This is a genomic window from Pseudomonas fragi, assembly GCF_900105835.1.
Taxonomy (GTDB): Bacteria; Pseudomonadota; Gammaproteobacteria; order Pseudomonadales; family Pseudomonadaceae; genus Aquipseudomonas; species Aquipseudomonas fragi.
The window spans coordinates 1,256,492-1,711,003 of record NZ_LT629783.1; the positions used below are offsets into that span (position 1 = coordinate 1,256,492).

At 59.1% G+C, this 454,512-nt stretch carries 431 protein-coding genes, 6 tRNA genes, 3 rRNA genes and 7 pseudogenes (2 of these 447 only partly in view); 172 read left to right on the forward strand and 275 right to left on the reverse strand.

Annotated features, from left to right (window positions below):
* From BLU25_RS05560 to BLU25_RS05585, 7 genes are all read left to right on the forward strand, one after another.
* On the forward strand, window positions 1-15 hold the 3' portion of the coding sequence (locus BLU25_RS05560; protein ID WP_016781396.1) for a hypothetical protein. 579 nt of this gene lie to the left of the window's left edge; 15 of the gene's 594 nt are visible here — the last part of the coding sequence; its start codon lies beyond the left edge, outside the window; the stop codon is at window positions 13-15.
* An 8-nt stretch (window positions 16-23) separates the two neighbouring features.
* Window positions 24-317: a phage antirepressor KilAC domain-containing protein gene (locus BLU25_RS05565; protein WP_016781397.1), complete on the forward strand. Its 294-nt coding sequence runs from the start codon at window positions 24-26 to the stop codon at window positions 315-317.
* 25 nt (window positions 318-342) lie between these two features.
* A complete protein-coding gene (locus BLU25_RS23560; RefSeq protein WP_169716040.1) occupies window positions 343-483 on the forward strand; it encodes a hypothetical protein in 141 nt (46 codons plus the stop codon).
* Window positions 476-802 (forward strand): pyocin activator PrtN family protein, encoded by a 327-nt coding sequence (locus BLU25_RS05570; RefSeq protein ID WP_016781398.1) that lies wholly within the window; start codon window positions 476-478, stop codon window positions 800-802. The genes BLU25_RS23560 and BLU25_RS05570 overlap by 8 nt, the downstream gene beginning before the upstream one ends.
* 41 nt (window positions 803-843) lie before the next feature.
* Window positions 844-981: a hypothetical protein gene (locus BLU25_RS23375; RefSeq protein WP_016781399.1), complete on the forward strand. Its 138-nt coding sequence runs from the start codon at window positions 844-846 to the stop codon at window positions 979-981.
* 261 nt (window positions 982-1,242) lie between these two features.
* Window positions 1,243-1,455, forward strand: coding sequence for a hypothetical protein (locus BLU25_RS05580; protein WP_016781401.1), 213 nt, complete (start codon window positions 1,243-1,245; stop codon window positions 1,453-1,455).
* Entirely contained in the window at window positions 1,455-2,567 is a 1,113-nt protein-coding gene (locus tag BLU25_RS05585; RefSeq protein WP_016781402.1) for a phage integrase Arm DNA-binding domain-containing protein, read from the forward strand. The genes BLU25_RS05580 and BLU25_RS05585 overlap by 1 nt, the downstream gene beginning before the upstream one ends.
* 87 nt (window positions 2,568-2,654) lie before the next feature.
* Here the strand turns inward: BLU25_RS05585 and BLU25_RS05590 are convergent.
* From BLU25_RS05590 to thrS, 9 genes are all read right to left on the reverse strand, one after another.
* Window positions 2,655-2,731, reverse strand: a tRNA-Pro gene (locus tag BLU25_RS05590).
* An 80-nt stretch (window positions 2,732-2,811) separates the two neighbouring features.
* On the reverse strand, window positions 2,812-3,168 hold the full coding sequence (locus tag BLU25_RS05595; RefSeq protein ID WP_016781403.1) for a MerR family transcriptional regulator: 357 nt from the start codon (window positions 3,166-3,168) through the stop codon (window positions 2,812-2,814).
* A complete protein-coding gene (gene ihfA / locus BLU25_RS05600) occupies window positions 3,149-3,451 on the reverse strand; it encodes an integration host factor subunit alpha (protein WP_002553164.1) in 303 nt (100 codons plus the stop codon). Before ihfA ends, BLU25_RS05595 begins: the two co-directional genes overlap by 20 nt.
* Before the next feature lie 3 nt (window positions 3,452-3,454).
* On the reverse strand, window positions 3,455-5,833 hold the full coding sequence (gene pheT / locus BLU25_RS05605; protein WP_016781404.1) for a phenylalanine--tRNA ligase subunit beta: 2,379 nt from the start codon (window positions 5,831-5,833) through the stop codon (window positions 3,455-3,457).
* Window positions 5,834-5,859: 26 nt separating this feature from the next.
* Window positions 5,860-6,876, reverse strand: a complete 1,017-nt coding sequence (gene pheS, locus BLU25_RS05610; protein WP_016781405.1) for a phenylalanine--tRNA ligase subunit alpha — start codon at window positions 6,874-6,876, stop codon at window positions 5,860-5,862.
* 109 nt (window positions 6,877-6,985) lie between these two features.
* Window positions 6,986-7,342 (reverse strand): 50S ribosomal protein L20, encoded by a 357-nt coding sequence (gene rplT / locus BLU25_RS05615; protein ID WP_003442184.1) that lies wholly within the window; start codon window positions 7,340-7,342, stop codon window positions 6,986-6,988.
* 29 nt (window positions 7,343-7,371) lie between these two features.
* On the reverse strand, window positions 7,372-7,566 hold the full coding sequence (gene rpmI / locus BLU25_RS05620) for a 50S ribosomal protein L35 (protein ID WP_002553160.1): 195 nt from the start codon (window positions 7,564-7,566) through the stop codon (window positions 7,372-7,374).
* Between the two features lie 60 nt (window positions 7,567-7,626).
* Complete coding sequence (gene infC, locus BLU25_RS05625; protein WP_169844844.1) at window positions 7,627-8,178, reverse strand: translation initiation factor IF-3; 552 nt, start codon at window positions 8,176-8,178, stop codon at window positions 7,627-7,629.
* Window positions 8,178-10,100: a threonine--tRNA ligase gene (gene thrS / locus BLU25_RS05630; protein WP_016781407.1), complete on the reverse strand. Its 1,923-nt coding sequence runs from the start codon at window positions 10,098-10,100 to the stop codon at window positions 8,178-8,180. Before thrS ends, infC begins: the two co-directional genes overlap by 1 nt.
* Before the next feature lie 363 nt (window positions 10,101-10,463).
* On the opposite strand from thrS, the gene BLU25_RS05640 reads away from it, so the two are divergent.
* A complete protein-coding gene (locus BLU25_RS05640) occupies window positions 10,464-10,766 on the forward strand; it encodes a hypothetical protein (protein ID WP_016781408.1) in 303 nt (100 codons plus the stop codon).
* A 292-nt stretch (window positions 10,767-11,058) separates the two neighbouring features.
* Complete coding sequence (locus BLU25_RS05645) at window positions 11,059-11,271, forward strand: cold-shock protein (protein ID WP_003179963.1); 213 nt, start codon at window positions 11,059-11,061, stop codon at window positions 11,269-11,271.
* A 60-nt stretch (window positions 11,272-11,331) separates the two neighbouring features.
* On the opposite strand, the gene BLU25_RS05650 is transcribed toward BLU25_RS05645, so the two are convergent.
* Together BLU25_RS05650 and BLU25_RS05655 are read right to left on the reverse strand one after the other, a co-directional pair.
* The gene (locus BLU25_RS05650) at window positions 11,332-11,640 is read right to left on the reverse strand and encodes an I78 family peptidase inhibitor (protein ID WP_016781409.1); all 309 of its coding nucleotides are present in this window, start codon (window positions 11,638-11,640) and stop codon (window positions 11,332-11,334) included.
* A 160-nt stretch (window positions 11,641-11,800) separates the two neighbouring features.
* A complete protein-coding gene (locus tag BLU25_RS05655; protein WP_016781410.1) occupies window positions 11,801-12,106 on the reverse strand; it encodes a hypothetical protein in 306 nt (101 codons plus the stop codon).
* Window positions 12,107-12,272: 166 nt separating this feature from the next.
* On the opposite strand from BLU25_RS05655, the gene BLU25_RS05660 reads away from it, so the two are divergent.
* Window positions 12,273-12,473 (forward strand): hypothetical protein, encoded by a 201-nt coding sequence (locus BLU25_RS05660; RefSeq protein WP_016781411.1) that lies wholly within the window; start codon window positions 12,273-12,275, stop codon window positions 12,471-12,473.
* A 17-nt stretch (window positions 12,474-12,490) separates the two neighbouring features.
* Here the strand turns inward: BLU25_RS05660 and BLU25_RS05665 are convergent, their stop codons facing one another.
* The 7 genes from BLU25_RS05665 to BLU25_RS05695 are packed head-to-tail and all read right to left on the reverse strand — an operon-like array spanning window position 12,491 to window position 19,451.
* Window positions 12,491-13,519 (reverse strand): nucleoside hydrolase, encoded by a 1,029-nt coding sequence (locus BLU25_RS05665; protein WP_016781412.1) that lies wholly within the window; start codon window positions 13,517-13,519, stop codon window positions 12,491-12,493.
* A gap of 23 nt (window positions 13,520-13,542) precedes the next feature.
* Complete coding sequence (gene rbsD, locus BLU25_RS05670; protein WP_016781413.1) at window positions 13,543-13,947, reverse strand: D-ribose pyranase; 405 nt, start codon at window positions 13,945-13,947, stop codon at window positions 13,543-13,545.
* Window positions 13,944-14,864, reverse strand: coding sequence for a ribokinase (gene rbsK, locus BLU25_RS05675; protein ID WP_016781414.1), 921 nt, complete (start codon window positions 14,862-14,864; stop codon window positions 13,944-13,946). The genes rbsD and rbsK overlap by 4 nt, the downstream gene beginning before the upstream one ends.
* A gap of 10 nt (window positions 14,865-14,874) precedes the next feature.
* On the reverse strand, window positions 14,875-15,909 hold the full coding sequence (locus BLU25_RS05680; protein WP_016781415.1) for a LacI family DNA-binding transcriptional regulator: 1,035 nt from the start codon (window positions 15,907-15,909) through the stop codon (window positions 14,875-14,877).
* 3 nt (window positions 15,910-15,912) lie between these two features.
* A complete protein-coding gene (locus BLU25_RS05685) occupies window positions 15,913-16,890 on the reverse strand; it encodes an ABC transporter permease (protein WP_016781416.1) in 978 nt (325 codons plus the stop codon).
* Window positions 16,887-18,443, reverse strand: a complete 1,557-nt coding sequence (locus BLU25_RS05690; protein ID WP_016781417.1) for a sugar ABC transporter ATP-binding protein — start codon at window positions 18,441-18,443, stop codon at window positions 16,887-16,889. Before BLU25_RS05690 ends, BLU25_RS05685 begins: the two co-directional genes overlap by 4 nt.
* Before the next feature lie 54 nt (window positions 18,444-18,497).
* On the reverse strand, window positions 18,498-19,451 hold the full coding sequence (locus BLU25_RS05695; RefSeq protein ID WP_016781418.1) for a sugar ABC transporter substrate-binding protein: 954 nt from the start codon (window positions 19,449-19,451) through the stop codon (window positions 18,498-18,500).
* A gap of 441 nt (window positions 19,452-19,892) precedes the next feature.
* Here BLU25_RS05695 and BLU25_RS05700 point away from each other — a divergent pair, with 441 nt between their 5' ends.
* The 8 genes from BLU25_RS05700 to lpxO all read left to right on the forward strand — a co-directional run bounded on the left by BLU25_RS05700 (window position 19,893) and on the right by lpxO (window position 27,545).
* Window positions 19,893-20,972, forward strand: coding sequence for an asparaginase (locus tag BLU25_RS05700; protein ID WP_016781419.1), 1,080 nt, complete (start codon window positions 19,893-19,895; stop codon window positions 20,970-20,972).
* A 168-nt stretch (window positions 20,973-21,140) separates the two neighbouring features.
* Window positions 21,141-21,392, forward strand: coding sequence for a DUF1654 domain-containing protein (locus BLU25_RS05705; RefSeq protein WP_016781420.1), 252 nt, complete (start codon window positions 21,141-21,143; stop codon window positions 21,390-21,392).
* Between the two features lie 4 nt (window positions 21,393-21,396).
* Window positions 21,397-22,086, forward strand: a complete 690-nt coding sequence (locus BLU25_RS05710) for an endonuclease (protein ID WP_016781421.1) — start codon at window positions 21,397-21,399, stop codon at window positions 22,084-22,086.
* Between the two features lie 145 nt (window positions 22,087-22,231).
* Complete coding sequence (locus tag BLU25_RS05715) at window positions 22,232-22,945, forward strand: GntR family transcriptional regulator (RefSeq protein ID WP_016781422.1); 714 nt, start codon at window positions 22,232-22,234, stop codon at window positions 22,943-22,945.
* Window positions 22,942-23,946: an ADP-ribosylglycohydrolase family protein gene (locus BLU25_RS05720; RefSeq protein ID WP_016781423.1), complete on the forward strand. Its 1,005-nt coding sequence runs from the start codon at window positions 22,942-22,944 to the stop codon at window positions 23,944-23,946. The genes BLU25_RS05715 and BLU25_RS05720 overlap by 4 nt, the downstream gene beginning before the upstream one ends.
* 88 nt (window positions 23,947-24,034) lie before the next feature.
* On the forward strand, window positions 24,035-25,498 hold the full coding sequence (locus BLU25_RS05725; protein WP_016781424.1) for a purine-cytosine permease family protein: 1,464 nt from the start codon (window positions 24,035-24,037) through the stop codon (window positions 25,496-25,498).
* Window positions 25,491-26,426 (forward strand): PfkB family carbohydrate kinase, encoded by a 936-nt coding sequence (locus tag BLU25_RS05730; protein WP_016781425.1) that lies wholly within the window; start codon window positions 25,491-25,493, stop codon window positions 26,424-26,426. Before BLU25_RS05725 ends, BLU25_RS05730 begins: the two co-directional genes overlap by 8 nt.
* A 219-nt stretch (window positions 26,427-26,645) precedes the next feature.
* The gene (gene lpxO / locus BLU25_RS05735) at window positions 26,646-27,545 is read left to right on the forward strand and encodes a lipid A hydroxylase LpxO (protein WP_016781426.1); all 900 of its coding nucleotides are present in this window, start codon (window positions 26,646-26,648) and stop codon (window positions 27,543-27,545) included.
* 174 nt (window positions 27,546-27,719) lie between these two features.
* Here the strand turns inward: lpxO and copD are convergent, their stop codons facing one another.
* Window positions 27,720-28,571: a copper homeostasis membrane protein CopD gene (copD, locus tag BLU25_RS05740; protein WP_029611477.1), complete on the reverse strand. Its 852-nt coding sequence runs from the start codon at window positions 28,569-28,571 to the stop codon at window positions 27,720-27,722.
* 4 nt (window positions 28,572-28,575) lie between these two features.
* The gene (gene copC, locus BLU25_RS05745; protein WP_016781428.1) at window positions 28,576-28,950 is read right to left on the reverse strand and encodes a copper homeostasis periplasmic binding protein CopC; all 375 of its coding nucleotides are present in this window, start codon (window positions 28,948-28,950) and stop codon (window positions 28,576-28,578) included.
* A gap of 108 nt (window positions 28,951-29,058) precedes the next feature.
* Between copC and BLU25_RS05750 the strand changes: the two genes are divergently transcribed.
* Window positions 29,059-29,604 (forward strand): histidine phosphatase family protein, encoded by a 546-nt coding sequence (locus tag BLU25_RS05750; RefSeq protein WP_016781429.1) that lies wholly within the window; start codon window positions 29,059-29,061, stop codon window positions 29,602-29,604.
* Here the strand turns inward: BLU25_RS05750 and bkdR are convergent, their stop codons facing one another.
* Window positions 29,605-30,093 carry a Bkd operon transcriptional regulator BkdR gene (gene bkdR, locus BLU25_RS05755; protein WP_016781430.1) on the reverse strand — a complete coding sequence of 163 codons (489 nt, stop codon included), beginning with the start codon at window positions 30,091-30,093 and terminating at the stop codon, window positions 29,605-29,607.
* Between the two features lie 205 nt (window positions 30,094-30,298).
* On the opposite strand from bkdR, the gene BLU25_RS05760 reads away from it, so the two are divergent.
* The 7 genes from BLU25_RS05760 (at window position 30,299) to BLU25_RS05790 (ending at window position 37,549) form a co-directional block, all read left to right on the forward strand.
* Window positions 30,299-31,531: a 3-methyl-2-oxobutanoate dehydrogenase (2-methylpropanoyl-transferring) subunit alpha gene (locus BLU25_RS05760; RefSeq protein ID WP_016781431.1), complete on the forward strand. Its 1,233-nt coding sequence runs from the start codon at window positions 30,299-30,301 to the stop codon at window positions 31,529-31,531.
* Between the two features lie 4 nt (window positions 31,532-31,535).
* Window positions 31,536-32,591 (forward strand): alpha-ketoacid dehydrogenase subunit beta, encoded by a 1,056-nt coding sequence (locus tag BLU25_RS05765; protein WP_016781432.1) that lies wholly within the window; start codon window positions 31,536-31,538, stop codon window positions 32,589-32,591.
* Window positions 32,592-33,872 carry a dihydrolipoamide acetyltransferase family protein gene (locus tag BLU25_RS05770; RefSeq protein WP_016781433.1) on the forward strand — a complete coding sequence of 427 codons (1,281 nt, stop codon included), beginning with the start codon at window positions 32,592-32,594 and terminating at the stop codon, window positions 33,870-33,872. It begins immediately after the preceding gene.
* A gap of 2 nt (window positions 33,873-33,874) precedes the next feature.
* Window positions 33,875-35,263 carry a dihydrolipoyl dehydrogenase gene (gene lpdA / locus BLU25_RS05775; protein WP_083369556.1) on the forward strand — a complete coding sequence of 463 codons (1,389 nt, stop codon included), beginning with the start codon at window positions 33,875-33,877 and terminating at the stop codon, window positions 35,261-35,263.
* 184 nt (window positions 35,264-35,447) lie between these two features.
* Window positions 35,448-36,833: a nucleobase:cation symporter-2 family protein gene (locus BLU25_RS05780; protein ID WP_016781435.1), complete on the forward strand. Its 1,386-nt coding sequence runs from the start codon at window positions 35,448-35,450 to the stop codon at window positions 36,831-36,833.
* A gap of 139 nt (window positions 36,834-36,972) precedes the next feature.
* Window positions 36,973-37,221 (forward strand): helix-turn-helix domain-containing protein, encoded by a 249-nt coding sequence (locus BLU25_RS05785; RefSeq protein WP_050901276.1) that lies wholly within the window; start codon window positions 36,973-36,975, stop codon window positions 37,219-37,221.
* Complete coding sequence (locus BLU25_RS05790; RefSeq protein ID WP_016781437.1) at window positions 37,214-37,549, forward strand: DUF6388 family protein; 336 nt, start codon at window positions 37,214-37,216, stop codon at window positions 37,547-37,549. The genes BLU25_RS05785 and BLU25_RS05790 overlap by 8 nt, the downstream gene beginning before the upstream one ends.
* Window positions 37,550-37,958: 409 nt before the next feature.
* Here the strand turns inward: BLU25_RS05790 and BLU25_RS05800 are convergent, their stop codons facing one another.
* The 5 genes from BLU25_RS05800 to BLU25_RS05820 are packed head-to-tail and all read right to left on the reverse strand — an operon-like array spanning window position 37,959 to window position 42,681.
* On the reverse strand, window positions 37,959-38,546 hold the full coding sequence (locus BLU25_RS05800) for an ATP-binding cassette domain-containing protein (RefSeq protein WP_016781439.1): 588 nt from the start codon (window positions 38,544-38,546) through the stop codon (window positions 37,959-37,961).
* The gene (locus BLU25_RS05805; protein WP_016781440.1) at window positions 38,539-39,330 is read right to left on the reverse strand and encodes an ATP-binding cassette domain-containing protein; all 792 of its coding nucleotides are present in this window, start codon (window positions 39,328-39,330) and stop codon (window positions 38,539-38,541) included. Before BLU25_RS05805 ends, BLU25_RS05800 begins: the two co-directional genes overlap by 8 nt.
* Complete coding sequence (locus tag BLU25_RS05810) at window positions 39,330-40,136, reverse strand: ABC transporter permease (RefSeq protein ID WP_029611480.1); 807 nt, start codon at window positions 40,134-40,136, stop codon at window positions 39,330-39,332. The genes BLU25_RS05805 and BLU25_RS05810 overlap by 1 nt, the downstream gene beginning before the upstream one ends.
* The gene (locus tag BLU25_RS05815; RefSeq protein ID WP_228795891.1) at window positions 40,133-41,092 is read right to left on the reverse strand and encodes an ABC transporter permease; all 960 of its coding nucleotides are present in this window, start codon (window positions 41,090-41,092) and stop codon (window positions 40,133-40,135) included. The genes BLU25_RS05810 and BLU25_RS05815 overlap by 4 nt, the downstream gene beginning before the upstream one ends.
* A gap of 8 nt (window positions 41,093-41,100) precedes the next feature.
* Window positions 41,101-42,681 carry an ABC transporter substrate-binding protein gene (locus BLU25_RS05820; RefSeq protein WP_016781443.1) on the reverse strand — a complete coding sequence of 527 codons (1,581 nt, stop codon included), beginning with the start codon at window positions 42,679-42,681 and terminating at the stop codon, window positions 41,101-41,103.
* 241 nt (window positions 42,682-42,922) lie between these two features.
* Between BLU25_RS05820 and BLU25_RS05825 the strand changes: the two genes are divergently transcribed.
* Complete coding sequence (locus tag BLU25_RS05825; protein WP_016781444.1) at window positions 42,923-43,414, forward strand: hypothetical protein; 492 nt, start codon at window positions 42,923-42,925, stop codon at window positions 43,412-43,414.
* On the opposite strand, the gene BLU25_RS05830 is transcribed toward BLU25_RS05825, so the two are convergent.
* Both BLU25_RS05830 and BLU25_RS05835 read right to left on the reverse strand, forming a co-directional pair.
* Window positions 43,386-43,646: an HNH endonuclease signature motif containing protein gene (locus BLU25_RS05830; RefSeq protein ID WP_016781445.1), complete on the reverse strand. Its 261-nt coding sequence runs from the start codon at window positions 43,644-43,646 to the stop codon at window positions 43,386-43,388. The two genes, BLU25_RS05825 and BLU25_RS05830, sit on opposite strands and share 29 nt — an antisense overlap.
* A gap of 139 nt (window positions 43,647-43,785) precedes the next feature.
* On the reverse strand, window positions 43,786-45,111 hold the full coding sequence (locus tag BLU25_RS05835) for an aminotransferase-like domain-containing protein (RefSeq protein WP_016781446.1): 1,326 nt from the start codon (window positions 45,109-45,111) through the stop codon (window positions 43,786-43,788).
* A 98-nt stretch (window positions 45,112-45,209) separates the two neighbouring features.
* Between BLU25_RS05835 and BLU25_RS05840 the strand changes: the two genes are divergently transcribed.
* The 3 genes from BLU25_RS05840 to BLU25_RS05855 all read left to right on the forward strand — a co-directional run bounded on the left by BLU25_RS05840 (window position 45,210) and on the right by BLU25_RS05855 (window position 47,861).
* Window positions 45,210-46,106, forward strand: coding sequence for a DMT family transporter (locus BLU25_RS05840; RefSeq protein ID WP_016781447.1), 897 nt, complete (start codon window positions 45,210-45,212; stop codon window positions 46,104-46,106).
* 454 nt (window positions 46,107-46,560) lie between these two features.
* Window positions 46,561-47,403, forward strand: coding sequence for a winged helix-turn-helix domain-containing protein (locus BLU25_RS05850; RefSeq protein WP_037001278.1), 843 nt, complete (start codon window positions 46,561-46,563; stop codon window positions 47,401-47,403).
* Complete coding sequence (locus BLU25_RS05855; RefSeq protein WP_029611483.1) at window positions 47,367-47,861, forward strand: hypothetical protein; 495 nt, start codon at window positions 47,367-47,369, stop codon at window positions 47,859-47,861. Before BLU25_RS05850 ends, BLU25_RS05855 begins: the two co-directional genes overlap by 37 nt.
* Here the strand turns inward: BLU25_RS05855 and BLU25_RS05860 are convergent.
* A complete protein-coding gene (locus BLU25_RS05860; RefSeq protein WP_016781451.1) occupies window positions 47,821-48,333 on the reverse strand; it encodes a hypothetical protein in 513 nt (170 codons plus the stop codon). The two genes, BLU25_RS05855 and BLU25_RS05860, sit on opposite strands and share 41 nt — an antisense overlap.
* A gap of 232 nt (window positions 48,334-48,565) precedes the next feature.
* On the opposite strand from BLU25_RS05860, the gene BLU25_RS05865 reads away from it, so the two are divergent.
* Both BLU25_RS05865 and BLU25_RS05870 read left to right on the forward strand, forming a co-directional pair.
* Complete coding sequence (locus BLU25_RS05865; protein WP_139803939.1) at window positions 48,566-50,176, forward strand: EAL domain-containing protein; 1,611 nt, start codon at window positions 48,566-48,568, stop codon at window positions 50,174-50,176.
* A 107-nt stretch (window positions 50,177-50,283) separates the two neighbouring features.
* A complete protein-coding gene (locus tag BLU25_RS05870) occupies window positions 50,284-51,621 on the forward strand; it encodes an MFS transporter (protein WP_029611484.1) in 1,338 nt (445 codons plus the stop codon).
* A gap of 119 nt (window positions 51,622-51,740) precedes the next feature.
* Here BLU25_RS05870 and BLU25_RS05875 read toward each other — a convergent pair whose 3' ends face one another.
* Together BLU25_RS05875 and BLU25_RS05880 are read right to left on the reverse strand one after the other, a co-directional pair.
* Complete coding sequence (locus BLU25_RS05875; protein WP_016781454.1) at window positions 51,741-53,102, reverse strand: sensor histidine kinase; 1,362 nt, start codon at window positions 53,100-53,102, stop codon at window positions 51,741-51,743.
* Window positions 53,099-53,809 (reverse strand): response regulator, encoded by a 711-nt coding sequence (locus tag BLU25_RS05880; protein WP_016781455.1) that lies wholly within the window; start codon window positions 53,807-53,809, stop codon window positions 53,099-53,101. The genes BLU25_RS05875 and BLU25_RS05880 overlap by 4 nt, the downstream gene beginning before the upstream one ends.
* A gap of 171 nt (window positions 53,810-53,980) precedes the next feature.
* Between BLU25_RS05880 and BLU25_RS05885 the strand changes: the two genes are divergently transcribed.
* The gene (locus BLU25_RS05885) at window positions 53,981-54,238 is read left to right on the forward strand and encodes a hypothetical protein (RefSeq protein ID WP_016781456.1); all 258 of its coding nucleotides are present in this window, start codon (window positions 53,981-53,983) and stop codon (window positions 54,236-54,238) included.
* A gap of 71 nt (window positions 54,239-54,309) precedes the next feature.
* Window positions 54,310-54,864, forward strand: coding sequence for a cysteine hydrolase family protein (locus BLU25_RS05890; RefSeq protein WP_016781457.1), 555 nt, complete (start codon window positions 54,310-54,312; stop codon window positions 54,862-54,864).
* A 38-nt stretch (window positions 54,865-54,902) separates the two neighbouring features.
* Here BLU25_RS05890 and BLU25_RS05895 read toward each other — a convergent pair whose 3' ends face one another.
* The 3 genes from BLU25_RS05895 to BLU25_RS05905 form a co-directional block, all read right to left on the reverse strand.
* Entirely contained in the window at window positions 54,903-55,991 is a 1,089-nt protein-coding gene (locus BLU25_RS05895) for a YkvI family membrane protein (RefSeq protein ID WP_016781458.1), read from the reverse strand.
* Window positions 55,992-56,870: 879 nt separating this feature from the next.
* Entirely contained in the window at window positions 56,871-57,251 is a 381-nt protein-coding gene (locus BLU25_RS05900) for a hypothetical protein (protein ID WP_139803938.1), read from the reverse strand.
* Between the two features lie 489 nt (window positions 57,252-57,740).
* On the reverse strand, window positions 57,741-58,412 hold the full coding sequence (locus BLU25_RS05905) for a Bax inhibitor-1/YccA family protein (protein ID WP_016781462.1): 672 nt from the start codon (window positions 58,410-58,412) through the stop codon (window positions 57,741-57,743).
* Between the two features lie 124 nt (window positions 58,413-58,536).
* Between BLU25_RS05905 and BLU25_RS05910 the strand changes: the two genes are divergently transcribed.
* The 7 genes from BLU25_RS05910 to BLU25_RS05940 all read left to right on the forward strand — a co-directional run bounded on the left by BLU25_RS05910 (window position 58,537) and on the right by BLU25_RS05940 (window position 61,424).
* A tRNA-Ser gene (locus tag BLU25_RS05910) sits at window positions 58,537-58,624 on the forward strand.
* Window positions 58,625-58,805: 181 nt separating this feature from the next.
* Window positions 58,806-59,198, forward strand: coding sequence for a sulfurtransferase complex subunit TusD (tusD, locus tag BLU25_RS05915; protein WP_016781463.1), 393 nt, complete (start codon window positions 58,806-58,808; stop codon window positions 59,196-59,198).
* Between the two features lies 1 nt (window position 59,199).
* Window positions 59,200-59,562: a sulfurtransferase complex subunit TusC gene (gene tusC, locus BLU25_RS05920; RefSeq protein WP_016781464.1), complete on the forward strand. Its 363-nt coding sequence runs from the start codon at window positions 59,200-59,202 to the stop codon at window positions 59,560-59,562.
* Window positions 59,562-59,846 (forward strand): sulfurtransferase complex subunit TusB, encoded by a 285-nt coding sequence (gene tusB / locus BLU25_RS05925; protein WP_016781465.1) that lies wholly within the window; start codon window positions 59,562-59,564, stop codon window positions 59,844-59,846. The genes tusC and tusB overlap by 1 nt, the downstream gene beginning before the upstream one ends.
* Window positions 59,843-60,178, forward strand: coding sequence for a TusE/DsrC/DsvC family sulfur relay protein (locus tag BLU25_RS05930; RefSeq protein ID WP_016781466.1), 336 nt, complete (start codon window positions 59,843-59,845; stop codon window positions 60,176-60,178). Before tusB ends, BLU25_RS05930 begins: the two co-directional genes overlap by 4 nt.
* Window positions 60,175-61,176, forward strand: coding sequence for a glycosyl transferase family protein (locus BLU25_RS05935; RefSeq protein ID WP_016781467.1), 1,002 nt, complete (start codon window positions 60,175-60,177; stop codon window positions 61,174-61,176). Before BLU25_RS05930 ends, BLU25_RS05935 begins: the two co-directional genes overlap by 4 nt.
* Before the next feature lie 20 nt (window positions 61,177-61,196).
* Window positions 61,197-61,424, forward strand: a complete 228-nt coding sequence (locus BLU25_RS05940) for a YheU family protein (RefSeq protein ID WP_016781468.1) — start codon at window positions 61,197-61,199, stop codon at window positions 61,422-61,424.
* On the opposite strand, the gene csrA is transcribed toward BLU25_RS05940, so the two are convergent.
* Both csrA and BLU25_RS05950 read right to left on the reverse strand, forming a co-directional pair.
* Window positions 61,421-61,624, reverse strand: coding sequence for a carbon storage regulator CsrA (csrA, locus tag BLU25_RS05945; RefSeq protein WP_016781469.1), 204 nt, complete (start codon window positions 61,622-61,624; stop codon window positions 61,421-61,423). The two genes, BLU25_RS05940 and csrA, sit on opposite strands and share 4 nt — an antisense overlap.
* A 135-nt stretch (window positions 61,625-61,759) precedes the next feature.
* Complete coding sequence (locus BLU25_RS05950) at window positions 61,760-62,092, reverse strand: YnfA family protein (RefSeq protein ID WP_016781470.1); 333 nt, start codon at window positions 62,090-62,092, stop codon at window positions 61,760-61,762.
* 167 nt (window positions 62,093-62,259) lie between these two features.
* Here BLU25_RS05950 and BLU25_RS05955 point away from each other — a divergent pair, with 167 nt between their 5' ends.
* Window positions 62,260-62,418, forward strand: a complete 159-nt coding sequence (locus tag BLU25_RS05955) for a DUF3309 family protein (RefSeq protein WP_085984374.1) — start codon at window positions 62,260-62,262, stop codon at window positions 62,416-62,418.
* 141 nt (window positions 62,419-62,559) lie between these two features.
* Here BLU25_RS05955 and BLU25_RS05960 read toward each other — a convergent pair.
* The 7 genes and pseudogenes from BLU25_RS05960 to BLU25_RS05990 form a co-directional block, all read right to left on the reverse strand.
* Window positions 62,560-63,360: pseudogene (locus BLU25_RS05960) on the reverse strand (alanine:cation symporter family protein); the annotation flags it as partial.
* 5 nt (window positions 63,361-63,365) lie between these two features.
* The gene (locus tag BLU25_RS05965) at window positions 63,366-64,184 is read right to left on the reverse strand and encodes an alpha/beta fold hydrolase (RefSeq protein ID WP_029611487.1); all 819 of its coding nucleotides are present in this window, start codon (window positions 64,182-64,184) and stop codon (window positions 63,366-63,368) included.
* Window positions 64,185-64,490: 306 nt separating this feature from the next.
* Window positions 64,491-66,569 carry an LTA synthase family protein gene (locus BLU25_RS05970; RefSeq protein ID WP_016781474.1) on the reverse strand — a complete coding sequence of 693 codons (2,079 nt, stop codon included), beginning with the start codon at window positions 66,567-66,569 and terminating at the stop codon, window positions 64,491-64,493.
* A gap of 362 nt (window positions 66,570-66,931) precedes the next feature.
* Window positions 66,932-67,807 carry a polyamine aminopropyltransferase gene (speE, locus tag BLU25_RS05975; RefSeq protein WP_083369557.1) on the reverse strand — a complete coding sequence of 292 codons (876 nt, stop codon included), beginning with the start codon at window positions 67,805-67,807 and terminating at the stop codon, window positions 66,932-66,934.
* A gap of 203 nt (window positions 67,808-68,010) precedes the next feature.
* The gene (locus tag BLU25_RS05980; protein ID WP_016781476.1) at window positions 68,011-68,202 is read right to left on the reverse strand and encodes a PLDc N-terminal domain-containing protein; all 192 of its coding nucleotides are present in this window, start codon (window positions 68,200-68,202) and stop codon (window positions 68,011-68,013) included.
* A gap of 84 nt (window positions 68,203-68,286) precedes the next feature.
* Complete coding sequence (locus tag BLU25_RS05985) at window positions 68,287-68,817, reverse strand: hypothetical protein (protein WP_016781477.1); 531 nt, start codon at window positions 68,815-68,817, stop codon at window positions 68,287-68,289.
* 67 nt (window positions 68,818-68,884) lie between these two features.
* The gene (locus BLU25_RS05990; RefSeq protein WP_016781478.1) at window positions 68,885-69,418 is read right to left on the reverse strand and encodes an ankyrin repeat domain-containing protein; all 534 of its coding nucleotides are present in this window, start codon (window positions 69,416-69,418) and stop codon (window positions 68,885-68,887) included.
* Between the two features lie 291 nt (window positions 69,419-69,709).
* Between BLU25_RS05990 and BLU25_RS05995 the strand changes: the two genes are divergently transcribed.
* Window positions 69,710-69,988, forward strand: a complete 279-nt coding sequence (locus BLU25_RS05995) for a DUF3509 domain-containing protein (RefSeq protein WP_016781479.1) — start codon at window positions 69,710-69,712, stop codon at window positions 69,986-69,988.
* A gap of 67 nt (window positions 69,989-70,055) precedes the next feature.
* On the opposite strand, the gene mtnC is transcribed toward BLU25_RS05995, so the two are convergent.
* From mtnC to aroC, 5 genes are all read right to left on the reverse strand, one after another.
* Window positions 70,056-70,739, reverse strand: a complete 684-nt coding sequence (gene mtnC, locus BLU25_RS06000) for an acireductone synthase (RefSeq protein WP_016781480.1) — start codon at window positions 70,737-70,739, stop codon at window positions 70,056-70,058.
* Between the two features lie 9 nt (window positions 70,740-70,748).
* Window positions 70,749-71,294, reverse strand: a complete 546-nt coding sequence (locus BLU25_RS06005; protein ID WP_016781481.1) for a 1,2-dihydroxy-3-keto-5-methylthiopentene dioxygenase — start codon at window positions 71,292-71,294, stop codon at window positions 70,749-70,751.
* Between the two features lie 100 nt (window positions 71,295-71,394).
* Entirely contained in the window at window positions 71,395-72,015 is a 621-nt protein-coding gene (locus BLU25_RS06010) for a methylthioribulose 1-phosphate dehydratase (protein ID WP_016781482.1), read from the reverse strand.
* Entirely contained in the window at window positions 72,012-73,160 is a 1,149-nt protein-coding gene (locus tag BLU25_RS06015; RefSeq protein WP_016781483.1) for an MFS transporter, read from the reverse strand. The genes BLU25_RS06010 and BLU25_RS06015 overlap by 4 nt, the downstream gene beginning before the upstream one ends.
* Before the next feature lie 34 nt (window positions 73,161-73,194).
* Window positions 73,195-74,286, reverse strand: coding sequence for a chorismate synthase (gene aroC, locus BLU25_RS06020; RefSeq protein WP_016781484.1), 1,092 nt, complete (start codon window positions 74,284-74,286; stop codon window positions 73,195-73,197).
* A 191-nt stretch (window positions 74,287-74,477) separates the two neighbouring features.
* On the opposite strand from aroC, the gene BLU25_RS06025 reads away from it, so the two are divergent.
* Complete coding sequence (locus BLU25_RS06025; RefSeq protein WP_016781485.1) at window positions 74,478-75,482, forward strand: alpha/beta hydrolase; 1,005 nt, start codon at window positions 74,478-74,480, stop codon at window positions 75,480-75,482.
* 51 nt (window positions 75,483-75,533) lie between these two features.
* Window positions 75,534-76,325, forward strand: a complete 792-nt coding sequence (locus tag BLU25_RS06030) for a hypothetical protein (protein ID WP_016781486.1) — start codon at window positions 75,534-75,536, stop codon at window positions 76,323-76,325.
* 148 nt (window positions 76,326-76,473) lie between these two features.
* Here BLU25_RS06030 and prmB read toward each other — a convergent pair whose 3' ends face one another.
* Window positions 76,474-77,382, reverse strand: a complete 909-nt coding sequence (gene prmB / locus BLU25_RS06035; RefSeq protein WP_016781487.1) for a 50S ribosomal protein L3 N(5)-glutamine methyltransferase — start codon at window positions 77,380-77,382, stop codon at window positions 76,474-76,476.
* A gap of 272 nt (window positions 77,383-77,654) precedes the next feature.
* Between prmB and BLU25_RS06040 the strand changes: the two genes are divergently transcribed.
* The 5 genes from BLU25_RS06040 to BLU25_RS06060 all read left to right on the forward strand — a co-directional run bounded on the left by BLU25_RS06040 (window position 77,655) and on the right by BLU25_RS06060 (window position 80,426).
* Complete coding sequence (locus BLU25_RS06040) at window positions 77,655-78,245, forward strand: cysteine hydrolase family protein (RefSeq protein WP_029611488.1); 591 nt, start codon at window positions 77,655-77,657, stop codon at window positions 78,243-78,245.
* Window positions 78,246-78,389: 144 nt separating this feature from the next.
* Window positions 78,390-78,710 carry a hypothetical protein gene (locus BLU25_RS06045; RefSeq protein WP_016781489.1) on the forward strand — a complete coding sequence of 107 codons (321 nt, stop codon included), beginning with the start codon at window positions 78,390-78,392 and terminating at the stop codon, window positions 78,708-78,710.
* A gap of 63 nt (window positions 78,711-78,773) precedes the next feature.
* Window positions 78,774-79,331, forward strand: a complete 558-nt coding sequence (locus BLU25_RS06050; RefSeq protein WP_016781490.1) for a Smr/MutS family protein — start codon at window positions 78,774-78,776, stop codon at window positions 79,329-79,331.
* Window positions 79,332-79,408: 77 nt separating this feature from the next.
* A complete protein-coding gene (folE, locus tag BLU25_RS06055) occupies window positions 79,409-79,954 on the forward strand; it encodes a GTP cyclohydrolase I FolE (protein WP_003442011.1) in 546 nt (181 codons plus the stop codon).
* Between the two features lie 100 nt (window positions 79,955-80,054).
* Window positions 80,055-80,426 (forward strand): glutathione S-transferase N-terminal domain-containing protein, encoded by a 372-nt coding sequence (locus tag BLU25_RS06060; protein ID WP_016781491.1) that lies wholly within the window; start codon window positions 80,055-80,057, stop codon window positions 80,424-80,426.
* Window positions 80,427-80,559: 133 nt separating this feature from the next.
* Here BLU25_RS06060 and BLU25_RS06065 read toward each other — a convergent pair whose 3' ends face one another.
* On the reverse strand, window positions 80,560-81,162 hold the full coding sequence (locus BLU25_RS06065; RefSeq protein ID WP_016781492.1) for a glutathione S-transferase family protein: 603 nt from the start codon (window positions 81,160-81,162) through the stop codon (window positions 80,560-80,562).
* A gap of 10 nt (window positions 81,163-81,172) precedes the next feature.
* Entirely contained in the window at window positions 81,173-82,339 is a 1,167-nt protein-coding gene (locus BLU25_RS06070; protein ID WP_016781493.1) for an aminotransferase-like domain-containing protein, read from the reverse strand.
* A gap of 82 nt (window positions 82,340-82,421) precedes the next feature.
* On the opposite strand from BLU25_RS06070, the gene BLU25_RS06075 reads away from it, so the two are divergent.
* The 3 genes from BLU25_RS06075 to BLU25_RS06085 all read left to right on the forward strand — a co-directional run bounded on the left by BLU25_RS06075 (window position 82,422) and on the right by BLU25_RS06085 (window position 85,186).
* Window positions 82,422-82,862 (forward strand): MarR family winged helix-turn-helix transcriptional regulator, encoded by a 441-nt coding sequence (locus tag BLU25_RS06075; RefSeq protein WP_016781494.1) that lies wholly within the window; start codon window positions 82,422-82,424, stop codon window positions 82,860-82,862.
* 287 nt (window positions 82,863-83,149) lie between these two features.
* Entirely contained in the window at window positions 83,150-84,499 is a 1,350-nt protein-coding gene (locus tag BLU25_RS06080) for an NCS2 family permease (protein ID WP_016781495.1), read from the forward strand.
* Between the two features lie 60 nt (window positions 84,500-84,559).
* Window positions 84,560-85,186 (forward strand): LysE family translocator, encoded by a 627-nt coding sequence (locus BLU25_RS06085; protein ID WP_016781496.1) that lies wholly within the window; start codon window positions 84,560-84,562, stop codon window positions 85,184-85,186.
* Window positions 85,187-85,423: 237 nt separating this feature from the next.
* Here the strand turns inward: BLU25_RS06085 and uraH are convergent, their stop codons facing one another.
* Complete coding sequence (uraH, locus tag BLU25_RS06090; RefSeq protein WP_016781497.1) at window positions 85,424-85,777, reverse strand: hydroxyisourate hydrolase; 354 nt, start codon at window positions 85,775-85,777, stop codon at window positions 85,424-85,426.
* Window positions 85,778-86,151: 374 nt separating this feature from the next.
* On the opposite strand from uraH, the gene puuE reads away from it, so the two are divergent.
* The 8 genes from puuE (at window position 86,152) to BLU25_RS06130 (ending at window position 94,143) form a co-directional block, all read left to right on the forward strand.
* The gene (gene puuE / locus BLU25_RS06095) at window positions 86,152-87,081 is read left to right on the forward strand and encodes an allantoinase PuuE (protein ID WP_016781498.1); all 930 of its coding nucleotides are present in this window, start codon (window positions 86,152-86,154) and stop codon (window positions 87,079-87,081) included.
* Window positions 87,078-87,593, forward strand: coding sequence for a 2-oxo-4-hydroxy-4-carboxy-5-ureidoimidazoline decarboxylase (uraD, locus tag BLU25_RS06100; protein ID WP_016781499.1), 516 nt, complete (start codon window positions 87,078-87,080; stop codon window positions 87,591-87,593). Before puuE ends, uraD begins: the two co-directional genes overlap by 4 nt.
* A 61-nt stretch (window positions 87,594-87,654) precedes the next feature.
* Window positions 87,655-88,650: an allantoicase gene (gene alc / locus BLU25_RS06105; RefSeq protein WP_016781500.1), complete on the forward strand. Its 996-nt coding sequence runs from the start codon at window positions 87,655-87,657 to the stop codon at window positions 88,648-88,650.
* Between the two features lie 120 nt (window positions 88,651-88,770).
* Window positions 88,771-89,274 (forward strand): ureidoglycolate lyase, encoded by a 504-nt coding sequence (locus BLU25_RS06110; RefSeq protein ID WP_016781501.1) that lies wholly within the window; start codon window positions 88,771-88,773, stop codon window positions 89,272-89,274.
* A 48-nt stretch (window positions 89,275-89,322) separates the two neighbouring features.
* On the forward strand, window positions 89,323-90,612 hold the full coding sequence (locus BLU25_RS06115; protein WP_029611489.1) for a urate hydroxylase PuuD: 1,290 nt from the start codon (window positions 89,323-89,325) through the stop codon (window positions 90,610-90,612).
* 84 nt (window positions 90,613-90,696) lie between these two features.
* Window positions 90,697-92,061, forward strand: coding sequence for a nucleobase:cation symporter-2 family protein (locus BLU25_RS06120; RefSeq protein ID WP_029611490.1), 1,365 nt, complete (start codon window positions 90,697-90,699; stop codon window positions 92,059-92,061).
* A 152-nt stretch (window positions 92,062-92,213) separates the two neighbouring features.
* Window positions 92,214-92,999 (forward strand): outer membrane protein OmpK, encoded by a 786-nt coding sequence (locus BLU25_RS06125; protein ID WP_016781504.1) that lies wholly within the window; start codon window positions 92,214-92,216, stop codon window positions 92,997-92,999.
* 358 nt (window positions 93,000-93,357) lie between these two features.
* Window positions 93,358-94,143, forward strand: a complete 786-nt coding sequence (locus BLU25_RS06130; protein WP_016781505.1) for an outer membrane protein OmpK — start codon at window positions 93,358-93,360, stop codon at window positions 94,141-94,143.
* Window positions 94,144-94,162: 19 nt separating this feature from the next.
* Here the strand turns inward: BLU25_RS06130 and BLU25_RS06135 are convergent, their stop codons facing one another.
* Window positions 94,163-94,765 carry a TetR/AcrR family transcriptional regulator gene (locus tag BLU25_RS06135; RefSeq protein ID WP_016781506.1) on the reverse strand — a complete coding sequence of 201 codons (603 nt, stop codon included), beginning with the start codon at window positions 94,763-94,765 and terminating at the stop codon, window positions 94,163-94,165.
* Window positions 94,766-95,039: 274 nt separating this feature from the next.
* On the opposite strand from BLU25_RS06135, the gene BLU25_RS06140 reads away from it, so the two are divergent.
* On the forward strand, window positions 95,040-96,242 hold the full coding sequence (locus tag BLU25_RS06140; protein ID WP_016781507.1) for an MFS transporter: 1,203 nt from the start codon (window positions 95,040-95,042) through the stop codon (window positions 96,240-96,242).
* Here the strand turns inward: BLU25_RS06140 and BLU25_RS06145 are convergent.
* Window positions 96,239-97,180 carry a DUF808 domain-containing protein gene (locus BLU25_RS06145; RefSeq protein WP_016781508.1) on the reverse strand — a complete coding sequence of 314 codons (942 nt, stop codon included), beginning with the start codon at window positions 97,178-97,180 and terminating at the stop codon, window positions 96,239-96,241. The genes BLU25_RS06140 and BLU25_RS06145 overlap by 4 nt on opposite strands.
* A gap of 132 nt (window positions 97,181-97,312) precedes the next feature.
* Here BLU25_RS06145 and BLU25_RS06150 point away from each other — a divergent pair, with 132 nt between their 5' ends.
* Window positions 97,313-97,918, forward strand: coding sequence for a TetR/AcrR family transcriptional regulator (locus BLU25_RS06150; protein ID WP_016781509.1), 606 nt, complete (start codon window positions 97,313-97,315; stop codon window positions 97,916-97,918).
* A gap of 121 nt (window positions 97,919-98,039) precedes the next feature.
* Here the strand turns inward: BLU25_RS06150 and BLU25_RS06155 are convergent, their stop codons facing one another.
* On the reverse strand, window positions 98,040-98,480 hold the full coding sequence (locus BLU25_RS06155; RefSeq protein ID WP_016781510.1) for a GlcG/HbpS family heme-binding protein: 441 nt from the start codon (window positions 98,478-98,480) through the stop codon (window positions 98,040-98,042).
* A 266-nt stretch (window positions 98,481-98,746) separates the two neighbouring features.
* Between BLU25_RS06155 and gcl the strand changes: the two genes are divergently transcribed.
* The 7 genes and pseudogenes from gcl to BLU25_RS06190 all read left to right on the forward strand — a co-directional run bounded on the left by gcl (window position 98,747) and on the right by BLU25_RS06190 (window position 107,610).
* Window positions 98,747-100,564, forward strand: coding sequence for a glyoxylate carboligase (gene gcl, locus BLU25_RS06160; protein ID WP_016781511.1), 1,818 nt, complete (start codon window positions 98,747-98,749; stop codon window positions 100,562-100,564).
* A gap of 55 nt (window positions 100,565-100,619) precedes the next feature.
* Window positions 100,620-101,402 (forward strand): hydroxypyruvate isomerase, encoded by a 783-nt coding sequence (gene hyi, locus BLU25_RS06165; RefSeq protein ID WP_083369558.1) that lies wholly within the window; start codon window positions 100,620-100,622, stop codon window positions 101,400-101,402.
* A gap of 180 nt (window positions 101,403-101,582) precedes the next feature.
* Window positions 101,583-102,473, forward strand: coding sequence for a 2-hydroxy-3-oxopropionate reductase (locus BLU25_RS06170; protein ID WP_083369559.1), 891 nt, complete (start codon window positions 101,583-101,585; stop codon window positions 102,471-102,473).
* Window positions 102,474-102,593: 120 nt separating this feature from the next.
* Window positions 102,594-103,481: pseudogene (locus BLU25_RS06175) on the forward strand (urea transporter).
* Window positions 103,482-103,520: 39 nt separating this feature from the next.
* Window positions 103,521-104,342, forward strand: coding sequence for an ion transporter (locus tag BLU25_RS06180; RefSeq protein ID WP_016781516.1), 822 nt, complete (start codon window positions 103,521-103,523; stop codon window positions 104,340-104,342).
* A 93-nt stretch (window positions 104,343-104,435) separates the two neighbouring features.
* A complete protein-coding gene (locus BLU25_RS06185; RefSeq protein WP_016781517.1) occupies window positions 104,436-105,443 on the forward strand; it encodes a sulfate ABC transporter substrate-binding protein in 1,008 nt (335 codons plus the stop codon).
* A 229-nt stretch (window positions 105,444-105,672) separates the two neighbouring features.
* Window positions 105,673-107,610: a DNA topoisomerase III gene (locus BLU25_RS06190; RefSeq protein ID WP_016781518.1), complete on the forward strand. Its 1,938-nt coding sequence runs from the start codon at window positions 105,673-105,675 to the stop codon at window positions 107,608-107,610.
* A gap of 3 nt (window positions 107,611-107,613) precedes the next feature.
* Here the strand turns inward: BLU25_RS06190 and BLU25_RS06195 are convergent, their stop codons facing one another.
* The 13 genes from BLU25_RS06195 to ccmA form a co-directional block, all read right to left on the reverse strand.
* Window positions 107,614-108,456 (reverse strand): PhzF family phenazine biosynthesis protein, encoded by an 843-nt coding sequence (locus BLU25_RS06195; protein WP_016781519.1) that lies wholly within the window; start codon window positions 108,454-108,456, stop codon window positions 107,614-107,616.
* Between the two features lie 82 nt (window positions 108,457-108,538).
* Window positions 108,539-108,670: a putative transporter small subunit gene (locus tag BLU25_RS23725; protein ID WP_016781520.1), complete on the reverse strand. Its 132-nt coding sequence runs from the start codon at window positions 108,668-108,670 to the stop codon at window positions 108,539-108,541.
* Window positions 108,652-110,316 carry a sodium:solute symporter family protein gene (locus BLU25_RS06200; protein ID WP_016781521.1) on the reverse strand — a complete coding sequence of 555 codons (1,665 nt, stop codon included), beginning with the start codon at window positions 110,314-110,316 and terminating at the stop codon, window positions 108,652-108,654. Before BLU25_RS06200 ends, BLU25_RS23725 begins: the two co-directional genes overlap by 19 nt.
* A gap of 337 nt (window positions 110,317-110,653) precedes the next feature.
* Window positions 110,654-111,049: a hypothetical protein gene (locus BLU25_RS06205; RefSeq protein ID WP_016781522.1), complete on the reverse strand. Its 396-nt coding sequence runs from the start codon at window positions 111,047-111,049 to the stop codon at window positions 110,654-110,656.
* Window positions 111,050-111,178: 129 nt separating this feature from the next.
* Window positions 111,179-112,381 carry a c-type cytochrome biogenesis protein CcmI gene (gene ccmI / locus BLU25_RS06210; RefSeq protein ID WP_016781523.1) on the reverse strand — a complete coding sequence of 401 codons (1,203 nt, stop codon included), beginning with the start codon at window positions 112,379-112,381 and terminating at the stop codon, window positions 111,179-111,181.
* Window positions 112,374-112,850 carry a cytochrome c-type biogenesis protein gene (locus tag BLU25_RS06215; protein ID WP_016781524.1) on the reverse strand — a complete coding sequence of 159 codons (477 nt, stop codon included), beginning with the start codon at window positions 112,848-112,850 and terminating at the stop codon, window positions 112,374-112,376. Before BLU25_RS06215 ends, ccmI begins: the two co-directional genes overlap by 8 nt.
* Window positions 112,847-113,383, reverse strand: a complete 537-nt coding sequence (locus BLU25_RS06220) for a DsbE family thiol:disulfide interchange protein (RefSeq protein ID WP_016781525.1) — start codon at window positions 113,381-113,383, stop codon at window positions 112,847-112,849. The genes BLU25_RS06215 and BLU25_RS06220 overlap by 4 nt, the downstream gene beginning before the upstream one ends.
* Window positions 113,380-115,365 carry a heme lyase CcmF/NrfE family subunit gene (locus BLU25_RS06225; RefSeq protein WP_016781526.1) on the reverse strand — a complete coding sequence of 662 codons (1,986 nt, stop codon included), beginning with the start codon at window positions 115,363-115,365 and terminating at the stop codon, window positions 113,380-113,382. The genes BLU25_RS06220 and BLU25_RS06225 overlap by 4 nt, the downstream gene beginning before the upstream one ends.
* Complete coding sequence (gene ccmE, locus BLU25_RS06230; protein ID WP_016781527.1) at window positions 115,365-115,826, reverse strand: cytochrome c maturation protein CcmE; 462 nt, start codon at window positions 115,824-115,826, stop codon at window positions 115,365-115,367. The genes BLU25_RS06225 and ccmE overlap by 1 nt, the downstream gene beginning before the upstream one ends.
* Window positions 115,823-115,999, reverse strand: coding sequence for a heme exporter protein CcmD (ccmD, locus tag BLU25_RS06235; protein ID WP_016781528.1), 177 nt, complete (start codon window positions 115,997-115,999; stop codon window positions 115,823-115,825). The genes ccmE and ccmD overlap by 4 nt, the downstream gene beginning before the upstream one ends.
* Complete coding sequence (locus BLU25_RS06240) at window positions 115,996-116,754, reverse strand: heme ABC transporter permease (RefSeq protein WP_169844141.1); 759 nt, start codon at window positions 116,752-116,754, stop codon at window positions 115,996-115,998. Before BLU25_RS06240 ends, ccmD begins: the two co-directional genes overlap by 4 nt.
* Before the next feature lie 84 nt (window positions 116,755-116,838).
* Entirely contained in the window at window positions 116,839-117,507 is a 669-nt protein-coding gene (gene ccmB / locus BLU25_RS06245) for a heme exporter protein CcmB (RefSeq protein ID WP_016781529.1), read from the reverse strand.
* Window positions 117,504-118,139 carry a cytochrome c biogenesis heme-transporting ATPase CcmA gene (gene ccmA, locus BLU25_RS06250; protein WP_029611492.1) on the reverse strand — a complete coding sequence of 212 codons (636 nt, stop codon included), beginning with the start codon at window positions 118,137-118,139 and terminating at the stop codon, window positions 117,504-117,506. The genes ccmB and ccmA overlap by 4 nt, the downstream gene beginning before the upstream one ends.
* Before the next feature lie 191 nt (window positions 118,140-118,330).
* On the opposite strand from ccmA, the gene fliK reads away from it, so the two are divergent.
* Both fliK and BLU25_RS06260 read left to right on the forward strand, forming a co-directional pair.
* Window positions 118,331-119,902, forward strand: coding sequence for a flagellar hook-length control protein FliK (fliK, locus tag BLU25_RS06255; RefSeq protein ID WP_016781531.1), 1,572 nt, complete (start codon window positions 118,331-118,333; stop codon window positions 119,900-119,902).
* Entirely contained in the window at window positions 119,899-120,216 is a 318-nt protein-coding gene (locus BLU25_RS06260) for an EscU/YscU/HrcU family type III secretion system export apparatus switch protein (RefSeq protein WP_016781532.1), read from the forward strand. The genes fliK and BLU25_RS06260 overlap by 4 nt, the downstream gene beginning before the upstream one ends.
* Before the next feature lie 174 nt (window positions 120,217-120,390).
* Here the strand turns inward: BLU25_RS06260 and BLU25_RS06265 are convergent, their stop codons facing one another.
* Window positions 120,391-121,671: an amidase gene (locus BLU25_RS06265; RefSeq protein WP_016781533.1), complete on the reverse strand. Its 1,281-nt coding sequence runs from the start codon at window positions 121,669-121,671 to the stop codon at window positions 120,391-120,393.
* Window positions 121,672-121,701: 30 nt separating this feature from the next.
* Complete coding sequence (locus BLU25_RS06270) at window positions 121,702-122,115, reverse strand: VOC family protein (protein WP_016781534.1); 414 nt, start codon at window positions 122,113-122,115, stop codon at window positions 121,702-121,704.
* Window positions 122,116-122,223: 108 nt separating this feature from the next.
* Between BLU25_RS06270 and BLU25_RS06275 the strand changes: the two genes are divergently transcribed.
* The gene (locus BLU25_RS06275; protein ID WP_083369561.1) at window positions 122,224-123,084 is read left to right on the forward strand and encodes a LysR substrate-binding domain-containing protein; all 861 of its coding nucleotides are present in this window, start codon (window positions 122,224-122,226) and stop codon (window positions 123,082-123,084) included.
* A 331-nt stretch (window positions 123,085-123,415) separates the two neighbouring features.
* Here BLU25_RS06275 and BLU25_RS06280 read toward each other — a convergent pair whose 3' ends face one another.
* The 60 genes from BLU25_RS06280 to BLU25_RS06575 all read right to left on the reverse strand — a co-directional run bounded on the left by BLU25_RS06280 (window position 123,416) and on the right by BLU25_RS06575 (window position 185,409).
* Window positions 123,416-123,808, reverse strand: a complete 393-nt coding sequence (locus BLU25_RS06280) for a DUF2802 domain-containing protein (RefSeq protein ID WP_016781536.1) — start codon at window positions 123,806-123,808, stop codon at window positions 123,416-123,418.
* A complete protein-coding gene (locus tag BLU25_RS06285) occupies window positions 123,809-124,288 on the reverse strand; it encodes a chemotaxis protein CheW (RefSeq protein WP_016781537.1) in 480 nt (159 codons plus the stop codon).
* 81 nt (window positions 124,289-124,369) lie between these two features.
* Window positions 124,370-125,095 carry a CheW domain-containing protein gene (locus tag BLU25_RS06290; protein ID WP_016781538.1) on the reverse strand — a complete coding sequence of 242 codons (726 nt, stop codon included), beginning with the start codon at window positions 125,093-125,095 and terminating at the stop codon, window positions 124,370-124,372.
* 84 nt (window positions 125,096-125,179) lie between these two features.
* The gene (locus BLU25_RS06295) at window positions 125,180-125,968 is read right to left on the reverse strand and encodes a ParA family protein (RefSeq protein WP_016781539.1); all 789 of its coding nucleotides are present in this window, start codon (window positions 125,966-125,968) and stop codon (window positions 125,180-125,182) included.
* A 39-nt stretch (window positions 125,969-126,007) separates the two neighbouring features.
* Entirely contained in the window at window positions 126,008-126,898 is an 891-nt protein-coding gene (gene motD / locus BLU25_RS06300) for a flagellar motor protein MotD (RefSeq protein WP_016781540.1), read from the reverse strand.
* Window positions 126,899-126,900: 2 nt separating this feature from the next.
* Window positions 126,901-127,641, reverse strand: coding sequence for a flagellar motor protein (locus BLU25_RS06305; RefSeq protein ID WP_016781541.1), 741 nt, complete (start codon window positions 127,639-127,641; stop codon window positions 126,901-126,903).
* A complete protein-coding gene (locus tag BLU25_RS06310) occupies window positions 127,641-128,774 on the reverse strand; it encodes a protein-glutamate methylesterase/protein-glutamine glutaminase (RefSeq protein ID WP_016781542.1) in 1,134 nt (377 codons plus the stop codon). Before BLU25_RS06310 ends, BLU25_RS06305 begins: the two co-directional genes overlap by 1 nt.
* A 49-nt stretch (window positions 128,775-128,823) precedes the next feature.
* Window positions 128,824-130,998: a chemotaxis protein CheA gene (locus BLU25_RS06315; protein ID WP_083369562.1), complete on the reverse strand. Its 2,175-nt coding sequence runs from the start codon at window positions 130,996-130,998 to the stop codon at window positions 128,824-128,826.
* 64 nt (window positions 130,999-131,062) lie between these two features.
* Window positions 131,063-131,851, reverse strand: a complete 789-nt coding sequence (locus BLU25_RS06320) for a protein phosphatase CheZ (RefSeq protein ID WP_016781544.1) — start codon at window positions 131,849-131,851, stop codon at window positions 131,063-131,065.
* Window positions 131,852-131,871: 20 nt separating this feature from the next.
* Window positions 131,872-132,243: a chemotaxis response regulator CheY gene (locus tag BLU25_RS06325; protein ID WP_162939305.1), complete on the reverse strand. Its 372-nt coding sequence runs from the start codon at window positions 132,241-132,243 to the stop codon at window positions 131,872-131,874.
* Between the two features lie 196 nt (window positions 132,244-132,439).
* Window positions 132,440-133,180, reverse strand: a complete 741-nt coding sequence (gene fliA / locus BLU25_RS06330; RefSeq protein ID WP_016781546.1) for an RNA polymerase sigma factor FliA — start codon at window positions 133,178-133,180, stop codon at window positions 132,440-132,442.
* Window positions 133,180-134,007 carry a flagellar synthesis regulator FleN gene (gene fleN / locus BLU25_RS06335; protein WP_016781547.1) on the reverse strand — a complete coding sequence of 276 codons (828 nt, stop codon included), beginning with the start codon at window positions 134,005-134,007 and terminating at the stop codon, window positions 133,180-133,182. The genes fliA and fleN overlap by 1 nt, the downstream gene beginning before the upstream one ends.
* Before the next feature lie 119 nt (window positions 134,008-134,126).
* Window positions 134,127-135,449 carry a flagellar biosynthesis protein FlhF gene (gene flhF / locus BLU25_RS06340; protein WP_083369563.1) on the reverse strand — a complete coding sequence of 441 codons (1,323 nt, stop codon included), beginning with the start codon at window positions 135,447-135,449 and terminating at the stop codon, window positions 134,127-134,129.
* A gap of 11 nt (window positions 135,450-135,460) precedes the next feature.
* On the reverse strand, window positions 135,461-137,590 hold the full coding sequence (gene flhA / locus BLU25_RS06345) for a flagellar biosynthesis protein FlhA (RefSeq protein WP_029611494.1): 2,130 nt from the start codon (window positions 137,588-137,590) through the stop codon (window positions 135,461-135,463).
* Window positions 137,591-137,715: 125 nt separating this feature from the next.
* Window positions 137,716-138,672 carry a fimbrial protein gene (locus tag BLU25_RS06350; protein ID WP_016781550.1) on the reverse strand — a complete coding sequence of 319 codons (957 nt, stop codon included), beginning with the start codon at window positions 138,670-138,672 and terminating at the stop codon, window positions 137,716-137,718.
* Between the two features lie 91 nt (window positions 138,673-138,763).
* Window positions 138,764-139,708, reverse strand: coding sequence for a fimbrial protein (locus BLU25_RS06355; RefSeq protein ID WP_081481048.1), 945 nt, complete (start codon window positions 139,706-139,708; stop codon window positions 138,764-138,766).
* Between the two features lie 38 nt (window positions 139,709-139,746).
* Complete coding sequence (locus BLU25_RS06360) at window positions 139,747-140,295, reverse strand: fimbrial protein (RefSeq protein ID WP_016781552.1); 549 nt, start codon at window positions 140,293-140,295, stop codon at window positions 139,747-139,749.
* Between the two features lie 11 nt (window positions 140,296-140,306).
* Window positions 140,307-140,786, reverse strand: a complete 480-nt coding sequence (locus tag BLU25_RS06365) for a fimbrial protein (protein ID WP_016781553.1) — start codon at window positions 140,784-140,786, stop codon at window positions 140,307-140,309.
* Window positions 140,787-140,799: 13 nt separating this feature from the next.
* Window positions 140,800-141,294, reverse strand: a complete 495-nt coding sequence (locus BLU25_RS06370; RefSeq protein ID WP_016781554.1) for a fimbrial protein — start codon at window positions 141,292-141,294, stop codon at window positions 140,800-140,802.
* Window positions 141,295-141,303: 9 nt separating this feature from the next.
* Window positions 141,304-141,912 carry a fimbrial protein gene (locus tag BLU25_RS06375; protein ID WP_016781555.1) on the reverse strand — a complete coding sequence of 203 codons (609 nt, stop codon included), beginning with the start codon at window positions 141,910-141,912 and terminating at the stop codon, window positions 141,304-141,306.
* Window positions 141,905-142,666, reverse strand: a complete 762-nt coding sequence (locus tag BLU25_RS06380; RefSeq protein WP_016781556.1) for a fimbria/pilus periplasmic chaperone — start codon at window positions 142,664-142,666, stop codon at window positions 141,905-141,907. The genes BLU25_RS06375 and BLU25_RS06380 overlap by 8 nt, the downstream gene beginning before the upstream one ends.
* Window positions 142,663-145,206 carry an outer membrane usher protein gene (locus tag BLU25_RS06385; RefSeq protein WP_016781557.1) on the reverse strand — a complete coding sequence of 848 codons (2,544 nt, stop codon included), beginning with the start codon at window positions 145,204-145,206 and terminating at the stop codon, window positions 142,663-142,665. The genes BLU25_RS06380 and BLU25_RS06385 overlap by 4 nt, the downstream gene beginning before the upstream one ends.
* Window positions 145,207-145,767: a fimbrial protein gene (locus BLU25_RS06390; protein ID WP_016781558.1), complete on the reverse strand. Its 561-nt coding sequence runs from the start codon at window positions 145,765-145,767 to the stop codon at window positions 145,207-145,209. It abuts the gene before it with no gap.
* Between the two features lie 62 nt (window positions 145,768-145,829).
* Window positions 145,830-146,366 (reverse strand): fimbrial protein, encoded by a 537-nt coding sequence (locus tag BLU25_RS06395; protein ID WP_050901277.1) that lies wholly within the window; start codon window positions 146,364-146,366, stop codon window positions 145,830-145,832.
* A 412-nt stretch (window positions 146,367-146,778) separates the two neighbouring features.
* A complete protein-coding gene (gene flhB / locus BLU25_RS06400) occupies window positions 146,779-147,915 on the reverse strand; it encodes a flagellar biosynthesis protein FlhB (RefSeq protein ID WP_016781560.1) in 1,137 nt (378 codons plus the stop codon).
* A gap of 6 nt (window positions 147,916-147,921) precedes the next feature.
* Window positions 147,922-148,704, reverse strand: a complete 783-nt coding sequence (gene fliR, locus BLU25_RS06405) for a flagellar biosynthetic protein FliR (protein WP_016781561.1) — start codon at window positions 148,702-148,704, stop codon at window positions 147,922-147,924.
* On the reverse strand, window positions 148,705-148,974 hold the full coding sequence (gene fliQ / locus BLU25_RS06410; RefSeq protein ID WP_016781562.1) for a flagellar biosynthesis protein FliQ: 270 nt from the start codon (window positions 148,972-148,974) through the stop codon (window positions 148,705-148,707).
* 3 nt (window positions 148,975-148,977) lie between these two features.
* Window positions 148,978-149,721 (reverse strand): flagellar type III secretion system pore protein FliP, encoded by a 744-nt coding sequence (gene fliP / locus BLU25_RS06415; protein WP_016781563.1) that lies wholly within the window; start codon window positions 149,719-149,721, stop codon window positions 148,978-148,980.
* Window positions 149,721-150,155 (reverse strand): flagellar biosynthetic protein FliO, encoded by a 435-nt coding sequence (fliO, locus tag BLU25_RS06420; RefSeq protein ID WP_016781564.1) that lies wholly within the window; start codon window positions 150,153-150,155, stop codon window positions 149,721-149,723. The genes fliP and fliO overlap by 1 nt, the downstream gene beginning before the upstream one ends.
* On the reverse strand, window positions 150,155-150,619 hold the full coding sequence (gene fliN, locus BLU25_RS06425; RefSeq protein WP_016781565.1) for a flagellar motor switch protein FliN: 465 nt from the start codon (window positions 150,617-150,619) through the stop codon (window positions 150,155-150,157). Before fliN ends, fliO begins: the two co-directional genes overlap by 1 nt.
* 53 nt (window positions 150,620-150,672) lie before the next feature.
* Window positions 150,673-151,641 carry a flagellar motor switch protein FliM gene (fliM, locus tag BLU25_RS06430; RefSeq protein ID WP_083369564.1) on the reverse strand — a complete coding sequence of 323 codons (969 nt, stop codon included), beginning with the start codon at window positions 151,639-151,641 and terminating at the stop codon, window positions 150,673-150,675.
* A gap of 9 nt (window positions 151,642-151,650) precedes the next feature.
* Complete coding sequence (fliL, locus tag BLU25_RS06435; protein WP_016781567.1) at window positions 151,651-152,142, reverse strand: flagellar basal body-associated protein FliL; 492 nt, start codon at window positions 152,140-152,142, stop codon at window positions 151,651-151,653.
* 196 nt (window positions 152,143-152,338) lie between these two features.
* Window positions 152,339-153,520 (reverse strand): flagellar hook-length control protein FliK, encoded by a 1,182-nt coding sequence (locus BLU25_RS06440; protein WP_016781568.1) that lies wholly within the window; start codon window positions 153,518-153,520, stop codon window positions 152,339-152,341.
* A gap of 77 nt (window positions 153,521-153,597) precedes the next feature.
* The gene (locus BLU25_RS06445; protein WP_016781569.1) at window positions 153,598-153,960 is read right to left on the reverse strand and encodes an Hpt domain-containing protein; all 363 of its coding nucleotides are present in this window, start codon (window positions 153,958-153,960) and stop codon (window positions 153,598-153,600) included.
* 30 nt (window positions 153,961-153,990) lie between these two features.
* On the reverse strand, window positions 153,991-155,322 hold the full coding sequence (locus BLU25_RS06450; RefSeq protein WP_016781570.1) for an ATP-binding SpoIIE family protein phosphatase: 1,332 nt from the start codon (window positions 155,320-155,322) through the stop codon (window positions 153,991-153,993).
* An 8-nt stretch (window positions 155,323-155,330) separates the two neighbouring features.
* On the reverse strand, window positions 155,331-155,636 hold the full coding sequence (locus BLU25_RS06455) for an STAS domain-containing protein (RefSeq protein ID WP_016781571.1): 306 nt from the start codon (window positions 155,634-155,636) through the stop codon (window positions 155,331-155,333).
* 114 nt (window positions 155,637-155,750) lie between these two features.
* Window positions 155,751-158,630 carry an RHS repeat domain-containing protein gene (locus tag BLU25_RS06460; RefSeq protein WP_081481049.1) on the reverse strand — a complete coding sequence of 960 codons (2,880 nt, stop codon included), beginning with the start codon at window positions 158,628-158,630 and terminating at the stop codon, window positions 155,751-155,753.
* 248 nt (window positions 158,631-158,878) lie between these two features.
* Complete coding sequence (gene fliJ, locus BLU25_RS06465; RefSeq protein WP_016781573.1) at window positions 158,879-159,331, reverse strand: flagellar export protein FliJ; 453 nt, start codon at window positions 159,329-159,331, stop codon at window positions 158,879-158,881.
* A 6-nt stretch (window positions 159,332-159,337) separates the two neighbouring features.
* A complete protein-coding gene (gene fliI / locus BLU25_RS06470) occupies window positions 159,338-160,696 on the reverse strand; it encodes a flagellar protein export ATPase FliI (RefSeq protein WP_016781574.1) in 1,359 nt (452 codons plus the stop codon).
* Window positions 160,686-161,444: a flagellar assembly protein FliH gene (gene fliH, locus BLU25_RS06475; RefSeq protein WP_016781575.1), complete on the reverse strand. Its 759-nt coding sequence runs from the start codon at window positions 161,442-161,444 to the stop codon at window positions 160,686-160,688. Before fliH ends, fliI begins: the two co-directional genes overlap by 11 nt.
* Complete coding sequence (gene fliG / locus BLU25_RS06480) at window positions 161,445-162,467, reverse strand: flagellar motor switch protein FliG (RefSeq protein WP_083369860.1); 1,023 nt, start codon at window positions 162,465-162,467, stop codon at window positions 161,445-161,447. It abuts the gene before it with no gap.
* Window positions 162,460-164,241, reverse strand: a complete 1,782-nt coding sequence (fliF, locus tag BLU25_RS06485; RefSeq protein ID WP_083369565.1) for a flagellar basal-body MS-ring/collar protein FliF — start codon at window positions 164,239-164,241, stop codon at window positions 162,460-162,462. The genes fliG and fliF overlap by 8 nt, the downstream gene beginning before the upstream one ends.
* 15 nt (window positions 164,242-164,256) lie before the next feature.
* A complete protein-coding gene (gene fliE / locus BLU25_RS06490; RefSeq protein ID WP_016781577.1) occupies window positions 164,257-164,589 on the reverse strand; it encodes a flagellar hook-basal body complex protein FliE in 333 nt (110 codons plus the stop codon).
* Between the two features lie 246 nt (window positions 164,590-164,835).
* Window positions 164,836-166,221, reverse strand: a complete 1,386-nt coding sequence (locus BLU25_RS06495) for a sigma-54-dependent transcriptional regulator (RefSeq protein ID WP_083369861.1) — start codon at window positions 166,219-166,221, stop codon at window positions 164,836-164,838.
* A gap of 5 nt (window positions 166,222-166,226) precedes the next feature.
* Window positions 166,227-167,345: a sensor histidine kinase gene (locus BLU25_RS06500; RefSeq protein ID WP_016781578.1), complete on the reverse strand. Its 1,119-nt coding sequence runs from the start codon at window positions 167,343-167,345 to the stop codon at window positions 166,227-166,229.
* Window positions 167,346-167,579: 234 nt separating this feature from the next.
* Window positions 167,580-169,061 carry a sigma-54 dependent transcriptional regulator gene (locus tag BLU25_RS06505; RefSeq protein WP_016781579.1) on the reverse strand — a complete coding sequence of 494 codons (1,482 nt, stop codon included), beginning with the start codon at window positions 169,059-169,061 and terminating at the stop codon, window positions 167,580-167,582.
* 180 nt (window positions 169,062-169,241) lie between these two features.
* Entirely contained in the window at window positions 169,242-169,535 is a 294-nt protein-coding gene (locus BLU25_RS06510) for a hypothetical protein (protein ID WP_016781580.1), read from the reverse strand.
* Between the two features lie 16 nt (window positions 169,536-169,551).
* Complete coding sequence (gene fliS / locus BLU25_RS06515; protein ID WP_016781581.1) at window positions 169,552-169,941, reverse strand: flagellar export chaperone FliS; 390 nt, start codon at window positions 169,939-169,941, stop codon at window positions 169,552-169,554.
* Between the two features lie 96 nt (window positions 169,942-170,037).
* Window positions 170,038-171,399 (reverse strand): flagellar filament capping protein FliD, encoded by a 1,362-nt coding sequence (fliD, locus tag BLU25_RS06520; RefSeq protein ID WP_016781582.1) that lies wholly within the window; start codon window positions 171,397-171,399, stop codon window positions 170,038-170,040.
* Window positions 171,400-171,494: 95 nt separating this feature from the next.
* A complete protein-coding gene (locus tag BLU25_RS06525; RefSeq protein ID WP_029611500.1) occupies window positions 171,495-171,845 on the reverse strand; it encodes a flagellar protein FlaG in 351 nt (116 codons plus the stop codon).
* A 72-nt stretch (window positions 171,846-171,917) separates the two neighbouring features.
* Entirely contained in the window at window positions 171,918-173,597 is a 1,680-nt protein-coding gene (locus BLU25_RS06530) for a flagellin N-terminal helical domain-containing protein (protein WP_016781584.1), read from the reverse strand.
* Window positions 173,598-173,954: 357 nt separating this feature from the next.
* Window positions 173,955-174,881 (reverse strand): ketoacyl-ACP synthase III, encoded by a 927-nt coding sequence (locus BLU25_RS06535; protein ID WP_016781585.1) that lies wholly within the window; start codon window positions 174,879-174,881, stop codon window positions 173,955-173,957.
* A 355-nt stretch (window positions 174,882-175,236) separates the two neighbouring features.
* Window positions 175,237-176,817: a flagellar hook-associated protein 3 gene (locus BLU25_RS06540; protein WP_016781586.1), complete on the reverse strand. Its 1,581-nt coding sequence runs from the start codon at window positions 176,815-176,817 to the stop codon at window positions 175,237-175,239.
* A gap of 14 nt (window positions 176,818-176,831) precedes the next feature.
* Window positions 176,832-178,856, reverse strand: a complete 2,025-nt coding sequence (flgK, locus tag BLU25_RS06545) for a flagellar hook-associated protein FlgK (protein ID WP_016781587.1) — start codon at window positions 178,854-178,856, stop codon at window positions 176,832-176,834.
* A gap of 10 nt (window positions 178,857-178,866) precedes the next feature.
* Window positions 178,867-180,123: a flagellar assembly peptidoglycan hydrolase FlgJ gene (gene flgJ / locus BLU25_RS06550; protein WP_083369566.1), complete on the reverse strand. Its 1,257-nt coding sequence runs from the start codon at window positions 180,121-180,123 to the stop codon at window positions 178,867-178,869.
* A 10-nt stretch (window positions 180,124-180,133) separates the two neighbouring features.
* A complete protein-coding gene (locus BLU25_RS06555) occupies window positions 180,134-181,243 on the reverse strand; it encodes a flagellar basal body P-ring protein FlgI (protein WP_016781589.1) in 1,110 nt (369 codons plus the stop codon).
* A 14-nt stretch (window positions 181,244-181,257) separates the two neighbouring features.
* Window positions 181,258-181,953 carry a flagellar basal body L-ring protein FlgH gene (gene flgH / locus BLU25_RS06560; protein ID WP_016781590.1) on the reverse strand — a complete coding sequence of 232 codons (696 nt, stop codon included), beginning with the start codon at window positions 181,951-181,953 and terminating at the stop codon, window positions 181,258-181,260.
* A gap of 24 nt (window positions 181,954-181,977) precedes the next feature.
* A complete protein-coding gene (flgG, locus tag BLU25_RS06565; RefSeq protein WP_016781591.1) occupies window positions 181,978-182,763 on the reverse strand; it encodes a flagellar basal-body rod protein FlgG in 786 nt (261 codons plus the stop codon).
* Between the two features lie 44 nt (window positions 182,764-182,807).
* Window positions 182,808-183,548 (reverse strand): flagellar basal body rod protein FlgF, encoded by a 741-nt coding sequence (locus tag BLU25_RS06570; protein ID WP_016781592.1) that lies wholly within the window; start codon window positions 183,546-183,548, stop codon window positions 182,808-182,810.
* Window positions 183,549-183,843: 295 nt separating this feature from the next.
* On the reverse strand, window positions 183,844-185,409 hold the full coding sequence (locus BLU25_RS06575) for a sigma-54-dependent phenylalanine hydroxylase transcriptional regulator PhhR (protein WP_016781593.1): 1,566 nt from the start codon (window positions 185,407-185,409) through the stop codon (window positions 183,844-183,846).
* A 360-nt stretch (window positions 185,410-185,769) separates the two neighbouring features.
* Here BLU25_RS06575 and phhA point away from each other — a divergent pair, with 360 nt between their 5' ends.
* From phhA to BLU25_RS06595, 6 genes are all read left to right on the forward strand, one after another.
* Window positions 185,770-186,561 carry a phenylalanine 4-monooxygenase gene (gene phhA / locus BLU25_RS06580; protein ID WP_016781594.1) on the forward strand — a complete coding sequence of 264 codons (792 nt, stop codon included), beginning with the start codon at window positions 185,770-185,772 and terminating at the stop codon, window positions 186,559-186,561.
* Between the two features lie 49 nt (window positions 186,562-186,610).
* Window positions 186,611-186,967 (forward strand): 4a-hydroxytetrahydrobiopterin dehydratase, encoded by a 357-nt coding sequence (locus BLU25_RS06585; RefSeq protein ID WP_016781595.1) that lies wholly within the window; start codon window positions 186,611-186,613, stop codon window positions 186,965-186,967.
* The gene (locus BLU25_RS06590) at window positions 186,967-188,163 is read left to right on the forward strand and encodes an amino acid aminotransferase (RefSeq protein ID WP_016781596.1); all 1,197 of its coding nucleotides are present in this window, start codon (window positions 186,967-186,969) and stop codon (window positions 188,161-188,163) included. Before BLU25_RS06585 ends, BLU25_RS06590 begins: the two co-directional genes overlap by 1 nt.
* Window positions 188,164-188,465: 302 nt before the next feature.
* A complete protein-coding gene (locus BLU25_RS23835) occupies window positions 188,466-188,597 on the forward strand; it encodes a hypothetical protein (protein ID WP_016781597.1) in 132 nt (43 codons plus the stop codon).
* An 86-nt stretch (window positions 188,598-188,683) separates the two neighbouring features.
* Window positions 188,684-188,860 (forward strand): hypothetical protein, encoded by a 177-nt coding sequence (locus BLU25_RS23565; RefSeq protein WP_016781598.1) that lies wholly within the window; start codon window positions 188,684-188,686, stop codon window positions 188,858-188,860.
* A 35-nt stretch (window positions 188,861-188,895) separates the two neighbouring features.
* Window positions 188,896-190,083 carry an MFS transporter gene (locus BLU25_RS06595; protein WP_016781599.1) on the forward strand — a complete coding sequence of 396 codons (1,188 nt, stop codon included), beginning with the start codon at window positions 188,896-188,898 and terminating at the stop codon, window positions 190,081-190,083.
* 125 nt (window positions 190,084-190,208) lie between these two features.
* Here the strand turns inward: BLU25_RS06595 and arfB are convergent, their stop codons facing one another.
* The 8 genes from arfB to BLU25_RS06635 form a co-directional block, all read right to left on the reverse strand.
* A complete protein-coding gene (arfB, locus tag BLU25_RS06600; RefSeq protein WP_016781600.1) occupies window positions 190,209-190,622 on the reverse strand; it encodes an alternative ribosome rescue aminoacyl-tRNA hydrolase ArfB in 414 nt (137 codons plus the stop codon).
* Window positions 190,623-190,710: 88 nt separating this feature from the next.
* Window positions 190,711-192,129, reverse strand: a complete 1,419-nt coding sequence (locus BLU25_RS06605; RefSeq protein ID WP_016781601.1) for an amino acid permease — start codon at window positions 192,127-192,129, stop codon at window positions 190,711-190,713.
* Between the two features lie 590 nt (window positions 192,130-192,719).
* A complete protein-coding gene (gene rluB / locus BLU25_RS06610; RefSeq protein WP_016781602.1) occupies window positions 192,720-193,916 on the reverse strand; it encodes a 23S rRNA pseudouridine(2605) synthase RluB in 1,197 nt (398 codons plus the stop codon).
* A gap of 144 nt (window positions 193,917-194,060) precedes the next feature.
* A complete protein-coding gene (locus tag BLU25_RS06615; RefSeq protein WP_016781603.1) occupies window positions 194,061-194,252 on the reverse strand; it encodes a DUF1289 domain-containing protein in 192 nt (63 codons plus the stop codon).
* Between the two features lie 206 nt (window positions 194,253-194,458).
* A complete protein-coding gene (gene scpB, locus BLU25_RS06620) occupies window positions 194,459-195,406 on the reverse strand; it encodes an SMC-Scp complex subunit ScpB (protein WP_016781604.1) in 948 nt (315 codons plus the stop codon).
* 12 nt (window positions 195,407-195,418) lie between these two features.
* Window positions 195,419-196,117: a segregation and condensation protein A gene (locus BLU25_RS06625; RefSeq protein ID WP_162939390.1), complete on the reverse strand. Its 699-nt coding sequence runs from the start codon at window positions 196,115-196,117 to the stop codon at window positions 195,419-195,421.
* A 128-nt stretch (window positions 196,118-196,245) separates the two neighbouring features.
* Window positions 196,246-196,878 carry an L-threonylcarbamoyladenylate synthase gene (locus BLU25_RS06630; protein WP_016781605.1) on the reverse strand — a complete coding sequence of 211 codons (633 nt, stop codon included), beginning with the start codon at window positions 196,876-196,878 and terminating at the stop codon, window positions 196,246-196,248.
* 13 nt (window positions 196,879-196,891) lie between these two features.
* Entirely contained in the window at window positions 196,892-197,755 is an 864-nt protein-coding gene (locus tag BLU25_RS06635; protein WP_016781606.1) for a PHP domain-containing protein, read from the reverse strand.
* An 84-nt stretch (window positions 197,756-197,839) separates the two neighbouring features.
* Here BLU25_RS06635 and BLU25_RS06640 point away from each other — a divergent pair, with 84 nt between their 5' ends.
* The 5 genes from BLU25_RS06640 to BLU25_RS06660 all read left to right on the forward strand — a co-directional run bounded on the left by BLU25_RS06640 (window position 197,840) and on the right by BLU25_RS06660 (window position 201,582).
* Window positions 197,840-198,442: a septation protein A gene (locus BLU25_RS06640; protein ID WP_016781607.1), complete on the forward strand. Its 603-nt coding sequence runs from the start codon at window positions 197,840-197,842 to the stop codon at window positions 198,440-198,442.
* 1 nt (window position 198,443) lies between these two features.
* The gene (locus BLU25_RS06645; protein ID WP_016781608.1) at window positions 198,444-198,743 is read left to right on the forward strand and encodes a YciI family protein; all 300 of its coding nucleotides are present in this window, start codon (window positions 198,444-198,446) and stop codon (window positions 198,741-198,743) included.
* Between the two features lie 60 nt (window positions 198,744-198,803).
* Window positions 198,804-199,481 carry a response regulator transcription factor gene (locus BLU25_RS06650; protein WP_016781609.1) on the forward strand — a complete coding sequence of 226 codons (678 nt, stop codon included), beginning with the start codon at window positions 198,804-198,806 and terminating at the stop codon, window positions 199,479-199,481.
* Between the two features lie 257 nt (window positions 199,482-199,738).
* Window positions 199,739-200,170 (forward strand): Spy/CpxP family protein refolding chaperone, encoded by a 432-nt coding sequence (locus BLU25_RS06655; protein WP_016781610.1) that lies wholly within the window; start codon window positions 199,739-199,741, stop codon window positions 200,168-200,170.
* A 77-nt stretch (window positions 200,171-200,247) separates the two neighbouring features.
* The gene (locus tag BLU25_RS06660; RefSeq protein WP_083369568.1) at window positions 200,248-201,582 is read left to right on the forward strand and encodes a sensor histidine kinase; all 1,335 of its coding nucleotides are present in this window, start codon (window positions 200,248-200,250) and stop codon (window positions 201,580-201,582) included.
* A 130-nt stretch (window positions 201,583-201,712) separates the two neighbouring features.
* Here the strand turns inward: BLU25_RS06660 and BLU25_RS06665 are convergent, their stop codons facing one another.
* Window positions 201,713-202,276, reverse strand: coding sequence for an NAD(P)H nitroreductase (locus BLU25_RS06665; RefSeq protein WP_016781612.1), 564 nt, complete (start codon window positions 202,274-202,276; stop codon window positions 201,713-201,715).
* A 119-nt stretch (window positions 202,277-202,395) separates the two neighbouring features.
* Here BLU25_RS06665 and BLU25_RS06670 point away from each other — a divergent pair, with 119 nt between their 5' ends.
* The 3 genes from BLU25_RS06670 to BLU25_RS06680 all read left to right on the forward strand — a co-directional run bounded on the left by BLU25_RS06670 (window position 202,396) and on the right by BLU25_RS06680 (window position 205,605).
* On the forward strand, window positions 202,396-203,850 hold the full coding sequence (locus BLU25_RS06670; protein WP_016781613.1) for a TrkH family potassium uptake protein: 1,455 nt from the start codon (window positions 202,396-202,398) through the stop codon (window positions 203,848-203,850).
* Between the two features lie 25 nt (window positions 203,851-203,875).
* The gene (locus tag BLU25_RS06675) at window positions 203,876-204,634 is read left to right on the forward strand and encodes a helix-turn-helix transcriptional regulator (protein ID WP_016781614.1); all 759 of its coding nucleotides are present in this window, start codon (window positions 203,876-203,878) and stop codon (window positions 204,632-204,634) included.
* Between the two features lie 77 nt (window positions 204,635-204,711).
* Window positions 204,712-205,605 carry a DMT family transporter gene (locus BLU25_RS06680; protein WP_016781615.1) on the forward strand — a complete coding sequence of 298 codons (894 nt, stop codon included), beginning with the start codon at window positions 204,712-204,714 and terminating at the stop codon, window positions 205,603-205,605.
* Here BLU25_RS06680 and BLU25_RS06685 read toward each other — a convergent pair.
* Entirely contained in the window at window positions 205,599-205,886 is a 288-nt protein-coding gene (locus BLU25_RS06685) for an Rdx family protein (protein WP_016781616.1), read from the reverse strand. The two genes, BLU25_RS06680 and BLU25_RS06685, sit on opposite strands and share 7 nt — an antisense overlap.
* Before the next feature lie 70 nt (window positions 205,887-205,956).
* Here BLU25_RS06685 and BLU25_RS06690 point away from each other — a divergent pair, with 70 nt between their 5' ends.
* Window positions 205,957-208,140, forward strand: a complete 2,184-nt coding sequence (locus BLU25_RS06690; RefSeq protein WP_083369569.1) for a patatin-like phospholipase family protein — start codon at window positions 205,957-205,959, stop codon at window positions 208,138-208,140.
* Window positions 208,141-208,255: 115 nt separating this feature from the next.
* Here BLU25_RS06690 and BLU25_RS06695 read toward each other — a convergent pair whose 3' ends face one another.
* Together BLU25_RS06695 and recQ are read right to left on the reverse strand one after the other, a co-directional pair.
* Entirely contained in the window at window positions 208,256-208,690 is a 435-nt protein-coding gene (locus BLU25_RS06695; RefSeq protein WP_016781618.1) for a MarR family transcriptional regulator, read from the reverse strand.
* 107 nt (window positions 208,691-208,797) lie between these two features.
* On the reverse strand, window positions 208,798-210,927 hold the full coding sequence (gene recQ / locus BLU25_RS06700) for a DNA helicase RecQ (RefSeq protein ID WP_016781619.1): 2,130 nt from the start codon (window positions 210,925-210,927) through the stop codon (window positions 208,798-208,800).
* Between the two features lie 270 nt (window positions 210,928-211,197).
* On the opposite strand from recQ, the gene BLU25_RS06705 reads away from it, so the two are divergent.
* Together BLU25_RS06705 and BLU25_RS06710 are read left to right on the forward strand one after the other, a co-directional pair.
* A complete protein-coding gene (locus BLU25_RS06705; RefSeq protein ID WP_016781620.1) occupies window positions 211,198-211,785 on the forward strand; it encodes a UPF0149 family protein in 588 nt (195 codons plus the stop codon).
* Window positions 211,786-211,792: 7 nt separating this feature from the next.
* Window positions 211,793-212,191, forward strand: coding sequence for a YbaN family protein (locus tag BLU25_RS06710; protein WP_169883100.1), 399 nt, complete (start codon window positions 211,793-211,795; stop codon window positions 212,189-212,191).
* A 192-nt stretch (window positions 212,192-212,383) separates the two neighbouring features.
* On the opposite strand, the gene BLU25_RS06715 is transcribed toward BLU25_RS06710, so the two are convergent.
* Window positions 212,384-212,995: a tRNA-uridine aminocarboxypropyltransferase gene (locus tag BLU25_RS06715; RefSeq protein ID WP_029611502.1), complete on the reverse strand. Its 612-nt coding sequence runs from the start codon at window positions 212,993-212,995 to the stop codon at window positions 212,384-212,386.
* A 17-nt stretch (window positions 212,996-213,012) separates the two neighbouring features.
* A complete protein-coding gene (locus tag BLU25_RS06720) occupies window positions 213,013-213,906 on the reverse strand; it encodes a LysR family transcriptional regulator (RefSeq protein WP_016781623.1) in 894 nt (297 codons plus the stop codon).
* A gap of 244 nt (window positions 213,907-214,150) precedes the next feature.
* Here BLU25_RS06720 and speB point away from each other — a divergent pair, with 244 nt between their 5' ends.
* The 3 genes from speB (at window position 214,151) to BLU25_RS06735 (ending at window position 217,266) form a co-directional block, all read left to right on the forward strand.
* Window positions 214,151-215,101 carry an agmatinase gene (speB, locus tag BLU25_RS06725; protein ID WP_029611503.1) on the forward strand — a complete coding sequence of 317 codons (951 nt, stop codon included), beginning with the start codon at window positions 214,151-214,153 and terminating at the stop codon, window positions 215,099-215,101.
* A 95-nt stretch (window positions 215,102-215,196) separates the two neighbouring features.
* On the forward strand, window positions 215,197-216,576 hold the full coding sequence (locus BLU25_RS06730; RefSeq protein WP_029611504.1) for a sodium:solute symporter family protein: 1,380 nt from the start codon (window positions 215,197-215,199) through the stop codon (window positions 216,574-216,576).
* Window positions 216,577-216,783: 207 nt separating this feature from the next.
* Window positions 216,784-217,266: a hypothetical protein gene (locus BLU25_RS06735; RefSeq protein WP_016781626.1), complete on the forward strand. Its 483-nt coding sequence runs from the start codon at window positions 216,784-216,786 to the stop codon at window positions 217,264-217,266.
* A 117-nt stretch (window positions 217,267-217,383) separates the two neighbouring features.
* Here the strand turns inward: BLU25_RS06735 and BLU25_RS23875 are convergent, their stop codons facing one another.
* Window positions 217,384-217,509, reverse strand: coding sequence for a PA1414 family protein (locus BLU25_RS23875; protein WP_254924894.1), 126 nt, complete (start codon window positions 217,507-217,509; stop codon window positions 217,384-217,386).
* Between the two features lie 128 nt (window positions 217,510-217,637).
* Window positions 217,638-218,540, reverse strand: coding sequence for a putrescine utilization regulator PtrR (ptrR, locus tag BLU25_RS06740; protein WP_016781627.1), 903 nt, complete (start codon window positions 218,538-218,540; stop codon window positions 217,638-217,640).
* 103 nt (window positions 218,541-218,643) lie between these two features.
* Here ptrR and BLU25_RS06745 point away from each other — a divergent pair, with 103 nt between their 5' ends.
* Window positions 218,644-219,825 (forward strand): MFS transporter, encoded by a 1,182-nt coding sequence (locus BLU25_RS06745; protein WP_083369571.1) that lies wholly within the window; start codon window positions 218,644-218,646, stop codon window positions 219,823-219,825.
* On the opposite strand, the gene BLU25_RS06750 is transcribed toward BLU25_RS06745, so the two are convergent.
* From BLU25_RS06750 to BLU25_RS06760, 3 genes are all read right to left on the reverse strand, one after another.
* On the reverse strand, window positions 219,773-220,702 hold the full coding sequence (locus tag BLU25_RS06750) for a DMT family transporter (RefSeq protein ID WP_029611505.1): 930 nt from the start codon (window positions 220,700-220,702) through the stop codon (window positions 219,773-219,775). The two genes, BLU25_RS06745 and BLU25_RS06750, sit on opposite strands and share 53 nt — an antisense overlap.
* 71 nt (window positions 220,703-220,773) lie before the next feature.
* Window positions 220,774-221,178, reverse strand: coding sequence for a DUF2177 family protein (locus BLU25_RS06755; RefSeq protein ID WP_016781630.1), 405 nt, complete (start codon window positions 221,176-221,178; stop codon window positions 220,774-220,776).
* Window positions 221,179-221,199: 21 nt separating this feature from the next.
* Window positions 221,200-222,036 carry a CvfB family protein gene (locus BLU25_RS06760; RefSeq protein WP_016781631.1) on the reverse strand — a complete coding sequence of 279 codons (837 nt, stop codon included), beginning with the start codon at window positions 222,034-222,036 and terminating at the stop codon, window positions 221,200-221,202.
* 358 nt (window positions 222,037-222,394) lie between these two features.
* On the opposite strand from BLU25_RS06760, the gene BLU25_RS06765 reads away from it, so the two are divergent.
* On the forward strand, window positions 222,395-222,574 hold the full coding sequence (locus tag BLU25_RS06765) for a hypothetical protein (RefSeq protein ID WP_016781632.1): 180 nt from the start codon (window positions 222,395-222,397) through the stop codon (window positions 222,572-222,574).
* 194 nt (window positions 222,575-222,768) lie between these two features.
* On the forward strand, window positions 222,769-223,491 hold the full coding sequence (locus BLU25_RS06770; protein WP_016781633.1) for a TorF family putative porin: 723 nt from the start codon (window positions 222,769-222,771) through the stop codon (window positions 223,489-223,491).
* A gap of 575 nt (window positions 223,492-224,066) precedes the next feature.
* Here the strand turns inward: BLU25_RS06770 and BLU25_RS06775 are convergent.
* Window positions 224,067-225,413 (reverse strand): DEAD/DEAH box helicase, encoded by a 1,347-nt coding sequence (locus tag BLU25_RS06775; protein WP_016781634.1) that lies wholly within the window; start codon window positions 225,411-225,413, stop codon window positions 224,067-224,069.
* A 191-nt stretch (window positions 225,414-225,604) separates the two neighbouring features.
* On the opposite strand from BLU25_RS06775, the gene BLU25_RS06780 reads away from it, so the two are divergent.
* On the forward strand, window positions 225,605-226,873 hold the full coding sequence (locus BLU25_RS06780; RefSeq protein WP_029611507.1) for a mechanosensitive ion channel family protein: 1,269 nt from the start codon (window positions 225,605-225,607) through the stop codon (window positions 226,871-226,873).
* 114 nt (window positions 226,874-226,987) lie between these two features.
* Here the strand turns inward: BLU25_RS06780 and BLU25_RS06785 are convergent, their stop codons facing one another.
* From BLU25_RS06785 to BLU25_RS06800, 4 genes are all read right to left on the reverse strand, one after another.
* A complete protein-coding gene (locus BLU25_RS06785) occupies window positions 226,988-227,548 on the reverse strand; it encodes an RBBP9/YdeN family alpha/beta hydrolase (RefSeq protein WP_016781636.1) in 561 nt (186 codons plus the stop codon).
* 41 nt (window positions 227,549-227,589) lie between these two features.
* Window positions 227,590-228,450 (reverse strand): carboxylate/amino acid/amine transporter, encoded by an 861-nt coding sequence (locus BLU25_RS06790; protein WP_016781637.1) that lies wholly within the window; start codon window positions 228,448-228,450, stop codon window positions 227,590-227,592.
* A gap of 153 nt (window positions 228,451-228,603) precedes the next feature.
* Entirely contained in the window at window positions 228,604-234,138 is a 5,535-nt protein-coding gene (locus tag BLU25_RS06795) for a hypothetical protein (protein WP_029611508.1), read from the reverse strand.
* Between the two features lie 297 nt (window positions 234,139-234,435).
* The gene (locus tag BLU25_RS06800) at window positions 234,436-235,035 is read right to left on the reverse strand and encodes an FMN-dependent NADH-azoreductase (protein WP_016781638.1); all 600 of its coding nucleotides are present in this window, start codon (window positions 235,033-235,035) and stop codon (window positions 234,436-234,438) included.
* Between the two features lie 156 nt (window positions 235,036-235,191).
* Between BLU25_RS06800 and BLU25_RS06805 the strand changes: the two genes are divergently transcribed.
* The 4 genes from BLU25_RS06805 (at window position 235,192) to aqpZ (ending at window position 239,678) form a co-directional block, all read left to right on the forward strand.
* Window positions 235,192-236,115: a LysR family transcriptional regulator gene (locus BLU25_RS06805; protein WP_029611509.1), complete on the forward strand. Its 924-nt coding sequence runs from the start codon at window positions 235,192-235,194 to the stop codon at window positions 236,113-236,115.
* A gap of 155 nt (window positions 236,116-236,270) precedes the next feature.
* Window positions 236,271-236,834 (forward strand): peptidylprolyl isomerase A, encoded by a 564-nt coding sequence (locus tag BLU25_RS06810; protein ID WP_016781640.1) that lies wholly within the window; start codon window positions 236,271-236,273, stop codon window positions 236,832-236,834.
* A gap of 109 nt (window positions 236,835-236,943) precedes the next feature.
* The gene (locus BLU25_RS06815; protein ID WP_016781641.1) at window positions 236,944-238,776 is read left to right on the forward strand and encodes an ABC transporter ATP-binding protein; all 1,833 of its coding nucleotides are present in this window, start codon (window positions 236,944-236,946) and stop codon (window positions 238,774-238,776) included.
* A gap of 200 nt (window positions 238,777-238,976) precedes the next feature.
* Window positions 238,977-239,678, forward strand: a complete 702-nt coding sequence (gene aqpZ, locus BLU25_RS06820; protein WP_016781642.1) for an aquaporin Z — start codon at window positions 238,977-238,979, stop codon at window positions 239,676-239,678.
* 16 nt (window positions 239,679-239,694) lie between these two features.
* Here aqpZ and BLU25_RS06825 read toward each other — a convergent pair whose 3' ends face one another.
* Window positions 239,695-240,819: a GNAT family N-acetyltransferase gene (locus tag BLU25_RS06825; RefSeq protein ID WP_083369572.1), complete on the reverse strand. Its 1,125-nt coding sequence runs from the start codon at window positions 240,817-240,819 to the stop codon at window positions 239,695-239,697.
* 1,032 nt (window positions 240,820-241,851) lie between these two features.
* On the opposite strand from BLU25_RS06825, the gene BLU25_RS06830 reads away from it, so the two are divergent.
* On the forward strand, window positions 241,852-243,144 hold the full coding sequence (locus BLU25_RS06830; RefSeq protein WP_029611510.1) for a putative porin: 1,293 nt from the start codon (window positions 241,852-241,854) through the stop codon (window positions 243,142-243,144).
* A 126-nt stretch (window positions 243,145-243,270) separates the two neighbouring features.
* Here the strand turns inward: BLU25_RS06830 and BLU25_RS06835 are convergent, their stop codons facing one another.
* The 4 genes from BLU25_RS06835 to hrpA all read right to left on the reverse strand — a co-directional run bounded on the left by BLU25_RS06835 (window position 243,271) and on the right by hrpA (window position 249,488).
* Window positions 243,271-243,498, reverse strand: a complete 228-nt coding sequence (locus BLU25_RS06835; RefSeq protein ID WP_016781645.1) for an anti-sigma factor family protein — start codon at window positions 243,496-243,498, stop codon at window positions 243,271-243,273.
* On the reverse strand, window positions 243,492-244,103 hold the full coding sequence (locus BLU25_RS06840) for an RNA polymerase sigma factor (RefSeq protein WP_016781646.1): 612 nt from the start codon (window positions 244,101-244,103) through the stop codon (window positions 243,492-243,494). The genes BLU25_RS06835 and BLU25_RS06840 overlap by 7 nt, the downstream gene beginning before the upstream one ends.
* A gap of 136 nt (window positions 244,104-244,239) precedes the next feature.
* Window positions 244,240-245,361, reverse strand: coding sequence for a beta-ketoacyl-ACP synthase III (locus BLU25_RS06845; protein WP_016781647.1), 1,122 nt, complete (start codon window positions 245,359-245,361; stop codon window positions 244,240-244,242).
* A gap of 215 nt (window positions 245,362-245,576) precedes the next feature.
* Complete coding sequence (gene hrpA, locus BLU25_RS06850) at window positions 245,577-249,488, reverse strand: ATP-dependent RNA helicase HrpA (RefSeq protein WP_083369862.1); 3,912 nt, start codon at window positions 249,486-249,488, stop codon at window positions 245,577-245,579.
* Between the two features lie 143 nt (window positions 249,489-249,631).
* On the opposite strand from hrpA, the pseudogene BLU25_RS06855 reads away from it, so the two are divergent.
* Both BLU25_RS06855 and BLU25_RS06860 read left to right on the forward strand, forming a co-directional pair.
* Window positions 249,632-249,958 (forward strand): annotated as a pseudogene (locus tag BLU25_RS06855) (EamA family transporter); the annotation flags it as partial.
* A gap of 1,000 nt (window positions 249,959-250,958) precedes the next feature.
* Window positions 250,959-251,939 carry an IS5 family transposase gene (locus BLU25_RS06860; RefSeq protein WP_034113392.1) on the forward strand — a complete coding sequence of 327 codons (981 nt, stop codon included), beginning with the start codon at window positions 250,959-250,961 and terminating at the stop codon, window positions 251,937-251,939.
* 81 nt (window positions 251,940-252,020) lie between these two features.
* On the opposite strand, the gene BLU25_RS23620 is transcribed toward BLU25_RS06860, so the two are convergent.
* From BLU25_RS23620 to BLU25_RS06880, 3 genes are all read right to left on the reverse strand, one after another.
* Entirely contained in the window at window positions 252,021-252,605 is a 585-nt protein-coding gene (locus BLU25_RS23620) for a hypothetical protein (RefSeq protein WP_083369573.1), read from the reverse strand.
* Between the two features lie 708 nt (window positions 252,606-253,313).
* Window positions 253,314-253,883, reverse strand: a complete 570-nt coding sequence (locus tag BLU25_RS06875) for a recombinase family protein (protein WP_016781652.1) — start codon at window positions 253,881-253,883, stop codon at window positions 253,314-253,316.
* Window positions 253,884-254,014: 131 nt separating this feature from the next.
* A complete protein-coding gene (locus BLU25_RS06880) occupies window positions 254,015-254,236 on the reverse strand; it encodes a hypothetical protein (RefSeq protein ID WP_016781653.1) in 222 nt (73 codons plus the stop codon).
* Between the two features lie 395 nt (window positions 254,237-254,631).
* Between BLU25_RS06880 and BLU25_RS06885 the strand changes: the two genes are divergently transcribed.
* Complete coding sequence (locus tag BLU25_RS06885) at window positions 254,632-255,036, forward strand: hypothetical protein (RefSeq protein WP_016781654.1); 405 nt, start codon at window positions 254,632-254,634, stop codon at window positions 255,034-255,036.
* A 111-nt stretch (window positions 255,037-255,147) separates the two neighbouring features.
* Here the strand turns inward: BLU25_RS06885 and BLU25_RS06890 are convergent, their stop codons facing one another.
* From BLU25_RS06890 to BLU25_RS06900, 3 genes are all read right to left on the reverse strand, one after another.
* The gene (locus tag BLU25_RS06890; RefSeq protein ID WP_016781655.1) at window positions 255,148-256,338 is read right to left on the reverse strand and encodes a hypothetical protein; all 1,191 of its coding nucleotides are present in this window, start codon (window positions 256,336-256,338) and stop codon (window positions 255,148-255,150) included.
* A gap of 202 nt (window positions 256,339-256,540) precedes the next feature.
* The gene (locus BLU25_RS06895; protein ID WP_016781656.1) at window positions 256,541-257,014 is read right to left on the reverse strand and encodes a hypothetical protein; all 474 of its coding nucleotides are present in this window, start codon (window positions 257,012-257,014) and stop codon (window positions 256,541-256,543) included.
* A gap of 505 nt (window positions 257,015-257,519) precedes the next feature.
* A complete protein-coding gene (locus BLU25_RS06900) occupies window positions 257,520-259,187 on the reverse strand; it encodes a recombinase family protein (RefSeq protein WP_016781657.1) in 1,668 nt (555 codons plus the stop codon).
* Between the two features lie 51 nt (window positions 259,188-259,238).
* Here BLU25_RS06900 and BLU25_RS06905 point away from each other — a divergent pair.
* Window positions 259,239-259,832: pseudogene (locus BLU25_RS06905) on the forward strand (DMT family transporter); the annotation flags it as partial.
* Between the two features lie 114 nt (window positions 259,833-259,946).
* Here the strand turns inward: BLU25_RS06905 and BLU25_RS06910 are convergent.
* The 3 genes from BLU25_RS06910 to cysK form a co-directional block, all read right to left on the reverse strand.
* A complete protein-coding gene (locus tag BLU25_RS06910) occupies window positions 259,947-260,810 on the reverse strand; it encodes a DMT family transporter (RefSeq protein ID WP_016781659.1) in 864 nt (287 codons plus the stop codon).
* An 822-nt stretch (window positions 260,811-261,632) separates the two neighbouring features.
* On the reverse strand, window positions 261,633-262,571 hold the full coding sequence (locus tag BLU25_RS06920; RefSeq protein ID WP_083369574.1) for an aspartyl/asparaginyl beta-hydroxylase domain-containing protein: 939 nt from the start codon (window positions 262,569-262,571) through the stop codon (window positions 261,633-261,635).
* Window positions 262,572-262,791: 220 nt separating this feature from the next.
* Complete coding sequence (gene cysK, locus BLU25_RS06925; RefSeq protein WP_016781662.1) at window positions 262,792-263,766, reverse strand: cysteine synthase A; 975 nt, start codon at window positions 263,764-263,766, stop codon at window positions 262,792-262,794.
* 206 nt (window positions 263,767-263,972) lie between these two features.
* Between cysK and BLU25_RS06930 the strand changes: the two genes are divergently transcribed.
* Window positions 263,973-264,818, forward strand: coding sequence for an AAA family ATPase (locus BLU25_RS06930; protein ID WP_016781663.1), 846 nt, complete (start codon window positions 263,973-263,975; stop codon window positions 264,816-264,818).
* 21 nt (window positions 264,819-264,839) lie between these two features.
* Window positions 264,840-266,018 (forward strand): vWA domain-containing protein, encoded by a 1,179-nt coding sequence (locus BLU25_RS06935; protein ID WP_016781664.1) that lies wholly within the window; start codon window positions 264,840-264,842, stop codon window positions 266,016-266,018.
* A gap of 110 nt (window positions 266,019-266,128) precedes the next feature.
* Here BLU25_RS06935 and BLU25_RS06940 read toward each other — a convergent pair whose 3' ends face one another.
* From BLU25_RS06940 to BLU25_RS06965, 6 genes are all read right to left on the reverse strand, one after another.
* Complete coding sequence (locus BLU25_RS06940; RefSeq protein WP_016781665.1) at window positions 266,129-267,049, reverse strand: 5-oxoprolinase subunit C family protein; 921 nt, start codon at window positions 267,047-267,049, stop codon at window positions 266,129-266,131.
* On the reverse strand, window positions 267,046-267,750 hold the full coding sequence (locus BLU25_RS06945; RefSeq protein WP_016781666.1) for a 5-oxoprolinase subunit B family protein: 705 nt from the start codon (window positions 267,748-267,750) through the stop codon (window positions 267,046-267,048). Before BLU25_RS06945 ends, BLU25_RS06940 begins: the two co-directional genes overlap by 4 nt.
* The gene (locus tag BLU25_RS06950; RefSeq protein ID WP_016781667.1) at window positions 267,747-268,499 is read right to left on the reverse strand and encodes a 5-oxoprolinase subunit PxpA; all 753 of its coding nucleotides are present in this window, start codon (window positions 268,497-268,499) and stop codon (window positions 267,747-267,749) included. Before BLU25_RS06950 ends, BLU25_RS06945 begins: the two co-directional genes overlap by 4 nt.
* Window positions 268,500-268,785: 286 nt before the next feature.
* Complete coding sequence (locus BLU25_RS06955) at window positions 268,786-269,319, reverse strand: DUF2937 family protein (RefSeq protein WP_016781668.1); 534 nt, start codon at window positions 269,317-269,319, stop codon at window positions 268,786-268,788.
* Window positions 269,320-269,331: 12 nt separating this feature from the next.
* Entirely contained in the window at window positions 269,332-270,108 is a 777-nt protein-coding gene (locus BLU25_RS06960; RefSeq protein ID WP_016781669.1) for a class II glutamine amidotransferase, read from the reverse strand.
* Window positions 270,109-270,141: 33 nt separating this feature from the next.
* Window positions 270,142-270,636 (reverse strand): hypothetical protein, encoded by a 495-nt coding sequence (locus BLU25_RS06965; RefSeq protein ID WP_029611512.1) that lies wholly within the window; start codon window positions 270,634-270,636, stop codon window positions 270,142-270,144.
* Between the two features lie 101 nt (window positions 270,637-270,737).
* Here BLU25_RS06965 and BLU25_RS06970 point away from each other — a divergent pair, with 101 nt between their 5' ends.
* Window positions 270,738-272,810, forward strand: coding sequence for a S9 family peptidase (locus BLU25_RS06970; protein ID WP_016781671.1), 2,073 nt, complete (start codon window positions 270,738-270,740; stop codon window positions 272,808-272,810).
* Between the two features lie 148 nt (window positions 272,811-272,958).
* On the opposite strand, the gene BLU25_RS06975 is transcribed toward BLU25_RS06970, so the two are convergent.
* Complete coding sequence (locus BLU25_RS06975) at window positions 272,959-273,252, reverse strand: hypothetical protein (RefSeq protein ID WP_016781672.1); 294 nt, start codon at window positions 273,250-273,252, stop codon at window positions 272,959-272,961.
* Between the two features lie 82 nt (window positions 273,253-273,334).
* Here BLU25_RS06975 and BLU25_RS06980 point away from each other — a divergent pair, with 82 nt between their 5' ends.
* The 3 genes from BLU25_RS06980 to BLU25_RS06990 all read left to right on the forward strand — a co-directional run bounded on the left by BLU25_RS06980 (window position 273,335) and on the right by BLU25_RS06990 (window position 275,118).
* Window positions 273,335-274,021: a spermidine synthase gene (locus tag BLU25_RS06980; protein ID WP_010656469.1), complete on the forward strand. Its 687-nt coding sequence runs from the start codon at window positions 273,335-273,337 to the stop codon at window positions 274,019-274,021.
* Between the two features lie 52 nt (window positions 274,022-274,073).
* Window positions 274,074-274,448, forward strand: coding sequence for a YajD family HNH nuclease (locus BLU25_RS06985; RefSeq protein WP_016781673.1), 375 nt, complete (start codon window positions 274,074-274,076; stop codon window positions 274,446-274,448).
* A 199-nt stretch (window positions 274,449-274,647) separates the two neighbouring features.
* Window positions 274,648-275,118 carry an RNA methyltransferase gene (locus BLU25_RS06990; protein WP_016781674.1) on the forward strand — a complete coding sequence of 157 codons (471 nt, stop codon included), beginning with the start codon at window positions 274,648-274,650 and terminating at the stop codon, window positions 275,116-275,118.
* Between the two features lies 1 nt (window position 275,119).
* On the opposite strand, the gene BLU25_RS06995 is transcribed toward BLU25_RS06990, so the two are convergent.
* The 8 genes from BLU25_RS06995 to BLU25_RS07030 form a co-directional block, all read right to left on the reverse strand.
* Window positions 275,120-276,169 (reverse strand): AI-2E family transporter, encoded by a 1,050-nt coding sequence (locus BLU25_RS06995; RefSeq protein ID WP_016781675.1) that lies wholly within the window; start codon window positions 276,167-276,169, stop codon window positions 275,120-275,122.
* Window positions 276,170-276,243: 74 nt separating this feature from the next.
* Entirely contained in the window at window positions 276,244-277,062 is an 819-nt protein-coding gene (locus BLU25_RS07000) for a DUF4892 domain-containing protein (protein ID WP_083369575.1), read from the reverse strand.
* Between the two features lie 145 nt (window positions 277,063-277,207).
* Window positions 277,208-278,062 (reverse strand): alpha/beta hydrolase, encoded by an 855-nt coding sequence (locus BLU25_RS07005; RefSeq protein WP_016781677.1) that lies wholly within the window; start codon window positions 278,060-278,062, stop codon window positions 277,208-277,210.
* Window positions 278,063-278,074: 12 nt separating this feature from the next.
* The gene (locus BLU25_RS07010) at window positions 278,075-278,875 is read right to left on the reverse strand and encodes an alpha/beta fold hydrolase (RefSeq protein ID WP_016781678.1); all 801 of its coding nucleotides are present in this window, start codon (window positions 278,873-278,875) and stop codon (window positions 278,075-278,077) included.
* Window positions 278,876-278,987: 112 nt separating this feature from the next.
* A complete protein-coding gene (locus BLU25_RS07015) occupies window positions 278,988-279,431 on the reverse strand; it encodes a hotdog fold thioesterase (protein ID WP_016781679.1) in 444 nt (147 codons plus the stop codon).
* A 126-nt stretch (window positions 279,432-279,557) separates the two neighbouring features.
* A complete protein-coding gene (gene sixA, locus BLU25_RS07020) occupies window positions 279,558-280,007 on the reverse strand; it encodes a phosphohistidine phosphatase SixA (RefSeq protein ID WP_016781680.1) in 450 nt (149 codons plus the stop codon).
* Window positions 280,004-280,336, reverse strand: a complete 333-nt coding sequence (locus BLU25_RS07025) for a DUF4389 domain-containing protein (protein ID WP_016781681.1) — start codon at window positions 280,334-280,336, stop codon at window positions 280,004-280,006. Before BLU25_RS07025 ends, sixA begins: the two co-directional genes overlap by 4 nt.
* An 18-nt stretch (window positions 280,337-280,354) precedes the next feature.
* Window positions 280,355-281,380, reverse strand: coding sequence for an NAD(P)H-dependent glycerol-3-phosphate dehydrogenase (locus tag BLU25_RS07030; protein ID WP_016781682.1), 1,026 nt, complete (start codon window positions 281,378-281,380; stop codon window positions 280,355-280,357).
* A gap of 240 nt (window positions 281,381-281,620) precedes the next feature.
* Here BLU25_RS07030 and BLU25_RS07035 point away from each other — a divergent pair, with 240 nt between their 5' ends.
* The 5 genes from BLU25_RS07035 (at window position 281,621) to BLU25_RS07055 (ending at window position 286,984) form a co-directional block, all read left to right on the forward strand.
* Window positions 281,621-283,519, forward strand: coding sequence for a response regulator (locus BLU25_RS07035; RefSeq protein WP_016781683.1), 1,899 nt, complete (start codon window positions 281,621-281,623; stop codon window positions 283,517-283,519).
* Between the two features lie 248 nt (window positions 283,520-283,767).
* A complete protein-coding gene (gene fabA, locus BLU25_RS07040) occupies window positions 283,768-284,283 on the forward strand; it encodes a 3-hydroxyacyl-[acyl-carrier-protein] dehydratase FabA (protein WP_003210552.1) in 516 nt (171 codons plus the stop codon).
* 11 nt (window positions 284,284-284,294) lie between these two features.
* On the forward strand, window positions 284,295-285,515 hold the full coding sequence (fabB, locus tag BLU25_RS07045) for a beta-ketoacyl-ACP synthase I (RefSeq protein WP_016781684.1): 1,221 nt from the start codon (window positions 284,295-284,297) through the stop codon (window positions 285,513-285,515).
* Window positions 285,516-285,642: 127 nt separating this feature from the next.
* Window positions 285,643-286,059, forward strand: coding sequence for an OsmC family protein (locus tag BLU25_RS07050; RefSeq protein ID WP_016781685.1), 417 nt, complete (start codon window positions 285,643-285,645; stop codon window positions 286,057-286,059).
* Window positions 286,060-286,123: 64 nt separating this feature from the next.
* Window positions 286,124-286,984 (forward strand): pirin family protein, encoded by an 861-nt coding sequence (locus BLU25_RS07055; protein WP_016781686.1) that lies wholly within the window; start codon window positions 286,124-286,126, stop codon window positions 286,982-286,984.
* A gap of 10 nt (window positions 286,985-286,994) precedes the next feature.
* Here BLU25_RS07055 and BLU25_RS07060 read toward each other — a convergent pair whose 3' ends face one another.
* Window positions 286,995-288,314 carry a Na+/H+ antiporter family protein gene (locus BLU25_RS07060; RefSeq protein ID WP_029611514.1) on the reverse strand — a complete coding sequence of 440 codons (1,320 nt, stop codon included), beginning with the start codon at window positions 288,312-288,314 and terminating at the stop codon, window positions 286,995-286,997.
* Window positions 288,315-288,850: 536 nt separating this feature from the next.
* On the opposite strand from BLU25_RS07060, the pseudogene BLU25_RS23910 reads away from it, so the two are divergent.
* Together BLU25_RS23910 and BLU25_RS23915 are read left to right on the forward strand one after the other, a co-directional pair.
* A pseudogene (locus tag BLU25_RS23910) lies at window positions 288,851-289,873 on the forward strand (methyl-accepting chemotaxis protein); the annotation flags it as partial.
* A 393-nt stretch (window positions 289,874-290,266) separates the two neighbouring features.
* Window positions 290,267-290,779, forward strand: a pseudogene (locus tag BLU25_RS23915) (methyl-accepting chemotaxis protein); the annotation flags it as partial.
* Window positions 290,780-290,799: 20 nt separating this feature from the next.
* Here the strand turns inward: BLU25_RS23915 and BLU25_RS07070 are convergent.
* From BLU25_RS07070 to BLU25_RS07080, 3 genes are read right to left on the reverse strand one after another with little or no spacing between them, the layout of a single operon-like run.
* The gene (locus BLU25_RS07070) at window positions 290,800-292,134 is read right to left on the reverse strand and encodes an ATP-binding protein (protein WP_029611515.1); all 1,335 of its coding nucleotides are present in this window, start codon (window positions 292,132-292,134) and stop codon (window positions 290,800-290,802) included.
* Window positions 292,131-292,799 carry a response regulator transcription factor gene (locus BLU25_RS07075; protein WP_016781690.1) on the reverse strand — a complete coding sequence of 223 codons (669 nt, stop codon included), beginning with the start codon at window positions 292,797-292,799 and terminating at the stop codon, window positions 292,131-292,133. Before BLU25_RS07075 ends, BLU25_RS07070 begins: the two co-directional genes overlap by 4 nt.
* A complete protein-coding gene (locus tag BLU25_RS07080; protein ID WP_016781691.1) occupies window positions 292,799-293,113 on the reverse strand; it encodes a PepSY domain-containing protein in 315 nt (104 codons plus the stop codon). Before BLU25_RS07080 ends, BLU25_RS07075 begins: the two co-directional genes overlap by 1 nt.
* A gap of 196 nt (window positions 293,114-293,309) precedes the next feature.
* Between BLU25_RS07080 and queD the strand changes: the two genes are divergently transcribed.
* Entirely contained in the window at window positions 293,310-293,666 is a 357-nt protein-coding gene (gene queD / locus BLU25_RS07085) for a 6-carboxytetrahydropterin synthase QueD (RefSeq protein ID WP_016781692.1), read from the forward strand.
* Between the two features lie 156 nt (window positions 293,667-293,822).
* Here queD and rrf read toward each other — a convergent pair.
* The 3 genes from rrf to BLU25_RS07100 form a co-directional block, all read right to left on the reverse strand.
* Window positions 293,823-293,938 (reverse strand): 5S ribosomal RNA (gene rrf / locus BLU25_RS07090).
* Window positions 293,939-294,084: 146 nt separating this feature from the next.
* Window positions 294,085-296,978: ribosomal RNA gene (locus BLU25_RS07095) — 23S ribosomal RNA — on the reverse strand.
* 323 nt (window positions 296,979-297,301) lie between these two features.
* A 16S ribosomal RNA gene (locus BLU25_RS07100) occupies window positions 297,302-298,838 on the reverse strand.
* Together the 16S, 23S and 5S rRNA genes form the textbook arrangement of a ribosomal RNA operon.
* Before the next feature lie 602 nt (window positions 298,839-299,440).
* Here BLU25_RS07100 and rhtA point away from each other — a divergent pair.
* Window positions 299,441-300,358: a threonine/homoserine exporter RhtA gene (rhtA, locus tag BLU25_RS07110; protein WP_016782392.1), complete on the forward strand. Its 918-nt coding sequence runs from the start codon at window positions 299,441-299,443 to the stop codon at window positions 300,356-300,358.
* Between the two features lie 134 nt (window positions 300,359-300,492).
* The gene (locus BLU25_RS07115; RefSeq protein ID WP_029611594.1) at window positions 300,493-300,774 is read left to right on the forward strand and encodes a hypothetical protein; all 282 of its coding nucleotides are present in this window, start codon (window positions 300,493-300,495) and stop codon (window positions 300,772-300,774) included.
* 52 nt (window positions 300,775-300,826) lie between these two features.
* Here the strand turns inward: BLU25_RS07115 and BLU25_RS07120 are convergent, their stop codons facing one another.
* Both BLU25_RS07120 and BLU25_RS07125 read right to left on the reverse strand, forming a co-directional pair.
* Window positions 300,827-302,644, reverse strand: a complete 1,818-nt coding sequence (locus tag BLU25_RS07120; protein WP_016782390.1) for an aminopeptidase P family protein — start codon at window positions 302,642-302,644, stop codon at window positions 300,827-300,829.
* A gap of 56 nt (window positions 302,645-302,700) precedes the next feature.
* The gene (locus BLU25_RS07125; protein ID WP_016782389.1) at window positions 302,701-303,873 is read right to left on the reverse strand and encodes an aminotransferase class V-fold PLP-dependent enzyme; all 1,173 of its coding nucleotides are present in this window, start codon (window positions 303,871-303,873) and stop codon (window positions 302,701-302,703) included.
* A 329-nt stretch (window positions 303,874-304,202) separates the two neighbouring features.
* Between BLU25_RS07125 and BLU25_RS07130 the strand changes: the two genes are divergently transcribed.
* Together BLU25_RS07130 and BLU25_RS07135 are read left to right on the forward strand one after the other, a co-directional pair.
* On the forward strand, window positions 304,203-305,288 hold the full coding sequence (locus BLU25_RS07130; RefSeq protein WP_016782388.1) for a sigma-54 interaction domain-containing protein: 1,086 nt from the start codon (window positions 304,203-304,205) through the stop codon (window positions 305,286-305,288).
* A gap of 167 nt (window positions 305,289-305,455) precedes the next feature.
* Entirely contained in the window at window positions 305,456-306,235 is a 780-nt protein-coding gene (locus tag BLU25_RS07135) for a TSUP family transporter (RefSeq protein WP_016782387.1), read from the forward strand.
* Here the strand turns inward: BLU25_RS07135 and nudC are convergent.
* The 5 genes from nudC to gnd all read right to left on the reverse strand — a co-directional run bounded on the left by nudC (window position 306,203) and on the right by gnd (window position 311,316).
* Window positions 306,203-307,033 (reverse strand): NAD(+) diphosphatase, encoded by an 831-nt coding sequence (nudC, locus tag BLU25_RS07140; RefSeq protein WP_016782386.1) that lies wholly within the window; start codon window positions 307,031-307,033, stop codon window positions 306,203-306,205. The two genes, BLU25_RS07135 and nudC, sit on opposite strands and share 33 nt — an antisense overlap.
* A 30-nt stretch (window positions 307,034-307,063) precedes the next feature.
* Entirely contained in the window at window positions 307,064-307,876 is an 813-nt protein-coding gene (locus BLU25_RS07145) for a crotonase/enoyl-CoA hydratase family protein (protein WP_016782385.1), read from the reverse strand.
* A gap of 124 nt (window positions 307,877-308,000) precedes the next feature.
* Window positions 308,001-308,819, reverse strand: a complete 819-nt coding sequence (locus tag BLU25_RS07150; protein ID WP_016782384.1) for a Cof-type HAD-IIB family hydrolase — start codon at window positions 308,817-308,819, stop codon at window positions 308,001-308,003.
* On the reverse strand, window positions 308,816-310,339 hold the full coding sequence (gene zwf, locus BLU25_RS07155; protein WP_016782383.1) for a glucose-6-phosphate dehydrogenase: 1,524 nt from the start codon (window positions 310,337-310,339) through the stop codon (window positions 308,816-308,818). The genes BLU25_RS07150 and zwf overlap by 4 nt, the downstream gene beginning before the upstream one ends.
* On the reverse strand, window positions 310,336-311,316 hold the full coding sequence (gnd, locus tag BLU25_RS07160; protein ID WP_016782382.1) for a phosphogluconate dehydrogenase (NAD(+)-dependent, decarboxylating): 981 nt from the start codon (window positions 311,314-311,316) through the stop codon (window positions 310,336-310,338). The genes zwf and gnd overlap by 4 nt, the downstream gene beginning before the upstream one ends.
* 361 nt (window positions 311,317-311,677) lie before the next feature.
* Here gnd and BLU25_RS07165 point away from each other — a divergent pair, with 361 nt between their 5' ends.
* Complete coding sequence (locus BLU25_RS07165) at window positions 311,678-313,420, forward strand: phosphoethanolamine transferase CptA (RefSeq protein WP_083369576.1); 1,743 nt, start codon at window positions 311,678-311,680, stop codon at window positions 313,418-313,420.
* Between the two features lie 139 nt (window positions 313,421-313,559).
* Complete coding sequence (locus tag BLU25_RS07170; RefSeq protein ID WP_016782381.1) at window positions 313,560-315,797, forward strand: TonB-dependent siderophore receptor; 2,238 nt, start codon at window positions 313,560-313,562, stop codon at window positions 315,795-315,797.
* A 182-nt stretch (window positions 315,798-315,979) separates the two neighbouring features.
* Here BLU25_RS07170 and BLU25_RS07175 read toward each other — a convergent pair whose 3' ends face one another.
* The 6 genes from BLU25_RS07175 to BLU25_RS07200 all read right to left on the reverse strand — a co-directional run bounded on the left by BLU25_RS07175 (window position 315,980) and on the right by BLU25_RS07200 (window position 324,774).
* A complete protein-coding gene (locus tag BLU25_RS07175; RefSeq protein ID WP_016782380.1) occupies window positions 315,980-316,465 on the reverse strand; it encodes a GNAT family N-acetyltransferase in 486 nt (161 codons plus the stop codon).
* A 93-nt stretch (window positions 316,466-316,558) separates the two neighbouring features.
* Window positions 316,559-316,888, reverse strand: coding sequence for an ANTAR domain-containing protein (locus tag BLU25_RS07180; RefSeq protein WP_016782379.1), 330 nt, complete (start codon window positions 316,886-316,888; stop codon window positions 316,559-316,561).
* A 10-nt stretch (window positions 316,889-316,898) separates the two neighbouring features.
* Entirely contained in the window at window positions 316,899-320,147 is a 3,249-nt protein-coding gene (locus BLU25_RS07185; RefSeq protein ID WP_016782378.1) for an ATP-binding protein, read from the reverse strand.
* Window positions 320,148-320,165: 18 nt separating this feature from the next.
* Complete coding sequence (locus tag BLU25_RS07190) at window positions 320,166-320,789, reverse strand: response regulator transcription factor (protein ID WP_016782377.1); 624 nt, start codon at window positions 320,787-320,789, stop codon at window positions 320,166-320,168.
* A gap of 395 nt (window positions 320,790-321,184) precedes the next feature.
* A complete protein-coding gene (gene mgtA / locus BLU25_RS07195; protein WP_083369577.1) occupies window positions 321,185-323,947 on the reverse strand; it encodes a magnesium-translocating P-type ATPase in 2,763 nt (920 codons plus the stop codon).
* 347 nt (window positions 323,948-324,294) lie between these two features.
* Window positions 324,295-324,774, reverse strand: a complete 480-nt coding sequence (locus BLU25_RS07200; protein WP_016782375.1) for a sigma-70 family RNA polymerase sigma factor — start codon at window positions 324,772-324,774, stop codon at window positions 324,295-324,297.
* Between the two features lie 304 nt (window positions 324,775-325,078).
* Here BLU25_RS07200 and dkgB point away from each other — a divergent pair, with 304 nt between their 5' ends.
* Window positions 325,079-325,882 (forward strand): 2,5-didehydrogluconate reductase DkgB, encoded by an 804-nt coding sequence (dkgB, locus tag BLU25_RS07205; RefSeq protein ID WP_016782374.1) that lies wholly within the window; start codon window positions 325,079-325,081, stop codon window positions 325,880-325,882.
* A gap of 180 nt (window positions 325,883-326,062) precedes the next feature.
* Here dkgB and zapE read toward each other — a convergent pair whose 3' ends face one another.
* On the reverse strand, window positions 326,063-327,178 hold the full coding sequence (zapE, locus tag BLU25_RS07210) for a cell division protein ZapE (RefSeq protein WP_016782373.1): 1,116 nt from the start codon (window positions 327,176-327,178) through the stop codon (window positions 326,063-326,065).
* A gap of 304 nt (window positions 327,179-327,482) precedes the next feature.
* On the opposite strand from zapE, the gene BLU25_RS07215 reads away from it, so the two are divergent.
* The 3 genes from BLU25_RS07215 (at window position 327,483) to BLU25_RS07225 (ending at window position 328,948) form a co-directional block, all read left to right on the forward strand.
* Window positions 327,483-327,737 (forward strand): DUF2790 domain-containing protein, encoded by a 255-nt coding sequence (locus BLU25_RS07215; RefSeq protein ID WP_016782372.1) that lies wholly within the window; start codon window positions 327,483-327,485, stop codon window positions 327,735-327,737.
* A 286-nt stretch (window positions 327,738-328,023) separates the two neighbouring features.
* Window positions 328,024-328,284 carry a DUF2790 domain-containing protein gene (locus BLU25_RS07220; protein WP_016782371.1) on the forward strand — a complete coding sequence of 87 codons (261 nt, stop codon included), beginning with the start codon at window positions 328,024-328,026 and terminating at the stop codon, window positions 328,282-328,284.
* 112 nt (window positions 328,285-328,396) lie between these two features.
* The gene (locus BLU25_RS07225) at window positions 328,397-328,948 is read left to right on the forward strand and encodes a GNAT family N-acetyltransferase (protein ID WP_016782370.1); all 552 of its coding nucleotides are present in this window, start codon (window positions 328,397-328,399) and stop codon (window positions 328,946-328,948) included.
* A gap of 85 nt (window positions 328,949-329,033) precedes the next feature.
* Here BLU25_RS07225 and BLU25_RS07230 read toward each other — a convergent pair whose 3' ends face one another.
* A complete protein-coding gene (locus BLU25_RS07230; RefSeq protein ID WP_016782369.1) occupies window positions 329,034-329,309 on the reverse strand; it encodes a PepSY domain-containing protein in 276 nt (91 codons plus the stop codon).
* A gap of 164 nt (window positions 329,310-329,473) precedes the next feature.
* Here BLU25_RS07230 and BLU25_RS07235 point away from each other — a divergent pair, with 164 nt between their 5' ends.
* Together BLU25_RS07235 and BLU25_RS07240 are read left to right on the forward strand one after the other, a co-directional pair.
* On the forward strand, window positions 329,474-330,475 hold the full coding sequence (locus tag BLU25_RS07235; RefSeq protein ID WP_016782368.1) for a FecR family protein: 1,002 nt from the start codon (window positions 329,474-329,476) through the stop codon (window positions 330,473-330,475).
* A gap of 202 nt (window positions 330,476-330,677) precedes the next feature.
* Entirely contained in the window at window positions 330,678-331,064 is a 387-nt protein-coding gene (locus tag BLU25_RS07240; RefSeq protein WP_016782367.1) for a hypothetical protein, read from the forward strand.
* On the opposite strand, the gene BLU25_RS07245 is transcribed toward BLU25_RS07240, so the two are convergent.
* From BLU25_RS07245 to BLU25_RS07265, 5 genes are all read right to left on the reverse strand, one after another.
* Window positions 331,061-331,249, reverse strand: a complete 189-nt coding sequence (locus tag BLU25_RS07245) for a hypothetical protein (protein WP_016782366.1) — start codon at window positions 331,247-331,249, stop codon at window positions 331,061-331,063. The two genes, BLU25_RS07240 and BLU25_RS07245, sit on opposite strands and share 4 nt — an antisense overlap.
* Window positions 331,250-331,367: 118 nt before the next feature.
* On the reverse strand, window positions 331,368-332,285 hold the full coding sequence (locus tag BLU25_RS07250; protein ID WP_016782365.1) for a LysR family transcriptional regulator: 918 nt from the start codon (window positions 332,283-332,285) through the stop codon (window positions 331,368-331,370).
* Window positions 332,286-332,581: 296 nt separating this feature from the next.
* On the reverse strand, window positions 332,582-336,256 hold the full coding sequence (locus BLU25_RS07255) for a translocation/assembly module TamB domain-containing protein (protein ID WP_016782364.1): 3,675 nt from the start codon (window positions 336,254-336,256) through the stop codon (window positions 332,582-332,584).
* Window positions 336,253-337,980 carry an autotransporter assembly complex protein TamA gene (locus BLU25_RS07260; protein ID WP_016782363.1) on the reverse strand — a complete coding sequence of 576 codons (1,728 nt, stop codon included), beginning with the start codon at window positions 337,978-337,980 and terminating at the stop codon, window positions 336,253-336,255. Before BLU25_RS07260 ends, BLU25_RS07255 begins: the two co-directional genes overlap by 4 nt.
* Before the next feature lie 64 nt (window positions 337,981-338,044).
* Window positions 338,045-338,695 (reverse strand): GNAT family N-acetyltransferase, encoded by a 651-nt coding sequence (locus BLU25_RS07265; protein WP_029611591.1) that lies wholly within the window; start codon window positions 338,693-338,695, stop codon window positions 338,045-338,047.
* 183 nt (window positions 338,696-338,878) lie between these two features.
* On the opposite strand from BLU25_RS07265, the gene xthA reads away from it, so the two are divergent.
* Together xthA and BLU25_RS07275 are read left to right on the forward strand one after the other, a co-directional pair.
* Window positions 338,879-339,691 (forward strand): exodeoxyribonuclease III, encoded by an 813-nt coding sequence (xthA, locus tag BLU25_RS07270; RefSeq protein WP_016782361.1) that lies wholly within the window; start codon window positions 338,879-338,881, stop codon window positions 339,689-339,691.
* A gap of 184 nt (window positions 339,692-339,875) precedes the next feature.
* Window positions 339,876-341,183, forward strand: coding sequence for a substrate-binding domain-containing protein (locus BLU25_RS07275; protein ID WP_016782360.1), 1,308 nt, complete (start codon window positions 339,876-339,878; stop codon window positions 341,181-341,183).
* A 113-nt stretch (window positions 341,184-341,296) separates the two neighbouring features.
* On the opposite strand, the gene BLU25_RS07280 is transcribed toward BLU25_RS07275, so the two are convergent.
* Window positions 341,297-342,496 carry an acyl-CoA dehydrogenase gene (locus BLU25_RS07280; protein WP_083369578.1) on the reverse strand — a complete coding sequence of 400 codons (1,200 nt, stop codon included), beginning with the start codon at window positions 342,494-342,496 and terminating at the stop codon, window positions 341,297-341,299.
* Between the two features lie 156 nt (window positions 342,497-342,652).
* Between BLU25_RS07280 and BLU25_RS07285 the strand changes: the two genes are divergently transcribed.
* The 3 genes from BLU25_RS07285 (at window position 342,653) to BLU25_RS07295 (ending at window position 345,074) form a co-directional block, all read left to right on the forward strand.
* On the forward strand, window positions 342,653-343,606 hold the full coding sequence (locus tag BLU25_RS07285) for a LysR family transcriptional regulator (protein WP_016782359.1): 954 nt from the start codon (window positions 342,653-342,655) through the stop codon (window positions 343,604-343,606).
* Between the two features lie 26 nt (window positions 343,607-343,632).
* Window positions 343,633-344,043 (forward strand): MerR family transcriptional regulator, encoded by a 411-nt coding sequence (locus tag BLU25_RS07290; RefSeq protein WP_016782358.1) that lies wholly within the window; start codon window positions 343,633-343,635, stop codon window positions 344,041-344,043.
* A 134-nt stretch (window positions 344,044-344,177) separates the two neighbouring features.
* Window positions 344,178-345,074 (forward strand): hydroxymethylglutaryl-CoA lyase, encoded by an 897-nt coding sequence (locus BLU25_RS07295; RefSeq protein ID WP_016782357.1) that lies wholly within the window; start codon window positions 344,178-344,180, stop codon window positions 345,072-345,074.
* Between the two features lie 648 nt (window positions 345,075-345,722).
* Here the strand turns inward: BLU25_RS07295 and BLU25_RS07300 are convergent.
* The gene (locus BLU25_RS07300; RefSeq protein ID WP_016782356.1) at window positions 345,723-347,405 is read right to left on the reverse strand and encodes an AMP-binding protein; all 1,683 of its coding nucleotides are present in this window, start codon (window positions 347,403-347,405) and stop codon (window positions 345,723-345,725) included.
* Between the two features lie 204 nt (window positions 347,406-347,609).
* Between BLU25_RS07300 and BLU25_RS07305 the strand changes: the two genes are divergently transcribed.
* The 4 genes from BLU25_RS07305 to BLU25_RS07320 are packed head-to-tail and all read left to right on the forward strand — an operon-like array spanning window position 347,610 to window position 353,175.
* Window positions 347,610-348,773, forward strand: coding sequence for an isovaleryl-CoA dehydrogenase (locus tag BLU25_RS07305; protein WP_016782355.1), 1,164 nt, complete (start codon window positions 347,610-347,612; stop codon window positions 348,771-348,773).
* 11 nt (window positions 348,774-348,784) lie between these two features.
* Window positions 348,785-350,392, forward strand: coding sequence for a carboxyl transferase domain-containing protein (locus BLU25_RS07310; RefSeq protein WP_016782354.1), 1,608 nt, complete (start codon window positions 348,785-348,787; stop codon window positions 350,390-350,392).
* Between the two features lie 27 nt (window positions 350,393-350,419).
* Window positions 350,420-351,238, forward strand: coding sequence for a gamma-carboxygeranoyl-CoA hydratase (locus BLU25_RS07315; protein ID WP_016782353.1), 819 nt, complete (start codon window positions 350,420-350,422; stop codon window positions 351,236-351,238).
* Entirely contained in the window at window positions 351,235-353,175 is a 1,941-nt protein-coding gene (locus tag BLU25_RS07320; RefSeq protein WP_016782352.1) for an acetyl/propionyl/methylcrotonyl-CoA carboxylase subunit alpha, read from the forward strand. Before BLU25_RS07315 ends, BLU25_RS07320 begins: the two co-directional genes overlap by 4 nt.
* 57 nt (window positions 353,176-353,232) lie before the next feature.
* Here BLU25_RS07320 and BLU25_RS07325 read toward each other — a convergent pair whose 3' ends face one another.
* Window positions 353,233-353,892 carry a LexA family protein gene (locus tag BLU25_RS07325; RefSeq protein ID WP_016782351.1) on the reverse strand — a complete coding sequence of 220 codons (660 nt, stop codon included), beginning with the start codon at window positions 353,890-353,892 and terminating at the stop codon, window positions 353,233-353,235.
* Between the two features lie 129 nt (window positions 353,893-354,021).
* Between BLU25_RS07325 and BLU25_RS07330 the strand changes: the two genes are divergently transcribed.
* Window positions 354,022-354,369, forward strand: a complete 348-nt coding sequence (locus BLU25_RS07330) for a DUF6124 family protein (RefSeq protein ID WP_029611590.1) — start codon at window positions 354,022-354,024, stop codon at window positions 354,367-354,369.
* A 46-nt stretch (window positions 354,370-354,415) separates the two neighbouring features.
* Here BLU25_RS07330 and BLU25_RS07335 read toward each other — a convergent pair whose 3' ends face one another.
* Complete coding sequence (locus tag BLU25_RS07335; RefSeq protein ID WP_016782349.1) at window positions 354,416-355,468, reverse strand: Glu/Leu/Phe/Val dehydrogenase dimerization domain-containing protein; 1,053 nt, start codon at window positions 355,466-355,468, stop codon at window positions 354,416-354,418.
* 171 nt (window positions 355,469-355,639) lie between these two features.
* On the opposite strand from BLU25_RS07335, the gene BLU25_RS07340 reads away from it, so the two are divergent.
* Complete coding sequence (locus BLU25_RS07340) at window positions 355,640-356,107, forward strand: Lrp/AsnC family transcriptional regulator (RefSeq protein WP_016782348.1); 468 nt, start codon at window positions 355,640-355,642, stop codon at window positions 356,105-356,107.
* A 534-nt stretch (window positions 356,108-356,641) separates the two neighbouring features.
* Window positions 356,642-357,793, forward strand: a complete 1,152-nt coding sequence (locus BLU25_RS07345) for a M14 family metallopeptidase (protein WP_016782347.1) — start codon at window positions 356,642-356,644, stop codon at window positions 357,791-357,793.
* Here the strand turns inward: BLU25_RS07345 and BLU25_RS07350 are convergent.
* The 7 genes and pseudogenes from BLU25_RS07350 to BLU25_RS07380 all read right to left on the reverse strand — a co-directional run bounded on the left by BLU25_RS07350 (window position 357,790) and on the right by BLU25_RS07380 (window position 364,123).
* Window positions 357,790-358,752: pseudogene (locus BLU25_RS07350) on the reverse strand (Csu type fimbrial protein). The gene BLU25_RS07345 and the pseudogene BLU25_RS07350 sit on opposite strands and share 4 nt — an antisense overlap.
* Entirely contained in the window at window positions 358,749-361,028 is a 2,280-nt protein-coding gene (locus tag BLU25_RS07355) for a fimbria/pilus outer membrane usher protein (RefSeq protein WP_081481080.1), read from the reverse strand. Before BLU25_RS07355 ends, BLU25_RS07350 begins: the two are co-directional and overlap by 4 nt.
* Window positions 361,029-361,214: 186 nt before the next feature.
* Window positions 361,215-361,994, reverse strand: a complete 780-nt coding sequence (locus BLU25_RS07360) for a fimbrial biogenesis chaperone (RefSeq protein ID WP_083369579.1) — start codon at window positions 361,992-361,994, stop codon at window positions 361,215-361,217.
* Window positions 361,995-362,018: 24 nt separating this feature from the next.
* Window positions 362,019-362,513, reverse strand: coding sequence for a Csu type fimbrial protein (locus tag BLU25_RS07365; RefSeq protein ID WP_016782343.1), 495 nt, complete (start codon window positions 362,511-362,513; stop codon window positions 362,019-362,021).
* A gap of 4 nt (window positions 362,514-362,517) precedes the next feature.
* Complete coding sequence (locus BLU25_RS07370) at window positions 362,518-363,051, reverse strand: Csu type fimbrial protein (protein WP_016782342.1); 534 nt, start codon at window positions 363,049-363,051, stop codon at window positions 362,518-362,520.
* 18 nt (window positions 363,052-363,069) lie between these two features.
* The gene (locus BLU25_RS07375) at window positions 363,070-363,606 is read right to left on the reverse strand and encodes a Csu type fimbrial protein (protein ID WP_016782341.1); all 537 of its coding nucleotides are present in this window, start codon (window positions 363,604-363,606) and stop codon (window positions 363,070-363,072) included.
* A 16-nt stretch (window positions 363,607-363,622) separates the two neighbouring features.
* Window positions 363,623-364,123: a Csu type fimbrial protein gene (locus BLU25_RS07380; RefSeq protein WP_438269263.1), complete on the reverse strand. Its 501-nt coding sequence runs from the start codon at window positions 364,121-364,123 to the stop codon at window positions 363,623-363,625.
* Between the two features lie 224 nt (window positions 364,124-364,347).
* On the opposite strand from BLU25_RS07380, the gene BLU25_RS07385 reads away from it, so the two are divergent.
* Window positions 364,348-365,658 (forward strand): leucine-rich repeat-containing protein kinase family protein, encoded by a 1,311-nt coding sequence (locus BLU25_RS07385; RefSeq protein WP_016782339.1) that lies wholly within the window; start codon window positions 364,348-364,350, stop codon window positions 365,656-365,658.
* Between the two features lie 86 nt (window positions 365,659-365,744).
* Here the strand turns inward: BLU25_RS07385 and BLU25_RS07390 are convergent, their stop codons facing one another.
* From BLU25_RS07390 to BLU25_RS07400, 3 genes are all read right to left on the reverse strand, one after another.
* On the reverse strand, window positions 365,745-366,449 hold the full coding sequence (locus BLU25_RS07390) for a YebC/PmpR family DNA-binding transcriptional regulator (RefSeq protein WP_016782338.1): 705 nt from the start codon (window positions 366,447-366,449) through the stop codon (window positions 365,745-365,747).
* Window positions 366,450-366,556: 107 nt separating this feature from the next.
* Window positions 366,557-367,948, reverse strand: a complete 1,392-nt coding sequence (locus BLU25_RS07395; RefSeq protein WP_016782337.1) for an FAD-dependent oxidoreductase — start codon at window positions 367,946-367,948, stop codon at window positions 366,557-366,559.
* A 15-nt stretch (window positions 367,949-367,963) separates the two neighbouring features.
* Window positions 367,964-369,289, reverse strand: coding sequence for an MFS transporter (locus tag BLU25_RS07400; RefSeq protein ID WP_016782336.1), 1,326 nt, complete (start codon window positions 369,287-369,289; stop codon window positions 367,964-367,966).
* A gap of 290 nt (window positions 369,290-369,579) precedes the next feature.
* Here BLU25_RS07400 and BLU25_RS07405 point away from each other — a divergent pair, with 290 nt between their 5' ends.
* Window positions 369,580-370,449 (forward strand): LysR substrate-binding domain-containing protein, encoded by an 870-nt coding sequence (locus BLU25_RS07405; protein WP_016782335.1) that lies wholly within the window; start codon window positions 369,580-369,582, stop codon window positions 370,447-370,449.
* Window positions 370,450-370,634: 185 nt separating this feature from the next.
* On the opposite strand, the gene BLU25_RS07410 is transcribed toward BLU25_RS07405, so the two are convergent.
* A complete protein-coding gene (locus BLU25_RS07410; RefSeq protein ID WP_016782334.1) occupies window positions 370,635-371,492 on the reverse strand; it encodes a LysR substrate-binding domain-containing protein in 858 nt (285 codons plus the stop codon).
* A gap of 115 nt (window positions 371,493-371,607) precedes the next feature.
* On the opposite strand from BLU25_RS07410, the gene BLU25_RS07415 reads away from it, so the two are divergent.
* A complete protein-coding gene (locus BLU25_RS07415; protein WP_016782333.1) occupies window positions 371,608-372,717 on the forward strand; it encodes a 2-aminoethylphosphonate--pyruvate transaminase in 1,110 nt (369 codons plus the stop codon).
* A 72-nt stretch (window positions 372,718-372,789) separates the two neighbouring features.
* Window positions 372,790-373,617 (forward strand): phosphonoacetaldehyde hydrolase, encoded by an 828-nt coding sequence (gene phnX / locus BLU25_RS07420; RefSeq protein WP_016782332.1) that lies wholly within the window; start codon window positions 372,790-372,792, stop codon window positions 373,615-373,617.
* Window positions 373,618-373,681: 64 nt separating this feature from the next.
* Here phnX and BLU25_RS07425 read toward each other — a convergent pair whose 3' ends face one another.
* Window positions 373,682-374,230 (reverse strand): NADPH-dependent FMN reductase, encoded by a 549-nt coding sequence (locus tag BLU25_RS07425; RefSeq protein WP_016782331.1) that lies wholly within the window; start codon window positions 374,228-374,230, stop codon window positions 373,682-373,684.
* Window positions 374,231-374,426: 196 nt separating this feature from the next.
* Here BLU25_RS07425 and BLU25_RS07430 point away from each other — a divergent pair, with 196 nt between their 5' ends.
* Both BLU25_RS07430 and BLU25_RS07435 read left to right on the forward strand, forming a co-directional pair.
* Complete coding sequence (locus BLU25_RS07430; protein WP_029611585.1) at window positions 374,427-374,648, forward strand: hypothetical protein; 222 nt, start codon at window positions 374,427-374,429, stop codon at window positions 374,646-374,648.
* 86 nt (window positions 374,649-374,734) lie between these two features.
* Entirely contained in the window at window positions 374,735-375,646 is a 912-nt protein-coding gene (locus BLU25_RS07435) for a LysR family transcriptional regulator (RefSeq protein WP_016782329.1), read from the forward strand.
* A 153-nt stretch (window positions 375,647-375,799) separates the two neighbouring features.
* On the opposite strand, the gene BLU25_RS07440 is transcribed toward BLU25_RS07435, so the two are convergent.
* The 4 genes from BLU25_RS07440 to BLU25_RS07455 form a co-directional block, all read right to left on the reverse strand.
* The gene (locus BLU25_RS07440) at window positions 375,800-376,375 is read right to left on the reverse strand and encodes a GNAT family N-acetyltransferase (RefSeq protein ID WP_016782328.1); all 576 of its coding nucleotides are present in this window, start codon (window positions 376,373-376,375) and stop codon (window positions 375,800-375,802) included.
* Window positions 376,376-376,466: 91 nt separating this feature from the next.
* On the reverse strand, window positions 376,467-377,225 hold the full coding sequence (gene dnaQ / locus BLU25_RS07445; RefSeq protein WP_083369580.1) for a DNA polymerase III subunit epsilon: 759 nt from the start codon (window positions 377,223-377,225) through the stop codon (window positions 376,467-376,469).
* Window positions 377,218-377,670 (reverse strand): ribonuclease HI, encoded by a 453-nt coding sequence (rnhA, locus tag BLU25_RS07450; protein WP_016782326.1) that lies wholly within the window; start codon window positions 377,668-377,670, stop codon window positions 377,218-377,220. Before rnhA ends, dnaQ begins: the two co-directional genes overlap by 8 nt.
* 86 nt (window positions 377,671-377,756) lie before the next feature.
* Window positions 377,757-378,515 (reverse strand): methyltransferase domain-containing protein, encoded by a 759-nt coding sequence (locus BLU25_RS07455; RefSeq protein ID WP_016782325.1) that lies wholly within the window; start codon window positions 378,513-378,515, stop codon window positions 377,757-377,759.
* Between the two features lie 109 nt (window positions 378,516-378,624).
* Between BLU25_RS07455 and gloB the strand changes: the two genes are divergently transcribed.
* The 8 genes from gloB to fabI all read left to right on the forward strand — a co-directional run bounded on the left by gloB (window position 378,625) and on the right by fabI (window position 389,248).
* Window positions 378,625-379,404, forward strand: a complete 780-nt coding sequence (gene gloB, locus BLU25_RS07460) for a hydroxyacylglutathione hydrolase (protein WP_016782324.1) — start codon at window positions 378,625-378,627, stop codon at window positions 379,402-379,404.
* Between the two features lie 98 nt (window positions 379,405-379,502).
* Entirely contained in the window at window positions 379,503-380,903 is a 1,401-nt protein-coding gene (locus tag BLU25_RS07465) for a lytic transglycosylase domain-containing protein (protein WP_016782323.1), read from the forward strand.
* A gap of 153 nt (window positions 380,904-381,056) precedes the next feature.
* Complete coding sequence (locus BLU25_RS07470) at window positions 381,057-382,889, forward strand: extracellular solute-binding protein (RefSeq protein WP_016782322.1); 1,833 nt, start codon at window positions 381,057-381,059, stop codon at window positions 382,887-382,889.
* Window positions 382,886-384,727, forward strand: coding sequence for an extracellular solute-binding protein (locus tag BLU25_RS07475; protein WP_016782321.1), 1,842 nt, complete (start codon window positions 382,886-382,888; stop codon window positions 384,725-384,727). The genes BLU25_RS07470 and BLU25_RS07475 overlap by 4 nt, the downstream gene beginning before the upstream one ends.
* Window positions 384,728-385,801: a microcin C ABC transporter permease YejB gene (locus BLU25_RS07480; protein ID WP_016782320.1), complete on the forward strand. Its 1,074-nt coding sequence runs from the start codon at window positions 384,728-384,730 to the stop codon at window positions 385,799-385,801.
* A gap of 1 nt (window position 385,802) precedes the next feature.
* Complete coding sequence (locus tag BLU25_RS07485; RefSeq protein ID WP_016782319.1) at window positions 385,803-386,822, forward strand: ABC transporter permease; 1,020 nt, start codon at window positions 385,803-385,805, stop codon at window positions 386,820-386,822.
* A gap of 1 nt (window position 386,823) precedes the next feature.
* Window positions 386,824-388,434 carry an ABC transporter ATP-binding protein gene (locus BLU25_RS07490; RefSeq protein WP_016782318.1) on the forward strand — a complete coding sequence of 537 codons (1,611 nt, stop codon included), beginning with the start codon at window positions 386,824-386,826 and terminating at the stop codon, window positions 388,432-388,434.
* Between the two features lie 19 nt (window positions 388,435-388,453).
* Window positions 388,454-389,248: an enoyl-ACP reductase FabI gene (gene fabI, locus BLU25_RS07495; protein WP_016782317.1), complete on the forward strand. Its 795-nt coding sequence runs from the start codon at window positions 388,454-388,456 to the stop codon at window positions 389,246-389,248.
* Window positions 389,249-389,502: 254 nt separating this feature from the next.
* On the opposite strand, the gene BLU25_RS07500 is transcribed toward fabI, so the two are convergent.
* The 10 genes from BLU25_RS07500 to BLU25_RS07545 form a co-directional block, all read right to left on the reverse strand.
* Window positions 389,503-391,374, reverse strand: coding sequence for a SurA N-terminal domain-containing protein (locus BLU25_RS07500; RefSeq protein WP_016782316.1), 1,872 nt, complete (start codon window positions 391,372-391,374; stop codon window positions 389,503-389,505).
* 229 nt (window positions 391,375-391,603) lie between these two features.
* A complete protein-coding gene (locus BLU25_RS07505) occupies window positions 391,604-391,876 on the reverse strand; it encodes an HU family DNA-binding protein (protein ID WP_016782315.1) in 273 nt (90 codons plus the stop codon).
* 144 nt (window positions 391,877-392,020) lie between these two features.
* On the reverse strand, window positions 392,021-394,417 hold the full coding sequence (lon, locus tag BLU25_RS07510) for an endopeptidase La (RefSeq protein WP_016782314.1): 2,397 nt from the start codon (window positions 394,415-394,417) through the stop codon (window positions 392,021-392,023).
* Between the two features lie 163 nt (window positions 394,418-394,580).
* On the reverse strand, window positions 394,581-395,864 hold the full coding sequence (gene clpX, locus BLU25_RS07515; RefSeq protein WP_016782313.1) for an ATP-dependent Clp protease ATP-binding subunit ClpX: 1,284 nt from the start codon (window positions 395,862-395,864) through the stop codon (window positions 394,581-394,583).
* 107 nt (window positions 395,865-395,971) lie between these two features.
* Window positions 395,972-396,613: an ATP-dependent Clp endopeptidase proteolytic subunit ClpP gene (gene clpP / locus BLU25_RS07520; RefSeq protein WP_016782312.1), complete on the reverse strand. Its 642-nt coding sequence runs from the start codon at window positions 396,611-396,613 to the stop codon at window positions 395,972-395,974.
* A gap of 90 nt (window positions 396,614-396,703) precedes the next feature.
* Entirely contained in the window at window positions 396,704-398,014 is a 1,311-nt protein-coding gene (gene tig, locus BLU25_RS07525; RefSeq protein WP_029611584.1) for a trigger factor, read from the reverse strand.
* 359 nt (window positions 398,015-398,373) lie between these two features.
* Window positions 398,374-398,449 (reverse strand) — tRNA-His (locus BLU25_RS07530).
* An 85-nt stretch (window positions 398,450-398,534) separates the two neighbouring features.
* A tRNA-Leu gene (locus BLU25_RS07535) sits at window positions 398,535-398,619 on the reverse strand.
* A 56-nt stretch (window positions 398,620-398,675) separates the two neighbouring features.
* Window positions 398,676-398,751, reverse strand: a tRNA-His gene (locus tag BLU25_RS07540).
* 41 nt (window positions 398,752-398,792) lie between these two features.
* Window positions 398,793-398,869: transfer RNA gene (locus tag BLU25_RS07545), tRNA-Arg, on the reverse strand.
* 280 nt (window positions 398,870-399,149) lie between these two features.
* Between BLU25_RS07545 and folD the strand changes: the two genes are divergently transcribed.
* Complete coding sequence (gene folD / locus BLU25_RS07550; RefSeq protein ID WP_016782310.1) at window positions 399,150-400,007, forward strand: bifunctional methylenetetrahydrofolate dehydrogenase/methenyltetrahydrofolate cyclohydrolase FolD; 858 nt, start codon at window positions 399,150-399,152, stop codon at window positions 400,005-400,007.
* Window positions 400,008-400,296: 289 nt separating this feature from the next.
* Here folD and cysS read toward each other — a convergent pair whose 3' ends face one another.
* Both cysS and BLU25_RS07560 read right to left on the reverse strand, forming a co-directional pair.
* Window positions 400,297-401,679: a cysteine--tRNA ligase gene (gene cysS / locus BLU25_RS07555; RefSeq protein WP_016782309.1), complete on the reverse strand. Its 1,383-nt coding sequence runs from the start codon at window positions 401,677-401,679 to the stop codon at window positions 400,297-400,299.
* A gap of 22 nt (window positions 401,680-401,701) precedes the next feature.
* Window positions 401,702-403,399 carry a glutamine--tRNA ligase/YqeY domain fusion protein gene (locus BLU25_RS07560; RefSeq protein WP_016782308.1) on the reverse strand — a complete coding sequence of 566 codons (1,698 nt, stop codon included), beginning with the start codon at window positions 403,397-403,399 and terminating at the stop codon, window positions 401,702-401,704.
* Window positions 403,400-403,676: 277 nt separating this feature from the next.
* On the opposite strand from BLU25_RS07560, the gene BLU25_RS07565 reads away from it, so the two are divergent.
* Both BLU25_RS07565 and lpxH read left to right on the forward strand, forming a co-directional pair.
* Entirely contained in the window at window positions 403,677-404,180 is a 504-nt protein-coding gene (locus tag BLU25_RS07565) for a peptidylprolyl isomerase (RefSeq protein ID WP_016782307.1), read from the forward strand.
* A complete protein-coding gene (gene lpxH / locus BLU25_RS07570) occupies window positions 404,177-404,905 on the forward strand; it encodes a UDP-2,3-diacylglucosamine diphosphatase (protein ID WP_016782306.1) in 729 nt (242 codons plus the stop codon). Before BLU25_RS07565 ends, lpxH begins: the two co-directional genes overlap by 4 nt.
* Before the next feature lie 131 nt (window positions 404,906-405,036).
* Here the strand turns inward: lpxH and BLU25_RS07575 are convergent, their stop codons facing one another.
* From BLU25_RS07575 to BLU25_RS07595, 5 genes are all read right to left on the reverse strand, one after another.
* Window positions 405,037-406,566: a DHA2 family efflux MFS transporter permease subunit gene (locus BLU25_RS07575; RefSeq protein WP_083369581.1), complete on the reverse strand. Its 1,530-nt coding sequence runs from the start codon at window positions 406,564-406,566 to the stop codon at window positions 405,037-405,039.
* A gap of 63 nt (window positions 406,567-406,629) precedes the next feature.
* Window positions 406,630-407,835 carry an HlyD family secretion protein gene (locus BLU25_RS07580; RefSeq protein ID WP_016782304.1) on the reverse strand — a complete coding sequence of 402 codons (1,206 nt, stop codon included), beginning with the start codon at window positions 407,833-407,835 and terminating at the stop codon, window positions 406,630-406,632.
* A 9-nt stretch (window positions 407,836-407,844) separates the two neighbouring features.
* Window positions 407,845-409,320 (reverse strand): efflux transporter outer membrane subunit, encoded by a 1,476-nt coding sequence (locus BLU25_RS07585; protein ID WP_083369582.1) that lies wholly within the window; start codon window positions 409,318-409,320, stop codon window positions 407,845-407,847.
* On the reverse strand, window positions 409,317-409,790 hold the full coding sequence (locus tag BLU25_RS07590; protein WP_016782302.1) for a MarR family winged helix-turn-helix transcriptional regulator: 474 nt from the start codon (window positions 409,788-409,790) through the stop codon (window positions 409,317-409,319). Before BLU25_RS07590 ends, BLU25_RS07585 begins: the two co-directional genes overlap by 4 nt.
* A 261-nt stretch (window positions 409,791-410,051) precedes the next feature.
* Window positions 410,052-410,660, reverse strand: coding sequence for a MiaE family protein (locus tag BLU25_RS07595; protein WP_016782301.1), 609 nt, complete (start codon window positions 410,658-410,660; stop codon window positions 410,052-410,054).
* A gap of 220 nt (window positions 410,661-410,880) precedes the next feature.
* On the opposite strand from BLU25_RS07595, the gene BLU25_RS07600 reads away from it, so the two are divergent.
* A complete protein-coding gene (locus tag BLU25_RS07600; protein ID WP_016782300.1) occupies window positions 410,881-411,744 on the forward strand; it encodes a universal stress protein in 864 nt (287 codons plus the stop codon).
* Window positions 411,745-411,749: 5 nt separating this feature from the next.
* On the opposite strand, the gene BLU25_RS07605 is transcribed toward BLU25_RS07600, so the two are convergent.
* Complete coding sequence (locus BLU25_RS07605) at window positions 411,750-412,220, reverse strand: DUF1289 domain-containing protein (protein WP_029611583.1); 471 nt, start codon at window positions 412,218-412,220, stop codon at window positions 411,750-411,752.
* Window positions 412,221-412,626: 406 nt separating this feature from the next.
* On the opposite strand from BLU25_RS07605, the gene acnB reads away from it, so the two are divergent.
* Entirely contained in the window at window positions 412,627-415,227 is a 2,601-nt protein-coding gene (gene acnB, locus BLU25_RS07610; RefSeq protein ID WP_083369583.1) for a bifunctional aconitate hydratase 2/2-methylisocitrate dehydratase, read from the forward strand.
* Window positions 415,228-415,296: 69 nt separating this feature from the next.
* Here the strand turns inward: acnB and BLU25_RS07615 are convergent, their stop codons facing one another.
* On the reverse strand, window positions 415,297-416,367 hold the full coding sequence (locus BLU25_RS07615; protein ID WP_029611582.1) for an AI-2E family transporter: 1,071 nt from the start codon (window positions 416,365-416,367) through the stop codon (window positions 415,297-415,299).
* Between the two features lie 28 nt (window positions 416,368-416,395).
* Window positions 416,396-416,635 (reverse strand): sulfurtransferase TusA family protein, encoded by a 240-nt coding sequence (locus BLU25_RS07620; protein WP_016782295.1) that lies wholly within the window; start codon window positions 416,633-416,635, stop codon window positions 416,396-416,398.
* A gap of 120 nt (window positions 416,636-416,755) precedes the next feature.
* On the opposite strand from BLU25_RS07620, the gene BLU25_RS07625 reads away from it, so the two are divergent.
* Entirely contained in the window at window positions 416,756-418,186 is a 1,431-nt protein-coding gene (locus BLU25_RS07625) for a M48 family metalloprotease (protein ID WP_016782294.1), read from the forward strand.
* Window positions 418,187-418,310: 124 nt separating this feature from the next.
* Here the strand turns inward: BLU25_RS07625 and nadA are convergent, their stop codons facing one another.
* The 5 genes from nadA to galB form a co-directional block, all read right to left on the reverse strand.
* Window positions 418,311-419,369, reverse strand: coding sequence for a quinolinate synthase NadA (gene nadA, locus BLU25_RS07630; RefSeq protein ID WP_016782293.1), 1,059 nt, complete (start codon window positions 419,367-419,369; stop codon window positions 418,311-418,313).
* Between the two features lie 213 nt (window positions 419,370-419,582).
* A complete protein-coding gene (locus BLU25_RS07635; RefSeq protein WP_016782292.1) occupies window positions 419,583-420,269 on the reverse strand; it encodes a type 1 glutamine amidotransferase domain-containing protein in 687 nt (228 codons plus the stop codon).
* 180 nt (window positions 420,270-420,449) lie between these two features.
* Window positions 420,450-421,526 (reverse strand): 4-oxalomesaconate tautomerase, encoded by a 1,077-nt coding sequence (locus BLU25_RS07640; protein ID WP_016782291.1) that lies wholly within the window; start codon window positions 421,524-421,526, stop codon window positions 420,450-420,452.
* A gap of 2 nt (window positions 421,527-421,528) precedes the next feature.
* Window positions 421,529-422,245 carry a 4-carboxy-4-hydroxy-2-oxoadipate aldolase/oxaloacetate decarboxylase gene (locus BLU25_RS07645; protein WP_016782290.1) on the reverse strand — a complete coding sequence of 239 codons (717 nt, stop codon included), beginning with the start codon at window positions 422,243-422,245 and terminating at the stop codon, window positions 421,529-421,531.
* Window positions 422,242-422,976 (reverse strand): 4-oxalmesaconate hydratase, encoded by a 735-nt coding sequence (gene galB / locus BLU25_RS07650; RefSeq protein WP_016782289.1) that lies wholly within the window; start codon window positions 422,974-422,976, stop codon window positions 422,242-422,244. Before galB ends, BLU25_RS07645 begins: the two co-directional genes overlap by 4 nt.
* Before the next feature lie 156 nt (window positions 422,977-423,132).
* Here galB and BLU25_RS07655 point away from each other — a divergent pair, with 156 nt between their 5' ends.
* Window positions 423,133-424,344 carry a LysR family transcriptional regulator gene (locus BLU25_RS07655; RefSeq protein WP_016782288.1) on the forward strand — a complete coding sequence of 404 codons (1,212 nt, stop codon included), beginning with the start codon at window positions 423,133-423,135 and terminating at the stop codon, window positions 424,342-424,344.
* Between the two features lie 154 nt (window positions 424,345-424,498).
* On the opposite strand, the gene BLU25_RS07660 is transcribed toward BLU25_RS07655, so the two are convergent.
* From BLU25_RS07660 to BLU25_RS07730, 15 genes are all read right to left on the reverse strand, one after another.
* The gene (locus tag BLU25_RS07660) at window positions 424,499-425,746 is read right to left on the reverse strand and encodes an OprD family porin (protein ID WP_016782287.1); all 1,248 of its coding nucleotides are present in this window, start codon (window positions 425,744-425,746) and stop codon (window positions 424,499-424,501) included.
* A 56-nt stretch (window positions 425,747-425,802) separates the two neighbouring features.
* Complete coding sequence (locus tag BLU25_RS07665) at window positions 425,803-427,065, reverse strand: gallate dioxygenase (protein WP_016782286.1); 1,263 nt, start codon at window positions 427,063-427,065, stop codon at window positions 425,803-425,805.
* 25 nt (window positions 427,066-427,090) lie between these two features.
* A complete protein-coding gene (locus tag BLU25_RS07670) occupies window positions 427,091-428,431 on the reverse strand; it encodes an MFS transporter (RefSeq protein WP_029611581.1) in 1,341 nt (446 codons plus the stop codon).
* Between the two features lie 204 nt (window positions 428,432-428,635).
* Window positions 428,636-429,598 (reverse strand): type II secretion system F family protein, encoded by a 963-nt coding sequence (locus BLU25_RS07675; RefSeq protein WP_016782284.1) that lies wholly within the window; start codon window positions 429,596-429,598, stop codon window positions 428,636-428,638.
* A 27-nt stretch (window positions 429,599-429,625) separates the two neighbouring features.
* Complete coding sequence (locus BLU25_RS07680) at window positions 429,626-430,612, reverse strand: type II secretion system F family protein (RefSeq protein WP_016782283.1); 987 nt, start codon at window positions 430,610-430,612, stop codon at window positions 429,626-429,628.
* Window positions 430,609-432,048, reverse strand: a complete 1,440-nt coding sequence (locus BLU25_RS07685) for a CpaF family protein (protein ID WP_016782282.1) — start codon at window positions 432,046-432,048, stop codon at window positions 430,609-430,611. Before BLU25_RS07685 ends, BLU25_RS07680 begins: the two co-directional genes overlap by 4 nt.
* A gap of 3 nt (window positions 432,049-432,051) precedes the next feature.
* Window positions 432,052-433,269 carry an AAA family ATPase gene (locus tag BLU25_RS07690; RefSeq protein ID WP_029611580.1) on the reverse strand — a complete coding sequence of 406 codons (1,218 nt, stop codon included), beginning with the start codon at window positions 433,267-433,269 and terminating at the stop codon, window positions 432,052-432,054.
* Complete coding sequence (locus BLU25_RS07695) at window positions 433,263-433,766, reverse strand: TadE/TadG family type IV pilus assembly protein (protein WP_016782280.1); 504 nt, start codon at window positions 433,764-433,766, stop codon at window positions 433,263-433,265. The genes BLU25_RS07690 and BLU25_RS07695 overlap by 7 nt, the downstream gene beginning before the upstream one ends.
* Window positions 433,766-434,236, reverse strand: coding sequence for a TadE/TadG family type IV pilus assembly protein (locus tag BLU25_RS07700; RefSeq protein ID WP_029611579.1), 471 nt, complete (start codon window positions 434,234-434,236; stop codon window positions 433,766-433,768). Before BLU25_RS07700 ends, BLU25_RS07695 begins: the two co-directional genes overlap by 1 nt.
* 8 nt (window positions 434,237-434,244) lie before the next feature.
* Window positions 434,245-435,585, reverse strand: coding sequence for a TadE/TadG family type IV pilus assembly protein (locus tag BLU25_RS07705; protein ID WP_029611578.1), 1,341 nt, complete (start codon window positions 435,583-435,585; stop codon window positions 434,245-434,247).
* 38 nt (window positions 435,586-435,623) lie between these two features.
* Window positions 435,624-436,430, reverse strand: coding sequence for a Flp pilus assembly protein CpaB (gene cpaB / locus BLU25_RS07710; protein WP_016782277.1), 807 nt, complete (start codon window positions 436,428-436,430; stop codon window positions 435,624-435,626).
* Window positions 436,431-436,442: 12 nt separating this feature from the next.
* Window positions 436,443-437,765 (reverse strand): ATPase AAA, encoded by a 1,323-nt coding sequence (locus tag BLU25_RS07715; protein WP_016782276.1) that lies wholly within the window; start codon window positions 437,763-437,765, stop codon window positions 436,443-436,445.
* 14 nt (window positions 437,766-437,779) lie between these two features.
* Entirely contained in the window at window positions 437,780-438,298 is a 519-nt protein-coding gene (locus BLU25_RS07720; protein ID WP_016782275.1) for an A24 family peptidase, read from the reverse strand.
* 28 nt (window positions 438,299-438,326) lie between these two features.
* On the reverse strand, window positions 438,327-438,518 hold the full coding sequence (locus tag BLU25_RS07725) for a Flp family type IVb pilin (protein WP_016782274.1): 192 nt from the start codon (window positions 438,516-438,518) through the stop codon (window positions 438,327-438,329).
* Window positions 438,519-438,936: 418 nt separating this feature from the next.
* A complete protein-coding gene (locus tag BLU25_RS07730; RefSeq protein WP_016782273.1) occupies window positions 438,937-439,128 on the reverse strand; it encodes a Flp family type IVb pilin in 192 nt (63 codons plus the stop codon).
* Window positions 439,129-439,369: 241 nt separating this feature from the next.
* Here BLU25_RS07730 and BLU25_RS07735 point away from each other — a divergent pair, with 241 nt between their 5' ends.
* The gene (locus BLU25_RS07735) at window positions 439,370-440,233 is read left to right on the forward strand and encodes a response regulator transcription factor (RefSeq protein WP_016782272.1); all 864 of its coding nucleotides are present in this window, start codon (window positions 439,370-439,372) and stop codon (window positions 440,231-440,233) included.
* 5 nt (window positions 440,234-440,238) lie between these two features.
* On the opposite strand, the gene BLU25_RS07740 is transcribed toward BLU25_RS07735, so the two are convergent.
* From BLU25_RS07740 to BLU25_RS07755, 4 genes are all read right to left on the reverse strand, one after another.
* On the reverse strand, window positions 440,239-441,990 hold the full coding sequence (locus BLU25_RS07740) for a tannase/feruloyl esterase family alpha/beta hydrolase (protein WP_016782271.1): 1,752 nt from the start codon (window positions 441,988-441,990) through the stop codon (window positions 440,239-440,241).
* A gap of 265 nt (window positions 441,991-442,255) precedes the next feature.
* Window positions 442,256-443,629 (reverse strand): efflux transporter outer membrane subunit, encoded by a 1,374-nt coding sequence (locus BLU25_RS07745; RefSeq protein WP_016782270.1) that lies wholly within the window; start codon window positions 443,627-443,629, stop codon window positions 442,256-442,258.
* Entirely contained in the window at window positions 443,626-446,772 is a 3,147-nt protein-coding gene (locus BLU25_RS07750; RefSeq protein WP_016782269.1) for an efflux RND transporter permease subunit, read from the reverse strand. The genes BLU25_RS07745 and BLU25_RS07750 overlap by 4 nt, the downstream gene beginning before the upstream one ends.
* A 2-nt stretch (window positions 446,773-446,774) precedes the next feature.
* Window positions 446,775-447,971, reverse strand: a complete 1,197-nt coding sequence (locus BLU25_RS07755; protein ID WP_016782268.1) for an efflux RND transporter periplasmic adaptor subunit — start codon at window positions 447,969-447,971, stop codon at window positions 446,775-446,777.
* A gap of 138 nt (window positions 447,972-448,109) precedes the next feature.
* Here BLU25_RS07755 and baeS point away from each other — a divergent pair, with 138 nt between their 5' ends.
* Together baeS and BLU25_RS07765 are read left to right on the forward strand one after the other, a co-directional pair.
* Entirely contained in the window at window positions 448,110-449,495 is a 1,386-nt protein-coding gene (baeS, locus tag BLU25_RS07760) for a sensor histidine kinase efflux regulator BaeS (RefSeq protein ID WP_016782267.1), read from the forward strand.
* 3 nt (window positions 449,496-449,498) lie between these two features.
* Entirely contained in the window at window positions 449,499-450,164 is a 666-nt protein-coding gene (locus tag BLU25_RS07765) for a response regulator (RefSeq protein WP_016782266.1), read from the forward strand.
* Window positions 450,165-450,330: 166 nt separating this feature from the next.
* Here BLU25_RS07765 and BLU25_RS23570 read toward each other — a convergent pair whose 3' ends face one another.
* Entirely contained in the window at window positions 450,331-450,474 is a 144-nt protein-coding gene (locus BLU25_RS23570; RefSeq protein ID WP_016782265.1) for a hypothetical protein, read from the reverse strand.
* Between the two features lie 627 nt (window positions 450,475-451,101).
* Between BLU25_RS23570 and BLU25_RS07770 the strand changes: the two genes are divergently transcribed.
* The 4 genes in view from BLU25_RS07770 to BLU25_RS07785 are tightly spaced (at most 37 nt apart) and all read left to right on the forward strand, a layout consistent with a single transcriptional unit that may run on beyond the window.
* Complete coding sequence (locus BLU25_RS07770; RefSeq protein ID WP_016782264.1) at window positions 451,102-451,953, forward strand: ABC transporter ATP-binding protein; 852 nt, start codon at window positions 451,102-451,104, stop codon at window positions 451,951-451,953.
* Window positions 451,954-451,990: 37 nt separating this feature from the next.
* Window positions 451,991-452,992, forward strand: a complete 1,002-nt coding sequence (locus BLU25_RS07775) for an ABC transporter substrate-binding protein (RefSeq protein WP_016782263.1) — start codon at window positions 451,991-451,993, stop codon at window positions 452,990-452,992.
* A gap of 28 nt (window positions 452,993-453,020) precedes the next feature.
* Entirely contained in the window at window positions 453,021-453,797 is a 777-nt protein-coding gene (locus BLU25_RS07780; protein WP_016782262.1) for an ABC transporter permease, read from the forward strand.
* A protein-coding gene (locus BLU25_RS07785) for an SDR family oxidoreductase (protein WP_139803916.1) crosses the window boundary here: on the forward strand, window positions 453,797-454,512 show its 5' portion. 49 nt of this gene lie beyond the right edge of the window; 716 of the gene's 765 nt are visible here — the first part of the coding sequence; it begins with the start codon at window positions 453,797-453,799; its stop codon lies beyond the right edge, outside the window. The genes BLU25_RS07780 and BLU25_RS07785 overlap by 1 nt, the downstream gene beginning before the upstream one ends.

The following is a 454,512-nucleotide window of genomic DNA, read 5'->3' on the forward strand; positions in this document are numbered from 1 at the left end:
GCGCTCGCAGCCTAGGGGGTGTTATGGAACGCACCCTCTCCAAAGCCGCTGCGTGCCTAGGCACTACCCGGCCAAAACTGATCAAGTTGATGCGCGAAAAAGGACTGCTCAACGAACGCAACCTGCCTGCCTTCCCGGTTAGGGACCGTGAGTATTTGCGGATAAAGGACAGCAACTGGTTTCACGCCGAACTCGGCATGCAGTACAGCCAATCAACCCGGGTACGTCAGTCTGGCATCGCTTGGCTGGCCGAGCAGTTGGGCCTGACCCTTCCAGCAATTCCAGCAATTCCAGCTGATCACCGTGACGTGGCCTAGGGAATACGCTCGGCAGATCGTGGCCATGCCGACACGCGAGGAGCGCAACGCTGCGCTCCTTGAAGTGCCGGAGCATTTGCGCGAACTGACCAAGCGACACTGCCTGAATGCCTGGAACCACCCGGCCCGGCTCCAACCAAAACCGAGCACACCAGCCCATGACTAATGCCAACCAAAGCCCTCTACGGCTGCTGCCAGCACCGGATGCGGACACCGTAGAGCTGCTGTACCGCAATTTTGGTGACGTGCTGATCCCCCTCGACAAGCTGCGCGTGCAGTACTTTCGCCACCTCAACGAGCAGTCTTTTGCGGCAGAGATCATCAGCGGCCGGATTCAAATACCCGTAATCACACTCGACAGCAGCCGCAAGGCGCCGAAGTTCGCTCACATCCGCCACGTTGCCGCGCTGATTGATATTCGCGCCTACAAGGCTGACGAGGAGCTGGCCAGACCGCAAAGCGGCACACCGGATAAAGACGACTAGCCAGCGCTGCCACCACCGGCGCCGCACCAGGAGCACACCACATGACCCCGACCCAGATCAGCGCACTGATCTTTTTGACATTGAGCGCGGCCTTGCTCTATTGGCTCGGCTACCGCAACGGCCTGGCCGATGGCCGCAAGCATCACCCTGAATACCGCACCCGGAGAAAAGCGGCATGACGCACTCACTGACCAACTGCCTACCCCTGCCCGCTTTGCTCCGCAACACCAGTGGGATCGATACGCCTGTAAAAAACAGTCTCTGCTGCGCAGCAGCAGGCATTACTAAAGCTTTTCGCGCCACTGCGGGGGTGCTTATACCCCACATAAAGCTGCGCGAGGCAGCGCGCATTGATGCCCCGCTAAGCGCTCAAAATCGCCCGCCCGCGCAGCTTGTGGTGGGGTATACGCACCCAGGCACCGCTATCAAAGGGGATGGCCATGCGTAAAGAGCTGATCAAAATTAGCGAATACCAACGCCGCCGCTGGGGTGAGAACGGGACACCGCTCTGCTCGCAAGCCATACGCAATTACATCCGCAACGGAAAGCTGCCGGGCGAGCAGATAGGCTCGCTCTGGTATGTGGACTGGAACGCACTGAACATAGCTGAAGGCAACGACCTGGTCGCTATGGTGCTAAGAGGAGTTGCCTGATGGCTCCACGGCCACGCAATAGTGCGAACAAGCACCTGCCGCAGAACCTGTACTTTGATCCACGCCGTTCGACCTACCGCTACCGTCGCCCCAGCGACGGTAAGTGGTTTCAATTCGGTACCGATCGGATCAGGGCAATTGATGCCGCAAAACAGCTCAACCTGGCCTTCATGCAAGGCGCCGATCTGGTCCGCTCTGTCATGGGTAATCCATCAGGGTCCTTTGCAGGCTTTCTGGATAAATACGAAGCCGAGATCTTACCTCCCCGCGAACTGGCCAAGGGTACGCTCGGACTGTATGCCGTTCACTTCAGACGCTTCCGAAAGCATTTTGAGGGCAAAGCAGTCGATCAAATCACCATACGCATGGTTGCCGAGTTCCTGGACACACTGACCCCGAGGAGCGCCAATCAAAGCCGCGCTCTGTTGGTGGACATTTTCAATCATGCCGCGTCCAAAGGCTTATGCCCGGACAACCCGGCATCGAGCACCATTAACCGTATCGAGAAGAAGCAACGCAGACGCCATACCGTGGAAGGTCTGAAGGCGATCAGGGAGGTGGCCCCACCCTGGCTGCGCAACGCCATCGACTTAGCGCTGATCACTGCTCAGCGGCGCTCAGACATTCTGGACATGCGCTTTGATGGAGTAAGGGATGGTTTCCTGTACCTGGTACAAAAGAAGACAGCCAAGGCCAGTGATACGGCGTGGATTCGATTTAAGGTAACTGATGAGTTGCAGGCCGTAATAACCCGTTGCCGAGATAGCGTCGCCTCACCCTTCTTGATTCATCGCAAGCCGCAACGATTGCTGCAGAAGCAGGCGCAGACCAAAGAGCACTGGACTAAGGTTGAGGATCGCTTTCTAACGCGCTCTTTTAAAGAAGCGCGGGAAATTGCCGGCTGCTATGCAGACTGGAAAGAAGAGGAAATGCCAGGCTTCCACGAAGTGCGTGCGCTGTCGCTGCACCTGTACAAAAGAGCCGGTAAAGATGGTCAATCCATTGCGGGCCATGCCAGCGAGACGATGACCAAGAACTACCAGAAAGACCACGCCGATGTGATCTGGTCGGATGCGATTCCAGACCTGAATATCAGCGAAATCACCGGTTAGTTTTGCGCCCATTTTGCGCCAGTTTTGCGCAAGGCAGAAACGAGAAAGGGAATCAAAGGCCTAAACCCTTGATTCCCTTACAGAATATGGTCGGGACGGAGTGATTCGAACACTCGACCCCTAGCACCCCATGCTAGTGCGCTACCGGACTGCGCTACGCCCCGACTAGGCGTTACAACTTGCTAGAACGTCGAGAAATATACCTTAAGCTTTTGAAATACGAAAGTATTTTAAAACGCTTTGGTTATTTTTTCAGGACCTGCAAAACATCTTCAAGCTCGCTAATCGTTTGCCGAATTAACTGCTTGTACTGCGTGGTGTCATCTTTGGCTTCATCACCGGAAAGCCGCAAGCGCGCCCCTCCAATAGTGAAACCTTGATCATAAAGCAACGCTCGAATCTGCCGGATCATCAGCACATCCTGGCGCTGATAATACCGGCGGTTTCCGCGACGTTTTACGGGGTTGAGCTGAGGAAATTCTTGCTCCCAGTAGCGCAGCACGTGCGGTTTTACACCGCACAGCTCGCTAACTTCGCCGATGGCGAAGTAGCGTTTGCCCGGGATCGGCGGGAGCTCGTCGTTATGACTTGGTTCCAGCATAAGCCTCTACTCGGGCCTTCAACTTCTGCCCTGGACGAAAAGTGACTACACGGCGAGCCGTGATCGGGATTTCTTCTCCCGTTTTCGGATTGCGGCCTGGCCGCTGTCGCTTGTCACGCAGATCAAAATTGCCAAAACCCGACAATTTGACCTGCTCGTTGTCTTCAAGAGCGTGCCTGATTTCTTCAAAAAACAGCTCGACCAATTCTTTGGCCTCGCGTTTGTTCAGGCCCAACTCTTCATAAAGACGTTCCGCCATCTCAGCTTTTGTCAGAGCCCCCATACGTCACTTCCTTAACGTGGCGTTCAACCTTTGTTCAAGCGAGGTGAGGATATTTTGCGTTGTGGCGTTCACCTCATCGTCATTAAGAGTGCGCGATGGATGCTGCCAGGTCAAGCCAACCGCAAGGCTTTTTCTATGCGGATCAATGCCTTTACCCTGGTAAACATCAAATAACCTTAGGTCTGTCAGCCATTCGCCTGCATTTTCACGAATTACATCCAGTACGGCACTGGCTGCTACGTCACGATCGGCCAACAACGCCAGGTCACGACGCACTTCAGGAAAGCGCGACAACTCATGGAATTTCGGCATTTTACCTGCCGCGACTTCTGCCAGAACCAGTTCAAAAACAAACACTGGACGGTCAAGACCAAGGTTTTTGGACAGTTCAGGGTGGATGGCACCGACATAGCCAACTTCGCGACCGTCACGCTCGATACGTGCAGTCTGGCCCGGATGCAGGGCAGGATGTTTGCCCGGCACAAAGGTGAATGCATCCAGTGCACCAGCAAAACCCAACACCGCTTCAACATCAGCCTTGACGTCAAAGAAGTCGACAACATCGCGACCTTGTGCCCAGCCTTCAGGCAAACGGCTGCCACACACCACGCCAGCCAACATCGGCTCTTGCTTCAGGCCTTCCAGCTGACCAACAAAACGCAGGCCGCTTTCAAACAGGCGAACGCGATCTTGCTGACGGTTCAGGTTGTGCTGCAATGACTTGACCAGGCCTGGCCACAACGAGGCACGCATGGCAGCCATGTCGTTGGAGATAGGGTTGGCCAGCAGCAGCGGTTCAACACCCGGGCTGAACAGTTCGAACTGTTTCGGGTCGATAAAGCTGTAGGTGATCGCTTCCTGATAACCGCGTGCTACCAGCAGACGACGCAGTTCCGGCAGGTCACTGCGCGCTTCGGCCTTGGCTTGCGGTGCCAGTCGGGCCTGCGGATAACGAACCGGCAAGCGGTTGTAGCCGTAAAGGCGCGCCAGCTCTTCGATCAAATCAACTTCCAGGCTGATATCGAAACGATGGCTAGGCACTTCTACACGCCACTGCCCTTCACCTTCAGCGGTAATGGTCAGGCCCAGGGCACTGAGCAGGCGCTCAATTTCCGCCGAGTCCATTTCCATGCCCAGCATCTGGCTGATACGCGCAGCACGCAGGGTGATTGGCGCAATCGATGGCAGGTACTGCTCGTTTACAGTTTCGATGATCGGGCCAGCTTCGCCGCCAGTGATGTCCAGCAGCAAGCCAGTGGCGCGCTCCATGGCTTCACGCGCCAGCTTCCAGTCCACGCCACGCTCATAGCGGTGCGAAGCGTCGGTGTGCAGGCCGTAGGAGCGGGCCTTGCCAGCGACAGCGATCTGATCAAAGAAAGCGCTTTCAAGAAATACGTCGCGGGTCTTGTCGGTCACACCGCTGTGCTCGCCACCCATTACGCCGGCAATAGCCAGGGCACGGGTATGGTCGGCAATAACCAGCGTGTCGCTGCGCAGGGTGACTTCCTGGCCGTCGAGCAGTACCAGCTTCTCGCCTTCTTCGGCCATGCGCACACGAATGCCGCCATTGATCTCGGCAAGGTCGAACGCGTGCAGCGGCTGACCCAGTTCCAGCATGACATAGTTGGTAATGTCGACAGCGGCATCGATGCTGCGCACGTCAGCGCGACGCAGGCGCTCAACCATCCACAGCGGCGTTGGCCGGGACAGGTCGACATTGCGGATCACACGGCCCAGGTAGCGCGGGCACGCGGCAGGTGCAAGCACTTCAACCGGACGCACTTCCTCGTGTACCGCAGCAACTGGCGCAACCACCGGGCGAGTGACCGGGGCGTTGTACAGAGCGCCCACTTCACGGGCCAGACCTGCCAGCGAAAGGCAGTCGCCACGGTTCGGCGTGAGGTCGACTTCGATGCTGGCGTCTTCAAGACCCAGGTACACACGAATGTCTTCGCCCACCGGCGCATCAGCCGGCAACTCCATCAGGCCGTCATTGCCCTCGCCCACTTGCAGCTCTGCTTGCGAGCACAGCATGCCGTTGGACTCAACGCCACGCAGCTTGGCCTTCTTGATCTTGAAGTCGCCCGGCAGTTCAGCACCGATCATGGCGAACGGAATTTTCAAGCCAGGGCGCACGTTGGGCGCGCCGCACACTACCTGAAACGTCTCGGCACCATTGCTGACCTGGCAAACGCGCAGCTTGTCGGCATCTGGGTGCTGCTCGGTGCTCAACACCTCGCCCACCACCACACCACTGAATACACCGGCGGCCGGCGTAACGCTGTCGACCTCAAGACCGGCCATCGACAGACGAGCAACCAGCTCGTCGCGACCTACCTGCGGGTTTACCCAACCACGCAGCCATTGTTCACTGAATTTCATCCTGCTCTCCTAAGAATTCGTTACGACTAGCGAAATTGCGCGAGGAACCGCAAGTCGTTGTCGAAGAACAGACGCAAGTCGTTCACGCCGTAACGCAGCATGGCCAGACGCTCAACGCCCATGCCGAAGGCAAAGCCCGAGAACTCTTCCGGATCGATCCCGGACATGCGCAGCACGTTCGGATGAACCATGCCGCAGCCCATGACTTCCAGCCAGCCAGTCTGCTTGCAGACACGGCAGCCTTTACCGCTGCACATCACACATTCCATATCCACTTCAGCGGAAGGCTCGGTGAACGGGAAGTAGGATGGACGGAAACGCACGGCCAGTTCTTTTTCGAAGAACACCCGCAGGAACTCTTCGATGGTCCCTTTCAGGTCCGCGAAGTTGATATCGCGATCGACCAGCAGGCCTTCAACCTGGTGGAACATCGGCGAATGGGTGATATCGGAGTCGCTACGATACACACGGCCCGGGCAGACGATGCGGATCGGCGGCTTTTTGGATTCCATGGTGCGGACCTGTACCGGCGAGGTATGGGTGCGCAACAACATGTTGGCATTGAAATAGAAGGTGTCATGCATCGACCGGGCCGGGTGATGGCCTGGGATGTTGAGCGCCTCGAAGTTGTGATAGTCGTCTTCAACCTCAGGGCCTTCGGCAATGCCGTAGCCAATGTGGGTAAAGAACTGTTCGATACGTTCCAGAGTCCGGGTTACCGGATGCAGACCGCCAGAGGTCTGGCCACGGCCAGGCAGGGTCACATCAATGGACTCGGCAGACAGTTTGGCGGCCAGTTCGGCCTCTTCAAACAACGCCTTGCGCGCATTGAGAACCTCTGTGACACGCTCCTTGGCAACGTTGATCAGCGCACCGACTTGCGGACGCTCTTCTGCCGGCAGATTGCCCAGGGTCTTCATCACCTGAGTCAATTCACCCTTTTTACCAAGGTATTGAACCCGGATTTGCTCCAGGGCATTGATATCTTCAGCGCTTTGCACAGCCTCTAGTGCTTGAGAGACCAGCGCATCCAGGTTTTCCATGTACAGACTCCAGATACAAAATAGGGGAAGAGCTTGAAGGCTCTTCCCCTATTTATGACGTTTAGCACCCGGGCTTGCACAGGCAAGCCCGAATGACTGTCGGGGGTACTTAAGCCAGAGTGGCTTTAGCTTTCTCGACAATCGCAGCAAACGCCGCTTTTTCGTTCACTGCCAGATCAGACAGAACCTTACGGTCGATCTCGATGGAAGCTTTTTTCAGGCCGGCGATGAAACGGCTGTAAGACAGACCGTTGATACGAGCACCAGCGTTGATACGAGCGATCCACAGAGCGCGGAACTGACGTTTTTTCTGACGACGGTCACGGTAGGCGTATTGGCCTGCCTTGATTACCGCTTGCTTGGCAACACGGAATACGCGTGAGCGTGCGCCGTAGTAGCCTTTAGCCAGTTTCAGAATTTTTTTGTGACGTTTACGGGCGACAACGCCACGCTTTACACGAGCCATGAGTTACTTCCTCTAGTCTTAACCAAAAATTAACGAAGGCGCAGCATGCGCTCGACTTTTGCCACGTCAGACGGATGCAGCAAGCTGCTACCGCGCAGTTGACGCTTACGCTTGGTCGACATTTTGGTCAGGATGTGGCTCTTGAAAGCGTGCTTGTGCTTGATACCGTTAGCAGTTTTCAGAAACCGCTTAGCAGCACCACTTTTAGTCTTCATCTTTGGCATGTTCGGATACTCCGCATTCAGTTGATAAACATAATCAGAAGGCCTGCCGTGCCCTATTGATTACTTCTTCTTTTTCGGGGCGATGACCATGATCAGCTGGCGTCCTTCCATCTTAGGATGCTGTTCGACGGTACCGTATTCCGCAAGGTCAGCTTCAACCCGCTTCAACAGTTCCATACCCAGCTCCTGGTGGGCCATCTCACGGCCGCGGAATCGTAGCGATACCTTGGCCCTGTCCCCATCACTCAGGAAACGTACCAGGTTGCGCAGTTTTACCTGGTAATCCCCTTCCTCCGTCCCTGGACGAAACTTGATTTCTTTAACCTGAATCTGTTTCTGGTTTTTCTTTGCAGCAGCAATCTGCTTCTTCTTTTCGAAGATCGATTTGCCGTAGTCCATCAGCTTGCAAACTGGGGGTACTGCATCAGCGGAAATTTCCACCAAGTCCAGTTTGGCCTCTTCAGCTTTAAGAAGCGCGTCTTCAATTGACACAATCCCAAGCTGCTCGCCTTCAGCCCCAATTAACCGAACCTCGCGTGCCGAGATATTCTCGTTGATCGGGGCTTTCGGTGCAGCTCGTTTATCTTGTCTCATTTCACGCTTAATAATAATTACTCCGAATCATGGCGACCACGCCGGGAAACCGCTTGTGCGAGGAATTCAGCGAATTGCGCGACGGGCATCGAGCCCAGGTCAGCACCTTCACGTGTACGCACAGCGACAGTCTGCATCTCGACTTCCCGATCTCCGATAACCAAGAGATAGGGAACCTTGAGCAAAGTATGCTCGCGGATTTTAAAGCCGATCTTTTCATTTCTCAAGTCAGACTTGGCACGAAATCCGCTCTGATTGAGAGTTTTTTCAACTTCAGCAGCAAAATCTGCCTGTTTGTCAGTGATATTCATGATCACTGCCTGCGTCGGCGCAAGCCATGCAGGGAACGCACCTTCGTAATGCTCGATCAGGATACCGACAAAGCGTTCGAACGATCCAAGGATCGCGCGGTGCAACATAACCGGGTGCTTGCGGCTGTTGTCTTCGGACACATATTCTGCGCCAAGACGGATCGGCAGGTTGAAATCGAGCTGCAGGGTACCACACTGCCAGACACGACCCAGACAATCTTTCAGAGAAAATTCAATCTTCGGCCCGTAGAAGGCACCTTCACCCGGCTGCAAGTCGTATGGCAGACCCGCGCTATCAAGGGCTGAGGCCAATGCACTTTCGGCACGATCCCACAGTTCATCGGAGCCCACACGCTTTTCAGGACGTGTCGACAGCTTGAGCTCGATGTCCTTGAAGCCGAAGTCGGCATAGACATCCAGGGTCAGCTTGATAAAGGCGGCGGACTCGGCCTGCATCTGCTCTTCCGTACAGAAGATGTGTGCATCGTCCTGGGTAAAGCCGCGCACGCGCATGATGCCGTGCAGGGCACCCGACGGCTCATTGCGGTGGCAGGCACCGAACTCGGCCAGGCGCAGCGGCAGCTCACGGTAGCTCTTGAGACCCTGGTTGAACACTTGCACGTGGCAAGGGCAGTTCATCGGCTTGATCGCGTAGTCGCGGCTTTCCGACTGGGTAGTAAACATGTTTTCGGCGTAGTTGGCCCAGTGACCGGACTTTTCCCACAGGCTGCGATCGACGACCTGTGGAGTCTTGATCTCCAGGTAGCCATTGTCGCGCTGTACTTTGCGCATGTACTGCTCAAGTACCTGGTACAGGGTCCAGCCGTTCGGGTGCCAGAACACCATGCCCGGCGCTTCTTCCTGGGTATGGAACAGGCCAAGGCGCTTGCCGATTTTACGGTGGTCACGCTTTTCGGCTTCTTCGATACGCAGAACGTAGGCTGCCAGTTGCTTCTTGTCAGCCCAGGCCGTGCCGTAGATACGCTGCAGCTGCTCGTTTTTGGCATCGCCGCGCCAGTAGGCGCCCGACAGCTTGGTCAGCTTGAACGACTTCAGGAAGCGTGTGTTGGGCACGTGAGGGCCACGGCACATGTCGACGTATTCTTCATGGAAGTACAAGCCCATCGCCTGCTCGTCCGGCATGTCTTCGATCAGGCGCAGCTTGTAGTCTTCACCACGCGCGGCAAACAGCTCGATGACTTCGGCACGCGGCGTCACTTTCTTGATGACGTCGTAGTCTTTTTCGATCAGCTGCTGCATGCGCTGCTCGATAGCGGCCATGTCATCCGGAGTGAACGGACGCTCATAGGCGATATCGTAATAAAAACCTTCGTCAATCACCGGCCCGATGACCATTTTGGCCGTAGGGAACAGTTGCTTCACTGCATGGCCGACCAGGTGGGCGCAAGAGTGACGAATGATTTCCAGCCCCTCTTCATCCTTGGGCGTGATGATTTGCAAGGTGGCGTCATGTTCGATCAGGTCACAGGCATCAACCAGCTTGCCGTTGACCTTGCCGGCCACGGTGGCTTTGGCCAGGCCTGCGCCAATGGACGCGGCAACCTCGGCCACGGATACCGGATGATCGAAAGAACGTTGACTGCCGTCGGGAAGAGTAATAGTTGGCATGGCGCCTCCTCTCCTAGTGGTGACCCCTACCAAAGGTCACGTGGGTTGGGATGAGCCAGTACGCGATTCGGTGGTCTGCCTGCCTCACAGTGGCAGGAGCCTTGCGGCCAACCGGAAACCGAACCAGAGTGACTGGAGTTCAAATAAATAGGGTTGATGGCTCTGGGTTGCAACTGCGCGAGCATGCAAACGCAAAAAAAGCCAAGGGCGGCATGCTAGCACAGATGTACGCTGCCTGTTGCGCACCCTGCCCCGCATCCAAAATAAAGGGTACTTTTTTACAAAGCGGTGAACTTGAGCTGCACTCACCTTTCAGATACTCAGTGATACACACTCGGCTTTCATGCTTACAAGGAGCAACTTATGCGCACGATCCGCTTACTCGCCTTCGCAGCACCCTTGGCACTGCTGTTACCCCTGAGCGCCCAAGCCGATAATTGGCCAGCAGGCGCAAAAAACGACTACATGAAGGACTGCGTAGCGGCGGCAAGCCAAAGTGTCGACGTCAAGACCGCCCAGCAACACTGTGCATGCGGCGCGGAAAAACTGTCCGAAAAGTTCAGCACGGCTGAAATCACCCAACTGATGAGCAAGACCACCCAGCCGAGTGCAGAGCTGCGAACCAAGGCGCTGGACGCAATCCAGGCCTGCCGCGCGAAAAAATAGACCTGGCTGCAGAGCGAATTCGGGCCTGATTCAGGGCAAAAATGGCCAGAAACCATTTTTCGCGTAAAAAATATTCATTCGCGAGTGCTTTTTTTCCAAGCCCGTTTAACCCTCAAGCCCCCGGAAACCGGGGGCTTCGAGCGTTTCAGGCAGCAGACCGAAGCTAACATCGCAGCAAACTGTGGTTCAGGGGGGGTTCCAAAGCGCACATTTCGACTATGATAGCTCGGTGTGCCCAGTTGGCCTGAGCAGCACAGTACTACTGAAAATATAAGTTTCTTGGAGATACACCATGTCTAATCGCCAAACCGGCACCGTAAAATGGTTCAACGATGAAAAAGGCTTCGGCTTCATCACTCCTCAAGGTGGCGGTGACGACCTGTTCGTACACTTCAAAGCTATCGAAAGCGACGGTTTCAAAAGCCTGAAAGAAGGCCAGACCGTTTCCTTCGTGGCTGAGAAAGGCCAAAAGGGTATGCAAGCTGCACAGGTTCGTCCGGAGTAAATCTCCTTCGAACAAAAAAACCCCGTCCATGTGACGGGGTTTTTTATGCCTGACAGAACGTTAGCCGCAGTTCACGCGGGTAATGACCGCCTGGTCATCCGTGTTCAGGTTCAAACGATCCGAGCGGTACTCGAGCGTCATGACATCGTGGGGCATCAAGACGCGTGCATTCTGCGCACCGGCTTTGATGCGAGCCTGCTCCAGCAGTTCGGCCGATGCTTTCTTGCCGATGACAAAGGCAGCTGCACTGGCATCACAGCGGCTATGCCCTGCCTCGGCAGCGGGCTCACTGCCCGAACCTGACGTACTGCACCCGGACAGCGCTACGACCGCCAACAACGAACCCAATGACACTAGCTTCCAAGACATGAAGCCTCCTTAAGTAAAAAAGTCTGAACCTTTGCGACAGCTTTTTCGCATATAGGTTGCATGGTGCCTGTCAGCACCCTCTGTTTAGCCAACGCGCAGGCAGTTTGCCCGAGCAGGCATGTAGCGTACGCCTCTAATCATTGCCAAATATGTGTAAGAATTAGTACACATCAATGTAGTCAAATGGCGGGTTAGGCCAGTTGTCTTTTAACGCATTGAAAATTTGCATCACCCAGACCTCATCACTGGCCGCAATTTTTCCGACATAACCTGAGCCTGCTGCCCAGGTCTCCAGGCGAAACAGCAGCCCGTCTATATCTGCACCGCCCACCACGCCAGAAGAAATAAAGGCAACACCCGCGCGCGTCACACGCAACTGCGTGTGGCCATCGTCACTGGCCGAAGCCAGCAACTGGCGTACCGACGCCAGGGTAAGGCCGTCAGGGGCGTTCAAATCAATTTGCATGGCGCATGCACCTCTGGAAAAAAATGCAAGTGTGGCACGCACCAGCGCGCCGATGGGCAATTTGACACAGCAAATGCCCCATGACGCGATTAACCCGGCTCTGTCGATGGCGTCACAGCGACTTTTTGCTAAAATCGCTCTTTCACGCCCCTCTCATGAGCACCCCATGACAACAGTCAGCATCGACGCAGATATCAAGGCCAAGTGGCATCAAGGACAGTGCTCTTATAGCCCGGGCAGCCCTGAAGAGCTGGCGATCATCGGCATCGACCTTTTGGTCAAAGAGCTTGGCACGGAGGCCGCACGCGCTTTTGTCAGCCAGGTGTTCGAAAAATATCGCCATACGGAACTGGCAAAACTGACCTGAACCCGGGCACGCGCAGCTTATTTCAAGCGGCCCAGGCGCTCCGTCAGCAAGTCAAAAAACCCCTGGGCGTCGCCGTTTTCAACCCAAAAGGCATTTTTTGGCTGATTCAGGGTGTTGTACCAGTCCGCAATGGTCTGGCCAAACGTGGGACCTTCACGGGTATCCACGACCAGATTGACTTCGCGCCCGGAGAACAACCCGGGGTTGAGCAGGTAGGCGATCACGCTGGCATCGTGTACAGGCCCGCCCGGCAAGCCGTAGTGAACCATGTCGCCTTTGACGTATTCATTGAGAATATCCCCCACCAGCTTGCCGGCCGTGTTGCCCAGCGCCGCGATCTGCTTGAGGCGTGCTTCGCTGGTGAGGATCTTGTGGGTGACATCAAGGGGCACATAGGTCAGTTTCACGCCGCTGTGCAAAACCACCTCTGCCGCATGCGGGTCGGCATAGAGGTTGAACTCGGCTACCGGCGTGATATTGCCGCCATTGAAATGGGCCCCGCCCATCACCACGACTTCCTTGATGCCCTTGGTGATATCGGGCGCCTGGATCAAGGCCAGTGCCAGGTTGGTCTGTGGGCCGAGCATGGCAATGGTCACGCTGCCTGGCTTGGCCGCACGCAAGGTATCGATCAGGTAGTTAACCGCATTGGCCGGCTCAAGCCCTTTGGCAGGCTCATGGACCGGCACCCCGGTCACCCCCTCCTGACCATGGATGTTCTCGGCGTAGATCGGCGTGCGCACCAGAGGCTTGGGCGCCCCGGCATACACCGGAACCTCTTCGCGCCCTGCCCACTCCCGGGCCAGGCGAGCATTGCGCGAGGTCTTGTCGAGCCGCACATTGCCCGCCACGGTGGTAATGGCCAGCACATTCAGCTGCTCGGGCGAGGCCAGCGCCAGCAGTAACGCGACGACATCATCTGCACCAGGATCGGTGTCGATAATCAGATCAATCTTGTCGGCTGCGTGGACGCTTGAAATCGTGATGGCGGACAAAAGCACGACACTCCTGATCAGTGGCTGAAACAAACGGGTAAATACCGGCATAACCAACTCCATGTAGTGTCTGTCTAAAAGATGACGCCTGATATCAAGGCAATATTGCAGTAAGGGTGGCGTTCGCCTGTGCGAACAATTGCTTTTGCCTGCAGGCAAAGCTCTTTGAAAGCGTCATGGGAGAGAAGACGCTGCGAGCCCAACGCCCCTTTGCTGGCATGCACCTCAATGGATGACAGCGCCGCGCACGGTGCCAGCAGCAGCTCATGGGCCAGCACATGGTTTTGCACCTGCATCTCGCTGAGCAAGGCCTGCAGGGTACTGGCAAGGTCCGGTACGCCTGGGGTCAGTGCCAGGTCAATCAGCTCGACCCCTTTGGGCACGGGCAACCCGGCATCGGCAATAACAATGATATCGCCATGCCCCAACGAGGCTATCAGCCGCGACAGGGCGATATTGAGCAGCGGAGTTTTTTTCATGGTGTGGCAAGGCCCTGTACTTCATGCAACATGGGAATGGAGGGTTGAGCACCGGCGCGGGTTACCGATAACGCTGCTGCTACCTGGGCAAAGCGAATAGCGTCATCTTCAGCCATCCCCGCCGCCAGCGCGGCTGCAAAGCCTCCGACAAAGGTATCCCCCGCCGCCGTGGCATCGACCGCTTCAACCTTGGGCGCCGCAAAGTGCGCAACCCGCTGCGCACTGACAAACAGCGCACCCTGGGCACCCAGGGTGACAATCACCTTGCGCGCGCCCAACTGGATCAGTTGGCGAGCAGCACGCTCTGCAGACTCAAGGCCATCAACCACTACGCCGCTGAGCGCCCAGGCCTCGCTCTCATTGGGGACCAGGTAATCGATCGCGTCGTACCACGCCCCAGGCAGCGGACCACTGACCGGGGCCGGATTGAGAATTACGGTTTTATTCAGTTCGCGCCCGCGACCCAGTACATAACCTACTGTAGGCATCGGCACTTCAAGCTGGCAAACAAGCACCTGCGCGGCTTGCAAAACCTGATCAAATGCCTGGATATCGTCAGGCTCCAGGCAGCCATTGGCACCTGCCACCACCACAATAGTGTTCTGGCCATCAGCCGCGACCGTGATCAGCGCCACGCCGCTTGCACTGCCTGGTACGGTGCGCACTGCCTGGCAGTCAATACGGTCGGCCAGCAGCCCGTCGCGCAGTTGTACGCCATAGGCGTCACTGCCAACACAACCGACCATAGCCACAGCCGCACCCAGGCGCGATGCTGCCACCGCCTGGTTGGCCCCCTTGCCTCCGTGCACCGTCGTAAAGGACTGCCCGAACACCGTTTCTCCCGGGCGCGGCAACCGCTGCGTGCGCGTCACCAGGTCCATGTTCAGGCTGCCAACCACCACTACATTTGCTTGCATGTATCGACACTCATCCGGTGATTGATTGGGGGGATTTGAACGCGGCATCGGCATAAGCCCGAGTGGACTCGCGCAACACAATCTCGGGCTTGACGATTCGTTGCTCCACCGCACGCCCGGGCGATGCGATACGGCGTAACAGCAACTGCGCAGCCATTTCGCCCAATTGCACTATTGACTGCCCGACCGTGGTCAACGACGGATAGACATAGCGGCTCATCTGTACATCATCAAAACCGATCACCGACAACTGCTGCGGCACCCGAATATTGCGTTCTGCTGCTGCCCGCAGCACACCAATGCCCATCATGTCATTGCAGGCAAAAATGGCCGATGGCGGGTTGTGTTGCAAAAGGCCGACAGCGGCCTGATAACCCCCGACACTGCTGAAGTCGCTCTCGATCATCCAGTGCTGCGGCGCCGCCACGCCCGCCTCTGCCAACGCGCGCAGATAACCGGCCCGACGCAGCTGGGCGACGCGGGTGATGGCCGGCCCGCCAATACAGGCAATGGCACGATGGCCCAGTTCCAGCAAATGGCGAGTGGCCAGGTACGCCCCCAGTTCGTGATCGATGCACACCAGGTCGGCCTCCACACCCTCAAGGCTGCGGTCGACGATAACCATCGGCGTACGCACCCCGACCAGCCCGCTGGCCATGCCCAGATCCCCGCCTGCCGAAGCCACCACCAGCCCGTCGACCCGTTTTTCAAGCAGCACCCGCAGGTAGTTGCGCTGCTTGTCGGGGTCGTCGTCACAGTTGCACAGGATCACGCAGTAGTTGTTGCGCCCACAGTAGTCTTCGATACCACGCGCCAGTTCGGCAAAGTACGGGTTCAGGCTATTGGCCACCAACAGGCCGATCGTGGCCGTGGTCTTGGCCTTGAGCGAACGCGCCACCGCACTGGGCACATAGTCGAGGCGGGCAATGGCCTCCTCAACCTTCAGGCGCACCGGCTCACTTACCGGGCGCGTCTTGTTCAGCACATGGGAAACCGTCGTGTACGAAATGCCTGCCATTGCCGCGACATCTTTAATCGTTGCCATTGCTCAGTTCCGTCGCTGTGCACGTTGACTGCGGTATGTGTCCAATACCACTGCTATCACAATGACAGCACCGGTAATAATACGCTTGGTCGGCTCCGTCGCGCCGATTTGCGCCAGCCCCGCGGCCAGTACCGAGATAATCAGCACGCCAAAGAAGGTGCTGATTACCGAACCACGGCCGCCCATCAGGCTCGTGCCACCAATCACCACCGCCGCGATCACCTGCAACTCCAGGCCAGAACCGGCATTGGGATCTGCCGCTTCAAGGCGCGAGATCTGGAACAGTGCCGCTACCCCGGCCAGCAAGCCCATCAGGCTGAAGACCAGGATCTTGTAAGGTTTTGGATTAATACCTGCCAGACGCACGGCTTCTTCGTTGGTGCCAATGCCGATCAGATAACGGCCAAACACGGTACGGGTGAGCACTGCCTGGGCAACCACGATAATCAGCAAGGCGATGATAAAGGCGGGGGAAATGCCGAAGGCGATGGGGTTGGCAAGCCAGGCATAAGCGTCACCGATATAGGCCGTGCGCGAACCGGTCATCTGGTAGGCCGCTCCCCGGGCCATCTCCAGCACCCCCAGCGACACGATAAAAGACGGGATTTTCCAGGCCACGGTGATTGAGCCGGTAAGGGTTCCGGCCAGTGCTGCGCAGCCCATGCCCAGCAGGGCCGCCGGCAGGATGCTCCAGCCCCAGCCCAGAATCGCCACGCTGACGGTAGACGCCGCCAGGGCCAGTACCGAGCCTACCGACAGGTCGATACCGCCGATGATCAGCACAAAGGTCATGCCCACCGACAACACCATCAGGTCCGGGATCTGGTTGGCCAGGGTGCTTAACGTGTCATAGGAGAAAAAGTGATCGCTCAGGCTGGAAAACAGAATGATCATGGCCAGCAAGGCGCCTGCCAGCCCCAGGTAAGTGCCCATGCCATAGTAGTTATGGGTATTTTTTCGCGGCGCGAGGGAGGTTTTCATAGGGCTTCCTGTGGCGCTGCTTCTGCGAGCAGCGCATCTCTTTTTTGATAACCGGCAAAGGCCGCGGCCAGCAACTGTTCCTGGCTCCAGCTGTCACGCTCAAACGTATCGATCAGACGCCCCGCAGACAGCACACCGATGCGGTCACAGATCAACATCAACTCACGCAGGTCGCTGGACACCACCACCAGCGCCTTGCCCTGGCGCGTCAACTCGCCCAGCAGGCGGTAAATATCGAACTTGGCGCCAATGTCGATGCCACGCGTGGGTTCGTCGAACAACAGGACCGAACAGTCGCGCTCCAGCCAGCGCCCAATGACCACCTTCTGCTGGTTGCCACCGGACAGCTGCGACACCACCTGCTCGGGGCCGCTGCTGCGGATGCCCATTGCGTCGATCTGACGCCGGGCCAATGCCGCCTCTTGCTGGCCATCAACCACACCCGCCCTGGATACGCGCTGCATGTTGCCCAGGCCGATATTGGCGCTGATCGACTGGCTCAACAGCAAACCTTCGCCCTTGCGATCCTCGGTAATCAGGGCAATGCCCTGCTTCACGGCATCGGCGGGCGAGCGGATGCTGACCACCTGCAGCGGTGAGCCCAGGGCAACCGTGCCGCTGTCGGGCAAGTCGGCGCCGTAGATCAAGCGCAAAAGCTCCGTCCGCCCTGCCCCGATCAAGCCTGAGATACCGAATATTTCGCCTTTTCTGACCTCAAACGAGACCTTGCGCACCTTGTCAGCACGGTTCAGCTCAGTGACCCTGAGCGCCGGTTCACCCAGGCTGCGCGGCCCCAGGTCCAACTGGTCGCCCAGCTCGCGCCCCACCATCAGGTTGACCAGTTGCTCGCTGCTGTAATCGGCAATTGGCTCGACACACACCAGGCAACCGTCGCGCAACACGGCAATGCGCTGGGCCACACGGGCCAGCTCTTCAAGCCGGTGGGAGATATAAACGATCGCCACGCCCCGGGCTTGCAGCCGTTCGATTTGCACAAAGAGCATCTCGACTTCACGCGCCGTGAGCATCGCCGTGGGCTCATCGAGAATCAGCACATGGCAGTCGCCAATCAGGTTGCGGGCGATCTCGACCATTTGCTGATGGCCAATGCCCAGCTCACCGACCAGGGTGTCGGGGTCTATCGCCTCCAGGCCAACCTGGGCCATAGCCTCGATCGCCGCCTTGCGCAATTGCTTGCGGCTGATCCAGCCCAGGCGCCCGGGCAGATTATCCAGAAACAGGTTTTCCGCCACGGTCAGGGTGGGCAGCAGATTCAACTCCTGCATGACCATGCGCACTCCCAGCTTCTCGGCGTGCGAGCGGCTGCCGGGCGCATAGGCCTGGCCATTGAAATGCATGTGCCCCAGGGTCGGCATTTCAAGGCCGCCGATGATCTTCGACAGGGTGCTTTTACCGGCGCCATTCTCCCCCGTCAGGGCCAGCACTTCGCCGCGATACAGCGACAAATCGATACCTGCCAGTACCGGCTGTTGTGTATAGGTTTTACCAATCCCGCCGACCGTGAGGACCACGCTGGCATCAGGTGCAGACATGACATTTCTCCGGGCACCTGCCGATTGGGCAGGTGCCTGCGACAGCGGGCCTGATTAAGGGTGGGTGACCAGTTGCACAGGGGTGTCGATGACACCGTCCTTGAGGTTCTCGACCGGCTCTTTTCTGACCAGCTTGAGCGCGGTTTCAATGCCGAAAACCGCCTGTTTGGCTGCTGCCTGATCGGCCGTTGCCAGTACCCGGCCATCTTTTAGCATGGGCTTGATCGCATCGATATTGTCATAGCCCACCACCTGGACCTTGCCGGCCTTGCCTGCGGCACGGATAGCCGACACCGCGCCCAGGGCCATGCTGTCATTGCCGGCCAGGATAGCCTTGAGGTTCGGGTACTCACTGAGCATGCCCGCTGCAACCTTGTTGCCGCCGTCGATTTCCCAGTTGCCTGACTGCACCGGCACGATTTTCATGCCGGCAGCGGTCATTGCATCCTTGAAACCTGCGGTGCGCATCTGGGCATTGGTGGTGGTCGACACGCCCTCGATGATGCCCACTTCATCGCCTGCCTGCAGCTTGGTCGCCAGGTACTCCCCGACTTCACGCGCGCCCTGGCGGTTGTTGGGCCCCACGAACGGCACATCGAGGCCTTTGCTTTTGAGCACGTCAGGGTCCAGCTGGTTGTCGATGTTGACCACTACGATCCCGCGATCCCGGGCTTTTTTGATAGCCGAAACCAGGGCCTTGGAATCTGCGGGCGCAATGACCAGCGCATCGACCTTGGCAATGATCATTTGATTGATGATGTCGATCTGGCCTGCAGTGTCCGTTTCGTTCTTGATCCCGTTGGAAACCAGGTCGAACGTGGCCGCATTGGCCTTTTGATAGTCTTCGCCGCCCTTTTGCATGGTGACGAAAAATTCGTTTGCCAACGATTTCATCACCAGCCCGACCTTGGGCTTTGGCGCTGTTTCGGCATGGGCGAGAGGCAGAGCGAGGGATGCTGCAGCCAGCATGGCGACAGCGAGAAGGCGACCAGCAAATGGCAGCTTCATGGCAGTAACTCCGATCTTATGATTATTGTGAGCAACGTCCTGCCTGCGCTACACCTGAATGCCAAGCGCCGTGTGACGGGCAACAGCTCAGGGTGAGTGCCTGTCATCACAGGCTCAAAAAACGCCGCGCAAACGTTTGCTTGAACCTCACTATGGAAAACCGCTGGTTATTTGTCAACGTGAAAAAAGCCCCTGTCCACCCCACGGCGCATTCGATTCTCCGAACATAAAACCTGCCTTTGTTCGGGAAACCGTCCAGGCTCGCAACAGAGCTTGCAGCAAGTGACATTGGACCCTGTGAATCAGTGGCTTGAACGGGCCACCCAGAGCCTTTGCCACTGGCATAGATAGTGCTTCACCTACGCCGCACGCCGCCAATGGATGGCGCGTGCCGTGCTCGGTGTGCGTACATCGGCACACTCACTAATAAGAGAAAAAATAATGAAAAATGCTGTGTTGAAATCAATCATTCCAGGTGCCCTGGCACTGCTGCTGGCTCTGCCAACTGCCCAGGCGCAAGAAGCGGCCGGCAAACCCAACGTCATCATTCTGGCCACTGGCGGCACCATTGCCGGAGCAGGCGCCAGCGCTGCCAACAGCGCCACTTACACGGCAGCCAAAGTCGGTATCGACAAGCTGATTGCCGGTGTTCCCGAACTGAGCGAGCTGGCCAACGTGCGCGGCGAGCAAGTGATGCAAATTGCTTCCGAGAGCATCACCAACGACAACCTGCTGCAATTGGGCCGCCGGGTTGCCGAGCTGGCCGAACGCGATGATGTCGATGGCATCGTCATCACCCACGGCACCGACACCCTGGAAGAGACCGCTTACTTCCTGACCCTGGTGGAAAAAACCGACAAGCCGATTGTCGTGGTCGGCTCCATGCGCCCGGGCACTGCCATGTCGGCTGACGGCATGCTCAACCTGTACAACGCCGTTGCCGTTGCTGGCAGCAAGGAAGCGCGCGGCAAAGGCGTGCTGGTGACCATGAACGACGAAATCCAGTCCGGTCGCGATGTCAGCAAAATGATCAACATCAAGACCGAAGCCTTCAAAAGCCCTTGGGGCCCGCTGGGTATGGTGGTTGAAGGCAAGTCCTACTGGTTCCGCCTGCCGGCCAAGCGCCACACCATGGATTCCGAGTTCGACATCAAAAACATCAAGAGCCTGCCAAACGTAGGCATCGCCTACTCCTACGGCAATGTAGACGACACCGCCTACAAGGCACTGGCCCAATCCGGCGCCAAGGCCATCATCCACGCAGGTACCGGCAACGGTTCGGTGGCGTCGAGCGTAGTGCCAACCTTGCAAGCCCTGCGCAAAGATGGCGTACAAATCATTCGTTCTTCTCACGTTAACAGCGGCGGTTTCGTACTGCGTAACGCAGAACAGCCGGACGACAAGAATGACTGGGTGGTCGCCCACGACCTGAACCCTCAGAAAGCCCGCATCCTGGCCATGGTTGCACTGACCAAGACCCAGGACAGCAAAGAGCTGCAGCGCATGTTCTGGGAGTACTAAACCCGGAGTTTCAAGCACTTGCGATTCAATAAGCCGCCTCCCCTCCGGGAGGCGGTTTTTTTTTGCGCCCAGAACCAAGCGCCGGTTTGCTTGCCAAAGCAGCAAACAGTTGCCAAATCTGGCGCAGTTAAATACTGTATGCGCATACAGCACACCAAGGATCGCATCATGGCTAAAAAAGCGGCGAAAGAGCCGACCCCACCGAGCCCCTACGAAATTTTCGGCACGCGTATACAAAAAATCATCAGTTCGCCCAAAGCGCAAAAAGACAAGATGGCGGTGCTTGAACGACTTGAAGGCGACAACCCCGAGTTCTGGGAACGCCTGATCGAAGAAATTTCCGAAAACGACAACGTCACCATTGCCTATCGCGATGATGGTGCCATTAACGTGTTCTGGACTGTGCCTGAGGAAGATTGAGTCGATGAGGGTTTGTTTACTGGCACTGGTCAGTCTCTTTACCGTTTTAAGCGCTCACGCTGGCGCCCCGCAAACCTTCAGCGAAGCCAAGAAAGTCGCCTGGAAGCTCTACGCACCGCAGTCCACCGAGTTCTACTGCGGCTGCAAATACACCGGCAACCGTGTCGACCTGAAAGCCTGTGGCTATACCCCACGCAAAAATGCCAACCGCGCCGCACGGATTGAGTGGGAGCATATCGTGCCCGCCTGGCAGATCGGTCATCAGCGCCAGTGCTGGCAAAGTGGTGGACGCAAAAACTGCACCCGCAACGACCCGGTGTTCAAGGTGGCCGAAGCGGACCTGCACAACCTAGTGCCCAGCATCGGCGAGGTCAACGGGGACAGAAACAACTTCAGTTTTGGCTGGCTGCCCGTGCAAAAGGGCCAATATGGCTCGTGCCTGACACAGGTTGATTTCAAGTCCAAGAAGGTCATGCCCCGGCCCTCCATTCGCGGCATGATTGCCCGCACCTACTTTTATATGAGCAAGCAATACAACTTGCGCCTGTCAAAACAGGACCGCCAGCTGTACGAGGCGTGGAACAAGACCTATCCGGTCCAGGCCTGGGAGCGCCAGCGCAATCAGGCGGTGGCCTGTGTGATGGGCCGCGGCAACGAGTTCGTGGGTCCGGTCAACCTCAAGGCGTGCGGCTGAAACACCCGTCCCCCCCTGCGCCGGGGCTGCCCGCCGGCGCAAGGCATCCTTGCTTACACGCAACAGCCGTTATAACCACCCCTTTATGGTTGATACCAGGTTGAGAATATTGCCGAACCTCAATTGCTGAGCTATTACTTTCGGCATGATCAAACAGGTTCGATTCAACAAACAACAACGGGTGGTCGACGAGCTCGTCCACCGTATCGAAAGCGGTCTCCTGGCAGACGGCAATCCACTGCCAGGAGAAGACCAATTGGCTCAAGAACTGGGCGTCAGCCACAGCACGTTGCGTGCAGCACTGACGGAACTGGAAAGGCGAAAATATATAGCCACGCAAAATGAAGGCGGCGCCATCGTCACCTATGACGGTATTACCCTCGACCAGAACAACGGCTGGACCCAGGCACTGGCCAGCACCGGTGCCCGCATCCACACTGAGCAGCTCAGGCTCCAGGCCATAGAGCGCCCGGATCTGCTCCATCAATTTGGCTTGAGCCAATTTATTATCCTGGAACGTCGTCGGCGCCGGGACGATGGCACCGCCATCTCCCTGGAGCGCTCGCTGATGCCCGCGACCGGTGGCCTGGAAGGCTTGCCAAGGGTTGGCCTGATCGACGATTCCCTGACCATAACCCTGGCAGCCTACGGTTTTGTCGCAGATCGCGGCGACCAATGGATTGGCGCCGAACCCCTCAACGAAGAAGACGCCCTCATGCTCGGGCGCCCTGCCGGGACCGTATTTCTCAAGGCGTTGCGCACCACTTACGACCGCCAGGGGCGCTTGATGGAAATGGTCGAAAGTTGGCTGGACCCACAGCACTTTCGCATGTACCACTCGTTTGGAACACCCACATGACCGCGATGGATCGAGCGCTGGGCGCGTTTTATGGCCTGGCTTTGGGCGATGCCCTGGGCATGCCGACCCAGTCGTTGAGCCGCGGGCAGATTCTGTCCCGCTTTGGCCACATTGGCACCCTTGAAAACGCCCCCGCCGATCAGCCCATCGCCCCGGGCATGCTTGCAGGCTCAATTACCGACGACACCGAGCAGGCCATCCTGGTTGGCCAACTGCTGGTCGAAGGCCGGGGCAGCATTGACCCGCACCTGCTTGCCCAACGCCTGATTGCCTGGGAAGCCAACATGCAGGCCAAAGGCTCCCAGGACCTTTTGGGGCCGTCGACCAAGCGTGCAATCGAGATGATCCTCGCGGGCCACAGCCCCGAAGAGTCCGGGCGTCATGGCACCACCAACGGCGCAGCCATGCGCATAACCCCGGTGGGCATCGCCAGCGACGTGCGCCAGCCAGAGCGTTTTATCCAGTCTGTGGTCCAGGCCTGCCAGGTGACGCACAACACCAGCCTGGGGATTGCCAGTGCCGCCGCGGTTGCCGCCGTGGTGTCCAGCGGGCTCAATGGCACACAACTTGAGCACGCCCTCAATGCCGGTACTGAAATGGCGTTTATGGCCGAACACCACGGCCACTGGGTGGCTGGCGGCCGCATTGGCCCGCGCATTCGCTGGGCCAGGCAGGCCAGTCGCGAGTGCAACCCTGACAATATCGGCGACCTGTTGTATGACGTGATCGGCACATCGGTCGCCTCTCAAGAGTCCGTGGTCGCCGCCTTTGCCCTCGCCCAGCGCGTGGCCAGCGGATCCCTGAGCAGCTTCGATGCCCTGTGCATGGCCGCCAGCATTGGCGGCGATACCGACACCATTGCCGCCATCCTCGGCGCCATGCTGGGTGCCTGCGGCGGCCTGCAACTTTGGCCTGCGGCGCTGATCAAGCAAATCGTCGCGGTCAACAGCATGCAGCTGGACCCCTTGGTGCGCGACTTGCTAGCCCTTCGCCACAGCTGACCCCCTGCCCTTGACTGCACCACGACGGGCCTCACACCCAAGCCCGGCCTGCCTACAACGATAACAACAGCTTCAGGAGCTACACGCCATGACCTCCCCTGACGCCGGGCACTCTGCCGGGCAACTGGAAACCCGCGGCATCGAGCCCGTCCCCGAAAGCGAATGCAAGGGCAACCCGCTTCAACTGTTCTGGGTCTGGTTTGCCGCCAATATCAGCATTCTCGGCTTGCCGCTGGGGGCCACGCTGGTGGCCTTTCATCAACTGGCAATCTGGCAGGTGGTGATTGTTGCCTTGATCGGTGCCGCAGGCTCGTTCGCCGTGGTCGGCGTTATCTCCATTGCCGGACGACGTGGGCGAGCGCCAAGCCTGACATTGTCGCGGGCCATTTTCGGCGTGCGCGGTAATATGGCGCCTACGCTGGTGTCATTGATGTCCCGGGTAGGCTGGGAAACGGTCAATACCACCACCGCCGCTTTCGTGTTGCTGTCTCTGAGCACGATCCTGTTCAACACCCCCACCGAAGCCAAAAGCGCTCCGCTGCTGACCCTGGTATTTATCGGTATTTTCACCCTGCTGACCCTGGCGGTTTCCGGGCTTGGCCATGCCACGCTGCTGGTGATCCAGAAGTGGGCAACCTATGTGTTTGGCGCGCTCAACCTGCTGGTGGGCGGTTTTCTCTGCGCCACCATCGACTGGCCAGCTGTATTGAACGCCAGTCCCGCGCCCATGAGCGCCGTGATTATCGGCATTGGCATCATGGCTGCAGGCACCGGCATCGGCTGGGCCAACGCCGGTGCCGATATGTCGCGCTACCAGAAACACAGCGTCAGCGCCTCGCAACTGGTGGCCTCGGCGGCCTGGGGCGCAGGGATCCCGCTGGTGTTGCTGATCACCCTTGGCGGCCTGCTGACCGTGGGCAACCACGCGCTGGCATCCGCCACCGACCCCATTGCGGCCATCCGCAACCTGTTGCCGTCCTGGATGGCTGTGCCCTACCTGCTCAGCGCCTTTGGCGGCCTGCTGCTGTCCAATCATCTGTCAGTATATTCTGCAGGCCTGACGACCCTGACCCTGGGCGTGAACATCAAGCGGGTGCAGGCCGTGGTCGTGGACATCGTGGCCATATTCTGTGGCTCGATTTACTTCATGCTGTTTGCCGACAGTTTTTACGGCCCTTTCATCACGTTTATCTCACTCACGGCCATTCCAATCACGGCCTGGGTGGCGATCTTTATCGTCGACCTGCTGCACCGCCATTATTACAGCGCCCACGACCTGCTCGACGTCAGCCCCCGCAGCGCCTACTGGTACAAGGGCGGCATCGAGTGGCGCGCACTGGGGGCCTGGGCCATCGCGCTGGTGCTGGGGTTCTGTTTTACCCGGGTGGGCAGTTCGGATGCGGACTGGTTTGTCGGGCCGCTGGCCGATTCATGGCTGGGCCACAACGGCCTTGGCTGGGTCGTCACATTCGCAGTCGCCGCGGGCTTGTATGCCCTGTCGGGCGGCGCCAAAGACCGCCGCCGCTGCGCACCGGGGGCCACCCATGGCTAGATTGCTGCATACCGGCCAGGTGATCGTCGACCTGGCGATGGCGCTGGACACCCTGCCCCGTTCCGGTGGCGATGTCCTGGCCCATGACGCCTGTTTTTACGCAGGCGGTGGCTTCAATGTGATGGCCGCCGCCCAACGCAATGGCCTGCAGAGCGTGTACCTGGGTCGCCACGGCCAGGGCCGGTTTGGTGATCTGGCCCGCGAGGCCCTGCATGCCGAAGGTATCCAGCTGTCCCTGGCCATCGACCCGGGCAAGGACACCGGCGTGTGCGTGGCCCTCACCGAAGCCAGCGCCGAGCGGACCTTTATTTCCTGTATCGGCGCCGAAGGCGGATTGTCTGCCGAGGATCTGGCACAGGTCAGCGTCCAGCCTGATGATTACGTCTATGTCAGCGGTTACAGCCTGTTGCATGCCCACAAGGCCGAACCTCTGTTGCGCTGGATCCTGAGCCTGGCGCCCGGCGTGCATGTGGCGTTCGACCCCGGCCCGTTACTGGCCGATATCGCCCCGCAACTGCTCAACGCCCTGCTGCCGCGCCTGAGCCTCTGGACCAGCAACAGCGCCGAGGCACGCAGTTTCACCGCCAGCCCGAGACTGCTCGACGCCCTGCCCGCCCTGGCCGCCCGCCTGCCCGAAGGCTGCGTCAGCGTTGCGCGCGACGGCCCGCAGGGCTGCTGGGTCAGCGACAGGCATGGTCAGCAGCCTGTGGCCGGGTTCAAGGTCCAGGCTGTCGACAGCAACGGTGCCGGCGACGCCCATACCGGGGTGATGATTGCCGCACTGGCGGCCGGTTACAGCCCCATACACGCGGCGACGCGAGCCAATGCAGCAGCGGCCCTGGCCGTTACCCGCCGCGGCCCCGCCACCGCCCCTGGGACCGCCGAAGTCGATGCCTTGCTGGGAAAATACGCCGGTAACGAAGCCTGAAGCGGCTTTTTCCATACCAGGGCGGCACCCGCAACACGACCAAAGACTGTAAGCAAAGATGACAAAAACGTTATGAAAGGCTGGAAAATGGCCAAAGTGCTGCTTTAACCTTACATATTGGCTCCCAAAAAGCGGCACCAGTACCCGATATTTCTTACGAGATGTCGGGCCACTTGCGTGTTTGCCGGGCTGCGTTTCTCCTGACTTGTGACGATACTCTTGAAACTCATCATTATTGCTGTTTACGTTTTATCCATCGCGTATGTCCACCTGCGGGGCAAGGTTCGCCATAAACTCGGTCGCCAGTTGAGCGATCACTCCACCTTTCTGGCGCCCATCAACTGCTTTCTGTACCTGTTCTCCAAGGTCCCCAGCCAGCCGTATCTGAAGCCTGGCGACTTTCCCGAGCTGCAACCCTTGCAGGAGCACTGGCAGGAAATCCGCGAAGAAGCGCGCAACCTGATGACCGCGGGCGCGATCAAGCGCTCCGAACAGCCGAATGACGTGGGTTTCAACTCCTTTTTCAAGAGCGGCTGGAAGCGCTTTTACCTGAAGTGGTACGGCGACAATCACCCTTCAGCGGTCGAGCTGTGCCCGCGCACCATCGAGCTGCTTAACGGCATCGGGACTATCAAGGCCGCCATGTTTGCCGAGTTGCCACCCGGCTCGAAGCTGGTGCGCCACCGTGATCCTTATGCAGGTTCCCTGCGTTTTCACCTGGGCCTGGACACGCCGAACGACCCGGGCTGTTATATCAATGTCGACGGGGAAAACTATGCGTGGCGTGACGGCGAAGCGGTGATATTTGACGAAACCTTTATTCATTACGCCGAAAACACCACGGATAAAAACCGCATCATCCTGTTCTGCGATATCGAACGCCCGATGCAATATCGCTGGGCCAGCGCTTTCAACCAGTGGTTCAGCCGCACGGTGATGGCGTCCGCCAGCTCACCGAACGCTGCCACTGACAAAACCGGTGCCCTGAACCGCGCCTTTACCCGGCTGTACAAGATTCGCCTGCGCGGCAAGGAGCTGAAAAAACGCAACCGCACGCGTTACTACGCCGAGAAGTGGTTGGTGTTCGGTGGATTGCTGGGCGTGTTTTTGCTGATCTAGCGGCATACGTAGCAGCTGCCGAGGAACGACGGCTGCGTCCGGGCGCGAAGCGGCCGTAAACCCGGTGTTCGCGGTAGGCATAAACCACCGGGCTGACCGAATTGACGACTGCTGCGCAGCCGGACGCAGCCTCGTTCTACTCGTCAGCTGCTACGAATGGATGCACTCCGGCTTTTACCCCACCACCAGCGGCGGCAAGGTACCCAGCAACGACACGGCAGCCACCGCCGCCAGCCCGAACAGCCATTCCAGTGCCACGCTGCGGCGCAATACGGCGAAGTGCCCCCTGCGGCTCATCAGCAAGTTGAACAGCGCCAGCAAGAGCATGACGCCCACCAGCGTCACCTTGATCAACAAGATCAGGGCGAACCCCTCAAACAGGGGTGTAGGCCAGAGCGCACCGGTGAGCACCCGGGTATTGATCAGCCCCGTAAGAATAATCCCCGCAACCAGGACAAACCCCAGATTGCTGAAGCGCTGCAACACCGCCGCCACGTCCTGTGCCGCGGGCCGCACAAGCGTCAGCAGCAACCCCAGCAGCCCGCCGATCCAGGCCCCGACACACAGCAGATGCACCCACTGGTTAAGCATCAGCAATTGCCCGCGCCAGCCATCCAGCATTGCGCCGTGCCCCACCGGGGCCAACGTGGCCAGCAACAGGACCGCCAGCGTCCCGACAAGGTAAAAACCCGCACGCGCATACAGGGCAATCAGCAGCAACACGCAGAACAGCAGGTGAAACGCCCACACCTGGCCAAAAAAGGTGCTGCCCAACACCAGCCACAGCGTCGCCGGGGCCAGCGTGTCAGGCCAGCTGCCTGCCATCGAGTGGGTCGTCAGCAGCAACCAGGCCAGGCCACTGCCCAGCCCCACCCACGCCAGCAGGCGATTGACCGGGCGCCACTGTCGGTCCATCTCCACACGAAGCCCAGCCGCCGGCAACAAGAGCCTGAAGGCACAGGCCCCGAACATCAGCAGCACCACGCAGAAATGCACAAACCGGCACACCACCATTGCGCTGACAATCAACTCAGTGGCTCACCGTAAAGCTGTAATCGCCCGCACTCTTGTGGGTATCGACCGACACCGCGTTCCACTTCACCTGGTAAGTGCCTGCTGGCAGGGGCTGCGCCGGGGTCACGATCAGGACCTTCTGGTTGCCCGGTTCGGTCTTGAGGCTGCTCACCGCCACCGGCGTCTGGTCATGGCTGATTACCACTTTGGTAAACGCCTGCTCCACGCCTTCGGTAAAGACCAGGCGCAGTTCGTCGGCACTGGCCACCGTACTCCCCGCGGCAGGTGTGGATGATTCGAGGTGGGCATGGGCAAACGCCGCACTGGCGCTGGCCATCAGTGCCAGCAATGCAGCGGTATTGAAGACTTTTTTCAAGCGAGCAGCAGCCATTGCAAAGTACCTTGAGAGTGGATTACGCCGTCATAATACTCGCCTAAACTGACTTGAAGGGCGAGCACACGCAGTCACCCGCAACCCGATACCCCCAAGGACTTGAGCATGCCCACCCGCCTCAGCTTTATTTGTCATGCGCGCACCGAGGCACAGCGTCTGGGGCGCTTTGCCCTGGACGAGCCGGCTGACCCCAAGGGCTTGCTGCTGGCAGCGGAACTGAGTGCCAGGCTGAAAAAACCGGTGCGCATCCTCTGTGCCCCCGAAACCCGCACCTTGCAAACCGCCCAGGCGCTGGGCGGCGAAATTGAAATCGTGCCCGCCCTGGGTGATTACGATACCGGCGACTGGCAAGGGCAGCGTCTGTGTGACCTGCAACAGAGCATGCCCCAGGCGCTGAACAACTGGATCAACAACCCCTGCTCGGCCCCCCACGGCGGCGAGTCGGTACAGGATTTGTGCCTGCGGGTCAGCGCCTGGCTCGACGAGTTTCGTGAAGATGGCCACTTTGCCGTGGTGACCCACCCTTTTGTGATCCGCGCGGCGATTCTACATGCCCTGGCCGCGACCACCGCCTCTTTCAACTTGATTGACGTGGAACCGCTGTCGGTGGTCGACCTGCGCTTCAACGAGCGCTGGCGGCTGCGGGTGTGATCACTCCTCCAGGGTCAGCCCGCCGGGCGGCAGCGGCAATGCGGTTTTGTAACGTACCTGCTTGAGGGCAAAGCTGGAGCGGATATTGGCCACCCCGGGCACCTTGGTCAAAAAGTCCATCATAAAGCGCTCCAGCGCCTGGATGCTGGGCACCAGCACGCGGATCAGGTAATCCGGGTCGCCGGCCATCAAGTAGCATTCCATGACTTCATGGCGATCGGAAATCGCCGCTTCAAAATGCTGCAGGGCTTCCTCGACCTGTTTTTCCAGGCTGACATGGATAAAAACATTGACGTGTAGCCCCAGCATATCGGCGTCGAGCAAGGTCACCTGCTCGCGGATCAGGCCGCGTTCTTCCATGGCCTTGACCCGGTTGAAACACGGCGTCGGCGACAGGTTTACCGAACGCGCAAGGTCCGCATTGGTGATGCGCGCATTCTGCTGAAGGCTGTTGAGAATCCCGATATCGGTTCGATCTAGCTTGCGCATGAGACAAAAGCACCTGTTTTTTATGTTTATGCAGAATTCTTATCCTTAAACGCTGCAAAGCACAACGAACTACAGAGAAATATTCTTCGGCGTCAGGAATATGATTGTTGTAGGACAAGATCTGGGCTTTTATCAGACAGATCTTCGACAGTATCACCTAGCTCCCGCGCCTATAAACACGACAAGATCGAGCGTAGAGAAAGCCATGAATGAATATGCACCGCTGCGCCTGCACGTTCCCGAACCCTCCGGCCGCCCAGGCTGCAAGACCGACTTCAGCTACCTGCGCCTGACCGATGCCGGTCTGGTGCGCAAGCCGCCGATCGACGTAGAACCTGCCGATACCGCCGACCTGGCCAAAGGCCTGATCCGCGTGCTCGACGACCAGGGCCAGGCCCTGGGCCCCTGGGCCGAAGGCGTATCCAGCGAGGTATTGCGCGAAGGCATGCGCGCCATGCTCAAGACGCGTATTTTTGACACGCGCATGGTGGTCGCCCAGCGCCAGAAAAAAATGTCGTTCTATATGCAAAGCCTTGGCGAAGAAGCCATCGGCAGCGCCCAGGCTCTGGCCCTGAATATCGACGACATGTGCTTCCCCACCTACCGCCAGCAAAGCATTCTGATGGCCCGCGATGTACCACTGGTCGACCTGATCTGCCAGTTGCTGTCCAACGAACGCGACCCGCTCAAGGGTCGGCAATTGCCGATCATGTATTCGGTGCGTGACTACGGCTTTTTCAGTATTTCCGGCAACCTGGCCACCCAATTCGTACAGGCGGTTGGCTGGGGCATGGCGTCGGCCATCAAGGGCGACACCAAAATTGCCTCGGCCTGGATCGGTGACGGCGCCACCGCCGAATCGGATTTCCACACCGCCCTCACCTTTGCCCACGTTTACCGCGCCCCGGTAATCCTCAACGTGGTCAACAACCAATGGGCCATTTCCACCTTCCAGGCCATTGCCGGTGGCGAGTCCACCACCTTCGCCGGGCGCGGTGTGGGCTGCGGCATTGCTTCGCTGCGGGTGGACGGCAACGACTTTATCGCGGTGTACGCCGCCTCGGCCTGGGCCGCAGAGCGCGCACGGCGCAACCTGGGCCCAACCCTGATCGAATGGGTCACTTATCGCGCAGGCCCGCACTCCACTTCTGACGACCCGTCCAAGTATCGCCCTGCAGATGACTGGAGCCACTTCCCGCTGGGCGATCCAATTATTCGCCTCAAGCAGCACCTGATTGCCACCGGCAACTGGTCGGAAGAAGAGCACGCTGCGGTCAGCGCCGAACTGGAAGCCGAAATCATCGGCGCGCAAAAGGAAGCCGAGCGTTTCGGCACCCTGGCCGGTGGGCAAATCCCGAGCGCCGCGAGCATGTTTGAAGACGTGTACAAGGACATGCCCGAGCATTTGCGCCGGCAACGCCAGGAATTGGGGTTATAACCAGATGAACGACAACAATAAAATTCAGATGGAGAACGCCGTGAGTACCAGCACCATGACGATGATCCAGGCCCTGCGCTCGGCCATGGATGTGATGCTTGAGCGCGACGACAACGTGGTGGTGTTTGGCCAGGACGTGGGCTACTTCGGCGGCGTATTTCGCTGCACTGAAGGCCTGCAGGCCAAGTACGGCAGCTCGCGGGTGTTCGACGCACCGATCTCGGAAAGCGGCATCGTCGGTACCGCCGTGGGCATGGGCGCCTATGGCTTGCGCCCGGTAGCCGAAATCCAGTTTGCCGACTACTTCTACCCGGCGTCCGACCAGATTGTTTCTGAAGCGGCGCGCCTGCGTTACCGCTCTGCCGGCGAGTTTATCGCGCCAATGACCATCCGCATGCCCTGCGGCGGCGGCATCTATGGTGGCCAGACTCACAGCCAGAGTCCCGAGGCCATGTTTACCCAGGTCTGTGGCCTGCGCACCGTGATGCCGTCCAACCCCTACGACGCCAAGGGTCTGCTGATCGCCGCCATCGAAAACGATGACCCGGTGATCTTTCTGGAGCCAAAACGCCTGTACAACGGCCCGTTCGACGGCCACCACGACCGCCCGGTAACGCCCTGGATGAAACACCCGGCCAGCGCCGTGCCCGACGGTTACTACACCGTCCCGCTGGACTGCGCCGCCATCGTGCGCCCCGGCACTGAAGTCACCATCCTGACCTACGGCACCACCGTGTATGTGGCCCAGGCCGCCGCCGAAGAAACCGGCATCGACGCTGAAGTCATCGACTTGCGCAGCCTCTGGCCGCTGGACCTGGACGCCATCGTCACCTCGGTGAAAAAGACCCGCCGTTGCGTTGTTGTTCACGAAGCCACCCGTACCTGCGGGTTTGGCGCCGAACTGATCGCACTGGTCCAGGAGCACTGCTTCCATTACCTGGAAGCACCGATCGAGCGTGTTACCGGCTGGGATACCCCCTATCCCCATGCTCAGGAGTGGGCTTATTTCCCTGGCCCGGCGCGAGTGGGTGCGGCACTACAACGGGTTATGGAGGTCTGAATGGGTACGCACGTTATCAAGATGCCGGACATTGGCGAAGGCATTGCGCAAGTTGAACTGGTGGAATGGTTTGTCAAAGTCGGTGACATGGTCAGCGAAGACCAGGTGGTCGCCGATGTGATGACCGACAAGGCCACCGTAGATATTCCTTCCCCCGTGGCTGGCCGCGTGCTGGCCCTGGGTGGCCAGCCTGGCGAAGTAATGGCCGTGGGCAGCGAGCTGATCCGCATTGAAGTCGAAGGTGCTGGCAACCTGCGCGAAGGCGCACAGCCTGTCACTGCAGCGGAACCTGTGGCCGCCCCTACCAAAGCCGCCCCCCAGGCCCGGGTTGAAGTGGCCGTCGTGGCCGCACCGTCGATCAAGCCGGCGCCCGTGCAGCGCACCGCGCCTGTGGCGCGTGAAGCCAATGAACGGCCACTGGCCTCCCCGGCCGTGCGCAAGCGCGCCTGGGATGCGGGCATCGAGCTGCGTTTTGTGGTGGGCAGCGGCCCGGCCGGGCGCGTGTTGCATGACGACCTGGATACCTACCTGGCCCGCGACGCCGGCACCGGCGTGGCCCCGGCCAGCGGTTATGCGATTCGCAATGACGAGCAACAGATCCCGGTGATCGGCCTGCGCCGCAAGATCGCCCAGCGCATGCAGGACGCCAAGCGCCGCGCCGCACACTTCAGCTATGTCGAGGAAGTGGACGTCACCGCCCTGGAAGAACTGCGCGCCCAGCTCAATCAGAAATGGGGCGAAAGCCGCGGCAAACTGACCCTGCTGCCGTTTCTGCTGCGGGCCATGGTCGTGGCCTTGCGCGACTTCCCGCAGATCAATGTGCGTTATGACGACGAAGCGCAAATCATCACCCGCTTCGGCGCCGCCCATATCGGCGTCGCCGCGCAAAGCGACGGCGGCTTGATGGTGCCTGTGGTGCGCCATGCCGAAACCCTCAACCTGTGGGGCGCTGCCGATGAAATCGCCCGGCTGGCCAACGCCGTGCGCACCGGCAAGGCCACCCGTGAAGAACTCACCGGCTCAACCATCACCCTCACCAGCCTGGGAGCATTGGGCGGCATCGTCAGCACGCCGGTGGTCAACCTGCCCGAAGTGGCGATCATCGGCGTCAACCGCATCGTCGAGCGCCCGGTGGTGGTCAAGGGCCAGATCGTCATCCGCAAAATGATGAACCTCTCCAGCTCCTTCGACCATCGCGTGGTCGACGGCATGGACGCGGCGCAATTTATCCAGGCCATGCGTGGCTTGCTCGAACAACCTGCCACCCTGTTTGTGGAGTGAACATGCAGCCAACCCAACACACTACGCTGCTGATTATCGGTGGCGGCCCCGGCGGCTATGTGGCGGCGATCCGCGCCGGCCAGCTGGGCATCCCGACGGTACTGATCGAAGGCCAGTCGCTGGGCGGTACCTGCCTGAATGTCGGCTGCATTCCGTCCAAGGCACTGATTCACGTTGCCGAACAATTCCACACCACCCAGCGCTACAGCAGCGGCACCTCGCCGCTGGGGATCAAGACCCAGGCCCCGACCCTGGACATCGGCCAGAGCGTGCAGTGGAAAAACAGCATTGTCGACCGCCTGACCAGCGGCGTCGGCGCACTGCTGAAAAAGAATGGCGTCAAGGTCATCCATGGCTGGGCGCGCATTCTCGATGGCAAGGCCGTGGAAGTCGACGGGCAACGCATCGAGTGCGAACACCTGTTATTGGCCACCGGCTCGCAGACGGTCGACCTGCCGATCCTGCCCATTGGCGGCGCGATCATCTCGTCCACCGAAGCCCTGCAACCCACCGCCATTCCCAAGCGCCTGACCGTGGTCGGCGCGGGCTATATCGGTCTGGAACTGGGTATCGCCTACCGCAAGCTCGGCGCCGAAGTTACGGTGGTGGAAGCCCGCGACCGAATCCTGCCGACTTACGACAAGGATCTGACCCTGCCTGTAGCCGAATCCCTCAAGGCATTGGGCATTACCCTGTATCTGGAACACAGCGTCGAAGGCTTCCAGACCAGCAGCAAGACCCTGTCGATGCGCGACCGCATGGGCCAGAGCCAGACCCTGGAAACCGATCAGGTGCTGGTGGCAGTGGGTCGTCGCCCGCGCACACAAGGTTTCAACCTTGAGGCATTGGCGCTGGCCATGAACGGCCCGGCCATTCGCGTCGACAACCGTTGCCACACCAGCATGCGCAATGTGTGGGCCATTGGCGACCTGACCGGTGAGCCGATGCTGGCCCACCGGGCAATGGCCCAGGGCGAGATGGTGGCCGAGATCATTGCCGGCCAGCACCGGGAGTTCAGCCCCACGGCCATTGCTGCGGTGTGCTTTACCGACCCGGAAATCGTGGTGGTGGGCAAAACCCCGGTCGAGGCGCAAGAAGCAGGACTGGACTACATCAGCGCCAGCTTCCCGTTTTCGGCCAATGGCCGGGCCATGACCCTGGAAGCCAAAACCGGCTTTGTGCGGGTTGTGGCGCGCCGTGACAACCACCTGATTGTCGGTTGGCAAGCAGTGGGCGCGGGTGTTTCGGAGTTGTCGACGGCTTTTGCCCAGTCACTGGAAATGGGCGCCTGCCTGGAAGACATCGCCGGCACCATCCACGCCCACCCGACCCTGGGTGAAGCCGTGCAGGAAGCGGCGTTGCGCGCGCTGGGGCATGCGTTGCATCTGTAATCCCCCCCTTACTGTGGGAGCGGGCTTGCTCGCGATAGCAGCCACTCGGTCGATCAGATAAACCGAGCGGCCTGCATCGCGAGCAAGCCCGCTCCCACAGCAAGCCAGGCCCCTGCGCAATCCAGCACTGGGCGTAATGGCTCAACACCAGTAGAATCGCGCTCTTTTTTCCAGGGCGCACGCCATGACCTCTCTCAAAACCCCGCTTGAAGCCGAGCCTCAGACCAGCGAGCTGGTCTTGGGTCTTGAAGACCGTCCCAAGCCGTGGATCGCCTTTCTGGCTGCCCTACAGCATCTGCTGGCCATTATCGTGCCGATCGTCACCCCCGGCCTGCTGATCTGCCAGGCACTGGGCGTGTCCAGCCGCGACACCAACCTGATCGTCTCCATGTCGCTGGTCATCTCCGGCATCGCCACCTTTGTCCAGTGCAAACGCTTCGGCCCTTTTGGCGCCGGGCTGCTGATCGTGCAGGGCACCAGTTTCAACTTTGTCGGCCCGCTGATTGCCGGCGGCGCGCTGATGGTCAAGCAAGGCACGCCCGTTGAAGGCGTGATGGCGGCGATCTTTGGCGTGGTGATTGCCGGCTCGTTTGTGGAAATGGGCATCTCCCGGGTTCTGCCCTTCGTCAAACGCATGATCACTCCGCTGGTCACCGGCATCGTGGTGCTGATGATCGGCCTGACCCTGATCAAGGTCGGCCTGATCAGCATGGGCGGCGGTTTCACGGCCATGGGCAACGGCACGTTCGCCAACGGCGAAAACCTGATGCTCTCGGGCGTGGTGCTGGCCATTATCGTGATCCTCAACCGTATCCCGCTGGTGTGGATGCGCAGTTGCGCCATCGTTATCGCCCTGGCCGTGGGCTATGCCCTGGCCGGCTACCTGGGCCGCCTGGACTTCACCGGCATGCACCAGGCTGAACTGTTCCAGGTGCCGATGCCGCTGCACTTCGGCCTCGGGTTTTCCTGGGCGCTGTTTATTCCGATGCTGGTGATCTACCTCGTGACCTCGCTGGAAGCCATCGGTGACGTGACCGCTACCAGCAAAGTCTCGCGCCAGCCAGTGGATGGCCCGGTATGGATGCAACGCATCAAGGGCGGCGTGCTGGTCAATGGTGCCAACTCGTTTCTGGCGGGTATCTTCAATACTTTCCCCAGTTCGGTGTTTGCCCAGAACAACGGCGTGATCCAGCTCACCGGCATTGCCAGCCGCCATATTGGCGTTTGGATTGCTGCCATGCTGATCCTGCTGGGCCTGTTCCCAAGCGTTGCAGGTGCCATCCAGGCCGTGCCTGAGCCAGTGCTGGGCGGTGCCGCGATGGTCATGTTCGGCGCCGTTGCGGCCTCGGGCATCAATATCCTGGCCAGCATCACCCTGGACCGTCGCGCCCTGCTGATCATTGCCGTATCCCTGGCCCTGGGCCTGGGTGTATCGCAAGTGCCGGAGTTCCTCGCGCATATGCCTGCCGCCTTGCGCAACGTGCTGGAGTCCGGGGTGGCCACAGGGGGTATCTGTGCGCTGCTGCTGAACTGGTTCCTGCCGGAAACCGAGAAAAAAACGGCGCAATAAGCGCCGCCGCCCGGCAGGATCGTCTCGCGACATCCTGCTGTGCCTTTAAATAAAAGGCCCATCCTACCCACAAGTCTTCCCCTGCCTGACGGTTTGACTTACTCTTTTATTATCACTTGTGCCTGTTTGGGCGACGTAAATGAACACATATGGTGAACGGCTGAGAAAAGAGCGTTTGCGCCTGAAAATGACCCAGGCGCAACTGGCTGACGCTGGCGGTGTCGGACGCCATGCGCAGAGCTGCTATGAACGCGATATCACCCTGCCCCGCGCCGATTATCTGTCGGCCATTACCTTGCTGGGTATTGACGTAGTGTTCATCATCACCGGCCGCCGTATCCTGTATAGCGGCGCCCCTGCCTTGCTGCGTGGAAATAGTCATGACTGAACCCGGCACCCGACATCAAAAAGCCCTTGATCGTTTTCTCGACGAACACCCCGAACTGGCTGCAGAACTTGCAACGTTGAACCCTTTGGCTGCCCGCGCAGTGGGCCAGTCGATGAAAGAATATCGCCAGGAACGCCTGAACGAAGCCTTCGAAGCCGAAGCCGAACGCCTGGGCCTTTTTGCCTGGGAGCTGACGCTGCAACTGACCAGCGCCACCCCTGAGGAATTCGCCGCACAGCGCCTTGAAGTGCATCGCGAAGTGGCGCAAATGGCCGGCATGGACTGGGCGCAATACTGCGAACTGCATGGCCTGGAAAATCAGCCCTGACCAACTGGCAACTGGCAACTGGCAACTGGCAACTGGCAACTGGCAACTGGCAACTGTGGGAGCGGGCTTGCTCGCGATTGGTGCAACGCGGTCCAACTTTAAACCGCGTCGCCTGCATCGCGAGCAAGCCCGCTCCCACAAAAGCAATCCGGTGTTTCCCACACAAATTGCAACGCCTGCACCTGCCTGATCCCTCTCACTCGCGGGAAGTTTCCGAGAGAATCCCAGCCGCCTTGCGGCGTTTAAAATGCGTGGACAGTCTCGTCCAGTCACTGAGTTCAGTGATCGGTCCTGACAGCAGGTAGATGTGGTACGTGATACACGGCGTCGAGATGGCCCGCGCGGTGGTGGATGCATTGATGGCCGGAACAACCCGCCCGGGCTAAACGGCCGGATTGCCTGCGGCGCACTACGGCACCCAAATACTCGAACACACCTTCTGCAACAACGCTTTGTTGTGGCTGAACACAATCATCCCCAACGCCCGGCACCGGGCTTCTTCCAGCAAAACCTGCCACACCTGTGCCTGCACATGGGCATCCAGTTGCGCCGTCACTTCGTCGGCAATCAGATAGCGGGTACGCGGATCCAGTGCCCGGAGCAAGGCGATACGCGCCAGTTCGCCACCCGACAATTCGTCAGGACGGCGCGCCAGCCAGTCAGGGTTCACCGCCAGACGCTCCAGCCATACAGCATCCGGCGACCAGGCATCACGCAGGCTCTCGCCAGTGGTGCGATAGGGGTTGAAGGTTTGCTCGGGATGCTGCGGCACCAGCTGGACTGGACAATAACCCTTTTGCGACAACGGTTTGCCACCCACCATCACACGGCCCGAAGTTGCTGACTGCCATTGCGCCAGCACCCGGCCCAGGGTGGTTTTGCCGTAACCGCTGGGTGCCGAGATGCCCTGGCGCTCCCCCGGCCTGACCTGAAACGACACGCTGTCCCAGAGCTGCCGGCCATCCTGAACGATGCTGAGTTGCTGGACCTCAAGCATATTCCGGTACCCGACGGGCAAAGAACTGTTGCTCGGGTAAGGCCGCCCACAGTGACTGCAACCAAGGGCTGCCGCCGTTTTCGCGCAATTCTTCAGCACTCAGGGTTTCGTGCAGTTCGCCCTGATGCAGCACGGCGATCCTGTCGGCGAAGCGCGCCGCCAGTGCCAGGTCATGGGTCACCCACAAAATCCCCCGGCCTTGCAGGCAAAAGCCCTTGAGGTGGGTCAGTAGCTGGCAGGCGTGTTCGTCATCCAGCCATGAGGTGATCTCGTCCGCGAGGATATAACGCGCAGGGGTCAGGGCCGCGCAACTGGCCAGTACGCGTTTGGCCATGCCCCCTGACAACATGCGCGGAAATTCGTCGACCAGTTCCGGCTTGAGATTGTAGTGCTTGAGTTGCTCGGCCACCGCATCGAGCCCCAGGCTGACCCCGCTCAATTGTGCGGCACGCTGCAATTGAGGCCCGACCTTGATCAGCGGGTTCAGGGCGCTGACACCCTGGGGCACGTAGCACAGGGCTTTGCCCCGCTGGTTGACCTTGCCGGCCTCCCCCAGCACCTGTCCGTCGAGCACTATTTCACCGCGACAGCGCATGTTTTCCGGGAGCAAGCCCAAAGCGCTTTGCAGCAGCAGGCTTTTGCCTTCACCGCTGGAGCCCACCAGTGCCGTCAATTCACCGGGGCGTACTTCAAGAGAGATATTGCTCAACAGCGGATGCCAGGTTTTGTTTCCCAGCCAATGGTAATGAGCAACGTCGAGCGCAAACCGGTCGAATTTCAGCATCAGGTAATCCTTATCCAGAGCTGCTGCAATGCCCGCGCAAATTGGTCAAAGACCAACACCAGACCCACCAGAATCAAACCCGGAAAAAACGCCAGCCACCAGGCGCCACTGCTCAAGTACCTTAGCGCATCTGCCAGCAACAGGCCCAATGACGGATCATGGGGTGCCAGTCCAAAACCCAGAAAGCTCAATGCCGCCGAATGCAGGACCGCATGGGGGAACATCAACAGGGTGCCAACGATCCACTGCGGCATCAGCAAGGGCAGCAAGTGATGACGCCAGCGATAGAAGCTGCTGTTGCCCAGGCGGTGCGAGAGCATCACAAAATCCGTCTCGCGGATGCGCATGATCTCGCCACGCAGGATCAGGGCCAGGCGTGGCCAGTGGGTCAGTGCCACAGCCAGGATGACCCCCTGTTTACCGCCGCCCAAAGTGAAACAAATCAATACCAGCAGCAACAAATGCGGCAGCGCCAGCATGCTGTCGATAAGCCCGCGAATCAGGTAATCCAGGGTTTTATTCAATGCACACAAACTGGCCGCCAGCATCGCCAGAAAACCGCTGCTAAAGGCCGCCGTCAGACCGATTTGCAGGCTGGTGGTCATCCCCTGAAAACACCGCAACCACAGATCACGACCCAGGCTGTCAGTGCCAAACCAGTACTCGGCAGAGGGTGGCAGGCGCCGTGCCAGCAGATCCATGGAGACATCAATATGGATGATTGAGAGACCGTAGGCGATCAATCCCAGCAGTATCAACAACGAGAGGCAAAGCCTGAGCAATGCGCCATTGGGGTTGTAAGTCATGACTGGCGCGCCGCCCCACGGTTAAGGTGCAGCAACAGCGCGTTGGCAATGCTGTTGCCGGTAAACACCAGTACCGCACAAAACATCACGATCCCCATCAACAATGGAATATCGCCGCGCAATCCGGCATCGATCGTGGCCTGCCCCAGGCCCGGATAAGCGAACACTTTTTCAGCCAGCAACGAGCCGCCGATCAACTCCCCCACCGAGGCAAACTGCAGACACAAGGCTGGAGTGATGGCGTGGCGCAGGATATGAAAGTTGATCAGCGGCCAGCCTTTGTCGCCCTGGGCATGGGCGTAACGGATAAATTCGCTGTTCATCACCTCAGCCACCCGCGAGCGGGTATGCAGGGCGATATTGCCTACGCCCAGCACCCCCAGGGCCAGCATGGGCAGGATCAAGTGCCTGAGCTTGTCACCCCAGGATGCGGTTTCGGCATTGCTGCCGGGGGTCCAGGCACAGCAGATCGGTGCCCAGTTGAGCGTCACGGCAAACAGTGACAGCAACAGCAAGCCAATCCAGAACGTCGGCATGGACGCCAGCACATAAGACAGGGTCGAGATCAGCCGGTCGGGCCAACGGTTCAGGTAACGACCCGCTGTCAGCCCCATGGCCAGACCGACGATTCCGGAAAATAGCCAGGCCGAAAACAGCAGGGCAAACGAGGTAGCAAAACGCTCACCGATCACTTGAGAGACCGGCGCGTTATAGAGCATGGAATAGCCGAAATCACCTTGCAGCATTTGCCCGAACCAGCGCAGAAAACGCTCCCACAACGGCAGGTCGAGCCCCCAGCGCGCCGCGATCAACGGGTACTGCTCGGGGGGGACGTGCAGCAGATCGTTACCTATATAGGCGCGGATCGGATCCACCGGAGAAAAACTGAGCAAGGCAAAGGTGCCCGCAGCCGTGACCAGCAGCAGGCCCATCAAGTGCACCACGAAAAGCGACACGCCGCGAATCACTGGCAGGTCCACTTCCAGCCATCGACGCTATTGAGCAACGACCAGGAGCCGTGAATTTCCGGGGCACCCTTGCCCAGGTCGACGCACTCATCGGTCAGGTAGGTGTGCTGCACATTGAGCAACCAGGCCCAGGCCGCGTCACCTTTTACCCCGACACCGGTTTTGCCGTCCCACTCCACTTGCTGCCAGAACGGCACGGCCTGCTGCCAGGTCGGCGCATCGAGGGCTTGCTGCAGATGCTGATCGACAACCGGGTTACGGTAATAGCCGGGGTTGTAGTACTCCACGCCCGCCGCCTTGCTGCTGTAGTGATGGTAAAGCTCCATCGGATCGAGGCTGCCCCAGCCAAACAGAGTCGGGTTGGCGTGCATGTTGCGCTCGACGGTTTCCCAACTGCCGGACTTCAAGTCCACGTCGATGCCCACAGGCTTGAGCATCGAACGCACGGCCTGGGCCAGATCCCGGCGGGTGGCATCGCCGCTGGCGTACCACAGGGTGACTTTAGCCGGCAGGCCATCTTTCTCACGGATGCCGTGGGCGTTTTCAATCCAGCCCGCGTCCTCCAGCAACTGTCGGGCCTTGTCGATATCGCCATCCTTGAACGCCGCATCCGGGTTGTCCCACGGTAAGCCCTGCACCCCGGTGTAGGCCGGGATCGCGTGGCCTTCGAGGATCTGGTCGGCGAGCAATTGGCGGTTGATGGCGTAGTTAATGGCTTTGCGAATGGCCACGTCGGCCGTCACATCGTTGCCGATGGGGTAGCCGTGAGCGTCTTTTTTACCTGAGGCAATGGTCGGCATCACAATGCCACGGTTTTCCACGCTGGGGCGCACCCACAGCTTCATGCCCGCGGCAGGTGTTACTGCCAGCGAAGGGGCAATACGCACAATGCCCAACTGCTTGCTTTGGGCAGCAGCAAAGGCGCTGTCTTCATCCAGGAACACAAACACCAGCTTGTTGAAGTCGTTCTTTTGCCCGGCGTAATACGGGTTGGCCTCAACAATCAACTGCTGGCCCGGCTGGTAGCTGACCAACCGGTAAGGTCCGGCGCCAATCGGCTTTTGCGCGTAGGTTTTGGCGTCGTATTTATCTGCCGAGACGATCCCCAGGGAACCGAGCACATTGACGAATGTGCTTTGCGGCGCCTTGAGCTCAATACGCACCGTGAGTGGATCAACCGCCTCAGCCTTGAGGAAGTTGCCCATATCGACCTTGCCACCACTGGCCGCCGCATTGTTGTAGGTGTAAGCCACGTCCTTGGCGGTCAGCGGCGAGCCGTCTGAGAACTTCAGGTCGGGCTTGAGCTTGAGGGTCCAGGTCTTGCCATCCGCGCTGGCCTGATAATCGCTAAGCAGAAAACTGCTCCAGGACAAATCCTCGTTTTGCTTGAGCAAAGGGCTGTGCAGCAGCAAATAGCTGCCGTGGCTCCAGCCCAGCATCGGGTCGAAGCCTTCGGTTGGTTCATCGCCAATGGCCAGCTGCAGGGTGCGGTCCTGCGCTGAATGGGCAGGCGCTGCCAGCACACTCAACAAGGCAGCCGCCACCAGGGTGTTGCGCATCCATGCAGGCTTTGACATCTATCCTCCTGATAATTAATAGCCTCGGCCAACCGGGCCTTGCGCAGGTTATCGCGCCCCACAGTAATAGCAGCCTGATTTTAAATAGCCAGTTATGCACCTGATTTTTTAGGGATTTTCCAGGCTTTACGACTTACCTTGTAACAATTGCTACAGGTCAGCTTCCCCGGACATGGCTGTGCTATACCAAGGGGTACGCTTATTCAGTCACGCCATACAGACACAGCTGACAGAGGTTCGCATGTTCAAAGGATTAGCCGGTCACCTCACAGAGAAAAACCTTCACTCGATCAACACCTTGCCGTCCAACAATATCGAATTGTTCGACTGCTATGCCGGTTTGATCCTGGGCCACCTGTACCGTAACTTCCCCTTGCCCATCACCCTGACTGCCGAACGCTTTATTGACTATAAAGGCCTGGCGGACAGCAACCGCGAGGCCTTGGAAAAGGAAGAAAGCCTGTTCCTGGCCACGGTCAAATGGCTGGCCGACATTGGCTACATCCACTTCGACGGCATGTCGGGTGTAGCCTTTTTCGAAGTAGTCCTGACCAACAGCGGGCTGTTGATCCTGCGGGCCTACCCTGAAGGCACCGACACCGCCCCAACCCTGGGCGAAAAACTGGCACAGTGCGTCATGAACGAAAATACTGCCGATATGCGGGCCTTGGTAACCCAGGCCCTGAGCTTGGGTGTGCGTATGATCAGCCCGATGAGCCGGTCGGGGATTTAAGCCAGGTGCATTGATCGGCATGCCACTGCAATGCTTCATTACTGGCCATCGCTGAAGGGGATGCGGGGGTATTGAGTGGCATGCCTTCGTAGCGGGTGTAGTCGGACTGGCTCAATGCAGGTGCCAGGCGAATAAGGCGACTGCCTGGCACGATGGCAATCAGGTAAAGGTCGAACAACGTATGCAGATCAGCGCGCAGCAGCAAGCCGTTTGAGACTGCGTTGGTCTGCAACGTAATGGCCAGCTAATTCCTGGTCACTCCATCCGTCCGACATCACCCTGTCCTTATTCATCTGCGCTTAAGCAGACAAGGTAGGGAAATTTACTAAGCAACGTAAGATAAAAGTAAGCAGTGTAGGAAAAACTTAAACCTAGGCGTACGCCCCAACCACCCACCGCACCTTCTCCAGCCCTTCGCGCAGCGCCTCGATTGCCACCGATCCCAGTGCCAACCGGATTGCATGGGGCACATGGGGCGAGGTGGCAAAAGGCTGGGCCGTGGACACCGAGACCTGCTGACGCTCAAGTGCCGCAGCCACTTGATCGGCCCTGGCGTCCTCCGACAGGGGTAGCCAGACAAAGTAGGACGATGGGTGTCGCACTCTATGCAATCCGTCCAATACTTCGTCAGCAATCAGTTGCCTTCGCTGGGCATCCTTGCGTTTTTGCCCCTCAAGGCGACTCACCGTGCCGTCATCGAGCCAGGCGCTGGTGATGGCTGTCATTACCCCGGGCGCATTCCAGGCCGTGACGCGGATAACTCGCTCCAGTGCGGCGACCTTGGCCGCAGGCGCCACGATAAAACCCACGCGCAAGCCAGCGGCAACACTCTTGGAAAACCCGGAAACATACAGCGTTCTTTCCGGCGCCAACTCGGCCAGAGGCGTCGGCGGGTTTTCCACCAGAAAGGCGTAGGCCGCGTCTTCGATGATCTGCAGGTCGTGGTGCCGGGCAATCGCGACCAGCTGCTTGCGCTGCTCAAGGTCCATCACCCAGCCCAGCGGGTTGTGCAGCGTGGGCATGGTATAGATCGCCCGCACCGATCGGCTGCGGCACAGCTTGGCAAGGGCATCAAGGTCCGGCCCGTGTTCGGTACCGGGGATCGGCAGCAGCTCAAGGTGCAGCGCCAGCGCCTTGAAACCCGGGTAGGTCAAGGCATCCACGGCAATCACGTCACCTGGCTGGAGCAAGGCCATCAGGGCCACGGTCAACCCGTGCTGCGCACCATTGACGATCAGCACCTGCTCGCCGGGCACGTTCAACCCGCTGGCCAGCAGATGGCGCGCCACCGCCCCCCGCTCATGCAGGCGCCCGCCGTGGGGCTGGTAGCGCAACAAGGATTCAAGGTCGCCAGACAACGCCAATTGGCGCAAGGCCGTGCGCAACAGTTCGGCCTGGCCGGGCACGGCGGGGTAGTTATAGTTGAGGTCCAGCATCCCCGCCGTCACATCGGGCTGGTCGATGCCGTGCCCCGGGGGCAGCGAGGTCTCCCTGACGAAAGTGCCGCGCCCGATTTCACCGCTGACCAGGCCCATCGCCTCAAGTTCGGCATAGACCCGGCTGGCCGTCACCAGGGCCAGGCCCTCATGCGCCGCCAGCTCGCGGTGGGTGGGTAAACGCGTGCCCGGCGACAGGCGTCCGCTGCGGATATCGTCGGCAAAAGCGTCAACCAGTGACTTGTAACGGGATCGGGACATCGGGCTTTGTATCCATGACAATTTTTTGATTGTCATTAATCATCAGCCATAGGATGTGCGGCATGCAATCGCGCAATCAACCTTGAGTGTGACATTCGATGGAACGCACTTCCAACCTGCAAAACCCCACTGCGGATAACAACCTGAGCGGCTGGATCAACGGGTTTATTGGCGTGGTTATTTTCAGCGCCTCGCTGCCCGCGACCAAGGTTGCGGTGCTGGAGTTTGATCCGGTTTTTTTGACTCTGGCGCGCGCCAGCATTGCCGCCGTGCTGGCACTGGCCATGCTCGGCCTGCTCAAGGCCCGCCGACCGCAGCGCAGCCAGTTGCTGGCCCTCACAATCGTGGCCTGCGGCGTGGTGGTCGGCTTCCCCCTGCTGACCGCCCTGGCCCTGCAACATGTAACGTCGGCACATACCATTGTGTTTCTCGGCCTGTTGCCCCTGTCCACGGCGGCATTCGCGGTGCTGCGCGGGGGCGAGCGACCACGGCCGGCCTTCTGGTGTTTCTCGGTGCTGGGCAGCGCGTGCGTGGTGGGCTATGCCCTCTCCCAGGGCCTGACAGCCGCCCCCGAAGGTGACATTTTGATGTTGCTGGCCGTACTGATCTGCGGTCTGGGTTATGCCGAGGGCGCCAAACTGTCGCGTACCCTGGGCGGTTGGCAGGTGATTTGCTGGGCACTGGTGCTCGCGTTACCGGTGATGGCCCCTCTGGCGTGGTTATGGGCGCCCTCCTCGTTCGCAGGCATCAGCGTCCCTGCCTGGTCCGGGCTGGCTTATATCTCTGTGTTCAGCATGTTGATCGGCTTTGTGTTCTGGTATCGCGGGCTGGCCCAGGGCGGTATCGCTGCGGTGGGCCAGTTGCAGTTGCTGCAGCCGTTTTTTGGCCTGGCGCTGGCCGCCACCCTGCTGCATGAAAGGGTCAGCCTGGGCATGTTTGGCGTGACAGCAGCGGTGATCCTGTGCGTGATGGCGGCCAGAAGATTTGCCCGTTAGCGCCCGGCTTGCGCGGCAGCAGAGTTGGCCCTCGCGATGCTGTCGCCGCGCGCCTGTTTAACGTAGGCATCCCGGGCCTGCAGGATACTTCCCGCCGCGTGAACCCAATCATGGGCAGTGCAACCGCCGAGCCCTGCACTTGCAGCCAAGGCCAGCATCAATACAAGACACTTTCCAACCGCACTTCCAAACCCATACATGGCAACCATCACCCTATCCAACACCTGATAAAACATCCAACTTTCAGTTTATATAGTCCACCCCCTAATAATCTTACCCAGCCTTACTTGCAACACTTCAGACGCTTAAAACTTCTTACACACACTGACTTTACGCACTTGCCCGAATAAACAAACAGCGCAACCGTATAGATAGGATATTTCCTACACCCAAGCTTGACTGATAGCATCTGCCTATGATCTTCTTGCACAGGAAAACATCAAAGGTAAGTAAGATGCAGGGCGACCGTGAAACTTCAAACGCATTAACGACGGTCAAATGCAGCTATGATCATGACAAGCTTTTACTGCGCAACCCTCCTCTGCAAACCACCCTTACCAGTAACGAGGGCCACCTGTTATTAGCCCTGATCGAGGGCGTGACCGACAAGGAGGACTTGATCCGGCGCGTATGGGGAGAGCGCGGGCTTATCGTATCGGACAGCAGCTACTATAAGGCCCTTCATACCCTCAGGCATTACCTCTCTGAAGTCGGCCTGGACCGCTCTGTGTTAAAAACGTTGCCCAGGCGCGGTGTCGTTCTGCTTTTAAATATAGAAAAAATCTCCAGCGAAAACATACCCCCTGACAGGGAGCATCAGGCAGAGCCCCTGGCCACCGATAACACGGGTATTCAAGCCTGCTCCCTGCCTGAACCAACACCGGTGTTAGCCATACAGGACGACATTCCAGCGCCAATACCCATAACCCCACCTATACCGGCACCCCCACCCAGAAAGCAGAGCTGGCGCAACGGCCTTTTTTATCCGCTCGTGTTAGCGGGCATGCTCTTGCCGGCTGGTTATGCCTATATGCTGTTTAATAAACCGGTGCAACTGGAGCGCTGGCGGCTGTTATCGCAAAGCGAACATGCAAAACAGTATGTTGAACTGGGCGATAAAACCGCCGCGAGCGATATTGCAGCAGCGATGGCGATATTTGGCCCTGCCGTGGGCACGACAGGCACTAACTATTACATCAAGAAAACCCTGTCCGAACTTTTAGTCAGCTGCGAAAAACCGGAGAGCAAAGGAGAGGCGCTATGCACCAACTACCTCATTATCGAACAAAAAAAATAACCCTGTGGCTGAGCCTGGCGTCCATCATGGTATTTGGCACCCTGATTGCGTTACAAGCCTATAGCTACCATGAGGACACCCCCCAAGCGCAATGCTATGCCTCTATTGATTTTGTTTATTCAACCGAGAATGGCCAGCGCTGGACCGGCAAAGGCGACATGTCAATTAACATGGACGCAGGTGAAATCTACCTCTACTTCAACCTGAAGAGTCCGCAGCAACAAGGCTTCTTATATAACCGACGGCTCGACGTACACTTTGAAAAACTCGACACCTCCAGGTTTTTATTCAACACCCATAACGCCACCGTTTTCGAGAGTGACAACAGCGACAAACAGGCCCTGTTTATGCGCCGCGGGCTGGAGGGGGGTCTTATTACGTATTCGCGGTTCTCGGATGTCGAGTACTACTACAACATCAATAATATGTTGATGGGGGTTTGCCATGTGCCAACCTGATCACAGCTGCACCGCCGTAACCATATAGCCCGGTCCATTTGCTGCCGCGCTGGAACTCACGCCGTACAAACAATGAAACATCACTGATATCGCCCGTGTCATACAAGCAAACCCCCTGACTTTTCGCCTTGGCCAGTACCGAGAACAAGTACCTGATCACATCGGCTGCCTTGAGTACATCATCCTGTGTGCAAGCGATAGACCTCACCACCTGGGTCAAGGCACGGTTGTACTGGGCAAATACAACCAGCGGGCGGTACAGGCCACAGCGGCACAGATGGGCGGCTATCTGATGGACCACAGCCTCGCGCTCGCCCTCGTTCAACAGGCGGCCCTGGCGGGTCAGCACATCAAGAAAACGCAAGGCATTGCGAAAGTCGACATTCTTGACCCCCTCCTGCTCCTGCACGGCCAGGGCTGCCTTGAAAGCGAAGTCCCTGCCCACGATGGGTACTGCGTTGGGTGAATACATGCTGAAGCGTCCGCGGTCAAGTTCAACGCCATGCTCACATAGCCCTGGCCCCGCAACCCGCCATAAACCTTATATAGGCTTTCACTTCCCTTACTTTTCCTTACCCCTCCTGAAAGCCACGGTTTACGGGTGTTGCTGGTGGTTTTGAGGGGCTAGTATCCGACCTTGGGTTCAGTGTGTTTCAGGGCTGGGACTCGTGCATTTTATTCGGCTGAACCTCGCAGGGCTGTCCATGAATCGCGCACTACGTTATTCCTCGAAAAAGGTCCTTTTGATTTCGTTTGCCATCGGCATCTTGCCCATCATCCTGGGCAGCTTCCTGGTCTACCTCAAGACTCAATCAGACCTGTCCCGCACCTCCAGCAATGCCGCTCACGAGGCATTCCGGCAGATAACGGTCATGCTGGTCGAGGCACAGGCCGCTGCCGATGAACTGATCAGCCTTGCCGGGGTGCCCTGCCCTGAAGTGGCCAAGGAACTGCGCGAGGCGGTGGCTACGTATCGCTTTCTGCGCGCCACCAACCTGGCCATTGATAACCAGGTGTATTGCAGTTCTTTATACGGCACCGATATAAACATGCAGATCAACCCGTCGAGTTATATGCGTGGCCGTTTGCGCCTGGTTGACCACGCTACCCCCGGGCCGAAAACTTCAGTTCTGGTATTGAGAACGCAACAGGGCAATAAAAGTGTTCTGGTGGGCATCGATGGTCGACATATCCAGGATGCCCTGCACCTGATCAATAAACACAGCAACTTATCACTTCAGGTGGGCAACACCTGGATGACTCAATATGGCGTCACGCACACACCACCTTTCAATAACGCTGCGACGGCCAGCAAAAAACAGGTGTCCAATGAGTATGGCTTTACTGTTCAGGCCGCCTACCCGCCGGGCACTCTGTTGAGACATACATTCGAAACCTATTCGGTGCTGCTCGGCCTTTTATTGGTATTGGGCCTGTTTTCCGCGTGGTTTACCTATTGGATGCTTGGCCGCGTGCTGGCACCGAGCATGGAACTTCAGCGCGCCCTGTCAGCGAATGAGTTCATTCCCTATTTACAGCCGGTTATTTCGTCAACTTCGGGGACCTGTGTGGGATGCGAAGTGTTGATCAGATGGGATCATCCCCATGAAGGGATCATTACCCCCAACAGTTTTATACCGCTTGCCGAGCGATCTGGCCTGATCATTGCCATGACCCGAACAATCATGCACAGCACCGCGCAATTACTCGCGCCGCATGCGCCTGGGCTGGTACAGCCCTTTCATATCGGTTTCAATATTTGCGCCAAACACTTTGAGAGTTTCGAGCTGGTGGATGATTGCACTGCATTTTTGCAGGCGTTTAAACCAGGTACGATCATCATCGTTCTGGAGATGACTGAGCGCGAACTGATCAAGCCCACCCCCACCGCGCTGCAACTGATAGAACAGCTGCATGGGCTCGGCGTGCAAATTGCGCTGGATGATTTTGGCACCGGACACTCCAGCCTGAGCTATTTGCAGCAATTCAAAGTCGACTACATCAAGATAGATCGAAGCTTTGTCTCCATGATCGGCGCCGATGCCCTGTCGGTGCATATCCTCGACTCCATCCTCGACCTGGCACTCAAACTGGATCTGCAGGTGCTGGCCGAGGGCATTGAAACCGAGGAGCAACGCGACTATCTGGGGGCCTGCGGCGTGGACTTCATGCAAGGCTATTTCTACGCCCGGCCCATGCCCGTCAACGATTTTTTGCAGACGATACTGCAGTACCCGGATTTTTCGAAAAAAGCCCCCTGGCCTGGCGCCCTGCGCCCTGTTGCGCCATGCCCGGCGCCAGCACCGCAGGTGTAAATCACGGCACACGTCGGTGCTGAATACGCCGATGACACTTCTGGAGCGAAGCGTTGCAGCGCCGGCCTCGATAATCATCGCAAACTGATGACAGGTCGAGGTTGAACATGACAAGCGTATCCACAGAGCACGTCAGCCCCAAAACGCTGAGAAAAGTGATTGTCGCCGCCGCCATCGGTAATTTTGTCGAATGGTTCGATTTTGCCGTATATGGCTTTTTGGCCACCACCATCGCCCAGCAATTTTTCCCCAGCGGCGATGCCAGTGCCGCATTGCTCAAGACCTTTGCCGTGTTTGCTGTGGCCTTTGCCTTTCGGCCCTTGGGCGGGGTGTTCTTCGGCATGCTGGGGGACCGTATCGGGCGCAAGCGCACCCTGGCGATGACGATCCTGCTGATGGCCGGGGCGACAACATTGATTGGTATTCTGCCCACCTATGCCGCCATCGGCGTAATGGCACCGCTGCTGCTGACCCTGATCCGTTGCGCCCAGGGATTTTCAGCAGGCGGCGAATACGCAGGCGCCTGCGCCTACCTGATGGAGCATGCGCCCAACGACAAAAGGGCCTGGTATGGCAGCTTTGTGCCGGTATCGACATTTACCGCTTTTACCGCCGCCGCCGTAGTGGCCTACGCCCTCGAGGCGTCGTTAACGGCCGAGGCCATGGCCAGTTGGGGCTGGCGCCTGCCGTTTCTGATTGCCGCGCCGCTGGGGCTGGTGGGGCTTTATCTGCGCTGGCAGCTGGACGAAACCCCGGCATTCCAGGCGGTGAAGCAGGAGCATGCCGTGGCCCACTCACCGCTCAAGGAAACCTTGCGCCATCATGGTGCGGCCATCTGCTGTCTGGGCGCCTTTGTGTCGCTCACGGCGCTGTCGTTCTATATGTTCACGACCTACTTTGCGACCTACCTGCAAGTCGCGGGCGGGTTGAGTCGCGCCAGTGCCTTGCTGGTGTCATTGATCGCCCTGCTCTTCGCGGCGGCACTGTGCCCTTTCGCCGGGCTGTACTCTGACCGGGTCGGGCGCCGCGCGACGGTGGTAACGGCTTGCGTGCTGTTGATTGTCGCGGTGTACCCGTCGTTTCTGCTGGCCAGCTCCGGCGGGTTTGCCGCGTCCGTCGTCGGTGTGATGCTTCTGGCAATAGGCGCAGTGTTGTGCGGTGTGGTGACCGCTGCCTTGCTTTCGGAAACCTTTCCTACCCGCACGCGTTATACGGCCTCAGCCATCACTTACAACATGGCCTACACCCTCTTCGGCGGTACTGCACCACTGATGGCAACCTGGCTGATCAGCATCACTGACAGCAATCTGTCGCCGGCGTTCTACCTGATCGCAGTGGCCTTGCTGGCCCTGGCCGGAGGCCTGGCGTTGCCGGAGACATCTCGGATTTCCCTGCATGATATTCCGTCAACGGAGCACGGCTCGCCGCTGCCCGTGGCGGTGTGAAGGCCCACTGCAGCGACCGCCGGGCGCCTCAAGTGGCATACACGCGGTCGTCAACCAAAGTAGCCGGGAAACAACTTACGCGCTGGGCACGGATACTAAAAACACATAAATTTAGCCGCTCATGCTGCGCCGTCAGCCTTTAATACCGGTAACTGCACGTTGACTTGCAGCCCTCCCGATTGACGGTTGCTCAGGGTCAGCGAGCCTCCATGCTCCAGCACAATCGCGCGGGCAGCCGACAAGCCCAGCCCCACTCCGCCGGTGTTTTTGTTACGCGAACCTTCAAGCCGATAAAAGGGTACGAACACCTGTTCATGGCATTGGACAGCAATGCCCGGCCCGCGATCGAGCACGCGCACCGTCACCTGTTCATCGTCGCCACTCAGTTCAACGGCAGGCTCACTGGCGTATTTGATGGCGTTGTCCAGCAGGTTGGTGACCACACGCTTAAGGCCCAGCGGGCGCCCGAAGTACACCAGGTGGGCGGGGCCACTGAAGGCAATGTCGATGGCCTGGTCACGGTAGTCATCTACCAGGGTTTGCAGAAGCTCGGCCAAATCAAATGACGTGGCCTGCTCCAGCCGGGCGTCATCGCGAAAGAACGCCAGGCTGGAGTTGATCATGGCCTGCATTTCGTCGACATCTCGAAATAACCGCTGTTGTTGATCAGGGTCGTCAATAAACTCACCGCGCAGGCGCATGCGCGTCAGCGGCGTGCGCAAGTCATGGGAAATGGCTGCGAGCATCTGGGTACGGTCCTTGATGAAGTGCTGCAACTGCGCCTGCATGGCATTGAAGGCAAGGATTGCCTGGCGGATCTCCGTAGGCCCGACCGGCTCGATGGGCGGGGCACGAAAGTCGACCCCGAAACGTCGTGCGCCCTCGGCAAATTGTTGTAACGGCCTGGCCAGATGGCGCGTGGCTATCAGCGCAACCAGAGCGGTAGACAGCAGCACCAGCACAACCAGAATCAAATTGCGTTGCCACTGCCCCAGGCCCCAACTGCGCGACGGGATGCTGAACATCAGCCAGGAACCATCTGCCAGTTGCACCAGCAAGGCGTAATGCCCGTTCTGCTGTGGCCAGTCCTCGGGCTGATAGGCCTCCAGGCGTCGTTCCGGGCTGTTGAACAAGCGTTGCGCCAGAGGGGTCGCGGTGCGCTGCACAGCATCGGCGACCTGGGGCAAATCCAGCCCTTCGCGGCTGGCATGCCAGCTGATATTCAGGCTGCTGTCAGTGGCGGCCGCCGCCAGGCGCTCGCGCTGCGGGGCCTGGGAGGCCTCTATCAGCTTGGTGGTCAGGGAGATTTTCTCCAAAAGCCCGATCTCGCTGAGCGGCGGGTAGGCCCAGACCCCTGCCAATTGGGTAAACAGGGCATTGAATGCCAGCGCCGTGAGCATCGCGACAATGGTAGTCAAGGCAATCCAGCGTGCGATGGTGTTGCGCGAGCGCAGCCGCCAACCTGCAAGCCAGCGCTTCACTGCCGGGTCACACTGGGGGTGAACAAGTAGCCGACGTTGCGCACGGTGCGGATCATCTCCACCCCCTGACTGTCGAATTCCAGCTTGCGTCGCAAGCGGCTGACCTGCACATCGATGCTGCGATCGAACGCGTCATGCCCCGCCCCCCGCGCCAGATCCAGCAGCAACTCGCGGGCAAGAATGCGTTGCGGATGCTCGACAAACACCAGCAACAAGTCGAACTCGCCGGCCGACAGCGGGATCATCACTTGATCCGGTGAGCGCAGTTCCCGGCGGGTAAGGTCCAACTGCCAGCCGGCGAACTTCATCAGCGGTCGCGGCACCAGCCCGGTCGAAGGCTGGCCCTGCCCTGCACGACGCAGCACCGCACGCACCCTGGCCAGCAATTCGCGGGCATCGAAAGGCTTGCTCAGATAGTCATCGGCGCCCATTTCCAGGCCCACCACCCGATCGCTTAACTCGCCCATTGCCGTCAGCATAATGACTGGCGTGGGAAACTGCTGACGCAAACGCTGGCACAGCATCAGGCCATTTTCCCCGGGCAACATCAGGTCAAGAATGATCAGGTCCGGCGGCTGGACGGCCATCGCTGCCCACAGCGAAGTGCCATCGGTCGCGACCTGCACCGAATAACCATGACGGACAAAAAATTTCTTCAGGAGCGCAAGGACCTCAAGGTCATCGTCCACGATCAAAAGGCTGCTCACCGGCGCGTATCACTTAAGGTCTGTAAGGCCTTCTATCTAAAACTATTCGGCGCGCCGCGTCATATATTTCAATTCGGCAACAAAGTGTCACTACGGCAAGAAAGCAGACATATCCGGGCAAGACGCCAATGGGAGGATCACCCTTCTTCCCTGCCAAGAATTTTTGTCACCATGCCTTCTGACAACCCGTCCATGATCCTGGAGCAACGCCTGGTCAAGCGCGCCAACGCTGCCCTGCACTGCCGCGAAACCAGCCTGCGCCTGACGGACCAGGGCGATGAACTGGTACTGAGCCGTTATATCGAGCATTACAGCCATGACGGCGTGCAATGGGTTGAGAGCACGCACCGGGTGCGGGTCAGCGCACTGCTCAAATGGATGATTACCCACGGCCAGCCACACACCCTGACCCAGAATGACGACCTGTAGGCAGTGGCACACGCCGCGATATTGCGTTTAGCATGGCCCCATCCACAGCCCAAGGACAGACCATGCCTTCAATGACCCCGGATGCGGCACTGATCATCATCGATATGCAAAAAGGGATGTGCAACCCCGGGCTTGGCCGCAGAAACAACCCGGATGCCGAGCGCAACGTACAGCGCTTGCTGCAAGCCTGGCGGCAGACGCAACGCACGGTCATCCATGTCCGGCATATTTCGCGCACGCCCACCTCGGTGTTCTGGCCAGGCCAGTCGGGCTGCGAGTTTCAGGTGGCGCTGGCGCCCCTTGAGGATGAGTACGTCAGCGAAAAGAACGTGCCCGATGCGTTTGCCAATAGCGGCCTGGAGCGCTGGCTGCGCACGCGCGCGATTAACCAGTTGCTGATCGTCGGCGTGATCACCAACAACTCCGTGGAGTCTACGGTGCGCTCAGCAGGCTGCCTGGGGTTTGATGTGATCGTTGGGGCAGACGCCTGCTACACCTTTGACCAGAAGGACCTGAATGGGCGCCTCTGGCCTGCCGAAGATGTGCATGCATTGTCGCTGGCCAATATGGCGCTGGATTACGCAACGGTTCGGGACGTCAATCAGATACTTGAACAGCAAGCATGAGACAAATGCCGCCGAATGTTCATTCGGCGGCAACCGGGTCAGGACGCTGCGTCCAGTGCCGCTTTTTGCGCTCTGGCGACAGAGCGGCTGCGCGCCCAGTTAAAGCAGATCGCCAGGATCAAGGCAAAGCCGACGTACCCCAGCAGCGGGTACACGGTGCCGACCAGCTTGCTGAAACCACCCAGGCTCAAGCCCAGGCCGACACACACGGTGGCAGCACTGATCAACTTGAAGCGACGGGTTTCAGGCTTGGCGAAACGTGCGCTGAAAGCAAAGAACATACCCACCGCCGTGCTGTAAACCATACACACCAGGGCCAGCGACATCACCACCGAAAGAATCGGCGAAATACGCCCCGCCAGTGCCAGCGATGGCATTTCAATACCCTGCAACTGGTTGATGTTGGCAAACAGGCCGATGTTCAACAGCAGGATCAACAGGCCCAGCCCCAGGCCGCCGAGCACGCCGCCCACAGCCGCGGCCTTGGGTTGTTTGGTCATGCCGCCGATCACCGCCAGCATGGGGAAACCCACTGCGATATTGAACGATGCATACAACAATGCGCCGACAAACCAGTTGCCAGTGACCGTTTCGTTGTTCTCGCGAGCGACCGCGTCCAGGGTCTCGATCGGCGCGTTGTAGCTGAAAATCGAGTAGGTGGTGATGATCAGCACCATCGCCAGCAAGAAAGGCATCACTGCGCTGATCAGATCAATGATGCGCTTGACGTTCATGCACAGCGTGGCGATCACCAGCACGGTCATCAATACACCGCCAAACAAAGGGGGCAGATCGTATTGCTGGGCAAAGATCGAACCGCTACCTGCCAGCATCACCACGCCGACACCATAGAGGAAGAAGGACAGCACTACATCGACAACCAGGCCGATACGCGCACCGAACAGGATGTAAAGCACCTCCTTATGGGAAGTTGCCTGCATCTTCGAACTCATCCGGGCAATCTGCATCCCCAGGAAAGCGAACATCAAGCCACTCACCAGCGTGCCCACGATGCCGACAAGCCCATAGCCGGTGAAAAACTGCAGTACCTCCTGCCCGGAGGCAAAGCCGCCACCAATGACTACGGACATATACGCAAGCGCGATCTGGATCGACTGTTTATTCATTACACTATTTCTCATTTTTAGACTTATTAGGTGCACGGCAAACAAAAAGGCCATTAACCGCCTTCTCATTTGCGCAAACGGCTGCAGCCAAAGCAGCCCAACAAAACGCTGCGGCTTGTTGAACGGTGCTGATGTGCAGGCGCCGGGGCAGTATAGGAATTGTTGCGCAGGCATTTTCACCATATACCGGGTGATATTCAGCGGAAAACTGGCGCTAAAAATGATTTGGCATAACAGACATCGCGAAGCTGACGATATTGACCGCAAAAACACCGGAAACATTTTGAAACAGGTATGTTTTTATAAATCAAATACTTAGCAGCATCGGCTTCCCTGGCCTGCATAAAGGCTGCGCACTGGCCATAACCTCGGCAGAGGTATGCGGGTTACGATCGTCTGCCCCAAAACGCCACAGCGCTCGATATCGCGACCACCGGTCGGCGCGCCCAGGATGGGCCTGAGTCAGGCCACCAGAAGCCTGATTGCGGCACCTTGACGGAGCTATTACACGGGAATATCTTGTAACTGAGGACTGCAAGTGCGCATTGATCGAGGCAGGGTACCCGTACTATCCCTCCCCGCATTCAGGCAGCAGAGAAAACGGGTTTCTCTGAAGTAGTGACGACCAGCCTGCTGATCGGATTCTGAACCCAAGGCCATCGTGCCAAACGCTGAAGAATCGCTGCGACTACTCCTCAATAACATCTGAAAGGCGCCCGATGGGCGCCTTTTTACTTCGCCTCTGGGTTGTGGCCTGCAACCCGCCTGGCCAACCTGCGCGGCTAACACCCGCGGCGCATAACCCACCATTGGCACTTCAGGGTGCTGAAACCTGTGGAGGGGTTGATTGCAAATGCCCCCCCAAACACCGTAATGCGCTTAGTGAATCAACCGAGCTGCTGCAAACGTGGTGCCTGCCATTACCGCGGCAGTGGCCACAAACCATTTGGTCTGGTTGTTGAATCCTTCAATCATGGCGGCTTTCAGTTCCGCCATCGAGACCTTGAGGTCGCCCAAGTCCATCTTTGTGGCCATGGCTTGTTCAATACCGTCCAGCCTGGTCTCTACCCGTACCAGCCGTTCGCGGATCTCGGGGAGTACTTTTTCCAGTGCTTCAACTCGGCTTTTCAATTGATCATCTCCTGGAGGGCCTGGTGGCGCCCCACGCTCTTGATTATTGTTGCCTGCTTTCTCTCTGTAACTGTCATGGCGAGCAGAGTGCCTTTCACTCGAGAAACCCCGCTCAAATGATTTGATCATGACGCCACTCCCGCCCCTGCATTGTGGCCATGTGCGCGAACGCCATGCGCGTTTTAAAAAATTGCGCCACGCTATCTGGATCAAATTGCTGAATATCACTGCCCACAGAACCTCCTGTTCAGGGTTGGGTTATACGAAACGTTGAGGGCTCCACAATCTCATCTCCCCGCTCAGGTGCTCATGGCGGATTATCGCCCGTTACCCAGCTCACACCGGAGTTGATGGGCCTAACAAAGACACCCTGAGATCGCTGCAATCAACTGCACCACTCACAGCCAATATAACGGCTCTCAAACTCGGATATTTCCCTATAGAGGGTGAGCAGCGTCCTCTCTCTATAGGGAATAGCAGGGTTGTCAAAGACGCATTGGACAATCAGGGCGACGCATCGTCAGTCACCGTCCCTCCCCCCGGCTAGCAGGCTTGCCGGGCATACCTCGCAAGCATAAAAAAACCCGCCGAAGCGGGTTTTTGTGCAGCGGTTGCCGATCAGTCGTCGCGGCTCATGATGCCGAAAAGCTGTAGCAGGCTGATAAACAGGTTGTAGATCGATACATACAGGCTGATGGTCGCCATGATGTAGTTACGCTCACCGCCATGAATGATGGCGCTGGTCTGGAACAGGATGCACACCGACGAGAACAGTACGAAACCGGCACTGATCGCCAGTTGCAGGCCGCTGATCTGGAAGAAGAAGCTCGCCAGCGTAGCGCCCAGCAGTACAAAGAAGCCGGCCGTGATAAAGCCGCCCAGGAAGCTCATGTCCTTGCGGGTGATCAGCACATAGGCAGACAGACCGCCAAATACCAGGGCCGTCATGGCAAATGCAGAACTGACCACCTCGGCGCCGCCCTGCATGCCCAGGTAACGGTTAAGGATCGGGCCCAGCAGAAAGCCCATGAAACCGGTCAGGGCAAATGCAGACACCAGGCCCCATGCCGAATCACGCAGCTTGTTGGTCAAGAAGAACAGGCCGTAGAACCCGATCAGTACAACGAAAATATTTGGATAGCCGACCCGCAACTGCTGCGAGACGTAAGCCATCACACCGCTGAAAGCCAGAGTAAGAGCCAGCAAGCCGTACGTGTTGCGCAGTACGCGGCTAACCTCTAGCTGCTCGGCCTGCACGCTGCTATTAACTGCGTAATCCTGTTCGCGCATGGCGATACTCCTGTGGTTTGAAATGTTAAGTAGCAAAGATCATAGCAGAGGCTCTGAAACAAGCGATCAAGAGAGTTTGACAACGTGTTTCATTCAGGTATTATGGCGCCCGAAACAACGTACAGGAGGTGTGGCCGAGTGGTTTAAGGCAACGGTCTTGAAAACCGTCGACTGTAACAGGTCCATGAGTTCGAATCCCATCGCCTCCGCCATATTGCTGCACCGATAGAGCCCGTCACTGACGGGCTTTGTCGTTTCCGGGGGTTGAGAAAGGTCCGCCTGCCTCCCCCGAAGCCCAAGCCCCGCCTTTGTGCGGGGCTTTTTATTGCCTGCCACAAGCATCTTTGGGCATCTGGCCTTATCATTGCCCCAGTTTTGCTGACAGAGCCCACCATGAAATTTGCCATTGCCCTTTATTCAGCGGCCCATGCGCCCTCTTCCCGCCGCGCCCTGCGTTTTGCCCAGGCGGCGCTGGCCGGTGGCCATGAGATTGTCCGGCTGTTCTTCTATCAAGACGGTGTGCACAGTGCTTCAAGCAATATTGTGACGCCCCAAGATGAGCAGGACATCGCGCAACAATGGGCAGCGTTCGTCAGCCAGCATCAACTCGATGGCGTGGTCTGTATTGCCGCTGCCTTGCGCCGTGGCGTCCTGAATGAAGACGAAGCCGCACGCTATCAACGCCCCGGCATCAATTTGCAAGCACCCTGGGAGCTGTCCGGGCTTGGCCAGTTGCACGATGCCATTCAATCAGCCGATCGACTGATCTGTTTCGGAGGGCCTTGAAATGCCCAAGTCTCTTTTGATTATCAGCCGACAAGCACCGTGGGCCGGCCCCGGCGCGAAAGAAGCGCTGGATATCGTGCTGGCCGGTGGCGCATTCGATTTGCCGGTGGCGCTGTTGTTTATGGATGACGGCATTTTTCAATTGCTGGCCAATCAAAATGCTGCAGCCATCCAGCAGAAGAACCTCACAGCCAACCTCCAGGCGTTGTCGATGTTCGGTGTTGATGATCTGTACGCCTGCAGCCACAGCCTGAGCGAGCGTGGCATTTTACCCGCTGGGCTTGCCGTCGATGATGTGCAGCCGCTGCCAGTTGAAGAAGTCCGTGCACTTATTGACCGTTATGACCAAGTGATTACTCTCTGATGTCGACCCTACATGTTTTGAGCCACTCACCATTTTCCGACACTCGCCTGGGCAGCTGCCTGCGCCTGCTGGGCAAGGATGACGCCTTGTTGCTGAGTGGCGATGCGGTGTACGCCCTGCAGCAGGGCAGCGTTCTCAAATCCCTGGAGGAACAGACCATTTTCATCCTTGAGGAAGATTTGCTGGCGCGCCACCTTGAATGCCCGTCGTGGGCAACCTGTGTGGATTACCCGGCGTTCGTCGAACTGTCGATTCGTTATGACAAGGTCAACAGCTGGCTATGAATGAGCTCACCCTCAACGGTAAAACCATCGGCCTGGACAAGGACGGTTACCTGCTCGACCTCAATGACTGGTCTGCTGAAGTCGCCCAGGCTCTGGCGGCGCAGGCAGGCATTGAGCTGAGTGCCGAACACTGGGAAATCCTCGAGTTGTTGCGCAGCTTTTATCAGGAATTTGAGCTCTCCCCTGCCACACGCCCGCTGATCAAGTACACAGCCCTCAAGCTGGGGCCTGAAAAAGGCAACAGCCTGCACCTCAACCGCCTGTTCAACGGCACCCCAGCCAAACTTGCCGCCAAGCTGGCGGGCCTGCCCAAGCCGACCAATTGCCTATGAACACTCCCGCTGCACTGACCCTTGAAGCGCCTGCCGAACACCCTTTTGCGCCCTTTGTGCGCATCCTGGGCAAAGGCAAGCGCGGTGCCCGCAACCTGACCCGTGAAGAAGCCCGCGAAGCAATGGGCATGCTGCTTGAGGACAAGGTAGAAGATACGCAATTGGGCGCCTTCCTGATGTTGCTGCGGCATAAAGAAGAAAGCGCCGAGGAAATGGCCGGCTTTACCGAGGCCGTGAGGGAGCGTCTGACAGCACCTGCCATCCGGGTCGATATCGACTGGCCGACTTACGCCGGTAAAAAGCGCCATTTGCCCTGGTATTTGCTGGCCGCCAAGTGCCTGGCGCAAAACGGCGTGCGCATTTTCATGCACGGTGGTGGCGCCCATACCGCCGGCCGGCTGTACAGCGAACAGCTGCTCGACGCGCTGGCCATTCCACTATGCCGCAACTGGCAGAGCGTCAACGAGGCCCTCGATACTGGCAATCTGGCCTTTATGCCGTTGCAGGACTGGGCGCCACACTTGCAGCGCATGATTGATCTGCGCAATACCCTGGGCCTGCGTTCGCCCATTCACTCGCTCGCACGCATTCTCAACCCCTTGGGTGCGCGCTGTGGCCTGCAGAGCATCTTTCATCCGGGCTATCAAAGCGTACACCGTGAAGCCAGCAGTTTGCTGGGGGACAACAGCATCGTGATCAAGGGCGATGGCGGCGAAGTTGAAATCAACCCCGACACCCTGAGCCATCTTTACGGCACTACGGCCGGGGTTGGCTGGGACGAGGAATGGCCGGCATTGTCAGCCCAGCGCCATGTCAAACCGGCCTCGCTGCAACCTGAGCACCTCCTGGCGCTATGGCGCGGCGAGGTTGAAGACAGCTACCCGCAACTGGCTCTGCTTTCAACCATGGCCCTGGCCTTGCGCGGCCTCGGTACGCCCCGGGAGCAGGCTTTTGAGCAGGCACAACGCTTTTGGGATAACCGCGACACATCGATTTAAGCCTACTGACGAGAACGCCCATGCTTATCCCCTACGACCAGCTTGAACCCGACACCCTCACCCGCCTGATCGAAGACTTCGTCAGCCGCGATGGGACTGACAACGGCGATGACACGCCGCAAGAGACCCGCGTGCTGCGGGTCCGTCATGCATTAAGCAAAGGCCAGGCGGTGATTTTCTTTGATCTCGAGAGCCAGCAGTGCCAACTGATGCCCAAGCACGCGGTACCCAAGGAGTTCTTTGACTAACGCGGCCTTAGCGGACCAATGGCCAGGCGCCCGGCGAGCTGTTTTTTTATCCGCTCATAGATCTCTGCGCGATGAACACTGATGTGCCTGGGGGCTTCGATCCCCAAGCGCACGTTATTGCCGTTGATGGCAACGATGTACAGGGTAATGTCCTGTCCGATTGAAATACGCTCGCCTGCGGCACGACTGAGTATCTGCATGGCTCTCATCCTAAGGGCTGGGTTGCCACAAAGACTGCACGGCGTAAAACCTGGCTTCAATCCCCACACATGAATTCAGCAAAAGACTACTTTTGCGCCACCACTTTCCTACATACAAGCCGTGGAAAACGCCTATTACGGGCTTGAAAAGCGCGGCCCGAGCAAGATGATGGTCGCGCCCACCACACAGAGGCCCACTCCGATCCAGTCAGAGCCCAGCGGCCGAATACGCTCCACCACTGCCAGCCAGGCAATGGAGGTGACAATGTAAATCCCGCCATAGGCGGCATAGGCCCGCCCGGCATAGGCTGCCTCGACCTTGGTCAGCAGCAGGGCAAACAGCACCAGGCTGACAATCGCGGGCACAGCCCACCAGGCACTCTTGCCCTGACGCAGCCACATCCAGAAGCCGTAGCAGCCGGCGATTTCAAACAGGGCTGCGAAAAAAAACCAAGCGTAATTGAGCATGTGCAGTGTTTCCAGATGGGCAGCGCGCCACCCTACCTGCGCACTTGCCACCGATCAAGGCAGAACTGTTTTTGCGCATGACATGAAATAAGTTGAATTATTCACCCAGCACCGCAGTCGGATTTTATAAGCACTGCCCATCCCTGGCGGAACCTATCAACAAGGAAATGCTCATGACTACGATTCTACTGATCGTCCTGATTTTGCTGCTGGTCGGCGGCCTGCCGGTGTTCCCGCACTCCAAAAGCTGGGGCTATGGCCCTTCGGGCATTATCGGCACCGTGCTGATTGTGTTGCTGATATTGCTGCTGCTCGGCAAGATTTGACCCAATAAAAAAGCAGCCCCGAGGTTGATGCCCGTCCGCCACGCTGACGGGCATCAACCATCAAAGGCCGCTGCTCAGGAAATACCGTCGTCTACAGGCAACACGGCTGCAGAGCGTGCCAGCTTGATTTACGTGTGATGGTCATCTTTGCAGTGCGGATAACACTGCATGGGGTGCAGGCTCTATCACCACCTGGTCCGGTGTAGACCGTGGCGGCCAGGCCTTGAAGTCCAGATCAAGATCCTTGAACTGGCTGGAGTCAAAAACGGGCATCTTGATGCCTGCCTTGCGTTGCTCGTCATAATCACGCAGCACACGCATGCCAACCTTGAACAACATCGTAATGGCAATCAGATTTACGAAAGCCAGCATGGTCATGGTGATATCGGCGAAGGCGAAAACCGTGTCCAGGTTCTGCACCGCCCCCCAAAAGATCAGGACCAGCACCAACCCACGATAAATAATGACCGTGCGACGCTTTTCACCCAACAAAAAGCGCAGGTTGTTTTCGCCCAAATAGTAGTTGTACAAAATCGACGTGAAGACAAACAACGCCAGCGCCACACTGATAAACGTGCGCCCCCAGTCGCCAACCACTTCTGCGAGCGCGTTCTGCGTGAGAATCAAGCCGTCGCCTTCGAAACCTGGCGTGTAAAAGCCAGACAGAAGAATCAACAACGCCGTGCAGGTACAGATCACGAAGGTGTCGATAAATACGCTAAACGCTTGAACCACCCCTTGCGACGCCGGGTGATCGACATTCGCCACAGCGGCCACATTCGGCGCGCTGCCCAATCCCGCTTCGTTGGCAAAAACACCGCGTTTCACGCCCATGACAATGGCGGTGCCGACAATGCCAGAAAAGGCCTGATCCAGACCGAAAGCGCTTTTGAAAATGGTCATCAGCATGCCGGGAACATGATCAAACTGCAGCACGATCACAAGGCTTAACCGGCCTGGCTGGCGCGGTGGAAATCAGCGATCTGTTGCCACATCGCGATCGGGTTGGAATACATGGGGAAATGCCCGCACACAGGGATTGGCGCAAGGCGTACGCCCTGAGCCTGGATATGCGCAAGGTAGGAAAGTGATGAGTTCTGCTCGCCGTACATAAACATTCGCGGGCACTTCAAGCCAAGAAACTTACCCATCAGGTCGGCGTTATCGGACAGATCAACTATCGTCGAAAAAATGCCTCGCACCGCCTCGGCACGCACCTTGTGTCTCAGGCTCGCCGAATACAATGCACTGGCATACGCCGGGGCATGCCTGACACGCTTGATGAAAGCCGCGAAAAACACCTCGGGATCATCGCACGGATAATCGTCGATCTGACGACTGAGAAAGCAGTCTTCCGGGGCAATATTGCCCTCTATGTCAGTGAAGCTCAGTACCCGCCCCGGAAACTGATGAGCCAGCAGCAAAGCCGCCAACCCCCCCATAGAGTGACCGACCAGATGGAAGCGTTCGATATCGAAATGCTCCAGCACTTGTAGTGTCACCTGCACCAACAGCGGGATGGACACCCTGGACAGGTCACTGCAGAGAGTTTCACCGCAGCCGGGTGCGTCGAAGGCAACAAAGGGGTGACCGTCGAATTCCGCCTGCAGCGCGATCCCGGCATAGTCCTCTTTGGTCGAACCAAAACCATGCAGGAAAACGATCGGCGCCAACTCGCCACGCCTGTGAATGGCGGCGATGTTCAGTTGCACACCGTCAATCGTTAGCGGAAGTTGGGTATGAGTGAATGTTTCGGATGCAGACACGTTAATAGCCCCTTGAACGATAAAATGACTGCCGCACGAGAGTTGCCGCAGCTCGGTACGCAATCTCAAGGGATTCGAGCAGCCTGTAAAATCCTGATCGTGGAAGGTTTTGATACGCAAAACCTATCACTCGAATTTCCTCTGCCCACACTATTTATGCTGCATGCCAGGGCGCACGCACCCCGCATAAAAAAATCCGATGCCGGAACCGGCATCGGATTGGATTGTTTGCCGCCGGCCAGTCGAGCAGATATGCCCGCCTGGCCAGCATCAGGCCCTCAGGCCTGTTTTTTACTCACCCGAGGATTACTTCGGATCCGCCACACCTGCGGTGTTGTCCAGCAGGCTTTTGGTCGCGGTCTGCAGGAAGGATTCGAGCTTTTTCTTCAGCTCGGTCGCTTCCGGCGTGTCGGTGACCACGGTCGCCTCCGGGTTGGCGCCCAACTTGTACTGCCATACCTTGGCCGGCATATCTTTTGGCTGCACCAGCAAATGGTCGTCACTGATGATGGCCACGGTCTGGTCACTGCCTGACGGCTTGATCACGCCGCTGCCCTTGTCACCTTCCGGCAGGGTCAGCAGGTCACGGCCCCAGCATTGCTGACGGAACTCACCGCCCAGGCGGCCCATGATGGTCGGCACGATGTCGACCTGAGTGCCCACCGTGTCAGTACGGGTGCCGAACTTCTCCTGGATGCCAGGACCGATCAGCAGCAATGGCACGTTGAAACGGCCAAGGTCCATCTCGGAAATCTGCTGCTCGTTACCAAAACCGTGGTCACCCACGATCACAAACAGGGTTTCCTTGAAGTACGGTTCTTTACGCGCTTTTTCGAAGAACTGGCCCAGTGCCCAGTCGGAATAACGCATCGCCGTCAAATGCTCGTTGAGCGAACCACGATCGGTTACCGGCTCAACCGGCAACGGCGTCGGCAAGGCGTATGGCGTGTGGTTGGACAGGGTTTGCAGCAGCGCATAGAAAGGCTCTTTGCCTTCACGCTTTTTCAGTTCTTCCAGGCCACGGTTGAACATGTCCTGGTCGGACACGCCCCAGGTAGGATCAGAGAACACCGGGTCGACGAAATCATTACGACCAACAAAGGTGGTCATGCCCTGGTTACTGAAGAAACCTGACTGGTTGTCCCAGGCGAAATCACCGTTATAGACGTATACGTCATCAAACTTGCGGGCGCTCAGCAGTTCCGGCAAGCCGGACAGCTTGTGGCTGCCTTCCGGGGTCTGCATCAGGTATTCGAAACCCGGCAGGTTCGGGAAACACGCCATGGTGGCGAACATGCCCTGATGGGTATGGGTACCGTTGGAGAAGAAACGCTCGAACAGCAAGCCTTCCTTGGCCAGGTTGTCGAAGTACGGGGTGATATTGCCCGGACGCCCCAGCGCACCCACCGAGTGACCGGCGAAGCTTTCCATCAGGATCACGACAACGTTCTTGATCGGCAGGGTTTTTTCTTCTGGCGGCGTAGTGTCACGGCGCACAGGAGCGGTATCCGGGTCGACCAGCTTGTCGTGCTCGGTCAGCAGCATGTCGCGCACGGTCTGCGTCGCCACAGGCTGCTCAAGGGTGGCCTTCCAGATATTGGTGCGGTCATCACCGAAGCGGCTTTTCGCAGCGGCAATCAGCGACAGAGAGCCGTTGAGGCCCAACTGGTTGGCGAAGTTGGAGTCTGTTGTGTAGGCATCGCCCCAGCGCAGTGGAGGACCCTGACGCAAGGTGCCACGCGCCAAAACCACACACACCAGCAGCAACACGACAAACACCGCTGCACGGCCGTACCACGGGGCTACGCTGCGAGAAGCGCCGGCAGCAGCCCGGGTGACGCTGGAGCGGGTTACGCGATCAGCACCACGGAAGGCAAAGTACAAGATGACAGTGCCCACGGCCCAGGCCAACAGGTAACGCACCACCGGGAAGCCATACCAAAGCATGCTCATCACGGTTTTCGGGTCTTCCTTCACATACTGGAAAACCAGGCCGTTGAGGCGTTGGTGGAACTCGCGGTAGAAGTCCATCTCCATCAGGCCCAAAAACAGCGCCAGGCTGGAGGCAGCGGTCAGCCAGAAGCGCAGTACGCCACGCATGGCCATGGCCTTGACACTGAGCAGCGCCAGCAACAGCGGAATGCTGAAGTACACGACAATCCGCGCGTCAAAGCGCAGACCGTTGCCAAAGGCTTCAAGGAAGGTCGATGCCGGGGTATCGAGGATCATTTCCTTGTTGTAAACCAGCAATGCCACCCGCAGCAGGGTGAACATCACCATCATGATCAAGGCACACAGCAGCGTAAATGCCAGGTGCGATTTGACGGTGGGTTGCAACACACGCGAGGCAGCGTGCTGTTGGCTTGGGGCGTCCGGGTTTGCCATGTCGTTTTAGGACCCATTGGTTCAAGTTGAAGTGGCTTTATCACCGGTGGCAGGCCACGGGTGCATCGCTCTTTAATTACACAGGATTAGGCCCGAGACCCCGCAAAAACACCGGAATAGAGGCGCTTGAGAGTCGGAAAGGCGAAATTTTGCGTGCGAATTGTCTTAAAGATACCGTGAAAATTTCGTGCAAAGCACATTTTGAAACACAAGAAAGGCCGCTCAATCCCCGTGGGAGCGGGCTTGCCCGCGATGCAGGCGACGCGGTTTAAAATTGCACCGCGTTGCTCCAATCGCGGGCAAGCCCGCTCCCACAGTTATCCTTGGCTGACCGCTCTGCCCTGCCTTGCTACTGCACAGCCTCAGTCGTTGCTGGGTTTGTTGATCGCCTGCAACACATACTGCGGCAAGGCGAAAGCACCGATATGCACTTCAGGATTGTAGTAGCGGGTCACGATGCCGCTACCGGCAAACCGCTGACGCAGGGTTTCAAGTGGCAACTTGCGATAGCTCGCATCCGTCGAACCCCAGGCAAACGTCATCGAGCCGCCGATATAGGTCGGCACCGCTGCCTGATAAAAATGCCAGTCCGCGAACAGGCTGCGCATGCGCCCGGCGGTGGTCTGCACTTCCTGCAATTGCATAAATGGCGTGCCGTTCTGGGTGACCAGTACGCCGCCCTCGTTCAGGCAACGGTGGCAAGCCTGGTAGAAGTTCTCGGAGAACAGCACTTCACCCGGCCCGATCGGGTCAGTGGAGTCGGAAATGATCACGTCGAATTTTTCTTCGGTAGTGGCGACAAAACGCATGCCGTCGTCGATCACCAGGTTCAGGCGCGGGTCGTCGTATGCCCCCTTGGAGTGGTTGGGCAGGAACTCTTTGCACATGTCCACTACGGTGCCGTCGATCTCGACCATGGTGATGTGCTCAATGCCAATGTGCTTGGTCACTTCGCGCAGCATGCCACCATCGCCACCGCCAATGATCAGTACGCGCTTGACCGCGCCGTGCGCCAGGATCGGCACATGGGTGAGCATCTCGTGGTAGATGAATTCGTCCGCTTCGGTGGTCTGGATCACGCCGTCCAGCGCCATGACCCGGCCCATGACCGGGTTTTCGAAAATCACCAGGTGCTGGTGATCGGTACGCACTTCATGGAGCAGCTTGTCCATGCGAAAGCGTTGGCCGTAACCTTCGTAAAGGGTTTCGAGATAGTGGTTGTCAAGCGATTCGGTCATGGGAAGTCCCCTTGAATGCTGGTGGCAACGGACGGTCACCCGCCCATGATCGACAGCCAAACCTCATACCGCTATCGCGACACGGGTCCAACTGCCCAAGAAAGGCGCGCATTCTACGTCGAGGAACATGACAGGTCGAACCTTGACGCTGACAAACTCAACGGGCAGCCATGATTTCTCAGGACTGCCCGCCGGCTAGCGCTTTAAATACGCACATTGCCCCGCGGCCCGGCGATGGCCCAGATGACCAGCCCCAGTACCGGCAGGAACAGAATTAGCAGCACCCAGAGCACTTTTGCACCCGTCCCGGCGCCGCTTTTGATTACGTTGATGATGGCCCAGATATCCAGGGCCAGAATAATCAGACCGATCAGACCATTAAACGTTGAACCCATGATGACGCTCCCGAGTGAGTACTTGTGCTCATAGGATAGTCACCCACGGCCAGGGTTCCGTTTTTTATTGCGCCAGCCAGGGTTTCAAACGTGGATGGCAACCTTCAGGGCTTCCAGCGATGGCGCCGCAGCCATGCCGACCTGGGCACACAGCTCAAGCACGCGCGGGACGTCATTGCCGTAAACCAGCACCACCTGGATTTCGTCGTCCAGCGGCTGGCTCAGGTTGACCAGCACATAACCGCCCTGCTCCGGGCTCATGCTGCCCATCTGGATCTGGATGCGATTGAGCGCGGTCAACGCCTCGGTCTTGGCCAACTGCTTGGGCTTGATATTGAACGCGACATCGGGGCCGAACGAAGCGACGATCTGGGCAAACACATCCATCCAGGTATCGGCCTGGAACAACACCGTTTCCGGCAGACTGCCCACCACCACCCATTCACCCAGCGGGATCGGGAAGCTGTCGTCGTAGTTGATATCCGGGTTGGCAGCCAGAAACGCATCTTGATCGGCGTAGGCCTGCGCCGCCTCATCTGCGACTTTTGCGATTTCGGCGTCGCCCATGCACCCGGAGCTGATTTTGCTGATGAGTTCAACGAGAGTGGTTTTCATGGGCGCGGCCTGTCACAAGGAAAATTAAGGGCGCGCAGGATATATCAATTGCGCCCTTCAAGGGCGATCAGCCCAACAGCTTCTCCAACTGCGCCACTGCCTCGGTGGCGCCCATGGTCCTGGCGGCATCCAGTGCGGTAATGCCATTGGCGTCCTTGGCTTTTGGATCCGCGCCCTTGCTGATCAGGTAATCGATGATTTCGCCACGATTGAACATGGCGGCCATCATCAGCGCTGTACGACCATCAAATGACGCGCCTTCAACTTGTGCGCCACCTTCAACCAGGGTCTTGACCATCTCCAGGTCGCCTTTGAAGGCAGCACCTGCAATCGGGCTCTGGCCGTTGTCATTGCGAATTTCGGGGTCGGCATTGTGCTCAAGCAGCACTTTGACCGCCTCAACGTGGCCGTGGTAGCTGGCCAACATCAACAGGGTATCGCCCTTGTGGTTGCGCAAGTTGGCCGGCAGCCCCTTGCTCAGCAAGGCGGCCAGCATTGCAGCATCGCCTTCGCGGGCCTTGTTGAACACCTGTTCGGCAAAGTCGGCGGCTTCTTCCGGGGTCATCTGGCGGCTTTGGTCTGCTGGCTTGTTGTCTGACATGTAAGGCTCCACCTTCGCTACAAAGAAACCTAGTTTCCTGAGACGGGGCGAAGGTGTCATCCCTTTTTTGCTCAAGGTGGCAATAGAGACAATCAATCGTGGGCAATACGCTATTGCTCACTGGGCAAAATGCAGGATGCACGATGGCCATTCATGCAGAATGCACGACTCAAGGGTTTTTTATAAAATACAACCTGTTGATTTATAAGGACTTTTCAAAAAAACAATAGTGGCACAATCACTGCAACCTCTACTCCATACAAGCACTTGAGCGCTAATGGAGCTGAACACATGAGCCTGATCCAGGAAAAATTTGCATCGTTGTTCACCAACTACACCGTCAACGTAAAACCCCGCCCGGATGGCGGCGTGTTGCTGACGCTGTGTGACAGCGATGGCAAACAAACTCAACGCACACTTTCCTACGCGCAATTGCACACTGCTGAACAGTTGACCTGGGCCATCAGCGCGATTCGCCGCGACCTGGCCGGCACTGCCAGTGAACTGCCGACGATTTCACTGCTGCAAAGCCAGCATCGCTTTGCCCTGCCGACTTATCACACTCGCTAAAAGCTGAAAACCAGCCACAAAAAAGCCAGCGATTGCTGGCTTTTTGCTGTGCGGTATACCCAAGCTTTTACAGTCCGGCAGGATCGATCTCGGCAAAACTGCTGACGGTTTTATGCCCCACCAGCTCACCACCGTCGCGGGCCAGGCCGCAGGTCTGCATGCCCGCCGCCTGTGCAGCATCAAGCTCTTCTACGATATCGGACAAAAACAGGATCTTCCCGGCCGGGCAACCGATCGCTTCGGTAATGTGCCGATAGGATTGCGCCTCACGCTTGGGCCCGGAGGTGGTGTCAAAGTAGCCGCTGAACAGCGACGTCAGGTCCCCTGCCTCGGAACAACCAAAAATCAGCTTTTGCGCCTGAATCGAACCTGACGAGTAAACATACAGGTCATAACCCTTGGCATGCCACTGGCGCAGCGCCTCGACCGCATCCGGGTAGACATGCCCCTTCAGCTCGCCAGCCTCGTAGCCCTGCTTCCAGATCATCCCTTGCAACGCCTTGAGTGGCGTGGCTTTGCGGTCTTCGGCCAGCCATTGCTGGAGGATCTTGATGACCCGCTCGACATCGGCCTCGGGCTCACCGCTGTCCAGGCGCACCGCCCCCAGCTGCATGGCCACTTCAGGGTCTTCGGCATGCTCGCGGACAAACCCGGGCAGATGTTTGGCCGCATACGGAAACAACACGTCAAATACGAAGCTGACAGCGCTGGTAGTGCCTTCGATATCGGTCAGGATGGCTTTGATCGGCATGGGACGTCCTTAATCTTCGAGGCGCGGGAAGCGGTCGGCGATATCTTCGCCGGTGAAGTTGGCAACCCAGCCTTCAGGGTTATTGAACAGGCGGATAGCGACAAAATGCGGATGCTCACCCATATCGAACCAGTGCGGCGTGCCTGCTGGCACCGAGATCAGATCGTTCTTTTCGCACAGCACGGCATACACATAGTCGCCAATATGCAGCGTAAACAAGCCACGACCGGCGACGAAAAAACGTACTTCATCTTCGCCATGACGGTGTTCGTCGAGGAACTTGGCGCGCAACTCGGCTTTTTGCGGGTGATCGCTGTTGAGGCTGATCACGTCAACCGTGACATAGCCACGTTCGCTCATCAGCCGGTCAATCTGGTCGCGATAGGCATGGATCACTTCATCCTGGCTGGCACCGGGCTGGATCGGCGCGGCGGCCTGCCAGCGGTCAAAGCGCACGCCCTGCTCGGCCAGCGTAGAGGCGATGTCATCAAAGTGGGTCAACACCTTGTTGGGTAATTCCGGGCTCGATACGTGATAAACGGACAGGCTGCTCATGGGGCTTGGTTCCTCGGCTTCGGCGCGCTTTCGGCTTTTACAGGCCGTTCAGGCAGACCGTTCAAATCAGGTGGTGAGCTTCTTCACGGTGAAGTCAGCGTTAACGATTGAGTATTGCGCGGGTCTTGAGTTCGCATTCAAACAAGAATTCGAACGCTTCGATCTGGCGCAAGGCGTCGCTCATACGCGCCCCCCAGGTGTACAGACCATGCCCGCGGATCAAGTAACCCACGCAATCAGGGTGCGCCTCCAGCCAGGGCTGGACCTTGGCCGCCAGGCGCGCGATGTCCTGGTCATTGTCAAAGATCGGCACCAGCACCCTGGACTCGTGGGTCGATACGCCACTGAAGGCTTTTTGCAGCTCGTAGTCTTCGAACTCGATGCTGTCGCCCGGCGTGAGGCGCGACAGCACCGTGGCATTCACCGAGTGGGTGTGCAACACGGCGCCAATGTCAGGGCGCCAGCTGTACAACTGGGTGTGCAGCAGGGTTTCGGCGGACGGTTTCTTGCCCGGTTCCAGGCTGTTGCCCGCCAGGTCGGTGGCCAACACATCGTCAGGACCCAACTGGCCCTTGTGCTTGCCCGATACTGTCAGCAGCGCCTGGCTGGCCGAAAGCCGGGTGGAATAGTTGCTGCTGGTGGCCGGTGACCAGCCGCGCGCATATAAAAAGCGCCCGGCTTCAATGATTTCCAAGCTCAGGTGTTCACGGGTAAGGCTCATGGCCTGTCCTCTTGCAGTCGAGTGGCAATGATAACGGCTGCGGCCAGCGCTGCGACGCTCGCCATACTAAAGGTGATAGTGGGGCCCAGGGTGTTCCAGCTGTAACCGGAATACAGTGCCCCCACTGCGCCGCCGATACCGGCCAGCGTGGCGTACAGGGCCTGGCCCTGGCCTTGCTGGCCGGGACCGAAGCTGCGCTGCACAAACGTCATGGCCGAGGCATGGAAACTGCCGAAGGTGGCGGCGTGCAGCAGTTGCGCCAACAGCAACACCCACAGGTGTTCGGCAAACGACCCCAGCAGCAGCCAGCGCAAGGCGGCGAGGATAAAACTGAACATCAACACCCGGCGCACGGAAAACTTCAGCAGGATGCGGCGCATGGCCAGGAACATCAGCACTTCGGCCACCACCCCCAGGGCCCAGAGCAAGCCGATCACGCCACGGCTGTAGCCCAGGCCTTCAAGGTGCAGGGTCAGAAAGGTGTAATACGGCCCGTGGCTCATTTGCATCAGCGCCACACAGGCATAGAACGCCAGCACGCCGGGGCTGAACAGTTGCTTCAGGAACCCGCCTTCCACCAGCTTGCGGCCCAGGCTGGAGGGCTGCGCATTCGGCACCCACAGGCTGCACAGCACAATCCCGGCCATGATCACGAGCAGCGCCACCGGGTAGATATCCAGGCTCAGCCATTCGAACAGGCGGCCCAGGACCACCACGGTAAGGATAAAACCGATCGAGCCCCATAGACGAATCTGACTGTAACGCTCGGGTTGCTCACGCAGATGGGCGAAAGTGATGACTTCAAACTGCGGCAATACCGCATGCCAGAAGAACGCATGCAGCGCCATCACCAACGCCAGCCAGGCATAGCTCTGGCTGACAAAGATCAGGGCAAAACTGCACAAGGTACACAGCGCGCCCAGACGCACGATCAGCAGGCGCCGGCCGGTGTAATCCCCAAGCCAACCCCACAGGTTGGGCGCCACGCAGCGCATCAGCATGGGGATGGCCACCAGTTCGCCGATTCGCGCACTGGAAAACCCCAGGTGATTGAAGTACAGCGCCAGAAACGGCGCTGTGGCACCGAGCAAGGCGAAATAGAAAAGATAGAAACCTGACAGGCGCCAGTAAGGAAGTGTCGCCACGGCCGTCAGACCGTGACGCTCAACAATCCCTGCATTACAACTGGCCCAGCACGGGCGTGCTGACGCTAACGTCGGCGTTCTGGCCACGGTGACGCAGCAAGTGGTCCATCAGCACGATGGCCATCATGGCTTCGGCAATCGGCGTGGCACGAATGCCCACGCACGGGTCATGACGGCCCTTGGTGATCACGTCTACCGGGTTGCCGTGCACGTCAATCGAACGCCCCGGGGTGGTGATGCTCGAGGTTGGCTTGAGGGCCAGGTGGGCAACGATTGGCTGGCCCGAGGAAATACCGCCCAGGATGCCACCGGCGTTGTTGCTCAGGAAACCTTCAGGGGTCATCTCGTCGCGGTGCTCGGTGCCGCGCTGGGCAACACTGGCAAAACCGGCACCGATCTCGATGCCCTTGACCGCGTTGATGCTCATCAGCGCATGGGCCAGCTCGGCGTCCAGGCGGTCGAAAATCGGCTCGCCCAGCCCCGGAATCACCCCTTCGGCGACCACGGTGATTTTGGCGCCGACCGAATCCTGGTCACGGCGCAATTGATCCATGTAGGCCTCAAGCTCCGGTACTTTGTCCGGGTCCGGGCTGAAAAAGGCATTTTGCTCGACCGAGTCCCAGGTCTTGAACGGGATTTCAATCGGGCCCAACTGGCTCATGTAGCCGCGAATCACGATGCCCTGGGTGGCCAGGTATTTTTTCGCGATGGCACCTGCAGCCACACGCATGGCCGTTTCACGCGCCGAGCTGCGACCGCCGCCGCGGTAATCGCGCTCGCCGTATTTATGGTGGTAGGTGTAATCGGCGTGGGCCGGGCGAAACAGATCCTTGATCGCCGAGTAGTCCTTGGACTTCTGGTCGGTGTTGCGGATCAGCAGGCCAATGGCGCAACCGGTAGTGCGACCTTCAAACACCCCGCTGAGGATTTCGACTTCGTCGGCTTCCTGACGCTGGGTGGTGTGGCGGCTGGTGCCGGGCTTGCGTCGATCCAGGTCACGCTGCAGATCTTCAAGGGACAGCTCCAGCCCTGGCGGGCAGCCATCAACAATGGCGACCAACGCCGGACCATGGCTTTCGCCAGCGGTGGTGACAGTGAACAGCTTGCCGTAGGTATTGCCGGACATGCAGGGCGCTCCGCGAAATCAGCCGATAAAGTTCAGCCCAGGATCAATTCAAGTCTGGTTGCAGCACAACAGAGGTTGAACAGATCCCAGATAACCAAATGCGCCAGTATACGCAGGCTACCTCTGTAGTTCATCCTCGAACCTTACTCATCCGGGTTTGTCCAACCGGCACATTAGACAATGATGGCGCTATGATGCTGCGAATACTCTTACTAGCACTGACCCTGTTTGGCTTTGGCACCCAGGCCCTCGCGGCCCCGTCCTCCAATGTGCTGCTGCGGCCCATTGAGCTGGATACCGGCTCCGGCACGCTGTATGGCTCGCTGGTTTTGCCCAAGAGTGACAAGCCCGTGCCCGTGGTGCTGATTATTGCCGGTTCCGGCCCGACCGACCGCGACGGCAACAACCCCATGGGTGGACGCAACGATGCCCTGAAAAAACTGGCCTGGCGCCTGGCCCAGAGCAATATCGCCAGCGTGCGCTTCGACAAGCGCGGCATAGCGCAAAGCCAGCCCGCCGGGCCTGACGAGGAAAAGCTCAATTTCGATCAGTATGTGGCTGACGCCGTAGCCTGGGGCGAAAAACTTAAAAGCGACCCGCGCTTTGGCAAGGTGTTTGTCCTCGGCCACAGTGAAGGCGCCATGATCGCCAGCCTGGCCGCGCCACAAATCGGCGCTGCCGGGGTGGTTTCCATTGCCGGTACGGGCCGCCCGGTGGGTGTGCTGCTGCGTGAGCAGTTGCAACGCAACCATTTGCCACCTGCCCAGCTCAAGCGCAGTTTTGAGCTGATCAGCAGCCTGGAAGCCGGCAAAACCGACGACAACGTGCCCAAGGATCTGCAACTGGTGTTCCGCCCCAGCGTGCAGCCGTACATGATCAGCCTGTTGCGCCATGACCCGGCAGCCGCTTTCGCCGCACTGAAAATGCCGGCCATGATCATCCAGGGCACCCACGACATTCAGGTCGATGTCAAGGACGCCCGCCTGCTCAAGGCGGCCAAACCGGATGCCGTGCTCACGCTGATCAATGGCATGAACCATGTGATGCGCATCGTGCCGATGGACATGAAACGCCAGGTTCAGTCTTATAACGATCCCAATCAGCGCCTGGCCGGCGAACTGGGCGATAGAACTGTGCGCTTTATCACGAAAGTGAACGCAGGCCAGCCCTACAGTACGGCGCATAACGGCCGATAAACCGGTGTCGGCCGCCTTGCATTGCTGACATCAGCACAGGATCGAGCCGTTATGAGCGACACCCCATCACAACCCGCCGGGCCCGAGGCACCGGCAGTGCCCGAGGCCCCGCCGCTGCCTTGGGCAGACGTGCACCCTGAGCATTGCCGGATGCTGCGCCTCGCCCCACTGCCCACTGACCGCAGCACCGGGGCGCGGCCCTTGCGCTTTGTGCAGTTCGCATTTGCCGAACGCCACAGCAAGGACCTCAGCTTGCTGCGCATGGCCATCACCCTGCCCGGCCAACGCGTGCGCAGCGAGCAAAACCAGCTCGATGTATGGGTCGACCACACCACCCACCATGTGCGTTTCAGCCCTGAGCGTGGCTTGCAGACTGAGCCGGTGAACCGCGGGATCGGCCGTTTTCTGCTGGCGCAGGCGGCATTGTGGGCGCAAAAAAAATGGCCGCACTACCGCGTGGACGGCATCGACCTGCCCAGCCGGGATGCCCTGAATGAAGACAGCCGCCTGCGTCGCGATCATTTTTTGCGGGTGCAGGGGTTTGATGTGGTGTATGCCGACGCCCTGTTTCTCAAGGCACGGATCGAAGCCATGCAAGTGGGCGAATTGCTGGACAGCTGGAATGGCGAAAAACTTCAGTTCCTCGACGTGCTTGAGACTGCGCAAATGCTCCAGCAGGCCGAACAGAACCTGCAGGAACAAGAGGTAAAACTGCGGGAAAAAGAAGAAAAGCTCGGCAGGTATCAGCGCGAAGAAATGGGCTTGCGCTTTACCATCACCTGCCTGGTGGCCTTTGCGGTATTCCAGGCAGGGTTGTTGATCTGGATTGCGACCCACCGCTAGTCGCAGAAATGGCTATGGGCTGCGCACGACTGTGGGAGCCGGGCTTGCCCGCGATGCCATCACCACGGTTTGTCAGTGAAACCGCAGCACTCCAATCGCGGGCAAGCCCGCTCCCACAAGAGATGTTCCCGCATCAAGCCCTTGTAAATCAAACCCGCGACGCAAACAGCGCCTGATGCTCGCGGCACTGCTCGGCGGTCAGCATGAACACGCCGTGACCACCGCGTTCGAACTCCAGCCAGGCAAAATCGACTTCCGGGTAGAGCGACTCGACATGCACCTGGCTGTTGCCCACTTCCACAATCAGCAAGCCCTTTTCAGTCAGATGATCCGCCGCTTCGGCCAGCATCCGGCGTACCAGGTTCAGACCGTCGTCACCACAGGCCAGGCCCAGTTCCGGCTCATGCTGGTACTCGGCAGGCATATCGGCAAAGTCTTCAGCATCGACATACGGCGGGTTGGACACGATCAGGTCGAAGCGCTGCCCCGGCAAGCCATCAAAGCCGTCGCCCTGCACGGTGTACACGCGCTCATCAACACCGTGGCGCTCGATGTTCTGGTTGGCCACTTCAAGGGCCTCGAAGGACAGGTCAGCCAGTACCACTTCAGCGTTCTGGAACTCATAGGCACAGGCGATGCCGATACAGCCCGAACCGGTACACAGGTCAAGAATGCGCGCAGGCTCGGCAGCCAGCCACGGTTCGAAACGCTTTTCGATCAACTCGCCAATCGGCGAGCGCGGGATCAGCACGCGCTCATCGACGATAAACGACATGCCGCAGAACCAGGCTTCACCTAGCAGGTAGGCCGTCGGCACGCGCTCTTCGATACGGCGCTTGAGCAAATGTTGCAGGTTGACCAGTTCATCGTCTTCAAGACGACAATCGAGATAACTGTCAGCGATTTCCCACGGCAAGTTCAGCGCACCCAACACCAATTGACGCGCTTCGTCCCAGGCATTGTCGGTACCATGACCAAAGAACAGCTCTTCCCCATGAAAGTGGCTGACGGCCCAGCGAATATGGTCGCGCAGAGTGCGCAGGCGGGAAGTGATCAATGGTCTTACTCCTCAAAATCGATCGGCGATTCTAACAGCCAAACCCCGACGCGCCAAAGTTGTGGCCGTGGTTACACAGCAGCGTGTTTTTAAAAGTAAGACTGTGCGCAAAAAAATGTCAGAATCGTACCAATCTGTACATTTTATGGTGACAGAACAAGTTCTTGACATCGCTGCAGGCCAACAACCACAACGCTTGCACGCGAGGCGATTCACATAAGCGTTCCGCCAGTGGAGAATGTCTCAAAAGCCCCATTCAAAGGAGCCCCCGAATGCCCGCTTTAAAGACGATGTTTCAACTCACAGGTCGTGGTTATGCCGCAGCCAATCTGAGCAATGCCAGCCTGCTGATCATCGATGCACAAAATGAGTACCTGAGCGGGCCACTGGCCCTGTCCGGCATGGACGCGGCCACCGCCAACATCGCCCGTCTGCTTGAAGCTGCGCGCAAGGCCAGGCGCCCGGTTATCCATATCCGTCACCTGGGCACCGTGGACGGCATGTTCGACCCCCAGGGCGAGCGTGGCGCATTCATCAAGGGCCTTGAGCCACAGGGTGATGAGCTGATCATCGAAAAGCGCATGCCCAACGCCTTCAACGACACCGGCCTGCAAAAGGCCCTGGAAAACCTGGGTTCGCTGGATGTCATCGTCTGCGGCTTCATGAGCCACTCCAGCGTCAGCACCACCGTGCGTGCGGCCAAGGACTACGGCTTGCGCTGCACCCTGGTGTCAGACGCCTGCGCCACTCGCGACCTGCCGACTGCAGATGGCATCATCAGCGCCGAGCAAGTGCAAAAAGCCGAAATGGCCATCATGAACGACAACTTTGCCACCCTGACGCTGACCCAAAACCTGATTTGATCGGCCCCGGGCCAGGGCGGGCGACCTGTGCAACCGCCCCTCCTTGCCCCTGCTACCCGCAAGCAATTGCCAATTTCACGGCAAGCAGGAACAACCTGCCCAAGTGCCGGTCGAAGGGCCGATACCCTTTAAGGAAAGATCGGAATGAAGATCTCCGATGGTTTTGATGCTCGGCGCTTGCGCCCCAAGGCCCACCGCGACTGGGGCTCACGCCTGGTCCTGATATTTGCCGCACTGTTGATCCTGTGTGGCGTGCTGTTGCTGCTGGCCGGCGCCGCCAGCCTGATTGGCCGCCCGGGAGCCCTGGGCGAGCTTAATGCCAGCCCCGCAGGGGCTGCGCTGGTGCTGGTGTTCGGCCTGCTGGTGAGCTGGCTGGGGGTGTGGATGTGGCGCCGACGCCGACGCCTGATGCGCAAGCCGTTTGGCCTGAACATGGCTCCCCACCTGATGAAAAAGCACGACTGACGCATATCCGCCGCCCGATTGTCGTCGACTTGGGTAAACTGGCCGCCCTTCGCGGAGGCTGACATGCAAGACGACGACTTTTCCCTGTTCAAAAACGAGATCCGCGGTGTCAAACCGATCAAGCATGATCGCGCCGACACCGGCAAACCCAAAGCTGACCGTGCGCAGCTGGCCAAATTGCGCCAGAACGCCATTGTGCGCAGCAATACGACCATCATCGACGGCCTGTCAGACCAGTTTGTGATTGATGTAGGCCCTGAAGATCAACTCAGCTGGGCCCGTGACGGCGTGCAGGAAAGCCAGATGCGCAAGCTCAAGCTGGGCCAGATCGCCTTTGAAGGCAGCCTGGACCTGCACGGCATGACCGTCGAAAAGGCCCGCGAGACCCTTTGGGAGTTCCTTGGCGAAGCTGTGCGCCTTGAAGTGCGCTGCGTGCGCGTCACCCACGGCAAGGCCGTGCGCCTGGACGGCAAGCGCCCGATGATCAAGAGCCACGTCAACACCTGGCTGCGCCAGCACTCCCAGGTACTGGGCTTCTGCTCCTGCCAGGCCAAACATGGCGGCGCAGGCGCGGTGTATGTGATGCTCAAACGCACCATGATGGAGGGGCGCGACGAGTAACAGCGTGTCATCACGCTTGCAGCGTCGTGCCAGCCCCCGTACCCTTACTCTTTGCGAAAAATCCCACAGGTAGATTAATGTCCCTGGAACAAAACTACACCGCGATCCTCGGTCAACTCGGCGAAGACGTTTCCCGTGAAGGCCTGCTGGATACGCCAAAGCGTGCCGCCAAAGCCATGCAGTACCTCTGCCGCGGCTATGAGCAAACCCTGGAAGAAGTCACCAACGGTGCCTTGTTCAGCTCTGACAACAGCGAAATGGTGCTGGTCAAGGACATCGAGTTGTATTCGTTGTGCGAACATCACCTGCTGCCGTTTATCGGCAAGGCCCATGTTGCCTATATTCCGAGCGGCAAGGTGCTGGGCCTGTCGAAAGTGGCGCGCATTGTCGATATGTACGCCCGTCGCCTGCAGATCCAGGAAAACCTGAGCCGCCAGATCGCCGACGCAGTGATGCAAGTCACCGGCGCCCTGGGCGTTGCCGTGGTGATCGAGGCCAAGCACATGTGCATGATGATGCGCGGTGTCGAGAAGCAGAACTCGTCGATGATCACCTCGGTGATGCTGGGTGAGTTCCGCGAAAACGCCGCCACGCGCAGCGAGTTTCTCAGCCTGATCAAGTAACTGCTGCACCAAAAAGACCGGCGTTTATCGCCGGTTTTTTTTCGCCTGCGCAATTTCAGGTAAGCTGCCACCCTTCTTATTTGCCCATGAGGCTTTTACTGTGTTTATCAAAGCGCTTCGCGTAGGCCTGGGTCAGCTCATCATCGCTGGCGATTTCGTGACCCGTCCAAGCAAAAAGCAGCGCCCTGCCGCCGCTCAGGCTCAGGTCGACCAGGCTGCCAAGGGCCTGACCCTGTATCAGTTCCATGCCTGCCCGTTCTGTGTAAAAACCCGCCGCACCCTGCGCCGCCTGAATGTGCCGGTTGCCCTGCGTGACGCGAAGAACAACGAGCAGGACCGCCAGACCCTGCTGGAGCAAGGCGGCAAGATCAAGGTGCCGTGCCTGCGGATTGAAGAAGATGGCAAGACCACCTGGATGTATGAGTCCAAGGTGATCATTGATTACCTGAACCAGCGGTTTGCGGGCATTTAAGCCAAAAGCCCCTCACCCTGGCCCTCTCCCGGAGGGAGAGGGAACTGACCACGCACGAACTCAAGAACACTGCAAATCTGCTCCCTCTCCCTTTGGGAGAGGGTTGGGGTGAGGGGCTTTTACGACCTGTCGCTCAATCCAGCATGCCCACATGCCGCGGATCGCTGGCCACCCGCGCCAGCCACGCCTGAATGCCTGGATAGCCACCCAGATCAAAGCCGCCCTGATGGGCCACATGGGTATAGGCGTACAGCGTCACATCGGCAATCGAGTACTGCTCACCCACCAGATACGGTGTGCGATTGAGCTGCTGCTCCATCACGTCCAGCGCCTTGTACCCGCGTTTTTGCAGCTTGCGGTACTCCTCAAGACGCTCCTGGGGCAGCCCCAGGTAGAACTGGATAAAGCGCGCCACCGCAATGTAAGGCTCATGGCTGTACTGCTCGAAAAACTGCCACTGCAGCACCTGGGTGCGCAAGCGCGGTTCGACCGGCAAAAACTCGCTGCCGTCGGCCAGGTAGTTGAGAATCGCGTTGGACTCCCACAGGCAGGTACCGTCTTCCAGCTCCAGCACCGGCACTTTGCCGTTGGGGTTTTTCGCCAGAAACTCCGGGGTTTCGGTCTCACCCTTGAGGATGTCCACCGCGAACCACTGGTACTCAAGCCCCAGCAAATGCAGCATCAGCTTGATCTTGTAGCAGTTGCCCGAATTGTAATCGCCATAAACCTTGAGCATCGCGCCTCCCTTAGGCCGCCTGGGCAGCCTGGGCCTGACGAATCACATTGGCCAGACGCTTGAGGCCCTCATGCAGGCGCGCCGGGTCGATGTGGCTGAAGTTCAGACGCAGGCTGCCCACGTTCTGGTCCGGGTTGGCGAAGAACGGTTCGCCCGGCATAAAGGCCACGTTCTGTTCCAGCGCAGGCTTGAGTAGAGTGCGGGTATCGAACGGTTGTTTGAGGGTCAGCCAGAAGAACAGCCCGCCCTGCGGTACATGCCAGTCAGCCAGATCCGAAAAGTGTTCTTCCAGCGCCAGCTGGAAACCATCGCGGCGCACGCGGTAGAAATCACGCAGCTCAGCCAGGTGATTGCTCATTTTTTCAGTGCCGATCCACTGCAAGGCTTGCCACTGGCCAACACGGTTGGTGTGCAGGTCGGCCGATTGCTTTAGGCGCAGCAGGTGCGGGAACAGGTCGGGGCTGGCAATCAGGAAGCCAACGCGCAGGCCCGGCAACAGGGTTTTGGATACGGTGCCGGTGTAGATCCAGCTGGCTTTTTTCAGACGGCTGACAATCGGCGTGGCGCTGCCACCGTCGAAATTCAGCTCGCGGTAAGGTTCGTCTTCGATCAGGGTCACGCCGAACTCGTCGAGCAGGGCCGCTACGGCGTCGCGCTTGGTTTCGCTGTAACGCACGGCAGACGGGTTCTGGAATGTCGGGATCAAGTAGATGAAGGCCGGGCTGTGTTTTTCCAGCTGTACACGCAACGCAGCCAGGTCCGGGCCATCGGCTTGCAGCGGGAACGACAGGCACTCAGCGCCGAACAATTGAAAGATTTGCAGCGCCGCCAGGTAGGTTGGCGCTTCGAGCATGATTTCGGTGCCCTTGTCGATATACAGCTTGGCCGCCAGGTCCAGCGCCTGCTGCGAACCGCTGAGTACCATCACCTGGCTCGCATCGCAATCAACCCCCAGCGCACGGGCTTCTGCAGCCAGCACTTCACGCAGTGCCGGCTCGCCTTCGCTCATGCCGTACTGGCCCATCGATGCAGGCATATCGGTCCAGTCGACCTTGGGCAGCATGGCTTCGGCCGGTAGCCCGCCAGCGAAAGACATGACTTCCGGACGTTGGGCCGCAGCCAGAATTTCACGAATCAAAGAGCTTTTCAGGCGGGAAACACGTTCGGAGAAGGCCATACAGATCACCGGTAGCGGAAGTAATTGGAAATAAGTCAAACTGGTTGACCGAAACTACGCCGCGAACCCTAGATACGTCAATATGCTTGACCTTAAAAATCCGACCACTCAGCGCGCTGCCATGGAAGCCTTCTTCTTTGGCTATCAAGCATTTACCGCCAAGGCGGATGAAATGCTGGCACGTCGTGGGCTGAGTCGGGTGCATCAGCGTATTGTTTTTTTTATCGCTCACTACCCCGGTGTCAGCGTCAAGGAACTGCTGACCTTGCTCGGCGTGAGCAAGCAGGCCCTCAACACGCCCTTGCGCCAGTTGATTGAAATGGACCTGGTGCGCAGCGTTGCGCCCGAGACTGACAAGCGCAAACGCTTGCTGGAGCTGACCGCCGACGGCGTCACCTTCGAGAAAAACCTGCGCCGCGAGCAAGTCAAACTGCTGCAAAGGGTGTTCGCCCAGGCAGGTGATGAGGCTGTCAACGGCTGGCTGGCGATCAACCACGCCCTGGGCCAGAGCCGCCAGCTTTAGAGCAGGATTGCTGAGGCCGTTGGCGGGTTGTGGGAGCGGGCTTGCCCGCGATGCAGGCGCCGCAGTTCCCCAGTTGCACTGCAGCGACCCCATCGCGGGCAAGCCCGCTCCCACAGAAAACTGGCGCCCGCCCATCACTTTCCGAACACAATCTAAAAAACATTATTTGCTTTTTTTGTATACAAAAGCATAATTCACTTCACTTGCATTCCTGACCTCAAAGTCAGAAAACCCGTCTCTCGCCTCAACCAGTGCCCTTAAAAACAATAAAAGCCTGAGGAATTACCGTGGACAGCCAAAAGTCAGAAATACCCGTCGTTGAACTTGCACCGCCCTCCTCCCGTGGCTGGCTGGAGCGCCTGTTCAAACTGTCGTTGCATGGCACCACGGTGAAAACCGAACTGATCGCCGGGCTGACCACCTTTATCACCATGGCCTACATCATCTTCGTTAACCCCAACATCATGGCCGATGCCGGTATCGATCATGGTGCGGCCTTCGTCGCCACTTGCATCGCCGCCGCGCTGGGCAGCCTGCTGATGGGGCTTTATGCCAACTGGCCCGTAGGCCTGGCGCCGGGTATGGGACTGAATGCGTTTTTTACCTACACCGTTGTCGGAACCATGGGCTACAGCTGGGAAACGGCACTGGGTGCGGTATTTGTCTCCGGTGTGCTGTTTTTGATTCTGACCCTGTCGCGGGTGCGTGAATGGCTGCTCAACAGCATCCCCGTCAGCCTGCGTTATGCGATGGGCGCAGGGGTGGGGTTGTTTCTGGGGATCATCGGCCTGAAAACCTCGGGCATTATCGTCGACAGCCCGGCTACCCTGATCAAGCTCGGTTCGTTGCGCGACCCCGCGCCGCTGCTGGCAGCGGTGTGCTTTTTGATGATTGCGATACTGAGCTATCACCGCGTGTTCGGCGCCATCCTGATCAGCATTATCGCCGTCACCCTGGTCGGCTGGGGCCTGGACCTGGTGCACTACAACGGCATCCTGTCGGCACCGCCGAGCCTGGCACCGACATGGATGGCCATGGACCTCAAGGGTGTGTTCAATATCAGCATGATCAGCGTGGTGCTGGCCTTTTTGTTTGTCCATATGTTTGACACCGCCGGCACCCTGATGGGTGTGGCCCAGCGGGCCGGGCTGGTGAAAGCCGACGGCAAAATCGAAAACCTGTCCCGGGCACTCAAGGCCGACAGCGCCTCCAGCGTGTTCGGCGCCGTGATCGGCGTACCGCCGGTGACCAGCTATGTTGAAAGCGCCGCCGGCGTTGCAGCAGGCGGGCGAACCGGGCTCACCGCCGTCACCGTGGGCGTGCTGTTTGTGGCCGCGATGTTCTTTGCCCCGCTGGCGGGCATGATCCCCGCTTACGCCACTGCAGGCGCACTGATTTACGTGGCCATGCTGATGATGGGTGGCATGCAGCATATCAACTGGGACGAACCCACTGACTGCATCCCGGCCATTGTGACCGTGATCATGATGCCACTGACCTTTTCGGTCGCCGACGGCATAGCCCTGGGCTTTATCAGTTATGTGGCACTCAAGGCAGGCACCGGCAAATACCGGGAAATTTCCGTCAGCCTGTGGGTGCTCTGCGCTATTTTCATCGCCAAGTTTATTTACCTGTAAACCGGGCGGTATCAATCGGCCCCGCAATGACGCGGGGCCTTTGTTGTTTGGGAGGAAGTGATGAGTCTGGAAACCTGGCTGCTGTTCAGCAGCGCGGCATTGGTGGTAATCCTGATTCCGGGGCCACTGTCGTTATTGATGATCAGCAACAGTCTGAACTACGGTTTGCGCCGCTCTTATCCGGCCTTTTTGGGCGGTGTGTTTGCCTCGATCTGCCTGCTCAGCGCTTCGGCCCTGGGCCTGGGCGCCTTGCTGCTGGCTTCGGAAAAACTCTTCAGTGCGCTGAAGATCGTCGGGGCGCTGTATCTGTTTTACCTGGCCTGGCAAAGCTGGAAACAATCGCGTCAGCCGGCCACCGTCACCAACGTGCCGGACGCTGCACCCATACCGCGCTTTGGTGCCCTGTTTGGGCGCGCGTTTGTGCTGGGGGCCAGCAACCCGAAGGACATTCTGTTCTTTGCGGCCTTTTTGCCGCAGTTTCTTAACCCCGACCTGCCGTTTCTCAACCAATTGCTGGTGATGATTGCCACCTGGACCGTGCTCGACCTGCTGTGCAAGCTGGCCTACGGCCTGGGGGCCCACGGAGCGGCGGGTTATCTGCGCAGCGGCAAGGGCCAGAGCTGGTTCAACCGCGTCAGCGCCGGGTTGTTCAGCGTGGCGGGCACGGCGTCGTTGCTTAGCCGCTAGTTGCATCCAACCCCGTAGCAGCTGCCGAAGGAACGAGGCTGCGTCCGGCGGCGTAGCCGTCGTAGAATCTGAATCCGCGTTCTATCAGTTAAATCGCGGCCTCAGGTTTACGATCGCTTCGCAATCGAACGCAGCCTCGTTCCTTCGGCAGCTGCTACAGTTTTACGACAATTCGGCAGACAAAAAAAAGCCCGCAGTGTGAGCGGGCAAATAACCACATGCGCAGATCGAAAACAGTTAGCTACCGCGATAGGTCGAGTAGCTGTACGGCGAAATCAGTAGCGGTACATGGTAGTGATCCTGCTCGGCACTGATCCCGAAACGCAGTACCACCACGTCCAGAAACGCCGGCTCCGGCAATTTCACACCGCGTGCACGGTAGTAATCACCGGCACTGAACTGCACCTGGTAAACCCCGCTACGGTAGGCATCCCCCTCCAGCAACGGCGCGTCACAACGGCCATCGCTATTGGTCAGCGCTGTAGCGACCAACTCCAGCCCCGAACCTTCAACCCGATACAGCTCGACCTTGATCGAGCTGCCCGGGCAGCCGTGTGCGGCATCCAAAACGTGCGTAGTCAAACGTCCCATTGATTCTGCGACCTCCCGAGTCGGTGAATAAAACCGCTGCCGCACCCTTTTGGAGCACCAAAAGGCTTGGCGAAGACACGATTAAGACATTTATCAAGAAAATTGTACACAATTAAAAATGACAATCTGCGCATCCCCGGAAACGACGGGGCCTGCACGGCATTAGTCGTCAAAGCCGCAGCCCTTAGAGACCTTTCGCCCATAAACTGACCAATCAGGCAGGTTTCTTGCAAGTACTCTTTCAGGACAAATCGTGGTAGAAATAGGAAAATTCAGGGTTACAAATAAAATGTAAAGTTGTATACAATCAGCTCATCGCAGTGACGCCAGGTCTGGCCAATCGACTGTTACCACGAACAATAAGGAAGACTGCAGTGAGCGCTGACTACCCACGCGACCTGATTGGTTACGGTCCAAACCCTCCACATCCGCATTGGCCGGGCAACGCCCGTATCGCCCTGTCTTTTGTACTCAACTACGAAGAAGGCGGCGAACGCAACATCCTGCACGGCGACAAGGAGTCGGAAGCCTTCCTGTCGGAAATGGTGTCGGCCCAACCGCTGCAGGGCGAGCGCAACATGAGCATGGAGTCGCTGTACGAGTACGGCAGCCGTGCCGGCGTGTGGCGCATCCTCAAGCTGTTTCGCGAGTTCGATATTCCACTTACGGTGTTTGCCGTGGCAATGGCCGCCCAGCGCCACCCGGATGTGATCCGCGCCATGGTCGCCGCCGGCCACGAGATCTGCAGCCACGGCTATCGCTGGATCGACTACCAGTACATGGACGAAGCGCAAGAGCGTGAACACATGCTCGAAGCCATCCGCATCCTCACCGAAATCAGCGGCGAACGCCCGCTGGGCTGGTACACCGGCCGCACCGGCCCCAATACCCGGCGCCTGGTGATGGAAGAAGGCGGCTTTTTGTACGACTGCGATACCTACGACGACGACCTGCCCTACTGGGAGCCCAACAACCCCACCGGCAAACCGCATCTGGTGATCCCCTACACCCTGGACACCAATGACATGCGCTTTACCCAGGTGCAGGGCTTCAACACCGGCGAGCAATTCTTCCAGTACCTCAAGGATGCTTTCGATGTGCTGTACGCCGAAGGCGCAGAGTCGCCGAAAATGCTTTCCATCGGCCTGCATTGCCGCCTCATTGGCCGCCCTGCGCGTCTCGCCGCCCTCAAGCGTTTTATCGAGTACGCCAAGAGTCACGAGCAGGTCTGGTTCACCCGCCGTGTGGACATCGCCCGCCACTGGCACGCCACCCACCCTTTTGTTGCAGAGACCGCCAAATGAGCGCCTTCAAGACCCTCAAGCCTTCACAACTGAGCCGTGAAGCCTTCGTGGCGGCTTTTGCCGATATCTATGAACACTCGCCCTGGGTTGCCGAAAAGGCCTACGACCTGGGCCTGGACAGCAGCGTCGATCAGATCGAAACCCTGCACCAGCGCATGAGTGACATTTTGTTGAGCGCAGATCACGCCAGCCAGCTGGCACTGATCAACGCTCACCCGGACCTGGCCGGCAAAGCAGCCGTCCAGGGCCAACTGACCGAAGCCAGCACCAACGAACAAGCTGGCGCCGGTATTCACCAATGCACGGCCGAAGAGTTTCAACGCTTCACCGAGCTGAACGAGGCCTACAAAGCCAAGTTCAAGTTTCCCTTCATCATGGCGGTAAAAGGCAGCGACCGGCACCAGATCCTCGCCGCGTTCGAAACCCGCATCCACAACCCGGCAGACGTCGAGTTCAAATGCGCGTTGGCAGAAATCAACAAAATCGCCCTGTTCCGATTACTCCAGCTCTAAGCCGAACCGGCATGTGCCGATGACGCATCTCCAGCCACTCATTTAAAGGCAGACAAGAAGAATGAAAGCTTACGCCGTACCTTTCGAGAAGTTCGTCAACCTGGCCGATGCCCGCCTGGGCACCAAAATCGTTTCGGTAACCGATGACTGGTTTGCCGACGCCAACCGCATGTTCCAGCCGACTCCGGCCGTATGGAAGGAGGGCGTTTTCGATGACAACGGCAAGTGGATGGACGGCTGGGAGTCCCGCCGCAAGCGCTTCGAAGGCTATGACAGTGCTGTCATCCGCCTCGGCGTGCCCGGCTCGATCAAGGGTGTGGACATCGACACTTCATTCTTCACCGGCAACTTCCCGCCGTCTGCCTCGCTGGAAGCCTGCTTCCTGGCCTCGGGCGAACCGAATGAAAACACCCAGTGGGTAGAAGTGCTGTCGGCCGTCGAGCTGCAGGGCAACAGCCATCACTACCACGAAATAAGCAACGACCAGGCCTTCAGCCACCTGCGCTTCAACATCTACCCCGATGGTGGCGTAGCACGTCTGCGTGTGTACGGCGTGCCGTTCCGTGACTGGTCGGCCGTGGGCGACAACGAACAGGTCGACCTGGCCGCAGCCCTCAATGGTGGCCGCGCCCTCGCCTGCTCCGACGAACACTTCGGGCGCATGAGCAACATCCTCAACCCGGGCCGTGGCATCAACATGGGTGACGGCTGGGAAACTGCACGTCGTCGTACCCCGGGCAATGACTGGGTCATCGTCGCGCTGGGCCACCCGGGCGAGATCGAAAAAATCATCGTCGACACCCTGCACTTCAAGGGCAACTACCCGGACAGCTGCTCGATCCAGGGCGCGTACGTGAAAGGCGGTACCGACAGCCAGATCGAAACCCAGTCGCTGTTCTGGCGTGAACTGCTGCCAAGCCAAAAAATGGAAATGCACGCTGAGCACACCTACAGCGAGCAGCTGAAAAACCTCGGCCCGATCACCCACATTCGCCTCAACCTGTTCCCGGACGGTGGTGTAAGCCGCATCCGCGTATTGGGCAAAGTCGCCAAATAAGCGCTGAACCCATCGCGGGCAAGCCCGTTCCCACATTTGAAGTGCATCACCCTGTGGGAGCGGGCTTGCCCGCGATAGCGACAAAACTGACACCACAGAAACCCGAATAAGAAGACCACCATGCGCACATTGATGATTGAACCGCTGACCAAAGAAGCCTTCGCCCCGTTCGGTGACGTGATCGAAACCGATGGCAGCGACCACTTCATGATCAACAACGGTTCGACCATGCGCTTTCACCGTCTGGCCGAGGTCGAAACGGCTACGCCAGAGGACAAGGCGATCATCAGCATTTTCCGCGCCGAAGCGCAGGACATGCCCTTTACCGTACGCATGCTGGAGCGCCATCCGCTGGGCAGCCAGGCTTTTATACCGCTGCTCGGCAACCCCTTTCTGATCGTGGTCGCGCCCGTTGGCGATGAACCTGTATCGGACCTGGTCCGCGCCTTTGTCAGTAATGGCAGGCAGGGCATCAATTACCATCGCGGCGTCTGGCACCACCCGGTGCTGACGATCGAAAAGCGGGATGACTTCCTGGTGGTTGATCGCAGTGGCAGCGGCAATAACTGCGATGAGCATTTCTTTAAAGAGGATCAGTTGTTGTTCCTCGCCCCCCACCAATAAGAGAAGGTCCAACACTCACAAAAGAGTGACGGGCAAGAGGTAAAGACTGTGGAAGCACATCTAATGGAATGGCTGAATCTGAGCGTGCGCTGGATTCATATGATCACCGGTGTGGCCTGGATTGGCGCGTCGTTTTATTTCGTCTGGCTGGAAAACAACCTCAACCGGGCCAACCCCAAGGATGGCCTGGCGGGCGATCTGTGGGCGATTCACGGCGGCGGTATCTACCACCTCGAAAAGTACAAGCTGGCCCCCCCGACCATGCCGGAAAACCTGCACTGGTTTAAATGGGAAGCCTATTTCACCTGGATGTCAGGCATCGCCCTGCTCTGCCTGGTGTTCTACTTCAACCCCGCGCTGTACCTGATTGCTCCGGGCAGTACCATGAGCGGCCCCGAAGCGGTGGCCATCGGTATCGGTTCGCTGATTGCCGGCTGGTTCATTTACGACTTTCTGTGCGACTCCGCCCTGGGCAAACGCCCGGCGTTGCTCGGTTTTGTCCTGTTTGTGCTGCTGGTTGCAGCGGCGTTCGGCCTGAGCAAAGTGTTCAGCGGGCGCGGTGCCTACCTGCATGTGGGCGCCATCATCGGCACCATCATGGTCGGTAACGTATTCCGCACCATCATGCCGGCACAACGTGCTCTGGTAGCAGCGATCAAGGAAGGCCGCAGCCCTGACCCGGCACTGCCGGCCAAAGGCCTGCTGCGTTCGCGCCACAACAACTACTTCACCTTGCCGGTGCTGTTCATCATGATCAGCAACCACTTCCCGAGCACCTACGGCAGCCAGTACAACTGGTTGATCCTGGCCGGGATTGCGGTGCTGGCCGTGTTGGTGCGTCACTACTTCAACACCCGCCACGACAGCCACAAATATGCCTGGACCTTGCCGGTCGCGGCACTGGGCATGATCTGTCTGGCCTACGTTACCGGTCCTAAGCCTGTGTCGACAGCGCCAGACACCGCCAAGGTGATCAAGTACCAACCGCTGCCGGAAACCGCCCTGGGCGGGGTCAAGGCCGCCGATGCGCCCGCCCCGGCAACCGCACCCGCAGCCCCCGCAGCAGCCGTGGCCACGGTCGATTTCGAGCAGGTCCACAAGGTGATCCAGGAGCGCTGCACGGTCTGCCATTCCGCCACGCCCAGCAGCCCGTTGTTCAGTGCGGCTCCGGCGGGCGTGATGTTCGACACCGCGCAACAGATCCAGCTGATGGCGCCGCGCATTCAGGCCCAGGCCGTTGTCACGCCGATCATGCCGCTGGGCAACATCACCCAGATGACCCAGCAGGAACGTGACCTGGTCGGTGCCTGGATCAATGCAGGAGCCCGGACCAACTGACGCAAAGACGTTGCGGGCGCAGCCGTGTTGCGCCCGCAAGTACACACCACCAGCTCACAACAATAAGAATGACCGAGGTGTTGCATGTCCGATTTAACCGAACCGCGCATACCCGCCGTGACCGCCCCGCCGCCGCTGGCGCGGCTACCCATGCTGCAACTGATCCTGGTCGGTTTGCAGCATGTGCTGCTTATGTATGGCGGCGCCGTGGCCGTGCCGCTGATCATCGGACAGGCCGCCGGCCTGAGTCGTGAAGAAATCGCCTTCTTGATCAACGCCGACCTGCTGGTCGCAGGTGTGGCTACCATCGTGCAATCGCTGGGCATCGGCCCCATGGGCATCCGCATGCCGGTCATGATGGGCGCCAGCTTTGCCGCCGTTGGCAGCATGGTGGCAATGGCCGGGATGCCGGGCATCGGCCTGACCGGGATCTTCGGCGCGACCATCGCCGCGGGCTTTTTCGGAATGATCATTGCGCCATTTATGTCCAAGGTGGTGCGCTTCTTCCCGCCTCTGGTCACCGGCACGGTCATCACGTCGATCGGCCTGTCGCTGTTCCCGGTTGCGGTCAACTGGGCCGGTGGCGGCAGTGCGGCTGCACAATTCGGCTCACCGGTGTACCTGGCCATCGCGGCTCTGGTGCTGGGTACCATCCTGTTGATCAACCGTTTTATGCGCGGCTTCTGGGTCAATGTGTCGGTGTTGATCGGCATGGCCCTGGGCTATGTGCTGTCAGGCGCCATTGGCATGGTCGACCTCTCCGGCCTGGACAATACGCCGTGGTTCCAGGTTGTCACCCCGTTGCACTTCGGCATGCCAGAGTTTCATTTGGCACCGATCCTTTCGATGTGCCTGGTGGTGGTGATCATTTTTGTCGAGTCCACCGGGATGTTCCTGGCGCTGGGCAAGATCACAGATCAGGAAGTCACCCCACGCATGCTGCGTCGCGGCTTGTTGTGTGACGCGGGCGCTTCGTTTATCGCCGGTTTTTTCAACACCTTCACCCATTCCTCCTTCGCCCAGAACATTGGCCTGGTGCAGATGACCGGCGTGCGTTGCCGCTCGGTGACGATCATGGCCGGTATCTTCCTGATCACCCTCAGCCTGCTGCCGAAAGCGGCGTACCTGGTGGCCTCGATTCCGCCTGCGGTATTGGGTGGCGCCGCCATTGCCATGTTCGGCATGGTGGCGGCCACCGGGATCAAGATCCTCCAGGAAGCCGACATCGCCGACCGCCGCAATCAGTTGCTGGTGGCCGTGAGCATCGGCATGGGCCTGATCCCGGTGGTGCGCCCCGAGTTCTTCGCCCACCTGCCCCTGTGGATGGACCCCATCACCCACAGCGGTATCGCCATGGCCGCCGTCAGCGCGGTGTGCCTGAACCTGATGTTCAATGTGCTGGGCGGCTCCGAACGCGCAGCCATGAGCGGGCATGTGCATCAGCACTGACCCATGACCCTCACCCCAACCCTCTCCCAAAGGGAGAGGGGGCTGATCGGTGGTGTTCCTGAGCGCTCGCACGACCAATCCCCTTTCCCTCCGGGAGAGGGCTAGGGAGAGGGGCTCTCGCTTTACAAAAACAATAAAAAAGGGAGTTACCCATGAACTGCAAACACTGGGGCGTCACGCTCGCAGGTGGACTTTTGGCTGCCAGCCAGACAATGGCCGGGGACCTGTTTTTATGGCAAACCAACAGCCTGACCTACCTGTACGGCAAGAACTTCGCGATCAACCCTTCGATCCAGCAAACCGTCACGTTCGAACATGCCGACAAATGGAAGTACGGTGACAACTTCCTGTTTGTCGACCGCATCTTCTACAACGGCAAGGAAGACCCCAACAAAGGCCCGCACACCTACTACGGCGAGTTCAGCCCGCGCCTGTCGTTCGGCAAGATCTTCGACCGCAAATTCGAATACGGCCCGATCAAGGACGTGCTGCTGGCCATGACCTATGAGTACGGCGAAGGCGACAGCGAGGCCTACCTGATCGGCCCGGGTTTCGACCTGGCGGTGCCGGGCTTCAACTATTTCACCCTGAATTTCTATCGCCGCCATACCGAGGGGCCACGCCCTGGCACCGGGGTCTGGCAGATCACCCCGTCGTTTTCCTACACCATCCCCGTGGGCCGCTCCAACGTGCTGATCGACGGTTATATGGACTGGGTGGTGGACAACGATCAGAACTCACGCGGCACCTACCATTCCAACCTGCACTTCAACCCGCAGATCAAATATGACCTGGGCAAGGCCCTGAATCTGGGTGAAAAACAGCTGTATGTCGGGATTGAATACAGCTACTGGAAGGACAAGTACGGCATCGAAAGCAGCAGCCGCCTGGACACCAACCAGAACACCGCCAGCGCCCTGATCAAAGTCCACTTCTAAGCTCGTTACTGTGCATGCTCTGTTATTGCTCGCCCTGGGCTTTAACAGAGCACTTGAGTGCAAACGCCAGAGCCCGTATCCTGCGCGCCCGCTTAAACGCGACGTTTTTCAAAGCTGACTTTAAAGCCAACTTTTACCTTTATATCAAAGGTTTACGACCTGCCTGTCGCCATCTGCACTCAACTGCCAACGCGCAGTCGAGGGTTTATTAATGGCTATAAAACAGGTATGGCCCCGAACTTGCAAAAGCACTAAAGCTGACCATAAAGGCAACTTTTTAAAACCATGAACCAAGGCGCCACAACAGAGCGCCACGTTCGCACTACTGCACAATTTTTATTTTTTTGGAGCTAACCGAATGAAGCGCACACTTACCGGCCTGATGCTTGCGGGGAGCATGCTGGGCGGGGCTCCGGCAGTTGCCGGCGACCTGCTGCAATGGCAAACCAACAGCCTGACTTACTTGTACGGCAAGGACTTCCAGGTCAATCCGAAAATTCAGCAAACCATGACCTTCGAGCATGCTGACAGCTGGAAGTACGGTGACAACTTCTTCTTCCTTGACCGTATCTTTTACAACGGCAAGAAAGACGGCAACGTCGGCCCGAACACCTATTACGGTGAATTCACCCCGCGTTTGTCGTTCGGCAAGATCTTCGACCAGAAGTTTGAATTCGGCCCGATCAAGGACGTACTGCTGGCCATGACTTACGAGTTTGGCGAAGGCGATACCGATGCCTACCTGATCGGCCCGGGTTTCGACCTGAACGTGCCGGGCTTTGACTACTTCCAGTTGAACTTCTACCAGCGCTTCCCGGAAGGCAGCCGTGCCGGCCGAGGCGTGTGGCAGATCACCCCGGTGTGGTCCTACACCCTGCCCCTGGGCAACTCCGATGTGCTGATTGACGGCTACATGGACTGGGTGGTCGACAACGACGAGAACTCCCGTGGCACCTACCATGCCAACCTGCACTTCAACCCGCAGGTCAAATACGACCTGGGCAAGGCCCTGAGCTGGAGCGCCAAGCAACTGTACGTCGGTGTGGAATACGACTACTGGAAAAACAAGTACGGTATCGAAGACAGCGACGCATTCAAAACCAATCAGAACACCACCAGCCTGCTGATCAAGTACCACTTCTGATCCACCGCTCCCGGGCGCGTCAACGCACCTGGGGCACCTGCAGCAACCCCCGCAGCATCAGGTCCAGGCTGTCCAGCGCAGCGGCCAGACGCTGCGGCGGGTTGTCCGCTTCGGCAATCCAGAACGACGCATCCATCAACCCGCCCTGAATCAGCCGCGCCAGCGCCTCGGGATCGGTGCGTTGAATCACCTTGGTGTCCATCAGGCTTTGCAGCATCGATGCCATCGACAGGCAGCACACCGACTGGGTGTTCTGCACATATTGCGAACCCAGCACCGAAGGCGCATCACGCAGCAGAATGCGCTGCACTTCAACTTGCAGGGCCATTTCCAGATACAGCCGGCACTGATCCTGAAAGCCTTGCCACAGGCTCTCTGCCTGCTCAAGCACCTGCGCCAGCTGCGCATCCAGCTCGGCATCGATCTGTTGGGCCACGGCCTTGAACAGGCCTTTCTTGTCACCAAAATGGTGATACAGCGCGCCACGGGTCAGCCCCACCGAGGCGGTCAATTCGTCCATCGACGTCTGCGCATAACCCACTGAACTGAAAGCCAGACGGGCAGCTTCAAGCAGCTTGCCACGGGTTTCTTCGATCATTTGCGACCGCGCTTTGGGCGCCATGCCTGTCACCTTTATTTTTGGATACGCGACGTATGTTAATTGACATACGCCGTGTATGCGTATATTTCTACATACGCTGCGTATGTGATTGCCGGCACTCACACATTCCCGTAGCAGCTGCCGAAGGCTGCGTCCGGTTGCGAAGCAACCGTAAAACCAGTGGATGCGGTTTTCCTGAAAACCCGCATTCATTGGTTTTACGACGACTGCGTCGCCGAACGCAGCCTGCGGCAGCTGCTACAAGAGCAACCCCCAACACTGTTCCGGAGCTTGTATGGCCAACCCCTATCGCGAGATTTTCAGCGCCCCCGGCACCAAGGCTTTCAGCGGTGCGGGCCTGATCGCACGGATGCCGATCTCAATGGTCGGCATCGGTATCATCACCATGCTGGCACAACTGCAAGGCTCCTATTGGCTCGCCGGCGGCGTGGCAGCCACCTTCGCCCTGGCAACGGCCCTGCTGGCACCGCAGATTTCCCGCTGGGTCGACCGCTACGGCCAGAGCCGCATCCTGCCCGGCGTCACCGCCATTGGCGTCAGCGGTTTGCTGGCCCTGCTGCTGTGCAGCCATTTTGGCGCGCCGGACTGGACCCTGTTTGTATTCGCCGCACTGTCAGGCTGCATGCCCAGCATGTCGGCCATGGTGCGGGCACGCTGGACCGAGCTGTACCGCGGTTCGCCCAAGCTGCATACGGCGTTTTCGTTCGAGTCGGTACTCGATGAGGTGAGCTTTATTATCGGCCCGCCGATTTCCGTGGGCCTGAGTGTCGCGCTGTTCCCCCAGGCCGGACCACTGGCGGCAGCCATCTTGCTGGCCATTGGCGTCAGCGCCTTTGTGCTGCAACGCAACACCGAGCCACCGGTACACCCGCGCAGCAGCGAGCACCAGGGCACGGTTTTGCGCCAGGGCGCGGTGGTGGTCTTGCTGTTAGCCCTGCTGGGGCTGGGCACGATTGTCGGTACGGTGGATGTGGTCAGCGTGGCTTTTGCCCAGCATCAGGGCCAACCGGCTGCCGCCAGCATCGTACTGTCGATGTACGCCCTGGGGTCGTGCGCTGCCGGGCTGGTGTTCGGCATGCTCAAGTTGAACATGCCACTGCCCAGGCTGTTTGTGCTCGGCGCACTGGCCACGTCAATCACCATGGTGCCGCTGCTGTGGGCCGACAGCATTGCCACCCTGGCGGTGGGCATGCTGGTTGCCGGGCTGTTTTTCGCGCCGACCCTGATTACCGCCATGGGCCTGGTGGAAAACATCGTCCCGCCGGCCAAACTGACCGAGGGCCTGACCTGGATGATCACCGGCCTGGGCATGGGTGTCGCCCTGGGCGCAGTGCTCGGCGGCTGGGTGGTCGACGCGTACGGCGCCCAAACCGGCTTTACCGTGTCTTTAGCAGCTGGCGGCATCATGTTGCTGTTCGCCGTGCTCGGTTACCGCCTGCTGCAAGACAGCACCCTGCCCCGCGCCGCCTGCGCCTAAGCCTTGATGGCGTGCCAGACCTTGCTTGCAACGGACACCACTGCCAACACCACCGCGCCGGCAATGATGCCGGCAACGGCGTTGAGCAGGGTCGGCACGATGGCTGAGACCACGCCCAGCCATTGCGCGCTGCCTTGTACCACGCCTTCAACCCAGTGATGCAACGGCGGCACACCGTGGGTGAGGATGCCGCCGCCGACCATAAACATGGCCGCTGTACCGATCACGGTCAGGCTTTTCATCATGTACGGGGCGGCATTCAACACGCCACGGCCAAAGCTGCGCTGGAACCGTGGCCAGGTCCCGTCGCCGTTTTTTTTGCTCAGGTACAGGCCGCCATCGTCGAGTTTGACGATGCCCCCCACCACGCCATACACCCCGACCGTCATCACGATGGCAATACCCGACAACACCACCACCTGCTGCATCAGCGGTGAGTCAGAAACGATCCCCAGGGTAATGGCAATAATTTCGGCGGACAGAATAAAGTCCGTACGAATGGCGCCCTTGACCTTGTCCTTTTCATACGCCGCCACATCCACGTCCGCACCGGCCAACGACTCCTGCAAGGCCTGGCGCTGGCTTTGGGCGTCGGCCTTGTTGTGGGTCAGGCTGTGGGCGACCTTCTCGAACCCCTCGAAACACAGATAAGCGCCGCCCACCATCAGCAGCGGCGTGACCGCCCACGGTGCAAAGGCACTGATGGCCAGCGCCGCAGGGACCAAAATCGCCTTGTTGCGAAACGACCCCTTGGCCACGGCCCACACCACCGGCAACTCCCGATCGGCGCGCACGCCCGAGACCTGCTGGGCGTTGAGTGCGAGGTCGTCACCCAGCACACCGGCGGTTTTTTTGGCGGCCACTTTGGTCATCAGTGCGACGTCATCGAGCACAGCGGCGATATCGTCAAGCAACATCAGCAGGCTACTGCCAGCCATAAGAAAACGTCCTTTAAGATTGAATGGCCACAAGCATAGCGCGTGCCGGCCGCAAAGCTGCAATCTTGAGCCGCTTGCAAGCCCGGTGCTACCATGCCCGACCGCCCCAGCCGGCAAGGACATATCGGGTTTATGAGCAGTATCCGCGAGCGTAACAAAGAACTGATTTTGCGTGCCGCCAGTGAGGAATTCGCTGACAAGGGTTTCGCCGCCAGCAAAACCAGCGACATCGCGGCCAAGGCCGGCGTGCCCAAGCCCAACGTCTACTACTACTTCAAATCCAAGGAAAACCTCTATCGCGAGGTGCTTGAAAGCATTATCGAGCCGATTCTGCGGGCATCGACGCCGTTCAATGCCGATGGCGAACCCAACGAAGTGCTGAGCAACTACATCCGCTCAAAAATCCTGATTTCCCGCGACCTGCCGTTTGCCTCCAAGGTGTTCGCCAGTGAAATCATGCACGGCGCCCCGCACCTGAGCGAAAAACAGGTTGAGCAGCTCAACGGCCAGGCCCAGCACAATATCGCCTGCATCCAGACCTGGATCGACCGTGGCCAGATCGCCGCCATTGACCCCCATCACCTGATGTTCAGCATCTGGGCCGCGACCCAGACCTACGCCGACTTTGACTGGCAGATCTCGGCCATTACCGGCAAGGCCAAACTGGACGACAGCGACTACGAAGCGGCTACGCAGACCATTATCCGGTTGGTGCTCAAGGGTTGTACGCCTGACTGAAGGCCTGCACAAAACCTGTGGGAGCGGGCTTGCTCGCGATGGTATCGACGCGGCTCAACAGGCACACCGTAGCGCCTGAATCGCAGGCAAGCCAGCTCCCACAGACAGCAAAGGCCTGTGATCAGACCGCCACCCCCGCATCCGCCCGCAAGCCCAGCACCTCGATCGCGCTGATCGCACATTGTTCGTCGATATCCGAGGTATCACCGCTGATACCCACTGCGCCGATCACCTGCCCCGCCTCATTACGGATCAACACCCCGCCCGGCGCCGGTACCACGTCGCTCTGGCCCATGCCGTTAAGTGCCGCAAAAAATGCCGGACGCTGTTGCGCGTCCAGCGCCAGCAAACGCGAGCCCTTGCCCAGCGCAATCGCGCCCCAGGCCTTGCCTATCGCGATGCTGGGACGCAGCAGGCTGGCCCCGTCTTCGCGCTGCAACGCCAGCAAATGCCCGCCGCTGTCGAGCACCGCCACCGTCAACGGCGCGGCATTGATCTGACGCCCGACGCTCAAGGCCCGGGCCGTCAGTTCTAAAGCGACTTTCAAGGTTAAAGCACTCATGGTTGCCATCCTTATCTTGTTATGGAAAGCCTTCTGCACACCTCGCAAGGCATACTGGATAACAATAATAGAACACAATACAAATGCACTTTGTATACAATTTTTAGGCGTCCAAAAATTAAATATCGACGCGACCGCCTAAATACAAGGCTCCCGACTCGGCAGTCACTGATTCGATAAAAGCCATTGACCTGCATGGTGGAGGATGAATACACTCGCTCAACAGCCACTTGTATACAATTACAAAACGTAAGAGGCACAAAACAATGAGCAAAATGAGAGCAATCGAAGCCGCCGTTCTGGTGATGCGTCGCGAAGGTGTCGATACCGCGTTCGGTATCCCGGGTGCCGCCATCAACCCGCTGTACTCGGCCCTGCAAAAGGTCGGTGGCATCGATCACGTCCTTGCTCGCCACGTCGAAGGCGCCTCGCACATGGCCGAGGGCTACACCCGCACTAAGGCCGGCAATATCGGCGTGTGCATCGGCACTTCGGGCCCGGCAGGCACCGATATGGTGACGGGCCTGTACAGCGCTTCGGCCGACTCGATCCCGATTCTGTGCATCACTGGCCAGGCTCCACGGGCACGCATGCATAAAGAAGACTTCCAGGCCGTAGATATCACCACCATCGTCAAGCCCGTCACCAAGTGGTCAACCACGGTGATGGAGCCGGGCCAGGTGCCTTACGCCTTCCAGAAAGCCTTTTACGAAATGCGTTCCGGGCGCCCTGGCCCGGTGCTGATCGACCTGCCGTTCGATGTGCAAATGGCTGAAATCGAATTCGATATCGAAGCCTACGAACCGCTGCCACTGGCCAAACCTACGGCCAACCGGCTGCAGGCCGAAAAAGCCCTGGCCATGCTCGATCAGGCCGAGCGCCCGCTGCTGGTCAGCGGTGGCGGCGTGATCAATGCCGAGCGCCCGCTGCTGGTCAGCGGTGGCGGCGTGATCAATGCCGACGCCAGCGACCTGCTGGTGGAATTCGCCGAACTGACCGGCATTCCGGTGATCCCGACCCTGATGGGCTGGGGCACCATCGCCGATGACCACCCGCTGATGGTGGGCATGGTCGGCCTGCAAACCTCGCACCGTTATGGCAACGCCACCCTGCTCAAATCCGATGTGGTCCTGGGCATCGGCAACCGCTGGGCCAACCGCCATACCGGCTCGGTGGATGTCTACACCGAAGGCCGCAAATTTATTCACGTGGATATCGAACCGACCCAGATCGGCCGGGTGTTCAACCCGGATCTGGGCATCGTTTCCGACGCCGGTGCCGCGCTCAAGGTGTTCCTTGAAGTGGCCCGCGAATGGAAAGCCGCCGGCAAGCTGAAAAACCGCAGCGCCTGGCTGCAGGACTGCCAGCAGCGCAAGGCCACGATGCAGCGCAAGACCCACTTCGACAACGTGCCGGTCAAGCCGCAACGCGTGTACGAAGAGATGAACCAAGTATTCGGCAAAGACACCTGCTACGTCAGCACCATCGGTTTGTCGCAGATTGCCGGCGCGCAATTCCTGCACGTTTACAAGCCGCGTCACTGGATCAACTGCGGCCAGGCCGGCCCGTTGGGCTGGACCATTCCGGCGGCACTTGGGGTGGTCAAGGCCGACCCGAGCCGCAATGTGGTGGCGCTGTCCGGCGACTATGACTTCCAGTTCATGATTGAAGAACTGGCGGTGGGCGCACAGTTCAACCTGCCGTATATCCATGTCGTGGTGAACAACTCCTACCTGGGACTTATCCGTCAGGCGCAGCGCGGGTTTGAAATGGACTACTGCGTGCAGCTGTCTTTCGACAACCTCAATGCACCTGAACTCAATGGCTACGGCGTCGACCATGTTGCGGTCGCCGAAGGCCTGGGTTGCAAGGCATTGCGTGTGTTCGAGCCGGGTGATATCCAGCCTGCCCTGCGCAAGGCCCAGGAGCTGATCAAGGAATTCCGCGTACCGGTAATCGTGGAGATTATTCTGGAACGCGTGACCAATATCTCGATGGGCACCGAAATCAACGCCGTAAATGAATTTGAAGACCTGGCGCTGGTGGGTAACGATGCACCGACCGCCATTTCGATGCTGGATTAATCAATAGCCCTTACTTCGCCCTCTCCCACGGGAGAGGGAACCACAGGAGTCCACCATGCCGCGTTTTGCCGCCAACCTGTCCATGCTGTTCACCGAACAGGATTTCCTTGTCCGTTTTCAAGCGGCTGCCAACGCTGGTTTTCATGGCGTTGAATACCTGTTCCCCTACGACTACAACTCGGCCGACATCAAGGCCCAGCTGGAAGCCAACAAGCTGACCCAGGTGCTGTTCAACCTGCCGGCCGGTGACTGGGCCAAGGGTGAGCGCGGGATCGCCTGCCTGCCGGACCGGGTTGAAGAGTTCCGTGCCGGGGTCGACCTGGCCATTGCCTACGCGCAAGTGCTGGGCAACGATCAGATCAACTGCCTGGCCGGCATCCGCCCCCAGGGCGTGGACGACGCCACGGTCGAAAACACCTTCGTCGCCAACCTCAAATACGCCGCCGACAAGCTGCAGGCGGTGGGCATCAAGCTGGTGATGGAGTCGATCAACACCCTCGACATTCCAGGCTTCTATCTCAATAACACGAAGCAGGCCCTGGCGATCCAGGAAAAGGTCGGCAGCCCCAACCTGTTCCTGCAATACGACATCTACCATATGCAAATCATGGAGGGCGACTTGGCCCGCACCATGCAAACCCATCTGCCGCAGATCAACCATATCCAGCTGGCCGACAACCCGGGCCGCCATGAGCCGGGCACGGGCGAAATCAACTACCGCTTCCTGTTCGACCACCTCGACCGCATCGGCTATCAGGGCTGGGTGGGCTGTGAGTACAAGCCGCTGACCAGCACCGAAGCCGGTCTTGTATGGCTCAAGACCCATAACGCGGTGTAACAGCCACCGTAGCAGCTGCCGCAGGCTGCGTTCGGCGGCGGAGCCGTCGCAAACCCGGTGTTCGCGCTTCTACTGATACACCGTGCCAGTTGATTTCACGACGGCTTCGCCGCCGAACGCAGCCTGCGGCTGCTGCTACAGGTAAACCAAACAGCACTAATAAAAACAAGAGGATTTGTCATGGCTAAAATCGGATTTATCGGCACCGGGATCATGGGTTCACCTATGGCCAGCAACCTGCAGAAAGCCGGGCACAGCCTGTTTCTGTCGACCCACCACGGCGCCGCCCCGGCCGACCTGGTGGCTGCCGGCGCCATCGCCCTGGCCAGCCCGCGCGAAGTGGCCCAGGAAGCCGAATTCATCATCGTCATGGTGCCGGACACCCCGCAGGTCGAGGACGTGCTGTTCCGTGAAGACGGTATCGCCGCGGGCCTGAGCCCGAACAAGGTGGTGATCGACATGAGTTCGATCTCCCCTACCGCGACCAAGGCTTTCGCTGAAAAAATCAACGCCAAGGGTGCGCAGTACCTCGACGCGCCGGTATCCGGCGGTGAAGTCGGCGCCAAGGCCGGCACCCTGAGCATCATGGTCGGCGGTGACGAAAAAACTTTCGCCCGCGCCCTGCCCCTGCTGCAAAGCATGGGCAAGAACATCACCCTGGTAGGCGGCAATGGCGACGGCCAGACCGCCAAGGTGGCCAACCAGATAATCGTCGCCCTGAATATCCAGGCCGTGGCTGAAGCCCTGGTGTTTGCTGCGAAAAACGGCGCTGACCCGGCCAAGGTTCGCGAAGCGCTGATGGGTGGCTTTGCCTCCTCGAAAATCCTCGAAGTACACGGCGAGCGCATGATCAAGGGCACTTTCGACCCGGGCTTCCGTATCAGCCTGCACCAGAAAGACCTCAACCTGGCCCTGGCCGGTGCCCGCGAACTGGGGATCAACCTGCCCAACACCGCCAATGCCCAGCAAGTGTTCAGCACCTGTGCGGCCATCGGTGGCAGCAACTGGGATCACTCGGCGCTGATCAAGGGCCTGGAGCACATGGCCAACTTCTCGATTCGCGACAAGTAAGCCCACCGAGAGACCTGTAGCCGCTGCCGAGGCACGAAGGCTGCGAGTTCTTGATCATGCAGGGAGCCAATCAAGAGCTCGCAGCCTTCGTGCCTCGGCAGCGACTACCAGGTAACAATCATGAGTTCAAACCCCTGCCCCGACTGGGCGACGGCCCTGTGCGCCGGGTTCAGCCAGATCTTCCTTCAGCGTCATCCCCTGTGCGGCGTGCTGTGCCTGCTGGCCATCCTGATCTGTGCTCCCACCCTGCTCGGTGGCGCCTTGCTTGGCGGTATTGCTGGGCTCCTCACCGCGCAACGGCGCGACTACCCCAAGGCCGAGCGCCAGGCGGGTCTCTACAGCTACAACGGCATCCTGCTCGGCTTGCTGCTCAGCCACCAGCTTGAATGGTCGGCCCTGCTGCCCTTGCTGATCATTGCCAGTGCCGGGCTGAGTACGATGCTCGTGCACCAGTGGCTCAAGCGCGCCAGCCACGGGCAAAGTCTGCTGGCCTATACCGCGCCGTTTGTGGGCATTGGCTGGATCCTGCTGCACCTGACCAACCCGCCGGCCCAAGCCGTGGACCACACCCAGACAGTCAATAGCCTCACGCTGGCACAGGGGCTGTTCAAGGGCATTGCCCAGGTCATGCTGCTGCCCCACCCGCTGGCCGGGCTGTTGATCGTTATCGGCCTGTGGCTCAGCAGTTGGCGGGCGGCGCTATGGGCCATCACGGGGGCATTGGCCGGCATGCTGTTTAGCCTGTATCAATAGGACACTGCCGCCGCCCTCAGCGGCCTGGCTGGCTATAACCCGGCCCTCGCCGCTCTGGCCCTGAGCCAGCAACCACGCCGGCCCTGGCTGCCCGTGGCGGGCATCATCGTCACCTTGCTGATCACGCCAGGCTTTATTGCCCTGGGCCTGGCGCCCCTGACCGCCCCGTTTATCCTCGGTTGCTGGCTGGTGCACGCCAGTGTGCGCATCCTGCGCCCCGCACAAGAACAATGCAGGTTGCGCATTGAGCGTTAATACTCGAATCTTCTGACATTTGGGCATCGAGCAACCTGCATGAATAACAATGACTGGCGCCAACGCCTGTATGTGATGGTCTTTCAGGCCGACACAGCTGCGGGGCGGCGCTTCGACACGGCTTTGCTGCTGATCATCCTGTGCAGCCTGGTGGTCGTGGTGCTCGACAGCATCAACAGCATCCACCGCGACTACGCCAAGCTGCTGGCCTATATCGAGTGGGGCTTTACCTTTGTATTCGCCGTGGAATACGGCCTGCGCCTGTATTGTTCGCCCAAGCCGCTGCGTTATGCCTTCAGCTTCTACGGCCTGGTGGATTTGCTGGCCATTGTGCCGGGGATTCTGGCGATCTATTACAGCGACGCGCAGTACCTGCTGATCATCCGCATCATTCGAATGTTGCGGATTTTTCGTATCCTCAAACTGCGCCCCTACCTGAGCCAGGCCAATTACCTGCTCTCGGCCCTGCGCGGCAGCAAGCAGAAAATCATCGTGTTCCTGGTCAGTGTCTCGACCCTGGTCACGGTGTTCGGCAGCCTGATGTATGTGGTCGAAGGGCCGGAAAACGGCTTTACCAGCATCCCGGTGAGTATCTACTGGGCCATTGTCACCCTGACCACGGTAGGCTTTGGTGACATAGTCCCCAAAACCGTAATGGGGCAAGTGATCTCGGCGATGGTGATGATCACCGGTTACTCGATCATTGCCGTGCCCACCGGCATCTTCACTGCCGAACTGGCCAACGCCATGCGCGGCGAACAACTCAAACATGACTGCCCCACATGCAAGAAGAGCAACCATGAACAATCAGCGTCTTTTTGTTCGCGATGCGGCAATGCGCTATTTGCAAAAAAAGCATAACCACAGCACTTTTTAATCTTTTAAGGACTATGCGACAGTCGCTATAGTTACTGGCAATTTGCCCTTATTGCTCCCTATAACAAGGAACGCGCAGTGAAAAAACTCTTTAGTGCCTCAATTCTGGCCGCTGGCCTGGCCCTTGGCAGCGTCGCGAGTGCAGCGACCCCACCGCCGCTGCTAAACGTGTCCTACGACGTGATGCGTGACTTCTACAAAGACTACAACGCAGCCTTCCAGAAGCACTGGGCACAAGAGCACAACGGCGAAAAGCTCAACGTACAAATGTCCTTCGGCGGTTCCAGCAAACAGGCCCGCTCGGTGATTGACGGCCTGCCGGCTGACGTCATTACCATGAACATGGCCACCGATATCAACGCCCTGGCCGACAATGGCAAGCTGGTCCCGGAAAACTGGGTAACCCGCCTGCCGGACAACAGCGCGCCGTTTACCTCGGCCACCGTATTTATCGTGCGCAAGGGCAACCCCAAGGCTCTGAAAGACTGGCCCGACCTGCTCAAGGACGGCGTACAGGTGATCGTGCCGAACCCGAAAACCTCGGGCAACGGCCGCTACACCTTCCTTTCGGCCTGGGGCTATGTGCTGAAAAACGGCGGTGACGAAACCAAGGCCAAGGACTTTGTGGCCAAGTTGTTCAAACAGGCCCCGGTTCTCGACACTGGCGGTCGTGCAGCCACCACCACCTTTATGACCAACCAGATTGGCGACGTACTGGTGACCTTCGAAAACGAAGCGGAAATGATCGCCCGCGAATTTGGCCGCGACCAGTTCGAAGTGATCTACCCGAGTGTATCGGCAGAAGCCGAGCCGCCGGTGAGCGTGGTTGACAAAGTGGTCGACAAAAAAGGCACCCGTGCCACGGCCGAAGCCTACCTCAAGTACCTGTGGTCGCCTGAAGGCCAGGAAATCGCGGCCAAGAACTACCTGCGCCCGCGTGACCAGGCCATATTGGCCAAGTACAACGACCGCTTCCCGAAAGTCGATTTCCTGTCGGTTGAGAAAACCTTCGGCGACTGGCGCGACGTGCAGAAAAAGTACTTCAACGACGGCGGCGTGTTCGACCAGATCTATAACGCGCAATAATTCCCTGTCCTGTTGCAAGCCCGCCTCCCATTGTGGGAGCGGGCTTGCTCGCGAAGGGATGCCCACGGTACGCCTGACAGCCCCCGTCGCCTGCATCGCAGGCAAGCCAGCTCCCACAGCTTTTGCAGCACCTGCAAAAGCCTGTACATATCAACAGTAAAAACACTTGCCCTCGCGCCCGACTCTGCCCATGCTGTGCATCTTCTGCGATGCGTGAATGAGTTGAGCGATGCGGCTGTTTCTGTGTGAAAAACCCTCCCAGGCCAAAGATATTGCCGCCGTGCTCGGTGCCAGCCGCCGCGGTGATGGCTGCTGGGTGGGCGCCAATGCCACCGTCACCTGGTGCATCGGCCACCTGCTGGAAACCGCCCCGCCCGATGCCTACGACGAACGCTACAAGCGTTGGGTCCTGGCTGACCTGCCGATCATTCCGGAAAAATGGAAGATGCGCGTCAAGCCCAAGACCGCCAGCCAGTTCAAGGCCGTCAAGCGCCTGCTCGGCGAAGCCAGCGAACTGGTGATCGCCACCGACGCCGACCGCGAAGGCGAGATGATTGCCCGCGAACTGGTCGAACACTGCCGCTACCGCGGGCCCATCCAGCGTCTGTGGCTGTCGGCCCTGGACGATGCATCGATCCGCAAGGCCCTGGCCGCGCTCAAGCCGGGTAACGAAACCTTCAACCTGTATCACTCGGCCCTGGGCCGCTCAAGGGCCGACTGGCTGATCGGCATGAACATGAGCCGGCTGTTTACCCTGCTCGGCCGTCAGTCGGGTTACCAGGGCGTTTTACCGGTAGGCCGGGTGCAAACCCCGACCCTGCGCCTGGTGGTGGACCGTGATCGCAGCATCAGCGACTTTGTGCCGGTGGCCTACTGGGCCATTGATGTGCAGCTCAAGCACGACGGGCAGTTGTTCACCGCGCAATGGCGAGCCGCCCCCGACACTTGCGACGACCAGGACCGCTGCCTCAACCAGGCCCACGCCCAACAGGCCGCAAGGGCAATGCAAAACGCCAGCAGCGCGCGGGTGATCAAGCTGCGCACCGAGCGCATGCGTGAAGTCGCGCCATTGCCGTTCGATCTGGGCACGCTGCAGGAGGTGTGTTCAAAAAAACTCGGTCTCGGTGCCCAGGAAACCCTCGACGTCGCCCAGGCCTTGTACGAAACCTACAAGGTCGTCACCTACCCGCGCAGTGATTGCGGCTACCTGCCCCAGAGCCAGCACAGTGAAGCACCGGCGATTCTGGCAGCCTTGCAGCAGGCGGACCCGTCACTGGCGCCATTGGCCAGCCATCTGGACCCGCAACGCCGTTCACGGGCCTGGAACGACGCTAAAGTCAGCGCCCACCACGGCATCATTCCTACAGCTGCGGCAAAGAATATTGAACGCCTGAGCGGTAAGCATCGCGCGGTATATACCCTGATTCGCGCACGTTACCTGGCGCAATTTCTGCCCAACCACGAATACGACCGTACCCAGGCCGATTTTGATTGTGCAGGGCAAAACCTGCGGGCGGTCGGCAAGCAGATCGTCGAACCCGGCTGGAAGCGCGCCCTGCCAGAGGCCCTGGCGCCGGCCAAAGGCCGCGAAGCCCCGGCACCGCAACCCCTGCCGTTATTGCACGAAGGTCTGGACTGCGCGATTGCGGCAGTCCACCTCAAGGACCTGTGGACCCAGCCACCCAAGCCCTTCACCGAAGGCGACCTGATCAAGGCAATGAAAAACGTTGCCAAACTGGTGCAGGATCCGCTGCTCAAGCAAAAACTCAAGGACACCACCGGCATCGGCACCGAAGCCACCCGCGCCGGAATCATCCAGGGCTTGCTTGACCGTGGCTACCTGAGCAAAAACGGCAAGGCCCTGGCCGCCACCGCGCCGGCCTTCAGCCTGATCGACGCGGTACCGCGCGCCATCGCCGACCCCGGCACCACCGCCATCTGGGAACAGGCCCTGGACATGGTGCAAAGTGGCGAAATGACCCTCGACATATTCGTCGCCAAACAGGCGGCCTGGATGAGCAAACATATCGAACGTTGCAGCGCCATGACCATGACCATCAGCGGCCCGGCCAGCCCGGCAGGTGTGGCGCCTGCCTGGAAAAAGAAACGCAAGGCCACGACGGGCAAGGCCAGGCCAAAGCGTGCGGTCAAAGCCAAAGGCGCTTGAGCCTCACAAATGCAGTTGCCCCGAAATACAGGTCACGGCCAAACCACCCACCCAGATATCTGCGCCAACCTGTTCGATAGACACCCGCCCTGCCCGGCCCATGGCGGTGCCCTGGCTGGCCACATAGCACGACGGGGCCAGGCCCTCGCCGATCAGCCACTGTGCCAGCCCGGCATTCAGGCTGCCGGTCACCGGGTCTTCGGGCATGCCCTCACCGGCAATAAAAGCGCGCACTTCAAACTGTGCCTCATCACCGTCCCGCTCCGTGCTCCAGGGAGCCACAACACCAATGGCCAAACCCGATAACTGCGCGTAGTCAGGCTGCAAGGCCAGTACCTGCTCGCGATCACGTAATAGCAACGCAACCCAGCCGGGGCCATTGTCGACCCAGCGGGCCTGCACGACAGTTTGCGGCTCGATGCCCAGGCCACGGCAGATGCGTTGCAACAGCTCATGCTCGACGCCACCCGAGCGCACCAACGGCGGTGCCGTAAAGGCAAGTTGCCCACCCTGTCTGCGAATGCGGATCAGGCCTGCCGCACACTCCTGCACAATCTCTTCGCCACGGGGTACGCCGCCCGCTTCCAGCCAGGCATGGCAACTGCCCAGCGTAGGGTGGCCGGCAAAAGGCAGCTCGTTGAGGGTAGTAAAAATTCGCAGGCGGTAATCGGCTTCAGGGCTTTGTGGTTTCAGTACAAAGGTGGTTTCACTCAGGTTGGTCCAGCGTGCGAAGTCGGCCATTTGCGCATCGCTCAGGCTGTCCGCATTCAACACCACGGCCACCGGGTTGCCCTTGAGGGCAATGCTGCTGAAAACATCAATTTGCTTGAATTCGAATGGGCGCATGACCGGCTCCTGATAATGATCAGCAAGCACCCTACACAATATGCGTAGCCGCTGGCGAGGCAGCGGCTACCACATCACACAATCAGACCAGGTCCGTACCCTCACGTTTGGCCTTGCGCATATCGCGCCACAGGCTGACGCACAGGGTCAGCATCACGGCCCCGGCGATGGCCGGCCAGATCAGGACATACAGCGTTAAAGCGAAACTGGACATGGGGTGTCTCCTTTTTCAGTGGCATCGACGTTGTGGTGGAAGGCCACGACTCGCTCGTTGATGCAGGCAAAATCAAAGGTTTCGTTGGCCAGCAAGCTCACCAGAACGCACACCACGGTACTAACACCGTAAGCGGTCAGTGAACTGAGCAACACCGGGTAATCGCGCAGAAAGCCAAACGCGAAAGGCGCCAGTAGCAAGAACGCCAATCCACCCATGACAAAGCCCACGCGCTTGCCAAAAAAGCCGAACGCCATCAGGCCAATCACCACCCCTCCACCGATCGAGGCACAGAGTTCAAAGAACAGCGCTACCGCGCCTTGCATCTGCAGCAGTTCGAAGCGGGCAACCAGAAACATCACAAACCCGGCAATCGCCGCACTGGTAAAGGCAGCATTGGTAATCCGCTGCCAATACAGGCTGGCAATCACGGGAAAGACAATCGCGCCCCACAGCGCACCGACAAAAATCAGCATGGTCAGGATGTCGAGTTTCATGCTGGCAAAGATCATCGCCAGCATGGTTGCCAGCACCATGGTCAGGCGCCCGACAAACAACATGGTTTTGGGATTCGGTTTGCCCTTGGCAATGTTTTTGCCATAGACATCGGTCATCACCAGCGCCGACAAGGCGGACAGGTCGGAATCCGCCGTGGACGACAGCGAACCGATTACCATGATGAAAAACAGCCCCACCGCAAACGGCGGCAAGTAGGTCGAGGCCATTTGCGGGATCAGGTTGTTGAGGTCGCCATCCTGCGGCTCGATACCCGCCAGCAAGGCCAGAAAACCCAACATCCCCAGCCCGATCACAATCGAGGCATAACCGATGGTGGCGGTGACGAATGTCGACTTCATCAAGTCTTCACGCACGGCAAACAGCCGCTGGGCGATAGTCTGGTTACCAATGGCGTAGGCCAGCACGGCCACGAAGTAAGGTGCGCCCTGCTCCAGAATCGCGGTTTTCGAATAGAAGCTGGCTTGCTCGGGGGTGATCCTCGGCATGCCCTGGGCGAAGATTTCAGGGCCACCCAACTGGAAGAAAATAATCGGAATAATCACCACTGCGGCGAAGATCATGGCGAATAGCTGGCCGAAATCAGTAAGCACCGATGAGCGAAATCCCGACCAGATGGTGTAAGTCAGAATCCCGACACCGGCGATAAGCACACCATGGGTAAAGCTCAGCGGCGAAAGTACCGCGACCAGTGCCCCAGCGGCGGTGAAATTGACCATCAGGCTGATCAGACTGCCGACGATATTCGACCCTGCCAGAATCATCTGGCTGGAGCGCCCGTGCCGTGCGTGCATGATCTCCGCCAGGGTGTGGGCCTTGGGCGCCAGTTGCCGGAAACGCCGGCCAAAGGGGTAGATAAACAGAATCATCAGCGCGCCCCAGAAGCCGTAATGCAACGCCCCCGAGAGACCGAACTTGTAGCCCGCACTGGCGGCGGCATAAAACGAGGCGGCCCAGATCCAGGTCGCCGTCATGCTGGCGGCCGACATGCCAAAGCCGATGGAGTTATTGGAGACCATATAGCCGTCGACGTTTTCGTCCTTGCGCCCAACGCGCAACGACACCAGAAAAGTCAGGCCATAAAAACACAACAGAAGCAGCAACACGGTGAAGGTGGAAAGTTGAAACATTCCTTTCTCCTTTTTATACGCGCACAGTCGTTTCAGACGCAACGAAAGGCCGGAATCGGCAAGCGCAACAACCCGGGTTTCCTGACAGGCAGGCGATAGCGGACAGCAGTCCGTGGGTTGTCAGAGTGATGGCTGGCAAGTGACGGAACGCAAGGGGCGTTCCAGGTCAAAAGGCAAAGCGTGCGCTAGCACGTTAAGCCGGTGCTTGCAGCAATGGCCGGCAGGTGCCGGGAGATAAGTCCGGTATCAGTGGCACAAAGCCCTGACACGAACGGATCAGAAGTATACAGATTTGAGCGGCAAACAAAAACGGCGACCCGAAGGTCGCCGCTTGGCTTTACTTGAACTGCCGGCTCAACCCCGGCGGTACGCCGCTGATGTCCGTTTCTTCCCACGGCCCGTTGGGGCTCACGGCGCGGCTCCAGCCGTTGTCCCAGCGGTAGTAGGCGCGCTGGCGGTAGAAGACGTTGGTCTGGTTATCCAGCACATACACGCCCAGGCGCGCATCCCAGTGGCTAGGCCCGCCGGGAGGTGGCGCGAAGGTGGCCGAGGTGCGCGGCAGCGGTTTCGGCGCCTTGGGTATCGGCATGTCGGGCAGCGGCTTGCCCGAAGGTTGCGGCGATGGCTGCGGCATCGGCGTTGAAGGCGCAGGCGGCTCGTAAGGCTGATGAACCGCACAGGCACTCAGGCCCAAAGCCAATGCAAGCAAGGTGATACGGGCAAATACGGCCATGGCGGCTTCTCTTGTGAGTCAGCTAAGACCCCTGTGGGAGCGGGCTTGCTCGCGATTCAATCAACGCGGGCTTTGAGCAAGACCGCGTCGCCTGTATCGCGAGCAAGCCCGCTCGCACATTCAGGGCGTTTATTTATCCGGACTGTCGATGGTCAGCTGTTGCAGCTCCTGGGTGCTGCTGGACAGCGGCTGGCTGCGCCCTACCCACTCGCCTGCTGTCGGCTGGCCAGCACGGGAGATGCGTGCCATTAATTGGACTTCAGGAAAGTTGGACAGTTTCAATTGCGGCATCATTGCGTCGACATCACCCAGTTCAACGGTGATCGGCAAATCCGCCACGGTCACGCGCTTTACTGCCAAAGGTGCCGGCGGGCCGGATACGGCACGGGCAAAGATAAACACGCTGTCACCCGGCAAGGCACTGGCCTTGACCGCATCGGCCAGATCCACGCTGACCTTGATCGAGGCCATCGCCTTGGCCACCGGCGCAGTTTCAACCTTGCCGCCGCTGGCCTGCAGTTGCTCACGGGCCTTGGCAATACCGCCTTCCAGCGCCGCGCGGGAGGCGTCGCCTTCAGGCAGTTCGGTCATCAGCCGTTGCCAATAGCCAATGGCTTGTTCGAAGCGCTGGTCCTCAAAGGCGGCGATGCCCAGCAGGCCCAGGCTGGTGACTTCCTTCGGGTCGGCCTTCAGGGCTTCATCGGTCAGCGCCTGGATCTTGTCGCTCCACTTTTTATCGTCGGCAAAGTACTGCGCCTGTGCCCACTGGCCCAGCAACTCGGGCTGACGACCGGCCAGGTTAGCCGCGCGCTCGAACACCCTGGCCGCCTCCGCCGGGCGGTTTTGCGCCATATAGGCACGGCCCAGGAAGTACAGGCCTTCGGCAGAATCCGGTTGCGCTGCAGCGGCACGCTCAAGGCGCGCGACCATTTCTTCAAGGGATTGTGGCGGCTGGGAGAATTCGCGGGTCAGTTCGACCTTGTCGCTGGAGCCAAAATGCAGGTACAGGCTCAAGCCCAGTACCGGCACCAGCACTGCCGCCAACAACGGAATGGCCTTGCCCAGGCTGGACACCCGCCCCGGTGCCACGCCTTCGGTGTCCGCGAGCAATTCACGCGCCGCTTCGGCGCGGCCGGTTTCGAACTGTTCGGCGGTCAACACGCCCTCTTCACGCTGGGCTTGCAACTCGGCCACCCGCTCTTGATACAAGGCAACGTTCAAAGCGGTACGGTCTTCTTCGCGCTGGGCACGGCGCCCGCGCAAAACCGGGATCAATAGAAAGCTGAGGGCTATCAGTAGCAGCAAGCCTGCTGCGAGCCAGAAATCAATCATCTTGGGTTTTATCCAGCAAAGTGTCGAGGCGCTTGCGCTCCTCGGCAGAAAGTGTGTCCGAACCTGCAACCTGCCCTGTACGACGACGCCGCCCGACGATAACGCCAATCACCACCAGGCCACCCACCAGCAGGGCCAGCGGGCCAAACCAGAGCACGGCGGTCTTGCTGGTCAGGGCCGGTTTATAGAGCACGAAATCGCCGTAGCGGGCGACCATGAAATCGAGGATCTGCTGGTTGTCCTTGCCCTCGCCGAGCATGCGATAGATCTCGCGGCGCAGGTCAGTGGCAATCGGAGCGTTGGAGTCGGCGATGTCCTGGTTCTGACACTTGGGGCAACGCAATTCCTTGGTCAGCTCGCGAAAACGGTCGCGCTCGGCGTCGTTGGCAAACTCATAGGTGTCGATGGCGGCATGGGCAACCCCGGTCAGGGTCAAACCGAACACTACGGCGGCTAGCCAGCGCTTCATGGTTTGGCCTCGTCAACCAGTGCCTGATATTTACCCGCAAGCTGCTCGCGCCACACGGTCTCGTCGATCACGCCGACAAACTTGTGGCGGATGATGCCCTTGCTGTCGATCAGGAATGTCTCAGGAGCGCCGTACACGCCGAGGTTCAGGCCCAGGGAGCCGTCTGCGTCATTGATGTCCAACTGATAAGGGTTGTGGAAATCCTTGAGCCACTTCTTCGCATCTTCGTTGACGTCCTTGTAGTTGACGCCGTAGATCAACACGCCCTGATCGGCCAGTTTGGTCAGCACCGGGTGCTCGACCCGACACGAAATGCACCAGGTGGCCCACACGTTGACCAGCGCAGGCTTGCCTTTGAGGTCAGCCTCGGTGAGGGTTTTGTCCCCCTCCACCGAAGGCAGGCTGAAGGCCGGGAACGGTTTGTCGATCATCGCCGACGGCAGCTCGGTGGGGTCCAGATACAAACCGCGGTAGAGAAACCACGCCATACCGAGAAAAATGGCCAGCGGGACCAGCATCAACCAACGTCTCATGCCGTGGCTCCTGTCATGCCCAGTGCTTCACGCACGCGGCTTTTAACCTTGACCCGGTAGCGACGGTCCATCGCTGCCAGCAGTCCACCAAAACCTGTGAGCAGGCCGCCGAACCAGATCCAGCGCACAAAGGGTTTCACATGCACCCGCACGGCCCAGGCGCCATTGTCCAGGGGCTCGCCCAGCGCAACATAGAGGTCACGGGTGAAACCGGCGTCGATGCCGGCTTCGGTCATCATCGAATTCTGCACCGTGTACAGGCGTTTTTCCGGGTGCAGTACGCTGACTTCCTTGCCGTTGCGGATCACCCGCACCGTGCCTTTGTCCGACGTAAAGTTCGGACCCTGGAAGTGCTTGGCACCTTCAAAAATAAAGTGATAACCGCCCAGTTCCATCGACTCGCCCGGTGCCAGGCGCAAGTCGCGCTCGGCACTGTGCTGGCTCGACAACACCACCCCCAGGGCACACACGGCGATACCCAGGTGGGCAATCTGCATGCCCCAGTAGCTGCGGGTCAGGCTGCGCACGCCTTTGATCAGGCCCTTGTGACGGGTTTTGTCACCGATGTCGCGCACCCCGGCCAGCAGCACCCAGGCCGCCAGCATAAAGGTGGTCAATACCGCCCAGTTGAAGTCGCCATAGGCCACCCCGGCAATGGCCGACAGCGCGGCGCTGCCCAGCAGTACGGGGGTGAGCATGCCCAGCAGCCATTTGACCGGCGTGTCTTTCCAGCGCACCAGCACGCCGATGGCCATTACCACCATCAGCAACGCCATCAGCGGGATAAACAGCGCGTTGAAGTACGGCGGGCCCACCGACATCTTGGCGCCACTGATGGCATCCAGAATCAGTGGGTACAGGGTGCCGAGCAGAATCATCGACGCGGCCACCACCAGGATCAGGTTGTTGCCCAGCAGCAGGGTCTCACGTGACCACAGCTTGAAGCTGACATGGCTTTTGACCACGGGCGCACGCAGGGCAAACAGGGTCAGCGAACCGCCCACCACAAACAGCAGGAAGATCAGGATAAATACGCCGCGCTCAGGGTCGGACGCGAACGCATGCACCGAGGTCAACACGCCGGAACGCACCAGGAATGTACCCAGCAGGCTCAGGGAAAACGCGGCAATCGCCAGCAGAACGGTCCAGCTTTTGAACACACCGCGTTTTTCGGTCACGGCCAGCGAGTGAATCAGCGCCGTGCCTACCAGCCACGGCATGAACGAGGCATTCTCCACCGGGTCCCAGAACCACCAGCCGCCCCAGCCAAGCTCGTAATAGGCCCACCACGAACCGAGGGTGATGCCGATACCGAGGAAGGCCCATGCCACGATGGTCCACGGCCGCGACCAGCGTGCCCAGGCAGCGTCCAGCCGCCCGCCCAGCAAGGCGGCGATGGCGAAGGCAAAGGCCACGGAGAAACCGACATAACCCATGTACAGCATCGGCGGGTGAACAATCAGGCCGATATCCTGCAACAGCGGATTAAGGTCGTTGCCATCCGAAGGAATCTGCGGCAGCACACGTACGAAAGGATCAGAAGTCAGGATCAGGAACAGCAGGAAGCCGACACTGATCATGCCCATGATTGCAAGCACCCGCGCCAGCATCACTTGCGGCAACTGCCGCGAGAAGATCGACACGGCGAAGGTCCAGCCACCAAGGATCATCGCCCACAACAGCAGTGAACCTTCGTGGGCACCCCATACCGCGCTGAACTTGAAGTACCACGGCAGTGCGCTGTTTGAGTTGCTGGCTACGTACGCCACCGAAAAGTCATCGGCCATAAAGGCGTAGGTCAGGCAGCCAAAGGAGAACAACAAGAAGGCAAATTGCCCCCAGGCGGCGGGTTGCGCCAGGCTCATCCACAACTTGTCACCGCGCCAGGCGCCCATCAGAGGCACGATGGCCTGCACGATAGCAAAACACAGGGCCAGAATCATGGCCAGATGGCCCAATTCCGGGATATAGAGTCCAGACATCAGTACTTACCCTCACTTGCAGGCACAGGCGCGGATTGGCCACTTTCGTTCAGCGCCTTGGTCACTTCGGGCGGCATGTATTTCTCGTCGTGCTTGGCCAGCACCTCGTCAGCCACCACCACGCCCTGGGCATTGAGCTTGCCCAGCGCGACGATGCCCTGCCCTTCGCGGAACAGGTCGGGGAGGATGCCGCGATACTGGATGGTCACGGACTTGTTGAAGTCGGTGACCACAAATTGCACGTCCAGCGAGTCACCCGAACGCTTGAGCGAACCGTCCTCGACCATGCCACCGGCACGAATGCGGGTATCCAATGGCGCTTCACCATTGGCGATCTGGGTCGGGGTGTAAAACAGGTTGATGTTCTGCTGCAAGGCGCTCAGGGCCAGGGCGACGGCAGCGCCCACCCCTACCAGAATCGCCAGGATGATGATCAAGCGTTTTTTGCGCAGCGGATTCACTTCGAATTCTCCCGGCGCAAACGGCGCGCCTCTTGTTGCAGATAACGCCGGCGCGCCATGATTGGCAGTGCCACGTTCAACCCCAGCACCGCCAGGCAAATGCCATAGGCCGACCAGACATACACCCCGTGATGGCCCATGGCGAGAAAGTCGCCAAAAGAAGCAAAACTCATCGCGCACCCTCCAGGGCTTTCAACACCTCAGCCTTGACCCAGCTGCTGCGGGCCTCGCGCTTGAGCACTTCGAGGCGCATGCGCAGCAGCAGCACCGCGCCAAAGAAGCAATAAAAGCCCAGCACCGTGAGCAACAGCGGCATCCACATTTCCACGGGCATGGCCGGTTTTTCGGTGAGGGTAAAGGTCGCACCCTGATGCAGGGTGTTCCACCACTCCACCGAGTACTTGATGATCGGAATATTGATCACGCCCACAATCGCCAGCACCGCGCAGGCCTTGGCCGCGCTGTCGCGATTGGTGATGGCGTTGCCCAGGGCAATCAGGCCGAAGTACAGAAACAGCAGAATCAGCATCGAGGTCAGGCGCGCATCCCAGACCCACCACGAGCCCCAGGTCGGCTTGCCCCACACCGCACCGGTGACCAGCGCCACGGCAGTCATCCAGGCGCCAATGGGGGCGGCGGATTGCAGGGCCACGTCGGCGATTTTCATCTTCCACACCAGCCCCACCACACCGCACACCGCCAGCATCACGTAGCAGGATTGCGCCAGCATGGCCGCAGGAACATGGATATAGATAATGCGGAAGCTGTTGCCCTGCTGGTAGTCCGGCGGTGCAAAGGCCAGGCCCCAGACCACCCCGCAGGTGATCAGCAACACGGCGGCAATGCTTAACCACGGCAACAGCCGCCCACTGATGGCATAGAACCATTTGGGCGAGCCGAGTTTGTGAAACCAAGTCCAGTTCATCACGCTGCTTCCATCACGGTGCCGGTCACGACAGGTGTGCTGTCATGCCAGCCAGGGTCTTTACTGGCCCACGCAGGCCAGACCTCATTATTCGCCGACGCTGATTTTCAGGCCGGCAGCTATTGCAAAAGGTGTCAGGGTTACAGCCAGGGCGGTCAGGCTACCAAGCCACAGCAAATAACCGGTTGCAGGCATGCCTTGCAAAGCCGCCTGCAGGGCGCCGCTGCCAAGGATCAATACCGGGATATATAAAGGCAGAATCAGCAGCGCCAGCAGCAAGCCGCCGCGCTTGAGGCCCACGGTCAGGGCAGCGCCCACGGCACCGAGCAGGCTCAACACCGGCGTGCCCAGCAGCAAAGACATCAGCAACACCGGCAGGCACGCCACCGGCAGCCCGAGCATCAAGGCCAGCAGGGGTGACAGGATAACCAGCGCCAGGCCGGAAAACGCCCAGTGTGCCAGTACTTTGGCCAGCACCAGTAGAGGCAGGGGGTGCGACGAAAGGACCCACTGCTCAAGCGATCCGTCCTCGAAATCACTGCGAAAAAGCCCGTCCAGCGAGAGCAAAACCGCTAAAAGGGCCGCGACCCACAGCAGGCCTGGAGACAAGGTTTGCAACAATTTAGTCTCCGGGCCGACGGCCAGCGGAAACATTGCAATCACGATGGCGAAGAACACCAACGGGTTGGCCAATTCGGCCGGGCGGCGAAACAGCAAACGCGCTTCGCGCGCTACCAACACAGCAAACACACTCATACAGCCCACTGCCCCAGGTCGATATTGCGGTAACCGGCCGGCATACGGATCAAGGTATGGTGCGTGGTGAGCACCACCATGCCGCCGTTTTCGCAATGCCGGGCCAGGTGCTCTTCAAGTTGCGCCACACCTTGCTTGTCGAGCGCGGTAAACGGCTCGTCGAGAATCCACAACGGCGGGCTGTCCAGATACAGGCGGGCCAGCGCCACACGGCGCTGCTGCCCTGCTGACAAGGTGTGGCACGGCACGTCTTCAAAGCCCTGCAAGCCAACCGCGGCCAGTGCAGCCCAGATGGCCTCGCGGGTTGCCGGGCGATGCAGGGCACACAGCCAGCTGAGGTTTTCTTCGGCGCTAAGCAAATCCTTGATCCCCGCCGCATGGCCGATCCACAGCAAGTTGCTGGTCAGTTCATGACGCTGGGCGCTCAAGGCCATACCGTTAAGCCGCACTTCGCCAGCCGTTGGCTGCATCAGGCCCGCCAACAAGCGCAGCAGGCTGGTTTTGCCGCTGCCGTTGGGGCCGCTGATTTGCAGCATGTCGCCGCTGGCCAGACGAAGTTCGAGGTGTTCGAACAGCATGCGCCAGTCACGCTCACAAGCGAGCGCTACGGCTTCTAAAAGAGGGCTGGTCACGTAATTGAGGCCTTCACGGTTCAAGTCGGCGCAGGCATGGCCGTTAAAGTGATGCAGGATAAATGCATTTGCGGCCTGATTCAGAGAGCTGGATCAAACAATTGTTATGTTTTTATGCGCTCTGAACGACGGGGCCGCATTATACATGCCATGTCCTACGCTAAAGAGGGCAATTTCGACAGGTTGTTACGATGAAAGGCGACATGAATATTCCACCCATCCCACAACCCGCCCCCAGCAGTGTGCGTCAGGGGCTTGTGGGCGGTGAAGTGCTCAAGCTGCTGCAACCTGCCGAGAGCCTGATAAGACCCGGCCAGAGCGCCCAGGCCGAGGTGCTGGCGCTCAAGCAGAACGACCTGACCTTCCAGCTTTTGCTCAAGTTGACCCTGGCCGGTGGCCGCGAAGCCAACGTGCAGGCCAGCAGCAATTTCCCCCTGCCGCTGGGCACCCAACTGGCCGTGACCCAACCTTCGGCGGGCAACCTGGCGATCAGCCTGCAACAGGCACTGAGCAGCAGCGTCGCCACCCTGACCCGCCTCGACACCCAACAACTGCCCGTGGGCACCCTGCTGCAAGGCAAGGTCCTGACCACCCAGGCACTGGCGCAACCTGCCGGGCAAGCGGCGGTTTACCGTTCGCTGGTGACCCTGCTCAACAGCCCGCTGAGTGGCAGCACCCTGACCCTGGACAGCCCGCAGCCCTTGCGGATCGGCAGTTTGCTCAGTGCACGGGTGGACGGCCCGCAGAGCCTCAACTTTGTGCCACTGAGCGGGCGTCAGGAGCAACTGGCAGTAGCGCAACAACTGGCAACACAACAGCGCCGGCAAGGCTCGCTGGAGGGCCTGCTCAACGCCCTGCAAAAACTGCCGGCCAGTACCGACATGCCTGCCGAACTGCGCACCTCCATCGACAAACTACTGGCCGGTTTGCCTGCACCCGCGCAATTGAGCAACGCCAAGGGCCTGGGCGATGCCCTGCTCAACAGCGGCGCCTTTCTGGAAGCGCGGTTGCTGAACGGGCAAACCCAGGCACTGGCCCCGGACATGAAAGCCACCTTGCTGCGCCTGATTGCGCAGATCCTGCCCGGCCTGCCAGCCAGCACCAGCTTCAACCCCGCTATGGCTGCCAGCACCCAGGCCCAGGCGCTGCCGACTTTTGTGCGCAACGCCCTGGGCATGCTTGGCCAGGTCAGCGCCAAACCGCAGCCCGGCGGCTTCCCGCTGCCCCAGCGGTTGTTGCAAAGCGGCGAAGGTGAAGACAGCCTGGAAAACCTGCTGAAACTGGCGGCAGCGGCCGTGTCACGCCTGCAAAGCCATCAGCTATCCAGCCTGGAACAGAGCGGGCGCACCGCCGATGGCGGGGTACTGACCACCTGGCAACTGGAAATCCCCATGCGCAATGCCCACGACATCGTGCCGTTGCAGGTCAAGTTCCAGCGTGAAGACCCGCCGGAAAAACAAGCGCAAGACAAACCCGAGTCCCGGGAAATCAAGGATCAACTGTGGCGCGTGGAGCTGGCCTTCGACCTTGCCCCGCTGGGCCCGCTGCATGTGCAGGCGCAGCTGCTGCGCGGCAACCTGTCGGGCCAGTTGTGGGCCGAGCAGGCGTACACTGCAAGCCTGATCGAAAGCCAGTTGGGCGCCTTGCGCCAGCGCCTGAGTGATGCCGGATTGAGCGTAACCGATCTGGATTGCCATCAAGGTACCCCGCCACAAAGTGGCCATACCCGTCTGGAACAACGCTGGGTGGATGAAACCGCATGAATACACCTGCCGAACCACGCCAGGCGATTGCCCTCAAATACGACGGCAAGCAGGCCCCTACCCTCACCGCCAAGGGTGATGATGAACTGGCCGAAGCCATCCTGGCCCTGGCCCGCGAATACGAAGTGCCAATTTACGAAAATGCCGAGCTGGTCAAATTACTGGCGCGCATGGAATTGGGCGACAGCATCCCGCAAGAGCTGTACCGCACACTGGCAGAGATTATTGCCTTTGCCTGGCAGCTTAAAGGCAAGTTCCCGCAGGGTTTTGACCCACAGGCCGAGCCGGAGGAACGGGACATCACCCCCCGTTAAACACTCTGTTGCCCTCGTAGCCGCTGACGAGCGGAGCGAGGCTGCGTTCGGCGTGATGCGGCACCCCGACGCAGCCGTCGCAAAGTCAGACACTTCGGTGTGTCAGATAAATTGAGTACTCAGGTTTCACGACGGCTACGCCGCCGGACGCAGCCTCGCTGCGCTCGTCAGCGGCTACAGGCCGGAAATGACCATGTCCACCTGCTGCGCAGCCTCAAGCAGCGCACTGTCCTGGCGATACCCGCCGATCAATTGCAAGCCCACCGGCAGTTCGCCCGGCTGTCGGGGCAGCGGCAGGTTGATCTGGGGCAGGCCGAATGCCATCCAGAACTTGCAGAAGTCTGATGGCCCTGTGCTCTCCAGCCCCAGCGGCGCAACCATGCCGCAGGTGGCACCCAGCATCGCGTCGAAGGGTTCAAAATGCGCTTTCAGTATCGGTGCCAACGCCGCCAGCCGGCTCCTGGCCGCCGTTTCCTGATCCCAGGTTGTAGCCCGCGCCCGCTCAATCATGGCCAGCACTTGCGGGCTCATTTGCTCGGGGTTCGATTGCCACTCCTTGCTCAGTGAGCGGGCACCCTCGCAGTCATTGATCAACTGATGATCATCAAAAACACTGGCGAACTCGTCCTCCAGTACCACCTCGGTCACGTTGTGGCCTGCGGTTTTCAAATGTTCGATCGCTGCCAGCAAGGCCTGAGCCACCGGCGGATCGATCTGATCCCAACGCGACGTGCGGCAAAACCCGAATGATCTGGCACCACTATCCCTGTTCGTTTGCACCAGGCCGGGCACCAGTACACGGGCGAGCAGCGCCAGGTCGCGAACCGACCGGCCATACCAGCCCAACGTGTCGAAGCTCGGCGCCAGCGGCTTGACCCCCTCCAGGGAAACCAGCCCATGGGACGGCTTGAACGCATACAACCCGCAATATGAAGCTGGCTTGAGCAACGAACCCGCCGTTTGCGTACCCAGTGCCAGCGCAAACAAGCCTGCCGCCATACCCGCCGCAGAACCGGCACTGGAGCTGCCCGGCGTCCTGCGCAGATCATGGGGATTACGCGTCGGCCCGGTCTTCATGTAGGCAAATTCGGTGGTATGGGTTTTACCCATGATCACCGCCCCGGCCTGACGCAGCAGGGCAACCACATGGGCATCCCGCGAGGGCCAGTTATTGGCGTAGATCGGCGAATAAAAGGCCGTGGGGTGGTCCCAGGTATCGATGATGTCCTTGATGCCCACCGGTACACCGGCCAGCACGCCGTTGAGCCGCGGGCTGCTCAGGCCCTGTGCCTGCTTGCGCACGCACTGGGGGTCGTGGGCAGCGAAGGCCTGGATGGCGGCTTCCCGGGCATCGATTTGCGTCAGGAAGTGCTCGGCCACCACCCCGGGGCTCAGCCGCGCCGTGCGTACCTGTTCGGCAATCGAGTGGGCATCTGCTTGGTCAAGAAAAATCATGGCTGTGGTTTTCCTCCAGTCACGCTTGCATTACACGGCATACACGGATGCCCAATCGGCAAAGCCCTTGATTTCGATGGGATTGCCCGAGGGGTCGAGGAAAAACATCGTCGCCTGCTCCCCCGCCGTCCCGGCAAAACGCAGGGTCGGCGCCAATACAAACTGCACGTCATGGCTGAGCAGGCGTTCCTTGAGGGCGTGCCAGTCAGGCAGGGCCAGTACCACGCCGAAATGCGGCATGGGCACCCAGTGCTCGCCGACTTTGCCGCTATGGCTGACAGCAAAGGGCTCGCCCAGGTGCAACGACAATTGATGACCGAAAAAGTCGATATCCACCCAGCTTTCCGTGCTGCGCCCCTCCGTGCAGCCCAGCACGTCGCAGTAAAAGCGTCGCGCCGAGCCCAGGTCATGAACGTGATAGGCGAAATGAAAAAGTGATTGCACAGTGACCTCCTGAAACCGGAACAGGCCAGATGGCCCTTGTGCAAATGATGCATCGCCGGCTTCAATGGAGCTAACCTGTTATTTTATCCGTGAACGAAAGAAATTCTTATGGATACCCGCTACCTCAAAAGTCTGATTGCCGTGGTGGATTGCGGCTCGATCGCCAAGGCGGCACGCCTGGAGAACCTTACGGCTGCCGCAATCAGCCAGCGTATTGTGGCGCTCGAACGGCAACTGGGCATGGCGCTTCTGGTGCGCGTCGGGCATGAAGCCAAACCCAGCCTGGCCTGTATGGACTTGCTGCCCAGGGCACGCGCCATTGTTAATGAAGTGGCCCTGCTGGCGGGTGATGCCGACAGCCAGGGCCTGACCGGGCCCTTGCGCATCGGCGCTATTTCAACCGTGCTCACAGGGCTTCTGCCCCAGGCCTTGCGCGCCTTGACCCGATCAACCCCGCAATTGAAACCGGTGATAGTGCCCGGCACGTCGCGCGCGCTGTATCAGGCGCTCGAAACTGGTGAGCTGGATGCCGCCATCGTGGTTGCCCCGCCGTTTGCCCTGAGCAAGGCCTTCGATGCGGTGTTGCTGCGCGAGGAAGCCTTGGTGTTTATCGCCCGTGAGCACGCGGCCCAGAGTATCGACAGCCGCCTGCAAAACAGCCCGTATATTCAATACGACCCCGACGCCTGGGGTGGTCGCCATGCCCTGCAATACCTGCAGGATCACCACCTGTCACCCGCTGCCCTGCTGGACCTGGATGCCCTGGAAACCATTGCGTTGCTGACGGCCGAGGGGCTGGGGGTGAGCCTGGTGCCTTGCTGGTCGGGGATCGAGCGCTGGACCGGCAGTTGTGTCGTGGAGCCGGTGGGTGATGAGCGTTATGACCGCAGGATTGTGCTGCTCAGCCATGCCCAGGGGCCACGGCGGCGAATGGTTGGGGCGTTGCAACAGGCGCTGCTGGAGTTGTAGCCGCTGACGAGCGCAGCGAGGCTGCGATCGGGCGCGAAGCGGCCGTAAACCTGAATGCCGAGTGCAACTGATACACCGCAGATGTCTTGCTTTGCGACGGCTACGCGTCAGCAATTGTGCCGCTCAGCCATGCCCAGGGGCCACGGCGGCGAATGGTCGGGGCGTTGCAACAGACACTGCTGCAGTTGTAGCCGCTGACGAGCGTAGCGAGGCTGCGATCGGGCGCGAAGCGCGCCGTAAACCTGAATGCCGAATGCAACTGATACACCGCAGGTGTCTTGTTTTGCGACGGCTACGCGTCAGCAGCACCATGAGTACAAGATTGTGCCGTTCAGCCCTTGTACATCTTGCTCATCAGCTCGGCTTCAGCCTGGGTCAGGCCGCAAGCCTGGGTCAGTTCGTCGACACTGGCACCCATGCTCACCAGCCGCGCCGCCTGGTTGAACGACAGGCTGGTAGGGTCGCGCTGTTCCAGCTGGGTCAGTTTCTCGGGCAGCGGTGCGACAACGGCACGCAGTTCGTGCAGGGCTTCGCCCATTTGCACATTACCGTTCTGGTAGGTGTCCAGGCGCCGCGTCAGTTCCCGCAGGCGCCGGTCACGCTGTTCATCGCCCGCCGCCTGTTGCGCCGCCAGCACGCGCTGGCGCCGCACATGGCTGATAAACAGCCACAGGGTCACGGCCCACAGCAGGCCCAGGACGATTACCGCCGCCTCAAGGATCAATCAGATGTTCTCCAGATCCGACCATTCTTCCTCGGTCATCATTTTGTCCAGCTCGACCAGAATCAGCAGCTCGCCGTTCTTGTTGCACACGCCCTGGATAAACTTGGCCGATTCGTCATTGCCTACGTTAGGCGCCGTCTCGATCTCGGACTGACGCAGATACACCACCTCTGCCACGCTATCAACCAGAATCCCGACCACTTGCTTGTCAGCTTCGATGATGACGATGCGTGAGTTATCGGTGATTTCGGCGTTGTACAGACCAAAACGCTGACGGGTATCGATAACCGTTACCACGTTGCCGCGCAGATTGATGATGCCCAACACGTAGGAAGGCGCACCCGGTACCGGTGCGATTTCGGTGTAACGCAGCACTTCCTGCACCTGCATCACGTTGATGCCGTAGGTCTCGTTGTCCAGCTTGAAGGTAACCCATTGCAGGATCGGATCTTCAGAACCCTGTGCCGCTGACTGTTTCATACCCCAAACCCCTGACTGAAATACTGCTCGATTCTGATAACTGGCGCCTCGCCCTAACAGGTGAGCCGACCACAATTATTGTTATGACTTGCCCTTGGCAATCAATGCCGCCAGTTGCTCCACGTCCAGCAACGCGCACATGTGTTCTATCACGGTGCCCGCCAGCCACGGGCGTTGCCCGCGCTGGGAGCGCCACTTGATCTCGTTGGGGTGCAGGCGCAACGAACGGCTGACCTGATGCACCGCCAACCCCCATTCGTAGCCCTGCACCGAAATAACGTATTGCAGGCCTTCGCGAAAGTCCTCGCGATAGCGCTCTGGCATCACCCAGCGTGCGGTGTCCAGGACATTGAGCTTGCCGCTCTGGCTAGGCAGGATCCCCAAAAACCAGTCCGGTTGACCGAACAGCGGGGTCAGTTCACGCCCGGCCAGGGAATAAATCGAACCCAGGCACACCAGCGGCACCGCCAGCGTCAAGCCGGCCACGTCGAACAACAGGCATTCGAAGGGTTCGCCAGCCCACGCCGGGCGGCCGTCATCGGGGATTGGCAAATGCGCACCGGGTGCGCTGGGCCGATGCACCTCGACCAGCGGATGGGCCAACGCCTCGGCCGGCACCCCCACTTGCTCCAGCTCGACCGGCATTGCCAGCGGTGCCTCGTCGATGACTTCAAGCGCTGGCTCGGCCAGCGGCTCCACCGGCACGGGTCCGGCCGCCTCAGCCTGGGTAGCATCGAACAGCAAATCGTCGAGATACGACTGCAAGGCCACTTGCGAACGGTTGGAAAGTGCTACTGGCTGCGTCATAAAGTGCCCCACTCAACAGCCTCGTGACAGAGACCTGTAGTCGTTATCGGCCAGACCCGGCCGATACTTGAATAGCCGCCCACCTCACGCCACCTGCGGTGCAAGCTGGCGGGTCAGGACGTGCTTGAGCAATGCACGGTAGGCGATCACCCCACGGGTTTTGTCATCGAACTGCGAAGGCGTCTGCCCTGCCCGGCTGGCATCGCGCAAACGGGTATCGACCGGGATAAAGCCCTGCCACAGGGTGTCGGGATACACATCACGCAACACCCGCAAGGTGCTCATCGACGCCTGGGTACGCCGGTCGAACAACGTCGGCACGATGCAGAACGGCAGCTCCTGGGGGCGCGAGCGGTTGATCATGCGCAGAGTATGCACCATGCGCTCCAGGCCCTTGAGCGCCAGATGCTCGGTCTGCACCGGGATAATCAACTGCTGGCTGGCCGCCAGCGCATTGACCATCAGCACCCCCAGAATCGGCGGACTGTCGATGATCGCGTAGTCATAGTCCTGCCACAGTTGCGCCAGACTGCGGGCAATCACCAGGCCCAGGCCGCTTTGCCCCGGAGCCTGACGCTCCAGGGTTGCCAGTGCCGTGGTGGCCGGCAGCAAGGCGATTTTTTCGTGGCTGGTGGGCAGCAGCAGTTGCGCCGCCAGGCCTTCGGGCACCTGGCCCTGATGCAGAAACAGGTCGTAGACGCTGTGCTCCAGGCCATCGGGGTCATAACCGAAGTAGCTGGTCATGGAACCGTGCGGGTCGAGATCGACAATCACCACACGTTTGCCCGCCTCTGCCAGCAAACCGGCCAGGGCGATGGATGTGGTGGTCTTGCCGACCCCACCTTTTTGATTGGCTACTGCCCAGACTCTCATTCAGTTGTTCCTCCCGGCTGCATGCGTGCCGGCCGAGATTTATAGGGGTGGTGACGGAGAATTGACGGCATTCCCGCGAACCAGTGGCTGTGTCTGTGGCGGTGCAGTTTGTGTGCCAGCCCGCTTGAGGGCGGCATCCGGTGTTGCATGGGCGGTACCCGTGCCGGTCAGGCTGCGGCGCACTTCAAGGTTGCGCGACACCACCAGCACGACCCGGCGATTGAGCGCGCGCCCCTCTGGCGTGGCGTTGTTGGCCACCGGCTGGAATTCGCCGTAGCCCACCGACGCCATGCGCCCGGGGTTGACGCCCTGCATCGCAAGCATGCGCACGATGCTCGCCGAACGCGCCGATGACAGCTCCCAGTTGGTCGGGTACTGCGCAGTACGGATCGGCAGGTCGTCAGTAAAACCTTCGACATGGATCGGGTTTTCAAACGGTTTAAGGACTGCGGCCACTTTGTCGATAATCTCGAAGGCCGCATTGCTGGGCATCGCATCGCCGCTGCCGAACAGCAGGCTGGAGTTGAGCTCGATCTCGACCCACAGCTCATTGCCGCGCACCGTCAATTGTTTGGACGCGATCAGATCGCCAAAAGCGTTGGTGATGTCATTGGCGATGGTCTTGAGCGGGTCATCGGGCCTCTGGCCCAAACCGGCGTCGGTATTTTCGCTGTCTTTGATCAGCGGCTCGGCGGGCTGGGTGGTCAGCGGGCGCTCTTCACCGATGGGCACCGGCGTGATGCTGCGCTCGGCATCATTGAAAACCCCGACCAGGGCCTGGGAAATCACCCGGTACTTTCCTTCATTGATCGAGGAGATCGAGTACATGACCACGAAAAAGGCAAACAGCAAGGTGATGAAGTCCGCGTAGGACACCAGCCAACGTTCGTGATTGACGTGTTCATCCGTGTGGCGGCGGCGCCGGCTCATAGTTAACCCGTAAAGCCTTGCAGTTTGAGTTCAATGGAACGCGGGTTCTCGCCCTCGGCAATCGACAGGATGCCTTCGAGCAACATCTCGCGGTACAGCGACTGGCGCATGGCAATCGCCTTGAGCTTGCTGGCAATGGGCAGCAACACCAGGTTGGCGCTGGCCACGCCGTAAATGGTCGCGACAAATGCCACGGCAATGCCGCTGCCCAGTTGCCCCGGGTCGGCCAGGTTGCCCATCACATGGATCAAGCCCATCACCGCACCGATAATGCCGATGGTCGGCGCATAGCCGCCCATGCTTTCAAACACTTTGGCGGCCTCGATATCGCGGCTTTCCTGGGTCAGGTAATCGACTTCCAGCACGCTGCGGATGGTTTCCGGCTCGACGCCGTCGACCAGCAATTGCAGGCCCTTGCGCGAATAGCTGTCGGGCTCGGTATCGGCCACGCCTTCCAGGCCCAGCAAGCCTTCCTTGCGCGCTGTCAGGCTCCAGTTAACCACGCGGTCGATGCCGCCCGTCATGTCGATACGCGGCGGGAACAAGATCCACACCACGGTGTGCATCGCCCTTTTGAATGCGCTCATGGGCGACTGCAACAACGCCGCCCCCACCGTCCCGCCCAGCACGATCAACGCCGCCGGGCCATTGGCCAGGGCACCGAGATGGCCGCCCTCCAGGTAATTGCCGCCGATAATCGCGACAAACGCCATGATGATGCCAATCAGGCTGAGCACGTCCATCAGTGGCAGGCCTCCACCAGATGGCGGCCAATGTCATCCAGGCTGTACACCGCATCGGCCAGGCTGGCCTTGACGATGGCCATCGGCATGCCGTAGATCACGCAACTGGCTTCGTCCTGCGCCCACACCTGGCTGCCGCCCTGCTTGAGCATGCGCGCGCCTTCGCGACCATCGGCGCCCATACCGGTCAAGACCACCGCCAATACTTTGTCACCAAAGGACTTGGCCGCCGAGCCGAAGGTGATATCCACGCACGGCTTGTAGTTCAGGCGCTCATCGCCCGGCAGGATGCGTACTGCACCGCGACCGTCGATCATCATCTGCTTGCCGCCGGGTGCCAGCAGGGCCAGGCCCGGGCGCAGGATATCGCCGTCCTCGGCTTCCTTGACGCTGATGCGACAGAGCTTGTCCAGACGCTCGGCAAAGGCCTTGGTAAACGCTGCCGGCATGTGCTGCACCAGCACGATCGGCGCCGGGAAATTACCCGGCAGCTGCGTCAATACACGCTGCAAGGCCACCGGCCCGCCGGTCGAGGTACCAATGGCCACCAGTTTGTAGGCCTTGCGCTTGGGCGCGCCAGAAGCCGCAACAGGCCCGGCAGCACTGCGGCTGGCAATCGGTGTGGTACGCGCGGGTGCCGGTTGCGCGGCGGGCGCGGCAAAACCGCCCGGCGCAGGCCGTGGCACAGCAGCCGGCGCTACAGGGGCCGGTGCGCTGTAGCTGGACATGCGCCGGTTGCTGCGCGAAATGCTGTGTACTTTTTCGCACAGCATCTGCTTGACCTTCTCCGGGTTACGCGAGATGTCTTCGAAATTTTTCGGCAGGAAATCCACCGCCCCGGCGTCCAGCGCATCGAGGGTGACGCGGGCGCCCTCGTGGGTCAGCGAGGAGAACATCAGTACCGGGGTCGGGCAGCGCTGCATGATATGGCGCACGGCCGTGATGCCATCCATCAGCGGCATCTCGTAATCCATAGTGATCACGTCCGGCTTGAGCGCCAGGGCCTGATCAATCGCTTCCTTGCCATTGGTGGCGGTGCCGATCACTTGAATGGTCGGGTCAGCCGACAGAATTTCCGAGACGCGGCGGCGGAAAAAACCGGAATCATCCACCACCAGGACCTTGACTACCATAAACACTCCGTTAGGCGGTGCGGGGCGTCACTGCCCCCACTCACCAGAATCAAATACGCCGTGATGCGTAGTGCTTGAGCATGCTCGGAACATCCAGGATCAAGGCAATTCGACCATCACCGGTGATGGTCGCACCCGACATGCCTGGCGTGCCCTGGAGCATTTTGCCCAGCGGTTTGATCACCACTTCTTCCTGGCCGACCAGTTGATCGACCACAAAGCCGATGCGCTGGGTGCCGATCGACAGAATCACCACATGCCCTTCGCGCTGCTCTTCATGGGCGGCAGAAGCCACCAGCCAGCGTTTGAGGTAGAACAGCGGCAGGGCCTTGTCGCGCACGATCACCACTTCCTGGCCGTCGACCACATTGGTGCGCGACAGGTCGAGATGGAAGATCTCGTTGACGTTGACAAGCGGGAACGCAAACGCCTGGTTGCCCAGCATCACCATCAGGGTCGGCATAATGGCCAGGGTCAGCGGCACCTTGATGACGATTTTCGAGCCACGGCCCAGGGCCGACTCGATGCTCAGCGAGCCGTTAAGCTGGGCAATCTTGGTTTTCACCACGTCCATGCCCACGCCACGCCCGGACACATCGCTGATTTCGGTCTTGGTCGAGAAACCCGGGGCAAAGATCAGGTTGTAGCAGTCGTTTTCGCTCAGGCGATCGGCCGCGTCCTTGTCCATCAGGCCTTTTTTGACGGCCAGGGAACGCAGGAAATTGGCGTCCATGCCTTTGCCGTCATCGGAAATCGACAGCAGGATATGGTCGCCCTCCTGCTCGGCAGACAGGATCACCCGGCCACAGCTCGGCTTGCCGGCGGCGGCACGTTCTTCCGGGGTTTCGCAACCGTGGTCGACCGCGTTGCGCACCAGGTGGACGAGCGGATCGGCCAGGGCCTCGACAAGGTTTTTGTCCAGGTCGGTTTCTTCGCCCACCAGCTCCAGGCTGATTTCTTTTTTCAACTGCCGTGCCAGGTCGCGCACCAGGCGCGGGAAGCGGCCGAAGACTTTCTTGATCGGCTGCATCCGCGTTTTCATCACGGCGGTTTGCAGGTCAGCGGTGACCACGTCGAGGTTGGACAGCGCCTTGGCCATCTCCTCGTCATGGCTGTTCAAGCCCAGGCGCACCAGGCGGTTACGCACCAGCACCAGCTCGCCGACCATATTCATGATGTCATCCAGCCGCGCGGTATCAACGCGCACGGTGGTTTCGGCTTCGCTGGCGACCGGTTTTTCCGCAGGTGCCGCCGCCGCACGGGCCGGTGCCGGGCGCGCAGCCGCCGCAGCCGGCTTGGCCGGGGCTACTGCCGCCACCACCGTTGCCGAGTCCGCACTGAACTTGCCTTTACCGTGCATCTGGTCAAGCAGGGCTTCGAATTCGTGATCGCTGATCAGGTCGGGGTCAGTACCTGCCTCGGCGGCGCTGGCCGTCGGCGCGGCAGGTGCCTCGCTGGCGGCAGCGGGCAGCGCATCGGTATTGAACGAACCCTTGCCATGCAACTGATCGAGCAAGGCTTCAAATTCGTCGTCGGTGATTTCATTGCTGACGTCAGCAGGCGCCGCAGGGGCTTCAGCGGGCACCTCGGCAACCGCCGCCTGCGTGGAGAACTGGCCCTTGCCGTGCAACTGGTCGAGCAACAGTTCAAATTCGGCGTCGCTGATTTCGTCGCTGGCCGTGCTCTGCGCCGGGGCAACGGGCTCAGGCTCTGCCGCAGCCGCCTTGACCGCATCGAGGGAGTCAAGCAACTGCTCAAATTCGCTGTCGGTGATATCGGTCACCGGCGCTTGCAGCACCGGCGCTGCGACTGGCGCCACCACTGCTGGCGCAGCAGCAGGCTCGGCCAGGCGCGCCAGTGCCGCCAGCAACTCGGGGGTTGCGGCGGTAATCGGGCTGCGCTCGCGCACTTCACTGAACATGCCGTTGACCGCATCCAGGGCCTCAAGCACCACGTCCATCAGCTCCGCGTCGACGCTGCGCTCACCCTTGCGCAGGATGTCGAAGACGTTCTCGGCGATATGGCAGCATTCCACCAGTTCGTGGAGCTGGAGGAAGCCGGCGCCCCCTTTTACAGTGTGAAAACCGCGAAAAATGGCATTGAGCAGATCCGCATCATCCGGTCGGCTTTCCAGCTCGACCAGTTGCTCGGACAACAACTCCAGAATTTCGCCGGCTTCAACCAGGAAATCCTGAAGGATTTCTTCATCGGCGCCGAAGCTCATGTACGTGCTCCTTGAAAAAGGCTCTTCGACGCCGGGCAACAGCGCCCGCACGCCTCTTCAAGACCTAAAAACCCAAACTGGACAACAAATCGTCTACATCATCCTGACCGGATACGACGTCATTACGTGTATCGGCATGAATCTGCGGACCTTCACCCTTGGCCTGGTTTTTTTGCGAATTATTTTCTGCACGCAAGGCTTCACGGTCGTGTTCGATGCCGGCAAAGCGATCGACCTGACTGGCCATCAACACCAGCTTGAGCAGATTGCTCTCCACGTCCGTAACCAGTTGCGTCACGCGCTTGATCACCTGACCGGTCAAATCCTGGAAATCCTGGGCCAGCAGGATGTCCGTCAGATTGGCGGAGACGATATTGTTTTGCGTTTCACTGCGCGTCAAAAAACTGTCAACCCGACGCGCCAGCTCGCGAAACTCTTCGGCACCGATTTCGCGGCGCATAAAACGCCCCCAATCCGCACTCAGTTCCCTGGCTTCCTGGCCCAGGCCATTGACCAATGGCGTGCTGTTTTCCACCAGATCCATGGTCCGGTTGGCTGCCGCTTCCGTGAGTTTCACAACATAAGCCAAACGTTCAGTGGCATCCGTGATCTGCGACACTTCTTCGGCTTGCGGCATGCTCGGATCAATATGGAAATTGACAATCGCGCTGTGCAGTTCGCGGGTCAGCTTGCCGACTTCGCGATACAGGCCGCGGTCGCGGGTCTGGTTAAGCTCGTGAATCAACTGCACGGCATCGCCAAACTGGCCTCGTTCAAGGCTTTCGACCAATTCGTGAGCATGTTTTTTCAGGGTCGATTCAAAATCGGCCTGTGTGCAATCTTTATGCTCCATAGTGCCCCCAAGGCAACCGATCAACCGATGCGTTCAAAGATCTTTTCGATTTTGTCTTTGAGTGCGATAGCCGTGAACGGCTTGACCACATAGCCATTAACACCGGCCTGGGCCGCTTCGATAATCTGCTCGCGCTTGGCTTCGGCGGTCACCATCAGCACCGGCAAGTGCTTGAGTTTTTCGTCGGCACGCACATGGCGCAGCAACTCGATCCCGGTCATGCCCGGCATGTTCCAGTCCGTCACCAGAAAGTCGATATGCCCCAGGTTGAGGATCGGCAACGCGGTGGTGCCGTCGTCCGCCTCGACCGTGTTGGTGAACCCCAGGTCACGCAACAGGTTTTTAATGATCCGCCGCATCGTTGAAAAGTCATCAACGATGAGGATTTTCATGTTCTTGTCCAATTCGACCTCCAAGCAGTCTTTAACGCGCTCATCTGCTGAACGCGTCATTCAATCAATTCGTTTTCAAACACAGCCAGAATCGACTGTGGGAGCGGGCTTGCCCGCGATGCGGACGACGCGGCGTTACTGATTCACCGCGTCGACCCCATCGCGGGCAAGCCCGCTCCCACAGGTATCAAGGACCCTAGTGCGCGCGCCACTGCCCCAAACGTGCCCGCAAGCGTGCCGCGCACTGGCTGTGCAACTGGCTGACACGGGATTCGCTGACCCCCAGCACTTCGCCGATTTCCTTGAGGTTCAGTTCTTCGTCGTAGTACAGCGCCAGCACCAGCCGTTCACGCTCGGGCAAGTGTGCAATCGCATCGGCCAGCGCAGCCTGGAAGCGTTCATCTTCAAGGTCGCGCGACGGCTCCGTATGGGCACTTGCGCCATCTTCATGCAGCCCTTCGTGTTCGCCGTCCTGCAACAGATCATCAAAACTGAACAGGCGGCTGCCCAGGGTGTCATTCAAGATGGCGTAATAATCATCAAGGCTTAACTGGAGTTCGGCCGCAACCTCATGATCTTTAGCGTCACAACCGGTTTTTGCTTCAATTACCCGGATTGCGTCACTGACCATGCGCGTATTGCGGTGTACCGAGCGCGGCGCCCAGTCACCCTTGCGCACCTCATCGAGCATCGCGCCACGGATACGGATACCGGCGTAAGTCTCGAAACTCGCGCCCTTGCTGGCGTCGTATTTACCCGAGACTTCGAGCAGGCCGATCATGCCGGCCTGGATCAGGTCGTCCACCTGCACACTGGCCGGCAAACGCGCCAGCAGGTGGTAGGCGATGCGCTTGACCAGGGGCGCATAGCGCTCGATAAGTTCGTACTGGCTGTCGCGCGACGACTTGCTGTACATGCGGTAACCGCTGGCCGTCATTAAAAGCGCCCCCCTGCCTGCTGCACCAGACGTTCGACAAAGAACTCAAGGTGACCCCGGGGGTTGGCGGGCAACGGCCAGGTATCGACTTTTTGCGCAATGGCCTTGAACGCCAGAGAGCACTTGGAACGCGGGAACGCTTCGTACACAGCGCGCTGCTTTTGCACCGCCTTGCGCACGCATTCGTCGTAGGGCACGGCGCCCACATACTGCAGGGCCACATCGAGAAAGCGGTCGGTGACCTTGGTCAGCTTGGCGAACAGGTTGCGCCCTTCCTGCGGGCTCTGGGCCATGTTGGCAAGCACGCGGAAGCGGTTCATGCCGTAGTCGCGGTTAAGCAGCTTGATCAGCGCATAGGCGTCGGTGATCGAGGTCGGCTCGTCACACACCACCAGCAGCACTTCCTGGGCGGCGCGCACAAAACTGACCACCGACTCGCCGATCCCGGCGGCGGTGTCGATTACCAGCACATCCAGGTTGTCGCCCAGGTCACTGAAGGCCTGGATCAGACCGGCATGCTGCGCCGGGCTCAGGTGCACCATGCTCTGGGTACCCGAAGCCGCCGGCACGATGCGGATCCCGCCGGGGCCCTGGAGCAATACGTCGCGCAGCTCGCAACGCCCCTCGACCACATCGGCCAGGGTGAATTTGGGGGTCAAGCCCAGCAAAACATCGACGTTCGCCAGCCCAAGGTCCGCGTCCATCAACAGAACGCGCCTGCCCAGCTCGGCCAATGCGATGGACAAGTTGACTGACACGTTAGTTTTACCGACGCCACCCTTGCCGCCGGTCACTGCGATCACCTGTACGGGATGCATGCTGCCCATGATCTTTCTTTACCTTGTCTTACTTAGACGCGGCTACATGCGTTGGCTGCGCGTTCCCCAGTGGAACAACACCTTCAGACCAGCCGATGTAGGTACATTGCAACGTAATTTTGACGACCTCAGCCAACCCGTTTGGGCGGGCTGTGGTAGATATCAGCGAACATGTCGGCCATGGCCTCTTCGCTGGGTTCTTCCTGCATTTGCACACTCACTGCCCGGCTCACCAACTGGTGACGCCGCGGCAGATGAAGATCGTCCGGGATCCGCGGGCCATCGGTGAGGTACGCCACCGGCAGCTCGTTGCTGATCGCCAGGCTCAACACTTCGCCCAGGCTTGCGGTTTCATCCAGTTTGGTGAGGATGCAACCGGCCAGCCCGCAACGCTTGTAACTGAGGTACGCGGCCGTCAGTACCTGCTTCTGGCTGGTGGTGGCCAAGACCAGGTAATTCCTGGCCTTGATCCCGCGCCCGGCCAGGCTTTCGAGCTGCAGGCGCAACGCCGGGTCGCTGGCTTGCAGGCCCGCGGTATCGACCAGCACCACGCGCTTGCGCACCAGCGGTTCGAGGGTCTGGCCCAGCGACTGGCCGGGGGCCACATGGGTCACCGGTACATTCAAAATGCGCCCCAGGGTCTTGAGTTGCTCCTGGGCGCCAATGCGAAAACTGTCCATGCTCACCAGGGCGATATTCTGCGCGCCGTACTTGAGCACATAACGGGCTGCCAGCTTGGCCAGGGTGGTGGTCTTGCCCATCCCCGCCGGGCCTACCATCGCAATCACCCCGCCTTCTTCCAGCGGCTCCAGCTCGGGGGTGGAGATCATCCGCGCCAGATGCGCCAGCAGCATCCGCCAGGCCTGGCGCGGCTCTTCGATGCCCGCCACTTGTGCCAGCAGATCACGGGACAACGGCCCCGACAGGCCGATACGCTGCAGGCGCCGCCACAGATTGGCCTGGGCCGGCTTGGCGTCCTGCAACTGGCTCCAGGCCAGCGAGCCCAGCTGTACTTCCAGCAATTCGCGCAAACCGTTGAGTTCATGACGCATATTGTCGAATGCGCGCTGATCGACCGTCGGCGCGGGCGGCGCAGGGGCCGGGCGCGGTGGTTCTTCAAGGGTCGGCTCGATCAACGGCTCGGCAGCGGTCAGCGGCAAACCGGCAAACAACTGGCGGTTATCTCCCGCTCCGGCCTCGCCCTCCCCGCGCATGCTCAACTCGGCCTGGGCCGAGACGATCCGCGACTGGGTCTTGCGCAGCTCTTCTTCCAGCTCAATGTTCGGCACCCGGGGTGCCAGCGCAGACAGCTTGTAGTCCAGGGCCGCGGTCAACTCAACGCCCCCGGCGATGCGGCGGTTGCCAATAATGGCGGCTTCAGCCCCCAGCTCATCACGAATCAGCTTCATGGCCTGACGCATATCGGCGGCGAAAAATCGCTTCACTTGCATAAACCAAACCCTCAGCCGTTAGGGCCTACTGTCGCAACGATCGTGACCTGCTTGTTGTCAGGGATTTCCTGGTAAGCCAGCACATGCAGGTTGGGCACCGCCAGACGGCCAAAGCGCGACAACATCGCGCGTACCGGGCCTGCCACCAACAAGATAACCGGGTTGCCTTGCATCTCCTGGCGCTGAGCAGCGTCGATCAACGAGCGCTGGAGCTTTTCTGCCATGCTTGGCTCCAGCAAAACGCCCTCTTCCTGGCCAACTCCGGCCTTCTGCAAACTATTGAGCAATATTTGTTCCAACCTGGGTTCCAGGGTGATCACAGGCAGCTCGGAGTCAACGCCTACAATGCTTTGCACGATGGCACGGGACAGCCCCACACGCACCGCGGCAACCAAAGCGGCAGTATCTTGACTCTTGTGGGCATTGTTGGCGACGGCTTCGGCAATGCTGCGGATATCCCGTACCGGCACCTGTTCGGCGAGCAAGGCCTGCAACACCTTGAGCAATTGCGACAGGCTCAACACACCCGGCACCAGCTCCTCGGCCAGTTTTGGCGAGGACTTGGCCAGCAACTGCATCAACTGCTGCACTTCTTCATGGCCAATCAGCTCGTGGGAATGTTTGTACAAGATCTGGTTGAGGTGCGTTGCCACCACGGTACTGGCGTCCACTACGGTATAGCCCAGCGATTGCGCCTGGCTACGCTGGCTGACCTCAATCCACACCGCTTCCAGACCAAAGGCCGGGTCTTTGGTGGTAATGCCGTTGAGCGTACCGAACACCTGCCCCGGGTTGATCGCCATTTCGCGATCGGGGTAGATCTCGGCTTCGGCCAGGATCACCCCCATCAGGGTCAGGCGATAGGCGCTGGGGGCCAGGTCGAGGTTGTCGCGGATATGCACGGTGGGCATCAAAAAGCCCAAATCCTGGGACAGCTTCTTACGCACGCCCTTGATCCGCGCCAGTAACTGGCCGCCCTGGTTGCGATCCACCAGCGGGATCAGGCGGTAGCCCACTTCCAGGCCGATCATGTCGATGGGCGTAACGTCATCCCAGCCCAGCTCCTTGGTTTCCTGGGCGCGGGCGGGCGATGGCAGCAGTTCCTGCTGGCGCTTGACCTCCTGCAGAGCCTGGACCTTGACCACGTTCTGTTTTTTCCACATCAGGTACGCGGCGCCACCGGCGACAGCCGCCAGGCTGAGGAAGGAGAAATGCGGCATGCCGGGCACAATGCCCATGATCGCCATGATGCCGGCCGAGACAGCCAGCGCCTTGGGCGAGGTAAACATCTGGCGGTTGATCTGCTTGCCCATGTCTTCGGAGCCTGAAGCGCGGGTCACCATGATCGCCGCCGCGGTGGACAGCAGCAGCGAAGGCAGCTGCGCCACCAAACCGTCACCGATGGTCAAGAGTGCGTAGACCTTGCCCGCCTCACTGAAGCTCATGCCGTGCTGGAAAATCCCCACCGCCATGCCGCCAATCAGGTTGATAAACAGGATCAACAGACCGGCAATGGCATCACCGCGCACAAACTTGCTGGCACCGTCCATGGAGCCGTAGAACTCGGCCTCCTGGGCCACTTCCTGACGGCGCAGCTTGGCCTGGTTCTGGTCGATCAGCCCGGCGTTGAGGTCGGCGTCAATGGCCATTTGCTTGCCGGGCATGGCGTCGAGGGTAAAACGCGCGCTGACCTCGGAGATACGCCCGGCGCCCTTGGTCACCACCACAAAGTTGATGATCATCAGGATCGCAAACACCACGATACCCACTACATAGTTGCCGCCGATCACCACCTCGCCGAAGGCCTGGATCACCTTGCCTGCGGCGGCGTGGCCCTCCTGGCCGTGGAGCATCACCACCCGCGTGGAAGCCACGTTGAGCGCCAGGCGCATCAGGGTGGCGACCAACAAAATGGTGGGGAACACCGCAAAATCCAGGGGCCGCAGGGCGTACACGCACACCAGCAGCACCACGATCGACAGGGCAATGTTGAAGGTAAAGAACACATCCAGCAGAAACGCAGGAATGGGCAACATCATCATTGCCAGCATCACCAGCAGCAGCAGCGGCACACCCAACTGCCCCTGACCCAGGCCGGCCAGACCGCTGCGCGCGGTGTTGATTAACTGAGAGCGATCCAATGACATTGCGACAAACCTTTAGCAAACTTTTGACGCCATATGCGCCGTAGAGCCTGCCTCTGCAAGAAACCTTCCAACTTTGGCAAATGGCCATATGTCAGGCGCGCAGGGCTTGTGCGCGCGAGTCAGGGCAGCATCAGGGTCAGGGTGCCACTGGCAGTAAAGGGCCCGGCGTCAGGAAAGGTGTCCGGTTTTTTGACCAGGGCGAAGGAGACGTCGGTCGAGCCTGTGCTGTTTGTGATGGTGTCCCTGATCTCCCCGCCTGGCCCCACCAGAGCGCTGCTGTCAGGGCGAAACAACAGGACCCCGACATTTTGCTTGCTTGTGGTAACAGCGTGCGGGTGAAACGCAGAAGGTATCGCCTGCCATTTAACGGCAATGGGCGAGTTCACCGCGGGGCCTTCACAGTTGTAGTTCAGCCGGAAATTTTTCTTGAACGGCGTATCGAAGATACTCGTGCCAACGGCTACAGGGTCCACACTGCCAAAATCAATATCAATGGGTAAATTGTTATTGATGACGCAGGTGGAGGGGCTGGAGTCGATGCTATTGCGAGCAATCAGGTTAACGCGCAACTGATACGCGGGATAATCGGGCGAGTCAAAGTTGTATGTCACATTCGCCAAGACAACGGCGAGAAGTGTCCCGGCAGTGATCCTGATGAATTGACCAGGGGCCGAGGGAATAACAAAGTAGACCTTGACCGGCAAATCAACGACCGGGGTCATGCGGTCATGCAAGGCCAGATAACGACCGGCACTTACCGGCCAAGGGTAAAGAGCCCCGAGAATATCCATTCCAGAACTGTAATTCATGACGCCCGGCCCAGGGACAAAACCGCCGGGGTAGGTTGAAAAGTATTGCCTGGAAGAATCAGGATACCAACCCGGAAAGCCATGCATGCACTGTACAGAGTAACCGCTCATGGTCACTTTACCGGCGCTGTTGTCCAGGCGCAGGTCAACCTGCACATCCAGCGGACTGGTTTTCATATCGACCCAGGGGCCGCCATCCACCCGGCAATGAGCTGCATAAGCGTTTTGCATCAACAGCAGTAAAATAAAACCCGTCAGGTATTTCATAGTGATATCTGCCAAGCGCCACACATGATTCAATCAAGTCACACAGTTATTTATATGACGGTATATGACGGTTGCAGGCTGCACCTGCGAATCAGGGCAAACCCATTATCAAGGTCGCACTGCCGGAAAAAGGCCCTGCTGCAGGCAAGCTGCCAGAGCGGCGAACCAATGCAAAGATCACATCGTCCACCCCCGCACTGTTGTAGATATTGCTCGTATACAAAGACTCGGGAGGGACGACGCTGCCATTGCGCAAAAGCCCCACGCCAAGATCATCATTGCTTGTCGCAAGAACGGATGACCAGAAAGATGAGCGCGCCCCCTTTAACGTGATGGTAATGGGTGTATTGATGCCAAAATCGGGACAGGAATACCTCAGCGATACAACTCTTTTGACAGACGTCGCACCGGGACTAGCATCGAGATTTAAAGCATCAACAGGCCCAAAATCAACATCAATCGGCGCATTATCGTTGATCGTGCAGGTGGATGGCTGGAAATAAAAATCATTAATGGCGTATATCCAGAAACTGACCAGATGCGACGGCAGCTGAAGAGTATTATCTAGCCTAAACCACATAATACCCAGCCTATTTCCTGCCTTAATATCAACGTACTTGCCCGGAACCCTTGTTGTATTCACATACATATAAGTATCCAACACCTTAATACCCCCATCACCTGTCATTTGGGCGACAGTCATATTCGGGCCAACTGGATAGTCAAGATGATTCCCGCCAATGCGCAAACCTGTTTGATGCCCAAACAAAACACCCCCTGGAGTCAGCGAATTATCTGATGTCCAAAGATAAAATCTATCGTTTGGCCCACCCCCAACTCCGGGAGGGTATTTACATTCTATCCGATAACCATCCAACTCTATCCTGCCATTTACGGGGGAGGCCCTTACAAAGACGTTCACATCCATATAACGGTTATCTGTCATATTTTGCCAAGGACCTCCATCCACCCGACAATAGATTGCACTGGCAGTATTAGCCAGCAACAGCAACAAAACCCCAACCAAACACTTCATAAAAACCTCAATTATCAAACCCACTTCCAGCCCGAGCGTTATGGGTAATGCAATGTAAACGTCGACGTCGCCCTGAACGTTCCGGCGGCAATTGACTGATTGGCAATGGCCTGCGGTTCACCCCTGATATAAGCCTTGAGGGCAATTGTATTGTTGCCGTTTGCCAGTACTTGCTCGTCACTGGCCTTATTCAGGGGTAATGGCCTGTCAGCAGGGGTTTCGATGCCGATTGCAACGCCGGTAGCGCTACTGCCGCTGTCCAGTGCCAGCAGCCCGGGCAACACAAGGCTTTCGTTGCCGCCGAACGTCACTGTCACAGAGCTGCCGATTGCAGTGTCACAGCCCTCAAGGTGCAGCTGAAAAGGCATGCCGAGGGTGCGCGTGTTCAAGTACAGGTACTTGCTGGATACATCGCGCAGGCTCAACTCCACCGCCTCGTCGCCGGGGCGAAGGGTGCAGGCATCCGCCACCAGCACGCCCCTGAAGCTGAGGTTGTCCGCCGCCTCCAGGGTGCCCGGCAGCAGTAATGGCATGCCCACCAGCAATGCCAGGGCGTACCCATAACCCGTTTTCATTTCAATGTGCATACACCCCCTCCTCACTGGTAGTAGGCCAGCAGCGTTGCCGAAGCCGAAAAACCACCCGGGGCCAGTGTGCTCGCGGCACTTTTGATCGGTACGGCTTCCAGCACGGGTGGCGATGCCGGGTTTATCAGCAGGGGCGTATTCAGGGTGAAAGGCACACCGTTACGCAGAATCTTGATACCCAGGCCGGACACACTGGAGACCACGGCCGATGAATCAAAGGTCGTGGCTACGCCCTGCACCTTTAACAACATCTCCCAGGGCAACGTACCCGCAGAGCAGTTGAGGGTGTAAGCCACGGTTTTGCGGTAATTCACACCGTCGACTTTAGTGACGCCGACATCACCAAAGTCGACGACGATAGTGCCGCCACTGTTGATTGTGCAAGGCGGCGGCTCTATCAGCGTGCCGTCAAACCTGAGGTTTGCCATTGCGCTGCTGCCCAGGGCAAAAGCGCACACTGCAAACAAAACAGACTGTTGCCAGGGTTTCATGTCCGGATCCTTCTTACTGCAGGGCAACCACTAACGTCGCGGAGGCAGAAAATGCCCCGCCCGTCAATGTGCTGCCAGGTTTTTTCACCGGAACGGCCTCTATCACCGGCAAGGTGGGATAGGTGAAGTTCACGGTATTGTTGAGAGGCCAGGCCGCACCGTTCAATAGCAGCTTGATCCCCAGGTCGCTTTTGCTGGTACCCAGGTACGCGCTGCCGAACCCGGCCCCGGTACCCTGCAAGGTGATCTTCATGTTGTTCGAGGGCTGCGGCCCGCACGTGAGCGTATAAGGCACGCCCCGGCGGTAGTTCACACCATCGATGCGGGTTGTCATCAGGTCGTCGCCGAACGGGACATTGAGCGTGCTGCCGGCGTTGATGACGCACGGCGGCGGCGCAAGTATCACCCCGCGAATGTACACACTCACCTGTGCCATGGCCCCTTCGCACAAGGGCAGCAGTGCAGCGCCACAGGCGATGGCCAGGCGCGCCATGAATGGCTTGATCATCGTTTCACCTCATTCATACACAAGCCTGAAATCCAAAGTGGCGCGAAACGCGCCACTGGTCAGCGCAGCACGGGTGCGCGTGGGGCGTACCTGCCAGGTCAGGGTGTCGCTGCCGCGATCCAGGAACAAAGGCTCGCCGCGCGCCCCCAAACGTACGTCGCGGCCAAGGGCATCGGTCAGGCGCAAGCCCATCCCGGTAACGCCCCGCACCTTGAGCAGGCGCGGGTCATCCGGGTCGGCCTGGCCCAGAAAGGCCACGGAAACCACAGGCTGGTAGGCACTCCATATCAGGTTGCCGGTGCGCTCGTTAAGGAGGCTTCCCGAGGCGCGCCGACAATCGACAAAGCGCAATTGAAAGGCCACCGGCGAAGCTTCATCCCCCGGCTGCAACAATTGATTGCGCGGCACACTGCCCAGATCGATGGCCTGATCCGCCGAGGTCATGTCCAGTACACAGGGGGAATTGGTCAACGCGCCCGATACAAGCAGCACGCCACTCATGCCTTCAATCTCCGCATACCCCGGCACGGCCTGCAGGGCCAGCAGCAGACAACCCAGGACCCTGCCCCGACAAGGCATCACAAGGCGCTCCCGGCGGCGCACGGCACTGTCACTCATTGGCCTGGGACGCCTTGACGTCCACCTGGCAGGTATTGCCACTGCACTTGAAAAGCAGGGTCGGACGCCCGCCGTAATCATTCACATAGGTCAATACCGGGGTCGTACCCAAAGCCGCGACGGTTGGCCCCAGCGTCGAGGAAGTGTTGGGGGCGACCATCAGCGGCTCGAAATCCGCCGCTGTCTGATCGGCCTTCGTGCGCCGGGCATCGATCAGCGTGACGTAGTACGGGGTTGGGTTGTTGACCAGGTAGTGCTCGCCTTCACGGGTCAGGGTCAGTTGTTGCTGCCAGGGATCAGCCTGTTCCTGCTGGCCCGGGACGATGGAAGCCGGTCGATAAAATAGCTTGATGCGGGTCTGCAGTGCAATTTGCAGGCTGTTGGCTTTTTCACTGCGGGGCGGGATTTCCCGCAGGTTGAAGTAATAAACCGTCTCCCTGTCCTGGGGCAGCGCCTTGACGGCCGGCAGGGCCTGCACCTTGATCTGGCTGCGTTTACCCGGCTCCAGCCGTTGAACCGGTGGCAGCACGACCAACGGGGTGGTGATCTTGTTGCCCTGCTCGTCTTCAATCCAGCCCTGGGCCAGATACGGCAATTGGGTATTGTTGTTGGTGATATTGAGGCTCACCGCTTCCTTGCTGCCATCAAACACCACACGGGTGCGATCAAGGCCGATGGCTGCATGGGCGTAATCCTGCAGGCCCAGCATAAAAGCGACCAGCATCAAGGGCGTAACGCGAACATCAAGGGTCATGGGGTCTGGTTCTCCGTGTCGGTAAGGGGAGGCATGCCTGGCTGGCAAGGCAGGTCCAGGGCACTGGCCAGCCCGTCAGCCGGCAAGCTGGCAGGCATCAGCAGGGTGCAGCGCTCGGCACCGCCCCAACTGACAACCATCCGCCCGCCAGCCTGGATGCCGCCCAGGTAGACACTGCCACCGTCATTGACGATGCCCGTTTCCTGCTGTTTGTCGTTCTTTACCGTGGCCCCGAACGGCGGGGAGCTGCCATCGGGCAGGCGTAACAGAGCCATCGCCTTGTGGCCGCTGATGACCTGCAGCGTGCGGTAGCCGATGGCACCTTCGGTCAGGGTCAACTGGGTCACAGACTCGGTTGCCTCGATATTCGCCGGCAGGTTGTCCAGATCGACACTGGCTGCAGTGCGCATAAAGCTCGAGACATCCGGGATCACGGCCTTGCCGAACGCATTGGTACGCGTTGGTGAGCCATAACCGCGTACTGGCACGTTGGCCACACCCAAGGTGTCGACCAGCAGCCGGGTACCGCCGGTGCCGGCAGTTCGATGCCCGGCACCGCCGTAGGCCGTCAGCGTGCCGCCACCACGGGCGGACAGGCTCAGGCTGGTGGAGTTGTCTGGCTGCATTGCGGCACTGACGGAAAGGTCGGCGTGATCGCCGGCATGGTTCAAATAGCCGCTGACCGTGTTCTTGCCTGCCGACAGCTGATAGTTGTTGCGCACACCCAGACGATCGCTGAATCGCGTGGAATAGCTGTGCTTGCCATAGGAGCTGCTGGCACTGTTAGTCAATGTCCCCGAGCGCCCCAGCGGCAGGCTGAGGGTCAGGAACAGGCCGTTATTGTTGTTGTTCGTACCGCTGTACTGGTTGCGCTCCTGATTGTGAAACAGGTTCAGCGAGAGACTGATGTTTTTGACCGCGCCCATATTGAAGTAGCGGGCCAGTGAAAGGCTCCAGCGCTCGGAGGTCGGGCGATCCCAGTAGGACTGGTTGCTGTAGTGGAGGTAAGCGCTAAGCCCGGCATCGCGAAACTGCTTGTTGAACGTCGCGACATACAGTGACTTGCTGCCCCCCACAGGGCCGCCGTAATGGCGTGCGTTGAGGTACTCGCTCATGCTCATGTAGTTTTTTTCGGAAAAGCGGTAGCCGGCAAAGGTGACCTGACTGTCGTATTTATCGAAACTTTTCGAATAGCTCAGGCGATATGAGTTACCTGCAAAGCCCTTGTCCTGCAGCGTGGCGCTGGCCCGGGTAACGTCCAGTGACATCGCGCCAAAGGCCAGCAGGTCGCGCCCGGCTCCCAGTGACAGCGCGTTGTAGTTGTTGTCACTGAGCGCGCCACCATACAGCGACCAGCCGTTGCTGACCCCCCAGGAAAACTCACCCGTGCCAAAGGCTCTGCCCTGCCCGCCATCATGCAGCGCGGACGGTCGCCCGCCGGCCAGTTTGAAGCGCACGGTGCCGGGCCGTGTGAGGTAGGGAATGCTCGCCGATTCGACGGTAAAGGTCGTCACGCTGCCATCCTGCTCTTCAACCCGAACATCCAGGGTGCCGGTAACGGCGTCATTGAGGTCGCGAATGCGAAACGGCCCCGCCGCCACCAATGCTTCATAGAGCACGCGGCCTTGCTGGCTGATCACCACCTTGGCATTGGTCCTGGCAACACCAACCACTTCCGGCGCATAGCCACGCAGGTTGGGAGGCAACTGGTTGTCATCGGAGTTGAGTGCAACACCGGTAAAGCGGAAGCTGTCGAACAGGTCCGAATACAGGTAGTTCTCACCCAGAGTCATGCGTGCGCGAATTGACGGCAATGCCCGGTAGAGATAGAAACGGCTCCACTCCAGGCGCTGCTCGCGGTTCATCTGCTCGTCATCGATACGGCCCTGCCAGTCGGCGCGCAACCGCCACGGCCCGGCATTGGCACCGAACGTGCCGTTGCCGGTCAGGTTGGTGCGCCGCGGGCTGTCTTTCTGGCTGATGGACTGCGCGGTCAGGTTGTAATCCATCAGCACGCCCGGCACGCCTTCATCCCAGCGGGCTGGAGGGTCCCAGTTCAAGGCGTTGTATTCAAGGTAGGCCTGGGGCAGAGAGATATAGAGGGTGGAGGTACTTAAATCGCCACTGACCTCCATGCCCGGCAGGCTGCGAATATCCAGGCATTCGCCGGCCTTCCACCAGGCGAGTTCTGCTTCCCGACCCTCCTTCAGGCCAAGCTGACTGACCAGAGCGGGCGCCAGGCAAGCCTGGCTGCCTTTGACGTCATCGTCGGGCGGATAAAAAGCGATGCGTTGCTCGGCCAGCAACTGGGTGTTGATCTGCACCTGCATCGCGTAGGTACCCGGCAAGATGAAGCCGCTGCGGGAAAACTGTGACAAGTCGATATTGCCGCGATCGCTCAGGTCGAGAATGTCAGTGTTGAACTGGATGTCATCGGCAACCACAACGGCGCTGCTTATCGACATCAATCCACCCAAAAAACCACTGCGCAAGATCAGGTTGGCGCCAGACAGCGGGCGCGATGTAAACAACCAATGCATTTAGAAATACTCCAGCCGGAACCGCACCGCAGCGCGGTGCGAGCCAACAGCCATTGGGCGACCATTGCCGACGAGTTGCAGGACATAGCGCAGCTCCTGGTCCTCCCCGGTCAACGGCGTCAGCGCCATAGGCACTCCGGGTTTGCTGTCCTGGCCCTGCATATCGGTAATGCGCAGGGCCAGCCCCTGGGCAGTCCCCCCGGCGGCAAAAAACCGCCCGCCCATATCCGGCAGGCCATCAAACGTCACCCTGACGTGCTGCCAGTCGGGCAAGTAACTGTCCGGGCGAGAAGGATCGGGACGGGTCAACAAGCACTTGACCAGACGCAAAGTGAATGTGCGCGGAGCACTTTCGCCCAACCGAATAAGTTGCCCCATCGGCAGAGGGTCCAGTTCAATCACCTGATAAGCACTGTTTGCATCCAGCGCACAGGCAGACTCAAGAATTTGCCCGTTAAGTGTGATACTCCCGCTACCTTGGTTGTCCCGGGCAACAGCTATCGGACCAAGCCAGACAATAAACGCGCACCCACCAAAGACAGTCGCCAACGTTGAGATCATGTTCACGTCAATCCCCCTTACATCTGCCCTGCTGCCAAATGGTCGGCAACAGGGCAAATAGCTTATTGATAGGCCAGGGCGAAGTTGGTGACGGCATTGAACTGACCCGGCGTGATGGTGCCGGTGGCTTTGCCTTTCATATGGGCGGAAAACAGCAGGGTGTTGTCACCATCCAGAAGCGATTGTGCAGCGGTTGCGGTGCCCAGTGTTATCGGCGCGCCGCTGCCGGTGCGCAGCATGATGCCCGCACCATTGGCTGTACCGGTTATGGCCAGTGCACCGGTTACATCAGTGGAGGCCGCTCCGGTAAACGTGGCCGTTACCGTCTTGGCCGGCGCAGATCCGGTCGTGGCGAAGGTACAGCCGGTGAGCTGGATATTGAAGAATACCGGGTTGGTGATACCACCCGTTGCCAGTTGCGCGCTGGCAACCTGGCCCAAGGGGATGGTCTGGTCGACACTGCCAGGCTCGATGGAGCAGGCCGCCTCCAGTATTTCCCCGTCAAATGTGATCGTCCCGGTTCCCGCCGCCTGAGCACTCGATACAGAAACCGCCAGCAAGGCAATGGATGCCATCGCTGTTTTTAGTCCACCGTTCATTAACAATCTCCCATGCAAACATTTTTAAACCCATAGGTATGGGTCTGCGCTGTTAAGTTGCCCCGGTGCAAAGCAGCACTGCACACCGGGATCACGATCACCCTATTGAAAGAGCGGGGAGAAATTAACAGCCACAGTTTAAAAAAGATGCAGGAACACAACCAACGAACTGTCAGATAGTAACTAGCGATAATCTGGATAATTTTTATAAAAAAGAAGGGCTATTCAAATAGCGCCGTAGGAATTTGCCCGACTAATAGAAGAATTACTTGGTCAACACAATAAAAGCGCAACAACATTTAAAGCATAAAACATATCTAACGCATATTCACACTTTTATATTTTCAATTAAAATCTTTTTCAAGAAAGCCTTTCAAGAATGATCTATTGCAATAACAACAGGTACTGCAATTTACTCGTCACGCCGCAAGTCTGGCGGGATCGGCACGTCCTTGAGCGGGTCCGGGCGCTTGCCCTTGCCGGCCTGGTGCTGGCGGATCTGGTAGACATACGCCAGCACCTGGGCCACAGCCAGGTACAGTCCGGCAGGGATTTCCTGCTCCAGTTCGGTGGAGTGGTAGATCGACCGCGCCAACGCCGGCGACTCCAGCAGCAGGATGTTGTGCTTGGCGCCAATCTCGCGGATTTTCAGTGCCAGAAAGTCGCTGCCCTTGGCCAGCAACATCGGCGCCCCGCCCTTTTCGGGGTCGTACTTGAGGGCTACTGCGTAGTGCGTAGGGTTGGTGATGATGACGTCGGCATCCGGAATCGCCGCCATCATGCGCCGCTGGGACATTTCACGCTGTACCTGGCGAATGCGCTGCTTGACCTCGGGGCGGCCTTCCTGATCCTTGTGTTCGTCGCGCACTTCCTGCTTGGTCATCAGCAGTTTCTGGTGGCTTTCCCACAGTTGCACCGGCACATCCACAGCGGCAATCAGGATCAACCCACAGGCCATCCACAAGGCGCTCCAGGCCACCACTTGCAGGCTGTGAATCACCGCCAGCTCCAGCGGCTCATGGGCGATGCGCAGCAGGTCATCGATGTCGGACTTCAACACCAGCAAGGCCACGATCAGGATGATAAAGAATTTGGCCAGAGCCTTGAGCAGCTCCACCAGCGCCTTGGCCGAGAACATGCGCTTGATCCCCGCCGCCGGGTTCATGCGGCTGAATTTTGGCGCCAAACTGCCCGCGGCAAAGAGCCAGCCGCCCAGGGAAATCGGGCCGACCAGCGCGGCGATCAGCAAGGTAAGCAACACCGGTTGCAGGGCAATCAGGGCGATCTTGCCCGAGTGCAACAGAAATGCACCCATCGAGTCAGGGTTCAGCAACACGTCGCGGCTGAGGCTGAAGTTGTAGCGCATCAGCTCCATCATGTCCTGGGCCAGGGCGCCGCCAAAAATCAGCAAACCCGCGGAACCTGCAAGCATGATGGCCAGGGTGTTCAGCTCTTTTGAGCGTGCGATTTCACCCTTTTCCCTGGAGTCCTTTTTGCGTTTCTCCGTGGGGTCTTCTGTTTTATCGGCGCCACTCTCGCTCTCTGCCATAGCGTTCTACTTCGCCTGTGCCAGTTCGCGTAAAAACTGCAGGGCCTCGGAGGCCAGCGGTTGATACTGGTTGAGAATGTCCGCCATGCTGATCCACAGGATCACCATGCCCAGCACCAGGGTCAGTGGAAAACCGATGGCGAAGATGTTCAGTTGCGGCGCGGCCCGGGTCATCACGCCAAAGGCAATATTGACCACCAGCAGCGCGGTAATGGCCGGCAGCACCAGCAGCAACGCGGCGCCCAGCACCCAACCCAGTTTGTTGGCAATTTCCCAGTAGTGGTTGGTCAGCAATCCGCCCCCCACCGGCAAGGTGGTGAAGCTCTCGGTCAAGACTTCAAACACCACCAAATGACCGTTCATGGACAGAAACAGCAAGGTCACCAGCATGGTGAAAAACTGCCCGATCACGGCCACGTTGACGCCGTTGGCGGGGTCGACCATTGACGCAAAGCCCATGCCCATCTGGATTGCGACGATTTGCCCGGCCACCACGAAGGCCTGGAAAAACAACTGTAGCGACAACCCCAGCAGCGCGCCGATGATGATTTGCTCGGCAATCAACAGCAGGCCGCTCAAATCCAGCGGGTTGACGGTGGGCAACGGCGGCAGGCTGGGCATGATCGCCAGGGTGATGGCCAATGACAGAAACAGCTTGATGCGCTTGGGCACCAGGGTGGTGCCGATGATCGGCATGGTGGTCAGCAGCGCGCCCACCCGGAACAGCGGCAGCATAAAGCTGGCGACCCAGGTACTGATCTGCGCGTCTGTCAGGGCTAGCAGCGACATTTAGCCGATCAACTGCGGAATGCTGCCGTACAACTGCAGGATGTATTCCATAAAGGTCTGTACCAGCCACGGCCCAGCCACGATCAGGGTAACCAGCATCACCAGCAAGCGTGGCAAGAAGCTCAGGGTTTGTTCGTTGATCTGGGTCGCGGCCTGGAACATGGCCACCAGCAAGCCCACCAGCAGGCTGGGGATCACCAGGACCGCGACCATCATGGTGGTCAGCCACAGGGCGTTGCGAAACAGGTCTACCGCCACTTCCGGGGTCATGGGCTAAACTCCGCCGAAACTGCTGGCCAGGGTGCCAATAATCAGCGCCCAGCCATCCACCAGCACAAACAACATGATTTTGAACGGCAGCGAGATGATCAGCGGCGAGAGCATCATCATGCCCATCGCCATCAGCACACTGGCGACCACCAGGTCGATGATCAGGAACGGGATAAAGATCATAAAGCCGATCTGGAACGCGGTTTTAAGCTCCGAGGTCACGAAGGCCGGCACCAGAATGGTCAGCGGCGCGGCATCCGGGGTGGCGATATCGGTACGCTTGGACAGGCGCATAAACAGCTCAAGGTCGCTGCTGCGGGTTTGCGCCAGCATAAAGTCCTTGATCGGCACTTCGGCCTTGAGGATTGCATCCTGGGCCGTGAGTTTTTCGGCCAGATAGGGCTGCAAGGCGTCGTTGTTCACCCGGTCGAACACCGGCGCCATGATAAACATGGTCAAAAACAGCGCCATACCGGTAAGGATCTGGTTGGACGGGGTTTGCTGCAAGCCCAGGGCCTGGCGCAGGATCGAAAAGACGATGATGATCCGGGTAAAACTGGTCATCAGCATGACGAACGCCGGGATAAAACTCAGCGCGGTCATGATCAGGAGAATTTGCAGGCTAACCGAATATTCCTGCTGGCCATTGGCCCCGGTGCCCAGGGTAATCGCCGGGATCGACAGCGGATCAGCCCCAAACGCCAAAGGCGCGGCCAGTGCCAACAACAGTGCGACAACAAAACGCATCAAGGCTTGTCCTTTTGCTGGCCCAGGGCTTCCATCAGGCGGCGGGCGAATTCCGGGGTGGCCGGCTGCGTGCTCTCAGGCAACACCAGCGGCTCCTTGAGCACATGCAGCGGGGTGATGCGGCCCGGCGTGAGGCCGAGCAAGATCTGCTCGTTGCCCACTTGTACCAGCACCAGCCGGTCACGCGGGCCCAGGGCCCGCGAGCTGATCAGCTCGATCAACTGCCCCTGCTGCGGCCCCGCCCGCTGAACGCGGCGCAGCAGCCACGCCAGGGCAAAGATCAGCCCCAGCACCAGCAGCAACCCCAATACCAACTGGGTCAGCTGGGCGCCGACCCCGCCACCTGCCGCCGGTACCGCAGCGGCGCTGGTCACGGGTTCCGCGGCCAGAGCGCTGAGGGGCCAGGCCAGAACAGCAGCCAATAACCGTTTCATTAGCGCAACTTCTTGATACGTTCGCTCGGGCTGATCACGTCAGTCAGACGAATGCCGAATTTTTCGTTGACCACCACCACTTCGCCATGCGCAATCAACGTCCCGTTAACCAGCACGTCCAGCGGTTCACCGGCCAGACGGTCAAGCTCAATCACAGAGCCCTGATTAAGTTGTAGCAGGTTGCGGATATTGATGTCGGTACTGCCCACTTCCATGGAGATGGACACCGGGATATCGAGGATCACGTCCAGGTTGGGGCCGTCCAGGGTCACCGGCTGGTTATTGCGCGGCACGCTGCCGAACTCCTCCATCGGCAGGCGGCTGGAGGCCGGTTTGGTCGCAGCATCGGCTGCCAGCAGTGCGTCGATATCGGCCTGGCCGACATCACCGGTTTCTTCCAGCGCGGCAGCCCACTCATCGGCCAGCGCCTGGTCTGCAGCAGTTGTATCGTGTTCGTTAGCCATAGGGAGTCCTCGGCGAGCATTCGTTGGCACAGCAAATTCTTGGGGTACGACGCCTAGCGCCGCCCGATGGGCTCAACCACTTGCAAGGCCAGATTGCCTTTGTGCGAGCCCAGTTTGACCTTGAACGACGGTACGCCATTGGCGCGCATCACCAGTTCGTCTTCCAGCTCGACGGGGATCACATCGCCAGGCTGCATATGCAAGATATCGCGCAGGCGCAACTGACGACGGGCCACGGTGGCACTCAAGGGCACACTGACATCCAGCACGTCTTCGCGCAGGGCCTTGCTCCAGCGTTCGTCCTGGTCGTCGAGGTCGGACTGGAAACCGGCGACGAGCATTTCGCGCACCGGCTCGATCATCGAGTAAGGCATGGTCACATGCAGGTCGCCGCCACCTCCGTCGAGTTCGATATGGAAGGTGGACACCACAATGGCTTCGCTGGGGCCGACGATATTGGCCATCGCGGGGTTAACTTCGGAGTTGATGTACTCGAAGTTGACTTCCATGATCGCCTGCCAGGCTTCCTTCAAGTCGATAAAGGCCTGTTCCAGCACCATGCGCACCACGCGCAGTTCGGTGGGGGTGAATTCACGGCCTTCGATCTTGGCGTGGCGGCCGTCGCCACCGAAGAAGTTGTCCACCAGCTTGAACACCAGCTTGGCGTCGAGGATAAACAGCGCGGTGCCGCGCAACGGCTTGATCTTGACCAGGTTGAGGCTGGTGGGCACATACAGCGAATGCACATACTCGCCGAACTTCATCACCTGCACCCCGCCCACCGCCACGTCCGCCGAGCGGCGCAGCAGGTTGAACATGCTGATGCGGGTGTAGCGGGCGAAACGTTCGTTGATCATTTCCAGGGTCGGCATGCGCCCCCGGACAATACGGTCCTGACTGGTCAGGTCGTAGCTTTTGACACTGCCGGGCTCGGCAGCGGTTTCGGCCTGTACCAGACCGTCATCGACGCCATGCAGCAGCGCGTCAATCTCATCCTGGGACAGCAGGTCTTGCACGGCCATGTCGTGGTCCTACTGCAATACGAAGTTAGTAAACAGCGCCTGGTCGATAACCACTTTGCCGAGCTCTTTTTGCGCTACTTCCTGCACGCTGGCAGTGGTTTTCTGGCGCAGTATTTCCTGGCCAACCGGTGTGGCGAGGTCGTCAAAGGTCTGCCCGGAGAACAGCATCACCAGGTTGTTGCGAATCACCGGTATATGCACCATCAGCGCCTTGAGATCGGCGGGGTCGCGCGCCTGCAGGGTCACACTCACCTGCATGTAGCGCTGGCGGCCATTGGCGTTGAAATTGACCACAAAGGCTGGGGCCATAGGCTCGTAGATGGCGGGCAACTTGACGTTGGCATCGGCCGCAGCCACAGGCTCGCTCCTGGGGGTCTGCATGAAGTACCAGGTCGCGCCCACAGAAAGGCCGATCGCCAGCAGTACCGCCACGACGATCAGGATAATCAGCTTGAGTTTGCCCTTGCCGGCCGGTTCATTTACCGCGTCGCTCGTCGCCATGCCAATAATCCGTCACTTTGGGGTTTTTACAGGTGCTGGACTAGGCAGAGCAAGTGTTATGCCAGAAGTGGCGCTGATGGATCATGAGCGCTGGCGATTTTGTGCGAGCTGGCTTGCCTGCGACAGCATCACCGCGGTGCTTCAGGCAAACCTCACTGCCGGCATCGCGAGCAAGCCCGCTCCCGCAGGTTTTTTATCAGGCGTAGTAATCCACCGCACTGGAGCCCAGCACCACGCTTGGCGCAGCTGCTGTCACTTCAACCGGTTCGTCATCGACAACGCTGTCCAGTCGCTGGCCACCCGTGCCACTGCGGGCCTGCTGCTCCTGACCCTGCTGGCCCTGCCAGTTGCGCGGCTGGTCCGACACGTTGACATCGACCTGACCCATGCCCTGCTGGGCCAGCATTTCGCGCAGGCGATGCATCTGGTTGTCCAGCGCTTCACGAACGCCAGCATGGCCACTGACAAAGTTGACCTGGGCCGACTGGTCAGCCGCCATATTGACCCGGATATCCAGACGCCCCAGTTCAGCCGGTTCCAGCTGGATATCGGCAGACTTGAGGTTGGCGCTGGACAGGTACATCACGCGGTTGACCACTTCTTCAGACCAGCCGCTCTGGTGCATGGCCAGCGGTTGGTTGACCGGCAGGGCGTTGACGGTTTTGGGCACGGATGCCTGGGTCAGTGCCGCCAGCCGATTGGCGAAGTCATCGACCCGGGTATCGCTGGATGCGCTTTTCAGGTCTTTGAGGCCGTCATCGACCAGCCCTTTAAAGGCTTTCTCGCCGCCTTCGCCGGTGGATGCCTTGTCGGCCTCGCCATCAACCAGCATGGCAATGCCGCTGGCTTGCCCCTGTACCGGCGCAGGCTGGGTGTCGGCGGGGGCGGTTTTGACCGGAGTCTGGCTGCTGGCGGACACATGCCCGCCCTGCTCCATCGCCAGGCGCACTGCAGGCATGTCATCGAGAGGGTCTGCTTCAGGATCGAAGCCATCGTCGGCCACAGGTTGCGACGGCACTTGAACAGCCAGTTGCGCCACTTGCACCTCAGGGGCGTGCGGCACGGCCTCAGGCGCAGCATCCACTACCGGCACCGCCGGTGGGGTCACGGGCTGCATAAGCAGCGGGTCGGCAACTGCCGCGTCATCGCCCACTTTACCAGCACTGTCATCCTGATCCGTGCTGGCAGCCTCCTTGGCCTTGCCGCCAGGCAAGGGGTTGCCGCTATCGGCAATGGCTGGCGCCGGGTCGCTGGCCTTGGCATAGACCTTTGCAAAAGGCTGCACATCAGCCCTGACAGGCTGCGCAGGGTTGCTCGCCGCGGCTTTGGGGGGCGCAGCGGCAGGTGTCTGGAGCAATGGTTGGGCGGCAACGGGCATTAACGGGTCTCCGCTGTACGGCTGGCTTGGGTACAGGTCAGAGAGTCAGAGCAAGGTTCGGGCCAGCTTTGGCCACATCAGCCAGAGGCAAACTGGGACGGCCCGGCCCGATGGCGTTCGGCGCGATAAAGCCGGCGGACCATCTGGTATTCATCGTCGATCTTGATCACCAGTTCCTGGATTTCCGCCAGTTGCTTCTTTTGCGCCCGCTCTTCGAGTTGGCCGCACAAATGCGCCAATCGAATGGCACCCATATTGCTGCTGCTGCCCTTGAAGCTGTGTGCGACCTGGGTCAGGTCGCCTGCTTCGCGGGTGTTGTGCAATTGGCCAATCCGCTCTTCAGAGTCCGAGAGAAACGTATCGAGCAAGTCGGCAAACCCGCCTTCCATCACGTCGCGTAACGCATCGACCACTTTCGGATCCATATGAATGTCAGTCACTTGTTCACTCCTTGATCAAGAATGGGCCGATTATGCCAGAGCCCCCCATGAAAACTCTACGGTCGCACTGCGACCATCTGGCCCCCAACTCGCTGCAGGGCACAGTTGCCGCACCAGGCTCACCCCACGCCCCGACAAACGGTCTAAATCCAGCGGCCTGGCCATTACCCTGGCCACATCGAAACCTTCGCCACTGTCTTCGACCCGCACGATCAAGCGCCCGCCCTCCCCGGCCCGCTCGACCTGCAATGACACCCGCACATACCCGTCGTGCAGGGCCGCCAGGCGCTCCTTGCGCTGCTGGTAATAACGCGCATACCCCTCATTGCCACGCTTGAGCCGCGAATCCAGGCCCAGCACGCCATGTTCCAGGGCGTTGCTGTACAGCTCACCCAGCACCGCGTGGATCACCGGCCCCTGGCTGCGCAGCCCATGCACCTCCATCAGCAACTGCAGCAAGTAAGGCAGCGGATTGAATTGCTGCAGGCTGGCGGCGCGAAACTCGAAGCTGGCTGACCAGTCCAGCGGGCTGCACAGTCCGCTGTCGGTATAAAGGGTGGCCGGCACGCCCAGCAGCTGAGGCATCTGCGAGGTGATCTGGACCATGCTCACATCATCCCGGGCACGCCCCTGAAAATCGCGCAGGGACTGCTCGACTTCAGCAATCAACTGCAGCGGATGGCGATTGGCATCCAGCACCTGCTCCAAACGCTCGACGCCGAACAGTTGCTGATCCGGCCCACAGGTATCGATCACCCCGTCGCTCAGCAGAAACACCTGATCCCCGGGCACCATCGGCAACACCTGGGTGGCATGGTCAAACACATCGGCACGCAACACCCCCAAGGGCAAATGCTGCGAGGTCAATGCCGTACGCTGGCCGCCGGATTGCAAATAGCCATCGGGCATGCCGCCGTTCCACACCTCGACACAGCGCCGCTGGGCGCTAACACACAGCAGTGCAGCGCAGCAGAACATGTCCACGGGCAGGATGCGTTTGAGCTTGGCGTTCATTTCCCGAAGTATTTCCGCCAGCCCGTAGCCCTTGGCCGTCATGCTGTAGAACACTTCCGCCAGGGGCATGGCGCCAATGGCTGCGGGCAGGCCGTGGCCGGTAAAGTCGGCGAGCAGCAGATGGGTATCGCCTGACGGCGTGTACGCTGCCAACAGCAAATCGCCGTTGAACAAGGCATAGGGCGATTGCAGATAACGGATATTGGGGGCGTCCAGGCAGCCCGAGTGCGCCACCCGGTCAAATACGGCCTTGGCCACCCGCTGCTCGTTGAGCAGGTAATCGCTGTGTTCGGCAATCAGGTCGCGCTGCTGCAAAACGGTTTGTTGCAGGCGCCACAGGCGTTCCATCGGGCTGCTCAATTTATATCGAACAGCTTGTCGAAGTTGGAAATGCCGAGAATCTTGCGCACGTCCGGGCTGCTGTTGACCACGCGGATATCGGACTCATCCCCACCGGCATGCTCGCGCAGCAACAACAACATGCCCAGGGCCGAGCTGTCGAGGTAGGTGGCGTCTTTCAAATCCACGACCACACAGGCGGGTGGAGGGCTCAGTTCTTCGTAGGCGTTGCGAAATTCCTGATGCTTGGCAAAGTCGAACCGGCCCTTGATTGCAATAGTCAGCTTACTGCCATCTGCCGAGACTTCAGATGTCACTGCCATGTGAGTTGCTCCCGAGATTGACAGAGCAACTATAGACGCTTCTGACGGCCGGAGGATCTGAAGACTTCCTTTATAGCAAGGAGTGGCATTTTCATACCACTCCGACATACATAATTACCGACCTGCCCTGCTTGTGCCTGCCCTTCTCGAACTGCTTGCCGTGCTTGAACTTCCTGCCCTGACGGCTGCACTAAGTTTTTTAGCTGAAAATGCAACAGCCAAATAGGTTACGGAATCAGCGTTCCCTGTGAAAATTCTCTCTCTAACCAACGGGTTTGAAAGAATGGAGGAATCCCCCATAAGCTCTGGGAAATTGGTTTCAAATTCCTCAGCTTGCGACCCTGTTCTATATTTCTCAATGGCCTTGAAAATTGCTTTATCACGCACACCTTGCGTAAGTGGAGCAGCATAACTCAAATTACTAGCTAAAATCTCATCCAGAATCTCCTCGGCCCCTGGTACATGCAACGCAGACATTTCAGTGTCTATATATGAAAAGTCCAGCGTTCTCTGATGATGTGACAGTTCATGAATAAGACTGCTTGCATAGAACAGCTTATGAGTCTCCTGCACGAATTGCTCATAAATGAACACTCTGCGAGCAGGGTCTCTCTGGTTAACAAAGGCGCGCAACTCCTTGTTTTCAGCCACCCCAGGCAATTGCTTCACGAACACCAATGACTTCACCTCAGGATCACTGGCAATGGCAGTCAAGTGCTTATCGATTCCTTTATATATTCGTGCCAGCTCCGGCATTGTATTACCGCTTTGAATGCCCCCGGGACCTGAAATTAAAGTATCCAGGGCAATCTCGTTCTCTTCGGTTGCGTAATTCCTGCTAATGACCAGATTGACCACATCAATTGCTTCTTTAACGGCTATCTGTGCCAACTCGACAGCCTTGAGTGTTTTACTTGCAATGTCCGGATGGGTCTCACCAAGACCTGCAATCCCACGGCTTACCACTTCCAACTTGTTACGACGAAGTGCAGATGCTTCTACTCTATCTGCATTTGAACTTTTCATCATAAGCCCGGACACATCATAAGCCCCCACCGGACTGTTTCGAACAAACCAATAACGATTAAACCCATCGACATCCCCCGACGGGTCGGGATTGATCCAGCGACACAACCAGGGCGCGTAATATCGCAAACCGTAGTAATACAGGTCTGATGCATCGCGTTCCTCTCCTGAATAGCGAATGGTCTTATAGCTGGCCTCCAGGTGGTTACTGGACGCCCACCAGGCGGTGCCACCAAAAGGGTAATAGCTTTCATGGCTGAGCGTGGCTGCCTGATCGTCGAGCTCGAGCGTACTGGAGCCCAGATGATCGCCCAGGCTGAAACGCAACTGGTCGGGGGCAATGCCTGCCGGCTGGCCCTGTTCCCAATGCAGTAGTCGCACATTGTTGCGCCCGGCACTTGCACTGACCACATGCAACACCTCCCCCCCTGCCACGGCACTGTTATGACGAATTTCCAGGCCTGGCAAATAACGCACATCCGCCACATGCCCGACATTAGCCGCCTGGCGCAGAGTGACTTTGCGTATGCGCTGGCCGCCAGCGTCATACTGGTAGAGCTCACAGTCATCATTTCCGTCCACCCGCACAACTGGGCTCACCCTCTGTAACTGGTTGCGCAAATCCCATACCAACACTTGCCCGGGTTGCAGAGCCTGCAAATTGCCCGCTCGATCAAAAGCAGCAACGATTTCAGCTTCGCCTGGGAGCTCACCGTTGCGCTCAGGCAAGCTGCGATTACTGCGTTGCCCCGTCGACATTCGCAGACTCCAGGCCTTTGCCCCCTGATGCGACAGTAGCTGCATATTGCCGGCAAAGTCGTACTGGTAAGTCTGGCGGTAGTTGACGCACTGATTGGCATCCGCCGCTACAGGCAATGCGGGACCATATGTAGCCGTCGCGACCTCCCGACCTGTAGCACTGATCAGTTGATACAGCGTGTCATAGGCGAAGACATTTGTGGGGTCTACACGCTGATTGCGAAAGTAACGCACAGGCTGCGCATGATCATCGATTTGCAGCACATTACCGACCGGGTCATAACGGTAGTGCAGGTCTTGCAGGAACGTCCCGTCAGCCTTGCAGGCACTGAGCTGCATCAACAGACCGCTGGCCGGGTCATATTTGTTGCGACTGTTCACATTATTGCCAGCGACTTCTTCGATCACCTTACCAAATGCATCATAAGCACGTTTACGCAGCAGAATGCGCGGCGACAGACCAGGTGGTGCAAGACTACTTTCGACGAGTTGCCCAGCAACATTCCGACGCCAGCTCTGCAGGTTGCCCACAGCATCGATCTGATGCACCTCACTGCCGAGCGCATCATACTGCCATGTCGTGCGGTAAGCCTTTTCTTCCAGCACAGCATCAGGCCAGTTGGGCGCCGTCAGCAGTTGCAAAAACTGTCGAGTTTGCTCACGCGCTTGCCCGAGCAATGAAAAGGACGGCGTGAACTGGCTTCCAGCGCTGTCGTCATGACGAGTCAATTGTCCACAACGGTTATGCGTACGGTCTTCGAGTGAATGACCGGCATAATGCAAGCGTTCGCGACAACGCTCGTCTGCGCCTGCCGGCTGCTCAAAGTAAGCCGATGGACGCACCAGCGCATCGTACTCGACACGACTATGGCTGCCCCGGCCATCCCAACTACCGAGAAGCTGACCCATTTCGCCATTAAGCTGGGTACGCCACCCAGCATCCACATTGGCAGAGTGCAACGCCTGGCCTGACAGGCTATAGACTGTTGATTGGTTGGGCTCGACCGTTTCATCTTGCTGCCAGGCTGCAAACAGGCGCGGGTCCCATTGGCGGCTCAATAGTCCGACCGGGTTGTAGGACTGCATCGTCACGCGTGCCTGCACAAGCTCCAACGGCGCAGCTCGGTAACAGGTAACTGCGCGCACTGACAACCCTCGCGGGTCGAACACTGTAAGCGTTGGGGTATGACGGTGCATTAACTGATTCATGGTAAACCTCTACAACAGTTTTCGGACGGCTGTTGAAATAAGCTTATGCCAAGTCAGGCACTGCGATAATAAACTTTCGGTATTCACTTACCTGCGGTTACACATGGATGTTGGAATACCTCCGACCGGAGTAGGGGCAGGTTTTTATAGCTGGTTTTGAATGGCGGGCGGGATCGGCGTGACACAACAAACAGACCCCACCGCCTGCACCGCGAGCAAGCCCGCTGCCACAGGCTTGGATGGATGGGCTAGTAGACTTCTTTGCGCGGCAATCGCTGGGACAGTTCATCCATCAATTTTTGCTCGCGCTTGTCTTCCAGTTGGCGGGCTTCGTCGGCGTAGCGCTGCACCAGTTTGCGCAGCCCCTCGACCCTGGCATAAGCCTGTTGCCAGGTCTCACGGGCCTTGTCCAGGTTGTTCTGATGCCACACCAGACTTTGGCGCTGCTGGCCAACAGCGGTTTCCAACTGCCCAAGGAAGTACTGATAGTTGCGCAACCACTGGCCGGTCACACCCTGACTGCCGCGATCGACCCATTGCGCCTGATATTCGCCACGAAAGTTTTCCAGGTCACCGAGCTTGCTGTTGGCCAGGTTGACCTGCCCCTGGAAGTGCCCCAGGCGCTGGGCCGCAGCCTTCTCGGTCTTTTCGGCCATGTCCACCACCGGCGCCAGGCGCGAAGCCCTGTTGTCACTGGCCATGCTCGATTAGCCTCCCGCTGCCGGCGCGAAAAGAGTGCCCAGATGGCCACCGCTTTCGGCCAGGCTGATATTGTCGTTCAGCCCCTGGCGCAGATACGCCACCATCGCCGGTTGCAGGGCAATGGCGGTGTCGGTTTCGCGGTCACCCCCCGGCACATAGGCGCCCACGCTGATCAGGTCCCGAGCTTGCTGGAAGCGCGACCACAGCTGTTTGAACTGCTGGGCGCGGCGCATGTGCTCGACGCTGACCACCGACGGCATGACCCGACTGATGGACGCTTCAATATCAATGGCCGGGTAATGGCCCTCTTCGGCCAATCGGCGGGACAACACGATATGCCCGTCGAGCACGCCCCGCGCCGAGTCAGCAATCGGGTCCTGCTGGTCATCGCCCTCTGACAGCACGGTGTAAAAGGCGGTGATCGAACCGCCGCCAGCCTCGGCATTACCGGCGCGCTCCACCAGCTTGGGCAGCTTGGCAAACACCGACGGCGGATAGCCCTTGGTCGCGGGCGGCTCGCCAATGGCCAGGGCGATTTCCCGCTGGGCCTGGGCGAAACGGGTCAGAGAGTCCATCAGCAACAGGACGTTCTTGCCCTTGTCGCGAAAATATTCGGCAATCCGCGTGCAGTACATGGCCGCGCGTAAACGCATCAGCGGCGCATCATCGGCAGGCGATGCCACCACCACCGAACGCTTGATGCCTTCGGCGCCGAGGATATGCTCGATAAATTCCTTGACCTCACGGCCCCGCTCGCCGATCAGGCCCACCACGATAATGTCGGCTTCGGTAAAGCGGGTCATCATGCCCAGCAGCACACTCTTGCCCACGCCGGTACCGGCAAACAGACCCAGACGCTGACCGCGACCCACCGTCAACAAACCGTTGATGCTGCGAATGCCCACGTCCAGCGGCACACTGATGGGGTCGCGCTTGAGCGGGTTGATGGTGGGGCCGTCCATCGGCACCCAGTCCTCGGCCTTCATCGGGCCCTTGCCGTCCAGCGCACGGCCGGCGCCGTCGAGCACCCGGCCGAGCATGCTCATGCCCATTGGCAGGCGACCATTATCGGCCAGCGGCACCACTCGGGCGCCCGGCGCAATGCCGGCGACACTGCCTACAGGCATCAGGAAAATTTTACTGCCACTAAAGCCCATCACCTCGGCTTCGACTTCGACGGGGTGAAAGCTGTCGTCGTTGATCACCATGCAGCGGCTGCCCATGGCAGCGCGCAGGCCTTCGGCTTCCAGGGTGAGGCCAACCATGCGCAGCAAACGGCCCTCGACCACCGGTTGCACAGGCAATGACACGGCCGGGGCATAGGTGCTCAAGCGCTTGGCAAAGCTGGTGCGCTTAAGGTGCATCGAGATCGATGTCCATATCAGGCGCCGCCGGGTGCAGGGCCTGTTCGTGGAGCTGATCGAGCAACTGGCTCATGGCCTGCTTGATCCGGGTTTCGATGCTGGCATCGATGCGGCTGTGTTCGGTCTCAATCCGGCAACCACCTGGTTGCAGGCTGTCGTCTTCGACAATTCGCCAGTTTTCGTCATGCCGCTCGCGCAAGGCCTTGATCTGGTCAAAGTCCTGCGGGTTGATAAACAGGCGGATATTCTCGGCGCCCATCGGCAACAGCTTCAACCCTTCGCGCAGCACCTGCTCGATCTGCGTGGAGTCGGTTTTCAGCTCGCGCTGGATCACTTGCCGGGTCATGTGCTCGACCAGCCCGACCATGGCTTTTTCAAGCTGCTGGTCCTGCTCGGCCAGCGGCGCCAGCAGACTGCTCATCAACCGCTCAAGGCTGGCGACCTTGGCATTGAGAGCCACTTCAGCTTCCTGGCGAACCTTGAGCTGAGTGCTGTGAAAACCTTCTTTTTCACCGGTGGCGAAGCCTTCGTTGTAAGCCTCCTGACGGATGCTTTCGAGCTCTTCGAGGGTTAGCGGCTGGACTTCATCCAGCGGCACTTCTTCCATCTCGGGCAGTTCTTCAACTGGCTCGGGTTCGGGCTCTGCCTCGGGTTCGCGCCACGGATCGAAGCTGGGCAGGCCCCATACATCGAAAGCACCGACATCCTTGGCGCGGATCACATCACCGGGGGATTCGCCGCTGCTCACTTAGATCATCTCTTCGCCGCCCTTCCCGCCGAGAGCAATTTCTCCGGCTTCGGCCATACGGCGGGCGATGGTGAGGATTTCTTTCTGCGCGGTCTCGACATCGCTGACGCGCACCGGGCCTTTGGCTTCCAGGTCGTCGCGCAGCAGCTCGGCGGCACGCTTGGACATGTTCTTGAAGATCTTTTCCTGCACGTTCTCGTCGGAGCCCTTGAGCGCCAGCACCAGGACGTCGGAGGACACTTCACGGAGCAACGCCTGGATGCCGCGGTCGTCGACATCGGCCAGGTTGTTGAACACGAACATAAGGTCTTCGATCTGCCCCGAGAGGTCTTCGTCGATATCGCGGATCGAGTCCATCAACTGCGCTTCCATCGAGCTGTCGAGGAAGTTCATGATATCGGCCGCCCGCTTCACACCACCCAGGGAGGTACGCGCCGCATTGGAGTTGCCGGAGAACTGTTTCTCAAGAATCTGGTTGAGTTCCTTGAGCGCCGCCGGTTGCACGGTATTGAGCGACGAGACCCGCAGGATGATGTCCAGACGGGCTTTCTGGTCAAAGTGGCCAAGTACTTCACCCGCCTGATCGGGGTCAAGGTAAGCCACCACAATGGCCTGGATTTGCGGGTGCTCGAAGCGGATCACGTCGGCCACGGCACGCGGCTCCATCCACTTGAGGCTGTCCAGGCCACTGGTGTTGCCGCCCAGCAGGATACGGTCGATCAGGCCATTGGCCTTGTCTTCGCCCAGAGCCGAGGTGAGCATTTTGCGGATGTAGCTATCGGAGCCCACACCGAGGCTGGTCTGGTCGCCGACAATCTCGACGAACTCGCTCATCACCTGCTCAACCTGCTCGCGGTGCACGTTGCGCATTTGCGCCATCGCCACACCTACCCGCTGGACCTCCTTGGGCCCCATATGGCGCAGTACCTGGGCGGCATCGGACTCGCCCAGCGACAGGAGCAAAATGGCGGCCTTGTCGACCCGGGTCAACTTGGCATTGGCGGCGGCGCGGTTATCACTCATCGGCATTGATCCACTCTTTTACTACCTGGGCTACACGGCCCGGATCTTCTGCGACCAGACTCTTGATTGCATTCAACTGCGCGTCATAACCTTCGCTCGGGCTTGGCAACATGATGCTTTGCGGGCCGCTGAGGCTGACACGGTCATTGGCCAGTTCGCCATCCAGACCGCCCAGGCCACCCAGTTCGCCATCGCTGCCAATACCGGCCACCTGCTTGTTGCGCCCGTGGCCGGTGATGTTGTTGAGCACCGGGCGCAGCACGCCAAACACCAGCACCAGGATAAACAGCACGCCGAGTACTTGCTTGACCACATCCCAGAACCAGGGCTGGGAATAGAACGGGATATCGGCGATCACTTCACCGCGCTCGGTGGAGAACGGCACGTTGATCACGCTGACGCTGTCGCCACGGCTGGCATCGAAGCCCACGGCGTCCTGCACCAGACGGGTAAAGCGCGCCAGTTGATCGGTGGTCCACGGCACCTGGGTTATTTCACCGTTGGCCGGGTTGACGTTGATCTTGTCGTCGATCACCACCGCCACCGACAGGCGATTGACCCTGCCCTGCTGCTGCTTGGTGTGGCTGATGGAGCGGTCCAGCTCAAAGTTGCGGGTCGATTGCGAACGCTTGTCGGCCGGGTACGGCGCCAGCATCGGCTGGCCGGTACCCGGATCCATGATTTGCTGGCCATTGGCATCGAGCAACGGCTGGCCCGGCTGGATCATGCCCGCGCCGCCCGCAGCACCCTGTCCGGTTTGCTGCGGCGCACTGGCCGGGCTCGGTGGCTGATTGCTCAGGGCCCCGGGTACACCTTGCGGGCCGTTGCTGGCGGTACGCTGCTCGCTGGTCGATTGCTCGCTGCGCAGCGCCGGTTGATCGGGGTTGAACTGCTCGGAGGTGGACTCGACCGCGCTGAAATCCACATCGGCCGACACTTCGGCCTTGTAGCGATCATTGCCCAGCACCGGCTGCAGGATATTGTGCACGCGCTGGGTGAGCATGCCTTCCATGCGGCGGCTGTAGTCGAACTGTTTACCGGCCATGGTCAGCTCGGAGTTTTCACCCTGGTCCGACAGCAGATTGCCTTTTTGGTCGACCACGGTGATCTGCGACTTGCTCAGCTCAGGCACGCTGGTGGCCACCAGATTGACGATGGCCAGCACCTGCCCCGGCTCCAGCGAACGCCCCGCGTACAGCTCGACCAGTACCGAAGCGCTGGGCTTGCGTTCATCGCGTACGAATACCGAGCTTTTCGGGATGGCCAGATGCACCCGGGCACCCTTGACGTTGTTGAGGCTGGAAATGGTCCGCGCCAGTTCGCCTTCAAGGCCACGACGATAGCGTGTGGCTTCCATGAACTGGCTGGTACCCAGGCCCTGGTCCTTGTCGAGAATCTCGAAACCGATATTGCCGTCGGTAGGGGTTACGCCAGCAGCGGCCAGCTTGAGGCGGGCACGGGAGACATCATCTGCCTTGACCAGCAAGGCGCCGGAGTTGGGCTCGACGGTGTAGGCAATGTCGGCGGCGGCCAGGGTTTCCATGACCTGCTTGGCATCCATACCGGCCAGGCTGCCGTACAGCGGCCGGTAATCGGGTTGCTGGGACCACAGCACCACGGCAAAGCCGATCGCTACGCTCGCCGCCAGGCCGACCATCAGGCCGACCTGACGCAGCATGGTCATATCGCCCAGGTTGTCGAGGAAGGTCAGGCCAAACAGCGGTTTGCCGCCGCCTGCCTTGGCCGGAACATTATCCGGGAGTGCATCTGCCATGACTTGATATCGCCCTTAAACCGGCATCTGCATGATGTCTTGGTAAGCCTGAACCAGCTTGTTACGTACCTGGGTCAAGGCCTGGAAAGAAACGCTGGCCTTCTGCGAAGCGATCATCACGTCAGTCAGGTCGACCCCGCTTTTGCCGATCTCGAACGCGTTGGATAGCTGGCTCGAGGCCTGCTGGGTTTCGCTGACCTTGTTGATCGCATTGCCGAGCATGTCGGAGAAACTGCTGGCACCTGCTTCGGGAGCGGCCTGCACAGCCGATTTCGGTTGTGCCATGGCGTCCATCTGCATAGCCCGCATGTCCAACATCAATCGATTAAATTCAATACCTTGGCTCATGGACCAGTGCCTCCGACGACCCGCATTTTTTTGACACTTTCACAGCGCATATTGAGGTGTAGCAACAAGGGTGCCAGCTCATGGCCGTTTTATAACAATTACCGTTACAAAACGTCGCAGACAAGGATAACACCTGCCCTTGTGGGAGCGGGCTTGCCCGCGATTTAATCGACGCAGTGAATCAGGCGCTGCGCGGTGATGCCATCGCGGGCAAGCCCGCTCCCACAAGGGTGGAGTGAGGGAAAATCAGGTTGCAGCAAACAAATAAGCCTCTACATCCATCCCCGCATCGCGCATTTGCGCCAGCTTGTAGCGCAAGGTACGCGGGCTGATGCCCAGACGCTCGGAAGCCTCTTTTCGCCGCCCGCGCTCGGCACGCAAGGTGTCGATAATCATCTGGAATTCACGCCGGCGCAGATCATCGCCCAAAGCCCCGGCCGACTCCATAGCCTCCACCACCAACGGCTCTGAGCGCGTCAACGGCGGCAAAGGCGCGCAAGCCACAGGCCCGGCCAGGCAAAAATCTGCCGCCTCAATCAAACCGCGCTGCTGCAAAATCAACGCCCGCTGAATCGCATTGTCCAGTTCACGCACATTGCCCGGCCAAGGGTAAGCACTCAGGCACGCCTTGGCATCGGGCGAGAACCCTACCGCAGTGTGCTTCATTTTGCTGATGTATTTGGCCAGCAAGCGCTCTGCCAGCGGCAGGATATCGGCGGTGCGCTCGCGCAGCGGGCGCCAGGCCAGGGGGAATACCGAAAGGCGGTAGTACAGGTCTTCGCGAAAACGCCCCGCCGCCACTTCCCCGGCCAGATCACGGTTGGTGGTGGCGACCACGCGGATATCCAAGGCTACCGGCTTGCGCCCGCCCACCCGCTCCACTTCGCGCTCTTGCAATACGCGCAGCAGCTTGGCCTGCAAACCCAAGGGCATTTCGGAAATTTCATCCAGCAGCAAGGTGCCGCCATCGGCCTGTTCGAACTTGCCGGCCTGGGCGGCAATGGCACCGGTAAAGGCGCCCTTTTCATGACCGAACAGGGTGGCTTCGAGCATGTTGTCAGGGATCGCCGCGCAGTTGATCGCCACGAACGGCTGGTCAACACGATGGGAGTGCTGGTGGATATAGCGGGCCAACACCTCTTTGCCGGTGCCCGACTCGCCCGAGATCAGCACCGTGGCATCACTGCGCGCCACCCGCGCGGCCAGCTCCAGCAACTGCGCACTGGCCGGCTCGACCGCCACCGGACCTTCACTGTCGGCCACGCCGAGACTGCCCAGAGCATGGCGGGCCACCAGATCAAGCAGGGCCTTGGGCTCGAACGGCTTGACCAGATAATCCACCGCCCCTTCACGCATGGCATCCACCGCACGCTCCACAGCGCCGTGGGCCGTCATCAGCAACACCGGCAATTGCGGCTGGCTGGCGCGCAGGCGCGCAAGCAGTTGATGGCCATCGATACCCGGCATGTTGACATCACTGATCACCAGGCTAAAAGGCTCGGCGCTGACCGCGACCAGGGCTTCCTCCCCCGAGCTGACGGCGCGAAAACCGTGACCGGCCAGCAGCAGCGTGTCTGCCAGGGCCTCGCGCAACGCATGGTCGTCCTCGACCAACAGCACGTTAATTCGCATCACCATCAGTTTGCCTCCGCGACAACGGGAATCAGCGGCAAGCTGAGCAAGGCACAGGTGCCACGCCCCAGCCGCGAACGTAATTGCAATTGCCCCTGGTGCGCACGCACCACGGCATTGACCACCGCCAGGCCCAGACCGGTACCGGTGGCCTTGGTGGTGAAAAAAGGCTCGCCTAGACGCGCCAGCACTTGCGGCTCAATGCCACTGCCGTTGTCGCTGATACACAACCTGAGGCGGTTATCGCGGCGATACAGGTGCACCTTGAGCCGTACCTGCGGCGTGCCGGCCTGCAGGGCGTTTTCGATCAGATTGAGCAGCGCGCCGACCAGGGTGTCGCGATTGCACAGCAACTGCCCCGCGTAGGCATCACACTGCCAGCGGATCGACACACCTTGCACATGGGTTTGCGCAGCGGCTTGCAGGGCTTGCATCAGTACTTTGGGGGTGACCCGGTCGCCCAGTGGCAGTTCGCCACGAGCAAATACCAGCATGTCGCGCACCTGATGCTCCAGCTCGTGCAGGCGCTCCTTGAGGCGCCCGGCAAAACGCTGCTGGGTTTCCACCGGCAGGGCTTGCTCGGTCAAATGGCTGGCGTAGATCAGCGCGGCTGACAAAGGTGTACGAATCTGGTGAGCCAGGGAAGCGACCATACGCCCCAGGGACGACAGACGTTCATGGCGGGCCAGCTGATCTTGCAGGCGCCGGGTTTCTGTCAGGTCATTGAGCGACACCAGTTGCCCGGGTTCGGCGCCCAGCGAGCGGGTGGCAATTGACAGGCGCCGGCCGTCCTTGAGAGACACTTCATGGCCATCATCTTCGCGTGGGGCAAAGCAGCGGGCGATCACATGACGCCACAACTCACCCTCCAGGGGCAGGCCCAGCAGCTCGCAGGCTGCGGGGTTGGCCTCGCGCACGCGGCCACGATCATCAATAACGATAATCCCGCCAGGCAGCAGATCCAGCAGGTGTTGCAGGCGATTGGCCAGCCGTTCTTTCTCGGCAAGCTCGGCCATGCGCTGCGCACTGACCACCGCCAGCTCGCCGGTCAACTCCGAGACACGGGCTTGCAGCAGGCTGTAGGGATCGGGGGCCGAGGACAACTGGACGGCGGCTTGAGGCATGGGGCGTACTCGCTTGGCTGACCGTCATAAAACAGTCCGTTAAACCAAGCGAAGCAATACCCGTGCCTGAATACACAACACTGCCTGCCCCGCAAGGATGCGCGGGTAAAACCTGGACAGCGTGAGCGCCGTACGGTTGTGGGAGCTGGCTTGCCTGCGATAGAAGCGACGCGGCCTGTCAGGCAGATCGCGGCGATGCTATCGCGAGCAAGCCCGCTCCCACAGAGTCACGCGTCAATCATCCGCCTGATCTTCACCTTCGCGACGGCTCATGCCGTACTTGCGCATTTTTTCGACCAGGGTGGTACGGCGAATCCGCAGGCGCTCTGCCGCACGCGCAACGATGCCATTGGCGTCGTCCAGCGCTTGCTGGATCAAACCCTGCTCCAGCCCGCCCAGGTAGTCCTTGAGGTCCAGGCCTTCGGGCGGCAGCATCGCGTTGGCGCTGGCCACGAAGTCGGTAGTGGCGCTATTAATGGCCACGCGCTCTTCCATATCACTGCGCAGGCTGTCGACCAGTTGCTCGTCTTCGTCGTCGACGTAGCGGAATTTTTTCGGCAGCTCAACCACGCCAATCACCCCGTATGGATGCATGATCGCCATGCGCTCCACCAGGTTGGCCAGCTCGCGGACGTTGCCCGGCCATGCATGACGGCACAACGACATGATGGCAGCCGAGTTGAAGCGGATCGAACCGCGTTTTTCGTGCTCCATGCGCGAAATCAGCTCGTTCATCAGCAACGGAATATCTTCGACCCGCTCACGCAGTGGCGCCATTTCAATCGGGAACACGTTGAGGCGGTAGTACAAGTCTTCGCGGAAGGCGCCGACTTCAATCATGCTTTCGAGGTTTTTGTGGGTCGCGGCAATGATCCGCACATCGGCGCACTGGGTCTTGTTGCTGCCCACACGCTCAAAGGTCCGCTCCTGCAATACACGCAGCAGTTTGACCTGCATCGGCAGGGGCATATCGCCGATTTCATCGAGGAACAGCGTACCGCCATTGGCCAGCTCAAAACGCCCGGCGCGGCTGGTGATGGCCCCGGTAAAGGCGCCCTTCTCATGACCAAACAGCTCGCTTTCCAGCAGCTCGGCAGGAATCGCCCCGCAGTTGACCGGCACAAACGGCGCGTCACGGCGCTTGGAGTGGTAATGCAGATTGCGCGCCACCACTTCCTTGCCGGTGCCGGACTCGCCGAGGATCAGCACACTGGCATCGGTATCGGCCACTTGCTGCATCATCTGGCGCACATGCTGGATCGCCCGGCTGGTACCGACCAGGCTGCGAAACAGATTGGGCTCACGATGACGGCCGCGCTCGCGGGCCTGGTCGTACATCTCGCGATAGACCTGGGCACGGTGCAGGGAATCAAGCAGTTTGCTGTAGCTGGGGGGCATTTCGAGGCTGGACAATACCCGGCGGCGCTGGTCTTCAGGCAGGTCGAGGGCAGAAACTTCACCTAAAAGCATGATCGGCAGGAACTCATCCCACGCGGCCAGTGTCTTAAGCAGTCCTGAAAGGCCACCCGCAGTGCTCACGGTGCCCACAAGCACACAGAGCACTTCACGACTGGACGGCAAGGCGCTGACAGCCTGCTCCCACTCGTGACTAGGGCTGGTCAAATTTTCTTCGCCAAGAAAATTCAGGATCACCGCCAGATCACGGCGGCGGACGCTATCGTCATCGATCAGCAGAATTTTGGTTTCACGCCACATGCAATAGCAACTTCCCTAGTCAACTCAATGCCCCGGATGGCAGGACATATGTAGACGTCCTAACCCTGTTGGATATCTAAGACGACTGAATACAGAATAACGTGCTAGTTAAGTCAAAAAACTGTGCCGAGTCAAATTTATGGCGGTTTAAAACGCAATTAACCACATATTCTTTAGGCCTTAACCGAATAGATGGTAAACCTTTGACGCATTTTTTGCTTGGTTGATCTGCCCCATCTGCTCAACGACCGACTGGCGCTCGTTGGTCGCGGCCTCCAGCAGCATGCGATACACCACCAGCAACCCCTCCAGATTTTCGCGCAACACCGCCTCATCCAGCGGTGCTTCGTCCAGCACATTCTCGACACACACGCGGCAGGCCGAGTCCAGCTCGCCGATGGCATCCCAGTTGCGCTCGGCCAGGGCATCAATCAGCGCTTCGCGGGTTTCCTGAATACGTTGCAGTTGGCTCATGACGCACTCCTCTGGCTTATTGCGGGGCGATGGCATCCCAACCACTTTTTACAGTGATCAGCAGGCGCGCCACTTCATCGATGATTTCCGGGTCGTTCTTGGCATTGGCCAGGGTCAGACGCACGGCCATGTACTCGTACAGGCTGTCCAGTTGCTCCAGCGCCGCCTTGTCGTCGGTCTTTTCTTCATCCAGGCCCTGACGCAAGCCGGTGATGATATCGATGGCCTTGGTAATCAACATGGCCTTCTGCGGGATATCGCCACGGCTCATCGCGCCCTTGGCCTGGGCCATGCGGTCCAGACCGCCTTCCATCAGCATCTGAATCAGACGGTGGGGGCTGGCTTCGGAGATTTGAGCGTGGGAATTAACCTTCTGATACTGACGAAGGGCGCGCATCGGGTTCATGTTTCTACCTCATAACGGTGTCAGGCAAAAATGACTGGTTCTTGATGCTTATATCGACCGGCGCGGCGCAAGCTTTAGCCGCGCAAAGGGCCGACATCAGCTGGTTTTAGGGTTATTCAGCGAGTTGAGCGTGGTCATGATGCTGGAGCTGCTGGCGTTGATCTTGGCGATCAGGGTGTCCATGGCGGTGTACTTGGAAGTCAGCGAAGTTTTCAGACTATCCATGCGTCGATCCAGATCCGCTTGCTGCGTCGTAAGGTCAGTCAGCTTGGTATTCAAGTCAGTCACGCGACTGGCCAGCAGACCCGTAGTGCCGACGTAGCTATCGGTCGCCTTGGTCATACGCGCCACCAGCCCGGTATCACCAGTGAATGCCTTGGCAATTTCAGTTGCGCCATTGGGCTTGGCAACTGCTGCATCCCACTGCTTGTCATCCAGCGTCAGCAACCCGGTTTTTTGATCGGTACTGATACCCATCTGGGACAAGTTGCCCATACTCGACGAGCCAGAGTTTTGCAGCAGCTCGTTACGAATACCGCTGACCAGTTGACGCATCGACGCGTCGCCGGTCAGGGCGCCCGAGGTGGTGGTTGCCGAGTCACCGGTGGCCGTGACCTTGGTTTGCGTGTTGATACTGGTCAACAGCGCGTTGTAGGCACTGACAAACGACTGCACCGAGGTTTTCAGCGTTGCCGTATTAGAAGCCACGGTGATGGTGGACGCTTTGGTATCAATCAGCTCCAGGGTCACACCACTGATGGCGGAAGTGACCTTGTTGCTCGACGACTCCATGGCGATGCCATCGATGGTGTATTCCGCATTCACCGGCGCTTTACCGGCGTCGTAGCCAGTCGACAGCTCTGAATCACCGCTGATGGTGATATCGGTACCCTTACCCGTGGTCTGCGAGCCAATTACCAGACGCGAACCATTGGCGTCGGTCAAAACGTTGGCGCTTATGCCCTTGGACTGCAACTGCGTGTTGATCGCTTCACGTGTCTGCTGAAGGGTTGCGCCTGCGGGGATAGAGACATTGTAGTCAGAGCCGGACTGCGAGATGGTCAGGGTCGTAGGCTCAGTGCCCGAGTTTACGACCGAGGAAGTACCACCCTCAAACACCTTACTGGTGATTTTTGACGAGGTCGCCAACTTGCTCACGTCCAGCGCATAGGTGCCGGTGGAGGCTTTGTCATCAATGGTGACTTTGGAAATTTTTTCGTCTGACGACGTAGCGGCCAGACCGTTGAAACTGGAAACGCTGTTGAGCTTGGCAATGGCTGCACGATAGGTTTCGAGCGACGCTTTTACCGTACCCACTGCGGACAACTGAATGGTAGTGTCTTTTTGTTGCGCGGTAATCTGGCTTTGCTTGGGTGCTTTTTCAGCATCAACCAAGGCTTTCACAATCCCGATGGTGTCAAAACCCGAACCAACACCGGTAATCGTTGAACTGGCCATCTGTATTCTCCTTATCCGGGCTGCCGCTTTATGGGCTTACGCTTTTTTGACGAGCAAGGCCGAGGAAGCAGACAGCATCACAATTCATGCCACGTTCAGGCTTTACCCTGAAAAAGCAGGCTGTGGGGATCAGCCAAATTTTGCGCCAGCTTCAAGGCCACCTCTGAAGGTAGCTGGCGAATGACCTCACCGCTGTCGGCGGCGATCACCTTGACCACCATCACACCGGTGGTGTCATCAATTGAAAAGTCCAGCTTGCGTTGGTTGGACTGTGCGAATTCTTGAATGTCACTGACGGCCTTTTCCAGTTCCGCGCGCTCAGGCGGCATGCCTGTCGACGGGGCCGGGGCCGCGACTGCTTGAGGGGTTGCAACCGGCGCGGGTACGGGACCGGGTGATCCGGTGGCGCTCGGGTAAACGGGATTCAGCTTGATGCTTATGTCCATTTCGTCACCTCAACACTGAAAAAACGAAAGGGCACGTAAACGCGCCCTTCCGTTATCAACTAAGCGCTGAAATTACTGCAGCAGTTTCATCACAGCGGATGGCAGCTGGTTAGCCTGGGACAGGATCGCGGTAGCGGCCTGTTGCAGGGTTTGTTGCTTGGTCAGCTCGGCAGCTTCCGATGCGAAGTCAGTGTCCTGAACGCGACCACGTGCAGCAGTCGAGTTCTCGGAGATGCTTTGCAGGTTGGAAACGGTGCTGTCGAAACGGTTTTGTACAGCACCCAGTGCGGAACGCTGAGTGTCGATCTGCTGGATGGCGCCAGTCAAGGCCTGGATGGTTTGTTGAGCGCCTTCGGCAGTCAACACGCTCAGGTCAGAGACGGTGGTTTCGACTGTGTTGGCTGTAGTGATTTTAGCCGTATCCGTCAGACCCAACGAAGCTAGGCCAGTACCTGCACTGCCGTCAGCAATGGTGATGTCCTTGGTGGAGAACAACTTCAGCGTGTTGTCAGCATTTTTGCTGGCAGTTACCCCAGTGCTTGCGCTGTTGATCGAAGAAACGATGGTGTCCATCGAATCGCCTTTCTTGAACTTCACTTCTACGCCATTGAACGATACGGAAGTATCATTGGTCAGCTTGGCTTGAGTACTGCCTGCTGTCAGGCCCAGTTTGGAAAGCGAACCTGGACCACCAGTACCTGTGCTATCCGCAAGATTGATAGCCTGCCCCTTCTCCGAAGTCAGAACCAGGCGACCATCTTTAACCGAGGCGTTTACGCCTGTTTTAGAGTCAGTATTTGCTTTAGTAATTGCTGCAGCTGCATTCTCAAGAGAACCAGCGGCAATAGTAACCTTGACACCGTTAACTTGAATCTCACCGGCGTCCAACAGATTTTTTGCTGGTGTGGCTGCAGCAACGAAACCCGCATCAGAAGCAGCAGAACCCACTGCAGTAAAATCAGAAGCGGAAGACAGGGTCAACTTAGTTCCAGTAGCAGCATCAGCCGATGCTGTTACGCCCGTCTTAGAGGTTTGCTTGTTGATTTCAGCAACCGCGTCTGCAATTTTCGAATCTTTAGCAATGGCAATATCTGTTCCATTGATCGTTAAGGTTTGATCATCTACAGCAGCAAAGGCCGCCGCACCTGTCGCCTTGAATGTCGCAGCATCGTTCGCACCACCAACAACGTTTGCAGACAGCGTGCTCACGCCACCTGCGGCACTCGCCTCACCATAAGAACCCTTCAAACCAGTAGCACTGATATCGCTCATACCGAACGAGATGGTCTGGTTGGCATCAGCACCGACCTGGAACGACTGGTTCTGGAACGAGCCGTCCAGCAGGTTACGACCACCGAAGGTGGTGGTAGACGAAATACGGGTCAGTTCACCGACTTTCGCTGTGAATTCTTGTTGCAGGGACGCACGGTCATCAGCGCTTTTATCACCGTTCGCAGACTGCAGGGCCAGTTCACGCAAACGTTGCAGAATGTTGGTCGACTCTTGCATCGCGCCTTCAGCCGTCTGTGCAATCGACGAGCCGTTGTTGGCGTTGGCGATGGCAACGGTCATGCCTTTAACTTGGGAAGTCAGACGGTTGGCGATCTGCATGCCGGCAGCGTCGTCTTTGGCGCTGTTGATTTTCAGGCCGGAAGACAGACGGGTCATCGAGGTGCTCAACGAGTCGCCGGCTTTGTTCAGGTTCTTCTGAACGGTCTGGGACGTGACGTTAGTGTTTACTGATAAAGCCATGACGAAATCCTCATTGGATGAATACTGCGGCTTCCGGCCCTGGCAACCGCCGGGTGTGGCCTAGAGAACCTTCGTAATGGTTATCGTCGTGAATGTCGGTTGCTTGAGGGTTATTTTGATTTTTTTTGCAGGCAAGCGGGCCATGCCTTGTAATTCAGGGGGTTAGCGATGCGATGAGCTGCCGCCCCCCCCAGTGTGGGAGCGGGCTTGCTCGCGATTCGGGCGGCGCGGTGCTTCAGGCAAACCAGGGTGATGCCATCGCGAGCAAGCCCGCTCCCACAGATTCAATCAGCCCTGCCAGAAAGCAAAACGCCCATGGCTTTGCGGCCACGGGCGTTTGATGTTTCGGCTTGAAGCTTATGGACGATAGATAATCGCCGAGCCCCACGACAGGCCCACACCAAAACCGCTCAGCGCCACGCGCTTCCAGGTGGCGTCCATCACATGCTTTTCCAGCAGCAGCGGAATGCTCGACGACACGGTATTGCCGGTCTCGACCATATCCTTGATAAATTTCTCCGGCTCGCCTTCAAAACGGCGGGCCACGGCATCAACGATGGCCGCACTGCCCTGGTGGATGCAGAACGCGTCGATGTCCTTGGAGGTCAGCTCCGACTCTTCCAGCAGCTCGTTCAAGTGCGCAGGCACTTTAAGCAGCGCGAAGTTGAACACCTGGCGGCCATTCATAAAGAACACGCCATCACTGACTTTCAGATGCGGGGCACCGGAACCGTCGGTGCCGAACTTGGCCTTGCCCAGCTGCCAGGGAGCGTCTTCGCCCATCCAGGTAGCGGTGGCCGCGTCACCAAAGAGCATGGTGGTGTTGCGGTCTTCCGGGTCGACGATTTTCGAGTACGGGTCGGCCGTCACCAGCAAGCCGTTTTTCAGGCCCGCGGCTTCCATAAAGCCTTTCATCGCGTAGATGCCGTAGACATAGCCCGAGCAGCCCAGGGAGATATCAAAGGCGGCAACGTGGGTCGGCAGGCCGAGCTTGTCCTGGACGATGGCCGCCGTGTGCGGCAGACCTTCGGCGTCGCCGTTCTGGGTGACAACGATCAACGCGTCGATGGATTCGCGTTTAAGCTGCGGATTGTTGCTAAACAGTGCGTTGACGGCTTCAACACACAGGTCCGAGGTTTCCTGGTCAGCATCTTTGCGCGGCAGAAAGGCCGAGCCGATCTTGCCCAGGATGAATTCTTCGTCTTTGGAGAACTTCGCGCCTTGCGCGTAGTTGTCTACACCGCTTGCTGGCAAGTAACTGGCGATGCTTTTAATGCCAATCATTGTGGCTTCCCAATACTAAATAGCTGGAGATCACCCGCTCGCACAACCGAGGGGCGCTGACAATAAAAGGGCTTTATCGCGCAGGAATGCGACGAATATGGGTGCATAACAATAAACAAAACAGCCTGAAAAAGGCCCGGCACCCGCCCGTACGTTTCACACGATACAGTGAAGATGCGCGTTATGACTCATAGGTCACGCTATTTTGTGCGGTTTTATACAAAACATTACAGCCAGAAAGGCGATTTTGTGGGAGCGGGCTTGCCCGCGATGGCAGCAACACGGTATTACCGGCATACCGTGTCGCCTGCATCGCGGGCAGCCCGCTCCCACATTAGCCCCCCTGCACCGCTGTTTAGAGCTGGTTGAACAGGCTCAGCTGGGAGATTTTCACGAACGCCAGTTGCGAGGCTTCAAGCATGGCTTTCTGGAACGCCAGTTCAATGGACGCCCCCGCCATGTCGGTGTTGCCAATCGCCGCCGTGGTGGAGTCGTTGGCCAGGCCCAGGCTGATATTTTCATCGGCCTGGATATCCACCGCCTTCAAACGCGCACCAATCGAGCCCCGGGCGCTGTCGACGCCGGCACTGGCGTTTTTCAGGTTGCCGATCGCGGCGTTGATCGCGTCCTTTTGCGTTTGCTGGGCCAGCGGGTCTTTGTCGCTAGGGATCTCCAGCGCCTTGCGCAGCTGGCTGATGGTGTCCAGCGCGTTCTGGCTCTGGTGGTTGTTGCGGTTGACGACAAACTGGTCGCCCGCCTGCGGTGCTCCAGCGAAGTCGAACTTGATCCCGAGCGCACCGCCGTCAACAGTGCCCTGGGCAATCGACTTGCTGTCGGCGCTCAGCGGCTGGGCATACACCTCGTACTCGGTGGCGCTGGTAAATTTGATCACCGCGCCATTGCTCGGAAAGCTGTCGCCATAGGCCTGGGCGTCGGTCACCGTGGAATTGGTAATCTGCGCCGTCGAGCCGTTGCTCGGCGTGCGCGAGGTATTGATGGTGTCGGCCTTGGCCTCCAGGGTGAAGGTACGCCCCGCCACTGCCGCATCGCGATCCGCCGCCGGGATATCCTTGAGGTTGGGGGTAATGTCGAACGAAACGCCACGCAGGCTGATGCTCTGCGAACCGTCCTTGATCGGGTCGAACACGCCATTACCCGCCACCTGCGAGGTCAGGTCGTTGCCGTCGCGGTCAGTCAGGGTGTACTGGGTGCTGCTGCTGAATTTCAGCGTATAGGGCTGGCCTTCGGCGAAGCTCTTGTTGAACACCGCGCTTGACGTAACCAGGCCGGCAGACACCGAGAGCTTGCCGTCATTGACGGTCGGCTCGCCATTGGCATCCACGCCGGGCACAAAAGTCGCCTGGGTACGCCCGGTATTGGTCGCGCCTTCCATGATGCTTCTGGCCGTATCGCTGCTGGCCAGGGTCAGGGTGTCGGAAACCTTCAGGTTAAGCTGGGTATCGTCACCCTGATAGCTGTAGGTGCCGTCATTGTTGCGAGTGTAAGGCGGTGTGTCGGTTTTGGAGCCGGAGAACATGTAGTTGCCCGCAGCGTCCTTGCTGTTGAGCAGGCTGAACACCTGCTCTTCAATACTGCCCAGTTCGTTGGCAATGGCCAGGCGATCGGCATCGCTTTTACCGCTGCCTGCGCCCAGGGCCAGCTCACTGGCCTTTTGCAATGAGTTGTTGATGCTGTCGAGCACCGCTTCCTGGGCGCCCAGGGACGATTTGATGCTGTTCATATTGGTGCTGTACTGGCCCAGCATGTCTTTTTGCTGTTGCAGTTGCAGCAGGCGCGCCGCGCCGACCGGGTCATCGGCGGCGGTCTGGATGCGCACGCCGGAGTCGATCTGGCCCTGGGTCTTGATCACCGACGAGAAGTTGTTCTGGTAGGTGGCGCTGGTCGATTCAAAAAACTGCGAAGTTGAAATACGCATCGTCGCGGGCTCCCTTAAAGACTGTTGATCAGCGTGCTGAAGGTTGCTTGCGCCGCTTTGATGATCTGCGACGAGGCGGTGTAGTACTGCTGGAACTTGACCAGGTTGGAGGCTTCTTCGTCCAGATTGACCTGGGACACCGAGTTGCGCACTTCCTTGGCGTACGCGAGGGCCGCGCCGTTAGCGGTGCCGTCGACCGCAGCCTGGCTGGCTTTGCCGCCCACCTTGGATACCAACTGGCTGTAGGAAGTAGCCATGCTGACGCCGCCAGTGCCGTCCTTGCCTACGCCCACTGTGGCCTTGGTTTGCAGGCCCAGCAGTTCGTTGGCATTGCGGTTGTCAGCCTTGCCGTCCTTGTTGAACTTGATATCGAAGCTGTCGCCCTTGCCCGGTGAGCCGCTGATGACAGTGTCGAACCCCACGCTGGTGGTCGTGCCATCGGCGTTGGTGACGGGCACATTGATCGTGACCTTGTTGTCCTGGCCGGGCACGATGCTGCCCTTGCCGATTTCCTTGCCTGCCTCGTTCAGCACCCGGTAGCTTTGGGTCCCGTCGGCAGCGGCCTCATCAAAGGCGATACGCACCGGCATCGCGCCTTCAATGTCGCTTTGCGACTTGCCCAGACTGACGCCGCCATAAATATCCAGCGCTGACGACAGATTGAGGCTGCCCACTGCACCCGTACCGGTGTTGGAGCTGCCCGGGCCGGCAACCAGCGGCCCGGCAAATGCCAACTTATTGGCATCGCTCATTTGCACGCCGATATTGCTGGCGCCACTGCGGGTGGGGCTGACCTTGAACGCATCACCAGCGGTCATCGGGCCGCCCTTGAGGTCCAGAGTGAAGCCGTCGATCACCTTGGCCGGATTGTCCGTGGTGGCGAACGCGCCCATATCGGTGCCGTCGGAGCGTTTGACCGAGTACTCGGTGGCGCTGGTAAACGTGACCTGATAGTCGTAGGCGGTCAGCGCGCCGCTGTCGGCGATGCTGACATTGAAGTTGCCCGCGCCAATATTGCCGGTCGCCGCCTGGCTGCGCTGGCTGATGGCCTTGTCACTGTTGATGCTGTTGAACATCGACGAGCCGAACTCGCCATTGGCATCCAGGCCCTGGCCCAACTGCTGGTTGATCGCATCGGCGACCACAATGGCTGTACGCCCCAGATCATTCATGGCCGGAGCCAGCACATCATCGCGATAGCGCAACAGGCCGCCGATCTTGCCGCCACTGAGCACCGAGGTCACGTCGGAGCTCGATTGCTGGTAATTGATCTGGATGCTGTACTGGCTTTTGTCGACCTTGCCCGGTACCGCCGAGAGGGTATTGGAGGTCGAACCCTGCACCAGCGCCTGACCGGTGCCCAGGGTGATGTCGTAGACGTTGTCGTGCTCCTGGACCGTCACCCCGACCAGCTCGTTGAGGGTACGCACGGCTTCGTTGCGCGCATCCAGCAGGTTGTTCGGCGTATTGCCCGCCGTGGTGGCCTGGGCGATCTGCTTGTTCAGCGAGGCAATGGTGGCCGTGTGCTGGTTGACCATCGAGGTCAGGGTATCAAGCTGGCTGTTGATCCCCTCGTTCTGCTGGTTGAGCTGGGACGAAATCGAGTTGAAACGGTTGCTCAGGGTCTGCGCACTGGTCAGCAGCAGCTGGCGCGCCGACACATCACCGGGCGCCGCGGCGGCGGTTTGCAGGGAGCTGAAAAAGCTGCTCAGGGCTGCCGACACGCCGGTGTTTTTATCCGACAGCAGCTTGTCGACCGTGCCGATCTGGTCGAGATAAGCCTGGGCATCGCCGTTGAGCGAGGTGGTGGTTTGCAACTGGGCGTCGAGGTAGGAGTTGTACACGCGGCGCACGTCGGCCAGGGTGGTACCGGTGCCGATAAACACCCCGCCCACCTGTTGCGACGCGCCGCTGCCCTGGACGATCTGCTGACGCGAATAGCCCGAGGTATTGGCGTTGGCAATGTTGTTGCCGACTGTCGCCAATGCGCCCTGACTGGCGTTGAGCCCCGACATCCCGATGTTGATCAAACTCGCCATGGTTCAAACCTTATAAATTCGTGAGAGAACCCGTCGAGGCGTAGCTCTGGTAGGTTTTCATTTGCTTGGCTATCTGCGAAATCTTGCTCGCGTACTCAGGGTCGGTTGCGTAACCGGCCTTCTGCAACTCGCGTACAAACTGCTCCGGTTTATCGGCCGCATTGAGCACATCTTTATAACGATTGTTGCTCTGCAACAGCGTCACCAGATCATGGAAGCTGTCCTGGTAGGAGTCGTAGGAACGGAAGTCTGCCGTCTCCTTGACCATCTGCCCGCCCTTGAACTCGCTGGTGATGGCCCGCGCCTGGGCGCCCTGCCAGCTGCCGGTGGCCTTGATGCCGAACAGGTTGTGGCTGCTGCTGCCATCTTGCTGGCGCATCACCGATTTGCCCCAGCCGGTTTCCAGTGCGGCTTGCGCCACCAGGTACAGCGGGTCGACGCCGATGCGGTCGGCGGCCTGTTGCGCCATCGGCAGCATGGTGGCGACAAACGCATCCGGCGACTCGAAGGCCTGTTTGGCCGGGGCCAATGGCGGCTGCGCCACGGCACGACCGTAAATCTGCATGCGCCCTTGCGCGCCGCTGGCGCTGAGCATCGGCTGGCGGCTGCCCTTGAGCACCGCATCCAGCCCCGGCGATGTGCGCCCAGGTACGGTGGCGGTATTGAGCGCGGTGCGCGCCGGGTCCGCCGATGGCACGATGCCAGCCAGCAAACGGTCAGTGAGCTTGCTCGGCAACGCCAGGCGGCGCTGATTGAGCATGGCCATATCATTTTTATGACCGTCAGCTACGGCTGCCGGCGTAGTGGTAACCCGCGAAGCCCACAATGGACGCTGACCGCTGGAGCGCACAAAAGGGCTGTCGACGGTGGTGGCCGCCGGCGCTTTGACTTCGGCGGTCAGCGCCGTGGTAGCCGCAGCCTCCCCCGGCACCGCAGCCTTGTTTTTCGACATCTGGCGCATCAGCACATCGGCCAGGCCGATGCCACCGCCCTGGCGGGACAGGGTCACTGACAGCTGCTGGTCGTACATTTCCTGATACTGCTTGGCCGCAGGAGTATTGAGCGGGTTGTCCTTGCCCAGCACTTCGTTGGCCGAGCGCATGGACTTGAGCATTTCGTTAAGGAACAGCGACTCGAATTCCTGCGCCACCTTGCGCATATTGCCGTCGCTTTCGCGGTCGCCGACTTTCAGCTTATTCAGCCGATTCAGGTCGGTAAACGCCCCCGAATCGCTGCTCGCCACTACTCCGCTCTTGGACATGTCCATGCTGTCAGCCTCAGATCACGATCAGGTCGGCTTGCAGGGCGCCGGCCTGTTTCAGTGCTTCGAGAATTGCCATCAAGTCTCCTGGCGCTGCGCCGACCTGGTTTACCGCCCGCACGATCTCGTCGAGGGTGGTGCCCGGGCCGAACTTGAACATCGGCTTGGCTTCCTGCTGGGCATTGAGCCGCGAACGCGGCACCACGGCGGTCTCGCCGTTGGACAGCGGGCCGGGCTGGCTGACAATCGGGTCTTCGGTGATGGTCACGGTCAGGCTGCCGTGGGTCACTGCGGCGGGCGAAACCTTGACGTTCTGGCCAATCACGATGGTGCCGGTACGCGAGTTGATGATGACCTTGGCCACCGCCTGCCCCGGATCGACTTCGAGGTTTTCCAGGATCGACAGGTAATCAACACGCTGGCTCGGGTCCAGTGGTGCCGTCACTCGCACCGAGCCGCCATCGATGGCCTGCGCCACACCTGGGCCGAGCAGGTCGTTGATCTTGTCGACAATACGCTTGGCGGTGGTGAAGTCCGAACGGTTGAGGTTCAGGGTCAGGCTGTTGCCCTGATTGAAACCGCTGGGCACGGCCCGCTCCACCGATGCTCCACCCGGAATGCGCCCGGCCGACGGCACGTTGACGGTGATTTTCGAGCCGTCGCGGCCTTCGGCATCAAAACCGCCGACCACCAGGTTGCCCTGGGCCACCGCATACACATTGCCATCGATGCCTTTAAGCGGTGTCAGCAGCAGCGTACCGCCGCGCAGGCTTTTGGAGTTGCCGATGGAGGAAACCGTGATATCAATCACCTGCCCCGGCTTGGCGAATGCCGGCAAATCGGCGCTGATGGACACCGCCGCAACGTTTTTCAGCTGCACATTGCCCGACCCCGGCGGCACCTTGATGCCGAACTGGGACAGCATGTTATTGAAGGTTTGCAGGGTAAACGGGGTTTGCGTGGTCTGATCGCCCGTACCGTTCAAGCCCACCACCAGGCCATAACCAATCAATTGGTTGGAGCGCACGCCGGAAATGCTGGCGATGTCTTTCAACCGTTCGGCGTGGGCGCCCAGGGCGGTCGACAACAGCAACACGGCGGCCAGCAGATGCTTGAGGTTAGGCATGGTGAAGTTCATCACTAAAAGGGAAACAGCGGGCTAAGGAAGAAACGGTCAAACCAGCCCGGCTGGCTCGCATCGGCAAACGAGCCGGTGCCCGAGTAGGTGATGCGCGCATCGGCCACGCGGGTCGAAGACACGGTGTTATCGGTGGCAATGTCATCGGCACGCACCAGGCCGGCAATGCGCACCAGTTCATCGCCGGTGTTGAGGGTCATCCACTTTTCGCCGCGCACGGCGATGATGCCGTTGGGCAACACGTCGGCCACGGTCACGGTGATCGAACCGGTCAGGCTGTTGCCCTGCCCGGCCTTGCTGTCGCCCTTGGTGGCACGGCTGCCGCTGTAACCGGCATTGAGGCTCAGGTCACCCCCTCCCAGCGGGTTGTTGGTGGTCAGGCCGCTGCCGAACAACGAGGTCAGGCCGATGCTGGTGTTGCTGTTTTTACCGATGGCCGAGTTGGCGTTTTTGCTCGCCTGGGTCTTCTCGTTCAAGGTGATGGTGATGATGTCGCCGATACGGTACGCCTTGCGGTCGCTGTACAGGTTCTGCTCGAAACCGGCCTGGTAGATCGAGCCGTTGTTGGCCGCAGCCGGCAGCGGCGTACGCGGCAGCACAGGTGCGTAGTACGGATCGTTGGCCCGTGGTGGCGGGCTGACGCAACCGGCCACAAGGGTAATGGCGCCCAGTGCCAGAACAGAAAACAAGCGCTTCATGAGCTCTCCCGCTATTTCACGTAATTACAGGTTTTGCGTTACGAACGACAACATCTGGTCAGCGGTGGAGATAACTTTGGAGTTCATCTCGTAGGCACGCTGAGTGGTAATCATGTTGACCATTTCTTCCACGGTGCTGACGTTCGAGGTCTCGAGCATGCTTTGCATGGTCAAACCGAAACCGTTCAGGCCCGGGGTGCCGATCTGCGGCGCGCCGCTGGAAGCGGTTTCCAGGAACAGGTTGCCACCCTGGGACTGCAAGCCCGCCGGGTTGATAAAGTCGGCGGTCTGCACGTTGCCGATCACTTGCGCCGCCGGGTTGCCGGAAATGGTCACCGACACAGTGCCGTCCTGGCCGACGGTGAAGGTCTGGGCATCAGCCGGCACCACAATCGCCGGTTCCAGGGCAAAGCCGCTGGCGGTGACGATCTGACCGTTGGAGTCCAGGTGAAAAGTACCGTCACGGGTGTAGGCCGTTGTACCGTCGGGCTGCATGATCTGGAAAAATCCACGGCCATTGATCGCCATGTCCAGCGGCTGCTCGGTGGTTTGCAGGCTACCGGCAGAGAAGTTCTTTTGCGTGCCGACGATGCGCACCCCGGTACCCACTTGCAGGCCCGAGGGCAGCTCGCTGTCCTGGGTGGACTGGGCACCCGGCTGGCGCTTGATCTGGTAGAGCAAGTCCTGGAACTCGGCGCGATCACGCTTGAAGCCGGTGGTCGAGACGTTGGCCAGGTTGTTGGAAATGGTGGTCAGGTTGGTGTCTTGTGCAGCCAAACCCGTTTTTGCAACCCACAGTGCCGGAAGCATGGTGCTCTCCTCGCGCGCCGGTTTTTCGGCGCTCGTTCAAGTAATTAGCTGATGGACAGGACGCGAGTCATGGCCTGATCGTCTTCTTTGGCGGTGTTCATCATTTTGATGTGCAGTTCGAACTGCTTGGACAGGGCCAGCACCGAGGTCATCTCATCCACGGCATTGACGTTGCTCGCCTCCAGAAAGCCCGAGGTCACCCGCACATTGGCATCGGCCGGGGCCGGCTGCCCGTCGTTGGTGTGGATCAGGCCGTCGAGGCCCTTGCTCATGGTTTTCAGGTCTGGCTGGACCAGCTTGATCCGGTCCACTTGCGCCATCACCCGGGGGCCTTCGCCCTGGGCGCGGATGCTGATGGTGCCGTCTTCGCCGACTTCGATCTGCTGCTGGGGCGGCACCGCGATCGGCCCGCCATTGCCCATGATCGGCATGCCGTTACCCGCCCGCAGGATACCCAGGGCATCCACGTTCATACTGGCGGTGCGCACATAGGCCTCACTGCCGTCGGGGGCCTGTACCGCCAGCCAGCCGTCACCGGACACGGCCACATCGAGGTCACGACCGGTCTCGACCAGCGCACCGGGGCTGAAGTCGGTGGCCGGGCGCTCGGTCAGGGCAAAGGCACGCGCCGGAAAGCTGTCACCAAACACCGGCATCGAGCGGGCCTGTTCCAGGTCACGCTGAAAACCGTTGGTCGAGATGTTCGCCAGATTGTTGGCATGCGCCTTCTGCGCCAGTGCGTTCTGACTGGCGCCGGTCATTGCCACATAAAGGTACTTGTCCACAGTCTTTCCTCTGTCTGACGGACGCTTGCCGTCCACCGCTGTACTGCAGAGGTCATTGCAATTTGCGCACCAACTTTATTTTGACGCGCTGCGGCGCGGGTTTGCACAGGGATGGGGGGAGATTCGGGGCGGGGGAACGGCGGGGTTCTGCCGGTTGCGGCAATGGGTGGCCTGCCGAGTCGCGTCAATCTTGTGGGAGCGGGCTTGCTCGCGATTCTGGCGGCGCGATATGTCTGGCACACCGCAGCGATATCATCGCGAGCAAGCCCGCTCCCACAGACCAGCACTTACAGGTTTAAGCGTCCTTGCCCGGCTTGATAATGTCGTGCTCGCGCAGTTTGTTGGCGATGGTGGTATGGGACACCCCCAATCGCTTGCCCAGCAATCGGCTACTTGGGTGCTCGGAATACAGTTGCTCCAGCACCGCCTTTTCGAAACGCCCGACAATCTGCTCCAGGCCGCCCTCCAGCGAAAACTCGCCCAGGGGCTGGCGCACGCCGTAATCCGGCAGGCGGATATGCTCGGCCTTGACCACCCCGCCATCGCACAGCGACACCGCCTGGAACAGCACGTTCTCCAACTGACGCACGTTGCCCGGCCAGTGGTAGTGGCGCAACCGTTCCATCGCCGCAGGCGCCAGGCGCGGTAGCGAACAACCAATCTGGCGGCTGGCCTGATCGAGAAAATGCTCCACCAGCGGTTCCAGCCCGTCCAGGCAATCGCGCAACGGCGGGATATGCAGCGACAGCACGTTGAGGCGGTGATAGAGATCCTGGCGGAACTCGCCCCGGGCACACAGCTCCGACAAGTCGACCTGGGTGGCACACATCACCCGCACATCGAGATAGACCTCTTCATCACTGCCGACACGGCGAAAGCAGCCGTCCTGCAAGAAGCGCAGCAATTTGACCTGCAAGCGCGGGCTCATTTCACCCACGCCATCAAGAAACAGCGTACCCCCGGCCGTCAGCTCCAGCAGGCCCAGCTTCCCTTCCGCCCGCGCCCCTTCAAATGCACCAGGGCCGTAGCCGAACAACTCGGTTTCAGCCATCGATTCGGGCAGGCCAGCGCAGTTAAGCGCCATCAATGGCGACTGGCCACGAGGGCTGGCCAGATGGCAGGCACGGGCCAGCAGCTCCTTGCCGGTACCGGTTTCGCCTTCTATTAATAGCGGCGCATCCAGCGGCGCCATGCGCCGGGCTTCGCGCACCACGGCAGCCATGACCTTCGAGCTCTGGAAAATACTGTCAAAGCCGCGCAGTTCCTGCTTGCGCACATTGTAAATCTGCTCGCCTACCCGGTCGGCGCGGTGCAGGGTCAGCACGGCCCCGGCCATCGCCTCGCTTTCATCATGCTCGAGTTGCAGCGGCGCGATATCCGCCAGGTACACCAAACCCTTGATCTTGACCCGCAGGCCATTGATGCGCGACTTGTTGGCCCGCACCAGCTCGGGCAGGTCAAAATCTTCGGCATAACGGGACAGGGAAATGCCCGGCACCTCATCGACCCGCACCCCGAGCAATTGCGCCGCAGCCCGGTTGGCCGCAACGATGCATCCGCCCATGTCGATGGACAGCACCGGAAACTCCAGCGCCCCGAGCAAGGCGTTGAGCTCCATATGCCTGCGCTCGCTGGGCATCAGTCCTACTCGCTTGACACCAAAGACCCCGGAGATGGTTTCAAACTTCGGACGCAGGGCCTGAAACTGCAGGTTGATCAGATTGGGGCAGTACAGGTAAATCGCATTGCCCTGATCGCCGCCGACCTCCCCGCGCTTGACGTTGATGCCGTAGGCCACCAGCAGGTTGAGAATGTCGCGAAGAATGCCAATCCGGTTTTGGCAGTGGACTTTGATACGCATGGCAATTGCTCGGAAATGGCAGAAAGTGAAGATCAAATGTGGGAGCGGGCTTGCTCGCGATGCAGGCGGTGCGATTTGCCTGATACACCGCAGCGATACAATCGCGAGCAAGCCCGCTCCCACCAGTAAATTGTTTTTGTCCGCAAAGGCATTTCTTCGTCACGATTTTGTGACAGATGCACTGTCGCGCACTCAAGAATGACAGCTCGCCCCTCACGTCGTAACGAATACTTTACGAATAAGCGCCATCATCCCAGCATTACTGGCTTTAGGCTAGCTGCACACAGCAATCACTTGGGGTATCACTAAGGCATCGCAACAACACCGAATAATAAAAACGATTTCCTTGCGGAGAGCCCCATGAAGCAAACGAAATACGTCGCCCGTGAGCCTGATGCCAATGGCTTTATCGACTACACACCGGCCGAGCACGGGGTGTGGAACACACTGATTACCCGCCAGTTGAAACTGCTGGAAGGCCGCGCCTGCCCCGAGTACATGGAGGGCATCGAAAAGCTGGACCTGCCCCACGACCGCATCCCGCAACTCGACGAGATCAATCAGGTACTGGGTGCTACCACAGGCTGGCAAGTTGCCCGGGTACCCGCACTTATTCCCTTCCAGACCTTTTTCGAATTACTGGCCAACAAGCAGTTTCCGGTGGCCACCTTTATTCGCACACCCGAAGAGCTGGATTACCTGCAAGAGCCGGATATTTTTCACGAGATTTTCGGCCACTGCCCGCTGCTGACCAACCCGTGGTTTGCCGAATTCACCCACACCTACGGCAAGCTCGGCCTGCAGGCGAGCAAAGAACAACGGGTATATCTGGCGCGCCTGTACTGGATGACCATCGAGTTCGGCCTGGTCGACACCCCTGAAGGCAAGCGCATTTACGGTGGCGGGATTCTGTCGTCGCCCAAAGAAACGGTTTACAGCCTGTCGTCAGAGCCGGAACATCAGGTTTTCGACCCGCTGGAAGCCATGCGCACGCCATATCGCATCGATATTCTGCAGCCGCTGTATTTTGTCCTGCCGGACTTGAAGCGGCTGTTCGACCTGGCCCACGAAGACATCATGGGCATGGTCGAAAAAGGCATGACCCTGGGCCTGCATGCGCCCAAGTTCGCGCCAAAACCGAAAGCGGCCTAAGCCTTTTTTACCTACACACATCAATAAAAAACGAATTCAGGAATACACCATGAACGCACTGAACCAAGCCCACTGCGAAGCCTGCCGCGCCGATGCTCCACAGGTCAGCGACGAAGAGTTGCCGATCCTGATCAAACAGATCCCGGACTGGAACATCGAAGTTCGCGACGGCATCATGCAGCTGGAAAAGGTCTTTCTGTTCAAGAACTTCAAATTCGCCCTGGCCTTTACCAATGCCGTGGGTGAAATCGCCGAAGCCGAAGGCCATCACCCGGGTCTGCTGACCGAATGGGGTTCGGTCACCGTGACATGGTGGAGCCACTCGATCAAGGGCCTGCACCGCAACGACTTCATCATGGCCGCACGCACCGATGAAGTGGCCAAAACTGCCGAAGGTCGCAAGTAATGCACTTCGCCGATATTGGTCGGGTGCCGGGCGACCCGATCCTCGGTTTGATGGACGCCTATCAACAGGACACCAATCCGGACAAGTTTGACCTGGGCGTGGGCGTTTATAAAGACGCCAATGGCCTGACGCCGATCTTGCAATCGGTAAAGCTGGCTGAGCAGCGCCTGGTCGACCAGCAACAGACCAAAACCTATATCGGCGGTCATGGTGACAGCCGATTCGGGCAACTGATCAGCGAACTGGTGCTGGGCGAAGACTCGCCCCTGCTGGCGGCCAAACGCGCCGGCGCCACCCAGACCCCGGGCGGCACTGGCGCGCTGCGCCTGAGCGCCGATTTTATCGCGCAATGCCTGCCGGGCCGCGGTATCTGGCTGAGCGACCCGACCTGGCCGATCCACGAAACCATCTTTGCTGCGGCCGGGCTGAAGATCAGTCACTACCCCTATGTGGGCAGCGACAACAAGCTCAATGTCGCGGCCATGCTCGAAGCGCTGGAGCACGCGCCAAAAGGCGATGTCGTACTGCTGCACGCCTGCTGTCACAACCCGACCGGCTTCGACCTGTCCCAAGCGGACTGGTTGCAGGTGCTGGATGTGGTACGCCGCCGCGAATTGCTGCCGCTGATCGACTTTGCCTACCAGGGTTTTGGCGACGGACTGCAGGAAGATGCCTGGTCGACCCGCCTGTTCACCCGTGAACTGCCGGAAGTGCTGATCACCAGTTCGTGCTCGAAGAACTTCGGCCTGTACCGCGAACGGGTCGGTGCATTGATTGTGTGCGCCCATGACGCCGAAAAGCTGACCGATATCCGCAGCCAGCTGGCCTATATTGCGCGCAACTTGTGGTCCAACCCGCCGGATCACGGCGCAGCGGTGGTGGCGACCATCCTCGGCGATGCCCAGCTGAAAACCCTGTGGGCCGACGAAGTGGAAGCCATGCGCAGCCGTATCGCGCAATTGCGCAGCGGCCTGGTTGAAGCGTTGACGCCATTCGGTCTGGCGGAACACTTTGCCCATATCAATGAGCAACGCGGGATGTTTTCGTACACCGGCCTGACCCAGGAGCAAGTCCAGTTGTTACGCGAAAAACACAGCGTATACATGGTCGGCTCGGGGCGCGCCAATATGGCCGGGGTCGACGGCACGCGCCTGAGCCTGCTGGCCAAGGCGATAGCGCAGGTGTGTACGCACTAAACGCCGCTCCCGTAGCAGCTGCCGAAGGAACGAGGCTGCGTCCGACGACGCAGTCGTCGTAAAACCAGAGAGCCGGGCTTTACTGACACACCGCAGTATCTGATTTTGCGACGACTTCGTCGGGGTGCCGCATCCCGCCGAACGCAGCCTTCGTTCCTCGGCAGCTGCTACGGGTCCAGCGACAGCTGCAAAATGAAAAGTTCGATACAAATCCCCCCAGACGCAATAAAAAGACAAATTGTCACACTCCCTCCTGTATCCTTAGCAAGCTACTTAAAACACACCTTACGAGGAGCGCGACGATGCACGAGATCCCAAACCTCCCCTTCCCAAGCCTGCACGAAACCGAGCAGCCAACCCCGCAACACACCAGTGGCGAAAACCCCGCACTGGACGAGGCCTCTGAAAGCCTCCAGGCCGACAGCGAAGACTGACGGCTCACCATCAGACGGTGCGAAAAGCACCCTGTTTTTCACACCGTCTGACACAATCGCTCCACCCCCCTATTCCGGATTCAAGCGTGACTGACACCTTCAGCGACACCCAGGCCAGCGTCCTGATCGGCACCGCCGAGAAAATGATCGACCTCTGGGAGCGCCTCAGCCCCGAGAAGCAAGCGCTCTTGCTCAAGCGCTTCGGCACCCAGGAAAATGCCCTGGCTGCGTTAATCGCGACACAATTGGTTGCACCGTTGTAATCTGCCCCAACCGCACCCCGCAGGACCCCTACCCCATGCCTGAAACACAGCGCCCCCTGGCAATCACGCTGCAAGTGGTTTCCATCGTCCTGTTTACCTTTATCGGCTACCTGAACATCGGTATTCCACTGGCCGTTCTGCCGGGTTACGTACACAACCATCTCGGTTACGGCACGGTGATCGCCGGGCTGGTGATCAGCGTGCAGTATTTGGCCACGCTATTGAGCCGCCCGTACGCCAGCCGCTTTATCGATACCCGGGGCAGCAAGCGCGCCGTGATGATCGGCCTGGCCGGCTGCGGCCTGAGCGGCGTGTTTATGCTGGTGTCCAGCTGGCTGACAAGCATGCCGGCCTGGAGCCTGGCCAGCCTGCTGATCGGCAGGCTGGTGCTGGGCAGCGCGGAAAGCCTGGTGGGCTCTGGCTCCATCGGCTGGGGCATAGGCCGGGTCGGCGCACAGAACACGGCCAAGGTGATTTCCTGGAATGGCATCGCCAGTTACGGCGCCATTGCCATTGGCGCGCCGCTGGGCGTGGTCATGGTCGGCCACTTGGGCATGTGGAGCCTGGGCGCAAGCATTATGGCCCTGGGAGCGCTGGGCGTACTGCTGGCCTGGCCAAAACTGGCAGCCCCCATTGTCAGCGGCGTGCGCTTGCCGTTCCTGCATGTACTGGGGCGAGTTTTGCCCCACGGCACCGGACTGGCCCTGGGTTCGATCGGCTTTGGCACCATCGCGACCTTTATCACCCTGTACTACGCAACCAACCACTGGGAAAACGCGGCACTGTGCCTGAGCCTGTTTGGCGCCAGCTTTATCAGTGCGCGCTTGCTGTTCGGCAATCTGATCAACCGTATCGGCGGTTTTCGCGTGGCAATTGCCTGCCTGAGTGTCGAGACCCTGGGTTTGCTGTTGCTGTGGCTGGCGCCCAACCCGGAGTTGGCCCTGGCGGGCGCGGCCTTGAGCGGCTTTGGCTTTTCGCTGGTGTTCCCGGCGCTGGGGGTTGAGGCCGTCAACCTGGTACCGGCTTCCAGCCGTGGTGCTGCGGTGGGTGCGTATTCGCTGTTTATCGATCTGTCGCTGGGTATCACCGGGCCGCTGGTGGGTGCCGTGGCGGCAGGGTTCGGCTTTGCGTCGATCTTTCTGTTTGCGGCGCTGGCGGCGCTTACCGGACTGTTGCTGAGTGTTTATCTGTATCGCCAGGCGCAGAACGCAAGAGCGTACTAGCCCGCAATCAGGGTGATATACCTGTGGGAGCGGGCTTGCCCGCGATGCAGACGGAGTGGTGTGTCAGGTAAAACATGGCGATGCCATCGCGGGCAAGCCCGCTCCCACAGGACTGCTGCTGCCCCCTAGAAATCCACCTTGCCCCGCCCGGCCTTGATGTTGCCGCGCTTGGTCTTGGATTCCAGCCGACGCTTTTTCGAGCCCAGGGTCGGCTTGGTCGGGCGGCGCTTTTTCTCCACCTTGGTCGCACTGACGATCAACTCAGCCAGACGCTCCAGCGCATCCACCCGATTTTGCTCCTGGGTGCGATATTGCTGGGCCTTGATAATCAGCACGCCATCACTGGTGATGCGGCTGTCACGCAGCGCCAGCAGCCGCTCCTTGTAAAAATCCGGCAACGACGAATTGGGGATATCAAAGCGCAGGTGCATGGCGCTTGAGACTTTATTGACGTTCTGCCCGCCCGCACCCTGGGCGCGAATGGCCGTCAGTTCGATCTCGGCATCAGGGATATGCACGTTGTTGGAAATCACCAGCATCAAAAAGGGTCCGTGTTCAGGGCCTCAAGGATACCCCACAAACAACAAACCCGGCGCAATGGCCGGGTTTGCAGGGTTACCTCAGGGTTTACTTGGCAGAACTGTAAGCCGCTGTCTGCGCCTGTACGGCACGCTTGTTCTTGATCACAAAGCACAGCCACATAAAGGCCACCCACACCGGAATCGCGTACACCGACACGCGAATCCCCGGGATCAACAGCATGATCACCAGGATGAACGCCACAAATGCCAGGCAGATGTAGTTGCCGTACGGGTACCACAGGGCCTTGAACAACGGAACCTGCGCGGTCTTGTCCATATGCTGGCGGAACTTGAAGTGCGAGTAGCTGATCATCGCCCAGTTGATCACCAGGGTCGCCACTACCAATGACATCAGCAGTTCCAGCGCATCATGGGGCATCAGGTAGTTAAGCAGTACTGCAATGACCGTTACCGCCGCCGAGGCCAGGATCGAGTTGACCGGCACGCCGCGCTTGTCGATTTTGGCCAGCACTTTCGGCGCATCGCCCTGCTGTGCCATGCCCAGCAACATACGGCTGTTGCAGTAGGTGCCGCTGTTGTACACCGACAACGCTGCAGTCAGGACCACAAAGTTGAGGATGTGCGCGGCGGTGTTGCTGCCCAGCATCGAGAACACTTGCACAAACGGGCTGCTGCTGTAGCTGTCGCCACCGGCATTGAGGGTTTCCAGCAGCGAGTCCCACGGGGTCAACGACAGCAGGACCACCAGGGCACCGATATAGAAAATCAGGATGCGGTAGATCACCTGGTTGATCGCTTTCGGGATCACGGTGCGTGGCTTGTCGGCTTCTGCGGCGGTGAAACCGAGCATTTCCAGACCGCCGAAGGAGAACATGATAAAGGCCATGGCCATGATCAGACCGGTCGTCCCGTTCGGGAAGAAACCACCGTGTTCCCACAGGTTGCTCACCGATGCCTGCGGGCCACCGCTGCCGCTGACCAGCAGGTAGCTGCCCAGGGCGATCATGCCGACAATCGCCACAACCTTGATGATCGCGAACCAGAATTCCGCCTCGCCGAACACTTTGACGTTGGTCAGGTTGATCAAGTTGATCAGTACGAAGAAGGCCGCTGCCGAGGCCCAGGTCGGGATCTCCGGCCACCAGTAGTGCACGTACTTGCCGACCGCAGTCAGCTCCGACATGCCCACCAGGATGTACAGCACCCAGCAGTTCCAGCCCGACATGAAGCCGGCGAAACCGCCCCAGTATTTATGGGCAAAGTGACTGAAGGAGCCGGCGACCGGTTCTTCGACGATCATTTCGCCGAGCTGGCGCATGATCATGAACGCGATAAAGCCGCAGATCGCATAGCCCAGGATCATCGACGGGCCGGCCGACTTGAGTACCCCGGCCGAACCGAGGAACAGGCCAGTGCCAATCGCGCCACCGAGGGCTATCAGCTGGATGTGACGATTTTTCAGGCCGCGTTTAAGCTCGCCCGAATGCGAGGTATTTCCACTCATTGCAAAGGTCCCACACAAGGTTTGATGTGATTCAGTGCGTTGTAACTTGAGCACCAGAGGCAGTGATCGAAGGGTCTACAACACAAATCAAACCCCAGCGCAGGCGCCAGGAATCCAAGGTTGTTTCACGAGTCATGCGTCACCTGTTTGTTTTTATCTGTGACGGAATCGAACCCGCAACGCTTGTGGCATTGCGGAGTTATCAAGGCGGGTAGCCTTGAGGTTTTGGCCATTCGGTGTAACGCCGAGCGGCGCAAAATGCGCGGGTACGCAATTGAGTCACAGTTAAAACGCGGCGCATTGTACACCCGCACGAAGGCAAGATCCCATCACACAGCCGATTGCAATACGAAACAAGCCGCAATTTATGCAGGAACTGTCCTGATTCTGTAAATCTCGGAAGATTTTCATTACAGATGGGTGTTTTCAGCGGTTTAAGGTCGGTAACTGGCTGAATTCGTATAGGTTTATTGACATGGTGTAACGATTATTTTCCAATTTAAAAATGAAACAATCCTGCCCTGACATTTCGCAGGCATAAAAAAACGCCAACCCCTGAGGGTTGGCGTTTTTTGTACTGCGCTTAACGCTTACTGCGGCTTGCGACGACCGAAGCCCGGGCGCTGACCCGAACCGGCAGGAGCGCCACGACGCTTGCCCGACGGCGCATCGTCAACCAGCTTTGGCCCGTTACGGGTTGGCTTGGTCGGACGCTTGTTGACTTCGCTCGGACGCTCGGCAACTGGCGCACCACGGCCTGCTGGCACACGGTCAGTACGACCTGCCGGCTTGCGGGCCGGACGAGCCGACTCATCGCGAGCCGGACGGCCTGGACGCTCGCCTTCGATATGCGGCTGGCGGGCCGGGCGCGGTGCAACAGGTGCACCTTCAGCCGGGCGCAGCACGCGGGCAACACGGTCACCACGGGCCACAGGGCGCGAGGATTTGCGCTGCATACGCTCAAGCTTGTCTTTGCTCTTGGCGTTCATCTCTGGCATGGCAACCGGCGTAAGGCCGACTTCCGCGCTGAGGATATCCACCTCGAACTGGCTCATTTCGCGCCAGCGACCCATCGGCAGGTCGGAGTTGAGGAACACCGGACCAAAACGCACGCGCTTCAGGCGGCTGACCACCAGGCCCTGGGATTCCCACAGGCGACGTACTTCACGGTTACGGCCTTCCATCACTACACAGTGGTACCAATGGTTGAAGCCTTCGCCGCCCGGCGCCTGCTTGATGTCGGTGAAACGCGCCGGGCCGTCTTCCAGCACAACGCCAGCCTTGAGGCGCGCGATCATGTCGTCATCCACTTCGCCACGTACACGTACCGCGTATTCACGGTCCATTTCGTAGGAAGGGTGCATCAGGCGGTTGGCCAGCTCACCGTCGGTGGTGAACATCAGCAAACCGGTGGTGTTGATGTCCAGACGACCGATATTGATCCAGCGGCCTTCTTTTGGACGCGGCAGTTTGTCGAACACGGTCGGACGGCCTTCAGGGTCGTCACGGGTGCAGATTTCGCCGTCGGGTTTGTTATACATGATCACGCGGCGAACCGATTCGGCTGCCTCTTCACGCTTGATCACCTTGCCATCGATGGTGATGGCGTCGTGCAGGTCTACGCGCAGACCCAGGGTTGCATCCTTACCATTGACCTTGATGCGGCCCTGGCTGATCCAGCTCTCTACGTCGCGACGCGAGCCTACGCCAATACGGGCGAGGACTTTTTGCAGTTTTTCGCCTGCCGGGCCAATTTCCTGGCCGTCTTTAGGGTCGAGATCTTTCATCTGGGCACCTCCCGGTGTGTCAATTCAGGCGAGCGCCTGAAGTGTTAAAAATGGGCCTTGGGGCTCTGCTGAGCCCCAGAGGGTCGCGAATCATACGCGGATATTGACCATTGCGCATCAAAGGCTGGTCACCAAATGCCCGGCTCACTTGTTTTTCCGCCGGCCGGTGGCCTCCAGCGCCAGCAAACGCAGGGCGGATTCGGCCAGCACCGTGCGTTTAGCGTCCTTGTCGAGTTTCTTCCAGGCCTTGATTTCACGTTTTGTACGCCCGCAGCCCAGGCAAATGTCGTCGGTGAATTTGCAGACACCGATGCAGGGGTCTTTGGTTGAACTCATGAATAAACCTCCCGAACAGAAGCGGCGCAAAATTCCGTAGCAGCTGCCGTAGGAACGAGGCTGCGTACAAGATGGCGTGCCACTGCGACGAAGCGATCGTAAAACCTGAACTCACGGTATACCTGACAGACTGCACCCACTGATATCACGACTGCTTCGCAGCTGAACGCAGCCTCGTTCCTACGGCAGCTGCTACAAAAGTCCGGTCAATCTTCCAACTCGCGGCGCTCCTGTTCGATGGCTTCGGCCAGCGCCTGGGCCTCAAGTTCTTCGTCGCTCATGGCGGATCGTTGCTCTAGTGCAGCCACCGCAGCTCGCAACCGCTCGCGGGCCAGTTCGGCCGCAGACGGTTGCTGGGGTTGTGGTTGCGCCTCTGGCTCTGCTTGGACCTCAGGCTCAGGCTCTTCACTTGCCGCTTGCTGCTCATCACTCGCAACTGCGTCGCGAAGCAGATCATCAAAGTCGGTTTTAAGACCCTCTTCCATCGAGTCCAGTTCCGTGAGCAAGGTACGGAAGCTGGTTTCATCTTTTGGCTCTTCGGGCTCGGCACTCTCGTCGGCCAGGGCCTGCAAATGCGCAGGCACCGGCGCATCGTCGAAGTCGAGGATCGGATCCGGCTCAAGCTCGCGCAATTCAGCCAGCGGCGGCAATTCGTCGAGGCTCTTGAGGTTGAAGTGATCGAGAAAACCCTTGGTGGTGGCAAACATCGCAGGCCTGCCCGGCACGTCACGGTAGCCCACCACGCGAATCCACTCGCGCTCAAGCAGGGTCTTGACGATATGGCTGTTGACCGCCACGCCACGCACGTCTTCGATCTCGCCACGGGTAATGGGCTGGCGATAGGCAATCAGTGCCATGGTTTCCAGCATGGCCCGCGAATAACGTTGCGGGCGTTCTTCCCACAAACGTCCGACCCAAGGCGAGTACTTTTCGCGGATCTGCAGGCGATATCCGGAGGCAACTTCTTTCAGTTCAAAGGCGCGACCGTCGCAGGATTTGCGCAGCAGTTCCAGGGCCTTCTTGAAGACCGGCGGCTCCGGGCGCTCGCCCTCTTCAAACAGCTCGAACAGGCGCTCAAGGCTCTGCGGCTTTCCCGAGGCCAACAGAAAGGCCTCCAGCAACGGGGCCAGTTCGCGGGGTTCAGTCAAATTCATGGTTTCAGCTCTTTATTCGGCTCTTGCCCGCACATGGATCGGCGCGAAGGGTTCATTTTGCACCAGCTCGATCAGCGACTCCTTGACCAGTTCAAGTATGGCCATAAAGGTCACGACCACCCCCAACTTGCCTTCCTCGGCGGTGAACAGCTCGATAAAGGGCACAAAGCCACCCCCCTTGAGGCGCTCAAGCACGTCGCTCATACGTTCGCGGGTCGACAGGGCCTCACGGCTCACCTGGTGACTTTCAAACATGTCGGTACGGCGCAGCACTTCGGCCATCGACATCAGCAGCTCTTCGAGCGCCACATCCGGCACCAGCTTGCGTGCCCGCGCCTCAGGGGCATCGAGTTTGGGCACATAGATCTCGCGCCCTACCCGGCTCAGCCCCTCGATGCCTTCAGCAGCAGCCTTGAAGCGCTCGTATTGCTGCAGGCGGCGGATCAGTTCGGCGCGGGGGTCGCCCTCGTCTTCCTCGATTTCGGCCGAACGCGGCAACAGCATGCGCGACTTGATCTCGGCCAGCATTGCCGCCATGACCAGGTACTCGGCCGCCAGCTCCAGGCGCACGGTTTTCATCAACTCGACGTAGCCCATGTACTGGCGGGTGATTTCCGCCACGGGGATGTCGAGAATGTCGATATTTTGCTTGCGGATCAGGTACAGCAGCAGGTCGAGCGGGCCTTCAAACGCATCAAGGAACACCTCCAGTGCATCCGGGGGGATGTACAGGTCTTGCGGCATCTCGATGACCGCCTGACCATAGACCATGGCCAGGGACAGTTCTTGCTGGGCACCGGCCCGGGCTTCTGGCGCCTCGGGGGTGTTTACGTCGGACATCAGGCCTCGACCATAAAGGGTTCAGGATCACCGCAACCCACACGCACGATCTCGGGGTCACCGCTGTCCACCAGGCTGATCACGGTGGAGGCCTTGTTGCCGCCAAAACCGCCATCGATGATCAGGTCGACCTGTTTTTCCAGGGCATCACGGATTTGGTACGGGTCTTCCATCGGCTCGCTTTCGCCCGGCAGGATCAGGGTTACGCTCATCAGCGGCTCGCCCAGTTCTTCAAGCAAGGCCAGGGCAATCGGATGGCTCGGCACGCGCAGGCCGATGGTGCGGCGCTTGGGGTGCAGCAGCAGGCGCGGCACTTCGCGGGTGGCGTTGAGGATAAAGGTGTACGGCCCCGGCGTGTGCGCCTTGAGCAAACGGAAGACCCCGGTATCAACCTTGGCAAACAGCCCCAGCTGCGACAGGTCGCAGCACATCAGGGTGAAGTTGTGCTTGTCGTCCAGGTTACGCAGGCGCTTGATCCGCTCAATCGCGCCCTTGTCGCCCATCTGGCAACCCACGGCGTAGGATGAGTCGGTGGGGTAAATCACAACCCCGCCCTTCTTGATGATTTCAACGGCCTGCTTGATCAGGCGCGGTTGTGGGTTTTCCGGATGAATCTGGAAAAATTGACTCACAGTATTTACCTGTTCAGACGTTGGCAGTGGGCTTGTCATATTTGAATCGACACCACAATGGCGGCAAGTCTTCCGGTAACGGCCGGTATTCGCCGATCTCGGACCACCCCCCTGGACCATGAAAATCACTGCCGGCACTGACCAGCAGACCGAACTCACGCGCAAGGATCGCCAGGCTGCCAACCTGATCGGCCGGCTGGTACCCGTTGACCACTTCAATCGCGTGACCCCCAGCTTGAATATAGTCGCCAATCAGCCTTCGGCGCTTGCTGCGGGTGAAATCGTAGTGCGAGGGGTGCGCCAGGCTGACCCAGGCCCCTGCTGCGCGCAGGGTGGCGACGGTGTCTTCAAGGGTCGGCCAGTGCAGCTTGACGTCGCCCAGCTTGCCGGCGCCCAGCCACTTGCGGAACGCTTCGGCGCGGTCCTTGACGTAACCGGCCTCGACCAGAAAGTCGGCAAAGTGCGGACGCGCCGGGGCATTGCCACTGTCGCCCAGGGTCTGCTGGATAGCTCGCGCACCTTCAAGCGCACCGGGCATGCCCTTGAGCGCCAGTTTGCGGCTGATCTCTTCGGCGCGCAGCCAGCGGCCATCGTGCAATTTGGCAATGGCCTCGACCAGCGCTGGCGCGTCCACATCAAACCCGTAGCCAAGCACATGTATCGTCGCCCCGCCCCAGGTGCAGGACAATTCCACGCCGTTGACCAGCGTCATGCCCAACGCCTGCGCCGCCGTGCGGGCTTCGTCGAGGCCTTCAAGTGTATCGTGATCGGTCAGGGCCAGGACTTGCACACCTTTCTCGAACGCACGCGCAACCAGTACTGCGGGCGCCAGGGCGCCATCGGATGCCGTGCTATGGCAATGCAAGTCGATTTCCACGGGGATTTAATAACCTCTAGCTGACGCTTTCGCTGTCATTGATGTTTGTTATTATGCCGCCACATCCTGCTTCTGGCTGCCACTGTGAAACAATTCATCGACTTCATCCCGCTGTTACTGTTTTTCATCGTTTACAAAATCGAGCCGCGCATCGTCGAAATCGGCGGGCACAGCCTGTCGGTCGGCGGTATCTACAGCGCTACGGCGATGCTGATCATCAGTTCACTGGTGGTGTATGGCGCCCTGTTCATCAAGCAACGCAAACTCGAAAAAAGCCAATGGCTGACCCTGGTTGCCTGCCTGGTATTCGGCAGCCTGACCCTGGCCTTCCACAGTGAAACCTTCCTTAAATGGAAAGCCCCGGTGGTGAACTGGCTGTTTGCCCTGGCCTTTGCCGGCAGCCACTTTATCGGCGACAAGGTCCTGATCAAGCGCATGATGGGCCACGCCCTGAGCCTGCCCGATGCCATCTGGACCCGCCTGAACGTGGCCTGGATCGGGTTTTTCCTGTTCTGCGGCGCGGCCAACCTGTTCGTTGCGTTCACCTACCAAAGCATCTGGGTCGACTTCAAGGTGTTCGGCAGCCTGGGCATGACCGTGCTGTTCCTGATCGCCCAGGGTATCTACCTGTCGCGCCATCTGCATGACACCGACCCCACCGATACCTCCCCCAAGACCAAGGACTGACATGCTCTACGCCATCATTGCAACAGACGTCGCCAATTCGCTCGAAGCCCGCCTGGCTGCCCGCCCTGCGCACCTTGAGCGCTTGCAACAACTGAAAGCCGAGGGCCGTATCGTGCTGGCCGGGCCGCACCCGGCCATCGACAGCAATGATCCGGGCGCTGCCGGTTTCAGCGGCAGCCTGGTCGTGGCCGAGTTCGAGTCGCTGAACGCTGCCCAGGCCTGGGCCGAGGCCGACCCCTACGTTGCCGCCGGTGTCTATGCCAACGTCAACGTCAAGCCGTTCAAGCAAGTCCTGCCGTAACCTGTATCTTTACCGGTGGCCGGCGCACACAGCGTCGGCACCGGTCAAATCGAGTAAGCCATGAGCGACCTGTTACTGATAGATGATGACCAGGAGCTGTGTGAGCTGCTGGTCAGTTGGCTGAGCCAGGAAGGCTTTCAGGTTCGCGCTTGCCACGATGGTTCCAGCGCCCGCAAGGCGCTGAGCGAGTCCAGCCCGGATGCCGTGGTGCTGGATGTCATGCTTCCCGATGGCAGCGGCCTTGAGCTGCTCAAGCAACTGCGTAACGACCACCCCGATCTGCCGGTGCTGATGCTGTCGGCGCGTGGCGAACCGCTGGACCGCATCCTGGGCCTGGAGCTGGGCGCCGACGACTATCTGGCCAAGCCCTGCGACCCCCGCGAGCTGACCGCCCGCCTGCGCGCCGTGCTGCGCCGCAGCCACCCGGCGGCCGTGTCCAGCCAGATGGAGCTGGGCGACCTGTGTTTCAGCCCGATGCGCGGCGTGGTCACCATCGACCAGCGCGACATCACCCTGACCGTGTCTGAAAGCCGCATCCTCGAAGCCCTGCTGCGCCAGCCCGGCGAGCCGCTGGACAAACAGGAGCTGGCGCAGATCGCCCTGGGCCGCAAGCTGACCCTGTACGACCGCAGCCTCGACATGCACATCAGCAACCTGCGCAAAAAGATCGGGCCGCACCCGGATGGCAGCCCGCGCATCGTGGCATTGCGCAGCCGCGGGTATTTCTACAGCGCCTGAAAAAAGCACCCTCACCCTAGCCCTCTCCCAAAGGGAAAGGGGACTAAAGGCAGAAGCAGATCTGCGTAACACCACCAATCAGCCCCCTCTCCCTCCGGGAGAGGGTTGGGGTGAGGGCCAAGCCAGCCACCTTATGTAAATCCCCGGCCAAACCGTCTTTACCAAAGCTTTACCCACGGTTGACAGCGGTTGACCTTGATCTCCCTAAACTGGGCGCATCCGGAATTACCGGAATCCAAATTCAAAGGAGACACACCATGCGTAAGACTCTTATTGCTTTGATGTTTGCTGCAGCACTGCCAACCGTCGCAATGGCCATGCCTGGTGGTGACGGCCAGATGGGCCCACGTCACGGCGGTGAACACCACGGTCGCGGCGACGCCCCTTACAGCCAGCTGGACCTCACCCGCGAGCAGCGCCAGCAGATCGGCAAGCTGATGGGCGAGCAAATGCATGATCGCAAGCAACTGGTCGAAAAATACCTGGAAAAACTGCCAGCCGCCGACCAGAAAGCGCTGAAAGACGAGATGAAGGCCAAGCACGACAAAACCCAGAGCGATATCCGCGCCTTGCTCAAACCTGATCAGCAAAAACGCTTCGACGAGATGCAAAAGAAACGCGCCGAGCGTCAAGCCGAGATGAAAGAGTTCAAGGAGTGGAAAGCACAGCAAGCGCCAAAAGCGCAATAATCTGCGCACCCACCAGGCCCAACGGTTAACGCCGTTGGGCTTTGCGCGTTTCAATCAATTAATGACGAGGAATTCCCGTGCGATCACTGTTTTGGCGCATTCTGGCCAGTTTCTGGCTGGCGATTGCCCTGGTCGCAGGGTTGTCGATCCTGCTGGGGCACATGCTCAATCAGGACGCCTGGATCCTCAGCCGCCACCCCGGCATCGCCAATCTGGCGCAACAGTGGACCGAGCGCTACGAAACCCAGGGCGCCGATGCGGCGCAAGACTTCCTTGAGCGGCGCAAGCGCCGTTATCACATCGATGTACAAGTACTCAATGAAAGTGGCGACCCGCTGGTACGCGGCACCTTCCCGCGCCGCGCCGCCGCCTGGGAAGCCCGCCAGCAACCCGGCCAGCAGGACCTGCCGTGGCGCCGCCTGACGGTCGAATACACCAGCGCGAAAACCGCCGAAACCTACCTGCTGATTTACCGCATCCCTAACCCCGAGCTGGAGGCCTGGCACCGCCAGAGCCTGATCTGGCCCCTGAGTGCACTGGGCATTGCGCTGGTGGTGCTGACCCTGTTCAGCCTGCTGGTCACGCTGTCCATCACCCGCCCGCTCAAACGGTTGCGGGTAGCGGTGCATGACCTGGGGCAAACCACCTATCAGCAGAACAGCCTGGCGCGATTGGCGTCGAGAAGGGATGAATTTGGCGTGCTGGCCACCGACTTCAACCGTATGGGCGCACGCCTGCAAAGCCTGATCGGGAGCCAGCGCCAGTTACTGCGCGATGTGTCCCACGAACTGCGCTCACCCCTGGCCCGCCTCAAGATTGCCCTGGCCCTGGCTGAGCGCGCCGGCCCTGAAGAACGTGAAAAACTGTGGCCGCGCCTGACCCGCGAGTGCGACCGGCTGGAATCGCTGATCAGCGAGATCCTGGCCCTGGCCCGGGTCGATGCCGATCAGGCCAGCGCCGAGCAGGTCGATCTCAATGCGTTGCTCAACACTGTGCAAAAAGACGCCTCGCTGGCGGCTCCCGAGCAGTCCGTGCTCCTGCAAGCCGAACCGGGGTTGAGCCTCAATGGCTGGCCAACGATGATCGAGCGCGCCGTGGACAACCTGTTGCGCAACGCGCAGCGCTTCAACCCGCCCGGTCAGCCGATTGAGCTGAGCGCGGTGCGCGAAGGCGAACATATCACCATCAAGGTTCGCGACCACGGCCCCGGGGTGGCCGAGGAGTACCTGGCGCAACTGGGCGAGCCGTTTTTCCGCGCACCGGGCCAGACCGCGGCCGGGCATGGGCTGGGGTTGGCCATTGCCCGCCGCGCGGCAGAGCGCCACGGCGGCCGGCTGCTGCTGGGCAATCACCCGGATGGCGGGTTTATCGCCACCCTGGAGTTGCCGCTGGAGCCCAATGGCAACCTGTAAATCTGATGCGGCGTTTGCGCTGCTGTTGTGGGAGCGGGTTTGCTCGCGATGCAGGCGACGCGGTTTGTCTGGATGACCGCGGTGATGCCCTCGCGAGCAAGCCCGCTCCCACAGGTTTCGAGATCCGGGATTACTTGACCGGCCACGCCTGCACAAACTCGGCGCTATCAGCCTTGGGCGCTGACCGCAGTTCGTTCTGTGGTGTTCCCAAATACAAAAACGCCACCACTTCTTCGCCCTCACCCAGCCCCAAACCCTTGGCCACATGCGGTGCATATGACAGCTCGCCCGTGCGCCATACCGCACCAATGCCCTGGGCATAAGCCGCCAGCTCAATGGCATGGGCCGCGCAGCCAGCCGTAATCAGTTGCTCGGACTTGGGCACCTTGAAGTGGTCCTGCAAACGGGCAATCACTACCACCACCAACGGGGCACGCAAAGGCATGGCACGGGCCTTGTCCAGGGCTGCCTGGGTCACTTCGCCACCCTGGGCCTGCACGGCCTCGGCGAGAATTTCGCCCAGCTGGTTGCGCGCGTCGCCTTCAACCGTCAAAAACCGGTAAGGGCGCAACTGGCCGTGGTCCGGCGCACGCAAGGCGGCGGCGAAAAGTACTTCACGTTGCTCAGCCGTAGGCGCCGGATCAAGCAGGCGCGGGGCAGAAACACGGTTGAGCAAAGCGTCGAGAGCCTCCATTGGCCACCTCCTGAAGAAAATGTGCAGCTATTCTAACGGTATCTCCCGAAGACCTGGCGGTTTACATAACCCGGACCACAGGTAGAATGGCGCCCCTCTTTCATCCCCGAGCTGACTTCATGGCGTTGCCGACCTTACGCATCATCGGTTTTATCATCGGCATCTTCCTGATTACGCTCGCGATCAGCATGGCCGTGCCCATGCTGACCCTGGTGATTTACGACCATCTGGGCGACCTGCCGTCCTTTTTGTGGGCCAGCCTGATCACCTTTGTCGCCGGCCTGGCGCTGGTCATCCCGGGTCGCCCCGAGCAGGTACACCTGCGCCCCCGGGACATGTACCTGCTCACCGTGTCCAGCTGGGTGGTGGTGTGCATCTTCGCCGCGCTGCCGTTTCTGCTGACCCAGCACATCAGCTACACCGACTCTTTTTTCGAAAGCATGTCCGGCATTACCGCCACCGGCTCCACCGTGCTCAGCGGTCTGGACACCATGTCCCCCGGCATCTTGATGTGGCGTTCGATGCTGCACTGGCTGGGCGGCATCGGCTTTATCGGTATGGCGGTGGCGATCTTGCCGTTGCTGCGCATCGGTGGCATGCGCCTGTTCCAGACCGAGTCTTCCGACCGTTCCGAAAAAGTCATGCCGCGCTCACACATGGTGGCCCGCCTGATTGTCGCCACTTACGTCGGCATCACCATTCTGGGCAGCCTGGCATTCTGGTGGGCGGGCATGAGCGTGTTTGATGCGATCAACCATGCCATGTCGGCCATTTCCACCGGCGGCTTCTCGACCTCCGACCAGTCGCTGGCCAAGTGGTCGCAACCGGCGGTGCACTGGGTGGCAATCGCCGTGATGATCATGGGCAGCCTGCCGTTTACCCTGTATGTGGCCACCCTGCGCGGTCATCGCAAAGCCCTGATCAAGGATCAGCAGGTGCAGGGCTTGCTCGGTTTGCTAGTGGTGACCTGGTTTGTACTCAGCATCTGGCTGTGGTGGACCACCAACATGCCGTGGTGGGACGCCTTTCGCCATGTGGCGCTGAACGTGACCTCGGTGGTGACGACCACGGGCTTTGCCCTGGGTGACTACAGCCTGTGGGGCAATTTCTCGCTGATGCTGTTTTTCTATCTGGGCTTTATCGGCGGTTGTTCGGGCTCGACCGCAGGCGGGATCAAGATCTTCCGCTTCCAGGTTGCCTATATCCTGCTCAAGGCCAACCTCAACCAACTGATTCACCCCCGGGCAGTGATCAAGCAAAAGTACAACGGCCACCGCCTCGACGAAGAAATCGTACGTTCGATTTTGACCTTTTCATTCTTCTTCGCCATCACCATTTGCGTGATCGCACTGGCCCTGTCGCTGCTGGGGCTGGACTGGATGACCGCCCTCACCGGCGCTGCCAGTACGGTGTCCGGCGTTGGGCCGGGCCTGGGCGAGACCATCGGGCCGTCCGGCAACTTCGCCAGCCTGCCGGATGCGGCCAAGTGGATTTTGTCATTGGGTATGTTGCTTGGGCGCCTGGAGATCATTACCGTGTTTGTACTGTGCATTCCGGCATTCTGGCGGCACTGATCCAGCCACACAAAAAGAGAGGGTCATGGACCAAATCCTGTCTCTGCGCCATTACCGCCACGACCTGATTGCCCATAGCCATGAACATGCGCAGGTGGTGATCAGCCTGTCGGGCCAGCTGGATTTCGAAGTCGAGGGCCGGCCCAGCCTGCTGCGCCAGCAACAGTTGATGGTGGTGCCCGCAGGCGCTCACCACACCTGCGGTAGCCCCCAGGGCAGCCATTGCCTGGTGCTGGATGTACCCGGTGACAACTGGCTGGGGCAGTCATTGGGCGCGCACGCCGATGCCAGCCGCCGCTTGCTCGACACCGCCGGCCATCTGCCCCTCGACCCGCAGCAGCACCAACTGGTCAACTGGCTGGCGACCAGCCCGGTGACCGATCCGCTGATTGCCCGCCAAGGGGCGATCCTGCTGCTGGCCAGTCTCAATAGACTCAACCCTGAGCAGGCCCAACCCCGCCGCCTGCCCTACGCCGCCCTCGATGCCTATATCGAGCAGAACGCCGCCTACCCGCTGCAGGTCGCGGATCTGGCGCAGATTGCCGGCTTGTCCTGCGCCCGCCTGCACAGCCGGTTTGTCAGCGAATGTGGGCAAACGCCGATGGACTACATCCGCCAACGGCGCCTTCGCAGTGCCCTGACGCTGTTGCGCCACAGCGCCCTGCCCATCGGTGAAATCGCCAGCCGCGTTGGCTACAGTTCGCAAAGCGCGTTTGCCGCTGCCATGCTGCGCGAGTTCGGTGCCTCGCCTTCGCGGCTGCGCCGCGAGCCTGGCGACAATTGACGCCAGCCCCGCGACAGACAGCCGTGCCTTGCACCCCATAGACTGCATGCCTTGTCTGTATTGACCCAAGGATTGCGATGACTCCGCGTACTGCCCTGGGCGCCCTGCATATTGGCGCCTTGATGTTTGGCCTCACTGGCGTGTTCGGCAAACTTGCCGCTGCGTCGGCCTCAATCATCGTATTTGGCCGCGCCGCTTTTGCGGTGCTGGCCCTGCTGTGCTTCGCCGGGCTGGCCAAACGCGGCGGCTGGCACCGGCTGACTCTGCGCGATGCCCGCAGCCTGCTGTTAAGCGGTTTGCTGCTGGCCGGGCACTGGGTGAGTTTTTTTGTCTCGGTAAAAATCGCCGGCGTCGCGATCGCCACCCTGGGCTTTGCCAGTTTCCCGGCGTTCACGGTGATTCTGGAAGGGCTGATTTTTCGCGAGCGCATTCGCCTCAACGAAATCGTCCTGGTGGTGCTGGTCAGCGTCGGGCTGATCCTGGTCACCCCGAATTTTGATCTGGCCAGCCAGGCCACCGAAGGGTTGCTGTGGGCAGTGGGCTCGGGGCTGCTGTTTTCGTTGCTGTCGCTGAACAACCGGGCCAACTCGGGGCGGATGCCCGCCGTGCAGGCGGCCATGTGGCAAAACGCCGTGGTTGCAGTGTGCCTGTTGCCGTTTGCCGGCCCGGGGCTGAGCGAAGTTCGCCCGCTGGACTGGCTCTGGATCAGCCTGCTCGGGGTGTTCTGCACCGGGGTGGCCCACAGCCTGTTTGTCGCCAGCCTGGCCGTGATCAAGGCGCGCACCGCGGCGGTGGTGTTTGCCCTGGAGCCGGTCTACGGCATCACCCTGGCGTGGCTGCTGTTCCACGAAACCCCTTCACTGCGCATGCTGCTGGGCGGGGTTCTGATTATCGTCGCCATTGTGGTGTCGAGCCGCATGGCCAGCGGCCCGGTACCCGGCAAAACCGCGCTGGACGCCGCCGCTCACTGAACCCGGTCGTTGTGCCCCAGGTCGCGCTGCGGGTCGATCTGGTCGCGCACCCGCTGCTTGAGCACCTTGGCTTCGGGAAAGCCGCCGTCAGCCTTGCGCTCCCAGATCTGTACGCCGTTGCAGGTGATGCGAAACACCCCGCCGGTGCCCGGCTCCAGCGCGACCCGGCCCAGGTCGTCGGCAAAGGTACTGAGCAGTTCTTGCGCCAGCCAGGCAGCGCGCAGCAGCCACTGGCACTGGGTGCAGTAGGTGATGACAATTTCGGGTTTATCGGGCGACATGATTTCAAAGGCTCATGAAAGGAAGGCGTCGCTATAATAGCCGCCTTTCTCGCTTGCCCAGAGATTCATGATGCGCCGCCTGCTCAGTTGTTTGCTCCTGTGTCTTTGCCCTTTGATGCTGTTTGCCGCCGAAGCGCCCCGGCCCAAGGTCGGCCTGGTGCTGTCCGGCGGCGCGGCGCGTGGCCTGGCCCACGTCGGCGTGCTCAAGGCCCTGGAGGAGCAAGGCATTCATATCGATGCCATCGCCGGCACCAGCATGGGTGCGGTGATCGGCGGCCTGTATGCCTCCGGCTACAAGATCGACGAGCTGGAAAAGCTCGCCCTGGGAATCGACTGGAAAGAAGCCCTGTCCGATGCCCCGGAGCGCGAAGACGTACCCTTTCGGCGCAAGCAGGATGACCGCGACTTTTTGGTCAAGCAAAAGCTCAGTTTCCGCGACGATGGCAGCCTGGGCCTGCCATTGGGCGTAATTCAAGGCCAGAATCTGGCCTTGCTGCTCGAAAGCCTGCTGGCCCACAGCAGCGACATCCGCGATTTCGACAAACTGCCGATCCCGTTCCGCGCCGTGGCCACCGATATCGTCAACGGCGAAAAAGTGGTGTTTCGCAAGGGCCATCTGCCCCAGGTGATCCGTGCCAGCATGTCGATCCCGGCGGTATTCGCCCCGGTGGAAATCAACGGCCAGCTGTTGGTGGATGGCGGCATGGTCGACAATATCCCGGTGGATGTGGCCCGGGAAATGGGCGTCGACATGGTCATTGTCGTGGATATCGGCACGCCGCTGCGCGGACGCAAACAGCTCAACACCGTGTTCGATATCCTCAACCAGTCCATCACCCTGATGACCCGCAGCAACTCCGAAGTGCAACTGGCGTCGTTGAAGCCTGACGATATTTTGATCCAGCCTGCGCTAGCCAGTTATGGCACCACCGATTTTGGCCGCGCGCTCGACATCATCAATGCCGGCTACCGGGCCACCCAGGTCATGGAAAAACGCCTGGCCGGTTTGCGCCAGTCTACGGATGTGCAGCTGGCCGAAGCCCGCACCGCCGAAGAGCGCACCCCGGTGATTACCGCGATCAAGATCGAAAACGACTCGAAAATCGGCGATTCAGTGATCCGCTACTATATTCGCCAACCTGTCGGCGAGCCCCTGGACCTGGGCCGCCTGCAACGGGACATGGGCACCCTGTACGGGCTGGACTACTTCGACCAGGTGCAATACCGCGTGGTACACAAAGGCCAGGAGCGCACGCTGGTGATCAGCGCCCGGGGCAAGCGCAGCGGCACCGACTACCTGCGCCTGGGGCTCAACCTGTCGGACGACATGCGCGGCGACAGCGCATTCAACATCGGCGCCAGTTATCGCATCAACGGCATCAACCAACTGGGCGCCGAGTGGCTGACGCGGGTGCAGCTGGGCGACAAGCAAGAGCTGTACAGCGAGTTTTACCAACCACTGGATGCCGGCTCGCGCTACTTCGTCGCGCCTTATATCAATGCCCGTTCACAAAACGTGGAAGCCATACTCGATAACGATCCGATTGCGGAGTACCGCCTGGAACGTTACGGTTTTGGCCTCAATTTTGGTCGAAAAATCGGTAACAGTGGTGAGATTCGCGTAGGCGTTGGTGAGGCCTGGGGTGAGGCCAATGTAAGAATTGGCGATCAGGACCTGCCAAGCACCAGCTTCAACGAAGGCTTCTACGACATCAAATACTCGTTCGACTCGCTGGATAATGTGTACTTCCCCCACTCGGGCGAGGACATTGCCCTGAGCGTGCGTCAGTTCGAACCGGGGCTGGGCTCGGACGAGCGCTATCGTCAATGGGAATTCAAACTGGACAAGGCCCTGAGTTCGGGCCCCGACACCTGGATTCTGGGCGGGCGCTACGGGCGCACGCTGGACACGGCCAATGTGGTGACATCGAGCTTCCTGCTGGGCGGCGCACGGCAGTTGTCGGGGTTCCGGGAAGACGCGATTTCGGGGCAGAACATCAGCCTGATGCGCGCCGTTTATTACCGGCGCCTGACCCCGCGCTCGTACCTGCCGTTTGACTTCCCGCTGTATGCCGGCGCCTCGCTGGAACGCGGGCGGGCGTGGAACAACGACAACGAGTTCGACAGCGGCTATATCAATGCGGCGAGCATTTTTATCGGCTTCGACACCCCGCTGGGCCCGCTGAACTTCAGCTATGGCTTTAACGATGATGACCAGAAGGCGCTGTACCTGAACCTGGGGCAGACGTTCTAACGGCTGCAAACCAAATGACTGTGGGAGCGGGCTTGCTCGCGATGGCATCACTGCGGTCTTGGCAAAGACCGCGCGGTCAGCATCGCGAGCAAGCCCGCTCCCACAAAGGTCAGACTCAGTTCTTTTCGAGGTTATCCAGAATGCGCTTGTGCACCCGCAGGCAGATGCGCGCTTCTTCTTCGTCGATGCCCACGAACAACTCCTGGCGCAACGCGGTGGCAATGGCTTCGATCTGTTCAATCAGGGGGCGGGCAGAATCACTCAGCACGATCTTTTTGGCGCGCCGGTCTTCGACCACCGAATGACGCTGCACCAGGCCCTGAGCCTCAAGGCTGTCGAGCAGGCGGGCCAGGGTCGGACCTTCAACGCCAACGCTTTGCGCCAGTTCGCGCTGTGTGGGCGCTTCGTCAAAACGGGCCAGATGCAACAGCACCAGCCAGCGCGCCTGGGACAACCCCAGACCCGCAAGACGACGATCCAGCTCGGCACGCCAGCCACGCGACATTTGCGCCAGTTGCATACCAAAACGGTGTTGATCGGTTAACGGCATAAAAAACTCAATGTTTAGACTGAAAATAGAGGGCAACCAATTATTAGTCAGCTAAGCATGCCGCTTGCTCATAGGCAAGGCCTATAAGTCAATCATTCGTTACCTAATTAGATTTCAAACTCCGATTGCAGCGCCGCACGCACGCAATACAGCACACCTTCAGGTACGCGGCCCTTGAACTGCTCAGCGATGCTGGCCACGCTCGGCAGCTCGCCTTCACCATCGAGGAAGGCGTCCTGTACTTCCTCCATCAGCTCTTCAGGCAAGTCCAGCGCTTGTTCCAGGGACAGCTCCTGACGACCGATGGCTTCGGCCAGCATGGTGTAGACGTTCTTTTCCGAGCACTGCAATTGCCCGCTGATCTGCAGCGGGGTCATGCCGGCACGGGCCAGGCTGATCAGCTCGTGACGGATATCGGCCACCACTTTCGGGGTTTCGGCCTGCCCGCCCAGCACTTCGAGGAACGCCTCGCCGTAACGCTCCAGCTTGCGAGCACCGACACCGCTGACCCGGGCCATCTCGGCCATCGAGGTCGGTTGGCTGCGCAGCATTTCGAGCAGCGTGGAGTCGGGGAAGATGACATAAGGCGGCACGCCATGCTCTTCGGCCAGTTTGCGCCGCAGGGCCCGCAGGGCTTCCCACTGTTCGCGCTCTTCGCCGCGCACCAATTGGCTGGCCGGGCTGGCGGAACTGCTCTTGACCGAGGTTTGCGGCTTGAGCTCGCGGCGCAGTTCCAGGGTCACTTCGCCGCGCAGCAACGGCCGGCAGCTGTCGCTCAGGCGCAGGCCGCCGTAGCCTTCGATATCGATATCAGCCAGACCACGGGCCACCAATTGGCGGAACAGGGTGCGCCACTCGCCTTCGGCGCGGGCTTTGCCTACACCAAAAACGGACAGATGCTGATGGCCAAAGCTGCGCACCTTTTCGTTTTCGCGGCCCAACAACACGTCGATCAGGTGCCCGGTGCCGTAACGCTGGCCGGTACGATAAATCGCCGACAGCGCCTGGCGTGCAGGCTCCGTGGCGTCCCAGGTTTGCACGCCGTCCACGCAGTTGTCGCAATGCCCACAAGGTTGCGGCATCTCTTCATCGAAGTAGGCGAGCAAGGTCTGACGGCGGCAGCGGGTCTCTTCACATAACGACAACATCGCGTCGAGCTTGTGGTGCTCCAGACGTTTGTGGCGTTCGTCGCCTTCAGAGTTCTGCAGCATTTGCTTGAGCATCACCACGTCTTGCAGGCCGTAGGCCATCCAGGCATCAGCGGGCAGGCCATCACGGCCTGCGCGGCCGGTTTCCTGGTAGTACGCCTCAAGGGACTTGGGCAAGTCCAGATGCGCAACGAAGCGCACGTTGGACTTGTCGATGCCCATGCCGAACGCGATGGTGGCCACCATGATCAGGCCTTCCTCGTTGAGGAAGCGCTTCTGGTTGGCGGCCCGGGTGTCGCTGGGCAGGCCGGCGTGATACGGCAAGGCCGGGAAGCCCTGGTCACACAGGAACTGTGCTACTTCATCAACCTTTTTACGCGACAGGCAATATACGATGCCTGCGTCGCTGCGTCGCTCGCTGAGGAACGCCAGCAACTGCTTGCGCGGCTGCTCCTTGGGCACGATGCGGTAAAAAATGTTGGGCCGGTCGAAGCTCGACAAAAAACGCTCGGCATTCTGCAAATGCAGGCGAGTGACGATTTCTTCGCGGGTGCGCTTGTCCGCCGTGGCCGTCAGGGCAATCCGCGGCACATTGGGAAACACTTCGGCCAGCTGGCCCAACTGCAGGTATTCCGGGCGGAAGTCATGGCCCCATTGCGATACGCAGTGAGCTTCGTCGATGGCAAACAGGGCGATGTCCAGGCTCTGCAAAAAAGCCATCATGCGCGGTTGTACCAGACGCTCCGGCGCCAGATAGAGCATCTTGACTTCACCGCGCTTGATGCGATTGGCCAGATCGCGCTGCTGCTCGGCACTGAGGGTCGAGTTCAACGCCGCGGCAGCAACCCCGAGCTCCTCAAGGGTCGCAACCTGATCGTCCATCAAGGCAATCAGCGGTGACACCACCACGGCCAGGCCATCGCGCAGCAATGCCGGCACCTGGAAGCACAGGGACTTGCCGCCGCCGGTGGGCATCAGCACCAGGGCGTCGCCACCACTGGCCACGCGCTCAATAATGTCACCCTGTCGGCCACGGAAACTGTCGTAGCCGAAGATGTCCTTGAGTACGCGTTGAGCCTGTTCGAGCATAGAAACTCCAGAAATCGCCGAAACACCCCTGCGCCAGCACGATCCGCCGCGGCCACAAGCCCTTTGAAAAGCTCGGGCACAGGCCAACGGTGCGCTACATTTACCGCAGGGCATCACAAAACGCGGCAGTATACCCGAGGGTTCCACTGCTGCGGGCTGTGTAATTGCAACACCGATAACCGGGAACTGCTGGCAAATGTGCCCTGCGACTGGCTTGGAAGCTCAAGAAAGCCTAGAATTCACTATCGTTTATTTACTAGGTAACACTTAATGTCCTTCGCTGAGCAACTAACCCGCCTGCAAGCCTTCCTCGACGCCGACGAGCTGCATGACGAGGCGCTGGACTACGTGGCCACCCACGGCTATCTGACTGCCCTGTCCATCTGCTCAGAGGAAGTCCCTGAGCGCGAATGGATCGACGCGATCTTCTCCGAAGCCCCGCATTACAAGGACGACGCCCAGCGCGCCGAAATCGAAGGCACGCTGATCCAGCTCAAGGCCCATATCGCCCGCCAGCTGGCATCGGACGAAGAGTTCGAACTGCCCTGTGATCTGGATCTGGGCGACGAGCCGGACGATTCCGACCTGCGCGGCTGGTGTGTCGGCTTTATGGAAGGCGTATTCATGCGCGAAGCCGCCTGGTTCGAAACTGCTGAAGAAGAAGTCAGCGAAATGCTGCTGCCAATCATGGTGGGTTCGGGCCTGTTCGACGACCAACCTGAATTCGAAGATATCGCCAAGGATCACAACCTGATGGACGACATGATCGTTCAGATCCCGGAAGCGCTGACCGCCCTGTACCTGCTGTGCCAGGCACCGGACGAGAAGCCGGCGATCCTCAAGCCGCGCCACCACTGATCCTTTAGTGGTTCCCCCCTCTCTCGGCAACCGCCCGCGGTTGCTGCGCTACGTTCTGTTTGCCATCGGCTGGCTGAGCGTAGCGTTGGGGGTGATCGGGATTTTCCTGCCTGTCCTGCCTACAACCCCCTTTCTGCTATTGGCTGCCGCCTGCTTTGCGCGCAGTTCGCCGCGTTTTTATCACTGGCTGGTCGAGCACCCGCGGCTCGGGCCGTGGATTCGAGATTATCTCAACGGTAATGGCATCCCGCTCAAGGGCAAGGTCTACGCCATTGGCCTGATGTGGCTGAGCATTGGCGTGTCCTGCTACCTGGTACCCCTGCCGTGGGCCAGGGGCTTTATGCTGACCAGTGCCGTGCTGGTGAGCATTTACATCCTGCGGCAAAAAACCCTCGAAAAACCCTGAAACGCAACAGTCCGTAGCAGCTGCCGAAGGAACGAGGCTGCGTTCGGCGACGTAGTCGTCGTAAACCCTGAGAGCAGTTTTTAGTTGTCACACCTCAGTGTCTGATTTTGCGACGGCTTCGCCGCCGAACGCAGCCTCGTTCCTTCGGCAGCTGCTACGCGGACTTGTGCCACCTGGCCAGCATCCGCGCATTTATAAACCCTCGTTTTTACCGTGATTACGCTGATAGGTATCGGCGCCCATCGCCTCGATCTGCCCTTCGATCAACGCCTCAAACGGGCGCAGCAGCGGCGTAAACGAAGTGGCCGGCTCCAGAATTTCCAGCGCCTGCACAATGGCTTCCAAAGTAGACAGGGCCCCCGGCCCCGGCGCCTTGCGCAACCGGTAACGTGACACCGCCCCCTCCGGCAACGTCACCCGCGGCAATTGCGCCAGCAACGGATTAAGGTGTAGCAACTTGCGCGCCTTGCGCCAGGTACCGTCCGGTACCACCAACAGCATCGGCAGCTGTTGACCGTCAACAGTGTCAGCCTCGATCAATTGCGCATCCTCACCGGGAAAGAGCAACCGCGCCCGATACCCCGGCGGGTTGAGCAAGGTCGCCAAATCTTCGAACACCTCGCCCACCAGCAATTGCGCATTGGTCAGCCCCAGGGCTGCCAGCCGTGCAGTATTGAGCGCATGGTTGACCTCGCTGGGGTGCTGAAGCAGCAATACCCGGGTGCGGCTATCAACTTGCGGGATCAGCTCGCACAAGCAGTGGGATTGCGGGCGCATGCAACGTGGGCATTGGGCTCTGGACATAGGGTAAACAGGCTCGTTCAAGGTTTATGAAGCTGTGTTTTGAGCAGATCGCGAAAAGTCTGGATCAAGGGTTCGCGGCTGCGGCCACGGCGCACGATCATCGAGAACGGCGCTTGGTAGCCAAATGTTGCGGGCAGCAGCACGCGCAGGTCGCCCTTCTCCACCCAGGGCTCGGCGTAATGCTCGGGCAAATAGCCGATATAGGCGCCGGACAGCACCAGGATCAGCTGCGCCTCCATGCTGTCCACCGTCGCCGCGCTGTGCTTGAAGCCGTGGCGCGCCAGTTCGGCCTGGCTCCAGTAGCCGCGCCCGACCATCCGCTGCTGGGTAATCACCGGCCCGGGGATCCGCCGTTCGCTGAATAGAGGGTGGCGCGTGCTGCAGTACAGCCAGTGCTGCTCACGGTACAGCGGCTGATAGACCAGCCCGCTCATGCGCGTGGAAAACGCCCCGATGGCCAGGTCCAGGCGGTTGTCCTGCACCCCGAGCTGCAATTCGTAGGGGCTCATCACCGATAAATGCAGGTGCACCGCCGGGTGTTCCTGGCTGTAGGCGCCAATGGCCTCGGCGAAGGGCAAGGCCTTGTCATTGACCGTGGAGTCGATCACGCCCAGGTTCAGGGTGCCGCGCAGTTCGCCCTTGAGCGCTGCCGCGTATTGCTCGAAACCTTCCAGCTCGCCCAGCAGGCGCAGGGTTTCCTGATGGAACAGCTCACCCTTGCTGGTCAGGCTGAAACCGCCGCGACCGCGATGGCACAGCACCAGCCCCAGATTGGCTTCGAGCTGGCTCATGTAGGTGCTGATGGCCGAGGTCGAGAGGTTGAGCGCCTGCTGGGCATTGGCGAACCCCTGGTGCCTGACCACACTGGCAAAGATTCGCAATAGTTTCAGATCGGGTAAAGCGTTGGCCATCAATAACTCACTTTCCACCGTGGGAGCGGGCTTGCTCGCGCTACAGGCGCCCGGGTTTCGGCCTGCTGCGCGGTGATGCATTCGCGAGCAAGCCCGCTCCTACAGGCAATGATGAAGGATCAAAGTCTACCGCCATTAGTTTAGAAAAACCTGAACTAAGTATTTGCCCGCAGCGATTCTTCCCGCCTCGCACCTTTCGCAGAATCGAGCGCCATAACTCCTACAAAACGACGAGGCCTTACCCGTGGACAAAATTCTTCATCAACCACTGGGCGGTAATGAAATGCCGCGCTTCGCCGGCATCGCCACCATGATGCGCCTGCCGCACCTGCAATCGGCCGCTGGCCTGGACGCCGCATTTGTCGGCGTGCCCCTGGACATCGGCACTTCGCTGCGCGCCGGCACCCGCTTCGGCCCCCGCGAGATCCGCGCCGAATCGGTGATGATCCGCCCCTACAACATGGCCACCGGCGCCGCGCCCTTTGATTCATTGTCAGTGGCCGATATCGGCGATGTGGCGATCAACACCTTCAACCTGCTCGACGCGGTACGCATCATCGAGGAGGCCTACGACGAAATCCTCGAACACAACGTCATCCCCATGACCCTGGGCGGCGACCACACCATCACCCTGCCGATCCTGCGCGCCATCCACAAAAAGCACGGCAAGGTCGGCCTGGTGCATATCGATGCCCACGCTGATGTAAACGACCACATGTTTGGCGAAAAAATCGCCCACGGCACCACCTTCCGCCGTGCCGTCGAAGAAGGCCTGCTGGACTGCGACCGCGTGGTGCAAATCGGCCTGCGCGCCCAGGGCTATACCGCCGAAGACTTCAACTGGAGCCGCAAACAGGGGTTCCGCGTGGTGCAGGCTGAAGAATGCTGGCACAAATCCCTGGCCCCACTGATGGCCGAAGTGCGCGAAAAAGTCGGCAACGGCCCGGTGTACCTGAGCTTTGATATCGACGGTATCGACCCGGCCTGGGCACCCGGCACCGGCACCCCGGAAATCGGCGGCCTGACCACCATCCAGGCGATGGAAGTGATCCGCGGTTGCCAGGGCCTCGACCTGGTCGGCTGCGATCTGGTAGAAGTCTCGCCGCCCTACGACACCACCGGCAACACCTCGTTGCTGGGCGCCAATTTGCTGTACGAAATGCTTTGCGTGCTGCCCGGCGTTGTACATCGATAAGGACGTCTCTCAGGCGCCGTTGAACATTGCGTTTGGCGGCACCAAACCACCGTGCCAGCTGTATCCATAAAAAAAATAATCGGAGATTCGCCATCATGGCTCTAGATCTACTGGTCGTCCTTATCTACGCAGCGGCAATGCTGGTGCTCGGCTACTACGGCATGCGCAAGGCCAAAACCCACGAAGACTATCTGGTTGCCGGGCGCAACCTGGGCCCCACGCTGTATATGGGCACGATGGCCGCAACGGTACTGGGCGGCGCGTCTACCGTTGGCACCGTGCGCCTGGGCTATGTACACGGGATTTCCGGCTTCTGGCTGTGCGCCGCCCTGGGTTGCGGGATCATTGCGCTTAACCTGTTCCTGGCCAAGCCGCTGCTCAAGCTGAAAATCTTCACCGTCACCCAGGTGCTGGAAAAACGCTACAACCCCATGGCCCGCCAGGCCAGCGCGGTGATCATGCTGGCCTACGCACTGATGATCGGCGTGACCTCGATCCTGGCCATCGGCACCGTACTGGAAGTGCTGTTCGGCCTGCCCTTCTGGATCTCGGTATTGCTCGGCGGTGGCGTGGTGGTGGTGTATTCCACCGTGGGCGGCATGTGGTCGCTGACGCTGACCGACATCGTGCAGTTCGTGATCAAGACCGTTGGCCTGATGTTCGTCTTGCTGCCCATCTGCCTGTACCGCGTTGGCGGCCGGGACGAACTGGTGAGCAAGTTGCCTGCGTCGAACTTCAGCTTCACCAGCATCGGCTGGGACACGATCATTACTTACTTCATGATCTACTTCTTTGGCATCCTCATCGGCCAGGACATCTGGCAACGGGTGTTCACCGCAAAAACCGCGAAAGTGGCCAAATATGCCGGCACATTCGCCGGGTTTTACTGCATTCTCTACGGCCTGACCTGCGCCCTGATCGGCATGGCCGACCATGTGCTGATCCCGGACCTGGACAACGTCAACAATGCCTTCGCCGCCATCGTCAAGGTGTCGCTGCCTGACGGTATTCGCGGGCTGGTGATTGCCGCAGCGCTGGCGGCCATGATGTCCACCGCCAGTGCCGGCTTGCTCGCGGCTTCCACGGTACTGACCGAAGACCTGTTGCCAAGGCTGCGCGGCGGCAAGCAGTCGAGCCTGCGGATCAACCGCCTGTTCACCCTGCTCACGGGCATTGCCGTGCTGGGCATCGCCCTGGTGGTTTCGGATGTGATCAGCGCCCTGACCCTCGCTTACAACCTGCTGGTGGGCGGCATGCTGGTGCCATTGATCGGGGCGATTTTCTGGAAGCGCGCCACCACGGCGGGCGCCATTACCAGCATGAGCCTGGGGTTTGTCACTGCACTGGCGTTCATGATCAAGGATGGCCTGGATGCCAACACGCCGATCTACTACAGCCTGGCTGTGGCGCTGGTCAGTTTTGTGCTGGTCAGCCTGCTGGATCGACGCCCTGCGGTTGTAGCCAGCGTGGCCTGATCAGGGTTTTCTTCAGCGGGTACAACGTTGCAGGTTGTACCCGCTCCCCCTACCCCTTTCATACAACCCGCAACGCCAATACCCCGCCCACTCAGCGACGTGTCGCTCCCAGGCCATTAATCAGCCCAACTAAGCTTGAAAAGCGGCCACAGAGGATGTTGCCGCATCACTTCATGCAACCCTGACTGATTAAATGGACTTGATACCATGACCCACTTCCACACGTATCTGGCCACTGCCGCAGTGGCCATTACCCTGGCCGTCGCCGGCACCACCGCTAAAGCCGATGTCACCACACTGACCTTCGAAATCGTCAACAACACCTCGGGACCGCTCACGCTCAAGCGTTCCGGCTGGGACCTGTCCTTGGCCGCTCCCGGCTTCTTTGATGTCGCCCCCTATGGCGAGCATTCCTATGAGGCAAACTACAAAACCAACTTTGCTTACCCGCGCAAAACCCCGGCAACCCTGCGCGAAGTCATTGCTTATAGCAATGGCAATCGGGAATGCACCTTTTCCACGGCGTTGAAGGTTACCCAGTCATTTGGCACATTCACACCAACACTCCACTCAACCCGGGCAGCCAGTGCCAACTCTACCGGTGTCGAGGATGTGAAGTGCGAAGCCCAGGTCACGGAAAAAACAGACGAAGCACCGCTAAATTACAGCGTGCGCTTCAGCATGGGCTGACAAGCCCAATAAGGAGAGGGGGCAGTGGCCACTGCCCTTTTTTGCGTTGCAAGCCGCAGGCCCTTGCACCAGGCAAGGGACGCTGGAGGTCAGGCTACCTGCCGCAAACAAGTGCCCTTAGCGGCGACGTTGCGGGCGGCGGCGCGGATCCTCGACAGGGATTGGCACAGGTTGCATTGGCGGCTCGATCAAACCTAGCGCTACGCCAAGGTCATGGAGCCAAGTTTGCAGTTTGTCTTTCATATATCCCCCTTGGGGTCACTCTGGCGACGGGAATTCAGTGGTCGCTTCGTACAGATAATAGTCCTAACTCCTACAAGATGCTTGCTTAAGGTCAATGAACTTTAGGCTAAGCCCTGCACCTGTATGATTCAGGCCGGCAATGGAAGTTGCAGCGATAATTCAGAAGTTTGCGGCGAATGGGCCTGTTGCAGCTCTATCCAGGCATTCAGGTTGGCCCCTGTCATGCCTTTTCGCCACATCAACCATGTTGTGGCACTGGCAAAAGGTTGTTTCAAGGGGTGTATGCATACATTTTCACGCCCCGGCAAGCTGGCCAGCATCGAGGCCGGCATCAATGCCACCCCCGACCCTGCTGCCACGCACGCCAACATACCTTGATAGGATTCGATCTCCATCACCCGCCCCATTGCAGCCCGATCACTGGCGTACCAGGCTTCAAGCCGGGCTCGGTAAGAACAGCCCTGGCGGAAGGTAAACACTTCACGCCCCTGCACCTCCTGGGCGCGGCTAATTGGCGGATGATCCAGATCACTGATCAGCACCAGACGCTCTTCGCAGAACTCTACGCCATCCAGCCCGGCCAGCTCCAGCGGACCATCCACCAGAGCTGCGTCCAGCCGCCCGGTCAGCAACCCCTCAAGCAACTCACCGCTGGGTGCCGATTGCACATGCAGATTCACTGCCGGATAAGTACGGTGATAGCGGGCCAACAAGCTCGGCAAATGAATCGCCGCGGTACTGTACATCGTGCCCAGGGTGAATTTGCCCGCAGGCACGCCACCTTGCACCGCACCCAGCGCTTCATCATGCAGGGCGAATAGACGCGCGGTGTAGTCCAGCAGCACCTGCCCCGCCGGAGATAGCTGCAGGCGCTGACGCTCGCGCATAAACAGCTCAACCCCCATCTGCTCTTCCAGCTGTTTGAGGCGGGTCGACAAGTTGGAGGGCACGCGGTGCAAGCGTTCAGCCGCTCGGGTAATCGAACCCTCTTCGGCTACGGCCTGAAAAATACGCAATTGACTGAACTCCACACCATTCTCCAATTCAGAACAAGTAGCTCACTATTATTCATTTTTAAGGAAAGTCAATTCACTCTAGCCTGACGGTCATTGTTCTCCCTCAGGAATCCGCAACATGTCGCCCCTGATCCGCATACTCGCCAGCTTTGTCGCGCTCATGATGGCAATGGGCATAGGTCGTTTCTCCCTGACCCCGCAACTGCCGCACTTGATCAGCGAAGGTCAGATCGACCTGACGGGCGCCGGACTGATCGCCGCCGCCAACTATCTGGGCTATCTGCTCGGCGCACTGGACGCCATGCGCGCCAGACGCCCAGACCAGGTGCGCAGCCGCCTGCACACAGGTCTGTGGCTGTGCGTTGTACTGACCTTGATTTCATACTGGGCCTACGGGTTCTGGCCTCATCTGCTCCTGCGTTTTGGTGCCGGTATTGCCAGTGCATGGGTGATGGTGATGATTACCGCACTCAGTCAGCACATAGCCATTACCGCCAATCGTCCACGGCTGGGTGCCCTGGTATTTGCCGGCCCGGGAGCGGGGGTGATGCTGACCGGGCTGCTGGCCCTGGCAGCCAATGCCACCGGGCAGGGTTCCGCCACACTGTGGATGATCTATGCCGTGGCGGCACTGCTGATGCTGCTGGTGATTCTGCCTGCCCTGCCGCAACCTGCCCCACCGGCCACCCGCCCCGCAGAAAACCAGGCGGACGGCCGCCAACCCGGTATTGCCCGCCTGGGAGCGATTTATGGATTGTATGGCCTGGGCTACATCATCCCGGCGACGTTTCTGTCACAGATGGCCAGCGCACGCTTCCACGGCCAGTGGCAAGCGGACCTGTTCTGGCCTGCATTCGGGCTGTGCGCGGCGACGGGTGTGGTGTTGATCAGTTTTCGCCGCCCCCGGCCAGCCACTACGCGCTTCTGGCTGATGGGCGGGCTGTGGATTCAAGCCCTTGGCGTGCTGGCGTGCCTGCTGCCCAGCGGTGCCGGCCTGGCTCTGGGGGTGATCCTGTGCGGCACGCCGTTTCTAGCCTGCATGCCGCTGGTGATGCAGCGCTCACGGGACCTGGCGCCCCACGCCACAGCGCGCAATGCGGCCTTGCTCACCGCCTGTTTTGCCGTGGGCCAGCTATGCGGCCCATTGCTGGCGGCAATGAGCAGCCATTTCAGCGGCGGCTTGCAACCGGCCTTGATCATCGCGGCCAGCGGGCTGCTGCTGGCCGGGTTGCTGGCGTGGCAGTCGGTCAGTTCCCCAGCAGAGCGCGAACTTTGCGACGCACCCACTGCTCGGCGCTGACAAAGGTAATGCCGCACAGCACCAGCACGGCGCCCACCACAAAGTTGACGCTCAGGGGTTCATGCAACACCAGCACACCAAAGGTCACTCCGAACAACGGCGTCATAAATGAAAACACCGCCAGGTTGGAGGCCATATAACGCTTGAGCAACCAGAACCACACCAGATAACTGAAGAACGACACCACCAGCCCCTGAAACAGCACACTGGCCACCGCCACGGTGGTCAGGCTGACGTGGCCAATCTGGCCGCTGAAAGCGGCAATCAACAGCAGGCCACCAAAACCGACAATCAATTGATAGAACAGGGTCAGGGTCACCGGCGCATCCGACAACCGCGAGGCGCGCACCACCACCGTGGTCGCGCCCCAGGCCATGCCCGCCAGAATGGCGTAGGCATCACCCAGCAGCACATTGCGATCCATATCGGCAAACGACATGCCGCCCGCGAACGAGAAAGCGATCCCGACAAACGCAAGCAAGATCCCCAGCCATTGCAAGGGCCGCAGGCGCTCGCTGGGCAACAGCCAGTTAATCCCGAGGGCGGTGAAAATCGGCGCGGTATAGAGAAAGACCGACATATGCGCCGCACTGGTAAGTTGCAGGCCTTCGGAAATAAAGAAGAACTCCAGCCCGAACAGGCTGCCTGCCAGCAAACCGCCGCGCCAGGTGGCGGGTACCTGGCCCCAGCCACCCTTCCAGCAGATCAGCAGTCCCACCAGCAGCGCCGAAATACCGGAACGCAGGGCGGCCTGCATCACTGGCGCGATATCAGGTGCGGCAAGCTTGATGATGACCTGTTGCACCCCCCAGATCAGGCACAACCCCAGCATCACTTGCAGTGCGAAAGCATCCGTTGCTCGCCGCGAAACACTCATAATTCACCCGAAAAAAAGCCACGCCTATAAGAGTCGAAACAACGCAGTGCTTGTCAGTTGCAGAAAGACAATCAGGACGCCAGCTTGCGTGCCGCCCAATAACCCGACAGGGCTGCAAGACAGGTCAACAACCCGCCCCAGGCCATGTCCATCAACGCCAACTGGGCCGACCAGCCTTGCAGCGTGGCCCAGTTGGTCATGTCATAGGTGCCATAGGCCACCAGCCCGAACAGCGCACCCGCCAGCGCCGCCCTGCGCGCACTGGCCCGGGCAAGGGCCGGCAATACCACAAAGAACACCACACCCAGCACATACAGCAGGTAAAACACGATGGCCGGGCCCCACTTGGGTTGAGCCAGCATCAGCGGGCCCAACAGCTCTTTGTAGGTAGAGCTCATGAGCACGCCCAGCCACAGGCCGTCGAGCACCAGAAAAGCCAGTAACGCACCGATATACGCCCACACTGCCTTGCTCATGTCGCCAGCCCTCGCCTTGGGTCAGATCAGTTCGATGCGGTCCGGGTGGATCGCAATCTTGCCTTCCTTGTACAGCGCGCCAATGGCTTTCTTGAAGTTGCCCTTGCTCACGCCAAAATGGGTGCTGATCACTTCCGGGGCACTTTTGTCGCTGACCGCCAGCACACCGTTGTTGTCGCGCAACTTGCTGAGGATCTTGGAGTTCAGGCTGCTGGCGGCTTCCTGGCCAACTGGCTGCAAGCTCAGGCTGATCTTGCCGTCAGCACGAATTTCCTTGATGTAGCCCTTTTCCTGCTTGCCCGCACGCATGAACTTGAAGATTTCATTCTTGTGGATCAAGCCCCAGTGCTTGTTGTTGATCACGGCTTTAAAGCCCATGTCCGTGGCCTCGGCCACCAACAGATCAACTTCCTGGCCGACCTGGTAATTGGCCGGGGTCTTGTCCAGGTAACGGTCCAGACGAGCAGTCGCGGTAATGCGGCGGGTGTGCTTGTCGAGGTAGACATGCACCACGACGTATTCGCCGGCGGTCATCTGGCGTTTTTCTTCGGAATACGGCAACAGCAGATCTTTTGGCAGGCCCCAATCCAGGAACACACCGATGCTGTTAACTTCAACCACTTTCAAACTGGCAAATTCACCGACTTGAACTTTTGGTTTTTCAGTGGTGGCAATTAACTTGTCAGCACTGTCCAAATAAACAAAGACGTTGAGCCAGTCTTCATCTTCGCTGGGAATATCTTTTGGAATATAACGGTTGGGCAACAGGATTTCACCGTCAGCCCCTCCGTCCAGATACAAACCGAAGTTTGTATGTTTAACCACTTGCAAACTGTTGTAGCGACCGATTAAAGCCATGTCCAATACCCTCATTACGTAAGCGGCATTCTACCCGAGTTTAAGGGGGCAAATTGGAGCACCGCAGCCCCGCATCCAAAAAATCTGCGAAAGGTTTGATTTATCAGGATTTTCCCCCACCCTTTGGGTGCCATTCGTCAGCCTGGAGGGAACATGCCGCGCACCTGCGAACCTCTGAATGCACTGCAAAACCCTCCCCTGTTATGAATTAAAACAGCGAGTTAGCGGATCTTTATGCAACTGATTGGGCAGTACGGCAACGCGCCCCTATTATTTTACGAAGATATTTAACAAGCAATTGTCAAGTATTTCAGGTACTATCGCTGGCCAAGTTATTTTCTACAGGTCAATAGCCGCCATGCGTGTAAAAGCATCCGCCAGCAAAGCAAAGCCAGCTCCCGCTGTTGAAACCAGTGATTCCATCAATGCGCAAATCGAAGCATTCCTGAAATCCGGTGGCGAGATTCAGCAAATCAGCAAAGGCGTCAGCGGCCAAACTTTTGGCCCGTCCAAGCAGATCACGCTCGGCAAAAAGTAACACCCCCTCGCGTCATCTGGTCCTAATGCGCTTTGCCCTTCAAGGCGCTAGGACTCTCGATTTATCCCCCATGTTCCCCTGCGTTGCCACTGATTCGCATCGATAAATCGACGAACGGCACTTTGTTGCCGCTATTCCTGCGTATGCTCCGAAGGCTCTGAATCAAGCCTTTGAGCCCATATAGGGAGCCGATCATGCTCACACGGGCGGTATTGCTGGCCGGCACGCTGCTGACCAGCGCCATTGCGGATGCTCAGGTGTTCTCCCGCGAACTGGGCGATTTCGACCTCAAGCTGGCCACCCAGCCCAGCCGCAGTATGGCCCAGGGCCTGGTCAAGCCCACAAGCGCAGGCTCGACCTTTCATGGCGGCCTCGACCTGACCCACGACAGTGGCTGGTATGTCGGGCAATGGGCGCCCACGATGGGGATCAAACCCGGCAGTAACCTGGAAGTGGATTCGTACCTGGGCTACAAACACCCCTTCGACCAGACCTTGAGCTATGAGCTGGGGCTGATTCACTACAGCTACCCCAAAGTTGATTCACTGGACAGCCAGCAGATCTTTGCCGGCCTCACGGTGCTGGGCACGCGCTTTGGCGCCGCCTTCAGCAACGACCCGGACCGCCGCGACAGCACCCTGTTTGCCGACCTTGGCGTCAACCAGCCATTTGGCATCGGCGTGAGCATGAAATACACCACCCATCAGCTGGGCACGCCCGTGTCCATTGCCGAGGGCGGCAGCGTGCGCGCCTTCAATGACTGGTCGATCAAGTTCTCGCGAGCCTGGATGGGCATCGACCTGAATGTCATCTATAGCGACTCCAGCCTGGACGGCACCGACTGCTCCGCCTACTCCGGGCAAAACACCCAGTGTGATGGCTTGCTGACATTTAAGGCCGAGCGGACGTTCTACTGAACGGCCTGCGGTTTTGTGGGAGCGGGCTTGCTCGCGATGCAGGCGGCGCGGCTTCCCAGTTACACCACGGTGCATACATCGCAGGCAAGCCAGCTCCCACAGATAATGCGGCACTCACAAAATCTGCGGCCGACGACAATCCCTGTGGGAGCGGGCTTGCTCGCGATGCAGACGACGCGGCTTCCCAGTCACACCACGGTGACGCCATCGCAGGCAAGCCAGCTCCCACAGACAATGCGGCACTCACAAAATCTGCAGCCGACGACAATCCCTGTGGGAGCGGGCTTGCTCGCGATTCAGACGGCGCGGCTTTCCAGTCACACCACGGTGCATACATCGCAGGCAAGCCAGCTCCCACAGACAATGCGGCACTCACAAAATCTGCGGCCGACGACAATCCCTGTGGGAGCGGGCTTGCTCGCGATTCAGACGGCGCGGCTTCCCAGTCACACCACGGTGCATACATCGCAGGCAAGTCAGCTACCACAGACAATGCGGCACTCACAAAATCTGCGGCGTTTCAGGCAACAAAAAACCCGGCACAGGCCGGGTTTTTTGTGAGTCACGCCAGCGCTTTAATCAGCGGCGGGTGCTTCTGGCTTGCGGCGCTTGAGCGGTGCCATGCCGTCCTTGCTGACCAGCGACAGGGCGTCGGTCTTCGGGCGGTTGGCAATCTTGCGCTTGGTCGGTGCCTTGGCGCCCGACTTCTTCTTGACGCCCTTGGCGTCGGTCTTTTTCTTCTTCACACCAACCGCTTTACCCGAAGCCTTGACGTTTTTCGGGCCGCCGTAAGTACCTTTGACTTCCTTGATGGTGCGACGCTCGAAGCTTTGCTTCAGGTAGCGCTCAATGCTGGACATCAGGTTCCAGTCACCGTGGCAGATCAGCGAGATCGCCAGGCCATCATTGCCTGCACGGCCAGTACGGCCGATACGGTGAACGTATTCGTCACCGCTGCGTGGCATATCGAAGTTGATCACCAGATCCAGGCCTTCAACGTCCAGGCCACGGGCCGCAACGTCGGTGGCAACCAGAATCTTGACGCCGCCTTGCTTCAGGCGATCGATCGCCAGCTTGCGGTCCTTCTGGTCTTTTTCACCGTGCAAGACGAACGCCTTGTACTCCTGAGCCACCAGACGACCGTAGATACGGTCGGCCATGGCGCGAGTATTGGTGAAAACAATGGCTTTTTGATAAGTCTCGTTGGCCAGCAGCCAGTTAACGATCTGCTCTTTGTGCTGGTTGTGGTCCGCGGTAATGATCTGCTGACGCGTGGTGGCGTTCAGCTGGCTGACCTGGTTGAGCTGCAAGTGCTCCGGGTTGTTCAGAACCTTGCCGATCATTTCACGCAGGCCCGAACCACCGGTGGTGGCCGAGAACAACATGGTTTGCTGACGATTCGGGCATTCATCGACCAGACGCTGTACGTCTTCGGAGAAACCCATGTCGAGCATGCGGTCGGCTTCGTCGAGCACCAGCACTTCAACTTCTTTGAGGTCGAGGTTGCCAGCGTTGAGTTGTTCCAGCAAACGGCCCGGGGTGCCGATCAGGATATCCGGCACCTTGCGTAGCATGGCGGCCTGGACCTTGAAGTCTTCACCGCCGGTGATCAGGCCGGACTTGATGAACGTGAACTGCGAAAAACGCTCAACTTCCTTCAGCGTTTGCTGGGCCAGCTCGCGGGTCGGCAGCAGGATCAATGCCTTGATGCTGACGCGGATTTTGGCCGGACCAATCAGGCGATTGAGAATCGGCAGAACGAAAGCGGCCGTCTTGCCACTCCCGGTTTGAGCTGTAACCCGCAGGTCACGCCCTTCGAGCGCGAGCGGAATGGCCGCTGCTTGCACAGGCGTAGGCTCGACAAATTTAAGCTCGGCCACAGCTTTAAGCAGGCGTTCGTGCAGGGCGAAATCGGAAAACACGGGTGCTACCTCGAAGAAATACAAAAAATCAGCGGCATAGAGTAACGGTTTCGAGCGCCAAGGCCGAGTTACTTTGCACGAACGGCATGAAACAAATGGTTTTTTAGGGTCTTTAGTCCAATCAAGGCCCACAAATCACCCTGAAGTGCTCTAATCCCATAGCCATTTATTACCGGATATCGTTTTTGCTTATGGATACTCAACCTCTCTGGAGCCAAATCCAGGACTTGTGGGCCAACCTGGACCAACATCCGTGGGTCTCGGCCATGCTCGGCCTGATCGTTCTGGTGGGCGTCGCCCTGCTGGCCGGTCATATCGCTCGCATCATTGTCCTGCGCGTGACCAAAATGCTCGGCCGCCAACCGGCCCTGCACTGGATCAATGACTTACGCGAACACAAGGTGTTCCATCGCCTGGCCCAACTGACCCCCTCGTTGATGGTGCAGTTCGGGCGCAATCTGGTGCCGGACATGAGCGACAACGGTCGCCACTTCCTCGGCAACCTGGCGCTGGCCATTACCATTTTTGTCCTTACCCGCGTCATCAGCTCGCTGCTGGACGCCTTGCTCGATATCTATTCGCGCACCAATTACGCCAAGACCCGGCCGATCAAGGGTTACATTCAGCTGACGAAAATGCTGCTGTATGTGTTCTCGGCCATCATCATTGTCGCCACACTGATCGACCGCTCGCCGATGCTGCTGCTGTCGGGGCTGGGGGCCATGTCGGCCGTCATTTTGTTGGTCTACAAGGACACCCTGCTGTCGTTTGTGGCCAGCGTGCAATTGACCAGCAACGACTTGCTGCGAGTCGGCGACTGGATCGAGATGCCGCAGGTGGGTGCCGACGGTGATGTGATCGATATCACCCTGCACACCGTCAAGGTGCAGAATTTCGACAAGACCATTGTCTCGATTCCGACCTGGCGCCTGATGTCCGAGTCGTTCAAGAACTGGCGCGGCATGCAGCAGTCCGGCGGGCGCCGGATCAAGCGCAGTCTGTTTATTGATGCCAGCGATGTCGCGTTCCTGACCGATGAGCAGGAGCAGCGTCTGGAAGGGGTACGCTTGCTGAGCGACTACCTGCATCGCAAGCAAGCCGAACTCAAAAGCTGGAATGAAGCCCAGGGCAACGTGGCAGCCTTGTCCGCCAACCGTCGGCGCATGACCAATATCGGCACCTTCCGTGCTTATGCCCTTGCCTACCTGAAAAGCCATGCCGATATCCAGCCGAACATGACCTGCATGGTGCGCCAGCTGCAAACCACGCCTCAAGGCGTGCCACTGGAGGTGTACTGCTTTACCCGGACCACGGTGTGGGACGAATACGAGCGCATTCAGGGCGATATCTTTGACTACCTGCTGTCCGTGCTGCCTGAGTTCGGGCTCAGCGTATACCAGCAACCCAGCGGCAATGACCTGCGCAAAGGGCTGTTCAACAGAATACCGATCGAAGAGTGATGTGTAGCCGCTGAGGAGCGCAGCGAGGCTGCGATGGGCTGCGAAGCGGCCCCCGGCAATCTGAAGGCCCTGCGGGCCTTGTCGCAGCCTCGTGCCTCGTCAGCGGCTACAGGTTCAAGCTTGCTTGAACTGCGGATCACCGGTGAGCCTGAACAACAACTCGATCCCCTGCGGCCAGGCGCCAAACCCGCCTTCGCCATTGATATGCCCGGCATTTTCCAGCCATACCAGGTCACTGCCCCAGGCCTGGCTGAAGGCCTCGGCCCGCTCAGGGGTAACATAGGGGTCGTTGGTACTGGCCACGGTGATGGCATCAAATGGCAGGGGCTCAAGCGGCATGGGGCTAAAGCCTGTGGTACCGGCCGGGTAACTGTCGGCTTCGGTATCACTGGGCGCCACCAACAGCGCCCCACGCACACGCCGGGCCTCTTTGGGGTGTTGCTGCGCCCATCGGGCAATCAACGAACACGCCAGACTATGGCCAACCAGCACCACAGGGCGCTCGCTCTTGGTGATTTTTTTTTGCAGGTTCTGCACCCAGTCAGTACAGACCGGGTTTTGCCAATCTTCCTGCTTGACCCGGTGCAAACCGCTGTAGCGCTGCTCCCAGTGAGATTGCCAGTGTTCTGCTCCTGAATTGAACAGGCCCGGCAAGATCAACACCCTGACTGTCATTCCGACTCTCCCTTACGGCGATAGATGGACTGAGGTTGACCTTAGACCGTCACGGGCCTGCGGTCTAGGCGACTGATCCAGACAGCAAACACAATCACCAGCCCACCGATGAACAGTCGTCCCAACGGTTCATGCTGGTTCCAGATCAGAAGGTTGAGCAGCAAGCCCACCGGCACATGCAAATTGTTCATCACCGCCAGAGTGCCGCCGCTGACCAGGCAGGCGCCCTTGTTCCACCAATAAAGCCCCAACGCGGTGGACACCAGGCCCAGAAACACCAGCACCCCCCACTGCAGAGGGGCCTCGGGCAGAAAGTTGGCCTTGCCGAACAACAAGAATGCCGGCAGCACCACCGCCAGCGCGCCAAGGTAAAAGAAACCGAACCGCCGGTAATGGGGCAAGTCGCTCGGGTAGCGCGCCACCAGACGGCGGTACAAGACCTGCCCGGCGGCATAGGTGAAGTTGGCCAGTTGCAGCAGCAGAAAACCTTTGAAGAAATCCGGGCTGATACTGTCAAACCGAATCACTGCAGCACCCGCCACGGCCACCAGCGCGGCGACCAGGGCCCAGGGGTTGAACCGACGGTTAAGGGCATCCTCGATCAGGGTCACATGCAGCGGTGTCAGAATGGTGAACAACAACACCTCCGGCACCGTAAGCACCCGAAAACTCAAGTACAGGCAGACGTAGGTAATGCCGAACTGCAGCGCCCCGATCAATAACATGCCGCGCATGAAGCCGGGTTCGACCTGACGCCAGCGCGTCAGCGGGATAAACACCAGCCCCGCCAGCACCACTCGCACCAGTACTGCAAAGTAACTGTCGACGTGCCCCGCCAGATACTCGCCAATCAAACTGAAGGAAAACGCCTGGATCAGGGTGACAAATAACAGATAGCCCATGTATCTCTCGCTCAAAAAACCTTGGTCGCCTGTTCGATCACGCCGCAGCGAGCCCGAAGGAATGCGCGACCTTAGCCGGTTTGCCGGGGAAGTAAAATGCTGGCTTGGCAATGTCGCCTGTTTAAAGGCGATTGGCCAAGCGACCAACCCGGGTTAGAAATCCGTCAGGCGCTTCCACGCCTGCAACGCATCGGCACTCAACGGACGAAACAGCCCCGGGTTATGAAAGAGTGCCTGCTGGATATCCTCGAGGCTCATGCTGGCATTTTGTGTCATAAAGGGCGCCAACTGGCCATGCCAGAGGGTGCCGTCCTGGCTGAAGTAACTACTTTTGTAGGGGCGATCCGGATAGATTTGCGTGTAAAGCTTCTGTGCAAAGTAGTCCACCAGGCATTCGTCATAATTGACCTCGGCACCGGACACAGCCTGCAACCCAATATGACGGTGGGAGGCCGCATGCACATATTCATGTACCACCGTGGAGCGCACCTTGTCGGTATCGACCAGCCCATTGACCACGAAATCCGGATGATCCGTGGCGATATATATGCGCCCTTGGGGCGAGGTCCAGGCTACCGGATTGGCTTTGGCAGAAGATGAATCGTAGGGAATACCCATTTTCCCTGCCAGATCATTGCCCGTTGTCGAAATCACCCTGATCCCTTCCAGTTTGACGTGCCATTGGGTATGGATCTGCTGCTCGATGCGTTTGAAGTCGATAGCTCTTTCAACCTGCCAGGGTGTAGCCGCCGGCAGGTTGTTGAGGTTGCGGTAAAACTGCGGCCCTTCGGGATCCGGAACAAACATGACCTCGGCCCCGCCTTGCCATTTTGACCTTGGCCTGGGCTGCAGGCGGATCCCGGGATCTATTTCCCACACACCTGAGGCCAGGCCCTGGACGGGGCGAAAAGTCACAAAAGGGCCAGGTTGTTCACCATCGGCATGCAACTGCCAAAACCTGTTTCTGATCTGCACCACTTCATACACCTGCGGCGGCTCGCCAGCCGTTATCCAGGACCGGCTATTGTGCGTGTAAACACCGGGTGCCGAGCCTGGCACCAGCCCCGGCAACGAGATATCACTGCGTGTGTAGGCGTTCATGTCGGCCAACGTGGCCTGGCCACCGTGACCCGGCAGGGCCCAGGTGTGCAAAGTGCCAGTTTCAAATGACTCCTTACCCCCGCCCCTGATCCCTCTTCTTCTCCAGAGCCCCCCCGCTCCGGCATCGGGTTTGGCAATCAGCCCGCTGCTGAGCAGTTGCGACGGGTTGTCAGGGTTACTGATTCGCAGCCTGTAATAGCCATCAGGCAAGTCAGGGCTGGCGGGCACGACATACCTTTGCTGGTTGAATCGCACAACCCGCACCCTCGATGCCAGCTGCGGCCCATAGGGCAGGCCGGAAACAGGATCGAGCAGGTGGTAACGTGGGGCATCCGCGCTGCCCGTGTTGCGCACCGGCACATTGTCGATGCCGTTGACCCTGCGTAGCTGATCACCTGGCGGCGGTGACTTCCACAGCGCGGGGTCATCGACCGTCACCAGCCCGCGGCGAGTGTCATAGCGGGCCACACTTGAGCGCCTGGCGGCTTGATTGTAGTGCTCCAGCCCCCGGCTGGCCAGGCTGCGGCCGCCCATCAAAACCTTGATGCGGCCCCATTTGAGCAACTGGGACAGGCCGTCGGCCGGGTTGAACTCTTGCGCCAGAGCCACCAGCAGAGTTCTGGTGAGCCTTCCCAGCCGTGGCAGCGCGGGCTTGAAACCCAGTTTTCCGGCTGTTTTCAGGATGCGTACCGCGCCACCGACAAACCGGGCCACGGGCAGGAAAAACAGCAGGTCGAAAACCAGCCCCAGCCTGCCCTCAGCCATGCGTTTCTGGTCGCCAGACAGCAGGTCGTCAAAAGTCCCCCAGAACGGGGTAATCGACTTTAGCAGCTGCACGGCCGGATGAGCCTGGTCAAACGCCGTCACGCCCCGGGCTGCCGCGCGGGCCTGATCCCTGTCGATATAGAGAGGGGCCAACATGGCAATCTGCTTGCTGCGCGCGGAACAAAACGTATTGGGCAGCGTACTGCCGGGTTGGCCCTCTGCAGGCAAGCTGCCCAGCTCTTCGACAATCAGCCTGGAGCTTGAGAGTGCATGGGGCCGCGGTTTTTGCCCTGTTCGGTAGGCGTTTTCGTCCAGTTGCAAAATCGCCCCATGCCGATAGCGATGGATCCAGCTATGCAGGCCCGTTTGCCTGGGACCAATCACTCCGCCAATCAACAATGGCTTGAGCCCGGGGCTTTGCTGAATGTGCAAGGCTCGCGGAAATACCTCATAGATATCGCAATCACCGGGCTTGCACACTTGCAGGATAAAACCCTGGCGCAGCATCAGCGAATCCATGAGGCTCGTGGTCTCTTCAGCGACGCTGCCACGACTTTCTGTCCTCACGCGCAACACCCTGACAGCGCTGTACTCGATATCCTGACGCTGTTGCGGGGGCAGGCTGTCCAGCAAGAACCTCACCACTGCTTGTTGTGCAGATACGAGCGCTGCCTCATGGGCATCGTAGCGACGGCTGAACTCGCGCTCGATATTCACCTGCAAGCGCCCAAGCCGGGCCAGCAGTGCAGCCCGGGCCCTTAGCGTTTCGGTGCTTGGCAGGGTGGTTGCCGTATGCGGCTCAAAATCCACCTCCATATGCTTGCCCACGGCATACAGCTCAAACAGGGGCACACTCCCCCTCTGCGCCGTGTACACGCGTTGTTCGGGGCTGATGCCGTGTTTCAACAGCTCAGCCCTGGCCATCTGCAGTCTGGCGGGGGGCACCTCGAACAGATCGTTGGCCGCTTTGAGCACTGTCTGCTCAAAGGCATCCAGCGCCTTGGCGGCTTGCTGGATCTGCTCGCTGGTGTAAGCACTCAAGGGCATTTCAGGCACAACGCCATGAAGGGCTGCCCAGGTCATGAGCGGTGGTAGTCGCAGGGAAAGCATGGCCGCCGACTTTTCCCGCGCCACGCTCTGCTGCCCTGCCAGGCCAGTCGCCTGCTGGCCTGGCAACGTGATGACCTGTTGAAAAGTCATGCGCTGGGGCGAGCCTGGCTCAATCACATGTGCAAGCTCGGCCCCATGCCGGAAGTTGACCCAACTGGCCGAACCGTAGATCAGCTCGACCGGAATGTCGCGCACGCTGAAATCCGCGGGCATGCTCGGGCGCAGCAAACGCGCCAGCAGCGCGGCAAACGCCGGCGAAGTGGCTTGTCGCGAGGTCAGCAGGTAGTGCTCGAAATCGCTGCGGATCCAGGCATAGCTTTTACCCCACAAACGATTGGCGTTCAGGTCGTAGCCAGCTGTTGTACCTGCCTGGGAATAACGCAGCACAAGGGCCTTCCAGGCCAACTGGGCGTTCAGGGTCGCCGGGGCAGCCTCGCCATCGGCGGCGCCATGCCAACCTGACGCCTTGAGCAACTGCTGGCCAAGCCACTGCCCCTGCTCTGAAGTGAGCAGTTGTTGCAGCGCCACGGTCGGCCTGGTGTGCGCCAATCCGCCAGGGTCAAACCCGGGCAGGTAATGCCCCAGCACTTCCAGAGGCGGCAAAGGGTTTACCCCCGGCAAGGGTTGCAGGGTTGCAATACAAGCGTTTACGGCACCGAGCAACGCCCGCTCCTGGTCGGCACCCAGCAGGCTGTCAAGTAACGGTGTTGCGTTTTCCATGCCCAGGGCACGCACGGCGTACTGTTCTTCAAGGTCATTGAGTGCTTGCCGCCTAGCAGGCGCCGTTAGCGGTTCAGCCGCAATGATGCAGTAAAAGTCCAGCATCTCCGCCAGAGTCACCGACTCACCGTAATCAAACAGAACGGCTTGCCGGTCGCTATGCAAACAAGTTTCCAACTGCCTGCGCAGCCTCGCGGGCAATGTCGCGGCAAGTGGCAGGCGCTGATACAGCACACTCGCTGCCTGCCCGCGCAACTCGTGCGCCAGCAACCCGAACTGGCGCACCACTTCGCTGATGGCGCCCTGCAGCGCAGAGTGCGGGCTTGGCCGCAACCTGAACGAAGAAGCCACAGGGGCCGCCTGCAACATTGCAGCCATTGCCCGAAAATCAGCCAGGGTGGCCTGCGCCTGCTGCTTGAAGGGGTTTACCGGTGGTTCAGGCAGGGCCGCCGGGGTTACCGGCAGTTGGCACTCCACAGCGACATACCGCAACGGCCTTACAACAGCCAGTGCATTGTCACGAAAGGCCTGTAGCGTGATTTCAATGCAAGCATCGCTGTCGGCTGCACCGATGCACAGGCGCTCAATGTCGGCAGCAAGATTGAACACCCGGGGATCAACCAGCAGTTCTCGCAACACAGCCCCGAGCGGCCTGGAACTGACCCGTTGCCATTGCCCGGAATGACGGGTGCTTGAGGACAGGTCGGTGACCGCGCTGTCATCCCGGTACCCCCTGAGTTCAAGCCTGTCCATGTCGAAGGGCGAAACCAGTGACTGGAGGTCAGGGAACGCCTGCACCAGCCCTTCATTAATGGCTGCGGTCCTGCGCGGCCCGGCGCTGCGCTGTGCCTGCAAGGCCAGCTGCCGCACCTGCAGCAGCTGGCCGACACGCAACCTTGCGCGCAGATTGATAGCCTGCTCCAGATACAACGGTTCTACGCGGCCGGCCCGGAGCAGGTGCTGGCAACTGTCCTGCTGCCAACTGAGCAGCGATGCCAGGCAACGGGTAAAAGCCTCGCTGCTGGCAACACCCGGGTAGTCCACAAGCGCACGGGGGGAGTGAGCCAGCACAGCCTGGCGGTGGTTTAAAGCGATTGTGGCCCATAACCAGGGATGGCTTTGCAGGTCGCTCAACCAGCGAGCCAGGTATTGGTTGAACTCACCCCCCGAGGAGAATTCGATCAGGCCCTGCCCTGCCATCAGCAAGATCACCCCTGCCGGGCTTTGGGCCGGCAAGTCACGGGGGCTACGGGTGAGAACCAGGCATCCTGAGACCCGAGCCTCGACGGTCGGTACCCGCAGTGTCAGCTCGAAAACCCCGGGTTCCTCGGTTACGCCGGCATCGAGCAGGCCCCCTGCTACCCACCGGATCATGGCCGCGCCCTCGACCGTCAAGGTGCCATCGCTTGTGCGCAGGTCTGCCTCTGCGCGTCTTTGCCGGGCCATTCGTTCTGCCAGCCACACCTTGAGCGGCAAGTCACGGCCATCGCGGTTGTCGGCGCCCTGCGCCAGCACGAGCACCTGCGCCGGCGCCTCGTAAAAGGCCGCTAGCTGCAGCGGATAATTCGGGTAGGCCCTGACCCCCACGTCCTGCAACAAGGCCGCCAGTTCGCTGGCCATCCTGTCGCTGCCAGCCAGACGGGTACCCAGGTGGCCGATGCTGGCCGCCTGGTCGAAGATCCCGACCTGCCCCTGATAGACCGGCAATTCGCGGCTGGCCAGATACCGCGTCAACTCGTCAGCCAGACTGCGGGAGGTCACAGGGGTGGCGATGTGCGCCGTGCGGTCTTGATTCCACTCCAGGCGATAATCGGTGACATGCAGTGCGTCCAGGTCAAACGCCTGGGTGACAGACGCGAACCGCCGCTGCAACGTGCTACGGAACAAATCCCTGGCGGTGGCAAGGAAGGTGGGCTGGCGGCCGAGATGAGCGGCAATGGCGGCCTCCTCATCTTGCAGTTGCTGCTCTGGCAGGGACGAAACAATGGACATGGTGCATCCGCCTCAATCAATGACGTTTTGCCATGCGCCGAAGGAGCCTGGCCAAACAACCGATGGGCAAATTAACAGAGCGCGAGCCTGTAAAAAGATAGATATATAGCGCACCTCAAAGGCATCCGCATGCTTGCACCCAGCCATTGCCGCAGGCAAAAAAAACCCGATCCAGCCCTGGGCTGATCGGGTACGAGCACTCAAGAAAGTGCAAAGGGAGGTTCGATGCGCGAACCGCATGCTTGAAGGAGCAATGAAAGCATTAAGCCAGCCGGCGATTATCTGTCGATTAACAGGCTATGCGATGGCAGACAGGCTGGCCTTGGCCTGATTCAGGCCCTTCTCCTGGAAATCGCCACCCAGGTTCATGCCTTCGGCATGGATAAAGGTCACATCGTGAATGCCGACAAACGCCAGGACCTGACGCAGATAGGGTTCCTGATGATCCGAGGTGCTACCCGCATATAGCCCGCCGCGCGCCGTAAGAACATAAGCTTTCTTGCCGGTCAAAAGCCCTTGCGGTCCGGTTTCGGTGTATTTGAAGGTCACTCCGGCCCGCAACACATGGTCCAGCCAGGCTTTGAGGGTGCTCGGTATGGCAAAGTTGTACATCGGTGCCGCCAGCATCAATACATCGGCGGCCAGCAACTCGTCGGTCAGCTCATTGGAGCGTTGCAGGGAAGACTGTTCGTCAGCATTGCGCTGTGCTTCGGGCTTCATCCAGCCACCCAGCAGGTTGGCATCGAGGTGCGGTACCGGGTTCAGGGCAAGGTCGCGCAAGGTCACCTGATCTGCCGGGTGGGCAGCCTGCCACTGGCTGACGAACTGTTGCGTCAACTGCCGGGAAAACGAGCCCTGCTGGCGGGCACTGCTTTCAATAATCAGAACATTGGACATGCCGGGTAAGCTCCATCTGTAAATACTGTAAGACGATGAAGCAGAGGTTAAAGAGCATCAGCTCGATAAAAAAGCGCAATAACCTGCTACAACCTATCTATAAACCTGTTTGTTTAGCGGTATCCTGTCACTCCCCCCACATTTGAGGACTTCATCGTGAAAGCGCCCCGCGTGACCCTGGATCAATGGCGCACCTTGCAGGCGGTGGTCGACCACGGCGGCTTCGCGCAAGCCGCTGAAGTCCTGCACCGTTCGCAATCATCAGTCAGCTACACCGTGGCCCGCATGCAGGATCAGCTCGGCGTGCCGCTGCTGCGCATTGACGGCCGCAAGGCGGTGTTGACCGAGGCCGGCGGCGTGCTGCTGCGCCGCTCGCGGCAACTGGTCAAGCAGGCCAGCCAGCTCGAAGACCTCGCCCATCACATGGAACAAGGCTGGGAAGCCGAGGTGCGCCTGGTGGTCGACGCTGCCTACCCCAACGCCCGGCTGGTGCGTGCCCTGACCGCCTTTATGCCGCAAAGCCGCGGCTGTCGCGTGCGTCTGCGTGAAGAGGTGTTGTCCGGCGTCGAGGAAGTGCTGCTTGAAGGCGTGGCTGACCTGGCCATCAGCAGTTTCAATATTCCCGGCTATCTGGGCACCGAATTGAGCACCGTGGAATTTGTCGCGGTGGCCCACCCCGACCACCCGCTGCACCGCCTGCAACGCGAGTTGCACTTCCAGGACCTGGAAAGCCAGCTACAAGTGGTGATTCGTGACTCCGGCCGCCAGCAGCCAAGGGACGTGGGCTGGCTCGGCTCGGAACAGCGCTGGACCGTCGGCAGCCTGGCCACGGCGGCAGCGTTTGTGAGCAGCGGGCTGGGCTTTGCCTGGCTGCCGCGGCACATGATCGAGCGCGAACTCAAGGAAGGCGTGCTCAAGCCGTTGCCGCTCAATCAGGGCGGCAACCGTCACCCGGTGTTTTTCCTCTACGCCAACAAGGACAAACCCCTGGGCCCGGCCACACAAATTCTTGTCGAACTGTTGCAAACTTTCGACACAGCGCCACTGGACGCGCCTTTCGCGGCTCCGCAACAGGCGTGAACAGCAGTGGGCAGGAACATGATTCGGGAATATCCTGTCCAACACCCGCAGCCCGTGAACATCCACCGTTGATGGATGTGGCACGGGCACTGGTTCAATGCACCGCTGCCCGTGTGGCATTGAACAGTCACCCCACTTTTCAGGATCACTGAACCATGCTTAAAAAAATTGCTCTTGCCGCTGGCGCACTGCTGCTTGCCACCCACCTGATGGCGGCTGACGCCAGTAAAGCGCCACATGTCATGCTGGACACCAGCTTCGGCAAGATCGAAATCGAACTGGACCCGGTCAAGGCGCCGATCAGCAGCGACAATTTCCTTAAATATGTCGACAGCGGCTTTTACAACAACACCATTTTCCACCGTGTCATCCCGGGGTTTATGGTGCAAGGCGGCGGTTTTACCTCGCAGATGGTGCAAAAGCAGACCCGCGACCCGATCAAGAACGAAGCCAGCAACGGCCTGCACAACGTGCGCGGCACCCTGTCGATGGCCCGCACTTCCAACCCCAATTCGGCCACCAGCCAGTTCTTTATCAACGTCGCCGACAATGCCTTCCTGGACCCGGGCCGTGACGCGGGCTATGCCGTATTCGCCAAGGTAGTCAATGGCATGGACGTGGTCGACCAGATCGTCAACTCGCAGACCACCACCAAACAGGGCATGCAGAATGTGCCAATCGACCCGGTATTGATCAAGTCGGCCAAACGCATCGACTGACAAGCAGCACACAGCAGGGAGCCTTGGCCGGCGCCCCATCGGGATGAGTAAAGCCAGCAGCACCGGCCACACCACTAAAGGAGAGCCCGCACTGCGGGCTTCAGTGCCAATGCTTTATCGCCGTTTCGAACAGTTGATCGATATTTTCCGCGAGGCTCCCACCGCGGCCCCGCCCAGCACTGTCTGGGCGTTTTACCTCTACTACCTGCGCCAGGTCTGGCCGATGTTCGCCGCCTTGCTGGTGGTCGGGCTGATCGCGGCCCTGATCGAAGTCTCACTGTTCAGCTACCTGAGCACGCTGATCGATCTGACCCAGGGCACGCCCAATACCGACTTCTTCAGGGTTCACAGCAGCGAGCTGATCTGGATGGCCGTGGTCGCGCTGATCATCCGCCCGGTATTCTTTGGCCTGCACGACCTTTTGGTACACCAGACCCTGAGCCCGAGCATGACCAGCCTGATCCGCTGGCAGAACCACAGCTATGTGCTCAAGCAAAGCCTCAACTTTTTCCAGAACGACTTCGCCGGGCGCATCGCCCAGCGCATCATGCAAACTGGCAACTCACTGCGTGACTCAGCGGTGCAGGCGGTCGATGCCCTGTGGCATGTCCTGATCTATGCCATCAGTTCGCTGGTGCTGTTTGCCGAGGCCGACTGGCGCCTGATGATCCCGTTGCTGACATGGATCGTCTGCTATATCGGGGCGCTGTACTATTTTGTCCCCCGGGTCAAAGAGCGCTCGGTGGTATCTTCCGACGCCCGCTCCAAGCTGATGGGCCGTATCGTCGACGGCTACACCAACATCACCACCCTCAAGCTGTTTGCCCACACCCAGTTCGAACAGCAGTACGCTCGTGAAGCGATTATCGAGCAGACCGAAAAAACCCAGCTGGCCGGCCGCGTGGTCACCAGCATGGACGTGGTCATCACCACCATGAACGGCTTGCTGATTGTCAGCACCAGCGCCCTGGCGCTGTGGCTGTGGAGCCAGTCACTGATCAGCGTCGGTGCCATTGCCCTGGCCACCGGCCTGGTGATCCGCATCGTCAACATGTCCGGCTGGATCATGTGGGTGGTCAACGGCATTTTTGAAAATATCGGCATGGTCCAGGACGGCCTGGAAACCATCGCCCAGCCTGTCGCCGTGATTGACCGCGAACATGCACCACGCCTGAGCGTAAACCGTGGCGAGGTACGTTTTGAACACGTCGACTTCCACTACGGCAAACGCAGCGGGATCATCAGCGACCTCAACCTGCTGATCAAGCCCGGCGAAAAAATCGGCCTGATCGGCCCTTCAGGTGCCGGCAAGTCGACCCTGGTCAATCTATTGCTGCGTTTGTACGACCTGCAAGGTGGGAGGATTCTGATCGACGACCAGAACATCGCCGAAGTGACGCAGGAAAGCCTGCGCGAACAGATCGGCATGATCACCCAGGACACTTCGCTGTTGCATCGCTCCATCCGCGACAACTTGCTTTATGGCAAGCCCGACGCCACCGACGAAGAGCTTTGGGAAGCCGTGCGCAAGGCCCGGGCCGATGAGTTTATCCCGCTGCTGTCCGATGCCCAGGGCCGTAGCGGTTTCGATGCTCATGTGGGCGAGCGCGGGGTCAAGCTGTCCGGCGGCCAGCGCCAGCGCATCGCCATTGCCCGGGTGCTGCTCAAGAACGCTCCGATCCTGATCATGGACGAAGCCACTTCGGCACTGGACTCCGAAGTCGAGGCTGCCATCCAGGAAAGCCTCGAAACCCTGATGCAAGGCAAGACCGTGATCGCCATCGCCCACCGCCTCTCGACCATTGCCCGCATGGATCGCCTGGTTGTGCTCGAAAACGGCCATATTGCAGAAACCGGCACCCACAGCGAACTGCTCGCCCGGGGCGGTTTATATGCACGTTTGTGGCAGCACCAGACGGGTGGTTTTGTCGGTATCGACTGAGACTTGCAACGCGCATGCTGCAAAGCACGTAAACACAACGCCAGCACCCGTTTGTAATGGGCTCTGGCGTTTTTTATGGCACTGGCAAAAAAACCGGCGGGTGCTGTACTGAATGCAGGGTTCGGGAGAATCCTGCAGTCAACCGCAGGAGGCGACGCAGCTTCAATTGCTCGATAGATTTATCTATCCGGGACCCTGTGATGAACTTGTTCAAACGCTCCGTTACTGAGTTGCTAGGCACCTTCTGGCTGGTGCTTGGCGGTTGTGGCAGTGCTGTGCTCGCAGCAGCGTTTCCTGATGTCGGTATCGGCCTGCTGGGGGTAGCGCTGGCATTTGGCCTTACCGTAGTGACAATGGCATTCGCCATCGGCCATATCAGCGGCTGTCATCTCAACCCTGCCGTCTCCTTCGGCTTATGGGTCGGAGGGCGATTTCCTGCAAAAGAACTGCCTGCGTATATCATTGCCCAGGTCCTGGGCGGCGTGATTGCCGCCGGGCTGCTGTACCTGATTGCCAGCGGCAAACCCGGCTTTGACCTGGCCGCCAGCGGCCTGGCCGCCAACGGCTATGGCGAACACTCACCTGGCGGGTACTCGATGGTCTCGGGGCTGATATGTGAAATCACCATGACGGCCATGTTTATCCTGATCATCATGGGCGCCACTGACAAACGGGTGTCTGCGGGGCATGCCCCTCTGGCGATCGGCCTGGCGCTGACGCTGATCCACCTGATCTCGATCCCGGTGACCAACACCTCGGTCAATCCGGCGCGCAGCACAGGCCCGGCGCTGATCGTGGGTGGCTGGGCAATTCAGCAGTTGTGGATGTTCTGGTTGGCGCCGATGGTGGGCGCGGCCATTGGTGCAGTGGTCTATCGCTGGCTGGGCAAAGAAGACAGCTGAACAGCGAGAGCCGGGGTCAGGCCTGCCGATAAGGCAGCGCCGACCTCGCCTCTTCGGCATAGGCCAGCACCCCTGCTCGCTCGCGCTGCAAAAAGTCGCTTACCGCCGCCTTCAGGCCCTGATGGCGCAGGTAATGCCATGAATTGGTGATCACCGGCTCAAAACCGCGGATCAACTTGTGCTCGCCTTGGGCCCCGGCATCAAAACGCCGGATACCATGGGCGATGGCGTAATCCATGCCCTGGTAGAAACACGTCTCGAAATGCAGGCGGTCAAACTCACCAAGGCATCCCCAGTAGCGCCCATAGACACTGTCACCGCCAATCAGGCTGAAGGCCATCGCAACCGGGGTCGCCCCTTGTTTGGCCAGCACGACGCGAATTGATTCCGGCATGCGCTCGGCCAGCAGGCTGAAAAATTCCCGCGTCAGATACGGCGTTTGCCGACGCACAGCGTAAGTATTGGCATAGCAGGCGTAGACAAAATCCCATTGTGCCTCGCTGACTTGCTGGCCTTCCAGCCATTCAAACTCAAACCCCTGCCCCGCCACTTGCTCGCGCTCCTTGCGCATCTGTTTGCGCTTGCGTGAACTCAAGGCGTCGAGGAAGTCCTGAAAATCCCGGTACTCGCGGTTCTGCCAGTGAAACTGGCAGCCAAGCCGTTGCATCCAGCCGGGTTGTTGCGCCAGCGCCGTATCGGCCAGCGGGTCGGTGAAATTGATATGCGCGCTGGACAGCCCTTCGATCTGCAGATAACCGGGCAAGGCTGCCAGCAGCTCGAGCCCGTCCTCGGCACGGGCGGCCAACAACCGCGGGCCGCTGACCGGGCTGAATGGTACTGCCGTGAGCAGCTTGGGGTAGTACTCGATGCCAGCACGCTCGCAGGCCTGCGCCCACTCATGATCGAACACGTACTCGCCGTAGGAATGCCATTTGCGATAACTGGGCAGTGCTGCCTGCAGCTGTCCATTTTCGTAATGCAGCAAATGCTCGGGCTGCCAGCCGGAATGCGGGCCAAGGCTGGCACTGTCTTCCAGGGCACTGAGAAAGGCATGCCGCAAAAAAGGCTGGGCCACCGGCACCAGCGCATCCCATTCATGGGCAGGGATAGCGGACAGGCTGTCGAGTCGTTGCAGCGGCATTAATAGTCCTCAAGGCACGGCGTAGAGCGCCGATGGTAGCACTCCCGAATATCTGGTGTGGGAGCGGGCTTGCTCGCGATAGCATCGCCGTGGTGCACCTGCCAGACCGCGCCGTCCGCGTCGCAGGCAAGCCAGCTCCCACAGGTCAGGCATGGCCAACTGAATCCACGGCTTGCCAGGACCCTTTGTGGGAGCGGGCTTGCTCGCGATGGCATCGCCGTGGTGCACCTGCCAGACCGCGTCGCCTGCATCGCAGGCAAGCCAGCTCCCACAGGTCAGGCATGGCCAACTGAATCCACGGCTTGCCAGGACCCTATGTGGGAGCGGGCTTGCTCGCGAGGGCATCGCTGCGGTGTACCTGCCAGACCGCGTCGCCTGCATCGCAGGCAAGCCAGCTCCCCCAGGTCAGGCATGGCCAGCAGAATTCGCGGCTGGCCAGGGCCCTTTGTGGGAGCGGGCTTGCTCGCGAGGGCATCGCTGCGGTGTACCTGCCAGACCGCGTCGCCTGCATCGCAGGCAAGCCAGCTCCCACAGGTCAGGCATGGCCAGCAGAATTCGCGGCTGGCCAGGGCCCTTTGTGGGAGCGGACTTGCTCGCGAGGGCATCGCTGCGGTGTACCTGCCAGACCGCGCCGTCCGCATCGCAGGCAAGCCAGCTCCCACAGGTCAGGCATGGCCAACTGAATCCACGGCTTGCCAGGACCCTATGTGGGAGCGGGCTTGCTCGCGATGGCATCGCCGTGGTGCACCTGCCAGACCGCGCCGTCCGCATCGTAGGCAAGCCAGCTCCCACAGGTCAGGCATGGCCAGCTCCCACATGAAGCGACGCCGCACGCTGTCACAGACTTGCTATCACTCTGCCACTTTTCTGTCATATCCACCCGCGATACTGACGCCGCTTCTTAGAACACGGGGTTATGAGCGACCTGTTTGCCAACACGCTCACGACACACCAAGCCTCGTTAACGTGAGCCCGTAAAGGGCCGATTTTTCTTGGGGTGGCTAGGGCCATCTCAGCACTGGGAGATTCATAATGCGTCTTGTATCTACACGGGTTGCTGCGGGACTGTGTGGTGGCCTGGTATTGGCCATGAGCGTTCCGGCCAGCGCTGCGGTCGATGCCAAACTGCTCGAAATGCTTAAAGCCAACGGTTCCATATCGCCGGCGCAATACTCCGAGCTGCAAACCGAACTCGCCAGTGAGAATCAAGCCAAGCAAGAAGCTGCCGCCGATCAGGTGAAAAAATCCGATCTCAGTGCCTTCGAACAGAAAGTCGCCTGGGCCGCCAAAACCGAACTCAAGGGCGATGTCCGGGTTCGTCACGAAAACATCAAGATCGATGGCGAGTCCGATGGCAAGAACAAGGACCGCCAACGTATTCGTGCCCGTCTGGGCGCCTACACCGAAATCAACCCGCAGGTGAACACCGGTATCCGTATCGCTACGGGCGGCGGCGATGATGCGCGCTCCACCAACCAGGATCTGGACAACTACTTCGACAAGAAGCAGCTGTGGCTGGATCAGGCCTTTATTGACTACCACCCGACAGCGGTAAAGGACCTGCACCTGATCGCTGGCAAGATGCCGCAGCCATGGGTCAGCATGGGTGATGTTATCTGGGATAGCGATATCAACCCCGAAGGTCTGGCGACCACCTACAAGCACAATCTGGGTAACAGCGGCGTCGAGATGTTCGGTAGCGCCGGTTACTACACACTCAAGGACAACGTAGACGGCGAAGGCGTGCAATTTCGCCACGACCTGCGCCTGTATGCCGGTCAGTTGGGAGCAAAATTCGCACCTACCGACAGCCTGAAAGTCACTTTGGGCGGTAGTGTCTACAGCTACGATAACGACAAGGACAGCTCCTGCCCTACCACCGGCACGAAGACCACCCCTTGTGCTCTGGCAGTCAACGGCAACAGCACCGACGAGTTCCGTCTGTACGAAGGCTTCGGTCAGGTCGATATCGCCAACCTGCCACTACCCCTGTCGCTGTACGGCCAATACGTGCACAACGCCGCCACGGATAGCGATCAGGACGATGCCTGGCTGGTGGGTTTCAAATCCAAGCTCAACGCCTTCAGCCTGGACTACAACTACCGCGATATTCAGCGTAACGCAGTGGTTGGCGCTTTCACCGACTCTGACTTCGCCAACGGCACTACCGGTTCTCGCGGTCACAAGTTCAAAGTGGGTTACGAAATCGACAAGAACTTCGGTGTCGGCGTGACGTACTTCCTGACCAAGGCGGACTACGTAACGTCCACCCAGAAAGATGCCAAGGCCAACACCTTGCAGCTGGACCTGGAAGCCAAGTTCTAAAACAGGGTTTCACGCAACAGACAACGCGCTGGAGCCATTCAGCGTGTTGTGCCTAAAAAGCAGAGCGAAGGTGGCGTCGGCCCCCCTTACATCCACCGACGGCACCTTCGCTCCTGCCCCCCGCCTTTAGCGCGAATGCTCGCGCATCATCCGCTCAACCGTTTGCTCCAGATCTTCCGGCAGCGCTTGCGGCAGCTTTTTCAACGTGGCGCTCAGCAAACGCATTTGCCTGATAAACCGCCGGCAGTTCGGACAAAATAGCAAATGATGGCGCACCAACAAGCGCTGACGAAAACTCAGCTGACCATCCAGAAAATCGCTTGAACGCGCCACTTGCTGCTTGCAGCTCAACATTCGCCGGTCACCTCGAAATGCTCCACTGTCGCGAAGACTTTAAGTCGGGCGCGATGTATCAACACCCGGACATTAGAGAGCGACAGTTCAAGAAGATTACAAATCTCTTCAAGCTCCAGCCCCTGACGCTCGCGCAACACCAGCACGCTGCTCTGCAATTGCGGCAGGCTGATGAGCGTTCGTTCGAGGCATTCGCGCAATTCGTCTTCGGTGAGCAAGGCTTCGGGGCTGTCCTGATGCCAGGCAAGGGGCGCCAGCAACCAGTGGCCATCGCTGGAGAAACGATCATCGCCAATGGTGCCGTGGGGCGAAGGCAAATCGTCGAGCAGCACTTCCCGGCGATTTTGCTTGTAGCGATTCTTGGCCGCGTTGGCCGTGATGGTCAGCAGCCAGGTTTTCAGGCTCGAACGGCCCTCAAACCCGGCCAGATTGCGCACCACAGACAGCCATGCGTCCTGCACCACTTCGTCGGCATGGCGACTGCCGACGATCGCATAAGCCACGGCTCGCATGGCACTTTGATAGGCAATGACCAGTTCGCGAAAGGCCTGTTGCTCGCCGCTCAGCAGACGCTTGAGCAGATCACCGTCGTCAGCAGTTGCCATGCAGGTCTCCGCAACCGGAAAGTGATGTTGCTGTGTGGGAGCGGGCTTGCTCGCGATGGCATCACCGCAGCTTACCTGTCAGACCGCGCGGCCTGTATCGCGAGCAAGCCGCTCCCACCACCAGCCAGCTGTGACCTTAGCGTTTACGCAGGATCACGCTGCCAATCGAATAACCCGCACCGAACGAGCTGAGCACGGCCAGCGCACCGCTCGGCAAGTCGTCCTGGTACTTGTGGAAGGCAATCACCGAACCGGCCGAGCTGGTGTTGGCGTAGGTGTCGAGAATCACCGGCGCTTCTTCCACCGAGGCTTCGCGACCCAACAGCTTGCGCACGATCAGGTGGTTCATGCTCAGGTTGGCCTGGTGCAGCCAGAAACGTTTCACATCCGCCACGTCCACCTGGTTTTCCTGCAGATGCTGACCGATCAGCTCGGCCACCATCGGGCACACGTCACGGAACACCTTGCGGCCTTCTTGTACGAACAGTTTGTCCGGGCTGTCAGCAGGCTCATCCGAAGCACGGTTGAGGAAGCCGAAGTTGTTGCGGATATTGTTCGAGTAGGTTGTCAGCAGCTTGGTGCTGACGATATCGAACTGGTGCTCGGACGTTGCCAGATCAGCACGCTCGACCACTACCGCTGTCGCGGCATCACCGAAGATAAAGTGGCTGTCACGGTCACGGAAATTCAGGTGGCCGGTGCACACTTCAGGGCTGATCAGCAGCACCGCACGGGCCTGGCCCAACTGGACGCTGTTGCTGGCGGTCTGAATACCAAACGTCGCCGAGGAACAGGCCACGTTCATGTCAAAACCAAAACCCTGGATACCCAGCGCGTGTTGCACTTCGATGGCAATGGCCGGGTACGGGCGTTGCAGGTTGGAGCAGGCCACGATCACGCCGTCGATATCGGCGGCGGTCTTGCCTGCACGTTCCAGCGCCTGTTTGGCAGCACCGACGGCCATTTCGCAAAGCACCGACATTTCGTCGTTGCTACGTTCAGGCAAATGCGGACGCATGCGTTGCGGGTCAAGGATGCCGTCCTTGTCCATCACAAAGCGGCTTTGGATGCCCGATGCCTTTTCGATAAAGGCCGCGCTCGACTCGGCCAGGGGCTGGATGTCACCGGCCTCGATAGCCGCCGCGTTGTCGGCATTGAATTGTTGCACATAGGTATTGAAAGACTGCACCAGCTCTTCGTTGGAGATGCTGTTGGCCGGGGTGTACAGGCCGGTGCCGCTGATGACGACGTTATGCACGGTCGTTCCTCTATTCTGTTCAGCAGAAGATATTGAAATCGTTTCAGGTACTGATAGCCGCGAAGTTTGCCATAAATGCCAGCATTTGGCGTTATTTACGGATTTTGCAATGATCCCCGAGGAAGCGGGCTTGCTCGCGATTGGATCGACGCGGTGTATCAGGTAAACCGCGCAGCTTCCATCGCGAGCAAGCCCGCTCCCACAGAACTACAGGCTCAAGCGTCCACCAGACTCCACTGTTTGCTTAGGCGCTTGTCCGAAATCGGCACCTTGGTCCCCAGTTGCTGGCCAAAGAGCGACACCCGGTACTCTTCCAGCCACCAGCGGTACAGCTCCAGCTGCGGGTCGCGCTTGCCTTCCTGGGCATGCTTGCTGGCACGGGCCTGGTACTGCGCCCAAAGGCCGCTCAGTTCACCACTCCAGACCCGGTCTTTCTGCACCTGGCCCGGCAGTTTTTCAAGGCGCATTTCGATGGCCTTGAGATAACGCGGCAGCTCTTTAAGCCATTGCGCCGGAGTTTCGCGAACAAACCCCGGGTACACCAGATGGCTTAATTGCTGCTTGATGTCGTTCAGGGCCACCGCCTGGGCCAGATCGATCTTGCCCTTGAAGCGTTTTTGCAGGCCATGCCAGAGCTTGAGGATTTCCAGGGTCAATCTGGCCAGCTTTTCTGCGTGCTCGGTCCAGGCCCCGCGTTTGCGCTCGGCCAGCGATGCCAGTCCGGCGCCATCACGGGGCAACACCGCTTCGCCTTCCAGAATGCAACTGTCCAGGCTGGCCAGCAGAATGTCTTCCACCAGGCTTTCGACCCGACCCAGCTCGCGGTACAACAAGCCCAGCTCGGTAAGCCCCGGTAACTTGCCGCGCAGGAATTTGGCCGGTTCTGCCAATTGCTGCATCAGCAAGCGCTGCAACGCACGGCGATGCTGGAACTCAGCCTCGGCCGGAGTCGAAAAACGCCCCTCCTTGACCGTATTACCTTCCTCTACCAGCGCCGGGTACACCGTCATCGACAGACCGGCAATCTTCTGCTGGGTTTTTTCGGCAACAGGGGCAAACACCTTGGCTTCTACCGGCTGCTGGCTTTTCGCGGTTTGCGGCACGGCCAACGCGGCCTGGCTGGCCAGGGCAAAGCGTGCCATCAGCTCGGCCAGATCACGGCCTTCGCCGAGGAACTTACCGTCTGCGTCGACCACTTCGATATTCATCTTCAGATGACTTTCAACCTGCTGCGCCGCTTCTGCCCAAGCCTCATCACTGACCCGAGCGCCGGTCATGCGCAACAATTCGCGGCCCAGTGTTTGTGGCAACGAACCTTGAGCAAACTCCATGCGCTGCAACGCGGCCTTGACGAAGTCCGGCACCGGTACGAAGTTTTTGCGCAACGCTTTGGGCAGGCTGCGCACCAGGGCAATGCACTTGGCTTCGATCATGCCGGGCACCAGCCATTCCAGGCGCTCGGGTGGCAAGACTGGCAGTAGCGGCGCAGGCACTTTGACCGTCACGCCATCACGCGGGTGGTTGGGTTCAAAGTGATAGCTCAGCTCCAGGGTCAAATCCCCCAGGTGCAGCGTGTCAGGGTAATGCCGGGCGGTGATTTCAGTGGCTTCGCGAGCCAGCACATCTTCTTCGCGCATGATCAGCAATTGCGGATCTTTCTGGCTGTTGACCCGATACCAGCTGTCAAAGGTCGCGGTTTGGTGAATCTCGGCCGGCAGGCGGGCGTCATAAAACGCATAAAGGGTTTCTTCATCCGCCAGGATGTCACGGCGCCGGGCCTTGGCCTCCAGTTCGTCGAGTTGTTCCAGCAACTGCGCATTGGCCGTCAGGCACTTGGCCCGCGACTGAATTTCGCCACGCACCAGCCCTTCACGGATAAACAGCTCACGCGACAGCACCGGGTCAATCGGCCCGTAATGCACGGCACGGCGCCCGACCACAATCAGGCCGAACAGGGTGATTTGCTCGTAGGCCACTACTTGCCCGCGCTTCTTCTCCCAATGGGGCTCGAAGTAGTTCTTCTTCACCAGATGCCCGGCCAGCGGCTCGATCCAGTCGGGCTCGATCTTGGCCACCATGCGCGCATACAGCTTGGTGGTTTCTACCAGTTCGGCGGTCATCAGCCATTGCGGACGTTTTTTGCCCAAGCCTGAGGACGGGTGAATCCAGAACCGCCGTTGACGGGCTCCCAGGTAGTCGCCGTCCTCGGTTTTCTGGCCGATCTGGCTCAGCAAACCGGACAACACCGCCTTGTGCAGCTTCGGGTAGTCGGCCGGTTCCTGATTGACCGTGAGCTGCATATCGCGACAGATCAGGCTCAATTGACGGTGGGAATCTCGCCACTCGCGCAACCGCAGGTAGTTGAGGAAGTTCTTGCGGCACCAGTTGCGCAGGGGGCTGGCCGTCAGCGCCTGGCGTTGCTCTTCAAAACCGCGCCAGACGTTGATCAAACCGGCGAAGTCTGAGTCGACATCTTTCCATTGTGCGTGGGCCTGATCCGCGGCTTGTTGACGTTCCGGTGGACGTTCACGGGGGTCTTGCACCGACATCGCACTGGCGACGATCAATACTTCCTGCAAGCTACCGAGCTTGGCAGCTTCGAGCAGCATGCGGCCCATGCGCGGGTCCACCGGCAAACGCGCCAGCTGGCGACCCAGCGGCGTAAGCTGATTCTCGCGGTTAACCGCAGACAATTCTTGCAGCAGGTTGAACCCGTCGGTAATGGCCTTGCCGTCAGGTGGCTCAATAAACGGGAATGCGGTGATTTCGCCCAGACGCAGGTGCAGCATCTGCAGGATTACAGCCGCAAGGTTGGTACGCAAAATCTCGGGATCGGTAAACTCCGGACGACCGTTAAAGTCTTCCTCGGCATACAGGCGCACGCAGATACCCGGCTCGACCCGCCCGCAGCGGCCCTTGCGTTGGTTGGCGCTGGCCTGGGAAATGGCCTCGATGGGCAAACGCTGAACCTTGGCCTTGTAGCTGTAACGACTGATGCGCGCAGTGCCACTGTCGATCACATAACGGATACCCGGCACGGTCAGCGACGTTTCCGCCACGTTGGTGGCCAGCACCACACGGCGGCCCGGGTGCGACTGGAAAATCCGCTGCTGCTCGGCAGGCGACAACCGCGCATACAACGGCAGGATTTCGGTGTGCTTGAGCTGCGCCTTGCGCAACATGTCGGCGGCATCGCGGATTTCGCGCTCGCCAGGTAAAAACACCAGCACGTCGCCGGGGCTTTTACTCTCACTGCGCTCGAACGCTGCAATCTCGTCCAGAGTGGCGATGATGGCCTGGTCGACGCTCAGGTCGTCTTCAACGTTGTTGCCCTCTTCATCCTGCTCGGAGGTCAACGGGCGATACCAGGTCTCGACCGGGAAGGTACGGCCCGACACTTCGACAATGGGCGCGTCATTGAAGTGCTTGGAAAACCGCTCCAGATCGATGGTCGCCGAGGTGATGATGACTTTCAGGTCGGGGCGGCGCGGCAACAGGATCTTCAGGTAACCGAGCAGAAAGTCGATGTTCAGGCTGCGTTCGTGGGCCTCGTCGACGATGATCGTGTCATAGCGTTCGAGATAGCGATCGTGCTGGGTTTCAGCCAGCAAGATACCGTCAGTCATCAGTTTGATCAGGGTATTGGAATCGCTCTGATCCTCGAACCGCACCTGATAGCCGACCAGCGCGCCCAACGGTGTACCCAGCTCTTCGGCCACCCGGCTGGCCACACTGCGCGCCGCGATACGGCGCGGCTGGGTATGACCGATCAGGCCGTGCTGCCCACGGCCGATTTCCAGACAGATCTTCGGCAACTGGGTGGTTTTACCCGAGCCGGTTTCACCCGCCAGGATCAACACCTGATGCTTGAGCAGCGCCGCCTTGATCTCGTCACGCTTGGCGGCAATCGGCAGATTTTCGTCATAACGAATCAGCGGCACGCTGGCCGCCCGCGCGGTCACCTGCGCGCAGGACGCCTGCACCCGCTCGGCCCAGGCGGCCAGCTTGGCGTCGTCGGGCTTTTTGCGCAGCTCATGCAACTGCCGACGCAGCTTGTGGCGGTCGGCGATCATGGCTTGATCGAGGTTTTTCAACAGCTGGTCGATAGCAGGCGATTCGTCAGTCATCAGGTGCGCAGAATTCTTCGTAAATGCAGGGGGCGGATTGTCGCAGATTTGAGCGCTCATGCACGAATCTGTAGGAATTAGCGCGTTGTCTTGTCCGCAGCATCCCCTACACTGCGCGGTTCAAACCTTGTAAGGAAAATCCCGTGAGACTTGTCGATTTGGTGCGCATGCTGTCGTTGGCAGGTATATGGGGCGCCAGCTTTCTGTTTATGCGGATCATTGCACCGGTACTCGGGACCATTCCTACGGCATTTTTTCGAGTCTCCATTGCCGCGACCGGCCTGGTGGTGATTTTGGCCTTGATGCGCGTGCGCTGGGATTTCGGCGGCAAACTCAAGGTGATTTTGATCCTGGGGGTTATCAACTCCGGGGTGCCGGCCACGCTGTATTCGGTGGCAGCGCAGGTGTTGCCTGCCGGGTATTCGTCAATTTTCAACGCGACCACGCCGAAAGAGTCGGCAATGTGGGGATGAGATGCAGAGGTGTCCCACGCTCCTCTCTATATCCTGCGTCCAGTTTACTCGTTTCAGTATAATCGGCCCTACAGCCCTTGTAATACGTGGCCTGTAGAGTTCCTGTAAACTCCACACGCTCGCCAAAACCTCTAGTGAAGTGGTGTACACTCGCCCCCCCTGACTAAACATTGACTAGGATTACAGAGTGAAAAGGCTAAACGGATGGCAACGACTTTGGATAGTAGGAACCGTTGCCTTGGGCATGTACACCATAGCGTTCGGTGTGGTCACGCTGGACACAAAGGGCAGCTTATTAGACAAGCATGAGCGTCGAATTAACGAATATCGAAGTCAAATCGAAGCGATTAAGTCTCGCAAGAACAGTACCCAACCTATAAGTACAATAGATAGAATTCTATACGGGGATGATCCAAGCACTAAAATAAACGAACTAAATACATATATTATAAACCTGAACAACCAACTCGAAACAGACTTAAAAACTGCTACTCCCGCCCTACTAAAGAGCAGCCTCGCACTATTAGGTCTCTGGCTAGGCGCATCTGCGCTAACGTATTTAAGCGGATTGACTTTAAACTGGATATATAGAGGATTCCGCCCCAAGAGCCAAGACTAACCCACACCGCCAACCTCTCTATATCTAGTTCCTCAGCCACGAGAGAGAGGGGGGTCATATTTACCACCCAAATATTCCCACTCCTTAATAGATCAAGACTCTCTACCAGATACACTCATGTAACTACCCCCAGCTACGCCTAGAGGTAGTTGATCTGCCACCAGCTAAATAGTGCAACACCTATGCTCGCTACGCCTAGCACGAAAGGCGTCACATGGTCGAAGAACCAAGGTGATACAAGCGCCCCCCTGACAAATACATACCATTTGACCAGATTTGTTACGAGGCGAGAGGGAGAAACAGTACACCCCTTAGGGAATCTCCGAACAAGTTTTCAAATGTGCTGAAATACGCCTGACCACCTGATCCGAGCCGCCTATGAGCCAGATGAGCTTTTCCGATTTCGAATACGCCGGCAAGCGCAAGCAGACACGCCGCGAACGCTTCCTCGCCGAGATGGATCAGGTCGTGCCCTGGACGGGTCTGCTGGGCCTGATCGAGCCGTTCTACCCCAAGGCCGGTGGCGGCAGAAAACCCTATCCTCTGGAAACCATGCTGCGTATTCATCTGTTGCAGAATTGGTTTTCCCTGAGCGATCCGACCATGGAAGAAGCGCTCTACGAAATCACGCCCATGCGCCAGTTTGCACGTTTGACCTTGAGCGCCCCGATACCTGAAGACACCACGATCATGAATTTCCGGCACTTATTGGAAAAGCATCAGCTTGCACCTGCAATCCTCGCGGTCATCAATGGTTATTTGCAGGACAAAGGCATGTCTCTGCGTCAGGGCACTATCGTCGATGCCACCATTATTCATGCTCCCAGTTCGACTAAAAACGAAGAGGGAAAGCGCGACCCTGAGATGCATCAGACCAAAAAAGGTAACCAGTATTTCTTCGGAATGAAGGCCCATATTGGCGCTGATGTCGAGTCCGGCTTGGTTCATCACGTCCACGGCACCGCCGCCAACGTCGCCGATGTCACACAGGTCGCCGAGCTTTTGCATGGCGAAGAAAATGCAGTGTATGCAGACGCCGGATACACCGGCGTTGAGAAGCGTGAAGAGCATGAAAATCGTGAAGTGATCTGGCAAATCGCGGCGCGCCGCAGCACCTATTCCAAGTTGAATAAACGCAGCGTGCTCTACAAGGCCAAGCGCAAGATTGAGTACTGCAAAGCCCAGACACGGGCCAAGGTCGAACATCCGTTTCGGGTGATCAAATGCCAATTTGGGTACGTGAAAGTGCGCTTTCGTGGGCTGATGAAAAACACGGCTCAGTTGACCACATTGTTCGCCCTGTCGAACCTGTGGATGGCTCGAAAACAACTGATGGGTATGGGCGAGTTGCGCGCTTAACATGGAAAACCGGGCGAAAAACGCCCTCGATGAACACTGCATCAGGTCGTTTTGAGCAAATAGCGCTGCGTGCCGTGCAAATTACGACTTGCGGCCGCCGCGCAGCAAGTTGATCGGAGCATCCTTAGGCGAATGCATTGAGTGGTGACTATTGGCAGTTGTATAATCGACAAAGAAAGCGAATCGAACCTCATTCCTGTCCAAGCTATTGAAAGACCTGATTTGCCCAAGTTTATCCATGTTCTTCCGTGGAGCTAACTCATAGCAGGTCATCTTACCTGTTGCTTTGAACTTCTGAAGCGTGCACTCCCCGCCGCTAACACTAGCTGCATTGTTAACTAGATCTAGCGCGTGAAGTCGCAGCTTCTTTCTTTCTGCATACTTCATTACATCAATAAGAGTCTTTTCATACAGATCATGCATTGGGAGGTCAAAGCGGAAGCTGCCTGCCGGAGTGCGCTGATAAAGCCTTAGCCATAGATAGACATTAATACCCGCCAGAACCAGCCAGACATTTTTAACATTCTCCTTGAGTTTGATTTCATTCCCAAGAAGCTTGAAAGCTGAAAGGTCAGCCCCGAAGTACCACAGCAGTAGGACTACAGTTGAAAAGCCGATCAAGTAACCTCGGGCTTTATTGAAGTCTGGTGTATCCGTTTCACCCACGTCTTCCCCTCCATATTGCCCATGCGGAGCACAGGCAAATCTCGCAAAGCAAATCAGCCAGCAGGCGGCCCAAAATGTTTCGTAATCTTCTTCAGCACGGAATCGGGAGCGTTGAACGAGAGTCTACCTCCCGTGAGCTTCACCTCTGTCTGGGCTAGCTCTTCCTCGCTCAAGAAGCCAGCGAGCTTATCTCTTGTAAGACGCAGGACACCTGCACCTACGTCAAAATTCCCATTTCTACGGATAGGCATTGATCCTTAACTCCGAGCTGAATGAGCCACTACTGTAACATCATTCCTTCTCGGCTAGCTGAGCTGCCAAGCTGTTCCAGAAAACCACTGTACCCCAGGTGTACCTTTGGAATAGCACTCTCACCGGAAGCTGTCCTACGCTCCTCTATATCATGCGACGCTAATACCAGATCTAGCATAATCAGCCCCGCAGCCCCTGTAGCACGTGAACTGTAGTCGTTCTGGAGAATCCTTGGCCCGCTCAAATTTTTCAGGTGCACTTCAACATAGACGTGACGTTTCAGCTGGAAAAATAATAGACGGTTCGCCGCTGGGGGTGCTTAACAGGACACGGGTGGCCTATCTGAAAGCTGTCTTAATCTGAAAATAATCCTGATGCTCTCAGTCAGAGACGACAAGACCCCGCACTGGCGAGGTCTGGGGTGGCGTGTAAATCTTTCAGGCGAAGTCGTAGGGCTTATGCAGCCTTCCAGTAGCGTTTAACTGTGGTAAGGCCGATGGAAAGGTGACGTACTGTCTGAGCTTGTGTCAGGCCGTTGGCCTTGCAGGCTTTAACAGCTTCGATGGTGCCAGTTGCGACAGGGCGACCTAGAGTCTTACCCTCGGACTTAGCACGGGCCAAACCTGCTTGTGTACGCTCGATCAGCAAGTCACGTTCGAACTCAGCAACAGCCCCAAGGATTTGCATTGTCATCTTACCCGTTGAACTGGTCAGGTCTGCACCGCCAAGGGCGAGACAGTGAACACGGATACCCCGTGACTCCAGATTCTCAATGGTGGTACGAACGTCCATTGCGTTACGGCCCAGACGATCCAGCTTAGTTACGATCAGCACGTCTCCTGCTTCCATCTTATGCAGGAGGGATTGAAATCCTTTGCGTTCGCTGGCGCTTATTGACCCCGAGACCGTTTCAACCACTACCCGGCTCGCCTGCACGCTGAAACCAGCACGCTCCACTTCCTGCACTTGATTGTCTGTAGTCTGATCATCGGTCGATACACGGGCATATACGAAAGTGCGGGACATTGGGTGGCTCCTATCTGGCTGGCTGGGTCTCTTTAACGTGGGTCTATAATACACAAGGGTCTATTTATAGTAAACCCTATTTTATGGCCCATCTTTTGAGCTATTCCTACTGGGTCTGGCAGACGTTCGTTTTACCGACCCATCCTGATTCTGAGAATTCCAGCACTGATAGCAGACGCGTTGTCGTCGATAGTCTGCAATGTAGTGACGGCATTTTGATGGGCTTCACTCGATCCGCTGGCCCTAGCCCACAGGGCCACTTCTTCGATTGCAGCAGCTAGGGCGTGCTGGTTGTGCAGCAATAAGGTGAGCACATCTGCTGTGGCTATACGTGCATCTATTTCGTCCTGCATGGCTATCGTCCTTAAGGAGGGTGCAAGGATCGTAGTTCAGCATGGATGCAAAGACTCGCACTCAACCGCTGGATGGGCTGACCCACCTCAGATGCGACTTGGCAGGGGAAAACTTACTGTTTTTTCATTAGAAACTGTTTTCTGCTGCGGGGAACGGACTTTGCTACACACATGAAAGCTGGAGGCCCCGTAGAATCTGGGCTACAGAGGTTGCACAACAAATGTCTGGCTGTGGATTTGCCCAACAACCTAGGTTTTCAGGGGGTTTCTGAGGGTTTTACAGGGGTTTTTAAGGGGTTTTTCAAAAGGGCCTTGAAGCCGTACATTGCAAGTACATTGCACCTACAAACAGCTTGGCTACGCCTGCTCAGGCACACCACATACAGGAATGCGAGATGAATGGATGGCAAAGATTGTGGGTGGTGATGTGCGTACTTGTAGGCATCTCGCTGATGCTTATTGGTGAAATGTTTGTTCCGACACAGGAAAGCATTACCCAGAAGTTTGAAAAGCCACTGGCACTTGAACGTAAGTTCTTGAATGAAATTCAACAGAAGAATTTTAGCCAAGATCCATTCAATGAAAGCTTTTTCGGCAGTACAGCACTGCAAGATACAGAGGCCAGGATCTTTGATCTAGAAAGCCGCCAGCAACATGAAATGTCATCCCTGTGGGGTGATCAGCTTAAAATCAGAGGGATCATTGCTAGTGCGTGGCTGGTCATTTGCGTAGCGCTTTATCTCTGTGGATCGGTCATTGGCTGGGTCTACCGGGGTTTCAAATCAAGTAAGCAGAACTGAACACACGCACACTTTTATGTCCACATAAAACGGCTGTAAGCCACGTAATACAAGGGCTACAAGCGAATCGCACCGTGTGCGTTACACTTCTACTGCGTGCATGCGTTTGTTTCAGAACGGCACTGGGCTGAAATCGTAATCAAGTGCTGCTGGGGCGGTGTACAAGGCGTCTAGAGCAACGTAAGGCAAGTCATCATCCATGTCTGCAAGGAATGACTCTGTTACGTTCAGGGGAGCTTGCAGAGGCTTGTCAACAACTAGCAAAAGGGCTGCTGTCGGACGGTATAGCTGCGGACTTGCTAATGCCTTGGCGTACATTGCGTCGATGATCGAAGCGACGGTGTGGACTGGCCGTCCATGCAGCATGTCAAAAATCAATCGTAGGTCGATGACGTCAAAGCTGAAGTTGTAACTGAAGCGCCGCCCTGTATTGGCAAGCAGGAACTGGATGCGTTCAAGGGCGGGTAACAATTCGGGTCGATAGCTGTTGCCGATGCGTTCCCATTCGCTCAGGAGAACACTGGTATCGTTGTGGTAGTCGAGCCACACACGGAAATCACCCACAGGATCCTTACCTTCAAGCTGGCGCCGGATACCACCTAGAATACGAGTTGACGCTGTTCCGATTATCTTCAAATGCCCTGCATGATCAGGATTGGCTGGGTCGAGATTATCAATCAGCCACGAATAGTGTTCTTGCCGCTTACTAGGCTCGATCTTGCGGGATTGGACAACAGCCTGAACCACGTCCTCTCCGATTAACTGGATAACGCGTTGCAACACCTCTGAAACGCTATCGTCTTTGGACACTGCGAATCGCGGCAAGATCTCTGTACGGGGGATTGAGGTGCCGCCGCTGTAGTGGTTTGTACCGTGAGAACGATTGAGTGCCATTGGTGCAATGACAAGATTGTCAGCTCTGAACAGGCCGACTGACGTCTTGCCACGTACAGGAGCAATGTGGGAAAGCTCAAAAGGATCTTCACCCATACTTTTGCGTAGACCATAAGCATTCATCTTCTGACAACTTGCATATACATCGTAAAGATCTTCAAGCTGTTGCTGGTCGAAGTCATGATAAATCTGGATGGTGCGGGCTCTGATAGCCTGACGGGCAAGCTCGTAGAAGAATGGGGAAGTGCTGGCGCTGGCAATCTTCTTAACGCGACGAGCTATGTTGTGGGAAGTGGTGCGGCATGAAGGGTTACAGAATTTCGCTGTCTTGCTTCTGGTGCGAAAGCGCTTCTTGCACTGAAGGCAGGTTGGGCGGCGTTCAGTTGTTGTTCGGGTTCTTGCAGTCATTGTTATAGGCTCCATTATGGTTGGCGTTTATGGGATTCTGGGCTTTGGGGTTGCACGGATCAGAGTGAAAGCAGCGAGCGTTGCAATAACGTCGCCGCTTCTGTACTGAGAACACGTGACCGCAATGATTACATGTACAGGTCTTGTTCATTCTTACCTCTTGTATGATGGGAACTAGGATTTGTAAGATGGGGTACCAGTGTTACTTGGAAAGTTCCAGACGGACACGAGCTTCGATAGCATCGCGTTGAGCCTGACGCTCTGCTGCTAACTCTTTTTCAACCTGACGATCAATCGCAGCTTCTTCAAGCGCTACTTGGCGGGCAACTATCAGTTCATTATCACGTTCGATGCTTGCTCTGTAACTCGCTTCAACTCGGGCATGGATTGTTTTCAAATCGGCTTTCTGCTCGGCTTGGGGCTTCTTCACGTAGAAGGTGATATAAGCACCATGCTGTTGCGGATTGACGTCGCTGGGAGTGTACCCGGTAGCTAGAAGCTCATCACGACGCTGGAATGTTGCTAGAATGCCTAGGGCCATAACAGCCACTTGGCTCACAGTGGTGCGTATGACGGGAATAGCGTACTCGTCGCAGAATCCGTCATCATAAAACTTTGTGGCTTTGTCCTTAAGAGTTTGCAGGGCGGCCTTGTCGAAGGTTTTCAGTACAGTCATAGAGTTGCTCCTTGTAATTTCAATTGTTGGTACATGGCTGCGATGTATTCAGCAGCTACGAGTTGGTTTGCACGATCTGTGTTTGTTAGTAGTGGAACAAGAGCTGCTTTAGCTCTGGCTCTGTATAGCCGCATGTAACACCTGTGGCTACAGACGGTTTTAGCTTTGCGGCGAGATGTCATTGATTGCCCGCAGACCGGGCAGATGGAAACGTGAAGCATGGCCATTATTAGCCCTCCGAAGTTAGTGAGATGATTTTGTGAAGACGAAAAAAAGAGAGAGCGTTTGGAGACGCCCTCTCTAGTTGCGATGTTCCCCGAGAGACACCGCTTGCAGAAAGACGAAGTTACCCAGTCAGCTGGAGGAAGGCAATGGAAGGCAATGGAAGGTGCCTGTCAACTGATAAAGTAACTTGTCTCTGCTTACATATATATGTTACCACGGAAGTTGTGAAAGTCAATGCTAGGCATAGCATTTAATCAAATAAAAGTGTAGTGCTGGCGAACTAGCTGCCAGTTACGCCCTCAACTACTAAGCCAGTAGTAACATCAACAAAGGCTTCGCCATTCCATTGCAGATGTTGCCGCACTAACTCCCCAGATTCATAACGCGCTTCTTGCTCAAGGAGTGCAGCAGACTCAGCAGCCACACGTTTAGAGTTCGGCATATCAAGGTGGTGTTCTGTATGGCTATTCTCGATCAGCCTGTACGTCTCTGTGGGGCGGTGTGAGCCTCTGTATTCATACACTTGATGAACGCCACCAGTTAGCAGATGCTCTTCGCCTACAGTGATCGTAGGGCCTTCGCAGACTATGGAATAACCAGCACCTTGAAGCAATGCGTTTAATCTTTGTTGGTCATCGTCCATCAGGATATTTTCCATATCCACCATATCGCTCAACGTATCCTGACTGGGGACGACGTTAAGGAATGCCCGCTCCTGCTCAAGCTTCTTGATAGAGCCCATCACCTTATCAAGCTCAGCTGTGATCGATGCAACTTCGCCATACTTGACCAACAACGCCACAGCGTTACTCTCTTGCTTATGCAACTCGGTCAACTCTCCATCAATCTCAATCTGCCGCCTCTCTCCAACTGTAAGTTTCTGGCTTGCGGTTGCACGTAACATTGCTGACTGCATTGTCCGGCTACGGATGAAGTCAAGAACAGCATAAGGAATGGATCGACTATTAGTGCATCCAGCTTCACCCAGCCTGTGGCGTCCCATACACAGCATTACAGCAGGAGAGCGCTTTGTGTTAACAACTCCAAAGTTCTTTCCACAACGTCCGCACTTCACTAACCCAGACAGCAGATAGACCTTGGAAGCTGATTTGATCTTGGCGCCAGCCGCTAACCTCTTTTGCACCCGATACCAAAGCTCTCTGGACACTACAGCGGGATACACGTCCTCAATGGGTGCCTGCTCCACGCCATCAACGGGCCAAGGCTGCCAACGGCCTATGGCGGTGGGGTTCTTCAACCACTTCTTTATGGTTGTTGGGTTCAGGGTCTCAAGGAGCGGGTGTTGACCACGGATACGGGCCAGGATTCTACGTTCGCCAATACCATCAGCGTAGTCCTGAAAGATTTGCACAATAAACGGAGCAATATCCTCGACAAGCCGCACCTTAGTCCCTGTGTTCTCCAACCATAACGGTGTGCGACGCTCTGTGAATTCACCCTTGGATGCATTCTCTCTTTTACGTGCATATGCGTCTCTTACACGACGACTAAGTGCATCACTGTACTGGTGGGCCTGCTGCACCTTGGCAACGAGCAAGAACAGGTTGTTGGAATTGGCAGGATTACTGTCATAGACAATTCCGTCATCCAAACTCACCAGCGATACGCCAACGTTAACGATCTCGGTTAGCAGGTTGAGCATGATTGAGGGGGCTAGACGCCCTGCTCTGTCGATAGCTTCGATCAGAATGCAGTCGCCGGGCTCGATCACGCCAGATTCAACAGCAGCACGTAAACGGCCAAAGGCATTATCAAGATGTTTTCCCTTAAAGCCGCTAATCCCAAGATCCTCGAAGCGTTGGGTGCTTCGCCGATACTCAGGATGTGCAACAAGCCATTTGCCAACCATGTCTTCTTGACGGGCTAAGCTGGCACCGTGCTGCTGCTGGTCGCTACTGAATCGGATGTAACTGTAAGCCGTAGGCATGAGGCACCAAAGCGGGGATCAGAATCCAATCATAACATTGCATACTTCATCCCATTGATGGGCGTGTTGATAGGCGGGCTGTTTTTCAGCGAAAAACTGACCCTGACGAAAATGGCCGGGGTATTTCTCGGGCTGCTTGGTGTCGGTATTTTGACCCGTGCCGGGCCGGTCGCCTTCAATCTGGACCTGCTGATGGGTGCCCTCGCCTGCTTGCTGGCCACCACCTTTTATGGCTTTGCCGGCTTTTTGGCGCGCCGCTGGCTGGATCAGCAAGGCGGCCTTGACCCACGGCTTTCGGCATTGGGCAGCATGCTCGGGGCCACCCTGTTCCTGTTACCGCTGTTCGGGCTGAGCGTGATCAATCAACCGCCAGCCAGTTGGGGCGGCATGAGTGTGTGGCTGTCTTTGCTGGGCCTGGGCCTGGTGTGTACGGCATTTGCCTACATCCTGTATTTCCGTTTGTTGACCAGCATTGGCCCGGTCAAATCCATGACCGTGACCTTTATGATCCCGCCATTTGGCGTGCTATGGGGTGCGCTGTTTCTGGGCGAGCCGCTGTCGATGGCGCATGTGTACGGCGGGCTGCTGATCGCCGTGGCACTGTGGCTGGTGCTCAAGCCCGGGGCGATGGCAGCGTCCAGATAAGCACATGGCGTTGTGGGAGCGGGCTTGCTCGCGATGGCATCGATACGGTTGAACAGATAGACCGTACTGTCAGCATCGCGAGCAAGCCCGCTCCCACAGGGTTGGGGTTTTGGCTCAACGGGTCTTACGGAATACAAACATCAGACCGATGATGATCATCGCCATCCCGAGCACACTCAAGGCTGCCAGTTTGTTGCCGAAAATCAGGTAATCCATGACCGCAGTCACCGCAGGCACCAGGTAAAACAGGCTGGTAACATTGACCAGATTACCCCTGGCGATCATCCGGTACAGCAACAGGGTTGCCAGCACCGACACCACCAAACCCATCCACAACACCGGCACGACAAAACCTGCACTGTGTTCAAAATGAAACGGCTGAAACGGCACAAACACCGCACACAACAGCAAACCGGCGAGGTACTGCAAGGGCAGCGTGCCCAGCGGGTTATGGGTAATACGTTTTTGCATCAGGGTGCCTGCCGTCATGCTGGCCAGAGCCAGTAAGGCATACAGCATGCCGGCCCATGACAGGCCCGCCAGGCCGATGCCCTGGTACACCACCAGAACCAGCCCGACGAGCCCCAGCAACAACCCCAGGGAACGGCTGAAGGAGTGCCGGCGCTCCATGATCACGGCCGTCAGGATCGGTTGCACACCCATCACTGTGGCCATGACCCCGGGCGTCACTTTCAGGTCCAGCGCCAGCAGATAAAAAATCTGATACGCCCCCAGCAGCACTACCCCGGTGGCCAGCACATAGCCGACGGCCGTGGAGCCACGCGGCATCTGAAATTTCATCAATGGGATGATCAACAGCAATGCCATAAAAGCGATGGCAAAGCGCATCAACAAAAAGGCAAACGGCGACGCGTGCGCCAGCCCCCACTTGGAGAAAATCGCGCCGCTGCTCCACAGCAGCACGAACAGGCAGGTGGAAGCAGCCGCCAGCGCGGATTCTTTAGAGATCGAAAACATGAAGAGCACCTGTCATCAGGCAAAAAAGCCGACTCAGCCGAAGCTGAAGTTCAATGGTTTTTTAGACGGGTACGGGCAGCCGAACGATCGGCTCAGCCCGCCACAACACCCGGTGGCGATACGACGACGTACACCACGGTGCGGCTGACAGGAGGAGGATAGTGACTGATCTGCGCAGGCTGTTTGTCCCCGCACGGCACCACGCCAGCAGTGACTGCTGTAACGACGACGCTATGAGGGAGGGAAAGCGGCATGGGCGGATCTTTTTAAGAGGATATGTCGAGCACCGACTATAACCAGCGCCCGACATTAAATGCAACGACTCAACGGATTAAAAACACGCTGCAGTCGAGTACAACAGTGGCTTCATATCCACTTAGTCAACGCTATGCCAAAACCCAGAATCGGGCTCAAACACCAACTGCTGAAATCTCGTGCCAGAGCAGGAGCCAGTGGCTGGAAATTCAGGAGCCGGCTCCGGGAGCCATGAAGATCTACCAGGAGCTCGGGTTTCAATTTGATGCGTTTGGCCGCCTTGTTATCGCTTTGAAGAAAAGCTAGCATCGGTTTAACTGTACAATAAACAACCAAAATGGTGGCAAAATGCCGAATATGATCACCACACCTGCCCCCTCCAACGCCAAGCCCAACAGCGAAAGCAAGCCTCTGTGCTCGCCTGTTTCGGCCTCTCAGCAACGCTTTTTGAACGTTGCACTCAGTGGCAGCAAAGCCGTTGAACCCGCTGGGGTTTTAGCGGGTAACTGATTAAAAAAACTCAAAAAAAAACCGCTCTCGACAGAGCGGTTTTTTGTATCTGTTCAATCAGCCAAACAACCAGCGCCACAACAGTATCAGCACCAGCACCGCCAATATCGGCCGGGCGATGCGGTACAGCTTGGGATTGCGCCGCTTCCATTGCTTGACCACACCACTGAAACGGTCGCTGAAGGACTTGCTCCAGGCATAGGCCTTGTTGATCCCGCCTACGCGCTCGTCGTCCAGGTTCTGCGGCGCAGTGGCCTTGCCCAGTTGCGCGCTGACCCAACGGTTGATGCGGGTCATCAGCGGGCTGGTCAGTGGCCGCTCGATATCGCAGAACAGGATCACGCGGGTGATGTCGGTTTCGTTCTTGACCCAGTGCACGTAGGTCTCGTCGAACATCACGTCTTCACCATCACGCCAGGCATATTCCTCGCCATCGACGAAGATGCGGCAAGCATCGGAGTTGGGGGTCGACAGGCCCAGGTGGTAACGCAGCGAACCGGCAAACGGGTCGCGGTGCGGGTTGAGGTGGCTACCGCCCGGCAACAGGGCAAACATCGCGCCCTTGACGTTGGGGATGCTGTTGACCAGTTCAACGGTCTTGGGGCACAGCAATTCGGCCGAGGGCAGCGCCTTGTCGTACCACTTGAGGTAAAAACGCTTCCAGCCCTTTTTGAAGAACGAGCCGAAACCTGCGTCGTTGTTCTTTTCTGCGGCGCGAATATAGCCCTCGTCGAACAGATGCATGGCTTCTTCGCGAATCGCTTGCCAGTTGTCCTTGAGCACATCCAGCTCAGGGAATTTGCTGCGGTCCAGATACGGCTTGGACGGCACACCGGAAAACAGGTACATCAAGGCGTTGTAGGGCGCAAAGAACGCGGAGTGGTTGACGAACTGCCGCAACACCGGCAGCCGCGCCTTGCCACGCAAGTGCACGTAAAGGATGCTGCCGACAAACAGCAGTATGAGCCCTGCCTTGATGGCGAAGGATAAGGTCATGCAACAACTCCTCGAAAATACCGTGCGGCACCAATAGCCCGACGTGGCAGCCGGCCATGATAAACACTACCGGCGCAGGACAAAACCCGCGTATTCCAACAATCAGTATTAAGCCTTATGTAACAACGGGCTGATTATGCAGAAACAAGGGCAGTAGCCGCTTGATTTGAGTCAGTTGCACAAGCCCGACGGGAGCCGGCAGCCCAGCTCCCGCAGCGGGTTATTGGTGCAGTTCCACCTCGCTGAACAGGTCGCTGAACAGGAAACTCGACAGGTAACGCTCGCCCGAATCAGGGAAGATCACGACGATGGTCTTGCCTTGCATTTCCGGGGTCTCAGCCAGGCGTACCGCTGCGGCCATCGCGGCACCACTGGAGATCCCGCACAGGATGCCTTCTTCATGCATCAGGCGCAGGGCCATTGCCTTGGATTCGTCATCGCTGACCAGTTCCACCTTGTCGACAATCGACAGGTCGAGGTTTTTTGGCACGAAACCCGCGCCAATACCCTGGATCTTGTGCGGTGAAGGCTTGATTTCTTCCCCGGCCAGCGCCTGGGTGATCACAGGCGAAGTGATCGGCTCAACCGCAACCGACAGGATCGGCTTGCCCTGGGCCTGCTTGATATAGCGCGACACCCCGGTAATAGTCCCGCCAGTACCGACACCGCACACCAGCACGTCAACGCCGCCATCAGTGTCGTTCCAGATTTCCGGCCCGGTGGTTTTTTCGTGAATCGCCGGGTTGGCCGGGTTTTCAAACTGTTGCGGCATAAAATAATTGACCGGGTCGCTGGCCAGGATCTCGGCCGCCTTGTCGATCGCGCCTTTCATGCCCTTGGCCGGCTCGGTCAGCACCAGCTCGGCCCCCAGCGCCTTGAGAACCTTGCGCCGTTCAAGGCTCATCGATGACGGCATGGTCAGGATCAGCTTGTAACCGCGTGCCGCCGCAACAAAAGCCAGGCCAATGCCGGTATTGCCCGAAGTCGGCTCGATAATGGTCATGCCCGGCTTGAGCGCGCCGCGGCTCTCGGCGTCCCAGATCATGTTGGCGCCAATCCGGCATTTCACAGAGTAGCCAGGGTTACGGCCTTCGATCTTGGCCAGGATGGTCACGCCACGCGGCGCGATGCTGTTGATCTGTACTAAAGGCGTGTTACCGATGGATTGGGCGTTGTCTGCAAAAATGCGGCTCATGGCGAGGTCCTTGTACACCTTTTTGGAAGATCCCAAGGGTAGGCCTCAGGCTCACAGGCGTCCAGTCATGGCGTGACGCCTTATTCAGAGACTGAATGGCGCGTCTGCGTTCACGTTATGCGGGCAGCGCGTTATAGTCCGACATACTTTTCAGTTCTCCCGCCCTGCCCCTTGCAGGGCCCGGGTCATGGTTCGAGGAATTGCAGATGAAGTTTGAAGGCACACGCGCCTATGTGGCCACCGATGACCTGAAACTGGCGGTCAACGCGGCCATTACCCTGGAGCGTCCGCTGCTGGTCAAGGGCGAGCCCGGCACCGGCAAAACCATGCTTGCCGAGCAACTGGCCGAATCCTTTGGCTGCAAGCTGATCACCTGGCACATCAAGTCCACCACCAAGGCCCACCAGGGCCTCTACGAGTACGACGCGGTGAGCCGCCTGCGTGACTCGCAACTGGGTGTCGACAAGGTTCACGATGTGCGCAACTACCTTAAAAAGGGCAAGTTGTGGGAAGCCTTCGAGGCTGAAGAGCGGGTGATTTTGCTGATCGACGAAATCGACAAGGCCGACATCGAGTTCCCCAACGACCTGCTGCAAGAACTCGACAAGATGGAGTTCTACGTTTACGAGACCGATGAGACGATCAAGGCCAAGGTCCGCCCGATCATCATCATTACCTCCAATAACGAAAAAGAGCTGCCGGACGCCTTCCTGCGCCGTTGCTTCTTCCACTACATCAGCTTCCCGGATCGCACCACGCTGCAGAAAATCGTCGACGTACACTTCCCCGACATCAAGAAGGAGCTGGTCAGCGAAGCTCTGGACGTGTTTTTCGACGTGCGCAAGGTTCCCGGGCTGAAGAAAAAACCCTCGACGTCCGAGCTGGTGGACTGGCTCAAGCTGCTGATGGCCGACAATATCGGCGAAGCGGTTTTGCGTGAACGCGACCCGACCAAGGCCATACCGCCGCTGGCGGGTGCCCTGGTGAAAAACGAGCAGGATGTGCAGTTGCTTGAACGCCTGGCGTTTATGAGCCGTCGTCCCAATCGCTGATTATTCCGGAAGGCGATAAGCATGCTGCTTAATCTGTTCAATGAAATGCGCGCGGCCAAGGTGCCGGTCTCGGTGCGTGAACTGCTGGACCTGATCAACGCCCTGAAAAACCGCGTGACCTTCGCCGACATGGACGAGTTCTATTACCTGGCCCGAACGATTCTGGTAAAGGACGAGCGTCACTTCGACAAGTTCGACCGGGCGTTTAGCGCCTATTTCAATGGTCTGCAAAACCTCAACGAGCACCTTGAGGCCCTGATCCCCGAAGACTGGCTGCGCAAGGAGTTCGAACGTTCGCTGAGCGACGAAGACCGCGCCCAGTTGCAGTCCCTGGGTGGGCTGGACAAGCTGATCGAGGCGTTCAAACAGCGCCTTGAAGAGCAAAAGGAACGCCATGCCGGTGGCAACAAATGGATCGGCACCGGCGGCACCAGCCCGTTCGGCTCGGGCGGCTATCACCCTGAAGGCATCCGCGTGGGCGATGCCGGGGCGCGCCAGGGCAAGGCGGCCAAAGTCTGGGAGCAACGGGAATACAAAAACCTGGATGATCAGGTTGAACTGGGTACGCGCAATATCAAGGTCGCGCTGCGTCGCCTGCGTAAATTCGCTCGCCAGGGCGCGGCGGATGAGCTGGATATCGACGGCACCATCGACCACACCGCCCGCGATGGCGGCCTGCTGAATATCCAGATGCGCCCGGAGCGGCGCAACAATATCAAGCTGCTGTTGCTGTTCGATATCGGCGGCTCGATGGACGCCCATATCAAGATTTGTGAAGAGCTGTTTTCCGCGTGCAGAACCGAGTTCAAGCATCTGGAGTACTACTACTTTCACAATTTTATTTATGAATCAGTGTGGAAGAACAACCAGCGGCGCCAGGTGGAGCGCATCTCGACCCAGGACCTGCTGAACAAGTACGGTGCCGATTACAAGGTGATCTTTATCGGTGACGCGACGATGGGTCCCTATGAGATCACCCATGCCGGGGGCAGTGTCGAGCACTGGAATGAAGAGCCGGGCTACAAATGGATGCAGCGCTTTATGGAGAAATACAAAAAGTTGGTCTGGATTAATCCGTACCCCAAGGATACATGGCATTACACGGCTTCGATCGGGATCGTGCGTGACCTGATCGAAGACCGCATGTACCCCCTGACCCTGGACGGGCTGGAAGAAGGAATGCGGTTTTTGGCCAAATAATTCAGCGCGGTAAGTGTGGGAGCGGGCTTGCCCGCGATGGTTTCGACGCGGTGTTCCTGCTTTACCGCGCCACCTGAATCGCGAGCAAGCCCGCTCCCACATAAATGGCGCTAGGCCACAAATCGCTGCATAAACACCACATGCTGGCGTTGCGCAGCCTCCTGGGTGGTCGGGCGCATATGCACCCCCTCCCCCGGCAAACACTGGGCCAGCCGCGCCAGCGCCAATGGCGTCAAGGCGCCAAGACGCGGGTAGCCGCCAATGGTCTGGCGGTCATTGAGCAACACGATCGGCTGGCCATCAGGCGGCACTTGAATGGCGCCCAGCGGTATCCCTTCCGAGATCATCGGTACCCCCTGATACACCAACGCAGGCCCCAGCAAACGGATGCCCATGCGATCGGCGCGGGTGTCCAGCGTCCAGGCGCTGTTGAAGGCATCGAAGGTACTTTGCCCGCTGAACGCTCCCATTTGCGCGCCCATTACCACGTCCAGCCCCGGATTGGCGCTGAACACCGGTTGCAGTTCGCACGACAACTCACGCAGTTGCCCGGCATGCCCGGCGCAGGTCAATTCATCACCTGCCACCAGCCCACGACCAAAACCATCCGGCCCACCGAGCTGCTCACGGGCGACAGTCGCGCAACTGCCCAGCACCTGCGGCGCGACAAAGCCCGCAGGTGCCGCCAGATAAGCCCGGGCACCGCTCAGCGGCTGAGTAAAAGCCAGGATCTGGCCTTGCTTAAGGACAAAACTGCGCCAGGGCTTGAGCGGCTGCCCGTCGACGGTGACCGCCAGGTCAGCGCCCGCCAGTGCCAGAGTGCAATCAGCCTTGGCAACCACGCTCAAGCCACCCAGAGTGACTTCGATAACCGCCGCATCCGGCGCATTACCCAGCAGCCAGTTGGCCCAGGCCATCGACAGCCAGTCCGCGGCACCGCCCTGGGTCACACCCAGATGGCGTACACCAAAGCGTCCGGCGTCTTGCAGCAGGCACAACGGGGTGCTGGCCTGAATCACTAAATGGCTCATGCCAGGGCCTCCTGAGGCGTGTCATCACCGCCCAGGCGGATAAATTCAGCGTGGGTAATGGGCGCAAACTGCACGGTATCGCCGGGCTGCATCAGGCTGTAACCCTCACGCTCGCGATCAAACAGCGCGCTTGGAGTGCGGCCGATGAGGTTCCAGCCACCGGGGGATTGCGCCGGGTAGGCCGCAGTCTGGCGCTCGGCGATACCGACGCTGCCGCTGGCAACGCGCTTGCGCGGCGTGTTCAGCCGTGGTGCGGCCAGGGCCTCTTCGACCAGGCCCATAAAGGCAAAACCCGGGGCAAAACCCAAGGCAAACACCTGATATTCATGCTCGCTGTGACGGCGTATGACGTCGCTCACCGAGCAGCCCGCACGCGTGGCCAGCAAGCTAAGCTCCGGGCCAACGCTCAAGTCGTACCACACTGGCAGCACATGGCATTGGCCACTGTTTCGCGTTTCCGGGCGCAGGTCGGTCAGGGCCTCGGCGATCAGCTCACGGGCCTGGGCCGGGCTTAGCGCCAGCCCGTCGTAATGCACCATCAGGGTCGTGTAGGACGGCACCAGATCAATTAACTGCCCGGCAAAGCTGGCCCGTAGCCGCTCACTGGCAGCCAGCATCCACGGCATATTGCTTTCGGCAATGTCATCGAACAGCCGCAGCATCAGGCAGTCGATAGCGACCACTTCGATACGCGGCTTCATGCCCGGACCTGCTGGTCCAGGGCCTCGCGAATACGCTGCACGGCAGCAACCGAACTGGCGTTGTCGCCATGCACGCACAGGGTATTGGCGTGCAGTTGCAAAGCGCTGCCATCACTGGCTACCAGGGCCTTGCCCGCCGCAATGGTCAGGGCCTGCTGCACGATGACTTCTGCCTCATGGTGCACGGCACCCGGCAATTGTCGCGAGACCAGCCGCCCGGCACTGTCATAGGCGCGGTCGGCAAAGGCTTCAAACCACAGGGTTACCCCGAACTCATCGCCGATCGCCTGGGCCGCACGGTTGTCGCGAGTGGCCATCAGCATCAGCGGCAAGCTTGCATCGTAAGCCGCTACAGCCTGGATAACGGCCCGCAACTGCGCCGGGTTGGCCATCATGTCGTTGTACATCGCGCCGTGGGGTTTGACGTAACTGACCTGCGTGCCCTGAGCGCGGCATATACCGTCCAGCGCGCCGATTTGATAGTGCAACAGGTCTTGCACTTCTTGCGCCGAATAGCTCATGGAGCGGCGGCCAAAGCCGGCCAGGTCCTGATACGCCGGGTGTGCGCCGATTTTTACGTTATGCGCCACGGCCAGTGCCACGGTTTTGCGCATGATGCTCGGGTCGCCGGCATGGAAGCCGCAGGCAATGTTGGCGCAATCGATAAACGGCATGACTTCGGCATCCAGGCCCATGGTCCAGCTGCCAAAACTCTCACCAATGTCGCAATTCAATAACAGGCGGCTCACGATGATGCTCCTGTGGTCTTTTTATAGATTAGGTAGCAAGCATTTTTCGACAGGCGCGGGCCATTCGTCCAACTAATAAAAGCCGGACTCGGGCATAAGAAAAATTTGATTGCTTAACAGCATGTGAGGTAATGGGGCTGGTTGTGTGGGAGCGTGGCTTGCCCGCGATGGCGTCACTGCGGTCTGCCTGCAAGGGCGCATTGCCTGCATCGCGAGCAAGCCCGCTCCCACAGGGATTTTCGTGAGGCAATGGGCAGGCTGTGTGGGAGAGGGATACACCCCCGGGTCAGTAGCTGCGTTCGCGGCGGGCAATGCGTTCGCGCTGGCGCTTGCCACCGAGCACCACCCAGTCCACCAGCCGCACAAACCCTTCAATGATAAAGGAGAACAGCAAGGCTCCCGCCATGGCCCAGCCGATGGCACTCGGCGACAGCAATACCTGGTAGGTATAGGCGTTGTAGGTTTCTTCGCGAATGGCCGGGTCGGCCGCGTAGGCCACTTGCAGGGCGCGCATGTACCACGGGCCCTGCATGGCCTGGAACTGCTCGTCGAGCAGGCGCTGACGGCTGAGCAAGGTGCCCAGGCTGCCAGCATCGCTGCGGAACACCGGGTCATCGCTGGCCTGGTAATGGGCTACCAGGGCTTGCAGGTCACCCTTGAAAAACTGGTTGGCGGTGTTCTGGAACCCCGCCAGCCCGGTCTGGGCTTCGATCAGATGAGCTTCGACGCGGTTGGCGTAATCATTGATAAACCCCGGTACTTGCACACCGATCAACAGGCCCAGGGTAAACAACACCAACCGCAGGTAGCTCAAGAACATACATGCCCTTCCTTATTCGGTTGTGCCCTGGCTGACGCATTCGCCGCGTCGCCACAGGCTCCATTGGCCCGGCTCGTAGCGCGTCCAGGTTTCGTTTTCAGTCAGTGGCTCGGTGGCAATTACGGTCACTACATCGTTGGGCGTGGTTTCTGCCTGAAAATCGACGATAACGTCGACATCTTTCAGGCGCGCCGGGCCAAACGGAGCTCGACGGGTGATTTGCGCCAGCTTGGTCGAGCAATAGCAAAATAACCAGTCGCCATCACTGAGCAGGCAATTGAACACGCCCTTGCTGCGATACTCGGCGCAGGCCTCAACCAGCACCGGCAGGATGCGTTCGACGTCGACCGGCTCCGGGAAGGCCTCGCGCACCCGGTTGAGCAGGTCACAGAACGCTGCTTCGCTGTCGGTATCACCAACAGGGCGGTAAAAACTCGTACTCGCAGAGAAGTCGGCCAATTGGCCGTTGTGCGCAAAACACCAGTTGCGCCCCCACAGCTCGCGAACAAACGGGTGGGTATTGGACAGGCACACCTTGCCCACGTTGGCCTGACGGATATGGCCAATCACCACTTCGCTTTTGATCGGGTACCGCTGCACCAGCAAGGCGACCTCGGAGTCGCAACTGGCGCCCGGGTCCTGGAACAGGCGCAGGCCACGGCCTTCATAGAAGGCAATGCCCCAGCCATCGCGGTGCGGGCCAGTACGCCCGCCACGCTGCATCAGGCCGGTAAAGCTGAACACAATATCGGTCGGGACGTTGGCGCTCATGCCCAATAGTTCACACATGCTCGCACTCTCGCATTCAGGCTCGACGAAAAATTATAACCGCGGCTCAACCCGGCTCGGGGCCGAGGCACGCGGCGCACCTGATGGCGCATAACGATCATTGCCGGCGGAGCCAAACGGCTGGTCATCTTCAGGATCAAGACTACGCGCTTTGGCGGCCGCGTCGGCTTGCGCCTTGCGGGCCTTGCCGGCACGCTCGATCGGCCAGCGGATCAGCACAAACACGGCGTAGATGCACAACGCAATAATGGCGTACATCAACAGGTCAGAGACCGCGCGCCAGGCGTTGTCGCCCACCTTGAAGGCCAGATCCAGAGCGGCTATGGCCACTGCCGGGGCAAATTTCTCTTTGACCGGGTCAATAATGGTCGGGCTAAACAGCAACACGGCCATTAATACGCGCAACGGTTCGCGCAACCAGCGCCACATAAAGCGGGTCATACGGCACCACACGAGCAGGCAGCCCAAAGCAGCAAAGGCGTAAAGGCCCCAGGCGATCAGATAGTCGTTCTCGGTCATGGTATCCATGGTCGGCAGGCAATGAGAGGCTATGATAACGGCTTTTAGGCAGTGCGGCTGCAATGCCGTCAGCGTCACTTCTTTTTCATGCAGATTTCAGAGCACACTCAATGACCGAATCAGCCTACCCAAACAGCGCACCTATCGCACATAAGATCGAGGGTTCAGACCCTTACTCATGGCTGCAAAACCGCGACAGTGATGAGGTTTTGGACTACCTGAAAGCCGAAAACCGCTATCAGGAGGCGCAACTGGCCGATCAGGCCGCCTTGCGTGAGACGCTGTTCCAGGAGATCAAGGGGCGGATTCGCGAGACTGACCTGTCACTGCCCTCCCCTTGGGGCCCGTATCTGTATTACACGCGCACCAACGCCGGTGATGAGTACCCGCGCCATTACCGTTGCCCGCGCCCGGTCGATGACAGCCTGCAGGTGGACGAAAACGCCGAACATCTGTTGCTGGACCCCAATGCATTGGCCGATGGCGGCTTTATTTCCCTGGGCGCGTTCAGCATCAGCCCGGATCACCAGCGCCTGGCCTACAGCCTGGATACCAGCGGCGAAGAAACCTACCGCCTGTTTGTCAAAGAGCTGAGCAGCGACACCGTCACCGAACTGCCGTTTGAAGACTGCGATGGCAGCATGACCTGGGCCAATGACAGTCAAACCCTGTTTTTCGCCGGGCTGGACGACACCCATCGTCCGCACAAGTTGTTTCGCCACACCCTCGGCGAAACAACTGCCCATGAAGTCTTCCATGAAGCGGACGGGCGATTTTTCCTGCATTGCTACCGGTCAAGTTCTGAACAGCAACTGATAGTGTTGCTTAACAGTAAAACCACCAGCGAAAGCTGGGTGCTGGACGCCAACCTGCCGCGCCAGCCCTTCAGCTGTCTGGCACCCCGGGTCGAAAACCACGACTACAGTGTCGACCACGGTCTGTTTGAAGGCCAGTGGGCGTGGTTTATCCGCACCAATCAGGACGGCATCAACTTTGCCCTGTATTACGCCTTTGGCGAGGTGCCGTCGCGCAATGACTGGCAGCTGCTGATCGCCCATAGCGACAGCGTGATGCTGGAAGGCATGACCCTCAACGCCCAGGCCTTGTGCCTGAGCCTGCGCGAGGGTGGCTTGCCCATTATCGAAATCCGTCCCGAGGGCCTTGCGCCATATCGCGTGCAACTGCCGGACGCGGCCTACAGCCTGTATGTGCAAGACAGCCTGGAATTTGACAGCAAGTCCATTCGCCTGCGTTACGAAGCGCTGAATCGACCGGCGCAGGTCCGCCAATTAACCCTCGCCACCGGCGAACAAAGCGTGCTCAAGGAAACCCCGGTACTGGGGCCGTTCAATGCCGATGACTACGTCAGCCAGCGGCTGTGGGCCACTGCACCCGACGGCACTCAGGTGCCGATCAGCCTGGTGGTCAAACGCGATGTGCAAGGCCAGCCTACCCCGCTTTACCTGTATGGCTATGGCGCCTACGGCGAATGCCTCGACCCGTGGTTTTCCCATGCCCGCCTGAGCCTGCTCGACCGCGGCGTGGCGTTTGCCATTGCCCATGTGCGTGGCGGTGGCGAGCTGGGTGAAGCCTGGTATCGCGCTGGCAAGCAGGAATACAAGCCCAACACCTTCAGTGACTTTATCGCCTGTGCCGAACACCTGATCGACCAAGGGCTGACCCGCAGCGAACAGCTGGTGATCAGTGGCGGCAGCGCGGGCGGCCTGCTGATCGGTGCCGTAGTCAACCAGCGGCCGGAGCTGTTCAAGGCCGCCATTGCCGAAGTGCCGTTTGTGGACGTGCTCAACACCATGCTTGACCCGGACTTGCCATTGACCGTTACCGAATACGACGAGTGGGGCAACCCGCAAGAGCCGCAGGTGTATGAGCGCATCAAGGCCTACGCGCCGTACGAGAACGTCACAGCCCAGGCCTACCCGGCGATGCTGGTGATAGCCGGCTACAACGACAGTCGCGTGCAATATTGGGAAGCGGCCAAATGGGTGGCCAAGCTGCGTGCCACCAAGACCGATGACAACCTGCTGTTGCTCAAGACCGAGCTGGAGGCCGGTCATGGCGGCATGAGCGGGCGCTATCAGGGCTTGCGCGACGTGGCACTGGAATACGCATTTGTATTCAAGGTGCTGGGGATTGTGTCTGAAACCGAATCCCGTAGCAGCTGACTCGCGGAGCGAGGCTGCGTCCGGCGGCGCAGCCGGCGCAGAACCTGAACCCGCGATTTGCCTGGCAAACCTTGCAGAATGAATTTGCGACGGCTTCGCCGCCGAACGCAGCCTGCGGCAGCTGCTACATGAAACGTGGCAAGTCCGGTCAATCCTGCGGGCTTTTGCCCTTCGGGTCTTTCAGTTCCAGCCCCGGCAGCGGCTGGTCCTTGGGCGGCTGCGGCAAGTCGATCGGTGGCAGCGGGATCAGGCTGGTGCTCCCTGCCACCGGTTTGGGCACGGCCCGCGGGGTGATTTGCGGATACGGGGTCGGCGTGGCAGTGCCCGGCGAACCCGGGGCCGCCGTTACGGGGGTACTCGGTACCGGGGTCAATTCCGTCGCCTGGGCCGCACTTATCAAGAGCGCGTTCCACACAATGGCCGTTAGAATAGTACGTTTCATCAATCACTCCGTTGCCAGACCGGCTTGTCTGCCCTCAGGCTACTCGTAACCTGCGGTTTTTGCCCCCCTCAATGAGATTTCCATGAAACGTTTTGTTTTGCTCGACACCACTCCGATCCCCGAAAACGGCGGTGCCTTGTGCCTGTTCGAGTATGGCGAAGACTTCGTGATCAAGATTCAGGGCGGCGACGGCGGCCAACTGATGAACACGCGCATGCACGGTTCCGAAGACGCACTGGCTGAAATCCCCTGCCGCAAAGTCGCCGGCCGCCCACAATCGCGGGTACTGATCGGCGGCCTGGGCATGGGTTTCACCCTGGCCTCGGCCCTCAAGCACCTGGGCAAAACCGCCGAAGTGGTGGTGGCCGAGTTGGTGCCCGGCGTCGTGGAATGGAACCGCGGCCCGCTGGGCGAAAAATCGGGCAACCCGCTGCAAGACCCGCGCACCGTGATTCGCATGGAAGACGTGGCCAAGGTGCTGCAAGCCGAACCCAACGGCTTTGACGCCATCATGCTCGACGTCGACAACGGCCCCGAAGGCCTGACCCAAAAGGCCAACAGCTGGCTGTACTCGGCGGGCGGCCTGAGTGCCTGCGCCAAGGCCCTGCGCCCTAAAGGCGTACTGGCAGTATGGTCTGCCAGTGCCGACAAACAGTTTTCGGACAAGCTGCGCAAAGCCGGTTTCAAGGCTGAGGAAGTCCAGGTATTTGCCCACGGCAACAAGGGCACACGGCATACCATCTGGATTGCAGAAAAAATCAAAGGCTGATCAACAGCTAAACTTAACGACATAACCGTCATCAGTCCTACAAGGTGAACCCATGAGTTCGGCGAACCCACCCTCCCACACCGCCAAGCTGGACCGCATCCTGGCCGATGCCCAGCGTGACCGCGAAATGGGCTACCGCGACAAGGCCCTGAAAATGTACCCCCATGTGTGCGGCCGCTGCGCGCGTGAATTTGCCGGCAAGCGCCTGAGCGAGCTGACCGTTCACCACCGCGACCACAACCATGACAACAACCCCCAGGACGGCTCCAACTGGGAGCTGCTGTGCCTGTACTGCCACGATAACGAACACTCACGCTACACCGACCAGCAATACTTTTCGGACAGCTCCACCAGCAGCCCGAAAATCGCCAAGGCCACCCACAACCCGTTCGCCGCGCTGGCCGGGCTGATGAAAAAAGACGAGTAACGCCTCGCTTTCGTAGCAACTGCCGCAGGCTGCGTCCGATTGCGCAGCGATCGTAAAATCTGAGCCCGCGACTTCACGGGTAGAGCGCATGGTTCGGGTTTTACGACGACTGCATCGCCGCACGCAGCCTGCGGCAGCTGCTACGGAGTTCGTCGTAACACAGGTATACTCGCGTCTTTTTTCGCAAGGGCTCGGGCACGTGGCAAACAAACGGTACAGCTGCATTGGTTTGTATAACCCCAAATCACCGGAAAACGTCGGCTCGGTGATGCGTGCGGCTGGTTGCTACAACGTGGCATCGGTGTTCTACACCGGCAAGCGCTATGAACGCGCCCGCGACTTCATCACCGATACCAAGAAGGTCCATCAGGACATCCCGCTGATCGGTATCGACGACCTGAAAAAAATCATTCCCCTGGGCTGCATTCCCGTCGCCGTAGAAATGGTCGAGGGCGCACGCCCCCTGCCCGAGTACACCCACCCGGACCGGGCAATCTACATCTTTGGCCCGGAAGACGGCTCGCTGGGCAAGGACGTGCTTGAGTGGTGCGAGGATGTGATCTACATCCCTACCACCGGCTGCATGAACCTCGCCGCAACCGTCAACGTAGTGCTCTACGACCGCCTGGCCAAGGGCAACAACACCCGCTCCGGGCCCAAGTTCGGCTAAGTCAGGCCTTGCCCCGGTTCTGCTGGCTGGCGCTCCAGTCCACCAGCAGGCTGTAGGCGATGGCGAGCAAGGTGGGGCCGATAAACAGGCCGATAAAACCAAAGGCGATCAGCCCGCCAAACACGCCGAGCAACACGATCACCAGCGGCAGGTTGCCGCCCCGGCTGATCAGGTAGGGCTTGAGCACGTTATCGACACCGCTGATGATCAGCGTGCCCCAGATGCCGAGAAAGATCGCCATCCCGTAATCGCCCTTCCAGGCCAGCCAGGCCGTGGCCGGCACCCAGATCAGCGGCGGTCCCATCGGGATCAGGCTGAGCAGGAACGTCGCCAGCCCCAGCACCAGCGCCCCGGGCACACCGGCAATCAGGAAGCCGATCAGCGCCAGCAACGCCTGCGCCGCTGCGGTACCGATCACGCCGTTGACCACGCGCTGTACAGTGCCCGCCACCAGCTCCTGATAATAATCTGCCCGTTCGCCGATCAGGCGTTCCAGCAGCCCGTGGACAAAACTCGCCAGGCGCGGCCCGTCGCGATAGAAAAAGAACACAAAGACTATGCTCAGCGTCAGCTCCAGAATTCCGCTGCCGATCTGCGCACTGCGCGCCAGCAGCCAGTTACCGACCTGCCCCAGGTAAGGCTTGATGGCCACCAGCATTGCCGCGCCCTGTTCGTCGATGGTGTTCCAGATACCCACCAGACGCTCCCCCACCAGCGGCAGGCCGGCCAGCCAGGCCGGCGCTTCAGGCAACCCTTCAAGCTGCACATCCTTGACGAAGGTAGTGGCATCGCGCACATGGTCGGCCAGGTTCAACCCCAGCCACACCAGCGGCCCGGCCACCAGCAGCATCCAGCCCAGGGTCAGGATGCTCGCCGCCAGTGACTCGCGCCCGCCCAGCACGCGGGTCAGCAGGCGCATCAGCGGCCAGCTGGCAAATGCCAGCACCGCGCCCCAGAACAAGGCCGACCAGAACGGGGCCATCACCCACAGACTGGCACCGAACAACACCAGGAGCAGGATCTGCACCAACAGGCGATCGTTATTGAGCATGTGTGTTCCACAGAAAGTTCAGACATCAAAGAAGGACGACGACTACGGTGAGTGTAGCCGTCGTTTGTAAAGGTCTAGCGCAACAACTCGATGCGCAGGCCCTTGGCCTGGCTGTCGCCAAGTTCCATGCGCGCGGCGCGCACACCGCTGCCGATCAGTGCATCGCGCCAGGCAGCAGCCTTGGCACCGGTCAAGCTGACCCTGGAAGTCGCGTCAAGATTCAGGGCCCTGGAGATCAACGTCAGCCACTGTGCGTCCGGTTCGCCCGTGAGTTTGGGCAAGTCCAGCTCACCCGTGCTCTTGAGCTGACGCTGCAAGGTGGCCGAGGTGGGTAGCAGTGCGCCCAGGTCGGCACTGGCCTGCATCTGCTCGACGTGCAGATAAGCTTTGCGGTTGCCACGATTGATGCCGTAGAGGGCTACCAGTTGGTTGTCATCGGGAGCAGCCCGGCGCAGCAACAGGTAGGTCTGCTGCTCATCGGCACCCACCAGCCTGGAGTTGCCAAACACCTCATTGGCCCACAGGCTGCTTTCGCCACAATCACGGGCCTGGCACCAGAACAGCAGCTCGGCGCCCTGTTTTTGCAAGGCTTCACGCGCAGCTGTAAAGGCTTCGGTGGCGGAATGCTCGGCAGGCAATTCATAGGTGACGGCCGTGGTCTGGCCACGGCTGGTGACCTGCCCCTCAAATCTCAGGCGGCCACTGATCTTGCGGATCGAGCCCATCGGGTAGATGCGTTCGACATCCGGCTTGACGCTGTAATCGACAATTTGCGCGTCGGCCAGGCGCGGCACATCTGGCAAGTCATGGCTGCCAGGCACGTCGCTCGCCCACAGCAAGGGGCTCAAACAACTCAGCCCCAACGCCAGCATGTAACGATTAGGTATTTTCATCGGCGTCTTTCACCGATTGTTGGCGTGTGGCTCAGCATCCTCACGATAGAGACCGGGTGGCCTTTCGGGGTCGCAGCGGTGTAGAGATCTATCATGGTTGTCTCCCATTTCAACCCGCCAAGCCTCGACAGTTGCCAGCCGCAAGTCAAGGAACAGCGAAGAACCGATTGAAACAGTCTGCAACAAGGATCGCCCCTGCTTCGTCATTCAGGTGCAAATGATGGCCACCCGGCAGCCGTTCCAGCTTGAAGGGTAGTCGATCCAGCAGTTCGGGGTGACTGGCCAGCATGCCCTGCTCTGCCACCACCAGGGTTGTCGGGCAGCTTACCCGGCGAATGAAGGACATGGCCTGTTCGTCACTCAGGCGCAAGGCGGTGGGTAACGTCAACCGGCTGTCACTGCGCCAGCTGTAGCCACCGGGCACCGGCATCAGCCCGCGCTGGGCCAGCAACTCGGCGGCCTCTCGGCTGACGGCCACCAGACCTTTCATTCGCGCTTCAACCGCTCGGTCGAGGGTGGGATGCACCGACTTGCGCTTGTGCTCCAGGTCGAGTTGCGCCTGCAGGGCCTGGCCCATTCGCTCGGCGGCGTCGCCTTCGGGGCCGCTGCGCGCCACGATACCGTCAATCAACGCCATGCGGGTTATGCGGTGCGGGAACGACCCGGCAATCACCACCGAGACAATCGCCCCCAGCGAATGCCCCAACAACGCAAATTGTTTCCAGCCCAGTTGCTCGGCCACCCGCAGCACATCAAAGGCGTAGTCCGCCAAGGCATAGCCGGCACCGCGCGGGCGGTGATCGGAGTGGCCATGCCCGGCCAGGTCCAGCGCCACGATGCGCAAGCCCTTGAGCCGGGGTGCCAGCCGGGCAAAGCTGTTGGCGTTGTCCAGCCAGCCATGCAGGGCAATCACGGGCAGGCCGTCTTCGGGGCCAAAAATATGGGCCGCCAGCTCGATATGGGGCAGGCTCAGACGAATTTCTTCAACCACAGGGCTCATGCAAAGTGCTCGTTAATGGCCAGGATGACGCAGCTCCCAGCGGGCAAATATCTGTTTGAGCAGGCTGGCGGTGTCCTGCGGTTGCTCCAGCGGGAACATGTGCCCGCCCGGCACACTCAGCGCCTCGCCGTTGGGCATGCGCGCAACGGCCCTGGCATGATGGCTCATGACCACACGACTGTCGCGCCCACGCACCACGGTCAAGGGCACCTGCAGCTTGAAGGCCTGCCCCGGGCTGGTGTGCGGCACGCTGCGGTAGATATCGATCTCGGTGGCCGGGTCAAAGCTCAGGCGCAAGCGCTCATTGACCGGCTGCAAACCGTGCTGCAGATAGGCTTCGAAGCAATCTGGGTCAAAGCTGCGAAACAGCGTCTTGCCTGAAAAATACGCACGGGCGGCTTCAAGGTCGGCAAATTCAGCACGCCGCCCCAAGGTTCGACCTGCCGGGGTCAGACGGTCGATCAGGCCAAATCGCTTGGCCGCACGAATCACCCACTGGTCGGTACGGGTCAGCACCGGTGAGTCCAGCATGACCACGCCCCGGTAAAGGTGCGGGCAGCGAATGGCCGCATGCAGGTGCAACATCCCGCCCAGGGAGTGCCCCACACCCAACACCGGTTCGTCTTGTTGTTGCAGATGAAAAATCAGCTCATCGACCAGGTTGTGCCAATTGTTGTCCACCGGATAACGGGGGTCATGCCCATGCTGTGCCAAGTGAGCCACGCGGTAATCCGGGGCCAGGGCACTGAACAACTTCGTGTAGGTGGCCGAGGGGAAGCCATTGGCATGGGCGAAAAAAATCTGCCGAGTCATACAAGGCGTCCAGAAAGAGGTGATACGCCGTATTGTCTGTAGGAAGAATCACCATATCAATGACCGTATGCGCCATGAGTGACGACGATACGGCCATTAGCTGGCCGTTTGATCACCGCAGTGGCGGTGTTTCACCCAGGGGCACAACGGCGATGGTCAGGCGGGAAATGCAGTTGATTTTGCCGTTGTCATCACTCAGGCGGATATCCCAGACATGGGTGGTGCGGCCAATATGGACGGGGCGCGCCACTGCACTGACCCTGCCGCTGCGCACGCCACGCAGGTGATTGGCATTGACCTCAAGGCCCACGCAATAGAATTTTGTCGTGTCGATACACATAAAGCTGGCCATCGAACCCAGGGTTTCGGCCAGTACCACCGATGCGCCGCCATGCAGCAAACCGAAAGGCTGATGGGTGCGATGGTCGACCACCATGCTCGCGGTAATCGAGTTGTCGTCAAACGCATCGAACGTGATATCCAGCACATCGCAAATAGTGTTTTTGCGCATTTCATTCAGGCGTGCCAGATCAGGCAGGGTCGTCCACAGGCTCATGGGCTCATTCCTTGGTCAGTGAGGGTGGGTGGCGGGCAGTTCGAGCAGCAGCGCTGGCGTCAAAATGCAATTGATCCACCCCCAACTATCTTTCACTACGGCTGCACTGTGCAACCGTTGCCGTGATCAGGCGTGATACACGCCAAGCAAGGTCATGCTGCCGGCCAGTGGCCACTCACCTTCCAGCTCCGCCAGGCTGGCCGTCTGCATGGGCTGCGGCTGACGCGTATGACCATGCTGCAACAGGCTGATCAGTTCACCCACAAACGGCTGATGGCTGACCAGCAACACATTGCCTGTGTCCGGGAGTTTCCCCACGGCGTCCCTGGGGTCGCTTTCAGGGGTCAGCCAGGGCACGGTAACCAGGTCAGGGGTAAAGCCCAGAGCCTTGCGCACCAGTTCGGCGGTTTGCCGGGCGCGCACATAAGGGCTGACCAGAATGCTGTCCAGCGGCTGGCCGATCAACCGGGCAGCACTGTGCAGCACCTGCTCGCGACCGTAGGCCGTCAGCTCGCGCTCGGCATCACGGCGGGCATGGGGCTCGGCTTCGCCATGTCGCAGGATCCAGATCTTCATGGCGTGGTCCCGTCACCCTTGGCGCCCTGCCCGTAAGGCGTTTCACCTTCAGGCGCACGCGGGGCTGGCCAGTCGGCAAACGGCCAGGGTTTTTGCTCAGTGTGAAAGCTGCCGAAACGACCGATCTGCGCCAGATACAGGCTCAAGCTGTCACCAAAGTTCATCAGGCCACCGTTGGGCGCGCCGTACACCACACGGTAAACCAGCTGCACCAGCACCAGCCCGCCGAGTACCAGTTGCGCGACCTGCCACACCAGCAGGAAAACCAGCATCCACAGCACGCGCAAAACCAGCGACTCGTACTTGGGGGCGTTATTCGTGTCGTTCATCTACTGCTCCTGTCGTGCTCAGTTAAAACCGCTGGTGGAGATAAAATCGACATCCGTTTTAGGCTCGCCACGCATCAACTGCCCGATCACCTGCTCCAGGGTGTAGCCCTCGAACAGAATCGCATGCAGGCCGGCCACCAACGGCATGTAAACATTCAGTTCCTGTGCCTTGGCCTTGAGCACCTTGAGCGTGTTGACGCCTTCAGCCACTTCGCCCAGGCGGGTCACGGCGTCTTCCAGGCTCAGCCCCTGGCCCAGCGCAAAGCCGACCTGATAGTTGCGGCTTTTGGGAGATGAGCAGGTGACGATCAAGTCGCCTACTCCTGCCAGGCCCAGGAAGGTCATGGGGTTGGCGCCCTGGCTGACGGCAAAGCGGGTCATTTCTGCCAGGGCACGGGTAATCAGCATGCTCTTGGTGTTCTCCCCCATGCCCAGTGCCACGGCCATGCCGGCAATGATGGCGTAAACGTTTTTCAACGCCCCGCCCAGTTCAACACCAAAGCGGTCGGCACTGGCGTAAACCCGAAAGGTGCGACCATGCAGCGCGGCCTGTACACGGGTGCAAAGCTCTTCATCGGCGCTGGCGACCACGGTGGCGGTCAAGGCATGCTCGGCCACTTCACGCGCCAGGTTGGGCCCGGACAGCACACCGATACGTGCCTGCGGGGCGATTTCTTCAAGGATTTCACTCATCAGCTTGAAACTGTGGGCCTCAATCCCCTTGGTCAGGCTGACCAGCATCTTGCCGCGCAAACGCTCGGCGTGCGGCGCTAGCACGCTGCGCAGGGCACTGGACGGCAAGGCCACGAAACACAGCTCACAGGCCTCAAGCGTAGCCTGCAGGTCGGTCACCGGCTCCACCCCCGGGTGGATCTTGATGCCTTTAAGGTAACGAGGGTTTTCACGATTAAGGCGAATGGCCTCGGCTTGCTCGGGGTCGCGCATCCACTGATGCACACGATGACCGTTTTCTGCCAGCAAGTTGGCCACGGCGGTGCCAAAGCTTCCGCCTCCCAAGACCGCAATAGCGTGCTGTTCAGTCATATGCAATCCCGTTTTCCATCTAGCAGTGGCAATACCGGCATTATACGGAGCACATCCCCCCTGGCGTATAGAGAGCTTTGCCTGAAAAAGTGCAAGACCTCGGTTAACATGCCGCTCTGGTTCTCACATTCAAGAGGCAGCTTTGCTGCACTTCAAAATGAACGACAACAGGTCAAGGATGACAACTGACAGGGGCCACGCCTGCGCTGGCCGGCAACCCACTGCAGGAGCCGGATGCCCATGATGGCCCGCAGTCGGTGGGATATTCACACCCGCACCCAGATGATGAGCCTGGGCCCGGCCTTGTTGTTGACCTTGCTGTTGATCAGCTTTTTTACCTTTGTCCGCATCCAGGACTTGCGTCAGGAACTCAAGCACACCGGCCAGTTGATCGCCAACCAGTTGGCACCCGCCACCGAATACGGGGTCATGACGGGCAACACCCCTGTGCTGGAAACCCTGATCAACGCCTCACTGAATATTCCCCACGTCCAGTTTGTACAGGTACAGAACCGCGGCAACGAGGTACTGGCACACGCCGAGCACCCGGCTCCAGGCCCTGATCAAGGCACACAGGTTGAAGTGTTCCAGGCTCCGGTGAGGCTGCAGAAAAGCCCTTCGGGGGATTATTTCCTGCTCAGCAATAGCCAGGCAGCCGCGCCCGCTGAAGACTACCTGGGCCGGGTCCTGGTAGGCATGTCCGGCGAAGCGTTCAGCACGCGCCAGCAAGAAATCCTGCTCAAGGCGGTCATCCTCGCGCTGTTTGCCCTGGGCTTCACCTACCTGCTGGCCAGGCGCCTGGCAGCCAACCTGTCCCGCCCCATCAGCGATATGAGCAAGGCGGTCAAGGCCATCCAGCAGGGCGACTACACAAGACCCTTGCCGGTGGTTGACGATGGCGAACTGGGCAGCCTGGCCCTGCACATCAACAATCTGGCCGCAGGCCTTGAGCAGGCCAGCCGCGAGCAGCAATCCGCAATTGCCCAATTGATCCAGGCCCGCGAGGAAGCGGAGCGGGCCAACCGCGCCAAGACCGATTTTCTGGCCATGATGAGCCACGAACTGCGCACGCCCATGAACGGCGTATTAGGCATGCTGCAACTGCTGGAAACCACCCGGATGACCGAAGAACAGGCCGAGTATGCCGCGCTTGCGTCGGAGTCCACCGAGCACTTGCTCAAGGTGATCAACGATATCCTCGACTTCTCGCGCATTGAACGTTCCGCCCTGGAACTGGAGCACATCCCTTTCAACCTCGCCGAACTGGTCAGCAACTGCGCCCAGGCGTTCCAGCACAATGCCGCGCAGCGCGGCCTGCATTTGCAACTGACTATCCCGGACGGCTTGCAGGACTTGCCGGCACTGGGCGACCCGACGCGAATCCGGCAAATCCTGGTTAACCTGATCGGCAATGCCTTGAAGTTCACCGAGCATGGCCAGGTCAGTATCGAGCCGCAGTGGCAGCGCCTGGATCATCAATTGATCTGGTTCAGCTGTGCTGTGCGCGACAGCGGTATCGGCATCAGCAGCGAAAAGCTCGATTCCATGTTCACCGCGTTCCAGCAAGCCGACAGCTCGATTTCTCGGCGCTATGGCGGTACCGGCCTGGGGCTGCCCATCGCGCGTACACTGGCCGAGCGCATGGGCGGCACGCTGCACGCCCTGAGCGAGGAAGCCCAGGGCTCGGTATTCACCCTGGAAATCCCCCTGGAACTGCATCAGCCCGTCATGCTCGGCCTGAAACCGCAGCAAACCGCAGAAACCAGCTGTGCCCCCGGGCGCAAAGTGCTGCTGGTGGAAGACAATCAGGTCAATCAGACGGTCATCGAAGCCATGCTGACCAGCCTGGGCTACGAGGTGAGCCTGGTCAGTGATGGCGCCCAGGCCATTCATTTCGCCAACACCGAGCGCTTTGCTGCGATCCTGATGGACTGCCGGCTGCCGATCATCAACGGCTACGAAGCCACCCGACAAATCCGCCAACTCCCCGGTTGCCGGGCCCTGCCCATCATTGCCCTGACCGCCAATGCGCTGCAGGGCGACCGGGAGACCTGCCTGCAGGCCGGAATGAACGATTACCTTGCCAAGCCGTTCAAACGCGCTGACCTGGAACAAATTCTGCAGCGCTGGGTCCAGTAACTTATGGCTAAAAGGCCACCTGCGACTGGCGTTAAAGACAAAAGTGCGGCAGTCTTAGGCACCCGAATGGGCCACTGAACCGGCCCGATTTAAATTTTCAGTGCACAAGTGTACATTCTTGTCCTTTGCGCTGTGACTTTCACTACAACGCAATAGTCTATGTGTAGGCTGGCGAACTGAAACACCTGTGTTTCAGTTGGTCGGGAAGATTTGCCCCACCCGCCGCATGGGATTATTGAGGAGCTCGCATGACCAAACAAAACGCCTTTACTCGGGAAGATCTGCTGCGCTGTAGCCGCGGCGAACTGTTCGGCCCGGGTAACGCGCAACTGCCCGCCCCTAACATGCTGATGGTGGATCGCATCACCCATATCAGTGAAGAGGGTGGCAAGTACGGCAAAGGTGAATTGGTCGCCGAGCTGGATATCACCCCGGACCTGTGGTTCTTCGCCTGCCATTTCGAAGGCGACCCGGTGATGCCGGGCTGCCTGGGCCTCGACGCCATGTGGCAGCTGGTCGGCTTCTACCTGGGCTGGCAAGGCCTGCCGGGCCGCGGTCGCGCCCTGGGTTCGGGCGAAGTGAAATTCTTTGGCCAGGTCTTGCCGACCGCCAAAAAAGTCACTTACAACATTCAAATCAAGCGCGTCCTCAAGGGCAAGCTGAACCTGGCCATTGCCGATGGTTCGGTCACTGTCGACGGTCGCGAGATTTATACTGCCGAAGGCCTTCGGGTCGGCGTATTTACTTCCACTGACAACTTTTAAGGGTTATCCGCATGCGCCGCGTCGTTATCACTGGTCTGGGCATCGTTTCGTGCCTGGGCAATGACAAAGAGACCGTCTCCGCTAACCTGCGTGCAAGTCGCCCTGGCATCCGATTCAACCCGGAATATGCCGAAATGGGTCTGCGTAGCCAGGTTTCCGGCTCCATTGACCTGCCTCTCGAAGAGCTGATCGATCGCAAGATCTATCGCTTCGTCGGCCACGCAGCGGCTTACGCCTACCTGGCCATGAAAGACGCCATCACTGATTCGGGCCTGACCGAGGAGCAAGTCTCCAACCCGCGTACCGGTCTGATTGCCGGCTCCGGCGGCGCGTCGACCCTGAACCAGATGGAAGCGCTGGACATCCTGCGTGAAAAAGGCGTCAAGCGCGTTGGCCCGTACCGCGTTACGCGGACCATGGGTAGCACCGTTTCTGCCTGCCTGGCCACTCCCTTCAAGATCAAGGGTGTGAACTACTCGATCTCCTCTGCCTGCGCTACCAGTGCTCACTGCATCGGTACTGCCGTCGAGCAGATCCAGCTGGGCAAGCAGGACATCGTCTTTGCCGGCGGCGGCGAAGAAGAACACTGGAGCCAGTCGTTCCTGTTCGACGCCATGGGCGCCCTGTCCACTCAATACAACGACACGCCTGAAAAAGCGTCCCGTGCTTACGACAAAAACCGTGATGGCTTCGTCATCGCTGGCGGCGGCGGCATGGTGGTGGTTGAAGAGCTGGAACACGCCCTGGCCCGTGGCGCCAAGATCTACGCCGAAATCGTCGGCTACGGCGCGACGTCCGACGGCTACGACATGGTTGCCCCAAGCGGCGAAGGCGCCATCCGCTGCATGCAGATGGCAATGTCCACCGTTGACGGCCCGATCGACTACCTGAACACCCACGGCACCTCCACTCCGGTCGGCGACGTCAAGGAAATGGAAGGCGTTCGCGCGGTATTCGGCGACAAGGCCCCGGCCATCAGCTCGACCAAAAGCCTGTCGGGTCACTCCCTGGGCGCCGCAGGCGTTCACGAAGCGATCTACTGCCTGCTGATGATGGAAGGCAACTTCATCGCCGGTTCGGCCAACATCGAGGAACTGGACCCGACTGTCGCTGACATGCCGATCCTGACCAAGACCCGCGAGAACGTCACGCTCAACAACGTGATGAGCAACAGCTTCGGCTTCGGTGGCACCAATGCCACCCTGGTCCTGAAGCGCTGGGCCGGCAAATAAGCCACCCGCTCGCGAAATAAAAAATGCCCCGACTGGTTCGGGGCATTTTTTTGCCTGATGGAACGTACACGCCCCGGCATGCTCTATAAAGATCAGGACGTTTAATCACTCCACGCTGAGGTTTGCCATGACTGTTACCGTTAATACCGTGTCACACGAAGGTTTTCGTCACAGCATCAAGATCGACGACTACGAAGTGTTCACCGATCTGCCCAAAACAATGGGCGGCGAAAGCTCTGCCCCCTCCCCCCATGACTATTTCGATGCCGCCCTGGGTGCCTGTAAGGCACTGACGCTCAAGCTCTATGCGCAAAGAAAGGAGATCCCGCTGACCGGGGTCACGGTCGAAGTCAAACACGACGCCAGCGAAGAGCTGAAAGGCAAATACGCCCTGCACGTCAAACTGACCCTCAAGGGCGTGCTGACCGACGCCCAGCGCGAGGAACTGCACAATGTGGCCGACAAGTGCCCGGTGCATAAACTGATGACCACCGCTGAGGTCACCATCGAAACCCACCTGTCTGAAGGCGCTTTCAGCCAGTAAGCCGCAACCGTGCAGGAGCAGCGTTGGGTTATGCTCAACGCTTCTCCATTGCCGGAAACGCCCCATGCCTACCCTGACCGTGATTCGCCCGCGCGCCGAGGATGTCGAAGGCCAACCGATCCTGCGTCCCCTGCCGTCGGCCAAATGCCGCAGTGTCGGGCCATTTGTGTTTTTCGACCACATGCTGCTGACGCACTACCCACCCGGTAAGGGGATGAATATCCGACAGCACCCGCATATTGGCCTGTCGACCCTGACCTATTTGTTTGAAGGCCAGATCCAGCACAAGGACAGCCTGGGCTCGGATCAATTGGTAGGCCCCGGCGATGTCAGCTGGATGACTGCCGGGGCGGCCATTGCCCATATCGAACGCACGCCCTCTGCCCTGCTGGCGCACGGCTCTAACCTGCACGGCCTGCAAGTGTGGCTGGCATCACCCAAAACCCACGAGCAAGGCGCAAGCCACTACAGCCATCACCCTGCCAGCAGCCTGCCCGTCAGTGAAAACCTGGGGGTGCGGATTCGCCTGATCGCCGGAAGCGGTTTTTGCCTGACTTCACCGGTGCCGGTGCTCACGCCTACCCTGTATGCCGATGTGCATATGCAAACAGCCACCACGCTGCTGATCCCGGCCGAACACCCGGAGCGCGCGCTGTATGTACTGGAAGGTGACGTGCAACTGGATGGCCAGCCACTGGAGCCCCACAGCCTTGTGCTGCTGGAAGCAGGCGAAGAGATGACCCTGAGCGCCGATAGCGACTGCCACCTGGTCCTGATCGGCGGTGCGCCGCTGGATGGCCCGCGGCGCATGAACTGGAACTTCGTCGCCAGCAACCCGGCCCTGATCGAACAGGCCAGAGCGCGCTGGGCGGCTGGCGACTGGCCGACCGTTCCCGGAGAAATCGGCCGGATTGAACTGCCTTGAAGCCCGGGCCTTACAACACCATCGCCGCTACCCAGCCAAAGGCCAGCAGTGGCAGGTTGTAATGCAGGAAGGTGGGCACCACGGTGTCCCAGATATGGTGATGCTGACCGTCAATGTTCAAACCGGAAGTCGGGCCCAGGGTCGAGTCCGACGCTGGCGAACCGGCATCACCCAGGGCGCCCGCCGTACCAACGATGCACACAATCGCCATTGGGCTGAAGCCCAACTGCACGCACAGCGGCACAAAAATCGCCGCCAGGATCGGCACGGTGGAAAACGAAGAACCGATACCCATGGTCACCAGCAAGCCCACCAGCAGCATCAGCAGCGCGCCCACGCCCTTGCTGTGGTTGATCCAGCCGGCAGAGGCCTCCACCAGCGACTTGACCTCTCCCGTGGCTTTAAGCACCTCGGCAAAGCCCGAAGCGGCAATCATGATAAAGCCAATCATGGCCATCATTTTCATGCCTTCGGTAAACAGATCGTCGGTCTCGCGCCAGCGCACGATCCCCGACGCCGAAAAAATCAGGAAGCCGGCGAGCGCACCGATAATCATCGAGCCCAACCACAGCTGAATGATAAACGCCGCGGCAATCGCCACACCGGCCACCAGCAGGGTGCGCGGGTTATAGCTGATGGCAACCTGCTCAACCTGCTCGATTTTGCCCAGGTCATACTCGCGCTTTTTGCGGTAGCTGATAAACACCGCCACCAACAAACCAAACAGCATGCCCAGTGCCGGGATGGCCATCGCATGGGTCACATTGACAGCGCTGATATCCACGCCACTTTTGCTGACGTTGGCGAGCAGGATCTGGTTAAGGAAGATATTGCCAAAACCCACCGGCAAGAACATGTACGGCGTGATCAAACCGAAGGTCATGACACAGGCGATCAGGCGCCGGTCGATTTTCAGCTTGGTCAGCACATACAACAGCGGCGGTACCAGCAGCGGGATAAAAGCGATGTGGATCGGCAGAATATTCTGCGAAGAAATCGCCACCACCAGCAGCAAGGCGATCAACAACCACTTGACCCGATTGCCACCCACGGCCTGCTGCTTGTTGACCATGCGCAGCGCTTTGTCGGCCATGGCATGGGCCAGTCCCGACTTGGCAATGGCTACCGCGAAAGCGCCCAGCATCGCGTAGGACAACGCAACCTGAGCACCACCACCCAGCCCGCCATTAAACGCACTGAGCGTCGCCTCAATACCCAGCCCGCCGACAAGGCCACCCACAAGGGCACCCACAATCAGTGCGATAACCACATGCACACGGGACAAACTGAGCACCAGCATGATGCCGACCGCGGCAATTACTGCATTCATCATTACAACCTCATAGCGCGCACCACGATAAAAACACCGTAAAGCGGAAAATTTCGGGCAAAAGAAGACTGTTCCAATCGCAGGATCTGGAAAGGTGGACATATTTGGGGGCGCACACTTTGCAGCACCATCAGCGCCTTGTCAAAGCGCATGCCAAAGGCCACTGGACAATCCGCTTGAAACAGCCTTAACCCTAGTATTTAAGGGGCTAAATCGATTTTTCAAAGCCCGGGTAAAACGCTAAAAACTACGGTTTTTGCGTAAAGAAAACTCATTTGCGGCCGCTAACAGACAAAGCCTCTTTTTAGGATGTCTCCATGTCGCTCAGACAGCTTTCCATCCAATGGAAAATCACCCTTCTCGCCGGACTCAGCCTGCTGGGTGTAGTCACCTTGCTGGTGGGGCTTTCGCTCTATCGCATGGACCACACCGCCGACCTGGTGGAGGCATCCAGCTCGCAAATGCTCAATGAGGCGGCACAGGCCCGCATTGAAGCGCAGGGTGAAGCCCAGGCACTGGCAATCAGCCGCCAGTTTATGGACGCCTACCAGTACGGCAATGGCTTCGCCCGACAAGTCCTGTTTTTGCGCGAGCAATCGGAAAAACGCTTTCTGGATGCCTTCGACCTGCGTGAAGATCTGACCCGCCAAGTCAAGGCCGCGCTGCAGGCCAACCCTGACCTGCTGGGGTTATCGCTGGTATTCGAAGCCAACGCGCTGGATGGCAAGGATCAGTTGTTCGACCATCAAAAAGAACTGGGCAGCAACGACAAGGGCCGCTTTGCCCTGTACTGGTCACAACCGACACCCGGAAAGCTGACCTCGATGGCCCTGCCCGAATCGGATATGTCCGACACCAGCACCGGCCCCAGCGGCCAGGCCAATAACGCCTGGTTCACCTGCCCGCGCACCACGCTTAAGCCGTGCATTATCGAACCGTATTTCTACGAGATCGACGGGCAAAACGTGTTGCTGACCAGCATCGTTTTCCCGCTGACGGTCAATGGCAAAGTCATTGCCTCGCTGTCGGTGGATATCAACCTCAACAGCTTGCAAGCCCTTAGCCTGCAAGCCAGTCAGAAACTGTACAACGGCGAAACCCGGGTGGGCATTATCAGTTCGGCCGGAATCCTGGCCGGTTTCAGCGCCGATGCCGGCAAACTTGCCCAGCGCCTTGATCAGGTCGATGCCAAAGACGGTGCCGAACTGACCCGCCTCATGAGCAGTGGCGACCAGGCCCAAAGCATCCGTAGCGAGCAGCGCTTGAAAGTGCTCACGCCTTTCCTGCCGATCCCGGGCAGCAAGCCTTGGGGGGTATTGCTCGATGTACCCGAAAAAGTACTGGTGGGGCCGGCCCAGGCACTGCAGGCCGAACTGGACGAACGCAACAAGGCCGGGGCCCTGGTTGAGCTGGCCTGGGGTTCGCTCGCCGCCATAATCGGCCTGTTGCTGGTGTGGCTGCTGGCGCGCAGCGTGACGCGGCCGATCCTCGGCGTGGCCCATATGCTGGAAGATATTGCCAGCGGTGAAGGTGACCTGACCCGTCGCCTGGCCTACGACAAAAAAGACGAACTGGGGCAACTGGCCAGTTGGTTCAACCGCTTTCTCGACAAGCTGCAACCCACCATCGCCGAGGTCAAGCGCTCGGTGCAGGATGCCCGCAGCACCGCCGACCAATCAGCGGCCATTGCCACCCAGACCAGTGCCGGGATGGAGCAGCAATACCGTCAGGTCGACCAGGCCGCCACCGCTTCCCATGAGATGAGTGCCACTGCACAGGATGTGGCACGCAGCGCAGCACAAGCCGCCCAGGCCGCCCGGGATGCCGACCAGGCCACACGCCAGGGCTTGACCATCATCGACCGCACCACCACCAGCATCGACCATCTGGCCGCCGACATGAGCGTGGCCATGACCCAGGTTGAAGGGCTGGCGGCCAACAGCGAGAAAATCGGCTCGGTGCTGGAGGTCATTCGTGCAATCGCCGAACAGACCAACCTCCTCGCCCTGAATGCGGCGATCGAAGCGGCGCGCGCAGGCGAAGCCGGGCGCGGTTTTGCCGTGGTCGCTGATGAGGTGCGCAACCTGGCACGCCGCACCCAGGAGTCGGTCGAAGAAACCCGCCAGGTCATTGAGCAGCTGCAAGTGGGCACCCAGGAAGTGGTGAACTCCATGAGCAACAGCCATCGCCAGGCACAGGGCAGCGTCGAGCAAGTCGAACAAGCGGTCACGGCCTTGCAGCAAATCGGTGATGCGGTGACCGTAATCACCGACATGAACCTGCAAATTGCCAGTGCCGCAGAAGAACAGAGCGCCGTGGCCGAAGAGATCAACAGCAACGTTGCCACTATTCGCGATGTCACCGAGTCATTGTCCGAGCAAGCCAATGAATCGGCGCGGGTCAGCCAGTCACTGAACGCGCTGGCCAACCAGCAGCAAAAACTGATGGATCAGTTCCGCGTCTGACCTGAGCGGCGATGACGGCATTACGCCGTCGTCGCCTTTTGCGCACGCCCTGGAAGCTTGATTCTTACAAGCAGCCCGCCCAACGCCCCTGTTTCAAGCTGCATCTGCCCTCCCCAGGCCTCGACGATATCTCGCACAATCCCCAAACCCAGGCCGTGGCCGCTGGTTTGCTCATCCAGACGGGTGCCGCGGCTGAACACCTGATCACGCTCGCCTTCAGGAATGCCCGGGCCATCGTCCTGCACCTCAATCACATACCCTTGCGGGGTTTGGCACAGGCTCAGCTCTACCTGGGCATCGGCCCATTTGCAGGCGTTATCCAGCAGGTTGCCGAGCAACTCGAGCATGTCCTCGCGATCCCAGGGCAGCAGCAGGCCCGGCGCAACGCTGTGCGTCAGTTGCAGATGCTCGCCGTGGATCATCCCCAGGGTCGACAGCAGCCCCGGCAACTCTGCATCCGCATCGAATTGCGCACCCGGCAAGGCATCACCTGCCAGGCGCGCACGGTTGAGCTCGCGGCTCATGCGTTGCTGTATCTGCTCCAACTGCTCACGCAATGTGGTTTGTATCTGGGGATAACCAGCAAGCCGCGGATCGTTGGCCAGGCTGATCAACACCGCTAACGGCGTTTTTAGTGCATGCCCCAGGTTACCCAGCGCATTGCGCGAGCGTTTGAGGTTGTCTTCGGTGTGAGCCAGCAAATGGTTTATCTGCGTCACCAGCGGCTCAAGCTCAATGGGCACCCGGGCATCCAGCTGCGAACGTTGCCCAGACTGAAGTTGAGAGATTTGTTGGCGCGCCCTTTCCAATGGGCGCAGGGCACGGCGGACAGTGACACGCTGCAGCAGCAAAATCACGATCAGGGCCAAAACCCCCATGCCGAGGCCGATCCGCTGCACTTGACGGAAGCTTTCGCGTATTGGCGTGTAGTCCTGAGCTACAGTGATCGAGACCGCCTGGCCAAGGCGCTGATAGTCGCTGCGCAAGACCAGCAGCATCTGCCCTTCCGGGCCAGGTTGTAACTCACGGCTCAAGCCCGGCTGATCGGGGCGCGGCAATTGAGCGTCCCACAGCGAGCGTGAACGCCAGTGAGTATCACCGAATTCAATACTGAAATAGTGCCCCGAAAAAGGCCGTTGATAGGCCGGTGACAAACGCCGCTCATCCAGCTGCAAGCCCCGGGGGCCGCGGCTCAAGGCAATCAGCAGGTTTTCGCTGTCATTTTGCAGGCCTGACTCCAGATAACGTTGAAGGCCATTTTCAAACAACCAGAGACTGACCTGCCCTACCACCAGGCCGGCAATCAAAAGCACACTGACCAAACCCAGGCTCAAACGCCTCTGAATGGATCTCACTGGCTGGCAGCGCCGAAAATATACCCCTGGCCACGCCGGGTTTCGATCACGCTGCGGCCAAGCTTGCGACGCAGATGATTGACATGAACCTCAAGCACATTGGAGTCGCGCTCGGTCTCGCCGTCATAGAGATGCTCTGCCAAGTGGCTTTTGGAGAGGATCTGCTGCGGGTGCAGCATAAAGTAGCGCAGGAGACGAAACTCGGCCGCGGTCAATTGCACCTGCGCGCCATCGTTGACCACACACTGACGCGCCTCATCCAGATGCAGCCCAGCGCACTTCAATAAAGGTTGGTTCGCCTGCCCGTGAGAGCGGCGCAACAGCGCCTGAACCCGCAACAACAACTCTTCAGGATGAAAGGGCTTGGTTAAATAATCATCGGCACCGGCTTTAAGGCCATCGATGCGTTCCGACCAGGAGCTGCGGGCAGTCAGAATCAATACCGGTGTGGCCAGCCCCTGGGTCCGCCATTGCTTGAGGACGTCAAGCCCCGATATGCCGGGCAAACCCAGGTCAAGAATAATCAGGTCATAGGGCTCACTTTGCCCCTGATACAACGCGTCACGGCCATCGGCCAACCAATCGAGCGCATAGCCCGAACGGGTCAAGCTGGCCATTAGCTCGTCGGCCAACGGAACATGATCTTCAACCAGCAACAACCGCATTAATCATCTACCTCATCTTTGAGCAACTGCCCATTACTGGCGTTCAGCTTGATCTCGCGCACAACGCCACCTGGCGTCAGCAGCTCGAACTCATAAACATAAACGTCGTCGTCCTCCTCCAGCTCCACCTCCAGTAGCTTTGCGCCCGGATGGCGCTCGAGGGCTTTTTGCAGCAATTTCTCCATCGGCTGGATAAGCCCTTGCTCACGCAAACGCAGGGCCTCGTCTTGCCCCAGGTCCCGGGCCAAGGCCAAAGAACAAACAGCACAGAGCAATACCACGACACATCCGCCCATTCTCAGGCTCACTGTCATCACTTGCCTCTATGGCCTCCACTCAACGTCATTTGTGCGATAGCAAAAGCCTGCAGCATAACGCCACTGGCTTAAGTGAAACTGAATAGCCCCGCGCAGCCGGGAGGTATGCACCTGCACCCGGCGTTAGCTGTTAAACTGCAGCCCTGTATTTATCGCTCTGGCGATAGTCACTTCTTCAAGAGCTATAAATATTGTGGAAATTTTCAAAGAGTTTACCTTCGAATCCGCACACCGCCTGCCTTTCGTGCCTGAAGGTCACAAATGCGGCCGCCTGCATGGTCACTCATTCAAAGTGGCCATTCATTTAAGCGGCGATATCGACCCTGCCACTGGCTGGATCCGGGACTTTTCGGAAATCAAGGCGATTTTCAAGCCGCTCTATGAGCAGCTTGATCATAATTACCTGAACGATATCCCTGGCCTGGAAAACCCAACCAGCGAAGTGTTGGCCAAGTGGATTTGGCAGCAGCTTAAACCTCTGCTTCCTGAACTGTCGGCGATACGCATTCATGAAACCTGCACCAGTGGCTGTATCTACTACGGTGACTGAATCGCAGGCTAAAAAAAACCACCTTGCGAGGTGGTTTTTTTTGCTCTGGAAAAAGCATGGTAAGCGGCAAATTGAGCACTGAACGTGCCTAAACTTTTCTCGACGCAAAAAACAAACCCCCTGTCTGCGTTAGCAGACAGGGGGTTTGGAATTTAATCTTGACGATGACCTACTCTCACATGGGGAAACCCCACACTACCATCGGCGATGCATCGTTTCACTACTGAGTTCGGGATGGGATCAGGTGGTTCCAATGCTCTATGGTCGTCAAGAAATTCGGTAGCCAGGTCGTTTGCCTTACGGCGCACGCTCCAGCGAATGGGTATGTAATAGTTGGTGTTTTGTGAACCGCAAACTTTCGGTTTGTATCGTCTTCACACACCGCAACTTGCTTCTAAGCAAATTGCTTGGGTGTTATATGGTCAAGCCTCACGGGCAATTAGTATTGGTTAGCTCAACGCCTCACAGCGCTTACACACCCAACCTATCAACGTCGTAGTCTTCGACGGCCCTTTAGGGAACTCAAGGTTCCAGTGAGATCTCATCTTGAGGCAAGTTTCCCGCTTAGATGCTTTCAGCGGTTATCTTTCCCGAACATAGCTACCCGGCAATGCCACTGGCGTGACAACCGGAACACCAGAGGTTCGTCCACTCCGGTCCTCTCGTACTAGGAGCAGCCCCTCTCAAATCTCAAACGTCCACGGCAGATAGGGACCGAACTGTCTCACGACGTTCTAAACCCAGCTCGCGTACCACTTTAAATGGCGAACAGCCATACCCTTGGGACCGGCTTCAGCCCCAGGATGTGATGAGCCGACATCGAGGTGCCAAACACCGCCGTCGATATGAACTCTTGGGCGGTATCAGCCTGTTATCCCCGGAGTACCTTTTATCCGTTGAGCGATGGCCCTTCCATACAGAACCACCGGATCACTAAGACCTACTTTCGTACCTGCTCGACGTGTCTGTCTCGCAGTCAAGCGCGCTTTTGCCTTTATACTCTACGACCGATTTCCGACCGGTCTGAGCGCACCTTCGTACTCCTCCGTTACTCTTTAGGAGGAGACCGCCCCAGTCAAACTACCCACCATACACTGTCCTCGATCCGGATAACGGACCTGAGTTAGAACCTCAAAGTTGCCAGGGTGGTATTTCAAGGTTGGCTCCACGCAAACTGGCGTTCACGCTTCAAAGCCTCCCACCTATCCTACACAAGCAAATTCAAAGTCCAGTGCAAAGCTATAGTAAAGGTTCACGGGGTCTTTCCGTCTAGCCGCGGATACACTGCATCTTCACAGCGATTTCAATTTCACTGAGTCTCGGGTGGAGACAGCGCCGCCATCGTTACGCCATTCGTGCAGGTCGGAACTTACCCGACAAGGAATTTCGCTACCTTAGGACCGTTATAGTTACGGCCGCCGTTTACCGGGGCTTCGATCAAGAGCTTCGCGTTAGCTAACCCCATCAATTAACCTTCCGGCACCGGGCAGGCGTCACACCCTATACGTCCACTTTCGTGTTTGCAGAGTGCTGTGTTTTTAATAAACAGTCGCAGCGGCCTGGTATCTTCGACCGACAGGGGCTTACGCAGTAAATGCTTCACCTCCATCGGCGCACCTTCTCCCGAAGTTACGGTGCCATTTTGCCTAGTTCCTTCACCCGAGTTCTCTCAAGCGCCTTGGTATTCTCTACCCAACCACCTGTGTCGGTTTGGGGTACGGTTCCTGGTTACCTGAAGCTTAGAAGCTTTTCTTGGAAGCATGGCATCAACCACTTCGTGTTCTAAAAGAACACTCGTCATCAGCTCTCGGCCTTAGAATCCCGGATTTACCTAAGATTCCAGCCTACCACCTTAAACTTGGACAACCAACGCCAAGCTGGCCTAGCCTTCTCCGTCCCTCCATCGCAATAACCAGAAGTACAGGAATATTAACCTGTTTTCCATCGACTACGCTTTTCAGCCTCGCCTTAGGGACCGACTAACCCTGCGTCGATTAACGTTGCGCAGGAAACCTTGGTCTTTCGGCGTGGGTGTTTTTCACACCCATTATCGTTACTCATGTCAGCATTCGCACTTCTGATACCTCCAGCAAGCTTCTCAACTCACCTTCACAGGCTTACAGAACGCTCCTCTACCGCATCATCCTAAGATGATACCCGTAGCTTCGGTGTATGGTTTGAGCCCCGTTAAATCTTCCGCGCAGGCCGACTCGACTAGTGAGCTATTACGCTTTCTTTAAAGGGTGGCTGCTTCTAAGCCAACCTCCTAGCTGTCTAAGCCTTCCCACATCGTTTCCCACTTAACCATAACTTTGGGACCTTAGCTGACGGTCTGGGTTGTTTCCCTTTTCACGACGGACGTTAGCACCCGCCGTGTGTCTCCCATGCTCGGCACTTGTAGGTATTCGGAGTTTGCATCGGTTTGGTAAGCCGGGATGGCCCCCTAGCCGAAACAGTGCTCTACCCCCTACAGTGATACATGAGGCGCTACCTAAATAGCTTTCGAGGAGAACCAGCTATCTCCGAGCTTGATTAGCCTTTCACTCCGATCCACAGGTCATCCGCTAACTTTTCAACGGTAGTCGGTTCGGTCCTCCAGTTAGTGTTACCCAACCTTCAACCTGCCCATGGATAGATCGCCCGGTTTCGGGTCTATTCCCAGCGACTAGACGCCCTATTAAGACTCGCTTTCGCTACGCCTCCCCTATTCGGTTAAGCTTGCCACTGAAAATAAGTCGCTGACCCATTATACAAAAGGTACGCAGTCACCCAACAAAGTGGGCTCCCACTGCTTGTACGCATACGGTTTCAGGATCTATTTCACTCCCCTCTCCGGGGTTCTTTTCGCCTTTCCCTCACGGTACTAGTTCACTATCGGTCAGTCAGTAGTATTTAGCCTTGGAGGATGGTCCCCCCATATTCAGACAAAGTTTCTCGTGCTCCGTCCTACTCGATTTCACTGCAAAGATGTTTTCGCGTACAGGGCTATCACCCACTATGGCCGCACTTTCCAGAGCGTTCCGCTAACATCAATACAGCTTAAGGGCTGGTCCCCGTTCGCTCGCCACTACTAAGGGAATCTCGGTTGATTTCTTTTCCTCAGGGTACTTAGATGTTTCAGTTCCCCTGGTTCGCTTCTTAAGCCTATGTATTCAGCTTAAGATACCTAACTTATGTTAGGTGGGTTCCCCCATTCAGACATCTCCGGATCAAAGTCTGTTTGCCGACTCCCCGAAGCTTTTCGCAGGCTACCACGTCTTTCATCGCCTCTGACTGCCAAGGCATCCACCGTATGCGCTTCTTCACTTGACCATATAACCCCAAGCAATCTGGTTATACTATGAAGACGACATTCGCCGAAAATTCGCCGCTCAATTAAGAGCAATCACAAATTTTACCTTAGCCTGAATAAACACCAGTGAAAGTGCTATCCAGTCTAACTTTCTATTACATACCCAAATTTTTAAAGAACGATCTAATCAAAAGATCAGAAATCAACATTCACCATCATCTGATGGAATGCTCATTTCTAAGCTTTACGACAGACAAACCGCAGATCAACTCTGCAGTTCTCGTCTTCTACAATGAATCAAGCAATTCGTGTGGGAACTTATGGAGCAGCTGATGTCGTCGATTAAGGAGGTGATCCAGCCGCAGGTTCCCCTACGGCTACCTTGTTACGACTTCACCCCAGTCATGAATCACACCGTGGTAACCGTCCTCCCGAAGGTTAGACTAGCTACTTCTGGTGCAACCCACTCCCATGGTGTGACGGGCGGTGTGTACAAGGCCCGGGAACGTATTCACCGTGACATTCTGATTCACGATTACTAGCGATTCCGACTTCACGCAGTCGAGTTGCAGACTGCGATCCGGACTACGATCGGTTTTATGAGATTAGCTCCACCTCGCGGCTTGGCAACCCTTTGTACCGACCATTGTAGCACGTGTGTAGCCCAGGCCGTAAGGGCCATGATGACTTGACGTCATCCCCACCTTCCTCCGGTTTGTCACCGGCAGTCTCCTTAGAGTGCCCACCATTACGTGCTGGTAACTAAGGACAAGGGTTGCGCTCGTTACGGGACTTAACCCAACATCTCACGACACGAGCTGACGACAGCCATGCAGCACCTGTCTCAATGTTCCCGAAGGCACCAATCCATCTCTGGAAAGTTCATTGGATGTCAAGGCCTGGTAAGGTTCTTCGCGTTGCTTCGAATTAAACCACATGCTCCACCGCTTGTGCGGGCCCCCGTCAATTCATTTGAGTTTTAACCTTGCGGCCGTACTCCCCAGGCGGTCAACTTAATGCGTTAGCTGCGCCACTAAGAGTTCAAGACTCCCAACGGCTAGTTGACATCGTTTACGGCGTGGACTACCAGGGTATCTAATCCTGTTTGCTCCCCACGCTTTCGCACCTCAGTGTCAGTATCAGTCCAGGTAGTCGCCTTCGCCACTGGTGTTCCTTCCTATATCTACGCATTTCACCGCTACACAGGAAATTCCACTACCCTCTACCATACTCTAGCTTGCCAGTTTTGGATGCAGTTCCCAGGTTGAGCCCGGGGATTTCACATTCAACTTAACAAACCACCTACGCGCGCTTTACGCCCAGTAATTCCGATTAACGCTTGCACCCTCTGTATTACCGCGGCTGCTGGCACAGAGTTAGCCGGTGCTTATTCTGTCGGTAACGTCAAGACACCAACGTATTAGGTTAATGCCCTTCCTCCCAACTTAAAGTGCTTTACAATCCGAAGACCTTCTTCACACACGCGGCATGGCTGGATCAGGCTTTCGCCCATTGTCCAATATTCCCCACTGCTGCCTCCCGTAGGAGTCTGGACCGTGTCTCAGTTCCAGTGTGACTGATCATCCTCTCAGACCAGTTACGGATCGTAGCCTTGGTGAGCCATTACCTCACCAACTAGCTAATCCGACCTAGGCTCATCTGATAGCGCAAGGCCCGAAGGTCCCCTGCTTTCTCCCGTAGGACGTATGCGGTATTAGCGTCCGTTTCCGAACGTTATCCCCCACTATCAGGCAGATTCCTAGGTATTACTCACCCGTCCGCCGCTCTCAAGAGAAGCAAGCTTCTCTCTACCGCTCGACTTGCATGTGTTAGGCCTGCCGCCAGCGTTCAATCTGAGCCATGATCAAACTCTTCAGTTCAAACATCTTTGGGTTTTTAAGAAACCCTAAACTTGGCTCAGCAATCGTTGGTTACATCTTTGATTTCTCGCGGAGTAACTTGTGATGCTGATAATCTTGTTGACTATCAGTCTGACTCCACAAGCACCCACACGAATTGCTTGATTCAATTGTTAAAGAGCGGTTGGTTTAGCTTTCGCTGAACCGAGGCGCGCATTCTACAGCAGCCTCTGTTGCTGTCAAGCGGTTATTTTAAGATGTTTTCAAAGTTTCCTCTGTAACATCAACCACTTGCGCTTTCGATCTCTCGTTAGCGGGAGGCGAATTCTACAGCGTTACACGCTGCTGTCAACACCTCATTTCCTGCTTCGATGACTTGAAGCTGGCACTGCCGAAAACCATCCAACTCATTGAAACTCAAGGAGTTTTCCATTTCGACTGCGCCGGAAGTGGGGCGAATTATAGACAGTTACACATGGGAGTCAAGGATTAATCAAAACTATCGTTCGAGAGGCCCCTATAGAGAGAAAAACCCCATGCAGTGCGCACTATATTGCACATGCGCCATTACTTAAGCATGATAGCGGCCTTTAGCCCCCCCCTACTCCCAGGCACACTTCTTAATGACAAAGCACCCCCATAGCCTCGTAGCGTCGCTATTCCCTGTTGGTTTGCTGCTGATTGCAATGGCCTCGATCCAATCAGGCGCATCGCTGGCGAAAAGCATGTTCCCGATCATTGGGGCCCAAGGCACTACCAGCCTGCGCCTGACATTCGCCAGTATCATCATGCTGCTGATTCTGCGCCCCTGGCGTGCCAAGCTCACCGCCAAGTCCTTGAAGACCGTCATCGTTTACGGGATTGCCCTGGGGGGAATGAATTTCCTCTTCTATATGTCACTGCGCAGTGTTCCTTTGGGTATCGCTGTGGCCCTGGAATTTACCGGGCCTCTGGCCGTCGCGATTTACACCTCGCGCCGCCCCATCGACTTTATCTGGATAGGCCTGGCCATCACCGGCCTGATGCTGCTCATCCCCACCGGTGAGAGTACTGACGGTATCGACCCGGTCGGCGCGGGTTACGCACTCAGTGCCGGGGTCTGCTGGGCGCTGTACATTCTCTACGGGCAACGGGCCGGAGCCGATAACGGCGTTCAGACAGCTGCTTTGGGCGTGATAATTGCAGCTTTATTCTTCGCACCTATCGGTATCTATCACGCAGGGGCCGCATTGCTGACCCCGGGCCTGATCCCGATAGCCATTGGCGTAGCCTTATTGTCTACGGCATTGCCCTACACGCTGGAGATGATTGCGCTGACACGGATGCCCACCCGCACATTCGGCACCCTTATGAGCATAGAGCCAGCCTTCGGGGCCCTGTCGGGGTTGTTGTTCTTGAATGAGATCCTGTCATTCACACAATGGATGGCAATCTCTTGCATCATCATGGCTTCGATCGGTGCGACCCTGACCATGCGCAACCACTCAACACCTGTTGTAGCAGACAAAAAGCCTGTTAATGGACACAGTTCTGGTAATTGACTCTCATTTAGGGGATGTTTGTCGCTTGTGAATCACTTGGGCTGATTCTGGATAAGGATGTCCACAGGTGCCAAGGATAGATGGCCATCGATTTCCGCATCCCGTACATCCGACGCAAACGCTTAAGGACAGGAATGAAACGAATTTTGGTAGCTTTAGCCGTTCTGGCAGTAACCGGCTGCGCTGCAACCTCGGAAACCGCCGTCAAACATGGCAAAAGAGGTTTACATATCAATTGCTCTGGATTGTCCTCATCGTGGAACAAGTGCTTCGCCGAAGCTGACAAGGCCTGTGGCACCAAAGGCTACCGGGTCATTGCCAAATCCGGTGATGCTGCCGAAGAGCCAGGGGATTACCCGTTCGGCTTGAACCCGGCCGGCTACACCAGTCGCAGCATGATCGTCATCTGCAAGTAGTAGCCGGACCGAAGGCCATGCAGTTTGCGTCTGCAACTGCATGGCTAGTGGCTCAACCGTTCGAAAGCGGCGCCGTGCGCGCCAGCAACCACTCCAGAGCCGCCCCGGCAAGCAGCGGGCTCAAGCGCTCGCGAACCTGCTGGTGATAAGCATCAAACCACGCCAGTTCCTCGCGCGTCAGCAATGAAGGCTCCAGGCAGCGACTGTCAATCGGGCACAGGGTCAAGGTTTCAAACTTGAGGAACGTCCCGAACTCCGAAGACCCCGCTTCGCGGTTCAACACCAGGTTCTCGATTCGCACCCCCCAGCGACCCGGACGATAGGTCCCCGGCTCAATCGACGTAATCATCCCCGGCTGCATTGCCGTATGCGGTGCCGCTGCAGCCTGGTAGGCAATTACCTGGGGGCCTTCGTGCACATTCAGAAAGTAGCCGACGCCATGCCCGGTGCCGTGCCCGTAATCGACGTTCTCGGCCCAGATCGGTGCCCGGGCAATCGAGTCCAGCAGCGGTGACAGGATCCCTTGGGGGAATTGAGCCCTGGACAGTGCAATGACCCCCTTCAATACACGGGTGCAGTCGCGCTTCTGTTCCTGGGTGGGCGTCCCGACCGGCACCATTCGCGTGATATCGGTCGTGCCGCCCAGGTACTGCCCGCCGGAGTCGATCAGCAGCAGGCCGTCGCCCTCTATCAGCGCATGTTCCTGTTCGGTTGCATGGTAGTGAGGCATTGCGCCATTGGCATTGAAAGCGGCAATGGTATTAAAGCTCAGGGACACAAACCCCGGACGGCGGGCGCGCGCCGCAGTCAGTTGCTCATCGATGGTCAACTCCGTAATTCGTTCGCGCCCCAAGGCTGTTTCCAGCCATGCGAAGAACTCACACAACGCAGCGCCATCCTGCTCCATCGCCTGACGGATATGCACCGCGTCTTCCAGGCTCTTTTGCGACTTGGCCAGGGTGGTCGGGTTCAGGCCTTCAACCAGCTTCACATCGGCCTGCAGATGGCCGAGCAACCCGCAGGTCACACGGGCTGGGTCCACCAGCAAACGGGTGGTAGCCGGCAAGGATGCCAGCGCAGCACTGATCTGGGCGTAGTCACGCAGCTCAACACCGTCACCGGCCAGGGTCTCGCGCAATGCCGGGCTGACTTTGCCCAGGTCAAGGAACAGGGTGGCCCGCGCATCTTCGATCAGGGCAAACGAAACGAATACCGGATTGAAGGAAACATCCGAGCCACGCAGGTTAAACAACCAGGCGATGTCATCCAGGGTCGCAATAAAGTGAGCGTCAGCGTTGCGCTGCTTGAGTGTTTCGCGCAACTGCGCCAGCTTGCTCACCCGGCTGACGGTCGCTTGCGGTGGCAAGTGTTCATAAACCGGCTGCACCGGCAATGCCGGGCGATCAAGCCATACCTCGCCCAGCAGATCGATATCGGTACGCAACACAGCACCGCGGTCCTTGAGCTTGCTTTCAAGGGTGCGGGCCGAGGCCAGTGCGAGTACCGCGCCATCCACGCAAACGGTTGCACCTTCGGGCGCCTGCTCGGCCAGCCACTCCAGAGGGCCGGGCTGGCCAGGCAACAGCTTGACCAGCTCAATGGTGCTACCACTGAGCTCTTTGGCAGCCTGCTCCCAGTAACGGCTGTCAGCCCATACGCCGGCAAAGGTTGGCGTCACGATCAAGGTGCCTACAGAGCCGTAAAACCCCGACAGCCATTGACGGCCCTGCCAGTAAGCAGGCAAGTACTCGGAAAGATGGGGGTCGGCCGAGGGCACCAGCAGGGCATGAATGCCGCGCTGGCTCATCAACGCCCGGGTGCGGGCCAAACGCTCCACAACCGATCCCGAATGCAACGACTGAGTACTCATCTTGTCTCCTGCTGATCACTGATAATTATTATGTGTTGCCAAGGATGATGGCTCAGCTACAAGGGCTGGGCAACCGCCCAGAACGGCGCGGGTGCCGCCAGGGAAGCCTTGATGGCCTTTACCGCCACATCTATATCCTGCTCACGGGTGAAACGGCCAAGGCTCAGGCGAATGGTACGCCCGGCCTTGTGCGCATCGTGCCCCAGCGCCAGCAGCACATGGGACGGTGCATTGCTGGCCGAGTTGCACGCCGAGGTTGCCGAATATGCCAGCTCGGCACTCAGGGCTGCACTGTTAAACGACCCTTCGCTGAAGGTCAGGCTCAAGGTGTGGGGAATTCGCTGGGTCGGACAACCATTGCAGAGCAGCCCCGGCACATCGGCCAATTGCTCCAGCAAACGCTGGCGCAAGCCGCCAATATGCGCCAGCTCCTGGGCAAACGACTCACTGGCCAATGCAAAAGCTGCGCCCATACCGGCAATTTGATGCGTCGCCAGCGTGCCCGACCGCAAGCCGGACTCATGCCCGCCCCCGTGAATCTGCGCCTGCAGGCGATCCTGCGCCCGCGGCCCCACATACAAGGCACCGATCCCCTTGGGCCCATAGATCTTGTGCCCCGAGAACGACATCAGGTCTACCGCCCATTCAGCCAGGTCAATCGCCACCTTGCCTGCACCTTGCGCGGCATCAACATGGAACAATGCACCATGCTCGCGCACCCGACGGCCGATGCCCGGGATATCATTGACCGTACCCAGCTCGTTGTTGACCAGCATCAACGACACCAGCAGCGTATCGGCACGCAGTGCAGCGCTGACCTGATCAGCGCTGACAAGGCCGTTGGCATCGGGGGCCAGGTACGTCACCTCAAAGCCCGAATCCTGTAAAAAGCGCGCCGTATCCAGTACGGCCTTGTGCTCGATCTGGCTGGTAATGATATGCCCACGGGACTGGCCACTGGCCTGGGCAACACCTTTGAGGGCCAGGTTGTTGGACTCGGTTGCGCCCGAGGTCCAGATAATCTGCTCGGGTTGCGCATTGATCAGTTGCGCGACCTGCTGGCGCGCCAGCTCTACTGCAAGCCGGGCCTGCTGGCCAAAAACATGGGAGCCCGAGGCCGGGTTGCCAAAGTTGCCTTCAAAACCCAGGCACTCGACCATCACCTGAATGACACGAGCGTCCACAGGTGTGGTGGCCGCGTAATCGAAATAAAGAGGTCGCTTGTTCATTGTCAAAACCCACTGAGCGCATTCCGGAATCAGGCAGTGCCTGCTTCGAGGATAGTAAGCCACTTGAAATGCGGCCGTTAGAAATACCCGATTGAGCCAGGTGAAAAAAGATGCATTTAAAAGAAAGGCCGTAGGATAAATCCCAAATTCGGCCCTCCTGCCATGCAGGGTCTTATAAAGCGCTAAAAACCGGTGTCGACGCAAGTCTGATATGCAATATCGATATATAAATATGGAATTAGGTTAGTTTACGGAATAACAAAATGACTTTATAAAGCTGCCTCCGGCTTTCCTTTTGTGGGCAGAGCCCCTGTTAAAAGGAGCTGTCAATGCAGCTTTTAACACTACCTGCCACCCCGGCACTGGCCACGTCCATACGCGCCACCGCCCAGGTCTTTGAAGATCCGGCGTCCAGGGCCCTGTTGGCGCACCTGCAACAAATCGCCCCCAGTGATGCCAGCGTGCTTATCATTGGCGAGACCGGCACCGGCAAGGAACTGGTCGCCCGCCATATCCACCAGCTCAGCCACCGGCATCAGAAGCCATTTGTGGCCGTCAACTGCGGCGCGTTTGCGGAGTCACTGGTTGAAGCCGAACTGTTTGGCCATGAAAAAGGCGCGTTTACCGGCGCACTGGCCGCCAAGGCCGGCTGGTTTGAAGAGGCGGATGGCGGCACGCTGTTTCTGGATGAAATCGGCGACTTGCCGTTGACCATCCAGGTCAAGCTGCTGCGTGTGCTGCAAGAGCAGGAAGTGGTGCGCCTGGGTTCGCGCAAGAGCACGCCGATCAACGTGCGCGTCCTGGCTGCCACCAATGTCAACCTGGAGCAGGCCATCGATGCAGGGCACTTTCGCGAAGACCTTTACTACCGCCTGAATGTCGTCAGCCTGGGCTTGTTGCCGTTGCGTGAGCGCCCTGGTGATATCCTGCCACTGGCCCGGCACTTTCTTAAAGTCTACCGCCAACGCTTGCCCCACGGGCCAACCGCCCTGAGCGAATGCGCCGAGCAAGTGCTCGTCCACCACCCCTGGCAGGGCAATATTCGCGAACTGGAAAACGTCGTACACCACAGTCTGCTGCTGTGCCGCAATCAGTCCATCACCGTGCAGGACCTGCGCTTGCCGCAACCGCGCAACAGGCGCCAGGACTTCGCGGCGCCGCAGCCGGGCACACACAGTACCCGTGAATTGTTGCAGCGGGCCTTTCGCAAGTTGTTTGAAGAGGAGCCGGGCGCCTTGCATGAAACGGTTGAAGACGCCCTGTTGCGTGCGGCCTATGAGTTCTGCCATCACAATCAGGTCCACACCGCCAAGCTGCTGGGCTTGAGCCGCAATGTCACCCGCACCCGCCTGATCAAGTTGGGCGCACTCTCGGTCAACACCCGGCGCACGGAGGCGGACGCCCTCGCCTATTGACCCGCGCAACAATGCCTGGCCACAGCAGCAACTGGTTGACCCGGGGTTAAACACAACGTCGGGCCATCGCCGAGCAAAAGGCCTGTCGCCGCTGTTCGTGCTTATGGGTAAGATGACGTCCTTCCCGCGCGCCTGCGCTGTACGTCCTGCCGAACTAAGCCGATCCCATGCCTTTTGAACTCAGCGTAGATTTGACCACCCTCGCCATTCTGGCGGCCGTTGCTTTTGTTGCCGGATTTATCGACGCCATTGCCGGCGGCGGTGGCCTGCTCACCACCCCTGCCCTGCTCACCGCGGGCCTGCCACCCCACCTGGTGCTGGGCACCAACAAACTCAGCTCGACCTTCGGCGCGGCCACGGCGAGCCTCACGTTCTACCGCCGCAAACTGTTCCACCCCCGCGAGTGGAAGCTGGCCATTTTCGGCACCCTGGCAGGTGCGCTGATCGGCGCAACCGCCGCTCACTACATGCCTGCAGAATGGCTTAACAAGATGTTGCCGGTGATTGTATTCGGGTGCGGGCTCTACCTGCTGTTTGGCGGCACGCCCAAAACCCCCATCGACAACGATGCGCCGATCAAGAAGAAATGGCAGTTACCCCAAGGCCTGGGCCTGGGCTTTTATGATGGCGTGGCCGGGCCGGGCACCGGTGCATTCTGGACCGTCAGCAGCATGCTGATGTATCCGATCGACCTGGTAAAGGCCAGCGGCGTGGCCCGCAGCATGAACTTCGTCAGCAACATTGCAGCGCTGTCGGTGTTTATCTTTTCCGGACATGTGGACTGGGTGATCGGCCTGACCATGGGCTTTGCGGTCATGGTCGGGGCTTTCTTTGGCGCCCGCAGCGCGATCAGCGGCGGGGCCAAGTTCATTCGCCCGGTGTTTATTACCGTGGTCCTGGGCCTGACCGTGCGCCTAGCCTGGCAGCACTGGTTCGGCATGGCCTAAACGCCTGGCCACATACAGGTCGATGAGATAGCGCGCAATCGAGCGCGACGCCGGCAACGGCGGTAATTGATGCACATTGAACCACTGCGCATCTTCTATCTCGTCGGCCTGGGGCACAATCTCGCCCCCGGCATATTCGGCGTGAAAGCCCAGCATCATCGAATGCGGGAACGGCCAGCACTGGCTGCCCACATACTGGATGTTCTTGACCTCTACCTGCACTTCTTCACGCACTTCGCGGATCAGGCAATCCTCGGCAGATTCGCCTGGCTCGGCGAAGCCCGCCAGGGTGCTGTATACCCCTGGCACAAAACGCGGCGAACGGGCCAGCAGCACTTCATCACCGCGGGTAATCAACACGATCATGCTCGGCGAAATGCGCGGGTAGCTGCGCAAGTCGCAGGTGGCACAGTACATCGCCCGCTCCCCGGGCACCTGCGTCATGGCCTGCCCGCAACTGCCGCAAAACCGGTGTTCACGGGCCCAGGTGCCGATTTGCGCGGCATAGCCCAGCACTTTATACAGGGTGTGATCGTCGCCCAGCATAAAGGCCCGCAAGCCCTGCCAATGGCAGCCTTCTACCTGCGCCGCAGCCTTGAGTTCCAGCAAGTAAACCGGCTCGCCGTCGAGGTGGCCGATGCCATGCTCGGCCAGCACCGGCAAGCCTTGGCGTTTTAGCCATTCGCGGGGGAACAGCGGGCCATTGGCATCGATCAAAAAACCGTCAGGGCCGCGCGCCACGGCCCAGCCGCCAGTCAGGTCTGTATCCAGTACTGCCGTGATCCAACGCGGTGTCATCAGGTGTTCCTTGTTCAGGTTACAAAGCCATCAATCCAGAAATTCAGGTTTCTGTTTGGTCATGTGCGCCGTCATCGCCAGCCGCAAGTCACTGGATTGAAGCATCGCCGCATTCCAGGTCGCAACATATTCCAGGCCATCATCCACGCGGTGATCACGCATGTAACCGATCATCTGCTTGGTACCTGCAATGGCAATGGGCGATTTGCTGGCGATTTCATGGGCAATCGCCATGACGCCATCGAGCAGCGCCTGATTATCACTGTAGACCCGGTTTACCAGGCCGATGGCACGGGCTTCATCCGCCGCGACCATGCGCCCGGTATAGGCCAGCTCACGGAGCATGCCATCACCGATAATACGCGGCAGGCGTTGCAGCGTACCCACGTCGGCGGCCATGCCCATGTCTATTTCCTTGATCGAGAATTGCGCATCCTCGGCGGCATAGCGCATGTCGCAGGCAGCAATCAGGTCAATCGCCCCGCCAATGCAATAACCCTGGATCGCCGCCAGGACCGGCTTGCGGCACTGGTCTACGGCATTGAACGAAGCCTGCATCTGCAGGATCTTGCGCCGCAGCATGCGGGCATTGCGCCCCACATCCTTGCCCAGCTCGTTGGCCACCGACGCCAGCAACATCAGGTCGATGCCGGCCGAGAAGTGCTTGCCCGCCCCACTGAGGACCACCACTCGCACCGCGTCGTTTTCATCAATCCACTGGAATATCTCGATGATTTCTGTCCAGAACGCAGCATTCATCGCGTTGACCTTCTCAGGTCGATTGATTTGTACATGGGCAATATTGCCGTTCAACTCAACCTGAAAAGCCTGGTAGTCGGACATAACCTGAATCCTTTGTAGGGCACCGTCGCCGGTCGATAGGCGGCGGACTATAACAAGCCTTGCAGGGCCCAGGCAGGCCGCGATAACGCCAAAATACGGACAAAATGACCTGCCTGCCCCGCCATCAGCGTGGCAGGATCAATTGCTCAATCGCCTGGGCAACGCCATCTTCGACATTGCTGCCAGTCACATGCATGGCCTGCTCGCGAATGTGCGTATCGGCCTGGCCCATGGCAATCGACAACCCGGCACGATGAAACATGGCCGGGTCATTACCGCCATCACCGATCGCCACCGTACGCGCAAGCGGCACACCCAAGTGCTCGGCCAGCGTGGCAAGGGCATCGCCCTTGTTGGCCTTGAGTGCGGTGATGTCCAGGTATCGGGCCTGCGAACGGCTGGCCGAAGCCTCGCCGCTCAACAACAGTTGCAACTGCTGCTCAAGCGCTACCAGCAATGGCGCATTGCTCGTGGTGGCCACAATCTTGTCCACCCGATGCAGATAAGGCTCAAAGCTATCGACCACCAGCGGCGCATAACCCAGGCCCTGCTGTTCATGGGCAACCATCGGCCCCAGCGGGTCGCGCAACAGCCACTCATCGTCAGCGAACACCCAGACTTCAACGTCATGCCCGGCCAAAAAAGCCAGTGTCTTGAGGACGGCCTGGTACGGCACATGATGGGACTGCAGCACGCTGCCATCCGCGTTGACCAGCACCCCGCCATTGAACCCGGCAGTCGGCAGATCAACACCCAACTGCTTTATATAGTCACGCATGGCCCGGGGCGGGCGACCGGTAGCCAGGGTGAAGTGAATGCCTGCTGCCTGCAGTGCCTTGACTGCCGCCAGGTTGCGCGGGCTGATGCTGTGGTCGGGCAATAGCAAGGTGCCATCCATGTCACACAGCACCAGTTCAATGGGGTCTTGCTTCACGTCACTCATCCTATGTCGAGCCAGACGCGACCATCGCGCGCCAGCAAATCCTTGGCCGCCTGCGGGCCATCTTCCCCGGCTTTGTAGGGCTGTACGTCTGAATGTTCGCGCCAGGCATCCAGAAAAGGCTGCACGCCACGCCAGCCGTTTTCAATGTTGTCAGCACGCTGGAACAAGGTCTGATCGCCGGTCAGGCAGTCATAAATCAACGTTTCGTAGCCTGTAGATGGCTGCATCTCGAAGAAGTCCTTGTACGCAAACCCCAGCTCGATATTGGCCATCTTCAGCCCCGGGCCCGGGCGCTTGGCCTGCAGGTCGAACCACATGCCTTCGTTGGGCTGGATCTGGATGCGCAAATAGTTGGGCTGCAAGCGTTCAACTTCAGTGTCGCGAAACTGCGCATAAGGCGCAGGCTTGAAGCAGATGGCGATCTCGGTGTCCCGTGCACTCATGCGCTTGCCGGTGCGCAGGTAAAACGGCACGCCAACCCAACGCCAGTTGTCGATCATCACCTTGAGCGCGACAAAGGTTTCGGTATTGCTGTCGGGCGCCACATTGTTCTCTTCGCGATAACCCACGACCGGCTTGCCACCGGACTCACCCTGGGTGTACTGCCCGCATACCGAGTTTTTCAGCGCATCGTCCCTGGACCAGGGGCGGATTGCGCCGATCACCTTGGCCTTTTCACCGCGCACCGCATCGGCGCCAAAAGCCGCGGGCGGCTCCATCGCCACCATCGCCAGCAGCTGGAACAGATGGTTGGGCAGCATGTCGCGCAAGGCCCCGGTATGTTCGTAAAAACTGCCACGGGTCTCGACCCCGACGGTTTCAGCCGCGGTGATCTGCACATGGTCAATGTAGTGATTGTTCCAGAAAGCTTCAAAAAGCCCGTTGGAGAAACGGCTGACCAAAATGTTCTGGACTGTTTCCTTGCCCAGGTAATGGTCAATCCGGTAGATCTGCTTCTCGCTCATGACGCTCAGCAGGCATTCATTCAATGCTTGTGCCGTCTGTACGTCAGAGCCAAAAGGTTTTTCAATAACTACCCGGCGAAAGCCTTCCGGGGTTTCCTTGAGCAACCCGCTGGCGCCCAGGCGCTGCACCACTTCGCTGAAAAAGCGCGGTGCAGTGGCCAGGTAGAACACCGCATTGGCGGTACCGCTGGCAAAGATCTTCTGTTCCAGCGCCGCATAGGTGCTGTCATCGAGAAAATCGCCCTGCACATAGCTGATGTTCTTCGCCAGCGAGGCCCATAGTTGGGCATTCAAGCCCTGGCCCTCAGGATGATCCACCTTGCTGGAGGCTTCAGTGCGAATGAAGTCCTCCAGTTTTTTGGCAAAACCCTCATCACTGATCGCATTGTGGTCGACGCCCACAATGCGCAGGCCACCGTCCAGCAAACCATCACGACTCAAGTTGTACAGCGCCGGCATCAGCAGGCGCTTGACCAGATCACCGTGGGCACCAAACAGAAACAGAGTGGTGGGCGGCGCAGGCTTGGCATCAGGTTTACTGGACAGATCGGTCATTTTTTAGGCGTCTCCACATGGCCGCCGAAACCAAAGCGCATGGCCGACAACAATTTGTCGCCATAGAGGCTTTGCTGGCGTGAACTGTAGCGGGCAAACAGGGCTTGCGACAGCACCGGTACCGGGGTCGACTGCTCCATGGCGGCTTCGATGGTCCAGCGGCCTTCACCGCTGTCTGCCACGGCGCCCGAGTAGCCATTGAGCGGCTCATCGGTGGCCAGGGCATCGGCGGTCAAATCCAGCAACCAGGACGACACCACGCTGCCACGACGCCAGACTTCAGCGATATCACCCAGGTTCAGGTCAAAGCGCTGCTCTTCAGGCAGGTTTTCACCGCCTTTCATCTTCATCAGGTTGAAGCCTTCGGCGTAAGCCTGCATCAAACCGTATTCAATACCGTTGTGCACCATTTTGACGAAATGGCCTGCACCTGCCGGGCCTGCGTGGATGTAACCACGTTCGGCACGGTCATCGTCAGATACACGGTCCTTGGTGCGCGGGATATCGCCCATGCCCGGCGCCAGCGCTGCAAACAGCGGGTCCAGGTGCTTCACGACAGCGCTGTCTCCGCCGATCATCATGCAATAACCACGCTCCAGGCCCCATACGCCGCCCGAAGTGCCGACGTCAACGTACTGGATGCCTTTTTCGGCCAACGACTGCGAACGACGAATGTCATCCTTGTAGAAGGTGTTTCCGCCATCAATGATGATGTCATCGGCGTCCAGCAGTTCGCTCAAGGTCTCGATGGTATCTTCGGTCGGCGCACCGGAAGGCAGCATCACCCACACAGCGCGGGGTTTGGCCAGGCCGGCGACCAGCGCTGGCAAATCGGCAACGGCGGTGGCGCCTTCCTGTTCCAGAGCGCTGACAAAGTCGGTATTGCGGTCAAAAACCACGGTTGTATGCCCATTGAGCATCAGACGCCGCGCGATATTCCCGCCCATACGGCCCAATCCAATAATTCCCAACTGCATGTACTGTTGCTCCCAACGACAAATAAATAGGTGTACAGCACCTTGGTGCAGCATTGCCCAAGGTGCCCGATCAGGATCAGCCCTGACACATGTTGCATAGTTTCGCACAAGCTGCAGTGCAGATTCCCGATTCAATACACTCAACAGACGGACGAAGCAGTAAAGACTGCAAAAAACATCAACATTCTGTGCCTGGCAAGGCTGTCTCACCCCCACCAGGTCGGTGATGGGTGACAAAGTTTTCACATCCCCTTGGCGATACTTAAACACTTTGTGACTGCTCATTCTTGAGGCAGTCCTCATGTGGTGTGCCTGGCTACACGGCACGGGCCATTCAAGTAGTTATCAGCTGGAGCGCTGTATGGGGATGTTTAAACGCAGTAACACATCTGCGAAGGGATTCGATTGGGCAGGCCTTGGCTGGCTGTTCCTGTTCTTTTGGTATTTTTCCGGCATCACCCAACTGCTGATCCAGCTGACAGGCACCTCAGGGTTTTCAGGCTTTCGCCAAGCCTTTGTGATGAGCGCCATCTGGCTGGCCCCGATGCTGATGTTCCCCAAGCAGACCCGCGTAATGGCCGCGGTCATTGGCGTCGTGCTGTGGGCCTGCTCGATGGCCAGCCTGGGCTACTTCTTTATCTATCAGCAGGAGTTCTCGCAAAGCGTCATCTTCATCATGTTCGAATCGAACATCTCTGAAGCCGGCGAATACATGACCCAGTACTTTGCCTGGTGGATGGTGCTGGCCTTCCTGGCGCATACCGCTTTTGCCGTGTTCCTGTGGACCCGCCTGCGCCCGGTGTATTTGCCCCGCGTGCAAGCCTGGGCCGCAGCCGTGGCCATCCTCGTCGCGGTTATCGGCTACCCGCTGATCAAACAGTCAATCAAGCACGACAACCTGGCGACAGCCCTGGAAAGCTTTGAAAGCCGCGTAGAACCTGCAGTGCCGTGGCAAATGGTGGTTGCCTATCGCCGCTACCTGGAGCAACTGGATAACATGCAAGGCATGCTCGCCAGCGTCAGCAAGATCCCGCCGCTGACCAACCTCAAGGACAACGAGGCCGGCAAGCCGACTACCCTGGTGCTGGTCATCGGCGAGTCCACCAACCGCCAGCGTATGAGCCTCTATGGCTATCAGCGTGAAACCACACCCAACCTCGACAAGTTGCGCGACCAACTGGCCATTTTCGACAACGTGGTGACGCCGCGCCCCTACACCATCGAAGCGCTGCAACAAGTGCTGACCTTTGCCGACGAAGAAAACCCCGACCTGTACCTCAGCACCCCGTCCCTGGTCAGCGTCATGAAGCAAGCCGGTTACAAGACCTTCTGGGTCACCAACCAGCAGACCATGACCAAGCGCAACACCATGCTCACCACCTTCTCCGAGCAGGCTGATGAACAGGTCTACCTCAACAACAACCGCAACCAGAACGCCCGTCAGTACGACGGTGACGTGATCGAGCCGTTCAACAAGATCCTGGCTGACAGTGCCCCGCGCAAACTGATCGTCATTCACCTGCTCGGCACCCACATGAGCTACCAGTATCGCTACCCGCCGACTTTCGACAAATTCGTCGACCGCACCGGTGTGCCTGCCGGCCTGAACGATGCTCAAGTACCGACCTACAACAGTTACGACAATGCCGTGTTGTACAACGACTTTGTGGTATCGAGCCTGATCAAGGACTTCGCCAAAACCGACCCTAATGGCTTTTTGCTGTACCTGTCCGACCACGGTGAAGACGTGTTTGACTCGGTCGGCCACGCAACGCTGGGCCGCAACGAGGCCAAGCCGACCGCACCGATGTACACCATTCCGTTCATGGCCTGGGCTTCACCCAAATGGCGTGAAAGCCACGCGTGGAATTTCGCTGGCGACCTCGATCGCCCTTATAGCAGCTCGCAGTTTATCCACACCTGGACCGACCTGGCGGGCCTGAGTGCCGACGAGCTGGACGACAAGAAAAGCCTGGTCAGCGACCAGTTTGTCGCTCGCCCGCAACTGATTGGCGACCCGTACTCACGCCCGCAAAAAGCCTTGATCGACTTCAGCCTGATCAAGCCCAAACACCCCATCCCTGCCAACGTGGTCCAGCAATAACCTGGCTGTGGGGCGCCCGGCGCGCCCCACACATGCCCGACACATAATTACAAATAATTCTCGTTTAGCCTAACTCCGCGCCTTGTCATTCGTTTGAAGCACTGGACAACTTCATAACAACGACAAGGAGTCGGCAGCGATGTTCGCGCCCATCACCCGTTCCATGACCCTCACCCTCGGCCTGATCAGCAGCGCCGCAAGCCCGCAATTACTCGCCGATACCGAGCCCTCGGAAAAAACGACCCGCTCACTGGAGCTGGGCAGCACCAGCGTCACCGCCCAGAGCCTGGGTGCCACGACAGAAAACACCGGTTCCTACACCACCGGCTCGACCAGCACCGCGACCAAACTCAACTTGAGCATTCGCGAAACCCCGCAATCGATCTCGGTGGTCACCCGCCAGGAGATGGACGACTTCGACCTCAACACCCTGACCGAAGCCATGCGCCATACCACCGGCATTGTGGTTCAGCACAACGACTCGGACCGGGTCAGCTATTCGTCCCGTGGCTACACCATCAATAACTTCCAGATTGACGGCATGCTCAACACCTTCAGCTTTATGAAGACCGATGCCGATACCATCATCTACGACCGTATTGAAGTGGTGCGCGGCGCCACCGGCCTGACTACCGGCGCGGGCGACCCGTCGGGCACCATCAACATGATCCGCAAGCGCCCCACCCACCAGTTGCAGGCCAAGGCCGGCGCCTCGGGCGGCAGCTACGACAACTATTACAGCTATGTCGATGTGGGCGGCCCACTTGCCTTCGACGGCCGCCTGCGCGGGCGTACCGTGCTGGCCTATCGCGACAGTCAATCGTTTCGCGATATCTACGCCCTCAAGCGCGAAGTGGCTTACGGCATTCTGGAAGCCGACCTGACCGACAGCACTGTCCTGGCAGTGGGTTATGACTATCAGGACAAACAGGTCAAGGGGTCGTCCTGGGGCACTACGCCCTACTGGACCGGCTCGGGCGATAAAGCCAACTTTGGTCGCTCAACCAACCTGGCCACGTCCTGGAGCTCATGGCCGATGAAAGACAAGACCGCCTTCGCCACCCTCGACCAGCAACTGGCCAATGACTGGCATCTAAAGGCGGCCTATACCCATCGCACCAGCGATGCCGAGGGCAAGGTGTATTACGCTGGCGGCGGTTTCCCCAACCCCGATGGCACGGGGATGTCGGCCTATGCCAGCCATTTTATCGGCGAAGAGCAAATGACCGCCGTCGACGTCAATATCTCGGGCACTTACCCTCTGTTCGGGCGTGATCACGAATTGATGGTGGGTTACGGCCAGGCCAAGAACGACAACACCTCGCCGCTGATGGTTGATCTCAACGCCGATGATTACTACAAAATCCCCGACTGGCGAGACATGAGTTCGATCCCCAAGTATCAGGACCTCAATACCGGCATTGAAGGAAGTCATGACGTCATCAAGCAGAAGTCCGGTTACCTGGCCACGCGCTTTAACCTGACCGATCAATGGCATGCCGTACTGGGCACCCGGTATGGCAGTTGGCAGAGTACCAACACCGCCACGGCGTTCGTTGAAAACAACCCGGGAGCGCTCAGCAGGACCAAAGTTTCCCAGACCCAAAATGACATCATTACGCCCTATGCCGGCGTGCTCTATGACTTCACCGACGAGTTGACGGTCTACGCCAGTTACACCGACATCTTCAAGCCAACCACCAACAAGGATGCCAGCAACTCCTACCTTGAGCCGGTAGTGGGCAGTAACTATGAACTGGGCCTGAAGGGCAGTTTCCTGCAGGAACGCCTCAACCTGTCGACGGCAGTATTCTGGAGCAAGCAGGACAATGTGCCGGAAATCGACGATTCCGTGCCTCGCGGACCCAAGGGCGAGGAATATTACAAATCCGGTGGCAAGGGCAACAAAATCAACGGTTTCGAAGTCGAGCTGGGCGGTGAGGTGATGCGTGACTGGAACATGGTCGCAGGCTACACCTACACCCATTCGCGCAACGCCGCGGGCCAGCGCATGAATACTGCTGCGCCATTGAACCTGCTCAAGGTTTCAAGCACCTACCGCCTGCCAGGAGACTGGAATGCCATGACCGTGGGTGCGGCGGTCAATTGGCAAAGCGATATCTATCGTGCTGCCAATCGCCCTACCGGCGAGAAAAATGACAAGGGCAACCCGATCACCTTCAAGGAAGACATAACCCAGAAGTCCTACACCCTGGTCGACCTGATGGCCCGCTACAAGTTTGACGAGCACGTTTCGGCATCCCTGAACGTCAAAAACTTGTTCGATGAGAAGTACTACGAAAACGTAGGGTTTTATAACGGCGTGTTCTGGGGTGACCCGCGGACGGTGAGTGTTGGCCTGGAGTGGACACTGTAGGCAGGAGGCGCGCAAACCTTGTAGCCGTTGACGAGCAACGCGAGGCTACGTCCGCTTGCGCAGCCGTTGTAAATCCGCAATCCATGATGTTTTTGAAACACCACGGTTGGATGGTTTTACGACTGCTTCGCAGCCGGACGTAGCCTCGCGTTGCTCGTCAACTGCTACAGGTTTTTCTGCAGTTACAAATATTTGTTCCAGAACAACATCCGCCCGTGCGCCGGGTCGAGCTGGCCATCGCTGAAGCCGAACTTGCGGTAAGAGCCTTGTGCCACCGGGTTGCCTTCGAGCACCTCCAGGGTGATCTTGCAGCAGCCTCGTTCCCGGGCAATGTCCTCCACCTTGAGCAGCATCTTCTGGCTAAGGCCCAGACCGCGAAAGGTATCGACCACTGACACATCATGCACATTGACCAGCGGCTTGCCGGCAAAGGTCGAAAACCCTTCGAAGCAATTGACCAGCCCCGCCGCCTCACCATTGACGAACGCCAGCACACTGAAGGCATGGGACCGTTTGGCAAGTTCTGCGGGCAACTGCTCCAGCACGTCCGGCGCCAGCGCTTCGCCACCCCCCATAGGGTCTTGGGCGTAGTGGTTCAAGACGGCTCTGAGCGCTTGAGCATGAACCGGGTTTGTATAGTCTGCTTGCACTACCACGACATCCGACATTACGCGCATTCCTCGACGAATCTGGTCATTAGTATCTGTTGATCACAGCCTCAGACCTTAGCGCGGGCCCGGTCAGGCCGACAAGTACCGGCTTCACGGACCAGCAGAAGCGTCCAGCAGCGGCATCAGGCTGGCGAGTTGGTTCACAAAGCTGTCGGCATCGGTGTAAATCAGTACATGGCGAAATTGGGCATTGTCCTTGCGATATTCGGCTTCATCCGAAGCCCCTGCACCCACCATGCCCTGGCTGACCAGCAGCACGTCATACTCATTGCTGGGGGCGGCCTTCAGGCTGACCAGCGCTTCGCCATGATACAAAGGCGCGATCCGGTAATAACCCAGAATATTCAGCGCCCTTTCGATTTTCAGGGCCTGGTTGGGGTCTGCATCGGCAATCAGTATTCGTAGCGATTTTGTTGGCATCCTGACCTCATCATCCCTGTGATTGATTCGCTTGCGCATAACGTTCAAGTTCGTCCGCCAACTGCTCCATACTGCTGTGAAGTGCATCGACTGCGACAGTGAGTCCCTGTGGTTCGCCGGCCTGGCAAACCGCTTCCAGTTGTTCGCAACACTCAATCAGCTTCCTGGCTCGAACGAGCCTGCCGCCCCCCTTGATGCCGTGGGCCAACGCCGCCATGCCGGCATAATCATCCTTGACAAACAGCTCGATCAGAGCGGCAAGGTCCTGACGGTTTCGGGTCGCCAGTTCCGCAAGCAGCCCCTGAATCATCGACTCATCCCCCTGACTCAACTGCTTGAGGTAAGTCAGGTCAATCTCATCGTCTCTGCCAGATTCGTCGCCATCGATGCCTTTCAGGCTTTGCACCTGGCCTGTGGCCAGGCAAGCACTCAAGTCCTTGAGGCTGATGGGCTTGAACAGGCACCTGTCCATGCCCGCCTCCAGGCAACGCTCAACTTCACCTGGCTGTGCGTTGGCGGTAAAACCAAAAATCTGGCAAGCCGCCCGCGCCAGTTGCACCTCTTCGGCGCGTATTGCCTGGGCCAACTGATAGCCGTTCATCAGCGGCATTGAGCAGTCGGTAATCACCACATCGAAATCCCCCAGCCGCCATGCCTTGAGGCCCAGCACACCATTTTCGGCGTCCGTGACGCGGTGCCCCAGGTAACTCAATTGCTGGGCCAGCAACATTCTGTTGGCCGGGTAATCATCCACCACCAAAATGTTCAACGACCGACCAATGCCCGGTTCTGGTTCATGGCCATCAACTGCGTGCTCTTCATGCTCAAGCACAGGCACTACCATCACGATGTCAATCTGCGTACCGAGCCCCTCCACACTGTCGAGGTGCAACTGCCCGCCCATCATTTCGCAGAGTTCGCGGCAGATCACCAGCCCCAGGCCTGACCCCTGGCGGGCCGACTGGGTGTTGTTGCTGGCCTGCACAAAAGGGCTGAACAAGCGGCTCTGATCCTGCACAGAGATGCCCACGCCAGTGTCCGCCACACGCAAGCACACCGAAACATGCTGCGCATCGTGGGCGGGCTGCACCGTCAAGGTCAGCCTGACCTCGCCCTTGTTGGTGAACTTGATGGCATTGCTCAACAGGTTGGAGACAATTTGCTTGAAGCGTATCGGGTCAATCAGCACATCCACATCAGCCGCCGGGCTCGACTCACACACCAGACTCAGTTGTTTCTGCCGCGCCAGGCCATCAAACATGCGTGTCACGGCCTCAACCAGTGACTTGATATTCGAACGCTTGGGGTTCAATGACAGATGGCCGGACTCAATGCGCGCTATATCCAGAATATCGCCAATCAAATCGAGCAACTCGCGCGCTGAAACCGACGCCACCTCAATGGCGAAACGATCAATGATGCCTTGATCGGCTTTTTTCATGGCCAATTCAAGCATGCCGATCACCGCATTCATGGGTGTGCGGATTTCATGGCTCATGGTCGCCAGAAAAGTGGTCTTTGCCCGATTTGCCTCATCGGCCCTCTGCTTGGCGGCATTCAACTCGTTGACCAATTGCTGGCGCCGCGCGATGACCCGCTGCAGGTAGGTAATCCAGGCAATCGCCACCAGCAACAAGGCAGCGGCAATGGTAAAGCCCTGGATGATTTCAGCCCGATTGCGCAGCCAGAAACTCTCGACAGGTGACGTGTCAGTCCGCCAACGGCTGCTCAGCTCGCTCATGTCTCCAGGTGTCAGGCTGAGCAATGCCTTGCTCAATATGGCGCTCAAGTGCGGGTTGTCGTCAGCCGTGGCAAAGCCGATCTGTTCAGGTTGTGTGCCCACCGTGCTGGTGATTTTCAACTGCTTGGCAAAGCGTCGCGAAACCAGAAAGCGCGCGCTGGCCAGTGTACTAATCGCGGCATCGGCCTTGCCTTTGGCCACCATCTCAAGGGCTGCTGGCGCGTTGTCAGCGTCCACCACCGTAATATTCGGGTGGTTCTGCACAATAAACTCGCGCAACGCATTGCCACGCACCAATGCCACCCGCAGGCCCGCCATGTCATCCAGGGTTTGCGGGCCGTCAGGGCCAATGGGGGTGGTCAGTACAAAAGGAGTAATCAGATAAGGCCGAGTGAACGTCAGCTTGTTCTCCAGAGCGGTACTGCGCGTAATGCCACCCAGCATATCGGCCTTGCCTGACTTGACCAGCGCCACCACCTCCAGCACCGAATGTGCACGCACCGCCTCGAACTCAATGCCTGTGCGTACACTGAGGGTGGCCAATAGATCGGCAACCAGGCCCTTGAACTCACCCTGCTCATCAACAAACGACAGCGGCATAAACTGATCATTGATCGCCACTTTTATCCGCGGATGCTCAATCATCCAGCGCAGCTCACCGGCCGTGGGTTTAAAGTGCCAGGGATTGTTGATTTGCGGCCCATCGGCGCTCCAGCGCTGCAAAATGGTCATGCGGACACTGGCGGGTATCGCTACCAGGGCCGCATTGACCATGCGCAGCAAGCCGGGGTTGTCGCGGCGCAGGGCAAATGAAAACGGGTTGTCTTCCAGACGCGAAAAGTCGGCCAGCTGCACATTGTTCAAGTAGTTTTTATGAATCAGGTAGCTGGCGCTGATGAAATCCCCAAGATAAATGTCGGCCTGGCCAAATGCCACGGCACCGATAGCGGTCAGGGTTGAGGGGTACAACTGCAAGGTAGCCTTCGGATAGAAATCCTTGACCTTTTGTGGCGGCAGATAGTGATCAAGCATGGCAACCCGCAACCCCGCCAGATCAACTGGCGGACGCTGCCGGTTGCTGCTGCGCGTCACCAGCGCAGGCGAGTCGTCGGCATAGGCAAGGCTCAACACCAGCTCGGGATACTGCGCCTCAAAACCATTGGAGCTGCTCAGCAAGTCCAGCTCGCCGAGCTTGAGTGCCTCTATCGCCTGCGGCCTCGATGGGTAGCGCTTGACCTCAATATCGACATGCAGCAACTGCGACAGCAATTGCGCATAGTCGGCGGTCAGACCTTCGAAGTCCTGCCCGTTTACCGTCAGATCAAACGGGCCGTAGTCAGGTGCAGAGATGCCCAGGCGCAAGGGCCCATGTTGCTTGAGCCATTGCCTGTCAGACGGCTCAAGTACCACGCTGTAGGCTTCGACACTGGAGCGCCCCATCAGGTGCAACGTTTGCACCTGTGGTTCAGCCGCCGCAACAGCCAGCCCCTGGGCCAGCAACAGCCCGATGAGCCCCATACATGGAAGGGTTTTCAATTAAATCAAATCATTGCGTTTGGCAAAATCTGCCAGGTAAACCACCGACTTGATATTCAACTTTTCGATCAGTCGCGCCTTATAAGTACTGATGGTCTTACTGCTCAAAATCATGTCTTCGGCAATTTTCTTATTACTCAAACCACGAGCCAGCTGTTGCAAGATGTACAACTCGCGCGCAGACAAATGCTGAATCAATTCTATGTCACTCATACTTGCATCACTGCTACGCACCGAACTGGCGGCCAAGTAAGGAAAGAATGTGTAACCATCCATGATTATTTTTACCGCCCGCAACAATTCGGTGAGGTCCTGGCTTTTGGTAATAAACCCGGCCGCACCGGCTTTCATGCAGCGCTGTGAGTAAAACAGCGGCGACTGGGACGTCAGCACCAGGATGCGGGTTTCAATCCCCGATGCCCTGATTCTATTGATCACCTCAAGGCCATCCAGGCCGGGCATGGTGATATCCAGGATGATCAGGTCAACTTCATGCTTGCGCGCCAACTGAACCGTATCAGTACCGTTGGCAGCCTCGGCCACGACTTCGTACCCATTACTTTCCATGAGTACTTTCATCGCTGAGCGAATAAGTGAATGATCGTCGGCAATCAACACTTTCATACCCTTAGTCCTCTGACAGCAAGCCGAGCGTCGGCGTATATCAGGCGCAAATACATCGTTTTGAATAGGTCTGGCGGCTGCAGGACCATTAACAACAACCTAATGAACAGTACCGAAAGTATAGGATAAATCCCGCAATCAGCACCCGAAGATCCCACACTATTAGAGTGCAACATATTGATACCCGTTGAAAGTCGAGCCGCGAATGATCGCCAATCGGGTTCGACTCACGAGAAGGGATTAAGCGATCTTTCTTGTAGGAATATGCTTAAAATTTTTTATGGAGAATGCCAAACCACTGCGGTCTTTTGTTCTGCCAGCCTTTGACCCCACCACCTGGGTCACACCGACAGCAAAAAACTGCAGCCTTGGTCATCACATGCCGTGCCCAACCCTTATTGCCAGCCGAACCTGCGAATGTAGAAGCCTTTGACTGCCTGGGTCAGCAGCATGTACGCCAGCAAAATCATCGGCAGGAACACAAAGTACAGCGGCGGCAGCGCCTGCAGCTTGAAGTAGCCCGCCAACGGCCCCATCGGCAGGAAGATGCCCACCGCCATGATCACCCCCGTCATGACCATCAGCGGCATTGCCGCGCGGCTTTGCAGGAACGGGATTTTCGGCGTGCGGATCATGTGCACGATCAGCGTTTGCGTGAGCAGCCCGACCACAAACCAGCCTGACTGGAACAGGGTCTGGTGCTCGGGGGTATTGGCCTTGAACACATACCACATCAAGCCAAAGGTCAGGATGTCAAAAAGCGAACTGATCGGCCCAAAAAACAGCATAAAACGGCCTACGTCCGCTGGCTGCCAGCGCTGTGGTTTTTTCAGCATTTCCTCATCGACGTTATCGAATGGAATGGCGATTTGGGACACGTCGTACAGCAAGTTCTGAACCAGCAGGTGCATCGGCAACATCGGCAAAAACGGGATGAACGCACTGGCCACCAGCACCGAGAACACATTGCCGAAGTTCGAACTGGCCGTCATTTTGATGTACTTGAGCATATTGGCGAAGGTCCTGCGCCCTTCCAGCACGCCCTCCTCCAGCACCATCAGGCTTTTCTCCAGCAGGATGATGTCAGCCGCTTCCTTGGCGATATCCACGGCACTGTCCACCGAGATGCCGATATCTGCCGTACGCAGCGCCGGGGCATCGTTGATGCCGTCGCCCATAAAACCCACGACATGGCCATTGGCCTTGAGCAAGCGCACGATACGTTCCTTGTGCGTCGGCGTCAGTCTGGCAAACACGTTGGTGGTCTCCACGGCCACCGCCAACTGGCTGTCGCTCATGCGCTCAATGTCGTTGCCCATCAGCAAACCTTGCTGTTCAAGGCCCACTTCACGGCAGATCTTGGCCGTGACCAGTTCGTTGTCACCGGTCAAGACCTTGACCGCCACCCCGTGCTCGGCCAGGGCTTTAAGCGCCGGCGCAGTGCTCTCTTTGGGCGGGTCGAGGAACGCCACATAACCGATCAACGTCAGTTCCTGTTCATCGCTCAGGCTGTAGGTCTCGCGCCCCTCGGTCATGGACCGCGCAGCCACGGCCACCACGCGCAAGCCCTCTTCGTTGAAGGCAGCGGTAACCTGGCGAATACGCGCCAGCAGTTCGTCACCAAGGGCTTCTTCCTGCTCGCCATGACGCACGGTCTTGCACACGGACAGCACTTCTTCCACAGCGCCCTTGCAGATCAACACATGCGGCTTGCCCTGTTCGACCACCACCACGGACATGCGCCGACGGGTGAAGTCGAACGGGATTTCATCGACCTTGCTGAAGGCCGTACCCACGTTCAATTCGCGGTGGACCTCGACATGCTCCAGCACCGCCACGTCCAGCAGGTTTTTCAAACCGGTCTGGTAGTAGCTGTTGAGGTAAGCCATTTCCAGAACATCGTCAGACTCTTGCCCCCATACATCCACATGCCGGGCCAGAAAAATCTTGTCCTGGGTCAGGGTGCCGGTCTTGTCAGTGCACAGCACATCCATCGCCCCAAAGTTCTGGATGGCATCAAGACGCTTGACGATGACTTTTTTACGCGACAGAAACACTGCGCCCTTGGCCAGGGTCGACGTCACGATCATCGGCAGCATTTCCGGGGTCAAGCCCACGGCAACCGACAGCGCGAACAGCAAGGCTTCAGTCCAGTCGCCCTTGGTAAAGCCGTTGATAAACAACACCAGCGGGGCCATCACGAACATAAAGCGGATCAGCAACCAACTGACCTTGTTGACCCCGGACTGGAATGAGGTTTCACCACGATCCGTCACCCCGACCCGTTGCGCCAGCGCGCCGAAGTAAGTGTTGTTGCCGGTGGTCAACACCACCGCCGTGGCCGCCCCTGAGACCACGTTGGTGCCCATGAACAGGATATTGTCCAGCTCCAGCGGGTTGCTGGTCTGGCTGTCAAACTGATGCGCGAATTTCTCCACCGGCATCGATTCGCCGGTCATCGCCGCTTGGCTGACAAACAGGTCCTTGGCGCTGAGCACCCGACAATCGGCCGGGATCATGTCGCCGGCTGACAGCACGATCAGGTCGCCAGGCACCAACTGCTTGATCGGCAGTTCGATACGCTGCGCGCCCCTGATTTGCCGCGCTGCGCCGGAGAACTTGCCGAACATGGGCGAAGTATCGGCACTGAAGTCACGGCGCATCACCGTGGCGGTGTTGCTGACCATTTCCTTGAGCGCATCGGCGGCCTTGTTGGACTTGGCCTCCTGCCAGAAGCGCAGCAAGGTCGACAGCACCACCATGGTGCTGATCACCACGGCGGCCTGAATATCATCGGTGGCCAGGGAGACTGCTGCGAGCAAGGTCAGCAGCAGGTTGAAGGGATTCTTGTAGCAATGCCACAGATGCACCCAGGGGCTGAGCGGCTGCTCATGTTCAACCTCATTGAGCCCGTGTTGCTGGCGCAGCGCGTCGACTTCGGCTTCACTCAGGCCGTCGGTATGGGTGCCTAGATTGTCGATCAGGACCGCGCTGTCACAGTTGGCCGCCACCACCAGGGTTTGGGCCAGCGTCGGTGGCACTTCACGGCTGACCGTGGTGTTGGTCAGGCTGTCGAGCAAGGCCAGCCGCCGGAAGTGCCGGCCGATATGGCGGGTGCGCAAAAAGCCGGCGAAGAATTCTTTCAGGGAGAGTTTCATGGTGCTGCTCCTGCGCCGCCCGCGCTCACCCCATGCAGAGTACCTGCGCAGCCGGCATTGATCTGGGACCGTCGTTCATGGGTTGAATCTCGAGGGCGAGCCAAAAGGCACGCGCATGCAACGTGTTGCGACCTGCCAATGGGGGGCGTTGATCACATACGCTTGTGTGTCTATAAGTGGACTTGCGCAATCAGGCCGCCACAGCCCGATCAAAATGCCAGCTGCTTATGCGCGACGTGTTGAAGATTAAACCCTGGAAATGTTTGCGTTTTGCAAATCAGGAAGTTCTTCAGGCAGAGTTCAGGTTCATCACTGAAATGTCATGCAGCCTGATTTTCTAGCGCGATTCATGCGTTGTCCCATTGCCGGATACGGACCCGGCAATGCTTCATGGCGTTGACGATATGCTTCTCCACGACACTGCGCGACACCCCGAGGCGCTCGGCGATTTCGGGGTGCGACAGGCCTTCGATCTTGCGCAACAGAAAACACTCGCGACAGGCCGCCGGCAGCTCGGCCAGGGCCTTCTGGATCATGTCCAGGCGCTGGTCGTGGTCCATCAGCACCTGGGGCGAGGGGCTGAAAAACCGTTCCTCGCCATCCAGCACCTCCAGGGGCTCGGCCTTGCGCAGGTTGCTGCGCCGGTGGCCATCGATCACCAGGTTAAGCGCTGTGCGATACAAAAACGCCCGCGGTTGTTCGATCGGCTCGTCGCCGACACGCTCCAGCACCCGCACATAAGCGTCATGCACCACATCTTCGGCCGCCTGGGCATTGCCCAGCCTGGCACTCAAAAAGCCCACCAGTTCGCGATAGTAGTTTTCCAACAGAACTCCTGGCCGCAACCGCTGCGGCAACACTCCATGAGTGCGACAACCGATCTAATGGGATAGCGGCGTGATGATGGCACTTTTGCAGATGTAATTTATAGTAATTCTCATATAGATTTAAGCCCCCCCCCCCCAAGGCTCGATCACTCCTCACCCTTCGCTACGGCACCCTCGATAGCCTCCGCTTGCGACGGCGATTCATGATTTGCCGTCAAGAGTGCTTTGCTTGAGTAGCGGTTTTTCCCACGGATAAGGACGGGGATACTCAACCTCACTCTTACGCACATCAAGGATGTCACCCATGACAATTCCAGCATTCGGCCTCGGCACTTTCCGCCTCAAGGGCCAAGTGGTCATCGACTCGGTCAACAACGCCCTGGACCTGGGCTACCGCGCCATCGACACCGCGCAGATCTATGAAAACGAAGCAGACGTCGGCCGGGCCATTGCCGACAGCGGCGTGGCGCGTGACGAACTGTTTATCACCAGCAAGATTTGGGTCAGCAACTTTGCCAGCGAGAAATTGATCCCAAGCCTTGAAGAAAGCCTGAAAAAACTGCGCACCGATCACCTGGACCTGACCCTGATCCACTGGCCGTCACCGGACAATGCCGTGCCGGTGGCCGAATTCATGGGGGCATTGCTCGAAGCCAAACAACGCGGCCTGACCCGGCAGATTGGCGTGTCGAACTTCACCATCGCGCTGATGCAAGAAGCCATTGCCGCCGTGGGTGCCGAACACATCGCTACCAACCAGATCGAATTGCACCCCTACCTGCAAAACCGCAAGGTGGTGGAATTCGCCCAGAGCCAGGGCATCCATATCACCTCGTACATGACCCTGGCCTACGGCGAAGTGCTGAAAGACCCGGTAATCATGGCCATTGCCGAGCACCATGACGCTACACCGGCGCAAGTGACCCTGGCCTGGGCCATGCAGCTGGGGTACTCGGTGATTCCGTCATCGACCAAGCGCAGCAACCTTGAGAGCAACCTCAAGGCCTGCACGCTGAAACTGACTGATAGCGACATGGCCCAAATCGCCGCGCTGGATCGCGGCCAGCGCCTGACCAACCCGCAAAGCGTTGCACCTGTGTGGGATTGATTCTGCCTGAGTGAAGCCCTCGTAGCAGCTGCCGTAGGAACGAGGCTGCGTTCGGCGGCGAAGCAGTCGTGAAATCAATGGGTGCAGTGTGTCTGATACTCCTTAGAACTCAGCTTTACGGCCGCTTCGCGCTCGAACGCAGCCTCGTTCCTTCGGCAGCTGCTACGGGTTTGGTTATGTTTACAGGCCAAACCGCTGCAACTGCATTTCCTGCAGCCGGCTCAAGGTGCGGCGAAAGGCAAACTCAAGGTAACCCTGGGTATAGAGCTGATCCATTGGCACCTGCGCTTCAATACATACCGGCACCTTGCGGTCATAGCATTCGTCGATCAGGGCGATGAAACGTCGCACGCTGTCGTCGTATTTGGATAACTGCGGCAGCTCGCGATCCCCCGCCTCGACTTTCACCGCTCCGTCTTCCGTACCCCGGGCGATTTTGCCTTCGCGCTGCTCGGCACTCAGGCACGGCACATCACTGAGCAACATGACTGTGTAGCGATCACAAATCTCCATAAACTCAGTGGCCGCCAGCGGTTGCTCGCACAACTCATGAAAGTTGCACCACAGCACCCCATCACTGGCCTGCACCACGTTCAGCGAGCGATGGCCCACAGCAATGGGCTGGTCAGACACCGCCTGGCCCTCGGTCAAGGCCCTGAACACCGGTTCTATCGCACTCGGCTGGCCCGGCCCGGTCACCCAATAGCGCTGATGGGCAATGCCGGGATGCAGGCGGTGGTCTTCAATACCGTTCACCGCCACCACCTCCATATGCTTGAGGATCGCGGTGATACCGGGAGCAAAACGGTCACGGTTAAAGCCGTGGCCGTAGAGGTCGTCCGGTGGCTGGTTGGAGGTGCAAACCAGCACCACGCCCTCATCGAACATGACTTGAAACAGACGCCCCAGAATGATCGCGTCGGCAATGTCATTGACGAACAATTCATCAAAACACAGCACCCGCACTTCTGCGGCCAGGCCTTTAGCCAGTGTCTTGAGTGGGTCCGCTGTACCGGTCAGTTGAAACAGGCGCTGATGCACCCATTGCATAAAGTGATGGAAATGCTGACGCCGGGCCGGCACCTGCAGGCTTTGATAGAACTGATCCATCAACCAGGTCTTGCCGCGCCCTACCGGCCCCCACAAATACACGCCATTGACCGATTGTGCTCCCGAGTGCAGGGCCTCATGGCAGCGCTGCAAGGCCTGGACGGCCACCCATTGGGCAGGGTCATGGACAAAGCCCTTGTGTTCGATGGCTTGCTGGTAGGCATTAAGGGGGGACTCGACATTCATACCGATAGGCGGCTCCTGAAGCAGAGCTATCAGTATGCCAGTTCGCACACCCGCCAGGCACTTGAAAAAACCCCAAGTGCCCACACATTGTTACCCATGTGGTAACAGAGCATTTTGCCATCAGCTATTTTTACTTTTACAAAACAGCGTAACCTTGCTCACATGACTTAAACATCTGTTGCACTTCATAGTCCGGTACTTCGTACGCACACGGCCCTGTTGCCGTGCGCCGTAACTTCTTCCCGCCTGATCGGCAAATGAAGTCAGTCAGTGTTAACTCTTGATTACTTTAGAGGCCATTTATATGAAAAAACTTATTGCACTCTTTCTCGCCGGTTTTGCCACACTGGCAGTTGCTGGTGAAACATCCACGACCCAGCCTTCTCCTGTAGAGCACTACAGTTACGGCACTAAGTTGGATATTGCCCGTGTGGTCAGTTTGTCTGCCATTCCCAAAGTGTGTGAAGTCGTACCTGCGACCATGGTCTATGAAGACTCCCAGGGCCAGCGCCACACCCTTGAATACCAGGTGATGGGCGACGGTTGCAGTACCCACTAAAGTTTAATGGTTGCACGCACGGATGCGACCCCAGCCCCCTCTTTGAGGGGGCTTTTTCGTGGTGTCCCGAGAAAATGCGGCGATTATTACTGATCCGGAAAGACTGCTTGGCAATCTTTTGACTTTAATCAATACACGCTGCGCGTATTCTATGTACATCCCTCAACGCAACACTGAAACAGGGCACGGTACTTCGTGTTACGCCACTTCCTCGAAGGCGTAGCAACTTCGACCGCCACCACGGCAATTGAAGTCAGTTATTCGTGATTGTTTTAAGGTCTCATAAATGAAACGTTTGATTGCTCTTGCACTTATTGGCTTTTCTACCCTGGCGGCTGCTGACGAACTTCAGGTTACGCCACAACAGCAACCCGCCGTCGAGCATTACACTTATGCCACCGATCTGGACATTGCCAAAGTTATCAGCGTGTCACCGGCAGCCGATGTGTGTGAAGTAGTACCGGCACAAATGACCTACGAAGACCACCAGGGCCAACGTCATATTCTTGAGTACCGCGTGATGGGTAATGGTTGCAGCAACGGCTGATATTATCGCCAGGCGCAACTATCGCGAAAAAGCCCCCGTTTAACGGGGGCTTTTTTATGGACGGCATTGCGCGTTACTCTCGACACAAATCAATGGCAAGGAGCCACCCCTGATGCAGCCTCCACCCACACTCCAGACGCCGCGCCTCGTGCTGCAACCCCTGCAGCTCAGCGACGCCCCGGCCATTCAGCAACGCTTTGCCCACTGGCAGGTGGTGCGCTACCTGAACGCAGTCGTGCCCTGGCCCTACCCCGACGATGGCGCACAGCGTTATGTGCGCGACGTGGCGCTGCCAGCAATGGCCCGCGGTGAAGAGTGGCACTGGACGATTCGCCTGTTAGCGCAGCCAGATGAGCTGATTGGCAGCATCAGCCTGATGGATGCCGTCGACAACAACCGGGGCTTCTGGCTGGCGCCACAATGGCAAGGCCAGGGGTTGATGAGCGAAGCTTGCGAAGTAGTGGATGCCTACTGGTTCCAGAGTTTGCGCCGCGCCTGCATGCGCGTGCCTAAAGCAGCGCCCAATACGGGTTCACGACGTATTTCGGAGCGGGGCGGGATGCGCTTGATCAGCAGCGAGGAGAAAGACTTTGTCAGCGGCAGGTTTGTATGCGACCTGTGGGAAATTACCCGCGAGCAATGGTTGACCCGGCAGAAAATCTAAGGTGAAAAACACCCGACCCTGTCAAAAAAACCGATCAGGGCCGGGTAGAAACGCTCAGTGCACGATTCGTTTCAGGTACCGAGAATCAGTCTTTCTTCTCGGAAATTACCTTACCGGTCGAATCGAAAATAATTTCGTATTCCAGGCCGTCGACCTTCTTGATGCCTTCGGCTTTCCAGATGCCGGCAGCCGGATCCTGGGCTTCGATTTTCTTGATCACGGTGTAGCCGTTCTTGTTCTTGAGAACTTCGACCAATTCCTTGGAGAATGCCCAGTTCGGATCAACAGGCTGAGCCATCGCTGCACCGGCACTCAACAAAGCAGCAGTAGTGATCACAGCAGCAAAGGTTTTCTTCAACATTGTCTTAACTCCATTAATTGATGTTGCGTCTGGTACTCAATGTGACTGGAACAACCGTAGCAGAGAAAATCCAGGCCATCGGGCTAAATGACAGGCTTTTGACATGGCTCATGTTCTCGTTAGCTCTGGCGCGGGGTTAGAATGCGCAAAACCAGGAATAACCAATGAGTCAAGCACGCCTCACAGAAGCCCAAAACGATGCCATCACCGAAGCTGCGGCTCAGTGGTGCATGCGTTTGCACGAGCCCGACTGCACCCGTCAGGAACGTGAAGCTTTTGCTGTGTGGCTGAACGCCAATCCCCTGCACGCGCTGGAATATGAAGCGATGCTGGAGATCTGGGGGGTCAGCGAGCATCTGGCACGCCCGGCCCCTGCTGCAGCCCGGGGGGTGGCACTACCTTCTGCCACGCGTCGCCGCACCTGGCAGCGTTTTGCCGTGGCCGCCGCGGTTACCCTGCTCGCTCTCCCCGTGGCGGCCTACAGCGGCTGGCAACTGGGCTGGGTGCCCAATGCCCATGAACGCTACAGCGCTGACGCCAGCGCCAGGACGGTGACCCTGCCCGATGGCAGCCAGGTCGAACTCAACCTGGGCAGCCAGCTGACCTTCAGTAATTACAAGGATCAGCGCCGGGTGACCCTGGGCAAGGGCGAAGCGTTTTTCAAGGTCAGCCACGATGCATCGCACCCGTTTCTGGTGCAGGCGGCAGAAGGTCAGGTTCGCGTTACAGGCACCCAGTTCAATGTGTGGATGTACGAAGACCAGGTGCGGGTCACGTTGCTCGAAGGCTCGGTGCTGGTCACCAGCAACAAGCGCCTGAGTGGCGACGGCCTGCGGCTGGAGCCTGGCATGCAGGCGCGTTACAAAGCGGGCGATTACGCCGCGCAAATCAACCCGACCGCGGCTGTCAGTTCCGAACTGGCCTGGCGCAACGGCAAGCTGGTGCTGGACAACCTGGCACTGGCCGACGCCCTGCCCCTGATCAACCGCTACCTTAATTCCCCTCTCTCCCTGGCAGACAGCGCCACCGGCAAACTGCGTATTGGCGGCGTGTTCAACACCCGGCAAATCGACCGTCTGGTGAGCTCCCTGCCCAAAGTGCTGCCGGTTTACCTGAGCCGCAATGCCGAAGGTCGAACGGTGCTGGGCACCCGCCCGGCCCTGTAGAACAACAGGGTACGGCCGTGACGATTAAAAAAATTTAATAATCGCCTAAAACCCCCGGCCACACTGATCGCGAACGCGATTGAGACTAATTCACGACAAAATTTCTACATTTGAATGTTCATGATTTCTGTCGCTCATTCGTCTAGTTAAGTAAGAGCATTTTTTTCTTTTCCTGATCAGGCTCTGAAAAGGAGTTTTTTGCATGCATAACCAGCAAATACCAACGGATGGTAGAAACCCGCATCGCGAAGCCGCTTTTCAGCCCGATCCCGGGCTGCTGGAAGCGCTCGCGCCCTTGCAAGGCAACGAGCGGATCCGCCACTTGCTCAAGTGTTTCGGGCTGCGTACCAGCCTGGTGCGGCTCAAGGTCATCGATGCGCTGCTGACGGCTGCCGGCAACGATCGCAGGCTGGGGGTGCGCGGCATGCACAGCCACCTGCAGGCGCTGGATATACCGCTGTCGTTCCTGAGTGTGCGCGAGGTGCTCAAGCGCTTGTGCAGCGAAGGGGTGGTGGTGCTCAACAGTGACAAGAGCTACAGCCTGCATCCACAGGCTGAAGCCGTTTTGACCGGCAAGATCGAGGCTTAGATCTTGGTTTTGCGGCGCATCACGCCATTGATCACGACCACGATCACGGCCACGCCGATGGCAATGTACTGGAACATTTTCTCGGTGATCATGCCGGCGTTTTGCATGTACGAAAGACCAAACATGATTCCAAGAACTACCAGTGAAATCAAAATCGAGTATTTCAAGCGCTGCGAAGGGGTCATAACCTGTTCCTGAAAGTAGGGCAAAAACATTTCGAAAAATGTAGTCAATATTTCGAGATGGCGAGATGGCGAGCTGGCCCGCCTTGAACCGCGGGCCATATTACACTGCAAACGGGTTTTAGCTGCTCACGGGTCGACGAAACCCGCTTGCGGGTCGCGCGCAAAGGTCCACCAGCCAGTCCACAAACACCCGCACCCGTGGCGACAACTGCCGATGTTGCGGGTACAGGGCGGTAAGCGCCAGACGCGGTGGCAAGCAGTCACTGAGCACCTCCTGCAAACGCCCCTCACGCAGCAGTTGCGCAACATGGTAATGGGGCGCTTGCACCAGCCCGTACCCCGCCACACACGCCGCCAGGTAACCTTCTGCACTGTTGACCGCAAGCCGTTTGGGCAAGTCGGGCAGATGCACCTGGTCACCGATCTGGAACTCCAGCCCGTAGCGCTTGCCCGACGCGCTGGAAAAATACTCCACTACCTGATGCCCGCCCAAGTCGTCGAGCGATTGCGGCACGCCGTGGGCCTGCAAATAGGCGGGGCTGGCGCACGTCACCTGATCCATCTGCACCAGGGGGCGTGCCACCAGCGAATCGTCAACGGTCAGGCCGGCACGGACCACACAATCCACCCCGTCACGAATCAGGTCGACCGGGCGGTCATTGAGGCCGATTTCCAGCTCGAGCTGAGGGTAACTATCGGTGAATTCGGGCAGCGCCGGCAACACCACCAGGCGCCCCACTGCCGCCGGCATCTCGACCCGCAGGGTACCCTTGGGCTGGCGGCTCCTGAATACCCCCTCGGCTTCTTCCAGATCAGCCAGCAGGCTGACGCAACGCTGGTAATACGCGGCACCGTCCAGGGTCGGGCTGACCTGGCGCGTGGTGCGGTGCAGCAGTTGCACGCCCAGGTGTGCTTCCAGTTGCTTGATCATTACCGTGACCGACGCGCGAGGCAATTGCAGGCTGTCCGCGGCCCTGGCAAAACCGCCCAGCTCAACGATACGGGTAAACACCAGCATCGCGTTGAAACGGTCCATAGCCCCTCCATTGTTAAGAAAATCTGAACAGTGATGGCGCTTTTACCCGGTTCATCTTGCCACTGTCCAGATTAAGCATAGACCTGCACCCTCTCAGCAGCACTGCGCCAGGTCGGTATCAATGGCCCGCAGGCCAGCGCACCAGGCGACACAAGTGGCTGGAAAAGCAAGTGCCGGGGCTGTAGCAACCTGTGGCAGCGGGCTTGCTCGCGACTGGATCGACGCGGTGCCTCAGGGCAACCGCACCGAGGCTATCGCGAGCAAGCCCGCTCCCACAGAGTCAGGGGGACAGTGGGTCAGAAGTCCCGTTTGTAGAAAATATCCAGCGAGCTGGCAAAGCCGCTGGCCACTTCCACATACACGCGTTTACTCAACTTGTAGCGCAGGGCAATGGTGCTGGCCGGTTCAAACACACCGACACCGTAACGCACGCTTAAACGTTCGTTGATCTTGCCACTGGCCACCACCGCCGTGCTGTTGCCGGTACCTTCGGTATCCAGCTCGAACTCCTTGAGGCCCAGGTGATTGGCCAGGCTGGTGGTAATCCCCGAACTGCCCATCAACCCCAGGCCCAGGGCCGCTTGCGCCAACAGATTCTCATCCTCTCCGGTACCCGTCAGCGGACGCCCCAGAATCAGGTAGGACAACGCCTGTTCCTGGCTCATGGCCGGCTCCGAGAAGATTTGCGTGGTGGGTTGCTCCGCACTGCCGGTGAGGCGAATCCCGGCAATCACATCATCGGTCTGGCGCACGGCTTCGATGTCCAGGTACGGCTGGTCGATCGGCCCGGCAAACAGCAGGCGCGCCCGGCGAATCGTCAGCTTCTGGCCATAGGCCCGGTAGCGGCCGTTGTTCAGGCGCAGTTCGCCACGGGTGTCCATGTTGTTGCCGATATGCACCTGCCCCGCCAGATCGGCGTTCAGGCCAAAGCCGGAGAAGGTCAGCAGCTCCTGCCCCACCACCACGTTGATATCCATGTCGACCTGCATCGGCGCGGCTTCATCCGTTGCCTGCTGGCCCACGATAACCGTGTCATCTGAGACCTTGACTGTCGATGGCGGCAATTCACGCACCACGATTTCGCCCTTGGGCACGTTCACCGTACCGGCGATCAACAGGGTGTTATCCGGATTGAGGGAGATTTTCAGGTCAGGGGCCACTTCCAGCTTGGCATAGGGTTCGACCGTCACCGGCAAATTGTTGCCCTTGACCAGCACATTGACCGCCACCGCCTGGCCCCAGGCCACATTGCCACTGACGCTGCCCTGGCCTTTGTCACCGCTGGTCCAGCCGCCATTGATCAGCGCCGTTTCACCGTTGATGGCCAGTGAAAGCTGCACATTTTCAAAGTTGGTCGGCAACTCCGGCCCCGAAATCTCACCGCCGGTCAGCGCCACAGTGCCGTTGACATGGGGCGACAGCAAAGCACCCGAGATCGTGCCGGAGCCGTTGAGCTGGCCGGTGAGTTTTTCCACCATCGGCGCGAACGGACGAATCATCGACACATCCAGCCCGGTGAGGCGGAACTCGCCGGTAATGGGCTTGCTCTTGGGCAGCGGATTGATCCGCGCTGCCAGCATCAATTGCCCGAGCTTGCCACCGTCGAAATCAAGGCGCGATTCAACCCGGTTAGGGGTCAGGTTGCTGGTCAGCTTGAAGGCCTGATACGGGAAGTCCAGCCACTGACCTTTGTCTCTGAAGCGCAACGTGCCGCCACTGGCGTCCACCACGACCTGGCCCTTGGGCCCGCTGGCAGGCAAGTCCAGGATCAAGTCGGCATTAAGCTGCCCCTGCCACTGGAAGTCCTTGGGAAACCATTCGGCCAGGCTGTCGAGGGGGAACTGTTTGAGGTGCAAACGCAGTTTAGGGTCCGGCACCAGGCGTTGTTCTTCGCTGCACAAACTCGCCGGGCCGGAGAGCCAGCATTGCGCCCCGAGGTTGAGCCGGCCATCGGCCAGCCGCTCCAGACGCGCCGGGTTTTGCAGCACCCAGGCCTGGCCGCCGGCCTTGACGTCACCACTGACCAGGCGCCCGCGCCAGTTGTCCTTGTCCAACCCGCCATCCAGAGCCAAAGCCAGTTGCAACATGGGCCCTTGCAAATCCAGTTTGAGCTGCTGGCGCTTGATATCGCCACTGCCGTTGGCAGTCAGTACACCCAGCTCTGTGTCACCGGCGCGGATGCCACTGCCCTTGAGGTCGATGCGGCCGCGCTGGTTGCGGTCGAGGCTGGCATCCAGGGTCAGGTTTTGCAGATGATTGTCGGCAAATGCCAATTGCTGGCCATTAAGCGCCACTTTGCCTTGCGGTGCCTTGAGGGTTCCGCCTACATCGACACGGCCCTTGAGCTGACCGCGCAGTTCGGGCCACAGCTGGCCCAGACGTGGCATATTGAGATCAAGTTGGGCCTTGATTTGCTCCTGCAAACTGGCGGTGCCATTGATGCGGTTATCGCCCAGGCGAATATCCAGCGCACTGACCGTCCAGGCTTCACCCGCACCGTTGGCCTTGGCTTGCAGCACGGCAGGCAGGCCGCGCAAACGGCCCTTGAGGTCAAGGTTGGCATCCAGTTCCAGGCGCTCGTTTTTGAACGAACCCTTGCTGCGCAACGGGCCTGCCAGCGTACCCGGCAACTCAGCCACCCAGTACGCCGGGTTGAGCGCACTCAAGTCCAGCGCCGTGTCCCACACCACGCCATCGGCGAACTGCACATTGACGTGACCTTCGGCCTTGCCCTGCCCGGCCACCAGCTTCAACTGCGGCAGAAAGATCTTGCCCAGGTCACCACTGAACGGGCTGCTGAGACTGAACTTGCCCGCCGGACCATCGAGGTCCGCCGTGAAGTTGCCCAGATAGTTACCGTCACGGTAGGACACTTCCCCCACAAACTTGCGCAAATCCACATCCGGCTTGTCGATCACCGGATACAGGTTGTGCCAGGGAAATTCCAGCCAGTCGATTTTGGCCTCGGCGCTCAGGCCTTCGTGCCAGTCCACTTGCCCTGACAGCTTCAGGCGCTGCTGCGGGTTGGCGCTCAGATCCAGCGCGGCGATCTGCGCGCCCTTGGCATCCACCCGGCCCTTGAGCAACAGGTTCACCGGCTCTTTCTCGGCGGGCAAGGTGGCGCTGCCATTCAACTCATAGCCGCTTTTAAGATCGCCCTTGGCCGTCAGCAGCAGCTGATTAAGCTGTAGGGTATCTGGCAGATCGGGGCTGGCCTTGAACGGCTCGGCGGTAATTTTCAATTGCGCCGGCAAGTTGTCGGCCAGGGGCTGTAGCTCGCCCGTCAGATGCGCATTGATATAACCGCTGGTGTCAGCCTTGAGGTTCAAGGTCGTACGTAGATTGCCATCCACCTTGAGCGCCACGTCCAGGGGTTTGCCATCTGGCGCTGGCAGGCTGACATTACCTTGCACCGTTAGCGGCCAGTCGCCATTGGGTTGCAGCAGGCCGGACAATTCAACATTGAGGTCTTCACGCTCGACCTGCACCGAGTCGAGCTGCAAGCCCTTGGCCGTCCACTGTGCCGACAGCTGCATGCCCTTGAGCTGCTCGATGCCGTTGAACAGCACATTGCCGACCTTGACCACGCCCACTTCAATCGCCAGCGGCAATTTCAGCTCCGGCAGGCTGATCGGCCCGCTGCTGCTGTCTTCGCTTGGCGGGAACTGCAGGCTGATCTGCTCAGCCTGCAATTGATCGATACACAACGTCATGCGGGTCAGGCAGCCCGGTGACCAGGCGAAGATCGGCCGGCTTACCTCAACCCGACTGGTGCCCTGCTCCCATAACAAATGATCGGCGCCCCACTGGCCGCCCAGGCGCCCGGCAAAATTATCAACCTGCAAGCCCGGCACTTGCCCCAGCACCCAGCGGCTGCCCGCTTGCGTACCCAGAATCACGCCGACGCTGACAACCACCAGCAGCACCAATGCCAGCAGCACCAGCCCGGCTATTTTCAAACCACGAATCACAGTTCTGGCCCCATCGAAAAGTGCAAACGGACACCGCCGTCATCGTCCAGCGCATGGGCCAGATCCAGACGTATCGGACCAACCGGCGAGATCCAGCGGATACCCACGCCGACCCCGGTTTTCAAACTCGGGAAGTCCAGTGTGTTGAAGGCGTTGCCCTGATCGACAAACGTCGCCCAGCGCCATTTTTCGGCGAACTGATATTGATACTCCAGGCTGCCGGCGAGCATATAGCGCCCGCCGATGCGATCACCGTCGGAGTTTTTCGGCGACAGGCTCTGGTAGTCATAGCCGCGCACGCTCTGGTCGCCACCGGCGAAAAAGCGCAAGGACGGTGGAATCGACTTGTAGCCATTGGTGGCACTGCCGCCAAACTGAATGCGGCCCAAAAAGCGGTGTTTTTCCCACAGGGTGGTCAGCGCCTTGAATTTCACGTCGCCATGGAACAGGTTGGTGTCGGACATCAGCCCTTGCTTGGCCACCTGCATGTCCGTGCTCACGCTGTAACCGTGGCTGGGGTCGATGCGGTTGTCACTGCGCAATACCGAGTAGCTGACGCCTGGCATCAGCAGGGTGCTCAGGCCCGAGTCATCGCCCAGGCGATATTCTTCGTGCTGCCACCTGAGCGAGATAATGCGCGTCCAGCCGTTGTCCAGCTTGCTGTGCCACTCGGGGCCGACCGTGAGCAGCTTGCTCAAGGTGTCGGTGTTGGCGATTTCTTCATTTTGATAACCGGCGGCGAGACGCAATTTGTCGGTCAGCGGCGGGTCCAGCGGGATGTCATACCAGGCACCGACGTTTTGCTTGGGCTGGGAAATTTCCGATTCAAAACCGTAGCTGTCGCCACGCGGGTTGCCCCAGTGGCGCATCCAGCTGGCCTTGCCGCGGGCTCCGGTGTCGGTGGAATAACCCAGGCCCAGGGTCATGGTGCGCGGCTTGCGGGTTTCCAGGTCGACGTCGACCGGGATCACCTGCCCCACCGCCGTGCTCGGCGCGGCATCGACGCGCACGATTTCAAAGTAGCCGCTGCTTTGCAGATTCTGATTGAGCTCGGCGACCAGTTCCGAGTCATAAGGGGTATCGGGGGTAAACGGCACCATGCGTTGCAGCAAGGTCTGGTCGAAGGGAGCATCGCCGGCAAAGCTGACTTTGCCCAGTAAAAAACGCGGTCCGCTTTCGTAGACCAGATTGATATCGGCATACCCGCCTTTCGGGTCGACCAGCAGTTCGTGCTGAGTGAATTTGCCGTTAAAAAAACCGTAACGCAGGGCACGGTTCTGGATCAGGCGCTTGGCGTCTTCGTAATTGCCCTGGTTGAGCACCGCGCCGGGCTTGAGGTCATCGCTGGCCGGTATCTGAAAAGCCTTGAGCGAAGCGGCCGGGCCTTCGATACGCACGTTGACGTTGCGCAGATGCACCGGCTCGCCGGGATCGATACTCAACACCAGACGCGGCGGATCGCCGGGCTTGACCTCGGTTTCTATGGAGGGCTGGTAGTAACCCAAGGCCTGGGAAGCCTTTAAGGCCTGCTCCTGCGCGCCACGTTGAAAACGCAAAAGCGCTTTCTCGTCACGGTCGCCGAGGCTGCCTATATAGCCTTCCACGTTGGCCTTGAGGGCGTCGTTTGCCGGTTTGACCTTGACCACCAACTCGCTTTGGGCAAACGCCGCAAAACTGCTGAGCAGCAGGACAACACCACTGGTAAATCTTCCTGGGAACGTCATAGGCGCGGATGCTATCACGGGCTGGGGGGCTCATAGAGCGCGCCAAAGGGCAAAAAGTTCGTCTTCAAGCCGTTGCAGTATGTAACACCTGCGGATTGGCATGGAAAAACACATGTTCCACAACCGGCCCGATGGCCACTTCACCGATCTCCACATAACCCTGGCGCTTGTAGAAGTCCAGGTAATGCGGGTTGCCGGTATCGAGCACCACGCCTTCGGAATGCTCATCTTCGGCGCACCAGTTGTGCACCGCCTCAAGCAACTGCTCGCCGTAATGCTGGCCCTGGAATTCGGGGTGAATACCCAGCAGCGGCAGCATATGCACCGCATCTCCCGGCACGCAGGCCTGCACCGCCTGGTGATAGGCCAGATAGCGCCGCGTGCAGCTCAAACCGGTGCTGAGCACCATGCGCAACTGCCAGGCCCAGCTCTCGGTAATGCCCAGGCGCCGTTGCGGCGGCGCGATCAGGGCAATGCCCAGCAACCGGTCATTGACCAGCAGGCCCAGCGCTGGCAAATCCTGCAAAAAATGCTGCTTGACCAGTTCGCGTACCGTGGCCCTGACCCGTTGCTCGTAGCCGCTGCGCTCGGCGTTGAACAGAAAACGAAACGTCGGCTCATGGCGATAAGCCTGGTACAGCAACGAACGCGCCTCTCTTGAATAGCCACTGTCGAGCAATCGGATCTCACTGGTAGCGTTCGGCGTTTGCGTCATGCGATCAACCTCCCGGGCGCGGCCTGGATAGCAGCGCTTCTAATGGGTACGAACCCCCGAGGGCCATGACAGTTCAATCATGGCCGAATGCATCCTACGTTAGCAGTGCATTCGGCCCACTGCACGCTGGCAGCCGGGGCGTCAGTCCGCTAGCATCGCAGTTTTGTTCAGGACTGCCCGCCCATGAAAATCGTTTCATTCAACATCAATGGCCTGCGCGCTCGGCCGCATCAGCTGGCAGCGCTGATCGAGAAACATCAGCCTGACGTAATCGGCCTGCAGGAAACCAAGGTCCATGATGACCAGTTCCCCCTCGCCGACATCGAAGCCCTGGGCTATCACGTGCACTTTCATGGTCAAAAAGGCCATTACGGCGTCGCCCTGCTTTCGCGCCAGCCCCCCCTGGAACTGCACAAGGGCTTTGCCAGCGATGAAGAAGACGCCCAGCGCCGGTTTATCTGGGGCACTTTCGCAGACGAAAACGGCCAGCCGGTGACCATCATGAATGGTTACTTCCCACAGGGCGAAAACCGCGACCACCCTACCAAGTTCCCGGCCAAGCAACGCTTCTACAGCGACCTGCAACAGCTGCTGGAAAGCCGGTTCAGCAATGAACAACCGCTGGTGGTGATGGGCGACATCAATATCTCGCCGCAGGACTGCGACATCGGTATCGGCCCGGACAACGCCAAGCGCTGGCTGAAAACCGGCAAGTGCAGCTTTTTGCCGGAAGAGCGCGAGTGGCTGGAGCGCCTCAAGAACTGGGGCCTGGTGGACAGCTTCCGCTACCTGCACCCGGACGTGGCGGACCGTTTCAGCTGGTTCGACTACCGCAGCCGCGGTTTTGAAGACGAGCCCAAGCGTGGCCTGCGCATTGACGTGATCCTTGCCTCCCAGGGGCTGGTGCCACGCATCAAGGCAGCGGGCGTGGACTACGACCTGCGCGGCATGGAAAAACCGTCCGATCATGCGCCGATCTGGTTGGAGTTGAGCTGAGCAAGAGAGCTTGCTTGCTGTGGGAGCGGGCTTGCTCGCGATGGCCTCACCTCGGTTTTCTGACAGACCGCGTGGCCCGCATCGCGAGCAAGCCCGCTCCCACACCGGAGGGGTCTGTCATCAGCTTGAAACCTTTCTGACTTAAATTGCAGACCTTTCTACGGCCCCAGGAAGGTGCCTTCCCATGCTGCGCTTTTTGTCGTTGACCCTGTTATGCGCCATCACCGGCCTGGCGACGGCGGCCGACCTGCGTATCCAGGGCTCCAACACCATCGGCGCCAACCTGGGCCCGGCACTGGTCAGCGCCATGCTCGCCGAACAGGGCCTGCATGATATCCACAGCGTTCCGGTCATCCCGCCCAACGAGCACAGCATTGTCGGCACCACGGCCCAGGGCCAGCAGATCCGCGTGGATGTCGCCGCCCACGGTTCGGGCACCGGTTTTACTGCGCTGGCCGCAGGGCTTGCGGATCTGGTGGCCTCATCACGGCCCATCAAGGACCGCGAACTGGTTGACCTTGAGCCCCTGGGCGACCTGAAAAGCCCCGGCGCCGAGCAAGTCATCGCCATCGATGGCCTGGCAATCATCCTGCATCCGCACAACCCCCTCAACCAGCTCAACACCGAACAACTGGCACAGATTTTCAGCGGCCAGATCAGCCGCTGGGAACAGTTGGGCGGCACCGGCGGGGCCATTCACTTGTATGCACGCGACGACCAGTCCGGCACCTGGGAAACCTTCAAGGAGCTGGTATTGAACCGCAACGGGCAGCCCTTGAGCAGTAAGGCGCAACGCTTCGAATCCAGCGAAGAGCTGTCCGACGCAGTCAGCCATGACCCGCAAGCCATCGGCTTTATCGGCCTGCCGTATATCCGTGAGGCCAAGGCCGTGGCCATTGTCGACGGCGCATCGCAACCGATGTTGCCGCTTACCAGCTTGATTGCCAGCGAAGATTACCCCTTGTCGCGCCGCCTGTTCCTGTACTTGCCCCCGGCCACGAACAATCCCTGGGCCAAGGCGCTGGTAGCCTTTACCCAAAGCCCGCAGGGCCAGGCCATCGTCGGGCAAAACGGCTTTGTCGCGCAAAGCGTCCAGGCGGACAACGTGATGCCGGGGGCACATATGCCGGAGCAGTATCAGGCGCTGACCCGCGAGGCGCAGCGCCTGTCGGTAAATTTTCGCTTTGAGGAAGGCAGCGCTTCGCTGGACAACAAGGCGCGCCAGGACTTGCTGCGCGTGGTCGACTACCTGAGCGCCCACGGCAAGCTCGACAAGCAGGTCACGCTGGTGGGTTTCGGCGATGCCAAGGATGACCCGCAGCGAGCACAACTGCTGTCCCGGTTACGGGCAATGGCGGTGCGCCGCGAGCTGGTGAAAAGTGGCGTGGTACTCAGGGAAATTCAAGGTTACGGTGCACAAATGCCGGTGGCAGCCAACACCGAAGATGAAGGCCGCCTGAAGAATCGCCGGGTTGAGGTGTGGGTGTATTGAAGCAGCAGCGTAACAACCTGTGGGAGCGGGCTTGCTCGCGATAGCATCGACTCAGCAATACTGATACACCGCATTGACCGCATCGCGAGCAAGCCCGCTCCCACACAAACCCGCTACCACTTGTCCAGCTCAAACTTGCCCACCGCCGCCCGGTGCACTTCATCCGGGCCATCCGCCAGGCGCAGCGTGCGCTGCATGGCATACATATAAGCCAGCGGAAAATCCCCCGAAACCCCTGCCCCGCCATGCATCTGAATGGCCCGGTCAATTACCTTCAAGGCAACGTTGGGGGCGACAACCTTGATCTGGGCGATTTCGCTTTTCGCCACTTTGTTACCCACCGTATCCATCATATAGGCGGCCTTGAGGGTCAACAGCCGCGCCATGTCGATCTCCATGCGCGAGTCGGCGATCTTGTCGATATTGCCCCCCAGACGTGCCAGCGGTTTGCCGAACGCAGTACGCGCCAGCGATCGTTTGCACATTAATTCCAAGGCCCGCTCGGCCATGCCGATCGAGCGCATGCAGTGGTGAATCCGCCCCGGCCCAAGACGCCCCTGGGCAATCTCGAAGCCCCGGCCCTCACCCAACAAGACGTTTTCATACGGCACACGCACGTTGTCGAACAGCACTTCGGCGTGACCATGAGGTGCATCGTCGTAGCCGAACACCGGCAGTGGTCGCACGATTGTTACCCCCGGTGTGTCCACCGGCACCAGGATCATCGAGTGTTGCTGATGGCGCGGGTTTTCAGGGTTGCTCAAGCCCATGAAAATCATGATCTTGCAGCGCGGGTCACAGGCCCCGGACGTCCACCACTTGCGACCGTTGATCAGCCACTCATCACCGTCACGCACGGCGCGGGCAGCCATATTGGTGGCATCCGCCGAGGCAACGTCCGGTTCGGTCATGGCAAACGCCGAGCGAATCTCACCGCGCAGCAGCGGCTCGAGCCACTGCTGTTTTTGCGCCGTGCTGGCGTAGCGCACCAGGACTTCCATGTTGCCGGTATCCGGTGCAGAACAGTTGAAGGGCTCGGAGCCCAGCATCGAGCGCCCCATGATTTCTGCCAGCGGCGCGTATTCAAGGTTGCTCAGCCCGGCCCCCAGTTCGGACTCGGGCAAAAACAGATTCCACAGGCCTTCAGCCCTGGCCTTGAGCTTCAGCTCTTCCATGATCGCCGTCGGCTGCCAGCGGTCGCCTTCAGCCACTTGCTGATCAAAAATCGCCTCCGCCGGGTACACATGGGCGTCCATAAACGCTGTCACACGCTCGCGCAGTGCCTGAACTTTCGGGGAATAAGCGAAATCCATAAGTGGCTACCTTCTACCGGGAATGCTGAAAAGTGATACCCGATGCTAGATCAGCCCCCCTTCATTTGCGCCACCTATTAACGACGTGTATTACCATTCATAAGCAATATATGATCGGGCCGCGTCACCCCTTCCAACAACAAGAGCCACCGCGCCATGAACCTGAACAAGGTCGATCTCAATCTGTTTATCGTCTTCGACGCCATCTACACCGAAGCCAACCTGACCCGCGCCGGGCAGATTATCGGCATCACCCAGCCGGCAGTGTCCAATGCCCTGGCGCGGTTGCGCGAGAGCTTCAACGACCCGCTGTTCGTGCGTACTGCCCAGGGTATGGTGCCCACTCCGATGGCGCAGAACATCATCAGCCCGGTGCGCAGCGCCCTGGCACTGTTGCGTGTATCCGTGCAGGAAAGCCGCACCTTCAACCCCCTGCAAGCCAACAAGACCTACCGCATCAGCATGACCGACCTGTCGGAAGCGGTGATTTTGCCGCCGCTGTTCCAGCGGCTACGGCGTCAGGCGCCATCGGTGGTGGTTGAGAGTTTTCTCTCCCATCGGCGTGAGACCACCAGTGATCTGGCCGCAGGACGCCTGGATTTTGCCGTGGACGCCCCGCTCAATACCGACCCCCAGGTGCGGCATGTCAAATTGATGGAAGACCGTTATGTGTGCGCCATGCGCCAGGGCCACCCGTTGGCCGCCAAGGCCGCCCTGAGCCTTGAGGATTACCTGGCACTGACCCATATCCATATCTCGACCCGGCGCAATGGTCTGGGCGAAGTGGACCTGGCGCTGGGCAAAATGGGCCTGCAACGCAAGATCACCCTGCGTTCGCAGCATTACCTGATGGCCTCCAATGTGCTGCAACAGACCGACATGGCAATGACCGTGCCCGAGCGTTTTGCCCGCCGCCACGGCCTGCACTTTGTGCCCCTGCCCCTCACTGAACTGCCCAATGTGGAAACCCATCTGTACTGGCACGAAAGTACCGAGCAAGACCCGGCCAATCGCTGGATGCGCGAGCAACTGATCGAGCTGTGCCAGCAACAACAGAAAACCGAACAGGCCAGCTTGCTTGACGTAAACGTCAACCACGGATTAGTTTAGTCATACGATTCCTCCAGAGCCCGCCCATGAGCAGCCAGACGTACAGTATTTCCGACCTTGCCCGCGAGCTGGACATCACCACCCGCGCCATTCGCTTCTATGAAGAGCAAGGCCTGCTCGCCCCCGAACGCCGCGGCCAGGAACGGGTGTATTCGGCGCGGGACAAGGTCAGCCTGAAACTGATCCTGCGCGGCAAGCGCATCGGTTTTTCGCTGGCCGAATGCCGCGAACTGATCGAGCTTTACGACCCCACCAGCGGCAACCAGAAACAACTCAACAGCATGCTGGCCAAGATCGCCGAGCGCCGCGAACAGCTGGAGCAGCAATTGCTCGATATCCAGCAGATGCAGCTGGAGCTCGATACCGCCGAAGAGCGGTGCCTCCAGGCGCTGGAACAGACCATAAAAAAACAAACGACTAAAAGTCCCTCACCCTAGCCCTCTCCCAAAGGGAGAGGGAACGGACCGCATACGAACTCAAGAACACCACCAATTTGCACCCTCTCCCTTTGGGAGAGGGTTGGGGTGAGGGCTTGGCAAGACACATATTTCAACAGACAGGGTGACCCCCCATGACATTTCCAACCCATGTGCGCCTGATCGAAGTCGGCCCGCGCGACGGTTTGCAAAATGAAGCGCAACCCATCAGCGTCGCCGACAAGGTGCAACTGGTCGACGCCCTGACCGATGCCGGGTTGGGCTATATCGAAGTCGGCAGTTTTGTCTCGCCCAAGTGGGTGCCGCAAATGGCCGGCTCTGCTGAAGTTTTTGCACAAATCCGGCGCAAGCCGGGGGTGGTGTATGGCGCGCTGGCACCGAACCTGCGCGGCTTTGAAGATGCCGTGGCCGCCGGGGTAAAAGAAGTCGCGGTATTTGCCGCCGCCTCTGAAGCGTTCTCGCAACGCAATATCAATTGTTCGATCAGCGAAAGCCTGGCGCGCTTTGTACCCATCATCGAAGCGGCCAAACAACACGGCATCAGCGTGCGCGGTTATGTGTCCTGTGTGCTCGGCTGCCCTTATGAAGGCCAGGTCAGCCCGCAGCAAGTGGCACAGGTCGCGCAGGAGCTATACGCCATGGGCTGTTACGAAGTGTCACTGGGCGACACCATCGGTACCGGCACCCCCACAGCCACACGCAGCTTGTTCGAAGCCGTCACGGCACTCGTGCCACGAGAGAAACTCGCCGGGCACTTCCACGATACCTACGGCCAGGCGCTGGTGAATATCTACGCCAGCCTGCAGGAAGGTATCGCGGTATTCGACAGTTCAATTGCCGGGCTCGGCGGTTGTCCTTATGCCAAGGGCGCCAGCGGTAATGTGGCCACGGAAGACGTGCTGTACATGCTCAACGGCATGGGCATCCAGACCGGCATCGATATGGACAAGCTGTTACTGGCCGGTGCGCACATCTGCAAGGTCCTGGGCCGTGTTACCGGATCGCGGGTGGCCAAGGCCCGCCAGAGCTAAAAAGTGTTCCGGGGTGTTACCTCACCGCCACACAAACGAGTAACACGGAAACAAACCGGCCCTGCCCAGGGCCGGTTTTTTATTGCCTGAATTTATAAGCCATTGATTCACAAGACTTTTTAAAAGTTGGCACGGCTCCTGCTATCTCTATGGCATAACAAGAATAAAAACCGCAGCAACATAATAAAAACAATACGAAACGACTCTGACATAACAAAAACAACACGGCAGAGACGCAGCTAACAGATTTTTTTGGAGAAGGTTTGCTTTTCCGAGGGCCTAAAAGCCACTCGCAACCGGGCAGAGAACAATAAAACTACCTTCAGGTAGCACATGCACAGGTTGGATCACGGGTTTGATAGCCAGTGATAAAAGTGGATCAGCGCTCAAAAAAATACGTTTGCTCTTGATCCCGGATGGGGATCGCAAAAAAACGCAGCAAAAGGGTGAGTTCCAAAAACAACAATAAACCGCCCTTCAATAATAAAAAAAGAGCACGCAACGACATATTAAAGGGGAGCCTCGGCTCCCCTTTGTGTTGTCTGGGGTTTGTTGTGGGAGCGGGCTTGCTCGCGATACAGGCGCTGCGGTGAGCCAGTCAAACCGCGTCGCTACCATCGCGAGCAAGCCCGCTCCCACTGGGCTTGGTCATTTCTGTTGGCAGTCCTGAATACTGATCTCACGCATTTTGAATTTCTGGATCTTACCGGTCACGGTCATCGGGAATACATCGACAAACTTGAAAAATCGCGGCGTTTTAAAGTGCGCAATCCGCGACTTGCACCAGGTTTGCAGCTCCAGCTCATTGGCCGTATGTCCGGGATGAAACTTGATCCAGGCCACGATCTCCTCGCCGTATCTGGCATCGGGAATGCCCACAATCTGCACATCGGCCACGGCCGGATGGGTAAAAAAGAACTCCTCCAACTCGCGCGGGTAAATATTCTCACCACCGCGAATGATCATGTCCTTGTTGCGCCCCACGATGCGCACATAACCCTGCTCATCCATCTGCGCCAGGTCCCCGGTGTGCATCCAGCCTTCGCCGTCGATGGCATCCGCGGTGGCCTGCGGGTTGTTCCAGTAGCCGAGCATCACGCTGTAGCCACGGGTACACAACTCGCCAATCTCACCCCGCGCGACGGTATTGCCTGCAGCATCGATCAGCTTGCTCTCCAACTGTGGCTGGGTACGCCCTACCGTGGTAACACGCAATTCCAGTTCATCCGCAGGGCCTGTCTGGATTGATACCGGGCTGGTTTCGGTCATGCCATAGGCAATTTGTACTTCGCCCATGTGCATTTCACTGATCACCCGGCGCATGACCTCGATCGGGCAGGTGGCCCCGGCCATGATCCCCGTGCGCAGGCTCGACAGATCAAACGCGGCACGCTGCGGGTGGTCGAGCATGGCGATAAACATGGTCGGTACACCGTACAGGCCGGTAGCCCGTTCCTCGGCCACCGCTTGCAGCGTCAGGCCCGGGTCAAAGGCCTCTGCAGGATAAATCATGGTGGTGCCATGGGTGACACAGCCCAGGTTGCCCATCACCATGCCAAAGCAATGATAAAGCGGTACCGGGATCACCAACCGGTCATTGGCCGTCAGCCCCAGGCTTTCGCCGACCATATAGCCATTGTTGAGGATATTGCGATGGCTGAGGGTCGCGCCCTTGGGGAAACCCGTAGTGCCCGAGGTGTACTGGATATTGACCGGCTGGTCGACGTGCAGGCTGGCTTCGCGGTCACGTAACTGCTGCGGCTCGACCTCGCCCGCTAATGTGGCAAGTTGCGACCAGGGTAAAAAACCTTGCGGCGGCTCAACCGCGAGGCTGATGACCCCACGCAAATCGGCAAAGCGTTCACAATCCAGAGCCCCGATCGACTGCTGCGCCAGCTCTGGAATCAGCTCCTGGAGCATGGCGTGGTAGTTGGAAGTCTTGAACGCACCCGCGCACACCAGCCACTGACACGCCGATTGCTTGAGCACGTATTCCAGCTCCGAGAGCCGGTAAGCCGGGTTGATATTGACCAGGATCACACCGATCTTGGCGCTGGCAAACTGACAGATAAACCATTCGGCACCGTTGGGCGCCCACACCCCCAGCCGGTCCCCTGCCTGCAACCCCAAGGCCAGCAGCGCCCGGGCATGCAGGTCGACCGCCTCGGCCAATTGTGCCCATGTGTAGCGTTGCTGCTGATGGCGCACCACCAACGCCTCACCCTGCGGGTAACGCGCAACAGTCCGATCGAAAGCCTGGCCTATCGTCATCGCCAGCAGCGCCTTGTCCTGCGCGCCCTGGCTGTAACTGGGGACGGATTGCAACTTCATGACAACTCCTCTTGTGATTGTTTTGGGAGCATGAGCAAGGCACGCACTGCACCGGCTCATTTGAAGAACAGCAAATACTCTGGCCTAAGTTGACGTTAACGTAAAGGTCGTTGACAGTTAAAGGCGCCAAGTTTACGTTAACGTAAAGGTTATCGACGGCGACGCAGTAACCGCCTCCACAAGAACAATGACTATAGGTGCCCCATGAGCTACCCCACCCTGAACTTCGCCCTGGGCGAAACCATCGATATGCTGCGCGATCAGGTACAGGCCTTCGTTGCCGCCGAGCTGGCACCTCGCGCGGCGCAAATCGACAAGGACAACCTGTTCCCCGCCGATATGTGGCGCAAGTTTGGCAACATGGGTCTGCTTGGCATCACTGTCCCGGAAGAATACGGCGGCACCGGCCTCAGCTACCTGGCCCATGTGGTGGCCATGGAAGAAATCAGCCGCGGCTCAGCCTCGGTCGCCCTGTCCTACGGCGCCCACTCCAATTTGTGCGTCAACCAGATCAACCGTAACGGCACCCATGAACAGAAACTCAAATACCTGCCCAAGCTGATCAGCGGCGAACACGTCGGCGCCCTGGCCATGAGCGAACCGAACGCCGGTTCCGATGTGGTATCGATGAAACTGCGCGCTGACAAGCGTGGCGACCACTTTGTCCTCAACGGCAGCAAGACCTGGATCACCAATGGCCCGGACGCCAGCACCTATGTGATCTACGCCAAGACCGACCTGGAAAAGGGCCCGCACGGGATCAGCGCCTTTATCGTCGAGCGCGACTGGAAAGGCTTCAGCCGCAGCAAGCATTTCGACAAGCTGGGCATGCGCGGTTCCAACACCAGCGAGCTGTTTTTCGACGATGTCGAAGTGCCAGAGGAGAACCTGCTGGGCACCCTCAACGCCGGGGTCAAGGTGCTGATGAGTGGCCTGGACTACGAGCGCGTGGTGCTCTCGGGCGGCCCCACCGGGATCATGCAAGCGTGCATGGACCTGATCGTGCCCTACATCCACGACCGCAAGCAGTTCGGCCAGAGCATCGGCGAGTTCCAACTGATCCAGGGCAAGGTGGCCGACATGTACACCCAGCTCAATGCCAGCCGCGCCTATCTGTATGCCGTGGCCGCCGCTTGCGAACGTGGCGAAACCACGCGCAAGGATGCCGCCGGGGTGATTTTGTACAGCGCCGAACGCGCCACGCAAATGGCCCTGGACGCCATCCAGATTCTCGGTGGCAACGGCTACATCAATGAATTCCCGGCCGGGCGCCTGCTGCGTGATGCCAAGCTGTATGAAATCGGCGCGGGCACCAGCGAAATCCGACGCATGTTGATTGGTCGCGAACTCTTCAACGAAACCCGCTAAGGAGCGCCGGCATGTCCATCTTGCAGACGACGATCAACCCGCGCTCGACCGAGTTCGGGCTTAACCGCGACGCCATGCTCAAACAGGTCGAGGCCTTGCACGCCCTGCTGGCGCAGGTGCAACAGGGCGGCGGCGCCAAGGCGCAGGAGCGGCATACCTCGCGTGGCAAATTGCTGCCACGGGAACGGATTGACCGCCTGCTCGACAGCGGTTCGCCCTTCCTTGAATTGAGTCAGTTAGCGGCTTACAACGTGTACGGCGAAGACGTTCCGGCCGCCGGAATCATTGCCGGCATAGGTCGGGTCGAAGGCGTGGAATGCATGATTGTCGCCAACGACGCCACGGTCAAAGGCGGTTCGTACTACCCGCTGACGGTCAAAAAACACCTGCGGGCGCAAACCATCGCCGAGCAAAACCGCTTGCCGTGCATTTACCTGGTGGATTCGGGCGGTGCCAACCTGCCGCGCCAGGATGAAGTGTTCCCGGACCGCGAGCACTTTGGGCGGATCTTCTTCAACCAGGCCAACATGAGCGCGGCAGGCATCCCGCAGATTGCCGTGGTCATGGGTTCCTGCACCGCAGGCGGCGCCTATGTGCCAGCAATGGCCGACGAAGCCATCATGGTGCGCCAGCAAGCCACTATCTTCCTCGCCGGGCCACCCCTGGTAAAAGCCGCCACGGGTGAAGTGGTCAGCGCCGAAGACCTGGGCGGTGCCGATGTGCATTGCAAGATTTCCGGGGTGGCCGACCATTATGCCGACAGCGACGAGCATGCCCTGGCACTGGCCCGGCGCAGCGTGGCCAACCTCAACTGGCGCAAGCTGGGCCAGGTGCAACAACGTACACCAATGGCCCCGCTGTATGGCCACGATGAGCTATACGGCATTGTGCCAGCCGATGCCAAGCAGCCATTTGATGTGCGCGAAGTGATTGCGCGGCTGGTGGACGGTTCGGTGTTCGATGAGTTCAAGGCCCTGTTTGGCACCACGCTGGTGTGCGGTTTTGCCCACTTGCACGGCTACCCGGTGGCGATTCTGGCCAACAACGGCATCCTGTTTGCCGAGGCTGCGCAAAAAGGCGCGCACTTTATCGAACTGGCTTGCCAGCGCGGCATCCCCCTGGTGTTTTTGCAAAACATCACCGGCTTTATGGTCGGGCAAAAATACGAAGCGGGCGGCATTGCCAAGCACGGTGCCAAACTGGTCACCGCCGTGGCGTGCGCCAGGGTGCCGAAATTCACCGTGATCATCGGCGGCAGTTTTGGCGCTGGCAACTATGGCATGTGCGGTCGCGCCTACGACCCGCGCTTTTTGTGGATGTGGCCAAACGCACGGATCGGCGTGATGGGCGCGGAGCAAGCCGCCGGTGTATTGGTGCAGGTCAAGCGTGAACAGGCCGAGCGCAATGGCGTTGCGTTCTCGGCCCGCGAAGAGGCCGAGATCAAGCAGCCTATCCTTGACCAGTACGAACACCAGGGCCACCCCTACTACTCCAGCGCGCGTTTGTGGGATGACGGCGTGATCGATCCGGCGCAAACCCGTGACGTATTGGCCCTGGGCCTGTCGGCAGCCTTGAACGCCCCTGTCGAAGCCACCCGTTTCGGTGTGTTCCGGATGTAACCCCACAGCCTTTCAGGACTGACCAACATGATGGATTTCAACACCCTCGAACTGCACACCGATCCCCGGGGCTTTGCCACCCTGTGGTTGAGCCGTGAGCAGAAGAACAACGCCTTCAATGCCGAGATGATCCGCGAGCTGATTCTGGCCCTGGACGCGGTACAGGCTGATCCTGCCGTCCGCTTTTTGCTTCTGCGCGGGCGTGGCAAGCATTTCAGTGCCGGGGCCGATCTGGCCTGGATGCAGCAATCGGCCGAGCTGGACTACCACACCAACCTCGACGACGCTCGCCACCTGGCCGAGCTGATGTACAACCTGGCCAAGCTGAAAATGCCGACCCTGGCAGTCGTCCAGGGCGCCGCTTATGGTGGCGCGCTGGGCCTGATCAGTGCCTGTGACATGGCCATCGGCGCAGATGACGCACAGTTCTGCCTGTCGGAAGTGCGCATCGGCCTGGCTCCTGCGGTCATCAGCCCGTTTGTGGTGCAGGCCATCGGCGAACGCGCTGCCCGGCGCTATGCCCTGACCGCAGAGCGCTTCAGCGGTGAACGCGCCCGCGAACTGGGCTTGCTCTCGGAATGCTACCCCCTCGCGGAACTGGAACAGCACATCGCCCGCTGGACCGACAACCTGCTGCTCAACAGCCCGCAAGCCATGCGCGCCTGCAAGGACCTGCTGCGCGAAGTCAGTCACGGCGCACCGACCCTGGCCATTCGCCGTTACTGCGAGAACGCCATCGCCCGCATCCGGGTGAGCCCCGAGGGCCAGGAAGGCTTGCGTGCTTTTCTGCAAAAACGTGCCCCCAGTTGGCAAGCCGATCCCTCGAGCCTGGAGCCGCGCTCATGACTGCCCCTCTTCTGACATCCATACTGGTGGCCAACCGTGGCGAAATCGCCTGCCGGGTGATGCGCACGGCCAAGGCCCTGGGCCTCACTACGGTCGCCGTCCACAGCGCGACCGACCGCGACGCGCGGCATTGCCGCGAAGCCGATATCTGCGTGGATCTGGGCGGCAGCAAAGCGGCTGACAGCTACCTGAAAATCGACAAGATCATCGCAGCCGCCAAGGCCAGCGGTGCCCAGGCGATTCACCCCGGGTACGGTTTTTTGTCGGAGAACGCAGGCTTTGCCCGTGCCATTGAAGCGGCCGGGCTGATTTTTCTCGGCCCGCCCGCCAGTGCCATTGATGCCATGGGCAGCAAGTCCGCCGCCAAGGCCTTGATGGAAGTGGCCGGCGTGCCGCTGGTGCCCGGCTACCACGGCGAAGACCAGGATCTGGAAACCTTTCGCCTCGCCGCAGAACGCATCGGCTATCCGGTGCTGCTCAAGGCCACGGCAGGTGGTGGCGGCAAGGGCATGAAGGTGGTCGAAGACGTCAGCCAGCTGGCAGAAGCACTGGCTTCGGCACAGCGCGAAGCCTTGTCGTCCTTTGGCGACGCGCGGATGCTGGTGGAAAAGTATGTGCTCAAGCCGCGTCATGTCGAGATCCAGATTTTCGCCGACCAGCATGGCAACTGCCTGTACCTCAATGAGCGCGACTGCTCGATTCAGCGCCGCCATCAGAAAGTCGTGGAAGAAGCACCCGCACCGGGGCTGAGTGTCGAACAGCGTCAGGCCATGGGCGAGTCCGCCGTGCGCGCGGCGCAGGCCATCGGCTATGTGGGTGCGGGCACCGTGGAATTTTTACTGGATGCGCGAGGCGAATTCTTCTTTATGGAGATGAACACGCGCCTGCAGGTTGAGCACCCGGTTACCGAAGCCATCACCGGCCTCGATCTGGTGGCCTGGCAAATCCGCGTGGCCCGCGGTGAAGCCCTGCCGATCACCCAGGCGCAAGTGCCGCTGAACGGGCATGCCATCGAAGTGCGCCTGTATGCCGAAGACCCGGGCCATGATTTTCTGCCGCAAACCGGCCGTCTTGAGGTGTATCGCGAGTCGGCCGCAGGCCCGGGCCGTCGTGTGGACAGCGGGGTCTGCGAAGGCGACGAGGTGTCGCCGTTCTACGACCCGATGCTGGGCAAGCTGATTGCCTGGGGGGAAGACCGTGAACAGGCCCGTCTGCGCTTGCTGGCCATGCTTGATGAGTTCGCCATTGGCGGGCTGAAAACCAACCTGAGCTTTTTGCGCCGTATCATCGGCCACCCGGCCTTCGCTGCAGCCGAACTCGATACCGGCTTTATCCCGCGCTTCGAAGAGCAATTGCTGCCTGCAGCAGAGCCTTTGCCTGCAGCCTTCTGGTCTGCTGGCGCACAAGCCTTCGATCAGAGCCAGCCGCCCAGGGTACGCACTGATGATCCGGCCTCCCCCTGGTCGGCCCACAACGGCTTTCGCAGCGGTCTGCCAGCACAGACCTTGCTGGCCCTGACCTGCAATGGCGAGCAAGAGGTCATCCACCTCAGCGCCAACACGGCCACCTTGCGCGATGAGCAACTGGTTATCGAACAGGACGGTGTGCGCCGCCAGCACCTGGCAATACGTCGCGGCGATGCACTGTACCTGCGCTGGGACGGTGAGCTGCACTGCGTGCGCCTGCACGACCCGATCAGCGCCGTGGACGCCAGCCACACGGCCCAGGGCGGCCTGACCGCACCGATGAACGGCAGCATCGTGCGGGTACTGGTTGAGATCGGTCAAACCGTCGAGGCCGGTGCGCAACTGGTGGTGCTGGAGGCCATGAAAATGGAACACAGCCTGCGCGCCCCCCACGCAGGCGTGATCAAGGCGTTGTTCTTCCAGGAAGGCGAAATGGTCAGTGAGGGCTCGGCGCTGGTCGAGCTGGAATGACAAAAGGCGGATACCGTAACCGGTATCCGCCTTTTTCACAGCCGCAGCGGGCAGTATCTAGAACTTGACCGTGGCCTGTACCACGACGCCGATAATCCGGCATTTATCATCAAACAGGGTTTTGGGATAAGTCGGGTTGAGGGGTTTGAGGTAACGCTGGCCGCTTTCTTCGATCAACTGCCGAAAGGTGGTGGCCTCGGACTCTGGCGTCAGGGCGATCACCATTTTGCCGGGCGTGGCCTCGATATCCGGATCAACCAGAATCATCATGCCTTGCGCGATGCTGACCCCCACCGGTGCGGTCATGGCATCGCCCGTTACCTGCAACCAGAACGCAGCACCTTTGGCGTAATGATCGCTGACTTCGAAAACAGTGCCGGGCGAGGCGTAGTCGGGCTGTACTTTCTCGTTGACCTGACCGGCCGATACCCAGTCCCTGACCGGATAGCGGAATGCCGAAGTGATCTCATAGGTGTATTCGTCGGCACCTGGCGTGTCGCCTGCCTCATTGCGCTCACGAATCACCAGGGCGACTTCAAGGTGCTCAAGCCCAAGGGCATGCAGCACATTGTTCATCGTCGGCAAGTCGGGTTGGCGGCGTTTGTTGAGCCAATGACCGACCCCGCCCTGGGAAGCCCCGACGCGTTCGGCTAGTTTTTCTTGCGTGAGCTTGAGCTCGCGCAATTTTGTTCTGACTAAAGCGATCCATTTATCCATGCGCCAAACAATACGGATTGGAATCGGCGCAACAATACACATATCGTACTATTTATAATATTGTCATGAATACTTTATGTACTAATATAGATCTGCTGATTCGACCATTTCCTGAAACGCAGGTAAATCATGACGCCTCTAACAAAAATTGCACCCGACACCGAGTCCGATCCTGAGCTCGAATCCCTCAAGGACAGCGCTGCCACCCAGCGAGCGCTCGATTATTATTTGAAACCAGCTGTTTCCCAACCCCCTCCCGAGAAGAAAGTGTTCCTGGTGAACAGCGACCTGACCCAGGAAGAAGCCCTGCTGCACGCTTCGGATTATCTGCGCTGCGCGATTGCCAATGCGCAAGGGGGAGCCGAACATCAGTTCGGCCCCCCGCGTGATCTACTGCTCAATCTGCTGTTTCTCATCGAGTCGTCCAAGCAACTGATCGACAGGGCGATTGATGTGCAGCAATTGTCTGCCCGTTGACCCCAGGAAGGCGCCGGTGCCGTAACGGCCACCTGCGCCTTGGCCATCAGCGGTTCAGACGCTCCTGTGCCAGGCTGTCAGCAATACGCGTGGTGTTTTGATCCTCGGCTTTGGCCCGTAGAAAGATCTGGCGCAAGGTCTGGCCAATGCCTTCAACGTGCTGACGTACCTGCTCGGGCGTGCCGCCGTTGTACTCGTAGGACACGTCAATGATGCCACCCGCATTGATTGCGTAATCAGGCGCATGCAGGCAACCGCGACGCCACAGCTCATCGGCATGGGCCGCCTTGGCCAACTGGTTGTTGGCCGCCCCGGCAATCACCGGCGCACGCAATACCTGCAAGGTTTCATCGTTGATGATGGCACCCATCGCGCAGGGCGAGAACACATCCACATCCAGCCCGTAAATATCCAGCGCGCTCACCGCGTGAGCCCCCAGCTCATCGACGGCACGTCGCACATTGGCCTCCTGGATATCATGGACCCACAGTTCGGCACCCGCCTCGTGCAGCTGCCGGGCCAGGTTGAACCCCACTTGCCCAAGGCCCTGTACCGCCACCCGCAGGCCTGTCAGGTCACTGCGCCCCATGCGCTGCAAGACCGCTTCACGCAGGCCTATAAACACGCCAAGGGCCGTGGCCGGGGACGGATCGCCACTGCGTGTGCCTCCGCCCAACTGCTCACGGCTGCCCGCCCCCACCACATGGCGGGTGCGCTGCCCCATCAGGGCCATCTCGGCCACGCCGGTGCCGGAGTCCGCTGCAGTGATGTAACGCCCGCCCATGCTTTCAACAAACTCGCCCATGGCCCGAAACAGCGCCTCGCTCTTGTCTTTGTGCGGGTCACCAATGATCACTGCCTTGCCACCGCCCAAGGGCAGCCCGGCCAGCGCCGACTTGTAGGTCATGCCACGGGACAGGCGCAGCACATCATTCAGGGCCTGTTGCTCGTCGGCGTAGGGGAACATGCGGCAGCCGCCCAACGCGGGACCCAGGCGGGTGTTGTGTACCGCAATAATCGCCTTCAGGCCCGTGGCCTGGTCATGGCAGAACTGCACCTGTTCATGGTGATCGAATTCGGGGTGAGCAAAAATCGGCATTGCATTCTCTCTCTTGTTTTTAGCCCTGGAGGCGAGTCGGACCGTAAAGTCAGTCGGTGACCCGAAGCCAAAGAGTGAGGGTTTTACCCAGGATTTTTCTTTCTAAATTGCAGGAAATGTTCTGCTAATCTGCATGCATCATTCAAAAACAATAAGAAATCAGATCAATTCATGCAGATAAAATTAAGCGCCATCGACCGCAAGATCCTGCGCTTGTTGCAGCACAATGCCGACCTGTCTGCCGCCGAGGTGGCGGAGCATGTGGAGTTGTCGCAATCGCCCTGCTGGCGGCGGATCCATCGGTTGCAAGAGGAAGGGCTGATCGAGCGCAAGGTGGCCCTGCTCAATCCGAAAAAGCTCGGGCTCAATGTGGTGGTGTTCGTCAATGTGCGCTTGTCGGGCCACGGCCGACGGCATCTGACCGAATTTGAAGAAGCGATCACCGATTACCCCGAAGTGATCGAGTGCTACACGATGGCAGGGGACATGGACTACCTGCTCAAGGTAGTCACCCACGATATCGACAGCTATGAACGTTTTTTGCGTGATCACTTGCTGCAGAAACCACACGTTCAGGAAGCCCACTCCAATATCGCCATGAGTGAGGTCAAACGCACCACTGAGTTGTTGCTTGATTAGGTCTGCAGGCCGCGGGATAGAGCATTGGGCCGGGGAGGAAAAAATTATTTTGGCAAATGCGCGGGAAATAGCTTGATTTGCAAATGATAATGATTATTATTGCATGCAGCTGGTCGCGAGATCAGTCGATAATTCAGAGGACCTTAGGTCGGTCTTTTGAATTAGCTCCTCATCAGGCTAATCACGGTTATTTGACCCGGCTTCTGGCCGGGTCTTTTTTTTGCGGCCAGTTTTCTGGCTCTGCGTGCTTCAGGCTAATGAAGTCTGGTGTGCGGCCGTTTCTGCGATGGCCGTCACTATTTAGCCATCATAGCAAATGAACATCGGCCAACGGAAGCCTGAAGTCCTGGACTATGGCCGTAATGGCAATCTAGCACTTGAGAATCACTCGCAAAAACCCTACAATTGCGCCGCGTCAAGGATGACGCCCCCCTTCGCGACTTCCTTCCTCTTATTGCCCAAAATTCCGTATTGGCCTATCGCCATAGCAAGGTACAGTAACGTCCACAATTATCAGATTTCGGGATTTGGACGATGACCGTGGCGCCCTCCTCACTTCATATCAGCAGCGATTTCGACAGCGGCAATATCCAGGTGCTGGACGCCAGCAACCCGCTGCAGGTGAAACTGGCCATCAAGCCGGACACCAAGAGCCCGCACTTTCAGTGGTTCCATTTCAAGGTAGATGGCCTGACACCGGGGCACACTCACCATTTTCAATTGAGCAACGCCAGCCAGTCTTCCTACAACAAAGCGTGGGATGGCTATCAGGCCGTGGCGTCTTATGATCAGGAAAACTGGTTCCGGGTCCCGACTGAATTCGACGGCACCTCGCTCAACTTCCATCTCGAAGCGCAACAGCCGCAGGTCTGGTTTGCCTACTTCGAACCCTATAGCCGGGAACGTCACGAGCAGTTGATCAAGAACGCCCTGCAGTGGTCGGGTTGCCAGTTACTGGCCACCGGCAAAAGTGCCGAAGGCCGCGACATTCAGTTGTTGCGCAAAGGCAACGGCGCCAGCTACAAGCGCAAGATCTGGATCATCGCCCAGCAGCACCCCGGCGAGCATATGGCCGAATGGTTTATGGAAGGTCTGCTGGAGCGCCTGGAGCAAGGCAGCGACCCACAATTGCGCAAGCTGCTGGACTACGCCGACCTGTACCTGATCCCCAACATGAACCCCGACGGCGCGTTCCACGGGCACTTGCGCACCAATGCCAACGGCCAGGACCTGAACCGCGCCTGGCAGAACACCAGCCCGCAGGTCAGCCCCGAAGTGTTCTTTGCCCTGGAGCAAATGAGCCAGTACGGCGTCGATCTGTTCCTCGACATTCATGGCGACGAAGAAATCCCCTACGTGTTTACCGCAGGCTGCGAGGGCAACCCGGGCTACACCCCGCGCCTGGCGGCGCTTGAGGAACGCTTTCGCAGCCACCTCAGCGGCCTGACCAAAGACTTCCAGACCACCCACGGCTATACCCGCGACGAGCCCGGGCAAGCCAACATGACCCTGGCCTGCAACAGCGTCGGCCAGCGCTTCGACTGCCTGGCACTGACCCTGGAGATGCCGTTCAAGGACAACGACGATGCGCCCAACCCGCAGACCGGCTGGGATGGCAAACGCTCCAAGCAATTGGCCAAGGACGTGCTGACGACCCTGTCGGCGATGGTCAGGGAACTGCGCTAAAAGGCCACATCCAGCAGCACGCTGTCGGTATAGGCACCGACTGGCGGCGTGCTTTGGTCGGTATAGATTCGGGCGTTTTAGTTGAAAATCTGGCTGCCGCTGCCCGGATTGTGGCCCAACCCGTTCCCCGGGTTGATCTCGGCCGTGGAACTGGCGCGCCGCGCCGCGCCGACGCTGCCCCAGCGGGTAGTCCCGGCGCTCTTGAAAATATCGTAGGCCAGGTAATTACTGCCGGAAATCATCCGCCGCCGCCCACCGGCAGCCAGCGGATACAGGCCATCACCGAACCCCACCGTATAGGCGCTGCCTTTGGTACAGGCCAGGCTGACAGTCTGACTTACCGGGGTAAATGCACTGACGACAGGTGCGCTGCCAAACCCGATATTGGCCGCGGTGATGGTGCAGTCGTTGGCAACCGTCATGTTCACCGTCAGCAGGCTGATCTTGCCAACCCCAGAATCCGAGCCGATGCACAAGTTACCGACTCCCAACCCGGTGCAGTAGTACCAGTCCCATTGCACCTTCAGGGTTTCGCTGTACACCCCTGCTGCCACGTTGTTGACCACCGTCGTGAAGTACAGGGGGATGGCAGCGGGAGCGTTATGGCCCAGCAAGCCAAAACTGGTGAAGTCGAACGCCACTCCTCGGGTGATGGGGTGGGCATTATTGCTGCCTGGGTAAATGGTGTAAGTGATGACATCGCCCGTAGGGCCGACCAGGCCGCTTTGAGTTGAGGTAATCGTGGCCTTGAAGTAGGCACTGTTGAACAGCTCAATGCCTGCAGGGGTACAGGTCAGCCCGGCATTGGTGATGGAGGTGCTTTGCGCTGTGCTGTACACCAGGCTCGAGCTGACGGTGCCAAAACCGGCCGGGCCAGCAGTCGCGGCCGCGGTACAACCGGCATGCGCCTCAAAAGCCGCAAGGCCGCACGTCAGCAACACCGCGATCAAGCGTTTCACTGGCACACCACCGGATCGATCAAGGGCACCTGATCGGTTGCCGGGGGCAAGACAAACTGCGCCTTGCATTGCTGTCCATCAGGCCTGATGACCTGCAACGAGTTGTGCTGTACCAGGTTTTCCAGATACACCAGCCCGTCCCACCCCACCACTGCCCGGGCGCCGTTTTGCTCATTGAGCACCGCACTGCCCAGCTCCAGATCCTGCTGTTTGCCATCGACCAGATGCACGCTGGCCGCCGCCGCCCGGCTCAACTCGAACTCCAGCAAATAACCGCTGCCCCGGCGCACAGCCACGCGCTGTTCGACGTTGGGGCTCAGGACAGTGGCCGACAGATTGAGCGGGTCGATCTCGTATTTGCCACGATAGTAGGCGCTGCTCCAGGGCACCAGCAGGTGGCCGTTTTTATCGGTATTGCCGATCCATTGATTCTCGTATCGCACCCCCACATCGGCAAAGCCCCCGGTACTGACGACCACAAACGCGTCGTCAATACGATTGGCGGCAAAGGTCTGCCCGTCCATCCATACCAGCGAGCCGCTGGCATCGGCCCAGCGGGTCTGCTGGGCCGAGGAGCCATAGACGCCCGCCTGCAGCTGCACGGATTGCAGCCGCCAGGTCAGGTCGGCCTGGCGATAATCCGCGGTATCGCCATGTGCATAGCCCAGATTGAAACCAACGCCGCCCTGGGTCGGCGCACTGCGGCTGTAATTGACCCGGTTCTGGGTGACCCCGGTGGCGCTGCGCTCGGTGCCGAAACTGAAGTTGCCGCGCACATCAAAGGGCACCACGATCTGTGCCTGCATGGCCCAGTTGCTATCATCCAGGTCACGGTTGGCCGACACATACAGGCTGCTGTTGAACCACAGCGGCGTACTCCAGCTCAGGTTGAGCAAGCGCGTGCGTGAAGCATCGGCGGCCAGCACATCAAAGTACCCGGCCCCCAGGCTGCCAAAGCGGTCCAGGTTCAGGGCCAGAGTCACTTGTTCACTGCGTCGGCTGAGGCTGATGTAATCGGCGTCGATAACCGAGAGGTCAGCGTAGTCGGCAAACCGTTGCAAACGCTGATAGGCAAAGCTGAAGCGTTGTGCGCTGTACTGGTAGCCCAGGCTTGCCTGACGGCCGCCACGGCCATCGAACCGGCTTTGACTGACGGCACTGTTGAGGACGCCGAAATTGCCCAGCTTGAAGTTCGCCCCCACCCCGCCCAGGGCAAGCGAGTCAGACGCTTCAAGATGGCTTTCCAGGGTCAGGCTGTTGCTCAACCCATAGCGCAGACTGCCTGAAGTCACCCCGGGCCCGTAGGCAAAATCGTCGATACCGTAACCGCGGCGCACACTGCCCGCCGACACGCTGAAGTCACTCAGGCCTTGTTGCAACAAGGTACTGGTCACGTAAAACGGCACGCTGGTGGAGACTTGCCGGCCCAGGGCATCGGTGGTCACCACCACGGCTTCACCGGCGCCATTGATAAACGGCACGTTGGTCAGGGTATAGGGCCCGGGCTGGAGGTTTTCGCTGGAGGACTTGTAACCGTTGATAAACAGATCCACCGAGGAAGGCACTGCTGCCTCCCCGGAAAACTGCGGCAAAGGATAGGTCACCAGATCCGGGCGCACGCCAAAGTCCCGTGATATCTGCACACCGCCCATGCGGATGGCACTGGTCCAGGCCAGGGCGCCACTGATCAGGTCACCCACCTCGTAGGTGAGCATGCGTTCATCGTCGGAGAAGCGCCAGGTGGTGTCATAGCGCAGGTAACCGTTGTCGAGCTGGTTGTCGCCGGCGCTGACGAGGCTGCGCCGGTATTGCCCGGTACTGGACAGCGTGCCCCAGCTGTCGAACAGCCGCACTTCGTTCCAGGCGGCCAGATAGGAGCCTGCGTCGTCGGTATCGTTAAGGTACAGATCGTAGTTGAACAACACGCCAAAGCTGCTCATGGCTTCGCTGCGCGGGTAACTCGAGCGCCGGCCCAGCACTTGCTCGGGCAACCAGTCGGGTGGCACATCCAGCAGCAGACGCTGGCCCGGAATATCGTACTCGCTGTGCAGGCCGGGCACGCTGTCCAGGCCGACCTGCGCAGGCGGCGTGATGGGCAGGTGAATCCCGGCGTCCTTTAGCACGTTGGCGTCTACATACAATTGGCCAGCACGTTGCTGCACGTTCACCAGGCTCCCTGTATTCATTTGGTTGACCACCAGTTCCAGATATAACTGGGCATCGGCGACAGCCTCCAGGCTGGCGGGCGGCGGCGGCAAGTCCCCGGCTTCAATCATCGGCCACCAGAGCACGCCACACAGGCCCAGGCAGGCCCACAGCCCTGCCCTGTTCACTTGCACGTCCGTACATTCAATAGCCGCTCCTTGCTACAGCTCCGTCGACAGCATTACCCCGCATGCCGAGCGATAGCATGAGCAGGGGGCTTGCCGAGGGTCACTTGCGATCACTGGCTCCTGCCAGGTTTATTGCCCCAGAGACAACGTCTGCAACGCTGTCTGGCCATTGACCCGTACCTGCAGCGCATCTCCCTGCGTCACCGGTACGGGCCAGCGCATGGTGGCTCCTGGCAAGACATAACCGAACAACCCCTCCACTACCGGTTTTGACTGGCTGCCCGATTTGAGCGAGGCCTCGGTCAAGCGCGCATGCACAGCGCCACGGTTGACCAGCTCGATATAGGACTTGCCATCCACCTTGAGGGTGCGCCCGCTCAATTGCGGCAAACCCGCACCGTTGGGGTCACGCGGGCGGCTTGCATCCGGCTTGCTCCACAGCCCGGCACCGTAGGCAAACAAAGGCACCGAATAGCGCATCTGCAAGCGCACGGCAGCCGCCGTCTTGTCGCTACCGGCCTCGGCCGGGGGCAGCGGCAGCGGGATTTCATCAATGATGATGCGGTAGGCGTGCTCCTCGCCTGCCGGGAAGGTCTTGGCGCGGGTCAGGCGAATCAGCTGTTTTTGCCCGGGCTGGATAGTGGCCACAGGCGGGCTGCCAACCACGTCACGCTGGTTCTGATACTTGTCGTCAAAACCTTCCTGGTTCCAGGCAAACACCCTTACCTGCAGGTTGGCGGGGGTATCGCCGCGGTTCTCCAGCCACAGCGCACTGGCCTGCTGGTCGGCCTCCAGAACCGGATCGATGGGCCAGATCAAAATCGAGCTGGCTGCCAGCGCCGACTGGGCCACACCCAGTGTCAGCAAGCAAAAAGCCATGCCCTGAAGTGGCCGTAAGAATGAATGCATAAACAGACTCCTGATCCCTGGATATCAATAAGATAGTTGCACCTGCAACGTGTCGCTGTAGCTGCCCACCGGCTGGTTGCCGGGCAAAAGCACATAACCAAAAATCGGCAGGCTGATGGCATTTGCGTCGGTGTAAGGCACATTGACCGATTGCGCGATACCCAGGCTTTGACTGCGGGCCGCGTCCCGAAACAACTGGTAGGCAATCTGCGCAGTACCACCGGCAAGCTGCAAGCGGCGTCCGCCAACGTTATGCAAACCGCCATCAACGGTCATGCTCAGCGTCACCCCCGGAGTGCATTGCAGTGTCACTCCTCCGGTCAGGGCAACGCTCACCGGTGCGGTCGACAACGCCGCGTAGGTCCCGAAATTCAAGTTGCCGTACAAGCCCCCGGGATTGCTGATCACGCAACCGGCCACGATGCTGGCGCTGACCTGCAGCGTTGTTGAAGTCGCGGCACACACCCCCCCGCTGATCGCACCCAGCAACAGCAGTGATACAGCACCTGGCCACGCCACCCGGTTAAAAGGTCAGCACTACGGCAATGGTGTCCGTGTAGGTGCCAGCCGGCAGCCCGACCTTGCCGGTCGCCTTGCCGTAGATATTGACCGTTTGCACCACCCCGGTACTCTGCGACAGCGTAACGTTGCCACCGATAGCCACCGGCGTGCCGTGGCCAACGTCGCTGTACAGGTCATAACCCACATAATTGCTGCCACTGGCCAAGGCCCGCGTGCCTTGTGCGGCCGCCATGCCGTCATGGGCACCGGCCCCCAGGGTGACCGACGGGGTGGTTCCCGCCGTACACAGGACCGTCATGGCGCCAGTGCCGCTCAATACCTGGGCACTTGCGGTGTCAAACAAGGACGTGGCCGTACCGAAGTCCAGCGCCCCGAAGACTGCCCCGTTGGCCCCCACCACCCCGTTGATAAGGCAACTGGTCGTCAGCACTAACGAAGCGTTGACAGTGCCGGTGACGGTCGTGACGGCCTGTGCCTGACCGGCCAGCATCAAGCCCAACAATGAGAACCCCAGCGTTGATTTAAGTACGCGCATCTTGCACCCCACTCCTGTTTACCAATCCAGCGTCACCCGTAGCGTGTCCCGATAGACACCTGCTGGCAGTGATTTTGGACTCGCCATCACCATGCCATACACCGGGATCGGTACATGGCCACCACTTGCCACCACAAAATCGTGTTGCTTGCCGATGCTGTAGCTGTTGTTTCCAGCAGCATCCAGAAACAAGCGATAAGGAATCATTTGCTGGCCATTACTCAGTTGGCGCGTCGTGCCATTACCGTGATTACCACCGTCAATGGACACCGAAAAACCCCGTACCGCAGGGTTGCAGATCACCTTCAAATTACTCTCGCCGCCCTCAAGCAGCGCCTCGACCGGGGTATTCCAGGTTGGGCCGCGCGAGCCGAAATTGAGCAAGCCAAGGTTGGACAGGCTGTTGTCTTCCACACCTGTGCCGCTGCTCACCTGACAGCTGGCCATAATCACCAGGCGCGCCTGGATCTGCCCGTTGAGCATGCCTGCCTGCGCCTGCACACTCAGCAGGGCACAGGCTGCGTACAGCACACAACGTTGGGCAGGACCGATCATATCCATGCTCCTGGCGCTACCAAGTGAGTGTGACTTTCAACAGGTCGGCATACAGCCCGACCGGGGGGATCTGCTGCAAAGGTTCGATACGGCCGTACAACGGCAACTCCACCGAACCGCTATCGGGCACGGTGCCGCTGACAGGTACATCTACCAGCAAGGGAATTTGCCGGGCCGGGTCGCGGAACAGTCGATAAGGAATTTGCGGACCACCCGGGCCCAGAGCCAGGTAACGGACATCTGCGGTGCCACCATGCTGGCCACCGTCAATCTGAAGCTGGTAAGTGGTATCCGGGTTGCATTCCAGGCGCGGTAAACGCGGGTTTATCAGGGTGGCACCCAAGGGTGCCGAAGGGCCATCCAGCCGTGGGGCGCGGCCAAAATCGAGCAGGCCCAGGTAATCGCCACCCGCGTCACGGGTAATGCCTGCCAGTTGGCAGCCCCGCTCGACGATGACTCGCACCTGCACCTCGTACTGCGCCGACCAGGCACATGTACTGAACAAGGAGCCAATGATGACTGTCCCTAGACGATGCTCCACGATCATTCCCTTCGTGCTTTTATAAGTTAAAGGCTAGCAGTGAAGAAACATTCGTCCAATTACGACCGTAATTAAACGAACTGATACCATTCATCACCAGCCGCTGCCGCTCTAGGCCGTGCAAAGGCTCGGCCTCGGGCCGATAAATGGCTATCATGCGCAACACTTTTTGCCCCTGCCCACGAGTTCCGACCCTGCTTATGGATACCCTCGCTAAACTGCGCGCCGGCCAACTGGCGGGCCTCAAACGTCTTGATCTGTCGTGCGGGCTGACCGAGTTCCCGGCCGAGATATTCCAGCTGGCCGACTCGCTGGAAATCCTCAATCTGAGCGGGAATGCTCTGAGCAGCCTGCCCGATGACCTGCATCGCCTGACCCGTTTGCGCATCTTGTTTTGCTCGGACAACCAATTCACCGAGCTGCCGGCTTGCCTTGGGCAGTGTGCGCAACTGAGCATGATCGGCTTCAAGGCCAACCGCATCGAGCATGTGCCGGGCGAGGCACTGCCGCCCTTGCTGCGCTGGCTGATCCTGACCGACAACTGCATCGAGCAACTGCCCGAGGAACTGGGCCAGCGCCCGCTGCTGCAAAAGCTGATGCTGGCCGGGAACCGCTTGCAGCAACTGCCCGCCAGCATGGCCAACTGCGAGCGCCTCGAGTTGATCCGCCTGGCCGCCAACCACTTCACCGAGTTGCCCGACACCCTGCTGTCACTGCCAGCCCTGAGCTGGCTGGCCTATGCCGGCAACCCGCTGCGTGAAGATGCCAGTGCTCAGCGCGCGGCCGACAACACGCCGAATATTGCCTGGTCGCAGCTTACGCTTGGGCAAAAACTGGGCGAAGGTGCCTCGGGGGTCATTTATCAGGCGCAGTGGAGCGCCCCTGGCCAGCCGGTGCAGTCGGTGGCGGTCAAGCTGTACAAGGGCAGCATCACCAGCGACGGCTCGCCGCTCAATGAAATGAACGCCTGCATCGCTGCGGGCCAGCACCCTAACCTGATCAAGGTACTGGGCCGCGTGGTTGGCGCCCCTGACGATCAAGCGGCGCTGGTGATGCAGTTGATCGACCCGTCCTTTCTCAACCTGGCGGCCCTGCCCAGCTTTGAGACCTGCAGCCGTGACGTGTATGCCGACAGCACCCGTTTCACCGGTGACAGCGCCTTGCGCATCGCGCGTGGCATTGCCGCGGCGGCCGGCCACCTGCATGCACAGGGCATTTGCCACGGTGACTTGTACGCGCACAATATTTTGTTCAACGCCCGGGGTGATTGCCTGCTGGGGGATTTTGGCGCGGCGTGTTTCCATACCCTCGACGACAGCCCACAGAGCCGGGCGCTACAGCGCATCGAAGTGCGGGCATTCGGAATTTTGCTGGGGGAATTGCTGGAGCGGATCGACTCGGGCTTGAGTGATCGACAGCGCAGTGAGCTGCTGGGGTTGCAACAGCGCTGCATCCAGCCAGACGTGCTGGCACGGCCGGGGTTTGCGCAGGTAATACGCTTGCTGAGCTAGGTCTGTAGCAGCTGCCGAGGAACGAGGCTGCGTCCGGCGACGCAGCCTCGTTCCTCGGCAGCTGCTACGGGAGCCGGGTCGGTGGCTTATGCCAACGCCACAAACATGTCCTGCACGTCGTCCTGCTCTTCCAGCTTGGCCAAAAACTCTTGTACTTCGGCCATTTGCTCGTCGGTCAAACCGCTTACCGGATTCTTCGGCTGGTAGCCCAGTTTCGCCGATACCACAGTGAAACCCTGCTCCGGCAAGGCTTTTTGCACTGCGTCGAGGTCAGTCGGCTCGGTGATAAACAGGGTAGTGCCTTCTTCTTCGCCTTCTTCGAAATCCTGGGCGCCCGCTTCAATGGCGGCCATCTCAGGATCGGCGTCCGGGGTGTCCGGCTTGGCCTCGATCATACCGACGTGGTTGAAGTCCCAGGCCACCGAACCCGAAGCACCCAGCTGGCCCTTGCGGAAGGCCACGCGGATTTCAGCCACGGTACGGTTGATGTTGTCGGTCAGGCACTCGATGATCAGCGGCACCTGATGCGGGGCGAAGCCCTCGTAAGTCACGCGGTGGTATTGCACGGCCTCGGTACCGATACCGGCGCCCTTGTTGATCGCGCGCTTGATGGTGTCAGCCGGCATCGAGGCTTTTTTCGCCTGTTCATAGACCAGGCGCAGGTGCGAGTTCATGTCAGGATCGGCGCCGTTGCGCGCAGCAACCGTCAATTCCTTGGCCAGCTTGCCAAAAATCTTGCCGCGGCTGTTGGCGGCGTCCGCTTTATGTTTAACCTTCCACTGTGCGCCCATTACTCACTCTCTCAATCTGGTGTGTCGCAGCCTGTCGGCCGTCGAATGGGCGCAAGTTTAACCGGCCAGAAGTCGGCAATCGACCAAAAAATCCAATCAGTCCCTGCTTAGCCCTTGTCAGCCTTGCCCGCCGCTGCGGCAAACCTGGCCAGGCGCACGTCCAGATGCCGGGGCCGACGACCATGATCCTCGGCCCGTTCCTTGCGCCTGATGGCATTGCGCACCATCAGCGAGCCCAGGTAGCGAATCGGCTCTGGCGGAAAATACCCCAGCGGTCCGTTGACCAGCGGCGAACGTGTCCAGTCATTGGCCTGCCCCTGCACCAGCGAAGAAAGGATCTGACCACCCATATGGCAAGGCCCTACGCCACTGCCCGAGTAGCCAAAGCCATAAAACACATTACCGTGGCTGCTCAACTGACCGAAAAAAGGCAAACCCGTGACAGACCGATCTGAAGGCCCGTTCCAGGTCGCCTCCACCCCTACCCCGGCAAAGGCCGGAAAAAACTGCGTCAGGCTTTTGCCCAGCAATCCGGCGTAGGGCGACGGCTGATCGAACACCGGCAACATGCGGCCACCGTAGGCAAAGGTATTGCCGCCCTTGCCCAGCATGATTCGCCCGTCCGGGGTGTTGTGGTAGTAGTGCACGAAAATTCTCGAATCGAGCACCGTGACGCCGCTGGTCAGGCCGATTTCCTGCAACAGGTCGGGGCGCGGTTCGGTGATCAGCATGTCGCTGGAAACAATCGCCACACTGCGCTCGAACTGCGGGAAGGCCCGGGCCATCCAGGCATTCATGGCCAGCACCACACGGTCGGCGCGAATGCTGCCGGCCGGGGTGCGGATCAGCGCCGGGGCGCCCTCCTCCAACCCGGTCATAGGCGTGCTTTCGTAAATCCTCACCCCCAGCTGCAGCGCCACCCGCCGTAACCCGCGCACCAGTTTGCCCGGCTGCACACTGGCCGCCGCCGGAGAAAACCAGCCCTCCCTGTGCAGGGCCGATCCGGCCCGGCGCTGTAGATCTTCAACCGGCAACTTGCTGAACGAGTTGATGGACTGCCGCGCCAGCGCCGCAATCACGCTGTCGGTCGAACCGACCTGGGCCTGATTGGTCGCGGTATACAACGTGCCATCGAGGCGGTAGTCGGCATCCACCCCATACTGCTTACAGAACGCACCAATCGCATAAATGCTCTGCTCCGAGGCCTTGACCAGCCGCACCGCCTCCTCCACCCCGAACAGGCGTTCAAGGGTGAAGTACTTGGCCGACCACGACAGCGCGCAGCCGCCATTGCGCCCGCTGGCACCTGCACCGCAAATGTCGGCTTCAATCAGCACCACATCCAGTTCAGGGCTTTGCTCCTTGAGCATGATTGCGGTCCATAACCCGGTATAACCGCCCCCCACAATGCACACCTGGGCACGCGTCTCACCCGCCAGCGCATCGCAGGGTGCTTCATTTTCCAGGGCCAGTGCCTGTTCCAGCCAAAAAGGTCGCATGGATCATTCTCCTGCTCAGGTGCGTAAAGGCTTGATCAGCAATGGATGGTTGGGCACAAACGGGCACGCAGCCTTGAGCCCCGCAGGTCGGCTATTCCAATGGGGTATCAGCACCAGCGAAGAAAACAGCGCGCAGCAGGCAAACACGATAAACACCGTGACCGTATCGAAATAGCCCGGCAACAGACCACCCAGAATCGCCCCGACCGAACCGCAGCCATTGACGAACCCCGCCGCCGTAGCTCCGGCCTTGGCGGTGCCAAAATCAATTGCAGCCGCGCCGCTGATCATCGAGTCCGGCCCGTACAGGGTCAGGCCCATGACAAACAGCAAGGCCACCACCAGTGCCACGCTGCCTGAATGCAATGCCCCCATAAAGAACGCGAGGGAAATGGTCAGCGCCAGCAGACTCAAAATGCAGGCCGGCATACGCCGGGCGCCGAAAAGCTTATCGGACGCCAGACCGATCATGATCGGCCCCAGCAACCCCGCCAGCTCAAAGGCCGTAGGAATAATCGCAGCGCCGACCTTGCCCACCTGCGGCATTTGCTCGAACACGATCACCGGGCCCCACAACAGAATCGCGTAGCGCGCCGGCTTGAGCATGAAATACGCCAGCCCCAGGGTCAGCACCGTGCGATTGCGCATGATCTCGCGCAGCGGCGCCCAGATGCTGATACGTTTTTCGGCAGCGATTTCCTCAGCGCTCATGTCGGGCTCTGGCTCGACGGCGGGCAGGCCGACATCTTGCGGCGTATTGCGCTGGAAGATAAAGAACAGCACCGCCACCAGCGCCACCACCGCCGCGCTGGAAATAAACGCCGCATGCCAGCTGCCGATCAGCGTATACGCCCACCACCCGGCAAAAGGCGAAGCCACCAGCCCGCCAAAGGCGTAGCACGAACTCCACAGCCCCAGCACCCGGCCACGTTGCTGCGCAGGGAAAAAGCTGCCGATGTTTTTGCACAACCCCGACCAGCCGGTGGATTGCGCCAGGCCCTGGATCAGCATGCAGGTGGCAAAGATCGGCAAGGTGGCGTAGGTACCCATGACCAGCGCGGCCAGCGCCGAAATGATCAAGCCACCCAGCACCACAACCCGCGGGCCAAAGCGATCGGCGAGGATGCCCCAGGTAAATTGCCCTACGGCATAAGCGGCAAGGTAGATAGCGTCGAGGTTGGCCATCGCCATCTTGTCGAGATGAAAGTTGGGGTCTTCACCGATGCCCAGCTTGGCAACGGAGAATGCCTTGCGAGTGAAGTAAAAGGCCGCGTAGGCCAACCAGGTGATGGCAAAAATCTGCACGCGCCAACGCTTGATGGTGGCATAGGAGTTGTTCATGTCGGGTCTGACCTCAGAGGTGGAATGTGCCGGCAGAATCAGAAAAGAACGCCTGTTTTTTTATTGTGTTGAGCACTTCAATACCGCCCTTCAGACAAGGACCGTATTTGCCAGACACACCGTGAGCTGCCCGTTGTTATTCGAGTTCGCAGTTGCACACCGATGTGTCACGACCCGCCGCTATCGAGGACATAACGGCGGGCTGAGGTCGATCAAAGCAATTACTGACTAATAGGTAAAATCGATTTATCGTATTTCAATCATAAGCTCAGCTTGTAAGAGGCAATCCGATGTCGGTTTCTCATGCGCAGTTGAAGGCTTTTCACGCCGTTGCCGTTCATGGCAGTTTCACCCGCGCGGCCGAGCGCTTGTTTTTGAGCCAGCCGGCCATCTCCGACCAGGTCAGAAAGCTTGAGGAGCGCTTCGGGGTGCTGCTGTTCCATCGCAACAAACGCTCGGTACGCCTGACCGACCTGGGCGAGCGCCTGCTGAGCATCACCCAGCGCCTGTTCGGGGTGCAGGCCGAAGCTCAGGAATTACTGCAGGACTCCCAGGCCCTGCAAACCGGCAGCCTGATCCTGGCGGTGGATGCCCCGGTGCATGTGTTGCCGCAAATTGCCCGTTTTTGCCAGCGCTACCCCGGGATCACGGTAAAAATCGAAACTGGCAACACCGACGAATGCCTGGCGCGGCTGTTCAACTACCAGGCGGACCTGGCCCTGTTGGGGCGTGACGTAAATGATGAACGCCTGCTCAGCGTGCCCTTGCGCAGCGACCCGATGGTGGCCTTTGTGGCCCGAACGCACCCTTGGGCCAGTCGCAACGCAATTTGCCTGGCCGATCTGGATGACACGCCTTTGGTACTGCGCGAAGTGGGCTCCGTGACCCGGCAAACCCTGGAAGAAGAAATGAGCCAGGCCGGCTTGCGCATCCGCGCCGCGATCCAGGTGGAAGGCCGCGAAGCGGCGCGTGAAGCGGTGGTGGTCGGGATTGGTGTGGGCGTAGTCTCGGCAGCCGAGTTCGGTTCTGATTCGCGGGTCTGCGCACTGCCCATTACCGATTGCACAAGGCGCCTGACCGAAACCCTGGTATGCCTGCAAGAACAGAGTTCGCGGCGGGTGGTGGCGACATTTCTGGAGATTGTGCGCGCGGATTTGTGACACAACATCCGTAGCAGCTGCCGAAGGAACGAGGCTGCGTCCGGCGTGATGCGGCACCCCGACGAAGCCGTCGTAAACCCTGAGAGCCGGTTTTAACTGGCACACCGCAGTGTCTGATTTCGCGACGGCTGCGCCGCCGGACGCAGCCTCGTTCCTTCGGCAGCTGCTACGGACTTTCTCAGTGGCTACACCGCCAACTCCATAAACGCCTTGATCAACCGCAGCTCGGCACGTCGCTCCATACAGCCGAGCATATGCAGGTTGACCAACCCCGCGCCATTGATGGGTACCGCTCGCACTCGGGGGTCAGGGCTGACCTCCACCGACGACACAATCCCCACCCCCAACTGCGCTGCCACCGCTTCGGTTACGGCCTCCCGGCTGTCCAGCTCCAGCAGCACCCGCGGGTTGATACTCGCCTGCTCACAGGCGCTGTCGAAAGTTCGACGGGTAATCGAAGACGGTTCACGCAACACCATGATCACCTGATCCAGTTGCGCAATTGCAATGCCATCCGGCAAGGCCAGCCACGGGTGGTTGGCGGGCACCAGGGCGCAAATCCGCGATTCGTTGAGGGCACGCAGGGTCAGGCCCTTGCGCGGTTCCACTTCAGTCAGCACCGCCACGTCAACGTGCTCCGACAGCAAGGCTGCCAGGGTTTCCTGGGCATTGCCCAGGCGCAGGTTCACGGTAATCCCCGGGTAGCGTGCGCGCAGGCTCGCCAGCATCGGCATCACCAGGTGCGGGCCATCCGCCGCCACCTCCAGGCGCCCGGTCAGCAACTGGCGATTGGCCTCAAGCATCACCTGCGCCTCATCCACCAAACCAAACATGGCCCGGGTGATGGCGGCCAGCCGCGTGCCTTCTTCGGTCAGTTCCACCCGCCGCGCAGTGCGCCGCAACAAGGTGATCTGGTAGTGCTCTTCAAGCGCCTTGACATGCCCGGTCACCGCCGGCTGGCTGATAAACAGCCGGGCCGCCGCCCGGGTAAAACTGCCCTTCCGGGCAACCGCATCAAACGCGCGGAGCTGGAATAAATTCATATCTATAAGCCTCACTGATGGCAGGCATAACAACAAACAATTTGATTGATATCAACACAAACTGCAATTTATGCCCTGTATCCAGTAGCCATCCAATGCTTGTGAGGAAACCAGAATGAGTACTGCCGCGCCGATCCTGCTGACCCCTGGCCCACTGACAACCTCGGCGCGTACCCGCCAGGCGATGATGGTCGACTGGGGCTCATGGGATGACAGCTTCAACCAGCTGACTGCCAGCCTGTGCGAGCAACTGCTGGCCATTATCAACGGCGCCGACAGCCATCATTGCGTGCCCCTGCAAGGCAGCGGCACTTTTGCCGTCGAAGCCGCCATCGGCACCCTGGTGCCTCGCGATGGCCATGTCCTGGTACTGATCAACGGCGCCTACGGCAAACGCCTGGCGAAAATCTGCGACGTGCTGGGCCGTCGTTTCAGCACGTTTGAAACCGCCGAAGACGAACCCACCACCGCGGCCGACGTCGACCGTCTGCTGCAGGCCGACCCGAGCATCAGCCATGTGGCGTTGATCCATTGCGAAACCAGCACCGGCATCCTTAACCCGCTGCCTGAAATTTCCGCTGTTATTGCCAGCCACGGTAAACGTTTGATTATCGACGCCATGAGTTCTTTCGGTGCCCTGCCCATCGACGCGCAGCAAGTGCCTTTTGATGCACTGATCGCCGCGTCCGGCAAATGCCTTGAGGGTGTACCCGGCATGGGCTTTGTGTTCGCCCGCAAAGAAGCGCTGGCCAACGCCGCCGGCAACAGCCATTCACTGGCAATGGACCTGCACGATCAACACACTTATATGGCCAAAACCGGGCAATGGCGCTTTACCCCGCCCACCCATGTGGTCGCGGCCTTGCACGAAGCCCTGCTGCAATACAACGAAGAAGGCGGCTTGCCTGCCCGTCACCAGCGTTACGCCAACAACTGCCAGGCGCTGCTCGACGGCATGGCCGCACTGGGTATCCGCAGTTTTTTACCAGAAGCCATCCAGGCACCGATCATCGTCACCTTCCATGCGCCAAAAGACCCGCGCTACCAGTTCAAGGCGTTCTACGAACGGGTCAAGGCCAAGGGTTTCATCCTGTACCCGGGCAAATTGACCCAGGTCGAAACCTTCCGTGTGGGCTGCATCGGTCACGTCAACCAGGCCGAGATGCAGGCTGCCGTGAATGCCGTAGGCCGGGTGCTGCAGGAGATGGAAGTCTTCGATATCTGATGGTGTAAGTGCTGGTTAAAACACCCCCTATTATTTCGCGCGGCACCGCCCGCTCTTACAGGATTCTCTGACATGAACTACACCAACCCAAGCAAGCTGCAAGCCGCCATTCTCGACTGGGCCGGCACCGTGGTCGATTTCGGCTCGTTCGCCCCGACCCAGATTTTTGTCGAAGCCTTTGCCGAATTCGATGTACAGGTCTCCATCGAAGAGGCTCGCGGGCCGATGGGCATGGGCAAGTGGGACCACATCCGCACCCTGTGTGATCAACCGCAGATCACCGAGCGCTATAAAAAGGTGTTCGGGCGCGCCCCGACTGACGATGACGTGACCGCAATTTATGAGCGTTTCATGCCGCTGCAGATCGAAAAGATCGCCGAACACTCAGCGCTGATCCCGGGTGCCCTGGAGACCATCGCCCAACTGCGCGAGCAAGGCATCAAGATCGGTTCATGCTCGGGTTACCCGGCGCAAGTGATGGCCAAAGTGGTTGAACTGGCCGCTACCAATGGCTATGTCGCCGACCATGTGGTGGCTACTGATGAAGTGCCGAACGGTCGTCCCTGGCCAGCCCAGGCACTGGCCAACGTGATTGCGCTGGGCATTGATGATGTGGGCGCCTGTGTGAAGATCGACGACACCGTGCCGGGCATTCTTGAAGGTCGTCGCGCCGGTATGTGGACCGTGGCCCTGGTGTGTTCCGGCAATGCGCTGGGCCTGACCTGGGCGCAATACCAGGCACTGGACCCGGTAACCCTGGCCAGTGAGCGCAGCCGCATTCACACCCTGTTTGCCGGTTCTCGCCCGCATTACTTGATCGACACCATCAGCGACCTGCCTGAGGTGATTGCCGATATCAACCGCCGCCTGGCCAGCGGCGAGATGCCCCAGAGCAGCTGATCACGTCAAGCCGCAAGCTGCAAGCCTCTCACTTGCAGCTTGCGGCTTGCGGCTTGCGGTAACCCTAGCGCTCTACCCACCCGGCAAATTGATCAATAAATTTCTGCAAAAAAGGTCGGACTTTGTCTGACAGCTTGCCAGACGCATCAAATGCATCGCCCGCCCCGCCCAGATAGGCCTCAGGCTGCTGCATGCACGGCACATCGAGGAACACCAGCGACTGGCGCAAGTGATGATTCGCCCCAAAGCCCCCAATGGCCCCCGGCGAAACACTGATCACCGCGCCCGGCTTGCCACTGAACACACTTTGCCCATATGGCCGCGAACCGACATCAATGGCGTTTTTCAAGACGCCTGGCACCGAGCGGTTGTACTCGGGGGTCACAAACAGGACGGCATCGGCCGGGCGGATCTGATCGCGAAACACCGTGTAGGCCGCAGGCGGCGACGCACCGTCAATGTCTTCGTTGTACAGCGCCAGCTCACCGATTTCGACAATAAACAGTTTCAGGCTTGGCGGCGCCAGTTCTGCCAGGGCCTGGGCGACTTTTCGATTGAGCGAGTCCTTCCTCAAACTGCCAACCAACACTGCAACACTGTAGACCTTGCTCATGGAAAACCCCGAGTCAGTAGCTGTAGGAAGACTAGTTATAGATGATCGGACGGCTTTCTTGCACCCCAGTTCACCCTATCGGCCTGCAAGCCTGTAAAGTAGCAGGACTATTTTTTTCACATGGCTAAACTTCCCCTGCTGAACAACGGTCTACAGAACCGCAAATTGGGTGTTTATCTCCAGAGGTTCTCTACAAATGGCGGCAGTTCTCGTTGGGCAATTTCATGCAAGAGATGCGGAAGGTCGGGTTTATTCCGTGCATGAGTTTGAAGATACACAAGCAACCGGCGATCAGCCCGTAATGACCTACAAACTGGCCATTGGCGATCGTGTCAAAAAAAATGATGACAACAACTACGAGCTGGTGCAGTCGGGCGTCATCCTGGTCCGCGATCCTTCCCCGGTTGTCGCAGCCTGACCTGTTTTATGGCCTAACGCTGAAGTCAACGGATGAGACATGGATCAGGCTTCGCAACGCTGAAACCTCATCTGCCGGACATTAGCATGCGTCTACGCCACATCGAAGTGATTCAAGCCCTATTGCAAACCGGCAACCTCGGCCATGCTGCCGAGTTGCTGCAATTGCCCACGGCCACCCTCAGCGCAACGCTGCAGGAAGCCGAGCAGCAATTGGGCTTTATGCTGTTTTCCAGTGTTCGCGGGCGGCTGCAAGCCACCCGCGATACACTCGTGCTGCAACCCCTGATCAATCAGCTGTACCAGGCACTTGAGCCGTTACGCCAACTGGGCAACGAGTTGCGCCAGCATCAGGAGCCGGCCTTGCGCGTGGCGTGCAGTGAAACCCTGGCCGAACCGCTGCTGCCCTCTTGCATCGGTGCCCTGAGACGCCGGTTTCCCGACACCCCTGCCGTACTTGGCAGCCACCCCTGCGCTGAAATCGTGCGACGCCTGTTGATGGATGAATGCGATATCGGCTTCAGCTTGCAGCCATCAGAGCAGACCGGGCTCGACTGCTGGCCTGTGGTGCAGGGCAAAGTGCAATTTTTGGCGCCTCACGGCTGGCTATCCCCCAAGCACAAATACATCGCCCTGACAGAGCTGGCCGGTCAGGCAATGATTGGCCTGCAACAGCAAGACGGCTTGAGCCGCGGCCTCGACAGCAAGCTGCAGGCCTTGCGCCCGGCGCCAGTGGTGCACATTCAGGTGCAAAGTTACCGGATGATGCGCAGCATGGTCGAAGCTGGCGAGGGGCTGGCGCTGGTCGACCCGTTCACGGCAGTGGGGGCCAAAGCCAGCGGGCTGGACGTGTGCCCGGTCTCTCCGGCCATCCCGGTGACGCTCTATGCGCTCACACGCAAGGGCACCCAGCCGGGCCTGGCGCTGGCTGCGCTGATTGAAATTGTGCGGGCAAAGGCCGAGGCGTTACTCGCGGATCAGGGCCTGGTGGTGCTTTAGAACACAACCCTGTAGCCGCTGCCGTAGGAACGAGGCTGCGTCCGGCTGCGCAGCAGTCGTGAAATCCGGCACTACGGTGTGCCAGTTAAAACCGGCTTTCAGGGTTTACGACTGCTACGCAGCCGGACGCAGCCTCGCACGGCTCGACAGCGGCTACAGGTTTTTACTTTCGAAAATCAGATACCAGAAAATCGCCACTTCACGGGTCTGCGGATCGATACCGCGATAGCGTAAATCATCGATACCTCCGACCTGATACCCACAACGTTCGTACAACCTGCAGGCACCAAGGTTGTTGTTCTGGGTCTCCAGCATGATCCCGGGCAGGTTCTTCTTGCGGCTCCAGAACTTGACCACTTCCAGCAATGACCTGGCCACGCCGTGGCGACGGGCACCGGCAATCACGGCCAGTTCATCGACATGGGCAAACCCGTTCCAGTTGGTGCTGACAACCACATGCCCGACGGGCTGGTTATCCAGGTAGGCCATGAAAATGTCGCTGTCCTTGCCACCGCGATAGCTGGCGAACTCATCGGGGTCGATGCCGTAGCATTTGCGGTAGGGGGTAATCAGGTCCAGCGGCCAGTGCTCGACCTTCTTATGGCGGTCGGCACGCGCGTAGGCGCGCACTTCAAAGCTGAAATCGTTGCACCATACATACGGCGCGAAACCCTCGTCGGCCAGGCGTACCGAGACGTGAGGGTCCTTGGGGTTCACAACCAGATGCATGAAAAATCCTTCTTTCCTGTCGTCGATGCTGACACCGGATTGCAGCGCAACCGTTCATGGCCTGCGCCAGCAACAACAAGACGGCGCCAGGTTATTGCAGTGTTTGCCCCTTCGCGTCGAGAAGCTGCGCCCACAGCGACGGGCCGCCTGCCGATTTGGCAATGGCTTCAAGCCGAGCGGCATGCTCGGCCAAGTCGCTTTCACTTGCACGAATAATCCGGCCCGGCTGACGGTCGGCCGACAGGCGGCGGATTTCGCTGGCCTGGTTACCCGAGCCTTCGCCTGAACCGTTACCGTCAGATGCATTACCGGCCAACGACAGGCTGGTCTGCCCGCCAGTCATGGTCAGGTAAACGTCTGCGAGGATCTCGGAGTCGAGCAAGGCGCCGTGCAGCTCACGGCCCGAGTTGTCGACGCCATAGCGTTTGCACAGGGCATCGAGGCTGTTGCGCTGGCCCGGGTGACGGGCCCGGGCCATGGCCAGGGTATCGAGGATGGTGCAGTGCTGAGTCAGGTCGGCGCGATCGGTCTGGCCAATCAGGGCGAACTCGTTGTTGAGAAAGCCCACGTCGAACGCGGCGTTATGGATGATCAGCTGCGCGCCCTTGATGAACTCGAAAAATTCATCCGCTACTTCAGCAAAGCGCGGCTTGCCCACCAGGAATTCGTTAGTGATGCCGTGGACACCAATGGCGCCCTCGTCACTTTCACGATCGGGCTGCAGGTACACATGAAAATGGCGGCCGGTCAGTCGACGGCCCATCAACTCGACGCAACCGATCTCGATCACCCGGTGGCCGTCGGTGACCGGCATACCGGTGGTTTCAGTATCGAGTACAACACTACGCATGCTTGATTCCCCGCACCTGATCGACCCCGCGGTTGGCCAACTGGTCGGCACGTTCGTTGCCAGGGTGGCCGATGTGACCCCGTACCCACTGCCACTTCACGGTATGCCGGTTGACCTGCTCATCGAGCAGCTTCCACAGGTCGGCATTTTTCACTGGCTCCTTGGAAGCGGTTTTCCAGCCGCGTTTCTTCCAGTTGACCATCCACTCGGTGATGCCTTTCATCACATACTGCGAGTCGGTCACCAGCAACACTTCACAGGGCCGCTTGAGCTCTTCCAGGCCACGAATCGCGGCCATCAGCTCCATGCGATTGTTGGTGGTGTTGGGCTCGCCACCCCACAATTCCTTTTCAACCCCCTGGCAAACCAGCAAGGCACCCCAGCCGCCAGGGCCAGGATTGCCCTTGCAGGCACCATCGGTGAACATTTCAACGCTATCGGTCATTGCAAACTATCCAGAAAAGGCTGCTTATGGCCCGACCATCAGCAATGGCCAGCACCTGAGCCGGGCGCACCCGGCCCAACATAAAATTAAGAGTCTGTGTGGCGCCGATTGACCTTGGCCATTTGCAAGGGAACCAGCTTGCCCATCGGTTCGCGGCGCATCGGGTTGACCGGGCGCAAGCCCACCACCATTTTGCGCGCAACCAGTACATAGAAGCCGCCACCGGCCAATTGCCAGCTACCGGCCTTGCGCTCCCACCCTGACAAACGGCTTTGCCAGGCCTTGGACGCAAGCGGCGGACGATAGCACCCGAAGCGGCGTTTCTCCAGCGCAAAGCCCAGCAGGTTCAGCCAGTCGGCGACCCGTGAAGGTGCAATGCAGCGCGCCTTGCGCAGTGCATCCTTGGCGAAAACATGGCGCAACCCCCAACTGCTCCAGGGGTTGATCCCGACAATCAGCAAGTGCCCGCCGGGGCGCACGCTGCTGGCCGCTTCACGCAGAAGACCGTGAGGTGAAAGGCAAAAATCCAGGCCATGCTGCAATACCACCACATCGGCCGCATGTTCGCACAGTGGCCAGGCCTGTTCTTCACAGAAGATCTCCACACCCGGCAAAGGTGCGCCAAGACGCACGCTGCGGCGCACTTGCGCAGCCTGTGGGGCAGGATCGGCACCGGGGCCGTAATGCACCAGATAACCGCCGAAAAAGCGGCCCAGCTCGTCTTCAAGTACCCGCTGCTCATCTTCGAGCAACAGTTGCCCGTGGGGGCCGGACAGCCATTCCCGTGCTGTGCTGATCAGCGCCAGCCACTCAGGGTCTGCCTGAGCCAATGCTTTATCGGTCATTGCTCCTCCAACTCGCCATCTACCTGTCGCAAGCCCTGACGACGCGGCTCGCAATTAAACGTCAACAGCCCCTAAGATGCGCCATTGTCTCGCACTTGGGAATTGCACCATGTTACAGATCGACGCCCTGCCAGCCTTCAACGACAACTACATCTGGTTGTTACAGGACACCGCCAACCAGCGCTGTGCCGTGGTCGATCCGGGTGATGCCGCGCCTGTTATGGAGTGGCTGGAGCGGCACCCGGGCTGGGTGCTGAGTGACATCCTGATCACCCATCACCACTTCGATCATGTGGGCGGGGTTGCACAGCTTCACGCCCACACTAACGCGAAGGTTTGGGGCCCGGCACTTGAGAGCATCCCGGCCCGACAAGTGGCACTCAACGATGGCGACCGCATCGAGGTGCTGGGCCTTGAGTTCCAGATATTGCTGGTGCCCGGCCATACCCTGGGGCATATCGCCTACTATCACGAAAACCCGGCAGGCCCTCTGTTGTTCTGTGGCGACACCCTGTTTGCTGCCGGTTGCGGCCGGCTGTTCGAAGGCACCCCCGAACAGATGCACCACTCCCTGAGCCGGTTGGCCGCGCTGCCCGCCCACACCGGCGTGTACTGCACCCACGAATACACCTTGAGCAACTTGCGCTTCGCCCAGGCAGTGGAACCGAACAACCCGGATATTGCCGCGCGCGTTGCGCAAGTCACGCAGTGGCGAGCTGAGGGCCGTATCAGCTTGCCATCCTCTATAGCACTCGAATTACGCACCAATCCCTTTCTGCGGGTCGATGAAACATCTGTTAAAGAAAAAGCTGACGAGTGGAACTCCCGTAACAACGACTCGCCCAGTGCGGTCTTTGCCAGCCTGCGCAGCTGGAAAGACAAGTTTTGAAATAGAGTGCGGTCAGCATAAAAATTCTCAACAGTTGACCGCGCCCCCCCTGCTTTCTAGAATCCCCCGACATTTTTTCCTGAACTTTTTTCAAAACAATGTCGTCATTTAAAGGTAACTCCATCAATTCAGACGCATTGACGCGCTTGGTCAAAGCCATCGCGGTGGCTGTGTCCGCCACCCTCGCGGGCTGCCAATCCATGGATCATTCGGCGCAGACCACCGAGCGGGCCAGCCTTAAAATCGCCAAACGCATACCCCAGGATCCCCTCTGGCTCAGCCAGAAGCCCAGCCCCCTGCCCCCACAAGACGTTTGGGAGCGCATGCGCCAGGGCTTCAAGCTGCAGGACGGGCAGAACGTCAACCCCCGCATTGAACAACAACGCCTGTGGTTTGCCAGCAACCCGTCCTTTCTGGAAAACGCCGGCGAGCGCGGCAGCCTTTATATTCACTACATCGTAGAGCGTCTCGAAGAGCGCAACATGCCGCTGGAACTGGCCTTGCTGCCAGCCATCGAAAGCGCCTACAACCCTATGGCGTATTCCCACGCCAATGCAGTCGGGCTCTGGCAGTTCATTCCCTCTACCGGCCGTTACTTCAACCTGCGCCAAACCCGTGCCTATGACGGTCGTCGTGATATCACGGCCTCGACCCTCGCCGCCCTGAACTACCTGAACCGTCTGCATGACATGTTCAACGGCGACTGGCTGCTGGCCCTGGCGGCCTACAACGCTGGCGAAGGCACCGTCAGCCGGGCCATCGAGCGCAATGAAAAGCTCGGTTTGCCTACCGACTACTGGAACCTGCCACTGCCCCAGGAAACCAAAGACTACGTGCCAAAACTGCTGGCCCTGTCGCAAGTGGTTCTGGCCCCTGAAGCCTACGGCATCAACCTCAACCCGATCGCCAACGAACCCTACTTCGAAATGGTCGAGATCAAGCAATCCATGGACCTGTCCCGCGTGGCAGCCCTGGCCGAGATCGACGAAGACGAGATGTTCCAGCTCAACCCCGCCTACAAGCAGCGCGCCACCACCGATGGCCCGCAGCACCTGCTGGTCCCCACGGCCAAAGCCCAGTTGTTGACCGCCAGCCTGTCCAATCTCAGCTCCGACCAACTGGTCAGCCTGCGCCCCAACAAGCCGGTGTTTGACAAGGTAGCAAGCACATCCCCAGCCCGCCTGAACCGCAAGTACCGGGTCAAGAGCGGCGACAACCTGACCCTGATTGCCAAGGCCAACAAGGTCAATGTCAAAGACCTGCAGCACTGGAACAAGCTCAGCGGCAACAATCTCAAGGCCGGGCAGATCCTGGTCATGCAGGACACGCGCAAACCGTCAGGCCGCAAGCCTACGCAATACAAGGTGCAGAAAGGCGATTCGCTGTATATCGTTGCCAAGCGTTTCAACGTTGAGATGCAACATCTCAAGCGCTGGAATCCCAACAGCGCCAAAGCCCTCAAGCCGGGGCAAATGCTGACCGTTTCCAAACCGCGATAAGCACACTACAGATACCCATGCGGGCAAGCTGATTCCTACAAAAAAGTAGGGCGAAGCTTGCCCGTAGTGCTTTCCTGAGTGGCCTTTTTCCTACAGATACAAGCTGTTACTGTAAGGAAACCTTAAGCCCAATGCCTGGATCGGATCTCTGACTTGACGCGTCCCCTCCTTACGCTATTTATCAGCCTGGCCTTGAGCTTCCCCGCCAGCGCAACCCTGAGCGAAAGCCACGGGTATGCGCAGTTCGGCACACTCAAGTACCCGGCCACCTTTACCCATTTCGACTGGGTAAACCCTGACGCGCCCAAGGGCGGCACCTTGAAGGTCATGGCGTTCGGCACCTTTGACACGCTCAACCCCTACACTTTCAAAGGCACCAGCCCGGTCTCGACCCCCAACTTCCTGCAATACGGGGTCAATGAACTCAACGAAACGCTGATGGCAGGCACGGGCCAGTACGCCCCTTCCGGCGATGAACCCACCTCCAGTTATGGCTTGATCGCCCAGTCGGTGGAGTACAACGAAGACCGCAGCTGGGTGGTTTTTAACCTGCGCCCCGAAGCCCGTTTTCACGACGGTGCGCCGATAACGGCCTACGACGTAGCCTTCTCCTACAATCTGCTGCTTAAAGAAGGCCATCCGCAGTACCGCACCAACCTTCAGGAAGTCCAGCGGGTCGATATCCTGGGGCCCAAGCGAATTCGCTTCGTATTCAAGCGCGCCGGCAACCCCTTGCTGATCCTGCGCCTTGGCGAACTGCCCGTGCTGCCCCAGCATTACTGGGCAACGCGCGACTTCAAAGCCACCACCTTTGAGCCACCACTGGGCAGCGGACCTTATCGCATCACCAGGGTCACCCCCGGGCGCCAGCTGGTCTTCGAACACGTGAAAAACTGGTGGGGCGCCCACCTGCCGGTCAACCGCGGCAAATACAATTTCGAGCGGGTCGAAGTGGAGTTCTACCGCGACAGTGATGTGGCGTTCGAGGCCTTCAAGGCCCGCGAGTTCGACATTTACATCGAGCACCAGGCCAAGAACTGGGCCAACGGCTACAACTTTCCGGCGGTGCGGCGCGGCGAGGTGATCAAGGCCGAAATCACCCACCAGATCCCGACACAAACCCAGGGGCTGTTTATGAACAGCCGTCGCCCCACCTTCGCCCAGGACAAGGTCCGTGAAGCCCTGGGCCTGATGTTCGACTTTGAATGGACTAACCGCACGCTGTTCAACGGCGCCTATCAGCGGGCCATGAGCTATTACCCCAACAGCGAATTTTCGGCCAGCGGCATCCCCCAGGGGCATGAGTGGCTCATGCTGTCTCCCTGGCGCAGCCAGCTGCCTGCCGAGCTGTTCAACCAGGCCTTTGCCCTGCCGCACACCGATGGTCGCGGTATCCCCCGTGAAACCTTGCGCCAGGCTTTGGCGCTGCTGGGTGAAAGTGGCTGGAAACTCTCCGGGCAACGCCTGCTCAATAGTGAAGGCAAACCGCTGCGGTTCGAAATATTGCTGGTAAACCCCAACCTTGAGCGCATCCTGCAGCCCTATGTGGAAAACCTGGCCAGTATCGGTATCGACGCCCGACTGCGCACCGTGGATCGCGCGCAATACAAACAGCGCCTGGATCAATTCGACTTCGACATGATCCTGATGACCCTCGACCAGACCCTGAGCCCCGGTCTTGAGCAGTGGCAGTACTTCCATTCGAGCCAGGCCAACGTCAAGGGCAGCAAGAATTATGCAGGTGTGGCCAACCCGGTCGTGGATCAGTTGCTGGAGCGCTTGCTGGCCGCCCAGACCCGCGACGAGCAATTGTCTGCCGGCCGGGCCCTGGACCGCGTCCTGCTGTGGCAGCACTACATCATTCCCAACTGGTATCTGAACTATCACCGCCTGGCGTACCGCAACCGGTTCGCCTTTGTGACTACGCCGCCCTACACCCTGGGCCTTAGCGCGTGGTGGCTTAAGCCTACGGAGAAAACACAATGATGCCCCTGCATACCTTGCTAAAGCCCCTTTGCAGCATGCTATTGGCCGGTTTTGCCTGCGCCGCGTTGGCCGCTCCCCAACATGCCTTGACCCTCTACGACGAGCCGCCGAAATACCCGGCCAATTTCAAGCATGTGGAATACGTCAATCCGGACGCGCCCAAGGGCGGCACGTTTCGCAAGTCCGCACTGGGCAGCTTCGACAGCCTCAACCCCTTTATAAACAAAGGCGTACCGGCCGACGATATTGATCTGACCTTCGATACCCTGGCCCGGCAAACCCTCGACGAGCCTTTCACGTCCTACGGTCTGATTGCCGAGAAAATCGAAAAAGCCCCGGATAACAGCTGGGTGCGTTTTTACCTGCGCCCCGAAGCGAAATTCAGCGATGGCCATCCGATTCGCGCCGAAGATGTGGTTTTCAGCTTCGATACCCTGATGAAAAGTGGCTCACCGCTGTACAAGGGCTATTACAGCGATGTCGACCAGGCTATCGCGGAAAATCCGCTGCAGGTCAAATTCACCTTCAAGCACAACAAAAACCGCGAACTGCCGCTGATCCTTGGTCAGCTCCCAGTACTGCCCAAGCACTGGTGGGAAACCCGCGACTTCAACAAGGGCAACCTGGAAATCCCGCCCGGCAGCGGCCCCTACACCATCGCCGAGATCAAGCCCGGGCGCTCGATCCGTTACGAGCGCAACAAGGACTACTGGGGCAAGGACCTGCCCATCAACAAGGGCCTGTACAACTTCGACGCCATCACCGTCGATTACTTTCGCGACAACAGCGTGGCCTTCGAAGCGCTCAAGGCCGGTCAGTTTGATTACTGGCTGGAAATCAGCGCGAAAAACTGGGCGGGGGCCTACAACGCCCCGGCCTTTACCCAAGGCCGCCTGAAAAAAGAAGAAATTCGTAATCACAATCCGACGGGCATGCAGGGGTTTATCTTCAACCTGCGCAGGCCCATGTTCCAGGATGTGCGCGTTCGCGAGGCGCTAAGCCTGCTGTTCGACTTTGAATGGGCCAACAAGCAACTGTTCAACGGCGCCTATGCGCGCACTGGCAGCTACTTCGAGAACTCGGAAATGGCCGCCAAGGCACCGCCGACCGAAGCCGAGCTGGCCATTTTGGAGCCCTTGCGCGGGCAGATTCCCGAGCAGGTATTCACGGACGTGTTCAAGCCCAGTGTTACCGATGCCAGCGGCATGATTCGCGAGCAACAGCGCCGCGCCTACCAACTGCTGCAAGACGCCGGCTGGCGCATCGTCGACGACAAGATGGTCGACGCCCAGGGCAAACCGGTGAAAATCGAGTTTTTGCTGGCACAAACCGAGTTCGAGCGCATCCTGCTGCCGTTCAAGCGCAACCTCAGTGACCTGGGCATCGATTTGCAGATTCGCCGGGTCGACACCTCCCAGTACCTCAACCGCCTGCGCTCACGGGATTACGACATGATTGTCGGCAGTTTCCCGCAATCAAACTCACCGGGCAGTGAGCAGCGCGAATACTGGGAATCGCAAAGCATCGACAAGCCCGGCAGCCGCAACTTTATCGGCCTCAAGGATCCGGCCATCGACCAGTTGACCGAAGGCCTGATCAACGCCGAGTCCCGGCAAAGCCTGATCAACCATGCCCGGGCGCTGGACCGCGTGCTGCAGTGGGGCTTTTATGTGATCCCCAACTGGCATATCAAAACCTGGCGCGTGGCCTACTCGAACCATATTGGCCACCCTGAAATCACGCCCAAATACGATATTGGCACCACCACCTGGTGGGCCAAACCTGACGTCAAACCTGCACCCTCGAACCAACCTTCAAGCGCGAGCCAGGAGCCTTAAATGCTGGCTTATATTGTCAGGCGACTACTGCTGATCATTCCGACCCTTTTCGGGATACTGCTGATCAACTTCATCATTATCCAGGCGGCGCCCGGCGGCCCGGTTGAACAAATGATCGCCAAGCTCGAAGGCTTTGACGGCGCCACCAGTCGCATTGCCGGTGGTGGCTCGGAAGTCTCGGTGGCGGGTTCCAACTACCGCGGCGCCCAGGGGCTGGACCCGGAGCTGATCAAGGAAATCGAAAAGATGTACGGCTTCGACAAGTCGGCGCCGGAACGCTTGTGGATCATGATCAAGAACTACGCCCGGCTGGACTTCGGCGAGAGTTTCTTCCGCGATGCCAAGGTCATCGACCTGATCAAGGAAAAAATGCCCGTCTCCATCTCGCTGGGGTTATGGAGCACCCTGATCATGTACCTGGTGTCGATCCCCCTGGGGATCGCCAAGGCCACGCGCCACGGCAGCCACTTCGATGTCTGGACCAGTTCGCTGATCATCGTCGGCTATGCCATCCCGGCCTTTCTGTTTGCCATCCTGCTGATCGTGCTGTTTGCCGGGGGCAGCTACCTCGACTGGTTCCCCTTGCGCGGCCTGACCTCCAATAACTTCGACGAGTTGAGCCTGGGCGGCAAGATTCTCGATTACTTCTGGCACCTGGCCTTGCCCGTCACGGCGCTGGTGATCGGCAACTTCGCCACCATGACCCTGCTGACCAAAAACAGCTTTCTGGATGAAATCAACAAACAATACGTCGTCACTGCCAAAGCCAAGGGCCTGACCAACCACCGCGTGCTCTATGGCCACGTGTTCCGCAATGCCATGCTGCTGGTGATTGCCGGTTTCCCTTCGGCCTTTATCGGGATTTTCTTTACCGGCTCGTTGCTGGTCGAAGTGATTTTCTCCCTCGACGGCCTGGGCCTGATGAGTTTCGAGGCGGCGATCAACCGCGACTACCCCGTGGTATTCGGCACCCTGTTTATCTTTACGCTGGTCGGGCTGGTGGTGAAGCTGATCGGCGACCTCTCATACACCCTGGTTGATCCGCGCATCGACTTTGAAAGCAGGGAGCATTGAGATGAAATTATCCCCCCTCAATCGACGCCGCTTTGCCCGATTCAAAGCCAACAAGCGTGGCTGGTGGTCGCTGTGGATCTTTCTGGTGCTGTTCGGGCTCAGCCTCAACGCCGAGTTCATTGCCAACGACAAGCCGCTGGTCATCAATTACGACGGGGAGTGGTATTTCCCGGCACTCAAGCGCTATCCCGAGACCGATTTTGGCGGCGAGTTCCCCCTCGAAGCCAACTACAAAAGCCCGTATATCCGTGAACTGCTGGCCAAGAAAGATGCCTGGGTGCTGTGGCCGCCTATCCCCTACAGCTATCAGAGCATCAACTACGACCTGAAAGTCCCGGCTCCCGCCCCGCCCTCCGCCGAGAACTGGCTGGGCACCGATGACCAGGGCCGCGATGTGCTGGCACGGGTGATTTATGGCTTTCGCATATCAGTGCTGTTCGCCCTGACCCTGACCGTCCTGAGTTCGATCATTGGTGTAATCGCCGGGGCCTTGCAGGGTTTTTATGGCGGCTGGGTCGACCTTGCCGGTCAGCGCTTTCTGGAAATCTGGTCAGGCTTGCCGGTGCTGTACCTGTTGATCATCCTCGCCAGTTTCGTGCAGCCCAACTTCTGGTGGCTGCTGGGTATCATGTTGCTGTTCTCCTGGATGAGCCTGGTGGACGTAGTACGCGCCGAATTCCTGCGTGGGCGTAATCTGGAATATGTGCGTGCCGCCCGTGCCCTGGGCATGCAGGACATGGCCATCATGTACCGCCACATCCTGCCCAACGCGATGGTCTCCACCATGACCTTTATGCCGTTTATCCTCACTGGCGCCATCGGCACGCTCACTGCGCTGGACTTCCTGGGCTTCGGCCTGCCGCCGGGGGCACCGTCGCTGGGTGAACTGGTGGCCCAGGGCAAGTCCAACCTGCAAGCGCCGTGGCTGGGCATCAGCGCGTTCGCGGTACTGGCCATCATGCTCAGCCTGCTGGTATTTATCGGTGAGTCCGCCCGCGATGCCTTCGACCCGAGGAAATAACATGACGCAGGACAATCTGATCGAAGTGCGCGACCTCAGTGTCGAGTTTGTCGCGGGGGAAACCCCGCAGAGGGTGGTACAAGGCATCAGTTTTGATATCAGGCGTGGCGAAACCCTGGCCCTGGTTGGCGAAAGCGGCTCGGGCAAATCGGTGACTGCGCACTCGATCCTCAGGCTGTTGCCCTACCCGCTTGCGCGCCACCCTACTGGCACGATCACCTATGGCGGGCATGATTTACTGAGCGCGGACGAAAAAAAACTGCGGCATATCCGCGGCAATCGCATCGCAATGATTTTTCAGGAGCCGATGACCTCGCTCAACCCGCTGCACAGCATTGAAAAACAAATCAATGAGGTGCTGGGCATTCACAAGGGGCTCACCGGCAAGGCCGCCACGCAGCGCACCCTGGAGCTGCTTGAGCTGGTAGGCATTCCCGAGCCACACAAACGCCTCAAAGCCCTGCCACACGAGCTCTCAGGCGGCCAGAGGCAGCGTGTAATGATCGCCATGGCCCTGGCCAATGAGCCGGAGCTGCTGATTGCCGATGAACCCACCACGGCTCTGGACGTCACGGTACAGCTCAAGATTCTCGATTTGCTCAAGGACCTGCAGGCCCGGTTGGGCATGTCGTTGTTACTGATCAGTCACGATTTGAACCTTGTGCGAAGAATTGCACATCGAGTATGTGTCATGCAGCGCGGTTTAATCGTCGAACAAGCATCGTGCGAGCAGCTGTTCCGTTCGCCGCAGCATCCCTACACCCGGGAACTGCTCAGTGCAGAGCCCAGCGGAGGCCCGGCCAACACGGTTGCCGGCCCGCCATTGCTGCAAGTCGAGGACCTGAAAGTCTGGTTCCCGATCAAGAAAGGCCTGCTACGCAAGACCGTCGATTACGTGAAAGCGGTCGACGGCATCAATTTCAGCCTGCCCCAGGGGCAGACCCTGGGGATTGTGGGCGAAAGCGGATCGGGCAAGTCGACCCTGGGGCTGGCGATTTTACGTTTGATTGCCAGCCAGGGTTCGATCAGTTTTGAAGGCAAACGGCTAGACTGTTTGTCGCAGAAAGAAGTACGGCCGCTGCGCCGGGAAATGCAGGTGGTGTTCCAGGACCCCTTTGGCAGTCTCAGCCCGCGCATGAGCGTCAGCGAGATTGTCGGTGAAGGCTTGCGCATCCACCGCATGGGTACCGATGCGGAGCAGGAAATTGCAATTATTGAAGCCTTGCGAGAAGTAGGTCTGGATCCGGAAACCCGGCACCGTTACCCTCACGAGTTTTCAGGCGGACAACGGCAACGAATCGCCATTGCCCGCGCCCTGGTGTTGAAGCCGGAGCTGATTTTGCTGGACGAGCCAACCTCGGCGTTGGATCGCACAGTACAGCGCCAGGTGGTTGAGCTGCTGCGCTCACTGCAAACCAGGCACAACTTGACGTATTTGTTTATCAGCCATGACCTGGCTGTGGTCAAAGCGCTGAGCCACCAGTTGATGGTGGTCAAGCATGGCCAAGTGGTCGAACAGGGTGATGCGCAAAGTATCTTTGCCTCACCGCAACATCCATATACACAACAGCTGCTGGAAGCCGCCTTTTTGGCACCAGTGGCTGTCGATTAACCTGATAGAGGAACAACACATGGGTTTTCTCACCGGTAAGCGCGTACTGATCGTTGGCGTCGCTAGCAAATTGTCCATCGCCTCTGGCATTGCTGCCGCCATGCACCGTGAAGGCGCCGAGCTGGCTTTCACTTATCAGAACGAAAAGCTGAAAGGTCGTGTTGAAGAATTCGCCGCAGGCTGGGGCTCGAACCCTGAGCTGTGCTTCCCTTGCGACGTGGCCAGCGATGAAGAAATCGCCAAGGTTTTCGAAGACCTGAGCAAGAAGTGGGACGGTCTGGACTGCATCGTTCACTCCGTAGGTTTCGCCCCGGGCGACCAACTGGATGGCGACTTCACCGACGCTACCACCCGTGAAGGCTTCCGCATCGCTCACGACATCAGCGCCTACAGCTTCGTGGCTCTGGCCAAGGCTGGCCGCCCGATGATGAAAGGCCGCAATGGCAGCCTGCTGACCCTGTCCTACCTGGGCGCCGAGCGCACCATGCCTAACTACAACGTGATGGGCATGGCCAAGGCCAGCCTGGAAGCCGGTGTACGTTACCTGGCAGGCAGCCTGGGCCCTGAGGGCACTCGCGTTAACTGCGTATCGGCAGGCCCGATCCGTACCCTGGCAGCGTCGGGCATCAAGAACTTCCGCAAAATGCTGGCGGCCAACGAAGCGCAGACCCCACTGCGTCGCAACGTGACCATCGACGAAGTCGGCAATGCCGGCGCCTTCCTGTGCTCGGACCTGGCATCGGGTATCAGCGGCGAAATCATGTACGTAGACGGCGGCTTCAACACCACCGCTATGGGCAGCCTCGAAGAGTAACTTCTTCGCAGTAGCCGCTACACAAAACGCCCGGTGCAGTGATTGCACCGGGCGTTTTTTTGTCTCAGGAAAACCTGTGGAAGATGACCTGTGGAAGATGACCTGTGGGAGCGGGCTTGCCCGCGATGGCATCAACGCAGTGTGCCTGTCATACCGCTCCGCCTGCATCGCGAGCAAGCCCGCTCCCACAAAAAAACAGGCACAAAAAAAGGCCGCTCAATGAGCGGCCTTTTTTCGTGAAGCAGGCAGAACGCTTAGTAGCGCTCAACCTTGGCTTCGTTTTCCAGCTGCTTGCGGTAGGCAGCAAAATCTTGCTGACCCACACGCGAAGCGAGGAAGCGGCGATACGACGCTTTCTCTTCTTCAGTCGGCGCTACTGCATCGTTGACACCATTCAAACGCAGCACAACCACAGCGCCATCAGCCAGGGTGACGCTGCCGAAAGTCGGCTTGTCCTTGGCTGCCGGTTTAGGCATACGGAACACGGCTTGCAGCACGGCAGGATCAATACCTTCCTGGCCACGGGCAACCGCTTCCTGGACCTTCCACGACTGACCATCAATCGGCTGGTTCAACGGCAGTTTGCCATCGCGCAGTTCCTTGATGATCTCTTCAGCACGGGTTTTGGCCGCGGCACTGGCGTGCTCCTTGACCAGTTGCGCACGAATGCTCGAGGCCACAGCCTCCAGCGGCAACTGCTCAGGCTTGCGGTGCTCCTTGACGCGCAATACCACTACGGTCTCAGGGTCCAGCTCCAGCGCCGTACTGTTAGCACCTTCATCCATCACTTCGGTGCTGAATGCAGCTTGAATCACCGCGCGATTGGCGGTAACACCGTCGCCGCCTTCACGACCAAATGGCGCAGAGGTGTGCACGGTCAGCTTGAGCTCTTGAGCCGGCTGAGCCAGATCGGACGCTTCAAACGCCGAGTCTTCCAATTGCTTGGTCGCATCGACAAACAGGCGTTCAACCTGCTGGGTTTTCAGGTCATGGGTCAGCTTGTCTTTCAGGCTGGCAAAGCTCGGCACTTCAGGTGCTTCAACGCCCAGCAGCTTGATCAGGTGATAACCGAAGCTGGTGCGCACCGGCTCCGACACCTGGTCCTGCTTCAACCCATAAACCGCCGTTTCGAACACAGGGTCGTAAACACCCGGGCCTGCGAAGCCCAGGTCACCGCCATTGGCAGCCGAGCCCGGATCCTGGGAAAACTCCTTGGCCAGAGCTTCGAAGCTTTCGCCTTTGGCCAGACGCTGCTGAATCTCGGCGATCCTGGCCTTGGCCTGCTCGTCGCTAACCTTGTCATTCACTTCGATCAGGATATGCGCAGCCCGGCGTTGTTCGGCCAGGTTGGCGATTTCCTTCTGATACAAGGCTTGCAGCTCATCATCCTTCACGGCTACCTGATCAAAGAAAGAAGATTTCTTCAACTCGATATAGTCGATCACCACCTGATCAGGGGTCATGAATTCTTTGGCGTGCTCGTCGTAGTAAGCCTTGATCTCGGCGTCGCTCAGTTTCACCGCAGCCGGGTCGGCCTTGATGTTCAGCGAAGCGAAATCACGGGTTTGTTTTTCCAGACGGGCAAACGCATTCACCTGCTCATCGGTCACGAAACCACTGCCCGCCAGACCGGCACGCAGCTGACCAATCAGCATTTCCTCGCCCAGCATGTTACGGAACTGCAAGCGACCGTAACCCAGTTGACGGATCACCTGGTCGAAACGCTCAGGGCTGAACTTGCCGTCTTCCTGAAATTCAGGGGTCAACAGAATGACCTGGTCCAAAGCAGCTTCAGAGAACGAAAATTTCGCGTCTTTGGCGCCTTGCAGCAACAGCTTGCGATCAATCAGCCCTTTGAGGGCCGCTTCACGCAGCATTTTTTCATCCAGCAATGACGAGTCGAAATCCTTGCCCAGTTGCTGCAGCAGCTGACGACGTTGCATGTCGACGGCCTGGCTCAGTTCAACCTGGGTGATTTCTTCACCGTTAACCTTGGCAGCATCCTGGCTGGTAGAGGTGGCTTGAAAAATGGCATCGAAACCGGTCAACGCCATTAACGCGACGATGACACCGATGATGGTCTTGGCAATCCAGCCTTGTGAATTGTCCCTGATATTTTGCAGCATGCTTCCCCCAGAAACGGTCTTGCATAATGAGCAACCGTGGAGCGTGGGTAGAGTCCGGATAGAAGAAAGGCGCATCCGAGGATGCGCCTTCTCGTAACTGGCGGAGCGGACCGGGCTCGAACCCGCGACCCCCGGCGTGACACATCGATGTTGCCATCGACTGCACTACCGCTCCGCTGCCAAGCCTGGCGTGCGCCTGACCCGGTTGGGTAAAAGGTGTTACAGAAACTTAGTTAACCGCTTCTTTCAGTGCTTTACCGGCTTTGAAGCCTGGTTTTTTGGCAGCAGGAATTTCCAGCGTTTTACCGGTCTGTGGGTTACGACCAATACGAGCAGGGCGATCGGTTACAGAGAAAGTACCAAAACCAACCAGTACCACAGAGTCGCCAGCCTTAAGAGCGCCAGTGACGGATTCGATTACTGCGTCCAGCGCACGGCCAGCTGCAGCTTTCGGGATATCAGCAGATGCAGCGATAGCATCAATCAGTTCCGACTTGTTCACTCTAAGTCCCCTTATATCTATCTGAGTATGTTTCTAAAGTTTTTGGTAAAAGCAGACGACCGCTGAAGCACTTGTTGACACTTATGAGCCGCTTTATAACAAGGGCTCCAAAACGCGTCAACAAGCCCATCAGGCAAAGCCATATTAATGCGTGCTAATTCTTTCCTTAGAGTCAGACTCTCGCTTGTCGTCCTTGGCAACAATCTCGGGAGCCACATCCGGCAAGGGCTCCGGGGCGTATTGCAGCGCAATTTGCAGGACTTCGTCAATCCATTTAACCGGTTTGATCTGAAGATCCTGTTTGATGTTGTCAGGAATTTCCTTCAGATCACGAACGTTTTCTTCTGGAATAATTACAGTCTTGATCCCACCACGGTGAGCTGCCAGTAATTTTTCCTTCAGGCCACCAATAGCCAGTACCTGACCACGCAAGGTAATTTCACCTGTCATGGCAACATCTGCGCGCACCGGAATCAGCGTCAATGCAGAGACCAGGGCCGTGCACATGCCCACACCGGCACTAGGGCCATCTTTAGGTGTGGCGCCTTCCGGCATATGGATGTGAATATCGCGTTTTTCGTGGAAATCCAACGGGATACCGAGGCTTTTGGCACGGCTGCGGACCACCGTCAAAGCAGCGGTGATCGACTCGACCATCACATCGCCCAACGAACCGGTCTTGATCAGCTGGCCTTTGCCAGGCACAACGGCCGCTTCGATGGTCAGCAGTTCGCCACCCACCTGGGTCCAGGCAAGGCCGGTCACCTGACCGATCTGATCCTGAACTTCAGCCAAACCGTAGCTGAATTTTCTTACACCCAAAAAGTGCTCGAGCAGCTCCGGGGTGACGGTGACGGCAAAGCGTTTTTCCAGCGCATGCTCCTTGACCGCCTTGCGGCAGATCTTCGCAATCTGGCGCTCAAGGCCCCGCACACCGGCTTCGCGGGTGTAATAGCGGATAATGTCGCGGATGGCTTCGTTATCAAACGCCAGCTCGCCCTTCTTCAAGCCATTGGCTTCAATTTGTTTCGGGGCCAGGTATTTGACGGCAATATTGATTTTTTCGTCTTCGGTGTAGCCAGGCAGACGAATGACTTCCATCCGGTCCAGCAAGGCTGGCGGGATGTTCATCGAGTTGGAGGTACACAGGAACATCACATCGGACAGGTCGTAGTCGACCTCGAGGTAATGATCGTTGAAATTGTGGTTCTGCTCGGGATCCAGCACCTCAAGCAATGCCGAAGCCGGATCGCCACGCATGTCGCTGCCCATCTTGTCGATTTCATCGAGCAGGAACAACGGGTTGCGCACGCCAACCTTGGTCATCTTTTGAATCAATCTTCCTGGCATCGAACCGATGTAAGTACGGCGATGGCCACGGATTTCCGCTTCATCACGCACGCCACCCAAGGCCATGCGTACAAATTTACGGTTTGTTGCGTGGGCAATAGACTCGGCGAGCGAGGTTTTACCGACGCCCGGAGGACCGACCAGGCACAGAACCGGGCCACGAATTTTCTTCACGCGTTTTTGTACGGCGAGATATTCGAGGATCCGCTCTTTGACTTCGTCCAGACCGTAGTGGTCTGCATCCAGGATGTCTTCGGCGCGCTTGAGATCCAGACGCACCTTGCTCTGGGCCTTCCACGGCACCTGCACCAGCCAGTCGATGTAGGAGCGCACCACCGTGGCTTCTGCAGACATTGGCGACATTTGCTTGAGCTTGTTCAGCTCGGCCTGGGCCTTGGCCATTGCATCTTTGGGCAGGCCGGCAGCATCGATACGCTTTTTCAGCTCTTCGATTTCATTGTGACCTTCGTCACCATCACCCAGCTCTTTCTGAATGGCCTTCATCTGCTCATTCAGGTAGTACTCGCGCTGGCTGCGCTCCATTTGCTTTTTAACGCGGCCACGGATGCGTTTTTCAACTTGCAGCAGGTCGATCTCGGCATCCAGCAGGGCCAGAACGTGTTCAACACGAGCCTGCAGATCGATGATTTCGAGGATTTCCTGCTTCTGCTCGATCTTGAGTGCCATATGGGCAGCCATCGTATCGACCAGACGGCTTGGCTCATCAATGCTGTTAAGCGATGACAGCACCTCGGCCGGGACTTTTTTGCCCAGTTGCACATATTGCTCGAACTGGGACAGCAGGCTGCGCACAAACACTTCGGATTCACGATCCGGGGCAGCCACTTCGTCAATCAGGGAGACTTCGGCACTCAGATAACCATCTGCCTGGCCAAAATGCTCGACCGCACCGCGCTGCTCACCCTCAACCAGCACCTTGACCGTGCCGTCCGGGAGTTTGAGCAATTGCAGGACAGTTGCAATGGTGCCGACCCGATACAGAGCGTCTTCGCCCGGATCATCGTCAGCAGGATTCTTTTGAGCCAGCAGCAAAATCTGCTTGTCGCCCGTCATCGCAGCCTCAAGGGCCTCGATCGACTTCTCGCGTCCCACGAACAGTGGGATCACCATGTGCGGATAAACCACAACATCGCGCAATGGCAGGAGAGGCAATTCGATGGTTGTCTTCATGATTTCGCCTCTACGGCGGCCATAAGGCCGTAATCAGATGGATGTAAGCTTGAAGCCAAGATGGGGGCAGTCTTGAAAAAAAACAAGCGTTGAACGACAGGAAAAACAAAGGGGCCCGAAGGCCCCTTCTTTAACACGCAATGTGCAATGCCCGGCACTGCATTTACGCGTCAGGTGCAACCTTGGCAGTCGCTTCGTTGTTTTCATAGATCAACAACGGTTTGGACTTGCCTTCTATAACGCTTTCGTCGATCACCACTTTACTCACCTCGGACTGCGAGGGGATTTCGTACATGGTGTCGAGCAGCACGCCTTCAAGAATCGAACGCAGGCCACGGGCGCCAGTCTTGCGCTCGAGCGCTCGCTTGGCCACGGCTTTCAGGGCGTCAGCACGGAACTCGAGGTCTACACCTTCCATCTCGAACAACTTGCCATACTGCTTGGTCAGCGCGTTCTTCGGCTCGGTCAGAATCTGCATCAAGGCAGCTTCGTCCAGCTCGTCGAGCGTTGCCAGAACAGGCAGACGACCCACGAATTCCGGGATCAGGCCAAACTTGACCAGATCGTCAGGTTCGACTTCACGCAGGGATTCGCCAACCTTCTTGCCCTCTTCCTTGCTGCGTACTTCAGCACTGAAGCCGATGCCGCCGCGAGTCGAGCGAGCCTGTACAACTTTCTCCAGGCCCGAGAACGCACCACCACAGATAAACAGGATGTTGCGGGTATCAACCTGCAAGAACTCCTGCTGCGGGTGCTTGCGACCACCTTGCGGCGGCACGGAAGCCACGGTGCCTTCGATCAGCTTGAGCAATGCCTGCTGCACACCTTCACCGGAAACATCACGGGTAATCGAAGGGTTGTCAGACTTGCGCGAAATCTTGTCGATTTCATCAATGTAGACAATGCCCATCTGGGCTTTTTCTACGTCGTAATCGCATTTCTGCAGCAGCTTCTGAATGATGTTTTCAACATCTTCGCCCACATAACCGGCTTCGGTCAGCGTGGTCGCGTCAGCGATGGTGAAAGGCACATTCAGCAGGCGCGCCAGGGTTTCTGCCAGCAGGGTCTTACCCGAGCCGGTCGGGCCGATCAGCAGGATGTTGCTCTTGCCGAGTTCGACGTCGTCGTTCTTCTTGTCACGCTGGTTAAGGCGCTTGTAGTGGTTGTATACCGCTACAGCCAAAACCTTTTTGGCACGTTCCTGACCAATGACGTATTGATCAAGGATGCCGCTGATTTCTTTTGGCGATGGTAATTTATGCGCGCTGCTCTCGGCCTGGGCTTCCTGCACCTCCTCACGGATGATGTCATTGCACAGGTCAACGCATTCGTCGCAGATAAAGACCGAGGGGCCGGCAATCAATTTGCGCACTTCATGCTGGCTTTTGCCACAGAAGGAGCAATAGAGCAATTTGCCGTTGTCCTCGCCGTTGCGGGTGTCAGTCATTCGATCGATCCAAATCCGATAGGCTTGCAACACAAGATGAAGGCAACTGCGGGCTTTTTCAAGCCCGCAGGTGGTCGGTTAGCCCAACCACCCCCAATTTGAGCTGCTTAAGCGGGCATTTGACGCTTGCTGAACACAGAGTCGATCAAACCGTATTCGGTTGCACGCTCGGCGCTCATGAAGTTGTCACGCTCGGTGTCGCGCTCGATGGTTTCGAGAGTCTGGCCCGTGTGGTGAGCCAGCAGCGAGTTCAAGCGATGACGGATGTTAAGGATTTCCTTGGCATGAATGTCGATATCCGACGCCTGGCCCTGGAAACCGCCCAGCGGCTGGTGAATCATCATGCGCGAGTTCGGCAGGCAGTGACGCTTGCCCGGTGCGCCACCGGCCAACAGGAAGGCACCCATGCTGCAGGCCTGGCCGATGCAGATGGTCGACACGTCAGGCTTGATGAATTGCATGGTGTCGTAGATCGACATGCCTGCAGTCACCGAACCGCCCGGCGAGTTGATGTACAGGTGGATGTCCTTGTCCGGGTTCTCGGCCTCAAGGAACAGCAGCTGCGCCGCCACCAGGTTGGCCATGTAGTCTTCTACGGGGCCGACCAGGAAGATGATTCGCTCCTTCAGGAGGCGCGAGTAGATGTCGTAAGCGCGTTCGCCACGGGCGGACTGCTCGACAACCATCGGGACCAGGCCGCCAGCGGCGTGGATATCAGAGTTCTGCTGAATATAAGAATTGCGGGACATGTCCGGCAGTCACTCCCAAATAGTCTTGTCTGGATACGCATAAGCCAGCTCGAGGCTGGCTTATGGTTGTGTTTTCTAACGAGTCAGAAATCAGTCGGCTTGTGGAGCTTCCACCGGCTTGACAGCTTCTTCGTAAGAGACCGCTTTATCGGTCACCTTGGCCTTCTGCAGAACAGTATCCACAACTTGCTCTTCCAGCACAACCGAACGAACCTCGTTCAATTGAGCGTCGTTTTTGTAGTACCAAGCTACAACCTGCTCTGGCTCCTGGTAAGCGGAAGCCATTTCCTGAATCATTTCGCGAACGCGATCTTCGTCAGGCTTGAGGTCGAACTGCTTGACCACTTCAGCCACGATCAGGCCCAGCACTACGCGGCGGTTGGCTTGCTCTTCGAACAGCTCGGCCGGCAGTTGGTCTGGCTTGATGTTGCCACCGAACTGTTGAACAGCCTGCACGCGCAGACGGTCAACTTCGTTGGCCAGCAGGGATTTAGGCACTTCGATCGGGTTGGCAGCCAGCAGGCCGTCCATTACCTGGTTCTTGACCTTGGACTTGATCGCCTGACGCAGTTCACGCTCCATGTTCTTGCGAACTTCGGCGCGGAAACCTTCCAGACCGGTTTCCTTGATGCCGAACTGGGCGAAGAACTCTTCGTTCAGTTCTGGCAGCTTAGGCTCGGAAACAGTGTTCACGGTTACGGTGAACTCGGCTTCTTTGCCAGCCAGGTCCAGGTTCTGGTAGTCAGCAGGGAAAGTCAGTTTCAGAACGCGTTCTTCACCGGCTTTGGCGCCTACCAGGCCTTCTTCGAAGCCAGGAATCATACGGCCCGAACCCAGGACCAGCTGAGTACCGGTGGCGGAGCCGCCAGCGAATACTTCGCCGTCTACCTTGCCAACGAAATCGATGTTCAGTTGATCATCGTTCTGGGCAGCACGATCAGTCACTTCAAAGCGGGTGTTCTGCTTGCGCAGCACGTCCAGCATCTTGTCCAGGTCGGCATCAGCCACTTCGGCGCTCAGGCGCTCGATAGCGATGGTATCCAGACCGGTTACTTCGAATTCAGGGAATACTTCGAAAGTAGCAACGTATTCCAGATCTTTGCCTTTTTCGAAAACTTTAGGCTCGATCGAAGGAGCACCGGCCGGGTTCAGCTTCTGCTCAACCACAGCTTCGTAGAACGAAGACTGGACTACATTGCCCAGCGCTTCCTGGCGCGCATCAGCTTCGTAACGCTGACGGATTACGCTCATTGGCACCTTGCCTGGACGGAAGCCCGGGATCTTGGCCTTTTGGGCAGTCTGTTGCAGACGCTTGTTGACTTCAGCCTCAATACGCTCAGCTGGCACGCCAATGGTCATGCGACGCTCAAGAGCGGAAGTATTTTCAACAGAAACTTGCATGGATATTCCTCGTTGCACAGACATTAGCCGGCCGTTTCCGACCCCATAATCAAGGGCAAGCATTCTAGTGGGTCAAACTCAAGAAGTCACCCTACCGCAAACACCCTGGGAAACGGCCGACAGAAATTAAGTAAAAGCAGCCATCCGCCTCGCCTTCTATATAGATAGAAGACTGCACTGATCAATTGGCGATAACGGGCAGCCTTTGGAGCCACCCCGATCTGCGCGCATTGTCACACAAATCGCAGAGGACGCTAAGCATGCGGGAAACAAGGCGCCGAGCGACACCCCTGTGTGCGATTGTCAAACCGCAGGTACAAAAAAACGCCAGAGGATTAGTCTGGCGTTTTCTTTTAATATGGGGTGGACGAAGGGGATCGAACCCTCGACAACGGGAGTCACAATCCCGTGCTCTACCAACTGAGCTACGCCCACCATAGTGCGCTTACAACCCTGCCCGCTCCTGAAAGCAAACAGTTACAACCAAAGAAAAAGCCGCTACAAGCGGCCTATCCAAATTTGGTGCGGACGGAGAGACTCGAACTCTCACACCTTGCGGCGCTGGAACCTAAATCCAGTGTGTCTACCAATTCCACCACATCCGCATTTCAAACTTCTGAAGCAAAGACGCCAGATTTTTAATCTGGCGGCTTTCTAAATATGGGGTGGACGAAGGGGATCGAACCCTCGACAACGGGAGTCACAATCCCGTGCTCTACCAACTGAGCTACGCCCACCATATTGCCTGTACTGCTTTACTTGTGCCAAAGCTGCCTAATGGCGCACCCGGCAGGACTCGAACCTGCGACCATCCGCTTAGAAGGCGGATGCTCTATCCAGCTGAGCTACGGGCGCATTGTTAGCCTGTATTCTTTGACGACTACAAACCAATTGCCTTCAGTATCACCAAGCTGGACAACAACTTCGCTCTACCTTCTTAACCAGTGCTAGGCTGTGCCCGACAAGTGCGACGAATGTTATAGGTGAGCCTGTAACCCGTCAACTGTTTTTTAAAAAAAGTTTAGAAATATAAAGGAGTTAGGGCAATAAACAGACCAGGCGCCTTTGCCCTCGCGCCACGGCATGCGAGAATGCACGTCCTTTTTCCACCCTTTACGATGGTTAATCACGCGTAATGACTGCACAACTAATCGACGGTAAAGCGATCGCCGCCAGCCTGCGCCAGCAGATTGCCAAACGTGTCGCCGAGCGTCACGAGCAAGGCCTGCGCACCCCTGGTCTGGCAGTGATTCTGGTCGGCAGCGATCCTGCTTCCCAGGTTTATGTTTCGCACAAGCGTAAAGACTGCGAAGAGGTAGGCTTTATTTCCCAAGCCTATGACCTGCCTTCTGACACTACCCAACAGGACCTGACCGACCTGATCGACCGTCTCAATGACGACGCGAACATCGACGGCATCCTGCTGCAACTGCCATTGCCCGCCCATCTGGATGCCTCCAGACTGCTGGAGCGCATTCGCCCGGACAAAGACGTCGACGGTTTCCACCCTTATAACGTCGGCCGCCTGGCCCAGCGCATCCCGCTGCTGCGCCCATGCACTCCCAAAGGCATCATGGCCCTGCTGGAAAGCACCGGCCAGGACCTGTACGGCATGGACGCAGTGATTGTCGGCGCTTCCAACATCGTTGGCCGCCCGATGGCGATGGAATTGTTGCTGGCTGGCTGCACCGTGACCGTGACCCACCGCTTCACCAAGGACCTGGCCGGCCACGTTGGCCGCGCCGATCTGGTGGTGGTAGCTGCCGGCAAGCCTGGCCTGGTCAAGGGCGAGTGGATCAAGGAAGGCGCCATCGTGATCGACGTGGGCATCAACCGCCAGGCGGATGGCAAGCTGGTGGGCGACGTGGTTTACGAGACCGCCCTGCCCCGCGCCGGCTGGATCACCCCGGTGCCGGGCGGCGTTGGCCCGATGACCCGTGCCTGCCTGCTGGAAAACACCTTGTACGCAGCCGAAGAATTGCACGGCAAATAGTGCAAAGCGCTGCAAAAAAACGGCACCTTCGGGTGCCGTTTTTATTGGCGCCGCTAAAAACCGGACAAACAAAAGCCCGCACTTGGCGCAATGCTGTTCACTTAAGAGCAACGCAGTTCAAGTGTGGGAGCGGGCTTGCTCGCGATGGCCTTCAGAACACCGCATTTACTTGGTAAATACGCGTCATCATTTACGACCATCGCGAGCAAGCCCGCTCCCACACAGGCACAAATCGTTTAAGTGAACAACATTACGCACTTGGCGGGCCGTTGTTCAAACAACGAGCAACCTAGTCAGCCAGCCGCCAGGTTGTCCCGCCTTTACTGTCTTCCAGCACTACACCCATTGCCGCGAGCTGATCACGGATACGGTCAGACTCCGCCCAGTCCTTGCCGGCACGGGCAGCCAGACGCGCATCGATCAAAGCCTGCACCTGAGCGGCATCGACCTTGCCTTCAGCACCTGCCTGCAGGAAGTCGTCAGCCTCAAGCTGCAACACACCCAGCACATCGGCCAACTGCTTGAGGCGCGCTGCCAGACCGGCAGCCGCCTGCAAATCGGTTTCACGCAAGCGGTTGATCTCGCGAACCATCTCGAACAGCACCGCACAGGCTTCCGGCGTACCGAAGTCGTCGTTCATGACCTGGGTAAAACGCTCAACAAACGCCTCACCACCGGCCGGGGCAACTTTCGGCAAGCCTTTAAGCGCGTTGTAGAAACGATCCAGGGCTGCCTTGGCATCCTTGAGATTGTCTTCCGAATAGTTGATCGAGCTACGGTAGTGGCTCGACACCAACAGATAACGCACCACCTCCGGGTGATATTTCGCCAGAACGTCGCGAATGGTGAAGAAGTTGTTCAAGGACTTGGACATCTTCTCGCCATTGATGCGAATCATCCCGCAATGCATCCAGGCATTGGCGTAGGTTTTACCCGTGGCCGCCTCGCTTTGCGCGATTTCGTTCTCATGGTGCGGAAACTCCAGGTCGCTGCCGCCGCCATGAATATCGAACGTCTCACCCAGGCAGCAGGTGGACATCACCGAGCATTCGATATGCCAGCCCGGACGACCCGGGCCCCACGGCGATTCCCAGCTCGGCTCGCCCGGCTTGACGCCTTTCCACAGCACGAAGTCCAGCGGATCGTCCTTGGCCTCATCGACCTCGATGCGCGCGCCGATACGCAGATCCTCGATCTTTTTGCGCGACAGCTTGCCGTAGCCCATGAACTTGGCAACGCGGTAGTACACGTCACCATTGCCCGGGGCATAGGCGTAACCCTTGTCGATCAGGGTCTGGATCATTGCGTGCATGCCAGGGATATGGTCCGTGGCACGGGGCTCCATATCCGGCTTGAGGATATTGAGGCGCGCCTCGTCTTCATGCATTGCCGCAATCATGCGCTCGGTCAGCGCCTCGAAAGGCTCGCCGTTTTCGCGGGCACGATTGATGATCTTGTCTTCAATGTCCGTGATATTGCGCACATAGGTCAGGTTATAACCGCTGAAACGCAACCAGCGGGTCACCAGATCGAAGGCAATCATGCTGCGACCATGGCCAATGTGGCAGTAGTCGTACACGGTCATGCCGCACACGTACATGCGAACATTGTTGCCGTCCAGCGGCTTGAAAACTTCTTTGCTCTTGGTGAGCGTGTTGTAGATCGTAAGCACGGCTTGTTCCTTCAAAACTTGATCACTGGCCCCACGAATCACGCAGGGTCACGGTACGGTTGAATACCGGGTGACCGGGTTTCGAGTCCTTGATATCTGCGCAGAAGTAACCTTCGCGCTCGAACTGGAAACGGTCTTCCGGCTGTGCATTGCCCAGCGAGGGTTCAGCACGACAACCGGTCAGTACCTGCAGCGAGTCAGGGTTGATGTTTTCCAGGAAGCCCGCACCGTCTTCGGCCTTTTCAGGGTTCGGCGAACGGAACAGACGATCATACAAACGTACTTCGCACTCGACGCTGGCTGCTGCCGGCACCCAGTGCACAACACCTTTGACCTTGCGACCTTCCGGGTTTTTGCCCAGGGTTTCAGGGTCATACGAGCAATGCAGTTCAACGATGTTGCCATCGGCATCCTTGATTGCTTCGTCGGCGCGGATCACATAGCTGCCGCGCAAACGCACTTCGCCCGCAGGCTCAAGACGCTTGTAGCCTTTTGGTGGCTCTTCCATGAAGTCGTCACGGTCGATGTAGATTTCACGGGCGAACGGCAATACCCGCACACCCATGTCTTCTTTCGGGTGGCAAGGCAGCTCAAGGTTTTCGACCTTGTCTTCAGGGTAGTTGGTGATAATCACTTTCAACGGACGCAGCACGCACATGGCGCGCGGCGCGCTGTGGTCCAGATCGTCACGAATGCTGAATTCCAGCATGCCGAAGTCCACTACACCGTCGGAACGGTTGGTGCCGACCATGTCGCAGAAATTGCGGATCGACTTGGGCGTGTAGCCACGGCGACGGAAACCCGACAGCGTCGACATGCGCGGGTCATCCCAGCCATTGACGTGCTTTTCATCGACCAGCTGCTTGAGCTTGCGTTTGCTGGTGATGGTGTAGTTCAGGTTCAGACGGCTGAATTCGTACTGACGCGGGTGCGCCGGCACTGGCAGGTTGTCCAGGAACCATTCATACAGCGGACGGTGGCTTTCGAACTCCAGGGTGCAGATCGAATGGGTGATGCCTTCAATGGCATCCGACTGACCGTGGGTGAAGTCATAGTTCGGGTAGATGCACCACTTGTCACCGGTCTGGTGGTGATGGGCATGGCGGATGCGATACATGATCGGATCGCGCAGGTTCATGTTCGGCGACGCCATGTCGATCTTGGCGCGCAGCACGCACTTGCCGTCTTCGAACTCACCGGCGGTCATGCGGGCGAACAGGTCCAGGTTCTCTTCGACGCTGCGCTCGCGAAACGGGCTGTTCTTGCCAGGCTCGGTCAGGCTGCCGCGGTATTCCTTGGCTTGCTCAGGGGTCAGGTCGCAAACGTAGGCCTTACCTTCTTTAATCAGGTAAATCGCCCACGCGTGCAACTGGTCGAAATATTGCGAGGCATAGCGCACTTCGCCAGACCACTCAAAGCCCAGCCACTTGACGTCGCTTTCGATGGCGTCGATGTATTCCTGGTCTTCCTTGGCCGGGTTGGTGTCGTCAAAACGCAAATGCGTTACGCCGCCGAATTCCTGAGCCAGCCCGAAGTTCACACAAATGGATTTGGCGTGACCGATGTGCAGGTAGCCGTTGGGCTCCGGCGGAAAGCGGGTCACGATCTGCGTGTATTTACCCGAGTCTAGGTCCGCCTGAACGATTGGACGCAGGAAGTTAGCCGGGACAGCAGGGCCAGCCTTTGGATTCAGAGTGGGGTCGACAGTGGGCTTGCTCATAGGATCCTTGAACGTAACAGGGTGCGCGGCCTGGGTCGGCCGACTAAATCAAAGCGCCTATCATAGCCGATGCCGTCAAGTCACCGACAGAGCAGGTGCTCAATCAAAGCGATTGAAATGCCGGCTTTTAGTCCCCATATGGGAAAAACACCATCGAAATGCCGTGCGAGCACGCTAAACTCCGCCCGCGGCTGTATCTACCCAGCCAGCCCGGGGGATTGAGGTGTGTTCACCCCGCTCCCTGGCCCGACGAATTCCCTGATAGAGCGATACGACCATGACCCAAGTAAAACTGAGCACCAACCACGGCGACATCGTGATCGAACTGAACGCTGAAAAAGCACCGATCACCGTAGCCAACTTCATCGAATACGTAAAAGCCGGCCACTACGAAAACACCGTTTTCCACCGTGTAATCGGCAATTTCATGATCCAGGGCGGCGGTTTTGAGCCAGGCATGAAAGAAAAGAAAGACAAGCGCCCAAGCATCCAGAACGAAGCCGACAACGGCCTGCCAAACGAGAAGTACACCGTGGCCATGGCTCGCACCATGGAGCCGCATTCGGCTTCCGCCCAGTTCTTTATCAACGTGGCTGACAACAGCTTCCTGAACCACAGCGGCAAAACCGCCCAGGGTTGGGGCTACGCTGTATTCGGTAAAGTCGTTGCCGGCCAGGACGTAGTAGACAAGATCAAAGGCGTTGCCACCACTTCCAAAGCCGGCCACCAGGACGTGCCAAAAGAAGACGTGATCGTCGAGAAAGCAGAGATCATTGAGTGATACTGCTGATTTCAGATTTGCATCTGGAAGAGGAGCGCCCGGATATTACCCGGGCGTTTCTGGATTTCCTGACCGGGCGTGCGCGCTCGGCTCAGGCGCTCTACATCCTGGGCGATTTTTTTGAAGCCTGGATTGGCGACGATGCCATGACACCCTATCAGCGCTCGATCTGTGAAGCGCTGCGAACACTCAGCGACACCGGCACGCAGATTTTTCTGATGCACGGCAACCGCGACTTTTTACTTGGCCAGGCCTTTTGCAAAGCGGCTGGCTGCACCCTGATCAAAGACCCCAGCGTGGTCGACTTCTATGGCGAGCCGGTTTTGCTGATGCACGGCGACAGCCTGTGCACCCGCGACGAAGCCTATATGCGCCTGCGACGCATCCTGCGCAACCCCGTCACTTTATGGGTCCTGCGCCACCTGCCACTGAGCACGCGGCACAAACTGGCGCGCAAGCTGCGCAGCGAAAGCCGCGCGCAAACCCGCATGAAAGCCAATGACATTGTTGACGTGACCGCCGAGGAAGTACCGCGGATCATGGCGCACTATGGCGTGCACACCCTGATTCACGGCCACACCCATCGCCCGGCGATTCACAAGCTGCAGATCGGCGATCAGGCCGCCCGCCGTATTGTGCTGGGCGACTGGGACCGTCAGGGCTGGGTGCTGCAAGTGGATGAACAAGGCATGCAGATGGCGCCGTTTGATTTTGCGCCTGCCTAGAGTCAAAAGCCCCTCACCCTGGCCCTCTCCCGGAGGGAGAGGGAACTGACCGCATGCAGATTCAAGAACACCACAGATCAGCCCCCTCTCCCTCCGGGAGAGGGCTGGGGTGAGGGCAAGAAGCCCCCACATCAATGCCCGCTGGTCGCCGGCCCCGCCTTCGCTGCAAATGGCGGCTTGGCCAGCCACACCAGCAAAATCAAGCCCATAAACAGCCAACCCATCATGGTGAAGTAATCCACGGTGGAGAACATATAAGCCTGGCTGGTCAGAATCTGATCCATCTGCGCGTAGGCTGGTGTACTGGCGCCGCCCAGGCTTTCGAGCGTATGCCGGGTTACCGGGTCATAGGCGCTGATGCTTTCACTCATATAGGCATGATGCTGGTCAGCCCGGCGAATCCAGATCCAGGTCGTCAGGGACGCCGCAAAGCTGCCGCCAAGCGTGCGCAGGAACGTCGCCAGCCCGGCGCCATCGGCAATCTGATGCGGCGGTAAATCCGACATCAAAATGGTCAGCGTCGGCATAAAGAACAGCGCCACGCCAATCCCCATAAACAGTTGCACCATCGCGATATGCTGGAAATCCACCTGATTGGTGAATTCGGCACGCATAAAGCAGCTCAGGCCAATGGCCAAAAACGCCAGCCCGGCCAACAGGCGCAAGTCGAATTTATTGGCGTATTTGCCCACAAACGGCGACATCAGTACCGGCAGAATCCCGATCGGCGCCACTGCCAGCCCGGCCCAGGTGGCGGTGTAGCCCATCTGCGTCTGTAGCCACTGCGGTAGAATCAGGTTGATACCAAAGAACCCGGCATAACCCAGCACCAGCACAATGGTGCCAATACGGAAGTTGCGGTGGGCAAACAAGCGCAGGTTGACGATCGGATGCTTGTCAGTCATTTCCCAAATAACAAAGGCCGCCAGCGCCACCACGGACAATGCAGTACCCAGCAGGATGAAATTGGACTCGAACCAGTCCAGGTCATTGCCTTTGTCGAGCACGATCTGCAGCGCGCCCACACCAATGATCAGGGTGATAAGCCCCACATAATCCATCGGTTGCCGGGTAATCACCACCGGCCGCGCTTTCAATTGCTGGCGAACCACCATCACGGCAAAGATGCCGATCGGGATATTGATAAAGAAGATCCACGGCCAGCTGTAACTGTCAGTAATCCAGCCGCCCAGAATGGGCCCGGCAATCGGTGCAACCACCGTGACCATCGCCAGCAATGCCAATGCCATCCCCCTTTTTGCCGGGGGGTAGACTGCAATCAGCAGGGTCTGCGTCATAGGGTACAGCGGCCCCGCTACCAACCCCTGGAGCACGCGAAACCCGACCAGCTCGGGCATCGACGTCGAAATACCGCACAGAAACGAGGCCAGCACGAACAGCATGGTGGCCCACAGAAACAACTTCACCTCGCCAAAACGCCGGCTTAGCCAGCCGGTCAACGGCAAGGCAATGGCGTTACTGACGGCAAAGGAGGTAATTACCCACGTTCCCTGCTCCGAACTCACCCCCAGATTGCCGGAGATGGTCGGCAAGGCAACGTTGGCGATGGTGGTGTCGAGCACCTGCATAAAGGTCGCCAGCGACAGGCCGATCGTGGCCATTACCAGGCTGGGAGGGGAAAAAGACGCGTTTGTACTCATCGCAAATCCTTTAAAACCGGGGATGCAGCCCCGCCTGTGCGGCGAGGCTTATGGATTGGCGAATCAGCGCTGGGCAGCCATGTCGCCTGCCCCGGCGCTGTTGCTGTCAATCAAGCGCGTGATCAGGGCTTCGGCATCGGCCAATTGTTGTGCATACACGTTGGTGGAGAACGAGGCTTTTTGCGGCGGTTGCTGGGCCAATACCGGGCCGGTCTGGTCGCGCAGGTTCACGTCAACTGTGGTCGACAAGCCCACACGCAGTGGATGCTCGGCCAGTTCATCGGCATTGATATGGATACGCACCGGCACACGCTGGACAATCTTGATCCAGTTGCCCGTGGCGTTTTGCGCAGGCAGCAAGGCAAATGCGCTGCCGGTGCCGGCACCGATGCTGTCGATGGTGCCGCTGTACTTCACATTACTGCCGTAAATATCCGACTCGATGTCTACCGGCTGGCCAATGCGCATCTTGTGCAACTGGGTTTCCTTGAAGTTGGCATCGATCCACAGCTGGTTGAGAGGGATCACCGCCATCAAGGCCGTGCCCGGCTGAACCCGCTGACCCAGTTGCACGGTACGCTTGGCCACATAACCGGTGACCGGAGCGATCAGGGTGGAGCGGGCATTGGCCAGGTACGCCTGACGCAACTGCGCCGCGGCAGCCTTCACATCGGGGTGATCGGCCACCGCCGTGTTGTCGACCAGTGCGCTGGTCGTGTCGAGCTTTTGCTCGGCATTGCGCAGGGCACTTTGTGCCGAAGACAAATCATCGCGGGCGTGGGACAGCTCTTCCTGGGAAATGGCCCCGCCAGCCGCCAGGCTTTTACGGCGGTTGTAGTTGTCCTGGTTTTTTTGCACTTCAACCTTCTGCGCAGCAACCTGGGCCTTCATGCCCTTCACATCACTGAACAGGCCGCGCACCTGGCGCACAGTACGGGCCAGGTTGGCCTCGGCACTTTGCAGGCCGACCTGCGCATCGCTCGGGTCAAAATTGATCAGCACCTGACCTTCATGCACCAGATCGCCATCGTCGGCGCCGATGCTGACTACCGTACCGGTGACCAGCGGCGTGATTTCAACCACGTTGCCATTTACATAAGCATCATCAGTGCTTTCGCTCCAGCGACCATACAGCTCATGCCAGGCCCACACGGCCAGCCCCAGCAGGATGACCAGAATCGCCAGCCCGCTGAGCCAGAGTTTGCGTTTGCGCTGGTTGGCAGCGTCCTGGGGTTGTTGCGTTTCATTCGGTGTTTGCACAGTGGCCATGACGGATACCTAAATTATTCTGCCAGCGAGGACTTCAGTGGGAGCGGTCTCGGCTGTAGTGCCGGGCTCAAATCCACCACCCAGGGCTTGCATCAGTTGAATCGAAAGGTCTATCTGCTCGGCATTCAGGTCGGCCAGCTGGCGCTGGGCCTGAAGCAGTTGTTGCTCAATGCTGAGCACGTCCAGATAGTTGCCCACGCCCGAGCCGTAGCGTTGCAACACGGTATCGAACGAGTCCTGGGCGATATGGGTGGCCTGCTGCTGAGCGCTGATCTGCTGCTTTACAGCGCCTAATTGCGCGAGGGTGTCGCTGACGTCGCCCAGGGCGCCCACCAGCGTCTTGTTGTACTGCGCCACCGCCAGATCGTAATTGGCATCTTCAGCATCCAGCCCGGCACGCAGGCGCCCGCCATCGAAAATCGGCAACGACACTGCCGGGGCAATGTTGAGGAAGCGGCTGGCGGAGCCGAATAGCGCATCCCCCAGCAGCGACTGGGTACCCGCCGCCGCGCTTAGATTGAGGTTCGGGTAGAAGCGGGTCTTGGCAGCGGCAATATTCTTGCTCGCCGCCTCCACCCGCCAGCGCGCTGCCACCAGATCGGGACGCCGGCCCAGCAGTTCGGCTGGCAAGGTGCTCGGCAATGCCACGGCGCCTGGGGCGAGAATTTTCGGACGCGCAATATCAACCCCGCGATCCGGCCCCTTGCCCAGCAACACCGCCAACGCGATGCGCGCGCTGTTGAGTTGCTTTTGCGCATTGATCAACTGCTCGCGGGAGCTGGCCTCAAGGCTTTCGGTCTGCTGATACTGATAATGGCTGTCGATACCGGCTTGCAGGCGACGCTTGCTCAAGTCCAGCATTTTGCCGGTGCGTTCAAGGTCGTCCTTGGCCAGGTCGAGCACAATAAAGGCATGCCCGAGGCTGCTGTAACCCCGCGCTACATCGGCCGCCAGGGTCAGGCTCGCAGCCTGGCTGTCGACTTCGGCCGCACGGGCCTGTCCCAATGCTGCTTCCCAGGCCGCGCGCTGGCCGCCCCACAGATCGAAGGTGTAATTAAAGGTCAGGCTGGCATTGCGCAACGTGTCATAGCGACCACCCTGCCCCGTCGGATCCTGGGAGCGCGACAGGCGCGAACGCGTGACATCGGCTTCAGCATTCAGGGTCGGCATGCGTGCGGCATCGGCCGCACCGGCGGCGGCAGAGGCCTGATGAGCACGGGCGCTGGCAATTTGCATGTCCGGGCTGTCACGCAGCGCTTCTTCGATCAGGCCATCCAGTTGCCCGTCGCCCAGGCGTTTCCACCAGTCCTTTTCAGGCCAGGCCGCAGGGCTGATCGTAACGCCCTCCAGGGATCGGGCAGCCTTGAGGTTCTTCGCATCCTGGCTCACGCCAACGGTAGACAACCCGCTGTAGTTTGCACAACCGGCCAGCACCATCGACGTAAATACCAGGCTCAAGCCTGTACGCAGCGTTTTGTTGCTCATTTTTCACCTAAGCGCATGACCGTGATTGGATCACCGGCGGCCAGCAGTATTTTCTTGAGGATCTGTTCCAGGCTTTGCAGTTCTTGCGGGCTGATGGCACCTGCCAGCTGGTTCATGGCGTCGGCGCCCACCTTGGGCAACAAATCGGCCAGCGCCTTGCCGTCGTCGGTGAGCACCAATCGCACCTGACGCCGATCGGCTTCGGAGCGCTGGCGCATCAGCAGGTTTTTCTGCTCAAGTCGATCGAGCATGCGGGTCATCGAGCCGCTGTCCAGGCACAGGTGGCGGCACAGCTCGGCCGGGGTGTCGACATCGAACTGGGCCATGATGATCAGCACCTTGAACTGCGCCGCCGTGATGCCGTAAGGCTCCATATGGCGGTCGATGATCTTGTCCTTGAGCATGGCCGTGCGCCCAAGGAGCAAACCCAGGGTGCAATTTTGAAAGTTATCGGGATGAAAGTGTTTCATCAGGGCACCAGGAAGCTGCCTAGGCAGTAATGTTACGAAATATTACTGTCTAGGCAGCTAATGTCAAGCCGATTATTAGGTGGCTATCTATCTGGTTGTTAAACGGGCACTCAAACCGGGGCCAAGAGAGCAACTATCTTGATGATGGCGGGATTGTTGTGGGAGCGGGCTTGCTCGCGATGGCATCGCCCCGGCTTGCCTGACAGACCGCAGCGCCTGCATCGCGAGCAAGCCCGCTCCCACAGTAGATCTATAGAAGACTCAAGAAACGGCTGGCACACCACTATGAAAGCGGAACTCGACATCCGGCGACTCGATCAGCTCATGCTCCGCCGCCCTCACCCGCTCGATCACCTGGGCAATATCCTTGGCATCGCCATATTGATAGGCCAGTTTCAGATAACCCTGGAAATGCCGGGCCTCGCTTTTGAGCAGACCGAAATAGAACTTGCCGAGTTCTTCGTCCAGATGGGGCACCAGCGCTTCGAAACGCTCGCAACTACGCGCCTCGATAAACGCCCCCACCACCAGCGTGTCCACCAGCTTGACCGGCTCATGGTTACGCACCACCTTGCGCAGCGCCGAGGCATAGCGCCCGGCTGACAGCTGGCGCAGTTCGATCTTGCGCTTTTTCATCAGGCGCATGACTTGCTCGTGGTGCACCAGTTCTTCACGGGCCAGGCGCGACATCATATTGATCAGGTCAACATGGGAGTGGTACTTGGCGATCAGGCTCAGCGCCGTGCTGGCAGCCTTGAACTCACAGTTTTTGTGATCGATCAGCAAGGTTTCCTGATCGGCCAGCGCAGCCGCGATCCAGCCGTCAGGCGTGCGACAGCCCAGGAACTCATGAATTTCAGGAAGAATCACACGCACACTCCCGACAAAGGGGAGTTGCCCGGCAGACCGGCAGAGTTTTGAACGATTGCTGACATGAGGCTCACAAAGACTGAATTGAGGCGAGCCGGGGATTATACGGGGCACGGGGCGCAGCACCAACGACCTAACTTGATATGCATCAACACAGCGACAACTGCCAAGCAACTATAGTGATTGAAAGCCACTTTTATAACCTGTGGAGACAACGGTCATGCACAGCATCAACAGCCTGTTGGTCGTCATCGAGCCCCACCTGATGGAAAGCCTCGCCCTCAAGCGCGCCAAACACATCGCCTGCCACACCAAGGCGCATTTGCACCTGTTGATCTGCGATAAAAAGCATGACCATTCGGCCCTGCTCAGCGTGCTTGAAAGCAGCCTCAAAAGCGAAGCCTACAACGTGACCAGCGAGCAGGCCTGGCATGAAAGCCAGCACGCCACCATCATCAAGGTGCAGCAAGCCCACAATTGCGGCCTGGTGATCAAGCAGCATGTGCCCGACAACCCGCTGAAAAAAGTGTTGCTGACCCCGGAAGACTGGAAACTGCTGCGCTACTGCCCCAGCCCGGTATTACTGGTCAAAACCGCTGAAACCTGGGAGAACGCCGTTGTTTTGGCGGCCGTGGATGTAGGCAACAACGACCCCGAGCATATGGCCCTGCACACGAGCATCGTCGACCACGGCTTTCGCATTGCCAGCATGGCACGCGGGGAATTTCATGTTGTCAGCGCCCACCCGGCTCCGATGCTGGCAACGGTAGACGCCGTCTACCCGCTGGACACCGAACTGGAACAAACCTACAGGGCCGAGTGCAAGGTGTTCCAGCAACAGTGCGAAATTGATGACAGCCGCCTGCACATTGAGGAAGGTCCGGCTGACGTAATCATCCCGCGGGTCGCCAAAACCCTCGGTGCTGTCGTGACCGTGATGGGCACAGTGGCGCGCACCGGGCTTTCAGGAGCGCTGATCGGCAATACCGCGGAAGTGGTGATCGACAAGCTGGAAAGCGACATCCTGGTGCTCAAGCCCGATGACATGGCCGAGCATCTGGAAGAATTGGCAAGCAAAGGCTGAACGGCTTATTCGCCAAAGGCGTCCTTGAGAAAACCCGGGGCGATGTAACGCTCGTAGTGCGCCTCGGACAGGAGGAAAAATTCCCGATCAATGGCATCACGCAGGTCGGTCAGCGGCCAGCCGCGAAACTCCGGCAACAGCACCATGCCATACAGCTCCAGCTGATTGATCACCCGCGCCCCGCGGGCAATCAGCTGGTAGGCCCAGCAATACTCGGACTGGGCAGGCACAAAGCGGATCTTGCGCGCCACCAGCTGGTCACGCAGCGTGGCACGGTCGAACACTTCGACCTTGCCGGCCATCACCTGCACCAACAGCTGCTCAAGCCTGCGCCACACGGCTCGCTTTTCTTCCTCGTTGTAACCGTTCCAGTTGATCACTTCATGATGGAAACGCTTGCAACCACGGCACACAAGGTCACCGTACACCGTTGAACAAAGGCCTATGCAGGGGGTCTTGATGGTTTGATTGGACATGGCGAAATAGAGCACTGCAGAACGAAACAGGTGGCCATGTTAGCCCTTTGTCTAACGCAGATCACCCCTCAACCTTCAGGGCCTAACTTACCTTTAACAAGTTTTTACCGTAGAATCGGCCTGCCTTTTAAGGCGCCAATGTCCGTTAGAAGCTGTTTTCAAAGCGTCACGAGCACAGTTGATCCCGAAGAACGGTGTTGGTGAGGGGTGTTTGCACTGCAGATACCCGCACCAGCATTCATCATCTCCCCCGTTCGGAAGGCGTAAAACTTTGAAAACAGCTTCTGTTGGGAATCCTTGCAATTCTGGCTAAGCGGCTCAAAAAGCCCCGCAGCGCATGAGTGCTCGGCATTCCTGGATGAGCGTCCCGGACACCCATTTGGGACCAATGATGAGGGTAATAACTGTGCTTGAAGCCTACCGCAAACATATCGAAGAGCGCGCAGCACTGGGTATCGTTCCCCAGCCGCTTAACGCCGAACAAACTGCAGGCCTGGTTGAGCTGCTGAAAAACCCGCCTGCCGGCGAAGAAGAATTCCTCGTTGACCTGATCACCAACCGCATTCCGCCGGGTGTTGACGAAGCTGCCTACGTGAAAGCCGGCTTCCTGGCCGCGATCGCCAAAGGCGAAGCCTCCTCCCCGCTGATCAGCAAAAAACGCGCTGTTGAACTGCTTGGCACCATGCAAGGCGGCTACAACATCGTGACTCTGGTTGACCTGCTGGACGACGCAGAGCTGGCACCGGTTGCCGCCGAGCAACTCAAGCACACCCTGCTGATGTTTGACGCCTTCCACGACGTCGCTGAAAAAGCCAAAAACGGCAATGCCCACGCCAAAGCCGTGGTGCAGTCCTGGGCTGACGGCGAGTGGTTCAAGAACCGCCCTACCCTGGCTGACAAAATCAGCCTGCGCGTGTTCAAGGTAACCGGCGAAACCAACACCGACGACCTGTCGCCGGCACCGGACGCCTGGTCGCGCCCTGACATCCCGCTGCACGCCCTGGCCATGCTGAAAATGGCCCGTGACGGTATCGTGCCGGACGTTCAAGGCTCCATCGGTCCGATGAAGCAAATCGAAGAAATGCGCGGCCAGGGCTTCCCTATCGCCTACGTCGGTGACGTAGTCGGTACCGGTTCGTCGCGTAAATCGGCTACCAACTCCGTACTGTGGTTCTTCGGCGACGACGTGCCTTATGTACCGAACAAGCGTGCTGGCGGCTTCTGCTTCGGCAGCAAGATCGCTCCGATCTTCTACAACACCATGGAAGATGCTGGCGCACTGCCAATCGAGTTCGATGTTTCCAACATCAACATGGGCGACGTGATCGACCTGTACCCGCACGCCGGCAAAGTCTGCAAGCACGGTACCGACGAAGTCATCACCACCTTCGAACTGAAAACTCCAGTTCTGTTGGACGAAGTTCGCGCTGGCGGCCGTATCCCGCTGATCATCGGCCGTGGCCTGACCGAGAAGGCTCGCGCTGAGCTGGGCCTGGGCCCTACCGATCTGTTCAAGAAGCCTGAAGCACCGGTTGAAAGCACCAAGGGTTTCACCCTGGCGCAAAAAATGGTCGGCAAGGCGTGCGGCGTGACCGGCGTTCGCCCGGGCACTTACTGCGAACCGAAGATGACCACCGTAGGTTCTCAGGACACCACAGGTCCCATGACCCGTGACGAACTGAAAGACCTGGCGTGCCTGGGCTTCTCCGCTGATCTGGTGATGCAGTCGTTCTGCCACACCGCGGCCTATCCAAAGCCGATCGACGTGACCACCCACCACACCCTGCCTGACTTCATCATGACCCGTGGCGGCGTGTCCCTGCGTCCGGGCGACGGCATCATCCACAGCTGGCTGAACCGTATGCTGCTGCCGGACACCGTTGGTACTGGCGGTGACTCGCACACCCGTTTCCCGATGGGCATTTCGTTCCCGGCCGGTTCGGGCCTGGTAGCGTTCGCCGCAGCCACTGGCGTAATGCCACTGGATATGCCGGAATCGGTTCTGGTTCGCTTCAAAGGCGAAATGCAACCGGGCATCACCCTGCGTGACCTGGTTCACGCCATTCCTTACGTCGCGATCCAGCAGGGTCTGTTGACGGTAGAGAAGAAAGGCAAGATCAACGAATTCTCGGGTCGCATCCTGGAAATCGAAGGTCTGGACAACCTGAGCATCGAGCAAGCCTTCGAACTGTCCGACGCTTCGGCAGAACGTTCGGCAGCCGGTTGCACCATCAAGCTGTCCAAAGAGTCGATCACCGAATACCTGAACTCCAACATCACCCTGCTGCGCTGGATGATCGGTGAAGGTTACGGCGACGCTCGTACCCTTGAGCGTCGCGCTCAAGCGATGGAAGCCTGGGTAGCCAACCCTGAGCTGATGGAAGCCGATGCTGACGCCGAATACGCGCACATCATCGAAATCGATCTGGCTGACATCAAAGAGCCTGTGCTCTGCGCGCCAAACGACCCGGATGACGCCCGTCTGCTGTCCAGCGTTGCTGGCGAAAAAATCGACGAAGTGTTTATCGGTTCGTGCATGACCAACATCGGCCACTTCCGCGCTGCGGGCAAGTTGCTGGACAAGGTCAAAGGCCAGCTGCCAACCCGTCTGTGGCTGTCGCCGCCGACCAAGATGGACGCTCACCAACTGACCGAAGAAGGCTACTACGGCATCTACGGTAAAGCTGGCGCGCGCATGGAAATGCCGGGCTGCTCGCTGTGCATGGGTAACCAGGCACGGGTAGAGCCGAACTCGACTGTTGTGTCGACTTCGACCCGTAACTTCCCGAACCGTCTGGGTGACGGCGCGAACGTTTACCTGGCTTCGGCCGAGTTGGCGTCGGTGGCCTCGATCCTGGGTCGTCTGCCTTCCGTTGAGGAATACATGGCCTACGCGGCAGAGATCAACACCATGGCCGCGGACGTGTACCGCTACCTGAGCTTTGATCAGATCGCCGAATTCCGTGAAGCGGCTGCAAACGCCAATATTCCGGTTATTCAAGCGTAAGCTGATGCAGTAACGAAAAAGCCCCGGCTCGCAAGAGCCGGGGCTTTTTCATGTCTGGCGTTTAGTGATCTACAGCAGCGGTGACACGACTTGCTGCTCTCGCGGCCAGGCATCGAGCACAGCCTTGAACAAGGTCGCCAGCGGGATGGCAAAGAATATCCCCCAGAAACCCCACAACCCGCCAAACAACAGCACCGCGCAAATGATCGCCACCGGGTGCAGGCTCACCGCCTCGGAGAACAGCAGCGGTACCAGCACATTGCCGTCCAGGGTCTGGATGATCCCGTAGACCGCCATCAGGTAGATAAACTGATCGCTCCAGCCCCACTGGAACAGTGCAATCAGCAGCACTGGCACCGTCACTACCACCGCCCCGACATAGGGCACCACCACCGAAACCCCCACCAGCAGCGCCAGCAAGGCCGCATAGTTGAGGCCCATGGTGACAAAGGCGATATAGGTCACGCCGCCGCAAATAATGATCTCGATGACCTTGCCGCGAATGTAATTGGCAATCTGACGGTTCATTTCTTCGGCCACGCGGGTAATCAATGCCCGTTCGCGAGGCAGATAGCCGCGCACCCAGCGGCCAATGACCGCGCGGTCCTTGAGAAAGAAAAACACCAGGATCGGTACCAGCACCAGATAAATCATGATGTTGACCAGCAGCGGCAAGCTGGACAGCGAAAAGGTCAGTGCCAGTTGCCCGAACTTGCCGATTTCACCCCGTGCAACTTCAATGGCCTGCAGCACCTGCTCATCCGACACCAGATGCGGGTAGCGCTCAGGTAATAACAGCAACAACGATTGCCACTTGGCGAGCATGCCCGGCAGCTCGTTGAACAGCGTAATCAGCTGATGCCAGAGCAAGGGCACCACTACCACCAGAAACACCAGCAACAAGCCCATAAACAGCGCAAACACCAGCCCGACCGCCGCTGCGGCCGGCACCCGCATGCGCTCCAGTGCCACCACCAGGCCCTGCATCAGATACGCCAGCACCATGCCCGCCAGCACGGGTGCGAGCATACCGCCCAATGTCAGAACGGCGGTAAACGCCAGCACCAGCAACACCGCGAGCACTACCGCTTCTTCATCAGAGAAATAGCGCTGCACCCAACCACGTAAAACCTTGAACATCGATATTCCTTAGAAGAAAGGCCTGGGCTCAGGCCTTGCGTAACCAGTAGCGATAGGTGCCGGCGTCCTCTTCTTCACGCAGCAGCTCATGGCCTGCCAGACGGGCAAAGGTACGAAAATCACGTTGTGAGCCCGCGTCCGTGGCGATCACCTTGAGGGTCTGGCCACTGCCCATCTTGTTCAGCGCCATCTTGGCCTTGAGCAGCGGCAACGGGCAATTCAGACCCGCAGCATCCAGTTCGGCATCATGGGCCAACACATCAGTCATTGCGTACATCTCCACAGAGGGCATTTTTTATGCCAGCTAGAATACCCCAAGCAACCCCGCCACTGGTCGCCAGCCGAGTGTCCAGCTACAGTAAGCGCTTTACCAACCAGAGCTTTGTGCATGACTTTTCTGCGCCCTACCCTGTTGACGCTCGCTTGCCTGCTCGCATCACCGAGTTTCGCCGACGATTTACCGTCTCTGGGTGACGCCAGTTCGTCCATTGTCTCGCCACAGCAAGAATACCAACTGGGCCGCGCCTGGCTGGCCATGTTGCGTAGCCAGGTGTCACAGCTCAACGACCCGCAGCTCAAGGACTATGTCGAGACCAGCGTCTACAAACTGGTCGAAACCAGCCAGGTGCAGGATCGCCGCCTCGAATTCATCCTGATCAACAGCCCGCAGCTCAACGCCTTCGCCGCACCTGGCGGGATCATCGGGGTTAACGGTGGGCTGTTCCTCAACGCCCAGACCGAAGGTGAATACGCCTCGGTCATGGCCCACGAACTGGCCCACTTGTCCCAGCGCCACTTTGCCCGTGGCGTGGAAGCCCAGCAACGCATGCAGTTGCCAATGATGGCTGCGCTGCTCGCCGGGATTATCGTGGCGGCCTCTGGCGCAGGCGACGCCGGCATTGCTGCGATTGCCGGCACCCAGGCTGCGGCCCTGCAGGAACAACGGCGCTTTTCGCGCCAGAACGAGCAGGAAGCTGACCGAATCGGCATTCTCAACCTGGAAAAGGCCGGTTACGACCCGCGCTCCATGCCCACCATGTTTGAGCGTCTGATGCGCCAGTACCGTTTTGATGGCCGGCCACCGGAATTCCTGCTGACTCACCCGGTCACCGAATCCCGTATCGCCGACACCCGCAACCGCGCCGAACAGGCCCGGCCGGGCGGCACCGAAGACAGCCTGCGCTATCAGTTGATCCGCGCCCGGGTGCAGCTCAACTACGAAGAAACCCCCGGGCTGGCCGCCAAGCGTTTTCGCCAGCAACTGGATGAGAACCCGAAGAACGACGTAGCCCGTTATGGCCTGGCGATTGCCTACATCAAAGGCAGCCAGTTCAACGAAGCCCGCGAGACCCTCAAGCCGCTGCTGGAAAAGTCGCCCAACGACATCACCTACAACCTGGCGCAGATCGAGCTGGACATGGACAGCAACCGCCTGAGCGAAGCCCAGCAGCGCATCGACCGGATGCGCACCTTGTACCCCGGCAATTACCCGCTCAACCAGGCCCGGGTGGATTTGCTGCTCAAGCAAAACAATCCCAAGGAAGCCGACAAGGCCCTTGAAGCGCTGCTCAAGAGCCGCCCGGATGACCCGGATGTCTGGTACTCGGTGGCCGAAACCCGCGGTTTGTCAGGCAATATCATCGGCCTGCACCAGGCCCGTGCCGAATACTTCGCGCTGGTAGGGGATTATCGCCAGGCCATCCAGCAACTGGACTTCGCCCAGAAGCTGACCAACAACTTCCAGCTGTCGGCACGCCTGGATGCGCGCAAGCGGGAACTGATGGATCAGGAACGGGCGCTCAAGGAAATGATGAACTGAGCCTGACTGGCTCAGTTCCTGTGGGAGCGGGCTTGCTCGCGATTCAGGCAACTCGGTATGTCAGTTTGACCTTGTTGACCCCATCGCGAGCAAGCCCGCTCCCACAGAGAACAGTGCTGGCTAATCAGGCATTGCCCGCCAGTTTCAACCGCGCCGCCTGGGTGAAATCGAGCATGCGCTTGAGCGGGCGAATGGCATGGGGCACCAGCGCCGGGTCAACGAAAATCTCGTTCGTACCCTGCTGCAAGCATTCCAGCGTGCGCTCCAGGGTATTCATCGCCATCCACGGGCAGTGCGCGCAACTGCGGCACGCCGCACCGTTACCTGCGGTCGGGGCCTCGATAAACACCTTGTCCGGGCACAACTGCTGCATCTTGTAGAAAATGCCGCGATCGGTCGCCACAATAAAGGTCTTGTTGGGCAGGTTCTGCGCCGCAGCAATCAACTGGCTGGTAGAGCCCACGGCATCCGCCAGATCAATCACCGACTCCGGTGACTCCGGGTGCACGAGGATCGCAGCATCCGGATACAGCGCCTTCATGTCTTCCAACTGCTTGGACTTGAACTCTTCGTGAACGATGCAGGCACCGTCCCACAGCAGCATGTCGGCACCGGTCTGGCGCTGAATATAACGACCCAGATGCTTGTCAGGCCCCCAGATAATGGTTTCACCGTTATCCATCAGGCTTTCGACGATCTCCAGCGCGCAGCTTGACGTTACGACCCAGTCAGCCCGGGCCTTGACTGCCGCCGACGTGTTGGCATACACCACCACCGTGCGCTCGGGATGCTTGTCGCAAAACGCCGAGAACTCCTCCACCGGGCAGCCCAGATCCAGCGAGCAGGTGGCCTCCAGCGTCGGCATCAGCACGCGTTTTTCCGGGGTGAGGATTTTTGCCGTTTCACCCATAAAGCGCACACCGGCCACCAGGATGGTCTTGGCCGGGTGAGCCGCGCCAAAGCGGGCCATCTCCAGGGAATCGGACACACAGCCGCCGGTTTCTTCGGCCAGGGCCTGAATCACCGGATCACAATAAAAGTGCGCCACCAGCACTGCGTCGCGGGCTTTGAGCTCGGCGGCGATCTGCGCCCGCAGGCTGAGGGCTTGAGCCTCAGTCAACGGCTTGGGCTGCTTGGCATCAAGGTGAGCTTGAACCAGAAGTCGTTCAGAAATTTGCGTCATGTTCGCAAGACCTGCAAGCGCTGTTGCGCGAAAGTCGAGTGTACCACCAGCTCCGGGCCGTCAAGCCCCGCTGGGAGAATGTATGTATCAGGCACGGACAAGCACTGAAGCGCGACAAGGCTACAGAATATCCTTGGGATTCAAAAGTTTAATGTGGGTATTACGCGGGCCGATGCAGGCTGACAGGCCTGCATCGGCTTTAGAAAGGGTGTTTTACTCAATGGCCGCCAGCACCAGCTCCGCTATCGGCCCGCCCGATGCCGGGTTTTGCCCGGTAATCAGTCGCCCATCAGCGATGGCGAACGGTGCCCACGGGGTACCGGCTTTTTGATACAAGGCACCACGCTTCACCAGCTCGGTTTCGGTCAGGTACGGCACATGCTGGCTTAGCCCGGCCAGGTCTTCCTCTTCATTGGAAAAACCAGTGACTTTCTTGCCCTTGACCAGCAGTTCACCATTGCTCAGCTTGATGTTCAGTAAACCCACAGCGCCATGACACACCGACGAAACCACCCCGCCGCGCTCATAGATATGGCGACTGAGCGCTTGCAGTTTCTCGTTGTCAGGGAAATCCCAGATCACGCCATGGCCGCCCGCGTAATAAATGGCGATATAGTCATCCGGGTTGACCTGATCCGGCGTCAGCGTCGCCCCGAGCCGGTTCATGAACGCCTTGTTGTGGTACCACTGCCAGTCGATCGGCGAGGCCATCTCGGCTGCCAGGCTGTGGGGGTCGATCGGCGTATACCCACCTTGCGGGCTGACATAGTCGACGGCATAGCCTGCGGCCTCAACCTTGTGCACAAAATGCACCGCCTCGCCCAGCCATAAGCCCGTGGCGCGATCAAGGTTCGGGTATTTCTCGACGCTGGTCAGTACCACCAAAATCTTCTTGCTCATGGTCAACCTCCTGTTTGTGCGAACACCGGCAAACCGGTGGGAACAAGAGCATAGACCACGCCAGCGCGCATTTGTCCTGTGAGCGCGGGCTTGCTCGCGAGGCTATCAATCAATGCGCTTTGCCTGATTGACCGCGGCGCCTGCATCGCAGGCAAGCCAGCTCCCAAATGAGCAGATATCTTAGCCTGCCCAGACCGCCGCCGGCACACACACCACCCCGTCAAACAGCAACCGCGCCGTGCGCATCAGCCCGCACCCCACTACTTGCCCGGCTTGCAAACACAGCTCCACCGTAAACTCCCCCGTTGGATGTTCAACCTGCAATTGCCGCATATCTCCCGCCCCGGCCCGGGCCAGAGCAGCAGCCACACTGCCCTCAATCAAGCACGCCGTGGCCACGCTGACCGCCCCGAATACACCGATACTGGTATGGCAGCGATGCGGAATAAATGTTCGCGTACACAACGCCCCGCCTGCCTGCGCAGGTGCCACCAGGCACATTTTCGGCACATTGCGCTGGCGCACATCGCCCAGGTTCATGAACAGACCGGCCTGCAAGCGGATTGACTCAAGCCGCGCCCTCAGCGCAACGTCCGCGTCAAGCTGCGCCGGGCTTTCATAGCCACTGCAACCCAAGTCCTGTGCCCGCAACAGCACGACCGGCATGCCATTGTCGATACAGGTCACTTCAATTGCGTCCAGCACATCCACAGCGTTACCGGTCGGCAACAGTGCGCCGCAACTGGCCCCGGCAATGTCCTCGAACTCGACGATCAGGGGCGCAGCCAAGCCCGGCACGCCATCAATTCGCGCTTCACCGCTGTAGCGCACATGGCCGGCAGGTGTCGGCACATGAGCGATCGCGACCTGCCCGCTGTTTTGCATAAAAATCCGCACCGATGTCACGTCCCCCGCCACCGGCACCAGCCCCCGCTCAATGGCGAACGGCCCGACCCCGGCAAGGATATTGCCGCAGTTCTGCCCGTAATCGACCCGCGGCTCATCCACCAGCACTTGGGCAAACAGATAGTCGACATCGGCGTCCGGCCGCGCCGACGGCTGGATGATCGCTACCTTGCTGGTCAGCGAGTCGGCACCACCGATGCCGTCGATTTGCCGGCTGTCCGGCGAACCCATTACCGCCAGCAGCACGCGATCGCGCAACAGCGGCTCTGCGGGCAAGTCGCGGGCCAGAAAGTACGCGCCCCTGGAAGTGCCGCCGCGCATCAACAGGCAAGGAATGCGGGTCTGGGTCATGCTCAGCCCTCAAGCTCTTCGATGCTGTCGACATAACGCAAACCTTTCTCGGCCAGTCGCCCGCGCATGTTGTAGATATCCAGCCCCAGCTCGCCCTTGGCCAGGCGCAACGCCTTGTGGTCCTCCAGATCAGCCCGTTCACGGCTGGCCTCGACCACCTTCGCCACCTCGACGCGACGCACAATCACCACCCCGTCGTCATCCGCCACCACCACATCCCCGGGGTTGACCAGTTGCCCGGCGCAGATGATCGGCAGGTTAACCGAGCCCAACGTTTCCTTGATCGTGCCCTGGGCGCTGATGGCCCGCGACCACACCGGGAAACCCATGCCGCGCAGGGTGTGGGTATCTCGCACCCCCGCATCGATCACCAGTGCACGCACACCGCGGGCCTTGAGCGAGGTGGCCAGCAGGTCGCCAAAATAACCGTCAGTGCAAGGTGAAGTCGGCGCCACCACCAAAATGTCCCCGGGTTGGCACTGCTCCACGGCAACATGGAACATCCAGTTATCTCCCGGCGCTATCAGCACTGTCACTGCCGTGCCGCTGATCACCGTACCGCGCTGGATCGGTGTGATGCGAGGGGCGAGCAGGCCTTTGCGGCCCTGGGCCTCATGGATCGTGGCCACCCCGTAACGCCCCAGTTCGTTGACCTGCGCCGCGTCGGCACGGGGGATATTGCGCACCACCAGGCCGGTTTTACCGATCAGTTCGCTCATGCCAGGTTCTCCGTCACACGCGGAAAAATGCTCTGGTAACCCTCGGCATACTCGATATTGCGACCCGAGGCGATGCCCACGTTGCGCTTGGCCTGTACGCCGCGCTGTAAAGCGACGCGGGTGTAGTACTCCCACAGATGTTCCTGGCCGGCCATGCACTGAATGGCCGCGTACTTTTTGTGCCACACATCGGTGATGTCCAGCAGCACATCCGGGCGCCACTCGCACTGCTCCGGCTGATGCGGTTCAAAGCTGTACACCGGTGGTGCGCCGACGATTTTCTCGCCCGGCCGGTAGCCTTCGGCCTGGGCAATGATGCGCGCCTCCTGGGTCAGGTTCATGGCCAGCGGGTGATCGTAGTTGTACGGGTCCTTGATCGAATGGCTGAGCACAAATTCCGGCTGCACGCGGCGAAACACATCCGCCAGGCGAAACAGCGTGTCCTTGTCGGCACGCATCGGGTAGTCGCCGATATCGAAGAATTCGACACTGGCGCCCAAAATATCTGCGGCCTGCTGCGCTTCCTCGCGGCGCGCCTGCTTGACCCGCTCTTCGCTCATCTCGCCCTTGCGCCACAACTTGGCGGATTCACCGCGCTCGCCAAACGATAGGCAAACAATGTGCACCGCATAACCCTGTTGCGCATGCAGGGCGATGGAACCGCCGGCGCGCCAGACAAAATCGGCCGAGTGGGCACTGACAACCAGTGCGGTTTTGGGTGATGCATTCATGTGCGGGCTCCTTCAACAGTTGGCCAAAGGATCGCACCCAGCTGCCGCCCCGGAGTAATGCATAAGCTTGTTACAGGTATGCGTTTTATTTATTGCCAGCTCATCTGCCAGGCAGGCATAGTCCCACTGTATTGCCCAATCAAAGAGCCTGCCCCCATGCAATCGAGTGAGCTACCCAGCCTGATGCACGTGCGCGCCTTTGTCCGGGTGGCCGACTACGGCAGTGTGTCCAAAGCCTCTGAAGCCCTGTTCCGGGCACAGTCGGTAGTGACCCGTTCGATTTCCGAACTGGAGACTCGCCTCGGTGTGCTGTTGTTTGAGCGCCACGCCAACGGCATGCGCCTGACCGATTACGGCACCCGCCTGCTGCCCCGCGCCCGCCGCGTGCTGGCCGAACTGGACAGCGTCCCGCAGTTGCTCGACGGTGCTGACAAAGCCCGGACCGAGCCGCTGTATCTGTTCCAGGCCCGGCGCCTGCAAGTTTTCGTCAAATTGTGCGAAACCCACCATATGCAGACCGTGGCCAGCCTGCTCGGGCTGAGCCAGCCCGCCATCAGTTCGACCCTCAAGGTGCTCGAAAGCGGTTGCGGCCAAACCCTGTTCGAGCGTACGCCACGAGGCCTGCTACCCACCCGCGCCAGCCTCGACATCCTGTTCCCGGTGCGCCGCGCCCTCAATGAACTGCGCCATATCGACACCGATATCAGCGCCCTGCAGGGAACGCTGCAGGGCGTGGTCCAGGTCGGCGCCCTGCCCCTGGGCCGCACCCGCATCCTGCCCGAGGCCATCGTGCGCCTGATGCGCGAACACCCCGCAATCCAGGTGATCACCAACGAAAGCCCGTTCGACCTGCTGGCCACCGAGTTGCGCGCGGGCGATGTAGATTTTATTTTCGGCGCCTTGCGCTCGACGGCATACGCCAGCGACCTGTCGGGCGAAGCCTTGCTGACGGAGGAGATGGTCGTACTGGCGCGGCGCGGTCATCCGCTGTATTCGAAAAGCACCGTGCAGGCCGAACTGGCTGATGCGCAATGGGTGCTGCCACGAGCCGGTTCGCCAGCGCGGTATATGCTCGACGACTGTTTTGCGGCATTTGGCATTGCGCCGCCGCGCCCGATGGTCGAGAGCGGCGACATGGCGATCATCCGTGGTTTGCTGCTGCGCTCGGACATGCTTGCGGCGGTGTCCGCACACCAGCTGGAGGCAGAAATTGCCAGTGGCGAGCTGTGCATCCTGCCGCTGGAGTTGCGCCATACCTCTCGCGCCATCGGCCTCACCTCACGCACCGCCAGCCTGCACTCGCCGGTGGCAAAGGCGTTGATGGACGTGATCCGTCAGGTGATCCAGGAGCAGCCCCCTGAACCTTGAACCCGTAGCAGCTGCCGCAGGCTGCGTCCGGCGGCGCAGCCGTCGTAAAACCTGAAATCGCGGTCTTTCAATTAAATCGCGGGTTCATATTTTGCGATTGCTTCGCAATCGAACGCAGCCTCGTTCCTTCGGCAGCTGCTACGGGATCAAGCCCTCAGAGAATATTCAGCGGATAGCTGACAATCAGGCGGTTTTCATCGAACTCGTTGGTGCTGTAGTCGCGGCGCATCGTGGAGTTGCGAAGCCGCAGGTTGAGGTCCTTGAACGTGCCGCTCTGCAGGGTGTAAGCCAGCTCGGTTTCCCGGCCCCATTCCTTGCCGTCGGTGACAGTGCCGGTGTGCACGTTGCTGCCACTGAGGTAGCGGTTCATCAACGTCAGGCCCGGCACCCCAAGCGCCGCAAAGTTGTAGTCGTGGCGCAACTGCCAGGACTTCTCCCGGGCGCTGTCGTAGCTGGAGTTGTACGTGTCATTGGCCAGGGTGCCACCACTGGTGCCATTGACCCGCATCCAGCCATCATCGCCGGTGACCTTTTGCAGGCCCACATAGAAGGTGCTGGCGCCGTAACGGGCCGAAAGCAGCGCCGAGACCGTGCGGTTATCCAGATCGCCAGCTTTGGCACTGCCGTCTTCAGTGCCGCGGAAGTAACCCAGATTGGCCCCCAGGGTCCAGTCGCCCAGCGGCTGGCTGTGGGTCACTTGCAGGTATTGCTGCTGGTAGATGTCCTTGAGCTCGGCATTCCACAAGCCGACCATCGTGCGTTTTTCGTTGAAGGTGTATTCACCGCCGACAAAGTTGAAGCGATCGGAGGTGACCGTCGCTTTGCCCTGCATAAACATGTCGTCCATGCTCGAATCGTTGCGCGGGCTGTTTTTGCGGAACTGCCCGCCATACAGCGTCAGGCCGTCGATGTCCTGCGAGGTGAGCTGAGCCCCTTCAAAGGTTTGCGGCAGCGAACGGCCATCGTCGGAGCGCAGGATCGGCAGCACCGGCATCCACTCCCCCACTTTGAGCACGGTCTTGCCGATCTTCATTTTCCCGGCCACTGCCAGACGCCCGAAATCGTCAGCCGGGCGCCCGTCACTGCCCACCGGCAATAATTGGGTGCCACCACTGCCCTTGCCGCCATCGAGCTTGATCGAATACAGGCCCAGCGCATCCACCCCGAAGCCGACAGTGCCCTGAGTGAAACCCGACCTGGCGTCCAGAATAAAGTTCTGGGTCCATTCCTGAGCCAACCCCTGGGCATTGCCCGGGTTGGTGAAATTGCGGTTGATAGAGAAATTGCGCAGGTTCAGGTTGACGCTGGCATCGTCGACAAAGCCGGCCGCCTGGCCTGGTAAAGGCAACGCACAGGCAAGCGCCAACGCGCAGAAATTGCGTGAGTTGAGGGTGACAGTCATTGTTATTGTTTTCCGTTTGTTTTGGTTAAACGCCCCCTTTGCAGGGGGCAACACGATCAGCGCGAAGCTTTGCCCGCCACTGAATAGAGCACTTGCTGATTGCGGGTCTGGATAAAATCTTCCAGGCTTTCGCCGCGCATGGCGGCATAGACCTGCAGGTTGGGGATGCCCAATACCGCCGCGAGTTTTTCCAGTACAAAGAAAATCACCCCGTAGTGGATCAACCCTCGCCAGTCCCGGCGGCGCAACAGGTCGCGTTCTTCTTCACTGAGCCCGGATTCGGCAAACAATGCCTCAGGCTCGGCCAGAAAGCGCTGGCGCCATTGGGGCTCGATCATGCGGTGCAAAAACTTGTTCAGGCGATAGCCCTTGGCACTGCGGGCCAGGGTGAAGGGGTAAGTGCCTGGCAGCTTGTCGATCCCAGCCAGCTGGTGCTGCATATGGGCCCGATGACGGGCATTGACCTCGGCCGGCACCGCGCGGTCCTGGTTCTCCAGCAACAGGGTGGCAATCCCGGTCATGGACGGCAGGTAGTAGTCCTGATGCAGGTTTTTCACCACAGCCGACAACGCGCCGCGCATGATCAGCCAGGTGATCACCTCCGCCCCCTCGAGCCCGCCGAGGGTGGCGAATTCGGCCAGGGTCATTTCGGTCAGCCGTACCGGGTCGTTGACCAGCAAGTCGACAAACTGCGCGTCCCACTCCGGGTTGTTGAAGCCACAGCGCTCGCCATGCACCTGATGGGAGACCCCGCCGGTGGCGACGATGGCGACCTTCAAGTCTTCGGGGTAGCTTTCGATGGCGCGGCGCAGCGCCAGCCCCAGCTTGTAGCAACGCAGCGCACTGGGAATCGGGAACTGCAACACCCCGACCTGCAACGGCACGATCTGCACCGGCCAGTCCGGCTCGCACGGCAGCAGCGCCGACATGGGCGAGAAAAACCCGTGATCCAGCGGTTTGTCGCGGAAGAAACTCATGTCGAACTCATCAGCCATCAGGCTTTCACCGATATGCCTCGACAGCGCCGCATGCCCGCCGATACCCGGCAACGCGCGGGGATTGCCGCCTTCGTCGGCCACTTCGTAACGCTCATCCACGCCCAGGGAAAACGCGCCGTAGTGATCGAAGAAAAACGACGTCACATGATCGTTGAAGATGTAGAACAGCACGTCCGGCTGCTGCTCTTTCAACCACATCTTGATCGGCTCGAAACCTTCAAAGATCGGTGCCCAGGCAGCCTCGTTCTGTTTGTCGTGATCGACTGCGAAGCCGATGGTCGGGGTGTGAGATACAGCGAGGCCACCGATGATGCGAGCCATGACAAATTCCTTGAATAAAAAGAGTTTATTGCGCCAGTACTACGCGGCTGACAGCCCGGCGCCGTGCTCGGCCATTGCCCAGGATCGCCAGCGCGGCGATAAAGGCTGGTACCGCCAGCATCGCGAACAGTAGCGGCAAGTCCAACCCCAGGCTGAGTACCGCGCCGCCGACCAGCGAGCCGAAAATTGCGCCAAAACGGCCGATGCCCAGCATCCAGCTCACCCCGGTCGCCCGGCAATCAGTCGGGTAATAACCCGGCGCGAAGGCATTGAGGCCAGTTTGCGCTCCGCTCATGCAAAAGCCTGCGGCAATCACGCCAACCGCCAGCAGGCTCGACTCCAGGCTGAAGGCGCCCAGCAGCAGGATAAAGGCACCGCCCAGGGCATAGGAGGTCGCGATCACCGCATTGGGATTGCGCCGGTCCATTGCCCAGCCCACCACAATGGCGCCCACCGTGCCGCCGATCTGGAACAGCCCGGTAATGGTTGCGGCACGCTCGATGGACAGTCCGCCGTCACGCAACAGGGTCGGCATCCAGCCCATGGTCAGGTAGATCACCAACAGGCCCATGAAATAGGTGAGCCACAGGGCCAGCGTGCCGAAGCGGTACTGCTCGGTGAACAGCATGCGCACTGGCGCCTTGTGCTGCACCTGGGGTTCGGACATGACAAACCGGGTGGCGGCGGTGAAGGTACCGCCCAGCTTGTTCAACACCTTGGCAATCTGGCTGGCCGAAGCATTGTGTGCGGCAAGAAAGCGTGCGGACTCGGGCAACAGCAGCCACAGGAACGGCAGTAACAGCAACGGCATGATCCCGCCAAACAGCAGCACCGACTGCCAGCCATGGCTCGGTATCAACCAGGCCGCGACGAAGCCGCCCAGCCCCGAACCCATATTGAAGCCGGTGAACATGAGGGTGATAAACAGCGAACGGTTGCGCTCTGGCAGGTATTCGGCCAGCAGCGTGGTGGTATTGGGCAACGCAGCCCCCAGCGCCACACCGGTCAGCAGGCGCAGGGCCGCCAGTTCATAGGGGTTGCGGGCAAAGGCACAGGCCAGGCTCAGTACGCTGAAACCGGTGACCGCAAACAGCATGATTTTCTTGCGGCCCAGGCGGTCGGCGTATGGCCCGGCAGTCAGTGCGCCGATGGCCAACCCGACCATGCCGGCGCTCATCACCGGGCCGAAAGCGGCGCGCGACAGGCCCCATTCCTGGATCAGTGACGGCGCGACAAAGCCCATCACCGCCACATCGAAACCATCGAACAACACAACGAAAAAGCACAGTGCAAGAATCAACCACTGGTATTTGGCGACGGGCCTGTCATCGATCCAGGCCTTGATATCGACCGTTTCGTGAGTCATGTTTTCCACCTTATTATTTTTGTAGAAATTGCGACTGGCACTGGCATAAGCGCAGGCCAAAAAAAGTCATGCCCAACAGTCGAACTGTTGGGCATGACTCTAAGGCCGCCAGGGCCTGTCCCGCCTCTGGGAAATCCTTAAGCGGGTATCGATTTTTCTTATCAGGTGTTTAACACGCTCGCGCGTACCGGCCTGCTTTTCTACTCAAATCTTGCCGAACACCTTGAACACACTGATGATCGCAGGCCCGATGGCCACCAGAAAAAAACTCGGCCACAGGCAGAAGATCAGCGGAAACACCAGTTTGGTACCGACTTTGGCGGCCTTTTCCTCAGCCAGCTGGGTACGTCGATCGCGAAACTCTTCAGCATAAATCCGCAGGGTGGTACCCACACTGGTACCAAAGCGAATGCTTTGTGCCAGCAAACTCACAAGGCCGCGGATATCTTCCAGCCCGGTACGCTCAGCCAGGTGCTTGAGCGCTTCGGTACTGGGCACACCGGCACGCACCTCGGCGTTGACCAGCGCCAGCTCCATCGCCAGGTCGGGCTGGCTGACAGCCATTTCCTCGGCCACCCGCTCAATGGCCTGGGGCAGGGCCAGGCCTGATTCCACACACACCACCATCAAGTCCAGGGCATCCGGGAAGGCAATCAGCAGCCGCGACATGCGCGATTCCTTGCGCGAGCTGACATAGATCGCCGGCAACAGCCAGCCCACACCGAGGACCACAGCCAGGATACCGCCCCCCAGCAGCAGCGACATGTTGGGAATAAACGGCAATGCCAGCAGTGTTATGCCCAGCAGTAACAGTGGCAGCAGCAAGCGAATCGCCCAATACACCTGCACCGCCGACGGGGAGCGGTAGCCGGCATGGATCAGCAGTGTCCGGGTGGCCGAGGCCTGCCTGGTCTCTGCGGAACTAAAACGCTGCCCGACCTGCTCCAGCATCATTTGCAGGTTGCTCGGCGGCGCCCGGTGGTCGATGCCATGACCGCGCTTGATCAACATCAAACGCCGCTGCACCGGGCTTTGCAGGCCCTTGACCAGCACCGCCAGGGCTACCGCCACCATCACCACACTCAGGCCGATAACTGCCGCAAACAGCATTCGGGTCAGTTGCTCGTCACCCACTAGCCGATTGATCAGACCCAGTAAATAGTTCATGTCCATACCCTCCAGGACGAGCCGTGTTCAAACCTGAATCCGGATGATTTTGCGGATCCAGAAAATCCCGATGATCATGGCCACAAAAGCCCCCATGATCAGCTTCTGGCCCATGGGTTCCTTGAACAGCAGGGGCATGTAAGTCGGGCTGGAAATCAGGATGGCCAGCGCCAGTACAAAGGGCATCGACACCAGGATCCAGCCGGACATGCGCCCCTCGGCCGAGAGGGTCTTGACCTTGCGATGGAAGCGAAAGCGACCACGAATCAGGCTACTCAAACGGGTCAAAACTTCAGTCAGGTTGCCGCCAGTTTCACGATGGATCAGCACCGTGGTCACCAGCATCATCACCGTCATGCTCGGCACACGCTCCAGCAGGCCGAGCATTGCCCGACGCACATCATTGCCATAGTTGATATCGGCAAACGCCAGGCCGAACTCGTAGGCAACCGGCCCCTGATGCTCATCGGCAACCAGTTGCAGGGTTTCGTTAAACGGATGCCCGGCGCGTAAAGCCCGGCACATGGCATCCAGCGCATCGGGCAGGCCCTCCTCGAACTGGGCGAAACGCTTGATGCGGTCGTGGGAAATCTTCCATATGGGTAGCCAGAAGCAGACAAACGCCGCCGGTAATGCCACCCACCACAGTTGCAAGAACGACCACAACACCAGCCCCACCGCCGTAGCCAGCACCAGCCCCAGCAATAGCACACGGTAGGCCCTGTATTCATGCCCGGCCTGCTCGATCATCTGCGCCAGGGTTTCCATCATCGGCAACTGCTCGAGGCGGGCCTCAAGCGGCGGCAGACGGCGCAGGTATTTCTGGCGCAGGATCGATTGCATATTGGGCAGATTGTTCGCCCGCTCCAACAGGTTAAGGCGCCCGCGAATGCGCTTGCGTACCTGGTTGGCTTCACCGAACACCGGAATCGTCAAACCCTGGCTGAGCAGAAACATGGCCGTGAACACCATGCCTAGGAACGCCAGGATAAATTCGCCAGGAACCTGATTCATGACTGCCCCTCCATCCATTCCGGCCGAAACAGGCTGAGCGGCAGCTCAATACCCCGTTTGGCCAGCACATCACGAAATGCCGGCACCATGCCGGTTGAGCGAAACTCGCCCAGCACTTCCCCTTTCTCGCCCATGCCGCTGCGCACAAAGGCGAAGATCTCGGTCATGGTGATGATGTCGCCCTCCATGCCATTGATTTCCTGCACGCTGACCAGGCGCCGGGTGCCGTCCTCCTGGCGCTCCAGCTGGATCACCACGCCAATGGCCGAGGCGATCTGTTGACGCATGGCCTTGATCGGAAAGGTGGCGCCGCTCATCGACACCATGTTTTCGATCCGCCCCAATGCATCGCGGGCGGTGTTGGCGTGGATGGTGGTCAGCGAACCGTCATGGCCGGTGTTCATAGCCGTCAGCATGTCCAGCGCCTCGGCGCCACGCACCTCACCGATCACAATCCGGTCCGGGCGCATGCGCAGGCTGTTGCGTACCAGCTCACGCTGGCCCACTTCACCGCGCCCCTCGATATTCGAAGGCCGGGTTTCCAGGCGCACCACATGGGGCTGCTGCAATTGCAGTTCGGCGGAGTCTTCGATGGTGACGATGCGCTCGTTGTGCGGGATAAAACTGGACAGCACATTGAGCATGGTGGTCTTGCCGCTGCCGGTGCCTCCGGAAATCAGTACATTGAGACGCCCGCGCACGATGGCCTTGAGCATCAGGGCAATGGCCGGGGTCAGGGTGCCCATCTGCACCAGGCTCTGGGTATTGAGCAGGTCCACGGCAAAACGGCGGATCGACATGCTCGGCCCGTCGATGGCCAGCGGCGGAATGATCGCGTTGACCCGCGAGCCGTCCTTGAGCCGTGCATCCACCAGCGGCGAGGACTCGTCGATGCGCCGCCCGAGGCTGGAGACGATACGGTCGATAATATTGAGCAGGTGATGATCGTCGCGAAAACGCACATCGGTACGCTGCAATTTGCCAAAGCGCTCGACGTACACCGAGTCAAAATCATTAACCAGAATGTCCGATACGCTGCTGTCACCCAACAGTGGCTCCAGTGGCCCGAGGCCCAGCACCTCGTCGGTGATTTGCTTGATGATCAGCTGACGGCTGCTGGTACTGACCGGCGCCGAGTATTCGTCCAGCAGGCGCAAACTGATCTCGCGAATCTGCCGTCCGGCGTCGGCCAGCTCCAGGGTGTCGAGCAAGGACAAGTCCATGACCTTGAGCAACTGCTGATAAATCTTCTCCCGCCACTCGGCCTCCATCGAACTGAGCTTGGTGCGGGTTTCATACACCACATCCGGCACGCTGGCTTCCCAGGCCATCAGTACACTGGTGCAATCGGCGCCCTCGACGGGCAATGCCACCACCTCTGCAGAGGCCAGCTTGCTGGCTTGCTGACGCAGGCGATTACGAAAGTCGCTAAGCATGGCTTATCCTCCGAACAGACGGTTGAATGTACGTTTGAGCAAACCTGCTTCAGTGGCCTCGATGCCGATCAGGCTCTGGCTCAATTCACGCAGGCTCAAGGTGATACCGGCGCGCGGAGCATGCAGCTCCAGGGGCACCCCGGTGTTCTGGCTTTCACTGACCACCGCATAGTCATTGGGCAACTTTTGCAGCTCCGCACAGCGCAAGGCTTCGCTGATGTCCTTGGGTTTGAAGGGCGACGCCTTGTCAAAGCGATTGAGCACCACATGCAGGCGATTGCCCTGCACTCCCAGGTCGTCGCGCAGAATGCGCACCAGGCGGTTGGCGTCCTGCAGATGGCTCAAGCTCTGTTGCAGCACGATATAGACCCGGTCCGACTGTTCCAGGGTGATACCGGTGAGGTGATCGATATGCCGTGGCAAATCCACCACCACCCAGTCATAGGTGCTGCGCGCCAGCTTGAGCAAACTGTCCAGTTGCTCCAGGCGGATTTCCTGAGGCAGGCACAGTTCATCGGTGCGTCCGCCCAGCACATGCAGACTGGGGCTGAAATGGCTGCAAAAGCCACGCAGCGCCACGCTGTCCAGGGTATCGATCTGTTGCAGCACATCGGTATGGCTGTGGGTGGGCAACACATCCAGGCTGTGGGCCAGGCTGCCAAATTGCAGGTCCAGATCCAGCAACAGGGTCCGGCCGCCCTGCACGCTCAACTGATGGGCCAGGTTGCAGGCCAGCATCGAGGCCCCCGAACCGCCCTTGGCATTCATTACGGACACCAGTTTGCCCTTGCTGCCATGCTCGCTGTGCAGTTCGATCTGCATGCGCTCCAGTGCCGACTGCAAGTCTTCGCCCGACACCGGCTCCGGCAAGAAGTCGCGGGCCCCGGCCTGCATCGCCAGGCGCATGCCTTCAAGCTCATCCAGCGGGCCGCACACCAACAGTGGCGGACGCTCCTTGAGCGGGTGCTGCAACAGTGCCGCCAGCTCTTCGCGCCATAAATGGCTGACGCGCAACAGCAGGAAATCAGGCATCTGCTCCAAGCCATAGAGCGGATCGGTGTGGCCATTGCTCACCAGCCGCGTGCTCACCTGCAGATGGGCAATGCCCTGGCTCAAGGTCTTGAGATGGTTCAAGGCCGTGGCATCACGGCCGCTGATCAACAGACGTATGCCCTGGCGGTCTGATGACGTTGCCGCCGTCACTTCTCGGACACTTAACATGGCGTTATCCCCGGTGTAACCGTCGGATCAGGCTGGCGGCCAAGGCTCTCGCGCGGCACCGTCGACCTGAACGTGGGCAGGATGAAGACCCCTCTGAAGCCGGGGATCAACAGATTGAAGCTGAAGTTGGTCACCTGCAGTTGCACATAACGAATGGCGGCAAAACCGCCGGCCCCCACCAGATCATTGGGGCTGGTGACCACTGCACCGTTGGCGTCTAGATAGACAAGGTTCAGATTGGCACTGGTGAGGCTGGCAATCAGGCTGCTTGGCCCGGCATTGCCCGCCGTGTTGAACATGGCACGACGCAGGATGATCGGGTCCTGGATATTGCACACTGCTGCCAGCCGCGCGCCGCGACGCACCGACTCGCTCAGCACGTTGACGGTGAAGTACAGCCGGCCCATTTCCAGTGCGCCAAACAGCAGGGTGAACAGCACCAGAGCGGTGATGGCGAACTCGACGATATACACGCCGCCCATGCGTTTGCGGTTCATCACAAGGCCCTCATTACAACCGTTGAAGTCAGCAGCAGGCCCAGCGGCACGCTACTGCCATACAGCGCAGGGATGGCGCTGCCGAGCGCCGGGACAAAGGTGTAGGCAATGCTGACCCGTACATGGTTGGTGCCCACCGCACTGACCGTGACATTACCGGTGGTCAGGCCCGGTGCCGCCGCCGGATACCCATTGGGGTTGGCCGGCAGGCCGTAAACCGCTACGTTCTTGGTCTGCGATACAAGCGCAGCGTTGAGGTCCAGCGTGCCCAGGGTGGCGTTCCACGCCTGGCTGGCCGCATAACGGCCGGCATCACGGCTGGCCTGTTGCAGGCTGTTGTACTGGAACAGCATGCGGCCGAACTCGGCGAAGGCCAGCATCAGCAACACCAGCAGCGGCAGGGTCAGTGCCAGCTCGACCATCGCCAGACCCCGCTGGGCGCGGGCCGACCTGAATCCACAGCGTCTCATGAGACCTCCTAGGAGTCGGTGCTCGGCGTCTGGTTGTTGTCGATATAGGTTTTGTACAACTGGATGATCTGTGGCCCGACGTTAGCCGCAGGGTTGGGGCCAGGCACGTTATCGCCTTCACACACGCTGACGAACTGGCCGAAAATCTGCGCCTCATTACCCTGCTGAGCGGCTGGCTGCATCACGAAATAGCAACCGAAGCCCAGCACCGGAATCGCCGAGGCTCCATCGTTTTTGCCCGAGCAATCGCCGATCACGATTTTCAGAATCCGCCGTTCAAATACACCATTACCCTGGCAACCGGCGCCGCCCCCCACACACGCAGACTCGTCCTGCTTCCAGTTGTTGTAGTCATACAGGGCACCGCTGCTGGTGGACAGGTTGCCGCTGCTGGAGGTAACCGTCTTGCCGTCATACAGGATCGGCGCAGGCGAGCCGGCGTAGGTAAATGACTTGGGATTGACCGTAATCACCAGATCCGGCGGATAGTCAGAAGCGCTGAGGCCACCCTTGTATTCGTTGAAACGCGTATTAAGCCCCTGGGAAGCAGGGCCCACGGTATTGCCCGGTTTGGTCTGGGCGGTGGCACCGACGATATTGCACTGATCGATCCCGCCTGCCAGACCTTCCCTGACCGTCTTGCCGCCCGAACCGAAGTCCAGCAGCTGGAAATTCCCCGGGCCGATGGCCGAACTGTTGTTGGCGGCGGTTTTCAGTACTTGCAGATCACCGAACTTGAAGCCCCAGAACATCCCGGCAGCCGGGTTGTTCTGCGCCGGGTCGCCGCACACCAGCAACGGGGTCAGATCACAGGGGCCGCTGCTCGGGCTGGGCCCGGCAGTAGCCACCGCGGCGACGGCCTTGCCTGTGGCGTTACCGTTGTCCAGCGCCTGAAACACGCCCCAGAAAAAACTGCTCAGGGGGTAGTTGTTCACCGTCACCCGAACAAAGGTCGCATTTGTCGGCCCGGGGAACGAAAACGGCCCGTAGACACTGCTCGCCAGTTCAACGGTGGCAAAGCCGGACGGGTTGGCCGTGATGGCCCTGCCCAGTTCCTCGTTGCCCGTCGCATTGGCATTGAGGCTCAGGGTATTGAGCGCCGCAGTTTGCGTCAGGCTGGCCGAGCCGGTCGCGCCAACCACCATGCTCAGCGTCTTGGCCCCGCTCAGCGCCGCCGCATCCACTGCGTTTTGCAGGCGGGTCTTGTTCAGCAGCATATGGCTGCCGTCCAGGGCCAGGGCCCCCATCAACAAGAGCGAGGCCATGGCAATCACCACCAGGACCAGCATGGCGCCGCGCTGTTGCCGGGGAAACGCGGTGTGGGGTTGTTGGATACGCGCGTTCATGATGCGTCACCTTCATTAGTGTTGCGCTGCTGCCCGGCCCTCTACATCGCCTTTTCTACCGTGGCCGCGACACCGCGAATCACGATCACGCTACCGTCATTGGCAGGTGCACGACGGCGAGCTACCGGCTTGGCCATCACGGCCGGCAGTACCGGCGCCGCCATGGCAACGGGTTCAGCCGCAAGCGGTGTCTTGTTGTTATCCAGCGGGTTGCGCAAGGCCAGTTGCACCTTGCCTGCGGTCATGCCTTTGACCAGTACCTCGGCCTGGGCCGGGGTCATCTCCAGGGTTACCGCACGCACCACCACCGGTTGGGTCTTGTCAGTGCTGGCGGTCTGGTCAACTGCCAGTACCCGCAGATCTTCGAGGATGGTCTTGGACTCGGCATTGCCCTCGCTGCCGACTTGCCGGGTTGCCAGCACGTCGACCCGGTTGCCCGGCAGCAGGAAGCCGCCGACACCGACCACATCATCCACCCGCACCGAGATCGCCCGTTTGCTGGGCTCGATCAGCGAGGCCAGGGTGCTGCCCCCCATATGCTCGGCCAACCGTGCCCCGCGCAGAATGTCGCCGCGCAGCAGGGAGAAGGTGGCAATCTTGCCGACCACTTTTTCAGTGGCATCAAAGGCGTCCTCGGGGGCAGCATCCCTGGGCATGCGCACCACCGTCACTTGCTGGGGCTCGATCATTTGCCCGAATGCGATTTCCACCGTGGCAATCACCACGTTTTCCTGGTTGTCGTCGGGGGTGGTGTTAAGTCGTGCCGTGAGCCAGTTGTTGGCCATCCAGGTGGCGCCCAGGCCGAGGATCACGGACAGGACAATCAAAGTCAGCGTGCGCGAGTTCATGACGGTAACTCCTTACCCAAGAAAATCGAGTTGGACGAAATAGTTGCGCCACGCCCACTCAAGCTCCTGAGTAGTCAGTGGCCCCGCCCCCTCCAGATAACGCTGGCGATCGCACGCCATATTCAAGAGATCCCGGGGATGACATGGCACCAGGGGCATGTTTTCGGCGCCATAGAGATCGTGCAGCACAAAACTGAGCAACATCGGGTCATAGGCAATGCCCAACCGCTGCGTCTCTTGAATCCAGATTCGTTCGTATTCGCCAGGCTTGAGGTAACCAAATTGCAGCTTGTAGCCAATGCGCCGCAAAAACGCTTCGTCTGCCAGCTCCAGCGGGTTGAGGTTGGTGGAGAACACCAGGATCAGGTCAAACGGCAGCTCGCAATGGCGCCCGCCGCCCAGGTTGAGGAAGTCGCGTCTCTCCTCCATAGGCACAATCCAGCGGTTCAACAACTCGCCCGGGGTCATGCGCTGACGGCCCAGATCGTCGATGATCAGCAGGCCGTTACTGGCCTTGAGTTGCAACGGTGCCTGGTACTGACGGGCATAAGGGTCATACCGCACATCCAGTTGCTCCATCGTCAGTTCACCGCCGGTGATCACGATCGGCCGTTCGCAGCACAGCAGGCGACGGTCTATGCCCTCATTGAGCATCAAGCCGTTTTGATGTTCGTCATCGCCCAGGCGCTTGTGTACCTGAGGGTCATAGATCTCGATCACCGATTCATTGATGGCGATGGCATGGGGCACCCAGATCGCTTCGGCAAACAAGCGGATCAGCCGACTGCTGACATAGGTCTTGCCGGTACCCGCAGGCCCGTAAATCATGATGGCGCGCCCGGAGTTAAGGGCAACACCCAGTTGATCGAGCATGGTTTGCGCCAGCACCATCGAACCGAAGCAGTGGTGCATGTCATGGGCGCTGATACGACCGTGGTGAATGGTCTGCAGCTTGAGCAGCGAGCGGTAGGCACTCACCGGGTAAGGCGCTGCACCTATATAGCCACTGCGGGCCAGGGCATCGCGGGCACTGTTGCGGCCGCGTTCGGTCAAGCCGTAGCGCATGGCCTGCCCCCCGGCCTGACCCAGTACTTCAACGCGACGGTCCTTGCGCAGGAACGTGAGGATTTCTTCCATCACCGCACCGGTGAGCGCCAGTCGCGCCACCAGCTGCACCATGTCCAGCACACCCGCATCGTATAAATGCTTGCATACCAGATCACCGAGAAAATTGTCCGCCAACCCGGTTTCAAGGATTGTGCGTGGTTGTGGAGCCAGTTGCTGTACCGCTTCGCGCTCATCGAGAGAAACACGGTTGCTGCTGATGGCGTACATGGTGTTCTCCTGAACTAATGGCCCAAGGGCAGCCAAAAGACACTGGCCAAGGTGCCAAGCAAAACTGCGACCGAATAAGGGAAAGGCTTACCGGCCACTTCATCAGCCTGGGGGGAAAAGTAGGCCCGGGCCTTGAGCATCAACCAGTAGCGCCCCAGGGTCTGCACAGCCTGACCGCGCACCAGCACGATCAGCAATCCGCATGCGCCACCCGCAATCAGGCTGAAAAACGCAGCCCAGAGGGCGTCATGGGGGGTTAAAAAGGCGCCGGCCATAGCCATTAACTTGACGTCCCCGGCGGCCATCCCGCCAGCGGCGTACATGGGCAGGAAAACCCCGAAGCCGATCAACATGCCCAGCAGCGAATGCCCCAACCCGATAAAACCTGCGGCCCAGGTCTGGCCGACCAGGCCCAGCACCAGCCCCAGCAAAACCAGAAGATTGGGAATGCGGTGACGGCGAAGATCGCTCACCACCGCAACTCCCAGCAGCCCTGACAGCAACGCAACAGCAACAATCTGTACCTCGCTCATGGCTGCACCCTCAACAGGAGACATCGTGTTAGCAGACAGTGCCCTTCACAGCACATCCCAGACTGGTAATCGCTGTTTTCACATTGCCACCCAGGGTGATAAACGCGGCTACAGCGCCCAGGGTTATCAGCCCGCCTGCCACTGCATATTCCACAATGGTCAGGCCATCTTCGTCGTTGATGAACTTCACTACTGAAGTCTTGATTGATTGCAGGCTCATTTCGTCCACCTCACTCAATGTTTGATATTAAGAAGCAGGGCCAATTGCACTGCTTAATTGAATCTTAGCCAGTGCACTATTTAAGGGTTAGGAGATTTTTGCTAACTGTTAGGACTTTATTGCCAACACTGAAAAGAGTTAAAGCAGCCACAAACAAGACAACCTGACTGCCATTAACACCCGCTTTATATGCTGGCCGTACTTCAACTAATCAGGCATAAAAAAACCGGCTTAAGGGTGCTGCGCTAGAGGGGACGTATAGCGCAACAGACTAAGCCGGGGGGTTCATAGCAGGATTTAATCTTCACAACCTCAAAGCAACGGCAATACTTGTGTACAGGTTCGTATCATTGGCGCTGCACATCGGCAGCCAACAACTGCAAACAGGAGCCAGGCCCCAATGATCGCTAGCCGCACATCAGCAGGCAAGCCCCTTGACCGCACAGCCCAGGCTGGTGATGGCGTCCTTGACGTTGCCACCCAGGGTGACAAATGCCGCCACCGCCCCCAGGGTTATCAGGCCACCGGCCACGGCATACTCGACAATGGTCAGGCCGTCTTCATCATGGATGAAGGCCTGGACGGAAGTTTGAATGGTTTGCAAGTTCATGTTGTTCACCTCATTTGAGTGGCTTGCCCAAAGCGATTACTTAATGCACCGCCTGATTCAAGGCTAGCCAGCGGTGACAAGAGCAGTTAGGAGTTTATTGTCGAACAGCAGGATTTTTTTGCAGTAACCAGGTATTAAAACAGCATTATCGGATCCAATTGAAAGTGAACTTCAAGCGGCACGGCGATAATGATTCGAAACTTTAACCCGACAGCGCATTGCACAAGAAAGGATCACGTGAATGAAATCTGAAGCTGTCAAAAAACCTCATCTGCTGTGGTTCGACCTTACCCGCAATCAATCCACTGAAGAACTGATGCTGCCCTTTCGCGCTACCTGCCACTGCCTGCTGGACACCCCCCGGGCCTGGGCCAACAAGCACCGCGAGCCGGCGCCAGACATGATTTGCATGCATTTTGACTGCCCCGACCTGTCGGGGCTCAATCTGTTGCAGGAGATCAAATTCAAGTCCCCCTCCATCCCGATCACCATGTTTACCGTACAGCACTCCGAAGAACTCGCGGTCTGGGCCATGCGTTCGCGGGTCTGGGAATATGTGGTACTGCCCCTGAGTGCTGCCGAGATCAGCCGCTACCTGAGCGCCCTTGAGCAGTTGTGCATCCTGCGAAGTGCCGCTGGCAACAGCAACAAGACATTGCCGATCGAGCATGGCCCCGCACTGCCCGACAGCATCCGCCTGACCACCGACCATCAAAAGCACAACGCCCTGCACAACGTGTTGCAGTACATCGACCAGCATTACTGCGAAAGCATCGACCAGAAAGACCTGGCCAGGCGCTGCAGCATGACCACCTTTCGTTTCAGCCGCCTGTTCAAGGAAGTCAATGGCCTGGGCTTTATGGACTATGTGCTGGGCAAACGCATGGAAAGCGCCAAGGACCTGCTCGACAACAGCCAGATGCCCATCACCAGCATCGGCTATGAAGTGGGGTTCAAAGACCCCTCCTACTTTGCCCGCGCATTCAAGCAATACGCGGGCTGTACCCCCAGTGAGTATCGTCAGGCACGCCGCAGTGATGTGCCGTTATCGGATGACACCCTCACCCAGGTCATCCAGAGCCTGGCCCGCAGTGCCGAAGGCTGAAGCCCTCAGCGTTGCAGCGGTGCATAGGGGGTGAAAAAGTCCGAACCCAGCCACTGCGGGGTTTTCTCATCTACCGCGTTCTGGCTGCGCACATAACTGTCAGCCGAGTTCACCTCGCCCTTGCCGTCATACACCGCCACATCCGGGTACGGGAACACCAGGCGGGTGCGCCCCTCGTTGGCAGGGTCCTGCGTGACAGGCCGGGGCGCCGCCATTGACGGCTTTTTGTCTGCCGTTGCCTGGCCCGGCAGATTGGTCGGCGCGCCAAACTCGCTGGCAGCGGCCTGCTTGCTGCTGGCCTGCAAGGTCACGATGGCGGCCGGGGCCTGGCCCTTTTCGACCCATGACATCATCGGCGTCAGCAGGTCCAGCAGGCTCGGACCTTCACCGCCGCCACAGTGGTAAACCCCCGGCAACAGGTAAAGCCGCTCGAAGGACTCGGCCTTCGACTGGCCCATCTGCACCTGCACCGCCTGGTGGTAGGCGATGGTGTTCAGGGGCGAGATATGCTGGTCGGCCCAGCCGTGCCACAAGATCAGCTTGCCGCCGCGGTCTGCGAATGCCGACAGATCCGGGTTGGTGGCGTCATACAACGGGTGCAGGGCGCGCAATTGATCCAGGGTGCTGCGATCAAACTTCACGTCTGCCAGGCTGTAATCCGCTCCCGGGTTGTGTTCGAAGGCCAGATTGCGCAATACATCCAGCGCCATTTTTTCACTGTTGATTGGCTGATCGACACTGTCCGGCACAAACACCCCGGCCCAGGCCAGTTCGGACCCCGGCTGCGGCCCGCCAATGGTCAGGCGCTCACCGGTGGCCGGGTCATGCGGGCCGTCATACAGGCGTCGGGCCGCCTCGACTTCCCTGGCGCTCAGGCAGTCCGAGGTGTCGGTCGCCGAGGCCTTGCACTGCACGGTGGCGGGGTCAAAGCGGCAGGCCCGCGGGTCGCTGATCAGGCCATCGACCTGACCGTCCAGCGCATCGCACTGTTGCAACACGGCCTTGTGCAGGATCGGCAGGCGCGAGGCAATCAGAATCGCCTTGCCCTGCTCGTCCTGATTGGCGTGGGCCTGCCAGGCGTGATAAATCGCATTCTGCACCAGAAAATTCAATGCCGGCGCCCCGGCGATGATGCCGTTGAAGTCATCGGGATAGCGCTGGGCTTCGATCAGGGCTTCGCGCCCGCCATCGGAGCAGCCGGTGAAATAGGCGTATGCAGGTTGCTGGCCGTAATAGGCGCCAATCAGTTGCTTGGCGGCCAGTGCCGTCAAGTGGACGCCGCGATGGGCAAAGTCCGCGCGTTTTTGTGCATCGTTGCCCCAGCTGTTGTCCATGCCCTCGTGGCCCATATCGGTCGCGGCCAGTACAAAGCCGCCGCTGTTCAGTGGCGCACAGCCTTCAGCCGCGCCCACCTGCAACGAAATCCGCCCGCACAGCCCGCCGCAACCCACTTGCAGATAACGCTGGGTCCAGGTGTGAGTGGGCAGCTGGACTTTGAAACCGATACTCGGTGCCAGCGTACCCTGCACTTCACAGGCGGTAACGCCATTGCTGGTGATTTCGCTGGCCGACAGCACCTGGCTGCCCTTGCCGCCGATAGCCTGCAGATCAACCTGGGTCAGCGCCGCGCAACTGATGGCGGGTTTGACCACTGGCAACACTGCGATGGGCGGTTCGGCGTGGGCCAGTGCGGGCAATTGCAGGAGCAGCACTGTGGTGCCGAGTAAGAGTCGGCGCAAGGTTTGGAGGGGAATCATGACAGCTCCTTGTTAATGAAAGATCCGATTTTAAAAGCCTGTAGATGCTCTGTTGCCGATCAAGAGCTCGTTGTAGCAGCTGACTCGCGGAGCGAGGCTGCGTCCGGCTGCGCAGCGGCCGTAAAGCCCGGGAGTCGGGTCCAACTGGCACACCGCATGTGTCTGGTTTACGACTGCTACGCAGCCGGACGCAGCCTCGCTCTACTCGTCAACTGCTACAGGTGCAAGCGTGATCCGGATACAGGTTTTGTGCGCATTCCTACACTCAGTTCCAACCACCTCCCAGCACTTTGTATAGCGTCACCCGGTTGCTCTGCTCGGCCAGACGCAGGGTAATCAGGTCCTGCTCGGCGCTGTACAGCGAGCGCTGCGACACCAGAGCCTCAAGGAAGCTCTGCGAACCGCCACGGTACAGCGCATCAGACAGCTCGTAGCTTTTACGACTGGCATCGGTCAATGCCTGCTGCGCCGCCAGGCGCTGGTCCAGGGTGCTGCGTACCGCCAGTGCATCGGCGACTTCCTTGAACGCGGTCTGCAGGGTCTGCTGATAGGTCTGCACCTGGATCTCGCGTTCCACCTTGGCCGAATCCAGCGTAGCTCGATTGCTGCCGGCGTCGAAGATCGGCAGGCTGATACTCGGGGCAAAGCTCCAGGCACCGCTGCCGGCCTTGAACAGGCTCGACAGGCTGGTGCTGGCCGAACCTGCACCGGCAGTCAGGGTAATGCTGGGAAAAAACGCCGCCCGCGCCGCGCCGATATCGATATTGGCCGACTGCAGGGTGTGCTCGGCGGCCAGTACGTCCGGACGGCGCTGCAACAAGGTGGACGGCAACTCGGCGGGCACTTGTACCAGCATCGCCGCTGACTCCAGGCTTTCACCCGGCAACAGGTTGTCCGGGATTTCGCTGCCCACCAGCAGGGTCAGGGCATTCTGGTCCTGCAGGATCTGGCTGGCGTACTGCGCCACATCCACCCGCGCCGACTCTACGGTGGTTTGCGCCTCAGACACCGCCAGCCCCGATGAACCGCCCAAACCATGGCTGCGCTGGGTCAGCTCATAGGTGGACTGCTGGCTGGCCAGCGTCTCTTGCGCCAACTTCAGACGCTCATTGTCCGCCGCCAACGTCAGCCACGCGGTGCCCACTTCGGCGACCAGACTGATCTGGGTGCTGCGCCGGGTTTCGGTCAGCGCCAGATAGGCTTGCAGTGCTTCGTCCTGAAGGTTTTTGACCCGACCGAACACGTCCACTTCGTAGCTGCTCAGTCCCAGTTCGGCGCTGTAGCTGTGACTGGTGCTGCTGTTGGCCCGGCTGGAACTGCCGCTGACACTGGCGTCGATCCCCGGAAATGACGCCGCCCGCTGGATCCGGTATTGCGCCTGGGCCTTTTCGATATTCAGGCTGGCCAGGCGCAGGTCGCGGTTATTGGCCAGGGCCAGAGTCTGCAACTGCGCCAGACGCGGATCGGTGAAAAACTGCTGCCATTGAATATCGGCCGCCACCTGCCCTTTGGGCGTAGCGGTGCCCGGCAACCATTGTGCGGCTACCGGTGCTTGCGGGCGCTGGTACTCAGGCGCCAGATTGATACAGCCGCCCAGCAGCGCGAAAACGGCCAGCAGCGGCCAATGAAAGCGACTCATGCTTCACCTGTACGGTCAGTGGTGGTGGATGCCTGCGCCTGCGGTACACGACTGAAACGGCGGCGAATCATCACGAAAAACAGCGGCACAAAGAAGATCCCCAGTACCGTGGCGCTGAACATGCCGCCCAGCACGCCGGTACCGATGGCCTGGCGCCCGGCAGAACCTGCGCCGGAACTAATGGCCAGCGGCAACACGCCAAACATAAAGGCCAGCGAGGTCATCAAAATCGGCCGCAACCGCTGGCGCACGGCGATCAGGGTGGCGTCCACCAGGCTGTTGCCCTGCTCTTGCAGGTGCTTGGCGAATTCGACGATCAAAATGGCGTTTTTCGCCGCCAGCCCCACGGTGGTCAACAGCCCGACCTGGAAGTACACGTCATTGCTCAACCCGCTGAAACGGGTGGCCAGCACCGCACCCACCACGCCCAACGGCACCACCAGCATCACCGAGAACGGTACCGACCAGCTCTCGTACAGCGCCGCCAGACACAGGAACACAAACAGCACTGAAATCCCGTACAGCAACGGCGCCTGCGAGCCAGACAGACGCAGTTGATAGGACTGCCCCGTCCATTCATAGCTGATGCCTTCGGGCAGTTGCTTGATGATCGACTCCACAGCGTCCATCGCCACCCCGGAGCTCACACCCGGTGCCGGATCGCCCACCACTTCCAGCGAGGAGCTGCCGTTGTAGCGTTCCAGCAGCGGCGAGCCATAGCTCCACGAACTGCTGGCGAACGACGAGAACGGCACCATTTCATCGTTGCTGTTGCGCACAAACCAGTGGTCCAGATCGGCCGCCTGCATGCGCGCCGAGGCCTCGCCCTGCACATAGACCTTTTTCACCCGGCCCTGATTGAGGAAATCATTGACGTAAGTACCGCCCAGGGCAGTGGACAAGGTGGCGTTGATATCGCTGGTGGTCAGGCTCAGCGCCCCGGCCTTGCGGTCATCGATGCTGACCTTGAGTTGCGGCGTGTCGTCCAGGCCGTTGCTGCGCACGCCCTGCAGGCGCGGGTCCTGGCTGGCCAACTGGATAAACTGCTCGCGGGCAGCCACCAGGGCTTCGTGCCCCAGCCCGGCGAGGTCCTTGAGTTGCAGGTCAAACCCCGAGCTCTGCCCCAGCCCACGCACGGCAGGCGGTTGCATGACAAACACATTGGCATCGCCAATGCTCGACAGCGCACGGGTGGCACGCTGTGCGATAGAGGCCGAATCCTGACCGGCACCGCTGCGTTCGCTCCAGTCCTTGAGGCGGATAAAAGCCCGCGCCGAGTTCTGGCTGTTACCGCCCATGCCCAGCCCGGAAATACTGATCATCGCCTCAACCTCTGGTTGCTCAAGCATGTAGCTCTCGAACTGCTTGAGCACCGCCTGGGTGCGATCGTCGGTGGCGCCTACCGGCAATTGCACCTGCGCCATAAGGATGCCCTGGTCTTCATCGGGCAAAAACGAGGTGGGCAACTTGGCGTAGCCCACCGCCATCGCCGCAACCACCAGCGCATAGATCACCAGGCTGCGCCCGCCCCGGCGCAAAATGCCGCCCACCAGCTTTTCATAAGCCGCGGCACTGCGCTCGAAACTACGGTTGAACCAGCCAAAAAAACCGCTCTGCGGGCCGTGGCCCTTACCGTCAACCGGTTTGAGCAACGTTGCGCACAAAGCCGGGGTCAGGGTCATGGCCACCAGCACCGACAGCACCATGGCCGACACAATAGTCACGGAAAACTGCCGGTAGATAATCCCCGTGGAACCACTGAAAAACGCCATGGGAATAAACACCGCGCTCAGCACCAGGGCGATGCCGATCAGCGCGCTGGTGATCTCGTCCATCGACTGACGCGTGGCTTCAAGGGGCGACAGGCCCTTTTCGCTCATCACCCGCTCGACGTTTTCCACCACCACAATGGCGTCATCCACCAACAGGCCGATGGCCAGGACCATCGCAAACATGGTCAGGGTATTGATCGAATAGCCAAACACCGCCAGCACCCCGAAGGTACCCAGCAACACCACCGGCACAGTGATCGCGGGGATCAGCGTGGCGCGGAAATTCTGCAGGAACAAGAACATGATCAGCACCACCAGCACGATGGCCTCGCCCAGGGACTTGACCACCTCTTCGATGGACAGGCTGACAAAGGGCGTGGTGTCGTAGGCGATCACGTTCTTGAGCTGCATTTCGCTCGGGTAGTACGGCTCCAGTTCGGCAAGCTTGGCCTTGACCGCTTCACCGACCTGCAACGCATTGGCGCCCGTGGCCAGTTGCACGCCCATGGCCGCAGCGGGTTTGCCGTTAAGGGCCGAATTGACGTCATAACTGTCACTGCCCAGCTCCACCGTGGCCACATCACCGAGCAACACCACGGCACCGGTGCTGGTGGACTTGACCACCACATTGCGAAACTCTTCGGCGGTTTGCAGTTTGCTGCGCGCACTGATGGTGGCATTGAGTTGCTGGCTGGCCACGGCAGGCAAGGCACCCAACTGCCCGGCCGACACCTCGGTGTTTTGCGCCTCCAGGGCGGTGGTCACGTCAGAAGGCATAAGGGCGTATTTTTGCAGCAGCGCCGGGTCCAGCCAGATGCGCATGGCATAACCCGAGCCGAGCGTCTTGACCTCGCCCACGCCATCGATACGGCTGATGGAGTCGAGCAAGGTGCTGGAAATATAATCACCGATCTGGGTGCCGGTAACGCTCGGGTTATCCGACGCCAGGGCCGCAATCATCAGGAAGTCCGAGCCGCCCTTGGTCACGGTCAGGCCTTCACTTTGCACCGATGCCGGCAGGCGTGATTCCACCTGTTGGAGTTTGTTCTGCACCTGCATCTGCGCTACGTCGGGGTCAGTACCGGCCTCAAAAGTGAGGTTGATACTGGCGCTACCCGCCGAACTGCTGGAGGCCGACATATAGGTCAGTTTGTCGATGCCGGTCATTTGCTGCTCGATAACCTGGGTCACCGAATCCTCTACCGTTTTGGCCGATGCGCCGGTGTAGGTGGCGGCGATTTTCACCGTGGGCGGAGCGATATCCGGGTACTGTTCAAGGGGCAACTGGGTGATCGACATGGCCCCGGCCAGCATGATCACAATGGCAATCACCCAGGCGAAAATCGGTCGATCAATAAAGAAACGCGCCATGCTCAACCCTCCTGCGCAATGGCAGTGGGTGCGGCACGGGTCGGCAACGGCCGGGTTTCGCTGTTCTGCGCCAGGACTTCGTTACCCACCCGAACCTTCTGCCCGCCTTCGACAATCACCTGGTCACCGGCATTCAGGCCGGCGGTCACCCACCACTGATTGCCCACGGCACGGTCAATGCTCACCACGCGCTGCTCGACCTTGCCGTCGACCACCACCAGCACCGAGGTCACGCCACTGGCGCTGCGGGTCACGGCCTTTTGCGGGATCAGGATGGCCTTGTCATCGGTGGCCTGGTCCAGCACGGCACGCACATACATGCCCGGCAACAACAGGTGATCCGGGTTGGGGAACACGGCACGCAAGGTGACGGTGCCGGTGCCTTCAGTCACCGTTACGCCACTGACCTTGAGGCTGCCGGCGTGGTTATAGGTGCTGCCATCATCCAGCTTGAGCAGTACCGGCGCCTCAATCGCGCTGCTGCCCTGCAGGGCTCCGCTGGCCAGGTCGCGCTGGAGACGCAGCAGCTCGGTGGTCGATTGCGTCACGTCAACATAGATCGGGTCCAGTTGCTGCACGGTGGTCAGCGCGGTGTCCTGGCTGGCGACCACCAGTGCGCCGGGGGTCACTGTCGAGGTTTCAATGCGGCCACTGAGCGGCGAACTGATCCGCGTATAAGCCAGGTTGATACGTGCGGTTTCAACATCGGCCAGCGCTACTTGCACATCGGCTTGGGCCGTTTGCAGCGCGACCTGGGCGTCTTCGTTGTCTTGCTGGCTGATGGCATCAATTTTCGCCAGCTGCGCATCGCGCCGGGCGGTGGACTGCGCCGACTTGAGCGTGGCACGGGCCTTGGCGGCGGTGGCTTGCATCTGCGCCAGGGCGGCCTTGTACGGCGCCGCGTCAATTTGATACAGCGCCTGCCCGGCCTTGACCTCGGCACCTTCGACAAACAAACGCTGCTGCACGATGCCGCCCACCTGCGGGCGAATCTGGGCAACCATAAAGGCCTGGGTACGACCGGCCAGCTCGGCGGTCAATGCCTGACGCTGGGGTTGCACAGTCAGCACTGACACCTTGGGTTTTTCGGCTACAGGAGCGGAGTCCCCTGCCGAGCAGCCGCTCAGCACAAAAAGAACCAGCAAGGACACAACAACAGCGGCGGTTACCAGGGATTTGGTAAACAGTTTGATCGACATGGCGGCCTCTACAAGACAGTTGGCTGATGCCATGGTGCGAGGCAAATGTGCAGGAAAATTGAAGATTGCCCGCAAGCCTTGAATCTTCCCCGGCGCAGGGCCTAAATGAGCAGGCCATTTCGCCAGTAAGCCGAGCCGATGAAACTGAGTATCTCCACCAAACTGTTTATCGCCGTTCTGGCCAGCGTGCTGTTTGTGATCCTGAGCATGGGCCTGGCCACCAGCTGGAGTTTCACCCGGGGCTTTCTCGGCTACCTCAACGAACAGGCGCTGGAGCGCATGGCGCCGGTGTTGCCGCGTCTGGCCAGTGCTTATGAGCGCGAGGGCAGCTGGGAGTTTTTGCGTAACAAGCCTGACCGCTGGTTTGAAATCATGCGCCCTGATCACACCGATGAGCCGACGATCCATGACTTGCGTATCCCTTCCGCCTCCGACCTGACCGGCGCACTGTTTCGCATCGCCCTGCTTGATCAGGACAAAAAACGCGTGACGGGCTACCCGTCCATTGCCGATGACGCCCTGCTGCGCCCTATTGAAGTGGACGGCAAACTCGTGGGCTGGCTGGCCGTTACGCCGTTTCAAAGCGTGACCGAGGCGGGTGGTTCACGCTTCCAGCAATACCAACTGCAAACCAGCCTGGCGATGGGTTTTGTGTCGCTGCTGCTGGCCATGCTGATTGCCTGGTGGATTGCCCGCACCCTGCTCGATCCGGTCAAGCGCGTGGCCGCTGCCACCCACAAACTGGCCACCGGGGAATACAGCAACCGGGTGGCGGTCTCGTCCAATGACGAAGTCGGTCAACTGGCCCGCGACTTCAACCAGTTGGCCTACACCCTTGAGCGCAACGAAAAAATGCGCCGCGAATTTATGGCCGATGTGTCCCACGAACTGCGTACACCGTTGTCGATTCTGCGCGGTGAACTGGAGGCCATCGAGGACGGTGTGCGCACCCTCGACCACAGCTCGATGAAATCCCTGCAGGGCGAAGTCGGCATGCTCAGCAAGTTGGTGGACGACCTGTATGAGCTGTCATTGGCCGATGTCGGCGCCCTCACCTACCGTAAAAGCCAGTGTGACCTCAACGACCTGTTGCAGACCTCGGTGGCCATGTATCAGGAACGCTGCAACGCAGCCGGGTTGAGGGTCGAGTTGCGACTGCCAACTGGCCCGCTGCTGCTGGAGGCTGATGCCAAGCGCCTGCAACAGCTGTTTGGCAACTTGCTGGAAAACGCCGTGCGCTATACCGATGCTGGCGGCCTGCTGTTGATCAGCGCTTCCCTTGAGGATGAAAACATTCTGGTCAGCCTGATGGACTCCGGCCCCGGCGTCGACCCGCAGCAATTGCCGCGTCTGTTCGAGCGTTTCTATCGCGGCGAAGCCTCGCGCAACCGTGCCAGTGGCGGCGCCGGGCTGGGGCTGGCGATCTGTCACAGCATCGTGCTGGCCCACGGCGGCAGCCTGACAGCCGACCACTCACCCCTGGGCGGCCTGTGGCTTAGCCTGCGCCTGCCGCGCAAGGTGTAAACCATGGACACTATTCTGATTGTTGAAGATGAACCCAAACTGGCCGCATTGATGCACGACTACCTGAGCCTTGCCGGGTACGCCGTGCATTGCCTGGACAACGGCTTGGAGGTGGTACCGTGGGTGCGCAGCCATGCGCCGAGGTTGATCCTGCTCGACCTGATGCTACCCGGCCGCGACGGCCTGGACATCTGCAGGGAGCTGCGCGGTTTCAGCGCAATACCGGTGATCATGATCACCGCCCGCGTCGAAGAAGTGGACCGCCTGCTGGGGCTGGACCTGGGTGCCGACGACTATATCTGCAAGCCGTTCAGCCCGCGTGAAGTGGTGGCCCGGGTCAAGGCCATCTTGCGTCGCAGCCCGCAGTTAGAGCAGATAGCCCAGGCCCGCCTGCAGATCGACGAAGCGCAGTATCGCGCCTCGTTCGATGGCGTGGCGCTGGACCTGACACCGGTGGAACTGCGCCTGCTCAACACCTTCGCCCGCGCCCCGGGGCGGGTATTTTCCCGTGACCAGTTACTGGACAAACTTTACTCCGACCACCGCGTGGTCACCGACCGCACGGTGGACAGCCACATCCGCAACCTGCGGCGCAAACTGGCCCAGGCCAGCCCGGGGCATGACCCGATCCAGTCTTTGTATGGCGTGGGCTACAAGCTGGAGTTGTAATGGCAAGCAAGCTCCCACAAAAAAGGGGGCAAACCTCAGTTTTGATGAACACTGCAATACCCGTGGGAGCTGGCTTGCCTGCGATGCAAGCGACGCGATCTACCGGTTGAACCCCGTCGATGCCATCGCGAGCAAGCCCGCTCCCACAATAATGCGACTCACCCGATCAGCGCTGGCCGCCGTGCTGACCACCGCCGCCATGACCGCCGCCACCGCCACCGCCGCCTGGCGGCATAAACATCCAGCAGCCTGACAAGGCCGATACCGCAACCGCTACAACCAGTGCTTTAACAACAGACTTCAATTTCATGACCGAACGCTCATTTTCAACAGGGAAAAAACGTCGCCCTTATACCAGTGCCGGTCAGGCCTGAAGCAAAGGTTTACCCAACTTTACAGTGCCCATCCTGTGGGAGCGGGCTTGCTCGCGATGGCATCACAGTGATCCACCTGATAGACCGTAGTGTCTGTATCGCAGGCAAGCCAGCTCCTACAACAATGCGGCGTACAGATAAACCTCAAGGCAACGGATCAAATTTCAAATCCGCCAGCGACTGCACCTTGTCTTCACGCACCATCTTGTAAGGGATATTCGGGCCAATCGATTACTTCGCGAGCAGGCTCGTTCCCACTATTCCCCCTCGCATCTCCCCCCCCGCGTTTCACAGACAAAACAAATTCGCCAACTTGTTCTTTTATCCGTTACTTCCCGAAGCACTAACTTCTCACACCTTTTATTACCCAGCATTAAACATGGGCATTTATGTGCCACAAAAGAAACGTTGTTTTATATATGAAACAAGCCATAAAACCCAACAAAACAGCAACTCTTTGATTAACAGACACTTTAAAACTTAAAACTGGTCCGGAAACATTTTGGCATTGTTCATGCACTAAACAGCGTATCACCTATAAAACAGACCAGAGACCCCTCCCAATGGCTGTGAAAGAGATGTACGCCGTCGCGCCGCAATGGAATAACGCCGCTCCCAAGGAAGATACGGAGCCCACTGAAATTGAATTCCGCAATGTCGGAAAATGCTTCCCGGCCAAAGGAAAAGCCGAAGCACCGTTTGCCATCCGCGAGGTCAATTTCAAGATTCGCCGTGGCGAAGTCGTCTCGATCATCGGCCCGTCCGGTTGCGGTAAAAGCACCATCCTGAACATGGGCTCCGGTTTGTATCGCCCCACCGAAGGCGAAGTATTCGTCGCCGGCGAGGCCGTCACCGGCCCGGTTCGGCAGGTGGCGTTCATGCTGCAAAAAGACCTGCTGATGCCTTGGCGCAGCATCCGCCGCAACGTCGAGCTGGGCCTTGAGATCCAGGGTGTGCCGCCAGCCAGGCGCCAAGCGGTGGCCAAGGACCTGCTCGAACGCTGCCACTTGCACGGGTTTGCCGACCACTACCCCTTCCAGCTGTCCGGGGGCATGCGCCAGCGCGCCGCCCTGGCCCGCACCCTGGCCGTCGACCCGCAAGTGCTGTTCCTCGATGAACCGTTCTCGGCGCTGGATGCGCAAACCAAGATGATCCTGCAACAGGACATGGCGCGCATGTTGTTCGATGAAAAGAAAACCGCGCTGTTCATCACCCATGACCTGATCGAAGCCATCGCCATGTCCGATCGCCTGCTGGTCATGAGTGCCCGCCCCGGCACCATCATCGAAGAAATCAGCATCGACCTGCCATTTCGCGACAACCCGCTGGAGCGTCGCAAGCTGCCGCAAATCGGCCCGCTGGTTGGCCGCTTGATGGAGTTGCTGCAAGTCGGCGCCGACACCGAACTGCATTGATCACGCCCTGCCGTCCCCACCTGTTTGAGGAGTCCGCATGTTCAAGTCTGTGTTTCAACGTTTCAGCCAGGCCAGCGCACTTGCCCTGGGCCTTGGCATGGCCTTCGCCGCTCACGCGCAGCCCACCGACGTCACTTATCTGCTGCCTGCACCGCCGAGCCTGCCAGCCTTCGCGCCGTGGATCATTGCCAAGGAAAAGGGCTACTACAGCGTCCGGAACCTGAACATGAACTTTATCGCTGCCAAAGGCGGTGTGGACGTAGCCAAGCAGATCGGTGCCGGCAACGCCATGCTCGGCGGGGCCATCGGGGACACGCCGATTGTGGTGCGGGCCAACGGCATTCCGGTGCGCGCCGTCGCTGTACTGGGCGCAGGCGGGGTGACGATGATCGCGACCAATGCCGCCGACAACATCAATTCGGTGGCCGATCTCAAGGGCAAGACCATGACCGTGATGTCCTACTCGGACACCACCTACTACGCCCTGCTCGCCTCGTTGCGCAAAGCTGGCCTGAGCAAGACCGATGTGAATATCCAGGCTGCCGGCCCGTCCGGGGTCTGGCAGTTGTTCACAGCCAACAAGGCCCAGGCCATGGCCGGTGTGCCGGACTGGGTGGTCCAGGCCGAGGCGGCCGGTTTAAAGGTCAAACTGATCCCCCAGGAGCAGATCTTCGAAAGCATGGCCCAGTCGATCATCGCCTCCGACGACGCCATCGACAATCACCCGCAAATTGTCCGCGACACGGTGCAAGCCACGCTGCAGGGCATGCGCGACATTATCCAGGACCCACATGCCGCCGCCGTGACCTTTGCCAGGGCCGTACCGGCCTATGCCGGCAAGGAAGACGAGCTGGAAAAAATCTTCAGGCTCTACGTCCAGCATGTGTATGCCAACCAGCCGGTACTGGGCCGCATCGACCCGGCGCGCCTCGAAGCCGTGCGCCAGTTCTATGTCAGTGAGGGCATCGTCACCCGCGAGCCCAAGCTCGACGAGCTCTACACCAATCAGTTCATCGACACCCCGACAGCCGCGCATTAACGGCCAGTGACAACAAGGTACGCATACGATGAAAAACCTTAATAACTCCGTGTCCGGCAGCGTTGCTTTGCTGCTCCTGTTTCTGCTGCTCTGGCAATGGGGCCCGGGGCTGCTGGGCATGCCCGAGTTCGTCATGCCCAAACTGAGCCGCGTGGCCCAGGAAGGCGTGCTGATGTGGCAAACCGGCGGCTTGTTGCAACACACCCTGATCACCGCTTTTGAAATCGTCGTCGGCTTTGCCCTGGGCGCGCTGCTCGGGGTGGCCATCGGGGTTTCACTGGGGCTCTCGCCCAGCGCCGAAGCCATGCTCTCGCCGTACATCCTGGCGTTGCAAATCGCACCCAAAGTGGCCTTTGCACCGCTGTTCGTGATGTGGCTGGGCTACACCATCTACCCGAAAATCCTGATTGCCATCCTGATCGTGTTTTTCCCGGTGATGATCAACGTGCTGTCGGCCATCCGCACCGTGGACCCGGACATGATCAACCTGGTGCGCACCATGAGCGCCAGCCGCTGGCAGATTTTCCGCCTGGTGGAGTTCCCGTCCGCAATGGCCGCGCTGTTCTCCGGCTTGCGTATCGCCTCGACCCTGGCCGTGATCGGCGTCACCGTCGGAGAACTGGTGGGGGGCAATCAGGGCCTGGGCTTCCTGCTGGTCGATGCCGAAGGCCAGGGTAATACCGCTGGCGTGTTCGTGGCCATCGTCATGCTCACCCTGATCGGCGTGCTGGCCTACGGCGCCGTGGTCTGGGCCGAAAAACGCGTGTTGCACTACATGCCCAAAGCCATGCTGAGTACTCAATGATGAGCGCCAATACGTCGTTACTGGAAGGACGCCGGGTGCTGGTCACCGGCGGTGCCCGTGGGCTGGGTTATGCCTTTGCCCGCGCCATTGGCCGGGCCGGTGCCCGGGTGGTTATCGCCGACATTCTCGCCGAGCGCGTGCAGCAGTCAGCCGCCGAACTGGTTGGTGAAGGCCTCGATGTACACGGGGTGACGGTCGACCTGGCGCAACCCGCTTCGATTGACGCCTGCGTGGCACGCAGTCTCGACCTGCTCGGCGGGCTCGACGGCCTGGTGAACAACGCTTCGATCACCAATTCGGGCGGCAAGACGTGCGAAGAACTGCACATCGATACCTGGGACCAGGTCATGCAGGTCAACGTACGCGGTACCTGGCTGATGACCCGGGCCTGCCTGCCCGCCCTGCGCGGCAGTGGCCACGGTGCGGTGGTCAACCTGGCCTCCGACACGCCGCTGTGGGGCGCCCCGAACCTGCTGGCCTATGTCGCGAGCAAGGGCGCAATCATCGCCATGACCCGCAGCCTGGCCCGCGAACTGGGCGCCGACAACATCACGGTCAATGCCATCGCCCCCGGCCTGGTCCTGGTCGAGGCCACGGCCTACGTACCCGAAGCTCGCCACCGTTTGTACAACGATCGCCGGGCCATACAACGCCCGCAACTGCCCGAGGATGTCAGCGGCGCCGTGCTGTTCGCGCTGTCCGACCTTGCCCGCTT

What these genes read in the sequence shown, in the direction of transcription:
- BLU25_RS05565 (WP_016781397.1), top strand. Translation starts at nt 24, where the DNA reads ATGGAACGCACCCTCTCCAAAGCCGCTGCGTGCCTAGGCACTACCCGG.
- BLU25_RS23560 (WP_169716040.1), top strand. Translation starts at nt 343, where the DNA reads ATGCCGACACGCGAGGAGCGCAACGCTGCGCTCCTTGAAGTGCCGGAG.
- BLU25_RS05570 (WP_016781398.1), top strand. Translation starts at nt 476, where the DNA reads ATGACTAATGCCAACCAAAGCCCTCTACGGCTGCTGCCAGCACCGGAT.
- BLU25_RS23375 (WP_016781399.1), top strand. Translation starts at nt 844, where the DNA reads ATGACCCCGACCCAGATCAGCGCACTGATCTTTTTGACATTGAGCGCG.
- BLU25_RS05580 (WP_016781401.1), top strand. Translation starts at nt 1,243, where the DNA reads ATGCGTAAAGAGCTGATCAAAATTAGCGAATACCAACGCCGCCGCTGG.
- BLU25_RS05585 (WP_016781402.1), top strand. Translation starts at nt 1,455, where the DNA reads ATGGCTCCACGGCCACGCAATAGTGCGAACAAGCACCTGCCGCAGAAC.
- BLU25_RS05595 (WP_016781403.1), bottom strand. Translation starts at nt 3,168, where the DNA reads ATGCTGGAACCAAGTCATAACGACGAGCTCCCGCCGATCCCGGGCAAA.
- ihfA (WP_002553164.1), bottom strand. Translation starts at nt 3,451, where the DNA reads ATGGGGGCTCTGACAAAAGCTGAGATGGCGGAACGTCTTTATGAAGAG.
- pheT (WP_016781404.1), bottom strand. Translation starts at nt 5,833, where the DNA reads ATGAAATTCAGTGAACAATGGCTGCGTGGTTGGGTAAACCCGCAGGTA.
- pheS (WP_016781405.1), bottom strand. Translation starts at nt 6,876, where the DNA reads ATGGAAAACCTGGATGCGCTGGTCTCTCAAGCACTAGAGGCTGTGCAA.
- rplT (WP_003442184.1), bottom strand. Translation starts at nt 7,342, where the DNA reads ATGGCTCGTGTAAAGCGTGGCGTTGTCGCCCGTAAACGTCACAAAAAA.
- rpmI (WP_002553160.1), bottom strand. Translation starts at nt 7,566, where the DNA reads ATGCCAAAGATGAAGACTAAAAGTGGTGCTGCTAAGCGGTTTCTGAAA.
- thrS (WP_016781407.1), bottom strand. Translation starts at nt 10,100, where the DNA reads ATGCCAACTATTACTCTTCCCGACGGCAGTCAACGTTCTTTCGATCAT.
- BLU25_RS05640 (WP_016781408.1), top strand. Translation starts at nt 10,464, where the DNA reads ATGCGCACGATCCGCTTACTCGCCTTCGCAGCACCCTTGGCACTGCTG.
- BLU25_RS05645 (WP_003179963.1), top strand. Translation starts at nt 11,059, where the DNA reads ATGTCTAATCGCCAAACCGGCACCGTAAAATGGTTCAACGATGAAAAA.
- BLU25_RS05650 (WP_016781409.1), bottom strand. Translation starts at nt 11,640, where the DNA reads ATGTCTTGGAAGCTAGTGTCATTGGGTTCGTTGTTGGCGGTCGTAGCG.
- BLU25_RS05655 (WP_016781410.1), bottom strand. Translation starts at nt 12,106, where the DNA reads ATGCAAATTGATTTGAACGCCCCTGACGGCCTTACCCTGGCGTCGGTA.
- BLU25_RS05660 (WP_016781411.1), top strand. Translation starts at nt 12,273, where the DNA reads ATGACAACAGTCAGCATCGACGCAGATATCAAGGCCAAGTGGCATCAA.
- BLU25_RS05665 (WP_016781412.1), bottom strand. Translation starts at nt 13,519, where the DNA reads ATGCCGGTATTTACCCGTTTGTTTCAGCCACTGATCAGGAGTGTCGTG.
- rbsD (WP_016781413.1), bottom strand. Translation starts at nt 13,947, where the DNA reads ATGAAAAAAACTCCGCTGCTCAATATCGCCCTGTCGCGGCTGATAGCC.
- rbsK (WP_016781414.1), bottom strand. Translation starts at nt 14,864, where the DNA reads ATGCAAGCAAATGTAGTGGTGGTTGGCAGCCTGAACATGGACCTGGTG.
- BLU25_RS05680 (WP_016781415.1), bottom strand. Translation starts at nt 15,909, where the DNA reads ATGGCAACGATTAAAGATGTCGCGGCAATGGCAGGCATTTCGTACACG.
- BLU25_RS05685 (WP_016781416.1), bottom strand. Translation starts at nt 16,890, where the DNA reads ATGAAAACCTCCCTCGCGCCGCGAAAAAATACCCATAACTACTATGGC.
- BLU25_RS05690 (WP_016781417.1), bottom strand. Translation starts at nt 18,443, where the DNA reads ATGTCTGCACCTGATGCCAGCGTGGTCCTCACGGTCGGCGGGATTGGT.
- BLU25_RS05695 (WP_016781418.1), bottom strand. Translation starts at nt 19,451, where the DNA reads ATGAAGCTGCCATTTGCTGGTCGCCTTCTCGCTGTCGCCATGCTGGCT.
- BLU25_RS05700 (WP_016781419.1), top strand. Translation starts at nt 19,893, where the DNA reads ATGAAAAATGCTGTGTTGAAATCAATCATTCCAGGTGCCCTGGCACTG.
- BLU25_RS05705 (WP_016781420.1), top strand. Translation starts at nt 21,141, where the DNA reads ATGGCTAAAAAAGCGGCGAAAGAGCCGACCCCACCGAGCCCCTACGAA.
- BLU25_RS05710 (WP_016781421.1), top strand. Translation starts at nt 21,397, where the DNA reads ATGAGGGTTTGTTTACTGGCACTGGTCAGTCTCTTTACCGTTTTAAGC.
- BLU25_RS05715 (WP_016781422.1), top strand. Translation starts at nt 22,232, where the DNA reads ATGATCAAACAGGTTCGATTCAACAAACAACAACGGGTGGTCGACGAG.
- BLU25_RS05720 (WP_016781423.1), top strand. Translation starts at nt 22,942, where the DNA reads ATGACCGCGATGGATCGAGCGCTGGGCGCGTTTTATGGCCTGGCTTTG.
- BLU25_RS05725 (WP_016781424.1), top strand. Translation starts at nt 24,035, where the DNA reads ATGACCTCCCCTGACGCCGGGCACTCTGCCGGGCAACTGGAAACCCGC.
- BLU25_RS05730 (WP_016781425.1), top strand. Translation starts at nt 25,491, where the DNA reads ATGGCTAGATTGCTGCATACCGGCCAGGTGATCGTCGACCTGGCGATG.
- copC (WP_016781428.1), bottom strand. Translation starts at nt 28,950, where the DNA reads ATGGCTGCTGCTCGCTTGAAAAAAGTCTTCAATACCGCTGCATTGCTG.
- BLU25_RS05750 (WP_016781429.1), top strand. Translation starts at nt 29,059, where the DNA reads ATGCCCACCCGCCTCAGCTTTATTTGTCATGCGCGCACCGAGGCACAG.
- bkdR (WP_016781430.1), bottom strand. Translation starts at nt 30,093, where the DNA reads ATGCGCAAGCTAGATCGAACCGATATCGGGATTCTCAACAGCCTTCAG.
- BLU25_RS05760 (WP_016781431.1), top strand. Translation starts at nt 30,299, where the DNA reads ATGAATGAATATGCACCGCTGCGCCTGCACGTTCCCGAACCCTCCGGC.
- BLU25_RS05765 (WP_016781432.1), top strand. Translation starts at nt 31,536, where the DNA reads ATGAACGACAACAATAAAATTCAGATGGAGAACGCCGTGAGTACCAGC.
- BLU25_RS05770 (WP_016781433.1), top strand. Translation starts at nt 32,592, where the DNA reads ATGGGTACGCACGTTATCAAGATGCCGGACATTGGCGAAGGCATTGCG.
- lpdA (WP_083369556.1), top strand. Translation starts at nt 33,875, where the DNA reads ATGCAGCCAACCCAACACACTACGCTGCTGATTATCGGTGGCGGCCCC.
- BLU25_RS05780 (WP_016781435.1), top strand. Translation starts at nt 35,448, where the DNA reads ATGACCTCTCTCAAAACCCCGCTTGAAGCCGAGCCTCAGACCAGCGAG.
- BLU25_RS05785 (WP_050901276.1), top strand. Translation starts at nt 36,973, where the DNA reads ATGAACACATATGGTGAACGGCTGAGAAAAGAGCGTTTGCGCCTGAAA.
- BLU25_RS05790 (WP_016781437.1), top strand. Translation starts at nt 37,214, where the DNA reads ATGACTGAACCCGGCACCCGACATCAAAAAGCCCTTGATCGTTTTCTC.
- BLU25_RS05800 (WP_016781439.1), bottom strand. Translation starts at nt 38,546, where the DNA reads ATGCTTGAGGTCCAGCAACTCAGCATCGTTCAGGATGGCCGGCAGCTC.
- BLU25_RS05805 (WP_016781440.1), bottom strand. Translation starts at nt 39,330, where the DNA reads ATGCTGAAATTCGACCGGTTTGCGCTCGACGTTGCTCATTACCATTGG.
- BLU25_RS05810 (WP_029611480.1), bottom strand. Translation starts at nt 40,136, where the DNA reads ATGACTTACAACCCCAATGGCGCATTGCTCAGGCTTTGCCTCTCGTTG.
- BLU25_RS05820 (WP_016781443.1), bottom strand. Translation starts at nt 42,681, where the DNA reads ATGTCAAAGCCTGCATGGATGCGCAACACCCTGGTGGCGGCTGCCTTG.
- BLU25_RS05825 (WP_016781444.1), top strand. Translation starts at nt 42,923, where the DNA reads ATGTTCAAAGGATTAGCCGGTCACCTCACAGAGAAAAACCTTCACTCG.
- BLU25_RS05835 (WP_016781446.1), bottom strand. Translation starts at nt 45,111, where the DNA reads ATGTCCCGATCCCGTTACAAGTCACTGGTTGACGCTTTTGCCGACGAT.
- BLU25_RS05840 (WP_016781447.1), top strand. Translation starts at nt 45,210, where the DNA reads ATGGAACGCACTTCCAACCTGCAAAACCCCACTGCGGATAACAACCTG.
- BLU25_RS05850 (WP_037001278.1), top strand. Translation starts at nt 46,561, where the DNA reads ATGCAGGGCGACCGTGAAACTTCAAACGCATTAACGACGGTCAAATGC.
- BLU25_RS05855 (WP_029611483.1), top strand. Translation starts at nt 47,367, where the DNA reads ATGCACCAACTACCTCATTATCGAACAAAAAAAATAACCCTGTGGCTG.
- BLU25_RS05860 (WP_016781451.1), bottom strand. Translation starts at nt 48,333, where the DNA reads ATGTATTCACCCAACGCAGTACCCATCGTGGGCAGGGACTTCGCTTTC.
- BLU25_RS05865 (WP_139803939.1), top strand. Translation starts at nt 48,566, where the DNA reads ATGAATCGCGCACTACGTTATTCCTCGAAAAAGGTCCTTTTGATTTCG.
- BLU25_RS05870 (WP_029611484.1), top strand. Translation starts at nt 50,284, where the DNA reads ATGACAAGCGTATCCACAGAGCACGTCAGCCCCAAAACGCTGAGAAAA.
- BLU25_RS05885 (WP_016781456.1), top strand. Translation starts at nt 53,981, where the DNA reads ATGCCTTCTGACAACCCGTCCATGATCCTGGAGCAACGCCTGGTCAAG.
- BLU25_RS05890 (WP_016781457.1), top strand. Translation starts at nt 54,310, where the DNA reads ATGACCCCGGATGCGGCACTGATCATCATCGATATGCAAAAAGGGATG.
- BLU25_RS05895 (WP_016781458.1), bottom strand. Translation starts at nt 55,991, where the DNA reads ATGAATAAACAGTCGATCCAGATCGCGCTTGCGTATATGTCCGTAGTC.
- BLU25_RS05900 (WP_139803938.1), bottom strand. Translation starts at nt 57,251, where the DNA reads ATGATCAAATCATTTGAGCGGGGTTTCTCGAGTGAAAGGCACTCTGCT.
- BLU25_RS05905 (WP_016781462.1), bottom strand. Translation starts at nt 58,412, where the DNA reads ATGCGCGAACAGGATTACGCAGTTAATAGCAGCGTGCAGGCCGAGCAG.
- tusD (WP_016781463.1), top strand. Translation starts at nt 58,806, where the DNA reads ATGAAATTTGCCATTGCCCTTTATTCAGCGGCCCATGCGCCCTCTTCC.
- tusC (WP_016781464.1), top strand. Translation starts at nt 59,200, where the DNA reads ATGCCCAAGTCTCTTTTGATTATCAGCCGACAAGCACCGTGGGCCGGC.
- tusB (WP_016781465.1), top strand. Translation starts at nt 59,562, where the DNA reads ATGTCGACCCTACATGTTTTGAGCCACTCACCATTTTCCGACACTCGC.
- BLU25_RS05930 (WP_016781466.1), top strand. Translation starts at nt 59,843, where the DNA reads ATGAATGAGCTCACCCTCAACGGTAAAACCATCGGCCTGGACAAGGAC.
- BLU25_RS05935 (WP_016781467.1), top strand. Translation starts at nt 60,175, where the DNA reads ATGAACACTCCCGCTGCACTGACCCTTGAAGCGCCTGCCGAACACCCT.
- BLU25_RS05940 (WP_016781468.1), top strand. Translation starts at nt 61,197, where the DNA reads ATGCTTATCCCCTACGACCAGCTTGAACCCGACACCCTCACCCGCCTG.
- csrA (WP_016781469.1), bottom strand. Translation starts at nt 61,624, where the DNA reads ATGCAGATACTCAGTCGTGCCGCAGGCGAGCGTATTTCAATCGGACAG.
- BLU25_RS05950 (WP_016781470.1), bottom strand. Translation starts at nt 62,092, where the DNA reads ATGCTCAATTACGCTTGGTTTTTTTTCGCAGCCCTGTTTGAAATCGCC.
- BLU25_RS05955 (WP_085984374.1), top strand. Translation starts at nt 62,260, where the DNA reads ATGCTCATGACTACGATTCTACTGATCGTCCTGATTTTGCTGCTGGTC.
- BLU25_RS05970 (WP_016781474.1), bottom strand. Translation starts at nt 66,569, where the DNA reads ATGGCAAACCCGGACGCCCCAAGCCAACAGCACGCTGCCTCGCGTGTG.
- speE (WP_083369557.1), bottom strand. Translation starts at nt 67,807, where the DNA reads ATGACCGAATCGCTTGACAACCACTATCTCGAAACCCTTTACGAAGGT.
- BLU25_RS05980 (WP_016781476.1), bottom strand. Translation starts at nt 68,202, where the DNA reads ATGGGTTCAACGTTTAATGGTCTGATCGGTCTGATTATTCTGGCCCTG.
- BLU25_RS05985 (WP_016781477.1), bottom strand. Translation starts at nt 68,817, where the DNA reads ATGAAAACCACTCTCGTTGAACTCATCAGCAAAATCAGCTCCGGGTGC.
- BLU25_RS05990 (WP_016781478.1), bottom strand. Translation starts at nt 69,418, where the DNA reads ATGTCAGACAACAAGCCAGCAGACCAAAGCCGCCAGATGACCCCGGAA.
- BLU25_RS05995 (WP_016781479.1), top strand. Translation starts at nt 69,710, where the DNA reads ATGAGCCTGATCCAGGAAAAATTTGCATCGTTGTTCACCAACTACACC.
- mtnC (WP_016781480.1), bottom strand. Translation starts at nt 70,739, where the DNA reads ATGCCGATCAAAGCCATCCTGACCGATATCGAAGGCACTACCAGCGCT.
- BLU25_RS06005 (WP_016781481.1), bottom strand. Translation starts at nt 71,294, where the DNA reads ATGAGCAGCCTGTCCGTTTATCACGTATCGAGCCCGGAATTACCCAAC.
- BLU25_RS06010 (WP_016781482.1), bottom strand. Translation starts at nt 72,015, where the DNA reads ATGAGCCTTACCCGTGAACACCTGAGCTTGGAAATCATTGAAGCCGGG.
- aroC (WP_016781484.1), bottom strand. Translation starts at nt 74,286, where the DNA reads ATGTCCGGCAATACCTACGGCAAGCTGTTCACTGTCACCACCGCTGGC.
- BLU25_RS06025 (WP_016781485.1), top strand. Translation starts at nt 74,478, where the DNA reads ATGATGCTGCGAATACTCTTACTAGCACTGACCCTGTTTGGCTTTGGC.
- BLU25_RS06030 (WP_016781486.1), top strand. Translation starts at nt 75,534, where the DNA reads ATGAGCGACACCCCATCACAACCCGCCGGGCCCGAGGCACCGGCAGTG.
- BLU25_RS06040 (WP_029611488.1), top strand. Translation starts at nt 77,655, where the DNA reads ATGCCCGCTTTAAAGACGATGTTTCAACTCACAGGTCGTGGTTATGCC.
- BLU25_RS06045 (WP_016781489.1), top strand. Translation starts at nt 78,390, where the DNA reads ATGAAGATCTCCGATGGTTTTGATGCTCGGCGCTTGCGCCCCAAGGCC.
- BLU25_RS06050 (WP_016781490.1), top strand. Translation starts at nt 78,774, where the DNA reads ATGCAAGACGACGACTTTTCCCTGTTCAAAAACGAGATCCGCGGTGTC.
- folE (WP_003442011.1), top strand. Translation starts at nt 79,409, where the DNA reads ATGTCCCTGGAACAAAACTACACCGCGATCCTCGGTCAACTCGGCGAA.
- BLU25_RS06065 (WP_016781492.1), bottom strand. Translation starts at nt 81,162, where the DNA reads ATGCTCAAGGTTTATGGCGATTACAATTCGGGCAACTGCTACAAGATC.
- BLU25_RS06070 (WP_016781493.1), bottom strand. Translation starts at nt 82,339, where the DNA reads ATGGCCTTCTCCGAACGTGTTTCCCGCCTGAAAAGCTCTTTGATTCGT.
- BLU25_RS06075 (WP_016781494.1), top strand. Translation starts at nt 82,422, where the DNA reads ATGCTTGACCTTAAAAATCCGACCACTCAGCGCGCTGCCATGGAAGCC.
- BLU25_RS06085 (WP_016781496.1), top strand. Translation starts at nt 84,560, where the DNA reads ATGAGTCTGGAAACCTGGCTGCTGTTCAGCAGCGCGGCATTGGTGGTA.
- uraH (WP_016781497.1), bottom strand. Translation starts at nt 85,777, where the DNA reads ATGGGACGTTTGACTACGCACGTTTTGGATGCCGCACACGGCTGCCCG.
- uraD (WP_016781499.1), top strand. Translation starts at nt 87,078, where the DNA reads ATGAGCGCCTTCAAGACCCTCAAGCCTTCACAACTGAGCCGTGAAGCC.
- alc (WP_016781500.1), top strand. Translation starts at nt 87,655, where the DNA reads ATGAAAGCTTACGCCGTACCTTTCGAGAAGTTCGTCAACCTGGCCGAT.
- BLU25_RS06110 (WP_016781501.1), top strand. Translation starts at nt 88,771, where the DNA reads ATGCGCACATTGATGATTGAACCGCTGACCAAAGAAGCCTTCGCCCCG.
- BLU25_RS06120 (WP_029611490.1), top strand. Translation starts at nt 90,697, where the DNA reads ATGTCCGATTTAACCGAACCGCGCATACCCGCCGTGACCGCCCCGCCG.
- BLU25_RS06125 (WP_016781504.1), top strand. Translation starts at nt 92,214, where the DNA reads ATGAACTGCAAACACTGGGGCGTCACGCTCGCAGGTGGACTTTTGGCT.
- BLU25_RS06130 (WP_016781505.1), top strand. Translation starts at nt 93,358, where the DNA reads ATGAAGCGCACACTTACCGGCCTGATGCTTGCGGGGAGCATGCTGGGC.
- BLU25_RS06135 (WP_016781506.1), bottom strand. Translation starts at nt 94,765, where the DNA reads ATGGCGCCCAAAGCGCGGTCGCAAATGATCGAAGAAACCCGTGGCAAG.
- BLU25_RS06140 (WP_016781507.1), top strand. Translation starts at nt 95,040, where the DNA reads ATGGCCAACCCCTATCGCGAGATTTTCAGCGCCCCCGGCACCAAGGCT.
- BLU25_RS06145 (WP_016781508.1), bottom strand. Translation starts at nt 97,180, where the DNA reads ATGGCTGGCAGTAGCCTGCTGATGTTGCTTGACGATATCGCCGCTGTG.
- BLU25_RS06150 (WP_016781509.1), top strand. Translation starts at nt 97,313, where the DNA reads ATGAGCAGTATCCGCGAGCGTAACAAAGAACTGATTTTGCGTGCCGCC.
- BLU25_RS06155 (WP_016781510.1), bottom strand. Translation starts at nt 98,480, where the DNA reads ATGAGTGCTTTAACCTTGAAAGTCGCTTTAGAACTGACGGCCCGGGCC.
- gcl (WP_016781511.1), top strand. Translation starts at nt 98,747, where the DNA reads ATGAGCAAAATGAGAGCAATCGAAGCCGCCGTTCTGGTGATGCGTCGC.
- hyi (WP_083369558.1), top strand. Translation starts at nt 100,620, where the DNA reads ATGCCGCGTTTTGCCGCCAACCTGTCCATGCTGTTCACCGAACAGGAT.
- BLU25_RS06170 (WP_083369559.1), top strand. Translation starts at nt 101,583, where the DNA reads ATGGCTAAAATCGGATTTATCGGCACCGGGATCATGGGTTCACCTATG.
- BLU25_RS06180 (WP_016781516.1), top strand. Translation starts at nt 103,521, where the DNA reads ATGAATAACAATGACTGGCGCCAACGCCTGTATGTGATGGTCTTTCAG.
- BLU25_RS06190 (WP_016781518.1), top strand. Translation starts at nt 105,673, where the DNA reads ATGCGGCTGTTTCTGTGTGAAAAACCCTCCCAGGCCAAAGATATTGCC.
- BLU25_RS06195 (WP_016781519.1), bottom strand. Translation starts at nt 108,456, where the DNA reads ATGCGCCCATTCGAATTCAAGCAAATTGATGTTTTCAGCAGCATTGCC.
- BLU25_RS23725 (WP_016781520.1), bottom strand. Translation starts at nt 108,670, where the DNA reads ATGTCCAGTTTCGCTTTAACGCTGTATGTCCTGATCTGGCCGGCCATC.
- BLU25_RS06200 (WP_016781521.1), bottom strand. Translation starts at nt 110,316, where the DNA reads ATGTTTCAACTTTCCACCTTCACCGTGTTGCTGCTTCTGTTGTGTTTT.
- BLU25_RS06205 (WP_016781522.1), bottom strand. Translation starts at nt 111,049, where the DNA reads ATGGCCGTATTTGCCCGTATCACCTTGCTTGCATTGGCTTTGGGCCTG.
- ccmI (WP_016781523.1), bottom strand. Translation starts at nt 112,381, where the DNA reads ATGATTGATTTCTGGCTCGCAGCAGGCTTGCTGCTACTGATAGCCCTC.
- BLU25_RS06215 (WP_016781524.1), bottom strand. Translation starts at nt 112,850, where the DNA reads ATGAAGCGCTGGCTAGCCGCCGTAGTGTTCGGTTTGACCCTGACCGGG.
- BLU25_RS06220 (WP_016781525.1), bottom strand. Translation starts at nt 113,383, where the DNA reads ATGAGACGTTGGTTGATGCTGGTCCCGCTGGCCATTTTTCTCGGTATG.
- BLU25_RS06225 (WP_016781526.1), bottom strand. Translation starts at nt 115,365, where the DNA reads ATGTCTGGACTCTATATCCCGGAATTGGGCCATCTGGCCATGATTCTG.
- ccmD (WP_016781528.1), bottom strand. Translation starts at nt 115,999, where the DNA reads ATGAGTTTTGCTTCTTTTGGCGACTTTCTCGCCATGGGCCATCACGGG.
- ccmB (WP_016781529.1), bottom strand. Translation starts at nt 117,507, where the DNA reads ATGAGTGTGTTTGCTGTGTTGGTAGCGCGCGAAGCGCGTTTGCTGTTT.
- fliK (WP_016781531.1), top strand. Translation starts at nt 118,331, where the DNA reads ATGAAAGGCGACATGAATATTCCACCCATCCCACAACCCGCCCCCAGC.
- BLU25_RS06260 (WP_016781532.1), top strand. Translation starts at nt 119,899, where the DNA reads ATGAATACACCTGCCGAACCACGCCAGGCGATTGCCCTCAAATACGAC.
- BLU25_RS06265 (WP_016781533.1), bottom strand. Translation starts at nt 121,671, where the DNA reads ATGATTTTTCTTGACCAAGCAGATGCCCACTCGATTGCCGAACAGGTA.
- BLU25_RS06275 (WP_083369561.1), top strand. Translation starts at nt 122,224, where the DNA reads ATGGATACCCGCTACCTCAAAAGTCTGATTGCCGTGGTGGATTGCGGC.
- BLU25_RS06285 (WP_016781537.1), bottom strand. Translation starts at nt 124,288, where the DNA reads ATGAAACAGTCAGCGGCACAGGGTTCTGAAGATCCGATCCTGCAATGG.
- BLU25_RS06290 (WP_016781538.1), bottom strand. Translation starts at nt 125,095, where the DNA reads ATGACGCAGCCAGTAGCACTTTCCAACCGTTCGCAAGTGGCCTTGCAG.
- BLU25_RS06295 (WP_016781539.1), bottom strand. Translation starts at nt 125,968, where the DNA reads ATGAGAGTCTGGGCAGTAGCCAATCAAAAAGGTGGGGTCGGCAAGACC.
- motD (WP_016781540.1), bottom strand. Translation starts at nt 126,898, where the DNA reads ATGAGCCGGCGCCGCCGCCACACGGATGAACACGTCAATCACGAACGT.
- BLU25_RS06305 (WP_016781541.1), bottom strand. Translation starts at nt 127,641, where the DNA reads ATGGACGTGCTCAGCCTGATTGGCATCATCATGGCGTTTGTCGCGATT.
- BLU25_RS06310 (WP_016781542.1), bottom strand. Translation starts at nt 128,774, where the DNA reads ATGGTAGTCAAGGTCCTGGTGGTGGATGATTCCGGTTTTTTCCGCCGC.
- BLU25_RS06315 (WP_083369562.1), bottom strand. Translation starts at nt 130,998, where the DNA reads ATGAGCTTCGGCGCCGATGAAGAAATCCTTCAGGATTTCCTGGTTGAA.
- BLU25_RS06320 (WP_016781544.1), bottom strand. Translation starts at nt 131,851, where the DNA reads ATGGAGCATAAAGATTGCACACAGGCCGATTTTGAATCGACCCTGAAA.
- BLU25_RS06325 (WP_162939305.1), bottom strand. Translation starts at nt 132,243, where the DNA reads ATGAAAATCCTCATCGTTGATGACTTTTCAACGATGCGGCGGATCATT.
- fliA (WP_016781546.1), bottom strand. Translation starts at nt 133,180, where the DNA reads ATGACGGCCAGCGGTTACCGCATGTACAGCAAGTCGTCGCGCGACAGC.
- fleN (WP_016781547.1), bottom strand. Translation starts at nt 134,007, where the DNA reads ATGGGCAGCATGCATCCCGTACAGGTGATCGCAGTGACCGGCGGCAAG.
- flhF (WP_083369563.1), bottom strand. Translation starts at nt 135,449, where the DNA reads ATGCAAGTGAAGCGATTTTTCGCCGCCGATATGCGTCAGGCCATGAAG.
- BLU25_RS06350 (WP_016781550.1), bottom strand. Translation starts at nt 138,672, where the DNA reads ATGAAATACCTGACGGGTTTTATTTTACTGCTGTTGATGCAAAACGCT.
- BLU25_RS06355 (WP_081481048.1), bottom strand. Translation starts at nt 139,708, where the DNA reads ATGAAGTGTTTGGTTGGGGTTTTGTTGCTGTTGCTGGCTAATACTGCC.
- BLU25_RS06360 (WP_016781552.1), bottom strand. Translation starts at nt 140,295, where the DNA reads ATGCACATTGAAATGAAAACGGGTTATGGGTACGCCCTGGCATTGCTG.
- BLU25_RS06365 (WP_016781553.1), bottom strand. Translation starts at nt 140,786, where the DNA reads ATGAAACCCTGGCAACAGTCTGTTTTGTTTGCAGTGTGCGCTTTTGCC.
- BLU25_RS06370 (WP_016781554.1), bottom strand. Translation starts at nt 141,294, where the DNA reads ATGATCAAGCCATTCATGGCGCGCCTGGCCATCGCCTGTGGCGCTGCA.
- BLU25_RS06375 (WP_016781555.1), bottom strand. Translation starts at nt 141,912, where the DNA reads ATGAGTGACAGTGCCGTGCGCCGCCGGGAGCGCCTTGTGATGCCTTGT.
- BLU25_RS06380 (WP_016781556.1), bottom strand. Translation starts at nt 142,666, where the DNA reads ATGACCCTTGATGTTCGCGTTACGCCCTTGATGCTGGTCGCTTTTATG.
- BLU25_RS06385 (WP_016781557.1), bottom strand. Translation starts at nt 145,206, where the DNA reads ATGCATTGGTTGTTTACATCGCGCCCGCTGTCTGGCGCCAACCTGATC.
- BLU25_RS06390 (WP_016781558.1), bottom strand. Translation starts at nt 145,767, where the DNA reads ATGATCTCAACGTTGGCGACTGTCTTTGGTGGGTGCGCGTTTATTGTC.
- BLU25_RS06395 (WP_050901277.1), bottom strand. Translation starts at nt 146,366, where the DNA reads ATGAACGGTGGACTAAAAACAGCGATGGCATCCATTGCCTTGCTGGCG.
- flhB (WP_016781560.1), bottom strand. Translation starts at nt 147,915, where the DNA reads ATGGCAGAGAGCGAGAGTGGCGCCGATAAAACAGAAGACCCCACGGAG.
- fliR (WP_016781561.1), bottom strand. Translation starts at nt 148,704, where the DNA reads ATGTCGCTGCTAGCCCTGACAGACGCGCAGATCAGTACCTGGGTCGCC.
- fliQ (WP_016781562.1), bottom strand. Translation starts at nt 148,974, where the DNA reads ATGACCCCGGAAGTGGCGGTAGACCTGTTTCGCAACGCCCTGTGGCTG.
- fliP (WP_016781563.1), bottom strand. Translation starts at nt 149,721, where the DNA reads ATGCGTTTTGTTGTCGCACTGTTGTTGGCACTGGCCGCGCCTTTGGCG.
- fliO (WP_016781564.1), bottom strand. Translation starts at nt 150,155, where the DNA reads ATGAAACGGTTATTGGCTGCTGTTCTGGCCTGGCCCCTCAGCGCTCTG.
- fliN (WP_016781565.1), bottom strand. Translation starts at nt 150,619, where the DNA reads ATGGCTAACGAACACGATACAACTGCTGCAGACCAGGCGCTGGCCGAT.
- fliM (WP_083369564.1), bottom strand. Translation starts at nt 151,641, where the DNA reads ATGGCCGTGCAAGACCTGCTGTCCCAGGATGAGATTGACGCGCTGCTG.
- fliL (WP_016781567.1), bottom strand. Translation starts at nt 152,142, where the DNA reads ATGGCGACGAGCGACGCGGTAAATGAACCGGCCGGCAAGGGCAAACTC.
- BLU25_RS06440 (WP_016781568.1), bottom strand. Translation starts at nt 153,520, where the DNA reads ATGCCCGTTGCCGCCCAACCATTGCTCCAGACACCTGCCGCTGCGCCC.
- BLU25_RS06450 (WP_016781570.1), bottom strand. Translation starts at nt 155,322, where the DNA reads ATGGAACGCCTGTGGCGCCTGCAACAAACCGTTTTGCAGCAGCGCGAC.
- BLU25_RS06455 (WP_016781571.1), bottom strand. Translation starts at nt 155,636, where the DNA reads ATGGCAGTGACATCTGAAGTCTCGGCAGATGGCAGTAAGCTGACTATT.
- BLU25_RS06460 (WP_081481049.1), bottom strand. Translation starts at nt 158,630, where the DNA reads ATGAATCAGTTAATGCACCGTCATACCCCAACGCTTACAGTGTTCGAC.
- fliJ (WP_016781573.1), bottom strand. Translation starts at nt 159,331, where the DNA reads ATGGCCAGTGACAACAGGGCTTCGCGCCTGGCGCCGGTGGTGGACATG.
- fliI (WP_016781574.1), bottom strand. Translation starts at nt 160,696, where the DNA reads ATGCACCTTAAGCGCACCAGCTTTGCCAAGCGCTTGAGCACCTATGCC.
- fliG (WP_083369860.1), bottom strand. Translation starts at nt 162,467, where the DNA reads ATGAGTGATAACCGCGCCGCCGCCAATGCCAAGTTGACCCGGGTCGAC.
- fliF (WP_083369565.1), bottom strand. Translation starts at nt 164,241, where the DNA reads ATGGCAGATGCACTCCCGGATAATGTTCCGGCCAAGGCAGGCGGCGGC.
- fliE (WP_016781577.1), bottom strand. Translation starts at nt 164,589, where the DNA reads ATGAGCCAAGGTATTGAATTTAATCGATTGATGTTGGACATGCGGGCT.
- BLU25_RS06495 (WP_083369861.1), bottom strand. Translation starts at nt 166,221, where the DNA reads ATGCGAATTAACGTGCTGTTGGTCGAGGACGACCATGCGTTGCGCGAG.
- BLU25_RS06500 (WP_016781578.1), bottom strand. Translation starts at nt 167,345, where the DNA reads ATGCCTCAAGCCGCCGTCCAGTTGTCCTCGGCCCCCGATCCCTACAGC.
- BLU25_RS06505 (WP_016781579.1), bottom strand. Translation starts at nt 169,061, where the DNA reads ATGTGGCGTGAAACCAAAATTCTGCTGATCGATGACGATAGCGTCCGC.
- BLU25_RS06510 (WP_016781580.1), bottom strand. Translation starts at nt 169,535, where the DNA reads ATGAGCCAACTGCAACGTATTCAGGAAACCCGCGAAGCGCTGATTGAT.
- fliS (WP_016781581.1), bottom strand. Translation starts at nt 169,941, where the DNA reads ATGAACCCGATGCGCGCCCTTCGTCAGTATCAGAAGGTTAATTCCCAC.
- fliD (WP_016781582.1), bottom strand. Translation starts at nt 171,399, where the DNA reads ATGGCCAGTTCAACGATTACCGGTGTTGGTTCGGGTTTTGACACCATC.
- BLU25_RS06525 (WP_029611500.1), bottom strand. Translation starts at nt 171,845, where the DNA reads ATGGACATAAGCATCAAGCTGAATCCCGTTTACCCGAGCGCCACCGGA.
- BLU25_RS06530 (WP_016781584.1), bottom strand. Translation starts at nt 173,597, where the DNA reads ATGGCTTTATCAGTAAACACTAACGTCACGTCCCAGACCGTTCAGAAG.
- BLU25_RS06535 (WP_016781585.1), bottom strand. Translation starts at nt 174,881, where the DNA reads ATGATTGGCATTAAAAGCATCGCCAGTTACTTGCCAGCAAGCGGTGTA.
- BLU25_RS06540 (WP_016781586.1), bottom strand. Translation starts at nt 176,817, where the DNA reads ATGCGTATTTCAACTTCGCAGTTTTTTGAATCGACCAGCGCCACCTAC.
- flgK (WP_016781587.1), bottom strand. Translation starts at nt 178,856, where the DNA reads ATGGCGAGTTTGATCAACATCGGGATGTCGGGGCTCAACGCCAGTCAG.
- flgJ (WP_083369566.1), bottom strand. Translation starts at nt 180,123, where the DNA reads ATGGACATGTCCAAGAGCGGAGTAGTGGCGAGCAGCGATTCGGGGGCG.
- BLU25_RS06555 (WP_016781589.1), bottom strand. Translation starts at nt 181,243, where the DNA reads ATGCCTAACCTCAAGCATCTGCTGGCCGCCGTGTTGCTGTTGTCGACC.
- flgH (WP_016781590.1), bottom strand. Translation starts at nt 181,953, where the DNA reads ATGAAGCGCTTGTTTTCTGTTCTGGCACTGGGCGCCATTACCCTTGTG.
- flgG (WP_016781591.1), bottom strand. Translation starts at nt 182,763, where the DNA reads ATGCTTCCGGCACTGTGGGTTGCAAAAACGGGTTTGGCTGCACAAGAC.
- BLU25_RS06575 (WP_016781593.1), bottom strand. Translation starts at nt 185,409, where the DNA reads ATGCGTATCAAAGTCCACTGCCAAAACCGGATTGGCATTCTTCGCGAC.
- phhA (WP_016781594.1), top strand. Translation starts at nt 185,770, where the DNA reads ATGAAGCAAACGAAATACGTCGCCCGTGAGCCTGATGCCAATGGCTTT.
- BLU25_RS06585 (WP_016781595.1), top strand. Translation starts at nt 186,611, where the DNA reads ATGAACGCACTGAACCAAGCCCACTGCGAAGCCTGCCGCGCCGATGCT.
- BLU25_RS06590 (WP_016781596.1), top strand. Translation starts at nt 186,967, where the DNA reads ATGCACTTCGCCGATATTGGTCGGGTGCCGGGCGACCCGATCCTCGGT.
- BLU25_RS23835 (WP_016781597.1), top strand. Translation starts at nt 188,466, where the DNA reads ATGCACGAGATCCCAAACCTCCCCTTCCCAAGCCTGCACGAAACCGAG.
- BLU25_RS06595 (WP_016781599.1), top strand. Translation starts at nt 188,896, where the DNA reads ATGCCTGAAACACAGCGCCCCCTGGCAATCACGCTGCAAGTGGTTTCC.
- arfB (WP_016781600.1), bottom strand. Translation starts at nt 190,622, where the DNA reads ATGCTGGTGATTTCCAACAACGTGCATATCCCTGATGCCGAGATCGAA.
- BLU25_RS06605 (WP_016781601.1), bottom strand. Translation starts at nt 192,129, where the DNA reads ATGAGTGGAAATACCTCGCATTCGGGCGAGCTTAAACGCGGCCTGAAA.
- rluB (WP_016781602.1), bottom strand. Translation starts at nt 193,916, where the DNA reads ATGAAAGATCTCGACCCTAAAGACGGCCAGGAAATTGGCCCGGCAGGC.
- BLU25_RS06615 (WP_016781603.1), bottom strand. Translation starts at nt 194,252, where the DNA reads ATGAGTTCAACCAAAGACCCCTGCATCGGTGTCTGCAAATTCACCGAC.
- scpB (WP_016781604.1), bottom strand. Translation starts at nt 195,406, where the DNA reads ATGAATTTGACTGAACCCCGCGAACTGGCCCCGTTGCTGGAGGCCTTT.
- BLU25_RS06645 (WP_016781608.1), top strand. Translation starts at nt 198,444, where the DNA reads ATGCTCTACGCCATCATTGCAACAGACGTCGCCAATTCGCTCGAAGCC.
- BLU25_RS06650 (WP_016781609.1), top strand. Translation starts at nt 198,804, where the DNA reads ATGAGCGACCTGTTACTGATAGATGATGACCAGGAGCTGTGTGAGCTG.
- BLU25_RS06655 (WP_016781610.1), top strand. Translation starts at nt 199,739, where the DNA reads ATGCGTAAGACTCTTATTGCTTTGATGTTTGCTGCAGCACTGCCAACC.
- BLU25_RS06665 (WP_016781612.1), bottom strand. Translation starts at nt 202,276, where the DNA reads ATGGAGGCTCTCGACGCTTTGCTCAACCGTGTTTCTGCCCCGCGCCTG.
- BLU25_RS06670 (WP_016781613.1), top strand. Translation starts at nt 202,396, where the DNA reads ATGGCGTTGCCGACCTTACGCATCATCGGTTTTATCATCGGCATCTTC.
- BLU25_RS06675 (WP_016781614.1), top strand. Translation starts at nt 203,876, where the DNA reads ATGGACCAAATCCTGTCTCTGCGCCATTACCGCCACGACCTGATTGCC.
- BLU25_RS06680 (WP_016781615.1), top strand. Translation starts at nt 204,712, where the DNA reads ATGACTCCGCGTACTGCCCTGGGCGCCCTGCATATTGGCGCCTTGATG.
- BLU25_RS06685 (WP_016781616.1), bottom strand. Translation starts at nt 205,886, where the DNA reads ATGTCGCCCGATAAACCCGAAATTGTCATCACCTACTGCACCCAGTGC.
- BLU25_RS06690 (WP_083369569.1), top strand. Translation starts at nt 205,957, where the DNA reads ATGCGCCGCCTGCTCAGTTGTTTGCTCCTGTGTCTTTGCCCTTTGATG.
- BLU25_RS06695 (WP_016781618.1), bottom strand. Translation starts at nt 208,690, where the DNA reads ATGCCGTTAACCGATCAACACCGTTTTGGTATGCAACTGGCGCAAATG.
- recQ (WP_016781619.1), bottom strand. Translation starts at nt 210,927, where the DNA reads ATGCTCGAACAGGCTCAACGCGTACTCAAGGACATCTTCGGCTACGAC.
- BLU25_RS06705 (WP_016781620.1), top strand. Translation starts at nt 211,198, where the DNA reads ATGTCCTTCGCTGAGCAACTAACCCGCCTGCAAGCCTTCCTCGACGCC.
- BLU25_RS06715 (WP_029611502.1), bottom strand. Translation starts at nt 212,995, where the DNA reads ATGTCCAGAGCCCAATGCCCACGTTGCATGCGCCCGCAATCCCACTGC.
- BLU25_RS06720 (WP_016781623.1), bottom strand. Translation starts at nt 213,906, where the DNA reads ATGGCCAACGCTTTACCCGATCTGAAACTATTGCGAATCTTTGCCAGT.
- BLU25_RS06730 (WP_029611504.1), top strand. Translation starts at nt 215,197, where the DNA reads ATGGCTCTAGATCTACTGGTCGTCCTTATCTACGCAGCGGCAATGCTG.
- BLU25_RS06735 (WP_016781626.1), top strand. Translation starts at nt 216,784, where the DNA reads ATGACCCACTTCCACACGTATCTGGCCACTGCCGCAGTGGCCATTACC.
- BLU25_RS23875 (WP_254924894.1), bottom strand. Translation starts at nt 217,509, where the DNA reads ATGAAAGACAAACTGCAAACTTGGCTCCATGACCTTGGCGTAGCGCTA.
- BLU25_RS06745 (WP_083369571.1), top strand. Translation starts at nt 218,644, where the DNA reads ATGTCGCCCCTGATCCGCATACTCGCCAGCTTTGTCGCGCTCATGATG.
- BLU25_RS06750 (WP_029611505.1), bottom strand. Translation starts at nt 220,702, where the DNA reads ATGAGTGTTTCGCGGCGAGCAACGGATGCTTTCGCACTGCAAGTGATG.
- BLU25_RS06755 (WP_016781630.1), bottom strand. Translation starts at nt 221,178, where the DNA reads ATGAGCAAGGCAGTGTGGGCGTATATCGGTGCGTTACTGGCTTTTCTG.
- BLU25_RS06760 (WP_016781631.1), bottom strand. Translation starts at nt 222,036, where the DNA reads ATGGCTTTAATCGGTCGCTACAACAGTTTGCAAGTGGTTAAACATACA.
- BLU25_RS06765 (WP_016781632.1), top strand. Translation starts at nt 222,395, where the DNA reads ATGCGTGTAAAAGCATCCGCCAGCAAAGCAAAGCCAGCTCCCGCTGTT.
- BLU25_RS06770 (WP_016781633.1), top strand. Translation starts at nt 222,769, where the DNA reads ATGCTCACACGGGCGGTATTGCTGGCCGGCACGCTGCTGACCAGCGCC.
- BLU25_RS06780 (WP_029611507.1), top strand. Translation starts at nt 225,605, where the DNA reads ATGGATACTCAACCTCTCTGGAGCCAAATCCAGGACTTGTGGGCCAAC.
- BLU25_RS06785 (WP_016781636.1), bottom strand. Translation starts at nt 227,548, where the DNA reads ATGACAGTCAGGGTGTTGATCTTGCCGGGCCTGTTCAATTCAGGAGCA.
- BLU25_RS06790 (WP_016781637.1), bottom strand. Translation starts at nt 228,450, where the DNA reads ATGGGCTATCTGTTATTTGTCACCCTGATCCAGGCGTTTTCCTTCAGT.
- BLU25_RS06795 (WP_029611508.1), bottom strand. Translation starts at nt 234,138, where the DNA reads ATGTCCATTGTTTCGTCCCTGCCAGAGCAGCAACTGCAAGATGAGGAG.
- BLU25_RS06800 (WP_016781638.1), bottom strand. Translation starts at nt 235,035, where the DNA reads ATGTCCAATGTTCTGATTATTGAAAGCAGTGCCCGCCAGCAGGGCTCG.
- BLU25_RS06810 (WP_016781640.1), top strand. Translation starts at nt 236,271, where the DNA reads ATGCTTAAAAAAATTGCTCTTGCCGCTGGCGCACTGCTGCTTGCCACC.
- BLU25_RS06815 (WP_016781641.1), top strand. Translation starts at nt 236,944, where the DNA reads ATGCTTTATCGCCGTTTCGAACAGTTGATCGATATTTTCCGCGAGGCT.
- aqpZ (WP_016781642.1), top strand. Translation starts at nt 238,977, where the DNA reads ATGAACTTGTTCAAACGCTCCGTTACTGAGTTGCTAGGCACCTTCTGG.
- BLU25_RS06825 (WP_083369572.1), bottom strand. Translation starts at nt 240,819, where the DNA reads ATGCCGCTGCAACGACTCGACAGCCTGTCCGCTATCCCTGCCCATGAA.
- BLU25_RS06830 (WP_029611510.1), top strand. Translation starts at nt 241,852, where the DNA reads ATGCGTCTTGTATCTACACGGGTTGCTGCGGGACTGTGTGGTGGCCTG.
- BLU25_RS06835 (WP_016781645.1), bottom strand. Translation starts at nt 243,498, where the DNA reads ATGTTGAGCTGCAAGCAGCAAGTGGCGCGTTCAAGCGATTTTCTGGAT.
- BLU25_RS06840 (WP_016781646.1), bottom strand. Translation starts at nt 244,103, where the DNA reads ATGGCAACTGCTGACGACGGTGATCTGCTCAAGCGTCTGCTGAGCGGC.
- hrpA (WP_083369862.1), bottom strand. Translation starts at nt 249,488, where the DNA reads ATGACTGACGAATCGCCTGCTATCGACCAGCTGTTGAAAAACCTCGAT.
- BLU25_RS06860 (WP_034113392.1), top strand. Translation starts at nt 250,959, where the DNA reads ATGAGCCAGATGAGCTTTTCCGATTTCGAATACGCCGGCAAGCGCAAG.
- BLU25_RS06875 (WP_016781652.1), bottom strand. Translation starts at nt 253,883, where the DNA reads ATGTCCCGCACTTTCGTATATGCCCGTGTATCGACCGATGATCAGACT.
- BLU25_RS06880 (WP_016781653.1), bottom strand. Translation starts at nt 254,236, where the DNA reads ATGCAGGACGAAATAGATGCACGTATAGCCACAGCAGATGTGCTCACC.
- BLU25_RS06885 (WP_016781654.1), top strand. Translation starts at nt 254,632, where the DNA reads ATGAATGGATGGCAAAGATTGTGGGTGGTGATGTGCGTACTTGTAGGC.
- BLU25_RS06890 (WP_016781655.1), bottom strand. Translation starts at nt 256,338, where the DNA reads ATGACTGCAAGAACCCGAACAACAACTGAACGCCGCCCAACCTGCCTT.
- BLU25_RS06895 (WP_016781656.1), bottom strand. Translation starts at nt 257,014, where the DNA reads ATGACTGTACTGAAAACCTTCGACAAGGCCGCCCTGCAAACTCTTAAG.
- BLU25_RS06900 (WP_016781657.1), bottom strand. Translation starts at nt 259,187, where the DNA reads ATGCCTACGGCTTACAGTTACATCCGATTCAGTAGCGACCAGCAGCAG.
- BLU25_RS06910 (WP_016781659.1), bottom strand. Translation starts at nt 260,810, where the DNA reads ATGTTTTCGATCTCTAAAGAATCCGCGCTGGCGGCTGCTTCCACCTGC.
- BLU25_RS06920 (WP_083369574.1), bottom strand. Translation starts at nt 262,571, where the DNA reads ATGACCTTATCCTTCGCCATCAAGGCAGGGCTCATACTGCTGTTTGTC.
- cysK (WP_016781662.1), bottom strand. Translation starts at nt 263,766, where the DNA reads ATGAGCCGCATTTTTGCAGACAACGCCCAATCCATCGGTAACACGCCT.
- BLU25_RS06930 (WP_016781663.1), top strand. Translation starts at nt 263,973, where the DNA reads ATGAAGTTTGAAGGCACACGCGCCTATGTGGCCACCGATGACCTGAAA.
- BLU25_RS06935 (WP_016781664.1), top strand. Translation starts at nt 264,840, where the DNA reads ATGCTGCTTAATCTGTTCAATGAAATGCGCGCGGCCAAGGTGCCGGTC.
- BLU25_RS06940 (WP_016781665.1), bottom strand. Translation starts at nt 267,049, where the DNA reads ATGAGCCATTTAGTGATTCAGGCCAGCACCCCGTTGTGCCTGCTGCAA.
- BLU25_RS06945 (WP_016781666.1), bottom strand. Translation starts at nt 267,750, where the DNA reads ATGAAGCCGCGTATCGAAGTGGTCGCTATCGACTGCCTGATGCTGCGG.
- BLU25_RS06955 (WP_016781668.1), bottom strand. Translation starts at nt 269,319, where the DNA reads ATGTTCTTGAGCTACCTGCGGTTGGTGTTGTTTACCCTGGGCCTGTTG.
- BLU25_RS06960 (WP_016781669.1), bottom strand. Translation starts at nt 270,108, where the DNA reads ATGTGTGAACTATTGGGCATGAGCGCCAACGTCCCGACCGATATTGTG.
- BLU25_RS06965 (WP_029611512.1), bottom strand. Translation starts at nt 270,636, where the DNA reads ATGGATACCATGACCGAGAACGACTATCTGATCGCCTGGGGCCTTTAC.
- BLU25_RS06970 (WP_016781671.1), top strand. Translation starts at nt 270,738, where the DNA reads ATGACCGAATCAGCCTACCCAAACAGCGCACCTATCGCACATAAGATC.
- BLU25_RS06975 (WP_016781672.1), bottom strand. Translation starts at nt 273,252, where the DNA reads ATGAAACGTACTATTCTAACGGCCATTGTGTGGAACGCGCTCTTGATA.
- BLU25_RS06980 (WP_010656469.1), top strand. Translation starts at nt 273,335, where the DNA reads ATGAAACGTTTTGTTTTGCTCGACACCACTCCGATCCCCGAAAACGGC.
- BLU25_RS06985 (WP_016781673.1), top strand. Translation starts at nt 274,074, where the DNA reads ATGAGTTCGGCGAACCCACCCTCCCACACCGCCAAGCTGGACCGCATC.
- BLU25_RS06995 (WP_016781675.1), bottom strand. Translation starts at nt 276,169, where the DNA reads ATGCTCAATAACGATCGCCTGTTGGTGCAGATCCTGCTCCTGGTGTTG.
- BLU25_RS07000 (WP_083369575.1), bottom strand. Translation starts at nt 277,062, where the DNA reads ATGAAAATACCTAATCGTTACATGCTGGCGTTGGGGCTGAGTTGTTTG.
- BLU25_RS07005 (WP_016781677.1), bottom strand. Translation starts at nt 278,062, where the DNA reads ATGAGCCCTGTGGTTGAAGAAATTCGTCTGAGCCTGCCCCATATCGAG.
- BLU25_RS07010 (WP_016781678.1), bottom strand. Translation starts at nt 278,875, where the DNA reads ATGACTCGGCAGATTTTTTTCGCCCATGCCAATGGCTTCCCCTCGGCC.
- BLU25_RS07015 (WP_016781679.1), bottom strand. Translation starts at nt 279,431, where the DNA reads ATGAGCCTGTGGACGACCCTGCCTGATCTGGCACGCCTGAATGAAATG.
- sixA (WP_016781680.1), bottom strand. Translation starts at nt 280,007, where the DNA reads ATGAAGATCTGGATCCTGCGACATGGCGAAGCCGAGCCCCATGCCCGC.
- BLU25_RS07025 (WP_016781681.1), bottom strand. Translation starts at nt 280,336, where the DNA reads ATGAACGACACGAATAACGCCCCCAAGTACGAGTCGCTGGTTTTGCGC.
- BLU25_RS07030 (WP_016781682.1), bottom strand. Translation starts at nt 281,380, where the DNA reads ATGACTGAACAGCACGCTATTGCGGTCTTGGGAGGCGGAAGCTTTGGC.
- BLU25_RS07035 (WP_016781683.1), top strand. Translation starts at nt 281,621, where the DNA reads ATGATGGCCCGCAGTCGGTGGGATATTCACACCCGCACCCAGATGATG.
- fabA (WP_003210552.1), top strand. Translation starts at nt 283,768, where the DNA reads ATGACCAAACAAAACGCCTTTACTCGGGAAGATCTGCTGCGCTGTAGC.
- fabB (WP_016781684.1), top strand. Translation starts at nt 284,295, where the DNA reads ATGCGCCGCGTCGTTATCACTGGTCTGGGCATCGTTTCGTGCCTGGGC.
- BLU25_RS07050 (WP_016781685.1), top strand. Translation starts at nt 285,643, where the DNA reads ATGACTGTTACCGTTAATACCGTGTCACACGAAGGTTTTCGTCACAGC.
- BLU25_RS07055 (WP_016781686.1), top strand. Translation starts at nt 286,124, where the DNA reads ATGCCTACCCTGACCGTGATTCGCCCGCGCGCCGAGGATGTCGAAGGC.
- BLU25_RS07060 (WP_029611514.1), bottom strand. Translation starts at nt 288,314, where the DNA reads ATGAATGCAGTAATTGCCGCGGTCGGCATCATGCTGGTGCTCAGTTTG.
- BLU25_RS07075 (WP_016781690.1), bottom strand. Translation starts at nt 292,799, where the DNA reads ATGCGGTTGTTGCTGGTTGAAGATCATGTTCCGTTGGCCGACGAGCTA.
- BLU25_RS07080 (WP_016781691.1), bottom strand. Translation starts at nt 293,113, where the DNA reads ATGACAGTGAGCCTGAGAATGGGCGGATGTGTCGTGGTATTGCTCTGT.
- rhtA (WP_016782392.1), top strand. Translation starts at nt 299,441, where the DNA reads ATGACAAAGCACCCCCATAGCCTCGTAGCGTCGCTATTCCCTGTTGGT.
- BLU25_RS07115 (WP_029611594.1), top strand. Translation starts at nt 300,493, where the DNA reads ATGAAACGAATTTTGGTAGCTTTAGCCGTTCTGGCAGTAACCGGCTGC.
- BLU25_RS07120 (WP_016782390.1), bottom strand. Translation starts at nt 302,644, where the DNA reads ATGAGTACTCAGTCGTTGCATTCGGGATCGGTTGTGGAGCGTTTGGCC.
- BLU25_RS07125 (WP_016782389.1), bottom strand. Translation starts at nt 303,873, where the DNA reads ATGAACAAGCGACCTCTTTATTTCGATTACGCGGCCACCACACCTGTG.
- BLU25_RS07130 (WP_016782388.1), top strand. Translation starts at nt 304,203, where the DNA reads ATGCAGCTTTTAACACTACCTGCCACCCCGGCACTGGCCACGTCCATA.
- BLU25_RS07135 (WP_016782387.1), top strand. Translation starts at nt 305,456, where the DNA reads ATGCCTTTTGAACTCAGCGTAGATTTGACCACCCTCGCCATTCTGGCG.
- nudC (WP_016782386.1), bottom strand. Translation starts at nt 307,033, where the DNA reads ATGACACCGCGTTGGATCACGGCAGTACTGGATACAGACCTGACTGGC.
- BLU25_RS07145 (WP_016782385.1), bottom strand. Translation starts at nt 307,876, where the DNA reads ATGTCCGACTACCAGGCTTTTCAGGTTGAGTTGAACGGCAATATTGCC.
- BLU25_RS07150 (WP_016782384.1), bottom strand. Translation starts at nt 308,819, where the DNA reads ATGAGTGACGTGAAGCAAGACCCCATTGAACTGGTGCTGTGTGACATG.
- zwf (WP_016782383.1), bottom strand. Translation starts at nt 310,339, where the DNA reads ATGACCGATCTGTCCAGTAAACCTGATGCCAAGCCTGCGCCGCCCACC.
- gnd (WP_016782382.1), bottom strand. Translation starts at nt 311,316, where the DNA reads ATGCAGTTGGGAATTATTGGATTGGGCCGTATGGGCGGGAATATCGCG.
- BLU25_RS07165 (WP_083369576.1), top strand. Translation starts at nt 311,678, where the DNA reads ATGGGGATGTTTAAACGCAGTAACACATCTGCGAAGGGATTCGATTGG.
- BLU25_RS07170 (WP_016782381.1), top strand. Translation starts at nt 313,560, where the DNA reads ATGTTCGCGCCCATCACCCGTTCCATGACCCTCACCCTCGGCCTGATC.
- BLU25_RS07175 (WP_016782380.1), bottom strand. Translation starts at nt 316,465, where the DNA reads ATGTCGGATGTCGTGGTAGTGCAAGCAGACTATACAAACCCGGTTCAT.
- BLU25_RS07180 (WP_016782379.1), bottom strand. Translation starts at nt 316,888, where the DNA reads ATGCCAACAAAATCGCTACGAATACTGATTGCCGATGCAGACCCCAAC.
- BLU25_RS07185 (WP_016782378.1), bottom strand. Translation starts at nt 320,147, where the DNA reads ATGGGGCTCATCGGGCTGTTGCTGGCCCAGGGGCTGGCTGTTGCGGCG.
- BLU25_RS07190 (WP_016782377.1), bottom strand. Translation starts at nt 320,789, where the DNA reads ATGAAAGTGTTGATTGCCGACGATCATTCACTTATTCGCTCAGCGATG.
- mgtA (WP_083369577.1), bottom strand. Translation starts at nt 323,947, where the DNA reads ATGAAACTCTCCCTGAAAGAATTCTTCGCCGGCTTTTTGCGCACCCGC.
- dkgB (WP_016782374.1), top strand. Translation starts at nt 325,079, where the DNA reads ATGACAATTCCAGCATTCGGCCTCGGCACTTTCCGCCTCAAGGGCCAA.
- zapE (WP_016782373.1), bottom strand. Translation starts at nt 327,178, where the DNA reads ATGAATGTCGAGTCCCCCCTTAATGCCTACCAGCAAGCCATCGAACAC.
- BLU25_RS07215 (WP_016782372.1), top strand. Translation starts at nt 327,483, where the DNA reads ATGAAAAAACTTATTGCACTCTTTCTCGCCGGTTTTGCCACACTGGCA.
- BLU25_RS07220 (WP_016782371.1), top strand. Translation starts at nt 328,024, where the DNA reads ATGAAACGTTTGATTGCTCTTGCACTTATTGGCTTTTCTACCCTGGCG.
- BLU25_RS07225 (WP_016782370.1), top strand. Translation starts at nt 328,397, where the DNA reads ATGCAGCCTCCACCCACACTCCAGACGCCGCGCCTCGTGCTGCAACCC.
- BLU25_RS07230 (WP_016782369.1), bottom strand. Translation starts at nt 329,309, where the DNA reads ATGTTGAAGAAAACCTTTGCTGCTGTGATCACTACTGCTGCTTTGTTG.
- BLU25_RS07235 (WP_016782368.1), top strand. Translation starts at nt 329,474, where the DNA reads ATGAGTCAAGCACGCCTCACAGAAGCCCAAAACGATGCCATCACCGAA.
- BLU25_RS07240 (WP_016782367.1), top strand. Translation starts at nt 330,678, where the DNA reads ATGCATAACCAGCAAATACCAACGGATGGTAGAAACCCGCATCGCGAA.
- BLU25_RS07245 (WP_016782366.1), bottom strand. Translation starts at nt 331,249, where the DNA reads ATGACCCCTTCGCAGCGCTTGAAATACTCGATTTTGATTTCACTGGTA.
- BLU25_RS07250 (WP_016782365.1), bottom strand. Translation starts at nt 332,285, where the DNA reads ATGGACCGTTTCAACGCGATGCTGGTGTTTACCCGTATCGTTGAGCTG.
- BLU25_RS07260 (WP_016782363.1), bottom strand. Translation starts at nt 337,980, where the DNA reads ATGACGTTCCCAGGAAGATTTACCAGTGGTGTTGTCCTGCTGCTCAGC.
- BLU25_RS07265 (WP_029611591.1), bottom strand. Translation starts at nt 338,695, where the DNA reads ATGACGCAAACGCCGAACGCTACCAGTGAGATCCGATTGCTCGACAGT.
- xthA (WP_016782361.1), top strand. Translation starts at nt 338,879, where the DNA reads ATGAAAATCGTTTCATTCAACATCAATGGCCTGCGCGCTCGGCCGCAT.
- BLU25_RS07275 (WP_016782360.1), top strand. Translation starts at nt 339,876, where the DNA reads ATGCTGCGCTTTTTGTCGTTGACCCTGTTATGCGCCATCACCGGCCTG.
- BLU25_RS07280 (WP_083369578.1), bottom strand. Translation starts at nt 342,496, where the DNA reads ATGGATTTCGCTTATTCCCCGAAAGTTCAGGCACTGCGCGAGCGTGTG.
- BLU25_RS07285 (WP_016782359.1), top strand. Translation starts at nt 342,653, where the DNA reads ATGAACCTGAACAAGGTCGATCTCAATCTGTTTATCGTCTTCGACGCC.
- BLU25_RS07290 (WP_016782358.1), top strand. Translation starts at nt 343,633, where the DNA reads ATGAGCAGCCAGACGTACAGTATTTCCGACCTTGCCCGCGAGCTGGAC.
- BLU25_RS07295 (WP_016782357.1), top strand. Translation starts at nt 344,178, where the DNA reads ATGACATTTCCAACCCATGTGCGCCTGATCGAAGTCGGCCCGCGCGAC.
- BLU25_RS07300 (WP_016782356.1), bottom strand. Translation starts at nt 347,405, where the DNA reads ATGAAGTTGCAATCCGTCCCCAGTTACAGCCAGGGCGCGCAGGACAAG.
- BLU25_RS07305 (WP_016782355.1), top strand. Translation starts at nt 347,610, where the DNA reads ATGAGCTACCCCACCCTGAACTTCGCCCTGGGCGAAACCATCGATATG.
- BLU25_RS07310 (WP_016782354.1), top strand. Translation starts at nt 348,785, where the DNA reads ATGTCCATCTTGCAGACGACGATCAACCCGCGCTCGACCGAGTTCGGG.
- BLU25_RS07315 (WP_016782353.1), top strand. Translation starts at nt 350,420, where the DNA reads ATGATGGATTTCAACACCCTCGAACTGCACACCGATCCCCGGGGCTTT.
- BLU25_RS07320 (WP_016782352.1), top strand. Translation starts at nt 351,235, where the DNA reads ATGACTGCCCCTCTTCTGACATCCATACTGGTGGCCAACCGTGGCGAA.
- BLU25_RS07325 (WP_016782351.1), bottom strand. Translation starts at nt 353,892, where the DNA reads ATGGATAAATGGATCGCTTTAGTCAGAACAAAATTGCGCGAGCTCAAG.
- BLU25_RS07330 (WP_029611590.1), top strand. Translation starts at nt 354,022, where the DNA reads ATGACGCCTCTAACAAAAATTGCACCCGACACCGAGTCCGATCCTGAG.
- BLU25_RS07335 (WP_016782349.1), bottom strand. Translation starts at nt 355,468, where the DNA reads ATGCCGATTTTTGCTCACCCCGAATTCGATCACCATGAACAGGTGCAG.
- BLU25_RS07340 (WP_016782348.1), top strand. Translation starts at nt 355,640, where the DNA reads ATGCAGATAAAATTAAGCGCCATCGACCGCAAGATCCTGCGCTTGTTG.
- BLU25_RS07345 (WP_016782347.1), top strand. Translation starts at nt 356,642, where the DNA reads ATGACCGTGGCGCCCTCCTCACTTCATATCAGCAGCGATTTCGACAGC.
- BLU25_RS07355 (WP_081481080.1), bottom strand. Translation starts at nt 361,028, where the DNA reads ATGATTGAAGCCGGGGACTTGCCGCCGCCGCCCGCCAGCCTGGAGGCT.
- BLU25_RS07360 (WP_083369579.1), bottom strand. Translation starts at nt 361,994, where the DNA reads ATGCATTCATTCTTACGGCCACTTCAGGGCATGGCTTTTTGCTTGCTG.
- BLU25_RS07370 (WP_016782342.1), bottom strand. Translation starts at nt 363,051, where the DNA reads ATGCGCGTACTTAAATCAACGCTGGGGTTCTCATTGTTGGGCTTGATG.
- BLU25_RS07375 (WP_016782341.1), bottom strand. Translation starts at nt 363,606, where the DNA reads ATGATCGGTCCTGCCCAACGTTGTGTGCTGTACGCAGCCTGTGCCCTG.
- BLU25_RS07385 (WP_016782339.1), top strand. Translation starts at nt 364,348, where the DNA reads ATGGATACCCTCGCTAAACTGCGCGCCGGCCAACTGGCGGGCCTCAAA.
- BLU25_RS07390 (WP_016782338.1), bottom strand. Translation starts at nt 366,449, where the DNA reads ATGGGCGCACAGTGGAAGGTTAAACATAAAGCGGACGCCGCCAACAGC.
- BLU25_RS07395 (WP_016782337.1), bottom strand. Translation starts at nt 367,948, where the DNA reads ATGCGACCTTTTTGGCTGGAACAGGCACTGGCCCTGGAAAATGAAGCA.
- BLU25_RS07400 (WP_016782336.1), bottom strand. Translation starts at nt 369,289, where the DNA reads ATGAACAACTCCTATGCCACCATCAAGCGTTGGCGCGTGCAGATTTTT.
- BLU25_RS07405 (WP_016782335.1), top strand. Translation starts at nt 369,580, where the DNA reads ATGTCGGTTTCTCATGCGCAGTTGAAGGCTTTTCACGCCGTTGCCGTT.
- BLU25_RS07410 (WP_016782334.1), bottom strand. Translation starts at nt 371,492, where the DNA reads ATGAATTTATTCCAGCTCCGCGCGTTTGATGCGGTTGCCCGGAAGGGC.
- BLU25_RS07415 (WP_016782333.1), top strand. Translation starts at nt 371,608, where the DNA reads ATGAGTACTGCCGCGCCGATCCTGCTGACCCCTGGCCCACTGACAACC.
- phnX (WP_016782332.1), top strand. Translation starts at nt 372,790, where the DNA reads ATGAACTACACCAACCCAAGCAAGCTGCAAGCCGCCATTCTCGACTGG.
- BLU25_RS07425 (WP_016782331.1), bottom strand. Translation starts at nt 374,230, where the DNA reads ATGAGCAAGGTCTACAGTGTTGCAGTGTTGGTTGGCAGTTTGAGGAAG.
- BLU25_RS07430 (WP_029611585.1), top strand. Translation starts at nt 374,427, where the DNA reads ATGGCGGCAGTTCTCGTTGGGCAATTTCATGCAAGAGATGCGGAAGGT.
- BLU25_RS07435 (WP_016782329.1), top strand. Translation starts at nt 374,735, where the DNA reads ATGCGTCTACGCCACATCGAAGTGATTCAAGCCCTATTGCAAACCGGC.
- BLU25_RS07440 (WP_016782328.1), bottom strand. Translation starts at nt 376,375, where the DNA reads ATGCATCTGGTTGTGAACCCCAAGGACCCTCACGTCTCGGTACGCCTG.
- dnaQ (WP_083369580.1), bottom strand. Translation starts at nt 377,225, where the DNA reads ATGCGTAGTGTTGTACTCGATACTGAAACCACCGGTATGCCGGTCACC.
- rnhA (WP_016782326.1), bottom strand. Translation starts at nt 377,670, where the DNA reads ATGACCGATAGCGTTGAAATGTTCACCGATGGTGCCTGCAAGGGCAAT.
- BLU25_RS07455 (WP_016782325.1), bottom strand. Translation starts at nt 378,515, where the DNA reads ATGACCGATAAAGCATTGGCTCAGGCAGACCCTGAGTGGCTGGCGCTG.
- gloB (WP_016782324.1), top strand. Translation starts at nt 378,625, where the DNA reads ATGTTACAGATCGACGCCCTGCCAGCCTTCAACGACAACTACATCTGG.
- BLU25_RS07465 (WP_016782323.1), top strand. Translation starts at nt 379,503, where the DNA reads ATGTCGTCATTTAAAGGTAACTCCATCAATTCAGACGCATTGACGCGC.
- BLU25_RS07475 (WP_016782321.1), top strand. Translation starts at nt 382,886, where the DNA reads ATGATGCCCCTGCATACCTTGCTAAAGCCCCTTTGCAGCATGCTATTG.
- BLU25_RS07480 (WP_016782320.1), top strand. Translation starts at nt 384,728, where the DNA reads ATGCTGGCTTATATTGTCAGGCGACTACTGCTGATCATTCCGACCCTT.
- BLU25_RS07485 (WP_016782319.1), top strand. Translation starts at nt 385,803, where the DNA reads ATGAAATTATCCCCCCTCAATCGACGCCGCTTTGCCCGATTCAAAGCC.
- BLU25_RS07490 (WP_016782318.1), top strand. Translation starts at nt 386,824, where the DNA reads ATGACGCAGGACAATCTGATCGAAGTGCGCGACCTCAGTGTCGAGTTT.
- fabI (WP_016782317.1), top strand. Translation starts at nt 388,454, where the DNA reads ATGGGTTTTCTCACCGGTAAGCGCGTACTGATCGTTGGCGTCGCTAGC.
- BLU25_RS07500 (WP_016782316.1), bottom strand. Translation starts at nt 391,374, where the DNA reads ATGCTGCAAAATATCAGGGACAATTCACAAGGCTGGATTGCCAAGACC.
- lon (WP_016782314.1), bottom strand. Translation starts at nt 394,417, where the DNA reads ATGAAGACAACCATCGAATTGCCTCTCCTGCCATTGCGCGATGTTGTG.
- clpX (WP_016782313.1), bottom strand. Translation starts at nt 395,864, where the DNA reads ATGACTGACACCCGCAACGGCGAGGACAACGGCAAATTGCTCTATTGC.
- clpP (WP_016782312.1), bottom strand. Translation starts at nt 396,613, where the DNA reads ATGTCCCGCAATTCTTATATTCAGCAGAACTCTGATATCCACGCCGCT.
- tig (WP_029611584.1), bottom strand. Translation starts at nt 398,014, where the DNA reads ATGCAAGTTTCTGTTGAAAATACTTCCGCTCTTGAGCGTCGCATGACC.
- folD (WP_016782310.1), top strand. Translation starts at nt 399,150, where the DNA reads ATGACTGCACAACTAATCGACGGTAAAGCGATCGCCGCCAGCCTGCGC.
- BLU25_RS07560 (WP_016782308.1), bottom strand. Translation starts at nt 403,399, where the DNA reads ATGAGCAAGCCCACTGTCGACCCCACTCTGAATCCAAAGGCTGGCCCT.
- BLU25_RS07565 (WP_016782307.1), top strand. Translation starts at nt 403,677, where the DNA reads ATGACCCAAGTAAAACTGAGCACCAACCACGGCGACATCGTGATCGAA.
- BLU25_RS07575 (WP_083369581.1), bottom strand. Translation starts at nt 406,566, where the DNA reads ATGAGTACAAACGCGTCTTTTTCCCCTCCCAGCCTGGTAATGGCCACG.
- BLU25_RS07580 (WP_016782304.1), bottom strand. Translation starts at nt 407,835, where the DNA reads ATGGCCACTGTGCAAACACCGAATGAAACGCAACAACCCCAGGACGCT.
- BLU25_RS07585 (WP_083369582.1), bottom strand. Translation starts at nt 409,320, where the DNA reads ATGAGCAACAAAACGCTGCGTACAGGCTTGAGCCTGGTATTTACGTCG.
- BLU25_RS07590 (WP_016782302.1), bottom strand. Translation starts at nt 409,790, where the DNA reads ATGAAACACTTTCATCCCGATAACTTTCAAAATTGCACCCTGGGTTTG.
- BLU25_RS07600 (WP_016782300.1), top strand. Translation starts at nt 410,881, where the DNA reads ATGCACAGCATCAACAGCCTGTTGGTCGTCATCGAGCCCCACCTGATG.
- BLU25_RS07605 (WP_029611583.1), bottom strand. Translation starts at nt 412,220, where the DNA reads ATGTCCAATCAAACCATCAAGACCCCCTGCATAGGCCTTTGTTCAACG.
- BLU25_RS07615 (WP_029611582.1), bottom strand. Translation starts at nt 416,367, where the DNA reads ATGTTCAAGGTTTTACGTGGTTGGGTGCAGCGCTATTTCTCTGATGAA.
- BLU25_RS07620 (WP_016782295.1), bottom strand. Translation starts at nt 416,635, where the DNA reads ATGACTGATGTGTTGGCCCATGATGCCGAACTGGATGCTGCGGGTCTG.
- BLU25_RS07625 (WP_016782294.1), top strand. Translation starts at nt 416,756, where the DNA reads ATGACTTTTCTGCGCCCTACCCTGTTGACGCTCGCTTGCCTGCTCGCA.
- nadA (WP_016782293.1), bottom strand. Translation starts at nt 419,369, where the DNA reads ATGACGCAAATTTCTGAACGACTTCTGGTTCAAGCTCACCTTGATGCC.
- BLU25_RS07635 (WP_016782292.1), bottom strand. Translation starts at nt 420,269, where the DNA reads ATGAGCAAGAAGATTTTGGTGGTACTGACCAGCGTCGAGAAATACCCG.
- BLU25_RS07640 (WP_016782291.1), bottom strand. Translation starts at nt 421,526, where the DNA reads ATGACCCAGACCCGCATTCCTTGCCTGTTGATGCGCGGCGGCACTTCC.
- BLU25_RS07645 (WP_016782290.1), bottom strand. Translation starts at nt 422,245, where the DNA reads ATGAGCGAACTGATCGGTAAAACCGGCCTGGTGGTGCGCAATATCCCC.
- galB (WP_016782289.1), bottom strand. Translation starts at nt 422,976, where the DNA reads ATGAATGCATCACCCAAAACCGCACTGGTTGTCAGTGCCCACTCGGCC.
- BLU25_RS07655 (WP_016782288.1), top strand. Translation starts at nt 423,133, where the DNA reads ATGCAATCGAGTGAGCTACCCAGCCTGATGCACGTGCGCGCCTTTGTC.
- BLU25_RS07660 (WP_016782287.1), bottom strand. Translation starts at nt 425,746, where the DNA reads ATGACTGTCACCCTCAACTCACGCAATTTCTGCGCGTTGGCGCTTGCC.
- BLU25_RS07665 (WP_016782286.1), bottom strand. Translation starts at nt 427,065, where the DNA reads ATGGCTCGCATCATCGGTGGCCTCGCTGTATCTCACACCCCGACCATC.
- BLU25_RS07670 (WP_029611581.1), bottom strand. Translation starts at nt 428,431, where the DNA reads ATGACTCACGAAACGGTCGATATCAAGGCCTGGATCGATGACAGGCCC.
- BLU25_RS07675 (WP_016782284.1), bottom strand. Translation starts at nt 429,598, where the DNA reads ATGAACTATTTACTGGGTCTGATCAATCGGCTAGTGGGTGACGAGCAA.
- BLU25_RS07680 (WP_016782283.1), bottom strand. Translation starts at nt 430,612, where the DNA reads ATGAATCAGGTTCCTGGCGAATTTATCCTGGCGTTCCTAGGCATGGTG.
- BLU25_RS07685 (WP_016782282.1), bottom strand. Translation starts at nt 432,048, where the DNA reads ATGCTTAGCGACTTTCGTAATCGCCTGCGTCAGCAAGCCAGCAAGCTG.
- BLU25_RS07690 (WP_029611580.1), bottom strand. Translation starts at nt 433,269, where the DNA reads ATGTTAAGTGTCCGAGAAGTGACGGCGGCAACGTCATCAGACCGCCAG.
- BLU25_RS07695 (WP_016782280.1), bottom strand. Translation starts at nt 433,766, where the DNA reads ATGAACCGCAAACGCATGGGCGGCGTGTATATCGTCGAGTTCGCCATC.
- BLU25_RS07700 (WP_029611579.1), bottom strand. Translation starts at nt 434,236, where the DNA reads ATGAGACGCTGTGGATTCAGGTCGGCCCGCGCCCAGCGGGGTCTGGCG.
- cpaB (WP_016782277.1), bottom strand. Translation starts at nt 436,430, where the DNA reads ATGAACTCGCGCACGCTGACTTTGATTGTCCTGTCCGTGATCCTCGGC.
- BLU25_RS07715 (WP_016782276.1), bottom strand. Translation starts at nt 437,765, where the DNA reads ATGTACGCCATCAGCAGCAACCGTGTTTCTCTCGATGAGCGCGAAGCG.
- BLU25_RS07720 (WP_016782275.1), bottom strand. Translation starts at nt 438,298, where the DNA reads ATGAGCGAGGTACAGATTGTTGCTGTTGCGTTGCTGTCAGGGCTGCTG.
- BLU25_RS07725 (WP_016782274.1), bottom strand. Translation starts at nt 438,518, where the DNA reads ATGAGCCTGCAATCAATCAAGACTTCAGTAGTGAAGTTCATCAACGAC.
- BLU25_RS07730 (WP_016782273.1), bottom strand. Translation starts at nt 439,128, where the DNA reads ATGAACTTGCAAACCATTCAAACTTCCGTCCAGGCCTTCATCCATGAT.
- BLU25_RS07735 (WP_016782272.1), top strand. Translation starts at nt 439,370, where the DNA reads ATGAAATCTGAAGCTGTCAAAAAACCTCATCTGCTGTGGTTCGACCTT.
- BLU25_RS07740 (WP_016782271.1), bottom strand. Translation starts at nt 441,990, where the DNA reads ATGATTCCCCTCCAAACCTTGCGCCGACTCTTACTCGGCACCACAGTG.
- BLU25_RS07745 (WP_016782270.1), bottom strand. Translation starts at nt 443,629, where the DNA reads ATGAGTCGCTTTCATTGGCCGCTGCTGGCCGTTTTCGCGCTGCTGGGC.
- BLU25_RS07750 (WP_016782269.1), bottom strand. Translation starts at nt 446,772, where the DNA reads ATGGCGCGTTTCTTTATTGATCGACCGATTTTCGCCTGGGTGATTGCC.
- BLU25_RS07755 (WP_016782268.1), bottom strand. Translation starts at nt 447,971, where the DNA reads ATGTCGATCAAACTGTTTACCAAATCCCTGGTAACCGCCGCTGTTGTT.
- baeS (WP_016782267.1), top strand. Translation starts at nt 448,110, where the DNA reads ATGAAACTGAGTATCTCCACCAAACTGTTTATCGCCGTTCTGGCCAGC.
- BLU25_RS07765 (WP_016782266.1), top strand. Translation starts at nt 449,499, where the DNA reads ATGGACACTATTCTGATTGTTGAAGATGAACCCAAACTGGCCGCATTG.
- BLU25_RS23570 (WP_016782265.1), bottom strand. Translation starts at nt 450,474, where the DNA reads ATGAAATTGAAGTCTGTTGTTAAAGCACTGGTTGTAGCGGTTGCGGTA.
- BLU25_RS07770 (WP_016782264.1), top strand. Translation starts at nt 451,102, where the DNA reads ATGGCTGTGAAAGAGATGTACGCCGTCGCGCCGCAATGGAATAACGCC.
- BLU25_RS07775 (WP_016782263.1), top strand. Translation starts at nt 451,991, where the DNA reads ATGTTCAAGTCTGTGTTTCAACGTTTCAGCCAGGCCAGCGCACTTGCC.
- BLU25_RS07780 (WP_016782262.1), top strand. Translation starts at nt 453,021, where the DNA reads ATGAAAAACCTTAATAACTCCGTGTCCGGCAGCGTTGCTTTGCTGCTC.